The sequence below is a fragment of the Streptomyces fungicidicus genome (genome assembly GCF_003665435.1).
Taxonomy (GTDB): Bacteria; Actinomycetota; Actinomycetes; order Streptomycetales; family Streptomycetaceae; genus Streptomyces; species Streptomyces fungicidicus.
The window spans coordinates 4,383,245-4,834,160 of sequence record NZ_CP023407.1; the positions used below are offsets into that span (position 1 = coordinate 4,383,245).

Consider the following 450,916-nt stretch of genomic DNA (forward strand, 5'->3'; position numbering starts at 1 on the left):
CACCCGCGCGCCTCCTTCGGGGGCGGACGGCGGACGGTGAGGGCGGGCCGTCACGGGACCCGCCCCCGGTGTGCCGTGGTCAGTCCTCGCCGAGCAGCTTCCTCATCCGCTCGATCTCCGCGCTCTGCGAGGCGATGATCTCCCCGGCCATCTTCGTGGCCGGCCCGTAGGAGCCGTCGGCCCGCTCCGTCCGGGCCATCTCGACCGCGCCCTCGTGGTGCTTGATCATCAGCTCCAGGAACGCGGTGTCGAACGCCCTGCCCGAGGCGTCCCCGAGCCCGGACATCTCCTCGTCCGTCATCATCCCGCCCATGCCGTGCGCGGAGTGGTCCATGGCGCCCGCGGCGGGCACCTCCTCACCCCACGAGGTCAGCCAGCCGGACAGCGCCCTGATCTCCGGGGCCTGGGCCTTCTCGATGTCGGCGGCGAGCTTCCGCACCTCGGCCGAACCGGCCCGCCCGGGTGCGAGGTCCGCCATCTCGACGGCCTGACGGTGGTGCGGGATCATCCCCTTCGCGAAGGCCACGTCGGCCGGGTTGTGCTTCCCCCGGGACGCGGACGCCGACGCCGACGGGGTGGCGGAGGCGGCGCTGTGGCCGCCGTGTCCGGCGGTGCCGCTCCCGTCGCCGCCACAGGCGGCCAGGAGGAACAGCGCGGCCCCCGCGGTGGCGACGGCGGCGGTATGGCGGACGAGTGAACGCTTGCGGATCATGGTGGTGCTACTCCTTCGCGCGCGCCGGTCGCGGCGCGCAGTGGAACGGACACAGGCGTGCGAAGGCACGGCGGAGCGCCGTGCGGGCCGCCTATATCCGCAGGAGTTGCAGCTCGGAGAGATCGGGCGGCGCGCGCCCGTCCCGGTCCGTCCGGGTCCCCGCCGCGGCGGGGAAGGAGTCCGCCGGGGCGTCGGGTAGCGCGGCCGGCGGGGTGTACGTCGTCGCCGTACCGGCCGCCGCGCACGTCGCGTCGGCGTGCGCGAGGTGACCCGATCCGCCGTCCGGGTGCGCGCATGCTCCGTCCGCGTGAGGCGTGCCGTGCGGCGCGGCCGCCGTCCTCGCGTGGCCGGCGCCCGCGTGGGCCGCCGGCACCGCTCCCGGGGCCAGGCCGTGCATGCCCAGCACACCGGCCAGCACCGCCATCACCAGCAGCACGAGCGGCCGCCGGGCGGGGCGGCTGCATGATCGGCTGCTGCGGGTCACGCCCTCATCGTACGGAGAGCCCGGCGGCGCGGGGCGTGGCGGGGCCGTGGCGGGCTGTTCGCGGAGCGCGAGTGGCGCCAGTCGGGCACCGCATGGCGTCATGTGGTGCCACGTGGTGTCAATCGGGCACCGTACGGAGGGGTCGGGTAAGCATGATGCCAGCCGGTGTCACGCGGTTTTCCTCGCGTATTCGCAGGTCAGGAGAGCCTGACGCTCATCGGTGCCATGAGGGGTGCCATAAGGGCTTGTGTGTGGTGCCATGGTGGTGCCATGATGACGTCATGGACCTCACCCCGTATGTCGACACCCTCCGCCGCGAACTCGCGGTGGCCGCCGAAGCCGGAGGCGGCGAAGCCCGTGAGCTGGCCGAGAGGCTCACCGCTCCGCTGGAGTCGGCGGCCCGGCTGACCATGCTCAACGTGCTCTCCGCCGCGATGGACGAGATCACCCGTGAACTCGCCCCCGGCTCGGTCGACGTACGGCTGCGCGGGCTCGACCCCGACTTCGTGGTGACGCCGCCGCCCACCGACGGCGGCGCCCCCGCGGAACCGGCCGCACCCGCCGAATCGTTCAGGACCCCGGTCCCGGCCGACACCGACGAGGGCGGCACCGCCCGCGTCAACCTGCGTCTGCCGGCCCACCTCAAGGCGCGCGCCGAGGAGGCCGCGAACAGCGAGGGCCTCTCCGTCAACGCGTGGCTGGTGCGGGCCGTGTCGGCCGCGGTCGACGGCGGCGGTGGCCGGCCGCGCACGACCGAGAAGAGCCGCGCCGTAGGACAGAGCTTCACGGGCTGGGTGCGTTAGCCGCCCCCACTCGCGCCCGACCCACTTCCACCCACACCGCGTCCCACCAGCCAGGACGCTCCACAGACCCAAGAGGACGGGACAGCCATGCCTTCTTTCGACACCCCCGAAGCGATCTCGGTCACCGCGCACGTGTACTCCGGTTCCCTCCAGTTCACCGCGAGCGACCGCCCCGACACCGTCGTCGAGCTGCGCCCCCGCGACCCGAAGAAGGACCTGGACGTGCGGGCGACCGAGCAGACCGAGGTCACCTGCGTGAACGGCGCGCTGACCGTCCGGACGCCCAAGGCCAACCTGCTCGGCCGCGGTGGCACCGTCGACATCACGGTCGAGCTGCCCACCGGCTCGGACATCGACGTGACCGGCACCGGAGCCAACCTGCTCGGCGAGGGCCGGCTCGGCGAGGTCCGCGTCAAGATCTCGGCCGGCGACGTCCGCCTCGACACCACCGGCCCGCTGAAGCTGACCGCGGCGCACGGCTCGATCGCCGTGGACCGGGTCGAGGGCCCGGCCGAGATCACCAGCAGCACCGGCAGCCTGCGCGTCGGCTTCGTCGACGGCCCCGCCGTCCTGAAGAACTCGCACGGCACCACGGCCGTCGGCACCGCGATGGGCGAGCTGAGCGTGCGCGGCGCCAACGGTGACATCGAGATCCGGCGCGCCGAGGACTCGGTCACCGCCACCCTCGCCAACGGCGCCCTGCGGGTGGACGAGGTGGTCCGCGGAGCCGTGCAGCTGGAGACCAACTACGGCGCCATCGACATCGGCGTCCGCCAGGGCACCGCCGCCTGGCTCGACGTCAGCTCGGGCCACGGCCAGGTGCGCAACGCGCTCACCGCCTCCGGGGCCCCCGAGCGGACCGAGGACACCGTCGAGGTCCGCGCCCGCACCCGGTTCGGCAACATCGACATCCGCCGCGCCAAGGTCTGAGCGCCACGCCGCCGGCGCCGTCCGCCTCCCACCCGCCCCAGCCTTTCGAACGGAGGGCCACATGGCCTCGTCTGTCATGCCCACGTCCACCCCGGACGGCGGCCGCCCCTCGCCGGCCGCCGTCTCCGCCCTCGGTCTGCGCAAGTCGTACGGCGACAGGACCGTCCTCGACGGCATCGACCTGCGCATCCCGGCCGGGTCCGTGTTCGCGCTCCTCGGCCCGAACGGCGCCGGCAAGACCACCGTCGTGAAGATCCTCTCCACCCTGATCGCCGCCGACGGCGGACAGGTGCAGGTCGCCGGCCACGACCTGGCCACCGACCCGCAGTCGGTCCGGGCCGCTATCGGGGTCACCGGGCAGTTCTCCGCCGTGGACGGACTGATCACCGGTGAGGAGAACATGCTCCTGATGGCGGACCTGCACCACCTGCCCCGGCGCGAGGGGCGGCGGGTGACGGCCGAACTACTGGAGCGCTTCGACCTGGCGGAGGCCGCGAAGAAGCCCGCGTCCACCTACTCCGGCGGCATGAAGCGCCGCCTCGACATCGCCATGACCCTGGTCGGCGGCCCCCGGATCATCTTCCTCGACGAGCCGACCACCGGCCTCGACCCGCGCTCCCGTCACACCATGTGGCAGATCATCCGCGAACTGGTCACCGGCGGCGTCACCGTCCTCCTCACCACCCAGTACCTGGAGGAGGCAGACGAGCTCGCCGACCGCATCGCCGTGCTCCACGACGGCGGGATCGCCGCCGAGGGCACCGCCGACGAGCTCAAGCGCATCGTCCCCGGCGGCCACGTCCGCCTCCGCTTCACCGCCCCGGCCGCCTACCGCCGCGCCGCCTCGGCGGTGCCCGGGGCCTCCCGGGACGACGACGCCCTCACCCTGCGGATCCCCAGCGACGGCAGCCAGCGCGCGCTGCGCGCCGTCCTCGACCGGCTGGACTCGGCCGGCGTCGAGGCCGACGAGCTGACCGTGCACACCCCCGACCTCGACGACGTCTTCTTCGCCCTCACCGGCGACGACACCGACCGGCCGAAGGAGGCCCTCCGATGACCTCGCTCCCCCTCGCCGTACGCGACTCGGTCACCATGCTGCGCCGCAACCTGCTGCACGCCCGGCGCTACCCGTCGCTCACCCTGAACCTCCTCCTCACCCCCGTCATGCTGCTGCTGCTCTTCGTCTACGTCTTCGGCGACACCATGAGCGCCGGCATCGGCGGCGGCCCCGACCGCGCCGCCTACCTCGCCTACCTCGTCCCCGGCGTGCTGCTGATGACCATCGGCAGCACCACGGTCGGCACCGCGGTCTCCGTCTCCAACGACATGACCGAGGGCATCATCGCCCGCTTCCGCACCATGGCCGTCCACCGCGGCTCCGTGCTCATCGGGCACGTCGTCGGCAGCGTGCTCCAGGCGGTCGTCAGCGTGGTCCTGGTCGGCGCCGTCGGCGTCGCCCTCGGCTTCCGCTCCACCGACGCCACCGCCCTGGAATGGCTCGCCGCCCTCGCCCTGCTGGTCCTCTTCGCCACGGCACTCACCTGGATCGCCGTCGGCATGGGCCTGATCAGCCCGAACGTCGAGGCCGCCAGCAACAACGCCCTGCCCCTGATCCTCCTGCCGCTCCTGTCCAGCGCCTTCGTCCCGCTCGACACGATGCCCGGCTGGTTCCGGCCCGTCGCCGAGTACCAGCCCTTCACCCCGGCCATCGAGACCCTGCGCGGCCTGCTGCTCGGCACCGACATCGGCCACAACGGCTGGCTCGCGGTCGCCTGGTCCCTGGGCCTGGCCGCACTCGGCTACCGCTGGTCCAAGTCCCGCTTCGACCGCGACCCGCAGTAACGGGAGGCCCCCTCCCGGGCGGCGTACCCCGACCCCGCGTCGGCGTACGCCGCCCTTCCGCCGTGCGTGCGAAGCCGCGAGGCGCCTCGACGACCTCCTGGTCGTAGCCCCGTCCCGAGCCGGCCGGCCGACGGCGCGGGTCAGCGGTTGCGCGGGGTCACCAGGCCGGACTCGTAGGCGAGGATCACGAGCTGGGCGCGGTCTCGGGCGTGGAGCTTGGTCATGGCCCGGTTGAGGTGGGTCTTGGCGGTCGCCGGGCTGATGACCATGCGGTCGGCGATCTCGTCGTTGGACAGGCCCCGCGCCGCCAGGGCGACCGCCTCGCGTTCGCGGCCGGTCAGCTCCTCCAGCGCGCCGCCGGCACGGGAGGGCGGCGGCTGGGAGACGTACCGGTCGATGAGCCTGCGGGTGATGGCGGGCGCGAGGAGGGCTTCACCGCGGGCGGCGACGCGCACGGCGTGCAGGAAGTCCTCCGGGAGGACGTCCTTGACGAGGAAGCCGGCGGCGCCGGCCCGCAGCGCGTGGAAGACGTACTCGTCCATGCCGTAGTTGGTCAGCATGACGACGTGCACACCGGCCAGCGACGGGTCCGCGGCCATGCGCCGGGTCGCCTCGATGCCGTCCATGACGGGCATCCGGATGTCGACGAGCGCCACATCGGGCAGGTGCTTCCCGGCGAGCGCCAGGCACTCGCCGCCGTCGGCGGCCTCGGCCACCACCTCGATGTCGTCCTCGAGGTCGAGCAGCGCGCGGAAGCCGCTGCGGATGAGCGGCTGGTCGTCGGCCAGCAGGACACGGATCACGACGCTCCGTTCGTGGGAAGTTCGGCCTGGACGGTGAAGCCGCCCGTGCCGCGCGGCCCGGTGTGCAGCCGGCCGCCCAGGGCCGTGACGCGTTCCCGCATCCCGAGGAGCCCGATGCCGGGTGCCGGCACGGTGTCCGGGGAGGTCCTTCCGTCGTCGTCGACGCGGACGGCGAGGGCGTCCGGCCGGTGGTCGATCACCACCGAGGCGGTGGTGGCGGAGGCGTGCCGGGCGGCGTTGGTGAGCGACTCCTGGACGATCCGGTAGGCGGTGCGGCCCACCGCGGCCGGCACGGCGCGCGGATGCCCCTCGATCGTCAGGGTCGCCTCCAGGCCCGTCGTCCGGAACCGTTTCACGAGGTGCGGAATGTGGTCGAGTCCGTACGGCGGGGTGGTGTCGTCGTCACGCAGCGCCTCGAGGGTCGCGCGCAGTTCCCGGCTCGCCTCCCGGGCGGCTTCCTGGATCGCCAGCAGGGCCTCCGGCACCCGCTCGCCGCGCCGCCGGGCGACGTGGACGGCGACCTCGGACTGCACCTTGACGACCGAGATCTGATGGGTGAGCGAGTCGTGCAGCTCCCGCGCGATGCGCAGCCGCTCCTCGTCGGCCCGCCGCCGCGCGGTCTTCTCGCGGGTGCGCTCGGCCTCCTCTGCCCGCCGCTCGGCCTGCCGCACCGCCTCCCCGGCGGCGAACGCGGCGATCAGCCAGGCGATTTCGAGGGTGCTCCGGGCCTGCGTCACGACGTCGCGCGCGGGCCCCTCCCGGGTCACCAGGGCGACGAGGTGGAGCACGGCCAGCAGCACCGCGGAGGCGGCCAGCGCGACGGTACGGTGGCCGGCGCGTACCGCGCCGTAGACCGCCACCAGGTAGGAGACGGCGAGCAGTTCGAACCCGGCCGCCTGGTGGCCCGCCGCGCACAGCCCGGTGACCGCCAGTACCACGAGCGGTGCCCGGCGGCGCGCGGCCAGCACCAGCCCGCCGGCCGCCAGCAGCGCGGCGCCGAGCAGCTCGCGGCCTCCGTCCGGATGCGGCCCGGACAGCCCGCTGCCCAGCAGCAACGCCGTCACTCCCGCGGCGATCGTCCAGTCGGTGACCCCGGCCAGGAGAGCCGGCCGCCCTGTGTCCATGGGCGCACCGTAGCCGGACGCGGTGGTGCGCGAATCGGGTTCGGGGAGGAGCGGCCGGCTACCGCGTGCGCGGTACCGCCGTGCCGTCTGCCGCGTCCGCGGTATCCGGATCCCACGGGGGCGGCAGCGGAAAGTGCCCGCGCCTGCCGGACGACCGCCCGGGAGGCGGGCGCGCATGCTCGACGCACACCGAACCCCGCAGCAGCGACGGAATCGGCGACGGCGAAGGAGAAGAGCGAGATGAGTGCTTCAGCAGTGCTGGCGGCGGCCGCCGAGGGCGGGATCATCGGCGACGGGCGGACCGGCGCCAACCTGGCCCTCGCAGTGGCGGCGCTCGGCCTGGCCGTCGGCTGGCCGTCCCTCGCCCGGGCGGGCGGCCGAACCGGCGGCGGCAACGCGCGCACCGGCGGGCTCGCCGCCATCGCGATCTCAGCGCTCGGCACCGTCCTCGCCGTGCTGCACGCGGCCACCACCAGCGGCGGTCCCGGCACCGGCAACGGACTGGTCGGCGCACTGGTGGCCATCCCGCTGGGGCTGGGCGCCGTGCTGCTCGGCCGCCGGACGCTGAACCGCTGCCGCGGCACGGACCGCTGACGCCGGCCGGCACGGAGAAGGGCGGGGCCCTCGGCCCCGCCCGCTGCCGGTGGAACGTCGGCTCAGGGCCACACCAGGCAGTAAGGCTGATGACCCGCCTCGTGCAGCCGGTGGCTGAAGTCCTGCCACTCGTGCAGCAGTTGGTACACGTTGAACGCGTCGCGCGGGCCGCCGCGGTCCGGGACCGTGGACCAGATGAACGCCGCCGCGCCGACGGCCTCCTCGCCTATGCCGCGCAGCGGGTCGACGACCGTCATAGGGAGCTTCACGACCGCGTAGTCGGGGTGCAGCACGACCAGTTCCAGCGGCGGGACCTTGTGCAGGGGGACGCCCTCGATGCCCGTGAGGACCATCGCGGCCATGGTCTCCGGCTTGATCTTGGTGAACATGCCGTTCATGCCGAGCTCGTCGCCGCCGAGTTCCTCGGGGCGCATGGAGATCGGGACCCGGGCCGCCGTGGCGCCGTCCGGCGCGCCGAAGTACTTGTACGTCACCCCCACCCGACCACCATTCCCGCTCCCCGCCCCTCTCAGGGGGCCCGTCCGCTCCGGTTCGCCGCGTGTCCGGCGCGTCTCCTCGGGGTCCTCCGCCTCGCGTCGGTGCCTTCCCCGCCGGGCACGTCGAGGACCCAGGTCGTCAGTCCCCTCGCCCAGTCCGCCACCGCGATGCATATCTCCACCCGACTGCTTTTCTAGGACGCGTGGCCCCCGCCGCGCAACCCGATCATCGTGTCAGTGACCTCCCCCACGGCCGCCCGCCGAAACGTGCGGTGAAACATCTGCCCGCGGGAGCTTCGCAGCCTCCGGCCGCCCCGGCCGTGTGAGCTGTGTGTATCAATCGTAAGTTTCGCAGATCACGGCCGATCGGGGGCCGGATGCCGAAGGCCGCCCCTGGCCTACCCTGGACACGTCATACGCACCCGGAGCCGGGAAGCCCCCGGAATGTCGGAGAAGGTCGGAGAAGCCGCAGGTCATGAGCGAACTGCCATATTCATACGAAGCCCGAGCCTCGCAGGCGCTGTTCGACCGTGCCTCGGCCGTCACGCCCGGCGGCGTGAACTCGCCGGTGCGCGCCTTCCGCGCCGTCGGCGGCACGCCCCGGTTCATGGTGTCCGGAACCGGTCCCTATCTGACCGACGCCGACGGGCGCGAGTACGTCGACCTCGTCTGCTCGTGGGGCCCGATGATCCTCGGACACGCGCACCCCGAGGTGATCGCCGCCGTGCAGGAGGCCGTCGCGCGCGGTACGTCCTTCGGCACGCCCGGTGAGGGCGAGGTCGCGCTCGCCGAGGAGATGGTCGCCCGGATCGAGCCGCTGGAGCAGGTGCGGCTGGTCTCCAGCGGGACCGAGGCCACCATGTCGGCGATCCGGCTGGCCCGCGGGTTCACGCGGCGCACCAAGGTCGTCAAGTTCGCCGGCTGCTACCACGGGCACGTCGACTCGCTGCTCGCGTCCGCCGGCTCCGGCGTCGCCACCTTCGCGCTGCCCGACACGCCGGGCGTCACCGGTGCCCAGGCCGGCGACACGATCGTGCTGCCGTACAACGACCTCGACGCGGTGCACGCCGCGTTCGCCGCGCACCCCGGCGAGATCGCCTGTGTGATCACCGAGGCGTCGCCGGGCAACATGGGCGTCGTGCCGCCGCTGCCCGGGTTCAACCAGGGGCTGAAGGACGCCTGCGCCGCGAACGGCGCGCTGTACATCTCCGACGAGGTCATGACCGGCTTCAGGACCAGCCGCGCCGGCTGGTACGGCGTCGACGGCGTCCGCCCCGACCTGATGACCTTCGGGAAGGTGATGGGCGGCGGTTTCCCGGCCGCGGCCTTCGGCGGGCGCGCCGACGTCATGGGTCACCTCGCCCCGGCCGGGCCCGTCTACCAGGCCGGCACCCTCTCCGGCAATCCCGTCGCCACCGCCGCCGGGCTCGCCCAGCTGCGGCTGCTCGACGACGCCGCGTACGAGAAGGTGGACGCCGTCTCGGCGCAGATCCAGTCCCTCGTCACCGAGGCGCTGGGCAAGGAGGGCGTCGCGCACACGCTGCAGAACGCCTCCAACATGTTTTCGGTCTTCTTCACCGACCGGCCGGTGCGCGACTACGAGGACGCCAAGGCGCAGGAGTCGTTCCGCTTCACCGCCTTCTTCCACTCCCTCCTCGCCGACGGCGTCTACCTGCCGCCGTCGTCGTTCGAGTCGTGGTTCGTGTCCACCGCGCACGACGAGCAGGCCGTCCAGCGCATCGCCGACGCCCTCCCGGCGGCGGCCCGAGCGGCAGCGGAGGCGACCGCGTGAGCACCCCGACCCACGACGACGACGTCACCGTCGTCCACCTGATGCGGCACGGCGAGGTCGAGAACCCGGACGGGGTGCTCTACGGCAGGCTCGCCGGCTACCACCTCTCCGAGCTGGGCCGGCGCATGGCCGACCGGGTCGGGGAGCACCTCGCCTCCCGTGACGTCGTCCACGTCTGCGCCTCGCCGCTGGAGCGCGCCCAGGAGACGGCTGAGCCGATCGCCAAGGCGCACGGCCTGGACATCGCCACCGACGCGCGGCTGATCGAGGCCGAGAACGTCTTCCAGGGCAAGACCTTCGGCATCGGCGACGGCGCGCTGCGCCGCCCGGCCAACTGGAAGCACGTCGTCAACCCGTTCAAGCCGTCCTGGGGCGAGCCGTACGTCGAGCAGGTCATCCGCATGCGGGGCGCGCTGGACGCGGCCAAGGACGCGGCGCGCGGACACGAGGCGGTGCTGGTCAGCCACCAGCTGCCGATCTGGATCGTGCGGTCCTACATCGAGAAGCGGCGGCTGTGGCACGACCCGCGCAAGCGGCAGTGCACCCTCGCCTCGCTGACCACGTTCACCTACCGGGGCGACAGGATCGTCTCCGTCGGCTACAGCGAGCCGGCCCGTGACCTCGTCCCGGCGCACCTGCTCGCGGGCGCGAAGCCGGTGAAGGGGAAGAGCAAGGCCTTCGGGGCGTAGGGCCCCGCGAAGAGGCCGCGGAGGTGGCCCCCAGGCGGCCGTCCTTCGAACTCCGTTGCGAAACCTTCGCATTCGACGGGAACCTCCCGCTTCGTCACGTCCTCTGAATGGGTGACCACCAGAGGACGTGACGAACGGGGTTGCCATGCGCAGTCTCACCCGCAGGGGAATGCTCGGGCTCGGGGCGGGAGCCGCGGCCGCAGTCTCGCTGACCGGCTGCGGCGGCCACAAGGGTTCGGACGGGACCGGCGGCGCCGGCGGTTCCCGGCCCGGCGGCGAGAGCCGCTCCCGGACGCCGGAGCCCGAGCCGACCAGGACCGCCCGCCCGATCGGCGACGGCTCCACCTCCTTCACCGGCGCGCAGCCCCACCAGCCCGCGAAACCGGTGCCGCTGGAGCCGGGTCAGACGCCCCCGCAGTTCGTCGTCTTCTCCTGGGACGGGGCCGGTGAGGTCGGCAACGGGCTCTTCCCGCGCTTCCTGGACCTCGCCAAGGAGCACGGCGCGTCCATGACCTTCTTCCTCTCGGGCCTGTATCTGCTGCCCGAGTCGAAGAAGCGGCTCTACGACCCGCCGAACAACCCGCGCGGCGCCTCGGACATCGGCTACCTCACCGACGGCCACGTCAGGGCGACCCTGAAGAACGTCCGCCGCGCCTGGCTCGAGGGCCACGAGATCGGCACCCACTTCAACGGCCACTTCTGCGGCGGCTCCGGCAGCGTCGGCAACTGGACGCCCCGGCAGTGGCGCAGCGAGATCGACCAGGCGAAGTCCTTCGTCAAGGAGTGGCGGACCAACTCCGGCTGGACCGACCTGGAGCCGCTGCCGTTCGACTACGACAAGGAGCTGGTCGGCGGCCGTACGCCCTGTCTGCTCGGCCAGGACAGGCTGCTGCCCACCGCCCGCGCCCTCGGCTGGCGCTACGACGCCTCCTCGCCCGGCGGCCGCCAGGTCTGGCCGTCGAAGAAGCAGGGCATATGGGACCTTCCGCTCCAGCAGATACCGTTCCCCGGCCGCTCGTTCGAGGTCCTGTCGATGGACTACAACATGCTCGCCAACCAGTCGGTCAACTCGACCAACGCGCCCGCCCACAACCACCCGGCCTGGCGGCGGCAGGCGGCGCAGGCGTACATATCCGGCTTCAAGCGGGCATACGAGACGAATCGCGCGCCCTTCTTCGTCGGCAACCACTTCGAGCAGTGGAACGGCGGCATCTACATGGACGCCGTGGAGCAGGCGCTGACGCACATCGCGCGGGAGAAGGAGAAGGGCGGCGACGTGAGGCTCGTCTCCTTCCGGCAGTTCGCCGACTGGCTGGACGTGCAGCGGCCGGAGGTCCTGGAGCAACTCCGCACCCTGGACGTGGGGCAGGAACCGGCCGGTGGCTGGAAGGCCTTCGGCAAGGACTCCGCCAAGGGCTCCGCCACCTCCGGGACGGGCGCCGGCGACGCCGCCTGATATGCGGGTTTCCGCCCGCGCGGGGGGTGCTCAAGATCCCCGGAACGGGCATGCGAAACTTTTCACATGAGTGCCGCCAGCCGCGCCCCCCAGCGCTCGAACCGAGCCCCGCACAGCTCGCACCGCGCCCTGCGCGTCCACCGTCGCGCCGTCCTGGCCGCCGGTGCCGCCGCGGCCGCGCTGCTCGTCTCCGCGTGCGGTTCCGGCGGAACCTCCGGCGGGGGCGGCGACACCAACTTCGTCGTCGGCACCGACGGCATCTCCACCGCGGCCAAGGGCGAGCGCGCCACCGCGCCCGAGCTGTCCGGGGAGACGATCGACGGCAAGCAGCTCGACGTCGCCGACTACAAGGGCAAGGTCGTCGTCCTCAACATCTGGGGCTCCTGGTGCAACCCGTGCCGCGCGGAGGCCAAGTACTTCGCCAAGGTGTCCAAGGCGTACGCCGACAAGGACGTGCAGTTCGTCGGCATCAACACCCGGGACGGCAGCACCACCTCGGCCCTCGCCTTCGAGAAGGACTTCGGCATCCCCTACCCGAGCCTGTACGACCCCACGGGCAAGCTGATGCTCCGCTTCGAGAAGGGCACCCTCAACCCGCAGGCCGTTCCCTCGACCCTGGTCCTGGACCGGGAAGGGAAGATCGCGGCCCGCTCGCTGACGGCACTCGACGAGAAGCGCCTGCTGAAGATGCTCGAGCCGGTCGTCGCGGAGAAGTGACGTGACGGCCCTGCACACGCTCGCCGCCGAGACGGGCTACAACGGCACGGTGCTCAACGGCGCCCTGCTGGTCGCCCTGCCCATCGCGCTGCTCGGCGGGCTCGTCTCCTTCTTCTCGCCCTGCGTGCTCCCGCTGGTCCCCGGCTACCTCTCCTACGTCACCGGAGTCTCCGGCACCGACCTGGCCGAGGCCCGGCGCGGCCGCATGGTCGCCGGCGCCTCCCTGTTCGTCCTCGGCTTCACCGCCGTGTTCGTCTCCGGCGGCGCCTTCTTCGGCTACTTCGGGCAGACCCTGCAGGAGCAGTCGGGCGTCCTGTCCAAGGTGCTCGGCGTCTTCATGATCCTCATGGGCGTCTTCTTCATGGGCCTGATGCCCTGGCTGACCCAGCGCGAGTTCCGCTTCCACAAGCGCCCGACGACCGGGCTGCTCGGCGCGCCCGTCCTCGGCGCCCTGTTCGGCATCGGCTGGACCCCCTGCATCGGCCCCACCCTCGCCTCCGTGCTCACCCTGTCCGCGCAGCAGGAGAGCGCCGGACGCGGCGCCATACTGACCGTCGCGTACTGTCTGGGGCTGGGTGTGCCCTTCGTGCTCGCCGCCGTGGCCTTCCGCAAGGCGCTCGGTGCCTTCGGCTGGGTCAAGCGGCACTACGTCTGGGTGCTGCGCATCGGCGGCACGATGATGATCGTGACCGGCGTGCTCCTGCTGACCGGCGCGTGGAACAGCCTCGTGGCGGAGATGCAGACCTGGTCCAACGGCTTCACTGTGGGGATCTGACCCGATGAGCAAGACGACAACCGACGGCGCCTCGACGGCCGCCGACGACCAGGACCTCGGCGCCGCCGGCTCCCAGCTGTCCACCGCCCCCACCGAGGACGCGCCCCACCTGCCCGCCCTGGGCGTCATCGGCTGGGCCCGCTGGTTCTGGCGGCAGCTCACCTCCATGCGGGTCGCGCTGCTGCTGCTCCTGCTGCTGTCGCTCGCCGCGATCCCCGGCTCGCTCATCCCGCAGACCGGCGTCGACGAGACGAAGGTCGCCGACTTCCGCGAGCGGCACGACGTCCTCGCGCCGGTCTACGACAAGCTCGGCCTGTTCCACGTGTACAGCTCGGTGTGGTTCTCCGCGATCTACATCCTGCTGTTCATCTCGCTCATCGGCTGCATCCTGCCCCGCACCTGGCAGTTCGTGGGCCAGCTGCGCGGCCGCCCGCCGGGCGCGCCCCGCCGGCTGACCCGGCTGCCCGCCCACACCACGTGGCGCACCGGGACACCGCCCGAGGAGGTCCGCGAGGCCGCGCTCGCCCTGCTGAAGAAGCGCCGCTTCCGCGCCCATGTCGTCGGTGACGCCGTCGCCGCCGAGAAGGGCTATCTGCGCGAGGCCGGCAACCTGCTCTTCCACATCGCGCTGATCGTGATGCTGATCGCCTTCGCCTGGGGTCAGCTGTTCAAGTCCGAGGGCAACAAGCTGATCGTCGAGGGCGACGGCTTCTCCAACACGCTCACCCAGTACGACGACTTCAAGTCCGGCAACCTCTTCACCAACGACGACCTGGAGCCGTTCAGCTTCGACGTCAAGGAGTTCACCGGCACCTACGAGCGCACCGGCCCCAACAAGGGCACCCCGCGCACGTACCAGTCGGAGGTCACCTACACCGAAGGGGCCGACGGCGACGAGAAGACGGCCTTCGTCAAGGTGAACAAGCCGCTGGAACTCGGCGACGCCAAGGTCTACCTGGTCAGCCACGGCTACGCGCCCGTCGTGACCGTCCGCGACGGCAAGGGCGAGATCGTCTTCCAGGACGCGGTGCCGCTGCTGCCGCTCGACGCCAACGTCACCTCCTCCGGCGTGGTCAAGGTCCTCGACGGCTACCGCAACCCGGAAGGGAAGAAGGAACAGCTCGGCTTCAACGCCTTCTTCGTGCCGACCTTCGGCGGCTCGGAGAGCGGCACGATGCTCTCCCAGTTCCCCGCGCTGGACTATCCGGTGCTCGCCCTGTCCGCCTACCACGGCGACCTGAAGGCCGACTCCGGCATTCCGCAGAGCGTGTACCAGATGGACAAGACCAAGATGAAGGAGTTCAAGGACTCCGAGGGCGAGCTGTTCAAGAAGCTGCTCACGCCCGGCGAGACCATGACGCTCCCGGACGGCGCCGGCTCGGTCACCTTCGAGAAGGACGTCAAGGAGTGGGCCGGCTTCCAGGTCGTCCAGGAGCCGGGCGGCGGCTGGGCCCTCGGCGGTGCCGTCGTCGCGATCGCCGGTCTCGCCGGCTCCCTGTTCATCCAGCGCCGCCGCGTGTGGGTGCGCGCGGTCGAGGGCCCCGACGGCGTCACCGTCGTCGAGATGGCCGGCCTCGGCCGCAGCGAGTCCGCGAAGGTTCCCGAGGAGCTCGGCGACCTCGCCGGGATCCTGTACGACCGGGCGCCGGGCGCCCCCGACCCCGCCCCGGACCCGTCCGACTCCACCGACCTCGATCCTGACCCCGATCCCGAAGCCGTACCTTCCGAAGGGGCTGAAAAGCCGTGATTCTCGCCGCCGCGACCAACGAGAACCTCGCGGAGATCAGCAACGTGCTGATCTACTCCGCGATGGCGGTCTACACCCTCGCCTTCTTCGCGTACATCGCGGAGTGGACCTTCGGCAGCCGCAGCAAGGTCGCCCGCACCGCCTCCGCCCTCACTCCGGGCACGCAGGCGAAGAAGGCGCCGGCCGTCACCGTGAAGCAGGGCGGCGGCACCGCCGTGCTGGAACGGCCGAAGGTCGTCGTGCGCGCCGCGAGCGGATCGCGGGACGTGCCCGACGGGCCCGGGGCGCACGGCGGTGACGAGAAGGGCGACCTCTACGGCCGCATCGCCATCTCCCTCACCGTGCTCGCGTTCCTGCTCTCCCTCGGCGGCGTGCTCACCCGCGCGCTGTCCGTGGAGCGGGCGCCGTGGGGCAACATGTACGAGTTCAACATCACCTTCTCCACCACCGCGGTCGGCGTCTACCTGATCCTGCTGGCGCTGCGGAAGAACGTCCGCTGGCTCGGCCTGTTCCTCACCACCACGGTCCTGCTCGACCTCGGCGTGGCCGTCACCTGGCTCTACACCGAGAGCGACCAGCTGGTCCCCGCCCTGCACTCGTACTGGCTCTACATCCACGTCTCCACGGCGATCCTGTGCGGCGCGGTCTTCTACGTCGGCGCGGTCGGCACGATCCTCTACCTGTTCAAGGACGCGTACGAGAACAAGCTCGCGAAGGGCGGCAAGCCCGGCAGCTTCGCCACCTCGGTCATGGAGCGGCTGCCCGCCTCCGCCACGCTGGACAAGTTCGCCTACCGGGTCAACGCGGCGGTGTTCCCGCTGTGGACGTTCACGATCATCGCCGGCGCCATCTGGGCGGGCGACGCCTGGGGCCGCTACTGGGGCTGGGACCCCAAGGAGACCTGGTCCTTCATCACCTGGGTCGCCTACGCCGGCTACCTGCACGCCCGCGCCACCGCCGGCTGGAAGGGCCGCAAGGCCGCCTACCTGGCCCTGCTCGCCTTCGGGTGCTGGCTGTTCAACTACTACGGCGTCAACATCTTCGTCTCCGGCAAGCACTCCTACGCCGACGTCGGCCTGGGCGCGCTGGCGGCCGTGGGCTTCTGACCCCGCCCGCCACGAAGGCCGGTTCCCGCGACTCGCGTCACGGGGGCCGGCTTTTTGCCGTCGTGCGGACGTGATGTTTCCGGGGAGGGTTCGCCGAACGGGTGGTGCCGGGCGCGCGCGGTGGGAACCGTGGGGAGGGTGCCGGGAGTCCGGTGCAGGGAAGGCCCGCCGAGGCGGCGGACCGGCCGGAAAGCGGGCAGGGGGCGGAACGGTGGCGTCGTTGCCGTTGACGGCGGGGGACCCGGTACGGGTCGGCGGGTACCGGCTGCTGGCCAGGCTGGGCCAGGGCGGCATGGGCCGGGTCTACCTGGGCCGCTCGCCCGGCGGGCGGGCGGTGGCGGTCAAGGTGGTGCGGGAGTCCCTGCTGCGGGACGAGGGGTTCCGTCGCCGCTTCGTCCGCGAGGTGGCGGCGGCCCGGCGGGTGACGGGCTTCTTCACCGCCGCGGTGGTCGACGCCGACCCGGAGGGCGACCCGGCCTGGCTGGCCACGGAGTACGTCCCCGGACCGTCCCTCCAGGACGCGGTGGCCCGGCACGGGGTGTGGCCGGAGCAGGCGGTACGCGGCCTCGGCGCCGCACTGGCCGAGGCGCTCGGAGCGGTGCACGCGGCGGGCCTGGTGCACCGCGACCTGAAACCGTCGAACGTCCTGCTGGCGCCCGACGGCCCCCGGGTGATCGACTTCGGCATCTCGGCGGCGGCCGGCGACACCGCGCTCACCGAGGCCGGGACGGTGATCGGCACGCCCGGCTTCATCCCTCCCGAACAGCTGCGCCACGAGAGCTCCGGACCGGCCGGCGACGTGTTCGCCCTGGGGGCCGTGCTGGCGTACGCGGCCGCGGGCACCGGCCCGTTCGGCGGCGGCGCGTCCCACGCGGTCAACTACCGGGTGGTGCACGAGGACCCCGATCTGCGGGGCCTGCCGCCCGCACTCGCCGAGGTGGTGGCCCGGTGCCTGGCGAAGGACCCGGACGGGCGGCCGTCGGTGGCCTCGCTGCTGGACGAACTGGGAGGCGCGGAACCCGCGGGGTGGCTGCCCGGCCCGGTGGCCGACTCTGCGGCGCGGCTGCGGGCCGAGGTGCCCACCGCGCCGCTGACCCGGGCGGGAGACGGCACGTCGGAGCCCCCGACCGCCGCCGTGCCGGCCCGCGGGCGTCGCCGCCTGCGGACGGCCCTCGCCGTGGCGACCGCACTGGCCGTCACGGTGACCGGCACCGTGCTGTGGAACATCTCCTCGGGAGGGGACGAGTCCCCGCCGTCCACGCCGCCGCGGCTCGAGGAGCTCTGGTCCCGCCCGCTGGCCGAGGGCCAGCGGATGACCGTGCGCTCGGACGAGATGATCTACCTCCAGAACGAGGAGCGCCACGAGATCACCGCCCTCGACATCACCGACGGCAGGAAGCGCTGGGGGCGCGAGGTCCCGGTGGCCGACATCCGTCAGGACAGCGCGTATCTGCGGGACACCGTGGGCGACGACATCCGGATCACCGGCCTCGCGGGCGGCCTGCTGTACTACGGCAGCGGCGACCACCTGTTCGCGCTGGACGCGGGCAGCGGCGCGTACCGCTGGCGGTACATGGACGACTCCTTCCACGCCTCTCCCGTCGTCGTGGGCGACGCCGCCTACGCGCACATGACGTCGTTCTTCTACGTCCTCGACACGAAGACGGGGAAGAAGCTGTGGGACTACGGGTACGACGTCAACGCGGACGGCGACATCACCGTCACCGGGGACACGCTGTTCGTGCACAGCGGGAGAACGCTGATCGCCGTCGACACCCGTACGCGCAAGCAGAAGTGGACCCACCAGGCCGCGAGCGAAGCGGAGACGGACCCCGTGGTGGCGGGCGGCAAGGTGTACTTCGGCACCCAGGACGGCGCCCTGTACGCCGTCGACGAGAAGTCGGGCGACGAGGTGTGGCGCCGCACCTTCGAGGGCGAACTGTGGGACGGCAGGCTCGGCGGGGGAGCCGGTGAGCCCGAAGTGGTGGACGGCACCGTGTACTTCGAGAACGACGGCTATGTCTCCGCCTTCGACGCGGACACCGGCCGGACCCTGTGGCAGCGCAAGCAGAAGGCCGACGAGGTGACTGCCCTGACCGTCGTGGACGGCACCGTCCTCACCTACGACTCGGACGGGAACCTGACCGCGCTGGACGCCCGCAGCGGAAAGTCCCTGTGGCGGGAAGCGCTGATCGTGGGCGACGGCGAGGACCTCTGGCTCACCGGAAACACCGTGTACGTCGAGCGCGACAGCCGAGTGACGGCCTATCGGGCCGCGACCTGATCGGCACCGCACGGGGCGGGCAGCGACAAGGGAGGAGGGGCGGAGTGCAGGCGTTCACGCCGCTGGAGGCGGGGGACCCCGAGCGGGTCGGCCCGTACCGGATCGTCGGGAGGCTCGGCGCGGGCGGGATGGGCCGGGTGTACCTGGCCAGGTCGCCGGGCGGACGGGCGACCGCGGTGAAGGTGGTCCACGAGGAACTGGCCGAGGACCCGGCCTTCCGCGCCCGGTTCGGGCGGGAGGTGGCTGCGGCACGGCGGGTGACGGGCCCGTTCACCGCTCCCGTGGTCGACGCCGATCCGGACGCGGACCTGCCGTGGCTGGCCACCGCCCATGTGCCGGGCGTCCCGCTGGGCACGGCGGTCGCCACGCACGGCGTCTGGCCCGAGCGGTCGCTGCGCGCCCTGGGGTCCGGGCTGGCGGAGGCGCTGGAGGCGATCCACCGGGTCGATGTGGTGCACCGCGACCTGAAGCCGTCGAACGTGCTGCTGGCGCCCGACGGCCCCCGGGTGATCGACTTCGGGATCTCGGTGGCCGCCGACGACACCAAGCTGACCACCACGGGCGCGGTGGTCGGCAGCCCCGGCTACCTCCCGCCCGAGCAGCTGGTCGGCCGGTCGGTGGGGCCCGCCGGCGACGTGTTCGCGCTGGGCGCGCTGCTGGCGTACGCGGCCACCGGGACCGGCGCGTTCGGGGGCGGGCCCGCGCACGGCGTCAACTACCGCGTGGTGCACGAGGATCCCGATCTGACGGGCCTTCACGGCGAGCTCGCAGAGGTGGTCGCCCGGTGCCTGGCCAAGGACCCGCTGCGGCGGCCCGGGACCCTGGAACTCGTCGAGGAACTGGGCCGGTGGGAGGAGGCCGACGGCACCCACGGCACGTTCACCCGCGCCACCTGGCTGCCCGCGCCGGTCGCCGCCGACCTCACCGCGCTGCGCGCGGCCCCGCTGCCGGAGGAGGCCCCCGCCGCGGCGCCCGCGGACCCGGACCTGCCCACCGTCACGGTGGGCGTGGCGCCGACCGCCGTGGCCACCGCGCGGCTCGGCGCGCCGCCGCAGCGGGCCTCACTCGCCGCCCGGCTGCGCCGGCCGGCGCTACGGCGGCGCACGGCGGTCCTCGCCGCGGCGGGCACCCTCGTGACCCTGGCCGTGGCGGCCGCACTGCTCCTGCCCGGCGCCTTCTCCGGCTCCTCGGGCGGCAGCGGCGGCGCCGGGGGCACCGGCAGTCCCACGGCCACCGCGAAACAGCTGGCGGTACAGGAACTGTGGTCCCGCGAACAGGGGTTCAACGGCAGGCCGGTGGTCGCTGGCGGCAAGGTGGTCGTCGAGGGCGGGGACGGCGCCCTGCACGCGCTGGACGCCGACAGCGGCGATACCGAGTGGACGTACGACGAACTGGGCGGCGGGGCGGACCTCGTCGGCGTGAGCGACGGGCTGGTGGTGGCCTACGACAGCAGCGGCACGGTGCACGCCGTCGACCTGGACAGCGGCAAGCGGGCGTGGAGCGTGGGCGCCGGGCCGCACACGGCGCCCGGAACGGAGTTCAACCTCTACCTGCGGGTCGTCGTGGCCGGGGGAACCGTCTACGTGAACGCCATGTACGACCTGCCCGAGGACGACGAACGCTACGGCACCTACGCCGTGTCGGCGCTGGACGCCGCCACCGGACGGCTGAACTGGACCCGGCCGGTCGAGTACGGCCTGTCCCACGCGCTCGCGGTGGAGGACGGGGTGCTCTACGGCGGGATGTGGGAGAAGGGCGGCACCTACTTCTACGCCCTGGACGCCGACAGCGGGGACCAGTTGTGGCGGTACCGCACGGGTGAGGAGATCGGGGGCGAAGTGACGGCGATCGAGGTGTCGGGAGACACGGTCTACGCCGGTGACAGCCGCGGTGTCCTCCACGCCGTCGACGCCCGGGAAGGCACCCGGCGCTGGAGCCACCAGCCGGACGTGCCCAGCGTGGAGTGGTTCCCCTCGCTCGTGGTCACCGACGGTGTGGTCCTCGGCAGTACCGGATTCAACGACACCGGGTATGTGCACGCGGTCGCCGCCGACTCCGGCAAACCCCTCTGGACGGAACAACTCCTGGGCGAACCCGTGCCGCATGCGACGGGGGACGGCTCGGTGCTCTACAGCTCCGACACCGGCACGCTGTACGCCCGTGACCTGCGCACCGGGCGGCCCCCGGCACAGACCCGGCTCTCCACCGGCGACCCCGCCGCCGCCGTCGACGGCGACCGGGTGTACTTCGACGGCGGCGACGGACGCCTGCACGCGGGAAGGATCTCCCTCACCAGCACCTGAACCGGCCGTCTACCGCCCGATGTCCTCGTTCCACAGCTCGGGACGACGCGCGACGAAGTCCCTCATCATGGCGCCACACTCGGGGTCGTCCAGCAGCACGATCTCCACGCCGTGTGCGGCCAGCCAGTCGTGCCCGCCGTGGAAGGTGGCCGCCTCGCCGATCACCACCCGGGAGATGCCGAACTGCCGGACGAGGCCCGAGCAGTACCAGCACGGGGAGAGCGTCGTCACCATCGTCGTGCCGCCGTACGACCGCTGCCGGCCCGCCGCGCGGAACGCCGCGGTCTCCGCGTGCGCCGACGGATCGCCGTCCTGGACACGGCGGTTGTGGCCGCGGCCGAGCAGGGTGCCGTCGGCGCCGTACAGCGCGGCGCCGATGGGGATGCCGCCCTCGTCCCGTCCGGCGCGGGCCTCCGCGAGGGCGGTGGCGAGCCAGGCGCGGGCGGTGGCCGGGTCGATCGGTTCCATGGGGCCAGTGTCCCCTGCCGGCGGCCCGCGTCGGGTGCGCCGCACCGGCTCGGTAATCTGTCCCGATCACCGCCGCACGGGCGGCAGTTGTGCCCTGGTGGGAGGAACGGCATGGGTGCTCCGGTACTGGAGGAGCTGCGCGAGGTCTGCCAGCCGCAGGCCAAGATGGCAAGCCGCAACGGCGAACACTGGGCCGGCCGGCTCTACATGCGGAGGATCTCCCTGCGCACCACCCGCCACCTGGTGCGCACCCCCGTCACCCCCGACCAGCTCACCTGGACCATGGTGGTGTGCGGGGTGGCGTCCGGCGCCGCGCTGATGATCCCCGGACTGACCGGCGCGGTACTCGCCGTGATCCTCATGCAGCTGTTCCTGCTCTTCGACTGCGTGGACGGCGAAGTCGCCCGCTGGAAGGGCCAGAACAGCGCCGCCGGCATCTACGTCGACCGCCTCGGCGCGTATCTCGCCGACGCGGCGCTGATGGCGGGCGCCGGCTACCGCGCCGCCGAGTCGGGCGTCGGCGGCTGGCTCTCGGCCGGCGTCGCCACCGCCCTCGGTGTCGTCCTGCTCAAGGCCTCCACCGACCTGGTGGACGTCGCCCGCGCCCGTCGCGGCCTGGCCGTCGCCGACGACGAGTCGACCCGCCCCCGCTCCCAGGGCGTGGCCGCGGTCCGCCGCCTCGCCGCCGCGTTCAAGATCCACCGGGTCACCAACGGCATCGAGGCCTCCCTGGTCCTCCTCGCCGCCGCGATCGCCGACACGGTCACCGGGGGCATCGAACCGACCCGCTGGGCGCTGGGCGCACTCGCCGTCATCACCTGGGTGATGGTCCCGGCCCACCTGCTGTCCATCCTCTCGTCCTCCCGCCTGCGCTGACCGCCCCCGGGACCCGCGCGTCCCGCAGGGGGCGTCGTGGTCGAAGTACCGTACGCCGTCCGGCACTTCGACGAACGCGGGTGCGATTGGCTTTATGCTTGGCCTGCCCTCATGGGCCGAGATCGCACGCCAGGAGGCATTTGTGTCAGCGCTGGAACCGGACGACCCGCAGTCCGTCGGGGCGTACCGGTTGCTGAGCCGGCTGGGCGCGGGCGGGATGGGCCGGGTCTACCTCGGCCGTTCCCCGGGCGGCCGGCTCGTCGCGGTCAAGGTGGTGCACGCCGAACTGGTGCGCCGGCCCGAGTTCCGCGACCGGTTCCGGCGTGAGGTCGAGGCGGCCCGCAAGGTCAGCGGCGCCTTCACCGCTCCGGTCGTCGACGCGGACCCGGACGCGCCCCTGCCGTGGCTGGTGACCAGCTACATCGCCGGGCCGTCGCTGGAACAGGCGGTCGCCGAGCGGGGGCCGTTCGAGGCGTCGGCGGTACTGGCGCTGGCGGCCGGGCTGGCCGAGGCGCTGGTGTCGATCCACGCCGCGCACCTCGTCCACCGCGACCTCAAGCCCTCCAACGTGCTGCTCGCCGACGACGGGCCCCGCGTCATCGACTTCGGGATCGTCCGCAGCGTCGAGGCCGACTCGATCACCGGCACCGGCCTCGTGGCGGGCTCGCCCGGGTTCATGTCCCCCGAGCAGGTCAACGGCGACACGATCACCCCGGCCAGCGACGTCTTCTGCCTGGGCGCGGTACTGGCCTTCGCGGCGACCGGCGCCAACCCTTTCGGCGACGGCCCCACCCCCGCACTGCTCTACCGCGTGGTGCACAACACCCCCGACATCGATGTCGTCACCGACCCGGACCTGCGCGCCCTCATCGCCGACTGCCTCGGCAAGGACCCGGCCGCCCGCCCGACCCCGCACCAGATCCTCGCCCGGGTCGCCGCACTGGGCAGCGAGAACACGATGGCCCTGCGGCACCTCGGCCCCTGGCAGGCGGGCGACGCCGCCCAGTCCCCGACCCGGGCCGGGGCGCCCGGCGCCCTGCCGCAGCAGGCGACCATGGTGGCGCCGCACTTCCACGACCAGGCCACCAGGGTGGGTGCCGCCCCCGAGCCCGCGGACGCCGGGACGGAACCGGCCGGCCGCGGGGCGGGCGGGGAACGCGGCCGCAGCCGGCGGGCCTTCCTGCTCCTCGGCGCGGGCACGGTCGCCGCGGCCGGCGTCGGAGCGGGGTTCTGGCTCAACCGGTCTGCCGCCGCCGGGGACCGGGCCACGCCGCCCTCCTCGCCCTCCCCCTCCTCCACGCCCTCCGCCGCTCCCCAGCCCGCCCGGCCCGTCGGGCACTGGCCCCTCGACGAGACCTCGGGCACGGTCGCGCGGGACGCCGCGGGCGGCCACGACGGCACCGCGGCCGGCGTCACCTGGGTGTCCCGCGGAGGCGGGGCCGTCTTCGACGGGCGGGGAAGCCAGATCGCCACCGAGGGGCCGGTCCTGGAGACCGGAAAGGGCCGGAGTTTCACCGTCACCGCCTGGGTGCGGCTCTCCGCCACACCGGAGGACTGGGCCACCGCCGTCAGCCAGGATGCCGAGGACGCCAGCGCCTTCTACCTCCAGTACGCCGTCGACCAGAACCGCTGGGCCTTCTCCCGCCCCGGCCTGCGCGCCGCCGGCCGCAGCGAGCCCGCCCTGAACGCCTGGACCCACCTCGCCGGAGTCTGCGACGGCCGGGAAGGCACACTGCGGCTGTACGTCGACGGCGTCCAGGAGGCGGAGGCCGAGGACACCAACCCGAAGTCCGGCACCGGCCCCTTCATCATCGGCCGGGCGTCCTACGGCGGCCGGGCCGTCGACTTCTTCCCCGGCGCCGTCCGCGACGTACGGGTCTTCGACCGGGCGCTCACCGCCGCCCGGATCAAGAAGCTCGTCGGCTGACCCGCCCCGGCGCTGCGCCCGCGCTCACCGCGGGCCGGCGGCGACCGACCGCCAGATCCGGTCCGGCAGGACCTCCGCCGCCTCGTCGAGGTCGATGTCACCGAGCGTCAGCCAGCGGCGGCTGACGCCGATGACCGGCCCCAGGATCAGGGACTCGAGCACCGACACCGACAGGGGCGCGAGCTCGCCCGACTCGATGTGCCGGCCCACCCAGGCGGACAGCGGGGAGAGCCGGGCCTCCTGGGCGTCGCGCAGCTGCTTCGCCTGGCGCATGCCCAGCTCGTCGGCGCGGGAGGAGTGCAGCAGCAGGCCCGCGTCCCGGTGGTCGCGGATGAACGCGAGATAGGCCCGTACGAGGGCCTCGACACCGGCCCGCGCGGAGTCCGACCGCTCCAGAGCCGTGACCATCCGGACCAGCAGCCGCTCCAGCCAGCGCATCAGCAGGGCGGTCAGCAGGCCGTCCATGCTGCCGAAGTGGTGGTACAGGCTGCCCGGGCTGACGCCGCTCGCCGCGGTCACCGCGCCGACGGTGAGACCCTGCTCGCCCGACTCCCCGTACACGCGCAGCGTCGCGTCCAGAAGCTGTTCGACGGTGACCTCGCCGCGGTGCTGCTTGGGGCTCATCGCAGGGCCGTTGTACCTTCCAGGTGTTTCTGGAGCGAATTTCTAGAATTCTCTTCCAATCCTAGCCCGGCCTGGTTCAGACTGACCCCTACCGACGTGCGGTCCGCCCGTCGCGGGGGAGCGGGCGGACCGCCTCCGGTGGCGCGACGACGGAGACGACAACGGGGCAGGCGTGATCGAGCTGGGTGGAAGCGGCGCCGAGCCGCTGGAGGACGAGGACCCGCGGCGGATCGGACCGGTCCCGCTCATCGGGCGGCTCGGAGCCGGCGGCATGGGCCGCGTCTATCTCGGCGTGCACGAGGGGCGGTACGCGGCGGTCAAGCAGCTGCTGCCGTCGGTCGTCGCCGAGGACAGGGACTTCCTGCGCCGCTTCGGACACGAGCTGGACAACCTCGCCCGCTTACCCGAGGACGCCACCGCCCCGCTGCTCGCGGGCGACCGCACCGCCCGGCCGCCGTGGTTCGCCACCGCCTACGTCCCCGGCCTCACCCTGCGCGAGGCCCTGGAGGCCCACGAGGGTCCGCTGCCCACCGCCGCCCTCTGGCTGCTGCTGCGCGAGGCCGCTTCCGGGCTCGCCGCGGTGCACGCGCTGGACATGGTGCACCGGGACATCAAGCCGTCCAACGTCATGCTCACCCTCGACGGCCTCACCCTGATCGACTTCGGGGTGGCCCGCGCCGCCGAGCAGAGCCAGCTCACCCGCACCGGCATGGTGGTGGGCACGCCCGCCTACATGTCCCCCGAACAGGCCTCGGGCGCCCGCAGGTCGACCGGGGCCGTCGACGTCTTCGCGCTCGGCTCGGTCCTCGCCTACGCGGCGAGCGGTCGGCCCCCCTTCGGCGACGAGTCCGGGCACGGCGTGCTGTACCGGATCGTGCACGAGGAGCCCGACCTCGACGCCGTACGGGCCCTGGACCCCGAGCTCGCCGAGGTCGTCGCCGCCTGCCTCGACAAGGACTACGAGGGCCGGCCCACCGCCGCCGAACTGGTCGAACTCGCCGAGCGCCACGGCCCGTTCACCCCGCCCCTGTGGCCGGAGGCGGTCACGGCGCGGCTGGCCGAACGGGCGGCGTTCGCGGAGCGGACACCGGCCGTGCCGGAGGAACCGGAGACACCCGGGGCGTCCGCGCCCACGCCGCCGGCGCCGGAGAAGCGGGGCCGCCGGACACGGCTGGTCCCCGTCGTCGTCCCCGTCGTGGTCGTCACGACGGGCGCCACCCTCGCCTTCACGCTCCTGCCCTACACCTTCGACGGCGACCGGGCCGGGCCCACCCCCTCCGCGTCGGTCACGGCCTCCGCCGACGCGCACCCGGGGACGGCCGGCGGGTCCGCCAAGCCGTCGCCGTCCGCGAGCGCGTCCTCCTCGAAGGAAGCGAAGAAGCCGGAAGCATCAGGGTCCCCCGAGTCGCCCGCCGGAGCCGGTGCGGAGGGCGCCGGAGCCGACGCGGACAAGGACACGGACGGCGGAGGCGGGAAGGGCGACGGTTCGGGAGGTGCCGGCGGCGGGGACGACTCCGCCCCGGACACGGGCACCGGCGCGGGACCGGAGACCGAGGCCCCGTCGACGGGCGGGATCATCCTGCGCAACGGATCGAGCGGGCGGTGCCTCACGGCGTCAGGGGGCTCCGGCTACGGCTACGTCTCCGCGGGGGACTGCGCCGCCGGCGCGGCCGGCTGGACCCTGCGGAGCGTCTCGTCCGGCACCTACCGGATCGTCCACCGGGAGTCCGGCAACTGCCTGTCCGGCTACGGTTCGATGCACAGCGCGTCCTGCGGTGCGGACAGCGCCCAGGTATGGCGGTTCGGCTCGGGCGGCACCGTGATCCTCACGAACACCGGCAGGTGTCTGGAGCACTCGCGGCCGAGCAACCAGATCATGGTGCGGGCGTGCGAGGGGACGGCGTCCCAGAGCTGGTCCAGGGGCTGACGCGCGGGGACGGGTCAGCCGGCTCCGCCGCGCTCGCCGTCCCCCGGCCTGTCGTCCTTGTCCTTGTCGTCGTCCAGCGACTTCAGGAACTCGGGGTTGTCGTCCGGGGCCACCCACTGCTGCCGGCCGCCGCCCCGGCCCCAGGGGGAACCGGCGGCGCCGCCCGCGGGGTGCCGCTTCTTGCCGGCGATCAGCCACGAGATCGAGCCGACCAGCGGGAACAGCAGCACGAGGATCGCCCACAGCGGCTTGGGCATGTGGCGGATGTCCTCGTCCTTCGTGCTGATGCAGTCGATGAACGCGTAGATGCTCAGGGCCAGCGGCACGAGGAACATCAGCACCCGAAGCATGGGGCCTCTCCAGCGAAAGCGGTGGGCGGTACAGGGCCAGGGTAACCGCTCGGGGATACTTGACCCCATGGCTTACGACGATCTTCGCTCCCTGCTCAGGGCGCTGGAGCGCGAGGGCGACCTCAAGCGCATCAAGGCCGAGGTCGACCCGTATCTGGAGGTCGGTGAGATCGTCGACCGGGTGAACAAGGCCGGCGGTCCCGCGCTGCTCTTCGAGAACGTGCGCGGCTCCGGCATGCCCCTCGCGATGAACGTGTACGGCACCGACCGCCGTCTGCTGAAGGCGCTCGGCCTCAAGGCGTACACGGACATCAGCGACAAGATCGGCGGGCTGCTGAAGCCCGAGCTGCCGCAGGGCTTCATCGGGGTGCGCGAGGCCTTCGGCAAGCTCGGCGCGATGACCCATGTGCCGCCGAAGAAGGTGAAGTCCCAGGACGCGCCCGTGCACGAGGTCGTCCTCACCGGCGACGACGTGGACCTCGACCGGCTCCCCGCGCTGTTCACCTGGCCCAAGGACGGCGGCTCCTTCTTCAACCTGGGCCTCACCCACACCAAGGACCCCGAGTCCGGCATCCGCAACCTCGGCCTGTACCGGCTGCAGCGCCACGACAAGCGCACCATCGGCATGCACTGGCAGATCCACAAGGACAGCCGCAACCACTACCAGGTGGCCGCCCGGCGCGGCGAACGGCTGCCCGTCGCCATCGCCTTCGGCTGCCCGCCCGCCGTGACGTACGCCTCCACCGCGCCGCTTCCCGGCGACATCGACGAGTACCTGTTCGCCGGGTTCCTGCAGGGCAAGCGGATCGAGATGGTCGACTGCAAGACCGTGCCGCTCCAGGTCCCGGCGCAGGCCGAGGTCGTCGTCGAGGGCTGGCTGGAGCCCGGCGAGATGCTCCCCGAGGGGCCGTTCGGCGACCACACCGGCTTCTACACCCCGCAGGAGCCGTTCCCCGCCCTGAAGATCGACTGCGTGACGATGCGCAAGCGCCCGCTGCTCCAGTCGATCGTCGTCGGCCGCCCGCCGACCGAGGACGGGCCGCTGGGCCGGGCGACGGAGCGCTTCTTCCTCCCCCTGCTCAAGATCATCGTCCCGGACATCGTGGACTACCACCTCCCCGAGTCCGGCGGCTTCCACAACTGCGCGATCGTCTCGATCGACAAGAAGTACCCCAAACACGCCCAGAAGGTGATGCACGCCATCTGGGGCGCCCACATGATGTCGTTGACCAAGCTGATCGTGGTCGTCGACTCCGACTGCGACGTCCACGATCTGCACGAGGTCTCCTGGCGGGCCCTCGGCAACACCGACTACGCCCGCGACCTCACCGTCGTCGAGGGTCCCGTCGACCATCTCGACCACTCCTCGTACCAGCAGTTCTGGGGCGGCAAGGCGGGCATCGACGCGACGAAGAAGTGGCCCGAGGAGGGGTACACGCGCGACGGCGGCTGGCCCGACATGGTCGAGTCCGACCCGGACACCGCCGCGCTGGTCGACCGCCGCTGGAAGGAGTACGGACTGTGACCTCGGCCTCCGCCGCGCTTCCGCAGCAGCCGGGACGCACCAAGGCCTTCCTCCGCCTGGTGATGATCGAGCACTCGGTCTTCGCCCTCCCCTTCGCGTACATCGCGGCCCTCACCGCGATGTACGAACTGGACGGGAACATCCACTGGGGCCGGCTGCTCCTGGTCACCCTCGCCATGGTCGGCCTGCGCACCTTCGCGATGGCCGCCAACCGGATCATCGACCGCGAGATCGACGCCCGAAACCCGCGCACCGCCCACCGCGAACTGGTCACCGGCGCGATGTCGGTGAAACACGCCTGGACCGGCGCGCTCGTCGCCCTCGTCGTCTTCCTCGGCGCGGCGGCCCTGCTCAACCCGCTCTGCCTGGCCCTCGCGCCCGTCGCCGTGATCCCGATGGTGGTGTATCCGTACGGCAAGCGGTTCACCAACTTCCCGCAGGCCATCCTCGGTCTCGCGCAGGCCATGGGCCCGGTCGGCGGCTGGCTGGCCGTCACCGGGTCCTGGTCCTGGGACGCGGTGGTCCTCGGACTCGCGGTCGGCGTCTGGATCGGCGGCTTCGACCTGATCTACGCCTGCCAGGACGTCGACACCGACCGTGAGATCGGCGTGAAGTCGGTGCCGGCCCGCTTCGGCATCCCCGCGGCCATCTGGGGCGCCCGCGCCTGCCACGCCGTCACGACGGCCCTGTTCGTCTGGTACGCGGTGCTCACCGGCGCCGGCGCGTTCCTCTGGCTCGGCCTGCTGATCGTGGCCGCCGCCTTCGTCTACGAGCACACCATCGTCCGCCCGCACGACCTGACCCGTCTCAACCGGGCGTTCTTCAGCGTCAACGGGTTCATCGGCATCGCGCTGTTCGTGTGCGCGCTGCTGGACCTGCTGGTGCGGGGCCTGACGGTGTAGATCATCGGCGGCCGCGGTTCGTGCTACCTTCACACCCGCCGTGCGCCGCTGCCGACCGAGGAGGTGAGACCCATCAACGCTGTGACAGATCGGGCCTCCTTCTCCCGCATGGCCTGAGGAGTGCCCGAACAAGGCACCCCGAAAGGCCCGAAACGCTATGCGCTTCACCTCCGGGACATCGTTCGACGGTGTCCGTGAACAGCTCTTCACCCTCGGCGAGATCCCCGGCGTGCTGTGGACGCCCGAAGGCGCCGTCGGCACCCGCCCCCTGATCGTGATGGGGCACGGCGGCGGCCGGCACAAGAAGGACCCCGACATCCTGAGCCGGGCGGCGCACTTCGTCACCGGCGGCGGCTTCGCGGTGGTCGCGGTCGACGTGCCGGGCCACGGCGACCGGCCCAAGGACGTGGAACTCGACCGGATCGCGACCGAGAACCAGGCCCGAGTCGCGGCCGGCGCGGAACTCGCCCCGCTCATCGCCGGTTTCCAGGCGCTGGTGGCCGGCCGGACCGTCCCGGAGTGGCGGGCCGCCCTGGACGCGGTCCAGCGGAACGGCGACGTGGGCGCCGGACCGGTCGGCTACTGGGGGGTGTCGCTGGGCTGCGGACTCGGCGTCCCGTTCGTCGCCGCCGAACCCCGGGTGCGCGCCGCGGTGCTCGGCCTGGGCGGCGCCCTCGCCTCGGCGGCGGACGCCGCGCGGATCACCGTCCCGGTGGAGTTCCTGGTCCAGTGGGACGACGAACGGGTGCCGCGGGAGGAGAGCCTCGCCCTGTACGACGCCTTCGGCTCGGCCGAGAAGACCCTGCACGCCAACCCCGGACCGCACGGGGAACTCCCCGCGTTCGAACGGGACAGCGCGCTGCGGTTCTTCTCCCGGCACCTGAACTGACCACCGGCCACGGCGTCCCGTACTCCTGATACCTCGTCCTCCGGCCGCCCCCGGTAGGCTCGAAATGTGAACGCAGGAGAATCGGGGCGCAAGCCTTGGATCGTGGGGGTGTCGGGGGCGTCCGGGACGCCCTACGCAGCCGCAGTGCTGCGTGCGCTGCTGGCGGCGGGGGAGAGTGTCGACCTCGTCGTCAGCCGTGCCTCCCGGCTCACCCTGCTGGACGAGACCGGCATCGCCTACCGGGACGCCCACTGGCGCGACGACCTGCGGGAATGGCTGTCCCGGGGGGCGGACGGCAAGCCGGACACCTTCACCGTCGACCTCGACGGAGTACGGCACTGGGCCGCCGGCGACCTCGCGGCCGGGCCGTCCTCGGGGTCGTACCCGGCCAAGGGCATGCTGATCGTGCCCGCCTCCACGGCCTGTGTGGCCGGGGTGGCGCTCGGACTCTCCAAGGACCTGCTGCAGCGGACGGCGAGCGTCACCCTGAAGGAGGGACGCACGCTGGTCGTGGCCGTACGGGAGACCCCGCTGAACGGCCAGACCCTGCGGCACCTCGTCACGCTGGACGACGCGGGCGCCGCCGTGGTGCCCGCCTCGCCGGCCTTCTACGCGGGCGCGACGCACATCCAGGACCTGGTGGACTTCGTCGCCGGACGCGTACTCGACGCGGCGGGCGTCGGCCACCGGCTCTACCGCCGCTGGGAGGGCGAACTCGGCGGCGGATCCCGCACCGACTGAGCACCTCCCGCAACACCCCCGTACTCGCAGAACTCCCAGACCTCTTCAGTGGAAGGCTTCGATCGCATGGACGCGGTGGACAGGCAGCTCATCCAGGCCCTGAGGGAGAACGGCCGGGCCTCCTACGCGGAGCTGGGACGCCTCGTCGGCCTGTCGGGCCCCAGCGTCACCGACCGCATCAACCGGCTGGAGGCGGCCGGTGTCATCACCGGCTACCGCGCCACCGTGGACGCCGCCTCGCTGGGGCTCGGCGTCATCGCCCTGATCGGCATCTCGCTCTCCGACGCCGCCGACCACGAGGACGTGGCGCAGCGGCTGAAGGACCTGAGCGAGATCGAGGACTGCTGGTTCATCGCCGGTGACGACTCCTTCATGCTCAAGGTGCGGGCGACCGACGTGGACGGCCTGGAGAAGATCATCCGCCGGCTGTCCGGCACCAAGGGCGTCTCCCGCACCCGTACCACCATCGTGCTCTCCACCAAGTGGGAGAACCGCGTCGGTGAGCTGCCCGAGGAGGTCGGCTGACCGGGGCGTACGGTTGACGGAGTCTGCCTGAAGGAAAGAGGGATCGGCATGGACGTCGGGCTCAAGCGCGAGCTGGAGGAAAAGGTCAGGACCGGTGTGCGCCTGACCCGTGAGGACGGCATCGCGCTGTACGAGTCGGACGACCTGGCGTGGCTGGGCGGGCTGGCGCACGAGGTGCGGACGCGGCTCAACGGCGACGTCGTGCACTTCAACGTCAACCGCCACCTCAACATGACCAACGTGTGCACCGCCTCCTGCGCGTACTGCTCCTTCCAGCGCAAGCCGGGGGAGAAGGACGCGTACACGATGCGCATCGAGGAGGCGGTGAAGCTCGCCAAGGCGATGCAGCCGGAGAACCTGACCGAGCTGCACATCGTCAACGGGCTGCACCCCAACCTGCCGTGGCGTTACTACCCGCGCTCGCTGCGGGAGTTGAAGGCCGCGCTGCCCGACGTCTCGCTGAAGGCGTTCACCGCCACCGAGATCCACCACTTCGAGACGATCTCCGGGCTGTCCGCCTCGGAGATCCTCGACGAGCTGATCGACGCGGGCCTCGAGTCCCTCACCGGCGGCGGCGCGGAGATCTTCGACTGGGAGGTGCGGCAGCACATCGTCGACCACCGGACCCACTGGGAGGACTGGTCGCGGATCCACCGGCTGGCGCACGAGAAGGGGCTGAAGACCCCGTGCACCATGCTGTACGGCCACATCGAGGAGCCCCGCCACCGGGTGGACCACGTGCTGCGGCTGCGCGAACTCCAGGACGAGACCGGCGGCTTCCAGGTCTTCATCCCGCTGCGCTACCAGCACGACTTCGTGGACATGAAGGACGGCAAGGTGCGCAACCGGCTCCAGGCCCGGACGCGGATGGCGACCGGGGCGGAGGCGCTGAAGACGTTCGCGGTGTCGCGGCTGCTGTTCGACAACGTGCCGCACGTCAAGGTGTTCTGGGTGATGCACGGTGTGCAGACCGCGCAACTCGCGCTGCAGCACGGGGCGGACGACATGGACGGGTCGGTCGTCGAGTACAAGATCACGCATGACGCGGACGACTTCGGCACGCCGAACAAGCTGACCCGCGAGGACCTGCTGGACCTCATCCGCGACGCAGGGTTCCGGCCGGTCGAGCGGAACACCCGCTACGAGGTCCTCCGGGAGTACGACGGACCCGACCCGGCGCGCCGGGACGCGCCGCAGCCGATGCGGGTGTGAAAAGCGGAGGCTGACAGCAAGGGGTAATGGCTACTATCGGATCATGCCCCTTACTTTCACCTTCGACCCCGTCGTCACCCCCGAACTCCGCGACGGCATCCTCGAGCTGTGGACCGATGTCACCAACGCCGGCGGGGCGGTCGGCTTCGTGCCGCCCGTCACACCCGAGGACATCCGCCCGGGGCTGGTGCGGCAGTTCGTCGCGATGGCGGAGGAGCGCTCCCGCCTCCTCGTCGGGCACGACGAGGAGGGGCGGGTGGCCGCGACGGCGTTCCTCACCCTCAACACCCACCACCTGATGACCCACTGGCTCTGGCTCTACACGGTGATGGTCCACCCCCGCCACCAGGGCAGGGGCTACGGCCGCGACCTGCTGGCCGCCGCCGCGGACGCCGCCCGCACCGTCGACGGCATCGAGGCGATCCGGCTCACCTGCCGCGGCGGCCTCGGACTCGAGCGCTTCTACGCCTCCTGCGGCTACAAGGAGGTCGGCCGGGTCCCGGGCGCGATCCGGGTCGCCCCCGGCGACGACCGGGACGACGTCGTCCTGCTGCTGCCCCTGGGATGAGGCCCGCACCCCGCTGAAAGATCCACGGCCGGACGTGCTTCACTGGACGTCGTCCCTTTGTCCCTTTGGGACGTTCTGGTGGGGACGTTCCCGCCGTACGTAGGAAGAGTGGAAGAGATGCTCCGCTACACGCTGATGCGCCTCGGGATCTTCGTGGCCTGCCTCGTGGTCGTCTGGGGCCTCGTCTACTCCGGCCTCGCCCCGAGCGGCCTCGGCGACTCCAACGGCCTGTGGGTCGTCCTGCTCGCCCTGCTGATCTCGGCCCCCATCAGCCTCGTCGTACTCCGCAAGGAGCGGGACCGGGCCTCCGAGGGCATCGTGCGGCGGGTGGAGCGCGCGAAGGCCAACCTCGACGCCAACCGCAACCAGGAGGACGCGGCCGACGACACCGCCCGCGCCCAGGGGCAGACGCAGGGCCAGACCTCGTAACCTCCGTCACAGCGACGCACCGTACGTCGGCGCCCCGGTCTCCGAACTTACCGGAAACCGGGGCGCTTTGCGTTGTATGGACGCATTTGCCCTCCCGCCTGTCAAAGCAAGGCTTTGAGCAACTCAAAGTTCAGGTGTTACGGTCTCCGGGTGAAGTCAGCAGCCGTGTTCCCCACGCCCCGGAGTGTTCCGCTCGTGGCGCGCCTGCACGTGGACCTCTGCCGGGTCACCGCCGCGAACTGTCGTCCCTGACGTCCTGAGCGTCCTCACCGACGCTCCCGCCGCGCCCCCGACTCCCACGTCACATTCCTCACGCGTCCCCCTCACCGGAGCATGTCCGTGTCCACGAACACGCAGTTCAAGCTGCCCATTCGCGCGCCCTTCTGGGCCCAGATACTCACCGGCCTCGTCCTGGGCGTCCTGCTCGGCTGGCTCGCCCGCAGCCAGGACGTCTCCTGGCTGGTCACCACCCTGGAGAAGGTCGGCGGCACCTTCATCGGCCTGCTGAAGCTGGCCGTCGCCCCGCTCGTCTTCTTCGCGATCCTGGTCTCCATCACCAATCTGCGGAAGGTCAACAACGCGGCCCGCCTGGCCTCGCGGACCCTCCTCTGGTTCATGGTCACCTCGCTGATCGCGGTGGCGATCGGCCTGGTCATCGGCCTGGTCACCAACCCGGGCGCCGGTACCGGCCTCACCCCGGCGGACGGCGCCGCGCCGGAGAAGACCGGCTCCTGGATCGACTTCCTCACCGGCATCGTGCCCACCGACGTGATCACGCCGTTCACCGAGCTGAACGTGCTGCAGATCGTCTTCATGGCCGCCGTCGCCGGTATCGCCGCCCTCCAGCTCGGCGAGAAGGCGCAGCCGATCCTCACCCTGAGCGAGTCCGTCCTCGAACTCCTCCAGAAGGCCCTGTGGTGGGTCATCCGCCTCGCGCCCCTCGGCACCGTCGGCCTCATCGGCAACGCCATCGCCACCTACGGCTGGGACCTGATCGGCAAGTACGCCACCTTCACCGCCGACATCTACGTCGGCTGCCTCATCGTCCTCTTCGGCGTCTACCCGGCGCTGCTGGCGACCGTCGGCAAGGTCGGCCCGGTGCAGTTCTTCAAGGGCGCCTGGCCCGCGATCCAGCTGGCCTTCGTCTCCCGCTCCAGCGTCGGCACCATGCCGCTCACCCAGAAGGTCACCGAGCGCCTCGGCGTGCCGAAGGAGTACGCCTCCTTCGCCGTCCCGTTCGGCGCGACGACCAAGATGGACGGCTGCGCCGCGATCTACCCGGCCATCGCCGCGATCTTCGTCGCGCAGATCTTCGACATCCCGCTCGGCGTCGGCGACTACCTGCTGATCGCGTTCGTCTCGGTGGTCGGCTCCGCCGCCACGGCCGGCCTCACCGGCGCGACGGTGATGCTCACCCTCACCCTCTCCACCCTGGGCCTGCCCATGGAGGGCGTGGGCCTGCTCCTCGCCATCGACCCCATCCTCGACATGATCCGCACCGCGACCAACGTCGCCGGCCAGGTCGTATGCCCGGTGATTGTGGCGTCGCGGGAGAAGATCCTCGACCGCGAGAAGTACAACAGCGTGGCGTCGGCGCCCATCGACGCGGACGAACCGCGGGTGGTGGCTGCCGCCGCTTGATCGTTGACCTGACAGGTCAGGTGACGCCCCGTGCCAATGCGCCGTACGGGGCGTCACCAAATCCTGTACCTACCGCACCACCTGCGCAGCGCTATGCACCGAACGAGCCCACCACGTGCGGCGAGTCCTCGTCTTCCGTACCGACCGGCGTGATTTTGATCGACGTGATCTCGGGCGGCCTGCGCCTACCGCGGCCGATGCTGAACACGTCAACGCGGTCGATCACGGTCGCAAGAATGGCCCGGCGGCGTTCAAGGTTCTCAGTCCGGTCGTCCTTCCAGACTGCAAGGACATCGGTCTCGGCGCGGGACCTGCGGACGGCCGTTGTCGCTTCGCGCGAACGTAGGGTCTCGAGCTCTGCGCGAAGGTGGGTCAAGGAGTCGAAGTAGTCTTCGTCCTCCAACTGTCCTTCCTTCCAGCGGCCTCGGATTGTTTGAATTCGGGTCTCCAGAAAGTCCTTCGGAAGGTTCGTCCCTGGACGGTCGCCCACTGAACGCGCATTACGGCACCGCAATGACCGCATCGCAGGAATCCGGAGTAGAGGTGCTTACGCTTGCCCGACCCTTGCGCCGCCGGGGTGGCCCGTCCATCGAGCAGGTTCTGTACGTTCTCCCACTGCTCCCGGGTCAGAGGAGCACCATAGATGCTGTCCCCGATGTCCTGGCCCTTGTACGTGACGATTCCCCCGGTCCGTTCCGATCGGAACACGCGCTTCACAGCCTGAAGCGTCCAAGCCCCACCCTGCGGCGTCGTAGAGCCCTCGGAGTTCCAGTACCGGGCCACATCACCGGGTGTCATCGCGTTGCGGTCCATCAGCATGAGGTAGCCCGCGCGGATGAGCCCGACTTCATTTTCGTCCAATTTCCTGAAGTGCGAGCCCTCTCTGAAGCCGAACTGTCGCTTCCCGCCGGCGTGAGGCTTGCCCTGCTCTCTGCGCTGTAGAAGGGAGTTGTTGACGCGCTCGGACATGCGCTCTGTCTCCTGCTGAGCCACCGCACCCTTGATGGTCAGGATCATGCGGCCGTTGGCCGTCGAGGTGTCCTCACCCTCTGTTGTCGCGAACCCGAAACCGTGTTGCTGCTGCTCTTCGAGGAAGCTGGTCAGTTCGCTGATGCGGCGCGTCAGGCGGTCGATGGAGTAGACGACGATGCCATCAAGCAAGCCGTCGCGGGCGTCTCGGAGCATCTCCGTGTACTGAGCGCGGCGGCGCTTACTCGTGGTCGACGCCGACATGTCGTTCTCCGGATAGACCTTGAGGATCTTCCACCCCATGCGCTCGCACAACTCCCGACATGCCTTCTCCTGGCGTTGGATGCCGAGTTCCTGGCCCTTGCGGTCCTTGCTGACACGTACATAGATCTCGACGCGCTCCGGTTTGGCCATGTCCCACCCCTGGTCATTGATTGGGTGCCTGCGCGGTGAACAACAACGTGGCATCGGCGATCCGTCAGAAAACGTGATCGCCGATGCCGGTCGCCGCTGCTAGCCTCCTGCCGCTCGGCTGTTCGATCAGCGGGCACGATCCGGGGAGGGGCATTCGTTCATGTCGGGGAGATGGGGCAAGAGAGCTCTGCTGCTGGGCAGTTGCCTGGCGGCGGTGGTGGCGGGGGCGGTCGCGCCCGGCACCGCGTACGCGGCGGAGCAGGCGAATCTGCCGCCTGCCGTCCAGGACCTGCAGACCGAGTTCGAGGACTGCGCGTCGGGTGACGAGCCGGCCTATGTCGGGAGTCCTCCGGTACTCACCGCCAGGTTGACCGATCCGGCCGAGGACGACCGCGCCGGATACCCGGAGCGGGTCACCGCCGAGTTCGAGATCTGGTGGTCGGACCCGGACGGCACCGAACAGCGCCGCTCCTTCACCACCCAGCCGACCTACGTGGACCGGGTCCACCGCATCACCGTGCCGTCCGACATCCCGGCCGACACGGCGATCTCCTGGCACGTCCGGGCCAACGACGGAGTGGTGAACTCCGCCTGGAGCTCCGAGGCGCCCGGCGCCGCGTGCCGGTTCGTCCACGACGACGAGAGCCCGGCCGCTCCCGTCGTGAGCTCACCGGAGTACCCGGAGGAGACGTGGTGGACCGGCGGGGTCGGCGTCTACGGCAGCTTCACCATGGACTCCCCCTCGGCGGACGTCGTCGAGTACCGGTACACCTTTCTCGGCGGTACGCAGCGCACCGTACGCCCCGCCGAGCTCGGCGGCCCCGCCACCATCCGCTTCGTACCGCTGAGCAACGCCCCGCAGCGTCTCAGCGTCCAGGCCCGCGACCGTTCCGGCCGGATGAGCGGGCGCACCGACTACACGTTCTACCCGAAGGCGGCGAGCGCGCCCGTCTCCCGCTGGAAGCTCGACGACGAGGCCGGCTCCGCCACGGCGGCAGCCGAGGGGGGCGAGGCGGCCCGGGCCGGAAGCGGTGTGACCTTCGGCGGCCCCGCGCCCTCGGGTGCCCCGCTCACCTCCACGGCCACCCTCGACGGCAGCCGCCACGGCTTCCTCACCACGGACGCCCCGGCCGTCGACAGCGGCAGGACCTTCGCCGTCGGCGCCTGGGTGCGGCCCGCGGAGGACGACCGCCCCATGACCGTGCTGAGCCAGGACACCGCGTCCGGCACCGCCTACGCCCTGGCACTGGAGGCCCCGGGGGACGCGGCCGCCTCCTGGTCCTTCGCCCTCGGCGACGCGAAGGTCACCGGCGGCGCTCCCGAGGCCGGCGAATGGGCCTACCTGCTCGGCGTGTACGACACCGAGACCGGGTACGCCCAGCTCTTCGTCAACGGCCATGAGGTCGGCACCAAGGCCGAGGCCGCTCCGGTCAGGGCGGACGGCGCGTTCCAGATCGGCCGGATCCACGGCACGCACGGCTACCGCCAGCGCTGGCACGGCGACATCGGCGACGTCCGGGCGTACGACCGCCTCGTCGTCCCGCAGGAGGTGACCGAGCTGGCCCACCGCAAGCCGAACCTGCTCGGCCACTGGTCGTTCAGCACGACCGACGACGGCACCACGCCCGAGAACGAGGGCGGTTCGCCACTGCGGCTCGCGGCGGGCGCGTCGATCTACCGCGGTCCGGACGACTCCTGCATCCCCGAGCTCGACCCCGACTGCCCGTGGCAGCCGTACCCGTTGGTCGGCGACGGGCACCTGGCACTGGACGGCGCGGGCGGCCACGCGGTCCTCGACACCCCCGCCGTGGACACCGGTGACAGCTTCACCCTCGGGGTCGTCGCACGGATCGAGGAGGACGAAGCCACCCGGCCGATGACGGTCCTCTCCCAGGCCGGCGAGCACACCGACGCCTTCAAGCTGCGCTACGACCCGGCGGAGTTCGCCTGGCAGCTGGTCATGCCGGAGCGGGACGAGGCGGGCGCGCCGGAGAAGGTCGTCTCGCAGGTCACGAGGCCGGACGGCAGCAGCGGGCACGGCACGCGGCTGGCCGTCGTCTACGACGACGCGACCGACACGGTCAAGCTGTTCGCCGACGGCTACACCAACGCGGACGCCACCGCCCACGTGCGGGACGGCTGGACGAGCACCGGCCCGCTCCAGGTGGGCCGTGCCCGCACGGCCGACGGCTGGGGCGAGTACCTGAAGGGCGAGGTGGACGAGGTCCAGGCGTACGCGGGCGCCCTGCGGGACGACGACGTCCTCGGCCTGGGCTGGGAGACCGATCCCTGCCTGTGCTGACACCGTCCGGCCTCCGGCCGAGGGGCGTTTCCCGGCAATCACCGGCAGGTGACCGTTGCTGGGGGCGCCCCTTACGCCGTTTCTCCCCCGGGTGTGGAATCACTGGACCACGTGCATCAGGCGTCCCACACGCCCCACGTGGACCACAGTGAGTGATCCCGCAGGGGTCAGCACCACACGGCGAAGGGGGAACCCCATGGCACGTACGCGGGCGCAGAGTCTGCGCAACGTCGCCCAGGCGGTCGCGTTCGGCACCGATCCTCGCGCGGCGGCCCAGGACGAACTGCGCCGCCGGACCGGGGGCGGCGGCACGGCGGCGCAGCGCACCCGGAACGAGCGGGACGAGCGCGGCGGGCGCCAGGAGGCCGAGGGCGAGGGGATGGACCCCGCCGACTTCCCGGCGGCCCGGGAGCAGGACGGGGGCTCCGTCGACACGGTCATGCGGCAGCTGACGGTGCCGCTGGACGAGGCGGGCGAGGCGCTCGGCCGCAGCGAGCAGCTGCGCGAGGGCGGGGAAGTGGTGCACGCCATCTGCCCGATGGTGATGCCCCGGGGCCGCTCGCTGCTGTCCATGCTGCCGGTGCTGTCGCTGCTGGTGATCGGCGTCGTGGGTTCCTCGGTGGTGTCGGCGACCGGCGGCAGCGGGCTCACCAACCCCCTGTTCGGACTGCACTACTGGGCCGTCGCGCTGCTCGCCGTCGCGTTCGTGTGGTGGCGGCAGGGCCTGGTGATGGTGCCGGACGGGTGCCAGGCGATGATCACCCGGTTCGGCAAGCTGGAGAAGGTCGTAGGACCCGGCCGGGTCACCCTGCTCAGCCCGTGGAAGCGGGTGTCGTACATCGTCAACACGACCCGCGAGTACCCGTTCAACGCGCCGGTGCGCGAGGCCCCGACCAAGGGCGGCGTGAAGGCGTCCATCGACCTGTTCATCCAGTTCCGGATCAGCGACCCGGTGGAGTTCGTCTACACCCTCGGCGCCGTGCGCGGCTTCGAGGAGAAGCTCGGCAACGCCGTCAGCGAGACCATCCGCAGCCTGATCTACGAGCAGGAGGCGGCCGGCATCTACGACATGGTCGGTGAGGACAGCGGCCGTCTGCTGGAGCAGCTCAACCAGCAGTTCCGTCCCGCGGTGGAGCTGACCAACGCCAACATCACCCACGCCGAGCCCTCGGACCGGCGGTACCGGATGGACCTGGCCGCCCCCGAGATGGTGCGCATGGCCAAGGAGGCGTACACCCACGAGTACGCGCTGCAGCTGCGCAAGGAGCAGGACGAGGGCGACCTGAGCCGGGAGCTGGCCTCGAGCCAGGAGACGCTCTCCGCGATCCAGGCCGACATCGCCCAGTACCAGGCGCAGATGGACACCGCCGTGGAGCGCGAGACCAACCGTGCCGAGGCGCTGGCCCGCCAGCGCTATGTGCAGGCCGAGTCGGAGGCCAATGCCAACGCGGCGCTGCTGGAGGCGCAGGCCCTCGACATCCGCGCGGTAACCGCGGCACAGGCGCCGGAGATCCTCGAGTACCGCTACCAGCAGCAGGTGCTCGACACCCTGGAGCAGGTCGCCGACCATCTGCCCCGGCTGGTGCGCATCGGCGGCGCGGACGGCACCGGAGCGGCCGGGATCGACTTCCTGGAGCTGGCGCGGGAGCTGGTCGGCGAGCGGGGCGCCGAGCTGTTCACCGACGCGGACATGGAGGCCGTGCGGGGCCGGCTGGCGGAGGTGTCCGAGCGGATCGCGGCCCGCGAGGAGGAGATCGGCGCGCTGCTGGCGGCCGACCGGCCGACGGTGCCGCGGATGCCCGAGCCCGCCGCGGCCGGTGAAGTGCACGAGCCCGCCGAGGAGGCGCAGTCATGAGTTCCGCCCGTATGCACCGCCGTTCGGTGATCTCCGAGGCCGTCGCCCCCTGGAGCGACATCGCCCGTCTGCTGCGCGGCGGGGAGGCCGACACCCTCATCCCGGTGATCATCCCGCGCCACCGCCGCCGGCTGTGGTGGATGCTGCCGCTCTGGTGCGGCGCCTACGCCCTGCTGACGGGCGTGATGCTGTCGCTGCGGGAGGCCGGCTCCGACGGCGCGGCCGACGTCGCGTACGGCGCGCTGGCCACCCTCTCCTACGTCGCCGGGGTGGTGCTGCTGCTGATCGGCGCGCTGTGGTGGTGGCGTTCCTCGATCGTCGAGATCGAGCAGGGCACCAACGGCGTGCTGACCCGCTACGGCGCCGTCACCCGCACCCTGGACGCCGGCCGGCACTACCTGTGGCACCCCTGGTCGCGGGTCGACTTCGTCGTCGACACGGCCACCGAGATCCCGTACTCGGCGCCGGTCATGGCCTGCCCGACGCAGGAGAACGTGCCGCTGCGCTCGATCGAGTTCTTCCTGAAGTTCCGCATCACCGACGCGGTGCTGTTCGTCCGGACCATCGGCGCCGGCAACTTCGACCTGGTGCTGTCCAGCGCCGTACAGGACGCGATCCGGCAGCGGGCCCGCCGGATGCGCACCCAGCGCGCCTACGACCTGCGCGGCTCGGACGTGGCCGACATGCAGGAGCTGCTCAACCGGCAGCTGTCCGTCTACGGCGTGCGCGTCACCGGCTGCAACATCCCCGATGTGCAGCTGCCGGCGCAGTACCAGCACCACCTGGCCACCCGGGAGCGGATCGCCAAGGAGCGCACCGCCTACGAGCAGGAGTGGGGTCTGACCCGCAAGCGGCGCATCGACAGCCTGGGCATGGACATCGAGCGGGCCAAGAAGGTGCGCGACGCCCGGATCGTCGAGGTGAAGGCCGCGCTGAACCGGGCCCGCGAGGAGGTCGCCGAGCTCCTCGAGCGGCAGGAGACCGAGGCGCAGCGGGTGCGGTTCGAGATCGAGACGCGGGGCCGCAGCGGGCTGATCGCGGCCGAGAACGAGGCCCGTGCCCAGCGTGCCCTGGCCAAGGCCTACCGCGACAACCGGGCGGTGCTCCAGTACGAGCTGGCGCGGCGGCGGCTGGAGGTCGGCGCCGGGCTGGCGGGGAAGGCCCCGCAGCCGGTGGTGGTGCGCACCGACGGGGGCACCGACACGTCGGCGCTGTCCACGCTGTTCGCGGCGCAGTTGCTGCCGCGGCTGGCGGCGGGTGACCGGCCCGCCCTCGGTGACCGGCCGGGGCCGGTGGGCGACGGCGGCCACGACCCGCGGTAGGGGGACGGACCGTACGCTGTGTCCCATGGGTGCCGTGAAGACGAAGCGGATGCCGCGTGCGGTCCGCGAACAGCAGATGCTGGACGCCGCCGTACGGACCTTCGGGCAGCGGGGGTACATGGCCGCGTCGATGGACGAGATCGCCGAACTGGCGGGCGTGTCCAAGCCGTTGGTGTACCTGTACCTGAACTCCAAGGAGGACCTGTTCACCGCGTGCATCCGGCGCGAGGCCAAGGCGCTCACCGAGGCGGTGCGCGCCGGGACGCGGCCGGGGCTGCCGGCCGACCGGCAGCTCTGGTCGGGTCTGACGGCGTTCTTCACGCACACCGCCCGGTACCCCGACGGCTGGGCCGTGCTGCATCTCCAGGCCCGCACCCACGGTGAGGTCTTCGCCGCCGAGGCCGCCGCGATGCGCGAGGAGATCGTGGCGTTCGTGACGCAGCTCATCCTCGCCGCCGCCCGCGACGCCCACCGCGACCCCGATCTGCCCGAGCGGGAGGTGGCCGGGCTGGCGGAGGCGCTGGTCGGCGCCGCCGAGTCGCTCGCGGACTGGGCCAACGCCACCTCCGGCGTCACGGCCCGGCAGTCGGCGGCGACCCTGATGAACTTCGCCTGGGCGGGGCTGGGCGACCTGATGGCGGGGCGTCGCTGGAGCCCGCCCGACGACGACGGCGGGGCCGCCGGGGCTCAGGCCGGGGCGACCTCGCCGGCCACGTGAACCCGGCCGCCCTCGCCGCGTAGTGCGAAGCGGCCGCCCGCTGCCGCGTAGGTCACGGTGCCCGGCAGCAGCACCGGGGCCCGGAAGTCGGCCCTGACACGTGTCGCGTCCGGGGTGCCGTGTGCGGCGAGGCAGCGGGCCACGGTCCACATGCCGTGGGCGATGGCGCGGGGGAAGCCGAAGAGGCGGGCGGTGAGCGGGTACAGGTGGATCGGGTTGCGGTCGCCGGAGGCGGCGGCGTAGCGCCGTCCGACGTCCCCGGCCGGCCGCCACTCCTCCACGGCGGGCAGCGGCGCGTCCCGCTCCTTCTTCTTCTTCTCCTCTTCCTGGCGCCCGGCGTCCGCCGTCCGGTGCCGGGCCAGGTAGGTGCTCCGTGACTCCCACACGATGTCCCCGCCGTCCCGCAGCTCGGTGACCACGGTGGCCTCCGTGCCGCGCCGGTGCGGGGCCAGCCCGTCGACGTACACGGTCAGTTCGTAGTCGCCGGCGGGAGGGGTCGCCCGGTGCCGGGTGATCCGTATCGACGTGTGGACGAGGCCCAGCAGCGGGAGCGGGAAGCCGGGCGCGCTCATCAGCCGCATGGCGAGCGGGAAGCCCAGCACATGCGGGTACGTCACCGGCAGCGCGTCCTCGCCGGTCGGGAAGCCGCACACCCGCTCGTAGGCGGCGAGCCGGGCGGTGTCGACGCGCGGAGCGGGCAGCACCAGCCGGGTGCCGGGGCTGTCGGCGTCGGGACGCGGGCGCTTGAGGGGGGACAGCAGGGCGCCGCGCGCGAGGAGCGGCGTGAGGGCGGGGGAGGCGGCGAGCCGGACCTCGGCCGAGGGGGCGGGGGCGGACGTCATGGCGTTCACGCTCCCAGCAGGCTCTGGCCGCAGACCCGTACGACCTGGCCGTTCACCGCGCCCGACGCCGGGTGGGCCAGCCAGGCGGTGGTCTCGGCGACGTCGGCCGGGAGGCCGCCCTGCGCGAGGGAGTTCATCCGGCGGCCCGCCTCCCGGATGAACAGCGGCACGGCCGCCGTCATCCTGGTCTCGATGAACCCGGGCGCCACGGCGTTCACCGTCACCCCGTGCCCGGCGAACGCGTGCGGCGCGAGGGTGCGGACCAGTCCGGTGATTCCGGCCTTGCTGGCCCCGTAGTTGGTCTGGCCGGCGTTCCCTGCGATGCCCGCGATGGACGCCGTGGCGACGATCCGTCCGCCCCGCTTGAGGGTTCCGGCGGCGAGCAGCGCGTCGGTGGTGCGCAGCACGCTCGCCAGGTTCACCTCCAGCACCGGGTTCCAGCGCTCGGCCGGCATGTTGACCAGCCGCCGGTCACGGGTGATGCCCGCGTTGTGCACGAGCACGTCGAGGCCGTCGGGGAGCGCCTCGGCGATCCGGGCGCCCGCGTCGGCGGCGGTGATGTCGAGGGGGAGCGCGGTCCCGCCGAGCCGCTCGGCCACGCGCCGCGCGTCCTGTTCCGCCTGCGGCACGTCGAGGACGACCACCTTGGCGCCGTCCCGGGCCAGGGTCTCGGCGACCGCCTCCCCGATGCCCCGTGCCGCGCCGGTCACCAGGGCGGTGCGGCCGGCGAGGGGGCGGTCCACGTCGTGGGGCGCGGCGGACTCGTGCGCGCCGGTGCCGATCACCTGGCCGCTGACGTAGGCCGACTTGGGGGAGAGCAGGAAGCGGAGGGTCGACTCGGCCGCGGCGGCGTCGGTGAGACGGACCAGGTTCACGGTGATGCCCCGGCCGGTCTCCTTTCCGAGGGAGCGGGTGAAGCCCTCCAACGCCTGCTGGGCGGCGGCCTGATGGTGGTCGGCGGGGTCGAGCGGGGCGCCGAGCACCACGATCCGGCCGCTCGCGGCGACCGACCGTACGACGGGATGCAGCGCGGCGTGCACCTCCGTGAGCCCTTCGACGTCCCGGACGCCGCTCGCGTCCAGGACGACGGCGGCGGGCCGGCCCGTGACGTCGTCCGTGTCGAGCCCGGTGCGGGCGAGGACGGGGGTGAGGTCGAGTCCGGACTTGCCGGCCGTGAGGTGGAGGAGGCCGCCGTCGAGGTCCGGCCGGCGCGGTGACCAGCGGTGCAGCGGTGCGGGCTGGGGGAGGCCCAGGCGGCGCGTCAGGAAGCGGCCGGGCGCGGTGCCGGTGAAGCTCAGATAGCGGTCGGCCATGGGGGACTCCCAGCGGGTGTGAAGGGCTCGCGCTGCGCGCGGGCACGGTGCTTGCCCCAGTGCCCGCCCCAGTGCTTACTCTGGAGTAAGGTTACCGGAGGTAAGACTATGTCACGGTGAGGAGCAGGTCGAGATGAGCACCCTGAAGCCGGCCGCCGTCCGGCGCGTCGCGGTCATCGGCGGCAGCCGGATCCCCTTCGCCCGCTCCGACGGCCCCTACGCCACCGCCTCCAACCAGGAGATGCTCGGCGCCGCGCTGGACGGCCTGGTCGAGCGGTACGGACTCCACGCGCCGGGCGCGGTGGGGGAGTTCGTCGCCGGAGCGGTCCTCAAGCACAGCCGCGACTTCAACCTGGCCCGCGAGACGGTCCTCGGGTCACGGCTCGACGCCCGCACCCCGGCCTACGACATCCAGCAGGCCTGCGGCACCGGACTCCAGGCCGTCGTCGCCGCCGCCAACAAGATCGCCCTCGGCCAGACCGAGTCCGCGGTCGCGGGCGGCGCCGACACCGCGAGCGACGCGCCCCTCGGCGTCAACGACGGCCTGCGCAAGGTGCTGCTGGAGGCACGGCGCGCGAAGTCGCCGGGCGCCCGCCTCAGGGCGCTGGCGAAGGTGCGCCCCGGCCACCTCGTCCCCGACATCCCGCGCAACGCCGAGCCGCGCACCGGCCTGTCCATGGGCGAGCACGCCGCGGTCACCGCCCGCGCCTGGGGCGTCACCCGCGAGGCCCAGGACGAACTGGCGGCGGCCAGCCACCAGCGGCTGGCGGCGGCGTACGAACGCGGCCTGTTCCAGGACCTGGTGGTGCCCTTCCGCGGCCTGGCCCGCGACCAGAACCTGCGGCCGGGCTCGAGCACGGAGAAACTCGCCGCGCTGAAGCCCGTGTTCGGACTCGACCTTCCCGAACCCACCATGACCGCGGGGAATTCGACCCCGCTCACGGACGGCGCGGCGCTGGTGCTGCTGGCGAGCGAGGAGTGGGCGGCGGAGCGGGGCCTGGAGCCGCTGGCCTATCTGAGCGCGTACGAGACGGCCGCCGTGGACTTCGTGCACGGCGACGTCGCCGACGGCGAGGACGGCCTGCTCATGGCACCCGCGTACGCGGTCCCGCGGATGCTGGAGCGCGCCGGACTGGGCATGGCGGACTTCGACCTGATCGAGGTCCACGAGGCGTTCGCCTCCCAGGTGCTGGCCACGCTGGCCGCCTGGGAGAAGCGGGGCCTGGCCCCCGTCGACCGGTCCCGGCTCAACGTGGCGGGCTCCTCCCTGGCCACCGGCCACCCCTTCGCCGCCACGGGCGCCCGCATCGTGGCGACCCTGGCGAAGCTCCTCGCCGAACGGGACGCGCCGGGACGCGGACTGATCTCGGTCTGCGCGGCGGGCGGGCAGGGCGTGACCGCGGTCCTGGAACGCCCGTGAAGGACATGGGCGTTCCGCAGGGCCCGCGTGAGCGCTCCTCACGCGATTCTTGATATTGCACACGCCCGGCCCGGGACCCTCCCCGGACCCGCACACGCCTTCCACGCCGGAGCCGTACGATCCCCGCACCGACCGGTGACGCCACTGTCCCGGCGAGCCACCGGTGAGCGCCTCGGCTGCGAGGCACGTACGTCGTGGCATTCAGCAGTTCCACTGCACCGCCCCAGGAGCCGCCCCGTGTCCACCGACTATTCCGCCGCGTATTCCTCCGCTCTCGACGACGAGGTCTACGGAGCGCCCCTCCTGGTCGAGCCCGGGATCCGGCGGCTGGACGGCGTCGTACGGGAGGCGTCCGTACCGCCGTTCGCCAGGCCGGTGCGGCACGGCTCACTGGCCGACCTGCCGTTCGAGAACGCGAGCACGGCGCCGGACGCGGTGGTCCTCAGCCGTAGGACGGCCGACGGCAGCTGGCGGGACGTGACGGCCGCCGGGTTCGCCGCCGAGGTGCTGGCCGTCGCCAAGGGGCTGATCTCCGAGGGCCTGACGCCGGGCGACCGGATCGCCGTCATGGCCCGCACGGTCTACGAGTGGACGGTGCTCGACTTCGCCGCCTGGGCGGCCGGACTGGTCACCGTCCCCGTCTACCCGACCTCCTCCGTCTTCCAGGCCCGCTGGATCCTGCACGACTCCGGCGCGGTCGCCCTGGTCACGGAGACCGCGGGACAGGCCGCCGCCCTCGGCCCCGAGTTCCCGCACCTCCCCGACCTGCGGCGGGTCTGGACCGTCGAGAAGGGCCACGTGGAGGCGCTCGCCGAGGCCGGCGCGCACGTCCCGGACCAGGAGGTGGAGGTACGCCGGGGCGTCCTCGGCCCCGACACCCTCGCCACCCTCGTCTACACCTCGGGCACCACCGGCCGGCCCAAGGGATGCGCGCTCAGCCACGGCAACTTCTTCGCCGAGGTGGACAACGCGATCGAGCTGCTCTACCCGATCTTCAAGGCCCGGACCAGCGAGGAGGCCTCCGTCCTCCTCTTCCTGCCCATGTCCCACGTCTTCGGCCGGATGGTCGCCGTCGCCTGCGTGCGCGCCCGGGTGCGCCTCGGGCACGCGCCCAGCCTGGCGGCCGAGGACCTGCTGCCCGACCTGGCGAGCTTCCGGCCCACCTGCCTGCTCACCATCCCGTACATGCTGGAGAAGGTCTTCAACACCGCCCGCGCGAAGGCGGAGGAGGGCGGACGGGTGTCCACCTTCGACCGCGCGGCGTCCGTGGCCCGCCGCTACGGCGAGGCCGTCGAGGCCCGCCAGACCGGCGCGGGCTCCGGCCCCTCGCGCGCCCTGAAGACCTCCCGCGCCTTCTACGACCCGCTGGTCTACCGCAAGCTCCGCAACGCCATGGGCGGCAGGGTCAAGTACGCCATCTGCGGCGGCTCCCCGCTGGGCCGCCGCCTCGCCTCGTTCTACGCCGGCGCCGGAATCGAGATCTTCGAGGGCTACGGCCTGACGGAGACCACCGGCGCCTCCACGGTCACGCCCCCGCTCAAGCCCCGGCTCGGCACGGTCGGCTGGCCGCTGCCGGGGACGCGGATCCGCATCGCGGCGGACGGCGAGGTCCTGGTCGGCGGAGAGCACGTGCTGCGCGGCTACTGGGACCCCCAGGCGGGCGGGGTGGTCCCCGCGGCCCCCGACGGCTGGCTCGCCACCGGCGACATCGGCGAACTGGACGGCGAGGGCTATCTGACCATCACGGGCCGCAAGAAGGAGCTGATCATCACCTCGGGCGGCAAGAGCGTCGCCCCGGCCCCGCTGGAGAACTGGCTCCGCTCCCACCCGCTGATCTCCCAGGTCATGGTCCTGGGCGACGACCGCCCCTACGTCTCCGCCCTGATCACCCTCGACCCCGCCGGGATCACCCACTGGCGCCGCATGAACCGCAAGCACCCGGTACCGCCGGAACTCGTGGCCGACGACGAGGAGCTGCGCATGATCCTGCAGCGCGCCATCGACGAGGCGAACAAGGTGCTCTCCCGCCCGGAGTCGATCCGCCGGTTCACGATCCTTCCCGGTGACTTCACGGAGGAGGCCGGCCATCTGACCCCGTCGATGAAGCTGCGCCGGGAGGCGATACTGCGGGACTTCGCGGAAGAGGTGGAGGGGCTGTACGGGGAATATTCGCACTGATCGTGCGATGCGTATGAGAGGGATTTCCCGGGTATTCCCGGGACATTCCCCGGATATTCACCCGTGAATGTCCGGGGAAAGGCAGGAGCCCCGTCGCCTGACGGCGCGGGGCTCCTTGGGTACTGCTAGTCGTTCCCGGATCGGTGAGGAATCAGACCGGGGTGACGTTCTCCGCCTGCGGGCCCTTCGGGCCCTGCGTGACGTCGAAGGACACCTGCTGGTTCTCCTCGAGGGAGCGGAAGCCGCTCGCGTTGATCGCGGAGTAGTGGACGAAGACGTCGGGGCCGCCGCCTTCCTGGGCGATGAAACCAAAGCCCTTTTCGGCGTTGAACCACTTCACGGTTCCGGTAGCCATAAGCCCTCCTTGGGCCCAAAGGGTTGCCCTGCTCCAGAACCAGCAAGTGTGAAGACCAATTCCGCACAACTGCATACGTCTGAGAACGACGAGAGCCCGCGGTCACATGCTCCGCAGGCTCTGTACTGCAAGGGAAACCAAACTGCAACTTGCGAAGAGCCTAGCACGGGCGGGCCCGAATGCAATAGAGGTCAAGATCACGTCACCCGAATGTTTCAACGCCCCGCCCGTCACGTGCCCCGTTCGAACAGACTGGCGACCAAGGGGGTGAAGGCCTCACCGCCCGGAACGGGGGCTAGCCTCACGATGTGGACAATCCTCGCACCCGGCCGCGCGTCGGCCACATCCAGTTCCTGAACTGCCTGCCCCTGTACTGGGGGCTCGCGAGAACGGGCACGCTCCTCGACTTCGAGCTGACGAAGGACACCCCGGAGAAGCTCAGTGAGAAGCTGGTGCAGGGCGACCTCGACATCGGACCCATCACCCTCGTCGAGTTCCTCAAGCACGCGGACCAGCTCGTCGCCTTCCCGGACATCGCCGTCGGCTGCGACGGCCCCGTGATGTCCTGCGTGATCGCCTCGCAGGTCCCGCTGGACCGGCTGGACGGAGCACGGGTCGCCCTCGGCTCGACGTCCCGCACCTCCGTACGCCTCGCCCAGCTCCTCCTCGCCGAGCGGTACGGCGTACGGCCCGACTACTACACCTGCCCGCCCGACCTGAGCCTGATGATGCAGGAGGCCGACGCGGCCGTCCTCATCGGCGACGCGGCCCTGCGCGCGAACATGGTCGACGGCCCCCGCTACGGCCTCGACGTGCACGACCTGGGCGCGCTGTGGAAGCAGTGGACCGGCCTGCCGTTCGTCTTCGCGGTGTGGGCGGTGCGCCGCGACTACCTGGAGCGCGAGCCCGTCATCACCCGCAAGGTGCACGAGGCCTTCCTCGCCTCCCGCAACCTCTCCCTGGAGGAGGTCGGCAAGGTCGCGGAGCAGGCGGCCCGCTGGGAGGCCTTCGACGAGGAGACCCTCGCCCAGTACTTCACCACCCTCGACTTCAGCTTCGGCGCGCCGCAGCTGGAGGCGGTCGCGGAGTTCGCCCGCCGGGTCGGGCCCACGACGGGCTTCCCGGCGGACGTGAAGGTCGATCTGCTGCGGCCCTGAGGACGCGGGCGGCCCGCCCACTACCCTGCTGGAAGGTTCCTGCCTACGGGCGTGACGGGGGAGGGGTGGGCGCCATGCGGCCGCTCGAAGCGGACGAGCCCACGGTCGTGGGGCCCTACCGGCTGCTCGGCCGGCTCGGCTCCGGCGGCATGGGCCGGGTGTATCTGGGCCGCAGCGCGGGGGGCCGCACGGTCGCGGTGAAGATCGTGCACCCCCACTTCGCGCTCGACGAGGAGTTCCGCGCCCGATTCCGGCGCGAGGTCGACGCCGCGCGCCGGGTGGGCGGCGCCTGGACGGCGTCCGTCCTGGACGCCGACCCCGGCGCCCGGATCCCCTGGGTCGCCACCGCCTACGCGGCGGGCCCGACCCTCACGGCGGCGGTCACCGGCTCCGGCCCCCTGCCGCCGGCCACCGTGCGGGCGCTGGGCGCGGGGCTGGCCGAGGCGCTGACGGCGGTGCACCGGCTGGGCCTGGTGCACCGCGACGTGAAGCCGTCCAACGTCCTGCTCACCCTCGACGGCCCCCTGCTGATCGACTTCGGCATCGCCCGCGCCACGGACGGCACGGCGTCCCTCACCTCCACCGGCGTCTCGATCGGCTCCCCCGGCTACATGTCCCCCGAGCAGATCCTCGGCAAGGGTGTGACGGGCGCGGCCGACGTCTTCTCCCTCGGCGCGGTGCTGGCGTACGCCGCCACCGGCAGCCCTCCCTTCCCCGGCGACTCCTCGGCTGCGCTGCTGTACAAGGTCGTGCACGAGCCGCCCGCGCTGGGCGACCTCACCGGCGAGCTGCGCCGGCTGACGGAAGCGTGCCTGGACAAGAACCCGTCGGCCCGCCCGGCCCCCGCCGAGGTGGCCCACCGCCTCGCCCCGGACGGCGGCGCGGCCCGCCTGGTGACGGGCGGCTGGCTGCCGGGGGCCCTGGTGGAGGAGGTGAGCCGCGCTGCGGTGCGGTTGCTGAATCTGGAGGCGGGAGCGGTGGGGGGTGCTCCGTCGGGGCTCGAGGTGGCGGACGGCGTCCGGTCGGGCCCGGAGGCGGCGGGTGACGCCCTGTCGGGCTTGGAGGCGGCGGGTGACGCTCCGTCGGGCCCGGTGGGCTTCAGCAGCCCGTCGGTGGGGGAGGCCCCGACGGCGGGAGCCGTGACCGGCGGCTTCGGCCCGCCACCGGTGATGCCGGGCCCGGAGGGCCCGGGCGCCGTCCGTCCCCCTGTCCTCGCCCCTGCCCCCGCCCCCTTCCCGGAGCCGCGCGACGCGTCGTCGTCGGGCGCGCCCCCGCACCCGCCGACGCAGCCCACGGACCACCGTCCCGCCCGGCTCTCCCTCTCCGCGGCGGCCACCTCCTCAGCCGGCCCCGGAGGCCGCGGCCGGCGCGTCAGCTGCACGGTCGCCCTCGCGGTGGCGGGCGCGCTGGCCGCGGTGACCGTCGGCTCCGCCTTCCTGTTCGACCTGCTGCCGGGCACCTCCGGGGGCGGCCCCGCCCAGTCCGACGACGGCGGACGGTCAGGCGACCCGGCCGCCCCGGTCACCGTCCCCGCCGCCTACCTCGGCACCTGGGAGGGCCAGGCCAACTCCCGCGAGACCATCGCCATTCCGCTCGGCACCTTCCGGCTGACCCTCGAGAAGGCCGAGGTGGGCGAACGGGTGGGCACCCTCCGGCACACGGACATCTTCGGCGGCGTCTGCGACGACGTACTCACCCTGAAGCAGATCACCGGGAAGCGGATCGTCACGACCTCCGTCGGCGCCGAGTCCAACCGCGACGTCTGCAACCAGGCTCCCCACACGGTCCGCCTCACCCCCGTGGGCGACGACCTCGTCTACGAGTCGGACAGCAAACCCTCCGGAAGCCCGAAGGCCCGCCTGTCGAAGATCGAGTAACCGTTCCTCCACCCCACCGGCGGGAGCGTTTCCTTGGCAGGGCGCCCGCAGTACGAGGAGACGACACATATCGTGAGGGAAGGCAGAGAAGTAATTCATCATGAAGGAGATGTGATCCCTGAATGTCGGCACGTGAATCATCCGTGTACGAAGTCCGTTACCCATGGACCCCTTTTCAACTTCTCAGCGGGGCCGTGGCCAGGCGACTTGTCGCCTTCCGCGTCGATGACAGGGGCGTAACCATGGGCGGAGCGCCCGCGCGCTATGCAGGTCAGACCGCATTCGTACCGTGGCGCGATGTTTCTGCCGTCGTCCTTTGGCAGCAGCGCACAGCCGCGCTGACACCCATGCGGTACGTGGGGCTGCGCCGCCAACCGGGCGCCCCGGCGCTGCCTGGTCCGAATGCCTCACTCAGCCGGGAGCAGACGTCCCGGCTCGCGCCCCACATCGATCACGACCTTTTCCTGGCGAGCAGACACATCAATCTCTGGGCCCTTGACCGTGAACGTCTTGTGGATGCTCTGCACGCGTTTGCCCCGCAGGTGCCGTTGCAGGAAGCGGAACAGACCAGGGCTGACGGTTAGACGACCCAGGCTCAGCGGGCGACTTGGGAGGCCGCAAGCTCTGAGCGGATCCCAACGCTTGAGCTGTCCGCAGCGGGGCTAGGCTCAGGGTCAAGCTTTGCCAGGCACATCTGGACGGGAGGGGAGACGGCCTGATGCGAGTGCGGACGACCGTGGTTCAGGAAGGAGCCGGACCTCAGGATGCGATGATCAGCGCTGACGAAGGGGTGACGGCAGCCGAGGTGGCCGAGGCGTTGCGACGGGTTCGGAGAGGCCTTGACTCTTCTCGGACTACCGCATCGGACATCGATATTCACTATTTGCGGTCAGCGCAGACAGCCCCAGCCACCCTTTGGGTTGACGGGCGGCCTTTGTCACCTGACTCGCAAGTGGGCGACGTCCTCAGGGACGGATTGCGGATCACCACTGATGACTCCGTGGGTCCCTTCCTGACCGCTGACGAGCCGACCGGCAGATACGAGGTTCGGGTCTGCGGCGGCCCGGGCGCTGGACGGGTCGCTCGCCTGACCGCGGGGGCGGCGACGCTGGGCTCGGCGGAAACGTGCACCATCGTCGTTGATGACCCGCGACTGGAGTCGGTGGCCGCTCGCATCACCGTCGACCTCAAGGGTCGGGTCGACGTCGCGCCCCAAGGCGACGTGAACCTGTCCCTCGACGACGAGCCGGTTACTGCAGTGCAAGAGTGGGAACCGGGCATGTTGCTCAAGGCCGGCGACTCCCTCTTCAGCTTGGCCGAACCGGGCGAGCCGGACGCACACCTCGCTCCCACGGGCGAGGGTGGCCTCGCTTACAACCGCCCGCCACGCTTGTCCTCGCCTCTGTCCCGGCCGAGGTTGACGGTGCCCATGCCACCCGGCAAGGACGAAGGGATTCGCTTTCAGCTCATCTCCATGCTGATGCCGTTGTTTTTCGGCGTGGCAATGTACTTCGTCACCAAGACGATCTACATGCTCTTGTTCTGTCTGCTGTCTCCCTTGATGATGCTCGGACAATGGTTCAGCGACCGGCGGCACGGCAAGAAGAAGTACCGGGCGGCTCTCAAGGAGTACAAGAAAGCCAAGGCGGAACAGGAAGCGGAACTTGAGCGACTCGCTGAGCGTGATCAGCGGCGCCGCCGCGAGGCGTTCCCCGACCCGGGGCAGATGCTCCTCTTCGCCACAGGCCCCCGCCGGCGCCTGTGGGAGCGTCGCATCACGGACCCGGACGCCATGTATCTCCGTGTCGGCTTCAGCGATTTGAGAGCCGAAATCGACCTGGTGAACGGTCGTGCCACAGGAGCCGACGTGGAAGAGCCCGAGCCTCCGGTCGTCACTAACGTCCCGATGACGCTCCCCTTCACGGAACTTGGGGTAGTGGGCATCGCCGGGGACCGAACCCGCGCCGTCGCGACTGCGCGGTGGATGACGGCACAGGCCGCGGTGCTGCACAGTCCTCGGGATCTCTCACTCGTTGTCCTCTCATCGGCTCCGGACGCTGCCGAGAACTGGAGCTGGATCCAGTGGCTACCTCATGCCAGTCCTCAACAGGGACAGCACTGCGTCGCGTTGCTGGGAACGGATGCGGAGTCCATTTCCAGGCGTGTCAACGAGTTGCTGAATGAACTGTCGCGCAGGAAAACCGCAGCCCAGGAAAGTGGCGGCCTGCGGGCGCTGCGCCCCGACCCGCATGTGCTGCTCGTCCTCGACGGTGCCAGGCTCCTGCGCCGGGTCCCCGGAGTACCGCAACTATTGCAGGAAGGGCCTGCGCACGGCATCTTCGCGCTCTGCGTCGACCAGGACGAGCGGCTCCTGCCCGAGGAGTGCCGTACCGCCGTCTGCTGGTCGCCCGGCGCGTTGAGTACCGTCCACCTGCGTGGTTACGGCTACGAGTCGGTGGGTGACGTGCTGGCCGATCAGGTCTCCGTCGCCTGGTGTGAGCGCGTGGCCCGGGCCATGGCGCCGGTGCGGGATGTGAGCCGTGACGACGCGGACAGCGCACTCCCCACCTCCGCGCGACTGCTGAGTCTGCTGAGGATGCCTGACCCGACCGGCGCGGACATTGCAGCGATCTGGAAGCGCGGAGGTGCGACCACGGCTGCATTCATCGGTATGGCGGCCGACGGGCCCTTCGTCCTGGACATCCGCCGGGACGGCCCGCATGCTCTGATCGCCGGTACGACGGGTGCGGGCAAGTCGGAACTCCTCCAAACGATCATCGCGTCCCTGGCCGTGGGTAACACCCCGGACGCGCTCAACTTCGTCCTCATCGACTACAAGGGCGGCAGCGCGTTCCAGGACTGCGCCCGGCTGCCCCACACCGTGGGCATGGTGAGCGACCTCGACGCGCACCTGACCGAGCGGGCGTTGGCCTCACTGGCCGCCGAGCTGAGACGACGCGAGGGCATTCTCTTCGAAGCGGCCACGAAGGACATCGAGGATTACAACGACGCCAGGCGGCTCCGGCCGGAGCTGGAGCCGATGCCTAGGCTGGTGCTCATCATCGACGAATTCGCCTCCCTGGTCGCGGAACTGCCCGACTTCATCGCCGGGCTCGTGGACATCGCCAGGCGCGGCCGCTCCCTCGGCGTTCACCTGATGCTGGCGACACAGCGCCCGGCGGGCGTGGTCAGCGCCGACATCCGCGCCAACACCAACCTTCGCATCGCCCTGCGCGTCACCAACGGCGAAGAATCGCGCGACGTCATCGACGCGCCCGATGCGGGCAGCATCTCGAAGAGCACACCGGGACGCTGTTACGTACGGTCTGGATCACAGTCGCTGGTGGGAGTGCAGTCCGCACGCATCGGTGGGCGACGCCCCGGAGCCGACACCGCTCCACAAGTGACAGTGAACTTCCTGGACTGGATGGCGTACGGGCGTCCACTGCCGCGAGCCGCGCAGGACGACGAGGACGACGGCACGATGGTGACCGACCTTGCCGTGCTGGTCGACGCGATCGCTGATGGCGCCAGGCAACTCGGGTGCACGCAGCCGCGCAGCCCATGGCTGCCGCCCATCCCCACGCAGGTGGCGCTCGCGGATCTGGAGTCGCTGCCGACGGGGAAGACCGGCGATGACCCGGTTGCCCCCGTGCGTATCGGCCTGACCGACCTTCCGGCCCAGCAGGCTCGCGAGCCGCTCGCACTCGATCTGACGGACGGCGAGCACCTGATGATCGCCGGCGGCCCCCGCTCCGGGCGGTCGACCGCGCTACGGACCATCGCGGGGGCCGTCGCCCGGACCACATCGCCCAGCGATGTGCACATCTACGGCATCGACTGCGGTGCCAACGCACTGCTCCCGCTCACCGGCCTCCCACACTGCGGCGCTGTTGTGACTCGGGATCAGAAAGCACGTGTCGACCGATTGCTGGGCAGGCTGCTGAGCGAGGTGTCGCGACGCCAGATGCTCCTTGCGGAGAAGGGACAGTCCAGCGCGGCAGAACAGCGATCGGCGGCCGACCCCTCGGAGCGGTTGCCCTGGATGGTGGTTCTGCTGGACGGCTGGGACGCCTATCGCCAGGCCTTCGAGAACTACGACTACGGCCGACTCGTCGACGATGCCAAGAGACTGTTCCGAGAGGGCGCCGCGGTCGGAGTGAAGGTAGTCCTCACGACCGACCGCAGCGGTCTGACCGGCGACATTTCCAGCTCCTTCAGCGAACGACTCGTACTTCGCCTCGCGGACCAGGCGGACTACGCCCTTGCAGGCTTGTCGAGCAAGGACGTTCCGAAGGACATCCCCACAGGCCGGGCGCTGAAGGCCACGGACGACGGGGTGCAGGAGAGCCAGTTGGCGCTGCTCGCCGAGAACCCCTCGGGGCAGGCCCAGGTGGCGGCCCTTCAGGAGATCGCGCGCTCGGCCGGTCAAGTCGAATCCAGGCCGACGGAGTACCAGCGTCCGATCCGGGTCGACGTACTGCCGGCGCGCATCGGAGCCCGCGAGGCCATGGCGCTACAGCCCGGCTTCGCTCCGGCGTCGCCCCTCTGGGCTCTTGTCGCGGTAGGCGGGGACGAACTGCGACCTCTGGGTGTGAACTTGGAGGAAGGGGGACCCGGATTCGTCATCTCGGGGCCTCCGAAGTCCGGGCGCTCCAGCACCCTGGTCACAGCGGCCAACTCCTTGCTGCGGCAGCAAACCGGGGTCATCGTGATTACGCCACGTCGTTCCCCTCTCCGCGAACTGGCTACGGCGCCCGGGGTACTCGGCTCCCTCGACAGCGAGAGTTCCGAGGACGACCTGGAGGCGCTGATCAGTACTGCGCGGGGCCCCTACGTCATCGTCGTCGACGACGCGGAACTGCTGTATGACACTCCGCTCGACGAAGCGCTCGAAGAGGTGGTCAAGCGTGGCATGGACGGTGGTCTCGGACTGATCGCCGCGGGTGCCGTTGACGCGTTGTCCTCGCAGTACCGGGGCTTTGTCGTACAGGCACGCCGCTCACGCGCGGGTCTGCTGCTGTCGCCGCAGGGCACACAGGACGGTGAGATGTTCAGCATTCGCCTGCCGTCGAACGTCGGCGGGGGGCCGACCGGCCGGGGGCTCTTCGTCCAGGGTGGCGAAGCGATGCAGGCCCAAGCGGTGCTGCCGGACTGAGCGCGCCCGCAGCGGCAAAGCGGGAGGGCCGGTCAGCCTCAAGGCTGACCGGCCCTCGTCCTGCTTGCGCAGTGGGTGACCGCCGGCGACTAGTCGTTGATGCGGTCGTTCGCGTCGGCGGCGTCGCTCGTCTCCTTCTGAGCGTTCTCCAGGGACTTCAGGAAGTTCGTCAGGGAAGGCTTCAGCTTGTCCCACTCATCACGGAATCGGTTGGCTCGCGGGCCCTTCCAGAAGTCCTCGCTTTCGAGCGTGCCCTTCGAGATAGCTCGAATCAGTTCATCGAGGTTGGTGTGCTGGGCCTTGAACGTCTTGGAAAGACCGCGAAGCCGAGTGGTGTCTGCGCCCTTGATTGTCATTGAGCTGCCTCCCCGTGTGTCGAAACCGGACGAACCCTTCGCTCGCCGCGCCCGACACTATCGCAATTAGCCGAATCCCGCCATCTTCTGTGTCTCGGACGCATCTCCTTGCGTTAGTCGCGTGAGGTGCTCCATAGTCAGTGACGTGGGCCACCTTCAAATGTTTCCAGCATCGACCTGAATCACCTCTGGAGGGCTCGTGGGGGAAGCGGCCGAACAGCCGAAAGTTGACAATCCATATCGAGCGCGACTTGAGGTGTTGAAGCGCAATTTGCAAGATGAGGTGAAAGATCTCAAAAATCTCCTTAAATCGGCCGCTGAAGACGTGGGGGACAAGAAGGTTTCCTGGGTCGGCAAGACGGCGAACCGGTGGCATGACGAGATCGAAGGGAACCGTGGCCGCATGATCCGCGAGATCGAGAAACTCATTCCGGCTGTGCAGAAGAAGATCGACTCATGCCCTGAAAAAGTTACCCATGCCGAAGCGAAGATGATGCAAATGGACTTGCGCTAGTGATGCCTTCTTGGTAGGGCGGAGTCGAACGGACTGACGAAACGGGGAATAATTCTATGGGTAGCGGATTCTCGGGTATCGATCCGGACGAGCTGGAAGGAACAATCAACTCGCTTCAGAAGGATCAGGAGCGATTGAGGTCCAGTGCCACGTGGATCAAGTCCAGCTTCGAACGTTACGGCATCGACGCTGCGCCGCTCACAGAACTTCTTGCTATCGCCGGGTGGGCGGAGAACCAGCTGCCGTCCCTGCGGCGTCGTTGGCATCTTGCACTGGCCGAAACCAAGAAGTACGGCTATAAGGACATGGTGCAGATCGATGAGAGCAAGGTGGGTCAGACTGCACAGTCAAGAGCCAATGGAAAGAAGCTGGCTGAGGAATTCCAGAAGAAGGTGGACGAAGGGGACCCGATCACGCCGGAGCTGTTTGCCGACCTAAGGGCCAACAGAGCAGATGCCGACTATCTGAAAGCCTTCTATGAATCCCTCGGCTCAAGGCGCCTGCTGTGGCTTTCGAACGACATGGGTGACCGGTTCAACGATCAGTACAAGGACCACCCGGAGCAGCGCGAAAAGGATCGACTGATAATTGCCGAAACATTCGGCTCCTTCACTAAAGTGGCCTTTGAAGGGAAGACCGCCAAAGAGAAGCAACGGTTGTGGAACAAGTGGTTCGATGACTCCGCGATGGACGAGTACGATGGGTTCCGCCCGGATCGCCTGACTCCTTTCCTCAAAGGAGGAAACCACGACAAGGACTTCTTGGTGGCGTTCGGTGATCGAGTGTTCAAGAAAGACACTAAAACCAACGAGACCCGCTTCTTCGGGAACGGCGGTCTTGGTGAGGGAGAATGGGGAAAGGACAGCTATCAGGAGTTGTTCTCTGCCATCGGCGACAACCCCGAGGCGGCGGGGGAATGGTTCGACCACAACAATGAATTTGCTTTGAAGGCTCTTTACCCGACGGGCCCCTGGAAGGTCGACGAGCCGAAGGAGCGAGGCAAGGCTTTCTTTGAACTGCTCAATGCCGCAACAGTGGAGTTGAAGCAGGAGAACCCCTCGCTGGCCGAGAAGAACACAGCGCGCATCCTGTTCGACAACTATCAGCACCGGACGGGATCGGACACGAAGTCACTCCACCCCATTGGTGGGACTCAGGCCCTCTATGCGAGCATTATTACGGCCTACTGGAAGGATCTCGAACATGGTGTGACGTCCGCGGTGAGTAACTCGTTGTGGGGAAGTGATGTCCAGGCCAAGGGTGAAGAAAAATTCGGGAGCGCCAGCAAGTGGAATCTCAATGACTTCCTCAAAGGACAGGACAGCGGCCGTCCTGGCCTGGAAGCGAACGAAAAGCTTTGGCGTGCCCTCATGGAGGAATCTGCACGTGACCCGCAGGCGGCCGGGACTCTGAGCGCGCTCTTTCAGGCTCACAACGAAAAGGCGATCGACCAATCGTACGCGACACGTGAGAGCGGCGAATACGCGGGCAGCTACGCATCGATGCAACGGGGCATGATGCAGGAGTTCTACCAGACGACAATGAAGGTGGCCTCGACGGAACTCGAGACGAGCATCGACAAGTGGGTCGAAGACACCAACAACGCGCGTGCGGCGGTCATCGACACTGCCGCCTCCGTGGCCGCGGGTGCTGCGGGAGGTGCCGGCCTCGCCGGAGTCAAGGGGGCGGCGGTCGGAGTCGCCTACGGGTTGGGTCAGGACGTCTTCACCGGGTGGATCAAAGAGCTCGTCAAGGTAGACGCGAACGATGCTCCCAAGGGACTCAAGGAACAGTTCGAGGGCGTTAAAAAGGCTACTGCCGACTTCTCCTGGCAGAACGACTACCAGACCAACGCCTCGGCTGCCTGGGAGCACGGGAGGATCGAAAACGTCACTGTTGTCACCCATGATGACAACGACGAGACGAGGACCGCGGTCTACACAGGCGATCCCCGGGCGTATGCAAAGGGTGCGGGCAACTTCCTGGACAAGGACGGCCAGGTCCTTAATGTTTCCGAGATGACTAACGCGCAGCGCACGGCGTACAGCAACTGGCTGCAGGATCCGGCTGTGGTCAACGCTGTGTGGCCGGAATTCTCAACAGGCCGGGATGGACGGGACTATCCGGGACAGGATCAATGACGAAGGTGAGGCGTACGATGATTTTCGGCGGGACGAGGGCGGTACTGGCCGGGCCAATTATTGCCGCTCTGTTTGGCGTGACGGCGTGCGGCACTGAGGCCGGGGAGGAAGAGAACGCCCAGCCGTTGAGCGGTGCGCAACTCTCAAAGGCGGCGCTGTCTCAGGGCGACGTGGCTGGTTACACCATCCGTGAGGCGTCGCCGGGATCGAAAGGAGGTTCCGCTGGGGCGAGCGATGAATCATGCCGGCCCATCGCCAATGCGCTGGACCCAGAAGCCATGGCCTATGACGGGCGGTTGGTAGAGCGGGACATTTGGAAGACCCCAACTGGCTCCAAAGCTGCGGACGCGAGTTACCGGCTTATGCTGTTCAGTGCTGAGTCGACGGCCGCAGCAGAAAAGGCCGTGCAGGACCTGAAGAAGGCTGTCTCGTCCTGCGGGAGCGGGTTCGAGGTCACCTTGGCCGGTGAAAAATACAAGGTGCGCCAAGTGCTGCTCAACAAGTCGGCGTTCGGCAACGAAAGCGTGGATTTCTCGCTTGAGTACCAAATGGGCATGAAAAGGCGTTATGTTGTGGTGTCCAGTGGTGCCTCCCTGAGTATTTTCTCGGCTTCCAATCAGCTCGACAATGCTTTCATTGCGGTTCCGGATGAGCTTGTCGATGAACAGAAGAGTAAATTGGAGGGGGAGGAAGGCTAAGGCAATCCCGGTCTTGCTGACCAGGGGTCGTCTTCCGTTTTGCTTGTCTGCTGTCAGAGAGTCCTCTTCATGAAAGTCAGCTCATCTCGGGGAGCTCCACTTGCAGCACGCCCGTGGCTCTGTTGTCTGATTCGGACTCCGCCGCGATATAAAGAGAATCACCGGATGCGGCTATGGCTTGAACTCCTGGCATGACGGGTGCGATGTTCTCGCCGCTGACCTGGTAAATGACCTTTCCCTTAAGTAGATTGTCGATAAAATCTTTCTGTGAAGCGGTTTTCTCGCCGGCCCAGCGGTACTCGCTGGAAAACGGAGGGGAATAGGTCTCGTGGGCGTCGGTGTAGTAGATCTCAGAGCGATCGGGGAGGGTTGTAAGGTCGCCGCGCGAGCTGCCGATGGACCCCCTCCCGATCTCGGCATCAAGAGCACTTCCGATGCTGTCGAAGGGACCCTTCAGCTCGCTGATACTGTCCGGATCCCTGGCCCCCACGAGAGGGGTCAGTGTGTCATCCGCATTGATCCGGACGATTCCCGGTCCGGTCCGCCAGTAGATGCCCGAAGTACTGGATGTCAGCCAACCGGAGTCCCAGATAGCGGGAACAAGCACGTCCTTGGCCTTGGTGCCCGCAGGAGGGTCGATCCCGTTCTTTACGGCAGGGTTCGTGCGCAGTAGCGACTCATTGTCCTGGGGCGGCCGTCCGGCGACGAGTTCCACCATGTCACCACTGATCTTGTGGACGTACGAGGCGTGTTGTCCCAGTACTGTCTGGTCGCCGAAGTAGACGGTCCCATCCGCGGTGATTGTCACTCCCGTGACCTGGCCGGTACAGAATTCATCGAGGCTCGCGTTGACGAACGGCCGCGGGTTGTCGCACTTCGTGTCCACCAATTTGACGGTTTTACCGTCCGGCCCGGTTTTCCACAGGCTGTCTCCGGTGGCCAGGTAGATGGACCCGTCGGATGCCACCGCTGTCTGTTCAGCTGTCCGATTGTCCACTCCTGTGAGAGGGATCCTGGCTGTGGATCCAGAGGTCTCCCGCTTCCACATCACCATCCCCTGGTCCTCCTGGGTGAACAGGTAGACGGTGCCGTCAGCCGCCGCGGCAAGCCCACGGAACGAGCCTTGAATCGCGAGTCCCGTGCCCTGAGGGGTGCCTCCGACTGTTTTCTTCACTCTGGACCCGCCGCCGAGCACGAAGGTGACGTTGACCGGGGGACTGCCCGCGTCGCCGGAGGCCGCTTGGTAGATCCCGAACGCGGACACGGTCGCGAGGGCGACGCCGAGGCCGGTCAGCACCCGGCGCCGGCCGCGCGACAGAGGGAGGAACGGCATCACAGAACCTCGTCTTTTCTCATGGGCGACTCAGGAACGCACTGCCGGTGAACGATACGCAAGCCCACCGCGTCCTGTTGCTCCACGTTGCTGTCCGTTGCCAGATGAAGAGGAACGAAGACGATGGACCAATAGAACCCGAAGAGCCACCGCCCCACGAGCCGAACGAATCCGGCACGCCCGTCATCGGAAGACCGGATGACTCGTAGACCCGTGGCCAGCTTGCCCAGACTGGCTCTCGCCACCAGCGTGAGCAGGACTTGATTGGTGAAGGAAACAGCGAGTACTGCCCCAACCGACGCTGCCCAGACGGCAGGAGGCACCGACTGCTGTCCCACCGTGCCTGGACTGCCGGCCGCGTTCACCGTGACCGCGTAGCCCGCGATGACGCCCCCCATGAGAGCCAGGAGGAGGTCCAGCGACACGGCGGTGAGCCGACGCGCCTCGGAAGGTGATGCCGTTCGACCGGAAGCCGGCTGGTCCTTGGCTGCCATCCGGTTAGCTCCCGCTCGCAGTCTTCTTCTTGTCCGCTTCTTCCTGCTCCACCCGCTTGAGTGCAGCGGCCATGGCGGCTCGCGCATCGGTCAGGGCGTTTTTGATCTCCTTCTTGTGCTTCGCGAACTCGCTGCGAAAACGCTCACTCTTAGGTCCTTTCCAGGTGTCCTCGCCACAGAGATGCTGGACATTGTCGACAGCCAATTCAAGTTCGTCCGCGTATTTCTTGAGCTTACGCAGGTCTTCTCGGCAATCGGTTTCTCGGCTCATAGCTCCACCGGATCGTCAGGGAGGGTGAGAAGGAGTCTGATCATCCTTTTCAGACGGGATTTACCGACAGCGCGAGCCTCGATGCCCTTGGGTGCGTTCGGCTGTTCGACGAACACGGTCCAGAGCGAACGGTCCGTCGCATACGTCGTCAGCAGAGGGCCGGGCGCATCGGAAAGGAGGACGACCTGCCCGACTACTAGGGCGGAGTCGATCGCCTCGCCGAGGGCGCGCCCTACGTTGTTGTCGGCGACCTGCTGCGGCGTGAGCCGCAGGATTTGGCCATCTTTGTCCGCTACGTCGAACGGGTCCACCAGAAGTTGCACCACATGAGCTGCGTCGTCTGCGGAGCTGGCAAGAGTGAAGATGTGGAGACCCCCCGCGGTGACCCGCTCCACGAGATAGAGGCGCGCCGAGTGGGCATAGACGACAGCGTGAGTGACTCCACCAGACGTGTGCTGCTCGACCACGAGAGCGTTGGACGCCGAGCGTCGCAGAGTCAGAGCAAGACTCACCTCGGGAGTGATGCGCAGATCAAATCCGACGCCGGATGGAGTTTCCCCCGCATCCTCAGTGGCCGCGTCCTGAGCGCGCCGTAGGACGGCGTCCAGTTCGTCGATGTTGGCTACCTCCACCACCTCTCGTGAGACGAGGGAACGCAGGGCCGTGACGTAGGACCAATCCCGCTCCTGGGCGGAGAGCTCCGCGAGTCTGGGGGTGGGGGCTATGCACTCCTCGAGCGACTCCGGGTCGAGGACAGCGATCTCTTCGTCCGTGAGCCTCAGAAGGTGCTGGCTTCCACCCTCGGCCAGAGCTTCCCCCAGGATCGCGCGAAATTCCTGGAGGTCCATGTCAATTTTATGGCTATGCATGGTCATTAATCCGATACTCGTTTACCAAAACTTGTATTTGCGAATGGTGTTGGGAACCAGATTCGTAACGGCGCTCTTGGCGCCGTTGACGATCTCCTCGGCTTTGTCCCTGGTCTCGCCTGCCCACTCCGTAGTGGCGTTCCATGCCTTCTTAGCGCCGGCTGTGATGTCATCACCCCACTTGTCCCAGGCCCAACTGCCCAAGAAGTAGGCGCCGGTCACACCGAGTGCGACCCAGCCAACGACCGGTACCGCCGCCGCCACCGTCGCGGACGCGCCGAGCGCGGTGGCCATGCTGGCACCACCGAGCACAGCGACAGCGCCGGCTGCTTCAACGCCGCCCATACCGCGGTCCACCCAACCCTGCGCCCCCTGGTGATCGGGAATGAACATCTGCTTCACGCCGTGCAGAACGCTGAGGGGCAGAAACACTCTGCGGGCCAGTACTCCTGCCCCTGGCGCGCTCTGAAAGAGCTTCGAGGCATACGGGATCTTGAGACGCATGGCGGTGCTGCGCACTGCCTGCTGCCACTGCCAAGGCTGCTTGTAAAGGTTACGCAGGCGCTGTGCTTTGAGGAGCTCCTTCAGCAGCTCCCCTCGAGTGGCACGAATGCGGGCGGATTCTGATCCGAAGTACTTGTTCAGTTCATAAACAGCACGAGCGCCGTCGATGTTCTGCCCCTGCGCCCACATTTTGTACAGGCGAAGCGAGCCCTCAATCGCGGTAGGGATTTTAAGGATCTTCAGGGGCGTCTTTATATCTTTGAGCGTGCCATCCTTGAACTGCTGCCAGGTTTCCAGTGCTCCTGCCAGTCCGGCGAACGTCAGGACGGCTTCGGGGTCGTCCTGCGCGATGCCCAGGCGTCGCCGGATGTCCTTTGCCTCGTCACTCGCCCACTGAGCCTTCTTGGGGAAGTCCGAAACTCCATCGGCTTTGGCGTTCCACTTGGCCAGAATGCCATTGATCAAACCTCCCTGGATGCTGAGGGTTCCACCCATCACGTCGACGGCAGCCCCGAGTTTGGGAGCCTGGACCTCGTCCATGCCTTTGAAGCCCACGACTACGCTCCTTGCCTGTTGTGACGCGTCTGCTGCCGAAGACACCGATAGAGAGGTTGCCCGCCGACACCGTCGGCACCGGCGTCGGTCGTGCTCGGGCGATGCCGCACGTCATGAGCGGCGTCCTTCAACTGCATGAGCGGTTCCATCCCCCATTGACTGATTGTGTGCGCTGTAGCAGGCCCCGAGAACACACGGAACTCGGCTACTTGATCACACGCGTGAGCTTCACCGCTTCCTCGGTGAGCGCTGAGATCTTGAACATCACCCCAGCGAACTCCACCGTCTGACCGCTACGGACGTCCTCGTAGGCAGCGACTGGAATCGCCGCGCAGACCCCGTTCAGGCCTGTCGTGCCCGCGGCGGTGTCAACGTGGGAGACGGTGATCGACAGGCCATTGGGGAAGCGCTGGACACCTCCGTTGTTGAGCAGCGCCAGCGTTTCGCCCTGGCCTGGAAAGCCCTCGGCCGCAGTCTTGAGGACTTCTCGGTTGGTGGTGAAACACAGGGAGCCGTCAGCGGCCGATCCCGTCGGTTCCGTGGACGTGGGCGGCAAGCTGAAAGCCGTCTTGTCGGCGGCTGTCTTCGGTTCCAGCACAACTCGATAGGTGCAGATCTGCCGGACGGTGTAGGCATGGTTCGAGACAGTGACCTCTGAACCGGGTTCGACTGTCCACTGTTGCTGGCCGGGCTCATATCGCGCCCCGTCTCGGAGCGTTGCCGTGAGTGTCGTGCCTTCGACTTGCCCATCGGTGTACTGCACGCCGCTGTCGTCGGGCAACTTGAAACCGCCGCCCCGCAGGACATGCAGCCCGTCCGTCGAATCCTCTCCCTGGCACTGAGGCCCATTGTCCCGGTCCGCCCGTGCGGTTGCCGGGCTGGCAGTTGGCCCCGCATCGCCGCCGGTGGACGACGATCCGCAGCCGGCCAGTGCCAGAAGTACCGCCCCGATGCCCATGAGGCGGTATGTGCTCACTGGCGTGTGCACCGGACATCTCCTTGCTCTGCTGGGTTCGCGATCGAGCACACCACGCATGCGGTGACCGATCACCGGTTCACGGACTGGATCTCCTGGACGGTGACGGCTTGAGTGGTGCCGAAGGTGCCGTCGGGCATGTCGCCGCCCGCGCCGCCGGTGCCGGTCCAGGCGATGTCCCAGGTGATGGTGGCCTGGAGGTCGTAGGTTCCGTTGCCGGAGGAGCGGAGGTAGGTGATTCCGCAGGGCGGGGTCCGGTCGGCCTTGCCCTTGGCGTACGGCTCGCCGATGGAGTCGTCGGCGTTGATGGTGCACTGGCCGGAAGCGGGATGGGTCTCGGCGTCCTTGGTGCCCGGTTCCAGGGTGAGGGACACCGGCTTGGCGGTCGTCGTGGCCTGGAGGGCGAAGCCGGGGGCGTTGATGGCCGCCGTGGCCTGGACCTCGTCGAAGACGGCCTTGTCGAGCCACGCCCAGGTCGGCAGGTTCACCTTGGTGGTTCCCTCGGGGGCGAGGCTGACCTTGGTGTCGGGCAGCTGCATGTGCTGGTAGGCGAGGGCCGCGAGGATCTCCGGGGTGATGGCCTCCTCGTACTGGGGCGGCGGGGCGTCGCCGTTGTCCACCCAGAAGGGGAGGTCGTTGCAGGAGTTCCGCTTGAGCAGGTCGGGCTCGTCGGGGTTCTCGACGGCGGCCCAGAACATGCCCTCGCCGTCCTTCTCGACGTTGTAGTCCTTGTAGCCGGGGGTGTCGGCCCAGCCGTAGTCGTCCTCGTAGTGGCGCTGCAGCTCGCTGAGCGCGGCGCCCGCGTGGCCGCCCATGCCGGGTGCGCTCATCTGGCCCTCGATGTCCGCGGACATCTTCTTCTTGAAGTCCTTCGCGCCGAGGTAAGGGGCGTACCAGCAAGGCGGTGGCGTCCAGTTGACGTCAGCGGATACCACGTTGCCCCTGCCGCCGCCCTTGGCGACGGACCCGGAGTACGTGATCCGGGCGGCGGCGTAGATGCCGGTGCTGTCACTGCCGCCCGACTGTTCGGTGTTCGAGCCCTGAGAGTTGTTCGGCTGCTCCCCCGCGTGGGCCGGGCCCGCAAGAGCGACGCACAAGGCCAGCGGCAGGGCCACCGCGCCGGTGCTGAGGACCGTACGACGTGACCTGGTCACTGGCACTTCGCGGCCTTCCCCTCGACGTACACCTTGGACGCCTGCCACAGACCGTCGCCCGTGGGGAGCTTGACCATGATGATCTTGAAGAAGTCGAAGTCGGTGATGCTCGGCGCGCCCTTCAGGACCTTTCCGGTCTTGACCTCTTTGGAGTAGAACTTGCTCGAGTCCACGCAGAACGCGACCTCCACCGAGTTCCCGTTCGACGCGGACCTGGTGGTGGCCTGGTAGTGACGGCGGGTGCCGGTTGCCGTCCAGTCGCCTTCGAGACGGGCGTCGATCTGCGTCCTCGCGTACTTCAGGCCGTCACCCGAGGAGTAGGCAGCCACGGCGGCGTCCTCGGTCGTGCGCTTGTCGATACCGCGGTAGATGGCACGGACGTAATTGGCGGCGTCGTCCATCGCCGCCGCCTCGTTCTCCTTCTCCGGCTTCTCCCAGTCGAAGACCAGGTTCATGTCCGCGGGCAGGGACACGTCCACGCCGTCGGGCTTGTCCTGTGCCGGTGCTCCTGAGGGCTTCGCCGACTTGCTCGGCTTCTCCGTGCCCTGGCCGGTGCCGGCGATCTTGTCGCTGTCGCCGGCCTTGTCGTCCCCTCCTCCGCAGGCCGTCAGCATCAAGGTCGCGGCGGCGAACGCGGCGGCGATGGGCAATGTGCGGCGCTTCACAGTGGGCTCCCCCGTGAGACGAGTGCTTCCAGTGTGTCGACGATATCGATGGGGTTACCGGTTTCACCAGCGCGAACTACGCGGTGAATGAGCCGAAATGCACGGGCGTCGACGAGGTCGTCGCGGGAGTGCGGACTGCCCTGTACGGCCTGTCACCGGGCCGGGTGACGGTCTGGGTGTGACCGGCTGAAGACCTTGCGGGTGAATCGTGCGGGGGTCGTGTGCGGTGCGTGAGGGGGTGTATGTGGGGTGTGGTCGGCGGGGGTTGAGGGGGTTTGCCGGCGCACAGGTGGGGGGCCGGGTCCAACTGGGTTGTTCAATGGTGAAATTGCAGATGAGGAACGTTGTGGGGGGCGGTACGGGTGTGACGGGTTCTGTCTTGAGGGGCTTATGCGTGGCTGATACGGTGCCATGGCTTGACACTCACCTCAGCGTTGGCTATTCGCCCGGGTCGGGCGGGTAGGTCCGAGCCGTCGCGCATGTCGCGCGAGAGTGCTCGTGGGTGAAGTGTCCGGAATATCCGAGAACTTGGCAGACTTCATCGTGGGTGTACGGGGAGCGGTTGCGTGAAGATCCAAGAGCGTGCGGGGGCGGGCGCCGGTCGTTCCGCGGCTCCGGCGGGGCCGGCGGTCGGTGACCGGCTTCCCACTCCGCCCCGCGAGCGCAAGCCGGCGCTGGCCGCGCTGGCGGTGCTGCTGATCCTGGTCGGTGCGCTCGGCGCCACGATGCTGGTGCTGCAGGCGGGGGACCGGATCGAGGTCGTCAAGATCACCGAGCCGATTCCCGCGGGACAGCCGGTCACCGACTCCAACACCACCTCGGTGATGGTCGCCGAGGACCCGGGCATCCACTACGTCGAGTGGTCGCAACTGGACGCCCTGAAGAAGCTCAAGGCCGTCAGCGCGATCCCGGCCGGTGTCGTCGCCGTGGGCGAGATGTTCGGGGACGAGGCCAAGGTCCCCTCCGGCAAGGCCCTCGTGGGGATGTCCCTCAAGGAGGGGCAGTACCCGGCCGGTCTGGAGGCCGGTGACGTCGTCGCCGCCTACCGTGTCGGCGGCACCTCCCGTTCCGGCTCCGACGACGACGCCGGCACCGGCGGTTCGGCCGGCGGCGGCAGCGACTCGCTGCTCGTGGAGCAGGCCCGGGTGGACTTCGTGCAGGCCGGGAAGAGCGACGACATCGTCAGCAGCACCAACAAGCCGGTGACGCTGCTCGTCGACAGTGCCGAGGCCGCGGTGCTCACCCAGGCCGCTTCCAACGGCGAGGTGGCTCTCGTCCTCGTTCCTGGCAACTAGAAGGCGGCACCCGACCCATGGCCCTCATCGCCCTCGCCGCCGACAAGGGTTCCCCCGGCGTCACCACCGCGGCCGTCGCCCTCGCGGCGGTCTGGCCCCGGCGTGTGCTGCTCGCCGAGGCCGACCCGGCGGGCGGTGACCTCGTCTACCGCAGCGCCGCCGCGCACGGCGGGCCGCTGAACCCGAACACCGGGATGCTGTCCATCGCCGCCACCGCGCGCCGCGGACTCGTGCCCGACCAACTCTGGGACCACGTGCAGCCGTTGAGCGGCGGACTCGAAGTGCTCGTCGGGCTCGGCATCGCCGAGCAGGCGGCCGGCCTCACCGGGCTGTGGCCGACCCTCGGGCACGCCTTCGCCTCGCTCGCCGACTCCCCGCACGCGCCCGCCGACGTCATCGCCGACTGCGGGCGGATCAGCGGGGACACCCCTGCCGTGGAGCTGTTCCCGCACGCCTCCCTCGTCCTGCTGATCTCGCGCACCGAGCCCGAGGCGCTCGCGCGCGTGCGGGACCGGGCCGCCGCGCTCGCCGGCAAGCTGCACGGCGGGCCGCGCGGCGCGGCCGCCCTCGGCAACCCGGTGATCGGCGTCGTCCTCGTCGCCGACACGGGGGACGCCGCCAAGCTCGCGTCCCAGGTCAACGACATGCTCGTGCACGCGCAGACCGGCGCCCGGGTGGTCGGCACCCTCGCCGACGACCCGGCGGGCGCCGAGCAGCTGGCCGGGCGCAGGCGCGGGCGGCTCGACAAGTCGCTGCTGATCCGCTCCGCGCGCAAGGTGACGGCCGACGTGTACCAGCAGTACGGCGCGGCCTGGGCCGCCACCTCCGCTCAGGACCGGCAGGCGCACCAGGGCCACGGAGCCGGGCGATGACCGCTGTCGACCATCAGCTGGTCAAGCGGTTCCGTCAGGACGCCGGCGACCGGATCGCCGAACAGCGCCGTCTCGACCAGGTCAACGGCGTCACGCCGATGTCCACCGAGGACGAGCGGCAGTACGCCCGTGCCGTCATCGCCCAGATACTGGAGGAGTACGCCCGCGCGGAGATCAACGCGGGCCGTACGCCGCTGGACGCGGAGACGGAGGAGCAGTACGCGGCCGCCGTGCACGCCGCGCTGTTCGGTGTCGGGCGGTTGCAGCCGCTGCTGGACGACCCCGAGGTCGAGAACATCGACATCAACGGCTGCGACCAGGTGTTCGTCGGCTACTCGGACGGGCGGGAGGCGCGGGGTGAGCCCGTCGCCGAGACCGACGAGGAGCTCATCGAGCTGATCCAGGTGCTGGGCGCCTACTCCGGCCTGTCGTCGCGCCCCTTCGACTCGGCCAACCCGCAGCTCGACCTGCGGCTGCCGGACGGTTCGCGTCTGTCGGCCGTCATGGACGTGGCGCGCCGGCCCGCGCTGTCCATCCGCCGTGCCCGCATGGGCAAGGTGTTCATCTCCGACCTCGTCGGCAACGGGACGCTGAGCCCGGAGCTCGGACACTTCCTCGCCTGCGCCGTCCGCGCCCGCAAGAACATCATGATCGCGGGCGCGACCAACGCCGGCAAGACGACGCTGCTGCGCGCCCTCGCCAACGAGATCCCGCCGCACGAGCGGCTGATCACCGTCGAGCGGGCGCTCGAGCTGGGGCTCGACACCTTCCCCGACCTGCACCCCAACGTCGTTGCGTTCGAGGAGCGGCTGCCCAACTCCGAGGGGCAGGGCACCATTTCGATGGCGGAGCTGGTGCGCCGCTCGCTGCGCATGAACCCCTCCCGGGTCATCGTCGGTGAGGTGCTCGGCGACGAGATCGTGACCATGCTGAACGCGATGTCCCAGGGCAACGACGGCTCGCTGTCCACGATCCACGCCAACAGCTCCAGCGAGGTCTTCAACCGTATTTCCACCTACGCCCTGCAGGCCACGGAGCGGCTGCCCATCGAGGCCAGCCAGATGCTGATCGCGGGCGCGGTGAACTTCGTCGTCTTCATCCAGCGGCGCAACGACTACCAGAGCGGCGGCCGCCTCCAGCGCCTGGTCACCTCGGTCCGCGAGGTCAACGGCGTCGACGGACGCGTGCTGTCCAGCGAGGTGTTCGCCCAGACGCCCGACGGGCGGGTCGGCGCGCACGCCCCCATAGCCTGCCTGGAGGAACTGATGGCCTACGGCTACCGGCCCAGCGGAACGTGGGGGTGAGCCGGTGACCCCCGCCACCACCGACCTTGCCGCGCTCGGGTCGCTCGACTCGCTCGGCTCCATGGGCGGACTGTTCTCCACCACGGTCCTCTACGCCCTCGCGTCCGGCGTCGCCGTCGGCGGCGGGCTCGCCCTGCTCGCCGTCGCGGTACGGGGACTGCCCCCGAAGCCCGCGCACGAGAAGCAGAAGGCGAGCGAGCGGGCGAACGAGCTGATCCGGTTCGCCGGCCGGCGCGGCTCGCTCGCCGCGCTCGTCGGCCTCGCCGTGCTGCTGCTGACCCGCTGGGTGGTCGCCGGTATCGCCGCCGCCGTCCTCGTCTTCTTCTGGGACCGCCTCTTCGGCGGAGCCTCCGAGGAGCGGGCCGCGATGAAGCGGGTGGAGGCGCTGGCCTCCTGGACCGAGTCGCTGCGCGACACCATCGCCGGCGCGGTGGGCCTGGAGCAGGCGATCCCGGCGTCCGCGCGTGCCGCCGCGCCCGTGCTGCGCCCGCACCTCGACGCGCTCGTCGACCGGCTGCGCTCCCGCACCCCGCTGCCCGAGGCGCTCCAGCAGCTCGCCGACGAGATCGACGACGCCTCCGCCGACATCATCGTCGCCGCGCTGATCCTCAACGCCCGGTTGCGCGGGCCCGGTCTGCGGCAGGTGCTGGGCGCGCTGGCCAAGTCGGCGCGTGAGGAGGTGGACATGCGGCAGCGCGTGATGGCGCAGCGCGCCTCCACCCGTCGCTCGGTGCAGATCGTGGTCGCCGTGTCGATCGCGTTCGTGCTGGGACTGTCCGTCTTCAACCGGGACTTCGTCGAGCCGTACGGGACGGCGGTCGGGCAGCTCGTACTCGCCTGTGTCTGCGGTCTGTTCGCGCTCGGCTTCTGGTGGCTGCGCAAGCTGTCCACCATCGAGACGCCCGAACGGTTCCTGGTGCGTGACGAGTCGGCGGTGCGGTTCGTGCGTCCGCGCACGCCCGGCGCCGGACCGGCTCAGCAGCAGGCGCCGCTCCAGCCGGAAGAGGGGGTACGCCGGTGAGTGACCAACTGGCCATGCCGGTGGTCATCGGCGCGGTCCTCGGACTCGGCGTCTACGTCCTCGTCCGCGCGCTGATGCCCACCAAGCGCAGTGCGGTCTCCCAGGTCGCCCGGATCGACGCGATGCGGGCCCGCGGGACCGCCTACGAGTCGGCGCGGACGACGCAGGACACCGGCCGGCTCGGCACCCTGCGCGCCGAAATGGGCGTACGGGTCGCCGAGTTCTATCTGCAGCAGGGCTGGGAGCAGCGCTCGCTGCGCGCGGACCTCGCCGTGCTCGAACGCAGCTGGGAGAAGTTCCTGGCGACCAAGGTGCTGCTGTCGGTGGCGGGTCTGTTCTTCGGGCCGTTCCTCTTCGCCATCGTCTGGACGCTCGGCTTCGGCGACAGCCCGATCATCCCGGTCTGGCTGGCGCTGCTGTGCGCGGCGCTGTTCTTCTTCCTGCCCGACCTGGAGGTGCGCCGGGACGCCGCGGACAAGCGGCGCGACCTGCGGCGGGTGATCGGCGCGTATCTGGACCTGGTGTCGATGAGCCTGGCCGGCGGGCGCGGCCTGCCGGAGGCGCTGATGGCGGCGGCCGAGGTCTCCGACGGCTGGGCCACGCACCGTATCCGCAACGCCCTCGCCGACGCCCGGATCACCGGCATCAGCCAGTGGCAGGCGCTGGGGCAGCTGGGGGAGGAGCTGGGCGTGGAGGAGCTCAAGGACCTCTCCGCCTCCCTGGCGCTCGTCGCGGACGACGGCGCCAAGGTGCGCGAGTCCCTGGCCTCCCGCGCCGAGACCATGCGGCACCGTGAACTCTCCGAGATCGAGGGCAGTGCGGGCGAGAAGTCGCAGTCGATGCTCGTGGCGCAGCTGCTGCTGTGCGCGGGGTTCCTCGTGTTCCTGATCTTTCCGGCGGCGATGCGGGTGTTCCAGGTGTGAGAACCGCGAACCCCGGGCCGTACGTCAGAACTTCCGTGAACCGAATTCGAGAGGACAACGCGTCATGAACGGACGTACCTTCCACACCGGCATCCCCGCCGTGGACTTCCTGGTCACCTTCGTGCGGGCCCGCGTGGAGCGCGCCCGCTCCGGCGAACTCGACCGCGGCGCCTCGGCGGTGGAGTGGGTCATCATCTCGGCGGTCGTCGTGGCGATCGTCGGTGTGGTGGCCGCGATCATCAACGCCGCGCTGAGCGAGGGCGCCAACAAGGTCGGCGACTGCATCAAGGGCGCGGACGCGGGCAAGACCTGCTGACGGCGCGTACGACGACAACGGGGTTGGCGGGGATGCGCGTACGCCGCTGGGTACGCCGACGGGTGGAGGCCGCTTCCGCCCGCGGCGAGTCCGGCATGACCGCGATCGAGTTCGTGCTGCTCACGCCCGTGCTGTTCTTCATGATCTTCGCGACGGTGCAGTTCGCGCTGTACTTCTTCGCCGATCACGTCGCCCAGGCGGCGGCGCAGGCGGGCGCGCGCAAGGCGCGGGCGACGGCGGACGCCGAGCCGGGGGCCTGGCGGGGCGAGGCGCGGGGCGTGGTGGACAGCTACATCCGGCAGCTGGGCCCGCAGTTGGTGCTGGCGCCGGACGTGAGGACGCTCCAGCCGGAGCAGAACACGGTGGGCGTGGAGATCACCGCACGGATCCCGACGGTGTTCCCGGGCCTGGACCTGACGGTGCACGCGCAGTCGGTGGGGCCGGTGGAGCGGTTCGTGCAGGAGGGCGAGAACTAGATGGGGCTCCCCCTGACGGCCGGAAGGCCCAGGACGGGTGACCGGGGCCTGTCCACCGTCGAGGTGGTCATCCTCGCGCCGGTGATGATCCTCTTCATCCTGGTGCTGGTGGGGTTCGGGCAACTGGTCGACGGACGTGGCGCGCTGGACGGCGCGGCGCGTGACGCGGCCCGCGCGGGCTCGATCCAGAAGGACCACGGCACGGCGATGGCCGAGGCGAGGGCGGCGGCGGAGGCGAACCTCGCGGACGTCTGCTCGGGCCCGGTGACCGTCCTGCAGACCAGCCGGGGCTTCGAGCCGGACACCCTCTTCACGGTCGAGGTGAGCTGCGAGGTGCGGGGTCTCGCCATGCTGGGCCTGAACATCCCGACGACCCTGACCGCGAGCTTCAGCTCGCCGCTGGACCCGTACCGGAGGACGGCGTGAGCGCGGCACGGACGCGGACCTGGCTGTCGGAGCGGCGCGGGCGGCTGGACGACCGCGGCTCGGGGGCCGGCGCGGTCATCATCTTCGCGCTGGTCTTCCTGTCCCTGGCGGCCTTCGTCATCGACGGCGGCATGTCCATCTCCAAGCGGGAGCGGGCAGCCGACATCGCGGAGCAGGCGGCCCGTTACGCCGCCCAGGACATCGACCGCGAGGCGCTCTACGACAACGAGGGCGGCCCCGCGCCGATCAACTACGAGAACTGCGACGCCCGGGTGAAGGCCTTCGCCCGCGAGATGGACATGTCCGGGCCGGACATCGCGGCGACGCACTGCGTGGCGGCGACCGTGGACGCGGTCCAGGTCGAGGTGCAGCTGACGTACGCGCCGGTCTTCACGGGCATGTTCTACGGCGGGAACGTGGTGGTGCGCGGGCAGGCGGTGGCGGAGAACGAGGTGGGCTGACGCCCGCCGCGGCCGTCCGCCTCCGGCCGTTCCGAAAAGTACCGGCAACCTGCACACCGTTCACCGCGAGGTCGCACGGAAATGGGGCGGAGGCCGCGGATCGGACCGGCTGGACGGATCGTCCCGCCGGCGGCCCGCCGTAACCGGTGGGTAGCGTGAAGGCGCGGGCCCTTTTCGTGACCGCATTCCCACACCGGTGAATTCGCCGACGCCATCGAGGCGTTCGTCGACAGGACGTCGCTGGTGAGCCGTTCGGGGTCGTGCTTGGATCAGTGTGCGGCCCCCCGGTGAACGGTTCCGGATTTCCCCACTCGGAATTCGGGTGTGCTCCGCCGCTCACATTCCTTGATGCGAAAGGAAAGACCTGACATGAACTTCGTCCCCCAGGTCGAAACTGTCGAAATCTCCGACGCGGACCTGGACCAGGTGTCCGGCGGTCTCCACGGCGGCGTCGACGCCGCGGCGGGTCTCGCCGTCACCACGGCCGGCGGTTCCGCCGCCGCGGCCCTGCACGCCGAGGTCGGTCCGCTCTCCGTCTGCGCCGGACTCGGCGCCTCGGTGACGCCCGGCGCTGCCGTGGCGAACGGCCACGCGCACACCACGATGGTCTGAGCCGCACGGTCCACGTGCGCTGAGAACGCGTGAGGGCGGGCCCCTGACACAGCTGTGCGCTGTGTCCGGGGCCCGCTCGCGTGCGGGTGCCGCTCTCCCCGCCCCGGACGTGCCTCAGTTGGACCCGCTCCGGCGGGAGCGGAGTGGAGCCGCTTCCTGCAGGGCGGAGGCGAACGCACCCTTCGACTGCGCCCCTGGGAGTCAATAAGATCTCTGTACGCTCAGCAGACCCTTCCTCCACTCGACCCAGGACACCCGCCATGCCGCGACGCCGCAGTCCCAGCTCGTCCAGCTCGACGGCTCCCCGGAACCGGACCCCCCAGCCGGTGCGGGTGCGGCGGCGGACCTTCGGGGACTTCGTCAAGGCGTTCCTCGCCTTCGTGGCGCTGCTCGCGCTGCTCGTCGGCGTGCCGTTCGCGCTGGCCGTCACCGCGGGCTGGCCGTTCCCGGAGACGTTCGAGCCGATGGAGTGGCTCAAGCAGGACATCTCCGTCGGGACGTTCCTCTCCATCCTGACCTTCGTCGTCTGGCTCGCCTGGGCCCAGTTCACCGCGTGCGTGCTCGTCGAGATGAAGGCCGCGCTGTCCGGCGTCGGCGTGCCGGGGCGGGTGCCCGGCGCCGGGCCCAGTCAGCTGCTCGCCCGGCAGCTCGTCGCCGCCGTACTGCTCGTCGGCGCCACCGCGGCCAGCTTCACCCCCGGACTGAGCCAGCTCGGGCAGAGCCTCGACGGCAACCAGCGGCCCACCGTGGCCGCCGCCCAGCAGACCCCCGGCCTCTTCGCCCAGCAGCAGGAGCAGGCGTCCGGCGCGGCCGCCGCGCTCGCCGAGCAGGCGTCGCACGCCGAGGCGGCCGCGAGCACCGGCGCCAGGCAGCAGGGCGACACGAAGTTCTACCGGATCCAGCCGCCCGAGGGACGCCACCACGACTCCCTCTGGGAGATCTCCGAGCGGCACCTCGGCGACGGACGCCGGTACAAGGAGATCTTCGAGCTCAACAAGGACCGTACGCAGCCCGACGGTTCCAAGCTGTCCGAGGCCAGCCTGATCCGGCCCGGCTGGATCATGGAGATGCCCGGCGACGCGCGCGGCGGCGAACTCGTCGAGATGCCGGACGAGGCGCCCGAGCTCTCGCCCGAGGTGCGCCAGCAGATCCGCGACTACGACAGGACCGGGGACCACGCCCAGGGCGGTGGCGGCGGCGCCGCCGAGGTCTCCGTGCCCGAACAGCGGCCCGCGCCCGCTCCCGCGCCCGACGAGGCCGGCGGTCAGGAGCACGCCGCCCCCGCCCGCGAGACGTCCACCTTCGGCCTCCCCGAAGCACTCCTCGCCGCCCCGCTGCTCGCCGCCGGCCTGCTCGGCGCGCTCGGCCACCGGCGCCGGCAGGCCCTGTGGCAGTCGGCGTTCGCCGGCATCGGCGGGCGGCGCGGGATGGAGCCGCCCACGCCCACCGGGGACGCCCAGGACGTGCAGGACGCGCTGCTGGTCGGCGCCGACCCCGAGGGCGTACGGCTGCTCGACCGGTCGCTGCGCGGGCTCGCCGCCTCCCTGGCCGCCGAGTCCCGTCCGCTGCCCACCGTCTACGCGGCCTGGCTCACCAAGGGCGACCTGCACCTCCAGCTCGCCCAGCCGTCCGGGAAGCCGCCGGCGCCCTGGCAGCTCGGGCAGGACGAGACGCTCTGGATGCTGGCCAAGGACGACGCCGGACGGTACGAGGACGCCGACACCGCCGCTCCCTTCCCCGGCCTCGTCAGCCTCGGCACCATGGACGACTCCCGGCTGCTGCTCAACCTGGAGGCCGTCCCCGGCATCGTCTCGCTGAGCGGCAGCGAGGCCGACCGGGCCGCCGTGTTCGCCTCCGTGGCCGCCGAGCTGGCCACCAACGGCTGGTCGGACCGCATGACCATCACCCTCGTCGGGTTCGGCGAGGACCTGACCCCGCTCGCGCCCAGCCGGCTGCGCCACCTCGACGGCATCGAGGCGCTGATCGAGACCATGGAGGCCGAGACCCGGCAGCGGCGCGGCGCGCTCGGCGCCGCCGGGCACGACTCCGTGCTCACCGGACGCACCGGGCCCGCCCAGCACACCCGCTGGGCCCCGCACCTCGTCCTGCTCGCCGCCGAGCCGTCCGCCGAGGACGCCGTCACGCTCGCCGAACTCGCCGCCGACGCGAGCCGCCTCGGCATCGGCTACCTCGTCGGCACCGGCGACGGCGAACTGCCGGGTGCGGCCTGGGAGATGCAGATCACCGGCGAGGGCAAGCTGCTCGCCCCGCTGCTCGGTCTCGAACTCGACGCCCAGCTCCTGCCCGCCGCCCAACAGCGCGCGGTCGTCGAGCTGTTCGTCGACGCGGACCCAGAGCGCGGCCCCGACGGACCGGGCGACACACCGCCGTTCCTCGTCGACGTCAGCGAGCAGGGGCGGCCCGCCGTCTACGCGCGGCTGGTCGGACCGTACGAGATCATCGGGCTCGACACCCCGGACGGCGAACGCAGCGCCCTGCTCCACGAGGCGCTCGCGCTGCTGCTGCTGCACCGCGAGGGGGTGCACCCGCGGGTGCTGTCCTCCGCGCTCTGGCCGCGCGGCGTCACCGACGACGTCCGCGAGGCGCTGATCGAGCGGCTGCGCACCTGGCTCGGCACCGACCCCGACGGCACGCCCCGCCTCGGCGCCGACGCCACCGGACGGCTCACCCTCGCCAAGTCCGTCGTCTCCGACCTGGACGTGCTGCGGTCGCTGTACCACGAGGCCACCCAGGGCAGGGGGGTCGACAGCAGGGCGGTACGCGGACGGCTGCTCACCGACGCGCTGGTGCTGGTGCGCGGGCCGCTGCTCGCCGACCGGCCCGAGGGCCGCTACCGCTGGCTCGGCCACGAGATCGTCGACGCCCAGCTCCCCCTGCTCGTCGCGGACACCGGGCTCGCCCTCTCCGAGTTCCACATGGAGAAGGACCGCGCGGAGAAGGCCATCGAGGCGCTGAACGCCGCGCTGCGCACCGCCTCCTCCGACGAGCGGCTGTGGAACGAGCTGCTGCGCGCCACCCACGCTCTGGGCGACCCCGCGCGGCTCACCGCCCTCGCCGCCGACCTGCTCGACCGCAGCGGGGCCCGCGGGCTGCCGCCGCGCACCGAGGCGCTGCTCGACGAACTGCTGCCGACCTGGCGCGACGACGCCGCCCTCGCCGGATGACCGACCTCGTGCTCGTGGCGGGTGCCGCGGCGTGGGGCGCGGTGGCCGGCACCCTGCTGCCCCGGGCGGCCTACCGGTTCTCCGCGCCGGCCGGCGAGGCCTGGCACACCGAGTGCCCCGGCGGACACCCGGTCGGCGGCTGGCTCGGACGGGCCCGCTGCGCGGAGTGCGTCCCGCCGGGGACCGTGACCGGGCCGACGTACGACGCCACCACCGGCACCGAGTACCACCGGGCGCCGCCCGGAGTCCGCTACGGGCCCGGCCGCCTGGTGCTCGCCGCGGTGACCGCGCTGGTCTGCGCCGCCCTCGCCGCCGCCACCGGGACCCGGCCCGAGCTGGGCGTCTGGCTGCTGCTCGGCCCCCTCGGGGTGCTGCTCGCGGTCGTCGACTTCCGGGTGCAGCGGCTGCCCGACCCGCTGACCCTGCCCTTCGCCGGCGCCGCCCTCGCCCTGCTCGGCCTGGCCGCGCTCGTCCCCGAGCACGCCGGGGAGTGGACCACCGCCCTGCTGGGCGCGCTCGCGCTGGGCGCCGGCTACTTCGTGCTGTTCCTCATCAACCCGGGCGGCATGGGCTTCGGCGACGTGAAGCTCGCGCTCGGCGCGGGCGCCGTACTCGGCTGGTACGGCTGGCCGGCCGTGATGCTGGGCACCCTCGCCGGGTTCGTGTTCGGGGCGGTGTACGGGGGCGCGCTGGTGGTCGCCCGGAGGGCGGGGCGCAAGACGGCGATCCCGTTCGGTCCGTTCCTGATCGGCGGCGCTTTCACGGGGCTGCTGATCGGCGCGTACGCGGCCTGACGTCGGCCGCCCGGGGCCGCTGGCGTACGCTGGATCGGTCCGTCCACACCTTTTGCGAAAGGGACACCGGTGACCGAGAAGGCCGACCTTCAGCCCGTCCTCGACCGTGCCGCGGCCGGTGGGCGGATCACCTCCGAAGAGGCCCTGGCCCTCTACCGCGACGCCCCGCTGCACGCGCTGGGCGCCGCCGCCGACGCCGTGCGCAAGCGGAGGTACGCCGGTACGGAGCACATCGCGACGTACATCATCGAGCGGAACATCAACTACACGAACGTGTGCGTCACGGCGTGCAAGTTCTGCGCCTTCTACGCCGCGCCCAAGGACACCGCCAAGGGCTGGACCCGCGACCTCGACGACATCCTGCGGCGCTGCGCCGAGACCGTCGAGCTCGGCGGCACGCAGATCATGTTCCAGGGCGGCCACCACCCGGACTACGGCGTCGAGTACTACGAGAAGCACTTCGCCGCCATCAAGAAGGAGTTCCCGCAGCTCGTCATCCACAGCCTGGGGGCGAGCGAGGTCGAGCACATGGCGCGGATCAGCAAGGTGAGCGTCGACGAGGCGATCACCCGCATCCACGCCGCCGGGCTGGACTCCTTCGCCGGCGCGGGCGCCGAACTCCTGCCCGCCCGCCCCCGCAAGGCCATCGCCCCGCTCAAGGAGTCCGGCGAGCGCTGGCTGGAGATCATGGAGATCGCGCACGACCTCGGCGTCGAATCCACCTCCACCATGCTGATGGGCACCGGCGAGACCAACGCCGAGCGGATCGAGCACCTGCGGATGATCCGCGACGTACAGGACCGCACGGGCGGCTTCCGCGCGTTCATCCCGTACACCTACCAGCCCGAGAACAACCACCTGAAGGGCCGCACCCAGGCCACCCTCTTCGAGTACCTGCGGATGATCGCCATCGCCCGCCTGTTCCTCGACAACGTCGCCCACATCCAGGGCTCCTGGCTGACCACCGGCAAGGAGGTCGGCCAGCTCTCCCTGCACTACGGCGCGGACGACCTCGGCTCGATCATGCTGGAGGAGAACGTGGTCTCCTCCGCCGGCGCGAAGCACCGCTCCAACCGGCTGGAGATCATCGACCTGATCCGCAGGGCGGGCCGGGTCCCGGCGCAGCGCTCGACGACGTACGAGCACCTCGTCGTGCACGACGACCCGGCGAACGACCCCGTCGACGACCGCGTCGTCTCGCACATCTCGTCCACCGCCATCGACGGCGGCACGGCCCACCCGGAGCTGAAGCTCCTGTCCGCCAACTGACCTCCGCGTGCTGACCCTTCACACCGCCGACGCCTCGCCCGAGACCGCCGTCCTGGTCGACGGCGCGCACATCGCCGCCGTCGGCCCCTCCGAGCGGCTGGCAGCCGGCCATCCGGACGCCCGGCTGCGGCGCTGGCCCGGCATCCTGACGCCCGGACTGCTCAACCCCTACGGTCCGGAACTGCTGGAGCAGGCGTACCACCCCGACCCGCGCGAGGCGGACCGGCTCGGCACCGAGCCGGTGTTCGGGGAGCGCGCGCGGGCCCTCCTCGCCGCCGGGCCGTCCGCGCGGGGCGCCAGCGCACGTCGCGGAGTGCAGCGCATGCTGGCGCACGGAACGGTCGCGGTCGCCGGTGAGCTGCGCGGCCGCGAGGCGCTGGACGCGGTGCGCAGGGCCGGACTCGCCCTGGCGGGGCGTCCGGCCGCACTGCCCGGCCCCGCGGCGCTCTCCCCGGTGCCCCTCGTGCTGCTGCCGGCGCTCGGCGCCGGGCAGAGCGCGCGGTTCGCGGTGTTCGACGTGCCCGACCGGGACACCCTCGTGCGGGACGGCGCGTCCACGTGCGTGGCCACCGTCGTGGGCGGCCGCCTGGTGTACCGGCGGCGCTGACGCGCCCCGCCCGCCGCGGCGGGCCCCGGCCTCACCCCGCGAGCGCCTCCGCGAACGCCCCGTCCTCCTGTTCCACCCCGCTGCAGTCGGTCAGCGGATCGTCCGCGGAGGCGTCCTCGCCGCACTCCCGGTCCCGGAACGCCGACCACATCGACACCCAGGCGACGCCCTTCTCCCGCGCGAAGTCCCGCACCTCGGCCGCGTCCTCCAGCGTGAAGGTCTCGCCCGCCACGTCGTTGACGCCGATCATCGAGGTGAGCGCCATGCCCCGCCATGCCCCGGCCGCGGACAGACCGAAGACGTCCCGGAGCTGGGTCTGCGTGGCGCGGGCGGCGGCGAGGGCGTAGTCGCCCATGTCGCCGTCGTAGGACTCGCCGTAGTTCATCGTCATGATGTTCACGGTGGCGACCCGGACACCGTGGTCGTTGGCGGACTCCAGCAGGTCCAGGCCGTCCTGGTCGAGCCCCGAGGGCATCACCGGGAGGGTGAACGAGACCTCCAGAGCGGCGCGTTCCTCCTGCAGCAGCGCGAGCGCCTCCGAACGCAGGTCCACGGAGGCGGAGTCGGTGAGCTCGTCGCCCTCGATGTCGAAGTCGGCGCGGGCGGCGCCGGCCGCGTCCAGAGCCGCGCCGTACGCCCCGGCCAGCTCGGCCGCGCTGTCGCAGGTGGCCGCCAGCTCGTCGCCGGAGGCGCCGCCGAAGGAGACCCGGACGTCGGCGCCGGACCCGGTGAGCCCCGCGATGCGGGACGTCACCGACTCGTCGTCGATGTCCTGGGTGCCGTTCCAGTAGGGCGTGCAGCCGCTGCCCGAGGAGATCACGAACGCCAGGTTGTACGTCGTGGGAGAGCCCGCCGCCTCGGTGGCGGAGGCCGTCCCGGCACTGACGTACGGCGCGTACGCGGTGACCGGCGCGGACGTCGACGGGGCGGAGGCGGTGGGGTCCGCCGGGGCCGCGTCCGTCGCGGCGCCCCCCGCGGAGCATCCCGCGGCCAGCGCCAGGACCGGCAGCAGGGCGAGCCCGGCTGCGGATTTCAGTGGACCGCGCATCGCGCTCGCTCCGTTCGTACGGCATCGGTGGGGACGGCAAAGCTGACACACGGTGCTGTGTCCCACCTGGGGATGTACGCCCGGTTTCCGGAGGTTTCTCAGCGCAGGGAGAGGTTGGCCGCCTTCTCACGGACAACTCACAGGAAGGACAGGGTTTTCGGCAAACAGCGGCTCCTACCGTCCGGGCCATGCATTCCGATCCCGCCATCGAAAGCCGTGCCGCCGTGCGCGGCCGCCGCCGCAAACGCCGCAACGGGCCCGGCGAGGGGCCCGTCTTCGTCGACTCCTCAGGACGCCGGGCCAGGCTGCTGCGCCGGGCCGGCCTCCTCCTGGGAGTCGTCTGCGCCGGGTACGCGGTCGTGCTGGGCATGGCCTTCATGGGGATCGGCACCTCGGTCACCCCGGCGTCGCTGCTGCCGTTCGGCGGCGGACAGCGGGAGGCCGGACCCGGCGGCGCCGGGCCGCGTGACGGGGTGGTCCCGACCGGCACGCCCCCGGCGCCGCCCACGGCCACCCCGTCCGCCACCGCTCCTGCCGCGGCGGCCTCATGACCGCCACGCCCACCGCCCGCGGCCGGCGGCGCGCCCCCACCCGCATGGAGCGCGCCGCCGGCCGGGCCGCCGCGCTGCACCGGCCGCGGGTCCTGCTCGCCCTGCTGCTCCTGCTCGCCCTGAGCTGCGTGATGCTGCTCGACGGCTATCTGCGCGCCGAGGTCGGCGGCGACCAGCGGGTGCGCACCGGGGCCTCGTCCGCCGACGTGCCCGACGACATCCTCGACGGGGGCCCGATCCTCACCTTCCCGGGCGGGCAGGCCACGACCGTCTCCGTCCCGGACCGGACGATCGTGCTCACCTTCGACGACGGACCGGACCCCACCTGGACGCCGCGGGTGCTGGAGATCCTGGACGAGTACGACGTGCCCGGCACGTTCTTCCTGGTCGGCTCGATGGTGTCGCGCCACCCCGGCATCGTGAGGGACCTGGTCGAGCAGGGCAACGAGGTCGGCGTGCACACCTTCACGCACGTCGACCTGTCGTACCAGAGCGCCTCCCGCGTCGCCCGGGAGATGGAGCAGACCCAGCTCGCGCTCGCCGGCGCGGCCGGGATCACCACCACGCTGTTCCGGGCGCCGTACTCCTCGAAGACGGACGCCGTCGACGACTACAGCTGGCAGGTCTACCAGCAGCTCGGCGAGGACGGTTACACCAGCGTCTTCATCGACACCGACAGCGAGGACTGGAAGGAGCCGGGCGTCCCGCAGATCGTCGAAGGGGCCACCCCGGAGGACGGGGAGGGCGCCTCGGTGCTCTTCCACGACTCCGGCGGCGACCGCTCGCAGACGCTCGAGGCGCTGCCCGAGTACATCGAGAAGATGCGGGCGGAGGGCTACACCTTCACCACCGTCAGCGGCGCCATGGCCGAGCAGCGGGAGCAGTCCGCCGACGCCGCCGGGCCCGGAGCCGGCGACGCGCTCCAGGCCTCGCACCGTCCCGCCACCGGCACCACCCTCTACGAGGGCAGGGCGCTGGTCGCGGCCGTCGCCGTCGCCGAGTGGACGGTGCCCGCGCTCTCGGCCGCACTGGTGGTCGTCGGCGTGGCCGTCATGGGGCGGTTCGCGATGATGCTCGTCCTCGCCCGGCGCCATCACCGGCAGCGCAACGGACGCCGGTTCGCCTGGGGGCCGCCCGTCACCCGGCCGGTCAGCGTGATCGTCCCGGCGTACAACGAGAAGGAGTGCATCGAGAACACCCTGCGGTCGCTGGCCGCGAGCACCCATCCGATCGAGGTGATCGTCGTCGACGACGGCTCCACGGACGGCACGGCGGACCTCGCCGAGGCGCTCGGCCTGCCGAACGTCCGGGTGATCCGGCAGGCCAACGCGGGCAAGCCGGCCGCCCTGAACAACGGGGTCCGCAGCGCCCGTCACGACATCGTCGTGATGATGGACGGCGACACCGTCTTCGAACCGGACACCGTGGCCCGTCTGGTGCAGCCCTTCGCCGACCCGTCGGTGGGCGCCGTCGCGGGCAACGCGAAGGTCGGCAACCGCTCCACGCTCATCGGGGCCTGGCAGCACATCGAGTACGTGATGGGCTTCAACCTCGACCGGCGGATGTACGACCTGCTGCGCTGCATGCCGACCATCCCCGGCGCGATCGGCGCGTTCCGCCGCGAGGCGGTACTCCAGGCGGGCGGGATGAGCGAGGACACCCTCGCCGAGGACACCGACATCACCATCGCCCTGCACCGCGCGGGCCAGCGGGTCGTCTACGAGGAGCACGCCCGCGCGTGGACCGAGGCCCCGCGCTCCCTGCGGCAGCTGTGGTCCCAGCGCTACCGCTGGTCGTACGGCACCATGCAGGCGCTGTGGAAGCACCGCGGGTCGCTGACCGACCGGGGGCCTTCGGGGCGGTTCGGGCGCGTCGGCATGCCGCTGGTGGTGCTCTTCCAGGTCGTCACCCCGGTGTTCGCGCCGCTCATCGACGTGTTCACGGTGTACTCGATGCTCTTCGTCGACTTCCGCGCGGCACTGCTGGCCTGGTGCGCCGTCCTGGGCGTGCAGCTGGTGTGCGCCGCGTACGCCTTCCGGCTCGACGGGGAGAAGTACCGGTACCTGCTGATGCTGCCGCTGCAGCAGCTGGCGTACCGGCAGATGATGTACCTGGTCCTGATCCACTCCTGTGTCACCGCCCTGACCGGCGGCCGGCTGCGCTGGCAGAAGCTGGAGCGGACGGGCGAGGTCGGGATGCCGGCGGGGACGGGCGGCTGATGGGGGCGCACGGGGCGCCCCGCGGGAGGGCCGCGCGTCCGGCGGGCGAGGACTCCAGGGGCGCCGCCCCGGCGGGCCGTGACGGGTACTTCGACCTGCTCCGGGCGGTGGCCCTGGTGCGGGTCGTCGCCTACCACACCTTCGGCTGGGCCTGGGCGGGTCTCGTCTTCCCGTCGATGGGGGTGATGTTCGGGCTTGCCGGCACCCTGATGGCCAGGTCGCTGCGGCGCCCCGCGCTCACGGTGATCCGGGGCCGGCTCCGCCGGCTGCTGCCGCCGTTCTGGTTATGGGGCTTCTTCGTGGTCACCGCGATGCTGCTGCACGGCTGGATGCCGGACTGGCGGATCGTGTACTGGATCGTGCCGCTCGGCGACCCGCCGGGCAGCGCCTGGGCCGGGCAGGCCTGGGAGATCGTCTGGTACCTGCGCACGTACCTGTGGTTCGTGCTGCTCTCCCCGGCGCTGCTGCGGCTGTTCCGGCGGGCCCCGCTGCCGGTGCTGGCGCTGTCGCTGGTCCCGGTGGCCGTCCTCACGTCCGTCCCGCCGCCGGAGGGCCGCTTCGGCGGCGCGCTCACCGACCTGGCGACGTTCCTGTTCTGCTGGCTCCTCGGCTTCGCGCACCACGACGGGGTGCTCGGGCGGCTGCGCCCCCTCGCCGTCGTCCTCCCCTCGCTCGCCGCGCTCGCCCTCGGCGGCTGGTACGCCCTCACCCACCAGGCACGGTACGGCGGCACGTACGACCTCGACGACAACCCGCTCGGGCAGGCCTTCTGGTCGGCCGGGTTCGTGACGCTGCTGATGTACGCCAAGGAGTACGCCGGCGCGGTCGGCCCGGTGCGCTCCCGGCTGGTCACCGTGTTCAACGCGCGGGCCGTGACGGTCTACCTCTGGCACGAGCTGGCGCTGATCCTGGCCGTGCCGCTGACCGACCGGTTCTGGGAGGTGCCGGCGTTCGAGCGGTATCTGCCGCTGGAGAGCCAGTGGTTCCTGTTCGGGGTCGGCTGGGTCCTGATCGCCGGTTTCGTGCTGGCGTGCGGCTGGGTCGAGGACGTCGCCGCCCGCCGGAAGCCGGCGCTCCTGCCGGGCGGGAGGGCTGCAAGAATGGGCACGTGACCCGCGCATCCCTGGACAAGCAGCCGCACGAAGTCGCCTCGATGTTCGACGACGTCGCGGAGCGATACGACCTGACGAACGATGTGCTGTCCCTCGGCCAGGACCGGCGATGGCGCAAGGAGGTCGCGAAGGCCGTCGACGCCGGGCCCGCGCAGCGGATCCTCGACCTGGCGGCCGGCACGGGCACCTCGTCCATGCCCTTCGCCCGCGCCGGCGCCTACGTCGTGCCGTGCGACTTCTCCCTGGGCATGCTCCGGGTCGGCAAGCGGAACAACGCGTGGCTCCCGTACGCGGCCGGCGACGCCACCCGGCTGCCCTTCAAGGACGACGTCTTCGACGCCGTCACCATCTCCTTCGGGCTGCGCAACGTGCGGGACACGGACGCGGCGCTGCGCGAGATGCACCGGGTGACCCGGCCCGGCGGGCGGATCGTCATCTGCGAGTTCTCGCATCCGACCTGGGCGCCGTTCCGCACCGTCTACACCGAGTACCTGATGCGCGCGCTGCCGCCGGTCGCCCGCTCGGTCTCGTCCAACCCGGACGCGTACGTCTACCTCGCCGAGTCCATCCGCGACTGGCCCGACCAGCCCGCGCTGGCCGGACGGCTGCGGGGCGCCGGCTGGTCGAAGGTGGCGTGGCGCAACCTCACCGGCGGCGTGGTCGCGCTGCACCGGGGCTTCAAGGAGAGCTGAGCCCCGCCGCGCGGGCCAGGGCGGGCTCCTCCAGTTCCCGCCGGAGCCCGCCGTCGGGCGGCAGCGGTCCGCGCGGCTCGCGCACCCCTCCGCCGCCCTCGCCCTCCCCGAAGTCGAGCCACACATGGACCACGGAGTCCCGCGGCACCTCCGTACCGGGCTGCGGATACTGCCGTACGACGTAGTCGACGACGACGAACGCGAAGTCCGGCCGGTCCGGGGCGCTGACGGACAGGCCGCGGGAGCGGGCGGACTCGCGCGCGTCCACGGCCATCAGACCGACCAGGCGCGGCACGCGCACTTCGGGCGTCGGGGTCCCGGGTGTCATACGCACGGACGTCACCCCCCAAGCGGTACCGGCAGGGTAGACCCGCGCCGTGCCCGCCGGAAGCATCAAGTGGCTTTCCGTGACAATTCGTTACCGTGCGTGACGATTGCCTGGTGGGGGTCAGAGGTCCAGCCGGTAGCAGTGGCCCTCGCGCCCGGAACCCGGGATGGTGAAGGTGTCGGCGAGGCGCATGCCGAGCCGTTGGGTGACCGCGATGGACCGCGCGTTGCCGGCGTCCACCATCGCCACCACGTCCTTCGTGCCCGCCGCCGTCACCCGCTCCAGCGTCTGCCGGGCCGCCGCGGTGACGAAGCCCTGGCCCCAGTACTCCCGGGCGAGCCGCCAGCCGATCTCGATCTCGCCCGTGGGGCCCCAGTCCCGCTCCCACGGCTGGGCGCCGGTGAAGCCGATGACCCGGCCGGACTCGTCGAGCATGCTCCACAGGCAGAAGCCGAGCGCGGCGTCGTGCCGGCGCTGGCGGGCGGTCAGTTCCTCGTACACCGAGAGCTCCGCCGGGGCGCCGCCGTGGAACTCCATGACGTCCGGATCGGCGAAGATCCGGTGCCAGGCGAAGGCGTCCTCGTGGGTCGGAACGCGCAGCCGTACAGCGGGGAGAGCTCGGTTCACGGGGCAGCCCTTCAGCCGGGTGATCAATCGTGCTGAATAGACTGCCCTTGTCCAGTGCCGGTCGGCACGCAGATTTCGAACTTGGGGAGATCCCGCCGTGACCGAGCCCCTCTCCGAAAACACCGCCGATGTGATCGTCGTGGGCGCGGGGCCAGCCGGCTCCACCACCGCCTACCACCTGGCCCGGTCCGGACTCGACGTGCTCCTGCTGGAGAAGACCGAGTTCCCGCGGGAGAAGGTGTGCGGCGACGGCCTCACCCCGCGCGCGGTGAAGCAGCTGGTGTCGATGGGCATCGACATCTCCGAGGAGGCCGGCTGGCTGCGCAACAAGGGCCTGCGCATCATCGGCGGCGGCGTCCGGCTCCAGCTCGACTGGCCGGATCTCGCCTCCTTCCCCGACTACGGACTCGTCCGCAAGCGCGACGACTTCGACGAGCAGCTCGCCCGGCAGGCCCAGAAGGCGGGCGCCCGGCTCTACGAGCGCTGCAACGTGAGCGGACCGATCGTCGACGATCGCACCGGCCGCATCACCGGGGTGAAGGCCAAGCTCGGCGAGGACAAGCGGGAGGTCACCTTCCACGCCCCGCTGGTGGTCGCCGCCGACGGCAACTCCACCCGGCTGTCCCTGGCGATGGGCCTGCACCGCCGCGAGGACCGCCCGATGGGCGTCGCGGTCCGTACGTACTTCACCTCCCCGCGCCACGACGACGACTACCTGGAGTCCTGGCTGGAGCTGTGGGACCGGCGCGGCGCGCAGGACCGGCTGCTGCCCGGCTACGGCTGGATCTTCGGCATGGGCGACGGCACGAGCAACGTCGGCCTCGGCGTGCTCAACACCTCGGACGCCTTCAAGGAGCTGGACTGGCGGGAGATCCTCAAGGCCTGGTGCGCGTCCATGCCGGAGGACTGGGGCTACACCCCGGACAACATGACCGGCCCGATCCGCGGCGCCGCGCTCCCGATGGCCTTCAACCGCCAGCCGCACTACACGCGAGGGCTGCTGCTCGTCGGCGACGCCGGCGGTCTGGTGAACCCCTTCAACGGCGAGGGCATCGCCTACGCGATGGAGTCCGGGCAGCTCGCCGCCGAGGTGATCGTCCAGGCCCACGCGCGCGCCACGCCCGCCCAGCGGGAGATCGCGCTGCGGCGCTACCCGCGCGTGCTGAAGGACACCTACGGCGGCTACTACACGCTCGGCCGTGCCTTCGTGAAGCTCATCGGCAACCCGAAGGTCATGCAGATCGCCGCCCAGCGCGGACTGACGCACCCGATGCTGATGAGGTTCACCCTGAAGCTGCTCGCCAACCTGACCGACCCGACGGGCGGCGACGCGATGGACCGCATCATCAACGGTCTGAGCAAGGTGGCGCCCAAGGCGTGAGAGGGCGCCCGCACGGCACGAAGCCGTGAGAGGCGCTGTGGACGGCCGGGGTCCGGAGGACGGACTCCGGCCGTCGGCGTCCGTACCGGGGCCCCGTGAGGGGCCCTCACGCCGCCGGACGGCGTCGCGTCCGGGCGCGGGCGGCCCGCCAACGCACTCCACGTCGGGTGCGATTCGGGCAATGAGGGTGATGTCGGCGCCGGCCGGCGCAACGCGGGGAGGGCCGCTGCCCCCGAGCGGCAGCGGCCCTGTGGCCCGTACGGGCGCGGCTCAGAGCACGCGCACGGCTCCCGAGGCGGGGTAGCCGGAGAGGTCCTGGATGACGACGCCCTTGGAGGGGTTGGCGGCGTCCAGGTACTGGCCGTTCCCGATGTAGACGCCCACGTGGTACGCGGAGCCCTTGCCGCCCCAGTACAGGATGTCGCCGACCTGGATCTGCGACAGCGGGATGTCGGTGCCGGCCATCGACTGGTCCTGGGAGACGCGCGGCAGGTCGACGCCGACCTGCTTGAACGCGGCCTGCACCAGGCTGGAGCAGTCCCAGGCGTTGGGGCCCGAGGCGCCCATGACGTAGGCGTCGCCCACCTGTGCCCTGAGGAACGCGACGACCGTCGCGACGCTGCCGCCGGCCGGGGCCGAGGCGGTGGTCGTGGCCGCCGTGGCGGTGGTGCTGAGGGCGGGGCGCTCGGCGTCGCGGGCGGCGCGCTCGGCGGCGGCCTTGCGGGCCTCCTCGGCGGCCTTCTTCTTCGCCTCGGCCTTCTTCTTGGCCTCGGCGAGGTCCGCCTTGGCCTCCTTCGCGGCCTTTGTGGCGGCCGCGTCACGCTCGGCCTGCAGCTGGTAGTTCGCGGCGGCCTGCTGCGTGGCTTCCGCGGACTGGGCGGCCTGAGTGGCCAGGTCGGCCGTCAGGGTGGGCAGTTCGAGGGTCTGCGTCACGGGCTCGGCGGCGTTCGCCGAACCGGACGCCCCGGCCACTGCCAGGGTGCTGAGAACGCCACCGGCAACTCCGGCCCGCATCGCGATCGTGGATGACGCGGTACGGCGGGGCTTCCGGTGGCTGCGTATGTGAGCGGTGTGGGACATGGGAACAACCGGTATCAGGGGCTGCTTCATATCTTCAAGAAACGTGTCCTGCGCCACAGTTGTTCAACGGAGACTCCGAATCCCGGGCGTGTCGCTCTTTATTGACGCCGTAACGGACATTGCGGGCGTCCGGGATCGGCCCGTGATCACGTACTTTCATCGTTACGTCCGAATTGCTCCCCGCTTACCATCGGTTGAGGTGGTTGGCCAATCCCCGCTCTCATCCGTCTCTCATCGATGTGGCGGAGGTCACGGAACGATTACCCCTGCCGTCGCGTCGGGGCGCCGGCCGCCGGGTCCCGTCGATGGCCGGATCGAGACGCCGCGACTTCGTGAACGCGTGCACACGTCCACATCCCGCTCCGTTTCCCCCCTGATGTGTGAACGCTCCTCTAGCAAGCGATCAAGTCCAGCGCCAATTTGCATGCGCGGGAAGCCTCTTGATATTGAGACGGGCCCTCTGAGCTGCGCTGACCAGTCAAAATGTCACCATTGGTGATCACGTGGATGCTTGGCGTGTGAAGATCACCGCTCATCCGACTTCATGATCGTTCGTCAGGTGGTGGAGATCACAAAGCTTGTGCAATACCCCGTGTCGCAGATCACAGACCTACGGGCATAGGATGCGGAGCGGTTGGGCTTGTGACCTGCTTCACATGTTCTCGATCTTCGCCGGGGCGGGCGTGGTTCGTGGGGCTGTCGAGGCGGACGGAGCCCGCTGCACAACCGCCAGCAGTCAGTGCCGACTGAGAGGAGCGAGGAGCGGTGAACGCGTATGCGCCCATCCTCGTACTGGGAGCCCTCGGGGCAGGCTTTGCGATCTTCTCCGTGGTCATGGCCACGCTGATCGGTCCGAAGCGGTACAACCGCGCCAAGCTCGAGGCGTACGAGTGCGGTATCGAACCGACCCCCACGCCGGCCGGCGGCGGGCGCTTCCCCATCAAGTACTACCTGACGGCGATGCTCTTCATCATTTTCGATATCGAGATCGTCTTCCTCTACCCCTGGGCCGTCACCTTCGACGCCCTGGGGCTTTTCGGGCTCGTGGAGATGCTGCTCTTCGTGCTCACCGTCTTCGTCGCGTACGCGTACGTATGGCGGCGCGGCGGCCTGGAATGGGACTGAGGGGCCACAAGTCATGGGACTCGAAGAAAAGCTGCCGAGCGGATTCCTGCTGACCACCGTCGAGCAGGCCGCGGGCTGGGTGCGCAAGTCGTCCATGTTCCCCGCCACGTTCGGCCTCGCCTGCTGTGCCATCGAGATGATGACCACCGGCGCCGGCCGCTACGACCTGGCGCGCTTCGGCATGGAGGTCTTCCGCGGTTCGCCGCGGCAGGCGGACCTCATGATCGTCGCCGGGCGGGTCAGCCAGAAGATGGCGCCGGTGCTGCGGCAGGTCTACGACCAGATGCCGAACCCCAAGTGGGTGATCTCCATGGGGGTCTGCGCCTCCTCGGGCGGCATGTTCAACAACTACGCGATCGTCCAGGGCGTCGACCACGTCGTCCCGGTCGACATCTATCTCCCCGGCTGCCCGCCCCGCCCCGAGATGCTGATGGACGCCATCCTCAAGCTCCACCAGAAGATCCAGACCTCCAAGCTCGGCGTGAACGCCGAGGAGGCGGCCCGCGAGGCGGAGGAGGCGGCGCTCAAGGCCCTGCCCACGATCGAGATGAAGGGGCTGCTGCGATGAGCGACGCGAACGACACCCCGGGTGACGGCGTGAACCCCGAGAAGGACCTCTCCGCGGAGAACCTCCCCGGCCAGCGCGGACAGGGCGGCGAGGAGATCCGCGTCCAGCGCGGCATGTTCGGCGCCAACAACGGCGGCGACACCTCCGGCTACGGCGGCCTGGTCCGCTCGGTCCGGCTCCCGGGTCCGGCGGCCCGCCCCTACGGGGGCTGGTTCGACGAGGTCGCCGACGAGCTGGAGGGCGCGCTGGAGGAGCAGGACCTGCTCCCGGAGAACGCCATCGAGAGGACCGTCGTCGACCGCGGCGAACTCACCTTCCACATCGAGCGCGAGCACCTGGTCCGGGTCGCGAGGACCCTGCGCGACGACCCCGCCCTGCGCTTCGAGCTGTGCACCGGCGTCAGCGGCGTGCACTACCCGAACGACAAGGGCCGCGAGCTGCACGCCGTGTACCACCTGCGCTCGATCACCCACAACAGGCTGATCCGCCTGGAAGTCAGCGCCCCCGACAGCGACCCGCACATCCCGTCGCTGTTCTCGGTCTATCCGACGAACGACTGGCACGAGCGCGAGGCGTACGACTTCTTCGGCATCGTCTTCGACGGTCACCCGGCCCTGACGCGGATCATGATGCCGGACGACTGGCAGGGCTTCCCGCAGCGCAAGGACTATCCCCTCGGCGGCATCCCCGTCGAGTACAAGGGCGCCCAGATCCCGGCTCCGGACCAGCGGAGGTCGTACTCATGAGCACTTCGCACGCCTCCTCGCGTGAGACCACCGAAGGCACCGTCTACACCGTCACCGGCGGCGACTGGGACGAGGTCGTCGAGAGCGCGGCCCGGGCCGACGACGAGCGCATCGTCGTCAACATGGGCCCGCAGCACCCGTCGACCCACGGAGTGCTCCGCCTGATCCTGGAGATCGACGGCGAGACGGTCACCGAGGCCCGCTGCGGCATCGGCTACCTCCACACCGGCATCGAGAAGAACCTCGAGTACCGGACGTGGACGCAGGGCACCACGTTCGTGACGCGCATGGACTACCTGACGCCGTTCTTCAACGAGACGGCGTACTGCCTCGCGGTCGAGAAGCTCCTCGGCATCGAGGACCAGGTGCCCGACCGCGCCTCGGTCATCCGGGTGCTCCTGATGGAGCTGAACCGGCTCTCCTCCCACCTGGTGTGCATCGCCACCGGCGGCATGGAGCTCGGCGCCACCACGATCATGATCTACGGATTCCGTGACCGTGAGCTGATCCTCGACATCTACGAACTCATCACCGGCCTGCGGATGAACCACGCGTACATCCGCCCCGGCGGACTCGCCCAGGACCTGCCGCCCGGCGCGGTGGACCAGATCCGCGAGTTCGTGAAGAAGATGCGGAAGAACATCGGCGAGTACGACAAGCTCGCCACCGGGAACCCCATCTTCAAGGCCCGCATGCAGGACGTCGGCTACCTCGACCTGGCCGGCTGCATGGCCCTCGGCGCCACCGGCCCGATCCTGCGCTCCACCGGCCTGCCGCACGACCTGCGCAAGACACAGCCGTACTGCGGATACGAGACCTACGACTTCGAGGTCCCGACCGCCGACACCTGTGACTCCTACGGCCGCTTCCTGATCCGGCTGGAGGAGATGCGCCAGTCGCTGCGCATCGTCGAGCAGTGCCTGGACCGGCTCCAGCCCGGACCGGTCATGGTCGCCGACAAGAAGATCGCCTGGCCCGCCCAGCTCGCCCTGGGACCGGACGGACTGGGCAACTCGCTCGACCACATCAAGAACATCATGGGCACCTCCATGGAGGCCCTGATCCACCACTTCAAGCTCGTCACCGAGGGCTTCCGCGTCCCGCCGGGACAGGCGTACGCGGCGGTCGAGTCGCCCAAGGGCGAGCTCGGGGTGCACGTCGTCTCCGACGGAGGCACCCGCCCCTACCGGGTCCACTTCCGTGACCCGTCCTTCACCAACCTGCAGGCCATGGCGGCGATGTGCGAGGGCGGCCAGGTCGCCGACGTCATCGTCGCCGTCGCGTCCATCGACCCCGTGATGGGAGGCGTCGACCGGTGACCACCTCTTCTTCGGAGCGGGGCGTCAGCCTGGGCATGCCCGAACTGCCCGCGCCCGCCTACCCGGACGACGTCCGGGCCCGGCTGGAGACCGACGCGCGCGAGGTCATCGCCCGCTACCCGGACTCCCGGTCCGCCCTCCTGCCGCTGCTGCACCTCGTGCAGTCGGAGGAAGGCCATGTCACGCGCACCGGGATGCGGTTCTGCGCGGACGTGCTCGGCCTGACCACGGCCGAGGTGACCGCGGTCGCCACCTTCTACAGCATGTACCGGCGCCGGCCGAGCGGCGACTACCAGGTCGGGGTGTGCACCAACACCCTGTGCGCCGTCATGGGCGGCGACGCGATCTTCGAGGAGCTCCAGGAGCACCTGGGCGTCGGCAACGGCGGGACCACCGACGACGGCAAGGTCACCCTGGAGCACATCGAGTGCAACGCGGCCTGCGACTTCGCGCCCGTGGTGATGGTGAACTGGGAGTTCTTCGACAACCAGACGCCGGAGAGCGCCAAGCGCATGGTCGACGACCTGCGCGCCGGCCGCCCGGTCGCGCCCACGCGCGGGGCGCCCCTGTGCACCTTCAAGGAGACCGCCCGCATCCTGGCCGGCTTCCCCGACGCACGGGAGGGAGCCGTCGAGGCCACCGGAAGCGCGGGCCCCGCCTCCCTGGTCGGCCTGAAGCTGGCCAAGGGGGAGGCCGCCCCGGCGCGCGTGGTGCACCCGCGCGGTGAGGCGCCCCGGGACACCCCGCCGCACGAGCCGGCCCCGACGGAGCACCTCAGCTCGCACGACGCGCCGCAGGACACGTCGGCCTCCGACCCGGCCCACCCCGCGGGGCCCACCGCCGAGGAGGGGGAGTGATGACCTTGGCACCCGAACTCAAGGACATGAGCCCGGAGAAGCTGCTCGCACCCGTGCTGTCGGCCTTCTGGGACGAGGACGACGCCTGGACGCTGGACGTCTACAGGAGACACGAGGGGTACGAGGGGCTGCGCAAGGCGCTAGCGATGTCGCCGGACGACGTCATCGCGTACGTCAAGGAGTCCGGTCTGCGCGGGCGCGGCGGCGCCGGCTTCCCCACCGGGATGAAGTGGCAGTTCATCCCCCAGGGGGACGGCAAGCCCCACTACCTGGTGGTCAACGCCGACGAGTCGGAGCCCGGCACCTGCAAGGACATCCCGCTCCTCTTCGCGAACCCGCACAGCCTCATCGAGGGCATCGTCATCGCCTGTTACGCGATCAGGTCGTCGCACGCCTTCATCTATCTGCGGGGTGAGGTGGTCCCCGTGCTGCGGCGGCTGCACGAGGCCGTGCGCGAGGCCCGGGAGGCCGGCTTCCTCGGCGAGAACGTCCTGGGCAGCGGACTCGACCTCGAACTCACCGTGCACGCGGGCGCGGGCGCCTACATCTGCGGTGAGGAGACCGCGCTGCTCGACTCGCTGGAAGGCCGCCGGGGCCAGCCGAGGCTCCGTCCCCCCTTCCCCGCCGTCGCGGGCCTCTACGCCTGCCCGACCGTGGTGAACAACGTCGAGTCGATCGCCTCGGTTCCCGCCATCATGAACCGGGGCAAGGACTGGTTCCGCTCGATGGGCAGCGAGAAGTCCCCCGGCTTCACGCTCTACTCCCTCAGCGGCCACGTCGCCAGCCCCGGACAGTACGAGGCGCCCCTCGGCATCACCCTGCGCCAGCTGCTGGAGATGAGCGGCGGGATGCGCCCGGGACACCGGCTGAAGTTCTGGACACCGGGCGGCTCCTCGACGCCGATGTTCACCGACGAGCACCTCGACGTCCCCCTCGACTACGAGGGAGTGGGCGCCGCGGGATCCATGCTCGGCACGAAGGCCCTGCAGTGCTTCGACGAGACGACCTGCGTCGTGCGCGCCGTCACCCGCTGGACCGAGTTCTACGCCCACGAGTCCTGCGGCAAGTGCACGCCCTGCCGCGAGGGGACGTACTGGCTCGTCCAGCTGCTGCGGGACATCGAGGCCGGCAAGGGACGGATGGCCGACCTCGACAAGCTGAACGACATCGCCGACAACATCAACGGCAAGTCCTTCTGCGCCCTCGGCGACGGCGCCGCCTCGCCGATCTTCTCCTCGCTCAAGTACTTCCGCGAGGAGTACGAGGAGCACATCACGGGCCGTGGCTGCCCCTTCGACCCGGCCAAGTCGACGGCCTGGGCCGACCGTACGGAGGTGCACGCATGACTGTGACCACCAACGCTCCCTCCGGCGGGGGAGAGGCGGCGGTCCCGCCCGAGGACCTGGTGACGCTGACCATCGACGGCGCCGAGCTCAGCGTGCCCAAGGGCACCCTGGTCATCCGGGCCGCCGAGCAGCTCGGGATCGAGATCCCCCGCTTCTGCGACCACCCGCTCCTCGACCCGGCCGGCGCCTGCCGCCAGTGCATCGTCGAGGTCGAGGGCCAGCGCAAGCCGATGGCCTCCTGCACCATCACCTGCACCGACGGGATGGTGGTGAAGACGCAGCTCTCGTCGCCGGTCGCCGAGAAGGCCCAGAAGGGTGTGATGGAGCTGCTGCTCATCAACCACCCGCTGGACTGCCCGGTCTGCGACAAGGGCGGCGAGTGCCCGCTGCAGAACCAGGCGATGTCGCACGGCAACGCCGAGTCCCGCTTCGAGGGCAAGAAGCGCACCTACGAGAAGCCCGTCGCCATCTCCACCCAGGTGCTGCTCGACCGCGAGCGGTGCGTGCTGTGCGCCCGCTGCACCCGCTTCTCCAACCAGATCGCGGGCGACCCGATGATCGAGCTGATCGAGCGGGGCGCGCTCCAGCAGGTCGGCACCGGCGAGGGCGACCCCTTCGAGTCGTACTTCTCCGGCAACACCATCCAGATCTGCCCGGTCGGCGCGCTCACCTCGGCGGCGTACCGGTTCCGCTCCCGCCCCTTCGACCTGATCTCCTCGCCGTCGGTGTGCGAGCACTGCTCCGGCGGCTGCGCCACCCGCACCGACCACCGGCGCGGCAAGGTCATGCGGCGGCTCGCCGCCGACGACCCCGAGGTCAACGAGGAGTGGATCTGCGACAAGGGGCGCTTCGGGTTCCGGTACGCGCAGCTGCGGGACCGGCTCGACACCCCGCTGGTGCGCAACCCGGAGGGCGAGCTGGAGCCCGCGTCCTGGCCGGACGCGCTGCGGATCGCGGCGCAGGGGCTGCTGGCTTCGCGGGGCCGCACCGGCGTACTGACCGGCGGCCGGCTCACCGTCGAGGACGCCTACGCCTACAGCAAGTTCGCGCGGGTGGCGCTCGCCACCAACGACATCGACTTCCGCGCGCGCGTGCACAGCGCCGAGGAGGCCGACTTCCTCGCCGCGCGGATCGCGGGCCGCGGCCGTGACCTCGACGGCACGGGCGTCACCTACACGCACCTGGAGAAGGCGCCCGCGGTTCTGCTGGTCGGGTTCGAGTCCGAGGAGGAGGCGCCCGGCGTCTTCCTGCGGCTGCGCAAGGCCTGGCGGGGACACGGGCAGCGGACCTTCGCCCTGGCCACGCACGCCACCCGGGGCCTCGAGAAGGCCGGGGGCACACTGCTCCCGGCGGCTCCCGGCACCGAGACCGAATGGCTGGACGCGCTCTCGGGCGGCGTCGGCCTGGAGGGCGACGGGGCCGGTGCCGCCGAGGCGCTGCGGGCCGAGGGCGCGGTGATCGTCGTCGGCGAGCGGCTGGCGGCCGTACGGGGCGGGCTGACCGCGGCCGTCCGGTTCGCCGCCGCCACCGGCGCCCGGCTGGTGTGGATCCCGCGCCGGGCCGGTGAGCGCGGCGCCGTGGAGGCGGGCGCGCTGCCGTCGCTGCTGCCGGGCGGCCGCCCGTCGACCGACCCGCGCGCACGCGAGGAGGTCGCCGCCCTCTGGGGCGTGGCCGAGCTGCCGCACCGCTACGGCCGCGACACCGGACAGATCGTCGAGGCCGCGGCGCGCGGAGAGCTCCAGGCGCTGCTGGTCGCGGGCGTGGAGGTCGCCGACCTGCCCGACCCGGCGCGCGCGCGTGCCGCCCTCGCCGAGGCCGGGTTCGTGGTCTCGCTGGAGCTGCGGCCCAGCGAGGTCACCGCGCTCGCCGACGTCGTCCTGCCGGTGGCCGCGGTCGCCGAGAAGGCCGGCACCTTCCTCAACTGGGAGGGCAGGGTCCGCATGTTCGAGGCGGCGCTCAAGCCGGACCAGATGACCCGGCGGTCCGCGCCCACCGACGCGCGGGTGCTGCAGATGCTGGCCGACGCCATGGACGTCCACCTGGGACTGCCGGACCTGCGCACGGTCCGCTCGGAGCTCGACCGGCTCGGCGCCTGGGACGGCCCCCGGGCCACCGACCCGCTGGAGACCGCGGGCGCCCTGTCCCGGCCCGCCGCCGGGGAGGCCGTGCTCGCGGGCCACCGGCTGCTGCTCGACGAGGGCCTGCTGCAGCTGGGCGACGAGGCGCTCGCCGGTACCCGGCACGCCGCCCGCGCACGCCTGTCGGCCGCCACGGCCGCCGAGTCCGGCGTCAAGGACGGCGACCTGCTCGCGGTGACCGGCACCGCCGGGACGGTCGAACTGCCCCTGGCGGTCACCGAGATGCCCGACCGCGTGGTGTGGCTTCCGCTCAACTCCGTCGGCGGCGGCGTCGCCTCCGGCACCGGGGCGCTGCCCGGCTCCCTCGTCCGTATCGGCCCGGCGACCCCCGCCGACGAGGCCCCCAAGGAGGTGGAGGCATGAGCCCGTACCTCGCCGCTGAAGACCTCTCGATGTTCGGGACCGACCCCTGGTGGCTGGTCGTCATCAAGGCGGTGTTCTGCTTCGCCTTCCTGATGGTGACCGTGCTGATCTCCATCGTCATGGAGCGCAAGGTCGTCGCCTGGATGCAGCTGCGCATCGGCCCCAACCGGCACGGCCCCTGGGGCATGCTCCAGTCGCTCGCCGACGGCGTGAAGCTGATGCTGAAGGAAGACGTCGTCGTCAAGCGCGCCGACAAGGCGGTGTACGTCCTCGCGCCGGTCGTCGCGGCCGTGCCGGCCTTCATGGCGTTCGCGGTGATCCCCTTCGGACCGGCCGGCAACGAGGTCTCGATCTTCGGCCACCGCACCACGATGCAGCTCACCGACCTGCCGATCGCGGCGCTGTACATCCTCGCGGTCGCCTCGGTCGGCATCTACGGCATCGTCCTGGCGGGCTGGAGCTCCGGCTCCACCTATCCGCTGCTGGGCGGCCTGCGCTCCTGCGCGCAGATGATCTCGTACGAGATCGCCATGGGCGCCGCGTTCGCCTCGGTGTTCCTCTACTCGGGGTCGATGTCGACGTCGACGATCGTCGAGCAGCAGGCCGACCGCTGGTACATCCTGCTGCTGCCGGTCTCCTTCCTCATCTACATCGTGACGATGGTCGGCGAGACCAACCGCGCCCCGTTCGACATGCCGGAGTCCGAGGGCGACCTGGTCGGCGGCTTCAACACCGAGTACTCGTCGATCAAGTTCGCGATGTTCATGCTCGCCGAGTACATCAACATGGTGACCGTCTCGGCCGTCGCCGTGACCTTCTTCCTGGGCGGCTGGCGGGCCCCTTGGCCCGTCAGCACCTTCTGGGAGGGAGCCAACCACGGCTGGTGGCCGATGCTCTGGTTCACCGGCAAGCTCCTGACCCTGCTGTTCGGATTCGTCTGGCTGCGCGGCACGCTTCCGCGGGTCCGCTACGACCAGCTGATGAAGCTCGGCTGGAAGGTCCTCATCCCGGTGTCCCTGGTGTGGCTGATGCTGGTGGCCACCGTGCGGGCGCTGCGCAACGAGAACTACGACTTCGCCGACATCGCGCTCTACATCGCCGCGGCCGTCCTCGGCCTGCTGCTGCTCTCCTTCGTCGCCGACATGTTCCGGTCGAAGGCGAAGGACAAGGAGACCGGGCAGCCCGACGGCCCGCCCGCCTTCGACCCGATGGGCGGCGGATTCCCCGTACCGCCGCTGCCGGGACAGGAATTGCCGCCGGTGCCGCGACGCCGTCCGCGCCGGGAGCGGGAGCTGATCGGCAGCGGTGCACCCGATACCCAGACTGACGGATCTGTGGGCGGATCCACGGATGGAAAGGAGGCGTCCGATGGCTGAGGAGCCCAAGGGGACCGAGCCCGGTTTCCAGAACCCCGTGGCCGGCTTCGGCGTGACCTTCAAGGCCATGTTCAAGAAGCGGCTGACCGAGCAGTACCCGGAGCAGCAGAAGACCACCGCTCCGCGTTTCCACGGACGGCACCAGCTCAACCGCCATCCGGACGGCCTGGAGAAGTGCGTCGGCTGCGAGCTGTGCGCCTGGGCCTGTCCCGCCGACGCGATCTACGTCGAGGGCGCGGACAACACCGACGAGGAGCGCTACTCGCCCGGCGAGCGGTACGGCCGCGTCTACCAGATCAACTACGCCCGCTGCATCCTGTGCGGGCTGTGCATCGAGGCGTGCCCCACCCGCGCGCTCACGATGACCAACGAGTTCGAGCTGGCCGACTCCAGCCGCGCCAACCTCATCTACACCAAGGAGCAGCTGCTCGCCGGTCTGGAGGAGGGCATGGTCGACTCGCCGCACGCCATGTACCCGGGCACCGACGAACAGGACTACTACCGGGGCCTGGTCACCGAGGCCGCGCCCGGCACGGAGCGGCAGGCGGTCCACTCCGAGGGCGAGGTCGTCCAGGAGGCCGACTCGACCTTCGGGGCGACGGAGCCGGCGTCGGGGAAGGTGACCGGGCGATGACCGAGCAGCTCGCCGCCTACTCCACCTCCACCGGAGAGGCCTTCCAGTTCTGGGTGCTCGGCACGGTCGCGGTGATCGGCGCCCTGTGCACCGTCTTCATGAGGCGGGCCGTGCACAGCGCGCTCTGCCTCGCCGGGACCATGATCGTCCTGGCGGTGTTCTACCTGGCCAACGGCGCCTACTTCCTGGGCGTCGTCCAGATCGTCGTCTACACCGGCGCGATCATGATGCTGTTCCTCTTCGTGGTGATGCTCGTCGGCGTCACCGCGGCCGACTCCCTGAAGGAGACCATCAAGGGCCAGCGCTGGCTGGCCCTGCTGTGCGGTCTCGGCTTCGGCGTCCTGCTGGTCGGCGGGATCGGGAACGCCTCGCTCAGCGAGTTCAACGGCCTCGGCGAGGCCAACGCGGGCGGCAACGTGGAGGGCCTCGCGGCCCTCCTCTTCACCAAGTACGTCTTCGCCTTCGAGATCACCGGCGCCCTGCTGATCACGGCGGCCGTCGGCGCCATGGTGCTCACCCACCGGGAGCGCACCGAGCGCGCCAGGACCCAGCGGGAGCTGGCCGAGCAGCGCGTCCGCGAGGGCAAGTACCTGCCGCCGCTGCCGGCGCCGGGTGTGTACGCCCGGCACAACGCCGTGGACATCGCGGGCCTGCTGCCCGACGGCACCCCGTCGGACCTCACCGTCAGCAAGACGCTCCGGGAGCGCGGCCAGATCCGTGACGTCTCGCAGGAGGCGATCAACGACCTGCGGGCCATGGAGCAGCGCGCGGAGGAGCGTCTGGAGCGCAACGCCATCGACGCGCCGACGTTCAAGCGGGCCGAGGAGGCGTCGAAGTGAACCCGGTGAACTACCTGTATCTCGCAGCGCTGCTGTTCACGATCGGCGCCACCGGCGTGCTGATCCGGCGCAACGCGATCGTCGTGTTCATGTGCGTCGAGCTGATGCTCAACGCCTGCAACCTCGCGTTCGTCGCCTTCTCCCGGATGCACGGCAACCTCGACGGCCAGATCATCGCCTTCTTCACGATGGTGGTCGCCGCCGCGGAGGTCGTGGTGGGACTGGCGATCATCGTGTCCCTGTTCCGTTCCCGCCACTCGGCCTCGGTCGACGACGCCAGCCTGATGAAGCTGTGAGGGGCTGCTGAATCGTGGAGAACCTGATTGCGCTGCTGGTGGCGGCGCCCTTGCTCGGAGCGGTGGTCCTGCTGTGCGGCGGACGCCGGCTGGACGCCGTGGGCCACTGGATCGGCACGCTGCTCGCGGCCGTCTCCTTCGTGCTCGGCACGGTGCTGTTCACCGACCTGCTGGGCAGGGCGGCGGACGACCGCACCCTCACACAGCACCTGTACAGCTGGATCCCGGTGGAGGGATTCCAGGCCGACGTCGCCTTCCGGCTCGACCAGCTGTCGATGACGTTCGTCCTGCTGATCACCGGCGTCGGCTCGCTGATCCACGTGTACTCGGTCGGGTACATGGAGCACGACGAGCGGCGCCGCCGCTTCTTCGGCTATCTCAACCTGTTCCTCGCGGCGATGCTGATCCTGGTCCTCGCCGACAACTACCTGCTGCTGTACGTCGGCTGGGAGGGCGTCGGTCTCGCCTCCTACCTGCTGATCGGCTTCTGGCAGCACAAGCCCAGCGCGGCCACGGCCGCGAAGAAGGCCTTCCTGGTCAACCGCGTCGGCGACATGGGTCTGTCGATCGCGATCATGCTGATGTTCCTGTGGTTCGGCACCTTCGCCTTCGGGCCGGTGCTCGGCAGCCTCGACGAGCCCGGCCTCGCCGGGCAGGCCGGCGAGGGCAAGCTCACCGCGATCGCCCTGATGCTGCTGCTCGCCGCCTGCGGCAAGTCCGCCCAGGTGCCGCTGCAGTCCTGGCTCGGGGACGCGATGGAGGGCCCGACGCCCGTCTCGGCCCTGATCCACGCCGCGACCATGGTGACCGCGGGTGTCTACCTGATCGTCCGCTCCGCGGCCGTCTTCAACGGCGCCCCGGACGCCCAGCTGGTCGTCACCATCGTCGGCGCGGTCACGCTGCTGTTCGGTGCGATCGTCGGTTGCGCGAAGGACGACATCAAGAAGGCGCTGGCCGGCTCGACCATGTCGCAGATCGGCTACATGGTGCTGGCCGCGGGCCTCGGCCCCATCGGCTACGTCTTCGCGATCATGCACCTGGTGACGCACGGCTTCTTCAAGGCCGGGCTGTTCCTCGGCGCCGGTTCGGTGATGCACGGCATGAACGACGAGGTCGACATGCGCCGCTACGGCGGACTGCGCAAGTACATGCCGGTCACCTTCGTCACCTTCGGCCTCGGCTATCTGGCGATCATCGGCTTCCCCGGCCTGTCCGGCTTCTTCTCCAAGGACAAGATCATCGAGTCGGCGTTCGCCAAGGGCGGCACCGAGGGCTGGATCCTCGGCGCCTGTGCCCTGCTGGGCGCGGCCATCACCGCCTACTACATGACGCGCGTGATGCTGATGACGTTCTTCGGCGAGGAGCGCTGGCGCAACGCCCCGACGCCGTCCCCGGCGGCGCCGGACGTGGAGCCGGCCGCCGGGACGGGCGGCGAGTACGAGCCCCCGCACCCGCACGAGTCGCCGAAGATCATGACGATCCCGATGATCGTGCTGGCCGTCGGGTCGGTCGCGGGCGGCGCGTTCTTCAGCATCGGCGACCGCTTCATGCACTGGCTGGAGCCCGTCACCGGGCACGACCACGGGCACGCGCCGATCGGCGCGGCGACGGTGACCGCCGCGACGGTGGCCGTGATGGTCGTCGGAGTGGTGGTCGCCTGGGCCCAGTACGGGCGCCGTCCGGTGCCGGCCGTCGCCCCGCGCGGGTCGCTGCTCACCCGGGCCGCCCGGCGCGACCTCCTCCAGGACGACTTCAACCATGTGGTCCTGGTGCGCGGCGGTGAGCACCTCACGCGCTCGCTGGTCTACGTCGACCACACCCTGGTCGACGGGGTCGTCAACGGCACGGCGGCTTCCATGGGCGGCCTGTCCGGACGCATGCGCAGGCTGCAGAACGGCTTCGCGCGGTCCTACGCGGTCTCGATGTTCGGGGGCGCGGCGGTCCTGGTCGCCGCGACCCTGCTGATGAGGGCGGTCTGATACCGATGTCCTTTCCTCTGCTGACAGCGACGGCGGTGCTCCCGGCCGTCGGGGCGATCGCCACGGCCGCCGTACCGGCCGCGAAGCGCACGGCGGCCAAATGGCTGGCCCTGTCGTTCTCGCTCGCCACGCTCGTGCTGGCGGTCGTCGTCCTGGTGCGGTTCGACCCGGACGGCGCCCGTTACCAGCTCACCGAGTCGCACGCCTGGATCGCCGACTTCGGGGTGCGCTACGAACTGGGCGTGGACGGCATCGGGGTGGCGCTGATCGCGCTGACCGCGCTGCTGATCCCGTTCATCGTCCTCGCGGGCTGGCACGACGCCGACCCCCTGGAGACGGGAAGCAGGAGGTGGCGGCCGACGCAGGGCTTCTTCGCCCTGATCCTGGCCGTCGAGGCGATGGTGATCCTCTCCTTCGAGGCCACCGACGTCTTCCTCTTCTACATCTTCTTCGAGGCCATGCTCATCCCGATGTACTTCCTCATCGGAGGCTTCGGGGACCGTGCCCACGCGCACGGCGAGGCGACGGCGGCGACCCAGCGGTCGTACGCGGCGGTGAAGTTCCTGCTCTACAACCTGGCCGGCGGTCTGATCATGCTGGCCGCGGTGATCGGGCTGTACGTGGTCGCCGGGACCTTCTCACTGTCCGAGATCGCCGAGGCGCGGGCAGGCGGCTCGCTGGAGATGGCGACGAACACCGAGCGCTGGCTGTTCCTGGGCTTCTTCTTCGCCTTCGCGGTGAAGGCGCCGCTGTGGCCGCTGCACACCTGGCTGCCCAACGCCATGCAGGAGTCCACCGCCCCGGTGGCGGTGCTGATCACGGCCGTCGTCGACAAGGTGGGCACCTTCGCGATGCTCCGCTTCTGCCTCCAGCTGTTCCCGGAGGCCAGCAAGTGGGCGACGCCCGCCGTCCTCGTGCTGGCGGTCATCAGCATCATCTACGGCGCGCTGCTCGCGGTCGGCCAGCGCGACATCAAGCGGCTGATCGCGTACGCGTCGATCTCGCACTTCGGCTTCATCATCATGGGCATCTTCGCGATGACCAGCCAGGGGCAGTCCGGCGCCACGCTCTACATGGTCAACCACGGCCTCTCGACCGCCGTGCTGATGCTGATCGCCGGATTCCTGATCTCCCGGCGCGGCTCCCGGCTCATCGCCGACTACGGCGGTGTCCAGAAGGTCGCCCCGGTGCTCGCCGGCACGTTCCTGATCGGCGGCCTCGCCACCCTCTCGCTGCCGGGGCTCGCGCCCTTCGTCAGTGAGTTCCTGGTCCTGGTCGGCACGTTCACCCGCTATCCGGTGATCGGGATCATCGCCACCTTCGGCATCGTGCTCGCCGCGCTCTACACCCTCGTCCTCTACCAGCGGACGATGACCGGCCCGGTGAAGCCCGAGGTCTCCGCGATGCCCGACCTGCGGGTGCGGGAGATCGCGGTGGTGGCGCCGCTGGTGGTGCTGCTGGTCTTCCTGGGCGTCTACCCGAAGCCCCTCACGGACGTCGTGAACCCGGCGGTGAAGCACACCATGTCCGACGTACAGCAGAAGGACCCCCGGCCCGAGGTGGAGGCGGCCAAGTGAGCGCAACAGCCGTCCACAGCCTGTGGACAACGGCGGCCGACCCGATCTCGAAGATCGACGCGCCGAAGATCGAGTACGGACAGCTGGCCCCCACCCTGATCATCGTCGGCGCGGCGATCGTCGGGATGCTGGTCGAGGCGTTCGTCCCGCGGAAGTCCCGCTACTACGCACAGATGTTCGTCTCCGTGGTCGCGCTCGCCGCCGCGTTCGCCGCGGTGGTGGCGCTCGCCGCGAAGGGCTACGCCACGACCAAGGCGGGCATCGCGGCGATGGGCGCCATCGCCGTCGACGGACCGGCCCTGTTCCTGCAGGGCACGATCCTGCTGACCGCCCTGGTCGGCCTGTTCACCTTCGCCGAGCGCCGCCTCGACCCGGAGGCGCACGGCAACCGGGTGGACTCCTTCGCCGCCCAGGCCGCGGCGGTGCCCGGCAGCGACAGCGAGAAGCAGGCGGTCAAGGCCGGGTTCACCACCACCGAGGTGTTCCCGCTGCTGCTGTTCGCGGTCGCCGGCATGCTGGTCTTCCCGGCGGCCAACGACCTGCTGACGCTGTTCGTGGCGCTCGAGGTGCTCTCGCTCCCGCTGTACCTGCTCTGCGCCCTGGCCCGCCGCAAGCGGCTGCTGTCGCAGGAGGCGGCGGTGAAGTACTTCCTGCTCGGCGCCTTCGCCTCCGCGTTCACCCTGTTCGGCATCGCGCTGCTGTACGGCTACTCCGGCTCGATGTCGTACGCCACGATCGCGCAGGTCGTCGACGGCACGGTGCAGGACGTGAACCCGGCGCTCGCGAACACCATGGGCAACGACGCGCTGCTGCTGGTCGGCGCCGCGCTGCTGGTCATGGGCCTGCTGTTCAAGGTCGGCGCGGTCCCCTTCCACATGTGGACTCCCGACGTGTACCAGGGCGCCCCGACGCCGGTGACCGGCTTCATGGCGGCGGCGACCAAGGTGGCCGCGTTCGGCGCGCTGCTGCGCATCCTCTACGTCGTGCTGCCGGGCCTGCGCTGGGACTGGCGGCCGGTCATGTGGGGCGTCGCCATCGTCACCATGCTGGCCGGCGCGATCGTGGCGATCACGCAGACCGACATCAAGCGGCTGCTGGCGTACTCGTCGATCGCGCACGCGGGCTTCATCCTCGCGGGTGTCATCGCGGCCACGCCGTCGGGCGTCTCGTCCGTGCTGTTCTACCTGGCGGCGTACTCGTTCGTGACGATCGGCGCGTTCGCGGTGGTCACCCTGGTGCGGGACGCCGGCGGTGAGGCGACCCACCTGTCCAAGTGGGCGGGGCTCGGCCGCCGGTCCCCGCTGGTGGCGGCGGTCTTCGCGGTGTTCCTGCTGGCCTTCGCCGGCATTCCGCTGACCTCCGGCTTCGCCGGGAAGTTCGCCGTGTTCAAGGCGGCGGCGGAGGGCGGGGCGGCCCCGCTGGTCGTGGTCGGCGTGATCTCCTCGGCGATCGCGGCGTTCTTCTACATCCGCGTCATCGTCCTGATGTTCTTCAGCGAGCCGCGCCCCGAGGGCCCGACCGTCGCGGTGCCGTCACCGCTGACGATGACGGCGATCGGGGTCGGCGTGGCGGTCACGGTGGTGCTCGGTGTGGCGCCGCAGTACTTCCTGGAGCTGGCGGGCGACGCGGGAGTGTTCGTGCGCTGACACGACGCCCACCGGCCCGCGGCGGCCCGGCACCCCTCGGGGCGCCGGGCCGCCGCCGTCGTACGGGTGTGCCTGTGGACAACTCCGGGGCTGTCGGTGCGGACCCCTATCGTGGAGGCGGTGGTCGAGGGACGGCTCACGGGGGCAAGGTGACGGGCGGTAGTGGCGGGATGACAGTGATGGAGAGCGAGGCGCTGACCGCGCTGCACCGGGTGTTCGGGTACGAGGCCTTCCGCGGTGAGCAGGAAGCGGTCATCGAGCACGTGGTCGCGGGCGGTGACGCGGTGGTGCTCATGCCGACCGGTGGCGGGAAGTCGCTCTGCTACCAGATTCCGGCCCTGGTCAGGCCCGGTACGGGGGTCGTGGTCTCCCCGCTCATCGCGTTGATGCAGGACCAGGTGGACGCGCTGCGGGCACTGGGCGTGCGGGCCGGGTTCATGAACTCCACGCAGGACTTCGAGGAGCGGCGGGTCGTCGAGGCGGAGTTCCTCGCCGGCGAGCTGGACCTGCTGTATCTCGCACCGGAGCGGCTGCGGCTGGACTCCGCCCGGGACCTGCTGTCGCGCGGCAAGATCTCCGTCTTCGCGATCGACGAGGCGCACTGCGTGTCCCAGTGGGGGCACGACTTCCGGCCTGACTACCTCACCCTGTCGGTGCTCGGCGAGCGCTGGCCGGACGTCCCCCGCATCGCGCTCACGGCGACGGCCACCCACGCCACCCACCGGGAGATCACCGAGCGGCTGGGCATGCCGGACGCCCGCCACTTCGTGGCGAGCTTCGACCGGCCCAACATCCAGTACCGGATCGTGCCCAAGGCGGACCCCAGGAAGCAGCTGCTGGGCTTCCTGCGCGGGGAGCACGCGGGGGACGCGGGCATCGTCTACTGCCTGTCCCGCAACTCGGTCGAGAAGACCGCCGAGTTCCTCTCCCGCAACGGCGTCGAGGCGGTGCCGTACCACGCGGGCCTCGACGCGGGCACGCGCGCCGCGCACCAGGCGCGGTTCCTGCGCGAGGAGGGCCTGGTCGTGGTGGCGACCATCGCCTTCGGCATGGGCATCGACAAGCCGGACGTCCGGTTCGTCGCCCACCTCGACCTGCCCAAGTCGGTCGAGGGCTACTACCAGGAGACGGGCCGCGCGGGGCGCGACGGGCAGCCGTCCACGGCCTGGATGGCGTACGGGCTCAACGACGTCATCCAGCAGCGCAAGCTGATCCAGTCCGGTGAGGGCGACGAGGCGTTCCGGAGGAGGGCCAACCAGCACCTGGACGCGATGCTCGGCCTGTGCGAGACCGTGCGCTGCCGGCGCGGCCAGCTCCTCGCCTACTTCGGCCAGGACCCGGACGCGGCGGGCTGCGGCAACTGCGACACCTGCCTCACCCCGCCGGAGACCTGGGACGGGACGGTCGCGGCGCAGAAGGTGCTGTCCACGGTGGTGCGGCTGCAGCGGGAACGCGGGCAGAAGTTCGGCGCCGTGCAGATCGTCGACATCCTGCTGGGCCGGCGCACGGCCAAGGTCATCCAGTTCGACCACGACCAGCTGTCCGTGTTCGGCATCGGCGAGGAGCTGAGCGAGGCCGAATGGCGGGGCGTCGTCCGCCAGTTGCTGGCGCAGGGGCTGCTCGCCGTGGAGGGGGAGTACGGCACGCTGGTGCTGACCGAGGCCAGCGGGGCGGTGCTGCGGCGGGAGCGGGAGGTGCCGCTGCGCAAGGAGCCGAAGAAGCCGGCGACGGCCAAGGGCGCGGGCGGCCGGGGCGAGCGCAAGGGCAAGGCCGCCGCGGCCGAGCTGCCGGAAGAGCTCCAGCCCGCCTTCGAGGCGCTGCGCGCCTGGCGTGCCGAGCAGGCCCGCGAGCAGGGCGTCCCCGCGTATGTGATCTTCCACGACGCCACGCTGCGGGAGATCGCCACGGTGTGGCCCGCCTCGGTCGCCGAGCTGGGCGGGATCAGCGGGGTGGGCGAGAAGAAGCTGGCGACGTACGGGGAGGGCGTGGTGGCCGTACTGGCCGGGCTGACGGCGCCGGGCGACGCCGGCGCCGCGTCCGGGGACCCCGGCGCCCCGTCCGAGGACCCCGGCCACCCGGACGACTGGCCCGAGGAGGAGCCGGAGCCCGACTGGTCCTAGACGGCCCGGCGCGGCCGCCTAGGACAGGGCGGTCAGCAGGCCCGGTGCGAAGGTGATCAGCAGGGGCAGCAGGGGGACCAGGGCCGCCGCCGCCGTCGTCAGGGCGCGGTCCCGGCGGGCGAGGCGGGGCGGGGGCTGCAGGAGGCGGTCGACGCGCTCGCCGAGCAGACGGCGGCTGGAGGCGCAGGACAGCACACCGCGGTGCTGGTTGAGCTCGATCAGCGCCAGCGCCGTGGTCAGATGGCCGCAGCGGCGGGAGGCCGTGTCGTCGGCGGACAGCTCCACCAGGCGATGTGTCTGGTCGCAGAAGTGCGCGAACAGCGGCACCCGGGGAAAGCCGGTGGCCAGGGCCGTGGAGAGGTGGAGGAGCCAGTCGTGGCGGGCGCGGGCGTGGCCGCGCTCGTGGGTGAGGACGGCGTCGAGCTGGTGGTCGGTCAGGCGCCGCAGGGCCCCGGTGGTCACGATCAGCTGGGGCGGGCTGCCCGGCATCCACCAGGCGTCGGGGTACTCCTCCTCCAGCACCAGCAGGGGACCGCGGGCCGCGGGAAGCCCCGCGGGCAGGTCGGGGGCGCGCTCCCGCAGATGCTCCCGGGCCCGGCCGCGCCGGCGGCGGGCCTCGACCAGCTCGCGCCCCAGCATGGCCGTCGTCCAGGCCGCCCCGCAGGCCAGCAGCAGGGTCAGGGCGGCCGTCCAGGGCGAGGCGGCGGACAGGTCGTACGCGGCGGTCACCGCGGGCGGCGCCGGGGCGAAGAGCTGGGCGCGGACGGTGCCGAAGACGGCGGCGGCGCCCAGCGCGAGGGCCGTGACGCAGCACAGCAGGACGGTGGCCACCAGGCACTGCCACACCCACAGGGCGACCACCGGTTCCCGTTCCGGCCACTTCGCCCGGGTCAGCGCCCGGGGGACGGGCACGGCGGCGGTCACGGCGACGACGCTCAGCAGGAGCAGGCAGACGGTCATGCCACGGGCTCCGGATCTTCTCGGACGAGGGAGGCTTCGGATCGTGCTGGGGCGTGCTGGGGCGTGCTGGGGCGTGCTGGGGCGTGCGGAAGTGCGCGGGGAACGGGGTGCGAACGCGCGCACCGCCCCCCGCCAAGTATGACGGCGAAGGGCGGTGCGGGGTGAGGGGTCGTGGCGGACCGGCAGGGCCGGACGGGTCACACGGCGGGGACCACCCGTCCCGTGACCTCGCCGAGGCCCACGCGCACACCGTCCGGGCCCGGCGCCCAGGCCGACAGCGTCACCACGTCGCCGTCCTCGAGGAACGTCCGCTTCCCGTCCGGGAGTTCGAGGGGGTCACGGCCGTTCCAGGTCAGTTCGAGCAGTGAGCCGCGTTCCCGCTCGGCGGGCCCGCTCACCGTGCCGGAGCCGTACAGGTCGCCGGTGCGCAGCGAGGCGCCGTTGACGGTCGTGTGGGCGAGCTGCTGCGCGGCCGTCCAGTACATGGTGGAGAAGGGCGGCTCGGAGACGGTGTGACCGTTGATCGTGACGGTGATCCGCAGGTCGTAGCCGCCGGGCTCCTCGCCCGCGTCGTCCAGGTACGGCAGCAGCTCGTGGGTGCGCTCCGGCGGCGCGACGCGGGCCTCGTCCAGGGCGTCCAGCGGGGTGATCCACGCCGACACCGAGGTGGCGAAGGACTTGCCGAGGAACGGGCCGAGGGGCACGTACTCCCAGGCCTGGACGTCGCGCGCGGACCAGTCGTTGAGGAGGCAGAGGCCGAAGACGTGGTCGCGGAAGTCGCCGAGCGGCACCGGGCGGCCCCGCTCGGACGGCACGCCGACCACGAAGCCGACCTCGGCCTCGATGTCCAGCCGCACGGACGGCCCGAAGACCGGGGCGGCGTCCGCGGGCGCCTTGCGCTGGCCCGAGGGGCGTACGACGTCGGCGCCGGACACCACGACCGTGCCGGAACGGCCGTGGTAACCGATCGGCAGGTGCTTCCAGTTGGGGGTCAGGGAGTCGGCGGCGTCGGGGCGGAAGATCCGGCCGACGTTCCGGGCGTGGTTCTCCGAGGCGTAGAAGTCGACGTAGTCCGCGACCTCGAACGGGAGGTGCAGGGTCACCTCGGACAGCGGGTGGAACAGCGGTTCCACGGTCTCCCGGTGGGCCGGGACCGTCACCCACGCCGTGAGCGCCCGCCGCACGTCCGACCAGGCCGTACGGCCCGCCGCCAGCAGCGGGTTGAGGGTCGGGCGGGCGAGCAGGGAGGCGTAGGGAGAGCCCAGGGCGTGCGCCGCGGCGCCGGCGTCCAGGACGTGGTCGCCGAGCCGGACGCCCACGGTCCGCTCCGAGGAACCGGGGGGCGAGAACACGCCGTACGGCAGGTTGTGCGGGCCGAAGGGATCGCCCTCGGGGACATCGAAGGGGGGCATCGGGTGCTGCCTCGCTTTCGTGTGCGCAGGTGCTCCACGTGTCCGTGGCCGTGCCACACGTTACGGGTGATGCGGCCGTGTTGTGCAGAGCCGTCCCGGGGCGCCTTATGCCGCTTCCCGTCGCGTACCGGAAGTTATCCACAGGGCGGGACGCAATCTTGACGGAGCGGTGCGAACGGGGCGACTCTGGGCGGGTGCCGGAAGGTCTCGGGGAGGGGGCGTTCCACAGGCACACAGGGGGGCGGATGGCCACAGGGGAGGCCGGCCCGCGCCGGCCGCGCTCGGGTCCACAGCCGGAAGGGCTGGAGGAGACCATGCGTGGCCGGCTCGGCCGGGAATGCGTGTATGTGCCGTCGTGCAGGCTGGGGTTGTACGTGGCGCTGCGCCACTGGTGCCCGCCGGGCGGCCGGGTGCTGATGTCGCCGGTCAACGACGACGTGATCTTCTTCGTGGTGCTCGCCGCGGGACTGCGGCCGGTGCAGGCGCCGTTGAACCCGTTCGACGGGTCCATCGACGCCGGCGCCGTGCCCGAGGAGACATGGGGCTCGCTCTCCGCGGTGCTGACCACGAACCTCTACGGCAACCCGGACCCGGCGCCGGAACTGCGGGCGCGCTGCGACGCGTCGGGCATCGCGCTGCTGGAGGACGGGGCGCACGCGATCGGCAGCGAGGTCGGCGGCCGGCCCGTCGGCGCCTGGGGCGAGGCCTCCGTCTTCAGCCTTTCCAAACACGTCGGCGCGGGGGCCGGCGGCATCCTCGCGGTCGCGGACCCACGAGCGGCCGAGGCGGTGCGGACCGCCTGCGAGGAACTGCTCACGCCACGCCGGACGGCGTCCGAAGTCGCCTACGCCCTGCGGCCGTACGCCGAGGCCGCGGTGCGGGGGCTGGGACTGCGGCGGGCCGCGTGGGCCACGCTGGGGCTGCTGGGGCTGGCGGAGCGCGACGGGATCAGGATGCCGCTGCGCCCGGATGCGCTGGCCCGGGCCACGGCCGCCGCCCCGGACCTGGCCGCGCACGACTCCTGGGTCCGCGTCGACATGCACGGCTACCGCCTGCGGTCCGGACCGCTGCGGCTCGGGCGGATCCGGCGTGCCGTCGGACGGCTGGACGAGGTCCTCCGGGCCCACCGGGACGGCACCGCACTGCTGCTGGCGACACCGTGGGCCCGGCCGCGCGAGGGCAGCGGTGTGCAGCCGCTGTTCCGGGTGCCGCTGCTGGTGGCGGACCGGGACGCGGCGATCGCCGCACTGGCCCGGCGCGGCATCGCCGTCGGCTACCTCTACGACCCGCCCCTCGACGACTACGCGGGCGAGGAGTTCACGGAACCGTCGCCCGCCCCCGGAAGGGCCCGCTGGTTCGCGGCGCACGCGCTGCCGGTGGACCCGCTGCGGGCGCGGGAGGCCATCGGCGTGCTGGAGCGGTCCGGCGTGCGGCCGGCCGAACCGCCGCAGGAGCTGACACGGCCGGGGGCGGCGCGGACCGAAGGGCTGGGGCCGGCCCGTGACTGACACCCAGGTGCACGAGCCCGCCGCGGTGCGGGCCGGCGACGGGCCCCGGCCCGCGGGCAGCGGCCCGCCCGGCTCCGACTCCCTTTTCAAGAACGCCTACTTCCTGATGCTCAGCACGGGCGTGTCCGCCGTACTGGGCCTGGGGTTCTGGCTCGTCGCCGCCCGCTACTACTCCGAGGACGCCGTCGGCCAGGGGTCCGCCGCGATCGCCGCGATGCGGCTGCTCGCCGGCATCACCGCGACCACGATGATCGGCGCCGTGGTCCGCTTCGTGCCCCGCGCGGGCCGCGAGACCGGACGCCTGGTGTGGGGCGTGTACGGGACGAGTTCGGTGGTCGTCGCCCTGGCCGCGGGCGTCTTCCTGCTCACGCTCGACCAGTGGGGCGCCTCCTACGCGCCCCTCGGCACCCCCCTGGCCGGGGCGCTGTTCGTCGCCGCGTGCGTGGCCTGGGCGCTGCTCACCCTCCAGGACGGCGTGCTCACCGGGCTGCGCAAAGCCGAGTGGGTGCCGGCGGGCAACGCGGTGTTCTCCCTGGGCAAGCTGGTCCTGCTGGCCGTCCTCGCGAGCGCGCTGCCGGTGCTGGGCATCTTCGTCTCCTGGGCCGTGGCCATCGCCTTCTCCACGCTGCCGCTCGGCTGGCTGATCTTCCGCCGGCTCATCCCCCGGCAGGCCGCCGCCGACCACGACGTGCAGCCGCCCGCCCTGCGGTCCATGGGACGCTTCCTGGCCGGTGACTCGCTCGGCGCGCTGTTCAGCCTCGCCATGATCAACCTGCTGCCCGTGATGGTCGCGGTCCGCTTCAGCGCCGCGGAGAACGGCTACTTCTACGTGGCGTACACCGTCGGCGGCACGATGGAGTTCATGGCCATCAACATGGCCTCGTCGCTCACCGCCCACGCCTCGCACGACCCGCGCCGGCTCGCCGACGGGGTGCGGGGGGCGCTGCGCAGGATGGCGCTGCTGCTGGTGCCGGTGGTCGCCGTGCTGGTCGTCTTCGCGCCCCAGATCCTCACGCCGTTCGACGCGGACTACGCCGAGCACGGCTCGACCGTGCTGCGGCTGCTCGCCCTCGGGGCGCTGCCCCGGGTGGTCGTGGAGCTGTACATCGGGGTGCTGCGGGTACAGGGGCGCACCGGAGTGCTGGCCGCGCTGCAGGGCGCGATGTGCGTGCTGGTGCTGGGCGGCGCGGCCGTGCTGTTCACCCCGGCGGGGATCGCGGGGGCCGGCTGGGCGGTGCTGGCCGGCATGACGCTGGTCGCGGCCGTCTCGGTGGTCGGGCTGCGCGCGACGCTGCGCGACAGGACCGGCGGGTCCGTGGAGCCTCCCTCCACCGCCCCCGAGTACGGCACCCGCTGGGCCCGGCTGAACGCCACCGCCGGGTACGGCACGGGCCGGCCCCGCCGTCCGGCGCACGGGGAGGCGCCTCGGGCCGCCCGGGGGGCTGTGGCGCGGGCGGGGCAGCCCTCCTGGGCCGCCGGGATGTCGCGTCCGGATCCCGTGGGCCTCGCGGAGCCGTCGCCCGGCGACGGATACGACCGGCGCCTGGGGCGCGTCCTCTGGGCGCTGCTCGGGATCGCCACCCTCGTCTTCTGGGCCGCGGTGCCCGGGGCCGCCGACGGCTCCGCCGGTGAGCTGACCGGACGCCGGCTGCTGGAGGGGCTGCCGCTCCCGGCGCTCGTGGCCGGGGGCACGCTGCTCCTCGTCTTCGTGGCCTCGGTGACGCTCCGCACCCGCGCCGAGCCCTGGCTGCCCGGTGCCGCGCTGGGCTCCGCGCTGGTCGCGCTGCACACCGCGCCCGTCGCCCTCGGCAGGGGACCGGAGCCCGTCGGCGGGACGCCGTACCGCGAGGCGGCCGGTCTCCTCGCGGAGACGGTGGGCCTCGACGGCCCCGGCCCGCTGCTGCGCTGGGCGCCGCTGGTCTGCCAGCTGCTGTGCCTCGTCCCCCTGTGGCTGCTGCTCGCGAGCGCGGGCCGGCGGCTGTCCTGGCGGGGGCGCTGGGGGGCGCTGTACCTCCTCGCGGTGGGCGCCTGGGTGTGGCGGGACGCCCTCGCCCCCGTCGCGCCGCCGCTGCTCGCCCTGCTCGTCGTACTGCACACGGCCGTGGTCCTCGTCCCGCTCCCGTCGCTCCGCGGGAGAAGACCGAGCGGCCGTCCCGAGGACTGATCACGCTTCAGAGCCGAACCGCCAGGGGGGAACACCGTGCGTCCGCCAGCCACTCCACGCGAGAGATCCGCGCCCGAGCCGGGGAGCACGCCCGCGCCGTTCACCCCCGGCGAAGCCGCGCCGGAACTCACCCCCGGGTCGCGGGCCATGGTCTCGTCGGAGTCGTCGAGCACCGGCCACGAGCCCGTGACGGACCTCTCCGACCTCCCGCCCCTGTGGCCGGGGCGCCGGGGGCTCGCCGCAGCCCGGCCCGCCGTCCCGCTGCTCGCCGCGCTCGCCCTGTGGGGGTACGCGGTGCGGCACACCGATGTCTCGCGGCTCGACGACTTCGGACTCGTCACCGCGCTCCACCCCGCCTTCTGGGCCGGACTGGTGGTGCTCACGGCCGGTTTCGGGTTCACGGTCCGCGGTCCGCGACGGGCCGGCGGCTGGCCGGCGGCGTACGTGCTCGGGCTGCTGGTGATGGAGCGCGCGACGCAGGCCGTGCTCTACCCCACCCCGCTCTACGCCTGGGCGTGGAAGCACGACGGCGTCGTGGACCACCTGCTGACGGCCGGCGGCCTCCAGACCGCCGACCAGGTCGGCGACATGGCCGTGTACGACCAGTGGCCCGGCTTCTTCGCCGCCCAGGCCGCGCTGGTGCGGCTGCTGGGCGTGGAGTCCACGGCGATGTACATGGCCTGGTGGCCGCTGGTCTCCAGCCTGATGCTGCTGCTCCCGCTGCTGCTGATCTACCGCACCTTCACCGAGGACCCCCGGCTGATCTGGACCGCGGTCTGGCTGTTCTACGTCGCCAACTGGGTGGGGCAGGACTACTTCTCCCCCCAGTCGGTGGCGTTCGCGCTGCACCTCGGGGTGCTGGCCGTGGTCCTGCGCCGGTACGGCCGGTCGCACGGAGGGCGCGCCCGGCAGGGGCAGGCCGTCTGGACGGTCGTGCTGAGCGTGCTGGTGGTGGCGATGGTCGTCTCGCACCAGCTCACCCCCGGCATGCTGGCCGTCTCGCTGCTCGCCCTGTGCCTGCTCCGCCGCTCCCGGGACTGGGTCCCGGCGGTCACCACGGTCGTGATCTTCCTGGCCTGGTGTCTGACGGCCGCGCTGCCCTTCCTGTCGGCCGCGATGCCGGACATGATCCGCTCCGTGGGCGACGTCGGCGGCAACGTGGCCACCGGTTACGGCACCACCCCGACCGGCACCGGGGCGGTCGCGACCTCCTGGGCGGCCCGGCTGCTGTCCGGCACGGTGATGCTGCTGGCGGTGGCCGGCGTGTGGCGTCAGCGGGTGCTGCGGCACCGGGCGATGCCGCTGCTGCTGGTCGCGGCGGCCCCGCTGCCGATGATCGTGGCGAGCAGCTACGGCAGCGAGATGATCTTCCGGGTGCTGATGTTCATGCTGCCCGGCGCCGCCTTCTTCGCCGCCGCCGCGCTGCTGCCCCCGGTGCGCACCCTCGCGGCCGAGGCCGGGACGGACGCCCGCGCCGCGGCACCCGCGGGGACCGGCGGACGGGGCGGCGTCGCCTTCTGGGGCCCGCTGGTCGCGCTGCTCGCCCTGACCCTCGCCTTCGTCCCGAGCTACTCGGGCAAGGACCGGATCAACTACTTCCCGCCGGGCGAGGTCGCCCTGGTCCAGCGGCTCTTCGACGAGGCGCCCGCGGGCTCCCTGGTCGTCGCCGCCAACCGCAACTACCCGCTCGCCCACCAGTCGTACGGGACCGTCGGCCACTACTGGTTCCTGGACGACGACCGCCGGCACGTCGACGAGATCCTCAGGAGCCCGGCCGCCACCCTCGCCCGCGACATGGCCGGAGTGGAGCGCCCGGGCCGCGCCTACCTGCTGCTCACCCAGGGGCAGCGGGCCGACTCGGAAATGAACGGTCAGCTCACCGGCGACCAGCTGGACCGCATACAGGAGTCCGTCGCCGCCTCCCCCCGCTTCCGCGAGGTCGCGGAGAACGGGGCGGGCGTGGTCTACGAACTCCGGACCGAAGGAGGAGCGGCGCGATGACACCCCAGGACCTCATGGCGCGCATGCTCCCGCCGTTCGCCGGCTGGCTGGCGCTGGCCGCCCTCGCGCTGCCCGGCGGCTCGCCACTGCGCGGCGCGGCGGTCGCCGTGTTCCTGGCGGCCGGCCCCGGCGCGGCACTGGTCGGCCTCTGCGGGCCGGCACTGCGCGCACGCCCCGCCCGGGGGCCGGTCGAGACCCGCAGGAGCGGCTTCGCCCACCGCTCCGACCAGCTGGAGCGGCTGATGCTGGTCGTCCTCGTCAGCGTCGGCGCGGTGATGGTCGTCGCGACGGCGCTGATCGCCACGCACACCTTCAGCGCACCACGGGTGCTGCTGACGCTGACCCTCCTGACCACCCTCGCCGCGTTCTGCCCGCGGCTGCGCGCCTCACCGGCGCCCGGCACACCGAAGGGTTCCGTTCCGTGACGTCCCACCGCACCTTTCGCCCCGGCGGCGGCCGACGGCGGCTGCTGCTCACGTCCGCCACGGTCGTCGGCGCGCTCCTCGTCGCCCTGCTCGCCCTGCGCGACGCCTCCGGTCCGGCACGGCCCTCCGCGACGCGCGCGGAATGCCGGCCCACGGCCCTGCTCGAACCGCCGTGCGGCGCCTGGTTCGGCGCGTTCGTGCCGCACGACCGGCACGACCTGGCGGACAGGGTGCGGGCCTACGAGGAACGCGTGGGCCGCACCCTCGACGTCGTCTACACGTACCACGACATGTCCCTGCCCCAAGAGGCTCGCAGGGAGGGGCAGTTGCTCACCCCGGAGGAACAGGACGTCGGCGAGGACCGCATGCTGCTGCTGTCCTGGGAGAGCAAGTGGTGGGGCGGTACGGAGGAACAGCAGCCGACGTGGAAGGAGATCGCGGCCGGGGGGCTGGACCGGACCGTCATCGACGTCCAGGCCCGGCGGATCAAGGACTACGGCGAGCGCACCGGCAGGAAGGTCTTCCTCTCCTTCGACCTGGAGATGGACACCCGCACCCCGCAGAACGGCACACCGGCCGAGTACGTGAAGGCGTACCGGCACATCCACGACCGGTTCCGGGAGCTGGGTGTCGACAACGTGGTGTGGACCTGGATCATCACCGGCTACCTCGGCCACGCCGCCCTGTTCGAGCGGATGTACCCGGGGGACCGGTACGTCGACTGGATCGGCTACAACCAGTACAACTACTACCGCTGCCACAACGCGGACTGGCTCACCTTCGCGCAGACCCAGACCGCCGCCCACGCGTGGATACGCGCGCACATCTCCGGCGACAAGCCGCTGATGCTCTCCGAGTTCGGCACCGCGGACGACCCGGCCCGCCCCGGCCGGCAGGCCGAGTGGTACGCGCGGGTGCCGCGGGTGCTGAAGAGCCTGGACGGGGTCAGGGCGGCCCTCCAGTGGAACCACCGGGACCCCGGCCCCCACTGCGATCTGTCGGTGGCCGGGGACGCGGCGTGGGCGAGCCTGCGCGAGGCGGTGTCCGACCCGTACCTGAACCAGCCGTCGGGCTGACGGGGCCGGCCGGCGGCGCTCAGCCCGCGAAGCGCGGCCCGTTGAGCGCCGCCAGGCCGCGCCGGTACCAGCGCCAGGCGAGCGTCCGCGCACCGTCCCCGTACGGGGCGATCCGCGCCCCGTCGCCCGCCAGCCAGGCCTCGACGTCGGCGACGGTGTGGCTCCTGCGGACGATCAGCCGGGCGATGCGGTAGCGCTCGTCCCGGCCGGAACTGAGCGCGTGCCGCACGGCGGTGGCCGTCTCGTATCCGGCACGGGCGGCCATGGCGCGCACCCGCGGACTGTTGTAGCCGTGCGGATAGGCGAGGTGCGGGACGGAGTGGCCGAGAGCGTCCTCCAGCACGGCCTTGGAGTCGACCAGTTCGGCGCGCAGCCGGCGGGGGGTGAGCGTGTCCAGCTGGGCGTGGGTGACGGTGTGGCTGCCGATCTCCATCCCGGACCGCTCCAGCCGCACCGCCCGGTCCAGGGTCATCATCGGCGCGGGCGGCAGCAGACTGCGGCCGCCCGGGGCCACGGCGCCGGTGGTGAGATAGGCGGTGGCGGGCAGTCCACGGGCGGCCAGGGCGTCGGCGGTGGGGCCGGGCAGGTCGGCGAAGCCGTCGTCGAAGGTGAGCAGCACCGGCCGCGGCGGCAGCGGCGCCCGCCCGGCGAGATGGCCGGCCAGGGCGCTGATGGTGACGGGCGTGCGGCCGCTGTCCACGACGGCGTCCAGGTGGGCCGCGAACTGCCGGGGCGTGACGGTGAACTCGGCGATCCAGTCCGGCGGATCGTCCATCACGGCGTGGTAGAGGAACACGGGCACGGCCGCCGGGTTCATCGCGTCCCCCTTCCCGCCGTGCTCACCGGGGCGCGCCGGGCCCGCAGATAACCGAGCGGCCCGTACAGCATTCCCCTGCGCTGCAGTCGTGACAGACGGCGCGGCCAGGGATGGGTGCGGGTGTCATGCGCGCCCGGCGCACCGCCGCCGTCCGTGTCGCGCGCCTCGGTCAGCGCGCGGGCGCGGGCCAGACCGCGCGGCAGCCGGGCGAGGAACGCCGGCAGCAGCGCGGGACGGTTGACCAGGATCGCGGTGAGATAGGCGGTGAGGCCGGCCCCGTAGCCGTACGCCTGGGTCTCCAGGTCGGACCAGGTCTCCCGGTGGTGGTGCCACACCAGCGCGTACGGCGTGTAGCGCAGCCGGTGCCCCTGGGCGAGGACGCGGACGAAGCCGTACAGGTCGTCGCCGCCCCGCGCGGCCGTCCCGGCTCCGGTCGCCGGGTCGAATCCGCCGACGGCACGCAGCACGTCCGTGCGGAACGCCATGTTCGCGCCGGAGCCGAAGCGGCCCGCGGTGAAGGGGAACAGCGGCTCGTCGCGCGGCGGGTCCCCGGGGTCGTACGTCGTCGGGGTGAAGCCCTTCGCGAAGCCGCCGTGGCTCTCCAGGAGGACCTGGGCCGGGGTGCGCAGCCGGGCGGGCAGGATCAGCCCGGTGGCGCAGCCGAGCCGCGGGTCGGCGGCGAACGGCGCGGTCAGTTCGCCGAGCCAGCGGGGATCGGCCACCACGTCGTCGTCGGTGAAGGCGACGACCTCGCCCCGCGCCAGCGCCAGCCCCCTGTTGTGCGCGACCGCGAGTCCTGGCACCGGCTCGCACACGTAGCGCACCCGCTCCCCGTACTTCCGCTCCACCAGTTCCCGGGTCCCGCCGGTCACCGGCGCGTTGTCGACGACGACGACCTCGAACCGCGGATGGTCCTGCGCGAGCAGCGAGTCCAGCGCCCGGGCGAGCTGCCCGGCCCGCTCCCGGGTGGCCACGACGACCGAGGCGTACGGCGGCACCGCCGCATTCCCCGCCGCATTCCCCGCCGCATTCCCCGCCGCGTTCCCCGCCGCGTCCCCCGCGGCGGCCTCCCGCGGCGCCCCGGAGGCCGCCGCCGTCAGGACCGCCCGCGGGTCCGCGCCCTCCGGCACACGGGTCAGCAGGGTGGCCACCGGCCGGCCCGACCGTCTGACCAGCAGGAACACCTCGCCATGGGTCACCGGCGGGCCCCCGGGGCCGGGTCTCAGCACGGCCTCGTCACCGTCCAGGTCGAGGTCGGCGACCTGCACGGCGCCGATCTCCAGGAACCGCCGTATCTCCTCCCGCACCACCGCTCTCCGGGACACCCGTCCTCCCCTCCTCACGGCCGGCGCAGCCGCGCCGCGCCCCTCAGGACCCGCGACGCCGGCGCCGCGAGGCGCGGATGGGCGCGGACGAAGCCGTGCGCGCGGCGCACGGGCTCACGGCTCAGCCAGTGCAGCGCCGCGCCCACGCCCGGACGGGTCACCGCCCCCTCGTAGACGGCGAGTTCGCCCGTCTTCAGCGAGTCCTTGTACTCGGCGGGGCCGCGCCCCATGTCGAGCATCCCGATGCCCTCGGCCGCCGCCGCCTCGGCCATCCGCAGATGCAGCACGAGACCGGGCGAGTACTTCGCGAACTCCACGTCGTAGGCCGGGAACCAGCAGGCCAGCACGGACGCCGACCGCAGCCCGAAGTGCGCGGCGACCGGGCGGTCACCGGCGTACAGGACCGACAGGGTGCCCGTGCACTGCGCGGACCGGGTCTCGGCGAGCCGGCCCACGAGCCGGGCGATCCACTCCCGCGCGAACCGGTCGCGGCGCCCGGTCCTGCGGTACTGCGCCGACTTCCACCCGACGAGCGCGCGCAGCGCGGCCGGGTCCCGCTCGTCGAAGACGAACCGCACGGCCCCGGCCCGGCGGCCCAGCCTGCGCTCCTTGGCCAGCGTGGTCTTCAGGAACTTCGGCGACTGGGTGCGCAGCACCGACTCGTACGTCTCGTAGCCCTTCTCCACGTCGATGACGTAGGTGGCGTGCTCCTCGGCCGCGTACGGCACGAACAACCCCTGGCCGGCCTCCAGGTTGTCGAAGGCGAAGCTCGACACCGAGCAGCCGCGCAGCAGTTCACCGGCCTCCGGGGCCGCACCGGGGGCCAGGACCGCGCCCTGGCAGTCCGACACCCCGAGCCCGATCGCCCTGCCCTGCCCCCACGCGCCCCGCTCGTACGGCAGGAAGCCCGCCGGTTCCGCCCGCTCGTACAGCACCGCGACCCGGGCCTGTGGCCGGACCCGGCCCACCGCGACGGTGAACTCCGGTTCCATGAAGGGGTTGCGCGGCGCGTCCGCCAGGGCGCGCAGTTCCCGCCAGCGCTCCCGCTCCCCCTCGCCGAGTTCCCGCGGACTCAGCACACGCATGCGTCCACCGCTCACCTGACCCCCCGATCAAGTCCCCCCTGGACATCTGGAAGGTACCGCCCGGGACCGGCTCGCCGGTAGATAGCGGCGCATGTTCTCGCCAAACGGGGAAAGAGTCCTCAACCGGTCCGTACCCGGCGATGACGGAAGGCGAACCGCACCGAAAGCGAGCCGTTCCGTACACGGTGGGCAGCGGATCCGTCCACGGTGAATCGGGCCGTCGTGTTGTCCGTATTCTCTGATCATGGCCGCACCCACCGCATATTCACTCATCGCCACCGACCTGGACGGGACGCTGCTGCGCGGCGACGACACCCTCTCCGACCGGTCCCTCGCCGCGCTCGCGCGGGCGGAGCGGGCCGGCGCGCGGCACCTCGTGGTGACGGGGCGCCCGGCTCCCAGAGTGCAGCCGCTCCTGGACGACCTCGGCTGCACGGGGCTCGCGGTGTGCGGACAGGGCGCGCAGGTGTACGACGCCGGCGCGGACCGGATGCTGTGGTCCGTCACGCTGGACCGGGAACTGGCGGAGACCGCGCTCGGCAAGATCGAGGCCGAGGTGGGGGAGGTGTACGCCGCGGTCGACCAGGACGGGGTCGACGGGCTGACGCTGATCGAGCCCGGCTATCTGATGCCGCACCCGACCCTGCCTGCCGTACGGGTCGAGCGGCGCGCCGAGCTGTGGGACCGGCCGATCAGCAAGGTGCTGCTGCGCCACCCGGACCTGTCCGACGACGCGTTGGCGGCGGCGGCGCGGTCGGTGGTCGGCTCGCTGGCCACGGTCACCATGTCGGGGCCGGGCACCGTGGAGCTCCAGCCGTGCGGGGTGACCAAGGCGACCGGTCTCGCGCTGGCCGCCGAGCACCTGGGGCTGAGCGCGGCCGGGACCGTCGCCTTCGGCGACATGCCGAACGACATCCCCATGTTCGACTGGGCCGCCCACGGGGTCGCCATGGGCAACGCGCATCCGGAGCTGAAGGCGGTGGCCGACGAGGTCACCACGTCGAACGAGGACGACGGCGTGGCCGTCGTCCTCGAGCGACTGTTCGATGGTGCGGCCGTGCTGGGCCGTCAGCGGTCGGCTCAGTACGCGCTGAAGACGTTGTCGATGGAGCCGTAGCGGTCGGCGGCGTAGTTGCAGGCCGCCGTGATGTTCGCGACCGGGTCGTACGGGTCGAAGGCGGTGCCGGGCACGTGGTAGGCCTGGAAGGTCGGGTCGATGACCTGCAGCAGACCCTTCGACGGGGTGCCGGCGGCGGCGTTGGAGTCCCAGTTGTTGATGGCGAGCGGGTTGCCGGAGGACTCGCGCATGATGTTGCGGTGGATGCCGTCGTAGCTGCCGGGGATGCCGTTCTGCGCCATGACGTCCAGCGACTCGCGGATCCAGCCGTCGAGGTTGTCCGGGTAGGCCGTCGTGGAGGCGGCGGCCGCGGTGGTGTCGGTGGTCGCCGCGGAGGCGGCGGTGGCGCCGAACAGCGGCAGGGCGACCATGGCGACGCCGGTGCCGGCGACGGCGAGCGAGCGGACGAGGCGGCGGTTGCCGAAGCGCGGGCGCTGGGCGGGAGCAGACATGTGTGGGTTCCTCTCCTACGCCTGCGAGGTGAGCTGTCGGGTTCGGGCGGGAGAGTGCCCGGCCGTGCCCCTGCGGGCATGGCTTCACCCCGAGCCGTCCCGGCGCGTGGCCGGTCCGGCGGCTTACCTGGGTCCCCCGCTCCTGCCGTACTGAGTGATCGTCGGTGGTGGATGCGGGCGGCGGCAGGATTAGGCGTCCACCCGGCAGGCCGGGAACGTATGCGAGAGCGGATGCCGGGAACAAGTGTGGGAATCACATAAGGGGCCGTTTGATCTTCGAATGGGGGTTTTGGGCTACTTGATCCTTTGCGATTGCCAAGGGTCAACTTCCGTCCGGTGGAAGGGGAAACGCCGGTGCGGGGGAGGGGCGGACGGGCGGCGTTCGGGCGTGACTCACTTCACTGGCGGCAGGCCCGGAGAGTATTTACCGCCAAGGGGAATTCGCTTGCCAATTGCGGCAAATCGGACGGCGGTCCGGGCAGGATGGTTGGCGGGTCGCTACGCCCGGGAAGTAGGGGAATGTCCGTTGCTATCAGCCGATCAAAAGCACTCCGTTCCCGGTCCCGTACCGCCCTGCCCGTAACCCTGGGCGCTGGCGGTGATCGAAACGTGACCGGATACGCTGACTCGAGTGATGGCAGCGACCTATCGACAATCCCTGTAATCGCCAGAAGACACCAGCAGACAGGAGACCCCTCGTGACCGTCGTCGGGCCGTTCGGGCTGAGCGTGCGGGACCAGGCTCTGGAAGCCGATGTCCAGGCCGGATTGACGGCTGTCGAGGAGGGACTGCTCGAGGCCACCAAGAGCGAGGTGCCCCTCATCACGGGGGCCGCCCAGCACCTGGTGCGGGCCGGCGGCAAACGCTTCCGCCCCCTGCTGGTGATGCTCTCCGCCCAGTTCGGCGACCCCTACGCGCCCGGTGTCGTGCCCTCGGCCGTGGTGGTGGAGCTGACCCACCTGGCCACGCTCTACCACGACGACGTGATGGACGAGGCCGAGGTGCGCCGCGGAGTCGCCAGCGCGAACGCCCGCTGGGGAAACTCCGTCGCGGTCCTCACCGGCGACTTCCTGTTCGCCCGGGCCTCGCACATCCTGGCCGACCTCGGCCCGGAGGCGGTACGGGTACAGGCCGAGGCGTTCGAACGGCTGGTCACCGGGCAGATCCTGGAGACCGCGGGACCCCAGGACGGCCGTGACCCGGTCGACCACTACCTGGACGTGCTCGGCGGCAAGACCGGCTCGCTGGTCGCGGTCTCCTGCCGCTTCGGCGCGATGATGTCCGGCGCCGACGACACGGTCGTGGACGTCCTCACCCAGTACGGCGAACGGCTCGGCGTCGCCTTCCAGCTCGCCGACGACGTCCTGGACATCGCCTCCGACTCCCACGAGTCCGGCAAGACCCCCGGCACCGACCTGCGCGAGGGCATCGCCACGCTGCCCGTGCTGCGGCTGCGCGAGCGCGCGGCCCGGCTCGGACTCGCCGACGACCTCGCCCTGTGCGAGCTGCTGGACTCCGACCTCACCGACGACGCCCGGCACGCCGAGGCGCTGCGGCTGCTGCGCGCCCACCCCGCGCTGGAGCACGCCCGCCGGGACACCGTCCGCTACGCCGAGGAGGCGCGCGCGGCGCTGGCCCCGCTGCGGGAGTGCGAGGCGAAGGCGGCGCTCGTGCAGCTGTGCGACGCGGTGGTGCACCGGGCGGGCTGAACCGGCCCGAACTCCCCCGCGACCCCTAATGGTCGGGGGAGGAAACCGCCCCCCGTGTCATACCCCAGCAGTACACGGAGTTGCGTCCGGGGTCTGACGAATCCGCCTGCGGAATTTGGGCAGATGGACAACGACGGACAACACCACTTCTCACCGATTCGGGTGAGAATGGCGGCTCGGGGTGAGACTGGTGCGAGGACACGAGACGGAAGCCGCCGCCGACCACGGAGGTAGGGCACACATGGCACCGTACGAATCCGACGACACGACGACCGTGGGCGAGGCCGACGAGCCGCGCCCGGCGCGGCGCAGGGCCGCCCGGTACGTCGTCCCGGTCACGGTGATGGGGGTGGCGGCCGCGACCATCGGGCTCGTCCCCGCCCTCGCCGACTCCGGCGACCCGGACCTGCCGGAGATCACCGCCGCGCAGCTGATAGAGAAGATCGCGAAGTCGGACGTCGAGCGGCTGTCCGGCACCGTGAAGATCACCACGGACCTCGGTCTGCCGGACCTCGGCGGCCTGGAGAGCGGCCTCGCCTCCGGCGCCATGGAGCGCGGCGGGGAGGGCGGCTCCTCGGCCGACCCGACCGCCAAGCTCACCGAACTGGCCTCCGGCACGCACACGCTGCGCGTCGCGGCCGACGGCCCGGACAAGCAGAAGCTGTCGCTCCTCGAGAACGCCGCCGAGTACAGCCTCATCCACGACGGCAAGGACGTCTGGGGCTACGACAGCGCGTCCAACGAGGTCTACCACAGCACGGTCGACCCGTCCGGCGAGGACCGGGAGCAGCAGCCCCCGGCCACCCCGAAGGACTTCGCCGAGGAGGCCCTGAAGTCGGTCGACGACACCACGTCCGTGACCGTCGACGGCACCGCGCAGGTGGCCGGCCGGGACGCGTACAAGCTGGTCGTCAAGCCCCGGCAGTCCGGCTCCACGGTCGGCGCCATCAGCATCGCGGTGGACCACAAAACCGGCATGCCGCTGAAGTTCACGCTCACCCCGGCGAGCGGCGGCTCGGCCGTCGTGGACGTCGGCTTCACCAAGGTGAGCTTCGACAAGCCGGACGCCTCCACGTTCGCTTTCACCCCGCCCAAAGGCGCCAAGGTGACCGAGGACGACGGACGGGCCGAGGGCCGGGAGCACTCCGGGAAGCCGGAGAAGGCCCCCAAGTCCGAGGAGGACCTGGCCAAGGGTCTCGACGGGCTGAAGATGCTCGGCGAGGGCTGGAACTCCATCGCCACCTTCGACACCGGCGGCCGGGGCGGCCTGCCCACCGGTGAGGCGGGCGGCGACCTCGGCGGCTTCCTCGACTCGCTCGGCGACCGCGTCAAGGGCGACTTCGGCACGGGCACGGTGTTCAGCACCCGCCTGGTCAACGCCCTGATCACCGAGGACGGCAAGGTCTACGTGGGCGCGGTCACCAAGGACGCCCTCGTGAAGGCGGCCGACGCGGGGAAGTAGGGCCCCGGGACCTTACGACGTGACAGGGAACGAGGGAGCCGATGGGCGAGGCGTCCGCCACCGGACCGGAGCGGCGCGAAGAGAGGGACCCGGGTGACGGTGTCATCACCACCCGCGCCCTCACCAAGCGCTACCGCGGCGGACAGCTCGCCGTGGACGGTCTGCACCTGACCGTCCCGGCGGGCAGCGTCTTCGGCTTCCTCGGTCCCAACGGCTCCGGCAAGACCACCACCATCCGCATGCTGATGGGCCTGATCGAGCCCACCTCCGGCACGGCGCACGTCCTGGGGCGCCCCATGCCGCGCTCCGCGCGCGCCGTGCTGCCCCACGTCGGCGCCCTCATCGAGGGCCCGGCCCTGTACGGCTTCCTGTCCGGCCGGGACAACCTCCTGCGCTACGACTCCGCCGACCCGACCGCCGATCCGCGCACCCGGCGGGCCCGCGTCGCCGCCGCCCTGGACCGGGTCGGCCTGACGGCCGCCGCGGGCAAGAAGGCGAAGGCGTACTCCCTCGGCATGAAGCAGCGGCTCGGCCTCGCGGCCGCCCTGCTCCAGCCGCGCCGGCTGCTCGTCCTGGACGAGCCGACCAACGGCCTCGACCCGCAGGGCATGCGGGAGATCCGCACCCTCGTCCGTGAACTGGCCCTGGACGGCACCACCGTCTTCCTCTCCTCCCACCTGCTCGACGAGATCGAGCAGGTGTGCACCCACGCCGCCGTCATGGCGCAGGGCCGGCTGATCACCCAGGGTCCGGTCGCCGACCTGGCCGCGGGGGCCCGTGGCCGGCTGGCGGTGACGACGCCGGACCCGTCGGACGCGGCCCGGGTGCTGAAGGAACAGGGCGTCGCCGACGTCGTCGTGGCCGAGGAGCGGGTGACCGGCGAGGTGCCCGAACGCGATCTCGCCGAGGTGAACGCGGCGCTGGTCGCCGCCGGGGTCCGGGTACGCGGCTTCGGAGTGGAACGGGCCTCGCTCGAGGACGCGTTCGTGGCGCTGACCGGAGAGGGTTTCGATGTCGCAGGCTGAAGCGGTGCGGAAGGCGAGCCCGCTGTGGACCCTCGGCCTGTTCCGCAGCGAGCTGCTCACCACCTTCCGGCGCTGGCGCACCCTGGCGCTGCTCGGGGTGCTGGCTGCCGTGCCGGTCCTGGTCGGCATCGCGGTGCGGATCGAGACCGGTGACGGCTCGTCGGCCGGTGGCGGGGGCGGCGGGGGCGGCGGCCCCGCGTTCATCTCGCAGATCACCAACAACGGCCTGTTCCTGGTCTTCACCGCGCTCGCCGCCATACTGCCGTTCTTCCTGCCCATGGCGATCGGAGTGGTCGCGGGCGACGCCGTCGCCGGCGAGGCCGGCGCCGGCACCCTGCGCTATCTGCTGGTGGCCCCCGCCGGGCGGAGCCGCCTGCTGCTCACCAAGTACGCGGCCGTCATGACGTTCTGTCTGGTCGCCACGCTCGTGGTCGCCGTCTCGGCGCTGATCACCGGAGCGCTGCTGTTCCCGCTGGGCGACCTGACCACCATCTCGGGCACCCGCATCGGTTTCTCCGAGGGGCTGGCGAGGGCGCTGCTGATCGCCCTGGTCGTCGCCGTGTCACTGATCGGGGTGGCGGCGCTCGGCCTGTTCGTCTCGACGCTGACCAACAGCGGCATCGCGGCGATGGCGACCACGGTGGGGCTGCTGATCACGGTCCAGATCCTCGACCAGATCCCCCAGCTGCACGCCCTCCACCCCTACCTCTTCTCCCACTACTGGCTGTCCTTCGCCGACCTGATGCGCGAACCGGTCTACTGGGACGACCTGACGAAGAACCTCGGCCTCCAGGCCCTGTACGCGGCGGTGTTCGGCTCGGCGGCGTGGGCGCGGTTCACGGCGAAGGACATCACCGCCTAGAAACGCGGTGGCGCGGACGGGCCGGGGCGTGTGACCGTGCCGCCCATGGGCAACTCACGGGCGTATCCCGTCCTCCGCACCACCGACGCGGCCGAGGCGTACCGGCAGGCCAGGCGGCTGTGCGCGCTGCTGGAGCACATCGACGACCGGATCTGGCTCTTCGCCGTGATGCGGACGCCCCGGGAGGTCCGGGAGATGGCCGGCCTCGTCCCCGGGGCGTCCTTCGAGTACGAGGAGACCCGCCGTGACCCCGCGACGGGAGAGTTGCTCGGCTTCGACCTCGACGTGTCCACGCTGGACGACACCGCACTGCGGACGCACCTGCCGCTGTCCTTCAGCGAGGACGTCCCGCGCGGGGACGTCGAGGAACGGTTCCTCGCCGCCCTGGGCGACGGCATGGCTTCCATCCGGTGGGAGGGGCGCTGGCCGGACGACCCCGAGATCGACTCGCACGGGCACTGGAACTACGACGGGATCCAGATCGTGTTCCACGGTGACGAGGCCCAGTACGACTACAAGTGGACCGAGGACCACACCGTCTTCGTCCATGTGACCAAGCACGGCGACCCCGAGCGGGCCCAGAAGCTCGCCGCCCACATCGGCAGCGAGGTGCTCGGCGAGGAGCAGCTCGGCTGGTGAGCCGCCGGTCTCAGTCGCTCTCGTAGGGGAACCGGGCGAACGGCGCCTCCCCCGCGAAGAAGGTCTTGGCCCGCGCCAGCGCCTCCGTGTCCTTCAGCACGTCCCCCGGCCTGCTGCCGTTGCCGAGCAGCACGCCGCCGAACCGCATCCCCATGTACGCGGCCGAGTTGTTCAGCGTGCCGGCCAGCGGGTCGGCGACCGCCGCCTCCTCGTGCGCGAGGGCGGTGACGCCCCAGAGGGTGCGGCCCGCCATGGTCGCCTTGAAGTCGAGACCCGGAGTGCGCAGCCAGCCCGACCAGTGATCGAGGTAGCGCTTGGTGTGCGCGGACACCGAGTACCAGTACAGCGGCGAGGCGATCACCAGGTCCGTCGCCGCGAGGGTGGCGTCGAGGAGCAGTCCCGCGCTGCCCCCGGCGGGGCGGACGTGGTCGCTGTCGTGGCGCAGGTCCTCGAAGTCGGGCAGGGGGTGGGCCGTGAGGTCGATCCACTGCTGCTCCACGTCCGGGGGCAGCTGTTCGGCGGCCCGGCGGGCCAGCAGTTCGGTGTTGCCGTCGGGGCGGGCGCTGCCCAGGACGAAGAGGAAACGGCGATTCATGATCATCCCCAGATGCTCGGCGTACGCCATTTACAGGCACCTGCATCATATGCGCGTGCAAGTAAAACTCCAAGGGGGTCAGCCGACGGCACCACGCCGCTCCGCCTCCCCGGCCACGGCGAGCAGCAGTTCCTCCCGGCCGTGCGGTGCCACCAGCTGGAGCCCGGCCGGGCAGCCGTCGGCGCCGAAGCCGGCCGTCAGGCTCAGCGCGGGATGCCCGCTGACGTTGAAAGCCCAGGTCAGCGCCGTGGAGTAGACGTCACCCGGACCCTCGTGGCCGTGCGGCGCGGTGGGCGCCGTCGGGGTGAGCAGCAGCTCGGCGCCGGAGAAGAGGAGGCCGAGGCGCCGGTCGTTCCCGGCCCGGACGCGGTGGACGGCGGCGGGGTCGGCGCCGGGGGTGCGCAGAGCCAGCCACGCCGGGGCGGGGTCGAGGAGCAGCGGCCCGGCCGGGGGCCGTACGAGCCGTACGACACCGGCGTCGGCCAGCCGACCCACCGCCGCTCGGGCCAGCGCCACGGGCTCCGGGTCGGGGCAGGCGAAACCGAGGTCGGGGGACCAGACGGCGGTGACGGGGAGGGGCGGCGGGACCTCGCCGGCCGGGGGCCGACCCGACATCGCCCGCCACCAGGCCGCCGCGTCCGAGGCCGTGCGGGTGAGGACTCCGGGGGCCGCCAGCCCCGTACGGTCGGGGGAGGGGAGACGCCCGTTGGTCGCCTTCAGCCCCAGGACCCCGCACCACGCCGCCGGGATCCGCACCGAGCCCGCGCCGTCGCTGCCGGTCGCCAGCGGCACCAGGCCGGCCGCCACCGCCGCCGCCGACCCGGCGGAGGAGCCGCCCGGCGTGCGGTCCGCCCGCCACGGGTTGACGGTACGGCCGTGCGCCCCGAGCCCCCAGGTCTGCCAGGGCGTTCCCGGACCGGGCACCGAGGTGGCCCCGACGGCGACACAGCCGGCCGCGAGCAGGGGTCCCGCCGCACGCCGTCCGCGCCGCCCCTTGACCGCGACGGGCACCCCGGCCAGCGGCAGGAACTCCCCGGCGGCGACCCGCGCGTCCACCTCCTCCGCCCGCGCCGCCGCCTCCTCGCCCCACACCTCGGTGAACGCGCACAGCACCGGATCGGCCCGCTCGATCCGCGCCAGCGCTTCCGCCGCCACGTCCACGGCCCGCAGCCGCCGCCCGCGCACGGCGGAGGCGATCTCCCCGGCCGAGGCGGACGCAGGGGAGCCGTACCGATGAACGCCCGCCACGCCGACCCCCCTCCCGCGCTCTTCGCCGGTCACGGTACGTGCCGGGGGCCGGCGGCGGGGGCGCGGCCGATACGCTTGGCCGGCGATGCGTGAGGACGAGGATGCCGAGGCCGCCGTGGACGGCGACAGCGTGGACGTGATGCTGGCCGAGCTGCGGAGCGAGTGGGCCGGACTGGACGTGTCGTCCAGCGAGGTGGTCGCCCGCCTGCTGCGCGCGGCCCAACTGTTGGAGGAGCGGTTCACCGCCCAGCTGCGCCGCGCGGGCGGCATGGCCGTGGCCAACGTCGGGGACTTCGACGTGCTGCACGCCCTGCGCCGCAGCGGCCCGCCCTACGCGCTGACGCCGGGACAGCTGCGCCGGGCGCTGGTCGTCTCCTCCGCGGGGCTCACGGGCAGGTTCAACCGGCTGGAGCGGGAGGGCTGGATCGAGCGCGGTCCGTCCCCCGTCGACGGCAGGAGCACCCTGGTCCGTCTGACGGAGGAGGGCCGGACGAACGTGGACCGCGTGCTGGAACGGCACTTCGGCCTGGAACGCGACGTGCTCTCCGTGCTGGAACCGGGCGAGCGCGCGTCGGTCGCGCACGCCCTGCGCAAGCTCCTGATGTCCCTGGAGGACGACGTCCGCTGAGGCGGGGGCGGAGGCCGTGTCAGGCCGCTCCCGCGGCGGTCCCGAGGATCACCGCGACGCACAGCACGATCAGCCCCGTGGTGACCACGGCCATGGCGACGGCCATCTCCCGTGTGACGCGGCGGTGGCGGGCCGCGTACTGCGCCTGGACCTGCTCGATGCGTTCCGCGATGTGCCGGGTGACCTGACGGGCGTTCTCCTCCTGCTGCTCGGCGTACGCCTGTTCGATCATCAGGCGCTGGTCGGTGGTGAGGCCGGGCAGCGCCTCGGCGAAGTCCCGCGCCTTGCGGTGCGCCTCCCGGCGGCCGGCCTCCCGGTGGAGGTAGCCCTCCAGCTGGTGCAGGCCGAGGGCGGCTTCATGACGTGCGTCCATGGACGGCTCCTCAACGTTCGCGGGCGGCGATCCCGGGGTGGTGCAGGTCGAATGCGGGGGACTCGCTGCGGACCTGCGGCAGGGCGATGAAGTTGTGCCGCGGCGGCGGGCTGGAGGTCGCCCATTCCAGGGAGCGCCCCCAGCCCCAGGGGTCGTCGACGCCGACCGGCTCGCCGTACCTGGCGGTCTTCCAGACGTTGTAGAAGAACGGCAGCATCGACAGGCCGAGCAGGAACGAGGCGATCGTGGAGACGGTGTTCAGGGCGGTGAAGCCGTCGGCCGCGAGGTAGTCGGCGTAGCGGCGCGGCATGCCCTCCGTGCCCAGCCAGTGCTGGACCAGGAAAGTGCCGTGGAAGCCGGTGAACAGCGTCCAGAAGGTGATCTTGCCCAGCCGCTCGTCGAGCATCGTGCCGGTGAACTTCGGCCACCAGAAGTGGAATCCGGCGAACATGGCGAAGACGACCGTGCCGAAGACGACGTAGTGGAAGTGGGCGACCACGAAGTACGAGTCCGTGACGTGGAAGTCCAGCGGCGGTGAGGCGAGGATGACGCCGGTCAGCCCTCCGAACAGGAAGGTGACCAGGAAGCCCATGGTCCACAGCATCGGGGTCTCGAAACTGATGGACCCCTTCCACATGGTGCCGATCCAGTTGAAGAACTTCACTCCGGTGGGGATCGCGATGAGGAAGGTCATGAAGGAGAAGAACGGCAGCAGCACCCCGCCGGTGGCGTACATGTGGTGCGCCCACACCGTCACCGACAGACCGGCGATGGCGATGGTCGCGCCGATCAGGCCCATGTAGCCGAACATCGGCTTGCGGGAGAAGACCGGGATGATCTCGCTGATGATGCCGAAGAACGGCAGCGCCAGGATGTACACCTCGGGGTGGCCGAAGAACCAGAACAGGTGCTGCCACAGCAGCGCCCCGCCGTTCGACGGATCGAAGATCCGGGCCCCGAACCTCCGGTCGAACTCCAGCGCGAACAGTGCGGCGGCCAGCACCGGGAAGGCCAGCAGGACCAGCACGCTGGTGAGCAGCACGTTCCAGGTGAAGATCGGCATCCGGAACATCGTCATACCGGGCGCGCGCATACAGATGATCGTGGTGATGAAGTTGACCGCGCCCAGGATGGTGCCGAAGCCCTGCATCGCCAGACCCATGATCCACAGGTCGCTGCCGCTGCCCGGCGAGCGGACGGTGTCGGACAGCGGGGTGTAGGCGGTCCAGCCGAAGTCGGCGGCCCCGTCCGGGGTGAGGAAACCGCCCAGCGCGATCAGCGAGCCGAACAGGAAGAGCCAGTAGGCGAACATGTTCAGCCGGGGGAACGCCACGTCGGGCGCGCCGATCTGCAGCGGCATGATCCAGTTGGCGAAACCGGAGAAGACCGGCGTCGCGAACATGAACAGCATCACGGTGCCGTGCATGGTGAAGGCCTGGTTGAACTGCTCGTTCGACACGATCTGCAGTCCCGGCCGGGCCAGTTCGGCGCGCATCAGCAGGGCCATCAGCCCGCCGACGCAGAAGAACACGAACGAGGTGACCAGATAGAGGGTGCCGATCCGCTTGTGGTCGGTCGTGGTCAGCATCGCCACCACGGCCCGGCCCGGCGAGCGGCGCCGCCCTTCCATGGCCGGCCGCGGTGGCGAGGCGGGCGGTGACAGCGCGGGCTGGGGCACGGCAGTCCTCCAAGTGCGTGCGAGACCTCCGGGCGTGCGATGCCTGCGCACCGAGTGGCCCGGCCTCTGGCAGACTATCTCGCTCGCGAGAGAAATAAATTCCGGGGTGGGGGCGAGGACATGCGCGTGCCAGGTGATCATGCCGGACGGAGGCCGCGGGGCCGGTGTCTCAGCGTGCCGCGCCCGTCAGCCGGGCCAGGGACTCCGTCTCGCGGGGCGGCCGGCCGCCCAGGTCGCCCAGCCGCCACTCGTTCACCCACGGCACGCGGTACACGTCGATCACCGATTCGACGAGCCGGACCCGCTGGGCGAGCGGACGGGGCAGCCGCCCGGGGGCGTCCGCCACCAGGACGACGGCGTCGAGGTCCAGCCCCTCGGGTGTCTCGCCGCGCCGGAACAGGTCCACCACCGGGACCACCGCGTCCAGCCCGGCCGCGTGGGTCCGGGCGACCAGCAGCACCGACCGCGGATCGGCGGGGCCGGGCCAGGCGCGTCCGCTGTCATGACCGCCGTAGACCGCGGCGAGCGTGGAGACGCCCGCGCCGCCGTGCAGGCCGACCCAGGAGAAGCGCCGGGCCGTCGCCCGGGCGTGGGCGGGCTCCGGCGGGGCCGTCTCCGGCGCCGCCACCGGTCCCCGTATCCAGATCTCCGGTCCCTCTCGCATGCCTGTGCCCATGGCCCCTCTCCTGCTCGGCACCTCGATCTTCATGCCGCCGAGCGGCCCGGAAACCGGTGCGGACGGCCGTTGGGACGAGCCTGTGACAACGTGGTGACGTGAGAAGCGCGCGCGAGCGGACACACTCGACGGCAGGTGTACGACCCGAATGAGGGGACGATGTCTCGACTCAGCCGCGAGCACAAGCGGGAACAGCAGCAGGCCGCACACGCGGCGGACCTTGCGGCGGCGCCGATCGACGTCCATGTCCCGGTCGGCGGGGTGGGCGCGGGCGGGGCGTCGGTCGGCGGGCTGAAGGTGATCGCCGGGCCCGGCGAGGAGATCCAGCAGGCGGTGCTGAACCGTCTCCACCGCATCGCCATCGCCTCGGGGCACCCCGTCCTCGCCACCGTGCACGACGAACGCATCGGCTACGTCCTCCCGCTCCGGGTCGACCCGGACGGCTCCAGCCACTTCACGGGCCAGCCGGTCCGCACGGGACCCGCGCGGGACACGGAACCCGCGCGGGAGACCGGTTCCGACCGGCCGACCCACCTGCTGCGCCCCGTGCCGGAGTCGGCGGCGCAGACGCCGCCGGAGCCGGCGCCCGTACGGGACTCCACCCCCACCTTCAAGCTGCGCCCCGTCCCCGACCCGGAGGCGCCCCGGGACGCCGTGCCCACGTTCGCCTTGCGGAAGGTGCCCGAGCAGGCGGAGACGCGGGCCACGCCTCCCGGCACGGTCGCCCCGCCGACGGGCGAGTTCGGACCGCCCCCGGCCATGGACGCGAGGCCGCACCCGGACCCCGCGGCCGACCGGCCCCGCACCCCGGAAGCGGCCCCGCCGGCCGAGCCCGAGCCCCTCTACGACCCCGATCCCAAGCCCACCCCGCCCCGCGGTTTCGACGCCGTGGCGGAGGCGGTGCTCGGTGACGAACCCGCCGTCTCCGGCGACAACCACCTCGCCGAACCCATGGCGCGGGTCAACGACGCCGTGCGGACGGGCAGGATCGACGCGGCGGCCCGGCTGGCCGAGGAGACCGTCGCGGAGGCGTCCGGGACCCTGGGGCCGGAGCACCCTGAGGTGCTGCGGCTGCGTGAGCTCGCCGCGTACATCGCCTATCTGGCCGGGGAGCCGCTGCGCGCCTTCCGGATGTCCCTCGACCTCGCCGTGATCTGCCGCCGCGCGGGAGACGCGGAGGCCGCCTACGGCAACGTCCGCAGCGCGGCGACCGCCTGGCGCGCGGTGCGCGAGCCGCTGCCCGGACTGGAACTCGGGCACGAGCTGATCGCCCTGTGGACCGAGCTCACCGCCGAGGACGGCCCCGCCGCCGACGAGATCGAGGAACTGGAGTCCGCCCGCGCCCGCATGGGCCGGCTGACCGAACGCGCCCGCGCCCAGCAGCCCTGAGCGGCGGGCCGGACCGGGAGCCGCCCGGCGAGTCGGCCCGAGCACGCGGAGGCGGGGTCAGTGCCGGCGTGCACGCCGGCCCCCGCGACTCGTCGCCTCCACGCCCGGCTTCTCCGGCGCGCTGGAGTGGCCGCCTCGCACCGGCTCCCTCTTCCGTCCCGGTCGGCCGCACCGGCCCCCGCGGACCGGGGCCGGCGGGACCCGCGAGTCCTCCGTGTCCGATCCGTGCCGGGCAGCGGCCTAGTGCAGACAGAACTCGTTGCCCTCCGGGTCCGCCATCACGAGCCAGCTCCCGGACGGCTCCTCCACCCGGCGCAGCACCCGCGCGCCGAGCCCCTCCAGCCGCGCCTGCTCCTCCTCGCGGCTGCCCGCACCGGGGTGCAGATCGAGGTGGAGCCGGTTCTTGGCCGTCTTCGCCTCCGGCACCCGCTGGAACAGCAGCCGCCGCCCGTGGCCGGTGCCGCTCTCCTCCTCGTACGGGTCGTCGGGGTGCCGTACCGCCGCCAGGTCGCGCCATGCCCGGCGGCCGTGGGACTCGACGGTGAGGTCGGCCGGCACGGCGCCCGCGCCGAGCAGCTTCCCGATCAGCGCGCTGTGGTCCTCGACCACGTACCGGAGGGCCGCGGCCCAGAAGTCCGCCTGCGCGTGCGGGTCGCCCGCGTCGACGACGACCTTCCAGTGCACGGGGGTGGCCGGTGTCGGTGTCTGCGTCATGCGCTCAGTTATAGGCCCCGGCACTGACAACGCCCGGCTCTACGGCCTGGCGCGCAGCGCGTCCGCTTCGGCGGCGGGGCTCACCGTGTCCGCCGGGACACGGCCGGGCGCCGCGGTCCCCCTGGCCACCGCGCGGGCGGCCCGGCGCGCGGTGCGCAGCGCGTTCCAGGTGAGGAGGGCCAGCGCCAGCCACACCAGCGCGAAGCCGGCCCAGCGCTCGGGCGGCATGGCCTCCTTGAAGTAGAGGATGCCGAGCAGGAACTGGAAGACCGGGGTCATGTACTGGAGCAGCCCCAGCGTGGACAGCGGCACCCGGATCGCGGAGGCGCCGAAGCAGACCAGGGGGAGCGCGGTGACGATGCCGGACGCGGCGAGCAGCAGCGCGTGCCCCGTCCCTTCGGTGCCGAAGGTGGCGTCGCCCCGGGCGCTCAGCCACATCAGATAGCCGAGCGCGGGCAGGAACTGGATCGCGCTCTCGGCGGCCAGCGACTCGACACCGCCGAGGTTGACCTTCTTCTTCACCAGTCCGTACGTGGCGAAGGAGAAGGCGAGGCAGAGCGAGATCCACGGCGGACGGCCGTAGCCGATGGTGAGGACGAGCACCGCGGAGGCGCCGACCCCGACCGCTGCCCACTGCACGGGCCGAAGGCGCTCCTTCAGCAGCAGCACACCCATCGCGATCGTGACCAGCGGGTTGATGAAGTAGCCGAGGGACGCCTCGACGACGTGCCCGGAGTTCACGGCCCAGATGTAGACGCCCCAGTTGACGGTGATGACCGCCGCCGCGACGGTGACCAGGGCCAGCCTGCGCGGCTGCCGCAGCAGCTCGCCGAGCCAGGCCCAGCGGCGTATGAGGAGCAGGGCGGCGGCCACGAAGAGCAGCGACCACACCATCCGGTGGGCCAGGATCTCCACGGCCCCGGAGGGTTTGAGCAGGGGCCAGAACAGGGGGACCAGCCCCCACATCCCGTAGGCCGCGAAGCCGTTCAGCAGTCCGAGGCGTTGTTCGCCCTCCGGCTTCCCGGTCACCTGCACTCCTCTCCCGGTTCGCTGTGCACACGCCTCACCGAAGGTAGCGCCCATGGCCCTCGTCTGTCATGCCCGTATCGCCATACGGTCATGACGGGTTCCGCGGTCCCTCCCGTCCCTCAACACCGCTCCCGGAACACCGCGAGCGGCGACTTGTATCCGCTTTGTATGCGCCCCTCCTTCAATCGCCCCAGTCACCTCGGCGACCTCGGGAGGAACAATGCGCGTACGGAAGAGACAGGGCCGTCGGCTGCTCGCGGCACTGTGCGGCCTGGCCGCAGTGATGGCGGCCGCCCCGGCCTCGGTCGCGGCGGCGGAGGACACCTCGGCCGACCTCCGGGCGGCAGCGACGCGCCCCGCGTTCCGCATGCCGTTCGTCTGCGGACAGAGCTGGCGCGGCAGCAACTGGCAGGGCCACAGCCCCGCCCACTCCATCGACTGGAACCACTACGACGCGAACGGGACCCCGGACGACCGGGGGCGCCGCGTCCTCGCCAGCGCCGGCGGCACCGTCCTGTCGTCGTACTACTCCACGACCACCGGCTACGGGAACACCGTCGTCATCGGACACGGCAACGGCTGGCGGACCCGGTACTCCCACCTGAAGTCCCGTGACGTGCAGAAGGGCGCCACCGTCTCGCGCGGTCAGCGCATCGGCACGGTCGGCGCCACGTCCGCGCTCTACGACATCTCGCCGCATCTGCACTACGAGCAGATACACGACGGCAGTGTCGTCGTCGCCGTCGTCCAGGGCGTCACCTGGTACGACTACCTCGCGCGCTACCAGACCAGCACCAACGGCTGCTGAGCCCGGCGCCGCACCGAACCGGGGGAGCGGGTACGGCGGCCGTGTGCCGCCGTACCCGCATGCCCGGTGCCGTACCGCTTGCGCGGCTCAGCGCAGGGAACGCAGCTTGGCGTCCACCAGCTCGGCCTCGTCGCGCACGTCGAGGCGCCGGTATGCCGACAGCGAGCGGTGGAAGTAGCGCCGCGCGGTCTGCTTCCGGCCCGTGGCGTGGTGCAGCTCGCCCAGCAGGCACGCCACCCGGGCCTCCGCGCGGCGGTCACCGAGCCGCTGCTGCACCGCCAGCGCGTCCACCAGCAGCGCCGACGCCCGGCCCGCGTCGCCCTGCCGCAGGCACAGCTCCCCGATGCTCTGCTGCACGTACGCCGCGCAGTGCGTGTCGGTCAGCTCGTCGAAGATCCCCAGGGCCCGCTCCAGCTCGGCCCGCGCCATGTGCGGTGTGCCGCGCAGTTCGTGCAGTACGGCGATACGGCGCCGGACCTGTGCCTCGCGGTGCCGGTCGCCGACGTCGCGGGACAGGGTGAGCGCGTCGTCGAGCCACGGTGCCGCGGCGTCCGCGTCGCCCCGGTCCAGCCACACCGAGGCGATCGCGTTGTGCGCGATCGCCTCACCGTGCCGGTCGGCCGCCGCCCGGAAGGCGTGCCGCGCCTCGGTGAAGGAGGCCAGCGCCGAGTCCAGGTCGCCGGTCACCCGGTGCACGGAGCCGATGCCGAGCCGGGCGACCGCCTCGCCGGAGCGGTGGCCGAGGGCGGTGAAGACCTCCCGGGAGCGGGTGAACGCGGTGAGCGCGTCGGCGTACCGGTCCTGATAGAGATGGAGCTGGCCGAGGTTGCGCAGCAGGGCGGCGGACCGGGTGTCGCCGGGTGCGGGCCCCGCCTGGAGGGCGAGCCGGTGGGTGCGCAGCCAGTCGTCGTAGTAGCCCCGCATGTCGAAGAAGCCCGCCAGCTCGACGGCGAGGTCGCCCGCCCGCGCGTGGTCGCCGAACCGCAGAGCGGACTCCACGGCGGTGACGAGGACCCGGCGTTCGCTCTCGAACCACTCGACCGGCCGGGTGCGTACCGCGCGGGCGATGCCGGCGGCCGGGCCGGGCAGCGGCACCGTCTCCCCCAGCACCCCGAGGAAACGCGTCGGCATCGCGGCGTTCGCGCAGCGGGCCAGCGCGATCAGGGCGTCCACGGTCCGCAGCCCGTGCTCGCGCCGGACGCCGGGGTCGTCCGCCTTGGTGAGTTCACGCGCGTAGATACGGAGCAGATCGTGCATGCGGTAGCGCTGCAGCCCCAGGGGGTCGGTGCCCACCACCTCTACCAGGTGCTCGTCGAGCAGTGTCTCGAGCACCCGGGACGGCTCCTCGGCGTGCCCCATCGCGACCGCGACGAGCCAGCCCGGTACCGCCTCGCCGGGCAGTCGCCCGAAGGCGCGGAAGGCAGTGGCGGCGTGTTCGGGCAGATGCCGGTAGCTCAGCTCCGCGCTCGCCCGGACCTCCAGCTCGCCGGCCCGCAGCCGGTCCAGCCGGTCACGCTCGTCGTGCAGGAAGTCGGCCAGCGCGGCGACGGTCCAGCCCGGCCGGTTCGCCAGCCGGGCCCCGGCGATCCGCACGGCCAGCGGCAGCGAACCGCAGCCGGCGAGCACCCGGTCGGCGTGCGCGTCGGCGCCGCGCAGCCGCTCCTCGCCGACGATTCGGCCGAGCAGCGTACGGGCCTCGTCGTGCCGCATCACGCCGAGCGGGCAGTGGTACGCGGGCAGGGACGGCATCCGGCGGCGCGAGCCGACCAGGACCGCGGAGCCGCCGGTGCCCGGCAGCAGCGGTCGGATCTGCGCGCTGGTCGAGGCGTCGTCCAGGACGATCAGGAAGCGCCGTGTGGCCAGCCGGGAGCGCAGCAGCGCGGCCCGCTCGCCCGGTTCGGCCGGAATGGCGTTGTCGATGACGCCGAGGCCCCGCAGCATCTCGGCGAGCACGTCGGCCGCCTCACGGGGGCGGCCGCTCATGCCGCCCAGGTCGACGAAGAGCTGTCCGTCCGGGAACAGGCGCCGCACCCGGTGGGCGACATGGACGATCAGGGTGGACTTCCCCGAGCCCGGTAAGCCCGACACCACGGCGACGACCGGCCGCCGGCCGGCCCCGGACAGCAACTCCTCGAGGGTGGCGATCTCCCCCTCGCGGCCGGTGAAGTCGGGTACGTCCATCGGCAGTTGGCACACCGGCGTGACCGGGGCGGCGCGGCGTCCGGCCACCTGCCCGTTGACCTCCTCACCGGTGGCGCGCAGCGGCGCACCGGGGGCGACGCCGAGTTCGGCGGCGAGGACCCGCTCGGCCTCGGCGTAGGCGACGCGGGACTCCGTGACGCGTCCCGCGCCGTACAGGGCGCGGACCAGCATCTGCCACAGGTCCTCGCGCAGCGGGTCCTCGGCGAGGCGGGTCCTGAGGTCGGCGACGAGCGGCGCGTAGTCGCCCAGCCGCAGCCGCACCCGCAGGCATTCGTCGACGGCGAGGGAGCGCAGCCCCTCGATCCGGGCGATCACCGGATCCCATACGACGCTGGGCGGCAGGTCCTGGAGCACGCCGCCCCGCCACAGCGCGAGCGCCGTGTCGTAGCCGCGCAGGGCGGCGCCGTCGTCGCCCTGGTCGCGAGCCGCGCGGGCGCGTTCCAGGAGGTGCTCGAACAGCAGCATGTCGTGATCGTCCGGCCCGGCGTCCAGGGTGTAGCCCGAGGGCAGGGTGCGCAGCCCGTCGGTGACGATGCCCGAGGCCCGCAGGGCCGCCCGGACCGCGCGTACATAGGTGCGCACGTTGGCCACCGCCGAGCGGGGCGCGCCGCCGGGCCACAGGACCTCCGTCAGGACGTCGAGCGAGACGAACGCCCCGGGCTCCAGCAGGAGCGTGGCGAGGACCGCCCGCGGCTTGGGGCCGCCCAGCGGGAGCGGCTCCGGTGCGCCCCGCGCCCGTACCCGGAGCGGGCCCAGCACGCCGAATATCGGCTCCCCCATGCGCTTGCCTCCGCAAAGCCCGTGACAGCCCGTGACCGTGCGCCCAGCGTAGCCGTACACACAGTCGCCGAACAGGAGTTCAGCGATCCGGGATGGGACCGGTGCCACGGGGTCACTTCGCCGTGCGGCAGGGGCGTCAGCCCTTGAGGGCGGCGGTGACGGCCTCGGCGAGGGGGGTCGTCGGACGGCCGGCCAGCCGGGACAGGTCGCCGCTGTCGACGACGAGCTCCCCCTTCTCGATCGAGACGTCCACGCCCGCGAGGACGGCCGCCATCGGCTCGGGCACTCCGGCGCCGGCCAGGATGCCGGTGAGCGCCTCGGGCGTGACCGGGTTGTAGGTGATCTCCTTGCCGGTCTGCCGGCTGAGCTCGGCCGCGTACTCGGCGAAGCCCCACGCCTCGTCGCCGCCCAGCTCGTACGTCTTGTTCTCGTGCCCCTCGCCGGTCAGGACGGCGACCGCGGCGGCCGCGTAGTCGGCCCGCGAGGCGGAGGAGACCCGGCCGTCACCGGCGGCGGCGAGGACCGCGCCGTGCTCCAGCACCGGGGCGAGGTTCTCGGTGTAGTTCTCGTGGTACCAGCCGTTGCGCAGCAGCACGTACGGCACGCCCGAGCCCAGCAGCGCCTCCTCGGTGCCGCGGTGGTCGTCGGCGAGCGCGGCGGTCAGGGTGCCGGGGGCGCTGGTGTAGGCGAGCAGGGCGACACCGGCGGCCTTCGCGGCGTCGATGACCATCCGGTGCTGCCCCACCCTGCCCTTGTCGAACTCGTTGCCCGAGATCAGCAGGACCTTGTCGCCGGCCGTGAACAGGCCGTCGAAGGTCTCGGGCGCGTTGTAGTCGGCGACCGCGATCCGTACCCCGCGCCCGGCGAACCCGGCCGCCTTCTCGGCGTCGCGGACGACGGCGGTGATCTGCTCGGCCGGAACCTTCTCCAGCAGCTGGGCCACGACGTGGCGGCCGAGGTGTCCGGTGGCGCCGGTGACGACGATGCTCATGATGCGGAACTCCAGGGGGTCGCGTGAGGGGTTGTGCCACTCACCTTAGGAGATGCGCTAACTATGGGAAAGTACCCACTTTGAAGTAAGGTACTGGCATGGCAGTAAGTAGGAATGCGTTGCTGAGTGAGGCCGAGGCGATGTGCCCGCACCGTCTGGTGCTGGAGCACGTGACCAGCCGCTGGGGCGTGCTGGTGCTGATCACGCTGCTGGAGCGGCCGCACCGCTTCAGCGAACTGCGCCGGGCGATCGGCAGGGTCAGCGAGAAGATGCTCACCCAGACCCTCCAGACCCTGGAGCGTGACGGACTGGTCCACCGCGACGCCAAGCCCGTCATCCCGCCCCGCGTCGACTACTCCCTCACCGACCTGGGCCGCGAGGCCGCCGAACAGGTGCGCGCACTGGCCCTGTGGACGGAGAAGCGTCTGACCGACGTGCTCGCCGCCCGCCGCGCGTACGACGAGGCCCGGGCGCGCTAGCGCACCCGGGCCTCGTACGACCTGCGACGGGGTTCAGCCGACGACGGTCCAGGTGTCGGCGCCGGTGAGGAGGGCGGCGAGGTCGCCCTTGCCGTGCTGCTCGACGGCGGTGTCGAGCTGGTCGGCCATGAGGGTGTCGTAGACGGGCCGGTCGACGGAGCGGAAGACGCCGATCGGGGTGTTGTGCAGGGTGTTCGGGTCGGCGAGCCGGGACAGCGCGAACGCGGTGGTCGGTGAGGTGGCGTGGGCGTCGTGGACGAGGATGTCGGCCTGATTGTCCGCCGTCACGGTGACGACCCTCAGGTCACCGGTGGCCCGGTCGCGTACGACGCCCTTGGATCCGTCGGCGCCGAAGCGGACCGGCTCACCGTGCTCCAGACGGATCACGGCCTCCTCCGCCTGCTGCCGGTCCTTGAGGACGTCGAAGGCGCCGTCGTTGAAGATGTTGCAGTTCTGGTAGATCTCCACCAGCGCCGTGCCGGGGTGGTCGGCCGCCTGGCGCAGCACCTCGGTGAGGTGCTTGCGGTCGGAGTCGACGGTGCGGGCCACGAAGGACGCCTCCGCGCCGATCGCAAGCGACACCGGGTTGAAGGGCGCGTCCAGCGAGCCCATCGGTGTCGACTTGGTGATCTTGCCGACTTCGGAGGTGGGGGAGTACTGGCCCTTGGTGAGGCCGTAGATCCGGTTGTTGAAGAGCAGGATCTTGAGGTTGACGTTGCGGCGCAGGGCGTGGATGAGGTGGTTGCCGCCGATGGAGAGGGCGTCGCCGTCGCCGGTGACGACCCAGACGGACAGGTCGCGCCGCGAGGTGGCCAGTCCGGTGGCGATGGCGGGGGCGCGGCCGTGGATGGAGTGCATCCCGTAGGTGTTCATGTAGTACGGGAAGCGGGAGGAGCAGCCGATGCCGGAGACGAAGACGATGTTCTCGCGGGCGAGGCCGAGCTGGGGCATGAAGCCCTGCACGGCGGCCAGGACCGCGTAGTCACCGCACCCGGGGCACCAGCGCACTTCCTGGTCGGACTTGAAGTCCTTCATCGACTGCTTGCCCTCGGCCCGGGGCACAAGCTGGAGCAGCGCGTTGGCGTCAGTCATTGAGGGCCTCCTTGAGCGCCGTGGCGAGCTGCTCCGCCTTGAACGGCATGCCGTTGACCTGGTTGTACGAGCGGGCGTCGACCAGGTACTTCGCCCGGATCAGGGTGGCGAGCTGGCCGAGGTTCATCTCCGGGACCACCACCTTGTCGTACGCCGCGAGGACCGTACCCAGGTTGTGCGGGAAGGGGTTGAGGTGGCGCAGGTGGGCCTGGGCGATCCGGCCGCCCTCCTTGCGGATGCGGCGCACGGCCGCCGTGATCGGTCCGTAGGTCGATCCCCAGCCCAGGACGAGTGTCCGCGCGCCGTGCGGGTCGTCGACCTCGATGTCGGGCACGTCGATGCCGTCGATCTTGGCCTGCCGGGTGCGGACCATGAAGTCGTGGTTGGCGGGGTCGTAGGAGATGTTGCCCGTGCCGTCCTGCTTCTCGATGCCGCCGATGCGGTGCTCCAGACCCGGGGTCCCCGGGATCGCCCAGGGGCGGGCCAGCGTCCGCGGGTCACGCTTGTAGGGCCAGAAGACTTCGGTGCCGTCGGCCAGCGCGTGGTTCGGTCCCTGGGCGAACTGCACCCTCAGGTCCGGCAGCTCCTCCGGGTCCGGTACGCGCCAGGGCTCGCTGCCGTTGGCGAGGTAGCCGTCGGAGAGGAGGAAGACGGGGGTGCGGTAGGTCAGCGCGATGCGGGCGGCTTCGAGCGCGGCGTCGAAGCAGTCGGCCGGGGTGCGCGGCGCGATCACCGGGACCGGTGCCTCGCCGTTGCGGCCGTACATCGCCTGGAGCAGGTCGGCCTGCTCGGTCTTGGTGGGCAGGCCGGTCGAGGGGCCGCCGCGCTGGATGTCCACGACCAGCAGCGGCAGTTCCAGGGAGACGGCGAGCCCGATCGTCTCGGACTTCAGCGCCACACCGGGGCCGGAGGTGGTGGTCACCGCGAGGGATCCGCCGAAGGCGGCGCCCAGCGCGGCTCCGATGCCGGCGATCTCGTCCTCGGCCTGGAAGGTCCGCACACCGAAGTTCTTGTGCCGGCTCAGCTCGTGCAGGATGTCCGAGGCCGGGGTGATCGGGTACGAGCCCAGGTAGAGCGGCAGGTCCGCCTGACGGGACGCCGCGACCAGCCCGTAGGACAGCGCCAGGTTCCCCGAGATGTTCCGGTAGACGCCGGGCGGGAACGCCTTCGCCGCGGGGGCCACCTCGTAGGAGACGGCGAAGTCTTCCGTCGTCTCACCGAAGTTCCAGCCCGCGCGGAACGCCGCGATGTTGGCGGCCGCGATGTCCGGCTTCTTGGCGAACTTCGTCCGCAGGAACTTCTCGGTGCCCTCGGTGGGCCGGTGGTACATCCAGCTCAGCAGGCCCAGCGCGAACATGTTCTTGCTGCGTTCGGCCTCCTTGCGGCTGAGGTCGAACTCCTTGAGCGCCTCGACGGTCAGCGTGGTCAGCGGCACCGGGTGCAGGTGGTAGCCGTCGAGGGAGCCGTCCTCCAGGGGGCTGCTGTCGTAGCCGACCTTCTGCATCGCCCGCTTGGTGAACTCGTCGGTGTTGACGATGATCTCCGCGCCGCGCGGCAGGTCGCCGATGTTGGCCTTCAGCGCGGCCGGGTTCATCGCCACCAGCACGTTCGGCGCGTCGCCGGGGGTGAGGATGTCGTGGTCGGCGAAGTGGAGCTGGAAGGACGACACCCCGGGCAGGGTGCCGGCGGGCGCGCGGATCTCGGCGGGGAAGTTCGGCAGCGTGGAGAGGTCGTTGCCGAAGGACGCGGTCTCCGACGTGAAACGGTCACCGGTGAGCTGCATCCCGTCACCGGAGTCCCCCGCGAACCTGATGATCACTCGGTCGAGCCGGCGGACGTCCTTCGGCCCCGCCGCTGTGCGCTGCTCTCCCACGACTGCTCCGTCGGCCTGCTCCGCAGTGCTGCTGACCTGGCTGGTCACTGAACTGGACCTCCTCGAGGCGGCTGTCCGGGACGGCCTTCCCGCAGGCCTTCCCCGGATAAACCCTACGTCCGTAAGGGTCGCCTTCCTTGGGTCATTCGTATGTTGGACACGACTTTCGGGGACGTCCCGCTCAGGAGTTGAGGTAGGTGAGGACCGCCAGGACCCGCCGGTGATCGCCGTCGCTGGGGGACAGCCCCAGCTTCAGGAAGATGTTGCTGACGTGCTTCTCCACGGCGCCGTCGCTGACCACCAGCTGCCTGGCGATCGCCGAGTTCGTCCGCCCCTCGGCCATCAGCCCCAGCACCTCCCGCTCCCGCGGGGTGAGCCCCGCGAGCACGTCCTGCTTGCGGCTGCGCCCCAGCAGCTGCGCGACCACCTCCGGGTCCAGGGCCGTACCCCCCTGGGCCACGCGCACCACCGCGTCCACGAACTCACGGACCTCGGCCACCCGGTCCTTGAGCAGATAGCCGACCCCGCGGCTGGAACCGGCGAGCAGCTCCGTGGCGTAGCGCTCCTCCACGTACTGCGACAGCACCAGCACCCCGACACCCGGATGCGACTTGCGCAGCTGCACCGCGGCCCGCACCCCCTCGTCCGTGTGCGTCGGCGGCATCCGCACATCGGCCACCACCACGTCCGGCAGCAGGTTCTCCCCGGCCAGTTCGGTGATCGTCTTGATCAGCGCGTCCCCGTCCCCGACACCGGCCACGACGTCGTGCCCCCGGTCGGTCAGCAGCCGGGTCAGGCCCTCCCGCAGCAGCACCGAATCCTCGGCGATGACCACCCGCACCCTGTCCTCCACGTTCCTCGGCCCCCATGCCCCTGATCCGCACCCGCCCCCGTGGCGGCCCCGGTCGACGGGTCCAGCATTCCAGCATCCGGCGCGGGACGTGGCGGGGCACCGCGATCCGCGGGTGCCGGGAAGCCGGGAGACACCGCCCGAGCGGCGGGTGCGGGCCCCTGGCCCGCACCCGCCGCCCCTTCCGCCGCTCCCGGCCGCCCCGCTACCGGGTCCGCTCCACCCGCCACGGCAGCTCGGCGGTCACCCGGGTCGGGCCGCCCGCCGGGGAGTCCACCACCAGGATCCCGTCGACCGCGTCCAGCCGCTCGGCCAGACCCGCCAGTCCGGAACCCCCGGACACCTCGGCGCCGCCCACGCCGTTGTCCACGACCTGGAGCATCAGCCGGTTCTCCGTCCGCCACACCTCCACGGCCGCCGAGGTCGCCCGCGCGTGCTTGCTGATGTTCTGCAGCAGCTCCGACACCGTGAAGTAGGCGATGCCCTCGATGGCCGGCGCGGGCCGCTCGGTCAGGTCCACCTCCACCCGGACCGGCACCGTGCACCGGGAGGCCACCGCCGACAGCGCCGCGTCCAGACCCCGGTCGGTCAGCACCGCCGGGTGGATGCCCCGGGCCAGGTCCCGCAGCTCCTGCAGCGCCGTCTTCACCTCGCCGTGCGCCTCGTCCACCATCTGCGCCGCGGCCCGCGGGTCCTCCCGCAGCTTCTCCTTCGCCAGCCCCAGATCCATGGCCAGCGCCACCAGCCGGGCCTGCGCCCCGTCGTGCAGATCGCGCTCGATGCGCCGCAGGTCCGCCGCCGCCGTGTCCACCACCACCCCGCGGTCCGACTCCAGCTCCACCACCCGCGTGGCCAGCCGGGACGGCCCGAGCAGCCCGTGCACCATCACCCGGTCCACCGTCGTCAGCGCCCGCACGATCCACGGAGTGGCGAGCGTGAACAGCAGACCCACCCCCGCGGTCACCGCGATCTCGAACGGGTTGTCCAGATAGATCTGGTGGTGCTCGTCGCCGTACAGCTGTATGCCGGCCTGCCCGGCGTACATCGGCAGCACCCAGAACCACAGCGGGTACGTCACCAGCGACCAGCCCACCGACCAGAGCGTCACGGTGACCGCGAAGGAGAGCACCGCCCACGGCAGCTGCAGCACCGCGTACAGCAGCGCCCGCCAGGAGGCGCCGCTCTTCAGCACGGCCCCGGTCCAGGCCATGAAGCCCTGCCGCTTCATCCGCAGCGGATCCGGCTCACCCACCCCCAGACCCAGCAGCCCCCGCGCCCGCGCCCGCTCCAGCGCACCGAACCCGCGGCAACCGGCGAGCGCCGCCGCGAGCACCGGGACGCCGAGGAACGTCACCAGCAGGCCCGCCCCGAGCGACACCATCGTGACCGCGTAGGTGAACAGCAGGATGCTGATCGGCAGGCTCAGCAGCACGTACCCCAGCTCCCGCCAGGTGCGCCCCTCGACCGGCGCCCGCAGCGCCGCCGGCATCCGGTGCCGCCGTTCCCCCGCGTACCCGGGGTGTCCCGTGTCCGCGGGGAGCCCCGGGCCCTGTCCGTACTCCGTGGCCATCGACGTCCCTCTCCTCGTCCGGCGGCTGTGCTGTCGTACCTCCAGACTGCTCCGTCGCAGGTCGGCGGACCATGGAGGCCGTCGCAGTCTTGGACGGGGGGTTTTCCCTACCTCCGGCCGCGGACGGACGCCCGTCCGGCGCCGGGCGGGTCCCCCGCGCCGTCGAGGGAACGGTCCCGCCACGGCAGCTCCGCCGTCACCGTCGTCGGACCGCCCTCCGGCGACTCCACGACGAACATCCCGTCCACCGCGCCCAGCCGGTCGGCGAGGCCCCGCATACCCGTCCCGCGGTCCAGGCTCGCGCCCCCGCGTCCGTCGTCCCACACCTGGATGAACAGACGGCTGTCCGACCGCCACACGTCCACCGCAGCCGACCGGGCACGGCTGTGCTTGCTGACGTTCTGCAGCAGCTCCGAGACCGTGAAGTAGGCGATGCCCTCGATGGCGGCGGCCGGCCGCTCGTCCAGGTCGACCGTCACCTTCACCGGCACCGTGCAGCGCGAGGAGACCGAGGACAGGGCGGCGTCCAGGCCCCGGTCGGTCAGCACCGCGGGGTGGATGCCCCGGGCCAGGTCCCGCAGCTCCTGCAGCGCCAGCTTCACCTCGCCGTGCGCCTCCTCGACCATCGACGCCGCGGCGTCGGGATCCTCCAGCAGCTTCTCCTTGGCCAGGCCCAGCCCCATCGCCAGATTGACCAGCCGGGCCTGCGCCCCGTCGTGCAGATCGCGCTCGATGCGCCGCAGGTCCGCCGCCGCCGTGTCGACCACCACCCCGCGGTCCGACTCCAGCTCGGCGATGCGCCGCTCCAGCTCGTCGGAGGGCGACAGCAGTCCGCGCACCATCGCCCGGTCCGCGTTGGCCAGGCCCCGCACGACGAACGGCAGCACCGGCCACAGCACGAACAGACCGGTCAGCGTGACGGTGAAGGTGAGGACGCCCCACGGCAGCCGTATCAGCTCGTAGAGGACCGTGCGCCAGCCCACCGGGTCCTTGACCGCCATCCACAGCCGCGGCAGGAACCCGCCGGAACCGCGCACCGGCAGCCGGCTCGGCTCCTCCACCCGCACCCCGAGCAGCTTCCGCGCCCGCGCCCGCTCCAGCCTGCCCAGCACCCGCGAACCCGCCAGCCCCAGCGCGAGCAGCGGGAACCCGACCACCGTGACGGTCAGCCCGACACCGGTGAACAGCATGGTCACCGTGTAGACGAAGCCGACCAGGGAAACCGGCAGGTTCGTCAGGAGATGGGCGATCTCCTTCCAGGTGTGCACGTCGTACGCGAAGCGGGCCGGCGGCGGGCGGTCGCCGCCCCCGGCCGGTCCCGGGACCGCCGTGGTGGGTGTGCCCGGATGCGGGAATGGTTCGGTCATGGGCAGTAGCGTGCCCGGAGCCGGGGGTCCGCGCCATGAGGCGGACCGCCAAGCCGCACTGAGGAAAACCCCACCCCTCTGGCCGGAGCCGTGACGGGCTGCTTACCGTGCCCTTGTCAGGGCCTAGACTCCCGTGCGTACGGATCGTCGGACCGTGGCGTTCACCGGCACGGCCCAAGGGCACGGCACAGTCACCGGCCAGGGCGCCGATCAGAGGAGTGAGGGGCGGACGTGCGGGAACCGACCGTCGTCGCGGCGGACTACTTCCAGTCCTACTCGGTCGTCGGACTGCTCGCCGTCGTCGGCCTGCTGTTCGTCGCCGTCGCCTTCGGGGCGGGACGGCTGCTGCGGCCCGTGGTCCCCACCCCCGAGAAGCTCATGACGTACGAGTGCGGAGTCGACCCCGTCGGCGAGGGCTGGGCCCACACCCAGGTCCGCTACTACGTCTACGCCTTCCTCTACGTGATCTTCGCGGTCGACTCGATCTTCCTCTTCCCCTGGGCGACCGTCTTCGCCGCCGACGGCTACGGCGCGACCACCCTCGTGGAGATGTTCATCTTCCTCGGCTTCCTCGCCGTGGGACTGCTGTACGCATACAAGAAGGGCGTCCTGACATGGACGTGAACCCTGCCGCCGCGGCCGGGCCCGTCCCGCTTCCGGAACCGAAGCGGCTCGGTGCGCTCGCCCGGCTGGCTCCCGAGCCGATGAAGGTGGTCCTCAACTGGGGCCGCCGCTACTCGCTGTGGGTCTTCAACTTCGGCCTCGCCTGCTGCGCGATCGAGTTCATCGCCGCGTCGATGGCCCGGCACGACTTCATCCGCCTCGGCGTCATCCCGTTCGCGCCGGGCCCCCGCCAGGCCGACCTGATGGTCGTCTCCGGCACGGTCACGGACAAGATGGCGCCCGCGGTGAAGCGCCTGTACGAGCAGATGCCCGAGCCTAAGTACGTCATCTCCTTCGGCGCGTGCAGCAACTGCGGCGGCCCGTACTGGGACTCCTACTCCGTCACCAAGGGCGTCGACCAGATCATCCCGGTCGACGTCTACGTCCCCGGCTGCCCGCCCCGGCCCGAGGCGCTGCTCCAGGGCATCCTGAAGCTCCAGGAGAAGATCGCCCGGGAGTCGCTGGGGGAGCGGTACGGCTCCGGCGGCGGCGCGCGGCCCTCGGCGGCGGCGCTGCAGAGCGGGCTGGTCCGGCCGCCGGCGCCGGCCGGCGAGGGGGAGGACCGATGACCGCGGTGGGCTGGCTCCCCGCCGGCGCCGGGGAACTCTTCGGCGAGGACGCCACGGCGGAGGAGTCGTACGGCGTCCTGACCGTCGACGTACCGCCCGGCTCCTGGATCCCCGCCCTGGAGGCCGCGCGCGACCGCCTCGGCTGCACCTACTTCGACTGGCTCAGCGCGGTCGACGAACCCGGCACCGGGTTCCGCGTCACCGCGCACGTCGTGGCGCTGGCTCCCGTGCGGCGTCTGCTGCTGCGCACCACGGTGCCGCACGAGGCCCCGGTGCTGCCCTCCGCCGTGGACGTCTACGCGGGCGCCGCCTGGCACGAACGCGAGACGCACGAGATGTTCGGCGTCGGCTTCACGGGCCATCCCGGCCTGGACCACCTCCTCCTGCCGGACAACTTCGAGGGCCACCCGCTGCGCAAGGACTTCGTCCTCGCCGCCCGGGTCGCCAAGGCCTGGCCCGGCGCGAAGGAACCCGGGGAGCCGGCGGCGGGCGCGGCGCACGGCGGCCCGAAGCGCCGCCAGATGCTGCCCCCCGGCGTCCCCGACCCGAACGAATGGGGCCCCCTCAAGGGCCAGCTCCCCCCGGCCCCCTCCCGCCCGGCCCGGGCCGCGGCCCGCCCCCCGGCAGACCGCCCCCGCCGCACCCGCACAGCCGGAGAGGGCTCGGCAAGCCAGCCGGCCACACCCCCGACCGGCACTCCCGCCGAGCCCACGCCCCGTCCGCGCCGCAGCCGCACGGCGGCGGAGGGCTCCGCAAGCCAGTCGAGCGCGCCCGATGCGTCCGCTCAGCCCGAGGCCGCTGCTCCTGCCGAGCCCGGACCCCGTCCGCGCCGGAGCCGCACGGCGGCGGAGGGCTCGGCAAGCCAGTCGAGCGCGCCCGAGGCCTCCACACCGCCCGCGGCTGGTGCACCCGGTGAGCCCGCGTCCCGTCCGCGCCGCAGTCGCACGGCGGCGGAGGGCTCGGCGAGCCAGTCGGGCGCGTCCGCTCGGCCCGAGACGGGTGCGGCGGCGGAGGGCCCCGCGAGCCAAGGACCCGCGGCGGGTGCTCCCGCCGAGCCCGCGCCCCGTCCGCGCCGGAGTCGGACGGCGGGGGAGGGCTCGGCGAGCCAGCGGGGCGCGCCCCAGCCCCCCGCCCAGCCCGAGACCGGTGCGGCGGCGGACGGTGCCGCCAGTCGGTCGGGCGGGCCCGAGACCTCTGCCGCCCCCGCGACACCCGGCGACGAGTCCACCCCCGCCGAGGACCGCCGGGACCGCAAGCCCTCCGCCGGCCCCCGCAGCCCGGACGCCCCCTGGCACCACGCGCGCCCCGCCTTCGAGGGCGCCGAAGCCGAGGACGGCACCGAGCCGGAACCGGACGGCGGGGCCGACGCGGCACCGGCTCCCGGACCCGGCCCGGAGACCGGAAACGGCGGCCCGGACAGCCCCACCCCCGAAGAAGACGAAGACGAAGACCCCTCAGGAGGCCGGCGGTGAACGACGTGCTCGACGTCGCCCTGCGACTCCTGGTCGTGTTCGCCGTCTTCCTCACCTTTCCCCTGATAGTCGGTCAGACCGAGCACAAGGTGATGGCCCACATGCAGGGCCGCCTCGGCCCGATGTACGCCGGCGGCTTCCACGGCTGGGCCCAGCTCGTCGCCGACGGCGTGAAGTTCGCGCAGAAGGAGGACGTCGTCCCGGCCGGCGCGGACCGCCGTGTCTTCCAGCTCGCCCCCGCCGTCGCTCTCCTGCCCTACCTCCTCGTGCTGCTCGCCATCCCGATCGGCCCCGGCGAGGGCGCGGTCGGCCAGGTGCTGGACGCCGGTGTGTTCTTCGTCCTCGCCGTCATGGGCGTCGGCGTCCTCGGCTCGCTCATGGCCGGGTGGGCCTCCGCCAACAAGTTCTCCCTCCTCGGCGGCCTGCGCACCGCCGCCCAGCTCCTCGCCTACGAACTCCCGATGCTGCTCACCGCCGCCTCGGTGGCGATGGCGGCCGGCACGGTCTCCCTCGTCGGCATCCTCGACGCCTTCGAGTGGTGGTGGCTGCCCTGGCAGATCACCGGCGCGCTCGTCTTCTTCGTCGCGGGCCTCGCCGAACTCCAGCGCCCGCCCTTCGACATGCCGGTCGCCGACTCGGAAATCATCTTCGGCGCGTACACCGAGTACACCGGCCTGCGCTTCGCTCTCTTCCTCCTCGCCGAGTACGCCGGGATCGTCGTCCTGTGCGGCCTGACCACCGTCCTCTTCCTGGGCGGCTGGCACGGCCCCTGGGGCGCCGACGGACTCGGCTGGGTCTGGACCCTGCTGAAGACCGCGGTCCTCGCCTTCGTCGTCATCTGGCTCCGCGTCACCTATCCCCGCCTGCGCGAGGACCAGCTCCAGAAGTTCTCCTGGACCCTCCTCGTCCCCCTCTCCCTCGCCCAGATCGCCCTCACCGGCGTCGTCAAGGTGGTGTTCCTCTAGTGGCCCCGATCCCCGGCTCCGGTCTGGCCAAGGGCCTGGCCGTCACCCTGCGGACGATGACGAAGAAGTCCGTCACCGCCCCGTACCCGGACACCCAGCCCGACCTGCCGCCCCGCACCCGTGGTGTGATCGGCCTGTTCGAGGAGAACTGCACGGTCTGCATGCTCTGCGCCCGCGAGTGCCCGGACTGGTGCATCTACATCGACTCCCACAAGGAGACGGTCCCCGCCGCGGCCCCCGGCGGCCGCGACCGCAGCCGCAACGTCCTCGACCGGTTCGCCATCGACTTCTCCCTCTGCATGTACTGCGGCATCTGCATCGAGGTGTGCCCCTTCGACGCCCTCTTCTGGTCCCCGGAGTTCGAGTACGCCGAGACCGACATCCGCGACCTCACCCATGAGCGGGACAAGCTCCGCGAGTGGATGTGGACCGTGCCGGCCCCGCCCGCCCTCGACCCCGGCGCCGAGGAGCCGAAGGAACTCGCCGCCGCCCGCAAGACCGCCGACAAGCTCGCAGCCGCCCGGGCCGAACCGCAGCAGGAGGAGTCGTGACCCCCTCCGCAGCCGTGGCGACGGCCGCGCACGCCACGACCACCACCGCCGCCGAGGCGCACGGCTTCCTCTCCCCGACCGGCGTGGAGATCGCCTTCCTCCTCGTCGGACTGGTCACCTTCGGGGCCGCCGTCATCACCGTCACCACCCGGCAGCTGGTGCACGCCGCCCTGTGGCTGGTGGTGGCCCTCGGCGGCCTCGCCGTCGAATACCTCCTGCTCACCGCCGAGTTCATCGCCTGGGTGCAGGTCCTCATCTACGTCGGTTCCGTCGTCGTGCTCCTCCTGTTCGGACTGATGCTCACCCGAGCCCCCATCGGCCGCTCCCCGGACGCCGACTCCGGCAACCGCTGGGTCGCGCTCGCCGTCGCCGTCGCCGCCGCGGGCGCCCTCGTCTGGGTCGTCGTCGACGCCTTCCGCACCACCTGGATCGACCTCGACGGCGCCCCCGCCGGCTCCACCGAGGTCACCGGCGCGAGCCTCTTCCAGCACTGGGTCCTCCCCTTCGAGGCCCTCTCCGTCCTCCTCCTCGCCGCCCTCGTCGGCGCGATCGTCCTGTCCCGCAGGGCCAAGGCCGGCGCCGCGGCCGGCGCGACCGGCACCCGCCGCGACACGGAAGGGGCCCGCTGATGCACCTCGCCTATCCCGCCGTGCTGTCCGCTCTCCTCTTCTGCACCGGCCTGTACGGCGTCCTCGCCCGCCGCAACGCGATCCTCGTCCTGATGTCGGTCGAGCTGATGCTCAACGCCGTCAACCTGAACCTCGTCGCCTTCGACGTCTGGCTCAGCCGGACCGCCGAGGAGACCCTGCACTCCGGTCAGGCCCTCGCCCTGTTCACCATCGCCATCGCCGCCGCCGAGATCGGCATCGGCCTGGCGATCGTCCTCGCCGTGTACCGCAACCGCGGCACCTCGGACATCGACAAGCTCCGCGACACCGCCGAAGGACACGAGCCCGACGGCCCCGACAGCGACGCCACCGGCCGCGCACTCCCCGCGCCCCAGACGGCCGGCGAGAAGGCTGAGGCCACCGCGTGACCACGACCACCCTCGCCGTCCTCGTCCCCCTCCTTCCGTTCCTCGGCGCGCTCGCCGGACTGCTCCTCGGCCGCACCGCCCCCGGCTTCGTGCGCCCGCTCGCCGTCCTGCCGACCCTCGCCTCCCTCGCGCTGGCCGCCACGGTCGCCTGGCGCCAGGGCGGAGGCCAGGCCGTCGACGCCGCCACCGAACTCACGCCCACCGGCTCGGTCCCCGTCGAGCTCGCCCTGTACGTCGACGGCTTCGCCGCGCTCACCGCCGTCCTGGTCACCGTCGTCGCCGCCTGCGTGCAGATCTACTCGACGGGCTACCTGCGCGACGACCCGCGCTACCCCTCCTACGCCGCCCTGGTCTCCCTGTTCACCTCCGCCATGCTCCTGGTCGTCTACTCAGGCGACCTGATGGTCCTGCTGGTCGGCTGGGAAGTCATGGGCATCTGCTCCTACTTCCTCGTCGGCCACTACTGGGAGACCCCCGAGGCCCGCGCCGCCTCCCTCAAGGCCTTCCTGGTCACCAAGCTCGGCGACGTCCCCTTCCTCATCGGCCTGTTCGCCCTCGCCACCGACGCCGGGTCCTTCCGCGTCACCCGGATCCTCGGCGCCGTGGCCGACGGCGGCATCGAACACCCCACGCTGATCTGCCTGCTGCTCCTGGCGGGCGTGGCGGGCAAGTCGGCGCAGTTCCCGCTGCACACCTGGCTCCCCGACGCGATGGCGGGCCCCACCCCCGTCTCCGCGCTCATCCACGCCGCCACCATGGTCGCGGCCGGCGTCTACTTCGTCGCCCGTCTCCTCCCGCTCTTCGAGGCCTCGCAGGCCGCGATGACCGTCCTCGCCGTCATGGCCGCCGTGACCATGACCGGCTCCGCGCTCGCCGCGCTCGCCCAGGACGACATCAAACGCGTCCTCGCCTACTCGACGATCGGCCAGCTCGGCTACATGACCGGCGCCCTCGCCGTCGCCGACCGCGGCGCCGCCGTCTTCCACCTCCTCTCCCACGGCGCCTTCAAGGCGCTGCTCTTCCTCGCCGCCGGCGTGATCATCCACGCCGCCGGCACCAACTCGCTGGCCGCCATGTCCCGCATGGGCCACCTGCGGGACCGGGTCCCCGACGCCTACTGGACGATGACCGTGGCGCTCCTCGCGCTCGCCGCGATCCCGCCGTTCAGCGGCTTTTTCTCCAAGGAGGCCGTCCTCGGCGTCGCCGAACACGTCGTCACCGGCCACACCGAACACGCCCCCGCCGCGGCGGGCTGGATCGTCCTCCTCGCCGGCCTGGTCACGGCCCTGCTCACCGCCGCCTACGCGACGCGCCTGTGGCTGCTGGCCTTCCGCGGAGAGGGACCCGAGGCCCCCGACCACGGCAGGCAGCCGCTGACGATGACCGCCGTGCTGTGGGTGCTCGCCGTACCGTCCCTCGCGCTCGGCGGCTTCGCCTTCCGCGTCCTGCCCGACTGGTTCGACGGCCACGACCTGACCCCGACCCTCACCACCTCCGTGCTCGGCACGGGCGTGGCCCTGGTCGGCGGCATCGTCACCTACGCCACCTGGCGGCACACCACCGCCCACGCCGCCCGCGTCCCTCTCGGCGCCGTGGCCGCCCATCCCGAGGGCGACGCCGGACTGGTCGAGGCGGAGGCCATCGCCAGCCACGCACCGGCCTACGGCGACATCGCGTACGCACCCGATCCGTCGGACCCCGGACGGCTGCTGCTCGGCCCGCTGCACCGCCCCGCGGCGGCCGGCTTCCACCTGGACGCCGTGTACACGGCCCTCTTCGTCCGCCCGGTCCGGGCCGGCGCGAACCTCGTGCGGTTCCTCGACCGCGAGGTCGTCGAGACCTACGTACGCGGCGCGGGCGCGCTGCCCCGCCGGCTCGGCGCCGCCGTACGACGGGCCCAGACCGGCAATGTGCAGACCTATGTGAGCGCGCTGCTCGCCGGCACCGTCGTCCTCGCGGTCGCCGCCGTCCTCGTCGCCACGGGAGCGTGAGCAGGCGTGATCGATATCAACGAGTCCGTGATGCAGTTCCTTCTGGCGTTTCTCGTCGTCGGACCGCTCCTCGGTGCGGCCGCCGCCCTCCTGCCGGCCCCGCCCGGACTGAAGGGGAAGTCACCCGAGCAGGCCGTGCTCCGCCACGGTGTCACCGTCACCGGCGCGATCCTCGTCGCGGCGATCGTCCTCGCGCTCGGCTTCGACCACGACCAGCCGTCGAAGATGCAGGCCACGACCGACATCAGCTGGATCCCCGCACTCGGCGTGCGCATCCACCTCGGCACCGACGGCATCTCCCTCCCCCTTCTGGTCCTGACCGCGCTGCTGACCTTCCTCAGCGCCCTCTACTCGTACTTCAAGCCGCCCGCGGGCCCGTCCCCGAAGGCCTTCGTCGCCCTGCTGCTCGTCCTCGAGTCCGGCACCCTGGCGACCTTCGCCGTCCTCGACCTGATCCTCTTCTTCCTCGCCTTCGAGACGGTCCTCATCCCGATGTACTTCCTCATCGCCCGCTGGGGCGGCGAGGGCCGTGCCGGAGCCGCCTGGAAGTTCATCCTCTACACACTGCTCGGCTCCGTGGTCATGCTGCTCGGCCTGCTCCTGATCGGTATCAAGGCGGGCACATTCGACATGGTGGCACTCGCCACTGACAACGGCCGGTCACTGACCGTGTCCGTGCAGGTCGTCGCCGTTCTGGCGATCGGGCTCGGGCTCGCGGTCAAGACCCCGATGTGGCCGCTGCACAGCTGGCTGCCCGACGCCCACACCGCCGCGCCGACCGTCGGCTCGGTCCTGCTGGCGGGCGTCCTGCTGAAGATGGGCACCTACGGCTTCGTCCGCATCCTGCTGCCCGCCGCCCCGGACGGCTTCCGCACCTTCGCGCCCTACCTCGCGGCCTTCGCCGTCGTCGGCGTCATCTACGGCTCCCTCGCCTGCCTGGCCCTCGCCAAGCGGGGCGCGAACGGCGACCTGAAACGCCTCATCGCCTACTCCTCCGTCGGCCACATGGGCTTCGTCCTCCTCGGCATCGCGACCATGACCCCGACCGGAGTCAACGGCGCCCTGTTCGCCAACATCGCCCACGGCCTCATCACCGGCCTGCTCTTCTTCCTGGTCGGCGGCCTGAAGGACCGCACCGGCAGCACCGACCTCGACACCCTCGCCAAGGAGACCGGCGCCGCCCTCTACGGCAAGGCGCCCCGCCTCGGCGGCCTGCTCGCCTTCGCCGCCGTCGCCTCCCTCGGCCTGCCCGGACTCGCCGGTTTCTGGGGCGAGATGCTGGCGCTGTTCGGCGCCTTCGCACCCGGCGCCGGCCTCAGCAGGCCCGCCTTCCTCACCTTCATGGCCATCGGCGCCTTCGGCACCCTGCTGACGGCCGCGTACCTGCTGATCGTGGTCCGCAGGGTCTGCATGGGCGCCGTACCCCAGGACGCCCCGAAACTCACCGACGTGCGCTCCTACGAGTTCGCCGCCTGGACCCCGCTCGTCGTCCTCACCGTCGTCGCCGGGCTGTGGCCGGGGGCCCTCCTCCGGCTGACCGACCCGGTCGTGCAGCAGCTCCTCGCAGGAGGCACCCGATGAGCTCCCTGGTCCAGTCCGTCGACTGGCTGGCCATCGCGCCGCCCACCATCACGGCCGTCGTCGGACTCGTCGTCCTCGTCGCCGACCTGTTCGTCGGCGAGTCCAGGAAGCCGCTCCTCGGCTGGCTCTCCGTGGCCGGACTGGCCGCCGCCACGCTCATGCTGCTGCCCCTCCTCGACGCCGACCGCGGCACCTTCTGCCTCGTCGGCGACACCGGCGTGTGCAGCTACACCGCGGACCGCTTCACCCTCGTCATCCAGTTCCTGGTGCTCGGCGGCGCCCTGCTGACCGCCCTCCTGTCGGTCACCGCCCTGAAAGACGAGGCGAAACGGCTGCCCGAGGGCGAGTACTGGTTCCTGTTCCTCTCCTCCGCGGCCGGCGCCGCCCTGCTGCCCGCCTCCCGCGACCTCGCCACACTGATCGTCGCCCTGGAGGTCGCCTCCCTGCCCGCCTTCGCCCTCGTCGGCCTCCGGCACGGCGACCGGAAGTCCTCCGAGGCGGCCCTGAAGTTCTTCCTGTCCTCCGTCACCGCCACCGCGGTCAGCCTGCTGGGCGTCAGCTTCGTCTACGCCGCCACCGGAACCCTCCACCTCACCCTGATCGCCGAACGCGTCCAGAACGTCGACGGACAGCTCCACACCCTCACCCAGACCGGCGTCGTCCTCACCCTCGTCGGCTTCGCCTTCAAGACCGCCGCCGTCCCCTTCCACTTCTGGGTCCCCGACACCTACGTGGGCGCCCCCCTGCCGATCGCCGCCTACCTGTCGGTCATCGGCAAGGCCGTCGGCTTCACCGGCCTCATCCTGGTCACCGTCGTCGCCCTCCCCTCGTACGCCGACGTGTGGGGGCCCGCGCTCGCCGCGCTGGCCGCCCTCACCATGACGGTCGGCAACGTCGGCGCCCTCCGGCAGCAGGCCGCGCGCGCGTACAGCGCGGTACGCCTTCTCGCCTGGTCGTCCGTCGGCCAGGCCGGCTACCTCCTGGTGCCGATCGCCGCCGCCGCGTACTCCGGCGACGCCGAGAAGTCGGTCGGCTCCACCGTCGCCTACGCCCTCATGTACGGCGCCGTGAACCTGGGCGCGTTCGCGGTGGCCGCCCTCGTCGGACGCGCCCACCGGCTCAACCGCGTCGCCGACTACCGCGGCCTGTACGCCTCCAGCCCCCTCACCGCGCTCCTCCTGGGCTTCTTCCTGCTCTGCCTCGCCGGACTCCCGCCGGGCGTCATCGGCCTCTTCGCCAAGGTCACCGTGTTCTCCGCGGCCGTCGACGCCGGACTGGGCTGGCTCGCCGTCGTCATGGCCGTCAACGTCGTCATCGCGCTGGTCTACTACCTCCGGTGGACGGCCCTGCTGTTCCGCGCCCCCGAGGGCGAACCGGTGAAGCACCGGCTCCCGGCCCCCCTCACCGCCGCGCTCGCCCTGACCGGGGTCCTCGGCGTGGCCCTGTCCGGCGCGCCCCAGCTGGTCCTGCGCTTCACCGGCACCGGGCTCTTCTGAGGAGCCCTCCGGGCCCGTGTCACCCGGACGGTTGACACGCGCCACCGCGCGCACAAGGGAACTAGTGCCCCTCGCCTGGCGTTGACCGGTACGGGAGGGTCCACTGGACGTGACACGACGCCACCAGTGGGCAGCGCAGGTCAGAGGAAGATCTACAAGCAAGGGTCCCCCTGCCGCACGACTTGGAGGGCGTACCGTGCACCGCCGGCACAACGGGCTCAGGACAGCGGTCCTCCTTGGGGGACTGTCCGCGCTCATCATCGTCATCGGCAGCTTCTTCGGCCGTACGGGGCTCGTCGTCGCCGTCGTCATCGCCCTCGGCACCAACGCGTACGCGTACTGGAACAGCGACAAGCTGGCCCTCCGCGCGATGCGGGCCCGCCCGGTGAGCGAGTTCGAGGCCCCGGGGCTGTACCGGATGGTCCGGGAGCTCTCCACCCAGGCCCGCCAGCCCATGCCGCGCCTGTACATCTCCCCGACGGAGGCCCCCAACGCCTTCGCCACCGGACGCAACCCGCGCAACGCCGCCGTGTGCTGCACCGAAGGCATCCTGCGCCTGCTCGACGAGCGGGAGCTGCGCGGCGTCATCGGCCACGAGCTCAGCCATGTCTACAACCGGGACATCCTGATCTCCTCGGTCGCCGGAGCCCTCGCTTCCGTGATCATGTTCCTGGTCAACTTCGCCTGGCTGATCCCGATCGGCCGCTCCAACGACGACGACGGCCCCGGCCTCCTCGGCATGCTGCTGATCATGATCCTGGGCCCGCTCGCCGCGTCCGTCATCCAGCTGGCCATCAGCCGCTCCCGGGAGTACGAGGCCGACGCCTCCGGCGCCCAGCTCACCGGCGATCCGCTCGCCCTCGCCGGCGCCCTGCGCAAACTGGAACACGGTACGAAGCAGCTTCCGCTGCCTCCCGAGCCCCGCATCGAGACGGCCAGCCATATGATGATCGCGAACCCGTTCCGCCCGGGGCAGGGACTCTCGAAGATGTTCTCCACTCACCCGCCGATGGCGGAACGCATCGCCCGGCTCGAGAAGATGGCAGGTCACCACCAGTGAAGACCATCCTGAATCTCATATGGCTCGTCTTCAGCGGCTTCTGGCTGTTCCTCGGCTACTTGCTCGCGGGCGTGCTGCTCTGCATCACGATCATCGGCATCCCCTTCGGCATCGCCGCGTTCCGCATCGGCATCTACGCCCTGTGGCCCTTCGGGTACACGACGGTCGAACGCCGTGACGCCGGAGCCCCGTCCTTCCTCGTCAACGTGCTGTGGCTGCTGCTGGCCGGCTGGTGGCTGGCGCTCGGCCACATCCTCACCGGCCTCGCCCTGTGCGTGACGATCATCGGAATCCCGCTCGGCATCGCCAACTTCAAGCTGATCCCCGTCTCGCTCTTTCCGCTGGGCCGCGAGATCGTGCGGACGGACCAGGCGTTCACCGACCGCTGGTGACGCCGTGGACGCCGCCGCCGGCACGACCCGGGGCGTCGTCCACAGCCCGAAGGTTGTCCACAGGCCCGCACGTCTGTCAGTGGCGGCGCGCATGATGAACCCATGACCGAGCACGAGCAGTTGCTGACACAGGTGGCGGCCAAGGCCCGCAACACCCGCCCGTGGGGCTGGCCTTCCCTGCCCGAGCCCGTCGACGCGGCCACCCTGGCCCGCGCCGAGGCCGCCCTGGGCTTCGCCCTGCCCCCACTGCTCGCGGAGCTCTACCTGCGGATAGCGGACGGCGGCTTCGGCCCCGAGTACGGTCTGCTGCCCCTCCTGGACAGCGAGCCGTCCGGCGAACCGGCGGCCGTGGCCCAGTACCTCGCCAACCGCGAGAGCGGCCGGGAGGACCCCGACTGGCCCTGGCCCGAGGGCGTCCTGCCGATATCCCACTGGGGCTGCGGCATGTACGCCTGCGTCGACTGCCGCTCACCGCAGGCCCCCGTCCTGCTCTTCGAACCCAACGGCGACGACCCCGCCCAGGCATGGTTCCTCGACAGCCCCGGCCTCACGGACTGGCTCCACTCCTGGCTCCGCGGCACGGGCTGGTACGAGGAGGAGAACGAGGGCGTGGACATGGCCCTCTGGACCGGCTTCCAGGGACCCGCGACACCGGCACGGACGCCCTGAACGAGCCGGGCGCCGCCCACTACCGCCGACTGCCCCGCACCCGCATCCGCACCCCGTAAGCCGCCACGCCCACCACCAGCACCCCCGCGCCGACGGCCACCGAGAGCCACGGCAGCGAGAACGCCAGCACCACGCACCCGGCGAGCCCCACCGCCGGCACCAGCCGCGCCCACGGCCTCGCGTCGAGCGTCCAGGCGGACGCGTTGGCCACGGCGTAGTACGTCAGCACGCCGAAGGAGGAGAAACCGATGGCTCCCCGTACATCCACCGTGGCGGCCAGCACGGCGACCACCGCGCCCACCACGAGCTCCGCCCGGTGCGGCACCCGGAACCGCGGATGCACGGCGGTGAGGGCACGCGGGAGATGCCGGTCCCGGGCCATGGCCAGCGTCGTCCGCGACACCCCCAGGATCAGGGCGAGCAGCGAGCCCAGCGCGGCCACCGCCGCGCCCACCCGCACCACCGGCACGAGCCCGGGCATACCCGCGGCCCGCACCGCGTCGGCGAGCGGCGCGGTGGCGTCGCCCAGCCCCTCCGGCCCCAGCACGGACAGCACGGCCACCGCGACGGCCGCGTACACGACCAGCGCGATGCCCAGGGCCAGCGGGATCGCCCGGGGAATGGTGCGCGCAGGATCCCGGACCTCCTCACCGAGGGTCGCGATACGGGCGTACCCCGCGAAGGCGAAGAACAGCAGCCCGGCCGCCTGAAGCACCCCGCCGGCACCGCCCGAGAGCCCGACGTCCAGCCGCCCGGCCTCGGCGGCCCCCGACGTCAGACAGACGACCACCACGGCGGAGAGGACCGCCAGGACCACACCCACGATCACCCGCGTCAGCCAGGCGGACTTCTGGACACCGCCGTAGTTCACCGCGGTCAGCGCCACCACGGCGGCGACCGCCACGGCGTGCGCCTGCCCCGGCCAGACATACGCGCCCACGGTGAGCGCCATCGCCGCGCAGGAAGCGGTCTTCCCGACCACGAAGGCCCAGCCCGCGAGGTAGCCCCAGAAGTCCCCGAGCCGCTCGCGCCCGTACACGTACGTGCCGCCCGAGGCCGGATACCGGGCGGCGAGACGCGCCGACGACGTGGCGTTGCAGTACGCGACCACGGCGGCGACCGCCAGCCCCAGGAGCAGCCCGGAACCGGCCGCGTGCGCGGCGGGCGCCAGGGCGGCGAAGATCCCGGCTCCGACCATCGAGCCGAGACCGATGACCACGGCGTCGCCGACGCCGAGTGTGCGCCGCAGTCCGGGGCTGTACGTGTCTGTCATGGGGCCGCACCCTACTGACCGGAAGGAACCGGCATGTGGCCGCCCGACGTCGTTCATGGTGCAGGAGCGGCAGGAAAGGGCAGGTGCACCGCATGACGATCATCAGCTGGATCATCCTGGGACTGTTGGCCGGGGCGATAGCGAAGTTCCTGCTGCCGGGCCGCGACCCGGGCGGCCTCGTCGGCACCACCCTGATCGGCGTCGCCGGCGCGTTCATCGGCGGCTGGGCGTCCGCCCGTTGGCTCGACCACCCGATCACCAAGGACTTCTACGACGGCGCCACCTGGGCCGCCGCGATCGGTGGCTCGCTCGTCCTCCTGATCGCCTACCGCATCCTCTTCGGCCACTCGCGCGACTGATCACGCGGCCGCGCGTCGGACGAGAGGGGGCGGACACCGGCCCGGTGCCCGCCCTTCTCACAGGTGCCGCACGCGTGCGGCGGCGCGCTGACGTCAACGGCCCCCGTCCGGACCGGACCTACCGGTAGTTCACGAACTGCAGGGCGAAGTCGAAGTCCTTGCCCTTGAGCAGCGCGATGACGGTCTGGAGGTCGTCACGGCTCTTGGAGCTGACCCGCAGTTCCTCGCCCTGCACCTGGGCCTTGACGCCCTTGGGGCCCTCATCGCGGATGATCTTGGCGACCTTCTTCGCGTTGTCCTGGGAGATGCCCTCTTCGATCGACGCGAAGATCTTGTACTCCTTGCCCGAGAGCTGGGGCTCACCCGCGTCCAGGGCCTTCAGCGAGATGCCCCGCTTGATCAGCTTGGACTGGAAGACGTCGAGGACGGCCTTCACCCGGTCCTCGGAGTTCGCCTCCATGAGGATCTTCTCCCCGGACCACGAGATCGAGGCGCCCACGCCCTTGAAGTCGTAGCGCTGCGAGATCTCCTTGGCGGTCTGGTTGAGGGCGTTGTCGACCTCCTGCCGCTCGACCTTCGAGACGATGTCGAAACTGGAGTCGGCCATGTCCTGTGGCTCCTTGTATCGAGGTGCGTGTCGGGCTGTGCGCCGGATGCGTGCCCGGCGTACGTGAGGCGGCCCCCGAGCCCGGCATCGGTCCCGGTCCGCATCCGGACCAGCCTAGTCATCCCCCGGCCTCCGGGTGGCGATCAATCGGGTGGCGAAGCACCCCTGTCCATCGGGTATTGTTCACGTCGTTGCCAGGGAGCACCGCCGAAAAGCGGCTCGAAGGCAGCGACCCCGGCGGTGTGCCCGAGCGGCCAAAGGGAGCAGACTGTAAATCTGCCGGCTCAGCCTTCCCAGGTTCGAATCCTGGCGCCGCCACGCTGAGAAAGTTGAGAAGCGACCCCCTCCGAACTGCGGAAACGCAGGACGGAGGGGGTCTTCTTCGTTGACGGGCCCGACCTGATCGTTATGGGCGCTTTTCCCGTTGTGTCTCACCCTGATTCGGGTGTTGACCAGTCCGTGTGGGGCAGGCGTGGGGCAACTTCGGCCCCCTAGTTGCCGCTCCTCAGTGCCCGCTCGATCCGGGCGTTCGCTGTGGCCGTACCGCCGTCCAGGCACTTGGCGTACACCCGGAACAGCACGGCCACGCTGTGGCCAGCGCGGGCAGCCACTTCCTGCGGCTCCACACCGGAGCTGAGCCACGTGGAGACGGCGGCGTGGCGTAGATCATACGGACGCTTTGCCAGCGGCGACGCGCACTGAGCGGGCGTGAGAGCACGCCTGCGAGCTTCCGCCCACACCTCGCCGTATCCGGTGTCCTGGATGAGCCCGCCGCGCTGCGTCCGGAACAGCCGCCCGTCGGGGGCGACTCCGTACGCGGTGACGTGCCACCGGAGCAGGCTCACGAGATCGGGCGGGATCGGCACGGTGCGGACTGCCCTCCGGGGCCGGTGCTTGAGCCCTCGCCGGTCGTGCGCCTCACCGCTGTCCGTCCAGGCCGACCCGGAGCGGGGGCGGGTCTCTCGGAGTCGCAGAGTGCCCCACCCGCGCCGGGGCAGGTCGCAGTCCTGGAGACGGAGGCCGATGACTTCCGCCGGCCGTGCCGCCGCGTAGTACATGCAGCCGAAGAATGCGACCAGGCGCCGCCCGCGGGGGCTCTGCGTGCGCACGGCATCGAGCAGCGCGAGAGCCTGCCGGGGGTCTGGCACTGAGGCGGGGTCCAGTTCTTCAGCCACCTGCTCCGGAGCTTTCCACTGCACCTGAGGCAGGGGGTTGTCCGTCAGACGGCCGGCGTCGACGGCGTAGCCGAGGGCGTTGTGGAAGATGGCCCGCTTCCGCCGGATGGTAGACGCGGACGCCGTGGTGCCGTCCAGCTTCTTGGTCAGGGCGTCCAGAGCCGCGCGCACGTGCATCCGGTCGGCCAGCGCGGAGGTGGGCAGCGACTTCCGCTCGAACCACGCCAGCACGGCGGCCACATCGTCCGGGAGTTCCTGGTCGCGGCGGCTCATGTTGAACGCCCAGCTATAGAGAGCCGTCCGCACAGTCTTGGCGTCGGCCATTCCCTTGGTGTTCGTAACAAGCGCCGGCGTCACCGTGGCCATGGCCTCCGCGAGCGTCCGGCGCGTCGAACCGGGGGAGTGCTGCCACTTCATCTCGATGTACTCGCGGGCGTGCTGATACCAACTCACGTCGTTGCGCTTCCGCAGCTCGGAGACCGGCACCCCGGTGGACTCGTCGAACGGCTCGCCAGCGTGAGCCGCCCGCAGCAGCTCGGCACGGCGGCCCTCTGCCAGCGTCTTGGTCCGGAAGGTCTGAGAGTGCGGAGTCTCGCCCGTCTTCCAGCGCAGCTCTGCGGAGCTCTGGCCACGGTCTTTCCGCTGACGGACCGACCAGATACGAACGTCGTACGTCTTCCCCATCGGGGGCCTTCCTGCGAAAGGGGCCCGGCGCGAGCCGGGCCCTTGGGGTGGTGTGGTGAATCGGTGTGATCAGTAGGCGGGCGAATCCAGGTTGCTGAGCCAGTCGTCCAGGTCGCTGCGGCGGACCCGCAAGTGACCGTTGGGCAGCTTCACGAGTCGCGGTGCCTGTCCGCGTGCGCGCATGCGGTAGAAGGCGGCGCGGCTCATGCCGATCTCGGTGAGGACTTCGGGGAGCTTGAGCATCTGGGGGCTGGCCATCAGTGGCTCCTCACAGCCGAGGTTTTACGGACTTTCCTGTCCGAGGTGCGGATTTCTGCGTCATGAGCGTCATCTGCGTCATGTGGGCGTCTGGCCTGCGGTTTTTGCATGACGCAGCCGTTTGGGCTGCGTCATTGGCACGTCATGGGCTGCGTCATGCCATGACGCAGATGACGCAGGATGACGCAGGCGCCGCCGTCTGCGTCATGTCCTCGTCCGCAGGCCAGGGGCCGTTTCCGCGTCCGCATGACGCACATGACGCAGGATTTCCCTTCTTGGGAAAAGAGGGGGGTGTCTGTGGTGGTGCGGCTCAGAACGTGAAGAAGGAGCCGCTACGCGGCGCGTCCATCGCAGGGCGGCGCTGCCGCCGAACAGCAAGAAGAGCACGCCAGGCCGGGGTGCTCTTCTTGCTTGTGCCGGTGGCAGCGCCGACCGGCACGGCGGTCAAAGTGTCTGCTGTTGGTGTGGTGGCGCGGCCGGTGAGCGACTGATCTCGACGTAGCGGCCCTCGTAGGTCCGGCCCGAGTCGATGAGGACGCCACGGGCGGCGAGGGTGGGCTGTAGGCGCTTGAGGCGGTCGGAGAGGACTTTGCCGGTGGTCGGCCACCCCTTGGGCAGGGGACGGCACTCCTCGCCGGTGTAGAGGCGGGTGAAGTGGTGCAGCCACTCCGTGGACGTCATCCGCTGTGCCGTGCCCGGTTCGACGTCGGCGGCGTGCCGCAGGACGGTCTGTGCCAACAGGTCGCCCTCGATCACGTCGTCGTTGAGGTCGTCCAGGGCGGCCCGGTAGGCGGCGAGCGACCCGAAACCGGTCGCTGCGTCCAGCTGCGCGCACAGGTGCGCGAAGTCTGCCATCCGCAGGTCGGTCGGGGTCTCCACGTCGACCGCGCGGACCTTGACCGTGAGGTCCAGGAGAGACCCCAGGATCACGGGCAGAGCCTCCGCGTAGTCCGCCCACAGTTCCGCCTCAGTGCGCCGGACGCGCGGGCGTTCCAGCCGGAGCGGCAACAGCCGTTCGGCAAGGTCGGGGCGGATGACTCCGACGTCGATACCGGTGAGCAGCAGGGGCCGGCGGTAGCGGGCGCGGAACACGTCCCCGTCGGTGAACAGGGCGCGCTTGACGTTCTCGGCCCCGGTGACGATGCAGCACATCGCATCGGACAGATCCGGGGTCATGTGAGAGAGGTTGTCGAGCGCCGTGACCCACCCGGCGGCCACGGCCGCGATCAGGTTTTCCTCGTCCTTGGGTGCGCGGCGCAGGTCGCCGCTCATGCCCTCGATGATCCGGGTGAGCATGCGTCCGCCGGTGGACTTGCCGGCGCCCTGGGGGCCGGTGAGGAACGGGGCGGGGACGGGGACGGACGGTTCCAGGCAGCCGATGAGCCACGCGATGGCCAGGCACTCGGTCTGAGCGGTGGCGAAGTTGCACAGCCGCAGCAGGGCGTCGATGCCCTTGCCGTCGGTGTCCCGGGCGGGCAGGGGGAGTTCCCCGGTGAGCTGGGTGCGCCGCCAGCACACCTCACGCGGGTCCGGAACGGCGATGTCCCACCCGGTGGGATGGATACGGACCGAGCGTCCGTCGGCTCGCCCCAGGTCCAGCCACGTTGCGCCGTCCCATCCTGGAGCGACGCGGATGTGCACGGGCTGTACGTCCTCGGTCAGCGCGAGCGCTTCGATCAGGTCCAGTGCCTCTTTGAGGGCGGTGCCGTTGAAGACGCCGACGCCGTCGCGGTAGAGGCCGACCATGAGTTCCTGTCGGTGGCTCCCCGTGGTGCCCTGGGAGCGGATCGGGCGGGCCACGGGGTGGCCGTTGCGTTGGGCGTAAACGGTGCCGTCGGCGGTGCGGAAGTAGCGGAAGTGGGATTGCGCGTAGTCGGTGATGATCTCGCGGGCGGGAGTCTTCTCGTCGTCGGACATGGTCACAGTCCCAACCTCGTGCGGGCGTTGGTCCACGCGTCCGCGCAGTGCCGGGCCGTCTCGCCCTTGGACTGCGCGGCGGCGAACAACCGGGCAACGTGGGCGTCGGTGAGGCAGCCGCATCGGCCGTGCCGGGACAGCACGGCCAGGAAGGTGCGGTACACGGTGGCGTGGACCGCGCTGGACGCCTCGGTGATGCGCTGCTCCGCCATGGCGATGCCGCGCTCCAGGAAGGCGGGTGTGCGGTGCGGGCACTCACCGCCCCCGGCGCCGGCGGGCACGACGGCCACATACGCCGCCAGCCGGACCGGGGAGGATTCCTTGACGGCCAGCGCCCGCACGGCGTCCGGTAGGTCGGCCATCGCGCCGGTGCCGGGGCCGAGGTAGCGGGCGTAGGACATGGTCGACTTGATGTCGACGCCGGGCCGGACCGCGTTCCGCGAGGGCATGGTGCCCCGGTAGATCCAGTGCTCACCACGTGTCGTCGGCACGGTCCGCGTGGCGGGCAAGACAGCGCGGGCCCAGGCGATGGCGTCAGCGTCGTCCAGGTCGACGACGGTCAGGCCGGCGCCGCCGGGGTGGTAGCCGACGCACACTGCCCGCCGCCATGCCGCCGCCCATGCGGGCGAGGTGATGACGGCCGGGGCGGTGGTGGCGGCGGCCCAGGCGTGGCAGATTCCGGGGCACTGGCAGGGGCCGGGTGTCTTCATGTTCGGCCGGCCGCCGCACTCGTTGCCTACGCAGGAGGGGCAGTTGCCGAACGGCACCTTGCCTCGCCGTAGCGGTAGCACCGGCACACCGTCCGCGGCCAGCGACAGCGCCGCCCATAGGTGCTCCGGCAGCGGCGGCCGTGGGCCGGAGGCTCGCCGGATGGTGGCGGGTTGGGTCATGCTGAATCTCTCCAGTTCCTTGATGGGTTCTGGTGGCAAGGGCGGCCCCGCGACTTTGGCGAGACGGAGGGGCCGCCCTTGGCGTTGCTAGGCGTCGGCGCTGCGGTTGAGCGTGGTGGGGTCGGGGTGGAACGCGGCGGTCAACGCGCGGGTGATGTCGGGTTCGTCGGCGGGGTCGCAAATGATGCGGATGTCGAACACGAACTGCCTCCTGCTCTGGCTGGTCAGCCGTGGAAGTGGTTGCGCTTGAACGTGGCCTTGCGGATGTGCACCGTCGTGCCGCTCTTGCTGCCGCTCGTGCCGAGGACCTGGACGGCGATCCAGCCGCCGAAGATGACGGCGGCCAGGACGATGAGCTGACCGATGAACGCGGTCAGGGCGGCGATGAACGAGGTGAGCAGCAGCAGTCCGCCGCAGACGGCGAGGAAGCCGACACCGCCGAGGGCGACGTTCACCGCCGTACGGGACACCGGCGGTTTGGCGGTGACGGGTTCGGGGCGGGCGGGGTCGATGGCGTAGCCGGTGACGACCCGTCCGTCCGGGAGGACGATGCTCGCCACGGCCGGCAGCGTGCCCGGCTGCACCGGGACGACGGGCGCGGCGTGGACGACGGCCGGGGGCGGTATCGGGGTGGGCTGGTGGACTTCCACGGCCCGTGCGGTGGGCGGGCGTGGGGTGTGCTCGGGGTACATGCGGAATCCTTTCGGAGGGGTGTTGGGGGAGGCAGGAGCACCCCCTTGTGGGTGTGCTGTAGGGGGGTGTTTCGGGGGTCTGCGCAGGTGGGCTCCCCGCCTCCCCGAAGCGGTGTTTTCGCTGATCAAGCTGGGGGAGGCGGCGCGGGGAGGCGGTTGGGGAGTTCTCCCCGCCTCCCCGCGCCGGACGGGGTTGCCTCCCCGCTACTGGGCGGCGGAAGCGGAATCGTCGGCGTCGCGGTTGGCGAGCGCTCGCAGGACGTGATCGCGGTGAACGACCATGACGCCGTGCGACTTCTTCGGCTCCTCGCCGTGCTCCTCCAGCAGTGCCTTGAGCCGGTCGTTGGTCCACTGGTCGCTGTAGACCTTCGGGTCCAGCGCGTGCAGCCGCTTGAGGACCTCGTTGGTCCGCAGCCGGGCCTCATCGCCGATGACGGCCGCCACGTCGGCGAGCGCGTCCCGCTCCTCGTCCTGGTCAACCACGCGCAGAGTCGTGACCCCATCGCGCAGGGCCTTGGCCCGTGCGGCGATCTCAGCCGCGGGCTCGTCGTCGATGAAATGCGTGCGCACCGTGATCGACGACTGGCCGGCGGGAATGGCGATGCCGTCCGAGGCGACGACCAGGGTGCCCTTGTCCAGACCCTGGCGCAGCAGGTGCGGGGCGGCGCCGCCGTCGACGGCCTTGTCCCCCAGAGCCATGCGGGCCTGCGATTCGGTGCCCAGCACGAGGGAGGCGCGAGTGTGGGCGCCCTCGCGGATCAGCTTGGGCAGGTTCTGGTCCGTGGGGTCCTGGGTGCCCTGCCACATCAGCACGTCGACCGCACGGCCCTGGTTGTGAATCTTGCGGACGGCCATGAAGTACCGGGAGGTGGCCTTGGAGCCGCCATACGGGCGCTTGTCGTCGCCGATGACCGGGCACATGAACGCCAACTGCGCCTCGTCCACCACCACGATCAGCGGCTCGAACACGACGTTCGGATCGCGGCGGCGCTCCTCGATCCGCCGGTTCATCTCCTCCACCGCGTCCTCGACCATCTCGGTCGCCTGGATGACGTGATCGTCGGAGGGACCTTCGATCAGCACCTGCGCGATGCCGTCGAACATGGCCCAGTCGCCGATGCCCTTCAGGTCGGCGATCCAGAACTGCACGGAGCGGTCCAGCGCGAGCCACAGGGCGAGCGCGCGCAGGGCAGCGGTCTTGCCCTGGTTGGACAGGCCCGTGACGAGTAGGTGGCGCTGATACAGGCTGATCGTGGCGGCGTCGCCGCGCAGGTCCTGGCCCCACGGGGCCTTGCCCTTCTTGTAGTCGGCCGTGAGGGTCTCGTCGGTGACCAGGGGGGACGGGCCGATCGGCTCGTCCAGCGCGCCGGAGTCGGCGATCCACAGGCGGACGGTGCGGGCGGCCTGCGGGATGGTGATGAACACCTCGTGCTCGTGCCGGGTGAGGTTCTCAGCGAGCTTCCGCCGCCGCTTTTGGACCTCATCCGTCGCCACCCCGGAGGGGAGGGTGACGTCGACTTCCACGCCGCATCCGGCAATGGTGATCGGGCCGAGCATGGACGCGCCTGCGTCGCCCATCTCCTTGATGGCGTTCTTCAGCGGAGCGATGCCCAGGTCGCGCAGGGCCTTGACCACGATGGACGGCGTGATCGGCTCTCCCTCGCCCGAGCGGGCGTTCGCGGGCAGGGCCCACTGGGGCGCGGCGTGCTGCTTGCGGCCGACGGACCACAGCGCGAGCAGTGCCAGGAACGGGCCGATCGTCACGGCGGGGCCCCAGACGATCTGCACGATGCGGATCAGTAACGCGATGAAGTCGATGGTTGCCGACAGAGGCGTCACCACGTCCCCCACCTCGCCCGTGCTGATGGCGAGGACGACACCGAGGGCGACCAGCACACCGACGCTCATTCCGGCACCGACGGCCATGCCCCTGGCGGCGTCCACGGGCGAGTGGAGCAGGTCCATGCGGCGGTGATGGCGGGCGGCGCGGAAACGCTGCAACCGCTCCTCCCACTCCTCTGCCGCCTCCAGGTTCCCGGCAGCCTCCGCCGCCCGGATCATCCGCTCATAGCGGGCCCCGGTGCGGCCGTCCCACGCCCGACGGGCCACGATCCGCCCGCCGTTGAATGTGTAGAGACCGTGCCGGACCACGCCGCGGCCGGCCGACCGGGTGCGCTCGTGTGTCACCGCAGCCTTGACGGCGCGGCCGGAGCGAATCCACAGCGGTACCGGCCGCGAGGCGGGCGCGTCGGGGACGACGGTGAGGGTGGTGACGGCCGTCGAGTCGGGCGGGTCGGTGGCCTTGTGGAGTCGTACGACGTTCTCAGACATGCTGGGAGTGCTCCTGACTGCCCCTGACGGGGGCGGTTGTGAGGAAGAGCCGGGGTGGCCCGGGCCGTGGAAAGCGCGGCCACCCCGGCGCGTGATTGGGCTCGTCACCACCAGCCGGAGGACTTCTTGGCGGCCTTGGCGCGGGCGGCCTCGGTGATGAGCCGCTGCCGCTCGCCGTGCAGCGCGTTCAACTCCGCCGTGAGCCGCATCTCAGCCGCGCTGGTGGTGGACTCGATCTGCTGCTCCGCGCGGCCGGTGGAACGGCCGCGGGCGAGGCGGTAGGTGCCGCTCGCGGCGGCGCGGGCCATCGTCCGGCGCTCACGGCCGGACAGCGGCCACAACTCACCCCGCCGGACCGCCTCCAGCTTCTTGCTGGTGTGCCGGATCTCGCGGTCCAGGCGGCGAATGTCGGCGTTGCTCACTGGGTGCTCCCTTCCGGCCCCTCGTGGGGGTCGGGGTAGGCGCAGGGCACGCACGTGCCCAGCGAGGTGGGGATGACGTATCCGGCATCACGCCGGCAGACAGGGCAGAGGCGGCGCGCGCGGTTGGCCCTCTCCAGGGCCGCCCGTCGTGCCGGGGTCATCGGACGCACCGGCACCGCGAGGTCGACGCGGTACAGGTAGGCGACCAAGGGCCCCCGTCGGCGGCGGGGCCGTTCGAGCTGCGCGGCCACGTCCTGGCCGCCGGGCCGCAAGCCCAGGGCGCGCAGTTGGCGGCGGGTGGCGTAGCCGTCCGGGGCGAGGCGCCACCGGAACACCGGCAGCGCCCCCATCACGCCACGCGCTTCCACGCGGCCCGCAGCCGCATCTCGGACGCGGAGTGACCGGCCGCGCGGAACCGGGCGGCCATCTCCCGGTAGGACAGGGCGGGCGTCTCGCTGGTGCGGATCTCGTCGACGATGACGTCCAGCGCCTCATCCGTGAGCGCCGGTGCGCTCTCCAGCGACCGCGCGGCGAGCGGCTCGGACGGGCCCCACACCGGCAGTTCCCAACGGGGCGTGACACCGGGTGTGACGCGGGCCGTCACGCTGGTCAGCGCCCTACCGGTCTCCTCGCCCGCGCGGGCCGTCTCCAGCGTCGACCACGCCCCCGCGAGGGCCTGCGCGGTCTTCGCCTGGACGCGTGCGACGCGCGCCCCGGCCTCCGTCACGGCCGTCAGCCGCGTCTCCTCGGTCGCGGCTTCCGCCCGGAGCCGGGCGCGGGCCACGGCGGCCTCGTCGCGCGCCTCCTGCTGGATACCGCGGATCGCGTCCAGCGCGACCGGGGTAAGGGCGGTGCGCTCCCACATCGCGTGCACCAGCCACAGGGCCTTGGCTGCGATCGGGAGCCAGGCGACGGCGAGCCACGCCCCGGCGGAGTGTTCTGCTGTAAGGGCGTGGGCGACCAGTACGCCGGCGGCGAGGATGCCGAAGGACCAGCCGACGGCGGTCACGGCCCGGTTGTGGTCGCCTTGTGCGGCGAGGCGGCGTTCGTAAGCGAGGGTGGCCAGCCATCCCCCGTCGATACCGAGACCGACGACCAGAGCGACCGGCCACGGCACCGCCGTGCCCAGCCACATCACCACCACGGCGAGGGTTAGCACCATGGACACGGCCGTCATCGCGACGGCCGGCAGAACCGTCTTGGCCCTCATGCCGCACCCCCGTCCTGACCGCGCACCGCGATGGCCGCGATGAGGACGACCGGGGTGGAGTCGTCGCCGTGGTCTCGGCTGTCCTCCGTCCAGGACCACACCGCGCCCGGCGCCACCTCGTAGCCGAGGGAGGCCAGCGCCGCCCGGCGCTCCGCCCCGGTGGGGACCCGAGCGGTGCGCTCCCACTGGAAGGTGGGCCACTCGGTCTCGCCGTACAGCACGACGTACAGGTGCCACGCCCGGCCGGTGTTCGACATCTGCGCGGTCAGCGTCATCACGCGGCACCCCCGGGCAGGCTCGCGCCGGCGCTGCGGTTGAGCAGGGCGACGCGGGCGGCGAGCGCGCGGCGGCGGGCCCGCCGGATGCGCCGGTTGTCCAGCTCGGTCGGGATGCGGTCCAGCGTGGTGATGTGTGCGTCCAGCAGCTCAACGTCCGCCAGGATGACGGGCATCTCCCGCTCGATCGCGTCCAGTTCCGCGTCCGTCGGCTCCATGAAGTCGGCGAACGCGGTAACGGCGTCCTGAACAGTGACGATGGGGTTCATTGGGTCGTGATTCCTCTCAGCATGGGACGGCCCGAAAAGCGCCCCCGGAGCTGCAACTCCGGGGGCGCGCCGTTGGTGGGTGAGGCCTGCGGTCAGTGGCGGAGGATCTTGCGGATCTCGACGTTGCGGCCGTAGCCGTCGCGCAGGCGGACGACCTTGAAGCAGCCGCCGCCCACGTCGGTGATCAGGTGCTTCTCGCCCTCGTAGTCGACGACCGTTCCGACGTGGTCGACGTAGATGTGCTTGGGGTTGGTGATCCGGCGCATGCCTGCCCCTCTCGGGTCAGTGGGAAGGGGTGGACGACCGGCCCGCCCGCCAGAGGCGGACAGGAAACCGGCTCCCCTCAGCGCTGCACGTACGAGACGCACAGCGGAGGCAACCGGCCGCAGCCGGTGAGCTGCGGAAAGGCTGAACGTGTGTGCTGTCTCCTTCGGGAACGCGAGCTCCCGTTTCAGGCGTATGGAGACGTGACCTTTCGGTCTAAGCCCTCCCGAATGACAAGGGTCGGGTGCGCCCTCGGCCCGCTCTGTCCCGGGCCCCTTGGCGCTGCTCGAAGCACAGCGCCCGTCGATGCACACCACAGGCCGGACACGAGGTCCGCTAACTGGTGCGCACCAGTAGATTGCATCTGGTGCGCACCAGAGTCAAGGTGGTTCGCCATTTCGAGTGGCGTTCGCTCCCCGCGGTGCCTCTCCAGGAGACCGCTCAGAGCAGGGCTGGCGGTAGCCAACAGGGCTTAACATCAGGCCTGTTAAGCCCTGTTGACCTGCGGCAACGTGAGGCATGCTGAGAACGCCAGTGAAGGCTTCAACCGTCGGACGGTGATCTGTGAGCGCAGGACTTCGAAGCGCCCGGACGGCGCGCGGCTGGTCTCAGGAGCGACTGGTTCGCGAAATTGAGCAGTACGCCCGGCGGAATGTCACGGACGTTGCCTCAACCGCGAGCCTGCGCGTGTACGTGTCGGAGTGGGAGAACGGGAAGCGCACGCTCTCGGACCGGTACGCGGGGATCCTGCGGAAGCTCCTTGGCGTCACTGACGCGGAGCTGAGGGGCGGCGCTGCACCGGCGCCGGTGGCCGCTTCGGCCGACGGCTACGACGAACTGCTCAGCCGGATCGACGCGGCCGGCAGTGTCGGTGAGACCATGGTGCAGGCGTTCAACGACCAGACAGAGTTGCTCCGCACCATGGACAGGCAGAGGGGCGCGGCTGGTCTGGTCGACCAGATGACAGGGCACCTTGCCGCACTGGAAGACGCGCTCAACTTCGCCGTGCTGCCGTCCGCACGCCGACCTGTTGCCCTGGCCCTTGCAGGTGCATCGACCCTCGCAGCGTGGCAGGCCATCGACTCCGGAGCGGTCGAACGGGCGTGGCGGCACTACGAACTCGCGAAGCGAGCGGCGCGTGACGCTGAGGCTCCGATGTACCTGGCCCACGCCATGGCGGAACAGGCGTACGTGCTCTGTGAGGCCGGTCGACCTGCCCTCGGGGTCGACCTCGTACGGGACGCGCGGCGCACCGTTGGCCAGTCGAGTTCCGCTCGGTTGCGGGCGTGGCTGTATGCGGCCGAAGCGGAGATGTGCGCATACGCCGGTATGCCGGACGACTCCCGACGGGCGCTCGATGCGGCCCTGGCCACCATCCCGGCAGGACCGGAAGACAGGGACCCGGACATGCTGAGCATCTTCTTAAACGGCACCCACCTTGCCCGGTGGCAAGGCAACGTGCTCGCCATGCTCGGTGACAGCGACGCGGTCACGAGTCTGTACGGAGCGCTGGAAGACATGGACCCGTCGTTCGTCCGGGCGCGCGCTGGACTGCATACAGACTTGGCGCACGCGCACTTGACGCGAGCCGAGTACGACGACGCCCACACCCATTTGAGGCAGGCCCGGCTACTGGCGGGCCGCACCGGTTCGGTGCGGCAGCGCCGTCGTGTCGACATGCTCAGCGCGCGGCTGTGATTCCCTGCGCGCGCCGGTTGGCCAGGATGTGGAGCAAGGCAACGAGGGTGCCGGACCCCATCAGCTCACCGCGGGCCATGAGCCCCGGAATGTCTGTGAGGGGGACCCACTCGATGTGGCCGGCTTCCTCTAGGTCGGTCGGTTCACCGACCCGTTCCGCGCCGTGGCCGACGAAGATTTCGTGAGGCGAGTCGACCATGCCGACCATGGGCTGATAGCTCACGACGTGTTCCAGCGTCTTCGGGCGCCACCCGGTCTCTTCGACCACTTCGCGTAGAGCCGTGTCCGCTGGTTCCTCGCCAGGGTCAACGATGCCGCCCGGGAGCTCCCAGCCGAACTGTTGGGGTACGAAGCGGTAGCGCCACATCATGAGCACGCGGTCCTGGTCGTCCAGAACGGCGGTGATGGCTACGTGGTGCAGCTTCACCACGTGATGCTCGAACGACTCCATACCGGGCGGCTCCACATCCCAGAGTTGAAGCTTCACCCATCGGTTGTCGTACAGATTGCGCTCACCGTGGATACGCCACGGCTCCACCCCCTCAGGCCGCCTGACGCTCACTGCGCCGGGGACCCGGTACGAACTGCGGCCCCGAACCTCCAAAGCGCCCTCAGCCACGAGACGCGCGAGCACCTGCCGCAACGCCGTCCGGCCGATGCCGAGTTCATCGACGAGCGCACGCTCAGAGGGAAGCTTGTCGCCCGGTGCGTACTCGCCGGCAGCCAGCCGCTCCCGAAGCGTCTCGTAGACCTTGGTCGTCTTCGGTCCCATGCGCGGAGCACTCTCCGTTCTGCTGTGGTGCGTACCAGCGTAACCTCAGGTCCGTCGGAGCTGGAGGCGTATAGCAACGTGATGGCGGACGGACTACGACGCCAGGCCTCGCTGAATCCTTTTGCGTGCGAGATTGAAGGAGCGATTCGGAACCGGTATGTCGGTCGACACTATCTGCGTATACGCAGAGTTCAGGGTACGCAGCAGCTCTTGAGTCTGGCGCCACTCACTCTCCATGGAAAGGAGACCAAGCTCAAGGCGAATTTTATGTCTGAGCGAAGTATAAGAACGGGCCGAGGATTCGAAGTCAGCGGCTTTTTTCGTGGTTCCGAGGAAGGAGGCAGTTGCTGCCACCGAACCTGATACGGCCGAGAGTGCACTCCATACGACGCTTTGATTGAGGGCGGACAGGAAGCCAGAAACCGCCGCTGTGCAAGCTGGAATAAACATCATGAGGCGTCCCCAAAGCTCCGCTCGCTTCGCGGCCTCAAAGTATGCTTGCGCACTATACAAACAGTTCTCCTCCATCCGTTCCAGTTCAGCTTTGGCGGAGTCGTATTGTTCACTGTTCAAGTTGCCTCGCATTCACGATGTGGTGACCTTGGGATTCCCTGAAAGGTACCTGCACGTCCAACGCAGTTCGGGAAGTGAATCCTCCACATTCCTCAGATAGCGTTCGGAGAGTTTTCCTGACTCGTAGAGTGCCACCAGTAAGGCGCGGCGCATAGTGTGACTGGGTTCGCCCTCGAATTTGTGCCTGAGTAGTTGCGCTTCAGACGCTGACGCGTTCATACCTAGATACCGCACTGCGAATTCGCGAGGGAATTCCTCACGATTCTTGTCCTCCATGATGTCCCAGGCGGCACCTTTGGCCTTCTCGCTACCGATCTCTAGACGTACGAAGTAGCGCAGTATCCGCTGTTCGATGTACGGGTAACTGCTGCTTTCGGATGACAGGAGAAAATCGGTGAGCTTGCGCTGTATTTCTCGCTGCCGGTGAGCGCATTCAGCGAAGTAGGCAAAGATCTCCCTTGCTGCGTGCGCCATGAAGCGAAGGTTATCCAAGCACCACCCGACCGCGTAGTCGTCGCCCAACCTGCGAAGCTTGTTGAGGGCAAACCTCATCCGACTGCTGTCGAGTCTTTCCTCGTGTACAAGGTCGTCGAAGTAGTCGCGTATGTCCTCGTCTACGTCCGGATCACCCGTACTAAGGGCCTGATCGATCGAAGACTCGCGCGCGTTCTTCAATGTGTCGAGGGCGTCTGGGAAGTCAAGAATTTTAGTCTTCTGGGCCGACATCGTCAGCCTCTTTGAGCGGAATATTCTATTCACGTCAACTAAGGCGTCGCGTAGCGCATTCCAGTCTTCATGGAAGATCATGATGTCGTCTGAGTAGCGGAAGAAGGGGAACTCGTTTCGCTCAAGGTACTCGTCGACTGGAGCCAAGTAGGCATTCGCTAGAATCCCGGAAGCATCCGATCCCTGCGGAAGCCCCCAAGCATGGTTGATGTTCTGGAAAGTTTTCAGGAAGGAGCTTACGTTCCTGATCGCGGTTTCATTCTGGCATATCAGGTAGAGGTCGTCTGTTAGTAGGTCGATGTCTATGTGCTCGTAGAAGGAAGATACATCGGTAGTCGCTAATTTGAACACCCGATTGCTGCGTAGTTTTCGCTTCGCGCGTTCTCTCATAAGAGTCCAGGAGTCTTTCCAGAATATCGGCCTACCGATTCTGTGATTCCACCTGTAGCTGTACACCTGTCCCTTGCGAAAGTTGTCCAGGTCTGCCGCGAGCTCGAAAATCAGCGAATCATAGATAAGTCTGTCTCGCGCAGAGAATCGGGCCAGCGGGCGGACCGCAATGTCGCTTTTCGGATAGTCCACGATCTCAGTGTGTCGCGGGGTGCAATTGCCGTCACGGATGGTGGCCGCAAGCTCATCCCGTAGCCCGGCCTCCCATTGGCTCTGCACGTCTCCATAAGCGGCAATGTCTGGAATCTCAGAAAACTCTTGTCCGGATACGAGAAGGCGCAATGCGGCGTTAAGGCGAGCATTGACGTCGTACATGGCTGACCCCCCGTTCCCCCCGAGTGCCCCCCTGGTGGTGCGGGGCCCCTGTGACGCTGCGCGCCTCTACGATCGCGTACTCAGGCGTAGATCTGTAGACGATCACTCGGCCCTCGCGTTGAGCGATGAAACCACACGTCCTGCCGAGATGAGTCATCATGCCCGGATGGACTCTCATGGCGAGATGCCGATCGATGCTCAGGCTCCTGTCGCCCGGGCAGCCTGGTCGTTTGCTGAGGCTTACTGGGTCGAGAAGAACATGAGGCAGACGTGGGTATCCGTAGACCCTCTGCTGCGGCGGTGCTGGACGCGGGCGTGGTTGCAACCCTTGCGCGCCAGGGCGGTGTCTGACGGGTTCGACCCGGACCAAGTAGTTGAGGCGTTCGCGGATGCTGCGGTGCAGCATCCGCTTTGGCACCCATTCGCCAAACGGCAGGTTGAGCAGGCAACGCTTCCCGTTACCCGGGAAGGATGGGGGATGAAGGTACATCCGCAGATCGTGGCACCTGATGTAGAGCTTGTACGACTACTGCCTGTACCTCCAGGTGGCGTGCTGAAGCCCAATGAAACCTATGCCTCAGTGCCGCTGCTGATGAGGTACGACACAGCGGCGGGTTGGAGGGTCCTCAACTTCGTCAGCGATGTCGTGCCTACCCCTGGATGGCCTCCCGTCATGGAGTGATCGCTCGCCAACGTGATCACACGTGCAAGGCGACCTATGCGGGGCAGCTGTGGGGCGGGATGCAGCCTGTGACCAACAGAGTGCTGGTGAAGGCGGATGCGCCGCGCAGACTGTAAATCTGCCGGCTCAGCCTTCCCAGGTTCGAATCCTGGCGCCGCCACGCTGAGAGAGACCCCCTTCGATCTGTGATCGGAGGGGGTCTTCGCGTGGCACGGGGCGGGCGCTTCAACAAGGGTGCTCACCGGGGCACACTGGCTCCATGTCGTCCCGTCGCCGCGCCTGCCCCGAGTGCCGTCGTGAGATCGCCGTCGTCGCCGGACGGTACGCGCGTCACGATCCGCCCGGCGCGCGGGGGAACGGGGAACTGACGTCCTGCCCCGGGTCCCGCAGGCACGCCCCGCTCGGGGCGGAACAGCCGTCGCTGGACGGCTACACGGTGCCCGAGTTCCCCGGGCAGATGCCCCTCTTCTAGCGGCCCGTCAGTTACCGGCCACCGACTTCACCGCCACCGACACCGGCGCGGCCCCGCTGATCAGTTCCAGCGTCAGCCCGGCCGTCGCGGGGGTGTCCACCAGCTCCGCCAGCACGGCGGCCACGTCGTCGCGCGGCACCGGGCCGCGCCCCGTGCGGGCCTCCAGACGGACCAGGCCGGTTCCTGCGTCGTCGGTGAGCTGCCCGGGGCGCAGAACCGTCCAGTCCAGGGCGTCCAGGCCGCGCACATAAGCGTCCGCCTCGCCCTTGGCGCGCAGATACACGTCGAAGATCTCGTCGCCCTCGTGGGCCGGGTCCGCGCCCATCGACGACACGATCACGAAACGCCGTACGCCCGCGCGGACGGCCGCGTCGGCGAAGAGGACCGCCGCCGCCTTGTCCACCGTCTCCTTGCGGCCGACTCCGCTGCCCGGGCCCGCGCCCGCCGCGAACACCGCCGCGTCCGCGCCCTCCAGCCGCTCCGCGACCTCCTCCACCGACGCCGACTCCAGGTCGAGCACGATCGGCTCGGCCCCCAGCCCGCGCAGTTCGTCGGCCTGTTCGGGTTTGCGGATGATGCCCGCCGCCTCGTCCCCGCGCGCGACGAGCAGCCGCTCCAGCCGCAGCGCGATCTGACCATGACCACCAGCGATGACAATGCGCATGCCTCCGACCGTACGCCGGGGCGGCCCCGTCCGCCGTGCGACGCCCCCGGAGCCGGCCCGCCGCTACGTGGGACCGCGCGCCTGCCGGGGCAGGCCCGGATCGCCCTCCGACTCCGCCGCCGAACCGCAGTACTCCCGCACCGCGCTCGTCCGCGCCACCACCCGTCCCGCGTGCACCACCACACGGCTGTAGGCCAGGGACAGCGCGCCGGAGAGCGTGTCCCCGCGGACCGCCAGCAGTTCGGCCGGGAAGCCCGCCTCCACCCGCACCTCGGGCAGCCCCAGCGCCGCCCGCGCCGACGCGCTCACCGCCGCGTAGGCGTCCTCGGGGGACATCCCGTGGCGGGAGGCCAGCAGGTACGCCGCTTCCAGCGGATCGCCCCGGCCCACGGGGTTGGACACGTCGCGCAGGGCGCCGCTCCCGGCGGCCACCCGCACGCCCGCCGACCGCAGCAGCCGTACCGGAGCGACGCCCCGGCGGTCCACGGCGCCGCATCCGCCCTGCGGCAGGATCACCACCGTGACCCCGGCCGCCGCGAGCCGGTCCGCGGTCCGTGCGGCCACCTCCCCGGGCAGCCGGGCCAGACCGCCGCACGGACCGAGCGCCACGCCCGGCCGCAGCCCGCCGGCCATCGCCGCGATGCGGGAGAGGCGGGCCGGGTCGTCCGCGTCCGTGTGCAGATCGACGGGACAGCCGTGCTCGGCGGCGACCTCCAGCACCGCCTCCACGTACCCCGCCGGATCGGGGTCGATGTCCGGACAGCCGCCCACCACGGACGCGCCCATCTTCAGCGCGTCCCGCAGCACCGCGAGCCCGTCCGCCCCGGCCACCCCGGTCAGCAGCCGCGGCACCGCCACCGTGGTCAGCTCGGCCAGCCCCCGCAGCGAACGCCGCGCCCGCAGTACGGCGGTCAGCGCGCCCAGCCCGGCCACATCGCCCACGCGCACGTGGGCCCGCAACGCCGTCGCCCCGTGCCCGAGCTGGAGCAGCGCCGCCTCCGTCGCGCGGCGCCGCACGTCGTCGGGGTCGTCCGGGACGGGGCCGTCGCCGGCGGCGGACAGGGCGGTGTCCGCGTGGGCGTGGGCCTCGGCCGGGGCAGGCAGGAGCAGATGGCCGGTGAGGTCGACCCGGGTGCCGCACGCGCGCCTGCCGTCCGCCGCCAGGCTGCCGGCCGTACCGACCGCCTCGATGCGCCCGCCGCCCAGCCGTACGTCCACGGTCCTGCCGTCGGTGAGCCGCGCACCGCACAGCAGGAGGGGCGCCGGGCCGGCCTGGCCCGGGGGCGACGACCAGGAGGGGGAGGGCTGCTGCGGCCGGCTGTCGGTCATCGCGCTCCAGGGGCTCGGGCTGCGCACGGAGGGCTGGGACACGCAGGCAAGATCACGCAGAGTGAGACGAGCCTAGGCGGGCAGCCCGCCCCTCGCCGGGAGGCGCCCAATAGTCGTACCGGCGTGGCCGCGGCGCCGGGGAGGAGGCGCCGAAACGGATTTGGGCGAACGGCGGCGGACCGTGTAATGTCTTCATCGCTCGCCCCAATAGCTCAGTCGGCAGAGCGTCTCCATGGTAAGGAGAAGGTCAACGGTTCGATTCCGTTTTGGGGCTCTGGTGTGTGAGGTTCCCGTCGCGAGGCGGGAGTCAAATCGCATCAAAGCGGTGTAGCTCAGTCGGTAGAGCAAGCGGCTCATAATCGCTGTGTCACCGGTTCAAGTCCGGTCACCGCTACAGACAGTAGCCGATTGCGGGGTCGGTCCTTCGATCGGCTACTCTTTTTGCGTAAATACAGTCAATCCGTTCGTCAAGGAGCACTCACGTGGCTGCCACCGACGTCCGCCCGAAGATCACGCTGGCCTGCGTGGAGTGCAAGGAGCGGAACTACATCACCAAGAAGAACCGGCGTAACAACCCGGACCGTCTTGAGATGAAGAAGCACTGCCCGCGTTGCAATGCGCACACCGCGCATCGCGAGACGCGATAAAACAGGCTCGTACACGAGGCCGTCCCCCCACTCGGGGGGCGGCCTCGTGTCGTTTCTCCACCACCGCCCCTTACGGGCGGACAGTTCAGGTACAGGCAGACACAGGAGGTGCCGCGCGCATGGCGCTCGACCAGTCCTTCGTGGGGCGGACCTACCCGCCCACCGAGCCCTACGAAGTGGGCCGGGAGAAGATCCGCGAGTTCGCCGAGGCCGTGCGGGACGCCAACCCGGCGTACACGGACGCCGAGGCCGCCAAGGCGCTCGGCCATCCCGATGTGATCGCCCCGCCGACCTTCGTGTTCTCGATCACCTTCAAGGCCGCCGGCCAGGTCGTCGCCGACCCGCAGCTGGGCCTCGACTACAGCCGGGTGGTGCACGGCGACCAGAAGTTCGCCTACAACCGTCCGGTGCGCGCCGGTGACCGGCTCACCGTCACCTCGACCATCGAGAAGATCAGGTCGATGGCGGGCAACGAGGTGCTGGACATCCGCGGTGAGGTGCACGACCAGGACGGCGAACACGTCGTGACCGCCTGGACCAAGCTGGTGGCCCGCCCGGCCGAGGAGGCGTGAACAAGACCATGACGGCGAAGATCTCCTACGCCGACGTCGAGGTGGGCACCGAGCTGCCGGCCCGGACGTTCCCCGTGACCCGGGCCACCCTCGTCCAGTACGCGGGCGCCTCCGGCGACTTCAACCCCATCCACTGGAACGAGAGGTTCGCCAAGGAGGTCGGCCTTCCCGACGTCATCGCGCACGGCATGTTCACCATGGCCGAGGCGATCCGCGTGGTGACGGACTGGGTGGGCGACCCCGGCGCGGTCGTCGAGTACGGCGTCCGCTTCACCCGGCCGGTCGTCGTCCCCGACGACGAACAGGGCGCCACCATCGAGGTCAGCGGCAAGGTCGCCGCCAAGCTCGACGACCACACGGTCCGTGTCGACCTCACGGCGACCAGCGCCGGCCAGAAGGTCCTCGGGGTCTCCCGGGCGGTCGTACGGCTGGGCTGAGCCGGATGTCCGGGGGCGGGGCCCGTCGGCGCCGTCTCGTAGTCTTGAGCCCGTGCAGGAACTCCACGACGCGCCCCTCGCCCCGCTGACCACCTTCCGGCTGGGCGGCCCCGCGACCCGGCTGATCACCGCGACCACCGACGACGAGGTGACCGCCGTCGTCCGCGAGGCCGACGACAGCGGCACGCCCCTGCTGATCATCGGCGGCGGCTCCAACCTGGTCATCGGCGACAAGGGCTTCGACGGGACCGCCCTCGTCGTCGCCACCAAGGGCGTCGCCCTGGACGGCACGCGGCTGGAGCTGGCGGCCGGCGAGGTGTGGACCGACGCCGTCGCCCGCACGGTCGAGGCGGGCCTCGCCGGCGTCGAGTGCCTCGCCGGCATCCCCGGCTCGGCCGGCGCCACCCCGATCCAGAACGTCGGGGCGTACGGCCAGGAGGTCGCCTCCACCATCACCGAGGTCGTCGCCTACGACCGCCGGGCCCGGGAGACCGTCACCCTGAGCAACGAGGAGTGCGCCTTCTCCTACCGCCACAGCCGCTTCAAGTCCGACCCCGAGCGCTATGTCGTGCTGCGCGTGCGCTTCGCCCTGGAGGACGCCGGCGGTCTGTCCGGTCCCGTCAGATACGCCGAGACGGCGCGGGTCCTCGGCGTCGCGCCGGGGGAGCGGGTACCGCTGGCCACGGCCCGCGAGACGGTGCTGGGTCTCCGGGCCGGCAAGGGCATGGTCCTGGACCCCGAGGACCACGACACCTGGTCGGCGGGCTCCTTCTTCACCAACCCCATCCTCGACGACGAGGCGTTCGCCGCCTTCCGCACGCGGGTGCGGGAGCGGCTCGGCGACGGCGCCGAGGCCCCCGCCTATCCCGCGGGCGAGGGGCGCACCAAGACCTCCGCGGCCTGGCTGATCGACAAGGCAGGCTTCGGCAAGGGCTACGGTCACGGCCCGGCGCGCATCTCCACCAAGCACACCCTCGCCCTCACCAACCGCGGGGACGCGACCACGGAGGACCTCCTGGCCCTCGCCCGCGAGGTCGTCGCCGGCGTACGGGAGGCCTTCGGCGTCACCCTGGTCAACGAACCGGTGACGGTGGGCGTGACCCTGTAGACACGCCCCACGCCCGTATCAAGCGGCCGGGGTCGTGAGCCAGGTGTCCACGCCCGACAGGAGTTTCGCCTTGGTGTCCTCCGGGGCCGCCGAGCCGCGTACCGACTGGCGGGCCAGTTCCGCCAGCTCCGCGTCCGTGAAGGCGTGGTGGGCGCGGGCGAACTCGTACTGGGCGGCCAGGCGGGAGCCGAAGAGGAGGGGGTCGTCCGCGCCCAGGGCGAGCGGGACGCCCGCCTCGAACAGGGTGCGCAGGGGGACGTCCTCGGGCTTCTCGTACACGCCCAGTGCCACGTTCGACGCCGGGCACACCTCGCACGTCACCTGACGGTCCGCCAGCCGCCGCAGCAGCCGCGGGTCGTCCGCCGCCCGCACCCCGTGCCCGATGCGGTGCGCCTCCAGGTCGTCCAGGCAGTCCCGCACCGAGGAGGGCCCCGCCAGCTCGCCGCCGTGCGGCGCGGACAGCAGCCCGCCGTCCCGCGCGATCGCGAACGCGCGGTCGAAGTCGCGGGCCATCCCGCGCCGCTCGTCGTTGGAGAGGCCGAAGCCCACGACTCCCCGGTCCGCGTACCGCACCGCCAGCCGGGCCAGCGTGCGCGCGTCCAGCGGGTGCTTCATCCGGTTGGCGGCCACCACCACCCGCATCCCGATCCCGGTGTCCCGGGCCGCCGAGTCCACCGCGTCCAGGATGATCTCCAGCGCCGGGATCAGCCCGCCCAGCCGGGGCGCGTACGACGTCGGGTCGACCTGGATCTCCAGCCAGCCGGATCCGTCCCGCACCTCCTCCTCCGCCGCCTCCCGGACCAGCCGCTGGATGTCCTCGGGCCGGCGCAGGCACGAGCGCGCCGCGTCGTACAGCCGCTGGAAGCGGAACCAGCCGCGCTCGTCCGTGGCGCGCAGTCTCGGCGGTTCCCCGCTGGTCAGCGCGTCGGTCAGCGCCTCGGGCAGCCGCACGCCGTACTTGTCGGCCAGCTCCAGCAGGGTGGTGGGCCGCATCGATCCGGTGAAGTGCAGGTGGAGATGGGCTTTCGGCAGTTCAGAGACATCACGTACACGCTCCATTCGAGGATCCTGCCGCACGCCCCGCCCGTCCCGGTAGCGCTTTCACCATTCGTGGTCTTGCTCGCACAAAGGAACAGGGGCGCCCGGACGGGTGTCCGGGCGCCCCTGAAGCGGAAGGAGGACGTCAGTCCCGCGCCTCCGCGAGCAGCTTCTGGATCCGGCTCACGCCCTCGACGAGGTCCTCGTCGCCCAGCGCGTACGACAGCCGCAGATAGCCGGGCGTGCCGAACGCCTCACCGGGCACCACCGCGACCTCGGCCTCCTCCAGGATGAGCGCCGCCAGCTCGACCGAGTCCTGCGGCCGCCTGCCCCGGATCTCCTTGCCGATCAGCGCCTTCACCGAGGGGTAGACGTAGAACGCGCCCTCGGGCTCCGGGCAGACCACGCCGTCGATCTCGTTGAGCATCCGCACGATGGTCTTCCGCCGGCGGTCGAAGGCCTCCCGCATCTTCGCGACCGCGTCCAGGTCACCGGAGACGGCGGCGAGGGCGGCCACCTGGGCGACGTTGGAGACGTTCGACGTGGCGTGCGACTGCAGGTTGGTCGCGGCCTTCACCACGTCCTTCGGGCCGATGATCCAGCCCACCCGCCAGCCCGTCATCGCGTACGTCTTCGCGACACCGTTGACCACGATGCACTTGTCGCGCAGCTCGGGCAGGAGCGCGGGCAGCGACACGGAGACGGCGTCGCCGTAGACCAGGTGCTCGTAGATCTCGTCCGTCATCACCCACAGGCCGTGCTCGGCGGCCCAGCGGCCGATCGCCTCGGTCTCGGCCTCGCCGTACACCGCGCCGGTCGGGTTCGAGGGGGAGACGAAGAGGACGACCTTCGTCTTCTCCGTGCGGGCCGCCTCCAGCTGCTCCACGCTCACCCGGTAGCCGGTCGTCTCGTCGGCGACGACCTCGACCGGGACACCGCCGGCCAGCCGGATCGACTCGGGGTACGTCGTCCAGTACGGCGCCGGGACGATGACCTCGTCGCCCGGGTCCAGGATCGCGGCGAAGGCCTGGTAGATGGCCTGCTTGCCGCCGTTGGTGACCAGGATCTGCGACGGGTCGACCTCGTAGCCGGAGTCGCGCAGCGTCTTGGCGGCGATCGCGTTCTTCAGCTCGGGCAGACCGCCGGCCGGCGTGTAGCGGTGGTACTTCGGGTTCTTGCAGGCCTCGATCGCGGCCTCGACGATGTAGTCCGGCGTCGGGAAGTCGGGCTCACCGGCGCCGAAGCCGATCACCGGTCGCCCGGCGGCCTTGAGGGCCTTGGCCTTGGCGTCCACGGCGAGGGTGGCGGACTCGGAGATCGCGCCGACTCGGGCGGAGACCCGGCGCTCGGTGGGAGGGGTTGCAGCGCTCATGGGGTCCATCGTTTCAGACCGGAAACCCACGCGGCACGGGGGTTTCACAGACTGAACAACACCGGGCAAACCCTTGAACACCAGTCCGGATCGAGCCCGCCGGGACCCCGCGGCCAGGACGATCTTCCGCCGATCTTCCGCCGGGACGGCCCTTCCCAGGCACTTTCTGTTCGACGCCCGGCCCCGGAACACGTACACTCTCCACTCGTTGGCCTTCAGCGGCCCGCACTCAACCGGTGCACACCAAGCACCCGGTCGGATGCGGTACGTTGGGGAACGCACAAAGGGTCGTAGCTCAATTGGTAGAGCACTGGTCTCCAAAACCAGCGGTTGGGGGTTCAAGTCCCTCCGGCCCTGCTACACACACCTTGCCAGGATGTGTGCGCATGTACGTACAGCAATGCACCGCCGTGCGGCTCAAACCGGGCGCGGCACGGCCACGACCCGGAATCAGGTGAGGACGAGTGACGGACGCCGTGGGCTCCATCGACATGCCTGATGCCCAGGACGAAGCGCCGGACTCCAAGAAGAAGAACCGCAAGGGCGGCAAGCGGGCCAAGAAGGGCCCGCTGAAGCGCCTCGCGCTCTTCTACCGCCAGATCATCGCGGAGCTCCGCAAGGTCGTCTGGCCCACCCGCAACCAGCTGACGTCGTACACGACCGCCGTGATCGTCTTCGTCGTGCTGATGATCGGTCTGATCACCCTGATCGACTATGGCCTCAGTCACGCAGCCAAGTACGTCTTCGGCTGAGCCGAGAGCGAAGAGCGCCGAGGTATCCGGCGCTCCTTTTCGCATGTTCCACCCCTTGTATCCAGGAAGAAGCAGCCACCGTGTCTGACCCGAACGTGAACGACGCCGTCGAGCCTTACGGCGAAGGGGCCGAGTCCGCCGAGGACGCGCTCGCCGCCGTCGAGGGCGCGGACGTCGAGGACACCGAGGCCTCCGCCGAGGCCGAGGCTGCCGACACCACCGCGGACGAGTCCTCCGAGGACGAGACCCCCGAGGACGAGGGCGCCGAGGCGGACGAGACCACCGAGGCCGCGGAAGCTGCCGAGGAGCCCGAGGACGACCGCGACCCCGTCGAGAAGCTCCGCGAGGAACTGCGGACGCTGCCCGGCGAGTGGTACGTCATCCACACCTACGCGGGCTACGAGAACCGGGTGAAGACCAACCTGGAGCAGCGCGCCGTCTCGCTGAACGTCGAGGACTACATCTTCCAGGCCGAGGTGCCGCAGGAAGAGGTCGTCCAGATCAAGAACGGCGACCGCAAGACGATCAAGCAGAACAAGCTCCCGGGCTACGTCCTGGTCCGCATGGACCTGACGAACGAGTCCTGGGGCGTCGTCCGCAACACCCCCGGTGTCACCGGCTTCGTGGGCAACGCCTACGACCCGTACCCGCTGACGCTGGACGAGATCGTCAAGATGCTCGCCCCGGAGGCCGAGGAGAAGGCCGCCCGCGAGGCGGCCGAGGCCGAGGGCAAGCCGGCCCCGCAGCGCAAGGTCGAGGTCCAGGTGCTGGACTTCGAGGTCGGCGACTCGGTCACCGTCACCGACGGCCCGTTCGCCACGCTGCAGGCGACCATCAACGAGATCAACCCCGACTCCAAGAAGGTCAAGGGCCTGGTGGAGATCTTCGGCCGGGAGACCCCGGTCGAGCTCTCCTTCGACCAGATCCAGAAGAACTAGCCCTTCTGGCACACAGCGTCCGAGCAGGTCAGGTGAACGGTCGCACGTTCGCCTGACCTGCTCGGTTTTTGGCCGCGCATCCATACCCGTTATCGTTGTGCGGTATGCCTGCGTCCGGGTTGTCCCCCTGACGCCGGCAGGACCCGAATCGAAAGGACCCGGAGAGTCATGCCTCCCAAGAAGAAGAAGGTCACGGGGCTCATCAAGCTCCAGATCCAGGCCGGTGCCGCGAACCCGGCTCCGCCGGTCGGCCCCGCGCTGGGTCAGCACGGCGTGAACATCATGGAGTTCTGCAAGGCCTACAACGCCGCGACCGAGTCGCAGCGCGGCTGGGTCATCCCGGTGGAGATCACGGTCTACGAGGACCGTTCCTTCACCTTCGTCACCAAGACCCCGCCGGCCGCCAAGATGATCCTCAAGGCCGCGGGTGTGGAGAAGGGCTCCGGCGAGCCGCACAAGACCAAGGTCGCGAAGATCACGCGTGACCAGGTCCGTGAGATCGCCACCACCAAGATGCCCGACCTCAACGCCAACGACCTGGACGCCGCCGAGAAGATCATCGCCGGCACCGCCCGTTCCATGGGCGTCACGGTCGAGGGCTGACCTCCACCCCCGTAAAGCCAAGCAGTAGTGGAAGGGCCGGCTCGGCCCGGACCACGACTCCTCGACAATTCACAGGAGCTTTCAGTGAGCAAGCGCAGCAAGTCTCTCCGCGCTGCGGACGCCAAGATCGACCGGGAGAAGCTGTACGCCCCGCTCGAGGCCGTCCGTCTCGCCAAGGAGACGTCCACGACCAAGTTCGACGGCACCGTCGAGGTCGCCTTCCGTCTGGGTGTCGACCCGCGCAAGGCCGACCAGATGGTCCGTGGCACCGTGAACCTCCCGCACGGCACCGGTAAGACCGCCCGGGTCCTGGTCTTCGCGACCGGTGACCGTGCCGAGGCCGCGCGTGCCGCGGGCGCCGACATCGTCGGCGCCGACGAGCTGATCGACGAGGTGTCGAAGGGCCGTCTGGACTTCGACGCCGTCGTCGCCACCCCGGACCTCATGGGCAAGGTCGGCCGCCTCGGCCGCGTGCTCGGTCCCCGTGGCCTGATGCCGAACCCGAAGACCGGCACCGTGACCCCGGACGTCACCAAGGCCGTCAACGACATCAAGGGCGGCAAGATCGAGTTCCGCGTCGACAAGCACTCGAACCTGCACTTCATCATCGGCAAGACGTCGTTCGACGACGCCAAGCTGGTGGAGAACTACGCCGCGGCGCTGGAGGAGATCCTCCGTCTGAAGCCGTCGGCCGCCAAGGGCCGTTACATCAAGAAGGCCGCCATCACCACCACGATGGGTCCCGGCATCCCGCTGGACTCCAACCGCACCCGCAACCTCCTCGTCGAGGAGGACCCGGCCGCCGTCTGAGCCGGGCGGGCCGGCTGACCGGCCCTGCGCACTGCCGCAAGGAACCCGTCCCCACGCCTCGACCGAGGCGTGGGGACGGGTTTTTTCGTACGACAGTGTCAGTGGGGTGGGTTACCGTTTCTTTGCATTCACAGACGTGGCACAGCGAAACAACAGGGGTGGGATTCATGGGCATGGCCGCATGGAAGCGCGCGGGTGTGTGTCTGACGGCCGCGGCCGTCGTCGTGGGCGTGGCGGGCTGTCAGGACGGTGACGGGGACGGGACGAAGAAGAAGGCCGCCGGCTCCGCGGACTCCAAGGTCCAGACGCAGAACGAGATGACCGAGGTCCTCCAGGCCGCCTTCAAGAACACCTCGGAGGCCAAGTCCTCCAAGGTCCGTATGACGATGACGATGCCGGCCGGGGTGGACGGCGGCGGCACCATGGAGATCTCCGGCGTGCAGGGCTGGGACCCGGCCGTCATGGACGTCACCATGAAGGGCTCCGCGCTCACGGAGGGCGACCCGGACGCCCCCGAGCAGATCCGCATGATCATGCTCGACAACGTCATGTACATGGACATGGGCGCGAAGCAGGCCGCCGAGATGGACGGCAAGCGCTGGATGAAGATGGACTTCGCCGCCATCGCCGAGGCGTCCGGCGACGCCGAGATGCAGAAGCAGATGACCGGCGGCCTGGAGAACATGAACCAGGACCCGGCGCAGCAGCTCGCCCTGCTGCTGGAGTCGCCGAACCTGAAGCACGTGGGTCCGCAGAAGATCGACGGCGCGCAGACGCAGCACTACAAGGGCACGCTGAGCTTCGAGGAGATGCTCGACGCCAACAAGTCGACCGACGGCCTGCTCTCCGCCAAGGAGCGCGAGGAACTGATCGCCAACGTCGAGAAGACCGGCCTGAAGGGCTACGACACCGAGGTCTGGGTCAACGAGGACAACTACCCGGTCCGGATGGTCGTCGGCATGAAGATGCCGCAGGGCACGATGAACATGAAGGCCGACTACTCCGACTACGGCGCCAAGGCCGAGGTCCAGGCCCCGCCGGCGAAGGACACGCTCGACCTGATGGAGATGCTGTCCGAGCTGGAGGACCTGGGCGCGGACTCCGAGGCCGGCCTGAGCTCCTGACGCTCGCGATGCTCCCGATCGGCCGATTTGCCTGACGCCGATCCGTTCGCGTACTCTTCCACGGAAGCCAAAGACCGCTGGTCGTTGCCGTGCGCTCGTCAGAGGGCGCGGTGGCCGAAGGATCCGCTGAACTGCGGACGACCCGCGCAGGTGTCAGTGGAAGAGTTCCCGGAGCTCGCTGCCGCGAGTACGCGAGTGACCGGTTGAGCTACGCCCCGTGCGCCTGCGCCCGGGGCGTTTCGTTTTCCCCAGTCCTCCTTCGGGTCCGCGCGGTCCGAATCACCCGGAAGGAGGCCGAGGCTCTATGGCGAGGCCCGACAAGGCTGCCGCGGTTGCCGAGCTGACGGACAAGTTCCGCAGCTCCAACGCCGCCGTGCTGACCGAGTACCGCGGTCTCACCGTGGCGCAGCTCAAGACGCTGCGCCGTTCGCTCGGTGAGAACGCCCAGTACGCCGTGGTGAAGAACACGCTGACCAAGATTGCGGCCAACGAGGCCGGGATCACGCTCGACGACCAGCTCTTCGCTGGCCCGACGGCGGTCGCCTTCGTCACCGGTGACCCGGTGGAGTCGGCGAAGGGTCTTCGTGACTTCGCCAAGGACAACCCGAATCTCGTCATCAAGGGCGGTGTCCTTGATGGCAAGGCGATGTCCGCCGACGAGATCAAGAAGCTCGCGGACCTCGAGTCCCGCGAGGTTCTGCTCTCCAAGCTGGCGGGCGCCTTCAAGGGCAAGCAGACGCAGACTGCTCAGCTCTTCCAGGCGCTTCCCTCGAAGCTCGTCCGCACCGTGGACGCGCTCCGTGCCAAGCAGGACGAGCAGGGCGGTGCCGAGTAATTCGGCTCGCTTTCCGATCCTCGCCGCGTGAGGTGCGCGCACCGCGCGAGGTGAGGGTCGATGCGGGCCCGACGTACGCCCGCCTCACCCCGTACATCCGGCACCTGCCGATTTAGTGGAAGGACCGCCATCATGGCGAAGCTCAGCCAGGAAGACCTGCTTGCCCAGTTCGAGGAGATGACCCTCATCGAGCTCTCCGAGTTCGTGAAGGCCTTCGAGGAGAAGTTCGACGTCACCGCCGCCGCGGCCGTCGCCGTCGCGGGCCCGGCCCAGGGTGGCCCGGCCGCCCCGGCCGAGGAGGAGAAGGACGAGTTCGACGTCATCCTCACCGGTGCCGGCGACAAGAAGATCCAGGTCATCAAGGTCGTGCGTGAGCTGACCTCCCTGGGTCTGAAGGAGGCCAAGGACCTCGTGGACGGCGCCCCGAAGCCCGTCCTCGAGAAGGTCGCCAAGGACGCCGCCGAGAAGGCCGCCGAGTCCCTCAAGGGCGCCGGCGCCTCCGTCGAGGTCAAGTAAGACCTTCCGGGTCCCACGGGGCCCGCTGCACGTCCCCAGGGACGTGTAACGCTCAAGCGCTGAGGAGCGATCATCCAACCGGGTGGTCGCTCCTCGGCGTATCGGAGGGTCCTGCGGCGGCTGCCTTGCACCCGGGACGGCGGGGGGTATGGTGATCTTCGTTGTGCCTCCGGGGGGCCACGAGGATTCACCTGGTGGTGGGCGGTTCCGGCCGGAGGGCCCTTGACGAACCGCACGCAGCGCGCAATTCTCAGGACGCGTCGTCACAAGGATCCGAATCCGAGGCATGGATCGACGGCAAAGAGGGCAGTATCAACGTGCGTTGAGGGCAGCGCCTTGTCGCAGGAGTTGATGAGAACGAGGGCCACCACCGGCTTCGTAAACCGGCATTGGACATCAGTGTGCCAAGTGGCTACACTGACCCTTTGCGCTGCCTGTTAGCTGTCCCCTGCCCGTCACCAGGGGCATGCCCTCACTCGAGCATGGACGACTAGATCATCTCTGACCTGGGATATCTGTCTCTCTGCCCAGTGGGGGGCCGGTACGCGCGTAGTGAGTCCGAGCCCTCGGAAGGACCCCCTCTTGGCCGCCTCGCGCAACGCCTCGACCGCGAATACGAACAACGGCGCCAGCACCGCCCCGCTGCGCATTTCCTTTGCAAAGATCAAGGAGCCTCTCGAGGTTCCGAACCTGCTCGCGCTGCAGACCGAGAGCTTTGACTGGCTGCTCGGCAACACCGCCTGGCAGAGTCGGGTCGAGGAGGCTCTCGAGAGCGGACACGACGTCCCCACCAAGTCCGGTCTGGAGGAGATCTTCGAAGAGATCTCCCCGATCGAGGACTTCTCCGGGTCGATGTCGCTGACCTTCCGCGACCACCGCTTCGAGCCGCCGAAGAACTCCATCGACGAGTGCAAGGAGCGCGACTTCACGTACGCGGCCCCGCTCTTCGTCACCGCCGAGTTCACCAACAACGAGACCGGCGAGATCAAGTCCCAGACCGTCTTCATGGGCGACTTCCCGCTCATGACGAACAAGGGCACCTTCGTCATCAACGGCACCGAGCGTGTCGTGGTGTCGCAGCTCGTCCGTTCGCCCGGTGTCTACTTCGACTCCAGCATCGACAAGACGTCCGACAAGGACATCTTCTCCGCCAAGATCATCCCGTCCCGGGGTGCCTGGCTCGAGATGGAGATCGACAAGCGCGACATGGTCGGTGTCCGCATCGACCGCAAGCGCAAGCAGTCCGTCACCGTCCTGCTCAAGGCGCTCGGCTGGACCACCGAGCAGATCCTCGAGGAGTTCGGCGAGTACGAGTCCATGCGCGCCACCCTGGAGAAGGACCACACCCAGGGCCAGGACGACGCGCTGCTCGACATCTACCGCAAGCTGCGCCCGGGCGAGCCCCCGACCCGCGAGGCCGCGCAGACGCTGCTGGAGAACCTCTACTTCAACCCCAAGCGCTACGACCTGGCCAAGGTCGGCCGCTACAAGGTGAACAAGAAGCTCGGCGGGGACGAGCCGCTGGACGCCGGCGTGCTCACCACCGACGACATCATCGCCACCATCAAGTACCTGGTGCAGCTGCACGCCGGTGAGACCGAGACGGTCGGCGGCTCCGGCCGCTCGATCATCGTCGAGACCGACGACATCGACCACTTCGGCAACCGTCGTATCCGCAACGTCGGCGAGCTGATCCAGAACCAGGTCCGTACGGGTCTCGCCCGTATGGAGCGCGTCGTGCGCGAGCGCATGACCACCCAGGACGTCGAGGCGATCACGCCGCAGACCCTGATCAACATCCGGCCGGTCGTCGCCTCCATCAAGGAATTCTTCGGCACCAGCCAGTTGTCCCAGTTCATGGGCCAGAACAACCCGCTGTCGGGGCTGACGCACAAGCGTCGTCTGAACGCCCTCGGCCCGGGTGGTCTCTCCCGTGAGCGGGCCGGCTTCGAGGTCCGCGACGTGCACCCGTCGCACTACGGCCGCATGTGCCCGATCGAAACGCCGGAAGGCCCGAACATCGGTCTGATCGGCTCGCTCGCCTCGTACGGCCGGATCAACCCGTTCGGCTTCATCGAGACGCCGTACCGCAAGGTCGTCGACGGCCAGGTCACCGACGAGGTCGACTACCTGACCGCCGACGAGGAGGACCGCTTCGTCATCGCGCAGGCCAACGCGCCGCTCAACGACGAGATGCGCTTCGTCGAGAACCGCATCCTGGTCCGCCGCCGCGGCGGCGAGGTCGACTACGTCCCCGGTGACGAGGTCGACTACATGGACGTCTCGCCGCGCCAGATGGTGTCGGTCGCGACCGCCATGATCCCGTTCCTCGAGCACGACGACGCCAACCGCGCCCTCATGGGCGCGAACATGATGCGTCAGGCCGTGCCGCTCATCAAGAGCGAGTCCCCGCTCGTCGGCACCGGCATGGAGTACCGCTCCGCGGTCGACGCCGGCGACGTGGTCAAGGCCGAGAAGGACGGTGTGGTCCAGGAGGTCTCCGCGGACTACATCACCACCGCCAACGACGACGGCACGTACATCACGTACCGCCTGGCCAAGTTCTCCCGGTCCAACCAGGGCACCTCGGTCAACCAGAAGGTCATCGTCAACGAGGGCGACCGGATCATCACCGGCCAGGTCCTCGCCGACGGTCCCGCCACGCAGAACGGCGAGATGGCCCTCGGCAAGAACCTGCTCGTGGCGTTCATGCCGTGGGAGGGTCACAACTACGAGGACGCGATCATCCTGTCGCAGCGCCTCGTGCAGGACGACGTCCTCTCCTCGATCCACATCGAGGAGCACGAGGTCGACGCCCGTGACACCAAGCTCGGCCCCGAGGAGATCACCCGGGACATCCCGAACGTCTCCGAGGAGGTCCTCGCCGACCTCGACGAGCGCGGCATCATCCGCATCGGCGCCGAGGTCATCGCCGGCGACATCCTCGTCGGCAAGGTCACGCCCAAGGGCGAGACCGAGCTGACCCCCGAGGAGCGCCTGCTCCGCGCGATCTTCGGTGAGAAGGCCCGTGAGGTCCGTGACACCTCGCTGAAGGTGCCGCACGGCGAGACCGGCAAGGTCATCGGCGTGCGCGTCTTCGACCGCGAGGAGGGCGACGAGCTTCCCCCCGGTGTGAACCAGCTGGTGCGCGTCTACGTCGCGCAGAAGCGCAAGATCACCGACGGTGACAAGCTCGCCGGCCGGCACGGCAACAAGGGTGTCATCTCCAAGATCAACCCGATCGAGGACATGCCGTTCCTCGAGGACGGCACCCCGGTCGACATCATCCTCAACCCGCTGGGTGTGCCGTCCCGAATGAACCCGGGACAGGTCCTGGAGATCCACCTCGGCTGGCTCGCCAGCCGCGGCTGGGACGTTTCCGGCCTCGCGGAGGAGTGGGCCGAGCGGCTCCAGGTCATCGGCGCCGACAAGGTCGAGCCCGGCACCAACGTCGCCACCCCGGTCTTCGACGGTGCGCGTGAGGACGAGCTCGCGGGTCTGCTCCAGCACACCATCCCGAACCGCGACGGCGAGCGCATGGTGCTCCCGTCCGGCAAGGCGCGGCTGTACGACGGCCGCTCGGGTGAGCCGTTCCCGGAGCCGATCTCGGTCGGCTACATGTACATCCTGAAGCTGCACCACCTGGTCGACGACAAGCTGCACGCCCGCTCGACCGGTCCGTACTCCATGATCACCCAGCAGCCGCTGGGTGGTAAGGCTCAGTTCGGTGGCCAGCGGTTCGGCGAGATGGAGGTGTGGGCACTCGAGGCGTACGGCGCCGCCTACGCCCTCCAGGAGCTGCTGACCATCAAGTCCGACGACGTCACCGGCCGCGTGAAGGTCTACGAGGCCATCGTCAAGGGCGAGAACATCCCCGAGCCCGGCATCCCCGAGTCCTTCAAGGTGCTCATCAAGGAGATGCAGTCCCTGTGCCTCAACGTGGAGGTGCTGTCCAGCGACGGTATGTCCATCGAGATGCGTGACACCGACGAGGACGTCTTCCGCGCTGCGGAGGAGCTTGGCATCGACCTGTCCCGGCGCGAGCCGAGCAGCGTCGAAGAGGTCTGACGGGAGTCCGGCGGCCTTCCCCGTGAAGGCCGCCGGCCCCAGGACCCCCGTTTCAGACCCCATGACTTACAACCCTGAGAGGGATTGACGCATAGTGCTCGACGTCAACTTCTTCGACGAGCTCCGGATCGGTCTGGCCACCGCTGACGACATCCGTCAGTGGAGCCACGGCGAGGTCAAGAAGCCCGAGACGATCAACTACCGCACGCTCAAGCCCGAAAAGGACGGACTCTTCTGCGAGAAGATCTTCGGTCCGACCCGGGACTGGGAGTGCTACTGCGGCAAGTACAAGCGCGTCCGCTTCAAGGGCATCATCTGTGAGCGCTGTGGCGTCGAGGTCACGCGCGCCAAGGTGCGCCGTGAGCGGATGGGCCACATCGAACTGGCCGCGCCCGTCACGCACATCTGGTACTTCAAGGGCGTCCCGTCGCGCCTGGGCTACCTGCTCGACCTCGCCCCGAAGGACCTGGAGAAGGTCATCTACTTCGCGGCGTACATGATCACGTACGTCGACGAGGAGCGCCGCACCCGCGACCTGCCCTCGCTGGAGGCGCACGTCTCCGTCGAGCGCCAGCAGGTCGAGAACCGCCGCGACGCCGACCTCGAGGCCCGCGCCAAGAAGCTCGAGACCGACCTGGCCGAGCTCGAGGCCGAGGGCGCCAAGGCCGATGTGCGCCGCAAGGTGCGCGAGGGCGCCGAGCGCGAGATGAAGCAGCTGCGCGACCGCGCGCAGCGCGAGATCGACCGCCTCGACGAGGTGTGGAACCGGTTCAAGAACCTCAAGGTCCAGGACCTCGAGGGCGACGAGCTGCTCTACCGCGAGCTGCGCGACCGCTTCGGCACGTACTTCGACGGTTCGATGGGTGCCGCGGCGCTGCAGAAGCGCCTGGAGTCCTTCGACCTCGAGGAGGAGGCCGAGCGCCTCCGCGAGATCATCCGTACCGGCAAGGGCCAGAAGAAGACCCGTGCGCTCAAGCGCCTCAAGGTCGTCTCCGCGTTCCTGCAGACCAGCAACAGCCCCAAGGGCATGGTGCTGGACTGCGTGCCGGTCATCCCGCCGGACCTGCGTCCGATGGTGCAGCTGGACGGTGGCCGCTTCGCGACCTCCGACCTGAACGACCTGTACCGCCGTGTGATCAACCGCAACAACCGCCTGAAGCGGCTTCTCGACCTCGGCGCGCCCGAGATCATCGTGAACAACGAGAAGCGCATGCTCCAGGAGGCCGTCGACGCGCTCTTCGACAACGGCCGCCGCGGCCGCCCGGTGACGGGCCCCGGCAACCGTCCGCTGAAGTCGCTGTCCGACATGCTCAAGGGCAAGCAGGGCCGCTTCCGTCAGAACCTGCTCGGCAAGCGAGTCGACTACTCGGCGCGTTCCGTGATCGTCGTCGGCCCGCAGCTGAAGCTGCACCAGTGCGGTCTGCCGAAGGCGATGGCGCTGGAGCTCTTCAAGCCGTTCGTGATGAAGCGCCTGGTCGACCTGAACCACGCGCAGAACATCAAGTCGGCCAAGCGCATGGTCGAGCGCGGCCGCACGGTCGTGTACGACGTGCTGGAAGAGGTCATCGCGGAGCACCCGGTTCTGCTGAACCGTGCGCCCACGCTGCACCGCCTCGGCATCCAGGCCTTCGAGCCGCAGCTGGTCGAGGGCAAGGCCATCCAGATCCACCCGCTCGTCTGCACCGCGTTCAACGCGGACTTCGACGGCGACCAGATGGCCGTGCACCTGCCGCTGTCCGCGGAGGCCCAGGCCGAGGCCCGCATCCTGATGCTGTCCTCGAACAACATCCTCAAGCCGGCCGACGGCCGCCCGGTGACGATGCCGACCCAGGACATGGTCCTCGGTCTGTTCTTCCTCACCACCGACGGCGAGATGCGCGACCTCAAGGGCGAGGGCCGTTCCTTCGCCTCGGTCGCCGAGGCGATCATGGCCTTCGACGCGGGCGAGCTGTCGCTCCAGTCGAGGATCGACGTCCGCTTCCCGGTCGGCACCATCCCGCCGCGCGGCTGGACCCCGCCGGCGCGCGAGGAGGGCGAGCCCGAGTGGCAGCAGGGTGACAGCTTCCGGCTGAACACCACGCTGGGCCGCGCGCTCTTCAACGAGCTGCTGCCCGAGGACTACCCGTTCGTCGACTACGAGGTCGGCAAGAAGCAGCTCTCCGAGATCGTCAACGACCTCGCCGAGCGCTACCCGAAGGTCATCGTGGCGGCGACGCTCGACAACCTGAAGGCGTCCGGCTTCTTCTGGGCCACCCGTTCCGGCGTGACCGTGGCCATCTCCGACGTCGTCGTTCCCGAGGCGAAGAAGGAGATCGTCCGCGGCTACGAGGCGCAGGACGAGAAGGTCCAGAAGCAGTACGAGCGCGGTCTGATCACCAAGGACGAGCGCACGCAGGAGCTCATCGCGATCTGGACCAAGGCGACCAACGAGGTCGCCGAGGCGATGAACGACAACTTCCCGAAGACCAACCCGATCTTCATGATGGTGAACTCGGGTGCACGAGGCAACATGATGCAGATGCGTCAGATCGCCGGTATGCGTGGTCTGGTGTCGAACGCGAAGAACGAGACGATCCCGCGTCCGATCAAGGCGTCGTTCCGTGAGGGCCTGTCCGTGCTGGAGTACTTCATCTCCACGCACGGTGCCCGTAAGGGTCTGGCGGACACCGCCCTGCGTACCGCCGACTCGGGTTACCTCACCCGTCGTCTGGTCGACGTCTCCCAGGACGTCATCATCCGCGAGGAGGACTGCGGCACCGACCGCGGTCTGAAGCTGCGGATCGCCTCGCGCGACGCCGACGGCACGCTCCGCAAGGCCGGTGACGTCGAGACCAGCGTCTACGCCCGCATGCTCGCCCAGGACGTCGTCATCGACGGCAAGGTGATCGCGCCGGCCAACGTGGACCTGGGCGACGTGCTCATCGACCAGCTCGTGCGGCACGGTGTCGAGGAGGTCAAGACCCGTTCGATCCTGACCTGCGAGTCCCACGTCGGCACCTGCGCGATGTGCTACGGCCGTTCGCTGGCCACCGGCAAGCTGGTCGACATCGGTGAGGCGGTCGGCATCATCGCCGCCCAGTCCATCGGTGAGCCCGGCACCCAGCTGACGATGCGTACCTTCCACACCGGTGGTGTGGCCGGTGACGACATCACCCAGGGTCTGCCGCGTGTCGTCGAGCTCTTCGAGGCCCGTACCCCGAAGGGTGTCGCCCCGATCTCCGAGGCCTCCGGCCGCGTGCGGATCGAGGAGACGGAGAAGACCAAGAAGCTCGTCGTCACCCCGGACGACGGCAGCGACGAGACGGCGTACCCGATCTCGAAGCGTGCCAAGGTCCTGGTCGGCGAGGGCGAGCACGTCGAGGTGGGCCAGCAGCTCACCGTGGGTGCCACCAACCCGCACGACGTGCTGCGCATCCTGGGTCAGCGTGCCGTCCAGGTCCACCTGGTCGGCGAGGTCCAGAAGGTCTACAACTCGCAGGGTGTGTCGATCCACGACAAGCACATCGAGATCATCATCCGGCAGATGCTGCGCCGGGTGACGATCATCGAGTCCGGCGACGCCGAGCTGCTGCCCGGCGAGCTGGTCGAGCGCTCGAAGTTCGAGACCGAGAACCGTCGTGTGGTCCAGGAGGGCGGTCACCCGGCCTCCGGTCGTCCGCAGCTGATGGGTATCACCAAGGCCTCGCTGGCGACGGAATCCTGGCTGTCGGCCGCCTCCTTCCAGGAGACGACCCGAGTCCTGACGGACGCGGCGATCAACGCCAAGTCCGACAGCCTCATCGGCCTCAAGGAGAACGTCATCATCGGTAAGCTCATCCCGGCCGGTACGGGTCTGTCCCGCTACCGCAACATCCGGGTCGAGCCGACCGAGGAGGCCAAGGCCGCGATGTACTCGGCCGTCGGCTACGACGACATCGACTACTCGCCGTTCGGCACGGGCTCCGGCCAGGCCGTTCCGCTGGAGGACTACGACTACGGTCCGTACAACCAGTAAGGCGTAGGTCCGACGCTGTGAGGGGCGGTCACTCCGTGAGGGGTGGCCGCCCCTCGGCGTTGTCCGGGGGTCCCGTGGGGCGCCCGGGAACCGGTCACCGCGCCTGTTTCGTCTCCTCCCGTGCCGGAACGTCCGCTCCAGCGCATGATGGAGGGGACCCGGTGTGATGGGGGAGATGGTGCTCGGTGTCGTACTCGCCGTATCCGCAGTGGCAGCCCTGGCAGCAGGGGCACGGTGTGCCGCAGCCGTGGGCCGGTCAGGGCGTGCCCTCGATGCTCGCCTCGCACGCCGACCGGGAGCGGGCCGTGGACGTGCTCAGAGCCGGTTACGGGGAGGGCCGGCTGGAGAAGCCCGAGTTCGACCGCAGGGTCGCGCGGGCGTACGCGGCCCGTACGGTGGGGGAACTGGCGCTGCTGGTGGCCGACCTCCCGCAGGGGCCCGCGGCGCACGCCGGGCACCCCGTGCCGGCCGTGCCGGCGGTGTTCCTGCCGGCGCCCAGGGCGCGGGTGAACGGCAAGGCGGTCGCCTCCGCGGTGTGCGGCGGGCTCTGTCTGGTCACCCTCGGGCTGACCGGCATCCCCGCGGTGATCCTGGGGCACGCGGCGCGGGCCGAGATCTCGCGCACGGGCGAGGCGGGCGACGGACTGGCGCTGACCGGTCTGGCGCTCGGCTGGCTGGCGAACGGCGTGTGGGCGCTCGTGATGATGCTGTCGTTCGCGCTGGCGCTCGCCTTCGGTTGACAATCGAAGATCAACAACGGTGTACGCATTTGCCGTGTTCCGCCCGTCGGCGCGGGCCGGGCCCATTTGTTTTGACCGCAGCGAATGCGGTAGGTACGCTCAGACCTTGTGCCTGGGGTGTGCCCTGGCCTTCGTGCGTGCCATCAGACCGCACCGGGGGCTGTTGAACGGCCACCGTAATTCAGCGCCTCTCTGCCTCGCGGTAGGAGTCCGCGGGATTCGACACACCCGACCGCGTGGGTCGGAGATGTTCCAGGTTAGCTGTACCCATCGGCACACAGAAACCGGAGAAGTAGTGCCTACGATCCAGCAGCTGGTCCGCAAGGGCCGGCAGGACAAGGTCGAGAAGAACAAGACGCCCGCACTCGAGGGTTCCCCTCAGCGTCGTGGCGTCTGCACGCGTGTGTTCACGACCACCCCGAAGAAGCCGAACTCGGCCCTGCGTAAGGTCGCGCGTGTGCGTCTGACCAGCGGCATCGAGGTCACGGCCTACATTCCGGGTGAGGGACACAACCTGCAGGAGCACTCCATCGTGCTCGTGCGCGGCGGCCGTGTGAAGGACCTGCCGGGTGTTCGCTACAAGATCATCCGCGGTTCCCTCGACACCCAGGGTGTCAAGAACCGCAAGCAGGCTCGCAGCCGTTACGGCGCCAAGAAGGAGAAGTAAGAATGCCTCGTAAGGGCCCCGCCCCGAAGCGCCCGGTCATCATCGACCCGGTCTACGGTTCTCCTCTGGTGACCTCCCTGATCAACAAGGTGCTGCTCAACGGCAAGCGTTCCACCGCCGAGCGCATCGTCTACGGCGCGATGGAAGGTCTGCGTGAGAAGACGGGCAACGACCCGATCATCACGCTGAAGCGCGCGCTGGAGAACATCAAGCCGACCCTCGAGGTCAAGTCCCGCCGTGTCGGTGGTGCGACGTACCAGGTTCCGATCGAGGTCAAGCCCGGTCGTGCCAACACGCTCGCGCTGCGCTGGCTGGTCGGTTACTCCCGCGCCCGTCGCGAGAAGACCATGACCGAGCGTCTGCTCAACGAGCTTCTCGACGCCTCCAACGGCCTTGGTGCCGCTGTGAAGAAGCGCGAGGACACGCACAAGATGGCCGAGTCCAACAAGGCCTTCGCGCACTACCGCTGGTAGTCGCTACCCACATCGAGACCGAGAGAAGACTGAAGCCTTATGGCTACCACTTCACTTGACCTGGCCAAGGTCCGCAACATCGGGATCATGGCCCACATCGACGCGGGCAAGACGACCACCACCGAGCGGATCCTGTTCTACACCGGTGTGTCGTACAAGATCGGTGAGGTCCACGACGGCGCCGCCACCATGGACTGGATGGAGCAGGAGCAGGAGCGTGGCATCACGATCACGTCTGCTGCGACCACCTGCCACTGGCCGCTCGAGGACAACGACTACACGATCAACATCATCGACACCCCGGGGCACGTCGACTTCACCGTCGAGGTGGAGCGTTCCCTGCGTGTGCTCGACGGTGCCGTGACCGTGTTCGACGGTGTCGCCGGTGTCGAGCCGCAGTCCGAGACGGTGTGGCGTCAGGCTGACCGTTACGGCGTCCCGCGCATCTGCTTCGTGAACAAGCTGGACCGTACCGGCGCCGAGTTCCACCGCTGCGTGGAGATGATCTCGGACCGCCTGGGCGCCCAGCCGCTGGTCATGCAGCTCCCGATCGGTGCCGAGGCCGACTTCAAGGGCGTCGTCGACCTCGTGACGATGAAGGCCTTCGTGTGGTCCGCCGAGGCGGCCAAGGGCGAGATGTACGACGTCGTCGACATCCCGGCCACGCACACCGAGGCCGCCGAGGAGTGGCGCGGCAAGCTGCTCGAGGCCGTCGCGGAGAACGACGAAGAGATCATGGAGCTGTACCTGGAGGGCCAGGAGCCCACCACGGAGCAGCTGTACACCGCGATCCGTCGCATCACCATCGCGTCCGGCAAGTCCAGCGACACCACGGTCACCCCGGTGTTCTGCGGCACCGCGTTCAAGAACAAGGGCGTCCAGCCCCTGCTCGACGCGGTCGTGCGCTACCTGCCGACCCCGCTCGACGTGGAGGCCATCGAGGGCCACGACGTCAAGGACCCCGAGGTCGTCGTCAAGCGCAAGCCGTCCGAGGACGAGCCGCTGGCCGCGCTCGCGTTCAAGATCATGAGCGACCCGCACCTCGGCAAGCTCACCTTCGTCCGGGTCTACTCGGGCCGCCTGGAGTCCGGCACCGCCGTGCTGAACTCCGTCAAGGGCAAGAAGGAGCGCATCGGCAAGATCTACCGCATGCACGCCAACAAGCGTGAGGAGATCGAGTCGGTGGGCGCCGGCGACATCGTCGCCGTCATGGGCCTGAAGCAGACCACCACCGGTGAGACGCTGTCCGACGACAAGAACCCGGTGATCCTGGAGTCCATGGACTTCCCGGCGCCGGTCATCCAGGTCGCCATCGAGCCCAAGTCGAAGGGCGACCAGGAGAAGCTCGGCGTCGCGATCCAGCGTCTGGCCGAGGAGGACCCGTCCTTCCAGGTCCACTCGGACGAGGAGACCGGCCAGACCATCATCGGTGGTATGGGCGAGCTGCACCTCGAGGTGCTGGTCGACCGTATGCGCCGTGAGTTCAAGGTCGAGGCCAACGTCGGCAAGCCCCAGGTCGCGTACCGTGAGACGATCCGCAAGGCCGTCGAGCGCGTGGACTACACCCACAAGAAGCAGACCGGTGGTACCGGTCAGTTCGCCAAGGTGCAGATCGCGATCGAGCCGATCGAGGGCGGCGACGCCTCGTACGAGTTCGTGAACAAGGTCACCGGTGGCCGCATCCCGAAGGAGTACATCCCTTCGGTGGACGCCGGTGCGCAGGAGGCCATGCAGTTCGGCATTCTGGCCGGCTACGAGATGACTGGCGTCCGCGTCACGCTCATCGACGGTGGCTACCATGAGGTCGACTCCTCCGAGCTCGCGTTCAAGATCGCCGGTTCGCAGGCCTTCAAGGAGGCCGCGCGCAAGGCTTCGCCCGTGCTCCTGGAGCCGATGATGGCCGTCGAGGTCACCACGCCCGAGGACTACATGGGTGAGGTCATCGGCGACATCAACTCCCGCCGTGGCCAGATCCAGGCCATGGAGGAGCGGGCGGGTGCCCGCGTCGTGAAGGGTCTCGTGCCCCTCTCGGAGATGTTCGGTTACGTCGGCGACCTGCGCAGCAAGACGTCCGGCCGGGCCAGCTACTCCATGCAGTTCGACTCCTACGCCGAGGTTCCGCGGAACGTCGCCGAGGAGATCATCGCGAAGGCCAAGGGCGAGTAGCGGACTCCGTTTAACGGACCACGTTCACACGCTTTAGGCTTGACCCCGGAGCCTGCAAGTGGGCATTCCACCGCCAACCCGGTGGAATGCCCCGGGTCCGGGTTTCCCAGCAAAGATCACCTGGCGCCGATGAGTAAGGCGTACCAGAACCACTCTCAGGAGGACCCCCGTGGCGAAGGCGAAGTTCGAGCGGACTAAGCCGCACGTCAACATCGGCACCATCGGTCACATCGACCACGGTAAGACGACCCTCACGGCCGCCATTACCAAGGTGCTGCACGACGCGTACCCGGACCTGAACGAGGCCTCGGCCTTCGACCAGATCGACAAGGCTCCCGAGGAGCGCCAGCGCGGTATCACCATCTCCATCGCGCACGTCGAGTACCAGACCGAGACGCGTCACTACGCCCACGTCGACTGCCCCGGTCACGCGGACTACATCAAGAACATGATCACGGGTGCGGCGCAGATGGACGGCGCCATCCTCGTGGTCGCGGCCACCGACGGCCCGATGCCGCAGACCAAGGAGCACGTGCTCCTGGCCCGCCAGGTCGGCGTTCCGTACATCGTCGTCGCCCTGAACAAGGCCGACATGGTGGACGACGAGGAGATCCTGGAGCTCGTCGAGCTCGAGGTCCGTGAGCTGCTCTCCGAGTACGAGTTCCCGGGCGACGACCTGCCGGTCGTCAAGGTCTCCGCGCTCAAGGCCCTCGAGGGCGACAAGGAGTGGGGCAACTCCGTCCTCGAGCTCATGAAGGCCGTGGACGAGAACATCCCGCAGCCCGAGCGTGACGTCGACAAGCCGTTCCTGATGCCGATCGAGGACGTCTTCACGATCACCGGTCGTGGCACCGTCGTCACCGGTCGTATCGAGCGCGGTGTCCTCAAGGTCAACGAGACCGTCGACATCGTGGGCATCAAGAACGAGAAGACCACCACCACGGTCACCGGCATCGAGATGTTCCGCAAGCTGCTCGACGAGGGTCAGGCCGGTGAGAACGTCGGTCTGCTCCTCCGTGGCATCAAGCGCGAGGACGTCGAGCGCGGCCAGGTCATCATCAAGCCCGGTTCGGTCACCCCGCACACCGAGTTCGAGGCCCAGGCCTACATCCTGTCGAAGGACGAGGGTGGCCGTCACACCCCGTTCTTCAACAACTACCGCCCGCAGTTCTACTTCCGTACGACGGACGTGACCGGCGTCGTGACCCTCCCCGAGGGCACCGAGATGGTCATGCCGGGTGACAACACCGAGATGAAGGTGGAGCTCATCCAGCCCGTCGCCATGGAGGAGGGCCTGAAGTTCGCCATCCGTGAGGGTGGCCGGACCGTGGGCGCCGGCCAGGTCACCAAGATCAACAAGTGAGCTTGCTGATCTGACCTGGTAGCTCCTTCCGCGAGCACCTGGGAGGGCCCGCACGACCTCGGTCGTGCGGGCCCTTTCGCGTGCGCGGAGCTTTCGGCTGCTTGGTGTCAACGGCGCTCCCGGGGTGTCACTCGTTCGCCCGAATGAAGAGGCATATCTGCCCGGCACATGCCGCGCCGCCCATAACTTCGCCTCATGGTCAGCTCATCCCATGAGGCCCTGCACCGGATCTTCCAGCAGGACCCGGGCCTCTTCGCCCGCGCCGCCAGACACCTCGGCGTCGCCTTCCCTCCACCCGTCTCCGCCACCGAACTCTCCACGGACCTCACGGAGACGCAGCCGCTGGAACGCAGGGTGGACACGCTGCTGCGGATGGACACCGAGGACGGCAGTTTCCTGCTGGCGGTCGAGTCGCAGGGCCGGCCGGCCCCGGACAAGCCCGCCAGCTGGGCGTACTACCTCTCCTACGTGTACGCCAAGTACCGCGTCCCGCCCGTACTCCTCGTCGTGTGCGCGGACCGGGGGACGGCGGCCTGGGCGGCCCGGCAGGTCGACATCGGCCCCCGCCAGTGGCCCTCGCTCACTCTGCGCCCGCTGGTGCTGGGGCCCGACGACGTACCGGTGATCGACAGCCCCGACGAGGCCGCTCGGGACATCCCGCTCACGGTCCTGTCCGCGGCGCTGCACCGCCGTGATCCGGGCGCCGATGCCATACTGAACGCGCTGGCCAAGGCACTCAAGAGCGTGTCGGCCGACGACGAGGACACCGCAACCACCTTCATCGAACTCACGGAACAGGGCCTCGGCACGACGCAGGCCGCGGAATTGTGGAGGCATCTCATGGCCGTCGACCTTTCGTTCTTCCAGTCGCAGACCGCTCAGAAGCTCCGGGCGGAGGGCCAGGCGAAGGGCCGGGCGGAGGGCCGGGCGGAGGGCCAGGCGGAGAGCCGGGCGAAGGACCTCCTGTTGCTGTTGGGGCATCGGGGTGTCGAGGTTTCCGAGCAGGATCGGGAGCGGATTGTCGGTTGTGGTGATCCCGATGTGCTGGGCCTGTGGTTCAGGAACGCCCTGACCGCCGCGTCGACGGCGGAGATCTTCGCGTCGGCCGGGGAGTCGGGCCTCGCGGACTGATGGACCTTTCGTTCTTCCAGTCGCAGACCGCTCAGCAGCTCCGGGCGGAGGGCCGGGCGGAGGGCCAGGCGGAGAGCCGGGCGAAGGACCTCCTGTTGCTGTTGGGGCATCGGGGTGTCGAGGTTTCCGAGCAGGATCGGGAGCGGATTGTCGGTTGTGGTGATCCCGATGTGCTGGGCCTGTGGTTCAGGAAGGCTCTGACCGCCACGTCGACGGCGGAGATCTTCGCGTCGGCCGGGGAGTCGGGGGCCGCGGAGCGGTGACAGGGAAGCGGCCCCGGGTGCGCCGTCGTGGCGGCCCGGGGCCGCTTCCGTCCCCCGTCGGTCAGGTCATCACACGCGCTGCCACAGCGCCGGGACGTTCGGGGGCTCCCGGCCCGGCAGGGCCGGTGGCCGGGGCCGCGGTAGGTGACCGTGTCGCCCGGATCCGCTTGAGCTGGGAGCTCAGTGCGGGCTGGGCGAGCCCGAGGTCGGTTGCCGCCCGGGTGAGGCCGCCTGCGCCCGCGATCGCCCGCATCGTTCTGGGATGCCGTAACTCCAGCTCCATGCGGGGAGCTTGCGGGGTGGGGTGACGGGGACGGGGCAGGTGACGCGGGTCCGGCCGTCAGCGTGGCAGGCGCAGTCCGTCGATCAGGACGCCGGCCAGGCGGCGCGCGTCGTAGCCGGGATCGCTCTCCGCGCCGATGCAGAGGTTGCCGACGCCGCGCATGAGGGTCAGGGCGTCGATGTCGGTGCGGATCTCATGAGCGGAGATCGCGGCGTCGAGCAGCTCCGCGCAGACCGGCAGGAGACGGTCGATGAAGTAGGTGTGCAGCCCTTCGAAGCCGCTGTCGTCGGACCGCAGGACGGCGGCGAGCCCGTGCTTGGTGACCAGGAAGTCGACGAACAGGTCGATCCACTGCCGCAGGGCGGCGTGCGGGGTCGCGGCGGCGGCCATGAGTGCCGGCCCGGCCTCGGCGCAGGCGTCCACCTGGTGCCGGTAGACGGCGATGATCAGATCGGCCCGGGTCGGGAAGTGGCGGTAGAGGGTGCCGAGCCCGACGCCGGCCCGGGACGCGATGTCGCGCACCGGGGCGTTCACGCCCGACGTGAGGAAGGCCGCGACGGCCGCCTCGAGCAGCGTCTCCTTGTTGCGCCGGGCGTCCTTCCGCCGTGACCGGTCTCCGGGCCCGACGCCCTCGTCGCTCTGGTTCACCGCGTTGTTCCTCCAGATCTCGCGCGCTCCCGCATGGTCTCACGCATGCCCGCGCACGCTCACTCCTTCGAATGCTTGCCAAAACGGAACAGTGTTCCGTATCGTTTGGAGCGTACCGGAACAGTGTTCCGTTTCGGGTTCCTTCTGTCATGAGGAGACACAGTCATGCAGTACCGCACCCTCGGCCGGACCGGCGTCCAGGTCAGTACGCTCGCGCTCGGCGCGATGAACTTCGGCGCCATCGGGCGCACCGGCCAGGAGGAGGCCACCGCCATCGTCGACGCCGCCCTGGAAGCCGGCGTCAACGTCATCGACACCGCCGACATGTACGGCGGCGGGGAGTCGGAGGAGATGGTCGGCAAGGCCATCGCCGGGCGCCGCGACGACATCGTGCTGGCCACGAAGGCGACCATGCCGATGGGGGAGGAGCGCAACCACCGGGGCGGTTCGCGCCGTTGGCTCGTCACCGCGCTGGAGGACAGCCTGCGCCGGCTCGGCGTCGACCACGTCGACCTGTACCAGATGCACCGCTGGGACCCGGCCACCAGCGACGAGGAGACCCTGTCCGCGCTGACCGACCTGCAACGCGCGGGGAAGATCCGCTACTTCGGCTCCTCCACCTTCCCCGCGTACCGCATCGTGCAGGCGCAGTGGGCCGCGCGGGAGCTGCGCCTGGGCCGGTACGTCACCGAGCAGCCCAGCTACTCGATCCTGCAGCGCGGGGTCGAGACCCACGTCCTGCCGGTGACCGAGGAGTACGGGCTCGGCGTGCTGGTGTGGAGTCCGCTGGCCTCGGGCTGGCTGTCCGGCGCGATACGCGAGGGGCGCGACGTCGCCACGCACCGCTCGACGGTCATGCCGGACCGCTTCGACCCCTCGCTCCCCGCCAACCGGGCCCGGCTCGACGCCGTCGAGCGGCTGGCCGAGGTCGCCGAAGGGGCCGGGCTGACGATGATCCAGCTGGCGCTCGGATTCGTGACCGCGCATCCCGGTGTGACCAGCGCGCTCATCGGCCCGCGCACGCCGGAGCACCTGCGGGCGCAGCTCGCCGCTGCCGACACCGTGCTCTCCGCCGACGTGCTCGACGCGATCGACGGGATCGTCGCTCCGGGCGTCGACCTGGCCCCGCACGAGAAGCGCGACACGCCGCCCTCGCTGCTCGACTCCTCACTGCGCCGCCGCTGACCGCCCGGAGGCGCCCACCGGTCCGGGCTGGAAGCGCCGTACCCGGCCTGCCTCGCGCGGCGGGTCGCCGGCGAAGTCATCGGGTGCGGGGTGGGCGAATGGCCGCGGGCACGGGTGTCGCCGCGCCGCTCACGCGCTGCGGGACACCCTGAAGGAGGTGCGGCGTCACGCCTTGCGGGCCACCGCCACATAGGCCCCGCTGTGGACACCGTCCTGTCCGGGGACCGGCTCACCGAGCTCCGGATGCCACTCCTCGGCGGCCACGATGCCGGGGCCGACGATCTCCAGCCCGTCGAAGAAGCGGGCGAACCGCTCCCGGCTGCGCATGTCCATGGTGAGCCCGCCAGCCCGGTACAGGTCTGTCACCTTCTTCGACGCCTCCTCCGGGTGGAAGTCGGGCGTGAGGTGGGACATGATCAGGTGGCTTCCGGGCGCCAGCGCCTCCTTGAGCCGGTCCACCAGCTCGTACGCCCCGTCCTCGTCGCCGATGAAGTGCAGCAGCGCGATCAGGGAGAGCGCGACCGGCCGCTCGAAGTCCAACGTCCTGCGGGCGCGGTCGACGATGGCGGCGGTGTCGCGGGCGTCCGCCTGGACATAGTCGACGACCCCTTCGGGGGTGCCGCGCAGCAGCGCCTCGGCGTGGACCAGGACGATGGGGTCGTTGTCGCAGTACACGACCCGTGCGTCGGCGGCGAGGCCCTGAGCCACCTGGTGCAGGTTCGGCTCCGTCGGGATGCCGGTCCCGACGTCGAGGAACTGGCGTACGCCCTGGCCGGCCACCCAGCGGGTGGCCCGGTGCATGAACGCCCGGTTCATCCGCGCCATCACGGGGATGGGCGGCGCGAACGCCACGAGCTGCCTGCCCAGCTCCTCGTCCACCGGGTAGTTGTCCTTGCCGCCGAGGAACCAGTCGTACATCCGCGCGGGATGCGGCTTACTGGTGTCGATCCGTATGGGAGCGTCCATGCCGGAGTTCCGCTGATCCACGTCGATTCCCCTTGTCCCGCGCGGCAGTTGACCTTCCGCGGCCGTGAGCCGCCACGATAACCGGGCCTGATCGGTGCGGTGCGCCGGGCACCACCGGAAGTGATCGACCAGGGGTTCCACCACCGCCGGGTCACGGAGTAACGCGCCCACTTCGAGATGCCGGTGGCCACGGCAACGAAGGAAGCCCGGCGGCCCCGGGCGCGGGGTCAACCACCGGTGTACGGCCGTGAGCACACGGCGGGCGGTACATCTCAGGTCTGGGCTGGACGACGGCGTGGAGCCGCGCTCGTAGTGTCATGCGCAGGTCGAAGGACCTGGGGCCGGCGTGGCAAGGGGCACGGCGGCCGACCACACCGATTTGGGGGAATCACCATGAACTTCCGTGTCAGGGCCGCCCGTGCGGCGTTCACCACGTCCGCGTTCGTCGCCGCGGCGATGCTGTTCGGTACGCAGGCCGCCTTCGCCGGCACCAACGACAGCTTCTCGGTGAGCACGACGGGCGGCGGATGCGGCGCGGTCGACTTCGTCGACTACGGCGCCGGCGCCCCGGGCGGCGGCAACAACGACGACTACCTCGTCATCCACGACTACTGCAGCGACGGCAAGGGCGTCCGGGCGTACGCCTGGATCGGCAGCCTCTACCTCGGGGCCAAGAACAACACCAACGGGCTGGCCGGCGCGGCCGTCGTCTGGGATCCCTTCAAGGAGTACGGCAACATCATCGCGGGCACCAAGGTGGGCATCAAGGTGTGCCTCTTCAACAGCAGTAACACGCTGAGCAGTTGTGCCGAGGCCTCGCGCGTGAGCGTCGACGGCTGACGCCGGAAACGTGTGGCGCACCACCGAGGGGAGTGGTGCGCCACGCCACCGGCGGGTCAGCGGGTCCGGCCGGGGACGACCAGGCCGCTCTCGTACGCCATGACGACCGCCTGGGCGCGGCTGTTGAGGGAGAGCTTGGTCATGATGCGGTGCAGGTGCGTCTTCACGGTGCCCTCGGTGACGTGCAGTTGTCCGGCGATGGCCTCGTTGTCGATGCCCAGGCCGACCAGCCGCAGTACCTCGCGCTCGCGTGCGGTCAGGTCCGACAGCGCCTCCGGCTCCACCGCGGAGGCGGGCTGGCGGGTGTAGGCCTCCACCAGACGCCGGGTGACGGCCGGGGCGAACAGCATCTCGCCGCGCGTCACGACGCCGACCGCCTCGATGAGCCGCCGCGGCGAGGTGTCCTTGAGGAGGAAGCCGCTGGCGCCGGCCCGTAAGGCCTCGTACACGTACTCGTCGACGTCGAACGTCGTCAGCACGATCACGTGCGGCGGGTCCGGCACCTTCCGCAGGATCGTCTCGGTGGCGGCGATGCCGTTCATGCCGGGAAGCCGGATGTCCATGAGGACGACGTCGAAGCGCTCGCGTTCCGCCGCCGCGACGGCCGCCTCGCCGTCGGAGACCTCCCGCACCTCGGTGATGTCCGGCGCCGTACGGAGCAGGGAGGCGAGCCCGGCCCTGACCAGTTCCTGGTCGTCCACCACGAGTACGCGTGTCATGGTCGTCCCTGCCCCTCCGCCTCCTCCGGGCCCGCACGGCGCGGCTCACGCAGCGGGAGGGCCACCTCGACGTCGAACCCGCCTCCGTCCTGCGGCGTCGCGGACAGACGTCCTCCGCAGATCCTGGCCCGTTCGCGCATGCCGATCAAGCCGAGTCCCGCGCCGGGGACGGTTTCAGGTCGCTCGCCCGTGCGAACGCCACCGCGCGGGCCCCCGTCGTCGCGGATCGCGAGGACGACCTGGTCAGGGGTGTAGTCGAGGCTGAGGTCGACCCGTGCGCCGGGGACGTGCTTGATGACGTTGGTGAGCGCCTCCTGGGCGACCCGGTAGACGCACACGTCGACGACGGGCGGCAGGGGGACCGGCTCACCCGCCGCCGTGAACCGGATGTCGAGGCCCGCCGCCGTGGCGCCGCCGACCAGTTCGGGCAGCTGGTCGAGGCGGGGCGCCGCCTCGTACGGAGGCTCCTGGCCGGCGTCGTCGGACTGGACGCGCAGGACGGTGAGCAGGCGCCGCAGCTCGTCGAGCGCGCCGCGCCCCGTCTCGGCGACCGTCCGCAGGGCGCCGCGGGCCGCCGGGACGTCCGAGGTGAGCACCGTCTCCGCGAGCCCCGCCTGAATGGTGATCACCGACAGGTGGTGGGCCACCACATCGTGCAACTCGCGTGCGATCGCCATGCGTTCCAGCGTGACGGCGTTGCGGGCCCGCGCCTCCTGCTCGGCCACCAGGTCCGCCGTCACCTCGCGCAGCCTGGCGTTGGCGCGGACGAGGAGGTAGCGAGTATGGCCGAAGGCGATGGCCACCACGGGGACGAGCGCGGCCTGGGCGACGACCAGCGCGGGATGGAGACGGCCGGCGAGACCGCTCAGCACCATCACCGCGCCCACCGGAGCGGCCGCCGCCCAGGACACGGCGAGCGGACGGCATCCGGCCACGCTGAGCAGACCGACGACCGGTGTCCAGACGTTCACGGACGGTTGGTAGCCGAGGCCGAGATAGACGGCGTACGCGGCCGCCGACGCCTGCACCGTCGTCACCGGGAGCCGGCGCCGTACCGCCAGGGGCAGTGCGGCCAGACAGGACAGCGCGTACCCGAGCGCGTCGAAGGTGTGCCAGCCGGGCGGCCGGTAGTAGGCGCCCGCGATGCAGCCGACCGCCGCGAAACCGACGGCGACGGCGGAGTCGGCCACGAGGGGCGGCAGGCGACGTAATCGAGACGGGGTCATCGCGGGATGCTACGGCCGACCCCGGCGGGCCGTCCCGGCCTCCGCACAACGGGTCTCAGATAGCGGACAGTCCTGCGCGGTTCTTGCCGTTCCGGTTTACACAGAGGTAACACTGAGAGGCTGGCCGCCTCGGGCAACCTTCTTCCTCACCCCCTGAGCGGCCGCTGTCCTGCGCGCGGCAACGGCGCCGAGCGCCCATCACCGGTACCCGTACCGGTGTCAGCCGCGCCAGAAGGGGCCCCCGTGAGCTCTCGACCCGACTCCAAGACTTCGCTCGACCGACTGCGTGCCGAGATCGAGCGGCGCAACCCGGCGGAACCCGAGTTCCACCAGGCCGCGCGCGAGGTGCTGGACACACTCGCCCCGGTGCTGGCCGCGCGTCCCGAGTACGCCGTGCCGGGGCTCGTGGAGCGGCTCGTCGAGCCGGAGCGGCAGATCATGTTCCGGGTGCCGTGGCAGGACGACCAAGGCCGCGTCCACGTCAACCGGGGCTTCCGGATCGAATACAACAGCGCCCTCGGCCCCTACAAGGGCGGTCTGCGCTTCCACCCCTCGGTGAACCTCGGCATCATCAAGTTCCTCGGCTTCGAGCAGATCTTCAAGAACGCCCTGACCGGCCTCGGCATCGGCGGCGGCAAGGGCGGCAGCGACTTCGACCCGCAGGGCCGCAGCGACGCGGAGGTCATGCGCTTCTGCCAGTCCTTCATGACCGAGCTGCACCGGCACATCGGTGAGTACACCGACATCCCGGCCGGCGACATCGGTGTCGGCGCCCGCGAGATCGGCTACCTGTTCGGCCAGTACCGGCGGATCACCAACCGCTGGGAGGGCGGCGTCCTCACCGGCAAGAGCGCCGGCTGGGGCGGCTCGCTGATCCGTCCCGAGGCGACCGGATACGGCAACGTGCTGTTCGCGGAGGCCATGCTGCGCTCCCGGGGCGAGGACCTGGAGGGGCAGACCGCGGTCGTCTCCGGCTCCGGCAACGTCGCGATCTACACCATCCAGAAGCTGGCCGCCCTCGGCGCCAACGCGGTGACCTGCTCCGACTCCAGCGGCTACGTCGTCGACGAGAAGGGCATCGACGTGGAGCTGCTCCGCCAGATCAAGGAGGTCGAGCGCGGCCGGGTGAGCGCCTACGCCGAGCGCCGGGGCGCCTCCGCGCGCTTCGTGCCCGGCGGGCGGGTCTGGGAGGTACCGGCAGACGTGGCCCTGCCGTCGGCGACCCAGAACGAGCTGAACGCCGTGGACGCCGACGCCCTCATCCGCAACGGCGTGAAGGCCGTCTCCGAGGGCGCCAACATGCCGACCACCCCCGAGGCCGTGCAGCTCCTCCAGCAGGCCGGCGTCGCCTTCGGCCCCGGCAAGGCGGCCAACGCGGGCGGTGTCGCGGTCAGCGCGCTGGAGATGACGCAGAACGCGTCGCGCACCTCGTGGAAGGCCGACCAGGTCGAGGACGAGCTGGCCCGCATCATGACCGACATCCACACCACCTGCGCCGAGACCGCCGAGCGGTACGGCGCCCCCGGCGACTACGTGACCGGCGCGAACATCGCCGGCTTCGAGCGGGTGGCGGACGCGATGCTCGCGCAGGGCGTCATCTGACGCACGGGTGAGCCCGCCGCCGGCCCCGCGAGGGGCGCGGGCGGCGGGTCCCGGGACGCGCGGCGGGACGGTCGAAGCAGCCGCTTCCGCCGCCCGCCCGCCTGGGCCCTGTGGGGCGCGCGGGGAAGGGCACGGAGGGAAGGGCGTCAGCCCGACGGCTCGACGACCTCCTGCGTCCCGACCACCGACAGCAGATCCAGCAGCCCCGCGCTGTCCGTCCCGACGGCCGGGGTGAACCAGAGCAGCCGCTGACGCCCGTCCTCGCTGAACAGGTGCAGACAGTTGACCTCGATCGGACCCAGCGTGGGATGGACGAGCCGCTTCCGGTCGTCCCGCCGGAAGGCCACGTCGTGGTCGGCCCACAGCGCGGCGAACTCCGGTGAGACGTCGAGCAGCGTCCGTACCATCGCCCCGGCCTCGGGGTCCTTCGCGTCCCTCCGTGCGACGGCGGCCCGCAGGTCCGCGACGAAGGAGCGGGAGTGCCTTTCGTGGTCGGCCCCGGGGTACTGGTCCCGGGTCGCGGGTTCGGTGAACCACCGGTGGACGAAGCTGGCCCGGGGGCCCCGGAAACCGGACTGGTCCCCGAGCAGCGCCACCGCGAGCGGATTCTGCACGAGGGTGACGTGCAGGTCGGTGATCACCTGCGCCGGCGTCGAGGCCAGGCGGCCGAGCAGGTCCAGCATGCCGGGGTGGACGTGCGAGGCGGTCCCGCCCTGCACCGGCACCGGGCGGTCCGCCAGGCGGTACAGGTAGTCGCGCTCGTCGGCGCTCAGCCGCAGCGCCCTCGCCAGCGCGGCGATCATCTGCTCGGACGGCTGGGATCCGGCCCCGCGCTCCAGCTCGTTGTAGTAGTCCACCGACGCTCCGGCGAGCTGGGCCACTTCCTCGCGGCGCAGCCCGGGCACCCGACGTCTGGGCCCGGCCGGCAGACCGACGTCGGCCGGGCGGATGCGTTCCCGCCGTGAACGCAGGAACGTCCCCAGCTCGGCGTACTTCGCGGCGCTCATGGCGCCCATTGTGCGTCGGGCCGGGCCGCCGACCCAGGGGATGACATCCCCTGGATGCGCCGGCCGCCGCCGCGCAGGGTGGAGGCATGACCACGAACCAGCACCAGAGTCAGGACACTTCCGCTCCGGCAGCCGTACGCGTCGCCGTCGTCACCGGCGGATCGCGTGGCATCGGCCGGGCGGTCGCGCGCAAGCTCGCCGAGGACGGCCTGGCCGTCGTCGTGAACTACACCCGTGACGAGGCTTCCGCCGAGGAGACGGTGGCGGCGATCACCGAGGCCGGCGGCCGGGCGGTCGCCGTACGGGCGGACGTGGCGGAGGAGAAGGAGGTCGCCGGGCTGTTCGACCGGGCGGAGGAGGAGTTCGGCGGCGTCGACGTGGTCGTGAACTCGGCCGGGCGGATGGTCCTGTCGCCCATCGCCGACCTGGATCTGGCGGCACTCGACGCCCTGCACCGCACCAACATCCGGGGCACCTTCGTGGTGGCCCAGCAGGCGGCCCGGCGGCTGCGCGCGGGTGGCTCGTTCGTGGCGTTCTCGTCCTCCGTGGTCGGCACGCAGTTCCCGGCGTACGGGGCGTACGCGGCGAGCAAGGGCGCCGTGGAGGCGATGACGCTCATCCTGGCGCGCGAGCTGCGCGGACGGGACGTCACGGTGAACACCGTGGCCCCCGGCCCGACGGCCACGGACATGTTCCTCACGGGCAAGACCCCCGAGCAGGTCGACCGGCTGGCCAAGACGCCGCCGCTGGAGCGACTGGGCACGCCCGACGACATCGCCGCCGTGGTCGCCTTCCTCGGCAGCCCCGCGGGGCGTTGGGTGAACGGCCAGGTCCTGCGCGCCAACGGCGGCATGGTCTGACGACGGCGCGACCGCACGACAACGAACCCACCACCACCCCCTGTCAGGAGACACCCATGCCTTTCGCCCAGTTCAAGGTCCCCGCGGGCACCCTCACCGCCGAGGACAAGAGGAAGCTCGTCGAGCGCACTACCGACCTCTACGCGGAGATCTACGGGGAACGGGCCCGCCCCACCACCGTCGTCCTCGTCGACGAGGTCCCCGACGGCGGCTGGGGGGTCGCCGGCGACGTCCTCACGGCCGCGATGCTGAACGGCACCGCCTGACCGTCCCCAAGGCCGCGGACCCAGGTCCGTCACGCCGTCACGGCGTGGGGATGCCGGCCGGACGGGCCGGGCGTCCGAAGCGGGCGGGGACGCCCGGTGAGTACAGCACGCTCACCGGCTCCCCGGCCGGCGCCGGCAGACCCGCCGCCGTGACCAGGTCCTCCTCGCACTCCACCAGCTCGGCCCGGTGCAGGGGCCAGCGCGGATGCGCGTTCGGCAGGTACAGCGAGCGCCCGAAGAACGCGCCGTGCATGCCCCAGCGGGCGGTGAGGAAGTGCTCCAGCGCGGTCGGCTCCCCGATCGGCTCGCCCCGGCGCACGGTGATACGGCCGCCGGCGCCCCGCGGCCCGGGCCAGCGCCGGGAGGCGGTGTACGTCACCGTGTCCCCGCCGGTGTGCTCCACGCGCATCCGGGACCAGAGGTACGGCATCCGGAACCCGAGGCGCCCGACCGCCACCGGAATCAGCCGGGAGGCGTCCAGGGACAGGAAGACCACCCCGCGCCGCCCGTGCGCGTCCACCGAGTACAGACGGACGTTGGTCTCCGGGAAGTTCCCGAGATACGGAACGCCCGGCAGCCGCAGCCACCCCACCCGGTGCATCCGGAACGCGACGAGGCCGACGTACGTGACACCGTCCAGGGTGTCGGGCACCGTGCCCGGCGGCAGCAGACCGGCCACCTCCGCCGGGTCCACCGCCCAGTGCAGAAACGTCAGGTCCAGCCACGACTGGGTGAGCAGCGGGCGCGCGATCGTCTCCGGCGGGTCCGGCGTGATGGGCTGCGGTGGCGGGGGCACCGCGCCAGTATCACGGGGAGCGGAGCCCGCGGTACGGCCGCACGGGTGAACGTGGCGGACGCCACGATGTACCCCACACGGCCCTGGCGGCCGACCGGCCCGCGCGGGAAGGCTTGAGCCATGCAGAAGCTCTCCCTCGACGCCCTCGCCCGCGAACACCTGGAACGCGCCGCCGCTACGCCCAGCGGCCGCAGCGCCACCACGGTCTTCGGCGGCCACGAGCACACCCTGCGCCAGACCCTGCTCGCGCTGACCGCGGGCACGAGCCTCGCCGAGCACGACAGTCCCGGCGAGGCGACCCTGCTGGTGCTGCGCGGCCGAGTCCGCCTCTCCAGCGGCGACACTGAATGGGAGGGCCGCTCCGGCGATCTCCTCGTCATCCCGCCGGCCCGTCACGGCCTCCAGGCGCTGGAGGACGCGGCGGTGGTCCTTACGGTCGCCAAACGGGCATGATCGAACGGCCATGTGGCGAAGGGCGTGCGCCGCTCGGGGAGGACCGTTTCGCGCCCGGGTGCCGGGTGCGCTTCAGGTCATGCCTACCGATCGGCAGGAACACGCGGGATCGCAAGGCCTGATCGAGGTGTTGAAGTTCGCCGACGGCACGGCGGTAGGACGTTCCGACGGCGCGTTCAACGGCCGCCCGGTTTCGAGCCCCAAGGACCTCCGGATCCTGGAATTGCGCTATCGCATGATCCCGGCGCAGGCTCTCACGCCGAGGGAGTCGCAGGCCTTCATCGAGCGAACGCTGGGGAGACTATGAGCACTGCAGAACTCCACTGGTTCAAGAGCAGCTACAGCGACAGCAGCAACGGCAACGACTGCATCGAAGTCGCCCCCACCCTCACCACAGTCCACGTCCGCGACTCGAAGAAGACCTCCGGCCCGCGGCTCGCGCTCACGCGGGAGGCATGGGCGGACTTCGTGACCTACGCGTCGCAGAGCTGACCCCCACGACGCCCGCACGCCGCCCGGGGCCGAAGCCTCACCTGGGGTGCAGGGCGCCGGCGGTGGCTCAGTCGGCCTCCTCGATGATGTCGAGCGGCGACAATGATCGTATGAAAGACATCGTGTTCACGCGCGGGGGCTGGATTCCGAGCGTGGTCCGCCAGGACGGGGAGCTGAGGCTGCTGCTGGGTGCGGGGGCGGATGCCACGCACAGTCCCCGTACGTTCACGTTCCCCGTGCGGGAGGACCATCTCGCGGTGATCCGGGAGGACCTGGGACGGCATCTGCTGCTGTGGAGTGCGGTGATTCCGCTGTGCGACGCCGCCGGAACCCGGGGACCGCTCGACGAAAGCGCCGCCGTCGCGCTGCTGGACCCGATCCTTCTCTCGCCCCCGGCGGACGTCGACGCGCTGTTCCGGCGCATCCCGTGGGTCAGGGGCACACTCGTCGCCCACGGGGCCGACATCGAGATGCTGGACGGCGGCCGGGTCCACGCGGCGACGCGCACGGCGACGGAGACGCCCGACCGGAAGCGGGCGCAGGACGACGCCGCGCGGCGCCGCCGTGCGGCGAGGGGCGTCACGCTCTCGCCGCTCGATGCCGCGATCCTGCGGTACACGGGCCAGTACGCACACGGCGCGACGATCCCGAAGCGGCTGCCCGACGCCGTCGACCCCGTGCTGCTGCCCGAGGTCATGCGCGTCCTCGCCACCGCCGAACAGGCGTGCGCCGGCCTGAGCATCGGCCGTGATCCGCGACAGGGCAAGCGCGCCACGGACAAACGGGACTGGAAGCGGATGGAGGCGGCGGTGAGCGGGGCCGTGCGCGGCGTCCACCCCGGCCTCGCGGACGACGCGGTGCGCACCGTGAGCTTCCTGATGTGCTCGGAGGCCGCGGACCGCGCCAAGGACACGCTCCTGGACGACGGGAACGCCACCGGTGAGCGGGCGGGAACGGTCCTGTCGTTCACCGACGACAAGAAGACCGAGAAGACCTGGCGTCCGGGCAGCCGTCTGAGCGCCACCGCCGAGTTCTGGGAGTTCGTCGGCGACCGCTCCGCCACGGACAACAAGGTCTTCACCATCGAGGACGAGGAGCGGGGCGAGGGCATCCAGGTGCACTTCTACGCGGACTCGGCGGCCCGGATCACCACGGTGCGGGAGGGCACGGACGGTTCCGATCCGGAATACCGGGTCGAGTACGCCCTGATCGACGGGATGAGCGGCTACCGCGGCCTGGTGGGTGCCTTCGTCCGAGGTGGCTGTGCCGCGCTCGACGGCCTCGGCCCGTGGATGTCGGACAACGAGGAGTTCGAACGGGCGCGACAGCGGCGCGACGCCGCCCGGTAGCCGGCCGGGGCACGGGGGCACTGCTTTCGTGCCTTCAGCCGCGTGTTGCGGGCGCTCCGGCGTTTGATCTGCGTCACCCGGGGGGTACTCTCTACCGCCCGATTGGCCAGGGCACCGCCCTCTGTGGCAAACTGTCGGAGTTGCTCGGTCGAGCGTTGATGCTGCGCGCCTCCCGCCGGGAGGACCGGAAGCGAGTCCCACAGTACTCGTCGTCCCAGGTATTACATCGAAAGGTGTAGGGGCGGACGTACGGGAATCTTCCGGGAAGCGTACGCGCGGCGCCGGCCAGGCACCCGGTGGGTGTTTCGCCCCCGGTCCGCGGTGCTGGTAAGGCCGTGTCAATCCCGCAGGGATGTTCGAACAAGGGACATCTGTGTCAGGTGGAGAGCGACACGCCCGACCGCGTGGGTCGGAGCGAAAGGGATCCCTGCCGGGTTCCGGAGCGTAAAGAGAGACAGGACTACGAAGTAGCCATGGCGGGACAGAAGATCCGCATCCGGCTCAAGGCCTACGACCACGAGGTCATCGACTCTTCGGCGAAGAAGATCGTCGAGACGGTGACTCGCACTGGTGCGTCGGTCGCGGGCCCGGTGCCGCTGCCCACTGAGAAGAACGTGTACTGCGTCATCAAGTCGCCGCACAAGTACAAGGACTCGCGCGAGCACTTCGAGATGCGCACGCACAAGCGCCTGATCGACATCCTCGACCCGACCCCCAAGACCGTTGACTCCCTGATGCGACTCGACCTCCCGGCCGGTGTCGACATCGAGATCAAGCTCTGAGGCCGGTGATCTGAGAGATGACCAAGCAGATCAAGGGCATCCTGGGCGAGAAGCTCGGCATGACGCAGGTGTGGGACGAGAACAACCGTGTTGTTCCGGTCACCGTCGTCAAGGCCGGCCCCAACGTCGTCACCCAGGTCCGTACGAACGACGTCGACGGCTACGAGTCGGTCCAGATCGCCTTCGGCGAGATCGACCCGCGCAAGGTGAACAAGCCCCTCAAGGGCCACTTCGCCAAGGCCGACGTCACCCCCCGTCGTCACCTCGTCGAGATCCGCACGTCGGACGCCTCCGAGTACACGCTGGGCCAGGAAGTCACCGCCGAGGTCTTCGAGTCCGGCGTGAAGGTCGACGTCACCGGCAAGAGCAAGGGCAAGGGCTTCGCCGGTGTCATGAAGCGTCACAACTTCAAGGGCCTCGGCGCCGGTCACGGCACCCAGCGCAAGCACCGCTCGCCGGGCTCCATCGGTGGCTGCGCCACCCCGGGCCGCGTGTTCAAGGGCCTCCGCATGGCGGGTCGCATGGGCAACGAGCGGGTCACCACCCAGAACCTGACCGTCCACGCCGTTGACGCGGAGAAGGGTCTGCTGCTCATCAAGGGCGCGGTTCCCGGTCCGAACGGCGGCCTCGTCCTGGTCCGCACCGCGGCCAAGGGGGCCTGAGGTAACCGATGAGCACTGTTGACATCCTTTCGCCTGCGGGCGAGAAGACCGGTAGCGTCGAGCTCCCCGCGGAGATCTTCGGCGTGGAGAAGATCAGCATCCCGCTGATCCACCAGGTCGTCGTCGCGCAGAACGCCGCTGCCCGCCAGGGCACGCACAAGACCAAGCGTCGCGGCGAGGTCCGTGGTGGCGGCAAGAAGCCGTACCGCCAGAAGGGCACCGGCCGCGCCCGTCAGGGCTCGACCCGCGCGCCGCAGTTCGCCGGTGGTGGCGTCGTGCACGGTCCCGTGCCGCGCGACTACTCGCAGCGCACCCCGAAGAAGATGAAGGCTGCCGCTCTGCGTCACGCCCTCACCGACCGGGCGCGCCACAACCGCATTCACGTCGTCTCCGGCGTGATCGAGGGTGAGACGCCTTCCACGAAGGCCGCCAGGACGCTGTTCGGCAAGATCTCGGAGCGCAAGAACCTGCTCCTGGTCGTCGACCGCGCCGACGAGGCCGCGTGGCTGTCCGCCCGCAACCTGCCCCAGGTCCACATCCTGGAGCCGGGCCAGCTGAACACGTACGACGTTCTCGTCTCGGACGACGTGGTCTTCACCAAGGCCGCTTTCGAGTCCTTCGTCGCCGGCCCGAACAAGGCCAACGACAACGAAGGGAGCGAGGTCTGATGGCTGCCCGTCACCCCTCGATCGCCTCGAAGGCCGCCAAGGCGGCCAAGGCTGCGCGCGTCGCCAAGGCGCGTCGTCACGCCGCCGAGGGCAAGAACACCGTCGTCACCCCGGTCAGCAAGGCCTTCACGGACCCCCGTGACGTCCTGCTGAAGCCGGTCGTGTCGGAGAAGAGCTACGCGCTGATCGACGAGAACAAGTACACGTTCATCGTCGCGCCGGGCTCCAACAAGACCCAGATCAAGGAGGCCGTCCAGGCGGTCTTCTCGGTCAAGGTCACCGGGGTCAACACGATCAACCGGATCGGCAAGCGCAAGCGCACCCGCACCGGCTTCGGCCAGCGCGCGGCGACCAAGCGCGCGATCGTGACCCTCGCCGAGGGCGACCGTATCGACATCTTCGGCGGTCCGACCGCGTAAGCGGTCAGGATCGTTCGATATCGGACGAGGACTGAGAAATGGGTATCCGCAAGTACAAGCCGACGACTCCGGGCCGTCGTGGCTCCAGCGTCGCCGACTTCGTCGAGGTCACGCGGTCCACGCCGGAGAAGTCGCTGGTCCGTCCCCTGCACAGCAAGGGCGGCCGTAACAATTCCGGTCGTGTGACCGTCCGCCACCAGGGTGGTGGCCACAAGCGCGCCTACCGCGTGATCGACTTCCGTCGTCACGACAAGGACGGCGTGCCGGCGAAGGTCGCGCACATCGAGTACGACCCCAACCGCACCGCGCGCATCGCGCTGCTGCACTACGCCGACGGCGAGAAGCGCTACATCCTCGCCCCGCGCAACCTGCAGCAGGGCGACCGCGTGGAGAACGGTCCCGGGGCCGACATCAAGCCGGGCAACAACCTGGCCCTCCGCAACATCCCGGTCGGTACCACGATCCACGCGATCGAGCTCCGTCCCGGTGGCGGCGCCAAGTTCGCCCGCTCCGCCGGCGCCTCCGTGCAGCTGCTCGCGAAGGAGGGCTCGATGGCCCACCTCCGCATGCCGTCCGGAGAGATCCGCCTGGTCGACCAGCGCTGCCGCGCCACGGTCGGCGAGGTCGGCAACGCCGAGCAGAGCAACATCAACTGGGGCAAGGCCGGCCGTAAGCGGTGGCTGGGCGTTCGCCCGACCGTCCGTGGTGTGGTCATGAACCCGGTGGACCACCCGCACGGTGGTGGTGAGGGCCGGACCTCCGGTGGTCGTCACCCCGTGTCCCCGTGGGGCAAGAAGGAAGGCCGTACTCGTTCGCCCAAGAAGGCGTCGAACAAGTACATCGTCCGCCGCCGCAAGACGAACAAGAAGCGCTAAGGACGGGTTGAGATGCCTCGTAGCTTGAAGAAGGGACCCTTCGTCGACGACCACCTGATCAAGAAGGTGGACGTCCAGAACGAAGCCGGTACCAAGAACGTCATCAAGACCTGGTCCCGTCGCTCGATGATCGTCCCGGCGATGCTGGGCCACACGATCGCGGTGCACAACGGCAAGACCCACATCCCGGTGTTTGTCACCGAGTCCATGGTCGGCCACAAGCTCGGCGAGTTCTCGCCGACGCGCACCTTCCGGGGTCACGTCAAGGACGACCGGAAGTCGAAGCGCCGCTAACCAGCGGGGTGGAATGACCAATGACAGACACTGAAGGGACAACCATGGAAGCCAGGGCCCAGGCGCGGTACATCCGCGTCACGCCCATGAAGGCCCGCCGCGTGGTGGACCTCATCCGTGGCATGGACGCCACGGAGGCTCAGGCGGTCCTGCGTTTCGCCCCGCAGGCCGCGAGCGTGCCGGTGGGCAAGGTGCTGGACAGCGCCATTGCCAACGCCGCGCACAACTACGACCACACCGACGCCGACAGCCTCTACATCTCCGAGGCCTACGTCGACGAGGGCCCGACCCTGAAGCGGTTCCGTCCGCGCGCCCAGGGCCGCGCCTACCGGATCCGCAAGCGGACCAGCCACATCACCGTGGTCGTCAGCAGCAAGGAAGGAACCCGGTAATGGGCCAGAAGGTTAACCCGCATGGGTTCCGGCTCGGTGTCACCACGGACTTCAAGTCCCGGTGGTACGCCGACAAGCTGTACAAGGACTACGTCAAGGAAGACGTCGCCATCCGTCGGATGATGACGTCCGGCATGGAGCGCGCCGGCATCTCGAAGGTGGAGATCGAGCGCACCCGTGACCGCGTGCGTGTGGACATCCACACCGCTCGTCCGGGCATCGTCATCGGCCGCCGCGGCGCCGAGGCCGACCGCATCCGCGGTGACCTCGAGAAGCTCACCGGCAAGCAGGTCCAGCTGAACATCCTCGAGGTCAAGAACCCCGAGACCGACGCTCAGCTGGTTGCCCAGGCCGTCGCCGAGCAGCTCTCCTCCCGCGTCTCCTTCCGCCGTGCCATGCGCAAGAGCATGCAGTCGGCGATGAAGGCGGGCGCCAAGGGCATCAAGATCCAGTGCGGTGGCCGCCTCGGCGGCGCCGAGATGTCCCGCTCGGAGTTCTACCGCGAGGGCCGTGTGCCCCTGCACACGCTCCGCGCGAACGTGGACTACGGCTTCTTCGAGGCCAAGACGACCTTCGGCCGCATCGGTGTGAAGGTCTGGATCTACAAGGGCGACGTCAAGAACATCGCCGAGGTCCGCGCCGAGAACGCCGCTGCCCGCGCCGGCAACCGCCCGGCCCGTGGCGGTGCCGACCGTCCGGCCCGTGGTGGCCGCGGTGGCGAGCGTGGCGGTCGCGGCCGCAAGCCGCAGCAGGCTCCCGCTGCCGAGGCCCCCAAGGCCGAGGCTCCGGCTGCCGCTCCGGCTGAGAGCACCGGAACGGAGGCCTGACCGACATGCTGATCCCCCGTAGGGTCAAGCACCGCAAGCAGCACCACCCGAAGCGCCGTGGCCAGGCCAAGGGCGGTACGACGGTTGCGTTCGGCGAGTACGGCATCCAGGCCCTCACGCCGGCGTACGTGACCAACCGCCAGATCGAGGCGGCCCGTATCGCGATGACCCGCCACATCAAGCGTGGCGGCAAGGTCTGGATCAACATCTACCCGGACCGCCCGCTCACGAAGAAGCCTGCCGAGACCCGCATGGGTTCCGGTAAGGGTTCTCCGGAGTGGTGGATCGCGAACGTGCACCCGGGCCGGGTCATGTTCGAGCTGTCCTACCCCAACGAGAAGATCGCCCGTGAGGCGCTGACCCGTGCAGCCCACAAGCTGCCGATGAAGTGCCGGATCGTCAAGCGCGAGGCAGGTGAAGCGTGATGTCGGCCGGTACCAAGGCGTCCGAGCTGCGCGAGCTGGGCAACGAGGAGCTTCTTGCGAAGCTCCGCGAGGCCAAGGAAGAGCTGTTCAACCTCCGCTTCCAGGCGGCGACCGGGCAGCTCGAGAACCATGGCCGTCTGAAGGCGGTCCGCAAGGACATCGCGCGGATCTACACCCTGATGCGCGAGCGTGAGCTGGGCATCGAAACGGTGGAGAACGCCTGATGAGCGAGAACAACGTGACTGAGACCAACACTGAGGCTCGGGGCGACCGCAAGACCCGTGAGGGCATCGTCGTCAGCGACAAGATGGACAAGACCGTCGTCGTCGCCGTCGAGGACCGCAAGAAGCACGCGCTGTACGGCAAGGTCATCCGCAGCACGAGCAAGCTCAAGGCCCACGACGAGCAGAACGCCGCCGGTGTCGGCGACCGCGTCCTCCTGATGGAGACCCGGCCGCTGTCGGCGACGAAGCACTGGCGCATCGTCGAGATCCTCGAGAAGGCCAAGTAGGTAATTCCCGCAAGGGAGTTCCCCACAAGTACGTTCCTGCGGGGCATTCCTCGCAGGACAGTTCCGCCAGGCTCCGGGGACCGCTCGCCCGCAAGGGTGAGCGGCCCCCGGGGAACCGGCAGACAAACAGGAGATAGACGTGATCCAGCAGGAGTCGCGACTGCGTGTCGCCGACAACACTGGTGCGAAGGAAATCCTTTGCATCCGTGTGCTCGGTGGCTCCGGTCGCCGCTACGCGGGCATCGGTGACGTCATCGTCGCCACCGTCAAGGACGCGATCCCCGGTGGCAACGTGAAGAAGGGTGACGTCGTCAAGGCGGTCATCGTTCGCACCGTCAAGGAGCGCCGCCGTCCGGACGGCTCGTACATCCGCTTCGACGAGAACGCCGCCGTCATTCTGAAGAACGACGGCGACCCTCGCGGCACCCGTATCTTCGGCCCGGTCGGCCGTGAGCTGCGCGAGAAGAAGTTCATGAAGATCATCTCCCTCGCGCCGGAGGTGCTGTGAGCATGAAGATCAAGAAGGGTGACCTGGTCCAGGTCGTCACCGGCAAGGACAAGGGCAAGCAGGGCAAGGTCATCGCGGCCTTCCCCCGTGAGGACCGCGTCCTGGTCGAGGGTGTCAACCGGGTCAAGAAGCACACCAAGGCCGGCCCGACCGCCAGCGGTTCGCAGGCCGGCGGCATCGTGACCACCGAGGCCCCGATCCACGTCTCCAACGTCCAGCTGGTCGTGGAGAAGGACGGCAAGAAGGTCGTCACGCGCGTCGGTTACCGCTTCGACGACGAAGGCAACAAGATCCGCGTTGCCAAGCGGACGGGTGAGGACATCTGATGGCTACCACCACCACTCCGCGTCTGAAGACGAAGTACCGCGAGGAGATCGCGGGCAAGCTGCGCGAGCAGTTCTCCTACGAGAACGTCATGCAGGTTCCCGGCCTCGTCAAGATCGTGGTCAACATGGGTGTGGGCGACGCCGCCCGCGACTCCAAGCTGATCGAGGGCGCCATCCGCGACCTCACCACGATCACCGGTCAGAAGCCGGCCGTCACCAAGGCCCGCAAGTCCATCGCGCAGTTCAAGCTGCGTGAGGGCCAGCCGATCGGTGCCCACGTCACGCTCCGTGGCGACCGCATGTGGGAGTTCCTGGACCGCACCCTGTCGCTCGCGCTCCCGCGCATCCGCGACTTCCGTGGTCTGTCCCCCAAGCAGTTCGACGGCCGTGGCAACTACACCTTCGGTCTCACGGAGCAGGTCATGTTCCACGAGATCGACCAGGACAAGATCGACCGTGTCCGGGGTATGGACATCACCGTGGTGACCACGGCGACCAACGACGAAGAGGGCCGTGCCCTTCTCCGTCACCTCGGCTTCCCGTTCAAGGAGGCGTGAGCGAGATGGCGAAGAAGGCTCTCATCGCGAAGGCTGCTCGCAAGCCCAAGTTCGGAGTGCGCGGCTACACCCGCTGCCAGCGCTGCGGTCGTCCGCACTCCGTGTACCGCAAGTTCGGCCTGTGCCGCGTGTGCCTTCGTGAGATGGCTCACCGTGGCGAGCTGCCGGGCGTGACCAAGAGCTCCTGGTAGTCCGGGTAATTCCGGATTCCCAGGGCTCTCGGTAAGCAATGGGGACGGCGGGAGGCCCGCTCCGTATGGCTTAGGCTTGCGGGGTTGGGCACCTGCCGTGCCTAGACGACTTACTACGCCGTAGGTCCACCGCGCCGCACCCGTCCCGTCTCGGATCGGGGAGAGGGATGGCGCACCAGGAAACCACGGCGAGAGAGGCCGAAGGCCAATTCATGACCATGACTGATCCGATCGCAGACATGCTCACGCGTCTGCGGAACGCGAACTCGGCGTACCACGACACCGTGGCGATGCCGCACTCGAAGATCAAGTCGCACATCGCGGAGATCCTCCAGCAGGAGGGCTTCATCACGGGCTGGAAGGTCGAGGACGCCGAGGTCGGCAAGAACCTCGTCCTGGACCTCAAGTTCGGTCCCAACCGTGAGCGCTCCATCGCGGGCATCAAGCGGATCTCCAAGCCCGGTCTCCGGGTGTACGCGAAGTCCACCAACCTGCCGAAGGTGCTGGGCGGCCTCGGCGTGGCGATCATCTCCACGTCGCACGGGCTCCTCACCGACAAGCAGGCCGGCAAGAAGGGCGTGGGTGGGGAAGTCCTCGCCTACGTCTGGTAGCGGAAGGGAACGGAGGAAACAGCTATGTCGCGCATCGGCAAGCTCCCCATCGCGGTTCCCGCCGGCGTGGACGTCACCATCGACGGCCGTACGGTCTCGGTCAAGGGCCCCAAGGGCACGCTGACCCACACCGTCGTGGCGCCGATCGAGATCGCCAAGGGTGAGGACGGCGTTCTGAACGTCACCCGCCCCAACGACGAGCGTCAGAACAAGGCCCTGCACGGCCTGTCCCGCACGCTGGTGGCGAACATGATCACCGGCGTGACCCAGGGTTACGTGAAGAAGCTCGAGATCAGCGGTGTCGGTTACCGCGTGCTCGCCAAGGGTTCGAACCTGGAGTTCTCCCTCGGCTACAGCCACTCGATCACGGTCGAGGCCCCCGAGGGCATCACCTTCAAGGTCGAGAACCCGACCCACTTCTCGGTCGAGGGAATCGACAAGCAGAAGGTCGGTGAGGTTGCGGCCAACATCCGCAAGCTCCGCAAGCCCGACCCGTACAAGGCCAAGGGCGTCAAGTACGAGGGCGAAGTCATCCGCCGCAAGGTCGGAAAGGCGGGTAAGTAAGCCATGGCATACGGGCAGAAGATCCTCAAGGGCGACGCCTACAAGCGTGCTGCTATCAAGCGTCGTCACATCCGGATCCGCAAGAAGGTCGCCGGCACCGCCGAGCGTCCTCGCCTGGTCGTGACTCGTTCCAACCGTCACATCGTGGCGCAGGTGATCGACGACCTGAAGGGTCACACCCTGGCGTCGGCGTCCACCCTGGACGCCTCGGTCCGCGGTGGCGAGGGCGACAAGTCCGCGCAGGCCAAGCAGGTCGGTGCCCTGGTCGCCGAGCGCGCCAAGGCCGCCGGTGTCGAGGCCGTCGTGTTCGACCGTGGTGGTAACCAGTACGCCGGGCGCATCGCCGCCCTGGCGGACGCCGCCCGCGAAGCCGGCCTGAAGTTCTGAGCCGGTTCCGAGCTAGCGGAAACAGAGAGAGGTAATTCCAATGGCTGGACCCCAGCGCCGCGGTGGCGGTGCCGGTGGCGGCGAGCGGCGGGACCGGAAGGGCCGTGACGGCGGCGCAGCTGCCGCCGAGAAGACCGCATACGTTGAGCGCGTCGTCGCGATCAACCGTGTCGCCAAGGTTGTGAAGGGTGGTCGTCGCTTCAGCTTCACCGCGCTGGTCGTGGTGGGCGACGGTGACGGCACCGTGGGTGTCGGATACGGCAAGGCCAAGGAGGTGCCGGCCGCCATCGCCAAGGGCGTTGAGGAGGCCAAGAAGCACTTCTTCAAGGTCCCCCGCATCCAGGGCACCATCCCGCACCCCATCCAGGGTGAGAAGGCTGCCGGCGTCGTGCTGCTCAAGCCCGCGTCCCCGGGTACCGGCGTTATCGCCGGTGGTCCGGTGCGCGCCGTGCTCGAGTGCGCCGGTATCCACGACGTGCTGTCGAAGTCGCTCGGCTCCGACAACCAGATCAACATCGTGCACGCGACCGTGGAGGCCCTCAAGGGTCTGCAGCGTCCCGAGGAGATCGCGGCCCGCCGTGGTCTGCCGCTCGAGGACGTCGCTCCCGCGGCCCTTCTCCGCGCACGTGCCGGGGCGGGTGCGTAATCATGGCGCAGCTCAGGATTACGCAGGTCAAGTCCTACATCGGCAGCAAGCAGAACCACCGTGACACCCTGCGTTCCCTTGGTCTCAAGGGCATCAACACGCAGGTCGTCAAGGAGGACCGCCCCGAGTTCCGCGGCATGGTGCACACCGTCCGCCACCTCGTGACGGTCGAGGAGGTCGACTGATCATGGCGGAGCAGAACCCGCTCAAGATCCACAACCTCCGTCCCGCCCCCGGCGCCAAGACCGCCAAGACCCGTGTCGGTCGTGGTGAGGCGTCGAAGGGTAAGACGGCTGGTCGTGGTACCAAGGGCACCAAGGCCCGTTACCAGGTTCCGGAGCGCTTCGAGGGTGGCCAGATGCCCCTCCACATGCGTCTCCCGAAGCTCAAGGGCTTCAAGAACCCGTTCAAGACCGAGTTCCAGGTCGTGAACCTGGACAAGCTCGCCTCCCTCTACCCCGAGGGTGGAGAGGTCACGGTCGAGGACCTGGTCGCCAAGGGCGCCGTGCGCAAGAACAGCCTCGTCAAGGTCCTGGGCCAGGGCGAGATCTCCGTGGCGCTGCAGGTGACGGTCGACGCCGTCTCCGGCTCCGCCAAGGAGAAGATCACCGCCGCCGGCGGTACCGTCACCGAGCTCGTCTGACTTCTTCAGGTGTCTCGATGACGTAGAGCGATCCCGACCGGGGATACCCCACAAATGGGGTATCCCCGGTTGGTCGTTCCTAGGGTGGCAGTCTCGCCGGTAAGGTGGCCTGCGCTGCCCATCGACCTCGGGCGTCCCGTACGGGGCACTCAGGGCCGCACTTGACCGTTACGTATTCGTCCTTAGTCGGAATCTCAAAACCGTCACCCTTGACGCAGTTGCGCGGGGGGTCGCAGGAGGCACCGTGCTCACCGCGTTCGCCCGGGCGTTCAAGACGCCCGACCTGCGCAAGAAGCTGCTCTTCACGCTCGGCATCATCGTGGTGTACCGGGTTGGTACGCACATCCCGATCCCGGGTGTCGACTACCGGAACGTCCAGACCTGTATCGACGCGGCCCAGGCGAACCAGGGCCTGTTCGGTCTCGTCAACATGTTCAGCGGCGGCGCGCTGCTCCAGATCACGATCTTCGCGCTGGGCATCATGCCGTACATCACGGCGAGCATCATCCTGCAGCTGCTGACCGTGGTGATCCCGCGTCTGGAAGCCCTCAAGAAGGAGGGCCAGGCCGGTACGGCGAAGATCACGCAGTACACCCGTTATCTGACGGTCGCGCTGGCCATCCTGCAGGGCACCGGTCTGGTGGCCACCGCCCGCAGCGGCGCCCTGTTCCAGGGCTGCCCGGTCGCGAGCCAGATCGTCCCGGACCAGTCGATCTTCGTGACCATCACCATGGTCATCACCATGACCGCCGGCACGGCCGTCGTCATGTGGCTCGGTGAGCTCATCACCGACCGCGGCATCGGCAACGGCATGTCGATCCTGATGTTCATCTCGATCGCCGCCACCTTCCCCTCCGCCCTGTGGGCCATCAAGGAGCAGGGCAGCCTCGCGGGCGGCTGGATCGAGTTCGGCACCGTCATCGCCGTGGGTCTGGTCATGGTCGGCCTGGTCGTCTTCGTCGAGCAGGCCCAGCGCCGGATCCCCGTCCAGTACGCGAAGCGCATGATCGGCCGCCGCTCCTACGGCGGCACGTCGACCTACATCCCGCTCAAGGTGAACCAGGCGGGTGTGATTCCCGTCATCTTCGCCTCGTCGCTGCTCTACATCCCCGCCCTGATCGCCCAGTTCTCCAGCGGCACCTCCGGCTGGAAGACCTGGATCGAGGCGCACCTGGTCCGCGGTGACCACCCGATTTACGTGTCGCTGTACTTCCTGCTCATCGTGTTCTTCGCGTTCTTCTACGTGGCGATCTCCTTCAACCCCGAGGAAGTCGCGGACAACATGAAGAAGTATGGTGGCTTCATCCCGGGCATCCGGGCTGGCCGACCGACCGCTGAGTACCTCAGTTACGTACTCAACCGGATCACCTGGCCGGGTTCGCTGTACTTGGGTCTGATCGCTCTCGTGCCGACGATGGCGTTGGTTGGGTTCGGGGCAAACCAGAACTTCCCGTTCGGCGGGACCAGCATCCTGATCATCGTGGGTGTGGGTCTCGAGACGGTGAAGCAGATCGAGAGCCAGCTCCAGCAGCGCAATTACGAAGGGTTCCTCCGCTGATGCGAATCGTCCTCGTCGGGCCGCCGGGTGCCGGTAAGGGTACGCAGGCCACCCGCCTTGCCGAGAAACTGCGCATCCCGCACATCTCCACGGGCGACCTGTTCCGCGCCAACATCAGCCGGCAGACCGAACTCGGGAAGCTCGCGAAGTCCTACATGGACGCGGGCAACCTCGTCCCCGACGAGGTCACCATCGCGATGGCCAAGGACCGCATGGAGCAGCCCGACGCCGAGGGCGGCTTCCTGCTGGACGGTTTCCCGCGCAACGTCTCGCAGGCCGAGGCGCTGGACGAGCTGCTGCAGACCGAGGGCATCAAGCTGGACGCGGTCCTCGATCTCGAGGCCCCCGAGGACGAGGTCGTCAAGCGGATCGCCGGACGGCGGATCTGCCGCAACGACTCCGCGCACGTGTTCCACGCGACGTACAGCCCGCCGAAGCAGGCGGGTGTGTGCGACACCTGCGGCGGTGAGCTGTACCAGCGCGACGACGACTCCGAGTCGACGGTGCGGACCCGGCTGGAGGTCTACCACACGCAGACCGAGCCGATCATCGACTACTACAAGGCGCAGGGACTCGTCGTCACCATCTCCGCGATGGGAGCGGTCGACGAGGTCACCGGACGGGCGCTGGAGGCGCTCAAGCGCGGGGAGTAGTCGCCAGTAGGTGCTTGCAGCCGCGGTTCCGCCAGGGAGCCGCGGCTGTGGCTTGACGGGGGCGGGTGGCGCGGCCCGGTGCCCCGTATCGTTGGAAGCGTTCGTCACTTCGTCTGGTCCAGAAAGGCCGTCGTCCCCCATGGTGCAGATCAAGAGCCCCGAGCAGATCGCCAGGATGCGCGAGGCGGGGCTGGTCGTCGCCGCCATCCACGCGGCCACCCGTGAGGCCGCCGTGCCCGGGGCCACGACGAACGATCTGGACCAGGTCGCCCGCAAGGTGCTCGCCGAGCACAACGCCAAGCCGAACTTCCTGGGCTACGGCGGCTTCCCCGCGACGATCTGCACCTCGGTGAACGAGGTCGTCGTCCACGGCATCCCCTCCGACGACGTCGTCCTGAAGGACGGGGACGTCATCTCCATCGACTGCGGCGCGATCATCGACGGCTGGCACGGGGACGCCGCCTTCACCGCGTTCGTCGGGTCCGGTCACTCCCCGGAGCTCATCGAGCTGTCCCGGGTGACCGAGGAGTCGATGTGGGCCGGCATCGCCGCCATGAAGCAGGGGAACCGGCTGGTCGACATCTCCCGGGCCGTCGAGACGTACATCCGCCGCCAGCCGAAGCCGGGCGGCGGCAAGTACGGGATCATCGAGGACTACGGCGGCCACGGCATCGGCACCGAGATGCACATGGACCCGCACCTGCTGAACTACGTCGACCGCAAGCGGGGCAAGGGCCCCAAGCTGGTCCCGGGCTTCTGCCTCGCCATCGAGCCGATGGTCTCGCTGGGCACCCCGAAGACGAAGGTCCTCTCGGACGACTGGACGGTCATCACCACCGACGGCACCTGGTCCTCCCACTGGGAGCACTCCGTCGCCCTCACCGAGCAGGGCCCGCTGGTCCTGACGGCCCCCGACGGCGGCAAGGCCAAGCTGGCGGAGCTGGGCGTCACGGCCGCTCCGGATCCGCTCGGCTGACGACGGGACCGGGTGTGCGCGGGGACGGGCGTCCCGGCGTGCTCCGGATTCGTCCGGTTAAGGATCTCGGGTGTGGGGCAGAATTCCTCGATTCGTGTTTCCGGGTGCGCTGACGTAGACTGACTCGTCGGCTCTAGTGCACCCGCATGTCCGCATGTACCCACGGTGCACGCCAGAGTCGATCAAGGTAGTCGATTCGAAGGGCGAAGCGTGGCCAAGAAGCAAGGTGCCATCGAGATCGAGGGCACTGTCGTCGAGTCTCTTCCGAACGCCATGTTCAGGGTCGAGCTCCAGAACGGCCACCAGGTCCTGGCACACATCAGCGGCAAGATGCGCATGCACTACATCCGCATCCTCCCTGACGACCGGGTCGTGGTGGAGCTGTCTCCGTACGACCTGACGCGTGGCCGGATCGTCTACCGGTACAAGTAGATCTTGCCCGAGCCCCGGTCCGCCGGAGCGATGGCACTGACCCGGAGAACCTCACATCCCATGAAGGTCAAGCCGAGCGTCAAGAAGATCTGCGACAAGTGCAGGGTGATCCGCCGTCACGGCCGGGTCATGGTCATCTGCGACAACCCGCGCCACAAGCAGCGCCAGGGCTGACCGCAGCACGATCCACCCTCTGCGACTTTTCCGCAGAACTTCGCGCGACGCGAGCAGTACATGTTCATACGCAGGTCCCGAGCCGCACCGGCTCGACACCCCCGGCTCGGAGGCCGGGGACCTGGTCCGTACCTCGTACGGCGGACCGGGGTCCGGTCCTGTGGAAGACCTCCGACAATCAACTGGAGCCATTGAATGGCACGCGTTTCCGGTGTTGACATTCCGCGCGAAAAGCGCGTGGAGATCGCCCTCACCTATGTGTTCGGCATCGGCCGGACCCTTTCGCAGCAGACGCTGGCCGCCACCGGCATCGACCCGAACACCCGCGTTCGCGACCTCTCCGAGGAGCAGCTCGTCGCGATCCGCGAGTTCGTGGACAACAACATCAAGACCGAGGGTGACCTCCGTCGCGAGATCCAGGCCGACATCCGCCGCAAGGTCGAGATCGGTACCTACCAGGGTCTGCGTCACCGTCGCGGTCTGCCCGTCCGCGGTCAGCGCACCAGCACCAACGCGCGTACCCGCAAGGGCCCGCGTCGCGCCATCGCCGGCAAGAAGAAGCCGGGCAAGAAGTAGTCCGCAGCGGACTCGCCGTCCAGCGGTCTTCGCTGTAGGACCGACCACCTCCCGTAGGAGTTATAGATGCCCCCCAAGGGTCGTCAGGGCGCTGCCAAGAAGGTGCGCCGCAAGGAAAAGAAGAACGTCGCTCACGGCCACGCGCACATCAAGAGCACGTTCAACAACACGATCGTGTCCATCACGGACCCGACCGGCAACGTGATCTCCTGGGCCTCCGCCGGCCACGTCGGCTTCAAGGGCTCCCGCAAGTCCACGCCGTTCGCCGCGCAGATGGCCGCCGAGTCGGCTGCCCGCCGCGCCCAGGAGCACGGCATGCGCAAGGTCGACGTGTTCGTCAAGGGCCCGGGCTCCGGTCGTGAGACCGCGATCCGCTCCCTCCAGGCCACGGGCCTCGAGGTCGGCTCCATCCAGGACGTCACCCCGACCCCGCACAACGGCTGCCGTCCGCCGAAGCGTCGTCGCGTCTGATCTCGCTTCACCAGGGCTTTACGGGCGGTACGGCTCCTTCGGGTCGTATCGCCCGTACCCTTGCAGTACCAAGTCGGGCGTCAAATAGCGGGCGCCCCTGACTGAAGGATCACCAACATGCTGATCGCTCAGCGTCCCTCGTTGACCGAAGAGGTCGTCGACGAATTCCGCTCCCGGTTCGTGATCGAGCCGCTGGAGCCGGGCTTCGGCTACACCCTCGGCAACTCGCTCCGCCGTACCCTCCTGTCGTCGATCCCCGGTGCCGCTGTCACCAGCATCCGGATCGACGGCGTCCTGCACGAGTTCACCACCGTGCCGGGCGTCAAGGAGGACGTCACCGACCTGATCCTCAACATCAAGCAGCTGGTCGTCTCCTCGGAGCACGACGAGCCGGTCGTGATGTACCTGCGCAAGCAGGGCCCGGGTCTGGTCACCGCCGCCGACATCGCGCCCCCGGCCGGTGTCGAGGTGCACAACCCCGACCTCGTCCTCGCCACGCTCAACGGCAAGGGCAAGCTGGAGATGGAGCTGACCGTCGAGCGCGGTCGCGGCTACGTCTCCGCCGTGCAGAACAAGCAGGTGGGCCAGGAGATCGGGCGCATCCCGGTCGACTCGATCTACTCGCCGGTTCTCAAGGTCACCTACAAGGTCGAGGCGACCCGTGTCGAGCAGCGCACCGACTTCGACAAGCTGATCGTCGACGTCGAGACCAAGCAGGCGATGCGTCCCCGTGACGCCATGGCCTCCGCCGGCAAGACCCTGGTCGAGCTGTTCGGTCTCGCCCGCGAGCTGAACATCGACGCCGAGGGCATCGACATGGGCCCGTCCCCCACGGACGCCGCCCTCGCCGCCGACCTGGCGCTGCCGATCGAGGAGCTCGAGCTCACCGTTCGGTCGTACAACTGCCTCAAGCGTGAGGGCATCCACTCCGTGGGTGAGCTCGTCGCCCGCTCCGAGGCCGACCTGCTCGACATCCGCAACTTCGGTGCGAAGTCGATCGACGAGGTCAAGGCGAAGCTGGCCGGCATGGGCCTGGCCCTCAAGGACAGCCCGCCCGGATTCGACCCGACCGCCGCGGCGGACGCCTTCGGGGCGGACGACGACGCGGATGCGGGCTTCGTGGAGACCGAGCAGTACTAGGCGCTCCGCGGGGAGGCCGTACTGCCCGTGCGGGCCAGCTGTGGCTGGTCGCGCAGTTCCCCGCGCCCCTTCCAGGCCCCTTCGGGGGCCTGGATCTCCGACAGACGACCGTCTGCTCGGATACTGACCCCGGTACCTGATACGGCCGGGGCAGACACACAGGAGAGACATCATGCCGAGGCCCACCAAGGGTGCCCGTATGGGCGGCAGTGCCGCGCACGAGAAGCTGCTTCTCGCGAACCTCGCGAAGGCGCTGTTCGAGCACGGCCGCATCACCACCACCGAGGCGAAGGCGCGCAAGCTGCGTCCGTACGCCGAGCGTCTGGTCACCAAGGCGAAGAAGGGCGACCTTCACAACCGCCGTCAGGTTCTCCAGGTCATCACGGACAAGAGCATCGTCCACACGCTCTTCACCGAGATCGGCCCGCGCTACGAGAACCGTCCCGGTGGCTACACCCGTATCACCAAGATCGGTAACCGCCGTGGCGACAACGCGCCCATGGCCGTCATCGAGCTGGTCGAGGCGCTGACGGTGCAGCAGCAGGCCACCGGCGAGGCCGAGGCCGCCACCAAGCGTGCGGTCAAGGAAGACGCCCTCAAGAAGGACGAGGCCGCCGAGGCCAAGTCCGACGAGGCCGCCGAGGCCCCGGCCGAGGAGTCGAAGGACGCGTAAGCGTACTGCCGGGGGCCCGTGCGTGTGCGGCTGCGGCGCTGTCGTGGCTGGTCGCGCGGTTCCTCGCGCCCCTTCAGGGCGTTGCGGGCCCGTCCCTTTCCAGGGGCGGGCCCGCTTTCGTGTGTCTGAGAGGATCTGATCGTGAGCGACGAAGTGCAGCCCGGGTTCGTGCGGGTGCGGCTGGACCTTTCCTACGACGGAGCCGAGTTCTCCGGCTGGGCCAGGCAGGCCGGGGGACGGCGGACCGTCCAGGGGGAGATCGAGGACGCGCTGCGGACCGTGACGCGGTCCGGCGGGACGGTGTACGAGCTGACCGTGGCCGGCCGTACCGACGCGGGCGTGCACGCGCGGGGGCAGGTCGCCCATGTGGATCTGCCGCGGAAGGTGTGGGCCGAGCACCACACGAAGCTGCTCAAGCGGCTCGCCGGACGGCTGCCCAGGGACGTGCGGGTGTGGGCGCTCCGGGAGGCGCCCGCCGGATTCAACGCCCGCTTCTCCGCGGTCTGGCGGCGCTACGCCTACCGGGTCACCGACAACCCGGGCGGCGTCGACCCGCTGCTGCGCGGCCATGTGCTGTGGCACGACTGGCCCCTCGACGTCGACGCGATGAACGAGGCGGCCCGCGGGCTGCTGGGGGAGCACGACTTCGCCGCGTACTGCAAGAGGCGCGAGGGCGCGACGACCATCCGTACCCTCCAGGAGCTGAGCCTGGTGCGCGGTGAGGACGGGATCGTCACGGCGACCGTCCGGGCCGACGCGTTCTGCCACAACATGGTGCGCTCGCTGATCGGCGCGCTGCTGTTCGTCGGCGACGGCCACCGCCCGCCGCACTGGCCCGCCGAGGTGCTGGCCGCGGGCGTACGGGACTCGGCGGTGCACGTGGTGCGTCCGCACGGGCTGACCCTGGAGGAGGTCGGCTACCCGGCGGACGAGCTGCTGGCCGCCCGCAGCAGGGAGGCCCGCAACAAGCGGACCCTGCCGGCGGCCCGCTGCTGCTGAACCGGGACCCGGCCGCTCACTCCCGCGCCCAGTCGGCGAGCAGTCCGGCGACCGCGCCCGCTGCCTCGTCGGCGTCGCGGCCGTCGCCCCGGGCGTCCGGGGCGAGCTCCAGGTGGACGAAGGTGGCGTGCTGCCGCTTGGCCGTCCGGCCCTGGACGTTGGTGGTGCCCTCCAGCGGGCAGCGCGCCGACCAGCCCCGGCAGACCCGCAGCCCGTCCGACTCCATGCGGTCGGCGAGGGCGGAGACCTCCCCGGGCGCGCTCTGGGCGGCGCCGGTGGACAGGACCGCGTCGTAGTCGTCCGTGGTCGATTCGGCGAAGCCGTGCAGCTGGACGCCGGGCACACCGCGCTTCTGCAGCTCCACGACGATGCTGTGGAAGGCGCTGTCCTCGCGGTGCGCCACGTCGGCGGAGTCGTCCCGCCCGGCCCGCCGGTGCGCGCCGGCCAGGACCAGGGCCCCGCCGGGGGTGCCCTCCAGCAGACGCACGCCGAGCCGTTCGGTGTTCTGGTCGGACACGGGGTGCGGCACCTGCGCGTTCCAGCGGAGGCGGGAGTCGGCGTTCACGTACAGCCGGCCCCATCGCGCGCTCTCGCCCGGCCCGGTGGCCGCGATCTCGTCGTAGCGGCGGCCGGACTCGGTGTCGGTGAGCCGGGTGACACCGAGTCCCAGCGGGCCGAGCTGCCGTTCGGCCTGGCGGGCGTCACCCTCGAGCAGCAGCCCGACCCCCCGGGCCAGTCGGGCACGCTGCTTCTCGTCGGGAGGCGCGTAGGGGCCGTCGGGGCTGAACTCCTCCGTATACGACAGGACGCGGCTGCGCAGGTCCACCAGTTCCCGCGCCGACGGCTCGGTGTCCTGCGCCGTGGGCTCGGGCGTCTTCTGGCAGCCGATCAGGGTCATGAGCAAACCGATCAGGCCAAGAACGTACATAAAGTGTGACTGTCTTGTAATGGTAAAGCCAATGTTGCCTGTGAGGCGCATGTGAACATGTGTCGGTGACATTCCGTAAGTCTCTCCGCATGGGTCGTGCCGTAACGATCCTGGTGGCCTCCGTATCCCTGACCGCCGCCTGCGGCACCGGGAGGGTGGAGCCGCAGGCGAAGCCGGGTGGGCGCTCGTTCACCGTGGCCGCCGCGGGTGACATCCTCATCCATCCCGAACTGGTCGAGCAGGCGGCCAAGGACGCCGAGGAGACCGGCGAGGGCGAGGCGGGACTGGACTTCCGGCCGCTGCTCGCCGGGGTGAAGCCGGTCATCAGCAAGGCCGACCTGGCCATCTGTCATATGGAGACCCCGGTGGGCAAGCCCGAGGGTCCCTTCGAGGGGTACCCGGAGTTCCTGGTCCCGCCGCAGATCCTGACGGCGATCAAGGATGTCGGGTACGACACCTGCTCCACGGCCTCCAACCACACCTACGACCACGGCATGACCGGCGTACGGAACACGTTGGACGCCATGGACGAGCTGGGCCTCGGGCACACCGGATCGGCGCGGACGCCCGAAGAGGCGAAGAAGATCAACATCCGTGACGTCAACGGCGTCAAGGTCGCGCATCTGTCGTACTCGTGGGAGTCCTTCGTCCACCCCACGCCCGAGGGCAAGCGCTGGATCCTCAACAAGACCAGTTCGGAAGGAATCCGGAAGGCCGAGGCGCGCGCCCGGGAGAAGGGCGCCGAGGTCGTCATCCTGTCCGTCCACTGGGGCGCCGAGTACTACAACGAGCCGAGCACGTCGCAGCTGCAGTTGGCACAGTGGATCAGTGACGAGACGGGCATCGACCTCGTGATCGGTCACCACTCCCATGTCGTGCAGCCGATCCAGAAGGTCAACGGGACATGGGTCGCGTACAGCCTCGGTAACCAGGTGGCCCGGCACTCCTCCCCCAGCGGGATCACCGAGGAGGGGGCCATCGGCTGGTTCGAGTTCCGGGAGACCGCGGACGGCTGGGACGTCAGCGCCCGCTACCGCACCACGCTGGTGGAGGTTCCGCCGGAGGTCCAGCCCGGGGAGAAGCTGCCGGACGGGACGGTCGTGGACCACCGGGTGAGCGATGTGCGGAGCGTGCTGGACGAGCCCGGCGACCTCTCCGAGGAACGGCTCTCCCGCTATCGGCTCGCGGAGGAACGCACCAGCGGGTTCCTTTACAACCGCGGCGCTCCGGGAGGCGACGGCCTGAAGTCGCTGCCCGTGGGGGAGTGACGAGCAACACAGTTGGCTCCCTGCGCTCACAGCACAACTTTGTCAGCGCTTATCAGTCTTTTGGATGACAGTGACGCGCGACCGCGTGAGCGGTGCGTCGCGTGAACGCCGGATACCCCGCAGCGACCAAGGAAGAAGACCGGTGACATGAGCCGTGCCGCGAACGCCGGGCGGACGAGGCGGCGACGCAACCGCAAACGGGCGGACATGCCGCTCCTGGGCGGTATCCGTCCCCCGATCGCACTGCTCTGCCTGCTGATCGTCGCCCTGGCCGGTCTGACGGCGAAGGTGCTCGGGCCCGGTGGTGACGCCGTGGTGCCCGAGGCGGTGCTGACCTCGCAGCAGCACTTCGCGGAGGACGGCGCCATCGCGCTCCGCGCCTCGATCGACGAGCGGGTCACGGATCTGCAGCGCACCGCCGAAGCGCTGAACAAGGGGGAGCGGGTCGAGCCGGAGGACGTGCTGTCCGACCTGGGAAAGACGTATCAGAAATGGACCGGCACCACGGTGCTGGATCTGGAGAGCGGGGATGTGCTCGCCGCGCGTGGCGAAAGGATTCCGCTCGCCTGGCTCGACAAGGACGTCCTCACCGGCGAGCGCGCCCTCACCCCACGCATGGTGCGGCTGGAGACCGGCGACGTCCGCTTGATGACGATGGCGGTCCTCGACTGGAAGGAGGGGGCGCAGCAACTGCTGATCGCCTCCAACAGCCTGGCGGTGCCCAACGTCACCATGGGCCCGTTCCGCACGATGTCGGTCGTGGCACGGGACGGTGAGGTCCTCGCCACGGCCGGATTCGAGGAGTCCGAGGCGCTCAACTCGGACAAGCAGCGCGAGGAACTCGCGTTCCTCCAGAAACAGATGTCCCAGCTCTCCGACCGGGCCGCCGCCCGCACCGAGGAGCACCCGGTCAGCGCCAGGGAGCCCGGCTCCCGGGGCTACCCCGGCGTCAGCGGGACCCTGCTGGGCGACGACTACAACGGTCGGCTCACCACCGCCGGGTACGCCTCGCTCGCCTCCTCCGACCCGGAGGAGAAGGACAGCGTCGCCGCCGGCCTCGGGCTCACCGTGGTGGCCATGCTCCCCGTGGTCCAGCAGGCCACCGCCGACACCGGCCGGGAACTGTACGGACTGATCGCCGCCGGTGCCCTGATCGCGGTCGGCCTGCTGGCCGCGGCCGTGCTGTGGGCGGCCGTGCAGCGGCCCCTGCTGCGGCTGTTCCTGGAGTCCCGCCGGCTCGCCCGCGGCGATCTGACCCGGCCCGTCTCGGTGCCCCGCTGGGGCGAGGCCGCCCGGATCGGCGCGGCCCTCGAACGGCTGCGGGCACAGCTGCACGGCTCCGGTGAGGGCGAGGGGCCCGCCGCCGGCCGAAGCAAGGCCCGCCTCGGCCTGCGCGTGCCGCTCGCGGCGACCGCCGTACTGCTGCTGCTGTGGTGCGTGCCCGTCGGCCTGCTGCTGAACCGCACCGACGACTCGGTCAGCGTGCCCGCCACCATGGTCAACGACCAGCGCGACCGCACCGACCTGGTCGCTGACCGGGTACGCCGGGCACTGAACGAGGCCCAGGCCGACCTGGTCTCCACCTCCCGGCTGATCGATGCCGACGACCCCCGCGCCACCGACGGACTGCTGGCCGACGCTCTGCGCGAGCACACCCGCTACCAGGCGCTCTACGTCGTGGACGACGCCGGCGAGGTCCTCGCCCGGGCGGGCGGTGCCGCCCACGACTGGAGCGACGACAAGGACCTCCCCCTGGTCCGGGTGTCCGGCAAGGGGGAGAAGAAGCCCGTGATCCAGGTCGGCGCGCCGGTGCCCGGGCACAAGGGCAGCACGCTGGTCGGCGAGGTGCGGGTGGAGTTCCTGAACTCGCTGCTGAAGAGGCCCGGCCTCGGCGAGGTCCGGGTGGTCAACTCCGACGCGGACACACTCGCCGCCAGCAACGGCTTCCTCGCCTTCGAGGACCTGCCCGACGACGCCCTGCCCGACCTGGTGCGGGCCGGCAACGTGCCGGTCGGCGCCGGACCCGTCGAGAACGGCCTGCTCATCCGCGACGGCGGCAGCGTCACCGTCGCCGCCGCGGCCCCCTTCTCCGGCGGCGGCGTCGCCTCCGACCTCGGCTGGACAGTCGTCAGCTGGCAGAACGCCAAGCACTTCCAGATCGCCGCCTACGAGCGCGAGGACCGCAGCGTGCTCGCCGGCCTCCTGGGCCTCGCCGCGATCGTCGTCTGCCTCGGCTGGGTGCACCTGGTCGTCGCACGGCCGCTGGGGGCCCTGGCCGCCGGTGCCGAGAAGCTCGCCGACGGCGATCTCAAGACCGTGCACTTCCCCCGCTACCAGGACGAGGTCGGGGCCGTCGTCCGCAGCCTCGAACTGATCCGCCAGCAGTTGCAGGCCCGCCGCCAGAACCAGGCACGCCGGCCCGCCGAGCCCCGGCTCGGCGCCGGAGGAAGGTGACCCGCCGTGCTCTACCTGTACTTCGTCCTGCTGGCCGGGAGCCTGTTCCTGCTCGTCGCGGGCATCGTGGAGCAGCGCCGGCACTACGCCGCCCTGCACTCCATCCCGTCCCGGGTGCTCGTCAACGGCATCCGCGGCAAGTCGTCCATCACCCGGCTGTGCGCGGGCGCGCTGCGCGGCGGTGACCTGGTCACCGTGGCCAAGACCACCGGCACCGCCGCCCGCTTCATCCACCCGGACGCCACCGAGGAGCCCGTCTACCGCAAGTTCGGCATCGCCAACGTCGTCGAGCAGATCGGCATCGTCCGCCGGGCCGCCACCTACCGCCCGGACGCCCTCGTCATCGAGTGCATGGCGGTCATGCCGGCCCTGCAGGAGGTCAACCAGAGCAAGCTGATCCGCTCCACGATCGGCGTGCTCTGCAACGTCCGCGAGGACCACCTCGCCGAGATGGGCCCCACGCTCGACGACGTGGCCCGCTCGCTGTGCCGCTCGATGCCCGAGGACGGCATCTGCGTCACCGCCGAGAAGGAGCGCTTCCACATCCTCCAGGAGGAGGCGGACGCCCGGAACTGCAAGCTGGTCTACGCCGACCCCGAGATGGTCACCGACGAGGAGCTGCGCGGCTTCAGCTGGTTCACCTTCAAGGAGAACGTGGCCATCGCCCTGGTCGTCGCCGAGCTGCTGGGCGTGGAGCGCAAGGTCGCCCTGCAGGGCATGTACGACGCCCCGCCGGACCCGGGTGTGCTCTCCGTGGAGCGCTACGCGGCCCCCGACGGCAAGCGGCTCGCCTTCGCCAACGTCTTCGCGGCCAACGACCCCGAGTCGACGCTGATGAACATCAACCAGCTGCTCGACCTCGGAGCGATCCGCCGCCCGCTCAACGTCGTGATCAACTGCCGCCCGGACCGGGTGGAGCGCAACGGGCAGATGGGCGAGATCATCCCCGACCTGCAGCCGGACAACGTCTTCGTCATCGGGCACCCGTCCAAGAGCGCCATCGACGCCATCCCCGCCGAGTGGCGCGACCGGGCGGTCGACCTGGGCGGTGAGCGGCGCTCCGCCGACGAGTTCATGCCGGCCCTGCTCGGCCGCATGTCCGACGGCTCCTCCCTGGTCGCCATCGGCAACATCCACGGACAGGGCGAGGAACTCCTGGAGTACCTGGCCGAACTCCCGGCGGACGACAGCGACGCCGACGCCGCCGAGCCGAGCCCGGCCGCCGTCCCCGCCCAGGCGCCGCGCATGGACCCGTACGCGTCCTACCCGACGGCGTACGAGGAGCGCTACCAGGCGTCGCAGACCCAGGAGATCCCGGTGGTCCACCTCCCGGCCCAGCCGGGCGGACCGTACGGACAGCAGGGACAGCCCGGCCAGTACCAGCAGTACGGGCAGGCCCAGCAGCCCGCTCCCGCCCCGGAGCCCTACCCGTACTACGACGACCCGTTCTTCGCCGATCCGCACGAGCCGCACCACGACGGAAACCGGTATCCGACCGCCGAGGGCGGCGGACCGACCCCGCGCCGCTGACCACCCGCGGGCCGCCCGCCTCGCCCACCCCGTCCACCCGCCCGGAGACCTCGTTGACCACCGCCGCACTGACCCCCGAGATGGCCGCCCTCGGCATCGCCATAGGCCTGTTCTTCTCGCTGCTGTGCTACCTCACCACCAATCTGTCCCCCGGTGGCATGATCACGCCGGGCTGGATCGCGCTGACCCTCATCGAGGACCTCCAGCGCGCGGCCATGATGGTGGGCGTCACCGCGCTGACCTACGCGGGCACCAAGATCATGCAGCGGCTGGTGATCCTCTACGGCAAGCGGCTGTTCGCCGCCGTGGTGCTGCTGGGCGTGCTGCTGCAGGCCACGGTGATGATCGTGCTCTCGCTCGAGTTCCCGCTCCTGTACGGCAACCAGACCCTCGGCTTCATCGTGCCCGGCCTGGTCGCCTACCAGATGGTCCGCCAGCCCAAGGGCGCCACCCTGCTGGCCACGGGCACCGTCTCCCTCATGGCCTACATCGTCGTCGCCGCCGGCCTGCTGCTCGGCGTCATGCCCACCGTCTGAGACCCACTGACCAATGACAACGGAGGAGTGAACGGTGGCAGGGAAAGCCAAGAAGAAGTCGCGTCCGGTCGTCTCCGGCCTCGTGGTGCTGGTGCTCGTCGCGACCTCCGGCTACCTCACCCTGGAACTGCGCAAGCAGGAGGAGCCGGGCGTCACGGAGGTCCGCAACGTCGGAGTCCTGGACGGCGGCGGCTCCGGGGCCGGCTCCAAGGACAAGGGCGAGGAGCGCTGGTCCCGGCTGGAGAACCCCGCGCGCTCCGTGCTGCGCGACGGGAACGGCCGTATCCAGGCCGTCTTCACCGACGGGGCGCGCACCGCCACGCTGACCGGACCGGCACGCACCTTCGAGGAGCCGGCCTCGACCTCCTCCAAGGTCTCCACCACGGACTGGGTCCGGCTCATGCCCGAGACCTGGAAGAAGGGCGGCGAGAAGGAGGCGTGGTTCAAGGAGTGGTACGCCGAGTACCGGGACAGCAAGGAGGACGATCTGTTCGCCTTCGCCTTCCAGTACGTGGCGGGCGCCCCGCAGAAGAAGGACGAGCAGGGCATCGCCTACGCCGGTGACGCGGACTTCGGACCGCTGAACACCACCGGCGCCGAGGGCGGCGACCTGCGCCTGGAGCAGTCCGACTTCTACGACTATCTCGGCGTCCAGTACCCGTTCCGGGACGGCACCTTCGGCACGCCGGAGGCCATGCGCGCCAAGTCCCTGGACTGCTCAGGCTTCATCCGCATGGTGCTCGGCTACCGCGCCCGCTACCCGCTGATGTCCTCGGACAAGGCCGCCGGCGACGGCCTGCCCCGCACCGCCAACGGCATGTCCCGCTCCGGGGAGGGCGTCGACGTGCTCCCGCTGACCGGGATCACGCCGGACGACCGGCCGTCCAACATCGACCAGCTCCAGCCCGGCGACCTCGTCTTCTTCAAGCTCGACACCCGCACCAAGGAGCGGCTCGACCACGTGGGCATGGTGCTCGGCTACGACACCGAGGGCCACCTGATCTTCGTGTCCAGCCGGGAAGAGGTCAACGGCCCGACCATCGGCGACATCGGCGGCGTCTCCCGTCTGGACGGCAACGGCTACTACGCCAAGACGCTGCGCAGCGCCAAGAGGCTCTGACGCCCGGCCCCGCGGTGGCGGCTACTCGTTGGCCGCCGCCGACGCCTGGGCCTGGCCGCGGCGGTGGATCTGGCGGACCGTGAAGGTCTGGAGGTCGTCGCCGGTGGCGAAGACGGCCGTGTCCTTCGTCGTCACGTCCTTGCCGGCGGTGAAGCCGGCCAGGGTGAAGTAGGCGTAGCGGCCGTAGGAGTTGGTGGTCGAGCGGCAGACCGCGCCGGAGCAGAAGTCCTTGACGCCCCCGCCCGACAGCGACTTCACGATGCTCTTCTTGTCCGCCTGCTGCTTGGCCTTCGTCGCCTGGGCCTCGGTCTCGAAGACCGCCACGCCGACCGTCACCGCCACGTCGTCCTTGGTGTAGGTGACCCGGATCAGGCGGGTGCAGTCGTTGTCGTCGAGGACCTTGGGGAGCGTGGCCTTCGCCGCCGACGCGCAGTTCGTGGTGTCGGCCGTCGGACCCTTCTTGTACACCGTCTCACCCATGGTCAGCTGGGTGCCGGGGAAGAGGATGTCGGGGCTCAGCGGGGCCTTGTCCTTCTTCGCGCTGGCGATGAAGTCCTTCGGGTCCAGCGGGGGCGGTGCGCTCGTCGGGGCGAACGACGGGACCGTGCCCGTGGGGCTCGGGATGTCGATGTCGGAGCCGCCCGGCAGCTGGGACGAGGTCCCCGGGGAGGCCTCGCTGCCGCCGTTCGCCGAGACGACGGCGACCGCCACCGCCGTGCCTATCGCGACGGTGGCCAGTGCCCCGCCGCCTATGAACAGCAGCCGGCGCCGCTTGCTGCGGGCCTCGGAGGCGTCGGCGAGCGCGGCCCAGTCGGGTGACTGTCCGGAGCCTCCGCCGTTCCAGGGCTGCTGGGAATTCGGTTTCCAGGGATCCCACTGCTGAGGAGGTCCCCCCTGCCCAAGACTCATGGGGCGCATCTTAGACGGGGTAAGGGGTGTGCTGGTCCCTGTCAACGGGGCGGGGAGCGCCTAGCGTTGCGGGCATGGTGACGGGCAAAAGCGACATCTCCGGGTGGTTGGTGCGGCCCGCGAGGTGGCACCTGTGGGCCGGACTCGCGGCGGTGCTGGGCGCGCTGACGGTGCGTACGGTGCTGGTGACCTCGGGCGGAGGCATGGACAACGCGATCGTCGTGGACGCCGCGCGGACCTGGCTGGACGGTGGATCGCCGTACGACGACCGGCACTTCCTCTATTTCCCGAGCGCGGTCATGGCCGCCGTTCCGCCGGCGCTGCTGCCGCGGTCCGTGCTCGACGTGCTGGGGCCGGTGGCCGCGGTCCTCGCCCTCGCGCTGGGCTGGGCGTGCGCCCTGCGGCTGCACCGGGTGCCGCTGGGCAGCCGGCTCGCCGCCCTCGGCCTGCTGGGCCTCGCGGCCGGCTTCGCGCCGTTCGGGCAGCTGGTGCGGCTGGGCAACTGGACGGTGACGGCCGCGCTGGCGCTGCCGCTCTGCCTGCTGCTGGCGAGCCGGGGCCGGTGGGTCGCGGCGGGGGCGGTGATCGGGGTGGCCGTGGCGCTGAAGCCGCTGCTCGCGCCGATGGCGCTGCTGTTCCTCTTCGCGCGCCGGTGGCGGGCGCTGGCCGTGCTGGTGCTGGTACCGGTGGCGGCGTCGGTGGCGGCGGCGCTCTTCCTGCCCGACCCGACGGGCTTCTTCACCCGCACCCTGCCGTTCCTGCTGCGCGGGGACGACGCCTTCCTGCGGCTCTACGAGGCCTCGCCGGCCGTGGTGCTGCCCCGGCTCGGCGTGCCGGAGACCCCGGCCGTGGTGCTCGCCGCTCTCGCGGCCGCCGCCGGTGTGGTCTGCGCGTACCGGCGCTGGCGCGGGCCCGGTCCGGCGCCGCTGCGGCTGGCGGAGACCTCCGCCGGGCTGATGCTCTCCGCGTTCCTGGTGTCGAGGCCCTCCTACAACCACTACCTCCTGGTCGTGCTGCCGCTGCTGCTGGCCGGGTTGCCGTACGCGGGGTCGGTGGCGCGGCGGCCCTGGTTCTGGCTCGCCCTGGTGCCGCAGCTGCCGGGGGTCACCTGGCCGTGGCTGGAGTCGCCGCGGCGCCGGGCCTTCCAGGACGCGGTCACGCTGTGCGTGCTGGCGGTGACGGTCTCCTACCACTGCGTCCGGGGCGCGCGGGAGGAGGCGGGCCCGAGGGGGACGCCGGGGGAGCGGCGTCCGGCCGTAGAATCGGCGTAGCCCACCTCGGACGGGGTCGTTTTGACCCGTCCGGCCGAGGGTGGGTATCCTGCTTGTTCGTTGTGTGTAGTGGCTTGCTCATTCTCACGTGAGGGGCCCTTACACCGGTCCACCGGGACCGATGACCAGCGACCAGCGCGCGGTTTGCGTCACCGCGGTGCGGTCAGGGCTGTCGTGATCGTCTTCGGTGACCTTGTCAGGACCATTCACTGAAGAAGCGAAGGCTACGAACCGTGCGTACGTACAGCCCCAAGCCCGGCGATGTGACGCGCCAGTGGCACGTCATCGACGCTCAGGACGTTGTCCTGGGTCGTCTGGCCTCCACTGCGGCCTCCATCCTGCGCGGCAAGCACAAGCCGATCTACGCCCCCCACGTCGACACCGGTGACTTCGTCATCATCATCAACGCGGACAAGGTGCACCTCTCCGGCAACAAGCGGACCCAGAAGATGGCGTACCGCCACTCGGGTTACCCGGGTGGTCTGCGCTCCGTCCGCTACGACGAGCTGCTCGACAAGAACCCCGAGAAGGCCATCGAGAAGGCCGTCAAGGGCATGCTCCCCAAGAACACCCTGGGCCGTCAGATGCTTTCCAAGCTGAAGGTCTACTCGGGCGACCAGCACCCGCACGCTGCCCAGCAGCCGGTGCCGTTCGAGATCACCCAGGTCGCGCAGTAAGTCCGGCCACCCCTAAGACTGAAGAGAATCTGAGGAGAATCGTGGCCGAGACCACTGCCGAGCAGCCGCTCGAAGAGCTTGACATCGACAGCTACACCACCGAGTCCGAGGTGCCCGTCGAGGGCGAGTACACCTCGGAGTCGATGGCCTCCCGCTTCGGCGAGCCCCAGCCGGCCGCCGGCCTGGGTCGCCGCAAGAACGCCATCGCCCGCGTCCGGATCGTCCCGGGCACCGGCAAGTGGAAGATCAACGGTCGCACCCTCGAGGACTACTTCCCGAACAAGGTGCACCAGCAGGAAGTCAACGAGCCCTTCAAGGTGCTCGAGCTCGAGGGCCGCTACGACGTCATCGCCCGCATCGCGGGTGGCGGCGTCTCCGGCCAGGCCGGTGCGCTCCGTCTCGGTGTCGCCCGTGCGCTGAACGAGGCGGACGTGGACAACAACCGCGGCCCGCTGAAGAAGGCAGGCTTCCTCAAGCGCGACGACCGTGCGGTCGAGCGCAAGAAGGCCGGTCTGAAGAAGGCCCGTAAGGCCCCGCAGTACAGCAAGCGCTAATCTCGCAGGCGCTCGCGCGTACTCCGAACGCCCCGGCGGCACGCCACAGTGCTGCCGGGGCGTTCGTTTATTCAGTGGCCTGGGCGTATAACGGCACAAGGCGCTCAAAGGCTAATGTGATCGGATGGTCGGGTGCGGTGCCGTGGTGGCGTGGTGCCGTGGCGCCGCGGCGGGCGGTTCGCGTCCGGGAGATGTGAGCCCTGTGCCGCTGCCAGAGGCCGTCGAACACACAGCGGTGGCTTCTGGCAGCGGTACAACTGGCGACCAGCGGTACAACCTGCGACCGCGCGTACGGGTCCAACGCCTCGGCGAGGCCTTTCGATACTGACGCTTCCTCAGGAGGACAAGTGGGACGACTCTTCGGCACGGACGGCGTGCGCGGTGTCGCCAACGCGGACCTGACGGCGGAGATGGCGCTCGGCCTGTCCGTCGCGGCCGCGCACGTACTGGCCGAGGCGGGCACGTTCGAAGGACACCGGCCCACGGCCGTGGTCGGACGTGATCCACGCGCGTCCGGAGAGTTCCTGGAGGCCGCGGTCTGCGCCGGCCTCGCCAGCGCGGGTGTGGACGTCCTGCGGGTCGGCGTGCTGCCCACCCCGGCGGTCGCCCACCTCACCGGCGCGCTCGGCGCCGACCTCGGTGTGATGCTCTCCGCGAGCCACAACGCCATGCCGGACAACGGCATCAAGTTCTTCGCCCGCGGTGGTCACAAGCTCGCCGACGAGCTGGAGGACCGGATCGAGGCCACGTACGAGGAGCACCGCACCGGGGCTCCCTGGGACCGTCCGACCGGTGCCGGGGTCGGCCGGGTGCGGGACTACGAGGAGGGGTTCGACAAGTACGTCGCCCACCTCGTCGGCGTACTGCCGAACCGGCTGGACGGGCTGAAGATCGTCCTGGACGAGGCGCACGGCGCCGCGGCGAAGGTGTCGCCGGAGGCGTTCACGCGGGCCGGGGCCGAGGTCGTGACGATCGGGGCCGACCCGGACGGGCTCAACATCAACGACGGCTGCGGCTCGACCCATCTGGAGCAGCTGAAGGCCGCGGTCGTCGAGCACGGGGCCGCGCTGGGCATCGCGCACGACGGCGACGCCGACCGGTGCCTGGCCGTGGACCACGCCGGTGAGGAGGTCGACGGCGACCAGATCCTCGCGGTGCTGGCGCTGGCGATGCGGGAGCGGTCCGCGCTGCGGTCCGACACCGTGGTCGCGACGGTGATGTCCAACCTGGGCTTCAAGCTGGCCATGGAGCGCGAGGGCATCCGGCTGGTGCAGACCGCTGTCGGCGACCGGTATGTGCTGGAGGAGATGAAGCAGCGGGACTACGCGCTCGGGGGCGAGCAGTCCGGGCACGTCATCGTCCTCGACCACGCGACGACCGGGGACGGGACGCTCACCGGTCTGCTGCTGGCGGCGCGGGTCGCCGAGACGGGCCGTACGCTGCGGGATCTGGCGTCCGTGATGGAGCGGTTGCCGCAGGTTCTGGTGAACGTTCCGGATGTGGACAAGTCGCGGGTGAAGACCTCCGCGGAGCTGGCCGCGGCGGTGACCGAGGCGGAGCGCGAGCTGGGCGAGACCGGGCGGGTGCTGCTGCGTCCGTCGGGGACGGAGCCGCTGGTGCGCGTCATGGTCGAGGCTGCGGACATCGACCAGGCCCGGTCGGTGGCCGGGCGGCTGGCGGACGCGGTGAAGTCGGCGCTGGGTTAGCCGGGTGGGTGGTGCGGGGGCGGGTCGGGGGTGGCCGTCCTCGGACTGGCGCGACTGACCCCGCTGGAAGGGGTGCGGGGCGCGGACGCGCCAGCCACTGCGGGCGGCCACCCCCGCCCCACCCCCTCCCCGCCGTCGCCAACCATCCGCCACACCCGCGCACTGCACGGGCAGCCGCACCGCCGCACTCTGCGGGCAGCCGCACCGCCGCACTCCGCGGGCAGTCATCCCCCCGTTGTGCGCGGGCAGCCACGCCCCCGCCCTCCGCGGGCAGCCACACCCCCGTTCTCCGCGGGCAGTCTCCCCCGGCTGTGCGCGGACAGTCGCACCCCCGCTCTCCGCGGACGGCAGGTGCCGCACCGCCGTTTCCGCGGGCAGTCGCACCCCCGCACTCCGCGGGCAGTCGTGCCGCTGGGGCGGCACGGGTGGGCGCGGCGGCACCCCGTGGGCGCCGGGCTGCGCGAACACCTCCCGGACCGCACCCACGCCGGGGTGGTCAGGGGGCGGTCGGGCGCCGGAGGCGTTTGTGCTGGCCCGCCCAGAACCGCTTCTGCGCCGCCAGCGTGAGCACCCCCGCCAGGGTGATGCCCAACAGGTTGAGCAGAAGCTGCTCGGTCGACCCCCAGGTCTGCACGGTGTCCCCGTAGCTCAACGCCACCGCGGCGTTCGCGGCAGCCGGAATCGTCGTCACCGAGATCGCGACCCCCACCAGCGCCCCGGACTTCGCGGACGTCAGCGACAGCGTCCCGGCCGCCCCGGCCAGTACAGCCACCACGAAGGAGAACCAGTCGGGGGCGTACACGAAGCCGGTCTGCGGACGGTCGCCCTCCAGCTTCGCCTCGGTGAACAGCCCGACCGCGTCCATGAAGAGGCTGAAGCCCACCGTCACCGCCATCGCCACCGCGAAACCCACCAGCAGGGCGGTCACCGAGCGCAGCGCGAGACGCGGCCGGCGCTGCACCACCGCGGTGGAGACGCCGGCCAGCGGGCCGAACTCCGGGCCCACCGCCATCGCGCCCACGATCAGGATCGAGTTGTCCAGCACCACACCGCAGGCCGCGATCATCGTGGCCAGCGTGATGAACATGAGATAGGTGACCGAGAGGGTCGACTCCTCGTGGGTGGCGTCGGTCAGGTGCTCCCACAGCACCGCGTCCGCGGGCTCGCCCGGCGCCTCCTTCTCCGCCTTCTCGGCCCGCTTCGACAGCAGCAGCCCGACGTCGTCCACGGCGATGGAACCGGTCGTCTCCAGACCGAGCCGCTGCAGCCCGCTGAGCAGGTCGTCGCCGGCCTCCCGGGCCACGTCGCACAGCACGACGTCACCGGCGGGACTGCGCGCGGCGCCGGGCAGCACGCACAGGTGCGCCGTGCCGATCGTCCCCTCGATCAGCCGTATTACGTCATCGGTCTTCTCGGCCGGTGAGATCAGGCGCAGGTGCAGCATGGCGGCAGCGTAGCGTCACAGTTTGCGCAGGCTGAGGCGCTGGACCTTGTGGTCCGGCCCCTTGCGCACCACCAGCGTGGCCCGGCCCCGGGTCGGGGCGATGTTCTCCACCAGGTTCGGCTTGTTGATGGTGCGCCACATCGTGCGGGCGTAGTCGAGGGCCTCCTCCTCGGAGACCTGGGTCCACCTGCGGAAGTACGAGGACGGATCCTGGAACGCGGTCTCCCGCAGCCGCTTGAAGCGGTTGAGGTACCAGCTCTCGATGTCCTCGGTGCGGGCGTCGACGTACACGCTGAAGTCGAAGTAGTCGGCGAGCCCGACGCGGGTGCGGCCGTCCTTCCCGGGCAGCGCGGGCTGCAGGACGTTGAGCCCCTCGACGATCAGGATGTCCGGGCGGCGCACCGTGAGCTTCTCGCCCGGGACGATGTCGTAGATGAGGTGCGAGTAGACGGGGGCGGTCACCTCGCCCTTGCCCGCTTTGATGTCGGCGACGAAACGGGTCAGCGCCCGCCGGTCGTACGACTCGGGGAAACCTTTCCGCGACATCAGGCCCCGCTCCTGCAGTTCCTTCGTCGGCAGCAGGAACCCGTCCGTCGTGACCAGCTCCACGCGGGGGTGCTCGGGCCAGCGGGACAGCAGCGCGCGGAGCAGCCGGGCCACCGTGGACTTGCCGACCGCCACGGAACCGGCGACCCCTATGACGAAGGGAGTGCCGGACTGGGAACCCTGCTCGCCCAGGAAGGTGTTCAGCGCGCCCCGCAGCCCGTCGGTGGCGCCGACGTAGAGGTTGAGCAGCCGGGACAGCGGGAGGTAGATGTCCCGCACCTCGTCGAGGTCGATGACGTCACCGAGGCCGCGCAGCTGCTCGACCTCCGCCGCCGACAGGGGCAGCGGAGTCTTGTCGCGCAGCGCGCTCCACTCGGCGCGGGTGAGGTCCACGTAGGGAGTCGCCTCCGGCCGCTGCCGGTGGGCGCTCCGGGGCATCGGGGAGACCGGAGAGATCACAGTCCATTGTTAACGGAGTTCGAACGGGGCGACAGGTGGGCTGTGTCACGCTCGTGGGGGCCGTCCGAGATCACGCGGCCGTCACGGTCGCATACCTGATGATCAATTGTGTGGTGGCTGTGTCGGGGATCCGCTTACAGTGCGCGCAATGCGTTGCGGAGTCCTCCGCGCCCCGAAGAAAGAGTTCCCACGTGAGAACCACCGCCGTTCGCCGTACCGCGCTCGCCGCCTCCGCCGCCGCGCTCGCCCTGCTCGTCACCGCCTGCGGTGGCTCCGGCGACGAGGACAAGGGCGGCGAGGGCAACGGCAAGGCCGACTCGAGTGCCTCCGCGGCCCCGGCGGCCAAGGCGCTCACCGCCGCCGAGCTGGAGAAGGCCGGGCTCGCGCAGTCGGACGTGAAGAGTGGCAAGGTCGCCACCAAGCTCCCGGCGACGGACGACATCGCCAAGGACCAGGTGAAGACCAAGGACGCGGCCTGCCTGCCGCTGGCCCACGCGCAGGCCGGGGTGGCCCAGGGCGAGCCGGCCGCGACCGTGAAGCGGTCCTGGACGGGCGAGCCCGTGAAGCCCTCCGAGGGCACCAGCCCCGAGGACGCCCTGATGGCCTCCCTCGACGTCGACAAGATGCTGATCAACCTCGCCTCCTACGAGGACGGCGGCGCCGAGCAGGCGATGAAGGGCCTGACCGACGCCGCCGGGAAGTGCGCGGGCGGTTTCACCGCCACCGTGTCCGGTGAGGAGATGCAGGTCGTCAAGGTCGCCGGGGGCACCGCGCCCGAGGGCGGCGACGAGAGTTCCGCCCTCACCCTGACCATCGCCGCCGAGGAGGACGTCAAGGCGCCGAGCAAGATCGTCGTCGTCCGCAAGGGCGCCACCCTGGTCACCTTCAGCGCCGTCAACCTGGCCGCCATGGCCACCGGCGAGGACTTCGACGTCCCGGCGGACGTCGTCACCGCCCAGGTCGGCAAGCTCGGCTGACACTCTGGGGGTTCCGTTCCCACCGGTGCTTCCTGCACCGGTGGGAATTTCCGATTTCGGGCACACGGAGGGCCTTTCCGGCAGCTGACGGACCGTAGGCTGCCGGGCATGTGCGGAATCGTGGGATACGTGGGGCCGCAGTCGGCGCTGACCGTCGTGACGGCCGGACTGAAGCGGCTGGAGTACCGGGGATACGACTCGGCGGGCGTCGCCGTGCTGGCGGACGGCGGTCTGGCCACGGCCAAGCGGGCCGGGAAGCTCGTCAACCTCGAGAAGGAGCTGGCCGAGCGGCCGCTGCCGTCCGGCACCACCGGCATCGGGCACACCCGCTGGGCCACGCACGGCGGTCCGACGGACGCCAACGCCCACCCGCACCTCGACAACGCGGGCCGGGTCGCCGTCGTCCACAACGGCATTATCGAGAACTTCGCCGCCCTCCGGGAGGAGTTGGCCGAGCGCGGCCACGCGCTCGCCTCCGAGACGGACACCGAGGTCGTCGCGCACCTCCTCGCCGAGGAGTTCTCCGCCTGCGCGGACCTCGCCGAGGCGATGAGGCTGGTGTGCCGGCGTCTGGAGGGCGCGTTCACCCTGGTCGCCGTCCACGCGGACGAGCCGGACGTGGTGGTGGGCGCGCGGCGGAACTCGCCACTGGTGGTGGGGGTCGGCGACGGGGAGGCCTTCCTCGCCTCGGACGTCGCCGCGTTCATCGCGCACACCCGGGACGCCGTCGAGCTGGGGCAGGACCAGGTGGTCGAACTGCGCCGGGACGCGGTGACGGTCACCGACTTCGACGGCGGCCCGGCCGACGTCCGCGAGTACCACGTCGACTGGGACGCCTCCGCCGCCGAGAAGGGCGGCTACGACTACTTCATGCTCAAGGAGATCGCCGAGCAGCCGAAGGCGGTCGCCGACACCCTGCTGGGCCGCATCGACGGGGCGGGTTCGCTGACCCTGGACGAGGTGCGGATCCCCGCGAACGTCCTGCGCGAGGTCGACAAGGTCGTCATCGTCGCCTGCGGTACGGCCTTCCACGCCGGGCTGATCGCCAAGTACGCCATCGAGCACTGGACCCGGCTCCCCTGCGAGGTGGAACTGGCCAGCGAGTTCCGCTACCGGGACCCGATCCTCGACCAGCAGACCCTGGTCGTCGCCATCTCCCAGTCCGGGGAGACCATGGACACACTGATGGCGCTGCGCCACGCCCGCGAGCAGGGCGCGCACGTGCTGGCCATCTGCAACACCAACGGCTCCACCATCCCGCGCGAGTCCGACGCCGTGCTGTACACGCACGCCGGGCCCGAGGTCGCGGTCGCCTCGACCAAGGCGTTCCTGACCCAGCTGGTCGCCTGCTACCTGGTCGCGCTCTACCTGGGCCAGGTGCGGGGCACCAAGTGGGCCGACGAGATCCGCGCGGTGGTGCGGGACCTGTCCTCCGTCTCCGGCGCGGTCGACCGGGTCCTGGAGACCATGGAGCCGGTACGGGCACTGGCGCGGTCGCTGGCGGAGAAGAACACGGTGCTGTTCCTGGGACGGCACGTGGGCTACCCGGTAGCGCTGGAAGGGGCCCTGAAGCTGAAGGAGCTCGCGTACATGCACGCGGAGGGCTTCGCGGCCGGCGAGCTGAAGCACGGGCCGATCGCCCTGATCGAGGACGACCTGCCGGTGGTCGTGGTCGTGCCGTCGCCGCGCGGCCGGTCCGTCCTCCACGACAAGATCGTCTCCAACATCCAGGAGATCCGGGCGCGCGGTGCCCGGACCATCGTCATCGCGGAGGAGGGGGACGAGGCCGTCGCCCCGTACGCCGACCACCTGATCCGCATCCCGGTCACCCCGACACTGCTCCAGCCGCTGGTGGCGACGGTGCCGCTGCAGGTCTTCGCCTGCGAGCTGGCGACCGCACGGGGGAACGAGGTGGACCAGCCGCGCAATCTGGCGAAGTCGGTGACGGTGGAGTGACGCCGGCCGCGGGTGTCGCCGCCCCGTCCGCCCCGTCCGGCCCTACCGAGTCCCGCCGGACGCGGCGGCAGGGCCTAGGGTGCCCGCATGAGCATCATCGGAGTCGGGATCGACGTCGCCGAGGTGGAGCGGTTCGCGGAGTCGCTGGAGCGGACGCCCGCCCTGGCCCAGCGGCTCTTCCTGGAGAGCGAGTTGCTGCTGCCCAGCGGTGAGCGGCGGGGTATCGCCTCGCTCGCCGCGCGGTTCGCCGCCAAGGAGGCGCTCGCCAAGGCGCTCGGTGCGCCCGCGGGGCTGTACTGGACCGACGCCGAGGTGTGGTGCGAGGACAGCGGGCAGCCCCGGCTGCGGGTGAAGGGCACGGTCGCGGCGCGCGCCGCCGAACTGGGCGTACGGTCCTGGCACGTGTCGCTCAGCCACGACGCCGGGATCGCTTCGGCGGTGGTGATCGCGGAAGGGTGAGGCGGGGTGCGGGGGGCGTGGGCTTCGTCTTCCGCTTTCGTGCGGACGTCGTCGGTGAAGGGGATGTGTGCTTCGCGTGGACCGGGGTAAGCGCGTTTAGCCGGTGTCTCTAGCCGGGCCGATCGAACAGGGAGGGCGCACAGTGACGTCGACGATGGCGCGGACCGACCGAACTCAGACGGTGACCGAGCTGCCGGAGGTCGCCGACCCGGGCCAGGTCGCGCCGCAGGACGCCCGCGAACTTTCGAAGGTGTTCTTCCGCCGCCTGACGGTGCTGGAGGAAGGCACGCACGAATACCAGTACGCGCGCAACACGCTGATCGAGATGAACATGTCCCTGGTCCGCTACGCGGCCGGCCGGTTCCGCAGCCGCGGTCCGGAGGAGATGGAGGACATCGTCCAGGTCGGCATGATCGGGCTGATCAAGGCGATCGACCGGTTCGAGCTGTCGCGCGAGGTCGAGTTCACCTCCTTCGCGATCCCCTACATCGTGGGGGAGATCAAGCGCTTCTTCCGGGACACGTCGTGGTCCGTGCACGTTCCGCGCCGGCTGCAGGAGGCCCGGGTGCAGCTTGCCCGTGCCACCGAGGAGCTGCGCAGCCGGCTGGGCCGTACGCCCACGGTCGGTGAGCTCGCGCAGCTGATGAGCCTGACCGAGGAAGAGGTCAACGAGGCGCGGATCGCCTCGAACGGCTACAACTCCGCCTCCCTGGACGCGGCCATCGGCAGTGAGCCCGACGGTGAGAGCGTGCTCGCCGACTTCATCGGCTCCGAGGACGCCGCGCTGGAACTGGTCGAGGACTTCCACGCGCTGGCGCCGATGATCGCCGATCTCGACGAGCGTGAGCGCAAGATCGTGCACTGGCGCTTCGTGGAGGAGCTGACCCAGGCGGAGATCGGGCAGCGGCTCGGCTGCTCGCAGATGCATGTGTCGCGGCTGCTCTCGCGGACGCTGAAGCGGCTGCGGGCGGGGATGCTGGCCACGGGCTGAGGCGCGGCGCGCGTCGGCTTGACGCGTGTCGGCTTGGCGCGTGGTGCGCGGGATGTGCGGGGTGCGGCGAGGTCGCCGCGCCCCGCTTTTTTGCTGGCTAGCAGATCGACTGGCTGGAGTTCACCAGCCGGTTGTTGCGGAACGTGGTGTTCTCGCCGCAGGGGCTCTCGCGGATCGACGAGTTCGTCACCGTGAGGTTCTGGACGGTGATGTCCCTGTTGTTCGCGAACTCCGTGCGCGCCGCCAGGCGGATCTCGCCGCCGCCGGTGACCGTGCCGCTCTGGGCGGCCAGGTTCACGTTGTAGCAGTTCTCGATGAGGATCGCGTTGTTGCCGGTGTTCGAGAGCGTGATCCGGTCGATCGTCGCGCCGCCGCTCTCCGAGACGCAGAACACGCCGCGTCCGCCGCCGCGGGCCACGACCTCGCCTACGCGGATGTTGGTCGAGTACGAACTGCCGATACGGCCGTTGCGGTTGGCCATGCGGAAGGCGGCGTAGCCGGTGCCGGTGCCGGCGTTCTCCGCGTCCACCTTGGAGACCGTGGCGTTGATCGTCTGGTTCAGCAGCAGGCCCGACTCGCCGACGTTGCGGGCGGTCACCGTGCCGACGGTGAGGCCGTCGACGCCGTACGTCTCCACGGCGTGGCTGGACGCGCCGGAGACGTAGACGTCGTCGATGCGGACGTTGCGCGTCCACTGGCTGGTGTCGCCGCGGTTGTCGATGCGGACGCCGAGGCCGGCCGAGAGGCGCATGTCGATCTGGCCGAGCACCACGTTCTGCACGTTGCGCAGGAAGATCCCGTACAGCGGGGCGCCGGTGACGTTGAGGTGCTGCACCTCGATGTCCCGGGTGCCGCGGGAGTAGACCGGGGCCTGGTCGCCCGAGCCGCTGCCGGTGACGTTGATGGTGCCGCAGACGTCGAGGGCGGTGTAGCTCGGCAGGGAGATGCGGGAACCGGCGGAGACGGAGCCCGAGCCGCGGACCACCACCCGTTCCTTGCTGGTGCGGCCGGCGGACAGGCTGCTGATGGCCGCCTGGACGGCCGCGCGCATGTCGGTGCCGGTGTAGACGGTGCTGCTGCCGCGCCTGGCGGTCCAGGTGCTGCCGTTCAGTACCGCCTCGGCCTGGTAGGAGCCGTCGCCGCAGGCTGCCGCGCGGGCGGGTGCGGGTGCGGGGGTGGTGGGGGTGGGGGTTGCTGGTGTCGCCGCGGCGGGGGTCGTCAGGGTGCCTGCGGCGGTGAGGAGTGCGGTGGCGGCTGCTGCGAGTAGTGCGGCTCTGCGTCGCATGGGTCCTCTGTCTCTGTCGTCAGGTCGCGTCGAACCGGTTCGACTGAATCGATTCATGCGGTGGGGGGCGGAGAGTTTGGCAAGGGCATGGCAATGAGTCAAGGTGAACCGGCTCGCGGGTTGCGGGAGTGGGCGGGCCGCTTCGGGGAGACTCGGACGCATGCGTACTGCGTACAGCGTGGAGACGGTCAGGGCGGCGGAACGGGAACTGATGGCACGGCTGCCGGAGGGGGCGCTGATGCAGCGCGCCGCCGCCGGGCTCGCCGCGGCCTGCGCGGATGTGCTGGGGCGGGTGTACGGCAGCCGGGTGGTGCTGCTGGTCGGCAGCGGGGACAACGGAGGGGACGCCCTCTACGCCGGTGCCCGGCTCGCGCGGCGCGGTGCGGGGGTGAGCGCGGTGCTGCTCGCGCCGGAGCGGGCTCATGGCGGGGGGCTTGCGGCGTTGCGGCGGGCCGGGGGGCGAGTGGTGGGGGCGGACGGGGGCGGGGCCGAGGCGGTGGTCGGGCGGGCCGATCTCGTGGTGGACGGGATCGTCGGGATCGGGGGGACGGGCGGGTTGCGTCCGAATGCGGTGCCGCTGGCGGACGCGGTGGAACGGTCGCGGGCGGTGGTGGTCGCCGTCGATCTGCCGAGCGGGGTCGACGCCGACACCGGGGAGGTGCGGGGGAGGGCGCTGCGGGCGGATCTCACGGTGACGTTCGGGACGCACAAGCCGGGGCTGCTGGTGGATCCGGCGCGGGAGTACGCGGGGTCGGTGCGGCTGGTCGACATCGGTCTCGAGCTGCCGGCGTCGGCGGAACTGGAGGCGTTGCAGCACGCGGACGTGGCCCGGATGCTGCCGGTGCCGGCGGCGGAGAGCGACAAGTACCGGCGGGGTGTGGTGGGCATCGCGGCCGGTTCCGCCCGGTATCCCGGGGCCGCGGTGCTCGCGGTGGCGGGGGCGCTGCGGGGTGGGGCGGGGGCGGTGCGGTACGTCGGTCCCGCGGGGCAGGCGGTGATCGCGCGCTTTCCCGAGACGCTGGTTTCGGACGGGGGGCCGAAGCACGCGGGGCGGGTGCAGTCGTGGGTGGTCGGGCCGGGGGCCGGGGACGACGCGGCGACGGTCGCGGAGGTGCTGGCGGCGGAGGTGCCGGTGCTGATCGACGCGGACGGGCTGCGGCTGGCGGAGGCCTCGGCGGTGCGGGCGCGGCGGGCGCCGACCGTGATGACGCCGCACGCGGGGGAGGCGGCGGCGTTGCTCGGTGTCGAGCGGGAGGAGGTCGAGGGTGGGCGGCTGGCGGCGGTGCGGGAGTTGGCGGGGCGGTACGGGGCGACGGTGCTGCTGAAGGGGTCGACGACGCTGATCGCGTCCGCGGGTGGTGCGGCGGTGCGGGTGAACCCCACGGGTACGTCGTGGCTGGCCACGGCGGGGAGTGGTGACGTGTTGTCGGGGCTCGCGGGGTCGTTGCTGGCGGCGGGGCTGCCGGCTGTGGACGCGGCGAGTGCGGCGGCGTATCTGCACGGGCTGGCGGGGCGGTTCGCGGCGGACGGGGCGCCGGCGGGGGCCCACGATGTGGCGGAGGAGATCGCGGGGGCTTGGCGGAGTGTGGTGCGGGCGTAGCGCCTGATGGCGGTGGGTGGGGCGGGGCCGGGTCGGGGGTGGCCGTCCTCGGACTGGCGCGACTGCCCCCGCTGTGCAGTGGCCCGGCGCGGACGCGCCAGCCACTGCGGGCGACCACCCCCGCCCCGTCCCCTCCGCGCCGCGGGCGGCCACCTGCCGTCTACGGCACGGCAACCCGCCACACTCCGCGGGCAGTCGTGCCGCTGGGACGGCAGCCCACCCCCACCCCGCCGCCCCCCGCGGGCAGTCGTGCCGCTGGGACGGCAGCCCACCCCCACCCCGCCGCCCTCCGCGGACAGCCCGAGCCCCCCGCCCTCCGCGGACAGCCCGCCCCCCCCGCTCTCCGCGGGCAGCCCGAGCCCTCCGCTCTCCGCGGGCAGTCGCCCCGCCCTCCGCGGGCAGCCCGAGCCCCCCGCTCTCCGCGGGCAGTCGTGCCGCAGGGCGGCACGGGTGGGCGCGACGGCACCCCGCAAGCGCCGGGCTGCGCAACCCGCCCCCGGCCCGCATCCACGCCGGGTACCGGGAAGCGCCGGGCCGCACAACCCCACCCCCGGCCCACCCCCACGCCGGGTACCGGGGAAGCACCCGGTTGCTCAGCCACGCGGGGCCACCCGCACCGTGCCGGGTTGCCGAGCCCCGCCACGGTGCCCGTGTGATCAAACCCCCGCTCCACCGGAGCCCCACCCCCGCTCTGAGAGACTGGGCGGGATGAACGAGACAGATGCCCCGGGGGGTGCGGCACTGCGTGCCCGTGCCGAGATCGACCTGGCCGCCGTACGGGCCAACGTGCGCACCCTGCGCCAACGTGCCCCCGGCACCGCCCTCATGGCCGTGGTCAAGGCCGACGGATACGGCCACGGCGCGGCCCCCTGCGCACGGGCCGCCGTCGAGGCCGGGGCGACCTGGCTCGGCACCGCCACCCCCCAGGAGGCGCTCGCGCTGCGCGCGCCCGGCTCCGGGGTGCCCGCCGGCGTACGGATCATGTGCTGGCTGTGGACGCCCGGAGGGCCCTGGCGCGAGGCGATCGAGGCCGACCTCGACGTGTCCCTCGGCGGCAGATGGGCGCTGGACGAGGTCACCCGCGCCGCGCGCCTCGCCGGCCGGCCCGCGCGGGTGCAGCTCAAGGCCGACACCGGCCTCGGGCGCGGCGGCTGCCAGCCCGGCGACGACTGGACGGAGCTGGTCGCCGCCGCGCTGCGTGCCGAGGCGGAGGGGCTGCTGCGGGTCACCGGCCTGTGGTCGCACTTCGCCTGTGCCGACGAGCCGGGGCATCCCTCCATCGCCGCCCAGCTCACCCGGTTCCGGGAGATGGTGGCGTACGCCGAGGCGCAGGGGGTGCGCCCCGAGGTGCGGCACATCGCCAACTCGCCCGCGACCCTCACCCTGCCCGAGAGCCACTTCGACCTCGTCCGCCCCGGCATCGCGATGTACGGGATCTCGCCGAGCCCCGAGATCGGCACCTCCGCCGACTTCGGACTGCGTCCGGCGATGACCCTGTCCGCGTCGCTGGCCCTGGTGAAGCACGTACCCGGCGGCCACGGCGTCAGCTACGGCCATCACTACGTCACCCCGGGCGCCACCACCCTCGGCCTCGTCCCGCTGGGCTACGCGGACGGCGTCCCGCGTCACGCCTCCTCCGCCGGGCCCGTCCTGGTCGAGGGCAAGTGGCGGACGGTCGCGGGGCGGGTCGCGATGGACCAGTTCGTCGTCGACCTGGGCGGGGACGAGCCGGAGCCGGGCGCCGAGGCGGTCCTCTTCGGGCCCGGCGAACGCGGTGAGCCGACGGCCGAGGACTGGGCGCAGGCGGCGGGGACCATCGCGTACGAGATCGTCACCCGGATCGGCGCCCGTGTCCCGCGCGTCTATGTGAACGAGGGGAGCGGCAGGTGAGTGAGGGGATCGCGGAGGCCGCCGGCGCGCCCGGCTGGCGCCGTGCCACCGGCGTCGCGGGCGTCGCGATAGGCGTGCTCGCCACGGGGGCCGCGGCCGGCGTCGCCATAGAACGGATGACGGTCGGCCGGGGCATGCGGAAGAAGGCCAGGCTCGCCCTGGACTCCGCGGGTCCGTACGGCGGGCTGCGCGGCACACCCGGCAAGGCGTACGCCGATGACGGAACCGAGCTGTACTACGAGGCCGACGACCTCGACCCCGACCCCACCCCCGCCCGCCGGCGCCGGCTGTTCGGCCGCAGGACGCCGGCCCCGGTCACCGTCGTCTTCAGCCACGGCTACTGCCTCAACCAGGACTCCTGGCACTTCCAGCGGGCCGCGCTGCGGGGCGTCGTACGGACCGTGCACTGGGACCAGCGCAGCCACGGACGTTCCGCGCGGGCGGAACGGGGCGAGCCGGTCACCATCGATCAGCTGGGCCGGGACCTGAAGGCCGTCATCGACGCGGCCGCGCCCGAGGGGCCGATCGTGCTGGTCGGGCACTCCATGGGCGGGATGACGGTGATGGCCCTCGCCGACCAGTACCCGGAGCTGATCCGGGAGCGGGTCGTGGGCGTCGTCCTGGTCGGCACGTCGTCGGGACGGCTCGGGGAGGTCAACTTCGGGCTGCCGGTGGCCGGTGTCAACGCGGTGCGGCGGGTGCTGCCGGGGGTGCTGAAGGCGCTGGGGCAGCGTGCCGAACTGGTGGAGAAGGGGCGCCGGGCCACCGCGGACCTGTTCGCGGGGGTCATCAAGCGGTACTCGTTCGCGACCAGGGACGTGGACCCGGCCGTCGCCCGGTTCGCCGAGCGGATGATCGAGAGCACGCCCATCGACGTGGTGGCCGAGTACTACCCGGCGTTCAGCGACCACGACAAGACCGAGGCCCTCGCCCACTTCGTCGGACTGCCGGTGCTGGTCCTGGCCGGGGTGGAGGACCTCGTCACCCCCAGCGAGCACAGCGAGGCGATAGCCGACCTGCTGCCCGAGGCGGAACTGGTGCTGGTCCCGGACGCCGGTCACCTGGTCATGCTGGAGCACCCGGAGGTGGTCACCGACCGTCTCGCCGACCTGCTCACCCGCGCGGGCGCGGTGCCCGCAGGGACTACGGTGGGGGGCTATGGAAGCAGCAGCACCGCACAACCCGGCTGAGCCCGCGAACTCCGCCGTCCTGACCGTGACCTCCCCCGAGCAGATGCGCGAACTGGGGCGCAGGCTCGCCAAGCTGCTGCGGGCCGGCGATCTGGTGCTGCTCTCGGGCGAGCTCGGCGCGGGCAAGACGACGCTGACCCGGGGGCTGGGCGAGGGGCTCGGCGTGCGGGGCGCGGTCACCTCGCCGACCTTCGTGATCGCCCGGGTGCACCCGTCGCTTGGCGACGGTCCGCCGCTGGTCCACGTCGACGCCTACCGGCTCTCCGGCGGTCTGGACGAGATGGAGGACCTCGATCTCGACGTCTCGCTGCCGGAGTCGGTGATCGTCGTGGAGTGGGGCGAGGGCAAGGTCGAGGAGCTGACCGACGACCGGCTGCAGCTCGTCATCCACCGGGCGGTCGGCGACACCACGGACGAGGTGCGCCACGTGACCGTGACCGGTCTGGGCGGGCGCTGGGCGGGGACCGACCTGAGCGTGCTGTCCGCCTGATCCGCCTCGGTTCCGACAACGTGTCGGCAAAGTGTTGCGTTCGGTGTCCCGGGCGTGGTCACATGGTATCCAGTTCGTAGTTAGGTGTGCCTAAGTACGTCCGCCCCCGACCTTCAGGAGGCGTCCATGCCGGTCACTCCGAGCGCTCATGAGTCCGCGCCGCAGCCGCCGTCACTCTCCGGGGTGCCCATGCGCGAGCTGCTCGCCGCCTGCGCCGCGGCCGCCGCGGTCTCCACCCCGCCCCGCGCCCCCGAACCCCGCGAGACGCGGGAAGGCCACCGCGAGGCGGCGTAGCTCACGGGACGACGACGATCACACGGCCGATCGTCGCGAACCCCCACATCGCCGCGCCGTCCGCGCGGGTCTCACGGATGCCGCCCGTCCGCTCCTGGGGGTCGAGCTGCGGCGCCGAGCCGTCGACCGCCGCACTGAACCCGATCGCCGTGCCCTCGACGGACGCGAACCGCACGACGTGCTCGACCGGGACGCCGTCCGATCCGGTGACCGCACCGGACCGCGACGTGACCCGGTAGGTGCCCGGCTCCGGGTCCACCGTGCTGGGGACGACCCCGAAGGTGCGCCGGACCTTGCCGCTCTCCTCGACGAGCCACACCCGGTCGTCGTCCAGCGAGTACACGACCCGTTCGCCCTGCCCCGAGCGGGCCGGCAGGGCCGTCCGGCGGTGCGCGTCGCGGGGGATCTCGTGGGCGGTCGCCGTGGTGCCCGGCGCCGGCGCGCGCAGCTCGGCGGGCACGGTCGCCGCCGCCCGGTGACCGAGGTAGCCGACCGTCGCGAGGGCCGCCGCGGTCAGCCCCGCCACGATCGCCGAGCTGGTGCCTGCCACCGCCGTCACCTCTGTCCCACTCTGCCCTGTTATTTACGTACCTGGAAGCGACCGTAGCAGTACGTGACCGGACGGCCCGTGCGGCCGTGGCCGGGGCGCGGGAGCCGTAGGCTGTTTGCGTGCTCTTGCTCGCTCTGGATACCGCCACCCCCGCCGTCACCGTCGCGCTGCACGACGGCGACGACGTCATCGCCTCGTCGAGCCAGGTGGACGCCCGCCGCCACGGTGAGCTGCTGCTCCCGGCGATCGACCGGGTGCTCGCCGAGGCAGGCCTGCGGCTGGACGCCGTCACCGGGATCGTCGTCGGCACCGGGCCCGGCCCCTACACCGGGCTGCGGGTCGGTCTGATGACCGCGGACACCTTCGGGCTCGCGCTCGGCGTGCCCGTGCACGGTGTGTGCACCCTGGACGGCCTGGCCTACGCGGCCGACCTGGAAGGCCCCTTCGTCGTGGCGACCGACGCCCGGCGCAAGGAGGTCTACTGGGCGCGCTACGCCGACTCCCGCACCCGGCTGACCGGACCCGCCGTGGACCGGCCCGCCGACATCGCCGGGGAGGTCGCGGGCCTGCCCGCGGTCGGCGCCGGCGCGCTGCTCTACCCGGACACCTTCCCCCAGGCGCACGAGCCCGAGCACGTGTCCGCCGCGGCCCTGGCCCGGCTGGCCGCCGAGCGGCTCGCCGCGGGGGAGGAGCTGCCCGCGCCCCGGCCGCTGTATCTGCGCCGGCCCGATGCCCAGGTCCCCAAGAACTACAAGGTGGTCACCCCCAAGTGACGGGAACCGAGACGTCCGTGCTGCGTGAGATGCGCTGGTGGGACATCGACTCCGTACTGGAGCTGGAGCGGGACCTGTTCCCCGAGGACGCCTGGTCGCGCGGGATGTTCTGGTCCGAGCTGGCCCACTCGCGCGGGCCGGGGGCCACCCGGCGCTACGTCGTCGCCGAGGAGGACGGCCGGATCGTCGGCTACGCGGGCCTCACCACCTCCGGCGCCGAGTCCGACAGCGACGGCGGCGGCGCCCCGGCGGCCGACGTGCAGACCATCGCCGTCACCCGGGACCACTGGGGCACCGGCCTCGGCTCGCGGCTGCTGACCGAGCTGCTGCGGGCGGCGACCGCCTTCGAATGCACCGAGGTGCTGCTGGAGTGCCGGATCGACAACGTGCGTGCCCAGAAGCTCTACGAGCGCTTCGGCTTCGAGACCATCGGCGTCCGGCGCGGCTACTACCAGCCGGGGAACGTGGACGCCCTGGTGATGCGGCTGACCGACCCGTCCACCTCCGTGAACCCGGCGAACCCCGGGAACGGCGTACAAGGAACCGAGACCCATGGCTGACGAACCCCTGGTACTGGGGATCGAGACCTCCTGCGACGAGACCGGTGTCGGCGTCGTCCGCGGGACCACCCTGCTGGCGGACGCCGTCGCCTCCAGCGTCGACGAGCACGCCCGTTTCGGCGGCGTCGTCCCGGAGGTCGCCTCCCGCGCCCACCTGGAGGCGATGGTGCCCACCATCGACCGCGCGCTGAAGGAGGCGGGCGTCAGCGCCCGCGACCTCGACGGCATCGCCGTCACCGCCGGTCCCGGACTCGCCGGCGCGCTGCTGGTCGGCGTGTCGGCGGCCAAGGCGTACGCCTACGCCCTGGGCAAGCCCCTCTACGGCGTCAACCACCTCGCCTCCCACATCTGCGTCGACCAGCTGGAGCACGGGGCGCTGCCGGAACCGACGATGGCCCTGCTGGTCTCCGGCGGCCACTCCTCCCTGCTGCTGTCCGCGGACATCACCTCCGACGTCCGCCCGCTCGGCGCGACCATCGACGACGCGGCCGGCGAGGCCTTCGACAAGATCGCCCGGGTGCTGAACCTGGGCTTCCCGGGCGGCCCGGTGATCGACCGCTACGCCCGTGAGGGCGACCCGGCCGCGATCGCGTTCCCGCGCGGGCTGACCGGCCCCCGCGACCCGGCGTACGACTTCTCGTTCTCAGGGCTGAAGACCGCCGTGGCCCGCTGGATCGAGGCCAAGCGGGCGGCGGGCGAGGAGGTGCCGGTGCGCGACGTGTCGGCGTCCTTCCAGGAGGCGGTCGTGGACGTCCTCACCCGGAAGGCCGTACGTGCCTGCAAGGACGAGGGCGTCGACCATCTGATGATCGGCGGCGGCGTGGCCGCCAACTCCCGGCTGCGGGCCCTGGCCCAGGAACGCTGCGAGGCGGCCGGCATCCGGCTGCGGGTGCCCCGCCCCAAGCTGTGCACGGACAACGGCGCGATGGTGGCCGCGCTGGGCGCGGAGATGGTCGCCCGGAACCGCCCGGCCTCCGACTGGGACCTGTCGGCCGACTCCTCCCTCCCGGTGACGGAGCCCCATGTGCCGGGCGCCGCACCCTCGCACGACCACGTGCACGAGACCGCCGGGGAGAACCTGTACTCATGACGGCAGCGCTGATGTGGGAGGCCCGCGCGGTCCCCGGCCGGGGCCCGGAACTGCTGGCCTGGGCCGAGGAACGCGTGCGCGAGTTCACCCGGCGCCCGCTGCGCCGCGAGACCTTCCGCGCCCCGCAGGACCGCGTCCTGGTCGTCACCTGGTGGGACGCCCCGTACGACGCGGACCTGCCGGAACTCCCGGAGCCGGACACGGACCTGATCACCCGCCCGGTGCACCGCTGGCGGTTCGAGTCGCTCGGCGCGGTCACAGACCCAGGAGCGCCCCCAGGGACGTGATCAGGGCCAGCACCCCGCTGCCCGCGTCCGCGCCCTCGCGGAGGGTCGCCAGCCAGCCCTGGATCCGTCCGCCGTCCACGGGCCGGTCCTCGGCCGCGGCCCGGGCGACCTCGGCGCGGATCAGCTCCGCCTCCGCGACCCCGTCCGGCTGCTCCTCACGGACCCGTGCCACCAGCTCGTCCAGGTTGCCGATGAGCAGGTTCTGGTTGTGGTCGCCGAAGTTGTTCTGACCGCTGACGGGCCCGTTGAAGTTGTACGTGCTCATGCGTACCGCCCTCCTCACTTCTTGGTGTCGTCCGCGGTGGCCGCCGAGGCCTCCGCGCTTCCGCCGTCGGTGGTGCCGACGGCGGTCGCGCCGGTCCCGCCGCCCGTGCCGCCGTCGGGTCCGGGCGTCAGGCGCAGGTTCTTGGCGATGTTGATGCCGTGGTTGCCGAAGACGTTCTGGCCGTTGATCGGACCGCTGAAGTTGTAGGTCTGGGTGGTGATGATCTTCTGGGTCCGCCGCCAGTCGGAGATGTCGACGTGGTGCGCCTCGAGGAACTGCTCGGTGGCGCGCAGCAGGGCCTGCTGGATGCGCTGCATGGCGTCCTTGGCGTCCATGCGCTGGGTGTAGTCCCCCTGCCGGGAGGGAGCGGAGGCCACCGCCCGCAGAGTGCCGCCGGCGCCGTAGTCGAAGTAGCTGCGGGGGCGGGCCACCCGGCTGCGTCGCCACAGCAGCCGCACCGCGTCGGCGGTCCGCCGTGCGGGGCGGCGGAGCATCCGGCGGGCGGATCCGAAGAACTGGTCGCGCAGCTGCTCACGGGTGACCCTCAGCACCGTCATGGCGTGGTCCCCGAATCCGAACCGGTGGGTGCGGGGGTGGTTGAAGGCCGTGTGCACGGGCGGCAGGTAGGAGGCGGCGATCTCCCAGGAGAGGCGGGAACGGGCCAGCCGGGCGCGGAGGTGCACGGTGACGACGTAGGAGCCGCGGGTGCCGATCAGTTCGAGCGTCAGGTAGCTCCGCATCACGTCGCCGGTCTCGGCGATGCCCGTCTCGACCAGGTGGGGATCGATGCGGGTGACCGGGCGCTTCCGCGGGTCCGGCAGCAGTGCCGTGCCGAGGTCCCGGACGTGATGGCCCTGGATGTGCAGGCGGTCGCAGACGCGCAGCCCGTCGAGCCCCGCGAGGTGGGCGAGCCGCTCCGCCACGTGGGAGTGCAGCTCCGCGGCGGTGAACTCCTTGATCCTGGCCTTCTTGCCGGTGCTCTTCTTCGCGGGGCGGCTGACGTCGATGCCCGGCCAGACGGTCTCCAGTACGGAGATGCCGCTGCCGAGGAAGGGCTGCTCACCGTCCGGCCCCTTGGCCGAGTACACGATGACGTTGGCCTGGTCGAGGGCGTCCAGCTCCCGTTCGAGCTCGGCCTTCACCGCCGGGGCGCCGAGGCGGGGCGGGTCGTCGCCCCATTGGACGCCCTGCGCCGCGCGCCACATGGCCCAGTTCCAGGCGAAGGAGACGACCGTTCCCGCGACGAGCGCGCCCGCGGCGAGGAGCAGGCATCCGGCCAGCCGCCCGGGGTCGCGCACGACGAGTGCGGCCAGGCCGGCGATCCCGCCCGCGGCGAGTGCGGCGAAGCAGGCCGCGAGCATGGTGTCCCGCAGCAGGAACAGCCGCTCCGCACGGCGGGCGTGCCGCACCACGGCGACGAGATCGACCCCCTTGGGCTGGCCGTGCGCGCGGAACCGCTCCGTCAGGAACATCCGGCCCACGGACACGGCCCATCCCATGTCGCGGTACACATGGCCGCAGACCTCCCGTGTGACGGCGTCGTCGGCGTACCGCGGTAAGGCGCTCTTCCCCCGTTGCTGCATCGCTTCCCCCTCCAGGACAACGGTCACGCTAGGAGGGTCGTGCCCCGCCCGTCCGGGGGTCGAACGCCTTGGGCGGAGCGGGTTCGCCCCGTCCCGGACGCCGGTGGGCGCGGAGCCCGGTCACCGGGTCGTCCCGCCGGGGCCATTCGAATGTTGCGGAGAGTGAGTCGAATATTCCGTGCGGTGGTAGCCCCCGGGAGTCTTCGTTGTGAGGGGCCGCGGGGTTACGATCGCGCGCATGACTTCCCCGCAGCCCGCTGAAAGCCGTACGCAAGGGCGTAGTGGCCAGACCGCGACCCTTGCCGAGATCGCCCGCGAGGCCGGCGTCTCCGCACCGACTGTTTCGAAGGTGCTCAACGGCCGGGCCGACGTCGCTCCCGCCACCCGCAGCCGGGTCGAGGGGCTGCTGCGCGCCCACGGCTACCGGCGCCGGCGTGCCGAGGCGTCCAGGTCGCCGCTGATCGACCTGGTCTTCCACGAACTGGAGAGCGCCTGGGCGATGGAGGTCATCCGGGGCGTGGAGAACGTGGCCAGGGACGCGGGCCTGAGCGTCGTGCTCTCCGAGAGCGCCGGGCGGCTCACCCCTGGGCGCACCTGGGCCGACCAGGTCGCCGCGCGCCGCCCGCACGGCGTGATCCTCGTGCTGTCCGGCCTCGACGAGTCCGGGCGGGCCCTGCTGACCAGCCGCTCCATCCCGTTCGTGGTGATGGACCCGGCCGGCGACCCCGGCACCGACGTGCCCTCCATCGGCGCGACCAACTGGCAGGGCGGGCTGGCCGCCACCCGGCATCTGGTCGAGCTGGGCCACACCCGGATCGGCGCGATCACCGGTCCCTCGCGGATGATGTGCAGCCGCGCCCGCGTCGACGGCTACCGGGCCGCCCTGGAGACCGCCGGGCTGCCGGTCGACCCCCAGCTGATCACGACCGGCGACTTCCATCACGAGGCCGGCTACCGGCAGGGTCTCGCCCTGCTGCGCCGAGAGGACCGGCCCACCGCGGTCTTCGCCGGCAACGACCTCCAGGCCCTCGGGCTGTACGAGGCCGCGCGCGAGCTGGGGCTGCGGATCCCGGAGGACCTGAGCGTGGTCGGGTTCGACGATCTGCCGATCGCCCGCTGGGTGGGGCCGCCGCTGACGACCGTGCGGCAGCCGCTGACGGAGATGGCGGAGGCGGCGGCCCGGCTGGTCCTCGACCTCGGCAAGAGCGCGGAGGCACCGGCGGCGACCCGGGTGGAGCTGGCTACGAGTCTGGTGGTGCGGAGCAGCACGGCGGCGCCCGCGGGGAGGTGAGCCGGGCGAAAGTTTCGGGCCGGGGGACGGCGTACCGGAAGTCTGAGAATTTCCCAAGAAAACTGGCCGGTAGTCGCCCCTCGTAATAATTCGGACTTATGTTCCTGCCCGTGACGGGACATCAGGGGAACGACGGGGCCGAGGGCGCGGCCATACGCGGGACACGGCGGACGAAGGCCCTCAAGGTCACCGGGCTGACGCTGGCCGGTCTGCTCGTGCTGGGCGCCGGCGCCGCCGGCTGGGCCTACTGGCAGCTGAACGACAACATCCGCGGCGTCGACATCGACACCGCCCTGGGCGACGACCGCCCCGCCAGGGCCGGGGCCACCCCGTCCCCGGACCCGTCCGCCACGGCCGAGCCCCTGCCGGCCGGGTCCCTGAACATCCTGGTGCTCGGCTCGGACTCGCGCAGCGGCGAGGAGAACCAGGCGCTGGGCGGCGGCGACAGCGGCGGCGCCCGCTCCGACACCGCCATGGTCGTCCACCTCGACGCCGGACGGACGACCGCGACGGTCGTCAGCATCCCCCGCGACACCCTGGTCGACCGCCCGTCCTGCCCGCTGGAGGACGGGGGGTCGACCCACCCGGCCTCCGGAGCGATGTTCAACAGCGCGTACGAGCTGGGCGGGCCTGTGTGCGCCGTGAAGACCGTCGAGGCGCTCACGGACGTCCGCATGGACCACTACGCCGAGATCGACTTCGCCGGCTTCGCCCGCCTGGTCGACGCGGTCGGCGGCGTCACCGTCACCACGGACGAGGACATCGACGACGAGCGGAGCCATCTCACGCTGGACGCCGGGACCCACCACCTCGACGGCACGCAGGCCCTCGCCCTGGCCCGCACCCGGTACGACATCGGCGACGGCAGCGACCTCGGCCGCATAGGGCTCCAGCACCTGCTGGTGAAGGCCCTGCTGGAGCAGATCTCCGGCCGGAACCTGCTGACCAGCCCCACCGAGCTGTACGAGGTCGCCGACGCCGTCACCGGCAGCCTCACCACCGACACCGGACTCGACTCGCTGGGCGAACTGACGCGCCTCGCCCAGAGCCTGCGGGACCTGCCGTCCGACGGCGTCACCACCCTCACCATGCCGGTCGTCCCGGCCCCCTCGGACCCCAACCGCGTGGTGGCGGACGAGCCGGAGGCGGGGGAGCTGTGGGCCTCCCTGAAATGAGGAGAAAGAATTCCGGCGAGGGTGTCGAATCCGGTGTCTCCCGTTCGACGCAGGGGTGAGAGGCCGGGAACGACCCGGTCCGCACGACCCGAGGAGCCACCATGCCCCGCTTTCTCTCCATGATCCGGATCGACGAGAACAACACCCCCGAAGGCGGACCCAGCCCCGAGCTGATGCAGCGGATGGGCGAGCTGATCGAGGAGATGACCAAGGCCGGGGTCCTGCTGGACACCGCCGGACTGGTCCCCACCGCCCAGGGCGCCCGGGTGCACTACGAGGGCGGCCGGCTGTCCGTGACCGACGGGCCGTTCACCGAGTCCAAGGAGGTCATCGGCGGCTACGCGCTGATGCAGGCCAAGGACCGGGCCGAGGCGATCGAGTGGACCAAGCGGTTCCTGAAGGTGCACGAGCCGCACTGGACGGTGACCTGCGAGGTGCGGGAGGTCGTGGCGGGCTGACCACGCCGCACACCTGTGGTCCCCGGCCGGTCCTTCCTTGGTTCCGCCGCCGTACGGGTGTCTGATGGTGGGCTGTGACACCACAGCCCGCCACAGACCCCCGCGGCACGGAGACGGCACGGACCGTCGAGACCGTGTTCCGCATGGAGTTCCCCCGGGTGATCGCCGGTGTGACCCGCATCGTCCGGGACGTCGGCATCGCCGAGGAGCTTGCGCAGGACGCGCTGGTCGCCGCGCTGGAGCAGTGGCCGGGGGACGGGGTGCCCGACAACCCGGGCGCCTGGCTCATGGCCACCGCCCGCAACCGCGCGATCGACCTGGTCCGGCGCAAGGAGACCTACGCCCGCAAGCTGGCCGAGATCGGCCGGGACCGGTCGACGGCGATCGCACCGCCGGAGGAGCCCGCCGGCCCCGACGACATCGACGACGACCTGCTCCGCCTGGTCTTCACCGCCTGCCACCCGGTGCTGTCCGCCGAGGCCCGCACCGCCCTCACCCTGCGGCTGCTCGGCGGCCTGACCACGGCGGAGATCGCCCGCGCCTTCCTGGTGCCCGAGGCGACCGTGGCCCAGCGGATCGTGCGCGCCAAACGCACCCTGGCGACCAGGAACGTCGCCTTCGAGGTGCCCGGCGGCCCCGACCGGGAGGCCCGCCTCGGCTCGGTCCTCGACGTCATCTACCTGATCTTCAACGAGGGGTACGCGGCCACCGCCGGCGACGACTGGCTGCGCCCGGCGCTGTGCGAGGACGCGCTGCGGCTGGCCCGCGTGCTCTCCGGGCTGATGCCGAAGGAACCCGAGGTGCACGGGCTCGCCGCGCTGCTGGAGTTCCAGGCCTCCCGCGCCGCCGCCCGTACCGGCCCGGACGGCGGACCGGTCCTGCTCAGCGACCAGGACCGCACCCGCTGGAACCGCATGCTCATCGCCCGTGGCGTCACCGCCCTCACCCTCGCCGACGCCACCGCCGCCGGAGCCCCGGGGCCGTACGCCCTCCAGGCGGCCATCGCCGCCTGCCACGCGTCCGCGTACCGCTACGAGGAGACCGACTGGCCCCGGATCGCCACCCTGTACGCCCTGCTCGCCGCCCGCGCACCCTCCCCGGTCGTCGAACTCAACCGCGCGGTGGCCGTCTCCATGGCCGAGGGCCCCGCCGCCGCGCTGCCCCTGGTCGACGCCCTGACCGAGGTGCCGGCGCTGCGGGAGTACCACCTGCTGCCCAGCGTCCGCGGCGACCTGCTGGCCCGCCTCGGCCGTACGGAGGAGGCGCGGGCGGAGTTCGAGCGGGCGGCGTCGCTGACCCGCAACGCGCGCGAGAGGGAGCTGCTGCTGCGCCGCGCCGCGGGAACCGGCGCGTGATCACCGCACCGGATGCCCCAGCAGCATCGTCGGGGCGCCGGCGACACGGGTGAGGAACACCGTGACGGACTCGGGGCCGTACGGCTTGGGCATGACCTTGCGGCGGAGCTCCTCCGGCTCGACGGCCGAGCCGCGCTTCTTCACCGTCAGCGTGCCGACCCCGCGCTCACGCAGCAGCGCCTTCAGCTTCTTGACGTTGAACGGCAGCCGGTCGGTGATCTCGTGGGCGCCGGCGTACGGGGTGCGGTGCGCCTCGTCGGAGGTGATGTAGGCGATGGTCGGGTCGATCAGCCCGCCGCCGAGGTCCTCGGCCACCTCGGCGACCAGATGGGCGCGGATGACCGCGCCGTCCGGCTCGTACAGATACCGCCCGACCGGCCGGACCTCGGGGTCCGGGAGCATCGTGGCGGGTGTCGCGTAGACACCGGCGTCGGCGGGCAGCAGCGTCGCCCGCCGCGCCCCCGGCGTCACGTCGGGGCCGAACCAGAGGATGGCCTCCTTCACGTCCCCGCCGTCCGAGACCCACTCGGCCGTCGCCTCCGCGGGGATCGCCTCGTGCGGAATGCCGGGCGCGATCTTCAGCAGGCCGAGCGGCGCCGCGAGCGCGGCCGACACGGCCCAGGACAGGGGAGGGGAGTAGGCCTCCGGATCGAAGATCCGGCCGCGTGCGGAGGAGCGCCGGGCCGGGTCGACGAACACGGCGTCGTATCCCGAGGTGTCCACCTCCGTCACATCGGCCTCGCGCACCTCGATCAGGTCGCCGAGACCCAGCGCGTCGGCGTTGGCGCGGGCCACCTGGCAGGTCAGCGGGTCCCGGTCGACGGCCAGCACCCGGATCCCGGCGCGGGCGAACGCGAGCGCGTCGCCGCCGATCCCGCAGCACAGGTCGGCGACGGACCGCACCCCGGTCGCCCGGAGGCTCTCGGCCCGGTGGGTCGCCACACTCGTCCGCGTCGACTGCTCGACGCCGTGGGGCGTGAAGAACATCCGGGCGGCGTCCCGCTCCCCGAACTTGGCCACCGCCCGCTGCCGCAGCCGCGCCTGGCCGAGCGCCGCCGACACCAGTGCGGCGGGGTGCTCGCGGCGCAGCCGGGTCGCGACGGCGAGTTCGCGCGCCGGGTCGGTGTCGCGCACCTCGTCGAGGAGGGCGCGGCCTTCGGGGGTGAGGAGGGGGGCGAGGTCGTTCACCGCCTCATTGTGGGCCAGTCGGTGGACCGTACGCCTCCGGCCGCGGTGTCGGGCCGTGGCCGGGGGTGCCGGCTGCGAGGATCCGGCACCATGCGAGTAGTAGGACAAAACGATAAGAGGTGGACGTGGGGCGGTGTGCGGACCGGCCTCGCCGTACTCGCCCTCGCCACCATCGCCTCGGCCTGCGGACAGGGCGATTCCTCGGAAGTGACGCCGGCCGGTGGTCAGCAGGCCCTCAAGGAGCCCCCGGCCCGCGCGCTCGACGCCTACGCCGACAGACTGCGCGCCGCGCACGCCGCCAGGGTCGCCGCCGCGAAACGCTGGGGCCTGAAGCGGGTGCCCCTGACCGCCCCGCCGCCCCCGGCGAAGAAGCCGGAGATCACCACCCGCGACGGCTTCGAGGTCGACGGCCACCGCCGGCTGGGACTCCCCCCGGTCTTCACCACCGTCCCCACCGAGGAGAAGATCCTCTTCCTCACCATCGACGACGGCGACGAGAAGGACCCGGCGTTCCTGCGGATGATGAGCGAACTGAAGATCCCCTACAGCGCCTTCCTCAGCGACTACCTGGTCAAGGAGGACTACGGCTACTTCAAGGAGATGCGCGACCGGGGCGCCGGCCTGCACAACCACACCCTCCACCACCCCTATCTGCCCGCCCTGTCCTACGCCCGCCAGAAGCGCGAGATCTGCGGCATGCAGGCCACCATCGAGGAGCGCTACGGCAAGCGCCCCACCCTCTTCCGGCCGCCCTACGGCAACTACGACAGGAACACCCTGCGCGCCGCCAAGGCCTGCGGGATCACCCACGTCCCGCTCTGGAACGAGGAGGTCTTCGTCGACCACTGGGAGTACCGGGAGTGGGACCGCGGGCTGCACCCCGGCGACATCGTCCTCAGCCACTTCCGGGGCCGCGAGGACTGGAAGGGCACGATGCCCGACATGATCCGCCGCTTCCTGAACAAGGCCACGGCGGAGGGCTACGCGGTGGCCCGCCTGGAGGACTACCTGTGAGGGCCGGCCCGCCGGCGGCCGTCCTCGCCCTGCTGGCCGTGCTCGCCGGATGCGGTCCGCCGGGCGGGGCGCAGGACGGGGTGGGCCAGTCGCCCGGGAGCGCCGCGGCGTCGGCGGACGGCCCGCTCCCGCCCGTCGTCGCCCGGGTGCCCACCCGGGACAAGGTCGTCTTCCTCACCTACGACGACGGCGCCGAACGCGACCCCCGCTTCATCGACCTGGTGCGCGAGCGCCGGCTCCCCGTCAGCATGTTCCTGACGGACAGTGTGGTGGGCCCCGGCTACGCCCACTTCGCCCGTCTGCGCGCGGTCGGCGCGAGCCTGCAGAACCACACCCTCGACCACCGCGCCCTGCGCGGACTGCCGTACGCCGGCCAGCGCGCCGAGATCTGCGGCCAGCAGCGCAAGCTCCGGTCCCGCTTCGGCGTCCGCCCCCGGCTCTTCCGCCCGCCCTACGGCGCGTACGACACCACCACCCTGCGCGCCGCCGCCGACTGCGGCATCGCGGCGGTGGTCCTGTGGCGGGTCACCCTGGAGCCCGACGGCCACCTCACCTACACCCACGGCCCCCACCGCCTGAACCCCGGCGACATCATCTCCGTACCGTCCGACGAGGCCCCGCCCCTGTCACTGGCGCAGCGAACCTCTCGTCTCCTTGCGGAACTGGAGAAGCGGGGCCTGACAGCAGGCCACCTGGAACACCACACCGACCACCTCGTCCCGCGGGCGGCGCCTGACGAGCACCATTCGCCGTCCAGCCCGTCGGCGGCACCCGGGGATCACCGTTGACCTGGCGTCCCTTCGGCGGTTCCCGGTGGGCGCCGCCCACTCGACAGCCCGTCCGGCGTTTGAGGACGAGGCCCGTTCAGGGCCGAAGCGGGGGCCCGGGGGCGGCAGCCCCCGGAGACGCCCACCACAACCCCCCGAGCTGCACAACCCGGCGCGAAACGACACCCCCACCGCCGACGCGCCGCACGGCAAACTGGCACTCCGCTTGACCGAGTGCTAATCCCGGTCATAGTCTCAGGTCTGGCACTCCCCCCTGGAGAGTGCCAACGTAGCGACGGGCAGGTCCGGCACCCGCGACGACGGATCGACCTGGTCGCCACCTCAGACAGTTAACCCCGTGAGATCTCCGAAGGGGGAGGTCGGATCGTGACGACCGCCAGCTCCAAGGTTGCCATCAAGCCGCTCGAGGACCGCATCGTGGTCCAGCCGCTCGACGCCGAGCAGACCACGGCTTCGGGCCTGGTCATTCCGGACACCGCCAAGGAGAAGCCCCAGGAGGGCGTCGTCCTGGCCGTGGGCCCGGGCCGCTTCGAGGACGGCAACCGCCTTCCGCTCGACGTCGCCGTCGGCGACATCGTGCTCTACAGCAAGTACGGCGGCACCGAGGTCAAGTACAACGGCGAGGAGTACCTCGTCCTCTCGGCCCGCGACGTCCTCGCGATCATCGAGAAGTAAGGGGAATCCGGGGGTCACCCCGGACCACCCGACCTCGAAGCAAGCACCTTTGCTCGAACACTGCGCCCCTGGCCCCCGCATCCCATGAGAAGCCGGGCGCCCGGGGCGCAGTGTCTTCACCCAGATTTCCGAGAGGGCTCCCGCTGCCATGGCGAAGATCCTGAAGTTCGACGAGGACGCCCGTCGCGCCCTCGAGCGCGGCGTCAACAAGCTTGCCGACACGGTCAAGGTGACGATCGGCCCCAAGGGCCGCAACGTCGTCATCGACAAGAAGTTCGGCGCCCCCACCATCACCAACGACGGTGTCACGATCGCCCGTGAGGTCGAGATCGAGGACCCGTACGAGAACCTCGGCGCGCAGCTGGTGAAGGAGGTGGCGACCAAGACCAACGACATCGCTGGTGACGGCACCACCACCGCCACCGTGCTGGCCCAGGCGCTGGTCCGCGAGGGCCTGAAGAACGTCGCCGCCGGTGCTTCCCCGGCCGCCCTGAAGAAGGGCATCGACGCCGCCGTCGCCGCGGTCTCCGAGGACCTGCTCGCCTCGGCCCGCCCGATCGACGAGAAGTCCGACATCGCCGCCGTCGCCGCGCTGTCCGCCCAGGACCAGCAGGTCGGCGAGCTCATCGCCGAGGCGATGGACAAGGTCGGCAAGGACGGTGTCATCACCGTCGAGGAGTCCAACACCTTCGGTCTGGAGCTGGACTTCACCGAGGGCATGGCCTTCGACAAGGGCTACCTGTCGCCGTACTTCGTGACGGACCAGGAGCGCATGGAGGCCGTCCTCGACGACCCGTACATCCTGATCACCCAGGGCAAGATCGCCTCCATCGCGGAGCTGCTGCCGCTGCTGGAGAAGGTCATCCAGGCCAACGCCTCCAAGCCGCTGCTGATCATCGCCGAGGACGTCGAGGGCGAGGCCCTGTCGACCCTGGTGGTCAACAAGATCCGCGGCACCTTCAACGCGGTCGCCGTGAAGGCCCCCGGCTTCGGTGACCGCCGCAAGGCGATGCTGCAGGACATGGCCGTCCTCACCGGCGCCACGGTCGTCTCCGAGGAGGTCGGCCTCAAGCTCGACCAGGTCGGCCTGGACGTGCTCGGCTCCGCCCGCCGCGTCACCGTCACCAAGGACGACACCACGCTCGTCGACGGCGGTGGCAACAAGGAGGACGTGACCGGTCGCGTCGGCCAGATCAAGGCCGAGATCGAGTCCACGGACTCCGACTGGGACCGCGAGAAGCTCCAGGAGCGCCTCGCGAAGCTGGCCGGCGGCGTGTGCGTGATCAAGGTCGGCGCTGCCACCGAGGTGGAGCTGAAGGAGAAGAAGCACCGTCTGGAGGACGCCATCTCCGCGACCCGCGCCGCGGTCGAGGAGGGCATCGTCTCCGGTGGTGGCTCCGCGCTGGTCCACGCCGTCAAGGTCCTCGAGGGCAACCTCGACAAGACCGGCGACGAGGCCACCGGTGTCTCCGTGGTCCGCAAGGCCGCCGTCGAGCCGCTGCGCTGGATCGCCGAGAACGCCGGCCTCGAGGGCTACGTCATCGTCTCCAAGGTCGCCGAGCTCGAGAAGGGCAGCGGCTACAACGCCGCGACCGGCGAGTACGGCGACCTGGTCAAGGCCGGCGTCATCGACCCGGTCAAGGTGACCCGCTCCGCGCTGGAGAACGCCGCCTCGATCGCCTCCCTGCTCCTCACGACCGAGACCCTGGTCGTCGAGAAGAAGGAAGAGGAAGAGCCGGCCGCCGCCGGTGGCCACGGCCACGCCCACTGACGACGTAGACAAGTCGCCAGAGCCTGAACGAGGGCCCGGCAACCCCGGAAACGGGGCTGCCGGGCCCTCGCCGTGTCCGCGGCCGCCCGATCATGGAACCGCGCCGGGGTCCGCGACGGTCTCCCCGGGGACCAGCCGGAACGGACCAGCCGGAACAGAGGGGACGGGGCGATGAGCCAGGCACTGTACGAGGAACGGTCCCGCAACCCGTGGGCGACCACCGCCGAACTCACCGAGGACACGCTGCGCAGAGGCAGCCGGACCACACCGGTGGACGAGCTGAACCTCGCCGCCATGGCCGAGGCGTACGTGCGCGGATCCTGGCTCGGCGGCGGTGGCGCCGAACGCCCCCTGGGGGCGCTGGAGCAGACCCCCGGCGCCGTCCCGGTCACCCGCGTGACCGGCACCACCACCCTCCTGAAGGTGCGCAGGGCCGCCGACTTCGCCCACGCGCTCGGCGAACTGGCCGTGCGAAGGTGCGGCGGGGCGGACCAGGTGGCCGCCCTCTCCGCACGGGCACAGGCGGAGGGCGTCCCGCTCTGGATCGCCCGGCGGTACGCGCCGGGTCCCGCCGGGCCGGTCGCCGTCGCGGTGGACCGGCGCCTGGTGCGCGTGGACGTCTGGGGCCCGCACGCCCCCGCCGTACGCCTCCGGGCGCCGTACGGCTACCTCGGTGACGCGTCGGCCCCGGCGGGCGGCCTGGTCATGACCGTCGGGGACGTCACCGCGGGGCTCGCCCTCCACAAGAAGTGGCGCAAGTCCAGGAGCAGCGTCGAGATCGGCCTGCCCGACCGGCACTGGACGCTGCGGCGCGAGAACGCGGCGAGCTCATGGCTGCTGCGCGACGACCGCCGTGTCGCGCTGCTCACCCGCCCGCCCCGCCGTGCCGAGCCGGCCCCCGGCACGGTCCTGCTGCCGCTGGCCGCCGTGCACCACGAGAGCCCCGACCCGCTGGACGCCGTCATGGCCCACGCCGTCGCCGTGTCCTTCGGCCTCGGCGACACCACGGGCCTGGCCAGGTTCCGCCCCCGCTCCCGCTCCGGCGGAGAGACGAGCGCCGACGGCTGGGACCTCCCCTGGTTCAGCAACCTCGGCAACGGCCGCGACGACAACGAACCCGGCGGCGGCGACGGCTGGGGCAGCGACGGGGGCGACGGCGGCGACGGAGGAAGCGGAGGCGACGGCGGAGGCGGCGACGGCGGAGGCGGCGACTAGGCGTGCGGATCCACGTCCGGCAGGGACAGGCCCGTACTCGGCGTCCGACACTGCCGCCCGCCACCCCTGCGGGATGACGTCGTCGCGTAGCCGGACGAAGCGGCGGTCGTCAGGAGCGGTCGATCAGCTTCTGTACCTCGGGCGGCAGCTCACCGCCCGAGTACGCGACCACGAAGACGGTGTCGTCGGGGCTGTCCCCCACGGCGACAGCCACGTCGGGTGAGATCCCGTCCACCCTGTAGGCGGTCACGGTGTCTTCGGCCTGTTCGGCATCCTCCTGGCCACCGGTGTCGTCGCACGGGGGGACGGTGGCGGACCCGAGCTCCTCACCCGCCGTGAACTCCACGTTCGCGACGTCCTGGTAGCTGCGGTCCTGGTAGTGGACGAGGTAGGCGCACGATGCCGCCTGCCCGTCTGCTCCGTCGCTGCTGCTCTCCGATGTGCAGGCCACGGCCAGCACCAGCATGGCTGCCACCAGAGGCAGACGCGTCATTCGTCCCGACCGGTTCATGTGTTCCTCCTGGTAGATGCTGCGGAGGGCCAGGACAATCCGAAGATGTGCCCGGCCTCATGAGTACCGACGGAGCGGATGCCGTTTTCGTTCGAGCACCTGCTGGCCGGCGGCTGCTCTGTCAGTGGGGCCGGTTACCTTCGGGCCATGTCGATCACCGCACAACTGCGCGATTCGGTGAGGCTGCCGGGTGGGCGCGTACTGGTCAACGGGTTCGCCCTGGAGAGCCGGGGGGACGGTTCGCACCGCGCCCTCCTCCGGAACGGGCACGAGCTGGAGGTCCACGACCTCCGGGAGCTGTTCGCGGGGGAGCGGGCGCCGGCGGCCGTCTTCCCGCTTCCCTGGCCGCGCTGGGACCACGGCGTCCACTCGGTGAGCCCCGACGGCACCTTCGCGGTGTTCTCGGGTCAGCGCTCGGTACGGGCGATGGCTGCGGGCGGCCGGACGCTGTGGGAGTACCGGCACGGCTGCTGGGGCCCCGAGCTCGGTCACCCGCACACGGGGGACGAGCAGGAGGTGTGCCGTGGTCTGGAGAGCGGCTCCTGCCGGATCTCGGACGACGGCCGGCTCGTGTGGGCCCATGTCGTGGCCGAGCAGGAGCCGGGCGAAGCGGAGGAGCGCTGGGTCGTCCTGGACGCCCGGGACGGACGGGAGCTGGCGTCGCTGCCGCTGGACAGCGCGGCGGCCGGCTCGAACCACCTCTCCCACCCGGACGGTACGCACATGGGTCTGGGCATCGGCATGGGCCAGGACGGCATCCTGCTGTACTGGGCGCGCTGGGACGGCGAGAAGCTGACCGGCTGGGACGTGAACGAGGGACTGGACCGCATCCTGACGGACGTCCACGCGGGGCACCCGGGCTTCCTGACGGTCGAACACTACGGAGCCGACCTGCGCCTGCACGCCCTGGACGGCACGGTGATCGCCGAGCAGGAGCCCGAGCCGGCCGACGACGAGGACGGAGCCGGAAGCGGGGACGAGACCTACTGGGACTACGGCTGCGGCTTCGTCGACGCCGGCACGGTCATCGCCTCCACGGTCGAGGCCGACGAGGAGCCGGAGCAGGCCCGCCACTGGCTGCTCGACGCGCACACACTGCGCATACGCGGAGTGGTCACGTACCCGACGGGCCCCGTCGACAGCTACGTACGCCCGCTCGGCGACGGCACCTGGCTCACGTACGACGAGAGGAGCGAGACGCTCAGCCGCTGGGCGCGAGCGGCGCCATGAGCCCGGTACACGCGGTCGGCGCTCGTCGGTGCCGCGTGAGGACCGGCGTACCCCGAATGGGCCAGTTCTCGTATGGCATCCGAGGTGAGCTGACCCTAACCTGAATGACAGGTAGCTCCTTGTGGTCGGCCGGGTACCAATGGCGAAGGTGAAGCCAGGGATTTCGGTACTCGCCTGCGGCCGTGGACGGTCGGCCACTACGCTTGACGGGCACCATTTCGGGCAGCTTGGGGGATCGGGGGGAGACCGCGGTGGTTCATGAGGGGCGACCCTTATGGCGTAGAAGCAGTGCCTGCGGCAACGAGTCGGAGTGTGTGGAGGTGGCCGTACTCGCGAGGCATGTCCTTGCGCGGGACTCGAAGCGACCTGCCGCGACCGTGCTGCGCTTCACCGCCCTCGCCTGGACGGGCTTCCTCAGTGCTGTCGCACGCGGAGAACCAAGGGACGCATGACATCCTTTCGGGCGGACGGCAGAAAGTGTGGGGCTGTTATGGGCATCGAGAAGTCTGCAGCGCGGAGGCTCGGGGGTGAGGGTCGGTCCCGCTCCCTCGGCGTCGCGCCCCCCGCGCTCTTCCTGCTCGCCGTCGGGGCGGTCGCCACGAGTACCGCGGCCGCCGCGTCCCTCCTGGTGGAGAGCCTGCTGGCGAAGCGAGTGCTGTGGGTGGCCGTGCTGCTCGCAGTGTCGGTGAGTGCGGGCCTGTGGTGCGGACGTTACTCCGTCACGGCTTCCCCACCGAGCTCTGATCGCCTTCCGTACGTTCCACGGGCGGGTTCGCCCCGATAGGGCCCTTCCTCCGGCGTTGCAGGGCCTTCCCGCCCCACCAGGCGAGTGCGGCGGCCGGTATGGCGATCACCAGGCTGACCACGATCCAGGTGACGGACTTCCATGAGGCGTTCCACGAGTCGTGGGGCATGCTGAGCGCGACGATCGACACGCTCGATACGAAGAGCAGGGCGAGTACGGCGGAGCAACCGACGATCCGCTCCACGGACCCCTCCGGAACGGGGGCGGGGCGCGCGGGGCCGGTTCCCCCCTCCCGCCCGGGTGTCCCTGCGTCCTCCTCCGCGGGCTCGTCGGCCGAGTCCGCAGGGTCCTGCCTTCTTCTGGAAACGAGCAGCTCCCGCAGGCGCCGCCACGCCGCTCTCGTCACCTCGATCCTCCCCCTGCTCATGTGGGTTCCGCGGGGCCCGGCCCGGCTAGGCTCTGTCCAGACCCTGCTTGACGCGGCCGATCAGACCGAGTGACTCGGACGCGTCGAGAGCCAGGCGCGAGATCTGCTCCAGGCACTCGTGGTAACGCTCCAGCAGCTCGGGGTTCTCACCCCCGGTCATGCTGCCGGTGGCGTACTCCAGGTACAGCAGGTCCTCGTCGTCGGTGAAGCCGAGCAGGACGAAGCTGCCGAGGGTGCTGTAGTGGGCGCCCGCCTCGAAGGGCAGGACGCGCAGCGTGACGCCGGGCCGGTCCGCGAACTCCAGCAGTTGCTGGAGCTGCCCGGCCATCACCGCGTCGCCGCCGACCCGGCGCCGGACTGCGGCCTCGTCGAGGAAGAACAGCGTCTCCCGAGGGCCGTCGCCCCCGAACATCCGCTCCTGGCGCCTCATTCTGAGGTCCACCACGCGCTCGAGCCGCTCGGGGTCGAGGACACGAGAACGCAGCAGCGCCTCCGCGTAGCCGCGGGTCTGCAGATGGCCCGGCACCACGATCGGGTGGTACGTGGTCAGGCTGACGGCCGCGGTCTCGTACCCCAGGTACTGGGCGAACTGCGGATTGACGACATCATGGAAACTGGACCACCAGCTGGGACCCTTGCTTCCGCGGGCCGCGGCCTCCAGTTCCTCGACCACGGCGGGGTCGGTGATGCCGTAGATCTGGGCCAGGGCGCGCAGGTCGGTCACGGAGATGCTCACCGCGCCGTTCTCCACCCGGACCAATTTGGACAGGGACCACTCCACGCGCTCCGCGGCCTCGCGCTGAGTGAGGCCGGCGGCTTCCCGGGCCCTGCGCAGCGCGATACGCAGCTTTCGCCTGTTGAGGCTGGGATCAACAAGGGGTGTCATCGCCGCTCCTTCCGTCGTGCGCGTACCCGGTACCTTCTCTGCTATGCACGGAACGCCTACGCCTGTATGCCCATGCCATTATGCCCATGTCGGTCAGCCAATAGCTGAATGACGTGAGCATGGCAATCCGTGTCCGTACCGAACACGCGAAGGGCCCCCACAACTGTGGGGGCCCCGTTGGCCGCTCTCCCCTCGCGCCGCCGTCCGGTCTCAGTCGACCTGCCGCTTGGGGTCCGCCCATGTTTCCCAGCGCATCCTGCACGCTCCCGCGAAACTGACCAGGTAGTAGAACCGAGGCAGGCGTCCGCCCTGCTTCCGCAGCTCGTTGCGGTGATTCATCGTCTCCTCGAGCCGCCATTTCTCACCGTCGGGGAGGAAGGCGCCGATGAAGCGCAGCCTGACGCCGACCCGGGCCTCCTCGGGGGTGGCCGCGGGCTGCCCCTCGTGCTGTCCCCCTTCGGGGCTCGTCCGCCACAGGGACACGAGCCGCCTGCCCACCCGGCCCAGGAACGCGTCGAGCGGTTCGGGTAGCTGTTTGATCGCTTGTGCTGTCGACTTCCTGCCGCGCACCGCTATCAGCAGGGCGAGGGCCAGGAGCAGGGCCGCCGAGACGAACAGGACGGCGGCGGCGAGAGCGGTGACCATCGATGTGCAGTCCGATCAGTCCGTGACGGGAGTGGGGGCGACCGTGCCGGGCTTCACCGGCCTGCTTCTGCTGGTGCGGGCCAGAGCCAGGGCCAAAGCCACGCGGGCCTGCTCCGCACCGTCCGTGGTGAACCGGTAGTAGCGGCGTCGGGGCCGGGGTGGAGTGCTTGCGACGTGCTCGTCGGGGTCCTCCCAGAAGCTCTCCAGTATCCCCGCTCGTTCGAGCCTGGCCAGGATGGGCTGGATGGTCCCGCTCTGCAGTTCCACCGCCTGACCGATTGCCAGCCCGTACTGGGCCCGCGTCGGGTTCCGGAGCAGCTCCCTGAGGACCAGCTCGGTCTGCTTGGTCATTCGGAATCCACTCATATCGCTAACTCTACCTACCTTGTCCATGACTTATGTTGCCTCCAGCGGAATAGTCGAGCGCCTCGCGCCTTCCGGCAACTCTACCTAGGTTGTGTATGACCTAGGTAGAGTTATAGAGTCCGTGCGGGACACGATGAGAGGACGGTGCGGGACATGGCCACCAAGAAGCGGGACACGGAAGGCACCCACGGGTGCGCGACCTGCGAGGGCACCGTGCGGGAGACGCCCGCCTGGGACTTCCGGCTCGACCGGTCGGGGCTGAACATCAAGGCGGGCCGCTACCTGGAGCTCCGGATCTCCCTGGTGCTGCTGCTGTGGCTGATCGCCACCGTGGGCGGCTGGGGCTACGTCGAGTGGTGGCAGCCGCCGCTGTCCTAGCGCGCCGGCATCGCCGTCCTCCCACGCCGCATCACGAGGCCCTCACCACCGGTGAGGGCCTCCGGCGTGGAGGCGTCCCCGAGCCTGGGTGCCCGCGGGTCCGGCATCGCGGCGGACGGCGGCGCCGGAGCCGGGTCGCGGTCCGCGTGCCGACGGCGCGGCTCGGGCGGCTCAGAGCTCCGTGGGTTCCAGCGCCCCCAGCTGTGTCATCAGGCCCAGCCGGTCGTACTGCCACCATCCCTCGACGATCTTCCCGTTGCCGCCGAAGCGGAAGACGGTCGTGCCCGTCATGGCGACCTTCTTCCCCGTCGCCGGGATGCCGAGGAAGTCGCCCTTGTGGGTGCCCTCCCAGCTCCACCGGGTGCACACCCGGTCGCCCTCCGCGAGCCGGTCCTCGATCCGGAACGCGAAGTCGAAGCCGCCGCGCCACACGTCCATCTCGCGCCGGAGGTGGTCGAGGCCGACGATGTCCTGCTCGTTCGCCGGATCGTGGTCGTGGTAGTGCTCCTCGACCAGCCCCGTCATCGCGGACAGGTCGTCCTCGGTGGTCAGCACCTCGAAGAAGCGTCGCGCGGTGTCCGTGTTGAGCCGCGCGTCGCGCACCACGTCCAGGTCGGTGAACGTCGGCATGCCGTCGCACAGGGCGACCATCTCCCGGAAGATCCGGTCGGTCTCCGGCAGCTTCGAGTTCCGCATCGCCTCCTCGTACGACGGGAACTCCACGATCTCGACGACGTGGGACGTGTCCGAGCGGTCCTTGCCGACCACCGCGTGCGTCGCCGTCCGCTTCCCCCTGGTCTGCTCGACCCACTGGTCCAGCAGCCGGTCGATCTCCTCCAACCGGTTCGTCCTGCAGTCGATGAGCTGCATGAAGGTCATGGCGCTCGCCTCCGGTCCCCCCTGGGTCCGGGTTCTGACACCACCCATCCTCTCGCGGGGCGCGGCCCCCGTCCCGGCGTGACCGCGGTACCCGCGGGGACGCCGTCAGCGCGGTCCGTACTTCCGTCCCGTCCGTGACGAGAAGCCGCCCAGCAGCCCGCGCGGGACCAGTTTCGCCGCGCCCATCAGGGCCTTGTAGCGCGGGTCCGGGATCGACACCGTCTTGCCGCGGGCCAGGTCCGCGAGCGCCGCCGCGACGACCTTGTCCGCGTCCAGCCACATCCAGTTGGGGATGTTGTCCGTGCCCATCCCCGCCCGCTCGTGGAACTCGGTGCGCACGAAGCCCGGGCACAGCGCCATCAGCCGTACGCCGGCGCCCGCCAGGTCCAGCGCCGCGCCCTGGGTGAACTGCACGACCCACGCCTTGGACGCCCCGTAGGTCCCGCGCGGCACGAACGCGGCGGTCGAGGCGACGTTCACGACACCGCCGCGGCCGCGCTCACGCATCGCCTCCGCCGCCGCGGAGGTCAGCCGGAGCACCGCCTCGCAGTGCACCTTGAGCATGCGCAGCTCGTCGGCCATGGAGACGTCGAGGTAACGGCCCTTGTTGCCGAAGCCGGCGTTGTTGATCAGCAGGTCGACGGGGTTCTTGCGGTCGCCGAGCCGGTCGGCCACCGCCTCGATGCCCTTGTCCTGCGCCAGGTCGGCGGTCAGCACCTCCGCCTCGATGCCGTGGCGGTCGTGCAGCTCGGTCGCCTGCTCGCGGAGCCGGCCCGTGTCGCGGGCGACCAGCACCAGATCATGTCCGTCGGCCGCCAGCCGCCGCGCGAACGCGGCACCGATCCCCGCCGTCGATCCCGTAATCAGAGCCGTTGTCATGGCGCAAGAGTAGTTACCCGGAGGAGGGCCGTCCGCTCGGTGCCGGTCCCGTGGTGCGCCGTCAGGCCGGCGACCCCGCCCCGTACTTCTCCACGTACGTCCGGGCCGTCGCCAGCGCCTCCGGGTGCAGCGCCCCTTCGGCGGCGAGCAGCCGGGGCAGCAGCGCCCGTTCGGTCGTCACCGCGCGGAACTGCAGCGCGACCGTCACCTCGTGGTCCGGCCGGTGCACGATCCGTACCGCGTCGCCCGCGCGTATCCCACCGGGCCGGATCACCCGCAGATACGCACCCGGCGCCGCCCGCTGAGTGAACCGCTTCACCCAGCCCTTCTCACCCAGATGGCCCTGGAAGGTACGACAGGGGATGCGCCCCGAAGTGATCTCCAGGACCACCTCGGGCCCGACCGCCCAGCGCTCACCGATCAGCGCACCGGACACGTCGATCCCCTCGGTGGTGAGGTTCTCGCCGAACGAGCCGTTCGCCAGCGGGCGCCCCAGGGTGCGCTCCCACTCGTCGAGGTCTTCGCGGGCCACGGCGTACACCGCCTGGTCGTCCCCGCCGTGATGGCGTGTCTCGCACACCGCGTCCCCGGCCAGTCCGCTTCCGCCGGCCCCCTTGGCCCCCGGCGCCGCCACCCTGACCGGTCCGTCCACGGGCCGCTTGTCGATACCGGTCACGCCGTCGCGCTGGTCCGTGTACGGCACGGCCTCGGGGCGACCCAGGTTCACTGACAGAAGCTTCATGGGTCGCACGGTAAGCGATCCGGGGCCAAAGCGTCGACGCGTTATTCGGCGCCGTGTCAAAGGACCGCTTATCCTTGTGGGGTGATCGAAGCCCGTCATCTCCGCGTGCTCCGCGCCGTGTCCACCACCGGCTCCTTCTCCGCCGCCGCCCGCGAACTGGGCTGCACCCAGCCCGCCGTCAGCCAGCAGATGAAGGCCCTGGAGGCGTCCGTGGGCACGCCCCTGCTGATACGCACCGGCAGGGAGATGCGCCTGACGCAGGCCGGGTCGGCGCTGGTACGCCACGCGGCCGGGATCATCGCCGGGCTGACCGCCGCGGAGGAGGAGGTCGCCGCCATCGCCGGGCTGCGCGCGGGGCGGGTCCGGCTCGTCTCCTTCCCCAGCGGCAGCTCCACGCTGGTCCCGGCGGCCCTCGCCGCGCTGCGCGACGCCCACCCCGGCACCCGGGTGTCCCTGGAGGAGGCCGAACCGCCGCGCTCGGTGGAGATGCTACGCGAGGGCGACTGCGACGTGGCGCTGGCCTTCCGGTACGAGGGGGCGGCGGGCGCCGAGGAGTGGGACGACCTGGTGGTGCGGCCGCTGCTGTCGGACCGGCTGGTGGGGCTCGTGCCCGAGCGGCACCGGCTCGCCCGCGCGGAGTCCGTCGCCATAGACGAACTCGCCGACGAGCCGTGGATCGCCGGCTGCCCGCGCTGCCGGGGCCAGCTGGTCGAGGTGTGCGAGACGGCCGGCTTCACCCCGCGCATCGACTTCGCGACCGACGACTATCCGGCGGTCGCCGGACTGGTCGGCGCCGGACTCGGGGTCGCGGTCCTGCCCCAGCTGGCACTCGAGGCGGTACGGCCCCGCGGGGTGCGCACCGTGGCGCTGGAGCCGGCCGTGCGGCGGGAGATCGTCGCCCTCACGCTTCCGGACCTCGCCCAGGTGCCGGCGGTCGGCGCGACGCTGGACAAGCTGGCGGGGGCGGCCGCCCGGTGACCGTGGCTCTCGCGCGTGTGGTCACCGTGCGTGAGGGCGGCTGACCGGCCCTCCGGGGCGGGAAACGGCAGAAACGGCAGATACGGCAGTAGCGGCGGCACGCGTACGTGCCCCGCGTTCTGGAGAAACGTTCCTTCAGTTGTTCGAAGCGGTGTGCCCTCCGGAGGCCGACGCCGACACCAGCCGGTTGCGCGCCCGCCCCATGAGCTCTTCGCGCTCGTCCTCGGTCAGTCCGCCCCACACGCCGTACGGCTCGCGTACCGCCAGCGCGTGGGCCGCGCACTCGGCCCGTACCGGGCACCTCATGCAGACCTCTTTGGCCGAGTTCTCGCGAGCGCTTCGCGCCGCACCACGCTCGCCCTCCGGGTGGAAGAAGAGCGAGCTGTCCACCCCGCGGCAGGCGGCGAGGAGCTGCCAGTCCCACAGGTCCGCGTTCGGTCCGGGAAGGCGGGAGAAATCTGCCATTGCGTGACCCCTTGTAGCCGTTCTGGGCGGATCCGGTGTCCAGACCGTACAACTACGATCCAAGGAGATGAAAATATGACTCATTGCGAATCTAGCCCCGGACACCAGCAAAGGGGAAGAAAAGGGGCTGAATGGGGCACGGGTTGTGGTGAAAGTTCGGGGGTCCGGGGCGCATATCTCCATCGTGTTCGCTTCCTCACGTAGAGTGCCGAAGATGGCAGACGGCCCCGTAACTCTTTCGAGTGACCGTCGTTGAGAGTGCGAGGCGGTTGAAGGAACAAGCGCTCGGGCGGGCGTCCGAGGCGGTCGACCGCACAGGTGACGATTTCGTACCAGCCTGGAGGCTCAAGGTGACGCGCATCAGCTGCGGAGGGCGGCCATGACTTCCGTCCTCGTCTGCGACGACTCCCCGCTTGCCCGAGAGGCGCTCCGCCGCGCGGTCGCGACCGTGCCCGGCGTCGAGCGCGTGACGACGGCCGCCAACGGGGAGGAAGTCCTCCGCCGCTGGGGGGCCGACCGCTCCGACCTGATTCTGATGGACGTACGCATGCCCGGCCTGGGCGGCGTCGAGACGGTCCGCCGGCTGCTGTCGGCCGACCCCGGAGCGCGCATCATCATGCTCACCGTCGCCGAGGACCTCGACGGTGTGGCGCTCGCGGTGGCCGCCGGCGCGCGCGGCTATCTGCACAAGGACGCCTCCCGAGCGGAGCTGCGGGCCACGGTCACCCAGGCGCTCGCCGACCCGACCTGGCGGCTCGCCCCGCGCCGGCTGCGCTCCGCCGAGATGGGCGCGGCGCCCACGCTCACCGCGCGGGAGATCCAGGTCCTCGAAGGCATGAGCCACGGCCGCTCCAACGCGGAGATCGGCCGTGAGCTGTTCCTCTCCGAGGACACCGTCAAGACCCACGCCCGCCGGCTCTTCAAGAAGCTCGGCGCCTCGGACCGGGCCCACGCGGTGGCGCTCGGCTTCCGGTGGGGGCTCGTGCGCTAGGGCCCGTCCTTCGGGCCGGGCCGACAGCGGCGTACGGCATCGAGCGCGGACCGGTGAACGGGGGCACCCCCACGCCCCCGCCCGGCGCCGGGCCCGTGTGCCGCCGGCTGTGCGCGGATGCCGTGCCCCGTGCCGGGGCGCGCGGACGCCTCACCTGTGGGGCGGTGCGGACACGTGGACGCTTCCGGCCGGCGGTGACGCCGGCACCCGGGTGCCTTCCGGGTGCGTCGGCGCGGGCGCCGGTGCCGTCCGCGGGTGGCGCTTCCCGTGGTGGCTCCGCACGCGCGCGAGCCGCCGCTCGCGTGATGCCGCCGGGCGGGTTCGGTGACGCGGGCGTCCCCCGGGGCGCCGCGTCCGGCGCTCCCGCGCGGGACCGGTACCGGACGAGCACCCTCGGGGGCGGCACCGGAAGCCCGGCCCACCTGGGCGTCCGTCGTGGCCGGAGGGTGCCCACTGCTCGTTTCGCCGCGGATGCCGCATCCTTGAGGTGTGGAGTTCCTCGGGGACGAGTCGGTCGAGCGGAAGGGGAGGGCGCAGGGTATGAGTTCCGGCGCACCTGCTCATAACGCTTCGGTGCACAACAAGGGACACGGTGCCGCGGACCCGACGTCCGCAAGGCACCATGGACCGATGCGCGACGACGAGGCGGGCACTGCCCAAGGGGCGATCGGTGCGCTCGTCCATCGCGCGGTCGACGGGGACGAGCAGGCCACGCACGATCTGCTCGCCCATGTCCATCCCCTGGCCCTGCGCTACTGCCGCACCCGTCTGTCCCGCCTCCCGGGCGACGCCCGGCACTTCGTGGAGGACCTCGCCCAGGAGGTCTGCGTGGCGGTGCTCCTCGCGCTGCCCCGCTACAAGGACACCGGCCGCCCGTTCGAGGCGTTCATCTTCGCCATCGCCTCGCACAAGGTCGCCGACCTGCAGCGGGCCGCGATGCGGCACCCCGGCTCCACGGCCGTGCCCTCCGACGAGATGCCGGAGCGTCCCGACGACTCGCTCGGCCCGGAAGAGCGCGCCCTGCTCAGCAGCGACGCCGCATGGGCCAAGAAACTGCTGGCCAACCTGCCGGAGAACCAGCGCGAGCTGCTGCTGCTGCGGATCGCCGTGGGCCTCACGGCGGAGGAGACTGGACAGATGTTGGGAATGTCACCAGGCGCCGTCCGGGTGGCCCAGCACCGCGCGCTGAGCCGGCTGCGCGCCCTGGCGGAGCAGTAGGAGCCGCCGTCGCGCCGCCCCTTCGGCGTATGAACAGAAGATCAGCCGGTCCCGTATGAACAGTCCCGTACGAACGTACGAGGCCGGGAGCCGTGCGAAACCGTGGAATGAGACACCCTCGCTTCCCGTTAGCATGGACATCCGCACCGATCAAGGCCATTTGGGGAAGGTGTCATGACTGCCAACGTCGACGGAGTGCCCGGAAAATTCGCGACACTCGGGCTGACCTACGACGACGTGCTGCTGCTGCCGGGCGCGTCGGACATGGCGCCCGACCAGATCGACACCGCCTCGTACGTCTCCCGGAACGTGCGGGTCAACATTCCGCTGCTGTCCGCCGCCATGGACAAGGTGACCGAGTCCCGCATGGCGATCGCGATGGCCCGCCAGGGCGGCGTCGGCGTCCTGCACCGCAACCTGTCCATCGAGGGCCAGGCCAACCAGGTCGACCTGGTGAAGCGCTCCGAGTCCGGCATGGTCACCGACCCGATCACCATCCACCCGGACGCCACGCTCGCCGAGGCCGACGCGCTGTGCGCCAAGTTCCGCATCAGCGGCGTCCCGGTCACCGACGGCAACAAGAGGCTGCTCGGCATCGTCACCAACCGTGACATGGCCTTCGAGACCGACCGCACCCGGCAGGTCCGCGAGGTCATGACGCCGATGCCGCTGGTCACCGGCAAGGTCGGCATCTCCGGGCCCGAGGCCATGGAGCTGCTGCGCCGCCACAAGATCGAGAAGCTTCCGCTGGTCGACGACGCCGGCGTTCTCAAGGGCCTGATCACGGTCAAGGACTTCGTGAAGGCCGAGAAGTACCCGAACGCGGCGAAGGACGCCGAGGGCCGGCTGCTGGTCGGCGCCGCGGTCGGCGTCGCCGGTGACGCGTTCGAGCGGGCCCAGGCGCTGATCGAGGCGGGCGCCGACTTCATCGTCGTCGACACCGCGCACGGCCACTCCCGGCTGGTCGGCGACATGGTCGCCAAGATCAAGTCGAACTCCTCGGGCGTCGACGTCATCGGCGGCAACATCGCCACCCGTGACGGCGCGAAGGCGCTCGTCGACGCGGGCTGCGACGGCATCAAGGTCGGCGTCGGCCCCGGCTCCATCTGCACCACGCGCGTCGTCGCCGGCGTCGGCGTCCCGCAGGTCACCGCGATCTACGAGGCCGCGCTCGCCGCCAAGGAGGCCGGAGTCCCGGTCATCGGCGACGGCGGTCTGCAGTACTCCGGCGACATCGCCAAGGCCCTCGTCGCGGGCGCCGACACCGTGATGCTGGGCTCGCTGCTCGCCGGCTGCGAGGAGTCCCCGGGCGAGCTGCTGTTCATCAACGGCAAGCAGTTCAAGTCGTACCGCGGCATGGGCTCGCTGGGCGCCATGCAGACGCGCGGCGACCGCAAGTCGTTCTCCAAGGACCGCTACTTCCAGGAGGGCGTCGCCTCCGACGAGCAGCTCGTCCCCGAGGGCATCGAGGGCCAGGTGCCCTACCGCGGCCCGCTCTCCTCGGTCGTCCACCAGCTGGTCGGCGGCCTGCGCCAGTCGATGTTCTACGTCGGCGGGCGCACCGTGCCCGAGCTGCAGGACAACGGGCGGTTCGTGCGGATCACCTCCGCCGGCCTCAAGGAGAGCCACCCGCACGACATCCAGATGACGGTCGAGGCACCGAACTACAGCCGCAGCAAGTAGGCAGAAGGCCTTCCTGGGCGGTTCCGGGCACCTCCGGGACCGCCCTCGGCGTGTCCGTCGGGGATACTGGAAGGCGCTGCAACGCATCAGGGAAAGGCCACAGACGTGACTGAGATCGAGATCGGGCGCGGCAAGCGCGGCCGCCGGGCGTACGCCTTCGACGACATCGCCGTCGTCCCCAGCCGCCGTACGCGGGACCCGAAGGAGGTCTCGATCGCCTGGCAGATCGACGCCTACCGCTTCGAGCTGCCGTTCCTGGCCGCCCCCATGGACTCGGTCGTCTCGCCGGCCTCGGCGATCCGCATCGGCGAGCTCGGCGGCCTCGGCGTGCTGAACCTCGAGGGCCTGTGGACGCGCTACGAGGACCCGCAGCCGCTGCTGGACGAGATCGTCGGCCTGCCCGCCGAGGCGGCCACCCGGCGCCTGCAGGAGATCTACGCGGCTCCCATCAAGGAGGAGCTGATCGGGCAGCGCATCAAGGAGGTGCGCGACTCGGGCGTGGTCACCGCCGCGGCGCTCTCCCCGCAGCGCACCGCCCAGTTCTCCAAGGCCGTCGTCGACGCGGGTGTGGACATCTTCGTCATCCGCGGCACGACGGTCTCGGCGGAGCACGTCTCCGGTTCGCACGAGCCGCTGAACCTGAAGCAGTTCATCTACGAGCTCGACGTCCCGGTGATCGTCGGCGGCTGCGCCACCTACACCGCCGCCCTGCACCTCATGCGCACCGGCGCGGCGGGTGTCCTGGTCGGCTTCGGCGGCGGCGCCGCGCACACCACGCGCAACGTGCTCGGCATCCAGGTCCCCATGGCCACCGCGGTCGCCGACGTGGCGGCCGCCCGCCGCGACTACATGGACGAGTCCGGCGGCCGGTACGTGCACGTGATCGCGGACGGCGGCGTCGGCTGGTCCGGCGACCTGCCCAAGGCGATCGCCTGCGGCGCGGACTCCGTGATGATGGGCTCCCCGCTGGCCCGCGCGACGGACGGGCCCGGGCGCGGCCACCACTGGGGCATGGAGGCCGTGAACGAGGAGCTGCCGCGCGGCAAGAAGGTCGACCTCGGCACGGTGGGCACGCTGGAGGAGATCCTCACCGGCCCGTCCCACACCCCCGACGGCTCGATGAACCTCTTCGGCGCCCTGCGCCGCGCGATGGCCACGACCGGCTACAGCGAGCTGAAGGAGTTCCAGCGCGTCGAGGTGACGGTCGGGGACTCACAGCACCGCCGCTGAACCCCACCCGGCTCCCGGCCACCACCGAAAGGGCCGGTCACCCCATCCCGGGGTGACCGGCCCTTTCGCACGCCCCGGGGGCGCACGCGGTGCTCCGGGGGCGCGTAGTTGTCATTGGGGGCAAAACGCGGGGGACGGGCGGTGCCGAGTCGGTAGCGTCTGTGCCCGGCGACCCAGTTCTCTGGGGCGCCCCCTTCCAAGGAGATCGTTCCGGACCCCGCCCTCGGGGCCCGGCCCGAATTCCAGACGGACCGCCTACGGGCTACTGGCGGCATCGTGGAAGGGGGCGCGCCATGGGCCGTCACCGCAAGCCCACCGCCTGGGACCGGATCCGTCTGCGGATGGTGAAGTTCCGCAGGAGGTGCATCTTGTGGATTCACGGGAAGTGAGCGGCCACCCCTACGAGAATTAGGGGTGGACACTCCGTTCACTGCTCAGGAGCCTGCCGCAGTACCCGCTGCGGTGGGCTCCGCCTGTTTTCTACCGTACCCGCGCGGTGGTCCGCCCACCAGCAACCCCGGTGGCACGGGCAGCCCTTGCGCGCCCCCGCTACAACCGGTGCGCCGCGCCCGTGGGGGTTGCTCCTCGGGTGTCCAGGAGTAGCTGGGCCTTTACCGACAGGCCCTGGAGGTCGTAGGTGCGGTGCTGCTGGAGGAGGACCGTCAGGTCGGCCTCGGCGGCGGCCTCGTAGAGGGAGTCCGCGCGGGGGACGGGCCGGTCGAGGACGTTCCAGGACGGTACGTGCGGGTCGTGGTAGCTGACGGAGGCGCCCAGCTCCATCAGCCGGACCGCGATCTCCTGGGCCGGGGCGCCCTGCTGGTCGGCGAGGTCGGGCTTGTACGTCACGCCGAGAAGCAGCACCCGCGCGCCGCGCGCGGACTTGCCGTGCTCGTTGAGGAGGGCGGCGGCGCGCTGCACGACGTAGCGGGGCATGCGGCTGTTGACCTCCTGGGCCAGTTCCGCCATGCGCAGGGTGCGGCCCGCGTGGGCGGTCAGGTCCTGGGGGACGGTGTGGCCGCCGACGCCGGGACCGGGCCGGAACGCCTGGAAGCCGAAGGGTTTGGTCTCCGCGCATCTGAGGACGTCCCACAGGTCGATGCCCAGGTCGTGGCAGAGGGCGGCCATCTCGTTGACCAGGGCGATGTTGACGTGCCGGAAGTTGGTCTCCAGGAGCTGTACGGTCTCCGCCTCCCGCAGGCCCCGCGCGCGGACCACCTTGTCGGTGATCCGCCCGTAGAAGGCGGCGGCCGACTCGGTGCAGGCGGGGGTGAGGCCGCCGATGACCTTCGGGGTGTTGGCCGGGGAGAAGTCCCGGTTGCCGGGGTCGACCCGGCTGGGGGAGTGCGCGAGGTGGAAATCCCGCCCCGCGCGCAGACCCGAGCCCGACTCCAGCAGGCGCAGCAGGGGCCCCTCCGTGGTCCCCGGGGGCACGGGGGACTCGAGGATCACCGTGGTGTGCGGGCGCAGCCGCGCGGCGAGGGTGCGGGCGGCCGTCTCCAGCTGGGACAGGTCCAGCCCGCCGTCCGCGCCGCGCGGCGTCGGTGCGCAGATGACGGCGGTGCGTACCCGGCCGAGCTCGGCGGCGTTGGCGGTCGTACGGAAGCCCTGCGCGAGCATGCGGCGCTGTTCGGCGGCGCTGAGGGAGCCCGCCTCCGGGCCGGTCCGGTACCCGATGGTGGGGATGCCGGCGGCGACGGCGGCCTGGGCCAGGGGCAGGCCGTACGGGCCGAGTCCGATGACGGCGAGATCTGCGGGCATGGCGTGGGCCGTCCTTCCCGATATCCGGAGTGCGACAGATGCGCAAGCCGTGTGGACTGGACAGGCGAGCGCAATGTCAGACTAGGAGTAAATATGACCGATATGTGGGATTGATCGGCCGAGTTTCGGTGAGTCGTTCCGCAGGGGTTGTCCACAGGCTGGGGGTCCGTGGTGGCTGGAGTCGGGCAGGACGGTCAGAATTTGGGCATGAGGGTGGGGGACCGGGCTTCGCCCGACGGGTGCGGCCGATGCGACCGATGAGCGGGAGGCAGCGGTGAGGACAGCGACACTGGGGCCGGCGCAGCGCGCCGAATCACTCGCGTCCATGGCCGAGCACGAGCTGGACGTGCTGGTCGTGGGCGGCGGCGTGGTCGGTGCGGGTACGGCGCTCGACGCCGTGACGCGAGGCCTGTCCACGGGTCTGGTCGAGGCGCGTGACTGGGCGTCGGGCACCTCCAGCAGGTCCAGCAAGCTGATCCACGGTGGTCTGCGCTATCTGGAGATGCTCGACTTCGCGCTCGTCAGGGAGGCGCTGAAGGAGCGCGGCCTGCTGCTGGAAAGGATCGCTCCGCATCTCGTGCGGCCGGTGCCGTTCCTGTACCCGCTGCAGCACAAGGGCTGGGAGCGGCTGTACGCGGGAGCGGGCGTCGCGCTCTACGACACCATGTCGATGGCCCGCGGACACGGGCGGGGCCTGCCCCTGCACCGCCATCTGAGCCGCCGTCACGCGCTGCGCGTGGCACCCTGCTTGAAGAAGGACGCGCTGGTCGGGGCGTTGCAGTACTACGACGCGCAGATGGACGACGCCCGCTTCGTGATGACCCTCGTCCGCACGGCGGTGGCGTACGGCGCGAAGGCCGCCAACGGGGCGCGGGTCACCGGCTTCCTGCGCGAGGGCGAGCGTGTCGTGGGCGCCCGGGTGCAGGACGTCGAGGGCGGCGGCGAGTACGAGATCCGCGCCAAGCAGGTCGTCAACGCCACCGGTGTGTGGACCGACGACACCCAGGCGATGGTCGGCGAGCGGGGGCAGTTCCACGTCCGTGCCTCGAAGGGCATCCACCTGGTCGTCCCCAAGGACCGCATCCACTCCACGACGGGGCTCATCCTGCGCACCGAGAAGTCGGTGCTGTTCGTCATCCCCTGGGGCCGGCACTGGATCGTCGGCACCACGGACACCGGCTGGGACCTCGACAAGGCGCATCCGGCCGCGTCCAGCGCCGACATCGACTACCTGCTGGAACACGTGAACTCGGTGCTCGCGGTGCCGCTGACGCGGGACGACGTGGAGGGCGTGTACGCCGGTCTGCGCCCGCTGCTCGCCGGGGAGTCGGACGCCACCAGCAAGCTCTCCCGCGAGCACACCGTGGCACATCCCGTGCCCGGGCTCGTCGTGGTGGCCGGCGGCAAGTACACGACGTACCGGGTCATGGCCAAGGATGCGGTGGACGCGGCGGTGCACGGGCTCGACATGCGCGTCGCCGACTGCGTCACCGAGGACACGGCGCTGGTGGGCGCCGAGGGCTACCACGCGCTGTGGAACGCGCGTGCGCGCACCGCCGCGCGCACCGGACTGCACACGGCACGGGTGGAGCACCTGCTGCAGCGGTACGGCGCGATGGCGGCGGAGGTGCTGGACCTCATCGCCTCGGACCCCTCGCTGGGTGAGCCGTTGCGCGCGGCCGACGACTATCTGCGCGCCGAGATCACCTACGCCGCCTCGCACGAGGGGGCCCGGCATCTGGACGATGCGCTGACCCGGCGCACCCGCATATCCATCGAGACCTTCGACCGGGGAACGCGCAGCGCGCGGGAGGCCGCCGAGCTGATGGCGCCGGTGCTGCACTGGGACAAGGACCAGATCGAGCGCGAGGTGCAGCACTACGAGAAGCGGGTGGAGGCCGAGCGGGAGTCGCAGCGGCAGCCCGACGACCTGACGGCGGACGCGGCGCGGCTGGGAGCGCCGGACATCGCGCCGCTGTAGCCGCTCCAGTCGCTCCGGCCGCCCCCGGGGCCTTCGCGAACGGCCCTGCATCACTCGAACGGGTGGCTGGAACCGGGATCTTCGTTCGGCACCCGCTCGTTCCAGGAAGTGCGGGAGCAGAACTCGGCCGCGAGCAACGCGGGTTCGAGGCCGGGATCCGCGATCGCGTCCGTGTTCACCCGGAAGGTGAGGACACGCCGGCCGTCGACGGTGGCCGCGGTGCGCACATAGCTGCCGGCTATGCGCCCGTCGTGCCCCCACACCGTGGTCCCGCACGGGAGCGTCACGGGAAACAGGCCCATGCCGTACGAGCCCTGTGCGGCACGGGTGTCGAGCATCTCGCGCAGCCGGCGCGGGGGCAGCAGTTCGCCGCCGAGCAGGGCCGCGTAGAAGCGGTCCAGATCGGCGAGCGTGGTCACCAGTTCGCCCGCGGCGCCGGCCACCCGCGGGTCGAGCCGGGTGACGTCGGTGCCGTCGGCCGCGTAGGCGCGGCCGTGCGGCGAGGGCAGAGAGGCGCGGGAACCGGGGAAGGAGGTGCCCGTCAGACGCAGTGGGGCGAGTATGCGGTGCTCGGTCTCTGCGGCGTACGAGCGGCCGGTGACCTGCTCGACGACCAGGCCGAGCAGGACGTAGTTGGTATTCGAGTAGGAGAAGCGGCCGCGTGCGGCCGGGGGGTGGGTGAGTGCGATGCGGACGGCCTGAAGGGCCGTGAGCGGGACGGTGCCCCGCGTGTCGGCGGTGAAGTCGTACAGGCCGCTGGTGTGGGTGAGCAGGGAACGCAGGGTCAGCGCGCGGCCGTCGTTGCCCGCTCCCCGCACCAGGCCGGGCAGATGCTCCTCGACGGTGTCGGACAGCGACAGGCGGCCCTCGTCGGCCAGTTGGAGCACGACCGTGGCGAGGAAGGTCTTCGTGACGCTGCCGGCGCGGAAGTGGTCGGCCCGCCCGATGCCCGGCCCGGCGTGCGCGTAGCGGGGCCCGGCCTCCTCCAGGGTCAGCAGCGCCGCGGCGGGGGCGCCGCCCTGCGTGACCAGCAGCGGAAGGAGGGCTTCCGGCGAGAGGGCCGCCGGAGCCGAGGAGGCGGTGGGGGCCAGCGCGAGCAGGGCCAGCGACACGGGAACGGCCAGTAGCGTCCGCAGCGGCGGCATGCCGGTTCCTCCTTTGTCGGGGGCCCATCATGCAGGGCGGGGGCGCGCGAGCGGCACCCGGGTTCCGCTCGCGCGGGGCCCGGCGGGCCGCCAGTGGCACCCTGGGCGTGGACCACTTGTCGGGTGAGGGACAATGAAGGCTCTGTCAGGGCGGGTTGCATGAGGGGACGCATGTCGGAGGCGGAGCGGGCGGGGACATCCCGTCAGGACAAGAGCGCACGTCTCCTCGCCGGGCGGTACCGGCTGGGAGATGTGCTCGGCCGCGGCGGCATGGGCACGGTGTGGCGGGCCCAGGACGAGACCCTGGGGCGGACCGTCGCCGTCAAGGAGCTCCGCTTCCCGACGAACATCGACGAGGAGGAGAAGCGGCGGCTGATCACCCGGACCCTGCGCGAGGCCAAGGCCATCGCACGGATCCGCAACAACAGCGCCGTGACCGTCTTCGACGTGGTCGAGGAGGACGACCGGCCCTGGATCGTGATGGAACTCGTCGAGGGCAAGTCGCTCGCCGAGGCCATCCGGGAGGACGGCCTGCTGGAGCCGCGCCGCGCCGCGGAGGTCGGCCTCGCCATCCTGGACGTCCTGCGCTCCGCGCACCGCGAGGGCATCCTGCACCGCGACGTGAAGCCGTCGAACGTGCTGATCGCCGAGGACGGCCGGGTCGTGCTCACCGACTTCGGCATCGCCCAGGTGGAGGGCGACCCGTCCATCACCTCGACCGGCATGCTGGTAGGCGCCCCCTCCTACATTTCCCCGGAACGGGCCCGCGGGCACAAGCCCGGTCCCGCGGCCGACCTGTGGTCCCTCGGCGGGCTGCTGTACGCGGCGGTGGAGGGCACCCCGCCGTACGACAAGGGCTCCGCCATCGCGACGCTCACGGCGGTGATGACCGAACCGCTCGAGGAGCCGAAGAACGCGGGACCGCTCAAGGACGTCATCTACGGCCTGCTCACCAAGGACCCGGCCCAGCGGCTCGATGACAGAGGCGCCCGCGCCCTGCTGAACGCAATCGTCAACGCCCCCGCGTCCCAGGACGCCGACCCGGAACCGGCGGACGCGACGAAGGTCGTGCCGCTGCCCGAGCAGCCCGGGGAGAAGCTCCGCGGCGCGCTGCGTTCCGTGCGGAAGGCGGCGGTGGCCGCCGGTTCGGCCGGTGCCGCCGCGGCCCGCGCCAAGTCCGGCAGCGGCAGCGGCACCGGCACTTCGGCTTCCGGTACGGCGTCCCCGGCAGCCCCCGCCACGGAGCCGACGACGGCGTCCGGTCCGGGTGCGCCGGGCCCCGGGCAGCGGAACGCCGCAGCCGGCGGGCGCAGTTCGGGGTGGCCGGTGATGACGCCGCCCGACCTGCCGGCCAGGCCCGTCCCGCGAGCCCCGCTCACCGATGTGGTGCCGCGGCGGACGCTGATCATCATCGCGGTGGTCGTGGCGCTCGCCGTGCTGGGCACGGTGCTGGCCCTCACGCTCGGTGACGACGGGGGCGGCGCGGGAGCGAAGGGCGGCGGCGACCGTACGACGGCCGGTTCGACCCCGAGCGCCGACACCAGGAGCGACGACAGCGACGGCACCCGCACCGACGGCACGGCGACCGATCCGGCCGGCACCGCGACGGGGTCGGGGCCTGCGTCGGACGGCGCGGGCGCCGGGGCCGGTGACAAGGACGACTCGGCCGGCGACGAGGACGAGGACGACGGCGGCACCTCGGCCAAGACGACGCACAAGGGCAAGCAGGGGTATTCGATCGGACTGCCCGACGGGTGGAAGTTCCAGTCGTCGGGGTCGGCCGGGGACCGGTTCACCGGGCCGGACGGGCAGAAGCTGCTCATCGGCTGGACCACCACGCCGAAGGACGACCCGGTCGCCGACTGGCAGAACCAGGAACGCTACATGGTGCGTTCGCAGTACAAGCGGATACGGATCGAAGCGGTGGAGTACCGGGGCTGGAACACGGCCGACTGGGAGTTCACCTACGTGGAGGGCGGGACCACCTACCGGTCCGTCGACCGCGGGACCGTCGTCGGCGACCGGCTCGGCTACGGGCTGATGTACACGGCCAAGGCCGGCGAGTGGGACAGCGACCTGCGCGAGGACACCTGGCGGACGCTGACGAAGACGTTCAAGCCGAAGTCCTGAGCATGAGCGGCCCGCGGATTGGGGAGTCAGATGTGGCATCCCCTCTCTGCGGGTTGCCTCCGGCACGTATCGTGAGTGCTTGCGGACCGTACGCACCCGGAACGGCCCGCCGGGCGACCGGATCCGACCGACCGTAATGCCGGGGGAGGCAACGTGGACGACTATGCGGGACGGGTGCTCGCCGACCGCTACCGCCTGCCACTGCCCCCCTCCGACGAGTACGAACTGACCGAGACCAGCGCCTTCGACACCTACAGCGGGCAGGAAGTCCTGGTCCGCCAGGTCCCGTTGCCGGAGGTCGTCGAGGCCGAGGTGCTCGACGCGGAGGGGCTGCCCGACGGCTTCACCGCCCGTGACGGAGCCGCCCGGCGGGGCGGGCGGGGGCCCGCGTCCGCGCGCGCCGTCACACGGCGGCCCGCCGACCCGGTCGTGCGGCGCGCGGTCGAGGCCGCGCAGGCGGCCGCCGCCATCCCCGACCACCCGCGCCTGGACCAGGTCTTCGACGTGTTCGCGGAGGGCGGTTCGCTGTGGATAGTCAGTGAACTCGTGCCCGCGCGTCCGCTCGCCGCCCTGCTCGCCGAGGAGCCGCTGTCCCCCTACCGGGCCGCCGAGGTCGCCTCCGACGTGCTGACCGCCCTGCGGGTGCTGCACTCCCACGGCTGGGTGCACCGCAACATCACCGCCCGCACGGTGCTCGTCTGTGACGACGGCCGGGTGATGCTGACGGGCCTCGCCGTCGGCGCGGCGGAGGAGGCGCTGTGCGGGTACGACCCGGTGCCCGCTCCGGACGACGAACCGGGACGGCCGGCGGGGGCGCTCGAGGCGCCGGGACCGGCGGGTACGCCGGACACCGGGGCCGGACCGGCCTGGCCGCCCGGGTTCACCGCGGGCCCGGACCCCGACGCCGACCGCCGCGCCGCCATCGAGGCGCGGGCGGGCCGGCTGCCCGGCGGCGGCACGCAGACGGCCGGCGGTCTCACCCCGGCGGCGGCCCCCCGGGCCCTGGACAGCGCGGGAGACGTAAGGGCGGCCCGCGCGGGAGCGATCGCCGCCTACCGGGCGGGCGCCCGTGCCGCCGCCCGGGTGCAGGAGGCCCAGCAGGACGGCCGTGCCGCCCTGCCCGCCGCCCGCCCCGCGCCCGAGCACGACGGCCCGGCAGCCGCCCCCCGTTACGGCCCCGGCCCGGCGCAGCAGCCGTACGTCTCCCGGCCGGGCGACGAGGCGGCCCCGGCGGGCCCGCCCGGACAGATAGCCGACCCCTACGGAGTGGGCGCCACCGGCCGGCAGGGGACCCTCCCGCGCCAGGGCGCCGACGCCGGACACACCGTCTCCGGGGCCACGGAGACGCCGCGGGCACTCGAAGCCCCCGCGGCCTCCGGCCCGGCGGCCGCGGCCGCACCGCCCGCGCGCTGGGACGACCTGGTGGCGCACACCCCCGCGCGCCGGGGACCGGCCACCGCGCTGGCCGCCGAACGGGCACGGCAGGCGCGCATGGCCGTCGTCGGACCCGTGACCGAGCGGTGGGCGCCGGAGCAGGCCGGACCCGTGCACGAGAACTGGCAGCTGGCCGCCCCGATCGGCCCCGCCACCGACCTCTGGGCGCTGGGCTCCCTGCTGTTCCGGGCCGTGCAGGGGCACGCGCCCTACCCGGAGGAGTCGACCGCCGAGCTGGTGCAGATGGTGTGCGCCGAGCCGCCCGCCTTCGCCGAGGAGTGCGGCCCGCTGCGCCCGGTCGTGGAGTCGCTGCTGCGTCAGGACCCCACCGAGCGCCTCGACTTCGAGGAGCTGCGCGGCTGGCTGCGTTCGCTGGTGCGGTCCGCGCCCGAGCCCGAGGCGGGCGTGCACGTCATAGCGGCGCCCCCCGTCGACGCCCGCCGGCTCCCCGTACTGCGGCGCCGCGGCGAACTGGTGCGCAGGCGCCGCGCCGGGCTCCCCGCGCACCACGGACGGCACAAGCGGGCCAAGCAGGACTCCGGATCGCCGCGCCGGCTCGGCCGGACGCTGCTCCTGCTGGTGCTGCTCGTCATGGCGGCGGCCATCGCGTACGCCATGCTGTTCCTGCCGAAGTCCGGTGAGGACACCTCGGCCGACCGCACCGGGCCGGCCGGTGAGGTCAGCGCCGCGCCGAGCCCGGGGGGTGAGCCGGAGGCGGAGAGGAGCTCACCGCGGCCGACGGAAGACCCCGGGGAATCGGCCTCCACCGAGACGCAGACCACCGGCCCCGACGTCGCCGAAGGCTTCACCCTGGCCAAGGACCCGGAGGGCTTCCGGGTCGCCGTGGCCGAGGGCTGGCAGCGCACCGCGAAGAACGGCAGCGGCCAGGTCGTCTACTCCGGCGGGGACTTCGAGCTCATCGTGGTGCCGGGCCGCGACAGCGCCCAGCGCTACGGCAGCGACCCCATGGCCTACCAGCGGGACGACGAGCGCGAACTCCAGCCCTACCGCGACTCCAGCTGGGCCACCTCCACCGGTCTGAAGACCATCGAGGTCGGCGGACGGACCATGGCCGAGGGGCAGTTCACCTGGACCGGCGGCAGCGGCGAGCTGTACGTCCGCAATCTGGCGGCGCTCATCGACGGCCGCTACCACGTGGTGCAGGTGCGCGGACCGGAGTCCGAACGGGACGAGGTGACACGGCTCTACGAACAGGCCGCGGCCACCTACCGGTTCACCGGCTGACCACGGACCGCACGCGGGCCGGGGCGATTTGGTTGCCTCCCGCTTCATACAGCGACAACCATCACAGTGCGGTCTCCATGGCACGTCGTCGGTTCCCAGGACGGGGCACGGTACCTACGCTGACCCTGTCAAGACCATTGCGGGGCAACGTGAATCAGATGCAGGGCTCGCTCGTCGCGGGCCGCTACCGGCTCGGCGACTCCATCGGGAGCGGCGGCATGGGCCGGGTGTGGCGTGCCCACGATGAGGTGCTGCACCGGTCCGTCGCCATCAAGGAACTGACCGCGGCGCTCTACGTCTCCGACAGCGAACAGGCCACCCTGCTGGCCCGCACCCGCGCGGAGGCGCGGGCGGCCGCGCGGATCAACCACTCCGCCGTCGTCACGGTGCACGACGTACTGGAGCACGACGGCCGGCCGTGGATCGTGATGGAGCTGGTCGAGGGCCGTTCGCTGGCCGACGCGGTGAAGGACGAGGAACGCGTCGACCCCCGCGAGGCCGCCCGCATCGGCCTGTGGGTGCTGCGCGCGCTGCGCGCCGCGCACACCGCCGGCGTACTGCACCGTGACGTCAAGCCGGGCAACGTCCTCCTCGGCCGGGACGGCCGGGTGCTGCTCACCGACTTCGGCATCGCGCAGATCGACGGCGACACGGCCATCACCCGCACCGGCGAGGTCGTCGGCTCGGTCGACTACCTCGCGCCGGAACGGGTCCGCGGCCATGACCCCGGCCCCGCCTCCGACCTGTGGGCGCTCGGCGCGACGCTGTACACGGCGGTGGAGGGCACGTCGCCGTTCCGCCGCACCTCACCGCTGACCACCATGCAGGCGGTCGTCGAGGAGGAGGCCGGGGAACCGCGGCACGCCGGACCGCTCGCGCCCGTCATCGGCGCACTGCTGCGCAAGGATCCGGCCACCCGCCCCGACGCCGCCAGGACCGAGCAGATGCTCGCCGAGGCGGCCGAGGGACGCCGGCCGCAGGCGGCGCAGGAGTACATACCGACCCGGGCCGTCGACGCCCATGTGCCGCTGCCGTACGAGACGAGGCCGGAGGCCGCGCCGCGGTACCCGCAGGGCGGCGCCACCGCGGTGGTCCCGCAGCCGTACGGCCCCGCCGCCACGCCCCGGCGGCGGGTGCGCGGGCGGGTGATCGCCCTGGTCGTCGTGGTGGCGGCGATCGTCGGCGGGGGAACCGCCGTGCTGCTCCAGCAGGGGGAGGAACGGGGCGGCGGCACCACGGCGGGACCGTCCCCGACCGTCACCTCCGAGCCCGCCCCCACGGAGACGGGCAAGTCCGAATCGCCGGGGAGCCTCCCGGAGGGCTGGGTGCGGCGCACCGACCCCTGGGGATTCAGCGTCGTCCTGCCCGGCGACGACTGGGAGCGCGTGGTCTTCGACGAGGAGACCCGGCAGGTCGACTACACGCCCGACGGCGGCAACCACTTCCTGCGCATCGCCGCCGACGACTCGCCCGACTTCGACGACCCCTACGCGCACCTCAGCGATCTGGACCAGCAGATAGGGCGGCGACTGGTCGACTACCAGCAGCAGGGCCTGGAGCGCGGCGTCTACCGGGACCGGGAGAGCGCCCGGCTCGAGTACAGCTGGACCGCGCTGGCCAAGGACACCGAGTTCCCGGGGCCGCGCCGGGCGGTGGACCAGATGTACATCTCGCGGGGCGGGACCGAGTACGCCCTCTACATGTCCGGGCCGGCCGAGGACTGGGCGACCACCGGCGAGCAGTTCGAGACATTGCTGAAGGGCTGGCGCGAGCCCTGACCCCCGCGGCCGGTGCGGACCGCGCCGCTTGGCCGAATCGCCGTACCGGAAGGGACACATCCGGTGGGGCATGATGGGCCCATGGGGACCGACGGGGAGGCCGAGAGCGCGACCGCGAGGCCCAACAGCCGTGTCATAGCGGGTCGTTACCGGTTGGAGGCGAGGCTCGGGCGTGGCGGCATGGGCGTGGTCTGGCGGGCCACCGACCAGTTGCTCGGACGGGGCGTCGCCGTCAAGGAACTCCCGCTCGACGAGACGCTGTCCGCGACCGACGCCCGGCGGCAACGGGACCGCACGCTGCGCGAGGCGCGCGCCCTGGCCCAGTTGAGCCATCCGCACATCATCGTCGTCCACGACGTGGTCGAGGACGACGAACGCCCGTACATCGTGCTGGAGCTGATCGACGGTCCGTCCCTCGCCGACCGGATCACCGACCGGGGCCCGGTCGACGCCATGGAAGCCGCGCGCATCGGCATCGACCTGCTCGGCGCGCTGCGCGCCGCCCACACGGCCGGTGTGCTGCACCGTGACCTCAAGCCCGCCAACGTGCTGCTGGAGAACGGCACCGACCGGGTCGTCCTCACCGACTTCGGCATCGCCCGGGTGTCGGGCGCCACCACGCTCACCGAGACCGGCTCCTTCGTCGGCTCGCCCGAGTACACCGCACCCGAGCGGATGTCCGGCGCCAGGACGGGACCGGAGGGCGACCTGTGGTCGCTGGGCGCGCTGCTGTGCACGGCGCTCAGCGGCGAGTCGCCGTTCCGCCGGGACTCGCTCGGCGGGGTCCTGCACGCGGTCGTCGTGGACGAGATACGGCCCCCCGCCCAGGCCGGCCCGATCCTCCCCGTGGTGCGCGGCCTGCTGGAGCGCGACCCCGACCGCCGGCTCGACGCGGACCGCGCCGAACGGATGCTGCGGGCCTTCCGCGAGACGGGCCGTACGCCGGAGTCGGCGCCCCCCGGCCTGCTCCCGCCCGACCGGGAACCGCCCCGCCGCAGGACCCCGGCGTGGCGGGAGGAGACGGGCGGGCGGCCGCCGGGCTCTCCCGGGGTGCGCCCGGTGCGGCGGCAGCCCACGCGGGGCGCCCTGGTGGCGGCGCTGGCCGTCGCCGCCATGGCGGGCGCGGGAGTGTCCGCGGCGGCGCTGCTCCTGCAGGACCGGGGCGGCGACGGCGGCGGCACCCCGGCGAGCACGGCGCCCCGGACACCGGCGGCCCAGTCGCCCTCCGGCTCCCCGAGCCCCTCGGCGAGCCCCGGGCCGACCGACTCCCCGACCGGCGGCATAACGCCGTAAACGGGAGATACCGAACCGGGCGAGTCACGGGTCTGTGACCGCTCGGCGTCCGCAGTGGCTACGCGGGGCCCCGGCGCGATATGGATGAACCATGAGCAACAACGGGGGAGCCCGCCACGGGGCCGACGAGCCAACCAGTTTTGGTCTGCAACCGCCGAACCCCAACCCGCCCGCGGCCGTGCCGCACCCCGGCAATCCGTACGCGGCACCGGCCCGGGCGGTGCCGCCGCAGCCGCAGAACGACGAACCCGGCGCCGGACGGCTGATTGCCGGCCGCTACCGGCTGCTGGCCAAGCTCGGCCACGGCGGCATGGGGACGGTGTGGCGGGCCAAGGACGAGACGGTGGACCGCGAGGTCGCCGTCAAGGAGCCCCGCGTCCCGGAGCACCTTCCCGAACGCGAACGCGCCAACGCCTCCGAGCGGATGCGCCGCGAGGCCCGCGCCGCCGCCCGGCTCGACCATCCCGCGGTGGTGAACGTCCATGACGTCGCCGTGGTGGACGGCCGGCCGTGGATCGTGATGGAACTGGTCCAGGGCCGCTCGCTGGGCGCCGTGCTGCAGGAGGAGGGCACCCTCTCCGCCCGCGAGGCGGCCCGGGTGGGCCTGGAGGTGCTCGGCGCGCTGGAGGCCGCGCACGCCGCGGGCATCCTGCACCGGGACGTCAAGCCGGACAACGTGCTGCTCGGCCGGTACGACCGGGTCGTCCTCACCGACTTCGGCATCGCCCAGATCGAGGGCGAGACCAGTCTCACCGACACCGGCGGATTCGTCGGTTCGCCCGAGTACATCGCTCCGGAACGGGTGCTGGGCCAGCGACCCGGTCCCGCCTCCGACCTGTGGTCGCTCGGCGTGGTGCTGTACGCGGCGACCGAGGGCGTCTCGCCGTTCCGCCGCAGCAACACCCCCGCCACCCTCCAGTCCGTCCTCAACGCCACCCCGGCCGCGCCCGCCTCCGCGCGGGGGCCGCTCGCCGAGATCATCACGGGTCTGCTGCAGAAAGACCCGGCGCGCCGTCCGAACGCCGCCCAGGTCCGCGCCGCGCTGGAGACGGCCGCGCACCCGCCGGCCCCCCGGCCCACGCAGGTCGTCGCGTTCCCCGCCGGTGACGCCGGGGGCCGGGGAGTCCGCGTCGGCCTCAAGACGCTGACCGGGCTGGGCGCGGCGGTCGTCGCGGCGGCGGTGGCCGCCTACCTGGTGATCGCGGACCCGTTCGCAGGGCCGCTGCCGGACGGCTGGAAGCGGCACGACCTGGGGGACCGGGTCGGCGTCGCCGTCGCGGTGCCCGGCGACTTCGTGAAGGACGAGCAGCCCGACGACGCGGACGGCACCGTCGCCTCCTTCACCGATCCGAGCGGGCTGGTCCGGGTCGAGGTCGACCGCGACCTCAAGGCCGAGGACAAGAACGGCGAGATCCAGGGCTCCGCCTCGGAGCGGGCGTTCGCCCACTGGGAGGAGCTCCGGGACGGCGAGTACAGCTGGGGCATCGCCGACACCCCCGCCCCGAAGGGCAAGCCGCGCGAGACCACGTACAAGGAGCACGAGGCGGCCACGAACACCATCGTCTACACGACGACCACCGATCCGGCCATGGTGCGCGAGGCGCAGGTCATGTACTACCGCAGCCAGGCCGGCGACATGTACCGGCTCTGGGTCGTGTACCCGGGCCGGGGCTACTTCGCCGACGACGGCCGGGAGATCGCCCGCACCGTCATCGGCTCATGGGACGTGCACACGCTCTGACCGGGCCGGTGCCGGCGTCAACCCCCTGATCAGGGGGTTTGTTGCCAGCGATCACTGGCGCGATGTGTGAGCGGTGGGTGAATCTGTTACCGACGGGTACACAAAGTGTTCCCCCCGGCATACCCTGCGCCTCATGACGGACGCGCAGACCCGGGAAACGACCGGCACCAACCCCCTGGCCCCCGCCCCCGCGGGCGCCCGCACCGCCGCCGACGTGGTCACGCCGGAGCTGGTCGCCCAGCTCACCAAGGGCGTGGCCGGCTCCGGGCGGACCGCCAACCACACGCCGCTCACCGGCGAGAAGCTGGCCGACCTGCCCGAGTCGACGCCCGAGGACGTGGCGCGGGCCTTCGACGCCGCCCGCGCCGCCCAGGCCGTGTGGGCCCAGGTGCCGGTACGCCGGCGCGCCGCCGTCCTGCTCCGCTTCCACGACCTGGTGCTGAGCCGCCAGGCCGAGGTGCTCGACCTGATCCAGCTCGAGACCGGCAAGGCCCGGCTGCACGCCCACGAGGAGGTGCAGGCCGTGGCCGTCGCCGCCCGCCACTACGGCCGCCGGGCCGCCGCCTATCTGCGCCCCAGGCGGCACACGGGCGCCATACCGACCCTGACCAAGGTCACCGAGCTGCGCCACCCGCGCGGCGTCGTGGGGCAGATCGCGCCCTGGAACTACCCCCTCGAACTCTCCGTCGGCGACGCGCTCCCGGCGTTCGCCGCCGGCAACGCGGTCGTCATGAAGCCCGACACGGAGACCTGCCTGACCGCGCTGTGGGCCCGTGACCTGCTCATCGAGGCCGGACTGCCCGCCGACGTCTTCCAGGTCGTGCTCGGCGAAGGACCGGTCGTCGGCCCCGAGGTCGTCAGGCACGCCGACTACGTCTCCTTCACCGGCTCCACCCGCACCGGCCGCGAGGTCGCCCAGGGCGCCGCCGCCCGCCTGGTCGGCGTCTCCCTCGAACTCGGCGGCAAGAACGCCATGCTGGTGCTGGAGGACGCCGACCTCGACAAGGCCGCCGCCGGCGCGGTCCGCGCCTGCTTCTCCTCCGCGGGCCAGCTGTGCATCTCCATCGAGCGGCTGTACGTCCACGAGTCGGTCGCGGACGCCTTCCTGGAGCGCTTCGCCGCCCGCACGAAGGCACTGCGCCTCGGCACGTCCCTGGCCTACGGCGCCGACATGGGCTCCCTGGTCGGGCAGCGCCAGCTGGACGCCGTCACCCGGCACGTCGAGGACGCCGTCGCCAAGGGCGCCCAGGTGCTCGCCGGGGGCACGGCCCGCCCGGACATCGGCCCCTACTTCTACGAGCCGACCATCCTCGACGGGGTCGGGGCCCCGATGAGCGTCTGCTCCGAGGAGACCTTCGGGCCGGTCGTCTCGGTCTACCGCTTCTCGTCCGACGACGAGGCCGTCGAGCGCGCCAACTCCACCCCGTACGGCCTGAACTCCTCGGTCTGGACGAAGGACGCCCGGCGCGGCCGTGAGGTCGCCGCGCGGCTGCGCACCGGCACCGTCAACATCAACGAGGGCTACGCGCCCGCGTACGGCAGCGTGCAGGCGCCGATGGGCGGCATGAAGGACTCCGGGCTCGGCCGCCGGCACGGCTCCGAGGGCATCCTCAAGTACACCGAGGCCCAGACGGTCGCCCACCAGCGCCTGCTGCCGATGGCCCCGTCGCTGGGCATGGACGACGAGAAGTACGCGGCCTTCATGAGCCGCAGTCTCCGCCTCATGAAGACGTTCCGGTTCCGGTAGCCGGCCCGCGCGAGCGCGCTCCACCGCAGACAACCCGCACGTGAAACTCAACGAGGAGACACCCGTGCCTGAAGACGCCTACGACTACGACGTCCTCGTCGTCGGCTCCGGCTTCGGCGGCTCCGTGTCCGCCCTCCGCCTGACGGAGAAGGGATACACGGTCGGCGTCCTCGAAGCCGGCCGCCGCTTCACCCGCGAGACCCTGCCCAGGAACTCCTGGGACCTGAAGAACTACCTCTGGGCGCCGAAGCTCGGCATGTACGGCATCCAGCGCATCCACCTGCTGGGCAACGTCATGGTGCTGGCCGGCGCGGGCGTCGGCGGCGGTTCGCTGAACTACGCCAACACCCTCTACGTGCCGCCCAAGCCGTTCTTCGAGGACCCGCAGTGGGGGCACATCACCGACTGGCAGGAGGAGCTGGGCCCGTACTACGACCAGGCGAAGCGCATGCTCGGCGTACGGCTCAACCCGACCATGACACCGTCGGACGTGCATCTGAAGGCGGCGGCCGAGCGGATGGGCGTGGGCGACACCTTCCACATGGCCCCGGTCGGCGTCTTCTTCGGCGACGGCGAGGACGCCGACGGGAAGGCGAAGGCGAAGCCGGGGCAGGAGGTGCCCGACCCCTACTTCGGCGGGGCGGGTCCGTCCCGCCGGGCCTGTTCCGAGTGCGGCGAGTGCATGACCGGCTGCCGGCACGGCGCGAAGAACACCCTCAACGAGAACTACCTCCACCTCGCCGAGAGGGCGGGCGCCGTGGTGCACCCCATGACGACGGCCGTCTCCGTCACGGAGGACTCACGGGGCGGGTTCGCCGTCGCCACGCTGCCGACCGGCGACCGCCGCAAGGGGAAGGGCCGCACCTTCCGCGCCCGCCGGGTCGTGCTGGCCGCCGGCACCTACGGCACCCAGACGCTGCTGCACCGCATGAAGGCGGGCGGCCAGCTGCCGCACCTTTCGGAGAAGCTGGGCGAGCTGACCCGCACCAACTCCGAGGCGCTGGTGGGCGCGCAGACCGACAACCGCCGCTACCGCAAGGCCACCGGCTCGCCCAGGGCCGACTTCACCCGCGGGGTGGCCATCACGTCCTCGATCCACCCCGACGAGAACACCCACATCGAGCCGGTCCGCTACGGCCGCGGCTCCAACTCGATGGGCGGACTGTCCATCCTCCAGGTGCCCTACGCGGGCGGCGGCTCGGGCGCCACCCGGGTGCTGGGCTGGCTGGGCAACGCGGTGCGGCACCCCGTGATGATGCTCCGCTCCCTGTCCAACCGGCGCTGGTCGGAGCGGACCATCATCGGCCTGGTGATGCAGTCGCTGGACAACTCCCTGACGACGTACCTCAAGCCGTCCGGGGCCGGCCGCGGGCTGCTCACCGCCCGGCAGGGCCACGGCGCCCCCAACCCCAAGCAGATCAAGGCCGCCACGGACGGCGCCTCGGCGCTGGCGGCCGAGATCAACGGCTTCGCCGGCTCCAACGTGGGCGAGTTGACGGGGATGCCGCTGACCGCCCACTTCCTGGGCGGCTGCGCGATCGGCGCCTCCCGCGAGACCGGTGTGATCGACCCGTACCACCGCCTCTACGGCCATCCCGGTGTCTCCGTCGTGGACGGGGCCGCGGTCTCGGCGAACCTGGGGGTGAACCCCTCCCTGACCATCACGGCACAGGCCGAGCGCGCGATGTCGTACTGGCCCAACAAGGGGGACGCCGATCCGCGCCCGCGCCAGGGAGAGGCCTACCGGCGCCTGGACGCGGTCGAGCCGAAGTCCCCCGCGGTCCCGGCGGACGCGTTCGGCGCGCTGAAGCTGCCCTTCCTGGGCATGCCCACGGTGCCCCCGAAGAAGAACTGACAAGGCGGGGACGGGACAAGGAGGACAGGACAGGGGAAGCGGAAAAGGGCAAGGGAAAAGGACCTGTGCCCCCCTCCGAGCTCAGGTCCTTTTCCCTTGTCCCGGGTCCGGCCGCGCGCGGCGCGGCCGGACGCCGTTACGCCTCTGTGCCGGCCTTGCGCCGGCGCACCACGAACACCGCACCGGCACCGGCCACGACGGCGGCACCGCCAATCAGACCGATCATCGGAAGAGCCGAGCTCGAACCGGTCTCGGCGAGGCTCCCGGTGACCTTGACGTCGCTCACCTGGTCGAGGTCCGCCATGCCGCCGGTCTGCGGCTTCGCGTCGTTCGGCTTACCGCCGTCCGAGCCGGCGGCCAGGATGTCGAAGAAGTAGATCCAGCCGTCGGAGTCGTCGGCGACCCAGCAGCCCTCGTCGTCCGCGTACTCGGCGAAGCCGCCGGTGATGCCGAGCGAGTCGGGCACCTTGCCGTCGATGCTCAGCCGCAGCTTGTACGAGACCGACTGGCCGGCGCCGAGCGAGAACGCGGCGAACGTGCCGCCCTCACCGGCGGCGCCCGCCAGCGTGTCCCACTTGCCGGTGGCCGTGTTGAAGACCTGGACCGTGATGTGGCCCGAGTAGTCCTGCGGGTCGTCCTCGTCCCAGCCCAGGGCCGCGACGCCGATCAGCGGCTTGATGTCCTTGATCTCGTCGTCGCCGCGGTTGGACACGTTGAACGAGAACGCCGTCCAGCCGCTGCCGGCCACGATCGTCTCGGGCAGGCCCGACAGACCGCTGCGCAGGTCGGCGCTGAGCTCGGCCGTGTCGTTGCCGTCCTCGTCGACGCACAGCTCGACGTCGTCGTCCTCGGCCGGAGCGCTCTCGCTGGCGCTCGGCGAGGGAGAGGTGGCCGGGGAGGTGGTCTCCGTGCCCGGGGTGGTCTCGTCGGCCGAGGGGGTCTCCTCCTCGGCCGGGGTGCTCGGGGTCTCGCCGGCCGGGGTGCTCGGGCTCTGCCCTGCGGGGGTGCTCTCCGCGTCGGTCGGCGAGCCGGCCTCCGAGGAGGGAGAGCTCTCCTGGCTCGGAGTGCTCTCGCCGGACGTGGGGCTGCTCTGCGTCGTCGGCGTCTCTTCCGCGAACGCTGCCGGGGCCGAGAGCAGGGCCAGCGGCGCTATGACGGCCGTCGCGGCCGCCACGGCCATGGCGCGGCGAAGCTTCATGAAGACCTCGGGTGGTCCGGTGTGCCGCGCGGGCGCGGCACGAAGTGGGAGGCGCCTCCGTGTGGGGCGCTACGGATGTGGTCCGTGTGGATTCAGTGAGTTCGATCAACGACGCCCATGGATGGTTGTCCTGGCCTTCACGGAATTCTTATGTGAGGTGGATCACAAGTGGCGGATGATCATCGCTGGCATACTCTCGGCCGTCTCCCCCCGAGCGTCCGACGAGAGAAAGTCCGCGAGACAGTGGCCGAGCAGCCGTCCGAAGAGCACAGACCGCAGGACACGTCCCTTCCGGACGACGTCTGGGAGAAGTTCGTCCAGGACAGTGAGCGCGACATCCGCGCCTCCGCGCCCAAGGAGCCGTCCGCGCGGGCCCGCATGGTGACCGAGCGGCTGCGGGCCATGGACGAGGCGCAGGCCGCGAGGGCCGGCGGCGGGAAGCGGCGGTGGGGCGGGAAGCGGCCGCCCGTCCGGCCCGCCCGGCCCGAGGGCTGGCGCACCGGGCCGGCGTGGCAGGAGAGGGACGGCCGCACGTCGCGCCGGCGCAAGGTCTGGAGCGCGGTGGGGGTGGTGGCGGCCGCGGCGCTGGCCCTGGTCGCGGTCAATCCGTCCGCCGCGCTGTCCTGGCTGCCCGGCGGCCTGGGCGAGGGGTCCGGCACGGCCGGCGATGCCCAGGCGTCCGCGTCGCCGCTCGCCCCCGAGACCGCGCGTCCCAGCGCTGCGCCCTCCGCCGCCCCGGCCGGCGTCGCCACGCGGGAGAAACCATTCGCCGGCTCGCCGGCCGCACGATGGGAATCGGGGGCGGACGCCATCCGGCTGCCCGGGGCGAAGGCCGTCAACGGGGTTCCGGCCGCCCGGATCGAGGACGCGCTGAAGGGGACCAGGCGGTTCCTGGTCGCCGCCAACCTCGACCGCGCGGTGCTGGAGGGCGGCGAGCCGCGGAAGGCGCTGGGTCTGGTGGACCCGCTGGAGGCGGACTACCTCTCCGAACTGCGGGCCGCGCTGCGCGAACCCACCGAGGAGAACGACCCGGTGTGGACGTTCACCCGGTTCGATCCCGCGGAGGTCGAACTGGTGGGCGACGTGCGGATCCGCGGGCATATGACGGTCGAGGCCCTGGACGAGTCGCCCGGGAAGGCGATGATCAAGGCCGACTACACCTTCGTGTACCCGATGGCCCGCGTCGGCGGCGACGAGGTGAGCCGTGCCGTCGTGCGCCGGTCGGTGGAGGTGCAGGTCGTGGACGCCGCCAGGTTCCGGGCCACCGACGGGCACATCTGGGTCGCCGGGTCCTACAGCGACATAGCCAACGACGACTGCCGTCAGGGCGACGGCGTGATCCGTCCGCAGTTCCTCAGCGGCCGGGGGACCTCGCCCGAGCCGTCCGGGAAGGCCCGCGATCCCTACGACCGCAGCAAGGAGCTGAAGGCCGACGCGGGCGAGGAGGAGTGCGGCCTCGCCACCCGCACCTGAGGGGGCGTACCCGGTACGCACGGTCCCGGGCCGGTCCCGCCGGCCGGTCCCGGGCGTCCCCGGGACCGGCCGTTCTCTGGGGTGACCGGGCTGCTGTCCCCTGCCGCCCGGTCACTCGTCCGGGGCGAGGTCCCACGACGTACGGCGTGATCCGCACGTCTCATCGCCCCGGTGAGCCACGCGTGGTTCTCCGTGCCGCCCCTGGCCGGCGCGGACACCGGTACCAACGAAGCGGCCGCGTGCCGGTCACGCGCCGTACGGGTGAGTGCGGCGCGGTACGGCCGTGCCCCGCACGCCCGTACCGCGCCGTCCGTGCCGGGAACGCGGCTCAGATCTTGCCGCGGCACAGCTCCAGCAGGGTCATCGCGAGCGTGGTGCCCGGCTTGCCCAGCGCGTCCCTGTAGTGGGCGAGAACCTCCATCTCGCGGGAGAGGTTCACACGCCGGCCGCCGGAGGCGATCCGTTCCTTCTGGATGACGGCCGACACGGCCATCCGTTCCTGCATCAGACCGATGATCCGGTCGTCGAGCGCGTCGATCCGCTCGCGGGCGCCGGTGATCAGCTCGGCGGCCTCGCTGGTGCGGGCGCCGGTCTTCTCGGTCGACTCCGTCGTGGTCGCGGTCATGTCGGGGCTCCTCGGTGGGTGGGTGCGGGGCCCCGGAGCGGCACGGTCCGGGAGGAAAACGCCAGGCGCCCCGGACCTTGTCGGCCCGGGGCGCCTGGGAAGTCGCTCGTCAGTTGCTCAAGCGGCACGACCATGGCAGCCGGCGGGCCGGTCGCCATAGGTAAACAGGAAGGTCGGGTGCGTGAGCATGGGGGTAAGTATGCCCGGCCCGCGGCGCCGTTCCCACCGTGTTCGCATGGTGAGACAACGGTCTCCGGCCGCTCCGGTTTCCGTCCCCGCCACGGTCCGGGACGTGTCCCGCCGCCACCTCGGTAGAATCGGGAGGCACAAGACCCCCGCCCCACCGCCGGAAGGCACCTCGTGTCATCAGCGTCTCCCGCTGCCAACGCGCCCGACACCGTTCTGGTCGTCGACTTCGGCGCGCAGTACGCCCAGCTCATCGCCCGTCGCGTCCGCGAGGCGCGGGTCTACAGCGAGATCGTGCCGAGCACCATGCCGGTCGCGGACATGCTCGCCAAGAACCCGGCGGCGATCGTCCTCTCCGGCGGCCCCTCGTCCGTGTACGAGGAGGGCGCCCCCCGCCTCGACCGCGCGCTCTTCGAGGCCGGCGTCCCCGTCTTCGGCATGTGCTACGGCTTCCAGCTCATGGCGCAGAGCCTGGGCGGCCAGGTGGACAACACCGGCGCCCGCGAGTACGGCCGTACTGACCTGCACGTCTCCCGTTCGTCCTCCACCCTCTTCGAGGGCACCCCGGACGAGCAGGCCGTCTGGATGTCGCACGGCGACGCGTGCTCCGCGGCCCCCGAGGGCTTCACCGTCACCGCCTCGACGGACGTCGTCCCGGTCGCCGCGTTCGAGAACGACGACAAGAAGCTCTACGGCGTCCAGTACCACCCCGAGGTGATGCACTCCACGCACGGGCAGCAGGTGCTGGAGCACTTCCTGTACCGGGGCGCGGGCCTGAGCCCCGACTGGACCACCGGCAGCGTCATCGAGGAGCAGGTCACCGCCATCCGCGAGCTGGTCGGCGACAAGCGGGCGATCTGCGGCCTGTCCGGCGGGGTCGACTCCGCGGTCGCCGCCGCCCTCGTCCAGAAGGCCGTCGGCTCCCAGCTCACCTGCGTCTACGTCGACCACGGCCTGATGCGCAAGGGCGAGACCGAGCAGGTCGAGAAGGACTTCGTGGCCGCGACCGGCGTGCAGCTGAAGGTCGTGGACGCGCAGGAGCGCTTCCTCGACGCGCTCAAGGGCGTCTCCGACCCCGAGGAGAAGCGGAAGATCATCGGCCGGGAGTTCATCCGGGTCTTCGAGCAGGCCCAGGCCGAGATCATCGCGGACTCCGGCCCGGAGGTCGAGTTCCTGGTCCAGGGGACCCTGTACCCCGACGTGGTCGAGTCCGGCGGCGGCACCGGCACCGCCAACATCAAGTCCCACCACAACGTGGGCGGCCTGCCCGAGGACCTCGAGTTCCAGCTGATCGAGCCGCTGCGCAAGCTGTTCAAGGACGAGGTCCGGATGGTCGGCCAGGAGCTCGGCCTGCCCGACGAGATCGTCCAGCGCCAGCCGTTCCCCGGCCCCGGCCTGGGCATCCGGATCGTCGGCGAGGTCACCAAGGAGCGGCTCGACCTGCTCCGCGAGGCCGACGCCATCGCCCGCGAGGAGCTGACCGCGGCCGGTCTCGACCGGGACATCTGGCAGTGCCCGGTCGTCCTGCTGGCGGACGTGCGCTCGGTGGGCGTCCAGGGAGACGGCCGCACCTACGGTCACCCGATCGTGCTGCGCCCGGTCTCCAGCGAGGACGCCATGACCGCCGACTGGTCGCGGCTGCCGTACGACGTCCTGGCGAAGATCTCGACCCGGATCACCAACGAGGTGCGGGACGTCAACCGGGTCGTGCTCGACGTGACCTCCAAGCCGCCGGGCACCATCGAGTGGGAGTGACCCTCCCGGGCATCAGGTCCTTTTGAGGGTGCGCACCGGCTCCCCGGGCTTCCAGACCTGGACGACGAGGTACTTCTCGTCCTCGACACAGGTCCGGACGACCTCCGTCAGCTCGGTGCGGAAGAGGTGGAACGGCTCCGGCGGTTCCACCTCTTCGGCGTACCCGGCCCTGGCCTCCGCGTCCTCGTCGGCGATCTCGACCGCCCGGCCGCAGATCCGGACGTCGCCGCCGCCCATGGTGGTGCCCTCGCCCGGGTTCGCCTGGAGCGCGAAACGCGGGTCGCGGCGCAGGTCGGCGGCCTTCAGCGAGTCCGGCATCATGCCGAGCCAGAGCTCCCCGCCGGCGAAGCGGACCTCCAGGCCGGTGGTGCGCGGGGAGCCGTCCCTGCGCAGGGTCGCGAGAACGTGGTGGGTGTAGGCGGCGAAGCGCTCCTCCACGGTCTTCGCCAGCTCGGGTTCGGCGGCGGTGAACGCCCCCCAGTTCGTGTCCATGGGCCGAGTCTGGCGGGGAAACCGGACATCATGTGTCGGGTATCCGCGCCGTCCTCCGGATGGAGCAGCGCGCCGTACCCGCATCTTTACGGAAGAGAGCTGTCGCACGGGGCGGCCCGCCGGTAACTTCCGCCCCGTACGCACACCCCCCGCGGGAGGACTCATGCACGGGCCCACGCCGCCCCTGCCGCTGCCCACCGACAAGCTGCGCTTCGCCATGCCGCCCATGCACGAGTCGGTCGAGGACGAGCGCCGGCACCGCAAGGAGCGGCTCGCGGGCGCGCTGCGGCTCTTCGGACGGCTCGGCTTCGAGGACGGAGTCTCCGGGCACATCACCGCACGCGACCCGGAGTTCAGCGACTGCTTCTGGGTCAACCCGTTCGGGATGCCCTTCCGGCACGTCACCGTGAGCGACCTGGTGCTCGCCAACCGGGACGGCCAGGTCGTCGAGGGCGGCCACCACGTCAACCAGGCCGCGTTCACCGTGCACGCCCAGGTGCACGCGGCCCGGCCCGATGTCGTCGCCGTCGCCCACTGCCACTCGGTGCACGGCCGCGCCCTCGCCTCCCTCGGCGACCTGCTCGACCCGATCACCCAGGAGAGCTGCGCGTTCTACGAGGACCACGCGCTCTACGACGCCTACACCGGCGTCACCGTCGACGCCGAGGAGGGGCGGCGGATCGCGGACACGCTCGGTTCCCACAAGGCGCTGGTGCTGCGCAACCACGGGCTGCTCACCGTGGGGGACTCGGTGGACGCGGCGGCCTGGTGGTTCGTCACGATGGAGCGGTCCTGTCAGGTGCAGCTCGCGGCGCGGGCGGCAGGCCGGCCCGTGCTCATCGAGCACCGGCAGGCGGTGGCCACTCGGGAGCAGCTGGGCGGGGACCTGGTGGCGTGGATCAACTACCAGCCGATGTGGCAGGACATCAGCCGGAGTGAGCCGGAGCTGCTGGGCTGAGGGGGGTGGGATCGGGGGCGGGGTTGGGGTGGGGTGGGGTGGTCAACTTTGAGCCTTCGGGTCCACTCGTACGGACCCTCCTGCCGGACGGGGAGGGCGTGCGGTAGGGCACAATTCGTCGTCGTCACAAGGGACTTGTGTCGTGGTGTCGGTGCGGTTGGCGTGGAAGGCGGGCTTCGGGCGTGGCGGTGCAGGAGGCTGGGCAGGGTGGCGCGGATGCGGGCCGCCCGCACGAGGGCGGCTGCACCTGCGGGGACTGTCCGCACGGGGCGCGGGAAGGGCATCGGCGCGCGGTCGCGGCGTTCCTGCTGAAGCGGGACGAGTACGCGGCCGGGCAGGGGGTGCCGGCCGCGGTGGCCTACTCCGCCTCCGCCTCCCGGCAGTGGGTGTCGGAGGAGCTGACGCAGGCCGCGGAAGCGGTCGCGGAGCGGGGGCGGGCCGAGGGCGCGGCCTGGCTGGAACGGCTGTGGCGGCGGACCGCGGTGGTGGTGTGGGCGGGGGTCGTGCTGCTGCTTCTCGGGCAGGCGCTCACGGCGGTGGGCGCGGGGTGGACGGCCGCGCGCACGGCCGGGCTGCTTGCCGCGGTGGTGGTGGCCGGGGCGCTGACCGCCGCCTCGTGGTTCCACCGGGCCCGCGGGGGTGCGCTGGCGCCGGTGATCGGTGAGGACAACCGCCTGTCCACGTCCCGTGCGGTGGCCGCCGCCTGGGTGCTGTTCCTGGCGTTCGCGGTGCTCGTGCTGGTGGGGCAGCTGGCGGGCGCCTCCGGGGGGCGGGAGCGGGACGCGCTGATCGACGGACTCGAACTCGCCCGCGGCGCGGGTGTGGTGACCGTGCTCGCCGTGGTGAGCGGGATCGCCGTGCTGGTGCGGAGGGTGGTCGGGCTGCGGGTGCAGGGGCAGCGGCTGCAGAAGGTGCGGGCGCACCGGCCGGGGGCGGCGGACCTGCTGACCGACGACGCGGGGCGGGGGAGCTTCGCCGACATCCAGTACGTCGTGATCAGCGGTGTCGCGCTGGTGTTCGCGGCGGTGCGGCTGGCACGGCGGCCGGAGCAGTTGCCGGATCTGCCGTGGGGGCTCGCGGTGGTGGTGCTGGTGTCGGCGGCCACGTATCTCGCGGGGAAGTACGCGGAGGGCGGGCGGCCGGTGATTCTCTCGGTGGTGCGGGCACGGGAGGCGGGGGATCTGGACGCGCCGATCCGGACCGGGGACGACATCGAGATCCGGGGGGCGGGGTTCGTGCCGGTGGGGGCGCAGGGGGCGGACCGGTTGTCGCGGATGGTGGTGCGGGTGGGGCCGGTGAACGTGCATGTGCCGCTGGTGCCGGTGCGGGGCGGCTTCGACAATCCGACGGACGCGTTGCTGACGGTGCCGGTGCCTGCGGAGGTGGAGCCGGGGCGGGTGGAGGTGCAGGTCGTCACGGCGGCGGGCGTGGAGACGAACCGGTACGCGATCGATGTGACGGAGTAGCGCCTACGGGTGGTGGGTGGGGCGGGGTCGGGTCGGGGGTGGCCGTCCTCGGACTGGCGCGACTGTGCCTGCTGGAAGGGGTACAGGGCGCGGACGCGCCAGCCACTGCGGGCGGCCACCCCCGCCCCGCCCCCTCCGCGCCGTGGGCGACTGTCCGCCGCACCCGCGGTCTCCGCCGCCAGCCGCGGGCAGTCGTGCCGCAGGGCGGCACGGGTGGGCGCGACGGCACCCCGTAAGCGCCGGGCTGCGCATACCCACCCCCGGACCAGCCCCTCGCCGGGTAGCGATGCGGCACCGGGCTGCGCAACCCGTCGCGGCCCGTACACGACGTGCGTTGGGCTGCGGGCAGACTCCGGCCGCGGCGGCAACAAAAATCGTCGCGCAGGGTTGAGCCGGTGAAGTTTGTCGTACGTATGGCTCATACGGACGCACCCGCACGGCGGTGAGAGGCGGCAGGCAGCGATGACTCACGGTATGCGCGCAGACACCCCCCACTCCGAAGGAGACAGAGACTGGCGGGACACCGCCACCCGCTACGCCCTCGTCCCCCTGCGCATCTTCCTCGGAGTCACCTTCGTCTACGCCGGCCTCGACAAACTCACGGACAGCGCGTTCATGCAGGACGCCGGCGCCGGCTCGATCGGCGACATGATGCGCGGCGTCCGCGACTCCTCCGCCGTCCCCGCCCTGATCGACCTGGCGCTGAAGAACCCCGTCGGATTCGGGTACGCCATCGCCTTCGGCGAACTTGCCGTCGGGCTGGGGGCCCTGCTCGGTCTGCTCACCCGCCTTGCGGCGCTGGGCGGCGCGCTGATCTCCCTGAGTCTGTGGCTGACCGTGAGCTGGGCCGCGGATCCTTACTACTACGGCAACGACCTTCCCTACCTGATGGCCTGGATCCCCCTGGTGCTGGCGGGTGCGCCGCTGCTGTCCGTGGACGCCGCCCTGCGTGCCCGGCGGTCGCCGGCCGGGGGCTACCGCTAGCGCCCCTCGGGGGCCGTCCTGCTCCGGCGGCTGCGCACGTGGCGGGCCAGCGAGCCCACCGCGCCGGCCAGGCAGAGGCCTCCGGTGACGACGGGGATCACCACGAACCACGGTGTCTCCCAGGCGCCGCCCGCGTCACCGGCGTAGATCATCGCGGCGAGGAGGAGGAAGGCCCCGGCGACGAGCCTGCCCGGCTGGAACTCATGACGCAGCACGGCGCACCTCCGCCTGCCCCGCTCCGACGTGCAGCTCGAGGCGGAGCGTGCCCGCGACCTCGGCGCCGGCAGGCGGCTGCAGCGTCACCTCCTTGTGCTTGCCCGGTGCCACGTCCACGTCCTTCTGCTTGTCGCCCGGCAACTGGATGTCGCCCACCCCCACGTCGATGCTCAGCTTCACGGTCACGTCCCTCGGCACGGTCACCAGGATCCGGCCCAGGCCGACCTCCGCCCGCGTCGAGACCGTGCGGTCCTCGGGAACGCGTATCGCCGACAGGTTCAGGACGCCCTCGCCCGTGCCCAGGTCGTAGGCCGGGCGTATCTGCGCGACCGAGGTGGGCTCCCATGTCGTGCGCGCCCAGTCGGTGCCGATGTCCTTCGGCACGGCGGCCGAGCCGGCCAGCAGGCCCGCCGTGACGACCGCAAGGACGACCGACCCCGCCCCGGTGCGGCCGAGGAACGCGCTCACGGCCACGCCGATGCCGAAGACGGCGAGCGCGCAGGCGAGACCGGTCTGCAGGCTGGTGCCGAGCGGGTGCGTCTCCCAGGTCAGCCCGGTGCCGAGACCGGCGGCGAGCAGGGCGAACAGGAAGACCCAGCCGCCGATGCCGCGGGGGCCGCGCGGCTGGGGCGGCCGGGGCCGCGTCGCGTACACCGAGCCGCGGGCTCCGGAGTGGGTGCCCAGGGCGGCGTCGACCGCGGCGGCGATGTCCGTGTCGCGGGAGTCCCGGGGGCCCCACAGATAGCCGGTGCCGCCGACGTGCGTGCCGTCCTTGACGATGGGGTCGCGCCACCACGAGGGGTAGGCGGAGGGCGCCGGCGGCGCCTGCGGCTCCGGCGGGGCGTCCGCCACCGCCTGGGCGGCTATGTGGTCGGTGCTGGGGACGGCGCCGCGCCGCCGCGACCAGTACCCGGCGCCGGCGAGCAGCAGGGACAGTATGACGGCGAAGCTCAGCACGCCGTCGTTGCTGAGCATGGTGAGGAAGACGCCGCAGCCGACCAGCGCGAACAGCACGGCCGTCAGGGTGTGGCCGTCGACCCGGCCGGTCAGCAGCTTGCGGATCTCGTTCTCCTCCTCGTCCTCGTACGGGACGAAGAGCCAGGCGAAGCCGTAGAAGATGAGGCCTATGCCGCCGGTGGCGGACAGGACCGCGAGCGTGATCCGGAAGATCACCGGGTCCATGTCGCACTGCCTGCCGAGCCCCGCGCACACACCGCCGAGCATCTGGTGCCGGCGGTCGCGCCGGAACCGTCCGCTCTCGGGTTCCGGTGTGACGGCGGTCGCGCCCTCCGGGCCGGGAACGGGTTCCGGACCCGTCGCGGCGTGCTGGTGATCGGTCATGGCTCCATGGTGACGGGCGAGCGGCCGCGGCGGCAGTCCGAACGACCCTGGCCGGACCCTGATATCGGTCCCCGAGTGGGGGCGGGGGAGCGTTCGAGGGGGCGGCGGGGGAGATCAGGGGAGTCTCCGGGGCCGACCCTGATGCTCCGGCACTTCGGGCGTGTGACCATCATTGGCATGTCGGAAGCCGCAGCAGCGCCAGTCGCCGAGCCGCGGCCGCCGCGCAAGCTCTACCGCAGCAGTGACGGACGCTGGCTCGGTGGTGTGGCGCGGGGGCTCGCCGGGCACCTCGGGCTGCCCGTGATCTGGGTACGTCTCGCCTTCGTCAGCCTGTTCATGGCCGACGGTCTCGGCGCGCTGCTGTACGCGGCGTTCTGGTTCTTCGTTCCCCTGGGCGTCGGCGGCGTGGACGCGCAGAAGCCGCCCTCGCTGGTGACGACGGAGGCCTCACCGGACGGCCGGCGCAGACTCGTCACCCGGAAACCGGACAAGGGCCAGATGGCCGCCCTGCTGCTCATGGTCGTGGTGGCCATGATCTTCGTGGGCAATGTGAACCTGAGCAACGGCGCCAGGGCCTACCTCTGGCCGACCGTGCTGGTCGGCGCGGGTGTCGCCCTGGTCTGGCGGCAGGCGGACAACGCCCGCCGGGCACGCTGGATGGAGGTCGGCCGTCGCCGCCGCACGGTCACGCTGCTGCGGGCCGTGGCCGGTGTGCTGCTGGTGACGGCGGGCGCCTCCGCCATCTTCGTCCTGCGCGGTTCCGGCAGCCACCTCGGCTCGGTGCTCCAGGCGGCGCTCGCCGTGCTCGTCGGCATCACCCTCCTCGCCGGCCCCTACCTCGTGCGCATGACCCAGGACCTCTCCGAGGAGCGCCTGATGCGGATCCGGGCGCAGGAGCGCGCGGAGGTCGCCGCCCACGTCCACGACTCGGTCCTGCACACCCTCACCCTGATACAGCGCAACGCCGACAACGCGGGCGAGGTGCGCCGACTGGCCCGCGCCCAGGAACGCGACCTGCGCGCCTGGCTCTACAAACCGGAGGGCAACGGCAAGGACGAGGACGACGAGCCCGCCACCCTCGCCGAGGCCGTGAAGCGCAACGCCGCCGAGGTCGAGGACAAGCACGGCGTCCCCATAGAGGTCGTGGTCGTCGGCGACTGCCCGCTCGACGAGAGAATAAGCGCGCAGATGCAGGCCGGACGCGAAGCGATGGTCAACGCCGCCAAGTACGGTGGCGAGGGAGGCGCGGTGCAGGTCTACGCCGAAGTCGAGGGGAAGAAGGTCTTCGTGTCCGTCCGTGACCGGGGCCCCGGCTTCGATCTGGACTCGATACCCGCCGACCGCATGGGCGTCAGGGAATCGATCATCGGCCGCATGGAGCGCAACGGCGGCACGGCGCGGCTGCGCGCGGTGCCGGACGGCGGCACGGAGGTCGAGCTGGAGATGGAGAGGGCGGAGAAGACGTCATGAGCGAGCCGACCGAGGCGAACGGAACGGAGCCGGCGGGGAGCGCCGCCGGGCGTCATGTGCGAGTCGTCCTCGTGGACGACCACCGCATGTTCCGCACGGGCGTCCAGGCCGAGATAGGCCAGACCGGCCAGACGGGCGTCGAGGTGGTGGGTGAGGCCGCCGACGTCGACCAGGCCGTCACCGTCATCACCGCGACCCGGCCCGAGGTGGTCCTGCTGGACGTCCACCTGCCCGGTGGCGGCGGTGTCGAAGTGCTGCGCCGCTGCGCCCCGTTGATGAGCGACGCCGAGCGGCCGGTCCGTTTCCTCGCCCTGTCCGTGTCGGACGCGGCGGAGGACGTGATCGGCGTGATCCGGGGCGGCGCCCGGGGCTATGTGACCAAGACGATCACCGGGACCGATCTGGTCGACTCGATCTTCCGGGTGCAGGAGGGGGACGCCGTCTTCTCGCCGCGGCTGGCCGGCTTCGTCCTCGACGCCTTCGCGTCGACCGACGCCCCGCCGGTCGACGAGGACCTCGACCGTCTCACCCAGCGCGAGCGGGAGGTGCTGCGGCTGATCGCCCGCGGCTACGCGTACAAGGAGATCGCCAAGCAGCTGTTCATCTCGGTGAAGACGGTCGAGTCGCACGTCTCGGCGGTGCTGCGCAAGCTCCAGCTGTCCAACCGCCACGAGCTGACCCGCTGGGCGACGGCGCGGCGACTGGTCTGACCGGGCCGGTGTCGGAGGGGGCGGGGCCGCTGGCTAGGCTCCGGCCCCATGGACGTACTCATCCACCTCTTCGTCGGTCTGCACATCATCGGCATCGCCTCGCTCCTCGGCGGCTTCCTCACCCAGATGAAGGCGATGGGGAAGGGCACCGCCCGCTTCGTCCCCGCGATGCTGCACGGCGCCCTGACGATGCTGGTCACCGGAGTGGTCCTGGTCGGCCTCAACCAGGCCCAGGACTACTCCGTCGACAACATCAAGATCGGCGTGAAGCTGGCCCTGCTGATCGTGATCCTCGGCCTGGTCTATGTGAAGCGCGACGAGGAGACGGTGGACAAGCGCCTGTTCGGCCTGGTCGGACTGCTGACCACGGTGAACGTCTTCATCGCGGTGCTCTGGACGTGAGCGCCGCCCGGCGCTGATCAGGCCGGGCGCACGATGCTGTGGATCGAGGACTCCCCGTCGTAGTAGACCGACTCCTCGCGGACGTACGCGCCGGGCTTCGGGGCGTGGATCATCATGCCGTTGCCGATGTAGATGCCCACATGGGTGATGTCGTCGTAGAAGAAGACCAGGTCGCCGGGCTGGGCCTGGGAGACGGGGACCGTCGTGCCGGCGTCGACCTGGTCGTAGGTGGTGCGCGGCAGGGTGACGCCGGCGGCCTTCCAGGCGGCCTGGGTGAGGCCGGAGCAGTCGTAGGAGCCGGGGCCGGTGGCGCCCCAGACGTACGGCTTGCCGATCTGCGCGCGGGCGAAGGCGATCGCCTTCTCGGCCTTGGCGGCGTACGAGGAGTCCGTCGACGTCGACGGTGAGGTGCCCGAGCCGGAGGACTCCGACGAGCCCGAGGTGCCGCTCTCCTGCTGAGCGGCCTCCTCCTGCGCCTTCTGCCGCTCCGCCTGCTGGCGTGCCAGCTCGGCGGCCTTGCGGGCGGCCTCCTGCTGCTTCTTCTTCTCGATCGCCGCGAGCCGCGCCTTCTCCTCGGCGGTCAGCTTCGCCATCAGCTCACGCGCGTCGCCGAGCTTCTTCTGGACGGTGGCCTTGGCCGTCTTCAGGTCGCCCTGGGACTCGGTGAGCGTCTCGAGGCTCTCGGTGGCCTCCTGGCGCTTCTTCATCGTCTCGGACTGCTGGGTGACGTAGTCGTCGACCGCGACCTTCTGGCGGCCGGTCATCCGGTCCATCAGCTGGCTCTGGTCGAAGATGTCCTGGGGCGTGTCCGCGAGGAGGAAGGTCGCGGTGTCGGGGATGCCGGCGCCGGTCCGGTACTGGGCGGCCGCGAAGGAGCCCAGTTCCTCCCGCGCCTCGTTGAGCTTCTGCGTGCGCTTGGCCACGTCGTCGAGGAGCGTGTCCACCTGCTTGCGCTGCTTCGCGGTCTTCTCCTTGGCCGCGTTGTACTTCTCGGTCGCCGACTCGGCCTGCCGGTAGAGGTCGCCGACCTTCTTCTCGACCTCCTCCAGGCTCGGCCTGTCGTCGTCCGTGGGGGCGGCGTTGGCCGTCTGGGACAACAGGGCCACGGAGGTCAGCGCGGCCGTGGCGAGGACCGGGGTCCGTATGCCTGCCACGCGCGGGCCGGGGGTGCGCGACTTGCGGTGCGACGCCAAGGGAGGCGACTCCTTCCATACTCCGCCTACCGGGTTAGCTGTCGGGTTCGGGCGGGTGGTGCTTCGGAAGGGTTGCCCTACGGCCGCTCCGTGAGGGAGTGGGCCGATTCACCCCAAGGTCTCGGTGGGTCCCCGGCTCCGGCTGCCGCGGTGGGCAGGGACGGACTCGGCGGAGGCCGCGCGGCCCGGCGACGTTCGCCGGTGGGGGTCGAGCGGCCCGCCCGCACCGTAGCCAACTCGTGTGGCCCCTGTGAAGGTTGATGGGTGATATGCCCGATACATTTTCGTGACCTGATCTTCCCGGTCACTCAGGGTGAGGCCGCGGTGCTGGAGGGTGCCCGCCCCGGCCGGCCCGCCGGAATCCCGGGGATGTTTCCGGGGCGGCCCCGGGTTGTCGGTGGGGCACCCTAGACTCGGAGAGCGATGAGCAGCCTCTTTGACGACAGCTTCCTGGCGGACCTCCAGGCCCAGCGGGGCCCCGCGGACGAGCCCCCGCCGCCGCCCGAGGACGAGCACGTGCCGGAGCAGGTTCCGGACGACCTGTTCGGCGGGAAGTTCGACGTGCCGCCGGAAAGGGACGCCTACTACAGGGACGGCGCCCCGCGCCCGGTGCTCGACGCCGCCGCGCTCCTCGAGGGGCTGAACGACAACCAGCGTGCCGCCGTCGTGCACTCCGGCTCCCCGCTGCTCATCGTGGCCGGCGCCGGCTCCGGCAAGACCCGGGTGCTCACCCACCGCATCGCCCACCTGCTGGCCGAGCGGCACGTGCACCCGGGCCAGATCCTCGCGATCACCTTCACCAACAAGGCCGCGGGCGAGATGAAGGAGCGCGTCGAGCAGCTCGTCGGCCCGCGGGCCAACGCCATGTGGGTCATGACGTTCCACAGCGCGTGTGTGCGCATCCTGCGCCGCGAGAGCAAGAGACTCGGGTTCACGTCGTCGTTCTCGATCTACGACGCCGCCGACTCCAAGCGGCTGATGGCCCTGGTCTGCCGTGACCTGGACCTCGATCCCAAGCGCTTCCCGCCGAAGTCCTTCAGCGCCAAGATCAGCAACCTGAAGAACGAGCTGATCGACGAGGAGGACTTCGCGGCCCAGGCCGCCGACGGTTTCGAGAAGACCCTCGCCCAGGCCTACGCGCTCTACCAGTCGCGGCTGCGCGAGGCGAACGCGCTCGACTTCGACGACCTGATCATGACGACGGTCAACCTGCTCCGCGCCTTCCCGGACGTCGCCGAGCACTACCGCCGCCGCTTCCGGCACGTCCTGGTCGACGAGTACCAGGACACCAACCACGCCCAGTACTCCCTGGTCCGCGAGCTCGTCGGCACCGTGGAGCACCCCGTCGACGTACCGCCGGAGGCCGAGGTGCCGCCCGCCGAGCTGTGCGTGGTGGGCGACGCCGACCAGTCGATCTACGCCTTCCGGGGCGCGACGATCCGCAACATCCTCCAGTTCGAGGAGGACTACCCGGACGCGACGACGATCCTGCTGGAGCAGAACTACCGCTCCACCCAGACCATCCTGAGCGCCGCCAACGCCGTCATCGAGCGCAACGAGTCGCGCCGCCCCAAGAACCTGTGGACCAACGCCGGCTCGGGCGCGCGGATCACCGGGTACGTCGCGGACACCGAGCACGACGAGGCGCAGTTCGTCGCCGACGAGATAGACCGCCTCACGGACGCGGGCGAGGCGAAGGCGGGCGACGTCGCGGTCTTCTACCGCACCAACGCCCAGTCCCGTGTCTTCGAGGAGATCTTCATCCGCGTCGGACTGCCCTACAAGGTCGTCGGCGGCGTCCGCTTCTACGAGCGCAAGGAGGTCCGGGACGTCCTGGCCTACCTGCGGGTGCTCGCCAACCCCGAGGACTCGGTGCCGCTGCGCCGCATCCTCAACGTGCCCAAGCGGGGCATCGGCGACCGCGCCGAGGCGATGATCGACGCGCTCGCGCAGCGCGAGAAGATCAGCTTCCCGCAGGCACTCAAGCGCGTCGACGAGGCGTACGGCATGGCCGCCCGCTCGTCGAACGCCGTGAAGCGGTTCAACACGCTGATGGAGGAGCTCCGTACGGTCGTCGAGTCCGGGGCCGGCCCGGCGACGGTCCTGGAGGCCATCCTCGAACGCACCGGCTATCTGGCCGAGTTGCAGGCCTCCACCGACCCGCAGGACGAGACCCGCATCGAGAACCTCCAGGAACTCGCGGCGGTCGCGCTGGAGTTCGAGCAGGAGCGAGGGGAGGGCGAGTCGGTCGCGCTGTCCGACTTCCTGGAGCAGGTCGCCCTGGTCGCCGACTCCGACCAGATCCCCGACGAGGACGAGGACGGCTCCGGCGTCATCACCCTGATGACCCTGCACACCGCCAAGGGCCTGGAGTTCCCGGTCGTCTTCCTCACCGGCATGGAGGACGGCGTCTTCCCGCACATGCGCGCCCTCGGCCAGACCAAGGAGCTCGAGGAGGAGCGGCGGCTGGCGTACGTGGGCATCACCCGCGCGCGGGAGCGCCTGTACCTCACCCGGTCGACGCTGCGCAGCGCCTGGGGGCAGCCGTCCTACAACCCGCCCTCGCGCTTCCTGGAAGAGATCCCGGCCGCCCATCTGGAGTGGAAGCGGACGGGGGCGAGCGCGCCCGTGTCGTCCGGTCGGGCGTCGGGCGTGGCGGCCTCGCTGTCGTCCTCCCGCTCCCGCTCGTCGGCGGCGGGCGCCTCCGGCTTCGCCACCCGGCGGACCGCTGAGAACCCCGTGGTGTCGCTGGCGGTCGGGGACCGGGTCACGCACGACCAGTTCGGCCTGGGCACCGTGGTCGCGGTGAAGGGCACGGGGGCGAACGCGGAGGCGACGATCGACTTCGGCGACAAGCCCAAGCGGCTGCTGCTGCGGTACGCGCCGGTGGAGAAGCTCTAGCCGTCCCGGCTGAGGGACCCGTCGTGGGCCGGGGCCGCCCGGTCCTACGACGGGTCGAGGCCGTGGCTGCGGAACCAGGCGAGCGGGTCGATCGCCGAGCCGCCGCCCGGGCGGACCTCGAAGTGCAGGTGCGGACCGGTGGAGTTGCCGGAGTTCCCGGAGAAGGCGATCGGGTCGCCCGCCTTGACGGCCGTGCCGGAGGGTACCTGGTAACTGGAGAGGTGGCAGTACCACGTCTCCGTGCCGTCCATCGCCGTCACGATCATCATGTTGCCGTAGGCGGAGTTGTACTGCGTGCGCACCGTGCCGTCGGTCGCGGCCATCACCGTCGCGCCGTACGACACGGGGAAGTCGATGCCGGAGTGCACGGACATCCAGTTGATGCCGGACTGGCCGTAGTAGGCGCTGAGGCCGTGCTGTGCGACCGGCAGCGCGAACTTCGGCCGCAGCCGCTCCTTGCGGGCAGCCTCCTCGGCGGCCGCCTTGCGGTCGGCCTCCTGCTGCGCCTTGAGGTCGATGCGCTCCTGGGTGCGGCTGGCGCGGTCGGCGAAGTCGTCGGCGCCGGCGGCGAGGCTCTCCAGCTGGGTGTCGAGCTTGATGTTTGCGGCGGACGGCTGCACCGGCGGGGCGTCCGCGGCGGTCGTCGTCGTCTCCTGGCCGCCCTCGTCGGTCAGGCCGCCGACCGAGGCGGCGGCGATGCCCGCGACGCCCATCACGCACGCCGAGGGCACGGCCACCGTCAGCAGCGCGGAGCGCTTGGCGGGCGAACGGCGGCGGGAACGGGACCCCGCGCGCGAGGCGGCGCGCGGCGACGGGGGAGCCGGAACGGTCTCCTCCTGCTCGTCGAGCAGGGCCACCGCGGGCATCTCACCGGTGTCGGCGGGCTCGGTGCCGGGGGTCTCGTAGGGCTCCTGGCCGTAGGTCTCGTAGGACGCTGCCTGCGGTTCGTAGGACTCGCCCTGCGGGTCGTACGACTCGGCCGACGGGTCGTACGCGTCGGGCGCGGGGGCCTGGGCGGTGGTCTCGCCGCCGTCGGAGTTCCACTGCGTGGCGTCGTAGACGCCGCTGTCGAAGGTCTGCGTGCCCCAGTCCCACTGCTGGGTCTGGTCGGCGGTGCCCCCGGCCTGCCCGGCCTGCAGCCACTCACCGGAGTCCCACTGGGCGCCGGTCTCCGGGGAGCCGGCCTGCGTGGGGATCGCCGTCATCGGCTGGTGGCCGGTGGTCCAGGCGGTCGCGTCGTAGCCGCCGGTGTCGTACCCGGACTGCTGCTGGGCCGCGTACGCGTCGTACTGCCCGGTCTCGTGTCCGTTCGCGGGCCAGTGCCCGGTGTCGTACGTGCCCGTGTCCTGGCCGGTGCCGGGGAGGTCACCGAAGAGGGGGTCGGTGGCGAAGCCTCCGGAGGTGTGGCCGCCGGTCCCGAAGTGGGTGGCGCCAAAACCGGTGGCGTCGTAGCCGCCGTACGTGGTGAAGTCGCCGTACTGGGCTTCCTGGGAGCCGTACGACGCGTAGGGCGCCGAGGCGGCATCGGAAGCCGGAGCCGGGGCCATTGTCCCCGACGGGTGACGGTCGTTCACCAACTTCTCTTTCGCCTCGACAACAGGGGCTGCCAGAGCAGTGCGGCGACTGTACCCGGCGGTACGCGGGCACGACAATCTTCCGCAGGTTTCACGCGCGCAGGAAACGGGCATTCGGCCCTGTTTTGGCGGACGACGGGCGCGGTCTTGGCTCTATGTTCGAGATTTGTTCGAGAAGGTGATCGGTCGACGGCGGCAAGTGGGCCGTCCCGGACCGTTGTTGTTCGGATTTCCGCCGAGGGCGGAGAGGTTCCCCCGGGTCGCCACGAGGCGCCGGTGCCGGGCGTGTCGCGCCGGCGCCTTCACCCGGCCGCCGGGCCGGGACGGCGGTCAGGCCACGGTGAGGCCCGACGGCCGGCCGGTGGACGGCTCTCCGGGGCGCGCCGTGTCCAGGGCCTCGCGGATGCCGGTCGCCACGGCCGGGTGCACGGGCAGGGCGAGGTGGCCGACGCCGCTCACCCGGACGTTCGCCGTCGTCAGGTCGGGGTGCTCGATGCACGCCGACTCCAGCGGGTCCATGATGTGGTCCAGGTCGCTCCAGAAGGCGACGAAGTGCGTACGGCAGCCCGGCGCGGGCTGTGCGAGCTCCTCGAGCACCGGTGAGCCGGGGCGCATCTGGCGCACGATCGGGTGCGCGTTGGCCAGCGGCGCGACGCGGGTGCCGGAGTGCGGGGTACCGAGCGTGACGAGCGTCCGCACCCGGGTGTCGCCGCCCAGCCGCTGCACGTAGTACCGGGCGATGAGACCGCCGAGGCTGTGGCCGACCACGTCGACCTGACGGCTCCCCGTGCGTTCGCACACCTGCTCTATGTGCCGGCCGAGCAGTTCGGCCGCGATGCGGATGTCACAGGTCAGCGGCGAGTAGTTGAGCGACTCGATCTGCTGCCTGCCGTGCTGCGCGAGGCTGCGGCGCAGCAGGACGAAGACCGAGCGGTTGTCGATGAAGCCGTGCAGCAGCACCACGGGGGGCCTGGCCTCCCTCGGCAGCTTCGCGGTGCCGCCCGGCGCCGGCAGCTCGGGACTGCCGCCCCGGCGCTCCTGGACGATGCCCGCGGGGTACAGCAGGAGGTGGCCCGCCAGGATCGCCAGCTCCAGGGCGGTGGCCTTCAGCAGGGCCAGGGAGAGATCCGCCAGCCGGGTCGGCAGAAGACGCCGGCAGAGCGGCAGGAAGGGGAGTGCTGCCTGGGTGACCTTCATGGCCGACCTCCTGTCGGCACGCGGAAGGACAGCCCTGTCCCCCGTGTGCCCTCATGGGAAATCGCTACGAGAGCGGTCGACGGTGCGCGCGTGCGGTGTGTCGAGGGGGCGTGGTGGCGCGGCGACCTCGGTTCGAATCCCTTATGCGCATGTTCCCACCGATGCCCGAGTGCCGCACGGGCACGCGGTGTGGGGGCCCCGGAGGCCGGGAACGCTGCGCGGTGAACGTGTCCCACCGTGTGATTTGCCCCTCCCTGTGCACCGTGAAACTGCCGGTTGCGGGATGCTGGAGATAACGTTCGTTCACTTCTCCGGCCGGTTCGGGCCGGGAGGACCGAGCGATGTGCGCGGCATGACGGATGTGTGCGGTACTTGTCGGTACGGATGGATGTAGTCGCTTCATGGAGGCAGTGATGGGTGTGGCAGCCGGTCCGATCCGCGTGGTGGTGGCCAAGCCGGGGCTCGACGGCCACGATCGCGGGGCCAAGGTGATCGCGCGGGCGCTGCGCGACGCCGGTATGGAGGTGATCTACACCGGGCTCCACCAGACGCCCGAGCAGATCGTCGACACCGCGATCCAGGAGGACGCCGACGCGATCGGTCTGTCCATCCTCTCCGGGGCGCACAACACGCTCTTCGCCGCGGTGATCGAGCTGCTCAGGGAGCGGGACGCGGCCGACATCCTGGTCTTCGGCGGCGGCATCATCCCCGAGGGGGACATCGCGCCGCTGAAGGAGAAGGGCGTCGCGGAGATCTTCACTCCGGGGGCGACCACGGCGTCCATCGTGGACTGGGTGCGGGCGAACGTCCGTCAGCCCGCGCAGGCGTAGGCCGGTTCGGTGCCGCCCCGCGCCGGTCCGGTGTCGGGGCGAACCGGGGAGGGGCCGCGCGGCCCGGCGCCCGCGGGGCGCCGTCGCGCCCGCCCTCCCCTTCGTCTCACCGCTGCCCGCGGGTGCGGGGGCGCGCGGGGCGGGGGTCCGGTCGGGCAGCGTGGTCAGCTGGTGGCCGGGGCCAGTTCCCGCAGCATGGCCGCGCGCAGGCGCAGGGTGGTGACCAGGCGCTGGAAGGCCTCCGACCAGTAGCCGCCGGCTCCGGGTGAGGCGTTCTCCGGCTCGTCCGGTATCGCCAGGAGCGCGTCGAGACGGCCGGCCTCGGACGGGTCCAGACAGCGTTCGGCCAGGCCCATGACTCCGCTGAAACTCCATGGATAACTCCCTGCGTCACGCGCGATGTTGAGCGCGTCGACCACCGCCCGCCCGAGGGGCGCGGCCCAGGGCGTGGCACACACCCCGAGCAGTTGGAACGCCTCGGACAGGCCGTGTGTCTCGATGAACCCGGCCACCCACTCCGCCCGTTCGGCGGCGTCCAGGGTGCCGAGCAGCTTGGCGCGTTCGGCCAGGGACACCGCCCCCGGACCGCCCGCCTCCGGCGCGGAGGGCTCGCCGAGCAGCGCCCGGGACCATGCCGCGTCGCGCTGCCGCACCGCCGCCCGGCACCAGGCCGCGTGCAGCTCGCCCTGCCAGTCGTCCGCCACCGGCAGCGCCACGATCTGCTGGGGCGTCCGCCCGCCGAGCCGCCGCGACCAGCTGCCGAGCGGCGCGGCCTCCACCAACTGACCCAGCCACCAGGACCGTTCGCCCCGGCCGGCGGGGGCCTTGGCCAGCACGCCGTCGCGCTCCATGCCCGCGTCGCACTCGTGCGGGGCCTCCACGACGATCTCCGGGACGTCCCGCGTGCGGTCGACGGCGACACAGGCCCCGGCCCGGACAGCCATCCGTCCGGCCAGTGCCGAGCCGGGCAGCGCCGACAGCAACTCCGCCGCCGTCGCCCGGACGTTGCGGCTGCGGTCGGCCAGGGCACCTTCGAGGAAGGGCTCGTCGTCCGGGCGCAGTCCGGCGCGCAGCGAGTCCAGGAACATCAGCCGGTCCTCGGCCCGCTCCGTGGCCCAGGTCGCCGCGAGGAGGTCACGCCCGGCGGCCGGATCGCGGGAGCGCACGGCGGTGAGGAGGGCGACCCGTTCGGCGAAGAGGCCCTCCTGCCAGAGCCGCCGTATGCCCTCCGTGTCGTGCGGACCGGGCACGGAGGCGCCGCCGCCGGGAGTGGAGCGCAGGGCGAACCGCCAGTCCGGGTTGAGCCGGGCCAGCCACAGTGCGCGCGGCCCCGCGAACCGCAGCGCCGCCGGACGCAGGTCCGTGCGTCCGCGCGCGGCGTCCAGCAGGGCGGGGAGCTCCGCGGGCGGCGCGGCGAAACCGCGGGCGTTCGCCGCCGCCAGCCACTGCGGAAGCAGCTCCATCAGGTCGGGCGCCGTGCCCCGGCGGCCTCCGCCGGAGGCGCCGGGGCGGTCGGCGAGCAGCATCGCGAGCCGGCGCGCGGCCGCGGGCGGCAGCGGAGGGCGCGAGTCGTCGGGGGCGGGCCGCGGACGCTCCGCGGACCGCGCGGGCCGCAGACCGGCGCGCCGCCGTACGGTCTCCACGGCCGCCGCGTCCAGCAGGGCCGACGGCGCGTCCGGCCCGGGCGCGGAGCCCGCAGGTGTGCGGCGGTCCGTGCCCAGCAGTGCCGTGGTCACCAGCTCCTCCCAGGTGGCCGGGAGGGACGCGTCCACGGCGGTGGTCGTCCTGCTCATGAGCTTCCTTTCCGACGGGCGTCCCGGTGCGGTCGAAGACTCACCCGCACCGAGTGTCCAGTGATGCCCGAAAGATTCCTGGGGCTGATGTGACCGGGAGCCGCGCACCGCTCAGCACAGCGGCACCGCCTCACCCGGCCCCTCCGGCCATGCCGCCAACGGAGTGAATCCCTGGTGGCCGCACTCGCCGAAGACCCGGACCGGGGCGCCGCCCGACAGCGCGACCAGGCGCCACAGGCCGGGACGGGACCGCGCGGCCGGGGTGAGCGGGAGCGCCGTGTCCTGGTCGGCGTCGGCCAGCTGCCAGCCGTCACCGTCGGGAGCCGGTATCACCCGGCCCAGCGTCACCGGGACCGAGTCCAGCCAGGGGTCGTCGCGCAGCGCCTCGCCGTAGCCGGCCAGCGCCCGGGCCGTAGTCGTCCCCGCCGGCCGCACCGGGGTCGGCGCGGGCGCCGCGAACCGCTCGCCGAGGGCCACCCGCGGCTGCCCCGCGCCCGGGTACCCGGACAGCTCCGCGTCCAGGGCCAGCCCGACCGGCAGCGCGAGCTCCGGGGCGCGGCCCGCCGCACCGTAGGACAGCAGCAGCGCCGTGCGCCCCGAGTCCGTGCCGTACAGCCAGACACGGCGGGTGGTCAGCCGGCCGTCCGTCGTGTCGTACTGGGCGAGGACCAGCCAGCGGTCCCGCACCGGAGGGCCGTCCGCCGGCGCGGGCAGGCCGACACGGGACCGGACCGTCGCCGCCAGGCCCTCCGGCAGCAGCTCCCGGCGCAGCCAGCCGCGGCCGAGGAGGTGCAGCAGCGCGCACTCCTCGAGCAGCCGCACCGGCCAGCCCGGCCCGGTGCCCGGCAGCGCCCCCAGCTCCCGGACCCGGGACGCCAGCCCCGGCGCCTGCGCGTCGACCATGCGGGCCGCGGTCTCCTCCCACAGGCCGTGACCGGACCGCTCGGCCGACGCCAGGCCGCCGCGGAGCAGATCCGTCAGCCGCTGCTCCAGCTCCGCCGCGCCCGCGGTGACCCGCTCGGCCCGGCGCTCCGCCCTGCGCCGCGCCGCCTCCGGGTCGGCGGCACCCCTCCGGGCGCCCGCGTCGTCCGGGCCCCGTCGCCGTTCCGTCCGCGTCCGCCGCTCCGCGCTCCACTGCTCGGCCCACTCCGGTGCCTCCCCCCGCGGCACCGCCCGGTCGCCGGCCGACCAGAGCAGCAGCAGACCGAGCGCGTGCTTGCACGGGGCCTTGCGGCTCGGGCAACTGCACCGGAACGCGGGCGCGGAGGCGTCCGCGAGGTCGACGACCGTCCGGTACGCGGTGGTCCCACTGCCCTTGCACAGCCCCCAGACCGTCCCCTCGACGGAACTGCCGGTCTCGGACCACGGGCCGGCCGTGCCGAGTCTTCTCCCCGCTGTGCGTGACGCGGAGTCAGGCGCCAGTGCCAGCACCTGGTCCGCCGTCCAGCACACCCCCTGCTGAGTCATGCCACCGAAACTAGATCCCGGCACTGACAATCGGCCTGGCGACAGCATCGGTGCAGGTCAGAGCGATTGTCAGTGGCGTGGTGCACGGTGGGTGACAGATCCGAACCGGCCGAGCTGGAGGGGGACTCCGCCATGACTGTGTCCGTTGGACCGACGCCCGTCGACCCGCCCGCGCAGACGCTGCGGCCGCACGCCGAGGACGCCTTCGCCGCCGAACTCGCCGCGCTGGCGGCCCAGGACGACCGTCCTCGCCCCGCCCGCTGGCGGCTCTCCCCGTGGGCCGTCGCGACCTACCTGCTCGGCGGCGCCCTGCCGGACGGCACGGTGATCACCCCCAAGTACGTCGGTCCGCGCCGCCTCGTCGAGGTCGCCGTGACCACCCTCGCCACCGACCGCGCCCTGCTGCTGCTCGGGGTGCCCGGCACCGCGAAGACCTGGGTGTCCGAGCATCTGGCGGCCGCCGTCAGCGGCGACTCGACCCTGCTGGTCCAGGGCACGGCGGGCACCCCGGAGGAGGCCATCCGCTACGGGTGGAACTACGCCCGGCTGCTCGCCCACGGCCCCAGCCGCGACGCCCTCGTGCCCAGCCCGGTGATGCGGGCCATGGCGGAGGGCATGACCGTCCGGGTCGAGGAGCTGACCCGCATCCCGGCCGACGTCCAGGACACGCTGATCACGATCCTGTCGGAGAAGACGCTGCCGATACCGGAACTGGGCCAGGAGGTACAGGCGGTCCGCGGCTTCAACCTGATCGCCACGGCCAACGACCGCGACCGCGGGGTCAACGAGCTGTCCAGCGCCCTGCGCCGCCGCTTCAACACCGTCGTGCTGCCGCTGCCGGAGACCCCGGACGCGGAGGTCGACATCGTCTCGCGCCGGGTCGGTCAGCTGGGCCGCTCCCTCGACCTGCCGCCACTGCCCGACGGCGTCGACGAGATCCGCCGTGTCGTCACCGTCTTCCGCGAACTGCGCGACGGGGTCACCACCGACGGCCGCACGAAGCTCAAGTCGCCCAGCGGCACGCTGTCCACCGCCGAGGCGATCTCCGTCGTCACCAACGGGCTGGCGCTGGCCGCCCACTTCGGCGACGGCGTGCTGCGCGCCGGGGACGTCGCCGCGGGCATCCTCGGCGCGGTCGTCCGCGATCCGGCGGCGGACCGTGTCGTCTGGCAGGAGTACCTGGAGACCGTGGTCCGCGAGCGGGACGGCTGGAAGGACTTCTACCGAGCCTGCCGGGAGGCCGGTGCATGAGCGACGGGAAGGCGGAGGCCGGGGGACCGCTGCTGCTCGGCGTACGGCACCACGGGCCGGGGTCCGCGCGGGCGGTGCGGGCCGCGCTGGAGGAGGCCCGGCCCGGCGTGGTGCTGATCGAGGGCCCGCCCGAGGCAGACCCGTTGGTCGCCCTGGCCGCCGAGGAGGGCATGCGGCCGCCGGTCGCCCTGCTCGCCCACGCCGTGGACGAGCCCGGCCGGTCGGCCTTCTGGCCGCTCGCCGAGTTCTCCCCGGAGTGGGTCGCCATCCGCTGGGCGCTGGAACACGGGGTGCCGGCCCGTTTCATCGACCTGCCGGCGACGCACACGCTGGCCTGGACGGCGGACGGGGGAGACGACGGGGAGGGCGACCCGTCCGCGGGCGACGGCGTACGGATCGACCCTCTCGGGGCGCTCGCCGACGCGGCCGGGTACGACGACGCCGAGCGGTGGTGGGAGGACGCCGTCGAGCACCGGGGGACGGGCGAGGGGGACGCCCTCGCGCCGTTCACCGCCCTCGAGGAGGCCATGACCGCCCTGCGGGAGGAGTACGGCAGCGGGGGACACCGTCGGGACCTCGTGCGTGAGGCGCACATGCGGCTGCGGATCCGGGCGGCACGGCGCGAGTCCGCGGACGGCGTGGCCGTGGTGTGCGGGGCCTGGCACGTGCCCGCGCTGCGGCGCACGGCCACCGTCGCCGCCGACCGCGCCCTGCTCAAGGGGCTGCCCAAGGTCAGGACGGACATGACCTGGGTGCCCTGGACCCACCGCAGGCTCTCCCGGACGAGCGGCTACGGCGCGGGCATCGACGCCCCGGGCTGGTACGGGCATCTTTTCGCCGCCCCGGACCGCCCGGTCGAGCGGTGGCTGACCAAGGTGGCGGGGCTGCTGAGGGCGGAGGACCGGACGGTGTCGTCCGCGCACGTCATCGAGGCCGTACGGCTGGCGCAGACGCTCGCGGCCATGCGCGGACGCCCGCTGCCCGGCCTGAGCGAGACGACCGACGCCGTGCGGGCGGTGATGTGCGAGGGCTCCGACGTGCCGCTCGCGCTGGTGCACGACCAGTTGGTCGTCGGTGACGTGCTGGGGGAGGTGCCGGCGACGGCGCCCGCGGTGCCGTTGCAGCGGGACCTGGCACGGCTGCAGCGCCGGCTGCGGCTGAGACCGGAGGCGGCGCAGCGGGAGCTGGAGCTCGACCTGCGCAAGGAGACCGACGCGGGCCGTGGCGAACTGCTGCACCGGCTGCGGCTGCTCGGCGTCGGCTGGGGTGAGCCGGTCGTCTCCCGCGGCGGCACGGGGACGTTCCGCGAGACCTGGCGGCTGCGCTGGGAGCCGGAGCTGTCCGTGCGGGTCGCCGAGGCCGGGGTCTGGGGGACGACCGTGGCCGCCGCCGCGACCGCCAGGGCGGAGGCCGACGCGATCGCCGCGCGGGGCCTGGCCGACGTGACCGGGCTCGCCGAACACTGCCTGCTGGCCGGGCTGTCCGAGGCGCTGCCCACGGTGATGCGGGTCCTCGCCGACCGCGCCGCCCTCGCCACCGACGTCGGACACCTCGCCCGGGCGCTGCCCGCACTGGTCCGCTCGCTGCGCTACGGCGACGTGCGCGGCACCGACACCGCGGCGCTCGCCGGGGTCGCCGCGGGTCTCGCCGAGCGGGTCTTCGTCGGACTCCCGCCGGCCTGCGCCGCGCTGGACGCGGACGCCGCCGAGGAGATGCGGTGCCACGTCGACGCGGTGCACGGCGCGGTGGGCCTCCTCGGCGACGCCTCCGCACCGGGCCACGGAAGGCTGCGCGCCCGCTGGCAGTCGGTGCTGCGCACCCTCTCCGCGCGGGACACCGTGCCCGGCGTCATCCGCGGGCGGTCCGTGCGGCTGCTGCTGGACGACGGGGAGCTGGCTCAGGAGGAGGCCGCGCGGCTCATGGGACTCGTGCTGTCGCCGGGCACCCCTCCGACGGACGCGGCCGCGTGGATCGAGGGCTTCGTCGGCGGCGGCTCCGGCGGAGGGCTGCTCCTGGTCCACGACGAGCGGCTGCTCGCACTGGTCGACGCCTGGCTGACCGGCGTACCGGCGGAGGCGTTCACGGACGTGCTGCCGCTGCTGCGGCGGACGTTCTCGGCGTACGAGCCGGGCGTGCGGCGCACCCTCGGCGAACTGGTGCGGCGCGGACCGGGGGCACGCGGCGGCGGGGCGGCCGCCGTAACCGGCGCCCCCGGCTTCGCGCCCGGCCCCGACACCGCGCGGGCGGACGCCGTGCTGCCGGTGCTCCGGCTGCTGCTGGGACCGGGCGGGGACGACGGGGCGGCGCGCGACGGGCTCGCGCGGGTGACGGGATGACGGACACGGGGGAGGAGGCGGTCATGACGACGGACCCGGCGCGGGAGCGGCTGCGGCGCTGGCGGCTCGTGCTCGGCGGGGAGGAGGCCGAAGGGACCGGATGCGCGCTGTCCGGGCGGGACGCCGCGATGGACGGGGCGCTCTCCGCGCTCTACGGCACGGGGGACAAGCCCCGGGCGGGACGGGAGCGTGCGGCGGGGCTCGGGGCGTCGGCGCCGTCGGTGGCGCGCTGGCTCGGCGACATCCGGACCTACTTCCCCTCCTCCGTCGTCCAGGTGATGCAGCGCGACGCCATCGACCGGCTCGGCCTCGCCACGCTCCTGCTGGAACCGGAGATGCTGGAGGCGGCCGAGCCCGACGTCCACCTCGTCGGCACCCTGCTCTCGCTCGGCAAGGCGATGCCGGAGACGACGAAGGAGTCGGCACGGGCGGTGGTGCGCAAGGTCGTCGAGGACCTGGAGAAGCGGCTCGCCACCCGCACCCGGGCCGCCCTCACCGGCGCCCTCGACCGCAGCGCCCGGGTCCGCCGGCCGCGCCACCACGACATCGACTGGAACCGCACCATCGCCGCCAACCTCAGGCACTTCCTGCCGGAGTACGGGACGGTCGTGCCCGAGCGGCTCGTCGGCTACGGGCGCGCGTCCCGGTCGGTGAAGAAGGAGATCGTCCTCTGCGTCGACCAGTCCGGCTCGATGGCGGCGTCCGTCGTGCACGCGGCGGTGTTCGGGGCGGTGCTGGCGTCCATGCGGTCCGTCGACACGCGGCTCGTCGTCTTCGACACGGCGGTCGTCGACCTCACCGACCAGCTCGACGACCCCGTCGACGTGCTCTTCGGGACCCGGCTCGGCGGCGGCACGGACATCAACCGGGCCCTGGCGTACTGCCAGTCGCGGATCACCCGGCCCGCGGAGACGGTGGTCGTGCTGATCAGCGACCTCTACGAAGGGGGGATACGCCAGGAGATGCTGCAGCGGGTGGCGGCGATGAAGGCGTCGGGGGCGCAGTTCGTGGCACTGCTCGCGCTGTCCGACGAGGGAGCGCCCGCGTACGACAGGGAGCACGCGGCGGCGCTGGCCGCGCTGGGCGCCCCGGCGTTCGCCTGCACACCCGATCTGTTCCCGGAGGTGATGGCGGCGGCGATCGAGAAGCGGCCGCTGCCGATGCCGGACGTGGGGTGAGGGGACTGGACTCCGCCCGGCCCGCCCGGTGATAAGGGACATGAGTGTCCATCGGTGACGGAGGGCTTGCGCGACCTCGGGAGTCGCGTGCGAATATCGACGCCGTTCGATCAGGGATCCGTGAAGTGTCCCCAGCCGTCCCGCCGTCCCGCCGTCCGTGAGGACCCTCCCCTCTTGACCTGGCCAGCAGCCCTGCCCGGTGCCGCTCTGCGCGCGATGCGCACGGCGGCCGGATGGCGTGCGGTCCGGTTGGCCCTGCTGGTGGGCGCGGTGTTCGCGCTCGGCGTGCTGTGCGGGGAACGGGCGCAGGCAGCGGACGGCGGTCCGGTCGGGGGCACCTCCTCCGCCCTCGCGTCCCCGGTGCCGTCCGTCACCGGAGCGTCGCCCCTCGGGGCAGTCACCGAGCCGCGCCCGGATGTGGCCGGTCCGCTCCGTCCGTTGACCGGGACGGTCGTCCGGTCCGTGCGCGAGGGGGTCGTGCGGCCGGTCGGGGAACTGGTCGACGCGGTCACCGCACCGCTGGGCGAGGCGGCGCCGGGGCAGCTCCCCGGCACGCCCGAGCTCCCTGACCTCCCCGATCTCCCCGTCCCGGAGGAGTCCGGGCCGCTGCCGGAAGTGCCCGTGCTGCCCGACGTACCGGAGCGGACCCTGCCCGACCCGGACACGTCCGCCCCGCGACCGGGCGCCCCCGCGGCACCGCCGTCCGGCGCGTCCGGCCAGGACGGCCGGCACGCCCAGGACGCGCCGGCCGAACCGAAGGCGCCGGACAGACCGGTGGCCTCCGCGGGCCCGGTCCTCCACGGCCCTGCGCCCGTCCGGTCGGCCGACTCGGCGCACGGCGAGCACGGGCACCGGACGGCGCGGGACGCCGTGCGGGCCGGTCCGGCCCCCGCCCCCGACGCTCCCGCGGACCAGCCCGACGGCTCGGGCGGCAACCGCCCGGCCGCGGACCACGGCAAGCAGCGCCACGGCGACGCGTACGCCGTCACCGCGCACCACCGGCCGCCGCTCCGGCTTCTGCCCGGCACCACCGTGCCCGCCGAGGCGGCCGGCACCCGCGACCCGTACCGGGACGTCCCGGTCTCACCCGCCTAGGGCCGCGGCCCCTCCCTCCCCGCGGACGCGTGCCGCGGCGAGGACCCGCGGCGCACCGCCGGTCCGGGCCTCGGGCAATTGGCCCCCGGTCTCCCGGGCAACCTCCTCGGGCATCCGCCCGGGTCGGGCACCCGCCGGGCCATGGCACCCCGGCTTCGGGCACTCCCCAGTGCTTCGGGCACCCGCCGGACCCAGGAACCCCTTGGGCCTCGGGAACCTCCGGGTGTCGGGAACCTCTGGGTGTCGGGAACCTCTGGTCCCCGGGATCCCCCGGTCCCCGGGATCCCCCGGTCCCCGGGATCCCCCGGTCCCCGGGACCCCCGCCCCCACCGGAGACCGCCGCGCACCCTCGTCAGCCGCCGTACGCGTCCGCGCTTCCGCCCGCACCTGACTGGCGGGTAACAAATGACTCCGCGGGGCATCAGGACCCGGACAGCCGAAAGCCGTCGGTCTGTCCGGCCGTGATCCCGCGGAGGGGCGGCCGGTCCCCATAGGGGTGGGGGCCGGTCCCCCGGCAACGCCGGAGAGCAGGGCGTCCACCGCCCCTCCGGGTTGTCCTACAGGGCCTCACCGGGCCAACCCCAGCCCGGTGAGGCCCCTCACCTCCGGCACGCCGTGCCAGGGAGGACGGCATCATGTGACAGGTATCACCGCTCACGTGTGACCCGCGATTTAGAGAGGTCCCCCATGCGGCGATAACCTGCGAGACGGACATGCCGCGCGCTCGGTCACCGTGTGCGCCTCCCTTGTGACACAGCGGACGTCACGTTGCCCTTCGCGGCACGCCCACGCATCCAACGAACCGCGAGATCACTGATAGGGACGGAAGCGCGTGGACCTGTTCGAGTACCAGGCGAGGGACCTCTTCGCCAAGCACGATGTACCGGTGCTGGCCGGTGAAGTCATCGACACGCCTGAGGCGGCCCGCGCAGCCACTGAGCGTCTCGGTGGCAAGTCCGTCGTCAAGGCCCAGGTGAAGGTCGGCGGCCGTGGCAAGGCCGGCGGCGTCAAGCTCGCCGCCACCCCCGACGAGGCGGTCGAGCACGCGACCAACATCCTCGGCATGGACATCAAGGGCCACACGGTCCACAAGGTGATGATCGCCGAGACGGCCCCGGAGATCCTGGAGGAGTACTACGTCTCCTTCCTCCTCGACCGTGCCAACCGCACCTTCCTCTCCATCGCCTCCGTCGAGGGCGGCGTGGAGATCGAGGAGGTGGCGGCCAGCCGCCCGGAGGCCGTCGCCAAGACGCCGATCGACGCCAACGAGGGTGTGACCCCCGCCAAGGCCCGCGAGATCGTCGAGGCCGCGAACTTCCCGGCCGAGGTGGCCGACAAGGTCGCGAACGTCCTGGTCACCCTGTGGAAGACCTTCGTCGCCGAGGACGCGCTCCTCGTCGAGGTCAACCCGCTGGCCAAGGTCGCCTCCGGTGACGTCATCGCCCTGGACGGCAAGGTCTCCCTGGACGAGAACGCCGAGTTCCGTCAGCCGGAGCACGAGGCCCTCCAGGACAAGGCGTCGGCCAACCCGCTCGAGGCGGCCGCCAAGGAGAAGAACCTCAACTACGTCAAGCTCGACGGTGAGGTCGGCATCATCGGCAACGGCGCGGGTCTCGTCATGAGCACCCTGGACGTCGTCGCCTACGCCGGTGAGGCGCACGGCGGCGTCAAGCCCGCCAACTTCCTCGACATCGGTGGCGGCGCGTCCGCCGCCGTCATGGCGAACGGCCTGGAGATCATCCTCGGCGACCCGGACGTCAAGTCCGTCTTCGTCAACGTCTTCGGCGGCATCACCGCCTGTGACGAGGTCGCCAACGGCATCGTGCAGGCGCTTCAGCTGCTCGCGGACCGGGGCGAGGAAGTCACCAAGCCCCTCGTGGTCCGCCTCGACGGCAACAACGCCGAGCTGGGTCGCAAGATCCTCTCCGACGCCAACCACCCGCTGGTGCAGCGCGTGGACACCATGGACGGCGCGGCCGACAAGGCCGCCGAGCTCGCGGCTGCGAAGTAAGGGACGAGGACACACAGCCATGGCTATCTTCCTCAACAAGGACAGCAAGGTCATCGTCCAGGGCATGACCGGTGCCACGGGCATGAAGCACACCAAGCTCATGCTGGCCGACGGCACGAACATCGTCGGCGGCGTGAACCCGCGCAAGGCCGGCACGTCCGTCGACATCGACGGCAACGAGATCCCGGTCTTCGGCACCGTGGCCGAGGCGATGGAGAAGACGGGCGCCAACGTCTCCGTCCTCTTCGTCCCGCCGGCCTTCGCCAAGGCCGCCGTCGTCGAGGCCATCGACGCCGAGATCCCGCTCGCGGTCGTCATCACCGAGGGCATCGCGGTGCACGACTCCGCCGCCTTCTACGCGTACGCCGTGGAGAAGGGCGACAAGACCCGGATCATCGGCCCGAACTGCCCGGGTCTGATCAGCCCCGGACAGTCCAACGCCGGCATCATCCCGGGCGACATCACCAAGCCCGGCCGCATCGGCCTGGTCTCGAAGTCCGGCACGCTGACGTACCAGATGATGTACGAGCTGCGTGACATCGGCTTCTCGTCGGCCGTGGGCATCGGCGGCGACCCGGTCATCGGCACCACGCACATCGACGCGCTCGCCGCGTTCGAGGCCGACCCCGACACCGACCTGATCGTGATGATCGGTGAGATCGGCGGCGACGCCGAGGAGCGGGCCGCGGCCTACATCGCGGAGCACGTGACGAAGCCGGTCGTCGGCTACGTCGCGGGCTTCACCGCGCCCGAGGGCAAGACCATGGGCCACGCCGGCGCCATCGTCTCCGGTTCCTCCGGCACGGCCGCCGCCAAGAAGGAGGCCCTCGAGGCCGCCGGCGTCAAGGTCGGCAAGACGCCGACCGAGACGGCGAAGCTGGCGCGCGCCGTCCTGGCCGGCTGAGTCACCGGCCACGGCAGCACCGTACGGGTGGGCCCGTTCCCCGCAGTGGGGGACGGGCCCACCGTCGTCTCCGCCCAGGTCACCGGGTCTGCGGCGCCAGCCGTTCCGGTCCCCCCGGCAGCTCCTCGCGCAGCCGGTCGCGCAGTTCGCGCCGCTCCTCCGAGAGCGGGCCGGGAGCCACCCTCGGCGGGACGCCCCGCACCGTCTCGCCCGCCGGCACCGGCGGCTCGTAGCGGGTGGGGGCCGTGCGCAGGGTGAGCGCCGTGGTGCCGATCAGGGCGACCGTGAAGGCGACGGCGGCCCGGGTCCAGAAGCGGGCCCGGCGCTCGCTGCCGCCGCGCACCTCCGGCGGTTCGGCCGCCCGCAGCCGCCCGGTGGAGGCCAGCTCGGCCAGCCGCCGGTGCAGCTCGTCCGGGTCCGAGAGTTCCGGCAGCAGGGCGGCGACGGACTCCCGCGCGTAGGTGAGCCGGCCGGCCGCCGCCCGGGTGCTGGCCTCCGTCTCCGCCGCCGTCTCGGGCAGGCCGAGACCGACGCCGTCGTACAGCAGCAGCGTGCGGCGGTAGGGCGGCGGCAGGCGCAGCAGGGCGTCGAGGAGCGCGCGGTCGTCCGCGTCGGGGGGCGGGGGTTCGGCGCGCCGGTCGTGGCGGCGCCAGCGGTGCCAGGGGGAGAGGGCCCACTCGTACGCCGCCGCGCGGACCCATCCTGCCGGGTCCGGGTCGCGGGCCACCTCGGGCCAGCGGTCCCAGGCCCGCTGGAACGCCCGCTCCACGGACTCGCGGGCGAGGTCCCGGCGGCCGGTGAGCAGATAGGCCTGCCGTACGAGGGCGGGGGCGCAGAAGGCGTACAGGGCGTCGAAGGCCTGAGCGGGCGTCAGCCCAGCGGTCCCCTCGTGCCCGTCCGGCACGGGCTCCCGGCGCGGGGCGGCCGGCGGGGGCGCCTGCGCGAACGCGGAGGCCTCCGGCACGACCGCTCCGCGACGGGCCGGCTTCTCCAGACGCACCGTCACCACCGCAGTGCCCTCCTCCTTCTGACGGGCGAACACGGACTCACGCGCACCCGCACCCGCACCCCGTTCCGCGTCGCCGGCCGTGCCCGCCGGCCCGGCCAGAGCGGCCAGCAGCTTCGCGTACGCCTCCCGGTTCCGGCCGCGCGGCGACCTGCGGCCGGACTCCCAGGCACGCACCGTGCCGGGCCGTACGCCCACCCGTTCCGCGAGCCGGGCCCGGGTCAGCGCACCCGCCTCGCGCAGGCGCCGGCGTTCGTGGGGCGGGGGGAGCGGGGTGCCGGGGCTCCGCGTCACCGGACGCCCCTCCGTACGAAAAAGTACATAAACGTATATTGAGCGACACAACGGCGCTTCGCCCGTTACACCGGTAAAGCGCGTGTCGTTGGGAGCATGGCGGGCGTGATCCAGACCACCGCCCGCCGTACGACACCGGCCGCCCTGCTCACCCGGATCCGCGACCGCTCGCCCGGGCTGGCCGCGGCCCTCCTCGGCGGCGCCCTCGCGGCCGGACTGGGGCTCGCGGCGCTCACCGTCCTCGTGGTGCTGCTGTGGATCAGCTCGCCCTACCCCGACAGCGGACCGGGCGGCGCCCTGCACATCGCGGCCGCCCTCTGGCTGCTGGCGCACGGCGCCGAACTGGTCCGCGCCGACACGCTCTCCGGCACCCCCGCGCCCGTGGGACTGCCGCCGCTGCTGCTGCTCGCACTGCCGGTGTGGCTGCTGCACCGGGCGGCCCGCGACGCGGCGGAGGGCGGCGCGGGGGACTCCGGGAACGAGGCCCCGCTGGTCCCCGGCCGCACCGCCTGGGCGGGCGTCGTCCTCGGCTACCTCGCCGTCGGCGCCCCGGCCGCGCTCTACGCCTCGGGCGGCGGACTGCGGCCCGCGTGGGCGGGGACAGGCGTGTGCGTGGCGCTGGTCGCCGGGCTCGCCGCCGCCGCGGGGGTGTGGACGGCGTACGGCCGTCCGAGCGGACCGCTGGAGCGGGTGCTGGGCGCGGTGCTGCCGAGGGGCGTACGCCATCTGGTCCTCGGGCCGGACGGCCGCCCGGGGGTCGCGGCGCGGGCGGCGGCCGCCGGAGCGGCGGTGCTCGCCGGGGGCGGGACGCTGCTGCTCGCGGTGTCGCTCGGAGGGCACGCGGGGGAGGCCCGGCAGGCGTTCCTGCGGCTGACCGAGGGCTGGTCGGGCTGGGTGGCGGTGCTGCTGCTCTGCGTCGCGCTCGCCCCCAACGCCGCCGTCTGGGCGGCCGCGTACGCCCTCGGCCCGGGCTTCCTCCTCGGCGCCGGCGCCCGGGTGACCCCGCTGTCCTCCGCGCCCGCCCCGCCGCTGCCGCCGTTCCCGCTGCTCGCCGCGGTACCGGACGCCGGTGAAACCGCCGTGAACTGGGCGGCGGGGGCGCTGCCGGTGACCGCGGGGGCGGTACTGGGGTGGTACGTGGGCCGGGGGGCGTCACGGAGCGGACGCGCCCCGGCACCCGCCTGGACGCCCGGCCGGACCGCCGGCGCGGCGGTACTGGCGGCCGGGCTCTGCGCGGCCGCGCTGTCCGCGCTCGCGGCGCTCGCCGGCGGCCCGCTGGGCGTCTCGGCGCTCGCCCGGTTCGGCCCGGTCTGGTGGCAGGTCGGAGCGGCCGCGCTCGCCTGGCTCGCCCTGGTGGCCGTCCCGGTGTCACTGGCGGTACGCGCCTGGCGGCGGCGTCCGTCCCCGGGCGACGCCGGCCCCGCCGCACCCAGGCTCCCCCGCGCCATGACGAAGGCGAAGGCGAAGGCGAAGCCTGCCGCACCCGGCCGGCGCCGGCCGCCCGCGCGGCCCCCGTCCGACGACCCCGGGGAGCCGTACCTGCTCGCTCCCGCCCCCGCCGCACGGGACGAGGTGTGGGACTGGGAGATGCCGTTCGCCGTGCGGGACGCGGACCCGAGGCCCGGCGCCGGGGAGTGAGGCCGGTGTCAGTCGCCCGTGCCCAGCAGATCGCGCAGCTGCTCGGGGAGGAGGTCGCTGCAGGACTGGCGGGCCTCATGGGTGAGGGCGTCGTTGGTGCAGGTGTAGTAGTCGCTGTAGACCAGCTGGGCCGTGAAGGACGCGGCGACCAGGGCGAGCGCCAGCGACCCGGTGACCAGCCCGCTCACCGCGGCCGTGGTCTGCGGCCGGCCCTTCTGCTCGGGCGCCGGGGAGTCCGGGTCCTGCGCACGGGGCTTGGCGCGCAGGGCGCTGATGCCCCAGTACAGGGACAGCGCGCCCAGCAGCAGCGCGATGTAGGGCCAGCTGAACAGGGCGAAGAAGAAGGCCCACATGCCGCCCAGCAGGGCGTAGCGCGCCCGGCGCTGGGCCGGGTCGGTGGGGTCCCAGCGCATGCCGGGCCCCTGGGAGCCGCCTCCCTGCCCCTCGGGGCGGCGCGGGCGCTCGCCGAAACCGTCGGGGGAGCGGCCGGGCTGCCGGTCGCTCCAGTTGCGGCCCCAGGGAGAGCGGCCGCCGCCCTCCCCGCCGGACGGCTGCCTCGGCTGCCAGGGCCGGTCGGGGGTGCCCTCCGGCGGCGGCGCGAACGGGTTGTCGTCCTGGGATCCCTGGGTTCCCCCGGTCCCCTCGGCGCCCTCGCGCCGGTCGTCGCCGCTGCCCTCGCCCCGGGGAGCGTCGGGCGGGGAGGCGGGGCGCTCCCGCAGCAGCACGGTGCCCCGCTCCCCTCCCTGGGCCGACTGCTGGGGGAACGTGAGGAGTCGCAGGCTGCGGTCCGGCATCAAGTGAGCGTCTTCCCCTTAATGAGCACGGCGTGGTCCGGCGCGGCCGCCTCGCACGACGTATCGACTACGACTGAGCTGTGAGCTGGTGCGTTCCCGTCAGCTCCGCGCGGCCCGGGCCCGTCATCCTGTGAACGCCCGGTGCGCGGTTCGCGTTCCCGCGCCCCTGGTGACCCAGGACCGGCTTTCCCGGACCGGCTCTTCCCAGACGCTACCTTCCGGCCACGCCCCCGTCCCGTGGGGGCCGCCCGGTGTGCCGGTATCGTTGCTGACGGTCGGCCGCTTCGTAGGCTTCCCCGTATCCGGGAGCGCGAAGCATTCGTAGGAATGTACAAAGCGCTGTGCCGCCGGCCGCACGGACGCTCCCCGAGAAAGGGCCCCACCGTGGCCGCCAAGCCCGTGGCCGAGCGCGCCAGGCGTCTCGTCGTGCTGGTCTCCGGATCCGGCACCAATCTGCAGGCGCTCCTCGACGAGATCGCCGCCACCGGCACCGAGGAGTACGGGGCCGAGATCGTGGCCGTCGGCGCCGACCGCGAGGGCATCGAGGGACTGGCCCGCGCCGAGCGCGCGGGACTGCCGACCTTCGTGTGCAGGGTCAGGGACTACCCGACCCGCGAGGAGTGGGACGCGGCGCTCGCCGAGGCCGTCGCCGCCCACGAACCCGACCTCGTGGTGTCCGCCGGGTTCATGAAGATCGTGGGGAAGGAGTTCCTCGCGCGCTTCGGCGGGCGCTTCGTCAACACCCACCCCGCCCTGCTGCCCAGTTTCCCCGGAGCCCACGGCGTACGGGACGCGCTCGCGTACGGCGCCAGGGTCACCGGCTGCACCGTCCACTTCGTCGACGACGGCGTCGACACCGGGCCGATCATCGCGCAGGGCGTGGTGGAGGTCCGGGACGAGGACGACGAGAGCGCTCTGCACGAGCGCATCAAGGAAGTCGAGCGAAGGCTGCTCGTCGAGGTCGTGGGGCGGCTCGCCCGCAACGGCTATCGCATTGAGGGACGAAAGGTAGTTATCCAGTGACCGCCGAGAGCAACAAGCGGGCCATCCGACGGGCGCTCGTCTCCGTCTACGACAAGACCGGCCTCGAGGACCTCGCGCGCGGCCTGCACGAGGCCGGCGTGGAGCTCGTCTCCACCGGGTCCACCGCCGCGCGGATCGCCGCCGCGGGCGTCCCGGTCACCAAGGTCGAGGAGCTCACCGGCTTCCCCGAGTGCCTGGACGGCCGCGTCAAGACCCTGCACCCCAAGGTCCACGCCGGCATCCTCGCCGACCTGCGCCTGGAGGACCACCGCAACCAGCTCGCCGAGCTGGGCGTGGAGCCGTTCGACCTGGTCGTCGTGAACCTCTACCCGTTCCGTGAGACCGTCGCCTCCGGCGCGACGCCCGACGAGTGCGTGGAGCAGATCGACATCGGCGGCCCGTCCATGGTGCGCGCCGCCGCGAAGAACCACCCGTCGGTCGCCGTCGTCACCAGCCCCGCCCGGTACGCCGACGTCCTCGGGGCCGTCCGCGACGGCGGCTTCGACCTCACCACCCGCAAGCGGCTCGCCGCGGAGGCCTTCCGGCACACCGCCGCGTACGACGTCGCCGTCGCCTCCTGGTTCGCCTCCGACTACGCGCCCGTGGACGACTCCGGGTTCCCCGACTTCCTGGGCGCCACCTGGGAGCGGAAGAACACCCTGCGCTACGGCGAGAACCCGCACCAGCCCGCCGCCCTGTACGTCTCGGGCACGGGCGGCCTCGCCGAGGCGGAGCAGCTGCACGGCAAGGAGATGTCGTACAACAACTACACGGACACGGACGCCGCGCTCCGTGCCGCGTACGACCACGCCGGACCGGCCGTCGCGATCATCAAGCACGCCAACCCGTGCGGCATCGCGACCGGCGCGGACGTCGCCGAGGCGCACCGCAAGGCGCACGCCTGCGACCCGCTGTCGGCGTTCGGCGGCGTGATCGCCGTCAACCGCCCGGTCAGCAAGGAGATGGCGGAGCAGGTCGCGGAGATCTTCACCGAGGTCATCGTCGCGCCGGACTACGAGGACGGCGCGCTGGAGGCCCTCACCAAGAAGAAGAACATCCGCGTCCTGCGCGCCCCCGGGGCCCCGTCCGCCCCCGTCGAGGTCAAGCCGGTCGACGGCGGCGCCCTCCTCCAGGTCACCGACCGCCTCCAGGCCGAGGGCGACGACCCGGCCGCCTGGACCCTCGCCACCGGTGCGGCCCTCTCCGAGGCGGAGCTGGCCGACCTGGCCTTCGCCTGGAAGGCCTGCCGCGCGGTGAAGTCCAACGCGATCCTGCTCGCCAAGGACGGCGCCTCGGTCGGCGTCGGCATGGGGCAGGTCAACCGGGTCGACTCCGCGAAGCTGGCGGTGGAGCGGGCGGGCGCCGAGCGCGCGGCCGGTTCCTTCGCCGCCTCGGACGCGTTCTTCCCGTTCCCCGACGGCCTGGAGATCCTCGTCGAGGCGGGCGTGCGGGCCGTGGTTCAGCCCGGCGGTTCGGTCCGTGACGAACTGGTCGTCGAGGCCGCGAAGAAGGCGGGCGTGACCATGTACTTCACCGGCACGCGCCACTTCTTCCACTGACGGTCCGTCCGCCCGGCCGCCCCCCCCGGGGGCGGCCGGGCGGACGCCGCTCGTGCGCGCCGTCCGCCCGCGCGGCGGTTCTACGCGTCCACCTCGTACCGGCCGGTCTCCAGGAAGTACCGCAGCTCCTCGGGGGTGCCGTCGATGACCTCCTCGGCCGCGGCGCGGAGCGCGGCGCTGATGTCCGGGTCGGCCAGGATGCGCGCGACGGCGACCCGGTCGTCCTCGGCCTGCGCGAGGCGGTAGCCGGTCTCCAGGAAGGCGCGCGCGTTCTCCGGGGTGGGCGCATCGAGGATCTCGTTGATCTCCCGGATGACGCGCTTGCCGGCGTAGGGCTTGGCCAGCAGGGTGGTGATGGCGACGAGGTCGTCCTCGAACCGGGCCAGGCGGTAGCCGGTCTCGAGGAAGGCGCGCGCGGCTTCCGGGGTGCCCGCCTCGAGGGCCTCGACGGCCTCCCGCTGGACGCCCTTGCCGGACTCCGGATCACCCAGGATGCGGAAGATGGCCACCCGGTCGTCCTCGAACTGCGCCAGGCGGTAGCCGGTCCTCAGGAACTCGCGCATGTCCTCCACGGAGCCGTCGAGGGCTTCGCCGGCCTCGCGGATGACGCCCCGGCCGGAGTCCGGGTCGTCCAGGATGCGGAGGATGGCGATGCGGAGTTCCTCCTCCGACATCTCGTCCACCGGCGTGCCCGGGTCGTCCGTGACCGACGCCGCCGTCACCGCGACGGGCGCCGGGGCCGTGTCCGCGGCGAAGGCCGGGGCGGTGAGCAGAAGGGCCGGCGCCAGCGCCGTGGCGGCCACCAGGACAGCACCGCGGGTCACTCTCATGCCTGAACCTGCCTTCTCGGTAGGGGATTTCACGAGGTGCGGCGAGCGCCGCTTCGAACACCCTTTCACTTCCCGCCGCCGGAGATCACTGCCGGATCCGGGCAAGCCTGACGCCCCGTCATTGCCGGTGCGTGGAGAACTCCGATCCCGCGTCCGGGGGGGGCGGACGCACCAGGGCCGTGCCTCCCCGGCTCCGGGTGAGGCACGGCCCTTGGGTGTGGCAGCGGCGCGAGCTCTCCCGCGCTTCCCGCCGGTTCAGTAGCGCGGTCGCCCGAACCATTCCGCGCTGGTGCGCTTCGCCGCGAAGACGATCGTCAGCACCGCGACGATCATGATGACCAGGCCGAGGCCGTACATCGCGAGCGAGAAGATACCGCTCACGATTGCGAACGAGGCGTACACGATCGAGCAGACCCGGACGGTGTTGCCGCCCTTGGCGTACTGCAGCAGCAGCACCAGGCCGATGACCGCGAAGACGGCGGCCAGGCCCAGGAAGAAGACGACGACGCCCTTGCCCAGGTCCGCGTACCGCTCGGCCTCGGCGTCACCGGTGATGCCGGCCTCGAGCATCGTCTTGTCCCAGTCGGCCAGCGCCTTGCCGTAGACGGCCGCGATGACGAGGTGCGCCGCGGCGATCACGGCGAGCAGGATCTGCGCGGCGCGCGTGATGCCGGGCATCTGGGTGAGGACGGGACCGCCGCCGTACGGCTGGGAGACCGGCGGGGCGGAGGGGTAGCCGTAGCCCTGCTGCGGGACGCCGGGCTGCTGCGGGTAGCCGTAGCCCGGGTTGCCGGCCGGCGGCTGCTGGGGCGGCTGCCCGTAGGGGTTGTTCGGGTCGCCGAAACTCATGGCGGTTCTTCCTCCGTTGCGCTTCATGTGCGGGGACGACGCGAGGCTCGGCGCGGAGGAAGTTCTACAGATGCGGTCCGTCCCCCCGGTTCTGCCCGCGGCACTGTGCCCTCATCGTTCTTGACCGTTCCTTTCCTTGTCCAGCGGTGCGCCGCAGGTGTTGTGCAAGTGCAACATCACCGATCTTGGCCGCAAACAGCCCATACGTGATCGGGCGCCGTCGCGGCCGCCCGTCATACGGGCGGATTGGAACCGGGGGCCCGTCATCCGCGAGGATGGGAACCATGACCGCCCAGATTCTCGATGGCAAGGCCACCGCAGCAGAGATCAAGTCCGATCTGACCGCCCGCGTGGCGGCGCTGAAGGAGAAGGGCGTCACGCCCGGCCTCGGCACGATCCTCGTGGGGGAGGACCCCGGCAGCCAGAAGTACGTCGCCGGAAAGCACCGCGACTGCGCCCAGGTGGGCATCGCCTCCATCCAGCGCGAACTGCCGGGCACGGCCACGCAGGAGGAGATCGAGGCGGTCGTCCGCGAGCTGAACGAGGACCCCGCCTGCACCGGTTACATCGTCCAGCTGCCGCTGCCCAGGGGCATCGACGAGAACCGCATCCTCGAACTGATGGACCCGGAGAAGGACGCCGACGGCCTCCACCCGATGAACCTCGGCCGCCTCGTCCTCAACGAGCCGGCCCCCCTGCCCTGCACCCCCAACGGCATCATCACCCTGCTGCGCCGCCACGGTGTGGAGATCAAGGGCGCCGAGGTCGTCGTCGTCGGCCGCGGGGTGACCATCGGCCGCCCGATGCCCCTGCTGCTGACCCGGCGCAGCGAGAACGCCACCGTGACCCAGTGCCACACCGGCACCCGCGACCTGGCCGCCCACCTCCGGCGCGCGGACATCATCGTGGCCGCCGCGGGCAGCGCGCACCTGATCCGCCCCGAGGACGTCAAGCCGGGCGCGGCCGTCCTGGACGTCGGTGTCTCCCGCAGCGCCGAGGGCAAGATCGTCGGCGACGTCCACCCCGGCGTGGCCGAGGTGGCCGGCTGGGTCGCCCCGAACCCCGGCGGCGTCGGCCCGATGACCCGGGCCCAGCTGCTGGTCAACGTGGTCGAGGCGGCGGAGCGCAGTGTCGGCTGAGCGGAAGACCCCCGACGCCTCCCCGGCCGCCGAGGAGCGGGAGCGGGCCGAGGACGTCACGGTCCGCGACGCCGTCAGCGCGCCCGACGCGGAGGGCAGGCCGCGCCGCGCCACCCGCCGGTTCCCGCTGTTCACGCGGGACACCGCGCGCCCCGAGGGCGGAGGCAGGGCGGCGCCCGGTGACGCCCCCGCGCCGGCCCGTCAGTGGCCGATCCTCGCGGTGCTGCTCACAGTGGGACTGGGACTGCTGCTGACCGCGCTCGACCTGTTCCGGCTCGGCACGCTGCTGATCGGTGTCGCCCTGGTGGCCGGGTCGCTGCTGCGCTGGCTGGTGCCGGACGTCGGCATGCTCGCGGTGCGGTCACGGTTCACGGACATCGTCACGTACGGCGGTCTGGGGCTGGTGATCGTGCTGCTGGCGCTGATGGTGCAGCCGAATCCGATACTGGTGATCCCGTTCCTGAAGGACACGCTGCACTTCACCGTGAGCGGCTAACGGTCCTCGACGCCCTTGACGCCCTCGACGCCGTTCCGTACGGCGGCCCGTCCGCACCCCCGTGAGAGGACGGGCCGCCGTCGGGGACAACATTCCTGCACGGTGAAGTGGCTGTTCAACGGTCTGCCTGGCGCTGTGGCACGGAAGTGACCGTTCCGGTACGGCGTCCGGAATCCCCGTACACGCTTGCGATGTGAGCGCCCGTGTCGAGGGGCGGGCGGGGGTGGGCCACGCTGCCCGCCCTCGCGGAGTGCGGCGGCGGCGCTCGGTTCCGGTGTCCACGCCCGGACAAAAATGGTGTTGTACGACGAAGTGGTGGGACGTCGGGCTAGCGTGGACGAAGGGCAGGCGGGCCGGGTTCCGTTCGGTCGTGGGGGTGACCGGTGGGACACTGGACCACCAGTGAGTAGGCGTGCGACGGTGCCTGCGCGCGGCCCCCGTGCTCCCGTGCGCCCTCACCCCGGGAACTGAGACCCTGCCTCGCGGCATCCTCGTGGGTAGCCACAACGGGGACTCGGTAAGGGGCACCATGCGCGAGGGAACGACCAGCACCAGCCGGGGGGAAGAGGGGTAAGCAATGCCTCGTTGGAAGGCCTTGCCGGATGAGCTCGATCCGCAGATCAGGGAGTTCACGAGCCAGCTCAGGCGGCTGGTGGACCGCAGCGGCCTGAGCGTCGCGTCGGTCTCCGACCGCACGGGCTACAGCAAGACGTCCTGGGAGCGTTATCTGAACGGCCGGCTGCTCGCGCCCAAGGGCGCGATCGTGGCCCTGGCCGAGGTCACCGGGACCAACCCGATGCACCTCACGACCATGTGGGAGCTGGCCGAGCGCGCCTGGAGCCGTTCGGAGATGCGCCACGACATGACGATGGAGGCGATCCGGATCTCGCAGGCGCGCGCCGCGCTCAGCGAGTTCGCCGGACCGTCCTCGGGCGGCGGCGCCCGCAAGGGCGGGGCCGCGGTCCGTCCGGGCGTCGCGGGTCCTGCGGGGGTCGCGCCCGGCGTGCCGCCGCAGCCGACCGCCTCGGACGTGCGCGACGCGTCCGGCGCCGTGCGGCAGACCGGCGGGCGGGACGGCTCGCCGGGGACGAACTCCTGGGGGGTCGCCGCACCGGCCGGCGGGCGCACGCCGGAGTTCCCGGGGGCGTACGGCGCGCCCCCCGCGGACGTGTCCGGTCACGGCCGCACGGGCGGGCCCGGCCGGTCCGGCGGCAGGCGGCGGACGTCGATGTTCGTCGCCGGAGCGGTGGGCGCGCTGGTGGTGGTCGCCGCCGCGTTCTACGTCATGGGGACCGAGGGCGACAGGAAGAAGGACGACGCCCAGGCCTCCCCGTCGCCCAGCGCCACCGCGAGCGTGAAGCTGCCCCCGGGCGTGAAGTGCGGCGGCGACGACTGCGCCGGCAAGGACGCCGAGGCCATGGGGTGCAGCGGCGACCTCGTCACCACCACGCAGACCGCCGCCGTCGGCACCGCCATGGTGGAGGTCCGCTACAGCGAGATCTGCGGTACCGCCTGGGGCCGCATCACCCAGGCAGCGCAGGGCGACAGGGTCGAGATCGGCGCGGGCACGGCCGAGAAGCAGAGCGACACCATCACGGCCGCCGGCGACACGGTCACCTACACCCCGATGCTGCCGGTGAAGAACGCGCAGGACGCGAAGGCCTGCGCGGTGCTGGCCGCCACCGGCGAGAAGGGCTGTACCGGGTAGCGCCCCGCGACGGGCTCGCACGCCACCTGTATGAGCCCATTCGGGCTCATATATGTGGGGGAACCGTGGGGAAGTGAATGAGCCCGCGAAAGGCGGGCAGGCGACAAGTACCCCCACGGGATTCCGGCACAGTCGGTCCCCGACGGCGGCCGCCCCGCCCCCACCTCTCCCGGACGGTGCGGCCGCCCCTTCTCTTCGCCCCCGGCTACCCGCGTACGCGGCCCGTCACTCTGTGGGACGGGCCACAGGGAGCCCGGCCGTCCGCGCCCGTGGATGCGCGATAGCCTGGCCGCTGGATCTCTCTTGACGCCAAGAGATCGATCATGCGAACCGATGATCGATCATCGTGGCCGGTCACGAGCCGGAGCGGGATCCCGCACCCCGGGGCAGGGACCGCCCCACCGCCAGCTGTCATACGGAGAACGCCATGACCCGCACTCCCGTGAACGTCACCGTCACCGGCGCGGCCGGCCAGATCGGTTACGCCCTGCTCTTCCGCATCGCCTCCGGCCAGCTGCTCGGCGCGGACGTGCCGGTCAAGCTGCGCCTGCTGGAGATCACCCCGGCGCTCAAGGCCGCCGAGGGCACCGCGATGGAGCTGGACGACTGCGCGTTCCCGCTCCTGCAGGGCATCGACATCACCGACGACCCGAACGTGGCCTTCGACGGCGCCAACGTCGGCCTCCTCGTGGGCGCCCGCCCGCGGACCAAGGGCATGGAGCGCGGTGACCTCCTCGAGGCCAACGGCGGCATCTTCAAGCCGCAGGGCCAGGCCATCAACGCCCACGCCGCGGACGACATCAAGGTCCTGGTCGTCGGCAACCCGGCCAACACCAACGCCCTGATCGCCCAGGCCGCCGCCCCGGACGTGCCCGCCGAGCGGTTCACCGCCATGACCCGCCTGGACCACAACCGCGCGCTGACCCAGCTCTCGAAGAAGACCGGCGTCCCGGTCTCCGAGATCAGGAAGCTGACGATCTGGGGCAACCACTCCGCCACCCAGTACCCGGACATCTTCCACGCCACGGTCGCCGGCAAGAACGCCGCCGAGGTCGTGAACGACGAGAAGTGGCTGGCCGAGGACTTCATCCCGACCGTCGCCAAGCGCGGCGCCGCGATCATCGAGGCCCGTGGCGCCTCGTCGGCCGCGTCCGCCGCCAACGCCGCCATCGACCACGTGTACACGTGGGTCAACGGCACCGCCGAGGGTGACTGGGCCTCCATGGGCATCCCGTCCGACGGCTCCTACGGCGTTCCGGAGGGCCTGATCTCCTCCTTCCCGGTCACCGTCAAGGACGGCAAGTACGAGATCGTCCAGGGTCTGGAGATCAACGACTTCTCCCGCGCCCGGATCGACGCCTCCGTCAAGGAGCTCGAGGAGGAGCGCGAGGCGGTCCGCGGCCTCGGCCTCATCTGATCCGACGCGTTCCAGGCTCAGGCCTCGCAGGGCCCCGCACCGGTTCCCCCGGTGCGGGGCCCTGTGCGTTGGGCGAGCCGTGACGGCTCGCCTGCGTTATGGGCGTTATCTTCCGTTCTGCCCTTGGTTTCGGTGACGCGACCCACTCCCGGCCATCGATTCCGCATGCATACGGGACCGATGGGCAGAAGCACCCGGTCCCGTGGACGACACCCGTGTCACTCACGGGCGCCGAACAGGAACGGAAGGCAGTCACCGATCATGGCGGACAGTACGGAACTCCGGGCGCGCGGCACCATCCACGCGGGGGGCGAATGGCGGGCGGCCGTCTCCGGGGCCACGCGCGAGATCCTCGACCCCGCCTACGCCCTGCCGTTCGCCGTGGTCGCGGAGGGCGACGAACGGGACACCGACCTCGCGGTGGCCGCCGCCCGCCGCGCCTTCGACGAGGGCCCCTGGCCGCGCACGCCCGTCGCGGAACGGGCCGCGCTGCTGCGCCGCGTCGCCGCACTGCTCACCCGGGACCGGGAGGAACTCGGCCTGCTGGAGAGCCGGGACGCGGGCAAGACCGTCGAGGAGGGGCGCGTCGACATCGACTGTGTCGCCGACGCCTTCCGCTACTTCGCCGACCTGGTCGCCGGGGAGGCCCCGGGGCGGGTCGTCGACGCGGGCACGCCCGACGTGCACAGCGTCGTGGTGCACGAGCCGGTCGGTGTCTGCGCGCTGATCACGCCCTGGAACTACCCGCTGCTCCAGGCCAGCTGGAAGATCGCTCCGGCGCTCGCGGCCGGCAACACCTTCGTGGTCAAGCCCAGTGAGATCACCCCGCTGACCACCGTCGCCCTCATCGACCTGCTGACCGAGGCCGGACTCCCCGCCGGGACGGCCAACATCGTCACCGGACCCGGCCACACCGTCGGCGCCCGCCTCGCCGAGCACCCCGACGTGGACCTGGTCTCCTTCACCGGCGGGCTGGTCAGCGGCACCAAGGTCGCCCAGGCCGCCGCCCCCGGCGTGAAGAAGGTGGCCCTCGAACTCGGCGGCAAGAACCCCAACGTCGTCTTCGCCGACGCCTGCGCCACCGACGACGGCTTCGACACCGCCGTCGACCAGGCGCTCAACGCGGCCTTCATCCACAGCGGCCAGGTCTGCTCCGCGGGCGCGCGGCTGATCGTCGAGGAGACCGTCCGCGACCGCTTCGTCGCCGAACTCGCCCGCCGCGCCGAGCGGATCAGGCTCGGCCGCGGCACCGAGGACGGCGTGGAGTGCGGCCCGCTGGTCTCCGCGCAGCAGCGCGCGAAGGTCGAGGCGTACGTCGAGTCCGCGCTCCAGGAGGGTGCGGTGCTGCGCTCCGGCGGCAAGCGGCCCGAGCCGTCCGCCGCCCGCCCCGAGGCCGGCTACTTCTACGAGCCGACCGTCCTCGACCGCTGCCACCGCGAGATGCGGGTCGTCCGCGAGGAGGTCTTCGGACCGGTCCTCACCGTCGAGACGTTCCGCACCGAGGACGAGGCCGTCGCCCTCGCCAACGACACCGAGTACGGGCTGGCCGGGGCCGTGTGGACCGCCGACGCGGGCCGCGCCCGCCGGGTGGCCGGACGGCTGCGCCACGGCACCGTGTGGATCAACGACTTCCACCCCTACCTCCCGCAGGCGGAGTGGGGCGGCTTCGGCAGGAGCGGAGTGGGCCGCGAGCTCGGGCCCGCCGGTCTCGCCGAGTACCGCGAGACCAAGCACGTCTACCAGAACCTGGCGCCCAGGCCGGTCCGCTGGTTCGCGGGCTGAACCGCGGCACGCCCGGCGACGGCCCCGGCCGGCCCCTCCCCAAGCCGCGACCCACCCACCCGTCCCGACTCCCCGGAGGAGTACCACCAGGATGCCCGCTCACACCCACGAACCCGATCACCCGCCCCTCCGCGACCACACCTACGACTACGTCGTCGTGGGCGGCGGCACGGCAGGCTCCGTCATCGCCTCCCGGCTGACCGAGAACCCGGACGTCACCGTCGCCGTCATCGAGGGCGGCCCCAGCGACGTCGGCCGCGACGACGTGCTGACGCTGCGCCGCTGGATGGGCCTGCTCGGCGGCGAGCTCGACTACGACTACCCCACCACCGAGCAGCCGCGCGGCAATTCGCACATCCGGCACAGCCGGGCCCGCGTCCTCGGCGGCTGCTCCTCGCACAACACGCTCATCGCGTTCAAGCCGCTGCCGTCCGACTGGGACGAGTGGGAGCGGGCCGGCGCCGAGGGCTGGGGCGCGGTGCCCATGGAGGCGTACTACGCCCGGCTCAAGAACAACATCGTCCCGGTGGACGAGAAGGACCGGAACGCCATCGCCCGCGACTTCGTCGACGCGGCGCAGCAGGCCCTCGGGGTCCCCCGCATCGAGGGCTTCAACCAGAAGCCCTTCACCGAGGGCGTCGGCTTCTTCGACCTCGCCTACCACCCGGAGGACAACAAGCGCTCGTCGGCGTCGGTGGCCTACCTCCACCCGGTGATGGACGAACGCCCCAACCTCACCCTGCTGCTGGAGACCTGGGCGTACCGGCTGGAGCTGGACGGCACCCGCGCCGAGGGCGTCCACGCGCGCACCAAGGACGGCGAGGAGATCCTCGTCCGCGCGCGGAACGAGGTCGTCCTGTGCGCCGGCGCCGTCGACTCGCCGCGCCTGCTGCTGCACTCCGGCATCGGCCCCCGCGGGGATCTCGAAGCGCTCGGCATACCGGTGGCGCACGACCTGCCCGGCGTCGGCGAGAACCTGCTCGACCACCCCGAGTCGGTGATCGTCTGGGAGACGGACGGACCCCTCCCCGAGAACTCCGCGATGGACTCCGACGCCGGCCTCTTCGTGCGCCGCGACCCCGAACACCCCGGCCCCGACCTGATGTTCCACTTCTACCAGATCCCGTTCACGGACAACCCGGAGCGACTGGGCTACGAACGCCCGCCGTTCGGCGTCTCGATGACCCCCAACATCCCCAAGCCCAGGAGCCGGGGCCGGCTGTACCTCACCAGCGCCGACCCGTCCGTGAAGCCCGCCCTGGACTTCCGCTACTTCACCGACGAGGACGACTACGACGGCCGCACCCTGGTCGACGGCATCCGCGTCGCCCGCGAGATCGCCAGGACCGAACCCCTCGCCCAGTGGCTCAAGCGCGAGGTGGCCCCGGGACCGGACGTCACCGGGGACGAGGAGCTCGGCGAGTACGCCCGTAAGGCCGCGCACACCGTCTACCACCCGGCGGGAACCTGCCGCATGGGCGCCGCGGACGACGAACAGGCCGTCGTCGACCCCGAGTTGCGGATCCGCGGACTGGAGGGCATCCGCGTCGCGGACGCCTCCGTCTTCCCGACGATGACCGCCGTGAACCCCATGATCACGGTCCTGATGGTCGGCGAGCGTGCCGTCGACCTGATCGGCGGTGGTGCGTGATGAGCACCGCGACCGCGAGCACCACTCCCGTCTTCTCCGTCGAAGGGCTGTGGAAGGTCTTCGGCCCGAAGGCCGGCCGCGTCCCCGCCGACCCCGAACTCGCCGCCCTCGACCCGGCCGGGCTGCGCTCCCGCACCGGCTGCACGGCCGCCGTCCGGGACGTCTCCTTCGACGTCCGCAAGGGCGAGGTCTTCGTCGTCATGGGCCTGTCCGGCTCCGGCAAGTCCACGCTGGTGCGCTGTCTGACCCGGCTGATCGAGCCCACCGCCGGCACCATCGCCATCGACGGCGAGGACGTCCGCGCCATGGACAGGGCCCGGCTGCGGGCCCTGCGCCGGCACCGGGCCGCGATGGTCTTCCAGCACTTCGGCCTGCTGCCGCACCGCACCGTCCTCGACAACGTCGCCTACGGCCTGGAGATCCAGGGCATGGGCAGGGCGGAACGCCGGGAGCGGGCCGCCGAGGTCGTCGCCAAGGTCGGCCTGGAGGGCATGGAGCGGCGCAGGCCCGCCCAGCTCTCCGGAGGCCAGCGCCAGCGCGTCGGCCTGGCACGGGCGCTGGCGGTGGACCCCGAGGTGCTCCTCTTCGACGAGCCGTTCAGCGCGCTCGACCCGCTGATCCGGCGCGACATGCAGGAGGAGGTGGTGCGGCTGCACCGCGAGGAGGGCCGCACCATGGTCTTCATCACCCACGACCTCCAGGAGGCCCTGAAGCTCGGCGACCGCATCGCCCTGATGCGCGACGGCGGCGTGGTCCAGCTCGGGACGCCGGAGGAGATCGTGGGCTCGCCGGCCGACGACTACGTCCGCGAGTTCGTCCGTGACGTCCCCCGCGAACAGGTCCTGACCGTCCGCACGGCGATGCGCCCCGCCTCCTCGGCGGAGGAGGCCGCCACGGGCCCGGCGGTACGCCCCGACGCCACCGTCTCGGAAGCCATCGAGGCGGTCTCCCGCGCGGGCAGCACGGCCCGCGTCCTCGACAAGGGCAGGTGCCTGGGCGTGGTCGACGCGGCCGCACTCCTGGACGTGGTCGCGGGACTCGCGGGTGCGGGCAGTCGTGCCGCCGGGGCGGCGCGGGCGGGCGCGCCGGCGCCGGCTGAGCGCCGCGAGCTGAAACCCCCCACCGCCACCACCACCGAGGAGCCGGTGTGATGGCAGCGCTCACAGCGACGACCCGGAAGACGTCCCCACCGGGCATCCCGGCGAACGGAGCCGCCCGCAAGCTCCTCGCCCTCGCCCTGCTCGCCGCCGTCCTCGTCCCCCTGGCCGCCGCCCGCTGGTCCAGCGGCACCTGGCCCGAGGCCCTCACCGTCGACGTCTCGGCCCCCCTCGCCGCGACCAGCGACTGGATCATCGACAACCGGGACACCCACCCCCTGTTCCTGCACTTCCTCGGCCATGTCAGCAACGCCGTGGTCCTCTCCGTACGCGCGGTCTACCTCGCCCTCCTCGCCGTCGGCTGGGCGGGAGTGACCGCCGTGTCGAGCCTGGTCGCCTGGCGCGTCGCGGGCGTCCGCCTGGCGCTGGGGACCGCCGCCGCGTTCCTCGCCTGCGGCCTGCTCGGCATGTGGGTCCCGACCATGCAGACGCTCGCGCTCATGGTGGTGGCGGTGGCCGCGTCCGTCCTCGTCGGCGTGCTCCTCGGCCTCGCCGCCGGGCTCTCCGCCCGGATGGACCGTGCGCTGCGCCCGGTCCTCGACACCATGCAGGTCCTGCCGGCCTTCGCCTACCTCCTGCCCGTCGTCCTGGTCTTCGGCATCGGCGTCCCCGCGGCCGTCCTGGCCACCGTCGTCTACGCCGCCCCGCCCATGGCCCGGCTCACCGCCCTCGGGCTGCGCGGCGCCGACAAGGAGGTGCTGGAGGCGGTCGAGTCACTCGGGGCCACCGCCCGCCAGCGCCTGCTGACCGCCCGCATCCCGCTGGCCCGCAGGGAACTCCTCCTCGGCCTCAACCAGACGATCATGATGGCGCTGTCCATGGCCGTCATCGCCTCCGTGATCGGCGCCGGAGGTCTCGGCGACCGCGTCTACCAGGCGCTGGCCTCGGTCGACGTGGGCGCCGCGCTCGCCGCCGGCATCCCGATCGTGCTGCTCGCCGTCGTCCTCGACCGGGTGACCGGCGCGGCCGGCGCGCGCCTCGGCCGGGAACCCGCCCCGCACGCCCGCGCGCGGTGGGCGTACGCCCTGGCCGCCGCCGCGGCCGTCGCGGTCGCCGGACGTCTCGCCGGCCGCCTGGAGTGGCCCGACGGCTGGGTCCTGGGCATCGCCGAACCGGTCAACCGGGCCGTCGACTGGATGACCGACCACCTGTACTCCGGCGTGCCCGTGATCGGCGGCACCGCCGACTGGGCGGGCCACTTCACCACCTGGGTCCTCGACCCGCTCCGCGACGGACTGCAGTGGCTGCCCTGGTGGTCGGTCCTTCTGCTGGTCGCCGTCCCGGCCTGGCTGATCGGCACCTGGCGCACCGCGCTCACCGCCGTCCTCGCCATGGCCGCGATCGGGGTGCTCGGCGTGTGGAACGCGTCGCTGGACACGCTCTCCCAGGTCCTCGCGGCCGTCGCCGTCACCCTCGTCATCGGCCTCGCGACCGGTGTCGCCGCGGCCCGCAGCGACCGCTTCGCACGGCTGCTGCGCCCCGTCCTGGACGTGTTCCAGACGATGCCGCAGTTCGTGTACCTGATCCCCGTCGTCGCCCTGTTCGGCGTGGGCCGCGCCCCGGCCGTCGCCGCCGCGGTCGTCTACGCGCTGCCGGCCGTCGTCCGCATCACCGCCCAGGGCCTGCGCCAGGTCGACCCGGCCGCCCTGGAGTCCGCCCGCTCGCTGGGCGCGACCGGCGGGCAGCAACTGCGGCAGGTGCAGCTGCCGCTGGCCCGCCCCGCCCTGCTGCTCGCCGTCAACCAGGGCGTCGTCCTGGTCCTCGCCGTCGTCATCATCGGCGGCCTGGTCGGCGGCGGCGCGCTCGGCTACGACGTCGTCTTCGGCCTCGCCCAGGGCGACCTGGCGACCGGCCTGGTCGCCGGTGCCGCGATCGTCTGCCTGGGGCTGATGCTCGACCGGGTGACACAGCCGACCGAGCGCCGTACGGCGAAGGGAGCCTGAACCATGTCCCGTACGCGATTCACGGCGGCCGCCGCCGTGCTGGTGCTGGCCACCGGCTGCGGCGCCGCCGACATGACCACGCAGTCGTCCCCCTTCGCCAACGCGCGGGGCGCCCGGACGGTCACCCTGTCCGTGCAGTCCTGGGTCGGCGCACAGGCCAACGTGGCCGTCGCCCAGTACCTGCTGGAGCACGAACTCGGCTACCGCGTCGACACCGTCCAGGTCGACGAGGTGCCGGCCTGGGACGCGCTCAGCCAGGGCCGCGTCGACGCGATCCTGGAGGACTGGGGGCACCCCGAGCAGGAGCGGCGGTACGTCCGGGACAAGAAGACGATCGTGCCCGGCGGCGACCTCGGCGTCACCGGGCACATCGGCTGGTACGTGCCGACGTACTTCGCCGAGCGGCACCCCGACGTCACGGACTGGAAGAACCTCAACAAGTACGCCGACCGGTTCCGCACCCCGGAGAGCGGCGGCAAGGGCCAGCTGATGGACGGCTCGCCGTCCTACGTCACCAACGACAAGGCGCTGGTGAAGAACCTGAAGCTGGACTACCGGGTGGTGTTCGCCGGCTCCGAGGCCGCGCAGATCACCCAGATCAAGCAGTTCGCCAAGGAGCGCAAGCCCTTCCTCACCTACTGGTACACCCCCCAGTGGCTCTCCGAGAAGGTGCCGATGACCGAGGTGAAGCTGCCCGCGTACGAGGAGGGCTGCGACGCCGACCCGGAGAAGGTGGCCTGCGCCTATCCGGTCACACCGCTGCAGAAGTACCTCAACGCGGACTTCGCCGGGCACGGCGGCGAGGCGGCGGACTTCCTGGAGAGGTTCCGGTGGACGACGGAGGACCAGAACGAGGTGTCCCTGCTGATCGCCGAGCAGAAGCTGTCACCGCGGGACGCGGCACGCAAGTGGGTGGACGGCCACGAGTCCACCTGGCGGAAGTGGCTGCCCTGACCCGCCGGTTCACCAGGCGGTGCCGCCCGGCGGGATCCGGCGGGCCACCATCAGCCGGTTCCAGCTGTTGATGACGGTGATCAGGGCGACGAGGTGAGCGAGCCGGGCGGCGTCGAAGTGCGCGGCCGCCCGCTCGTACACCTCGTCGGGCACGAACCCTCCCCCGGACTGCGGCCGGGAGGCGCCCCCGGTCGGCACGGTGACCGCCTCCGTCAGCTCCAGCGCCGCCCGCTCCCGCGCGTCGAAGACGTCGTCCCCGGCCTCCTCCCAGGCGTTCAGCAGGCCGAGCTGCGCCTCGGTCACCGCGCCGTCCTCGCGGGCGAGGGCGAGGTGCATGTCGAGGCAGAAGGCGCAGTGGTTGAGCTGCGAGGCGCGGATCTGCACCAGCTCGGCCAGCCCCGGATCGCCGAGGCCCTCCCTGGCGGCGGCGCCCATCGCCCGCAGCGCGGTGCGGACACCGGCGTCGAGACGGGTCGTCCGTGCCGTCATGCGTGCTGTCCCGGCGTGTAGTGGCCGGGGGCCCTCCGGCAGGTCACGCCGAACCGGTTCCAGGCGTTGATCACCGTGATCGCGGCGATCAGCTGCGCCAGCTCCGCCTCCCCGAAGTGCTCGGCGGCCGTCGCGTACACCTCGTCGGGCACGAACCCGTCCGTCAGGACCGTGACGGCCTCCGTCAGCTCCAGGGCGGCGAGTTCCCGCTCCGTGTAGAAGTGCCGCGACTCCTCCCATGCGCTGAGCTGGACGATCCGCTCGACGCTCTCGCCCGCCGCGAGCGCGTCCTTGGTGTGCATGTCCAGGCAGAGGGCGCAGTGGTTGAGCTGGGAGGCGCGGATGTTCACCAGCTCGCGCAGCGTGGGGTCGAGGCCCTTACGGGCGGCGGCGTCCAGCCGGATCATCGCCTTGTAGACCTCGGGCGCGTGCTCGGCCCACTCCAGCCGGACGGGCGGCTCGGGGGCGTACGTCGGGTGTGTCGCTGTGGTGGTCATGCCTCGACCCTAGGAGCGGACCGGCCCGGGGGTATGGTCCACTTCCATGGCGGAACACCGGGCCACTTCGGGCATCGACCTGCACCTCGAACCGGCCGGCCCCGGCCTGCGCCGCGGCCTGACCGACGCCCTCCGCGAGGCCGTCCGCACCGGCCGGCTCGCCCCCGGCACCCGGCTGCCCTCCTCCCGTTCCCTCGCCGCCGACCTGGGCATCGCCCGCAACACCGTCGCCGACGCCTACGGCGATCTGGTCGCCGAGGGCTGGCTCACCGCACGCCAGGGCTCCGGCACCCGCGTCGCCCCCCGCGAGGTGCCCCGGCCGCCCGCCCCCGCCGCCCCCCGGCGCGCACCCGGCAGGCTGTCCCACGACCTCGTCCCCGGCACCCCCGACCTCTCCTCCTTCCCGCGCGCCGAATGGCTCAGGGCCACCCGCCGCGCCCTCGCATCCGCCCCGCACGACGCCCTCGGCTACGGCGACCCGCGCGGCCGCCCGGAACTGCGCGCGGCCCTCACGGACTACCTCGCGCGGGTCCGGGGCGTACGGGCCGACGCCGAACGGATCGTCGTCTGCTCCGGCTTCGCCCACGGCCTCCAGCTGCTCTGCGAGGTGCTGCGCGCCCGGGGCGCCCGCACCCTCGCCGTGGAGCCCTACGGACTGGACGTCCACTGGGACCTGGCCGCCCGCGCCGGCCTGACCACCACCCCGCTGCCCTTCGACGCGCTCGGCACCCGCGCGCAGGACCCGGGCGACGCCGACGCCGTGCTGCTCAGCCCGGCCCACCAGTTCCCCCTCGGCGGGGCGCTGCGGCCGGAGCGCCGCGCCGCCGTCGTCGACTGGGCCCGCCGCACCGGCGGACTGATCCTGGAGGACGACTACGACGGCGAGTTCCGCTACGACCGCCAGGCCGTCGGCGCGCTGCAGAACCTCGACCCCGATCACGTGGTCCACCTCGGCACGGCCAGCAAGTCCCTCGCGCCGGGACTCCGGCTCGGCTGGATGGTGCTGCCCCCCTCCCTCCTCCCGGACGTCGTCGCCCACGGCGGCGGACGCTCCGTCAGCGCCCTCGAACAGCTCACCCTCGCCGAGTTCCTCACCTCCGGCGCCTACGACCGCCACGTCCGCGCCGCCCGCCTCCGCTACCGCCGCCGCCGCGACTCCCTGGCCGGGGCCCTGGCCGACCGGGCGCCCGACGTGCGCGTCACCGGCGTCGCGGCCGGCCTGCACGCCGTCCTGCAACTCCCGCCCGGCACCGAGCAGTCCGTCGTCCAGGCAGCCACCTGGCAGAACCTCGCCGTGCACGGCCTCTCCCGCTACCGCCACCCCGCCGCCGGCGGCACCGCCGGCGACGCCCTGGTGGTCGGCTACGCCACCCCGCCGGACCACGCCTGGTCCGGCACGCTGGAGGCCCTGTGCCGGGCCCTGCCGTGACGCGCCGGGCCGGCCATAACGGATCAAGCGCCGCAAAGGGTCTGCGGGGAAGTGCCGCCGGCGGGGGGCTCCTTCACGGGGCCCGCGGGTGGTCTCTAGGCTTGCCGCCGCGAGCCGGGACAGGTGACCCGGGGGAGTACGAGGGGGAGTCATGGCTCAGACGCGGCGGCGGTTGAGGTCCAGCACGGTGGTGCTCGGGGGCATGGGTGTGCTCGCGGCGGCGTTGACGTCGTGCGGGTCGGACCCGGACCGGCGGTGCGTGGACCGGGACAGCTACGACTACCTCGACGGCTACAAGATCGTCGCCGACAAGAACTGCAAGTCCTCGGGCACGACCTCCGGTTCGGTCGGCAAGGGCGGCGTGTCCCGGGTCGACGCCGACTGGTACTACGACGCCGACGTCAGCGACGGCTACGCCGACTACGGCACCTTCAGCCGCAGCGAGGCCGTCGACCGGGGCGGCTTCGGCTGCTCCGGCAGCAGCGGCGGCTGAGCGGCCCGTGGAACGCCGCACCGTCGAGCCCCGCCCCGGCTGGCAGCAGACCGTCGAGGAGCAGGGGCTCATCTATCCGCTCACCCGGTACCCCGACGGCTCCCTGCGCCCCTACTGGGACGAGAGCGCCTACTACGTCTTCACCCTGGACGAGGTCGAGGCGCTGGAGGAGGTCGTCGAGGAACTGCACGGCATGTGTCTCGCGGCGGCCGAGCACATCGTCACCGCCGGCCGGTTCGCCGACCTCGGCATCACCGACCCGCGCGTCGTCCGCGTGGTCGCCGAGGCCTGGCAGCGGCGTGCCGAACTCCCCTCCGTCTACGGCCGCTTCGACCTCCGGTACGACGGGACGGGCCCGGCGAAGCTGCTGGAGTACAACGCCGACACCCCGACCTCCCTGGTGGAGGCCGCCTCCCCGCAGTGGTTCTGGATGGAGGAGCGCTTCCCCGGCGCCGACCAGTGGAACTCCCTCCACGAACGCCTCGTCGACGCCTGGAAGAAGCAGGCCGGCCTCCTCCCGCCGGGCAGCCCCCTGTACTTCGCCCACTCCTCCGCCGACGAGCTCGGCGAGGACCTCATGACCGTCGCCTACCTCAAGGAGACCGCGGAGCAGGCCGGCCTCGCCACCGAATGGCTGTCGATGGAGGAGATCGGCTGGGACCGCCTCTCCGGCCGCTTCGTCGACAACGGGCTCCGGTTCATCCGCAGCATCTTCAAGCTGTACCCCTGGGAGTGGCTCACCACCGACCGCTTCGCCGGCCATGTGCTCGACACCCTCGACAACGGCGGCGGCACCGGGACCACCCTGTGGATCGAGCCCGCCTGGAAGATGCTCCTCAGCAACAAGGCCCTGCTGGCGATCCTCTGGGAGCTCTACCCCGGCCACCCCAACCTCCTCCCCGCCCACCTGGACGGCCCGCGGGAGCTGGCGGACACCACCGGCTGGGTCGCCAAACCCCTGCTCGGCCGTGAGGGCGCCGGCGTGACCCTGCACGAGCCCGGTACCGACCCCGTCCTCCGCGACGAACCCTGCTGCTACCAGCAACTCGCCCCCCTCCCCACCTTCGACGGCAACCACGTCGTCCTGGGCGCCTGGGTGGTGGAGGACGAGTCGGCCGGCCTGGGCATCCGCGAGTCCTCCGGCCCGGTGACGGACGAGTACGCCCGCTTCCTGCCGCACGTGATCCTGTGAACAGGGCTCACGAGGAGCGCCCCTCCAGGGGCGCGGGGAACTGCGCGTCCAGGCCCCACGCGCCCGGGGAGGCACGCACACGGCCACCCGGCCGTCGCCGTGGCCCGCATGGTGGACGCCGCACCTCGGCACCCCGTGCCACCCGGTAGCCTGACGGCGGGCTGTGACTGGCGTGCAGGGATGGGAACAACCATCGGGAAGCGGCCCCCGGGACCGTGCCCCGCCGGGACCGGCACATGTGCCGTGCGCCTGGGCCGTACCGTGAACGCAGAACGCCACGTCCGGAGGTCCCCATGTCAGCCGCCGAGCAGCCGCTCACCCCCGCGTCCACCGCCTTCCGCTCCGCCCTCGACGTGATCCGCGCCGTCGAGCCCCGCGTGGCCGACGCGATCGGCCAGGAGGTCGCCGACCAGCGCGAGATGCTCAAGCTGATCGCCTCCGAGAACTACGCCTCCCCGGCCACCCTCCTCGCGATGGGCAACTGGTTCAGCGACAAGTACGCCGAGGGCACCGTCGGCCGCCGCTTCTACGCCGGCTGCCGCAACGTCGACACCGTCGAGTCGCTCGCCGCCGAGCACGCCAAGGAGCTCTTCGGAGCCCGCCACGCCTACGTCCAGCCGCACTCCGGCATCGACGCCAACCTCGTCGCCTTCTGGTCCGTCCTCGCCGACCGCGTCGAGGCCCCCTTCCTGCGGAAGACCGGCGCCCGCCAGGTCAACGACCTCTCCGAGGCCGACTGGGCCGAGCTGCGCCAGGCCTTCGGCAACCAGCGCATGCTCGGCATGTCCCTGGACGCCGGCGGCCACCTCACCCACGGCTTCCGCCCGAACATCTCCGGCAAGATGTTCGACCAGCGGTCCTACGGCACCGACCCGGCCACCGGCCTGATCGACTACGAGGCCCTGCGCGTCTCCGCCCGCGAGTTCAAGCCGCTGATCATCGTCGCCGGCTACTCCGCCTACCCCCGTCTGGTGAACTTCCGGATCATGCGGGAGATCGCCGACGAGGTCGGCGCGACCCTCATGGTGGACATGGCCCACTTCGCCGGTCTGGTCGCCGGCAAGGTCCTCACCGGCGACTTCGATCCGGTCCCGCACGCCCAGATCGTCACCACCACCACCCACAAGTCGCTGCGCGGCCCGCGCGGCGGCATGGTGCTGTGCGACGACTCCCTCAAGGACCAGGTCGACCGCGGCTGCCCGATGGTCCTCGGCGGCCCGCTCCCGCACGTCATGGCCGCCAAGGCCGTCGCCCTCGCCGAGGCCCGGCAGCCCGCCTTCCGGGACTACGCCCAGCGCATCGTCGACAACTCCCGCGCCCTCGCCGAGGGCCTGATGCGCCGCGGCGCCACCCTGGTCACCGGCGGCACCGACAACCACCTCAACCTGATCGACGTCGCCACCTCCTACGGCCTCACCGGCCGCCAGGCCGAGGCCGCCCTGCTCGACTCGGGCATCGTCACCAACCGCAACGCCATCCCCGCCGACCCCAACGGCGCCTGGTACACCTCCGGCATCCGCATCGGCACCCCCGCGCTCACCACGCGCGGTCTGGGCACCGCCGAGATGGACGAGGTCGCCGGTCTCATCGACCGCGTCCTCACCACCACGGAGCCCGGCACCACCAAGTCCGGCGCCCCCTCCAAGGCCGCCCACGTCCTCGACGCCAAGGTCGCCGACGAGATCTCCCGCCGCGCCACCGACCTGGTCGCCGGCTTCCCGCTCTACCCGGAGATCGACCTCGGCTGAGGCAGCCCGACCCTGCTCGACGCGCCCCGCGGCGGTCCGGTCATGTACCGGGCCGCCGCGTGCCCGTCGCGCACGGTGTTCCTCGACTCGTCGGCCACGATCGACGGCAGCCACGGCCGGAACGCCATGCCGTCCCGGAACCGGCCCAGCGCGCGGTACGCCTTGACGAAGGCCTGCTGCACCACGTCCTCCGCGTACGCCTCCGGCTCCCCGGCGCGTGCGCGTGCGGTCACCGCGGCCTCATCGACGGTGCGGCCCCCCTCCCGCGTCCTCACTCTCCTGTTACACCGCCGGGGACGAATGGGTTCCCACCTGTTTCCGGTCGGTTCCGGACCGCCCCGCGGGACCTGAGAGAATGGTGTGCATGGCGACTGACCGACCTCGCGTGCTCTCCGGAATCCAGCCCACCGCAGGCTCGTTCCACCTCGGCAACTACCTGGGCGCCGTCCGCCAGTGGGTGGCCCTGCAGGAGACCCACGACGCGTTCTACATGGTCGTCGACCTGCACGCGATCACGCTGCCGCAGGACCCGGACGTGCTGCGCGCCAACACCCGGCTCGCCGCCGCCCAGCTCCTGGCAGCCGGACTCGACCCGGACCGCTGCACGCTCTTCGTGCAGAGCCACGTGCCCGAGCACGCGCAGCTCGCCTGGGTCATGAACTGCCTCACCGGGTTCGGCGAGGCCTCCCGCATGACCCAGTTCAAGGACAAGTCCGCCAAGCAGGGCGCCGACCGCGCCTCCGTCGGACTGTTCACGTACCCGATCCTCCAGGTCGCGGACATCCTGCTCTACCAGGCCGACGAGGTGCCGGTGGGCGAGGACCAGCGCCAGCACATCGAGCTCACCCGTGACCTCGCCGACCGGTTCAACGGCCGGTTCGGCGAGACCTTCACGATGCCGAAGCCGTACATCCTCAAGGAGACGGCGAAGATCTACGACCTCCAGGACCCGTCGATCAAGATGAGCAAGTCGGCGTCCACGCCGAAGGGCCTCATCAACCTCCTGGACGAGCCGAAGACCACCGCCAAGAAGGTGAAGAGCGCGGTCACCGACACCGACACGGTGATCCGCTACGACGTCGTCGAGAAGCCCGGTGTGAGCAATCTCCTCACGATCTTCTCGACCCTCACCGGGACGGGCATCCCCGAACTGGAGGAGAGGTACGCCGGCAAGGGCTACGGCGCCCTCAAGACGGACCTCGCCGAGGTCATGGTCGAGTTCGTGACTCCCTTCAAGGAGCGCACCCAGCAGTACCTGGACGACCCCGAGACGCTCGACTCGGTCCTGGCCAAGGGCGCCGAGAAGGCCCGGGCCGTCGCCGCCGAGACCCTCGCACGGGCCTACGACCGGGTGGGCTTCCTGCCCGCCAAGCACTGAACCGCCGGGCACCGGCGACCCCGCCCCGAACCGGCGCTGAACCGGCCCGCGCCCGCGATCCGTACCCCCGCACAGCGCCGCACATCACTCCGGTTGCGCCTGCCCGCATCCGGGTCGTGGTCGTACAGTCGATGACAGGGTGACCGTTCGGACGGTCACCCCGCGCTCACCGGACCTTCACCACCGCGCTTCACCACCACAACGACAGGAGACGACGTGGGGACCGTAACGATCGGTGTGTCGATCGCGGTCCCGGAGCCTCACGGCAGCCGGCTTCAGCAGCTGCGCGCGGGCTTCGGCGACGCCGCGGCGTACGGTATCCCCACGCACGTCACCCTGCTGCCGCCGACGGAGATCGACGAGGCCGTGGTGCCGGCCGTCGAGGCGCATCTGGCCGAGGTCGCGGTGGCCGCCCGCCCGTTCCCCATGAGGCTGTTCGGCACCGGCACCTTCCGCCCGCTCACGCCGGTGGTCTACGTCCAGGTCGTGGAGGGCGGCGCGGCGTGCACCTGGCTGCAGAAGCAGGTCCGTGACCCCTCCGGCCCGGTCCCGCGCGAGCTGCAGTTCCCGTACCACCCGCACGTCACCGTGGCGCACGGGATCGACGAGGCGGCCATGGACCGCGCCTACGCCGACCTCGCCGACTACGAGGCCCAGTGGCCCTGCACCGGCTTCGCGCTCTACGAACAGGGCGCCGACGGGGTGTGGCGCAAGCTGCGCGAGTTCCCCTTCGGCACGGCGGTGGTGCCCCCGCAGGCCGGCAGCGTGGACCGGGGATCCGTCTCCGCCCACTGAGCGCCCCGCCGCCGTCCCCTCCCGGGGTTCAGAGCGGCAGCCGCCGGAACACCGCCCGCGGCAGATGCCGCAGCGCCGACATCACCACCCGCAGCGCGCCCGGCACCCACACCGTCTCCGAGCGGCGCCGCAGCCCCAGCTCGACGGCGGCCGCGACCGCCTCCGGAGTGGTCGCCAGCGGCGCCTCGGGCAGCCCGGCCGTCATCCGCGTCCGCACGAATCCGGGGCGCACGACCATGACGTGCACGCCCGTGCCGTACAGCGCGTCGCCCAGGCCCTGGGTGAAGGCGTCCAGGCCGGCCTTGCTGGAGCCGTAGATGAAGTTCGCGCGGCGCGCCCGCTCGCCCGCGACGGAGGACAGCACCACCAGCGAGCCGTGGCCCTGCGCCTGGAGTGCGCCCGCGCACACCAGGCCCGCCGAGACGGCGCCGGTGTAGTTGGTCTGCGCGACCCGCACCGCGGCCGCGGGGTCCCGTTCGTCGTGCGCCTGGTCGCCGAGGGTGCCGAAGGCCAGCAGCACCATGTCGACGTCGCCCTCGGCGAAGACCTTGCCGAGCACCTCCTCGTGGGCGGCGGGGTCGAGCGCGTCGAAGGCGACGGTGCGCACCTCGGCGCCCAGGTCGCGCAGTCGGCCGGCGGCCTCGTCCAGGGCGGGGGAGGGGCGGCCGGCCAGCCACACCGTGCGGGTGCGGCGGGCGATCAGCCGCCGGGCGGTGGCCAGCGCGATCTCGGACGTACCGCCGAGGACGAGCAGGGACTGGGGGAGGCCGAAGGCGTCCTTCATGACAGCTCCTAGATCTTGCCTAGAGACGGAGGCGGCGGGCCAGGTCGGAGACGAACACCCCGCGCGGGTCCAGTTCGCCCCGCAGCGCGCGGAAGTCGTCCAGGCGGGGGTACATGGCCGCGAGCAGCTCCGGGCGCAGCCGGGAGTCCTTGGCGAGGTAGACGCGTCCGCCGGCGGCGGCGACCTCCTCGTCGAGCGCGTCGAGGAAGGCGCCGAGGCCGGGCAGGGACGCCGGGACGTCCAGGGCCAGGGTCCAGCCCGGCACCGGGAAGGACAGCCAGCCTGGGTCGGACTCGCCGAAGCGTTTGAGGACGGCGAGGAAGGACGGGCAGCGGCGCTCGGAGATCCGCCGCACGATCCGGCGCAGGGCGTCCTCCCGGCCGTGCCCGACGACGAACTGGTACTGCACGAAGCCGCCCGGGCCGTAGACCCGGTTCCAGTGCGGCACGCCGTCCAGGGGGTGGAAGAACGCGGGGATCCGCTGGAGCTGCCCGGTCCGCGCGCGGGGCGCCTTGCGGTACCAGACCTCGTTGAACAGCCCCACCGTGGTGCGGTTGAGCAGGCCCCCGGGCACGAAGGAGGGGGCGGCCGGGAGGCGGGAGGTGCGGAAGGACAGGGGCTCCGCGCGTGCGCGCGTGCCGCGGGGCAGCGCGTCCAGGGGAGCGTGGTCGCCGCGCGTCAGCACCGCGCGGCCGGTGGACCCGCCGCGGGCCAGCAGGTCGATCCAGGCGACCGAGTAGCGGTAGCGGTGGTCGGTGTCGGCCATACGGGCCATCAGGTCGTCGAGGTCGCTCGCGCGTTCGGTGTCGACCGACATCAGCGAGGTCTCGACCGGCTGGAGCCGGACCGTCGCCGTCAGGATCACCCCGGTCAGTCCCATGCCGCCCGCGGTCGCCTCGAACAGCGGCGTGCCCGGCACGACCGTGCGGATCCGCCCGTCGGCGGTGAGTAGTTCCAGGGACAGCACATGGCGGGAGAACGAGCCGGAGACATGGTGGTTCTTGCCGTGGATGTCGGCGCCGACCGCCCCGCCGACCGTCACATGGCGGGTGCCGGGTGTGACCGGCACGAACCAGCCGAGCGGCAGCAGCACCTCCATCAGCCGGTGCAGCGAGACGCCCGCGTCGCACAGCACGGTGCCGCCGTCGGCGTCGACCGCGTGGACCTGGTCCAGGCCCGTCATGTCGAGCACCGCGCCGCCCGCGTTCTGCGCCGCGTCCCCGTACGCCCGCCCCAGCCCCCGCGCGATGCCCCCGCGGGCCCCGCACTCCCGGACGGCCCGCACGGTCTCCTCGTACGTCCGGGGGCGGATCAGCCGGGCGGCGGTGGGAGCGGTGCGGCCCCACCCCGTGACGGGAACGGTGTCGGCAGGCATGACGGCGACCGTATCGTCCATGTGTGACTGATTGGTTTTGAAACGTCATCCTCGTCCCCGAAACGGGTGATTAATGGGATGTCGCCGCATAAGGGTGGCGGCTCCGGCCCGCCGGGCGTGAACAGTGGTCCACATGGACGACCCCCAGGACCGCCCTCCCGGTCTCCCCGGCGTGGACCACCGGATCGTGTCGGCCCTCCGGGCGTGCGGCGCCGACCCGCACGTGGCCGGCGCCGCCCGGGCCCTGTCCCGGGCGGGGGAGCACGGGGCGCTGTGGCTGGCGGCGGGCCTCGCCGGGGCCGTCGTGGACCGCCGGCGGCGCGGCGCCTGGCTGCGCGGCACCGCGCTCACCGCCGGTGCCCACGTGGCCAGTTCGGCCCTGAAGCGGGTGGTCCGCCGGCCGCGTCCCACGCATGTCGAACCCCTGGTCGGCACGGTCGGCCGGCACTCCTTCCCCAGCTCGCACGCCACCTCCGCGGCGGCCGCCGCCGTCGCCTTCGGCGCGCTGGGCTCCCGCGCCGTGCCGCCGCTCGCCGCCGCCGTGTGCGTCTCCCGCCTGGTGGCGGGGGTCCACTACCCGTCGGACGTGGCGGCAGGCGCCGCCCTGGGCGCGCTGACGGCCCGGCTGGGCGCCCGCTGGATGACCGGAGGCACCGCATGACCCTCCTGCGCGAGCGCTCCGACCGCCGGCAGGCGGCACCGCCCGACGACGGCGGTCTCCTCGTCGGCCTCCTGCTGACCGCCCGGCCCAAGCAGTGGATCAAGAACGTCCTGGTGATCGCCGCCCCGGCCGCCGCCGGCGAGCTGTTCTCCGTGCGCGCCCTGACCCGGCTCGCGCTGGTCTTCGTCCTGTTCACCGCCTGCGCCGCCGCCGTCTACCTCGTCAACGACGCACGCGACGCCGAGGCCGACCGCGCCCACCCCGTCAAGTGCCGCCGCCCGGTCGCCGCCGGCCGGGTCCCCGTGCCCGCCGCCTACGCCGCGGGGACCGCCCTCGGCGTCCTCGCGCCCTTCGCCGCGGCCCGGCTGTGCCCCCCGGAGGTCGCCGCGCTGCTGACCGCCTACCTCGCCATGCAACTGGCGTACTGCGTCAGCCTCAAGCACGTCCTCGTCGTCGACCTCGTCGTCGTCACCACCGGCTTCCTGATGCGGGCGGCGGCCGGAGGGCTCGCCCTCGGCATCCCGCTGTCGCGCTGGTTCCTGATCACCACCGGGTTCGGAGCGCTGTTCATGGTCGCGGCCAAGCGCTACTCGGAGGCCGTGCAGATGGCGGGGAAGGCGGGCGCCACGCGCGCCCTGCTCACCGAGTACAGCACCGGCTACCTCCGCTTCGTCTGGCAGCTCGCGGCCGGCGTCGCCGTCCTCGGCTACTGCCTGTGGGCCCTGGAGGAGGGCGGCGTGCCGCACACCAGCGTGCTGCCCTGGCGGCAGCTCTCGGTGGTCGCCTTCGTCCTCGCCGTCCTGCGCTACGCCGTCTTCGCCGACCGCGGCACCGCCGGCGAACCCGAGGACGTGGTGCTGGGCGACCGCGCGCTCGCCGTCATCGGCCTGGTGTGGGCGGCGATGTACGCCCTCGCGGTGGTCGACTGGTGAGGCCCGGCCCGGCCGCCCGGCGGCGCGAGCTCCTCGGCTTCGCCACCGCCGGGCTGCTCGCCTACGCCGTCGACCTGGCCGTGTTCACCTGTCTGCGCGGCCCCGCCGGACTCGACCCGCTCACCGCCAAGGCGCTCTCCTTCGTCGCCGGCTGCACCGTCGCCTACGCGGGCAACGCCCACGGCACCTACCGCGGCTGCCGGGTCCGCGGCCCGCGCCCCTACGCCCTGTTCTTCGCGGTGAACCTCGCGGGCGCCGCCCTGCAGCTCCTCTGCCTGGCCGTCAGCCACTACGGGCTCGGCCTCACCTCGCAGCGCGCGGACACCGTGTCCGGCGCGGTCGTCGGCATGGTGCCGGCCACGGTCGTCAGGTTCTGGGGAACCAGGACATTGGTCTTCCGTGATGCGGGCAGAGTCGGGTCATGGACTGGCTGAAAAGGCTCCCGGGCGTCGGGCCGTGGATGGCGCGGCTGATGCTGACGCACGCGTGGCGGTCGTACGAGCGCCTGGACCGCGTGCACTGGACACGGCTGGCCGCCGCGATGACGTTCCGGAGCTTCGTCGCGCTGTTCCCGCTGCTCACCGTGGCCGCCGCGGTAGGCGCCGCGACGCTGAGCCAGGACCAGCAGAACACCCTCCAGAGGAAGATCGCCGACCAGGTGCCGGGCATCTCCGACCAGCTGAACATCGGGGACCTGGTGGAGAACGCCGGCACCATCGGCCTCATCGCCGGCGCCGTCCTGCTGTTCACCGGCATCAGCTGGGCCGGAGCCATGCGCGAGTGCCTGCGCGCGGTGTGGGAGCTGCCCGACGAGGAGGAGAACCCGTTCCTGCGCAAGGGCAAGGACGCGGGCATACTCGTCGGCCTGGGCGGCGCGGTCCTGATCACCCTGGCCGCCTCGACGGTCGCCTCCGCGATGGTCGGCCGGATCAGCGACGCCATCGGACTGGAGAAGGGCGGCTGGGGCGGGATCGTCCTGCACGTGGCGGCGTTCGCCGTCGCCGTCGGCGCCGACTTCCTGCTCCTGCTGTACGTCCTCACCCTGCTGCCCGGCGTCGAACCCGCCCGGCGCCGGCTGATCGTCGCCGCGCTCACCGGCGCGATCGGCTTCGAACTGCTCAAGCTGCTGCTCAGCGGCTATATGCAGGGCGTGGCCGCGAAGAGCATGTACGGCGCGTTCGGCGTCCCGGTGGCCCTGCTGCTGTGGATCAACTTCACCGCGAAACTCGTCCTGTTCTGCGCCGCCTGGACGGCGACGCAGAGCAGGGAGGAGGAGGCGCCCGGGCTCACGGACGCGGGCGGCGGCGCACCAGGTCCGGCAGCGGCCAGCGACGGTTGACCAGGAACGCGCCGCCCGCGAGCAGTGCGACGACCCCGCCGGCGATGCCCAGCGCGACCCCGGCGCCGTCGGCGCCGCCGCCCGACGCGGCGCTCGCCACCGGCTTCGCCCCGCCCCCGGCGGCGCCGTCCCCGGAGCCCCCGGCCTCACCGGCGGAGGCGGACGGACCCGGCTGGGCCTCGGCGGCGCTCCTCGGCGGCACCAGCTCGCCCACCGGCTCGACCTTGCCGGCCGCCTCGAAGCCCCAGTCGAAGAGCTTCGCGGTCTCCTTGTAGACCTCGTTGCTCTCGTTCGTCCGCGGGTTCATCACGGTGACCAGCAGCACCTTGCCGTCACGTTCGGCGACCCCGGTGAAGGTGGCGCCGGCGTTGGTGGTGTTGCCGTTCTTCACACCCGCTATGCCCTGGTAGACGGGGACGTCGTAGTCGCCGGCCAGCAGCCGGTTGGTGTTCTGGATCTCGAAGGACCCGCGGACCTTCTTGCCCTTCTTGTTCTTCTTCGTCTCGCCCGGGAACTTCGCGCTGACCGTCGAGCAGTACTCCCGGAAGTCCTTCTTCTGCATGCCGGACCGCGCGAACAGCGTCAGGTCGTACGCGGACGACACCTGTTCCGGGGCGTCGTAGCCGTCCGGGCTGACCACGTGTGTGTCGAGGGCCTGGAGCTCCTCGGCGTGCGCGTTCATCTCGTCGACGGTGTTCTTCACGCCGCCGTTCATCGCCGACAGCACGTGCACCGCGTCGTTGCCGGAGCGAAGGAAGACACCCAGCCACAGGTCGTGGACGGAGTACGTCTCGTCCTCCTTGATGCCGACCATGCTGGACCCCGAGCCGATCCCGGCCATGTCCGACGGCTCGACCTTGTGCTCCGTGGTCTTGGGCCACTTCGGCAGCAGCGTGTCGGCGAACAGCATCTTCAGCGTGCTCGCCGGGGCCAGCCGCCAGTGCGCGTTGTGCGCGGCGAGCACGTCGCCGGACTCGGCGTCGGCGACGATCCAGGACCGGCCCGACAGACCCTTCGGCAGCACCGGCACCCCGCCGGCGAGGTTGACCTGGGTCCCCGGCTGCCCGAGCCGGGCGCCGCCCACGGTCGACATCTTCGCCGGGGGAGTGGCCGACGGGCTCGTCGACGGCTTGGGGGCCGCGAGCGCCACGGGTGAGGTCAGCGCGGTGGACAAGAGGACGGCGGAGGCGACCAACAGCGGGCGCCTGACGGTGTTTTTGGGTGCGGGCACGACCGGAAACGTACATGCCATGTCCGTCGAAGTCCCGGGCAGGCCCCCACCCCGGGCAGGGATTCGGACAGGTCCCGGTGATACTGGAGCCATGCCGTGCTCCTCCGGGGGACGACCCCCGGACCCCCGGCCCGTCCCGGGAGCCCGGTGCTGCGACGAAAGGTCTGTTCCGGTGAAACTCAGCCGTCCTGTCTCCTGGTTCCTGCTCGCTTTCGGGGTGTGGAGCTGGGTCATCTGGATCACTTTCGTCAAGAGCCTGGTCAAGGACGGCAGCGGACTCGCGTTCGAGGACGGGCACCCGACGGCCTACTTCTTCGTTCACCTGACGCTCGCCGTCGTCTCCTTCGTATTGGGGACGGTCATCGGGGGCATCGGGTTGCGCGGTCTTCGCGCACTGAGCCGGACGTCACGGACGTCGTAACGGGAAGCAGGGGAACTCCGCCTCGTGGCCATCGTCTTCTTCGTACTCATCGCACTGCTGGTCCTGGCCGTCCTGGTGACGGGCAACTGGTACGTGTGGAGGCGTCTGTTCAGGGACACCACGCAGGGTCCGGGCGCGGTGCGCCGCGCGGGCGCGGTGGTCGTCGCCGGAGGGTGGGCGCTGACCGTCGGGGCTCTCGTGGCGGAGCGCTCCGGGGCGCCCTTCTGGCTCCAGCAGGTGCTGGCCTGGCCCGGGTTCCTGTGGCTGGCCCTGGCGCTGTACCTGCTGCTGGCGGTGCTCGCGGGTGAGCTGGTGCGGCCGGTGCTGCGCCGGATCCTCGAACGGCGGGACCGGGCGGCGGCGGACACGGCGGTGGTCGTTACGACGGCCCCGGAGCCGATAGCGGCCGGGCAGGGGGCCGGGCGGGGCCCGAGCGGGGCGACGGCGGTCGGGTCGGCCGAGACGGCCGGGACGGCCGGGACGGCCGGTCAGGAGCCGGCCGACGGCGCCGGCGCGTCCGGGCCGCCGTCGGCGCTCGCCGTTCCCTCCCGCCGGCTGTTCGTCTCCCGCGTGGTCGGCGGTGCCGCGGCGGCGGCGGCCGTGGGGACCGTGGGCTACGGGACGTACGGGGTGCTGCGCGGGCCGCGGGTGAAGCGGGTCACCGTGCCGCTCGCCAAGCTGCCCCGCGCGGCGCACGGCTACCGGATCGCCGTGGTCAGCGACATCCACCTCGGTCCGGTGCTCGGGCGGGGCTTCGCGCAGAAGGTCGTCGACACGATCAACTCGACCCAGCCGGACCTGATCGCGGTCGTGGGGGACCTGGTGGACGGGAGCGTGAAGGACCTCGGGCCGGCCGCGGCGCCGCTGGCGCAGCTGAGGGCACGTCACGGGTCCTTCTTCGTCACCGGCAACCACGAGTACTTCTCCGGTGCCGAGCAGTGGGTGGACGAGGTACGGCGGCTCGGCATCGACCCGCTGGAGAACGCCCGCACGGAACTGCCGCACTTCGATCTGGCCGGGGTCAACGACGTGGCCGGCGAGAGCGAGGGCCAGGGCCCGGACTTCGCGAAGGCGCTCGGCGACCGGGACCGGGCGCGGGCGTGCGTCCTCCTCGCCCACCAGCCGGTGCAGATCCACGACGCCGTCGACCACGGCGTCGACCTCCAGCTCTCCGGCCACACCCACGGCGGCCAGCTCTTCCCCGGCAACCTCGTCGCCGGCCTCGCCAACCCCACCCTCGAGGGCCTGGACCGCTACGGCGACACACAGCTGTACGTCAGCCGGGGCGCGGGGGCGTGGGGGCCACCCACCAGGGTGGGCGCCCCGTCGGACATCACAGTGATCGAACTCGCCGCCCGCGAGGCATGACGGCGGCCCCCGCGGAGTGACCCGGCCTCGTGCCGTGTGGCTGGACGTGGGGTTGCCGGGGGCGGCTCCGGGACGGGTCGACCCGCCGTCGGGGCGGGGTGGACGCCGTCAGCTGACGGAGCCGGGGCGTCCGTCGTCGGCGGGCGCCCCCTTCTTCGCCGGGTCGGGCAGCGCCTTCGTCATGCCCGGCAGGAACTCCGTGAACAGTTCGTGCACCTCCCGCACCAGCGGCCGCAGCACCCGGAAGCGGGCCAGGGCGATGCCCCGCGCGGTGAGCCGGGCGCCGCGCTCGGCGAGCCGGTAGCTGCGCTCCCGGCCCTCGGTGCGGTCGAAGATCCAGTACAGGACGAGCCCCATCTGGGACAGCCACATCAGCTCGGGCAGCACCTCCCGCAGCTCCTCCGGCACCTTGGTCCTGGTGCCGGCGAGCACCGCGCGGTGGACGCTGATCGCCTCCGCCCGCGCGTGCTCCGACTCCGGGGAGAAGGGGCTGAGCGGGCTGTCCGGGTCGGCGGCGTTCTTGAAGAACTGCACCGCGAACTCGTGGTACGGCGTGGCGATGTCCAGCCACGCCTTCAGCACGCCGGCGAGCCGGGCCTCCAGATCGGTCTCCCTGGCCAGGACCTCCCGGGCCGCCACCTGGTGCTCGGCGGCGATCCGGTCGTAGAAGCCCTGGATCAGGTGTTCCTTGCCCTCGAAGTAGTAGTACGCGTTGCCGACGGAGACCCCGGCCTCCTGGGCGATGGCCCGCATCGTCGTCTTGTCGTACCCCCGCTCCTGGAACAGCCGCATGGCCGTCTCGAGGATCAGGGCGCGGGTCTGCTCGGACTTGCTGGGAGTGGCGCCGTCGCCGGGGCCGTCGTTCTTCGCGGGCACGGAAACAGAGCCTAACGCCAGGGACGGGCGGGCTAAGGGGCGGTGCAGGTGCCGGAAACGCAGCCCGGCGAGGCGTAGCTCCAGCCCTCGCGCGGATCGTACGTCCAGCCGTCGCCCCTGCGGTACACGCCGCCGCCCCACCCGGACACCGCCCCGCGCCACTTGGCGGCGGCCAGCACCGCGCCCTTGGCGAGCCGGGCGCCGGCCGGGGTGCTCAGCCGGTGGGCCAGCGCCCGGTGCTCCCGCAGCGCCCAGAGGGTGACGATCCAGGCGTGGGCGCCCCGGTACACCTGCCCGCCGTCGCCCACGACGGTGATCTCCTCCAGGGTGGACCCGTGATCGAGGCCGGGGAAACGGGCCCGCGCCGCCTCCGACGCCGCCGGGACCAGCTCCAGGGGCACCAGCTGCCGCTGGCGCACCAGCCAGTCCCGTACGAAGGCGCACAGGGAGCACTCGGCGTCGTACAGCACGGTGAGCCGGCGGACCGGGACGCGCGGGGCGCCCCGGTCCTCGCGTGTGGCCGTCACGCCGCTCACGCCCCGGCCGAGGGGGCGACCCACTCCTGCGGCGCGACCGGCGGGAGCTGCTCCCGCTCCATGACCCCGCGCCGCCGGAACCGGTTGAGCACGTACACGTTGGCCAGGTGCATCACGCCCAGCACCAGCAGCACCACGCCGAGCTTGGTCGACAGGGCCTCGAAGATGCCGCGGGTGTCGGCGATCGTGTCGTCGCCGCTCAGATACAGCGCGACGAAGCCGAGGTTGACGAGGTAGAAGCCCACCACCAGGAGGTGGTTGACGGCGTCGGCGAGCTTCTCGTTCCCGTGCAGCACGTCGGCGAGGAAGACCCGCCCGTTGCTGCTGAGCGTGCGGGCCACCCAGACGGTCAGCCCCAGGCTGACGACCAGGTAGATGACGTAGGCGATGACGGTGCGGTCCATGCCCCACCCCTTCTTGAACGCGTTCAAAACGCTGACGTGAGAGACTCTAGACCCTTCTTTTGAACATGTTCAACCCGCTTGGGGGTGGGCCGCGTCACGGCCGTCCCGGCCGCGTTCACCCGGAGGTGGGGCTCATGCCGGAGGGCCCCGTCTCCGGTGGAGACGGGGCCCTCCTGGACCTACGGCGGGGTACCTCAGTAGCGGCGCGTGATCAGCGCACGCTTCACCTCGGCGATCGCCTTCGTGACCTCGATGCCGCGCGGGCAGGCGTCCGTGCAGTTGAAGGTCGTGCGGCAGCGCCACACTCCGTCGCGGTCGTTGAGGATCTCCAGGCGCTGCTCGCCGGCCTCGTCGCGCGAGTCGAAGATGAAGCGGTGCGCGTTGACGATCGCGGCCGGGCCGAAGTACTGCCCGTCGTTCCAGAACACCGGGCACGAGGACGTGCACGCGGCGCACAGGATGCACTTGGTCGTGTCGTCGAAGCGCGCGCGGTCCTCGGCGGACTGCAGCCGCTCACGCGTCGGCTCGTTGGTCTCCTTCGTGATCAGGAAGGGCATCACGTCCCGGTACGCCTGGAAGAACGGCTCCATGTCCACGACCAGGTCCTTCAGGACCGTCAGGCCCTTGATGGCCTCGACCGTGATCGGCTTCTCGGGGTTGATGTCCTTGATCAGCGTCTTGCAGGCCAGACGGTTCTTGCCGTTGATCCGCATGGCGTCGGAGCCGCAGATGCCGTGGGCGCAGGAACGGCGGAAGGTCAGCGTGCCGTCCAGATCCCACTTGATCTTGTGCAGCGCGTCGAGGACGCGCTCCTTCGGGTCGATCTCCAGCTGGAAGTCTTCCCAGACCGCGTCGGCGGAGACCTCCGGGTTGAACCGGCGGATCCGCATGGTGACGGTGATGTAGGGGGAGTCGGCGAAACCGGGCTCGGGGGAACCGGCCGCGTCCGCCTTGTCCAGAACAGGGGTAGCCATCAGTACTTACGCTCCATCGGCTGGTAGCGGGTCTGGACGACCGGCTTGTAGTCCAGACGGACGGTCTCGGTGCCGTCGGCGCCGACCTCGCGGTACGCCATCGTGTGACGCATGAAGTTGACGTCGTCGCGGTTCGGGTAGTCCTCGCGGTAGTGACCGCCGCGGGACTCCTTGCGGGCCAGCGCGGAGACGGCCATGACCTCGGCCAGGTCGAGCAGGTTGCCCAGCTCGACGGCCTCCAGCAGGTCGGTGTTGAACCGCTTGCCCTTGTCCTGGATGGCGACGTTCTTGTAGCGCTCGCGCAGCTCGGCGATCTTCTCGACCGCCGTCTTGATCGTCTGCTCGGTGCGGAACACCATGACGTTGGCGTCCATGGTCTCCTGCAGCTCGCGGCGGATCTCGGCCACCCGCTCGTTGCCGGTGGAGGAGCGCAGCCGCTCGATCTGCCCGACGACGAGGGACTCCGGGTTCTCGGGGAGCTCGACGAACTCGGCGGTCTGCGAGTACTCCGCCGCCGCGATGCCCGCCCGCTTGCCGAACACGTTGATGTCCAGCAGCGAGTTGGTGCCCAGGCGGTTGGCGCCGTGCACGGACACGCAGGCGACCTCGCCGGCCGCGTACAGACCCGGCACGACGGTGGTGTTGTCCGCCAGGACCTCACCCTCGACGTTGGTCGGGATGCCGCCCATCGCGTAGTGCGCGGTGGGCTGGATCGGGATCGGGTCCGTGTAGGGCTCGATGCCGAGGTAGGTGCGCGCGAACTCGGTGATGTCGGGCAGCTTGGCGTCCAGCTGCTCCGGCGGGAGGTGGGTGAGGTCCAGGTAGACGTGGTCGCCCTCGGGACCGCAGCCGCGGCCCTCGCGGATCTCCGTGTAGATGGAGCGCGAGACGACGTCACGCGAGGCGAGGTCCTTCATGACCGGCGCGTACTTCTCCATGAAGCGCTCGCCGTCCTTGTTGCGGAGGATGCCGCCCTCACCGCGGGCGCCCTCCGTCAGCAGGATGCCCATGCGCCAGATGCCGGTCGGGTGGAACTGGAAGAACTCCATGTCCTCCAGCGGCAGCCCGCGCCGGTACACGGCGGCCTGGCCGTCACCGGTCAGGGTGTGGGCGTTCGACGTCACCTTGAAGAACTTGCCGGTGCCGCCGGAGGCGTAGATCACGGCCTTCGCCTGGAAGACGTGGATCTCGCCGGTGGCCAGCTCGTACGCCACCACACCGGCCGACCTCTTGACGCCGTCGACCTCGGTGATCAGCTGGTCCAGGACGTAGAACTCGTTGAAGAACTCCACGCCCTCCTTGACGCAGTTCTGGTACAGCGTCTGGAGGATCATGTGGCCGGTGCGGTCGGCCGCGTAGCAGGAGCGGCGGACCGGGGCCTCGCCGTGGTTGCGGCTGTGACCGCCGAAGCGGCGCTGGTCGATCGTCCCGTCGGGCGTCCGGTTGAACGGCAGGCCCATCTTCTCCAGGTCGAGGACCGAGTCGATGGCCTCCTTCGCCAGGATCTCGGCGGCGTCCTGGTCGACCAGGTAGTCACCGCCCTTGACCGTGTCGAAGGTGTGCCACTCCCAGTTGTCCTCCTCCACGTTGGCCAGCGCGGCGGCCATGCCGCCCTGTGCGGCGCCCGTGTGGGAGCGGGTGGGGTAGAGCTTGGTCAGGACGGCGGTGCGGCTGCGCTTCGTCGACTCGATGGCCGCGCGCATGCCCGCGCCACCGGCGCCGACGATGACGGTGTCGTACTTGTGGATCTTCATGATTCTCGCAGCCCCGTGCCTAGCGGATGTTCGGGTCGAAGGTGAAGATCACCAGCGTGCCCAGCAGGATGGTGAACACCGTGGCGGTGTAGAGCAGGCCCTTGAGCCACAGCCGGGTGTTCGGCCGCTCCGCGTAGTCGTTGATGACCGTACGCAGGCCGTTGGAGCCGTGCAGCATCGCGAGCCACAGCATCAGCAGGTCCCAGACCTGCCAGAACGGCGAGGCCCAGCGGCCGGCCACGAAGGCGAAGCCGATCTTGGAGACGCCGCCGTCGAGGACGAGCTGGATCAGCAGGTGGCCGATGACCAGCACGACCAGCACGACACCGGACAGGCGCATGAACAGCCAGGCGGCCATCTCGAAGTTGCCCCGGGTGGACTTCGGGGTCTTCTTCGTCCGCGCGCGCGGGGGCTCGATGACCGGCGCCGGGTTGTCGACGGAGTAGAGGGAGGCGCCCTCGACGGGGCCGATGCCCGAGGCGGAGGTTTCAGTCGTGGACATTGGCGTCAGCTCCCGAACAGTTCACGAGCGGCGTGGCCGAGGACGGGGTAGATCGCCCCGAGCATCAGCACGAACCACAGGGCGACGACGGTCCAGAGCATCTGCTTCTGGTAGCGGGCGCCCTTGACCCAGAAGTCGACGGCGATGACACGCAGGCCGTTGAGCGCGTGGAACAGGATGGCGGCGACGAGGCCGTACTCCAGCAGCGCGACGATCGGCGTCTTGTACGTGGCCACGACGTTGTCGTAGGCCTCGGGGGACACCCGCACGAGGGCGGTGTCCAGCACGTGAACGAACAGGAAGAAGAAGATGAGGACGCCGGTGACTCGATGAGCCACCCAGGACCACATTCCTTCCCGGCCGCGGTACAGCGTTCCAGCCGGCACGGAAATTTCCTCCGGGAGCGGGGATCGGGGCCGCGCCGGCTTTCCTTGTCGGTCGGGCCCGGCCGGGTACGGTCCACCGGCCCCCAGCATGTTAGCGACGGTTGCCCGCGGCGCTCACAGGGGGCCTGCCGGTGTGATCAAACTGGCACGCTTACGGGCTATCGCGGCGGCATCTGGGGCGAGGTGTCCGGGTCTGTGCCCACCGCGGCGGCGCCGGGACCGGCCGCGCCCGCGAGGTGGAGCCGCACGTCGTCGCGGTCCCGCGCCCCGAGGGCGTCGAGCAGCCGCTCCCTGGCCAGATGGCGGAGCTGGTCGGCGGCCACGACCCGTTCGTCCTCGGGATCGTTCGCCAATCGTGACCGGATGTCCTCCAGGACCCGGCCCAGGGCCTCGTCCTCGGGAACCCCGGCCAGACAGATGACGAACACGTGTCCGAATTTGGCCTCGTAGGCCGCGTGGGCCGCGCTCAGGGCCGTGTGGGCGGCCGAGTAGGTGTCCTCCGGGAGGGCGGGGAGGGACTCCGCCGCCAGCGCCTCCGTCATCTCCCTCGGAGAGAGGTCGTACGCCGCCTCGTCGGAGGCCGCCAGAAGGGACGGCAGGTCGGGGTAGGGGCGGTGGCCGGAGAGGCGCAGGGCCCAGCGCAGGCTGCGCAGACAGCCCAGGAGGGCGTGCTCGGCGTCCTCGGGGGGAGCGGTGTTGAACCGCTCCAGTGCGGACGGAATGCCGGGCGCGCCGCGGGACTGTCCGGGTATGGCGACTCGGCCGGGGAGGTCAGGGAGACGGTGCGCAGGCAGCGTGGGTCCTCGTGGGCGTCGCGTGTATGTCGGTGGTAGATGCTGTGAGAGTTGTGACGTCACGTTATCGAGTGAGTCCGGGACGTGTCCGATCGGTACCCCGAATTCACCCGGACGGCAGAGTTTGAGAACGGTTCGGCGACGCCTCTCACTCGTACGGGTCGTACGTTGGGCTGTGTGAGTCAGCACAGGCAGCACGGGCAGCAGGGGCAGCACCGGCGTCGCACGGCGGCCGAGGCGGTGAGACGGCGACGGGTGCTGATCGCGGCCGTCGCCGCGGGCGTGCTGGTGGCCGCGTCCGGCGTCAGCCTGGGCCTCTGGGCGTCTTCCGACGACGACGGCTCGCCCGCGGGCTCGACGGCGGCGTCCGCCGGCCAGACACCCGGAGGCCGGGACGAGGAGGGCGCGGCGCCGGGGAAGAGCCCGAGCCCGAGTCCCAGCCGCACCTACCCGCTGTCGAAGGCGCCGCGCACCATACCGTCCGTGCGCGACCACACCGCGGAGCGCGGACCGGGGTGGCGTCCCGCGAAGGACCACCGGGTGGTCGTCACCGACCCCGCGCTGGCCGACGAGGGCCGCCTGATAGCCGGAGAGCTGGGGCTGGCGTACGCCGGCGAGAAGGGCGACCAGCGGGACGGCGACCTGCGGCTGGAGCTGAACCGGGGCTCGGGCGCGAACCCGGAGTCGTACACCATGACCGTGCGGGGCGGCCGGGTGACCGTGACCGCCCCCGCGGAGGCGGGCGTGTTCTACGGCACCCGCACGCTCAAGCAGGAGATCAAGGGGGCCGGCACCGCCCCCGAGGGTGTGGTGCGCGACGAGCCGGCCAAGCAGCGGCGCGGACTGATGCTGGACACGGCGCGCAAGTTCTACACGGCCGGCTGGATCGAGGACCGGATCCGCGAGCTCGGCGATCTGAAGTACAACGAGATCGGTCTGCACTTCTCCGACGACCAGGGCTTCCGCATCGCGTCCGACTCGCATCCGGAGATCGTGTCCGAGCAGCATCTGACCAAGGCGCAGGTGAAGAAGATCGTCGACCTCGCGGAGAGCCGGCACATCACCGTCGTCCCCGAGATCGACTCGCCCGGACACCTGGGCGCGGTCATCGCCGCCCACCCGGACCTCCAGCTGCGCAACGCCGGCGGCGGCGCGGTGCGCGGCGCCATCGACATCTCCGACCCCGGGTCCGCCGAGATCGTCGACGACCTGCTGAACGAGTACGCCGGCCTGTTCCCCGGAGGGCAGTGGCACCTCGGCGCGGACGAGTACCAGGCGCTGGTGGTGTCCGACCCCGAGGCGTCCTTCCCGGGGCTCGCGGCCGCCGCGCGGGACAAGTACGGTCCCGACGCGACCGTGGAGGACCTGACCACCGGCTGGCTCAACGACCGGGCCGCCACCGTCCGCGCCCACGACCGCACGCCCCGCGCCTGGAACGACGGCTTCTTCCGGGGCGGTTCGGTGCCCGCCGCCAAGGACATCCAGGTCGCGTACTGGACCGGCAAGGAGATCGGCGCCCGGCCGCCCGTCGAGTACCTGAGCGAGGGCCGCAAGGTCATCAACTACAACGACGAGTTCCTCTACTACGTCCTCGGCGAGCCCCTGACCTTCGTCTACCCGACCGGCGAGCGGATCTACGAGCAGTGGACGCCGCTGGTGCTGCGCGGCACCACCCCCGTCCCGGAGCGGTACGACGCCCAGATCCTCGGCGGGTCCTTCGCCGTCTGGGGCGACATCCCCCGGGCCCAGACCCAGGACCAGGTCGCGGCAGGGATCCGGCTGCCGCTCGCGGCCACCGTCCAGAAGCTGTGGGACCCGGACCGGCCGGAGCTGTCCTGGGAGCAGTTCCGGGCCCTGGCGGACAAGGTGGACTGAACCCGCGCGAGGTCCCCGTCGGGGTGGGGATTGCCCGATACGGCTGCGCACCCCCGCACGGCTGTGGTGGTGTTCTGAGCGGGCCGACACACCGACACACCGGGGGAACACCAGCACATGGGCTACTGGGGGTATTTCGTCGTGGGCCGCGGGGAGCGGCCGCTGGCCGGGCTGGACACGCTGGCCGGCGTGGCAGGGGAGATGACCCTGCACACCTCGGCTCCGGACGGCTGGCAGGTGTGGGAGTACCCGGGCGGCCGGGGCGACATGGGGAACATGAACGACCTGGCCCGGGAGACCGGGGCGCCCGCGCTGTTCGGATACGTGATGGACAGCGACTGCGTGGTGGTGGAGGCCGCGTCACCGGAGAGCGGGGCGTGGACGACCTGCCTGGCCCGGGCCAACATGGCCGCCCGCCTCGTCGGGCAGCAGGAGGGGCTCACGCTGGAGGACTACTTCCTGGAGCCCTCCGACGCCGCCGAACGGGCCGTCTTCTGGGCCGAGGAGGCGGGGCACACCGCGTCCGCCGGGGAACTGGCCGAGGTGCTGACCGCCGACCCCGACCCGATGGCCGAAAACCTCTTCTTCCGGCTGCTCGACCGGCTCGGCGTGGTGCCCCTGTGACACTCCGGGCCTGTCGCACGCAGTAAGGGAGGATGCGGGCTCCGTGAGGGACGGGGCGCGCGAGGGCCTCACCCGGGGCCCGCGAGCACTCCTTGAGGAGGCGTGGATGAGCCTGGTGGAACTGATCGCGCAGGCCGACGAGCGCGGGCTGGCCGTCAGCGGGTTGGCTTGTTTGGATCGGTGCGTGCCGTTGCTCGGCGACGACGAGGCGCTGCGCCCGCTGTGGGCGAGCCTCGCGGAGGACGCGGCCGCCGGCGACTGGGCGGAGCGGCTGGAGCAGACGCGGGGCAAGCTCGACGCCGCGGAGACCTCCGGCGAGGACGAGACCGTGACGCTCGCCCGCCGGATGCTCGCCGCCGCTCCCGCCGAACGGTCCGCCGCCGCGCTGCGGGAGTGGGCCGACGGCTGCTCCGTCGCCGCCCTGCGGATCCACCGGCTGCTGGACGGCGCCGCCGACGACTCCGGACTCGACCGCGCCCGCGGCGACGGCCGTACCGACGGCCTGTCACCGCTGCTCGCGGCGGAGCTGCGCCGTCAGACCACGGTCCTCGAACTCCTCGCCGCCCACGGCCCGACGGCTCTGCGCGGCGCGCTGGAGGTCTCGACGGAGGGCCGCCGGGTGCTCCGTGCCGCGATGTCGCGCCGCAGCCGCAGGGACGGCTGAGGCCCGCCGCCCCTCCGCGCACGTCCTGTGACCTTTCCGGGGTGGTCCTGCGTCGGTTGCGGGAACCGCCGGGATCGGGGTGACGAAACGCTTCACCGGAGCGCTTACCAGGGTGTGACGACTGTGACGACACACCAGGAGACCAGGCCCTCCGCCGCGACGAAGCCGGCCCGGTGGGCCGCGGACGCGGTGGCGGCGATGCGCGAAGGGGCACGGCTGCGCCTCGACTACTCGGCGCGCAGTCTGTGGAGCGTCGACCGGATGATCGAGGACATACGCCAGGAGGCGGCCCCGTTCGCCGCCGTGGAACTGGTGCTGCGCGGATTCGGCGCGTACGCCGGTGAGGTGATGGCCCGTCAGACCGGCGGCGAGTGGTGGGCCTCCGGCGGCGACCACTGGCTGCGCACCCCCGACGGCCGCATCTGGGACCCGATCGACGAGGCCCGCCGCTGCTACACCGGCGACGGCTCCCTCCGCCTGCTGTGCCGGGACGCCTCGGACGGGGGAGCGGGCGCGTAGTTCCGCGTCCGCGGGGGTGTGACGTTCTCCGCCGCCACGGCGCGGTGTCCGGGCCGGACACCGGACGGCCGGGGTCCCGTGCGGGACCCCGGCCGTCGTCGTCGTGCGGTGGTGCGGTGCTACGGGGCCAGGGTCCGGCCCAGCTGCAGGTCCGCGGCCAGACCGAGGGTGCCCTTGCCGAAGACGTACGAGTCGCCGTAGCCGAGGCCCGAGCTGTTGCTCGGCAGGTAGAGGATCACGCCGTCCGACGTGTCCTCGCCCTCCGCGCCGACCGTCAGGTCCGCGCGGCCGTAGCCGGACAGGTCCGCCAGGGTCACCGCGGAGCCGAACCGGTCACCGGACTCCGTGGAGCCGGGGATGCCCGAGGTGTCCTGCGAGACGCCCAGCGCGCCGGACCCGGTGAGCCCGGAGGAGGAACCGCGGAACAGGATCGCCTGGCCCGCGTCCTTGCGGTTGGCGTCGCTGCGGGTGAGGTCCTCGCCGGGAGCGCCGGCCAGGACGTCCGCGTAGCCGTCCCGGTTGAAGTCGCCGGCCGACACCGAACTGCCCAGCGCGTCCCCGGCCTCGCCGCCGCCCGGTACGCCGGTGGTGTTCTGGTGGATCGTCCTCATGCCGGTGGTGGTGAACCCGGAGGACGTCCCCAGCACCATGGTGATCTGCCCGCCGGACGCGGCGCCCGACTCGGAGGTGTACGGCTGGCCGATGACGATGTCGTCGTAGCCGTTGCCGTTGAAGTCGCCGGCGGCGACGGAGCGGCCGCCCTTGACGGAGATCACGCCGACCTTGGTCAGGCCGGACGCCGAGCCCGCGAAGCGGACGACCCGGCCGATGCCGCCGGTGTCGCGGTAGTTGAGGGCGATGTCCGCGTAGCCGTCCCGGTTGAAGTCACCGCTCGCCGCGTCCAGGTAGGCGACGGAGCCCGTGGCGCCGGTGAGCGTGCCGTACTTGGTGGCGCCGCCGGTGTGCCGGGCGTTCCAGTTGCCGCCCTTGCCGGTGCCGGCCGAGAACACGTCCGCCTTGCCGTCGCCGTTGAAGTCGCCGACGGCGACGGCCGTGCCGAGCTTCGCGCCGGTCTGCGTGACACCCGTGGTCGAGTACGAGAAGCCGGTGTCCAGCGCCGGGCCGTACATCACCACGACGCCGCCGCGGTCGGTGTCGCCGTCGGTGTCGTCCTCGCCGGGCACGCCGATCGCGAGGTCCGCGTGACCGTCGCCGTTGACGTCGCCCCAGGCGGTGGAGGTGCCGAAGCCGTCGCCGGACTCGTTGGATCCGGGGACGCCGGTGCTGCTCTGGGTGAGCGTCTTCTTCGCGGCGGTGACGGGGCCGTTCACTCCGCCCGGGATCACCGTGACGCTGCCGCCGCTCGACCCCTTCGGGGTGCCGGCGACCAGGTCGGTGAGGCCGTCCCGGTTGTAGTCGGAGGTGGCCAGGGCGTGCGAGACGCCCGGGGTCTTGGCGAGCGCGGCGATGAGGGACAGCTTCGGGTACAGGTTCGCGCCGGGGCAGGCCGTGTAGTTGGTGTCCCGGTGGCCGAAGACCCGCGGCAGGGTGACCGACTCACCCTTGTCGATCTTGTTGCCGGTGACCCCGGCCTCCGTGCCGGAGGTCAGCGTGACCTTGCCGGTCGGGTCGATGCCGTACATGCCGAACTTCCAGGCGACGACCCGTGCGATCGAGTCCAGTGCCGCGCGGCTCGGGTGGGCGCTCTCGAAGTTGCCGAGGTACGAGATGCCGAGCGTGTCGGTGTTGAAGCCGACGTCGTGCGCGCCGACCACGGGCAGGTCCATGCCGCCGCTGCGGCCCTCGAAGATCTGGCCGCAGCGGTCGACGACGAAGTTGTAGCCGATGTCGAAGTAGCCGCGCGCGAAGTGCTCCTGCTGGATGGAGCGCATCCGGGCCCGGGAGTCGGCGCAGGACACGCCGTTGTCGCTGTCGACGCCGGTGTGGTGGATGACGGCGGCCTTGATCTCGGCGCCGTAGCTCGGCGTGCCGTCGTAGTCCGTGGAGGCGCCCCACTCGGCCTGCGTGATGACCGGCGGCTTCACCACCGTCGACGGGCGGGGCTCGGGGACGGTGGGCGTCGGCTCGGGGGAGGCGGTCGGGGACGCGGTGTCCGTGGCCGTCTCCGACGGGGTGCCGGTCGGCTCGGCGGTCGGGGTCCCGGTGGCTGTCTCCGTGGCCGTCTCGGTGACGGCCGGCTCCGACGGCGTCCCGGCCGTCTCCGTCGGCTCGGGGGTGGCCGGCGCCGTGGTCTCCTCGGTGAACGCGGCCGGCTCCATGTTCGCGACGGTCGGCGCGCCCTTGGGGTCCGTGCCCGGGTCGAGCAGCTTGACGTCCATGCCGGCGGGCTGGCCGCCGACCTGGGTGCCGTCGGCGTTCACCACGCGGACCTCGACGCCGTCGGAGTCGTCGGTCCACACCGAGGCCGTACCGCCGCGGGCCGCCGCCCGCTCGCCTTCCGCGCCGTCGGCCTGGCTCGGCTCGTCCTCCAGCTTCTGCCAGCCGGACCACTTGCCGGTCTCCAGGTCACGGGTGCGCACCTGGGGCGTGCCCTTGGCGTCCGCCTCCGGGTCGTCCCAGGTGACCAGCACCGCGCTGAAGCGCTCCGTGGTCTGCCGGTCGAGACCCCGGCGGCCCGCGCCCCGGTTGTCCAGCTTCAGCGTGTGAATGCTCGGCTTGCGGGCCTTCGTCCCGGCGGCCGGCGCGGTCGAGGGACCGGCCACCGCGTACGTGACGACACCCGCGCCACTGAGCACGACGGCACCGATGGTCAGCCAGGCCCGCCGTTTCAGGCTGAGCGGCTTGTACGCATGGGTCCTGCGAGGACTCAACTACCCCACCCCTAGGAAAGGAACACGGACACCACCTGTCCCACAGGTGGCACTCATCCAGCGCGAAGCAGAGGCCAAACGTCACACGTGGCGTCACCGGGCCCGCGAATCCCCGATCCGCCCTCACGGACGCACGGGACGGCGAAAGGTTGTATGCGTCCCATGAGGTGGCGGTGTGGCGATCGCCACGTCCACGGCCCGTGATGATCACGGCACGGCGTCCGCTTGATCTGCCGGGGTCCCGAACGGGTTGCCCGGGGCGCGAGTTGAGGGGCGGTGTCCCAGTGGATGCGGACGAGCGGGTGCCGGAGGCCGGGCAGATGCGGCCGTACGCGGCGGCCTTCGTGGCCCGGGCGACCGCCCGCAACCGGCTCCCGCTGGACTACTCCGTGGCCAGCCTGCGCCTGGTCGACGCACTGGTCGACGGGCTGCGCAAGGGCGGAGCGGACCGCGAGCGGGTGCGCGACGCGCTGCTGGGGCTGGGCGCCTACGTCGGCGAGGTGCTCGTCCGCCGGGCGGGCGGCACATGGGTGGACCTCGACGAGGGCCAGCGCGCCTACTTCGGCCAGCCGGTCGGGATCCGGATGCCGGACGGCCGGATCTGGAACCCGGTCGGCAAGGTGCACAACCGGTTCGATTCGGGCGGCCCGCGGGAATCGCTGCGGACCTTCTGGCTGGTGCTGCACGGGCGGGCCCGGCGGCCCGCCGCCTGACCGCCGGTCCGGGTGCGGCGTACGGGGCGTCTGACGAGCTGTGACACTTTCGTGGCGCCGGACGCTGATGACCGTGGGGGTGTGGGCGTTGCCGGACGTGCCCACGCCAAGCGATAGCGGTGCGCTACGCGCTCGGTACGGACGAGGACGGTTCTTGGGCCACGGAGGGGAATCCCGCCGCGCACAGGCGTACGACGGGGAGCTGGGCGCGGCCGTCGCGCGGGCCCAGAAAGGGGACGAGGCCGCCTTCGCCGTGGCCTACCGGCTGGTGCAGCCCGGACTGCTCGCCTATGTGCGCGGCCTGGTCGGCGAGGACGCCGAGGACGTGATGTCGGACGCCTGGCTCGAGATCGCCCGCGACCTCGGGCGGTTCAAGGGCGACGGCGCCGGGTTCCGTGGCTGGACGGCGACCATCGCCCGGCACCGCGCGCTGGACCATCTGCGCCGGCAGCGGGTACGTCCCCGGGCCTCGACGCTGGAACAGGACGTGCTGGACCTGCCCGGCCCGCAGAGCACCCACGAGCAGGCCATGGAGTCGCTGTCCACCGCGTACGCCCTCGAACTGGTCGGCGGGCTGCCGCGGGACCAGGCCGAGGCCGTGCTGCTGCGCGTGGTCGTCGGCCTCGACGGCCCCGCCGCCGCCCGAGTCCTCGGCAAGCGGCCGGGCGCCGTACGGACGGCCGCGTACCGCGGTCTGAAGCGTCTGGCGAAGCAGCTCGGCGTCGACGGTGTGACGGATGAGGCGTCGCGGACGCTGGGTGAGTCGACATGAGCGTATGCGCCGGGACGGTGGACGTGAACCCGGCGGCGCGGCGACGGCCGGCCCGGACCCGCGGCTGAACAGGCCGGACATGCGGAACGTATCCGTCGGTCCGGGCGGCACCGGCCGCGCACGGGACCTCGCGGGCCGCGGGTACCAAGTGGAACGAGCAGGAACGGGAAACGGACATGGGTGAACGGCAGAACGACGGCGGGCCGGGCGGCCGTCGGCGTGTGCACCCTGAGGGCGCGCCGCCCGGCCGGGTCGCCGACGCCGCCGGTCTGGAGGCGCTGCTCGCCGCCGCCCTGATCCGCGAGGGCGTGGACGCCGGGGCCGAGCAGCGGGCCGTCGCCGCGTTCCTGGCCGCCCGGGAATCGGGGGCGCGGGGCGCCGCGCGCACCCGCCGCCGGGACGACTGGCGGCCGCGGCGGCGGCTCGGCGGCCACTCGCTGAAGGCCACCCTCACCGCCCTGGTGGCCGGGCTCACCCTGAGCGGGGTCGCGGTCGCCGGCATCGGCGTGACGGACTCGTCCCCGGACCGTCCGCGGGAGGACGTGGGACGCACCGAGACCCCGTCGCCCGGCACCACCGGTCCGGCCGCGGGCGTTCCCACCGGGCCGCCGGAATCGGCCCCCGGGAAGCCGGACCGCTCCGGCACCGCCAAGGACACCGAGGCCCACTGCCGTGCGTACGAGCGGGTCCAGGGGCGCGGGAAGGCGCTGGACTCGACGGCTTGGAAGCGGCTCACGGAGGCGGCGGGCGGCGCGGCGAACGTCGCCGCCTACTGCGCCGAGCGGCTGCAGGCGGCCGGGACGGCGCCCGGCAGCACCCGGACGCCGGAGAACGACGGCAACGGTTCGGCCGGCCGGGCCGGAAACGACTCCTCGGGCAACGCCGACGACAACGCCACGCGCGTCCCGGACAGCGGCCCGGACGTCGGTCAGGGCAACACGGGCAGCCCCGGCAACGCGGGTGATCCCGACAACGCGGGCAACGGGTCGAATGGCAGGGCGGGCGACGGCGCCGAGAAGTCCGGGAACCCGGATTCCGGTAACCGGTAGCGCACGGGTTACGGCCCTCGTGATCCTCGCGACCCCCGGTGGCCCGCGGAAACGGTGCACTCGGCGTTTCCGGGTTTCCGGGGTTCCGCGTTTCCGCACGCGGACGTCCGCCGCGAACGCCGAGGCAACGACCGGGGCCGCCACCCCCCACAGGAGAGGCCCCGGCCGTCGCGCGGCACGGGCCGCGCGGCGACCCGTACTTCCTACAGCGCCACGCATGCGTTTTCTGTCACACCCTCCAGTGTCACGGGTTAGTTGCATCTTGGACGGACATGGACGGCGAGAGGATTCAGGCCGTAACGTGCCTTTCGCGCCAGGCCGCCGAGGACAAACGACCACAAGGACCACGGTGGCCTAGAGACCGCAACCACCGATTGAGCAACCACGACGGCGAGAAACCCGGTCCGCGAGAGCGGTGCCGGCTGAGGCGCAGAAGGGCGCGCGCGGGTGCTGGGGGACGACGCGGAGCTGACCACCGCGGTGCGTGCGGCACAGGACGGGGACGAGACCGCGTTCCGGACCGTGTACCGCGCCGTGCACCCGCGGCTGCTGGGATACGTACGGACACTCGTGGGCGAGCCCGACGCCGAGGACGTGACGTCCGAGGCCTGGCTGCAGATCGCCCGTGACCTGGAGCGCTTCACCGGTGACGCGGACCGGTTCCGTGGCTGGGCCGCCCGCATAGCCCGCAACCGCGCGCTGGACCACATACGGATGCGCGGCCGCCGCCCCGCGATCGGCGGCGACGAGACCGAGCTCACCGGGCGGGCCGCCGAGTCCGACACCGCCGGCGAGGCGATCGAGGCGCTGGCCACCGACGACGCGTTCTCCCTCATCTCCCGGCTCCCGCAGGACCAGGCCGAGGCCGTCGTCCTGCGCGTGGTGGTGGGCCTCGACGCCAAGTCCGCCGCCGAGACGCTGGGCAAAAGACCGGGCGCCGTACGGACCGCCGCGCACCGGGGCCTGAAACGGCTGGCGGAACTGCTCGGCGGCGATCCGGAAGCGCATCCGGAATCCGTCGGCGGGCTCGACGCCCTTCCTCCCCAGAGGGCACCACGCCGTCGTACGGTGACGTCCGCGAGTGTGACGCAGATGCGAGCGCGGACGCAGAAGGACATGTGATGGCCGACGAGCAGTACAGGTGGCTGAACCGCGGGACCGCGGAGCGTTTACTGAGCGGAGAGCCTCCTGAACCTGCCGACCCCGCCGCCCGTGACCAGGCCCGACAGCTCGCCGCGACCCTCCGTGCGCTCTCCCCGCCACCCCCGTCCGCCGATGACGGACTGCCCGGTGAGGCCGCGGCGCTTGCCGCCTTCCGCAAGCTGCGCGAGGAACGACAGGGGCGGACCGAAGCGGCCCCGGACTCCGGCCGACTGAGCGGAACCCGTTCCTCCGACGTGGGGCTGATCCATATCGGCGCCCACCGCGGTGATCGTTCCGGAACCGCGGACGGACCCCGGCGGCTGCGCCCCCTGCGCCTCGGACTGGCCGCCGCTCTGGTCGCCGGGATGGTCGGCGGCGCCGCCGCCCTGGCCGCGACCGGAGCCCTGACGGGCCCGTCAGGCGGCCCCGGTTCCGATCCGGCCGCCTCCGCCACGGCCACCGGCACCCATCCGGAACAGCCCCTGCTGTCGCCCTCGTCGTCGACGGCCGGCGCCCCGGGCGGCGCCACGCCCGGGGGCGAGCATCCGGAGAGCGTGGCCGGAACGGCCGGGGGCGAGGTGGACGCGACCGGCGGCGGCGAGGACGACGCCGGAGCTCCGGGTGCGCCGGGGAAGCCCCGCTCGGACTCTGGTGACGGGGCGGCCCGTACCACCGGTCGGAGCGGGAAGCAGATCACCGCGGCCTGCCGCGCGTGGCGGGACGGCAAGCACCTGAACTCCACCCGCGAGCACCTCCTCGAGGAGGCGGCGGGCGGCTCCTCACACATCGGCACGTACTGCGACGACGTGCTGACCGCCTCCGCCGCTTCCGGCGGCGATCAGGGGAACGGCAACGGCAACGGAAAGGCCAACGGCCGGAACAAGGGTCAGGGCCAATCCCACGGGAACGGCTCGGGCAACGACGACGGCGGCGACGAGCAGGGCAACAACGGCAACGGTGACGGCAACGGCAACGGTGGCGGGAAAAGCCAGTGAAACCGCCTCTGACCTGCGCTTTCGTCGAGCGCTGAAATTCCCTGCGCGACGGGTGTGACACTTTCCGCCCCCGTGGCGCAGTAATGAGTGAGCCGACTGGTCATCGGCTGTCGCACGGAGCCGGGGTTCCCCCCGTACCCGCGGCTCGTGCACATCGGCGCGGGCGGGACACGTTCCCCCGGTCCCGCCCGCGCCCTCTTCTCACCAGTGCACGACGACCTTGTCGCCGTTCCGCACCTGCCCGTACAGCCGGGCGATCGCCGCCTCGTCCCTTACGTTGACGCAGCCGTGCGAGGCGCCGCCGTATCCCCGGGCGGCGAAGTCCGCGGAGAAGTGCACGGCCTGGCCGCCGCTGAAGAACATGGCGTACGGCATCGGCGAGTCATAGAGCGTGGACACATGGTCCCGGGACTTCCAGTAGACGCGGAAAACACCTTCGCGGGTCGGCGTGTACTCGGAACCGAAGCGGACGGCCATCGTCGACACCGTCCGTCCGTCGATCATCCAGCGCAGGGTGCGGCTCGACTTGCTGATGCACAGCACACGGCCGGTTCGACACCGCGGATCGGGCGCGTCGGCCGGCTGGCCGCCCATCAGATACAGCTCCCACCTGCCCGGCTCGTGCGTCATGTCGAGCAGTCGCCGCCAGGTGACGGAGTCGGTCACCCCGGTCCGCGGCAGCCCGCGCTTGCCCTGGAAGCCCCGCACCGCCTCCGCCGTCGGCTCGTCGTACGTCCCCGTGGGCCCCTGGAAGATCCAGGCCACCTGCCGCAGCCGGGCCTGGAGTTCGCGTATGTCCCGCCCGGAGTCGCCGGGGGACCACAGCACGCGGGCGGGCGGGGCGGCGGGGGAGGACGTCCTTCCCCCACCCGGAGCCCGTGACTCCGGCTCCGGCTCCGGCGACTTCGGCTCCGTCCCCGCTGCCGACGGCGTACGGCTCGGCACCTCGATCCGCACCGGCGACCCGCCCCGGCCGTCCTCGCCGGCGGGCCGCACCGTGCACCCTCCCGCACCGCCGGCCAGCACGGCCAGGGCCGCGAGGGCGGTGATCCCCTGCCTCCGCACGCCCTTCCTCCGCATGCCCGTACTACGCACAGCAGCCCCCCGTCGTCTCACCGGCCCGGCCGGACGTCACCTGAGATGTTCCCCGGACGTGACCGGCGCCGAACCAGGGGGCATGGTGGTGAGTGACCGGAAGACGGCCGCGAGTGGCGCTGTGAGCGGGGTCCCACCGAGGCTGTGAGGAAGGTCCCAGCGTGCGCCCCTCCTCCGGGCCGCACGCGCACCGCTACAGTCCGTCGAAGGACCGGCCTGTACTGACGAGTAACTGACGGGTACCGGACGAGCAAGTCGAGCAACGCCGCTCAACGGGAGGCATCACACCATGGCGCGCGAGTCGGGCAGTGCCCGGTCCACCGAGAGTGGACTGCCCATCGAACCCGTCTACGGGCCTGAGGCCCTCGAGGGCTGGGACCCGGCCGGGAAGCTGGGTGAGCCGGGGGCGTACCCGTTCACCCGGGGCGTGTACCCGACGATGTACACGGGACGGCCCTGGACGATGCGCCAGTACGCCGGGTTCGGCACGGCGACGGAGTCCAACGCCCGGTACAAGCAGCTCATCGCCAACGGCACGATGGGCCTGTCGGTGGCGTTCGACCTGCCCACCCAGATGGGCCACGACTCCGACGCCCCGATCGCGCACGGCGAGGTCGGCAAGGTCGGCGTCGCCATCGACTCGGTCGACGACATGCGGGTCCTGTTCGGCGGCATCCCGCTGGACAAGGTCTCCACGTCGATGACGATCAACGCCCCCGCCGCGCTGCTGCTCCTCCTCTACCAACTGGTCGCCGAGGAACAGGGCGTCCCGGCCGACAAGCTCACCGGCACGATCCAGAACGACGTGCTGAAGGAGTACATCGCGCGGGGCACGTACATCTTCCCGCCGAAGCCGTCCCTGCGGCTGATCGCCGACATCTTCAAGTACTGCAGGGCCGAGATCCCGAAGTGGAACACGATCTCGATCTCCGGCTACCACATGGCCGAGGCCGGCGCGTCGCCCGCGCAGGAGATCGCGTTCACCCTCGCGGACGGCATCGAGTACGTCCGTACGGCGGTCGAGGCCGGCATGGACGTGGACGACTTCGCCCCGCGCCTGTCCTTCTTCTTCGTGGCCCGCACGACGATCCTGGAGGAGGTCGCCAAGTTCCGCGCGGCCCGCAGGATCTGGGCGCGGGTGATGCGGGAGGAGTTCGGCGCGAAGAACCCCAAGTCGCTGATGCTGCGCTTCCACACGCAGACGGCGGGCGTGCAGCTGACGGCCCAGCAGCCCGAGGTGAACCTGGTCCGCGTCGCCGTGCAGGGCCTGGGCGCGGTGCTCGGCGGCACCCAGTCGCTGCACACCAACTCCTTCGACGAGGCGATCGCCCTCCCGACGGACAAGAGCGCGCGGCTCGCCCTGCGCACCCAGCAGGTCCTCGCCTACGAGACCGACGTGACCGCCACCGTCGACCCGTTCGCCGGCTCCTACGTCGTCGAGAAGATGACCGACGACGTCGAGGCGGCGGCCGTCGAGCTGATGCGGAAGGTCGAGGACCTCGGCGGCGCGGTCAACGCCATCGAGCACGGCTTCCAGAAGAACGAGATCGAGCGCAGCGCCTACCGCATCGCCCAGGAAACCGACTCCGGCGAGCGCGTGGTGGTCGGCGTCAACCGCTTCCAGCTCGACGCCGAGGAGCCCTACGAGCCGCTCCGCGTCGACCCCGCCATCGAGGCCCAGCAGGCCGAACGCCTGGCGAAGCTCCGCGCGGAACGCGACCAGCAGGCCGTCGACTCGGCGCTGGCGGCCCTCAGGAAGGCGGCGGAGGGCGAGGACAACGTCCTCTACCCGATGAAGGACGCCCTGAAGGCCCGCGCCACGGTGGGCGAGGTGTGCAACGCCCTGCGCGGGATCTGGGGCACCTACGTGCCGTCGGACGCCTTCTGACCTGGTCGATTACTCCCTAAGGGTGATCATGGGCGGAAGCCGTCCGTCCCCGGTTACCCTCAGTGGAGAGTGGGCCCCGAAAAGGAGGACGCCATGGCCGTACTGCAGCAGGAGCTGACCCTGGGCGAGGCTGCCGACCAGCTCGCCCGCGCACTGCCTGGCCACCGCGTGGAGATTCTCCAGGGGAGGCTCACTGTGACACCGCCGCCGGATGGCTCGCACGCCCTGTCGCTGACGAAACTGGGCAGGGCATTTGACCGGGCGGGGCTCGTTGAGGCCGGGTGCGAGTACGTCCAAGGCGTCGGGCTCTGGCTGCCCACCTTGCCGGCGGACTTCGCGATTCCCGACCTGTCCGTCGTCGACGAGGACTTCCGCGACGCCCACGTCACCAAGAACTACTACGCCCCGAACGTCTTCCGTATGGTCGTCGAGATCACGTCGTCGAACTGGTCCGACGACCTCGGGCCCAAGGTCGAGTGCTATGCCCAGGCCGGTATCCCGGCCTACCTGATCGTGGACCGCAAGCACGACGAGGTCCTGCTCTACACCGCACCGGCCGACGGCAAGTACCCCGACCCCCAGCGCTTCAAGCGGGGCCAGGACGTGACGGTGCCGGAGTCGGTCGGCGTGCGTGCCGAGATCCCGGCGGACACCCTTCTCGACGGCTGAAACACCGGAGCGGAGTGTCGTACTCGCGTGCGACACTCCCCTCATGTTCGGCGTCATCGATCTGCCCACCTATCTGGCGGGCCTCGTGCTCATCGTGTTGCTCCCCGGCCCCAACTCCCTTTACGTGCTCTCCGTCGCCGCCCGCAAGGGTGTCCGCACCGGCTACGCGGCGGCGGCCGGCGTGTGGACGGGGGACGCCGTCCTGATGACGCTGGCGGCGCTCGGGGCGGCCTCGGTGCTCAGCACGACGCCGGTGCTGTTCCTGGTGGTGAAGTACGCCGGCGCCGGATACCTGGCCTGGATGGCGTACGGGATGCTGCGCTCGGCGTGGAGCATGTGGAGGACGCGGGGCGAGCAGACGCCGACCGAGGCGCCCGAAGCCGTCGCCTCCGCCGAGGAGCACCCCTACCGCCGCGCGCTGGTGGTGTCGCTGCTCAACCCGAAGGCGATCCTGTTCCTGATCTCCTTCTTCGTGCAGTTCGTCGACCCCGGCTACGCCTATCCCGCGCTGTCCTTCGTCGTCCTGGGCACCCTGCTCCAGACGGCCAGCTTCCTGTACCTTTCGCTGCTGATATTCGGCGGCACCCGCCTGGCCGACGCGTTCCGCCGCAGGCGGCGGCTGGCGGCCGGGGCGACCTCGGCTGCCGGCGCCCTGTTCCTCGGCTTCGCGGCGAAGCTGTCGGTGGCGAGCGCCTAGACCCCGGGCGCGGAGCGCCTCAGGACGCGCGCAGGAAGGCCGACAGGGACGCCTTGCCGAGGTAGGTGAAGCGGGTGTCGCCCGTGAGGTGCTTGTCCAGCGCCTCCTCGATGCCGGGCCACTTGGGGTCGCCGAAGTCGTCCAGGACGACGATCCCGCCCGGCGCGGCGATCTCCTCCGCCCACTCCAGGTCCTTGGCGACGCCCTCGGCCGAGTGGTCGCCGTCGACGACGATCACGCCGTAGCGGCGGTCCGAGACGGCGGCGCGGGTGGCGGGGTCCTCGGAGAAGCCCCGCTGGACGCGGGCGGCGACGCCCGCCGGACCGGCCAGCGCCAGATTGGTGCGGACGGCGTCCTCGTCGACCGGGGTGCCGGAGGGGTCGGAGCGCCGCGGGGTGCCGGGTTGGAGCTGCACCCCGGCGAACGGGTCGACGATCGTCACGCTCGGGCTCCGGCCGTCGCGCTCCATCATCCGGATCAGCCCGGCGGAGAACATGCCGTAGAGCGTGCCGATCTCCAGGATCTCGTCGTTCGGCGGGTCGAGCAGCGGAATCGTGCCGAGCTTGCCGCAGATGTTCATGGTGCCGCCCGCGACCCGGCCGGCCCCGAGCGACTCCAGGGCGACCAGCAGCCGGTACGCGGCGGCGACGTTGCGGACGGCTGCGTCCCGGTCCCCGGCCAGCTCGCCGACCTCGGCGTGCAGGCGGTTCAGCGGGCCCGGGCTCACGATCCTGGACAGTCCGCGTCCGGCAGGACCGAGCAGCAGGTTCAGGGTGAGCTGCTGGCGCTTCACCGCCTCGGCCGTCTCCCGGAGCTCCTCTCTGCCCGCCGCGTCCGCCGAGGCCGCCGCGCGCAGGCGCCGGTCGATGCGCTGGTCGATGAGGTCGGCGACCGGGCGCAGCAGACGCCGGGACACGGAACTGGTCAGCAGGGCGCGGCTGTTCATGAACCGGAGGCCTCAATCCGTCGGGTGCAGGGTGAGAGTGGTGCGGTTCGCGGTGGAGAACAGGCTAGGTGCGCCCCGGCGGTGCGGGAGGGGTGCGGAGTTGAGCGGCGCGCGAACAAGTGGCGAACTCCGTATGGAGCCCACCGGGCGCGTGCGCCGCCCGGATCAGCCGAGCAGCCGCCGCAGGTTCAGCTTCCCCCACAGCAGACTGGTCGCGAACGACAGGGCCATGACCACGACCACCAGACCGGCCAGCAGCAGCCCCGCCACCGGTCCGCTCAGGTCCGGCGACACCAGCGGCGTGACGATCTCCTCGACGAACAGCACATGCACCATGTACGCGCCGAGCGCCGCGCCGGCCAGCTTCTGCAGCAGCGGACGCCACTTCTCCGGGACCCGGACCCTGCTGATCAGGAGCAGCACGCAGACGCTCATCGCGGCGACGAACAGATGCGCGTTGGGCAGCACGTAGTGGATCTGCGTGTTGTACCAGAGGGCCCCGGCCATGGTGAGCGGGAGCAGCAGGTACAGCGGCCACCGCTTGCGCAGCACCCCGGCCGGCAGGGCGAACAGCAGCGCGCCGCCGACCGCGTACACCAGCGAGTAGGTGCCGACTCCCCAGGCGACCGGCGGCATCTCGCGGCCCGTGACCTCGGCGACCGTGGTCAGCGCGCTGGGCAGGACGGCGATGCCGAGCAGTGCCGCTCCCAGGCCCCAGGGGCGCTTCCCCGCCTTGATCAGCATCGCGAAGGCGAGCAGCATGATGATCGGGATGTAGTTGTACATGAACCACAGGTGGTAGGCGGGCTGCACCGAGCCGAAGAGGGAGTTCTCCGCCAGCTCGGCCATCGGCCGGTCGTTGCGGTCCCGCAGCCAGGCCCAGGTCAGGTAGACCGCCGTCCAGGCGAAGAGCGGCACGGTGTTGCGCACGACCCGCTGCCACATGCGGGCGCCGTCGCGCGGGGGCGCGCCGACGAGCACGGCCCAGCCGGCTATGGCGAAGTACATGGGGACGGCGAAGGGGTTGATGGCCTCGGCGACATGGCCGGCCCAGTACGAACCCCCGCCGTTCGACGGGTTGTTGCCGGTGGAGCGGATGAACTGGGCGCCCACGTGGCCCAGCATGATGATGGCGGAGCAGAGCAGCCGCATCAGGTCGATGTCGAAGCGGTGCTCTCGCGCGGGGGTGTTCTTGTCGGGGGTGGCACTGCCCTGTTGCTGCGGCAGGCGTACGGCGATGTCGTTCGGCACCGCGCAACTGTCGGTTGGTGTGGTGTACGGGAGTTGACGGACAGGTGGCACTGTCGTGGCCGGTGCGTCTCGGTTGCCGGTGGGGCGGCTGGGCGGGGGGTGTCGCGCAGCCCGGCGTTCACGGGGTGCCGCTGCGCCCACCCGTGCCGCCCCTGGGGGTACCTCCCAGGCCCTTCGGGCACTGGGGGAGGCACGACTGCCCGCAGCTGCGCGGGTGTTGGGTGGTTACTTCTTTCGGTTGGTGCGGCGGACTGCTCGGCCCACTACTCGTTTGGCCCGGGCCGCCTGGATGCGGGCGCGGGTGCGGGGGGTGCTGCCGGGGAGGCCCAGTTCGGCCAGGCGGAGTTCCGGGAAGTAGTAGGCGGGCGTGTCGGGGAGGTGGGCGCGCAGCCAGGTCTCCGCGGGCTCGCGCAGGGCCGGGTAGGTCTTGGGCTGCATGCAGAAGCCGATCGTGCGGACCAGCGGTGACAGGGACTCGGGAGCCGGCCCGACCACCGCCGGCGTCTCCTCGCGTTCCAGGTCGGGGACCAGATGGTCGACCACCGCCAGCGGCACGCGGTTGCTGTTCGGATAGGGCCTGAGCCGGCCCGTCACCAGCCCCGTACCGACCCGGGCGACAGGCACGTCGTAGTAGGCGGAGGCGGTCACCATCGCCGTGGAGAAGCAGCCGACGACCAGCTCGGGACGGCAGTGCTCGTACACCGTCTCCGCCAGCAGCGGGGCGTCCAGCACCGTGAGCCGCACCCCCGCGTCCGCCGCCGCCTTGCTCAGCGCCGCCGAGTAGCCGGCGGGGGCCGTCGGATGCGGCTTGAACACGAGGGAGCGGTGCCCGGCCCGCACCGCCCCGGTGAGCATGCGGACGTGCAGGTCCTCCTCCTCGCGGTCGCTCAGGATGTTGATCGCCGCCAGGTACTGGCCGAGGAGCACGGCCGTCGGCGCCTCCTCGATCACGGGCGCCAGCCGCGGATCGTCCGCCGCCTCCCGGGAGATCTCGTCGAGCACGCCGCGGAACGCCCCGTCCGGGACGATCTCGGGCCGCACGCCGTACTCGGACAGCAGCAGCGGCCGCAGACCGGGGATCAGGTCCAGGTGGAGCAGCCGGCGGATGCGGCGCGCGATCGTCAGCGGCAGCTTCTCCCGTGTCGGGCCGTAGCTCATCAGACCGTCGGCGTACACGTCCACGACGGCCTCGGAGAAGATCGCCGCCAGCGCGCGGGCCGGGTTGGCCTGGATCGACTCGACGGCGAGCTCGATCAGGTCGTCCTCGTCGATGTCCCACCGCAGCCGGAACGCCCGCTGCCACAGTGCCGTGTCGTTTCCGCGCGGGCCCCAGCTGCTCGGATGGTAGGGGCTGATCGCCTCGTTCCAGCTGACCACCGAGTCGAACCGCCCGGCTATCGGCTCGTAGCCGTGCATCTCGTCCAGCCGCAGCGCCGTCTCCGGCACGCCGGCGTTGTTGGAGACCAGCAGGACGCGCCGGGCCCCGCCGCGCGGTCCGTAGCGGCCCGCGTCCAGCGCCGCCGCGAGGGTGGCCGCTCCGTAGAGGGTCGAGACCTGGAAGATCTGGGTCGTGTGGGGCATGGATCAGGCAGCCTTCCGCCCGTCGCGCAGGCGGCTGAGCAACCTGCTCCGTGTGCTGTCGATGGTCTTGAGGGTCTCCTCCAGCGCCTCCTCGGGCATCCGCTGGAGCGCGGCCCGCGTCTCGCGCCGCAGCCGCTGCGCCGCCGCGGGCTCGTACTCGTTCACCTTGCCGATGTGGAAGGCGATCATGGCGCAGTAGGTGCGTACCGCCTTGAGGAGGAACCGGTCGGCCTCCCGGTCCTGCCGCACGTCCTCCAGCAGCGCGTCGTACGCCGGGATGAAGTCCAGCTGGCGGTCGTCCTTGATCTGGGTGAGCGAGGTCGCCACCCCCCGCCGGTAGAACACCCCGTGCAGCCCCAGGGAGGCGTACGTGCGCGCCTTCAGGTGCAGCCGCCAGATCCACAGCCGGTCCTCGGCCGTGCGCAGTTCGGTGGCGAAGCGCATCCCGCCGTCGGCGAAGAGGTGCCGGCGGTAGATCCCCGCCCAGACGAACGGGTAGTCGACCATCGTCTCGGTGTCGGCGGGCGCGATGCCGTCGCGCGGGTCCATCACGGCGTTGCGCACCTGGGCCGGGGGCCGCTTGATCACCCGCTCGGTGCCGGTGGCCTGGACGTGGTCGGTGCGCGCGAAGTCGCAGCCCAGGTCCTCCATGGCCCGCACCATTCCGGCGAGGTGCCGCGGCCCGTACCAGTCGTCGCCGTCGAGGAATGTGACGAACTCGCCGTCGGCCGCGTCGATGCCGCTGTTGCGGGCCTGCGCGATGCCCTGGTTCGTCTCGTGCCGGATCACCCGCGCGCCCGGGAGCTTCTCCGCCCAGCGGTCGATCACCCAGGGCGTGGCGTCCGTGGAGCAGTCGTCGACGAGCAGGAACTCGAAGTCGGGGTGGGCGTTGGCGGCGAGACTGCGCAGCGTGCTCTCGGCGAACGCCTCAACGTTGTGCATCGGGACGACGACGGACAGTTTGGGCACGTCATTCTCTCTTTCGGACTTTCGGAGCGCGAAGCGGCGGTGGTGCGACGACTCATCCCCGGCTCATCCCCGGCCGAAGGTCTTCTCCAGCTCGTCGAGGTTCGCCCGGGTGGTCTCCCAGAGGGCCTTCTGCGCGTCGTGCACGTCCGCCACCGCTGCCGCGTGGTCGTCGAGCAGGGCCGTCGCCCGCTCCCTCAGCCGGGGGCCGAGCTCCCGGTCGTGCACGGACAGCCCCCACTCCTCGCGGCCGATGTCGGAGAGGAAGTAGGCGAGCTTCGGGTGGGAGACGAGGCTGAGGATCGGCGTGCCGCAGCCGAACGGGATCATCCCCGCGTGCCCGCGCATCCCGATCACCAGCCGCGAGCGGCGGTACAGCCCGCGGATGCCGTCGTTCGTCATGTCGTACAGCTGTTCCACGGGCAGCGCGATGCCGTGCTCCCGGCGCAGGTCGTGCACGAACTTCTCGTCGGCGGGCATATGGGCCGCGTACCGTACGTCGGCCCGCTCCCGCAGGCCGCCGAGCGCGGTGGCCATCTGGGCGAGGAAGTGGCCGTAGTCGTGGCCGAAGCGCAGGCCCGCGCGGTCGTAGGCGCAGTTGACCAGGACGGTGTCGTCCCGCTCCACCGGGCCGGACAGGGCGGGGTCGAGGTGGCGGGCGACCGTGGTGGGGCAGGGCTGGTAGCGCACCCGGTCGCGCAGCGGCCCGGGGAGCAGTTCGCGGACCCGCTCGATCGAGCCGTGGTTGCGCAGCCCGAAGAACGCCGACCGTTCGACGAGCACCCGCAGGCTCTCGGCGAACCGGCCGCGGCGGTACTGCTGCCCGTCGAACACGTTGTAGCCGACGGCGAACACCGCCAGCGGCGCGGTGAGCCGGGCCAGCAGGTCGTCCGGGACGTTCCACTGCCAGTGGCTGTTGCCGTTCGGGGAGGTGTCCGGCAGGAACAGCCCGCCGCCGCCCACGACCACCCCGCGCCGGGCGTTGAGCTCCTCCAGCGTCGCCTCGTCGACCAGCCGGTGCACCGGCTGCTGGTACCAGTGGCGCGGGCCGGTGTCGGTGCCGAAGCACCTCCGCACGGCCTCGGGCAGCACCTTGTCGCCCGCGTTCTCCTGCCCCTCGGCGAACAGCGCCACGTGCGCCAGCTGCTCCCCGGCGGGGAGCGGCTCCGGCTGCTCGCCGGGGTCCTGCGCGCGAGTACGGACGTACCAGCCGTGGCAGCCGGAGTCGGTGGGGTCGGCCTCCAGACCCGCGCGGGCGTAGGCGTGCGCCTGCGCCTCCCGCCCGCACAGCCACGCCAGCCGCGCGAGCTGGGCGAAGGCGCGCGGGGCGACGTCGGGGGACGCCGCCGCCAGCAGCAGCCGGGCCTCGGCCTCGTCGTAGCGCGACAGCGCCATCAGGCAGACGCCCAGCGTCTCCTGGCAGCGCGGCGCGTCCAGCCGGTCGCCGACGACCGGGGCGAGGACGTCGACGGCCTCGTCGTAACGGCCCTGCCTGCGGTAGACGTCGGCGACCGTACGGGCCAGGTCGAGCGAGGGACGCGCCCGCAGCAGGGGCGGCGCGAGGTGCGCCAGGAGGTCGGGGTGCTTCTCGCCGGGGAGGGCGCAGTAGGCGGCCCGGAACTCCTCGTCGCCCATCTCGAAGCGGCGCCGCGCCTCGGCGGCCGGACCGTACCCGGGCTCGTCGGGCGGGCCGGTGAAGTGCAGGACGGCGACGTGCGGGGGCACCGGCGTGTCGTCGTACAGCCGGCGAGTGAGGAAGTCGTACCGCGCGTCGACCGGCGTCAGGACCCCCTCGGGCACCCCCGCGTCCGGGCCGGCGCCGTCCGTGTCGGCGCGCTGGATCACCCGCAGCCCGTCCGGCAGGACCTCACGCCGCTCGCGCCCCTCCCCGTCGCAGCGCGACTGCGGTACGGCGCCCACCCCGTGCCGCATCCGCAGCAGCTCGCCGAGGTCCCCCAGCACCACCATGCCGGGCGCGAACGCCACGACGGTGTCGTAGCCCTCCAGCCGGTGGACGTCGCGGCGGTCGTCCGCGCGGCGCGCGACCACCCGCGGGTGCAGCCGGCGCAGCGGTTCGAAGGCGGAGTCCGGCAGCCCCGGGTGCAGCACCACGAAGTCCTCGCACACGCCCGGGTTGGTGAGCGCCAGGCTGCGCAGCAGCACGGGCAGGGCGGGCAGGCCGTCGGCGCCGGTGTGGACGGCGAAGGCGATCCGGCGTCTGCCGGTGACGGTGCTCCGGTCGTCCGCGGAGGATGCGGAGGTCTGGGTCATCGCAGGGCGATCCTCATCTTGCTGTCGTCGACGTGCGTCGCGCGTTCCATGACCCACTCGGCCTCCTCCGGCCGCAGCCGGCCGGGCTTGTCGAAGCCGATGAGGTCCAGGCGGGGGCTGACGTCCAGGAAGTCCAGCAGCCGCAGGACGGTGAAGGCGGTGCTCGTTCCCGGGTCCCGGCGGTCCTCGCCCAGCAGCGCCGGGTCGCTCAGCGGCCGGCGCAGGGAGGCGTCACCGATGTGCTCCTGCGCCCCGGGCGCGAGCCGCTGCCGGGTGGCGCGCCGCCAGGCGGCGGCCGGGTCGCCGAACACCAGCCGGATGCCGGCGGGCTGCGTCCAGGCGGGGCCGTCCCACGGGGCGGCGCCCCGCAGCGAGACCGCGTGCAGCCCGGTGCGCTCGCCGGTGCCGTCCGCCCTGAGACGGAAGGAGTCGCAGCGGACCACCAGGTCGTAGCCGTCGATCTCGGCGCCCAGCCCGCTCCCGGCGACCTCCGAGGCGTTCGACACCAGACACACCGTGCGCCCCGCGACCAGACCGCGCAGCCCGCCGACCCCGACGGGCGTGCTCCCGCCGAGCAGGGGGTCGGGCATCCCGGACCGCTCGACGAGCCGCCGGTAGGCGCCGTACAGGTCCAGCAGGCGCCGTACGGCCGGGTCGGACGGGCCGGGGTCGGCCATCCGCGCCTGCACGAAGGCGGTGAACTCCGGCACCGCGACCGAGGTGGGCCGTGCGGTGAGATCGCGCAGCGGGCCGCCGGACTCCGGGAACAGCGCGGCCGCCTCCTCCAGGCACTCCCGCCGGCGCCGCAGCGTGTCGATCCTGCGGGCGACCTCCACGGCCGTCTCGCTGTCCCGCAGCAGCGTGAGATGACGCTCGTAGCACTCCAGCGCCTCGTCCCCGCGGCCGAGCCCGTCCAGCGCGCGTCCGCGCAGCCGCCAGGCGCCCTTGGACCGCTGCCGGAGTTCCGTGGACGTCTCGGCGACGCCCAGGGCCAGATCCAGTCCGCCGGCCTCCAGCGCGCGCTCGCCGACCTGGAGCAGGGCGTCGAAGGGATCGGCCCCCGGGGCGTCGAAGGAGCTGGTGAGGACGCCGATCGCCTGGGTGAGGCGGGTGTCCCGGGCGGTGGGCCGGCCGTCCCGTGCCGCGAGGTACTCACCGCACAGCCGCACGCCCCGGGCGTAGAGGTCCCGCCTGGCGGCCTCCTTCTGCCGGGCCGTGAACAATCCCGCCAGGGGGTTCGTCATGGTTCCACCGTCCTCCGATCGGAGGCCGAGCGTGCCCGAGCGCGGCGGGCCGGCGGTGGCGTCCGTATGGACAAGGGGTGAACAGTCGGCCTCCAACATCCCGACTCGAGCCCCGGAGGGGCTGCTCTCAGCCCCTCCGGCGTTTGAGCAGCGGGGGTCCGGGGGCAGCGCCCCCGGGAAGGCGGCGGGCGGCGGGGGCGCGCTCAGCGCCCGATCGCCTTCCTCAGCGCCCGCGCCCGCCGCACCACCCGCCGGGCGGTGGTGCTGCGGGGCAGGAACGCCAGCCGCCTCGGAATACCACCGGGAAGCCCCAGCGAGGTCAGCCGCTTCCGGCGGAACCAGTGACGGGTGCCCGGCCCGAAGCGCCGGGCGAGATACCGCTCGGCGGCCGGCCGCAGCCCCGGATGGATCTGCGGCTGCATGGTGAACCCGAGCGCGGTCACCAGTTCGTCCACGTCCTCCGGCGGAACGGCGCTCTCCGTGCCGTCGCCCTCCAGGTCCGGCAGCAGCGCGTCCGCCAGCACCGCCGGGACACGGTCCCCGTGCTGATAGGGCGTCAGCCGTTCGAGCAGCCGCCCGGTGCCGACGCGGGCGACCGGCAGCCCGTAGAGCGCGGACGCCGTGAACAGCGCGGTCGAGAAGCAGCCGACAACCAGCGCCGGCCGGGACCGCGCGAACAGCACCTCCGCGGGGACGGGGACGTCGACGACGGTGAGGTCCGCCCCGAGCCGCTCCGCCTCGGCCCGCAGCGCGCCGCTGTGCCGGACCGGCGCGGCCGGATGCGGCTGGAAGACCACGGCCCGGTGGCCGCGCGCGACCGCCCCCCGCAGCATCCGCGCGTGCAGGTCCTCCTCCTCGAAGGAGAGGACGCCGAGCGCGGACAGGCGCTGGCCGAGCAGCAGCGCCGAGTCCTCCGGCAGCACGGGCAACTCGTCGACGGCCTCCGCCATTTCACCGACCGCCTTCAGCAGGGCCTCGGCCGGCACCACACGGGCCGGCACCCCGAACTCGGTCAGCAGCAGCGGCGTCAGGCCCGGCACCAGGTCCGGGTGCAGCAACTGCCGCACCCGCGTGCCGATCAGCGGGTCGAGCTTCTTGCGCGTGGGGCCGTAGCTCATCAGCCCGTCGGCGTAGACGTGGACCGGGGCGCCGGTGAACACCTGGGCCACCGTGACGGCCGGGGGGACCGCCAGGGACTCCAGGACCAGCTCCACCCGGTCGTCGCCGAGCCGCCACAGCCGCCGCAGATGACGCTCGAGCAGCGGGACGTCCTCGGCGCGCGGGATCCAGGCGGCCGGGTGGAAGGGGCTGACGGCCTCGTTCCAGGACAGCACGTCGTCGAAGTGGTCGCGCAGCGGCGCGAAGCCCGGTGTCCCGTCCACCGCCGGGGTGCTCTCCGGGACGGCGGAGGTGTTGGCGACCAGCAGGACCCGCCGCTCCGCCTCCGCGAAGCAGTCGGACTCGATCGCGGCCGCCAGCGTCGCCAGGCCGTACGACGACGAGACGCAGAAGATCTGGGTGGTGCGGGACATCACGCGGTCCCCTTCCCGGCGCCCGTGCGGCGCCGCAGCCGCCGCAGCCGGGCGGAACGTTCCATGTCCATGGTCGCCAGCACCTCGCCGAGCACGTCCTGCGGCAGCCGGCCCAGCGCCGCCGCGCTCATCTCCCGCAGCCGCCCGGCCACGGCAGGTTCGAACTTGTCCTCCTCGGCCAGATGGTGGGCCATGATCGCGCAGTACTGCCGCACCGCCTTGGGCAGCAGCCGGCCGGCGTCCCGGTCCGCCGCCGTCTCCTCGACGATCTGGTCGAAGGCCCGGATGAAGTCGAGCTGGCGCACGTCACCGATCCGGGTGAGGGAGGAGGCGACGTCGCGCCGGTAGAACACGCCGAGCAGGCCGACCACGGCGAACGACTCCGCCTCCCGGTGCAGCTTCCACGTCCACGGCCGGTCCTCGGCCGTGTGCAGCCCCTCGGTGAAGTGCAGCAGCCCCCGCTCCAGCAGCCGCCGGTGGTAGACGCCGGCCCAGACGGTGACGTAGTCCACCGAAGTGGTCCGGTCGGCCGGCAGGATCGCGTCCCGCGGGTCCAGCACCTCGTCGCGCAGGCCCACCGGCACCCGGTGCACGGTCCGCGCGCGGCCGGTGACCCGCACATGGTCGGTGCGGACGAAGTCGCAGCCCAACCGCTCGATGGACGCGACCAGTTCGGGAAGATGGCCGGGGGCGAGCCAGTCGTCGCCGTCCAGGAACGCCAGGTACTCGCCGCGCGCCGCGTCCAGCCCGGTGTTGCGCGCGGTGGCGATGCCCTCATTCTTGGCATGACGGATGTGGCGCACCTGCGCGACACCCGACAGCTCCTCGGCCGCACGCTCGAGAATCGCCGGGGTCTCGTCCTCGGAATGGTCGTCGACCAGAACGAACTCGAAATCCGGCCGGGCGTTCGCGCGAAGACTTCTGAGGGTGTCCGGGGCGTATTGCCGAACGTTGCAGAACGGGACGATCACGGAAAGCTTTGGCACTCGCAGAACACTAGGAGACCCGCCGTCAGGGCAACTTTCCGGTGACCGTACAGGGGGTGAACTCCGTGTGTCGGTACGGTGTATCGCGCCTACGCGGCCCGCTTCCACGGGCCGGTTCGGCTCTCGGTGGGGTGTTGTTAACTTTTCGTTGATTCACGGTTGGGCCATACCTAGATTTCGCTTCCTAGCGTCTTCGGCGTGCCAGCAAGTGCAACGAAGCCCCTCAGGGTGGCGGTCCTCGCGGATTCCGACACCCGGTGGAAATGGGGCGCCCTCACCGCCGACCGCGTCGCGCCGCGCGAAATCCGTCTTGACGGATTCCTGCTGCGGGGCCGCGCCACGCCCACCGCCCGCCAGCTCGGCGAGGTCGGAGTCCGCGCGGACTCGCTCCGCGAGGTCACCGCCGTCGAGTTCCTGCGCGCGATGCGCGAGGAGTCGTACGACGTCCTCGTGCTCGCCCTGGTCGGCGGCGGCGTGCAGGCGATGCTGCACGGCCTCAAGCGCGTCTGGGAGGACCGGCCCGACCGGCCCGTCGTCGTCACCGGCTACGTCGGCGTCGTCTACGAGAAGCTCGCCGACGGCCTGCTGCTGCGCCACGGCGCCGACCTGGTGCTCGCCAACTCCCGCCAGGACGCGGAGCGTTTCCGCGCCGTGTACGAGGGAGTGGGCGCCGACGCCGGCTCGGTGACCGAGGTCGCGCTGCCGTTCCTCGGCGGGGACGCCTACACCGGCGAACACGACCCCTACACCGTGGTGTTCGCGGCCCAGCCCTCCGTGCCGGCCAGCCGCAGGGACCGTACGTACCTGCTGAACCGGCTGCTGGAGCACGCCCGCCGGCACCCGGAGCGCGAGGTGCTGCTGAAGCTGCGCTCCAGGCCCGGCGAGCACACCACGCACATCGAGGAACTGCCCTACCAGAAGCTCGCCCAGCGGCAGGACCTGCCGGCCAACTTCAGCCTCGTGTACGGGCACATGGGCGAGGTCCTGGACCGCACCGACCTCCTCGTCACGGTCAGCTCCACGGCCGCCCTGGAGTCCCTGCACCGCCGGATCCCCACGGTGATCCTCACCGACCTGGGCATCCGGGAGGCGCTCGGCAACCACCACTTCGTCGGCTCCGGCTGCCTCGCCTCCTGGGACCAGCTCGACGCGGGACACCGCCCCGGGCCCGACCCGGAGTGGGTCGCCCGGCAGGGCGTCGCGGCGGAGGGCTCCTACGCCACCGCCTTCGACAGCGCCCGCGAGCGCATCGCCGCGCTGCTCGGCCGCCCCGGCGGACTCCCGCCGCTCACCCCGTACTACACGCCCGTCACCGCGCCCGGCTACCTGCCCGGCATCCTCGCCCGCCACCACCTCGGCCCGGACGGCTCCCCGCTGCCCGGCGCGCCCGCCGCCGACCGGGAGCCCGGACCGGTCCGGCAGATCGTGCGCCGGGCGGCGCGCGGCGCCTACCGGCACGGCGTGCAGCGCGTGGCCCCGGTGATCCGCCGGATGGGCGAGCTGTGACCGGCCCGACCCCCGCTCAAGGAGCTGATCCCATGACCCACCCGCCGACGGTGCGCCGCGTGCTCGCCGTGATTCCCGCGCGCGGCGGCTCCAAGGGCGTCCCCGCGAAGAACCTCGCCCCCGTCGGCGGCGTCCCCCTGGTGGCCCGCGCGGTGCGCGAGTGCCGTGCCGCCCGGTACGTCACGGACGTCGTCGTCTCCACCGACGACCAGGCCATCGCGGCCGCCGCCCGGCAGGCAGGCGCCGAGGTCGTGCTGCGGCCCGCCGCCATCGCCGGCGACACCGCCACCTCCGAGGCCGCCGTGCTGCACGCCATGGACACCCACGAGGCCCTGCACGGCGCCCCCGTGGACGTCGTCCTGCTCGTGCAGTGCACCAGCCCCTTCCTGGTCCGCGAGGACGTCGACGGAGTGGCCGGCGCGGTGGCCGACCAGGGCGCCGACACCGCGGTGACCGTCGCCCCGTTCCACGGCTTCCTCTGGCGCGACGCCGCGGACGGGGCCGGCGCCCCGGCGGAGCGGGCTTCCGGAGGCCACGGCGTCAACCACGACAAGGCCTTCCGCCCCCGCCGCCAGGACCGCCCCCAGGACCTCCTGGAGACCGGCGCCGCCTACGCCATGGACGCGGCCGGCTTCCGTGAGCACCAGCACCGCTTCTTCGGCCGCACCGAACTCGTGCGCACCGACCCGGCCCGCGTGCTGGAGATCGACGACCCGCACGACCTGGCGCGCTCCCGGGCCCTCGCCCCGCTCTTCGACGGCGAACGGCCCGGCGCCCTCCCGACCGCGCAGGACATCGACGCGGTCGTCCTCGACTTCGACGGCACCCAGACCGACGACAGGGTGCTGATCGACTCCGACGGACGGGAGTTCGTCTCCGTGCACCGCGGCGACGGACTCGGCATCGCGGCCCTGCGCCGCAGCGGCCTCAGGCTGCTCATCCTGTCCACGGAACAGAACCCGGTCGTCGCCGCCCGCGCGCGCAAGCTCAAGCTCCCCGTGCTGCACGGCATCGACCGCAAGGACCTCGCACTCAAGCAGTGGTGCGAGGAACAGGGCATCGCGCCCGAGCGCGTGCTCTACGTCGGCAACGACGTCAATGACCTCCCGTGCTTCGCCCTCGTCGGCTGGCCCGTGGCGGTCGCGAGCGCCCACGACGTCGTGCGCGGCGCCGCACGCGCGGTCACCACCGTCCCCGGTGGCGACGGCGCGATCCGGGAGATCGCCAGCTGGATCCTCGGCCCCTCTCTCGATTCCCTCCCCAAGTAAGGAAGCACCGCTCATGAGCACCGACTCCCGCATCCGCACCTTCGGCACCCGCGAGGCCGGCCCCGGCCGCCCGGTGTACGTCACCGGCGAGATCGGCATCAACCACAACGGCGACATCGAGAACGCGTTCAAGCTGATCGACGCCGCCGCCGAGGCCGGCTGCGACGCCGTCAAGTTCCAGAAGCGCACCCCCGAGATCTGCACCCCGCGCGACCAGTGGGACATCGAGCGCGACACCCCCTGGGGCCGCATGACCTACATCGACTACCGCCACCGCGTGGAGTTCGGCGAGGACGAGTACCGCCGGATCGACGAGTACTGCAAGTCCAGGAACATCGCCTGGTTCGCCTCCCCGTGGGACACCGAGGCCGTCGCCTTCCTGGAGAAGTTCGACGTCCCCGCCCACAAGGTCGCCTCCGCCTCGCTCACGGACGACGAGCTGCTGCGCGCCCTGCGCTCCACCGGCCGCACGATCATCCTCTCCACCGGCATGTCCACCCCGAAGCAGATCCGCCACGCGGTGGAGGTGCTCGGCAGCGACAACATCCTGCTCTGCCACGCGACGTCCACCTACCCGGCCAAGGCCGAGGAGCTGAACCTCCGCGTGATCAACACCCTGCAGCAGGAGTACCCGAACGTCCCGATCGGCTACTCCGGCCACGAGACCGGCCTGCAGACCACCCTGGCCGCCGTCGCCCTCGGCGCCACCTTCGTCGAGCGCCACATCACCCTGGACCGCGCCATGTGGGGCTCCGACCAGGCCGCGTCCGTCGAGCCGCAGGGCCTGACCCGCCTGGTCCGCGACATCCGCACCATCGAGGAGTCCCTCGGCGACGGCGTCAAGAAGGTCTACGACTCCGAGCTGGGCCCGATGAAGAAGCTGCGCCGCGTCGCCGGTGTGGTCGCCGAGGCCGAGATCGCCACGGCCGCGGGCGAACCGCTCGCCGTCTGACCGCACCCCACCCATCCCACCCTTACGACGACGGGAACGGTCGTACGTCGATGAGCCCCCGCGCCGGCCGGCCCGGCCCCCACACTCTCGCCTTCGTCGAGAGCCCGGTACAACTGCTGAACGTGCTGGAGTGGGCGCACGCGCATGCGCCCGGCGTGGGGCTCACCCTCGTGGTGCTGTCCCCGGTCGACCCCATGACCCGCGGCCAGCTGCGCCGCATGGCCGAACTGGCCCGCGAGGAGGGCCACGAGGTCCGCTGGGAGGAGGCCCGCGGGGGAGCGGGCGCCCCGCTGCAGACGGTCGGGGGCCTGGCCGGGCCGCTGCGCCGGGCCGGCCGGGTCGTCCTCGGGGACCCGTTCTCCCGGTACGTCCAGCTGCTGCTGACGATCACCCGTGCCCGTGAGGTCGTCGTCGTCGACGACGGCACCGCGACCATGGAGTTCGTCGGGCAGCTGGCCCGGGGCGAACGCCTGGTGCGCTGGCACCGCAAGGGCGGCCGCCCCGGCCCCCGGGAGCTCGTCCTCGCCCCCGTGTCCGCCGTCGCCCGGCGCCGGCTCACCCCCGGCGAGAAGCGCACGGTGGAGATCTTCACCTCCATGCCCATGGAGGACGCCCCGCCCGGGGTCACCGTCAGCGCCCACACCTTCGCCTGGACCCGGGACCGCTTCGGCCCGCCCAGCGTCACCCGGGGCGCGGACATGGTGGGCACCTCCCTGGTGGAGACCGGGGTGGTGGACGCCGACGCCTATCTGGAGGCCGTACGCGCCCTGGTGGCCACGCACGGCGCCAAGCGCTACTTCGCGCACCGCCGCGAGAGCACCGAGAAGCTCCACCGGCTCGCGGTCGAGACGGGCCTGGAGATCGTCCGCCCGGAACTCCCCCTGGAACTCATCGCCCGCCGGGGCCCCATCGGCCGCACCGTCCTCAGCTTCCCCTCCACGGTCGTCCACACCCTGCCGCTGGCCCTCGCGGGCACGGGCGTCCGCGTGGCGGTGTGCGACATAGACCCGGCCTGGCTGACCAAGAACGCCTCCCCCCGGGCCCAGGGCTTCCTGTCCAACGTCACGGACACCGCGAAGGCCGTCCACCACCTGCGTACCGCGCCGGCGGTCTGAGCCGGAACGCCCTGCCCGGTCGCGACGGGGGCCGTGGCGCGGACGCCGTCCGCCTTCGGCCGAATGAACCCGTCCGCGTGGCTTCGGCCGATCGTGGTAACCGTGAGGAGTGGAAGGTGCCGGGAGTGGGGCCGCGGAATGTGATCGCCATCATGGCCCGGCAGGCCATCGGCCTATACCCTCACAAAGAGGCGGTGAGTGTACCCACCTCCACAGACAGCTATGCGTAGGGCAGCCGGTTTTTCTCCCCCCAACGGGCTGATTTTTCTTGATCAGGGGTCAGTGGACGGCTCCGGCACCCTACTCTTCAAAGGGTGAAGCCACTGATGTCACTGGAGTCCGAGATCGATCTCCCCGGGGGAGCGGTGCTTCCCGGCGCGCTGCCCGAGGCACTGCGTGTCGAACTCGTGGCGTTCCGACGCGACCTGCACATGCATCCGGAGCTCGGTCACCAGGAGTTCCGCACCACGGCCGCGATCAAGGAACGTCTCGAGCGAGCCGGCCTGCGGCCCCGCGTACTCTCCGGCGGCACCGGCCTGGTCTGTGACATCGGAACCGACGGCGAGGCCGGCGCGGAACCGGCGATGCTCGCCCTGCGCGCCGACATCGACGGCCTGCCCATCCCCGACATGAAGGCCGACTGCCCGTACCGCTCCACCGTGCCCGACCGCGCCCACGCCTGCGGCCACGACGTGCACACCACCGTGGTCCTCGGCGCCGGTCTGGTCCTCGCCGAGCTGCACCGCCAGGGCCTGCTGCCCCGCCCCGTGCGGCTGATCTTCCAGCCCGCCGAGGAAGTGCTGCCCGGCGGAGCGGCCGAGGTCATCGAGGACAGCGGACTCGACGGCGTCGGGCGGATCCTCGCCGTGCACTGCGATCCCCGGGTCGACGCCGGGAAGATCGGGCTGCGCCAGGGCGCCATCACCTCCGCCTGCGACCGGCTGGAGATCGCCCTCGACGGCCCCGGCGGTCACACCGCACGGCCGCACCTGACCACCGACCTGGTCACCGCCGCCGCCCGCGTCGTCACCGACGTCCCCGCCCTGGTCGGCCGGCGCGTCGACAGCCGCAGCGGACTCGCCGTGACCTGGGGCCGCGTCGAGTCGGGCCACGCGCCCAACGTCATCCCGCAGCACGCGGAGCTGTCCGGCACCGTGCGCTGCCTGGACCTGGAGACCTGGCGGCAGGCCCCCGACGTCGTGGTGGCGGCCATCGACGAGATCGCCAACCTGCACCGCGCCAAGTCGGAGATCACCTACGTGCGGGGCGTTCCGCCGGTCGTCAACGAGGCCGGCGCCACCGAACTGCTGCGTGACGCCATGACCGCCCGGCGCGGAGTGGAGTCCGTCGAGGGCACCGAACAGAGCCTCGGCGGCGAGGACTTCTCCTGGTACCTGGAGCGGGTCCCCGGCGCCATGGCCCGCCTCGGCGTCCGCCCCCCGGGCGAGCGCACCGTGCGCGATCTGCACCAGGGCGACTTCGACGTGGACGAGCACGCCATCACCGTCGGCGTGGAACTCTTCACCGCCGCGGCCCTCCTGGACGCCCTCCGGTAGCAGCGCCGGCCCGCCCCTCTCCGCCCCTACCTCCTTACCGCCCGCTCCGCTTGCGGACCGGGCGGGGGAGGGGCAGCGTGAGTCCTCGCCGCCCCGGCGGACGCGCAGGACCGATTGCCCCCTTTCGGTCCCGTACGGCCCTCTGCTTCACAAGGGCGTAACCGGCCATCGGCACGAATGGATAACGGCCCCGCTCGATCCCGTTCCCAGGAGTGTCTACGCGCGTTAATGTGCGCCGAACCGAGCACCCGTTGCGGGGCTTTGGAGAATGGGGAACTTCAGATGCGTCGGATATCCAGACTGACCCGCGCCGCGGTGGGCGTCGCCTCGCTCGCACTCGCCGCCACCGCCTGCGGTGGCACCAGCAGTGACAGCGGCGACAGCGACGGCTCCAAGGAGGACCTCGGTCTCGCCATCGCCTACGACATCGGCGGCAAGGGCGACCAGTCCTTCAACGACGCCGCCTTCGCCGGCCTGACCAAGGCCAAGGACGAGTTCGGCTACAAGACCGCCGACGTCGAGCCCACCGAGGGCGAGACCGACGCGGACAAGGAGCAGCGCCTGTCCTCGCTGGCGAAGCAGGGGTACAACCCGGTCATCGGCGTCGGCTTCGCCTACGGCCCCGCCATGGAGGCCGTCGCCGCCAAGTACCCGGACACCACCTTCGGCATCGTCGACTCCGTCGTCGAGGGCGACAACGTCGCCTCCCTGGTCTTCGCCGAGGAGCAGGCCTCCTACCTCGCCGGTGTCGCCGCCGCCAAGGCCACCAAGACGAAGACGGTCGGCTTCGTGGGCGGTGTGGACATCCCGCTGATCCACAAGTTCGAGGCCGGCTACAAGCAGGGCGTGAAGGACACCGACCCCAAGGTCAAGGTGATCCCGCAGTACCTGACGCAGACCGCGGAGGAGGGCGGCTTCTCCAGCCCCGACAAGGGCAAGGCCGCCGCCGAGGGCCAGATCGAGAAGAAGGCCGACGTCGTCTACCAGGCGGCCGGTCTCTCCGGCCAGGGCGTCATCGAGGCCGCCGCGAAGGCGAAGGTCTGGGCGATCGGCGTCGACTCCGACCAGTACCAGCAGGAAGCCCTCGCCCAGTACAAGGACTACATCCTCACCTCCGCCCTCAAGGACGTCGGCGGCGCGGTGTACACCCTCGCCAAGTCGGTCAAGGACGACAAGCCGCTGACCGGCACCCAGGTCTTCGACCTGAAGGTGAACGGCGTGGGCCTGTCCGACAGCAACCCGAAGATGGCCGAGGTCGCCGGTCTGACGGACGCCGTGGCGAAGGCCAAGGAAGGCATCACCAGCGGTTCCATCAAGGTCGCGACCGAGTAGCCGGAACCCGGCGGATCCGGGCGGAGCGGGCGGGCGCCGACGGTGCCCGCCCGCTCGCCGTTCACGCCCCGTGCCCCCGCCTCCGCTCACCCACAGCCACCCGCCGTTCGCGCCCGGCAACGCCCTGACCACTGCTCGACGCCGTATGGCCACGGGCGCATAACAAGGTGGACAGAAGGGGTTTTCAGGCAGGTCTACGCGCGTTAATCTGCGGCAAAGCCAGCGCCGCAGCTGAACACGTCCCCGGCGCTTGTACGACTAGGAGCACCACACATGCGCCGGATTTCCCGGATCACGGTCGCAGGCGCAGCGACCGCCTCCCTGGCCCTCGCCCTCTCCGCCTGCGGCGGCACCTCCACCTCCTCCGGCTCCTCGGAGTCGAAGGGTGACAAGGGCCTCGCCATCGCCTACGACGTCGGCGGCAAGGGCGACCAGTCCTTCAACGACGCCGCGTACGCGGGTCTGGAGCAGGCGAAGAAGCAGTTCGGCTACGAGACCGCCGACGTCGAGCCCACCGACGGCGAGACGGACGCCGACAAGGAGCAGCGCCTGGTCTCGCTGGCGAAGCAGGGCTACAACCCGGTCGTCGGTGTCGGCTACGCGTACGCCGCCGCCCTGAAGGGCGCCGCGGAGAAGTACCCCGACACCACCTTCGGCATCGTCGACGACGCCACGATCGAGGCGGACAACGTCGCGGACCTGGTGTTCTCCGAGGAGGAGGCCTCCTACCTCGCCGGTGTCGCCGCCGCCAAGGCCACCAAGACGAAGACGGTCGGCTTCGTGGGCGGTGTGGACATCCCGCTGATCCACAAGTTCGAGGCCGGCTACAAGCAGGGCGTGAAGGACACCGACCCCAAGGTCAAGGTGATCCCGCAGTACCTGACGCAGACCGCCGAGGAGGGCGGCTTCTCCAGCCCCGACAAGGGCAAGAGCGCCGCCGAGGGCCAGATCGAGAAGAAGGCCGACGTCGTGTACGCGGCCGCCGGTCTGTCCGGTCAGGGTGTCATCGAGGCCGCCGCCGCCAACAAGGTGTGGGCGATCGGTGTCGACTCCGACCAGTACAAGCAGGAAGCCCTCGCCAAGTACAAGGACTCGATCCTCACCTCGGCGATGAAGGACGTCGCCAAGGCGGTGTTCAACCTTGCGAAGTCGGTCGAGGACGGCAAGCCCGCGACCGGTATCGTCAAGGGCGATCTGAAGACGGGTGAGGTGAGCCTGTCGAACTCCAACCCGAAGTTCGCGGACGACGCCGAACTCCAGGAAGCCATCGAGACGGCCAAGGAGAAGATCATCAGCGGCGAGATCAAGGTCAAGTCGAGCTGACACCTCTGAACCATCGCGGGGTCGCGTCCGCTCGACGGGGTGCGAGGAGCCAGGCTTCTCGTACCCCGTCGGTTCGGTGCGCCACCCCTTTGTATGCCGTAGGGGCACTACGCGCGTAGACGGCCCCCGTCCCCAGGAGTGTGCGTCATCAACGCGTCCAGCAGCCCTCCGGCCGGAGCGGCGGTCCACGGTCAGGCGACCGCCGTCGAGCTCGCCGGGATCACCAAGCGCTTTCCGGGCGTCGTGGCCAACCACGACATCCACCTCACCGTCCGCAAGGGCACCGTCCACGCCCTGGTCGGCGAGAACGGCGCCGGCAAGTCGACCCTGATGAAGATCCTCTACGGCATGCAGAAGCCGGACGAGGGCACCATCGCGATCCACGGCGAGAAGGTGAGCTTCTCGTCGCCCGCCGACGCCATCGTCCGCGGCATCGGCATGGTCCACCAGCACTTCATGCTCGCCGACAACCTCACCGTCCTCGAGAACGTCGTCCTCGGCAGTGAGAAGCTCTACGGCATCGGCGCGAAGGCCCGCCGCAAGATCAAGGAGCTCTCCGAGCGCTACGGCCTCGGCGTGCGCCCCGACGTCCTGGTCGAGGAGCTCGGCGTCGCCGCCCGCCAGCGCGTGGAGATCCTCAAGGTCCTCTACCGCGGCGCCACCACCCTGATTCTCGACGAGCCCACCGCCGTCCTCGTCCCGCAGGAGGTCGACGCCCTCTTCGACAACCTGCGCGAGCTCAAGGCCGAGGGCCTGTCGGTCATCTTCATCTCGCACAAGCTGGGCGAGGTCCTCTCCGTCGCCGACGAGATCACCGTGATCCGCCGCGGCACCACGGTCGGCACGGCCGTCCCCGCCGAGACGACCCCCCGGCAGCTCGCCGAGCTGATGGTGGGCAGCGAGCTGCCGACCCCCGAGACCGCCGAGTCCACGGTCACCGACCGCCCCGTCATCGCCGTCGACAAGCTGCGCCTGGCCGCCCCCGGCGGCAAGGCACTCCTCGACGACATCAGCTTCACCATCCACGAGGGCGAGGTCCTGGGCATCGCCGGCGTGGAGGGCAACGGCCAGACCGAACTGGTCGACGCCCTCATCGGCCTCCGGCACGCCGACTCCGGCGTCATCCGGCTGGCGGCCCAGGAGATCACCTCCTGGGCCACCCGCAAGCGCCGCGAGCAGGGCATCGGCTACATCCCCGAGGACCGCCACCGGCACGGCCTGCTCCTGGAGGCCCCCCTCTGGGAGAACCGCATCCTCGGCCACGTCACCGAGCGGCCCAACGCCAAGGGCGTCTGGCTGGACCCGAAGGGCGCCCAGGAGGACACCCGCCGCATCGTCACCGAGTACGACGTGCGCACCCCCGGCATCGACGTCACCGCGGCCTCCCTCTCCGGCGGCAACCAGCAGAAGCTGATCGTCGGCCGCGAGATGAGCCACAAGCCGCGCTTCCTGATCGCCGCCCACCCCACCCGCGGTGTGGACGTCGGCGCGCAGGCCGCCATCTGGGACCACATCCGCGAGGCCCGCCGCGAGGGCCTGGCCGTGCTGCTGATCTCCGCCGACCTGGACGAGCTCATCGGTCTGTCCGACACCCTCCGGGTGATCTACGACGGCAAGCTGGTCGCGGACGCCGACCCGGCCACCATCACCCCGGAGGAACTCGGCACCGCCATGACCGGCGCCGCCGAGGGCCACCTCGAGCACGAAGAGACCCCCGAGACCCCGGCCGACGCGTCCACGTCCGCCGAGTCTCCGGAAGACGAGGCCCGCTGATGAAGAAGTTCGACAAGGAGCGCGTGCTCCTCGCGGTGGCCGGGCCGGTCATCGCGCTCGCCGTGGCCTTCGTGCTGAGCGCGATCGTCCTGATCGCCTCCGGCAAGAACCCGGTCGAACCGTTCGCCCTCATGTTCGAGCAGGCCGGCTTCTCCGACATCCAGGTCCTGATCGTCAACCAGGCCTCGATGTACTACATCGCCGCCCTCGCGGTCGCCATCGGCTTCCGGATGAACCTGTTCAACATCGGCGTCGACGGCCAGTACCAGCTCGCCGCCATGATGGCCGCCGTCGTCGGCGCCCACGCGAACCTGCCGGCCGCCCTCCAGGTGCCGCTGCTGCTCCTGACCGCCGTGTTCACCGGCGCCTTCTGGTCCGGGATCGCCGGTGTCCTCAAGGTCACCCGCGGCGTCAGCGAGGTCGTGGCCACGATCATGCTCAACGCCATCGCCACCTCGCTGATCGTCTACATGTGGAAGCCGGACGTCTTCGGCGTCAAGGTCGGCAACAACAACACCACCGGCGAGATGTACGAGTCCGGCTGGATCCCCGGCATCGACATGGGCGCGGCCGGCGAGATCTACGGCCTGGTGATCCTCGCCGTCCTGCTCGGCATCGGCTACTGGATCGTCCTCAACCGCACCCGCTTCGGCTTCGACCTGCGCGCCTCCGGCGCCTCCGAGTCCGCCGCCGCGGCCAGCGGCGTCAGCCCCAGGCGCATGGTCCTCACCGCCATGCTGCTCTCCGGCGCCATCGCCGGACTCGCGGGCCTGCCGATCCTGCTCGGCGACACCCACACCTACAGCCTCAACTTCCCCACCGGCATCGGCTTCCTCGGCATCGGCATCGCCCTGCTCGGCCGCAACAGCCCGGTCGGCATCGCCTTCGCCGCCCTGCTGTGGGCCTGGCTCGACAAGGCCTCGCCCGAGCTGGACTTCCACGGCTACGACAAGGAGATCGCGGTCATCATGCAGGGCCTGATCGTCCTCTCGGTCGTCGTCTCCTACGAGGCCGTCCGCGAGTGGGGCCTGCGCCGCCAGCAGCGCCGGGTCGGCGCGGAGCTCGCCGCCGGTCACGTCCTCGGCGCCAACAACACCACGAAGGAGGTGGCCGGCCGATGACCGCTCCGACCACAGCGACCGACGTCAACCAGCCGTCGCTCGAGCACGCCCCGCCGGCCGGCCGCCGCATGTCGTGGCCCGTCCTGTGCCTCGTCATCGCCGGAGCCCTGGCGCTGACCTCGCTCGTCCGCCTCATCACCGGCGCCGACGGCATCACCAACGTCAGCCAGATGTCCACCGCCCTCCAGCTCGCCGTGCCCATCGGCCTCGCCGGCCTCGGCGGCCTGTGGGCCGAGCGCGCGGGCGTCGTCAACATCGGCCTCGAAGGCATGATGATCCTGGGCACCTGGTTCGGCGCCTGGGCCGGCTTCCAGTGGGGCCCGTGGACCGGCGTCCTCGTCGGCCTCATCGGCGGCGCGCTCGGCGGCCTGCTGCACGCGATCGTCACCGTCACCTTCAACGTGAACCACATCGTCTCCGGTGTGGCCATCAACATCCTCGCCCTCGGCGCCACCCGCTACCTCGCCCCGCTGGCCTTCGAGGGCCGCTCCGGCGGCTCCGCCAAGCAGTCCCCGGCGGTCGACTCCCTCGGCCACTTCACCGTGCCGGGTCTCTCCGACGGACTGAGCGACCTCAACGACAAGGGCTGGTTCTTCGTCTCCGACATCGCCGGCCTGCTCGGCGGACTGGTCACCAACGTCTCCTGGCTGACCCTGATCGCGGTCGCGCTCGTCCCCGCCACCTGGTGGATCCTGTGGCGCACGGCGTTCGGCCTGCGGCTGCGCTCCTGCGGCGAGAACCCGATCGCCGCCGAGTCCCTCGGCGTCAACGTCTACAAGTACAAGTACCTCGCCGTGATCATCTCCGGCGCCCTGGCCGGCCTCGGCGGAGTCTTCCTCTCCATCGTCGCCAACCCCTTCTACCTGGAGGGCCAGACCAGCGGCCGCGGCTACATCGGCCTCGCCGCGATGATCTTCGGCAACTGGATGCCGGGCGGCCTCGCCATCGGCGCCGGCCTGTTCGGCTACACCGACAGCCTCAACCTGCGCGGCGGCTCCGCCAACGTGCACGCCCTGCTGCTGCTCGGCGCGCTGCTGCTGGTCATCGGCGCGATCTGGCTGGCCGTCCGCAGGAAGTACGTCAACGCGGTGATCACCCTGGTCGTCGGCGCCCTCGTGTTCGCCTGGTACGCCGGCACCAACGAGGTCCCCAACCAGGTCGTCTCCGCCACGCCGTACGTCATCACCCTGGTGGTCCTCGCCCTCTCCGCCCAACGGCTGCGCATGCCGAAGGCGGACGGCATGCCGTACCGGAAGGGACAGGGGAAGTGACCGCGCCCGGCACCGACTGGGAGGCCCTGCGCACCCTGGCGCGGGAGGCCATGACCCACGCGTACGTCCCCTACTCCGGCTACCCGGTCGGCGTGGCGGCCCTGGTCGACGACGGACGCACGGTCTCCGGCTGCAACGTGGAGAACGCCTCGTACGGGCTCGGGCTGTGCGCCGAGTGCGGACTGGTCTCGGAGCTGCAGCGCACCGGGGGCGGCCGGCTGACGCACTTCACCTGCGTCGACGGAAACGGCGAGATCCTCGTCCCGTGCGGCCGCTGCCGCCAGCTGCTGTACGAGTTCGGCGGCCCCGGACTGCTGCTGGAGACCCCGGAGGGGATCCTGCCGCTCTCCGAGATGCTGCCCCAGGCCTTCGGCCCGCAGCACCTCACCAAGTAATGCCCCCGCGGCCCCCCCGGTACGACGGCCCGAACCGTCGTACCGAGGGGCCGCACCCTTCGCACTCCGGAAGGAACCCCCAGCCATGGCCATGGACGTCATCTCCGTCATCCGCACCAAGCGGGACCGCGGTGAACTCAGCGACGAGCAGATCGACTGGGTCATCGACGCGTACACCCGCGGGGAGGTGGCCGACGAGCAGATGTCGGCCCTCGCGATGGCGATCCTGCTCAACGGCATGAACCGGGGTGAGATCGCCCGCTGGACGGCCGCGATGATCGCCTCCGGCGAGCGCATGGACTTCTCCTCGCTGTCCCGCCCGACCGCCGACAAGCACTCCACCGGCGGCGTCGGCGACAAGATCACCCTGCCGCTCGCGCCGCTCGTCGCGGCCTGCGGGGCGGCCGTCCCCCAGCTCTCCGGCCGCGGCCTCGGCCACACCGGCGGCACCCTCGACAAGCTGGAGTCCATCCCCGGTTGGCGCGCCCTGCTCTCCAACGAGGAGATGCTGTCCGTGCTGGACGGCGCCGGCGCGGTGATCTGCGCGGCGGGCGACGGACTGGCCCCGGCCGACAAGAAGCTCTACGCGCTGCGCGACGTCACCGGCACGGTCGAGGCGATCCCGCTCATCGCCTCCTCGATCATGTCGAAGAAGATCGCCGAGGGCACCGGCTCCCTGGTCCTGGACGTGAAGGTCGGCACCGGCGCGTTCATGAAGACGATCGAGGACGCCCGCGAGCTGGCCCGCACGATGGTGGGCCTGGGCACCGACTCCGGAGTGCGGACGGTCGCCCTGCTCACCGACATGTCCACCCCGCTCGGCCTCACCGCGGGCAACGCCCTCGAGGTCCGTGAGTCCGTCGAGGTCCTGGCGGGCGGCGGCCCGGCGGACGTCGTCGAGCTGACCCTCGCCCTGGCCCGCGAGATGCTCGACGCGGCCGGACTGAAGGACGCCGACCCGGCGAAGGCCCTCGCCGACGGCTCCGCGATGGACGTCTGGCGCCGCATGATCGCGGCCCAGGGCGGCGACCCGGACGCGGAGCTGCCGGTGGCCCGCGAGCAGCACGTGGTCAAGGCTCCGTCCTCCGGCGTCCTGACCCGCCTCGACGCCTACGGCGTCGGCGTCGCCGCCTGGCGCCTCGGCGCGGGCCGCGCCCGCAAGGAGGACCCGGTCCAGGCGGGCGCCGGCGTGGAGCTCCACGCCAAGCCGGGCGACGAGGTCACGGAGGGCCAGCCCCTCCTGACCCTCCACACCGACACCCCGGACCGCTTCGACTACGCCCTCCAGGCAGTGGCCGGCTCCTACGACATCGCGCTCCCCGGCACGCACTTCGAGGCCACCCCGGTCGTCCGGGAACGCATCGCCTGACCTGCGGTTTCCCCTGATCGGATGAACGGGACCGGTGGACCCCTACCGGTCCCGTTCGGCATGCTGTACTCGGTGACGCACCGAAGGAGACCGCCATGAGCGCACTCACCGTGAGCCAGGACCCCGAGCAGAGCTGGGACGATCTCGTCCGGTTCTGGGAGGAAATGGAATGGCCCGAGGGTAGCAAGGTGGAGATCATCGAGGGGATCATCACCGTGTCACCCGCTCCCGCGTACCGTCACAACGTGATCGCGGCCCGCATCCAGCGCCGCCTCTACTCCGTGATCCCCGAGGACTGGGAGATCTTCCAGACCCTGGCCATCGCTGTGCCCTCGCGTCTGGGCATGCTCATCCCGGACCTCGTGGTCGCCCCGGTACGGGACCACACCGAGTCGGACTCCCACATCCCCGCCGCCCTCGCCGAGCTGGTCGTCGAGGTCACCTCGAAGTCCAACGCACGTCACGACCGCGTCAGCAAGCCCGCCGCCTACGCCACCGCAGGCATCCCGCTGTACCTCCTCGTCGACCGCTGGGCCCCCGACGGTCCGACCGCGACGCTCTACGGTGAACCGGAGGGCGACGTCTACCGCCCCTTGGCCACGGCGAAGTTCGGTGAGCCGCTCAAGCTCCCCGCCCCCTTCGGCCTCGTCATCGACACCAGCGAGTTCCCCGCGACCTGAGTCACCCGAGCAGCGCCGCCACCACCACCAGAACCGGGACCGACAGCACCGTCGACACGAGGATCGCCTCGCGGGCCAGTTTCTCGCCCACGCGGTAGCTGCTCGCGTAGGTGAAGAGGTTCTGGGCGGCCGGGAGGGCCGAGGTCACCACCACGTCCAGCAGATGCGCCCCGCGCAGGCCGAAGACGCCCACCGCCAGGACCCACGCGACCAGCGGCTGGCCCACCGCCTTCAGGCCCACGGCGAGCAGCACCGCGCCGCGGTCGCCGCCCCGCAGGGGCAGGGTGCTGCCGCGCAGCGAGATGCCGAACGCCAGGAGCACGGCGGGGACCGCCATGTTGCCGATCAGCTGCACCGGGTCCCAGACCGGCCCCGGTATCCCGATCCCGGCCGCCGACACCGCCACCCCCGCCAGTGACCCCACCGCGATCGGATTGCGCAGCGGCGTCAGCAGCCGCCGCCACAGCGGCTGCTTCTCGCCCGCCGTCGACAGGTCGAGGATCGTCAGCGCGACCGGCGTGACCCCGACCAGCTGGAACAGCAACACCGGCGCCACCAGCGAGGCGTCGCCCAGCACGTACACCGCGATCGGGATGCCGAGGTTTCCGGAGTTGACGTAGCTGGAGCACAGCGCGCCGATGGTGGTGCGTCCCACGCCCCAGCGGCGCGCGACGCCCACCGCGACGAAGACGCCCGCCACCGCCGCCGTGCTCAGCGCGGTGACCAGGAGCCGGCCGGAGAACACCACCGACAGATCGGCCCGCGCGAGGGTGGTGAACAGCAGCGCGGGCGACGCCACATGGAACGCCAGCTTGGTGAGGACCTCGCGGCCCTCCGCGCCGAGGTACCCCCGGCGGCCGATGACGTAGCCGACGCCGATGACGACGGCGATCACCAGGAACCCGCTCAGCACCCCCTGCACGGCAGCTCCCCGCGGACGCGAAAAGTACCGGACACCGTCGGCGGGGATGATCTATGGCGCATACACCCAACCCTCTGGGGAGGGGTGCGCTCCGGTCAATGTGATCCTTACGGCGCCGGTCCTCGCGATGAGTTACCCGCCGCTCTCCGGTCTACCGGTCGTGGACGCCATGACACCGCCCGTACTCGTGCTCAGCGGCCCTCTCACCGGGGACGAGGTGAGCGGGCCCTGCGACGCGCTGCGGACACTCCTGGAGGGCGGCGGGCCGGGCCGGGTGGTCGTGTGCGACGTGGCCGGTCTCGGGCCGCCCGGACTCGCCGCCGTGAACCTGCTGGCACGGCTCCAGCTCACCGCCCGCCGGTCCGGGGGCCGGATACGGCTGCGTGATCCCTCCGCGGCGCTATGCGCCCTGCTCGACCTGGTCGGACTCCGCTTCGAGACGGAGGGGCAGCCCGAACAGCGGGAACCACCGCTGGGTGTCCAGGAAGCAGTGGAAGCCCGTGATCCGGCCGTCTGAGATCTCCAGCACCTGGACCGCCCACGGCGTGAAACCGCCGGCCTCCGGGTCCGGCTTGTACTGGGCGAACCCCGGCATGCCGTTGACCTGCACCGGTACCAGCCGGGAACCCGCGCAGGGCGCGCCCAGCGTCGTCATGAAGCCCGTGATGTCGTCGGCGCCGGTCAGCCACAGGTCGAACGGCGGCATCGTCATGATGGCGTCCTCGTGCAGCAGCGCGGTCAGCGCGGACATGTCGTACCCCTCGAACGCCGCCACATAGCGGTCGAGCAGCTTCTTCTGCTCCTCGTCCAGGGGGTCGGAGACCGCCGCCCCGGCGCCCGGCTGCTGTCGCTCGGCGAGCGTCGCCCGGGCCCGCTGGAGCGCGCTGTTGACCGACGCGACGGAGGTGCCCAGCAGCTCGGCGACCTCGGCGGCCTTCCAGGCAAGCACCTCCCGCAGGATCAGCACCGCCCGCTGCTTGGCCGGCAGCTGCTGCAGCGCGGCCATGAACGCGAGCCGCACGGACTCCTTGGCGACCGCCGCCTCCGCCGGGTCGGCGGGGGTGGGCAGCACCCGGGAGTCGGGCATCGGCTCCAGCCAGGTGTTGTCCGGGCGGGGGGACAGCGCCGCCCGCGCCAGCGGGGTGGACTCCGTCAGGTCCATCGGGCGGGCGCGCTTGTTGCCCGCCGTCAGCATGTCCAGGCAGACGTTGGTCGCGATGCGGTAGAGCCAGGAGCGCAGGCTGGAGCGGCCCTCGAACTTGTCGAAGCTGCGCCACGCGCGGATCATCGTGTCCTGCACCGCGTCCTCCGCCTCGAAGGAGGAGCCCAGCATCCGGTAGCAGTATCCGGTCAGTTCGACCCGGTACTGCTCCAGCCTGGCGTCCAGGCCGGCCGTCGTCGCGGTGCCGTTCGTCATCGTCCACCCACCCCTGTGGCTTCTCCGTGGCGCACCATCGCACCCACCACTCCGGAAGCTACCGCAGCCCACTGACAACGGCCCGCCGAGTGGACGAAGGCGCAGGTCAACGGGTGTCATACCCGCCGGCCTGGAACCTCCCTCAGGCCGGCTGCACAGCCGCCCGCGCGGCCCGGGTACCCGCCAGGGTGATCACCGCGACGCCGGTCACCGCCACCAGGCCGACCGCGACCGTCCCGGCCCAGCCCCCGGCGTGGAACGCCACCGCGCCCACCGTGCTCCCCACGCTGGACCCGACGTAGTACGCGGACTGATAGAGGGCGGACGCCTGGGCCCGTCCCACCGTCGCGGTCTTCCCGACCGCCGACGACGCCACCGCGTGCCCGGCGAAGAACCCCGCCGTGATCAGCACGAGACCCAGCAGCACCATCGGCAGCGTCCCGCCCAGCGACAGCAGCAGTCCCGCCGCCGTCGTCGCGCCGCCCGCGTACAGCGCGCCCCGGCGGCCCAGCCGGCTGACCAGCCGCCCCGCCGCTGACGCCGAGACCGTGCCCACCAGGTACACCAGGAAGATCGAGCCGACGACGCCCTGCGGCAGCGAGAACGGCGCCTCCGTCAGCCGGTAGCCGATCACCGTGTAGACACCGCCGAACACCGTCATGAACAGCGCGCCGATCGCGTACAGCCGCCGCAGCAACGGATTGGCGAGGTGGTCCCGCACCGTCCGCACCAGCACACCCGGCCGCAGCGAGCCCGCCCGGAAGTGCCGGGGCGCCGGGAGCAGCAGCCGGAACGCCACCGCACACGCCACCGCGACCACGCCGATCGCCCCGACGGCGACCCGCCAGCCCCACTCCTGCGCCACCCAGCCGGTGATCACCCGGCCGCTCATCCCGCCGACGCTGTTGCCGGCCACGAACAGCCCGATCGCCGTCACCAGCGCCTTGGGCGTGACCTCCTCCGCGAGATACGCGGTCGCCGACGCCGGCAGTCCCGCCAGCGCCGCACCCTGCAGCGCCCGCAGCGCCACCAGCACGCCCAGCGAGGGCGCGAAGGGCACCAGCAGACCGAGGGTGACCGCGACGGCCAGGGACGCCGTCATGACCGTACGCCGTCCGAAGCGCTCCGACAGCGCGCTCATCGGCAGGACGAACAGCGCCAGACCACCGGTTGCCGCGGCCACCGTCCAGCTCGCGTCGCCCGCGCTCACGGCGAAGTCGCCGGAGATCAGCGGCAGCAGGGCCTGAGTGGAGTACAGCAGCGCGAAGGTCGCGACACCCGCGAGGAACAGGGCGAGACTCATCCGGCGGTAACCGGGTCCGCCCGGGGACATCCGGGACTCGGAGACGGCTCCGGGGGCGGGCTGGGGAGAAGGAACGGATGCGACGGCGCCCACGCTGGTGGACGCCCCGGTACTGGCGGGAGTCATGCCTCGAAGCTACGTACGCCCCCGCTCATCCGTCCAATGCATGGAATCGCCATAATCGTTCCCATGGCGCATCAGCAGAGGTCAGGCGGACGGCTGTCACGGACCGGTGACACACGAGACACGGACGACATGTCCCGGCTGCTGGCACCCCGGCTCGCCTACTTCGCCGGAGTCGCCCGGACCGAGCACGTCACCCGCGCCGCCCAGGAGATGGAGGTCCCGCAGTCCACCCTGTCCCGCGCGATGGTCCGCCTCGAGGAGGACCTGGGCGTCGACCTGTTCGCCCGCCACGGCCGCACGGTCTCCCTCACTCCCGCCGGCCGCGCCTTCCTCACCTCCGTCGAACGCGCCCTCGCCGAGATCGAACGCGCCGCCGACGAGGTGCGCGCCGACGCCGACCCCGCCACCGGCAAGGTCGCCTTCGGCTTCCTGCACACCATGGGCGCCGAGACCGTGCCCGGACTGCTGCACGCCTTCCGCGCCGACCACCCGCGCATCCGCTTCAGCCTCGTCCAGAACTACGGCGAGGCCATGCTGGAGGGCCTGCGCGCGGGCGAACTCGACCTGTGCCTGACCTCCCCGGTGCCCGACGCCCCCGACCTCGTCGCCCGCCGCCTCGACGAGCAGAAGCTGCGCCTGGTCGTCCCCGCCGACCACCGCCTCGCCGGCCGCCGCCGCATCCGCCTCGTCGAGGCCGCCGACGAGACCTTCGTGACCCTGGAGCCCGGCTACGGCCTGCGCCGCATCACCGACGACCTCTGCGCCCAGGCCGGGTTCAGACCCCGTATCGCCTTCGAGGGCGAGGAGGCCGAAACCCTGCGCGGCCTGGTGGCGGCGGGCCTGGGCGTGGCCCTCCTCCCGCCACCTCCCTTCCCCCGCCCGGGCGTGGTGGAACTGACGGTCACGGCCCCCAGGGCGGCGCGGGAGATCGGCGTCGCCTGGCTGGCCGGGCACCCCGACACACCTCCCGTGGCGGCGTTCAAGAAGTTCCTGCTGTCCAAGAGGGGCACACTGCTGCCCACCTGAGGAGCGGCCTCCCGCACGGGCCGGACGGCGGTCCCCCTGCGGCGCTACCGCCGCAGGGACCTGCCGAACCCCGCGGCCAACGGCATCCGCAACCCCAGCGGCGGAGGCGCCGCCAGGGCATCCTGCACGGGCCGCGAGAACGCCCGCCCGAACAGCGCCCCCATCACGAAGTCCTCGGACAGCGCAAGCACTTCGTCCCGGTACTGGCTCAAGCCGTGCCCGTCCGCGTGGACTTCGAACCGGCACACCTCCCGGTTCGCTTTCTTCGCCCGCGCCGCCAGCCGGAACGACAGCTCCGGATCGCTCCGCGCGTCATTCGTGCCGTGCACGATCAGCACCTGCCGCCCGGCGAGCTGCTTCACCGGTTCGGGTGGCGCCGCCACGTCATCGTCCGGCAGCCAGGGCGCCAGCGCCAGTACGGAGTTGACGGCCTCGTGGCCCGCCGCCCGGAGCGCGGCCCGGCCGCCCATGCCGACACCGGCGAGGCAGACGGGAACGTCCCCGTACCGCCGCACGGTCTCCTCCGCGGCCCACGCGGCATCGCGGGCGAGATGCGCCTCGCTGCCGTTCCAGCCCCGGTAGCGGTAGTGGACGACATGGGCGGCGAGGCTCTGCTCCCGGCCCGCGCGGGTGAGACGGCGCCCCAGGGCGCGCACGGAGGCGGCCGCCATCATGGGGGACGGTCTGCGGCTGGAGACCTCGTCGCCGCCGGGGAGCAGCAGCACCACGCCGCTCACCGCCGTCGGCTCCGGGCCGAGCGCCCTCCCCAGCCGGGCCGTGCGAACCGGCGTCGCTTGCTGTGCCATGACAGAACATTCTCAGAAGCGGCGGTGTACCAAACCCGTCCGTGCGGTCACCGTTGCGTATCGACGGGTTCGCGCCTCCGGGGATCTACGCGCGTAGGCGTTAGAGTGCCGCAATGACGAGCCAGACCATCGCGAACGCCCCCACGGCGGACCAGATCCGCCGGGCGCCCAAGGTTCTGCTGCACGACCACCTCGACGGCGGGCTGCGCCCCGGCACCGTCGTCGACCTGGCCGCCCGGAACGGGTACCTCCAGCTTCCCGAGACCGATCCCGACAAGCTCGCCCTGTGGTTCCGGGAGGCCGCCGACTCCGGCTCCCTGGAGCGGTACCTGGAGACGTTCTCGCACACCGTCGGCGTCATGCAGACCCGCGACGCGCTCGTCCGGGTCGCCGCCGAGTGCGCCGAGGACCTCGCCGAGGACGGCGTCGTCTACGCGGAGGTGCGGTACGCCCCCGAGCAGCACCTCGAAGGGGGACTGACCCTCGAAGAGGTCGTCGACGCGGTGAACGAGGGCTTCCGGCTGGGGGAGCGGCGCGCGCGGGAGAACGGCCACCGCATCCGGGTCGGCGCCCTGCTCACCGCGATGCGGCACGCGGCCCGCTCCCTGGAGATCGCCGAACTCGCCAACCGCTACCGGGACCAGGGCGTCGTCGGCTTCGACATCGCGGGCGCCGAGGCCGGCTACCCGCCCACCCGGCACCTCGACGCCTTCGAGTACCTGAAGCGGGAGAACAACCACTTCACCATCCACGCCGGCGAGGCGTTCGGACTGCCGTCCATCTGGCAGGCCCTGCAGTGGTGCGGCGCCGACCGGCTCGGACACGGCGTGCGCATCATCGACGACATCGAGGTCCGCGACGACGGCACGGTCGCACTCGGCCGGCTCGCCTCCTACGTCCGCGACAAGCGCGTCCCGCTGGAACTGTGCCCGAGCTCCAACCTGCAGACCGGTGCCGCCGCCTCGTACGCGGAGCACCCGATCGGGCTGCTGCGCCGGCTCCATTTCCGGGTCACGGTGAACACCGACAACCGTCTGATGTCCCACACCGGAATGAGCCGGGAATTCGAGCACCTGGTCGACGCGTTCGGTTACACGCTCGACGACATGCAGTGGTTCTCCGTCAATGCGATGAAGTCGGCGTTCATTCCTTTCGATGAACGACTGGCCATGATCAATGACGTGATCAAGCCCGGATATGCCGAACTGAAATCCGAATGGCTGTTCCGGCAGACCGCCTCCACCAGCGGTTCTCCGGATTCGGAGGACTGACGGAACGCGTCCGCGTGAAAAGCGGGTGCGGGAGCATTTCACAATCCGTCCGCATTTCGATGTTTGCGGCGGAAGGCGCGTCGTGTTTACGGTCGCAGCACCGCTCACTCCCCGTACCCCATTTCGAGGACGCATTTTCATGAAGCAGTCTGCTGTCAAGACCCTCGGTGTCGCCGCTCTGGGTGCCGCCTTCGCCGCCGCCGGCGCCGGCGCCGCCAACGCGGCCCCGGCCGTTCCGGACGCCGCCCCGGCGCTGGACACCGTCACCCGGGCCGTGCCGGCGGAGCAGGTGACCGGCGCGGTGCCGACCTCGGACCGGGCGCTGCAGGCGGGCCAGGAGCTGGCCGGCACCGGCCTGGCGACCGCCCAGCCGGTCGCCGAGCAGGCGGGCCCCCAGGTCCCCGCCTCCGGCCTCCTCGGCGGCCTGCCCGTGCGGGAACTGCCCACCCAGGGCAGCAACCTCAACGGACTCCCGCTGGGCTGACCCGCGCCTACGCCGATGGGGCGCACCCGGGATCCGGGCGCGCCCCATCCGCGTACTCAGGGAAGACGGCGCGAGGGCGTCACCAGGCGGCGCGTGTCTTGTCCTCCGAGGGCAGCAGGATCCACAGCGCTATGTAGAGCAGGAACTGCGGTCCCGGAAGCAGACACGACAGCAGGAAGATCACCCGCATCGTGGTGGCCGAGGTGCCGAAGCGCCGTGCCAGCGCGGCGCACACTCCGCCGATCATGCGGTCGTTGGTGGGGCGGGCGAGACGGCTGCTCATCTTCGGCTCCTCTTCGTGGGCTCGGTCGCCTACGGGGCGCCCCTTCGGCTCCCTCCCGGCCGGCGTGTGCGGACACTCGCCTTTCGCGGTCCTGGACGTGTCCGGTGACCGGTCCGGGGGCTCGCCGGGGTGGCGGGCTCGTGGGCGTTTCTTCCACCTTCCACGTTACGGAGACGAAGGGGGCAAAGCGTCGCTCCACGGGGCGATACCGACCCTGGGAATCGTCGGGGTCCTACCCTGAGCCGGCTCCTCCGGGAGACCGGCCGCGACGGACCGCCCGGCCCGCCGGAGCAGCCAGGCGCGCCCCGCCGGCACCACGGCCGCGTGCGCGAGCGCCGCTCCCGCCGTGTTCAGCAGCAGCGAGTCCACGTCCACCACCTGGCCCGGCACCGCCGTCTGCAGCAGTTCGACGGCCAGCGACACCAGCGCGGTCGCCGCCATGGTGCGGATCAGCGAACCCAGCCGCGACACGGCCAGCCGGCCCCCGGCCATCGGCAGCAGCACGCCCAGCGGCGCGAGCAGCGCCAGCCCCCCAGCGACCCGGCGGAGCCCCGTGGCCCAGCCCAGCGCGAAATCACCGCGGATGCCGTCCAGCGGACGCAGATTGGCGGGCATCACCCAGGGGACGTCCAACGGGCGCAGCGTGTACCAGGCGACGAACGCGAGATACGCGGCCAGGAGGAGACCCCCTGTCACATGGATACGGATCGCGGCGGTGCCGCCGATGAAGCCTTGACGCTGCACGACCCCCTAGACGCGGCGTTCGGCACGATCGGTTCCGGGATGTCACCCGTTCACCGGGTGAGGCATGCGCCACAGTGCGGGCTCAACCGCCGGTGACCTCCGAGGACGGCGGCTCCTCGTCGTCCGGACGGGACCGGACCTCGTCCGTGCACCGGTAGCGGCGCGGCCGGGTGTCGTCGGGGCCGCCCAGGATCACCGAGCCGTCGCCCTCCGCCGCGGCGGAGTCGGAGAAGGTGCACACGATCTGCGCGAGCCCGGCGGAGGTGAGGCTCCCCGGCGCGGCGCTCAGCCGCAGCGTGTCGTCCGGGTCTCCGGACCGGGGACCGCTCACGGTCGTCCCGTCCGGCACCCGGGTGGCGTACCCGGCCTGCTGCTCGGCGGCCGGCGGCTGCTGGGACAGCTCGTCCAGCAGCCCCTGCGCCACCAGCGCCCGCCGTGAGTCCGCCGCCCCTTCCGGCACCCGCACCGTCCGGTCGACGGCCACCAGCGACGACCCGCACAGCAGGAACACCCGCACCGGCAGTCCCCGCTGCGCCTGCGTCGACACCTCCGGCCCGGTCTGCGAGCAGCTCACCCGGGACGGGGCGGGACCGAAGTCGGTCGGCACCTCCGTGGCCCGTATCCCGCACCCGGCCAGCAGCGTCCCGAGCATCCCCACCGTCAGCAGCGCCGGCGCACGGCGTACCGCGGTGCGTCGTGTGCCGGTCCTTCGCGCCTTCACCGGGCGTCCTCCTCGGTGCCCTCGTCCCCGTTGTCACCGGTCTTCTCCGAGGCGTCGCGCGCGGACACGTCCCGCGGCAGCCGCAGGGTGAACACGGCACCGCCCTCCGGGGAGTTGGCCGCGGTGATCTCGCCGCCGTGGATATGGGCGTTCTCCAGCGCGATCGACAGGCCCAGGCCGCTGCCCTCGGAGCGCGGCCGTGACGCGCTCGCCTTGTAGAAGCGGTCGAAGACATGCGGCAGGACCTCCTCGGGGATGCCCGGCCCGTGGTCCCGCACCTCGATGACCACATCACCGCCGTCCCCGGCGCCCTCCGCGCCCTCCGCGGGGCACTCCCGCACCGCCACCCGCACGGGCGACCCGCCGTGCTTGAGCGCGTTGCCGATGAGGTTGGCCAGGATCACGTCCAGCCGGCGCGGGTCGATCCGCGCGTGGATGCCCCGCTCGGTGTCCAGGTCGACCGCGTCCAGCCAGGCGCGCGCGTCGATGCAGGCGGTGATCTGGTCGGCGACGTCGACGTCGTCCAGGACCAGCCGGGCGGTGCCCGCGTCGAAGCGGGTGACCTCCATCAGGTTCTCCACCAGGTCGTTCAGCCGCCGGGTCTCGCTCACCACCAGCCGTACCGCGGGCTCGACCATCGGGTCGATGCCGCCGCCCTCGGACTCCAGCTCCTCCTCCAGGACCTCGGTCACCGCCGTGATCGCGGTCAGCGGCGTACGCAGCTCATGGCTCATGTCCGCCACGAACCGCCGGGACGCCTCGTCGCGGCCGGCCATGTCCGCCACCCGCTTCTCCAGCGCCTCCGCCGCCTTGTTGAACGTCCGGGAGAGGTCCGCCAGTTCGTCGGTGCCCGACACCCTCAGCCGGGTGTCCAGCTTGCCCTCTCCGAGCCGCCGGGCGGCCGCCCCGAGCCGCTGCACCGGCTTCAGCACGGTCGTGGCGGCGGCGTGCGCGAGCAGCGCGGAACCTATCAGCGCCAGCGCGGTGGCGATCCCCAGCGACCAGGCCAGCGAGTTGAGGTCCTTGGCCTCCGGCTCCAGCGACTTCAGCATGTAGCCGGTCGGCCCGCCGCCGATCACCATGGACCCCGCCACCAGGTACGGGGTGTCGTCGTCGATGATCCGCTGCCAGTAGAGATGGTGGGGGGACTTGTTGGTCGAGGTGATCCTCTGCCGCTCGGTGACCGCCTCGCGCAGCGAGACCGGCACGTCCTGCAGCGAGAAGCCGTTCAGCCCGCCCGAACTGCCGTACACAGTCCGCCCGTCGGGGTTCTCGGCGACCAGCAGCACGGTGAAGCGCTGGCTGCTGTTCGCCATCTGCCCCGCCGTGCGCTGCAGTTCGTCCTGGGTCGGGTGCTCGGGCAGCGCGCCCGCCCGGTTGCGCATCTCCTGCTCGAAGTCGCGCAGCACCGCGTCCTGCGTACGGGTCAGCACCGACTCGCGGTTCAGCCAGTAGGCGATACCGGACGCGGAGACCGCGGCCGTGAGCGCCACCAGCCCGAACACCACGACCAGCCGCAGCCGCAGGCTCGTGAACCGCAGCCGTGACCACACTCCCCTGCGCGCGGCGGACCAGCCGCCGGTCCCCCCTTGGTGCTCCTGTGTCACTGAGGCGCGTCCAGCCGGTAGCCGACACCGCGCACCGTACGGATCAGGGTCGGGGAGGACGGCACGTCCTCGACCTTGGCGCGCAGCCGCTGGACACAGGCGTCCACCAGACGCGAGTCGCCCAGGTAGTCGTGCTCCCACACCAGCCGCAGCAACTGCTGCCGGGACAGCGCCTGCCCCGGCCGCCGGCTCAGCTCCAGCAGCAGCCGCAGCTCGGTCGGGGTGAGCTGGAGGTCCTCGCCGTTCTTCGTCACGGTCATCGCCGAACGGTCGATGACCAGACTGCCGAAGGTCGCCGAGTCGCTGGACTCCCGCTCCCCGCGCCGCAGCACCGCGCGGATACGGGCGTCCAGCACCCGGCCCTGCACGGGTTTGACGACGTAGTCGTCGGCGCCGGACTCCAGCCCGACCACCACGTCGATGTCGTCGTTGCGGGCGGTCAGCAGGATGATCGGCAGCTGGTCCGTGCGCCGGATGCGCCGGCACACCTCGAACCCGTCGATGCCGGGCAGCATCACATCCAGCACGATCAGATCCGGCCGCTGCTCGCGCAGCAGCTTCAGACCGTCCTCACCACTGGCAGCGGTCGCCACCCGGTGACCCTGGCGCGTCAGTGAGAGCTCCAGGGCCGTGCGGATGGCGTCGTCGTCCTCGATCAGCAACAGGGAAGGCACGGGCTCATTCTGGCCCATGGAGGCCTCCCTCTTCGACCCGTGGGCGGCAGATGCCCGTTGGGCCCGGATACGTGCCGCTACGTGCACGGACGCCTGTGAAGGATCTGTGGTCCCGCGGTGACCGACCCCTGTGACACGTCTGTGACAGTCGGCAGACACGGCCATGAAGGTCCCCCGGCAAGCTTTTCGGCACAAGCACAACAGCAGGGCAGAACACCGGAAGTCCACGACGGGGGGCGCGAGATGAACACGCTGCACGGCACCAGCACCAGCGCAGTGATCACGCGTCTGCACGATCTGCACCGGGGTTCAGAGAAGTCCGGTGCCGTGAGCGGGCGGGGGTGCGCTCGCGGCACCGGGCGTCAGCACACCGCGATCATGACGGTGGTGGACGCGCCCACGGGGGGCACGCACGGGGGGACCGCGTACGGGGAGGACCAGGGGGAACGCCGCTCCCCGGCGGAGGCGGAGTTCACCGCCTACGTCCAGGAGCGCCGCGCCTCCCTGTACGCCACCGCCTACCACCTGACCGGCGACCGCTTCGAGGCCGAGGACCTGCTGCAGAGCGCGCTGTTCTCGACCTACCGGGCGTGGGACCGGATCAGCGACAAGGCGGCCGTCGGCGGCTACCTGCGCCGGACCATGACCAACCTGCACATCAGCGCGTGGCGCCGCCGCAAGCTGAACGAGTACCCGACCGAGGAACTGCCGGAGACGGCCCAGGACACGGACGCGATGCGCGGCACCGAGCTGCGCGCGGTCCTGTGGCAGGCGCTGGCCCGGCTGCCCGAGCTCCAGCGCACCATGCTGGTCCTGCGCTACTACGAGGGTCGTACGGACCCGGAGATCGCGGACATCCTCGGCATCAGTGTCGGCACGGTGAAGTCGAGCATCTGGCGGTCGCTCCGCCGGCTGCGCGAGGACGAGGTCCTCAGCTTCGGCCGTGACGAGGAGGACGCCTTCGGGGAGCTTGTCGCCTGAAGGTTCGGGGGGACCACGGGGGGAGTAAGAGGGGGACAGCGGGGACGTCGGGGGACGTCGCCGTGACCGGTGGGGACCGGGGGAACACGGGGAAACAGGGGGGAACCCGGGGGAAAAGGGGGAACAGCGGGGGAGCACAGGGGGGTCACGGGGGACCTCCGGTGATCCGGGGGATCCGGGGGATCCGGAGGGATCGCGGGGGAGTGCGAAACAGCGGGACTGGTAGGGCCGGGGGGCCCGTCCGGTCCCGCCTTTCGTGCGCGCCCGGCTCTCCCTGGCGGCTACCGCTGGGACGGCGTGGCCGTCGCGCCCGTCGCGTCCGGCGCCGTGCGTCCGGCGACCGCCGCCCTCGCCAGACGGCCCAGCGCCTCGTCCCGGTCGCAGGCGTGCGCGCCGAGCGCCGTCTGACGGGCGATGATCGACCGTTCCAGCCGCATCAGCCGCCAGCCGCGGCGGAGCAGGAACGGCACCGACTTGCGGCCCTCCCTGAGGTCCCGCAGGAAGCGTCGCCGGAAGGTCCGCACCGGGCCCCTGTTCAGGCACAGCGCGTCGGCCAGCAGCCCCTGTTCACGGCAGCGGCCCACGATCTCCGCGGCGAAGACGCCCTCCGCGATGAACAGCGGGGTGCCGCCGATGTCGACGGCCGCCTCTCCCGTACGGGCGCTCAGCGAGATGTCGTAGACGGGGACCTCGGCGCGACGGGTGCGGCACAGCCGGTCGATCGCGGCCACGGCGGTGTCCGCGTCCCAGGAGCCGGGATGGTCCCAGTCGATGTCGGAGGTGCCGGCCACCAGGGGCAGCGACGGGTCGTCACCCTCCTTGTAGAAGTCGTCGAGGCGCAGCACCGGAAGGCCGGAGCGGGCCGCGAGGAGGGACTTGCCGGAGCCGGAGGGGCCGCAGAGCAGCACGACTCGCGCGGATATGGACGACGGGGAGGAGCTCACGGGACACCAGTTTGAGGCATCGTCCGGGTGGCGTACGACCCCGCGGCAGGGCTTTGAAGCACGCATCACACTTCCACTACTCTGCGCGTCGGACCGATTACCCGGCGAAGGCGCGAGGTGGCAGAGCGATGGCACGACACAGGGCTCCCAGGACACCGGTCGCGCGGCGCGCGCTGACGGTCCTCGCGACCGCGGGAGTGGTGCTCGGCGCCGGCGCGGCCACGGCGGCGGCCGCGGACTCCGGGGGGCTCGCGGACGACGCCGGGCACGCCGTCGGCGCGGTCGCGGACCTCAAGCCCAACCCGCTGGCCGGCACGGGCGTGGACCCGCTCGACAACGGCGTCGGCACCCAGGTCGCCGACTTCCGGTCGGTGGACTCCCGGGAGGTCACGGGACCGGTCGCCCAGGCGCCTTCGGTGGGCAGCGTTCCGGTGGCGGGACAGGCCGCCGGGATGCTGCGGAGCTGAACGGCGGAGCGCCGTGCCCCGCCCTGAAGGGGGCGGGGCACGGCGCTCCGGCCGCGGGGGCGTCGCTCAGTACGCCGAACCGGACGCGCCCAGCGAACCCGTCGGGTGCCAGACCGTCTTGGTCTCCAGGAACGCCGTCATGCGGTCCGTGCCGGGAGTCGCCGACCAGTTGTCCACAGGCTGTGGACGCAGCACGCGCTTCAGGTTGTCCGCGGCCGCGATCTCCAGCTCCTTCGCCAGCGCCTCGTCGGCGCCCGCGAGGTCGATCGCGTTGACGTCCTGGTGCGCGGCGAGCGGGGCGGCGATCTCCGCCGTACGGCCGGAGAGGATGTTGACCACGCCGCCCGGGAGGTCGGAGGTGGCCAGCACCTCGCCGAGGGAGAGCGCCGGGAGCGGGGACTTCTCGCTCGCGACGACCACCGCCGTGTTGCCGGTCGCGATCACCGGGGCGACGACCGAGACCAGGCCCAGGAAGGACGACTCCTGGGGGGCGAGGACGGCGACCACTCCCGTCGGCTCGGGGGAGGAGAGGTTGAAGAACGGTCCCGCGACCGGGTTGCCGCCGCCGACCACCTGGGCGATCTTGTCGGTCCAGCCCGCGTACCAGACCCAGCGGTCGATCGCCGCGTCCACCTGGTCGCCGGCCTTCGACTTCGACAGGCCCTCGGCCTCGGCGACCTCACGGACGTACTGGTCCCGGCGGCCCTCCAGCATCTCCGCGACGCGGTAGAGGATCTGGCCGCGGTTGTACGCCGTCGCGCCCGCCCAGCCGCCGAACGCCTTCCGCGCGGCGACCACCGCGTCACGGGCGTCCTTGCGGGACGAGAGCGGGGCGTTGGCCAGCCAGTTCTTCTTCGCGTCGGTCACCTCGTACACCCGGCCGCTCTCGGAACGCGGGAACTTCCCGCCGACGTACAGCTTGTAGGTCTTCAGCACGTTGAGTCGGTCAGACATCGAGGTACGCCTCCAGGCCGTGGCGGCCGCCCTCGCGACCGAAGCCCGACTCCTTGTAGCCGCCGAACGGCGAGGTCGGGTCGAACTTGTTGAACGTGTTGGACCAGATCACTCCCGCGCGGAGCTTGTTCGCGACCGCGAGGATGCGCGAGCCCTTCTCCGTCCAGATGCCGGCCGACAGGCCGTACGGCGTGTTGTTGGCCTTGGCGACCGCCTCGTCGGGCGTGCGGAAGGTGAGGACGGACAGGACCGGGCCGAAGATCTCGTCGCGGGCGACGGTGTGCGCCTGGGTGACGCCCGTGAACAGCGTCGGGGCGAACCAGTAGCCGCTCTCCGGGAGTTCGCACGCCGGGGACCAGCGCTCGGCGCCCTCCGCCTCGCCCCGGTCCGCCAGCGCGGTGATCCGGGCCAGCTGCTCGGCGGAGTTGATCGCGCCGATGTCGGTGTTCTTGTCCAGCGGGTCGCCGAGGCGGAGCGTGGACAGACGGCGCTTGAGGGAGTCCAGCAGCTCGTCGTGGATCGACTCCTGGACCAGCAGACGGGAGCCCGCGCAGCAGACCTGGCCCTGGTTGAAGAAGATGCCGTTGACGATGCCCTCGACGGCCTGGTCGATCGGGGCGTCGTCGAAGACGATGTTGGCGCCCTTGCCGCCGAGTTCGAGGGTCACCTTCTTGCGGGTGCCCGCGACCGTGCGCGCGATCTCCTTGCCGACGGCGGTCGAACCGGTGAAGGCGACCTTGTTCACGTCGGGGTGGGCGATCAGCGCGGCTCCGGCGCGGCCGTCACCGGTGACGATGTTGACGACGCCCCTGGGGAGCCCCGCCTGACGGCAGATGTCCGCGAAGAACAGCGCGGAGAGGGGGGTCGTCTCGGCGGGCTTCAGGACGACAGTGTTGCCCGTGGCGAGCGCCGGGGCGATCTTCCACGCCAGCATCAGCAGCGGGAAGTTCCAGGGGATGACCTGGCCGGCCACGCCGAGGGGGCGCGGGTTCGCGCCGTAGCCGGCGTGGTCCAGCTTGTCGGCCCAGCCCGCGTAGTAGAAGAAGTGCGCGGCGACCAGGGGCAGGTCCGCGTCGCGGGTCTCCCTGATCGGCTTGCCGTTGTCGAGGGTTTCGAGGACGGCCAGCTCGCGGCTGCGCTCCTGGATGATCCGGGCGATCCGGAACAGGTACTTGGCGCGCTCCGCGCCGGGCAGCGCCGACCACTTCTCGAACGCCTTGCGGGCGGCCTTCACCGCGCGGTCGACGTCCGCCTCACCGGCCTCGGCGACCTCGGAGAGCACCTCCTCCGTGGAGGGGGAGACGGTCTTGAAGACCTTGCCGTCGGCGGCCTCGGTGAACTCGCCGTCGATGAACAGGCCGTAGGAGGGGGCGATGTCGACGACCGCGCGGGACTCGGGCGCCGGCGCGTACTCGAATGCGGGTGTCCGCTTTTCCATGGTCATGGGGGTCAGTCCACCGTCACGTAGTCAGGGCCGGAGTAGCGGCCGGTCGCCAGCTTCTGGCGCTGCATCAGCAGGTCGTTCAACAGCGAGGAGGCGCCGAAGCGGAACCAGTGGTTGTCCAGCCAGTCCTCGCCCGCGGTCTCGTTGACCAGGACCAGGAACTTGATGGCGTCCTTCGTCGTGCGGATGCCGCCGGCGGGCTTCACCCCGACCTGGACGCCGGTCTGGGCGCGGAAGTCGCGCACCGCCTCCAGCATGAGGAGGGTGTTCGCGGGGGTCGCGTTGACGGCGACCTTGCCGGTCGACGTCTTGATGAAGTCCGCGCCGGCCAGCATGCCGAGCCAGCTGGCCCGGCGGATGTTGTCGTACGTCGACAGCTCGCCCGTCTCGAAGATGACCTTCAGGCGGGCGCTCGTCCCGCAGGCCTCCTTCACGGCGGTGATCTCGTCGTACACCTTCAGGTAGTCGCCCGCGAGGAACGCCCCGCGGTCGATGACCATGTCGATCTCGTCCGCGCCGGCGGCGACGGCCTCGCGGACGTCCGCCAGCTTCACGGCGATCGGGGCGCGGCCGGCCGGGAACGCGGTGGCGACGGACGCGACCTTGACGGTGGACCCCGCCACCGCCTGCTTCGCCGTGGCCACCATGTCGGGGTAGACGCAGACCGCGGCCGTGGCGGGCGTGGTGCGGTCGGTCGGGTCGGGGTGGACCGCCTTCGCGCCGAGCGCCCGGACCTTGCCCGGGGTGTCCGCGCCTTCCAGCGTCGTCAGGTCGACCATCGAGATGGCGAGGTCGATGGCGTACGCCTTCGCGGTCGTCTTGATCGAACGCGTGCCGAGCGAGGCGGCACGCGCCTCCAGGCCGACCGCGTCGACGCCGGGCAGCCCGTGGAGGAAGCGGCGCAGCGTGCTGCCGGACGCGGTGACGTCGCTGAGGGCGTGTGGTGCAGTGGTGGGCATGGTCACCAGACGAGCATATCTACGCGCGTAGCGGCTGTACAGCCCCCGAGATCCTCCCGTACGGCGTCCGCCGCCTGCGAGGCTCCGCCGGGCGTCGTGCAGAATCGGGAGCATGACGACCCCCGAGCACCAGCCGAACGACCCGGAGCCCACGAGGCCGCCCGGGTCCGCGGCCCCCCGCTACCAGGACCGTGTCTACCGCTCGCCCGCGGCCCTCGTCGGCGGTGTGCTGCTGCTCGCCCTCATCGGCTGGCTCGGCATCGACGCGGTGGTCACCGGAGAGGGACGCACCCCCTGGCTGGCCCTCGCCACGATGCTCCTGCTCGTGCCCCTGGTCGTCGCCTACACCCTGCGCCCCGCCGTGTACGTGAACGACGAACGGCTGCGCGTGCGCAACCCGTTCCGCGTGATCGAGCTGCCCTGGGGGCAGGTCGCCTCGCTGCGGTCCGGCTTCTCCAACGAGGTCTTCGACGAGTCCGGCACGAAGTACCAGCTCTGGGCGCTTCCGGTCTCGCTGCGGGCCCGCAACAAGGCGGTCCGGGCCGAGACGCGGGCGGCGGCGCAGGCCGCGCGGGCCGCGCGCGCGGGCTCGGGTTCGGAGGGCTCGGGCTCGGGTGCGGGCTCGGGTGCGCGGGCGTCCGCGGGGCGGGGCGGGCTCGGGCCGGGAGGGGTTCCCTCGGGGCCCAAGCGGGCCGAGAGCGACCGGGCGATGGACGAGATGCGGGAGATGCACGAGCTGCGGCAGTCGGAGGAGGCCGCGCAGGGCGAGGTGACCGTGCGGTGGGCCTACGAGATCGCGGGGCCCGCGGTGGTGGGGGCCGTGCTGCTGGCTGTGCTGCTGGGGGTGGGGTAGGGCCGGCGGCGAGTTCGGCGAGTGCGGCGAGGTGGGGGCGGGGCGCGGTTGCCGCGCCCCGCTTTTTTGTTCGGGTGTTCTCAGATGCCGGCCGAGCGGGACAGGTCCCGCTTGATGTCGTCCAGGAGGGTCGTCGCCTTCGTGCGGGCGGCGGGGAGGTCCGCCTTGGTGGCCACGGGGATCACGATCTCCAGGTAGCACTTGAGTTTCGGCTCCGTGCCGCTGGGGCGGACGATGACCCGTGCGCCGTCCAGGGTGTAGCGGAGGCCGTCGGTGGGCGGGAGCGTGTCCGTGCCCTCCGTCAGGTCCTCGGTCCGGGTGATGCGCAGGCCGGCCAGCTCGGTGGGCGGCTGGTCGCGCAGACGGCGCATCGCGGCCGCGATGAGGGAGAGATCCTGGACGCGGACCGAGAGCTGGTCGGTGGCGTGCAGGCCGTGCTCCACCGCGAGGTCGTCGAGGAGGTCGAGGAGGGTGCGGTTCTCCTCCTTCAGCTCGGACGCCAGCTCGGTGAGGAGGAGCGCCGCCGTGATGCCGTCCTTGTCGCGCACGCCGTCCGGGTCGACGCAGTAGCCGAGCGCCTCCTCGTAGCCGTAGCGCAGGCCCTCGGCGCGGGCGATCCACTTGAAGCCGGTCAGGGTCTCCACGTGGGGCAGGCCGGCCTTCTCGGCGATGCGGCCGAGCAGGCTCGAGGACACGATCGACTCGGCGAACGTGCCGGTCGCTCCGCGGCGGACCAGATGGGCGGCGAGCAGCGCGCCGACCTCGTCGCCGCGCAGCATGCGCCAGTCCGCGCCGTCCTTTACGGCCGCGGCGCAGCGGTCGGCGTCCGGGTCGTTGGCGATCACCAGGTCGGGGTCGGTCTCCCGGGCCTTCGCGAAGGCCAGGTCCATCGCGCCGGGCTCCTCCGGGTTGGGGAACGCGACGGTCGGGAACTCCGGGTCGGGGTCGGCCTGTTCGGTGACGAGGTCGGGGGTGGGGAAGCCCGCGCGGGCGAACGCGGCGAGGAGGGTGTCCTTGCCGACCCCGTGCATCGCCGTGTAGACGGTGCGGGCGGTGCGGGGGGAGCCCTTGGCGAGGACCGCGTCCGTGCGGGCGAGGTAGGCGTCCAGGACGCCGTCGTCGAGGGTCCGCGGGCCTTCGGTGGGGCGGGGGACCGTGGCGAGGGAGGCGACTGCCTCGATCTCGGCGGCGATCTCCGCGTCGGCCGGGGGGACGATCTGGGAGCCGTCGCCGAGGTACACCTTGTAGCCGTTGTCGCGGGGCGGGTTGTGGCTGGCGGTGACCTCTACTCCGGCGACGGCGTTGAGGTGCCGTATGGCGAAGGCGAGGACGGGGGTGGGGAGGGGGCGGCCGAGGACGGCGGCCCTCAGGCCCGCGCCGGTCATGACGGCGGCGGTGTCCTCCGCGAAGTCGCGGGACTTGTGGCGGGCGTCGTAGCCGATGACGACGAGGCCGTCGGTGTGGCCCTGCTTCTTGAGGTACGCGGCGAGGCCGGCGGCTGCGCGGATGACGACGGAGCGGTTCATGCGCATCGGGCCCGCGCCGAGTTCGCCGCGGAGGCCGGCGGTGCCGAACTGGAGGGTGCCGCTGAAGCGGGCGGTGAGTTCGGCGTGGTCGCCGGCGTCGATGAGGCGGGCGAGTTCCTCGCGGGTGTCCGGGTCGGGGTCTTCGGCGAGCCACGCCTGGGCCTGTGCGATGAGGGCGTCGTCTTGCACGGTCGGTTCGGCCTCTCTCGTTGGTCGTCAGTCAGGTTGTCATGGGGTGCGGTCTGGTGCCCACGGTGTGGTGGGTGGGGCGGGGCCGGGTCGGGGGTGGCCGTCCTCGGACTGGCGCGACTGTC

General features: G+C 71.5%; 426 protein-coding genes, 5 tRNA genes, 3 pseudogenes and 2 riboswitches. Of the genes and pseudogenes, 288 read left to right on the plus strand and 146 right to left on the minus strand.

The window, feature by feature from the left end:
* Positions 1–79: 79 nt before the first annotated feature.
* Positions 80–712 (minus strand): DUF305 domain-containing protein, encoded by a 633-nt coding sequence (locus tag CNQ36_RS20100; protein WP_121547022.1) that lies wholly within the window; start codon positions 710–712, stop codon positions 80–82.
* 91 nt (positions 713–803) lie between these two features.
* A complete protein-coding gene (locus tag CNQ36_RS20105; protein ID WP_163013310.1) occupies positions 804–1,196 on the minus strand; it encodes a DUF6153 family protein in 393 nt (130 codons plus the stop codon).
* Between the two features lie 281 nt (positions 1,197–1,477).
* On the opposite strand from CNQ36_RS20105, the gene CNQ36_RS20110 reads away from it, so the two are divergent.
* From CNQ36_RS20110 to CNQ36_RS20125, 4 genes are all read left to right on the plus strand, one after another.
* Positions 1,478–1,999: a toxin-antitoxin system HicB family antitoxin gene (locus CNQ36_RS20110; protein WP_040906434.1), complete on the plus strand. Its 522-nt coding sequence runs from the start codon at positions 1,478–1,480 to the stop codon at positions 1,997–1,999.
* Between the two features lie 87 nt (positions 2,000–2,086).
* Positions 2,087–2,929: a DUF4097 family beta strand repeat-containing protein gene (locus CNQ36_RS20115; RefSeq protein ID WP_121547025.1), complete on the plus strand. Its 843-nt coding sequence runs from the start codon at positions 2,087–2,089 to the stop codon at positions 2,927–2,929.
* Between the two features lie 61 nt (positions 2,930–2,990).
* Positions 2,991–3,986: an ATP-binding cassette domain-containing protein gene (locus CNQ36_RS20120; protein ID WP_410177124.1), complete on the plus strand. Its 996-nt coding sequence runs from the start codon at positions 2,991–2,993 to the stop codon at positions 3,984–3,986.
* Complete coding sequence (locus CNQ36_RS20125) at positions 3,983–4,771, plus strand: ABC transporter permease (protein WP_004927792.1); 789 nt, start codon at positions 3,983–3,985, stop codon at positions 4,769–4,771. Before CNQ36_RS20120 ends, CNQ36_RS20125 begins: the two co-directional genes overlap by 4 nt.
* Positions 4,772–4,911: 140 nt before the next feature.
* On the opposite strand, the gene CNQ36_RS20130 is transcribed toward CNQ36_RS20125, so the two are convergent.
* The gene (locus tag CNQ36_RS20130) at positions 4,912–5,574 is read right to left on the minus strand and encodes a response regulator (protein WP_121547027.1); all 663 of its coding nucleotides are present in this window, start codon (positions 5,572–5,574) and stop codon (positions 4,912–4,914) included.
* Positions 5,571–6,698 carry a sensor histidine kinase gene (locus CNQ36_RS20135; protein ID WP_121547028.1) on the minus strand — a complete coding sequence of 376 codons (1,128 nt, stop codon included), beginning with the start codon at positions 6,696–6,698 and terminating at the stop codon, positions 5,571–5,573. The genes CNQ36_RS20130 and CNQ36_RS20135 overlap by 4 nt, the downstream gene beginning before the upstream one ends.
* 240 nt (positions 6,699–6,938) lie before the next feature.
* On the opposite strand from CNQ36_RS20135, the gene CNQ36_RS20140 reads away from it, so the two are divergent.
* Positions 6,939–7,292, plus strand: a complete 354-nt coding sequence (locus CNQ36_RS20140; protein WP_121547029.1) for a DUF6223 family protein — start codon at positions 6,939–6,941, stop codon at positions 7,290–7,292.
* A gap of 62 nt (positions 7,293–7,354) precedes the next feature.
* Here the strand turns inward: CNQ36_RS20140 and CNQ36_RS20145 are convergent, their stop codons facing one another.
* Positions 7,355–7,963 (minus strand): hypothetical protein, encoded by a 609-nt coding sequence (locus CNQ36_RS20145; protein ID WP_176117944.1) that lies wholly within the window; start codon positions 7,961–7,963, stop codon positions 7,355–7,357.
* A gap of 301 nt (positions 7,964–8,264) precedes the next feature.
* Here CNQ36_RS20145 and hemL point away from each other — a divergent pair, with 301 nt between their 5' ends.
* The 9 genes from hemL to CNQ36_RS20190 all read left to right on the plus strand — a co-directional run bounded on the left by hemL (position 8,265) and on the right by CNQ36_RS20190 (position 20,658).
* A complete protein-coding gene (hemL, locus tag CNQ36_RS20150; RefSeq protein WP_121547030.1) occupies positions 8,265–9,581 on the plus strand; it encodes a glutamate-1-semialdehyde 2,1-aminomutase in 1,317 nt (438 codons plus the stop codon).
* Between the two features lie 41 nt (positions 9,582–9,622).
* Complete coding sequence (locus CNQ36_RS20155) at positions 9,623–10,270, plus strand: histidine phosphatase family protein (RefSeq protein ID WP_050782617.1); 648 nt, start codon at positions 9,623–9,625, stop codon at positions 10,268–10,270.
* A 169-nt stretch (positions 10,271–10,439) separates the two neighbouring features.
* Entirely contained in the window at positions 10,440–11,726 is a 1,287-nt protein-coding gene (locus tag CNQ36_RS20160) for a polysaccharide deacetylase family protein (RefSeq protein ID WP_121547031.1), read from the plus strand.
* Positions 11,727–11,792: 66 nt separating this feature from the next.
* On the plus strand, positions 11,793–12,443 hold the full coding sequence (locus CNQ36_RS20165; RefSeq protein WP_121547032.1) for a TlpA family protein disulfide reductase: 651 nt from the start codon (positions 11,793–11,795) through the stop codon (positions 12,441–12,443).
* Between the two features lies 1 nt (position 12,444).
* Positions 12,445–13,218, plus strand: a complete 774-nt coding sequence (locus tag CNQ36_RS20170) for a cytochrome c biogenesis CcdA family protein (protein ID WP_004927750.1) — start codon at positions 12,445–12,447, stop codon at positions 13,216–13,218.
* Between the two features lie 4 nt (positions 13,219–13,222).
* Positions 13,223–14,965, plus strand: a complete 1,743-nt coding sequence (gene resB, locus CNQ36_RS20175) for a cytochrome c biogenesis protein ResB (protein ID WP_121547033.1) — start codon at positions 13,223–13,225, stop codon at positions 14,963–14,965.
* Positions 14,962–16,071, plus strand: a complete 1,110-nt coding sequence (gene ccsB / locus CNQ36_RS20180; RefSeq protein WP_004927742.1) for a c-type cytochrome biogenesis protein CcsB — start codon at positions 14,962–14,964, stop codon at positions 16,069–16,071. Before resB ends, ccsB begins: the two co-directional genes overlap by 4 nt.
* 211 nt (positions 16,072–16,282) lie before the next feature.
* Positions 16,283–18,355 carry an outer membrane protein assembly factor BamB family protein gene (locus CNQ36_RS20185; protein WP_228313022.1) on the plus strand — a complete coding sequence of 691 codons (2,073 nt, stop codon included), beginning with the start codon at positions 16,283–16,285 and terminating at the stop codon, positions 18,353–18,355.
* Between the two features lie 44 nt (positions 18,356–18,399).
* Entirely contained in the window at positions 18,400–20,658 is a 2,259-nt protein-coding gene (locus CNQ36_RS20190; protein ID WP_121547035.1) for a serine/threonine-protein kinase, read from the plus strand.
* Between the two features lie 9 nt (positions 20,659–20,667).
* Here the strand turns inward: CNQ36_RS20190 and CNQ36_RS20195 are convergent, their stop codons facing one another.
* On the minus strand, positions 20,668–21,126 hold the full coding sequence (locus tag CNQ36_RS20195) for a nucleoside deaminase (protein WP_121547036.1): 459 nt from the start codon (positions 21,124–21,126) through the stop codon (positions 20,668–20,670).
* A gap of 111 nt (positions 21,127–21,237) precedes the next feature.
* On the opposite strand from CNQ36_RS20195, the gene CNQ36_RS20200 reads away from it, so the two are divergent.
* A complete protein-coding gene (locus CNQ36_RS20200; protein WP_121547037.1) occupies positions 21,238–22,002 on the plus strand; it encodes a CDP-alcohol phosphatidyltransferase family protein in 765 nt (254 codons plus the stop codon).
* Between the two features lie 142 nt (positions 22,003–22,144).
* Entirely contained in the window at positions 22,145–23,929 is a 1,785-nt protein-coding gene (locus CNQ36_RS20205; RefSeq protein WP_163013313.1) for a protein kinase domain-containing protein, read from the plus strand.
* Positions 23,930–23,953: 24 nt separating this feature from the next.
* On the opposite strand, the gene CNQ36_RS20210 is transcribed toward CNQ36_RS20205, so the two are convergent.
* A complete protein-coding gene (locus CNQ36_RS20210; protein ID WP_121547040.1) occupies positions 23,954–24,553 on the minus strand; it encodes a TetR/AcrR family transcriptional regulator in 600 nt (199 codons plus the stop codon).
* Positions 24,554–24,725: 172 nt separating this feature from the next.
* On the opposite strand from CNQ36_RS20210, the gene CNQ36_RS20215 reads away from it, so the two are divergent.
* Positions 24,726–26,480, plus strand: coding sequence for a serine/threonine-protein kinase (locus CNQ36_RS20215; protein ID WP_121547041.1), 1,755 nt, complete (start codon positions 24,726–24,728; stop codon positions 26,478–26,480).
* A 14-nt stretch (positions 26,481–26,494) separates the two neighbouring features.
* Here CNQ36_RS20215 and CNQ36_RS20220 read toward each other — a convergent pair whose 3' ends face one another.
* Positions 26,495–26,830, minus strand: coding sequence for a PLD nuclease N-terminal domain-containing protein (locus tag CNQ36_RS20220; protein ID WP_121547042.1), 336 nt, complete (start codon positions 26,828–26,830; stop codon positions 26,495–26,497).
* A gap of 67 nt (positions 26,831–26,897) precedes the next feature.
* On the opposite strand from CNQ36_RS20220, the gene CNQ36_RS20225 reads away from it, so the two are divergent.
* The 10 genes from CNQ36_RS20225 (at position 26,898) to CNQ36_RS20265 (ending at position 35,262) form a co-directional block, all read left to right on the plus strand.
* Positions 26,898–28,355: a menaquinone biosynthesis decarboxylase gene (locus CNQ36_RS20225; RefSeq protein WP_004927725.1), complete on the plus strand. Its 1,458-nt coding sequence runs from the start codon at positions 26,898–26,900 to the stop codon at positions 28,353–28,355.
* A complete protein-coding gene (gene mqnP / locus CNQ36_RS20230) occupies positions 28,352–29,257 on the plus strand; it encodes a menaquinone biosynthesis prenyltransferase MqnP (RefSeq protein WP_121547043.1) in 906 nt (301 codons plus the stop codon). The genes CNQ36_RS20225 and mqnP overlap by 4 nt, the downstream gene beginning before the upstream one ends.
* Positions 29,258–29,414: 157 nt before the next feature.
* Complete coding sequence (locus CNQ36_RS20235) at positions 29,415–30,146, plus strand: dienelactone hydrolase family protein (protein ID WP_121547045.1); 732 nt, start codon at positions 29,415–29,417, stop codon at positions 30,144–30,146.
* A gap of 66 nt (positions 30,147–30,212) precedes the next feature.
* A complete protein-coding gene (locus CNQ36_RS20240) occupies positions 30,213–30,887 on the plus strand; it encodes a UbiX family flavin prenyltransferase (RefSeq protein WP_176117955.1) in 675 nt (224 codons plus the stop codon).
* A gap of 66 nt (positions 30,888–30,953) precedes the next feature.
* A complete protein-coding gene (locus tag CNQ36_RS20245) occupies positions 30,954–31,412 on the plus strand; it encodes an Lrp/AsnC family transcriptional regulator (RefSeq protein WP_040906409.1) in 459 nt (152 codons plus the stop codon).
* Between the two features lie 48 nt (positions 31,413–31,460).
* Positions 31,461–32,624, plus strand: a complete 1,164-nt coding sequence (gene mqnE, locus CNQ36_RS20250) for an aminofutalosine synthase MqnE (RefSeq protein ID WP_004927714.1) — start codon at positions 31,461–31,463, stop codon at positions 32,622–32,624.
* A gap of 43 nt (positions 32,625–32,667) precedes the next feature.
* Entirely contained in the window at positions 32,668–33,192 is a 525-nt protein-coding gene (locus CNQ36_RS20255; protein WP_121547046.1) for a GNAT family N-acetyltransferase, read from the plus strand.
* A gap of 117 nt (positions 33,193–33,309) precedes the next feature.
* Entirely contained in the window at positions 33,310–33,621 is a 312-nt protein-coding gene (locus CNQ36_RS20260) for a DUF4229 domain-containing protein (RefSeq protein WP_004927710.1), read from the plus strand.
* Between the two features lie 165 nt (positions 33,622–33,786).
* A complete protein-coding gene (locus CNQ36_RS35720; protein ID WP_311642580.1) occupies positions 33,787–33,873 on the plus strand; it encodes a putative leader peptide in 87 nt (28 codons plus the stop codon).
* Between the two features lie 81 nt (positions 33,874–33,954).
* Entirely contained in the window at positions 33,955–35,262 is a 1,308-nt protein-coding gene (locus CNQ36_RS20265; protein WP_121547048.1) for a dicarboxylate/amino acid:cation symporter, read from the plus strand.
* 91 nt (positions 35,263–35,353) lie between these two features.
* Here the strand turns inward: CNQ36_RS20265 and CNQ36_RS35330 are convergent, their stop codons facing one another.
* Both CNQ36_RS35330 and CNQ36_RS20270 read right to left on the minus strand, forming a co-directional pair.
* On the minus strand, positions 35,354–35,665 hold the full coding sequence (locus CNQ36_RS35330) for a hypothetical protein (RefSeq protein WP_228313023.1): 312 nt from the start codon (positions 35,663–35,665) through the stop codon (positions 35,354–35,356).
* On the minus strand, positions 35,635–36,645 hold the full coding sequence (locus CNQ36_RS20270) for a recombinase family protein (protein WP_228313024.1): 1,011 nt from the start codon (positions 36,643–36,645) through the stop codon (positions 35,635–35,637). Before CNQ36_RS20270 ends, CNQ36_RS35330 begins: the two co-directional genes overlap by 31 nt.
* 160 nt (positions 36,646–36,805) lie before the next feature.
* Between CNQ36_RS20270 and CNQ36_RS20275 the strand changes: the two genes are divergently transcribed.
* From CNQ36_RS20275 to CNQ36_RS20290, 4 genes are all read left to right on the plus strand, one after another.
* Positions 36,806–38,947 carry a LamG domain-containing protein gene (locus tag CNQ36_RS20275; protein ID WP_206278479.1) on the plus strand — a complete coding sequence of 714 codons (2,142 nt, stop codon included), beginning with the start codon at positions 36,806–36,808 and terminating at the stop codon, positions 38,945–38,947.
* Positions 38,948–39,143: 196 nt separating this feature from the next.
* The gene (locus CNQ36_RS20280; protein ID WP_121547049.1) at positions 39,144–40,802 is read left to right on the plus strand and encodes an SPFH domain-containing protein; all 1,659 of its coding nucleotides are present in this window, start codon (positions 39,144–39,146) and stop codon (positions 40,800–40,802) included.
* Positions 40,799–42,124 (plus strand): SPFH domain-containing protein, encoded by a 1,326-nt coding sequence (locus tag CNQ36_RS20285; RefSeq protein WP_121547050.1) that lies wholly within the window; start codon positions 40,799–40,801, stop codon positions 42,122–42,124. The genes CNQ36_RS20280 and CNQ36_RS20285 overlap by 4 nt, the downstream gene beginning before the upstream one ends.
* Before the next feature lie 25 nt (positions 42,125–42,149).
* Positions 42,150–42,842: a TetR/AcrR family transcriptional regulator gene (locus CNQ36_RS20290; RefSeq protein ID WP_121547051.1), complete on the plus strand. Its 693-nt coding sequence runs from the start codon at positions 42,150–42,152 to the stop codon at positions 42,840–42,842.
* Here CNQ36_RS20290 and CNQ36_RS20295 read toward each other — a convergent pair.
* Both CNQ36_RS20295 and CNQ36_RS20300 read right to left on the minus strand, forming a co-directional pair.
* The gene (locus tag CNQ36_RS20295; RefSeq protein ID WP_121547052.1) at positions 42,812–43,684 is read right to left on the minus strand and encodes a MaoC family dehydratase; all 873 of its coding nucleotides are present in this window, start codon (positions 43,682–43,684) and stop codon (positions 42,812–42,814) included. The genes CNQ36_RS20290 and CNQ36_RS20295 overlap by 31 nt on opposite strands.
* Positions 43,685–43,689: 5 nt before the next feature.
* Positions 43,690–44,997: a 3-oxoacyl-ACP reductase gene (locus tag CNQ36_RS20300; protein ID WP_121547054.1), complete on the minus strand. Its 1,308-nt coding sequence runs from the start codon at positions 44,995–44,997 to the stop codon at positions 43,690–43,692.
* A 133-nt stretch (positions 44,998–45,130) separates the two neighbouring features.
* On the opposite strand from CNQ36_RS20300, the gene CNQ36_RS20305 reads away from it, so the two are divergent.
* Complete coding sequence (locus CNQ36_RS20305; RefSeq protein ID WP_121547055.1) at positions 45,131–46,417, plus strand: acetyl-CoA C-acetyltransferase; 1,287 nt, start codon at positions 45,131–45,133, stop codon at positions 46,415–46,417.
* Between the two features lie 237 nt (positions 46,418–46,654).
* A complete protein-coding gene (locus tag CNQ36_RS20310; RefSeq protein ID WP_121547056.1) occupies positions 46,655–48,595 on the plus strand; it encodes an AMP-dependent synthetase/ligase in 1,941 nt (646 codons plus the stop codon).
* Between the two features lie 151 nt (positions 48,596–48,746).
* Here CNQ36_RS20310 and CNQ36_RS20315 read toward each other — a convergent pair whose 3' ends face one another.
* Positions 48,747–48,950: a cold-shock protein gene (locus CNQ36_RS20315; protein WP_003992177.1), complete on the minus strand. Its 204-nt coding sequence runs from the start codon at positions 48,948–48,950 to the stop codon at positions 48,747–48,749.
* 308 nt (positions 48,951–49,258) lie between these two features.
* On the opposite strand from CNQ36_RS20315, the gene CNQ36_RS20320 reads away from it, so the two are divergent.
* The 3 genes from CNQ36_RS20320 to CNQ36_RS20335 all read left to right on the plus strand — a co-directional run bounded on the left by CNQ36_RS20320 (position 49,259) and on the right by CNQ36_RS20335 (position 57,142).
* Positions 49,259–50,107, plus strand: a complete 849-nt coding sequence (locus CNQ36_RS20320) for a menaquinone biosynthetic enzyme MqnA/MqnD family protein (RefSeq protein ID WP_121547057.1) — start codon at positions 49,259–49,261, stop codon at positions 50,105–50,107.
* A 74-nt stretch (positions 50,108–50,181) separates the two neighbouring features.
* Positions 50,182–51,984, plus strand: coding sequence for a serine/threonine-protein kinase (locus CNQ36_RS20325; protein WP_121547058.1), 1,803 nt, complete (start codon positions 50,182–50,184; stop codon positions 51,982–51,984).
* 718 nt (positions 51,985–52,702) lie between these two features.
* A complete protein-coding gene (locus CNQ36_RS20335; RefSeq protein WP_121547059.1) occupies positions 52,703–57,142 on the plus strand; it encodes an FtsK/SpoIIIE domain-containing protein in 4,440 nt (1,479 codons plus the stop codon).
* A gap of 89 nt (positions 57,143–57,231) precedes the next feature.
* On the opposite strand, the gene CNQ36_RS20340 is transcribed toward CNQ36_RS20335, so the two are convergent.
* Complete coding sequence (locus CNQ36_RS20340) at positions 57,232–57,498, minus strand: WXG100 family type VII secretion target (protein ID WP_004927673.1); 267 nt, start codon at positions 57,496–57,498, stop codon at positions 57,232–57,234.
* A gap of 199 nt (positions 57,499–57,697) precedes the next feature.
* On the opposite strand from CNQ36_RS20340, the gene CNQ36_RS20345 reads away from it, so the two are divergent.
* The 3 genes from CNQ36_RS20345 to CNQ36_RS20355 are packed head-to-tail and all read left to right on the plus strand — an operon-like array spanning position 57,698 to position 60,851.
* Positions 57,698–58,012: a hypothetical protein gene (locus CNQ36_RS20345; RefSeq protein ID WP_121547060.1), complete on the plus strand. Its 315-nt coding sequence runs from the start codon at positions 57,698–57,700 to the stop codon at positions 58,010–58,012.
* A 56-nt stretch (positions 58,013–58,068) separates the two neighbouring features.
* Complete coding sequence (locus CNQ36_RS20350) at positions 58,069–60,153, plus strand: hypothetical protein (protein ID WP_121547061.1); 2,085 nt, start codon at positions 58,069–58,071, stop codon at positions 60,151–60,153.
* 17 nt (positions 60,154–60,170) lie between these two features.
* Entirely contained in the window at positions 60,171–60,851 is a 681-nt protein-coding gene (locus CNQ36_RS20355) for a hypothetical protein (RefSeq protein ID WP_163013314.1), read from the plus strand.
* 76 nt (positions 60,852–60,927) lie between these two features.
* Here CNQ36_RS20355 and CNQ36_RS20360 read toward each other — a convergent pair whose 3' ends face one another.
* The 8 genes from CNQ36_RS20360 to CNQ36_RS20395 all read right to left on the minus strand — a co-directional run bounded on the left by CNQ36_RS20360 (position 60,928) and on the right by CNQ36_RS20395 (position 67,672).
* The gene (locus tag CNQ36_RS20360) at positions 60,928–62,184 is read right to left on the minus strand and encodes an NHL repeat-containing protein (RefSeq protein WP_163013315.1); all 1,257 of its coding nucleotides are present in this window, start codon (positions 62,182–62,184) and stop codon (positions 60,928–60,930) included.
* Positions 62,184–62,678, minus strand: coding sequence for an RDD family protein (locus CNQ36_RS20365; RefSeq protein WP_121547066.1), 495 nt, complete (start codon positions 62,676–62,678; stop codon positions 62,184–62,186). Before CNQ36_RS20365 ends, CNQ36_RS20360 begins: the two co-directional genes overlap by 1 nt.
* 4 nt (positions 62,679–62,682) lie before the next feature.
* Positions 62,683–62,949, minus strand: coding sequence for a hypothetical protein (locus CNQ36_RS20370; RefSeq protein ID WP_004927663.1), 267 nt, complete (start codon positions 62,947–62,949; stop codon positions 62,683–62,685).
* A complete protein-coding gene (locus CNQ36_RS20375) occupies positions 62,946–63,797 on the minus strand; it encodes a hypothetical protein (RefSeq protein WP_228313025.1) in 852 nt (283 codons plus the stop codon). The genes CNQ36_RS20370 and CNQ36_RS20375 overlap by 4 nt, the downstream gene beginning before the upstream one ends.
* A gap of 42 nt (positions 63,798–63,839) precedes the next feature.
* Positions 63,840–64,877, minus strand: a complete 1,038-nt coding sequence (locus tag CNQ36_RS20380) for a hypothetical protein (RefSeq protein WP_121547067.1) — start codon at positions 64,875–64,877, stop codon at positions 63,840–63,842.
* Between the two features lie 205 nt (positions 64,878–65,082).
* Positions 65,083–65,865: a hypothetical protein gene (locus CNQ36_RS20385; RefSeq protein ID WP_228313026.1), complete on the minus strand. Its 783-nt coding sequence runs from the start codon at positions 65,863–65,865 to the stop codon at positions 65,083–65,085.
* A gap of 59 nt (positions 65,866–65,924) precedes the next feature.
* Positions 65,925–67,007 (minus strand): hypothetical protein, encoded by a 1,083-nt coding sequence (locus tag CNQ36_RS20390; RefSeq protein ID WP_121547068.1) that lies wholly within the window; start codon positions 67,005–67,007, stop codon positions 65,925–65,927.
* Complete coding sequence (locus CNQ36_RS20395; RefSeq protein ID WP_121547069.1) at positions 67,004–67,672, minus strand: hypothetical protein; 669 nt, start codon at positions 67,670–67,672, stop codon at positions 67,004–67,006. Before CNQ36_RS20395 ends, CNQ36_RS20390 begins: the two co-directional genes overlap by 4 nt.
* 566 nt (positions 67,673–68,238) lie before the next feature.
* On the opposite strand from CNQ36_RS20395, the gene CNQ36_RS20400 reads away from it, so the two are divergent.
* The 14 genes from CNQ36_RS20400 to CNQ36_RS20465 all read left to right on the plus strand — a co-directional run bounded on the left by CNQ36_RS20400 (position 68,239) and on the right by CNQ36_RS20465 (position 81,233).
* Positions 68,239–68,967 (plus strand): hypothetical protein, encoded by a 729-nt coding sequence (locus CNQ36_RS20400; protein ID WP_121547070.1) that lies wholly within the window; start codon positions 68,239–68,241, stop codon positions 68,965–68,967.
* A gap of 17 nt (positions 68,968–68,984) precedes the next feature.
* The gene (locus CNQ36_RS20405) at positions 68,985–69,839 is read left to right on the plus strand and encodes a hypothetical protein (protein WP_121547071.1); all 855 of its coding nucleotides are present in this window, start codon (positions 68,985–68,987) and stop codon (positions 69,837–69,839) included.
* Positions 69,836–71,143 (plus strand): TadA family conjugal transfer-associated ATPase, encoded by a 1,308-nt coding sequence (locus tag CNQ36_RS20410; protein WP_004927645.1) that lies wholly within the window; start codon positions 69,836–69,838, stop codon positions 71,141–71,143. Before CNQ36_RS20405 ends, CNQ36_RS20410 begins: the two co-directional genes overlap by 4 nt.
* Positions 71,144–71,204: 61 nt before the next feature.
* Positions 71,205–72,164, plus strand: coding sequence for a type II secretion system F family protein (locus CNQ36_RS20415; RefSeq protein ID WP_121548531.1), 960 nt, complete (start codon positions 71,205–71,207; stop codon positions 72,162–72,164).
* A gap of 14 nt (positions 72,165–72,178) precedes the next feature.
* Positions 72,179–73,087 carry a type II secretion system F family protein gene (locus CNQ36_RS20420; protein ID WP_040906395.1) on the plus strand — a complete coding sequence of 303 codons (909 nt, stop codon included), beginning with the start codon at positions 72,179–72,181 and terminating at the stop codon, positions 73,085–73,087.
* A 64-nt stretch (positions 73,088–73,151) separates the two neighbouring features.
* Positions 73,152–73,403 carry a hypothetical protein gene (locus tag CNQ36_RS20425; protein ID WP_040906393.1) on the plus strand — a complete coding sequence of 84 codons (252 nt, stop codon included), beginning with the start codon at positions 73,152–73,154 and terminating at the stop codon, positions 73,401–73,403.
* 32 nt (positions 73,404–73,435) lie between these two features.
* The gene (locus CNQ36_RS20430) at positions 73,436–73,879 is read left to right on the plus strand and encodes a TadE family protein (RefSeq protein ID WP_040906391.1); all 444 of its coding nucleotides are present in this window, start codon (positions 73,436–73,438) and stop codon (positions 73,877–73,879) included.
* Positions 73,880–74,305, plus strand: coding sequence for a TadE/TadG family type IV pilus assembly protein (locus tag CNQ36_RS20435; RefSeq protein WP_004927638.1), 426 nt, complete (start codon positions 73,880–73,882; stop codon positions 74,303–74,305).
* Positions 74,302–74,766 carry a TadE/TadG family type IV pilus assembly protein gene (locus CNQ36_RS20440; protein WP_004927636.1) on the plus strand — a complete coding sequence of 155 codons (465 nt, stop codon included), beginning with the start codon at positions 74,302–74,304 and terminating at the stop codon, positions 74,764–74,766. Before CNQ36_RS20435 ends, CNQ36_RS20440 begins: the two co-directional genes overlap by 4 nt.
* 369 nt (positions 74,767–75,135) lie before the next feature.
* Positions 75,136–75,378 carry a hypothetical protein gene (locus CNQ36_RS20445; RefSeq protein WP_040906390.1) on the plus strand — a complete coding sequence of 81 codons (243 nt, stop codon included), beginning with the start codon at positions 75,136–75,138 and terminating at the stop codon, positions 75,376–75,378.
* A gap of 260 nt (positions 75,379–75,638) precedes the next feature.
* Positions 75,639–78,563 (plus strand): BTAD domain-containing putative transcriptional regulator, encoded by a 2,925-nt coding sequence (locus tag CNQ36_RS20450; protein ID WP_121547072.1) that lies wholly within the window; start codon positions 75,639–75,641, stop codon positions 78,561–78,563.
* Positions 78,560–79,357, plus strand: coding sequence for a prepilin peptidase (locus CNQ36_RS20455; RefSeq protein ID WP_121547073.1), 798 nt, complete (start codon positions 78,560–78,562; stop codon positions 79,355–79,357). The genes CNQ36_RS20450 and CNQ36_RS20455 overlap by 4 nt, the downstream gene beginning before the upstream one ends.
* Before the next feature lie 69 nt (positions 79,358–79,426).
* Entirely contained in the window at positions 79,427–80,626 is a 1,200-nt protein-coding gene (mqnC, locus tag CNQ36_RS20460; protein WP_004927627.1) for a cyclic dehypoxanthinyl futalosine synthase, read from the plus strand.
* A 7-nt stretch (positions 80,627–80,633) separates the two neighbouring features.
* A complete protein-coding gene (locus CNQ36_RS20465) occupies positions 80,634–81,233 on the plus strand; it encodes an imidazolonepropionase-like domain-containing protein (protein WP_121547074.1) in 600 nt (199 codons plus the stop codon).
* Between the two features lie 31 nt (positions 81,234–81,264).
* Here the strand turns inward: CNQ36_RS20465 and CNQ36_RS20470 are convergent, their stop codons facing one another.
* Positions 81,265–82,281 (minus strand): chitinase, encoded by a 1,017-nt coding sequence (locus CNQ36_RS20470; protein ID WP_121547075.1) that lies wholly within the window; start codon positions 82,279–82,281, stop codon positions 81,265–81,267.
* Between the two features lie 188 nt (positions 82,282–82,469).
* On the opposite strand from CNQ36_RS20470, the gene CNQ36_RS20475 reads away from it, so the two are divergent.
* The 4 genes from CNQ36_RS20475 to CNQ36_RS20490 are packed head-to-tail and all read left to right on the plus strand — an operon-like array spanning position 82,470 to position 86,855.
* Entirely contained in the window at positions 82,470–82,832 is a 363-nt protein-coding gene (locus CNQ36_RS20475; protein WP_121547076.1) for a hypothetical protein, read from the plus strand.
* Entirely contained in the window at positions 82,829–85,051 is a 2,223-nt protein-coding gene (locus tag CNQ36_RS20480; protein ID WP_121547077.1) for a bifunctional polysaccharide deacetylase/glycosyltransferase family 2 protein, read from the plus strand. The genes CNQ36_RS20475 and CNQ36_RS20480 overlap by 4 nt, the downstream gene beginning before the upstream one ends.
* Positions 85,051–86,163, plus strand: a complete 1,113-nt coding sequence (locus tag CNQ36_RS20485; RefSeq protein WP_121547078.1) for an acyltransferase family protein — start codon at positions 85,051–85,053, stop codon at positions 86,161–86,163. Before CNQ36_RS20480 ends, CNQ36_RS20485 begins: the two co-directional genes overlap by 1 nt.
* Positions 86,160–86,855: a demethylmenaquinone methyltransferase gene (locus tag CNQ36_RS20490; RefSeq protein ID WP_004927614.1), complete on the plus strand. Its 696-nt coding sequence runs from the start codon at positions 86,160–86,162 to the stop codon at positions 86,853–86,855. The genes CNQ36_RS20485 and CNQ36_RS20490 overlap by 4 nt, the downstream gene beginning before the upstream one ends.
* Here CNQ36_RS20490 and CNQ36_RS20495 read toward each other — a convergent pair.
* A complete protein-coding gene (locus tag CNQ36_RS20495) occupies positions 86,842–87,183 on the minus strand; it encodes a PASTA domain-containing protein (protein ID WP_121547079.1) in 342 nt (113 codons plus the stop codon). The two genes, CNQ36_RS20490 and CNQ36_RS20495, sit on opposite strands and share 14 nt — an antisense overlap.
* Positions 87,184–87,303: 120 nt before the next feature.
* Positions 87,304–87,810 carry a GNAT family N-acetyltransferase gene (locus CNQ36_RS20500; RefSeq protein ID WP_121548532.1) on the minus strand — a complete coding sequence of 169 codons (507 nt, stop codon included), beginning with the start codon at positions 87,808–87,810 and terminating at the stop codon, positions 87,304–87,306.
* Positions 87,811–87,907: 97 nt separating this feature from the next.
* Between CNQ36_RS20500 and CNQ36_RS20505 the strand changes: the two genes are divergently transcribed.
* Entirely contained in the window at positions 87,908–89,191 is a 1,284-nt protein-coding gene (locus CNQ36_RS20505; RefSeq protein ID WP_004927605.1) for a geranylgeranyl reductase family protein, read from the plus strand.
* A 270-nt stretch (positions 89,192–89,461) separates the two neighbouring features.
* Here the strand turns inward: CNQ36_RS20505 and CNQ36_RS20510 are convergent, their stop codons facing one another.
* Entirely contained in the window at positions 89,462–90,301 is an 840-nt protein-coding gene (locus CNQ36_RS20510) for a C40 family peptidase (RefSeq protein ID WP_121547080.1), read from the minus strand.
* Between the two features lie 735 nt (positions 90,302–91,036).
* On the opposite strand from CNQ36_RS20510, the gene CNQ36_RS20515 reads away from it, so the two are divergent.
* The 15 genes from CNQ36_RS20515 to recQ all read left to right on the plus strand — a co-directional run bounded on the left by CNQ36_RS20515 (position 91,037) and on the right by recQ (position 109,200).
* Positions 91,037–91,396, plus strand: coding sequence for an NADH-quinone oxidoreductase subunit A (locus CNQ36_RS20515; protein ID WP_007490928.1), 360 nt, complete (start codon positions 91,037–91,039; stop codon positions 91,394–91,396).
* Positions 91,397–91,409: 13 nt separating this feature from the next.
* Positions 91,410–91,964, plus strand: a complete 555-nt coding sequence (locus CNQ36_RS20520) for a NuoB/complex I 20 kDa subunit family protein (RefSeq protein WP_004927596.1) — start codon at positions 91,410–91,412, stop codon at positions 91,962–91,964.
* A complete protein-coding gene (locus CNQ36_RS20525; protein WP_121547081.1) occupies positions 91,961–92,710 on the plus strand; it encodes an NADH-quinone oxidoreductase subunit C in 750 nt (249 codons plus the stop codon). Before CNQ36_RS20520 ends, CNQ36_RS20525 begins: the two co-directional genes overlap by 4 nt.
* A complete protein-coding gene (locus CNQ36_RS20530; RefSeq protein WP_121547082.1) occupies positions 92,707–94,029 on the plus strand; it encodes an NADH-quinone oxidoreductase subunit D in 1,323 nt (440 codons plus the stop codon). The genes CNQ36_RS20525 and CNQ36_RS20530 overlap by 4 nt, the downstream gene beginning before the upstream one ends.
* Positions 94,026–94,886 carry an NADH-quinone oxidoreductase subunit NuoE gene (gene nuoE / locus CNQ36_RS20535; protein ID WP_004927585.1) on the plus strand — a complete coding sequence of 287 codons (861 nt, stop codon included), beginning with the start codon at positions 94,026–94,028 and terminating at the stop codon, positions 94,884–94,886. Before CNQ36_RS20530 ends, nuoE begins: the two co-directional genes overlap by 4 nt.
* Positions 94,886–96,232, plus strand: a complete 1,347-nt coding sequence (gene nuoF / locus CNQ36_RS20540) for an NADH-quinone oxidoreductase subunit NuoF (protein ID WP_121547083.1) — start codon at positions 94,886–94,888, stop codon at positions 96,230–96,232. Before nuoE ends, nuoF begins: the two co-directional genes overlap by 1 nt.
* The gene (locus CNQ36_RS20545; RefSeq protein WP_121547084.1) at positions 96,229–98,733 is read left to right on the plus strand and encodes an NADH-quinone oxidoreductase subunit G; all 2,505 of its coding nucleotides are present in this window, start codon (positions 96,229–96,231) and stop codon (positions 98,731–98,733) included. Before nuoF ends, CNQ36_RS20545 begins: the two co-directional genes overlap by 4 nt.
* Positions 98,730–100,109 carry an NADH-quinone oxidoreductase subunit NuoH gene (gene nuoH / locus CNQ36_RS20550; RefSeq protein WP_121547085.1) on the plus strand — a complete coding sequence of 460 codons (1,380 nt, stop codon included), beginning with the start codon at positions 98,730–98,732 and terminating at the stop codon, positions 100,107–100,109. Before CNQ36_RS20545 ends, nuoH begins: the two co-directional genes overlap by 4 nt.
* Complete coding sequence (gene nuoI, locus CNQ36_RS20555; protein ID WP_004927574.1) at positions 100,102–100,743, plus strand: NADH-quinone oxidoreductase subunit NuoI; 642 nt, start codon at positions 100,102–100,104, stop codon at positions 100,741–100,743. Before nuoH ends, nuoI begins: the two co-directional genes overlap by 8 nt.
* Positions 100,740–101,582 carry an NADH-quinone oxidoreductase subunit J gene (locus CNQ36_RS20560; RefSeq protein ID WP_004927571.1) on the plus strand — a complete coding sequence of 281 codons (843 nt, stop codon included), beginning with the start codon at positions 100,740–100,742 and terminating at the stop codon, positions 101,580–101,582. Before nuoI ends, CNQ36_RS20560 begins: the two co-directional genes overlap by 4 nt.
* A complete protein-coding gene (nuoK, locus tag CNQ36_RS20565) occupies positions 101,579–101,878 on the plus strand; it encodes an NADH-quinone oxidoreductase subunit NuoK (RefSeq protein WP_004927567.1) in 300 nt (99 codons plus the stop codon). The genes CNQ36_RS20560 and nuoK (CNQ36_RS20565) overlap by 4 nt, the downstream gene beginning before the upstream one ends.
* Before the next feature lie 14 nt (positions 101,879–101,892).
* A complete protein-coding gene (gene nuoL, locus CNQ36_RS20570) occupies positions 101,893–103,857 on the plus strand; it encodes an NADH-quinone oxidoreductase subunit L (RefSeq protein ID WP_121547086.1) in 1,965 nt (654 codons plus the stop codon).
* A gap of 5 nt (positions 103,858–103,862) precedes the next feature.
* Entirely contained in the window at positions 103,863–105,434 is a 1,572-nt protein-coding gene (locus CNQ36_RS20575) for an NADH-quinone oxidoreductase subunit M (protein WP_004927558.1), read from the plus strand.
* Positions 105,431–107,080, plus strand: coding sequence for an NADH-quinone oxidoreductase subunit NuoN (gene nuoN, locus CNQ36_RS20580; protein WP_121547087.1), 1,650 nt, complete (start codon positions 105,431–105,433; stop codon positions 107,078–107,080). The genes CNQ36_RS20575 and nuoN overlap by 4 nt, the downstream gene beginning before the upstream one ends.
* 170 nt (positions 107,081–107,250) lie before the next feature.
* Positions 107,251–109,200, plus strand: coding sequence for a DNA helicase RecQ (gene recQ / locus CNQ36_RS20585; protein WP_121547088.1), 1,950 nt, complete (start codon positions 107,251–107,253; stop codon positions 109,198–109,200).
* An 18-nt stretch (positions 109,201–109,218) separates the two neighbouring features.
* Here recQ and CNQ36_RS20590 read toward each other — a convergent pair whose 3' ends face one another.
* Positions 109,219–110,160: a M56 family metallopeptidase gene (locus tag CNQ36_RS20590; RefSeq protein WP_004927552.1), complete on the minus strand. Its 942-nt coding sequence runs from the start codon at positions 110,158–110,160 to the stop codon at positions 109,219–109,221.
* 197 nt (positions 110,161–110,357) lie between these two features.
* On the minus strand, positions 110,358–111,572 hold the full coding sequence (fahA, locus tag CNQ36_RS20595; protein WP_121547089.1) for a fumarylacetoacetase: 1,215 nt from the start codon (positions 111,570–111,572) through the stop codon (positions 110,358–110,360).
* Between the two features lie 245 nt (positions 111,573–111,817).
* On the opposite strand from fahA, the gene CNQ36_RS20600 reads away from it, so the two are divergent.
* The 5 genes from CNQ36_RS20600 (at position 111,818) to CNQ36_RS20620 (ending at position 118,746) form a co-directional block, all read left to right on the plus strand.
* Positions 111,818–113,080 (plus strand): DegT/DnrJ/EryC1/StrS family aminotransferase, encoded by a 1,263-nt coding sequence (locus CNQ36_RS20600; protein WP_121547090.1) that lies wholly within the window; start codon positions 111,818–111,820, stop codon positions 113,078–113,080.
* Positions 113,073–115,244 (plus strand): lipopolysaccharide biosynthesis protein, encoded by a 2,172-nt coding sequence (locus CNQ36_RS20605; protein WP_121547091.1) that lies wholly within the window; start codon positions 113,073–113,075, stop codon positions 115,242–115,244. Before CNQ36_RS20600 ends, CNQ36_RS20605 begins: the two co-directional genes overlap by 8 nt.
* 147 nt (positions 115,245–115,391) lie before the next feature.
* Complete coding sequence (locus CNQ36_RS20610) at positions 115,392–117,245, plus strand: glycosyltransferase (protein WP_228313027.1); 1,854 nt, start codon at positions 115,392–115,394, stop codon at positions 117,243–117,245.
* Positions 117,242–117,670, plus strand: coding sequence for a hypothetical protein (locus CNQ36_RS20615; RefSeq protein WP_121547092.1), 429 nt, complete (start codon positions 117,242–117,244; stop codon positions 117,668–117,670). The genes CNQ36_RS20610 and CNQ36_RS20615 overlap by 4 nt, the downstream gene beginning before the upstream one ends.
* Positions 117,667–118,746, plus strand: coding sequence for a glycosyl hydrolase (locus CNQ36_RS20620; RefSeq protein WP_228313028.1), 1,080 nt, complete (start codon positions 117,667–117,669; stop codon positions 118,744–118,746). The genes CNQ36_RS20615 and CNQ36_RS20620 overlap by 4 nt, the downstream gene beginning before the upstream one ends.
* 19 nt (positions 118,747–118,765) lie before the next feature.
* Here CNQ36_RS20620 and CNQ36_RS20625 read toward each other — a convergent pair whose 3' ends face one another.
* The 3 genes from CNQ36_RS20625 to CNQ36_RS20635 are packed head-to-tail and all read right to left on the minus strand — an operon-like array spanning position 118,766 to position 121,973.
* On the minus strand, positions 118,766–119,563 hold the full coding sequence (locus CNQ36_RS20625; RefSeq protein ID WP_206278481.1) for a polysaccharide deacetylase family protein: 798 nt from the start codon (positions 119,561–119,563) through the stop codon (positions 118,766–118,768).
* A complete protein-coding gene (locus tag CNQ36_RS20630; protein WP_121547094.1) occupies positions 119,560–120,888 on the minus strand; it encodes a glycosyltransferase family 2 protein in 1,329 nt (442 codons plus the stop codon). The genes CNQ36_RS20625 and CNQ36_RS20630 overlap by 4 nt, the downstream gene beginning before the upstream one ends.
* A 14-nt stretch (positions 120,889–120,902) precedes the next feature.
* On the minus strand, positions 120,903–121,973 hold the full coding sequence (locus CNQ36_RS20635) for a GNAT family N-acetyltransferase (protein ID WP_121547095.1): 1,071 nt from the start codon (positions 121,971–121,973) through the stop codon (positions 120,903–120,905).
* A 244-nt stretch (positions 121,974–122,217) separates the two neighbouring features.
* On the opposite strand from CNQ36_RS20635, the gene CNQ36_RS20640 reads away from it, so the two are divergent.
* Positions 122,218–123,090 (plus strand): HAD family hydrolase, encoded by an 873-nt coding sequence (locus tag CNQ36_RS20640; RefSeq protein ID WP_121547096.1) that lies wholly within the window; start codon positions 122,218–122,220, stop codon positions 123,088–123,090.
* Here the strand turns inward: CNQ36_RS20640 and CNQ36_RS20645 are convergent.
* Complete coding sequence (locus CNQ36_RS20645; protein ID WP_121547097.1) at positions 123,054–123,542, minus strand: transglycosylase SLT domain-containing protein; 489 nt, start codon at positions 123,540–123,542, stop codon at positions 123,054–123,056. The two genes, CNQ36_RS20640 and CNQ36_RS20645, sit on opposite strands and share 37 nt — an antisense overlap.
* Before the next feature lie 3 nt (positions 123,543–123,545).
* Positions 123,546–123,709, minus strand: a riboswitch (cyclic di-AMP (ydaO/yuaA leader).
* Positions 123,710–124,240: 531 nt separating this feature from the next.
* Here CNQ36_RS20645 and CNQ36_RS20650 point away from each other — a divergent pair.
* The 5 genes from CNQ36_RS20650 to CNQ36_RS20670 all read left to right on the plus strand — a co-directional run bounded on the left by CNQ36_RS20650 (position 124,241) and on the right by CNQ36_RS20670 (position 129,239).
* Positions 124,241–125,251: a polyprenyl synthetase family protein gene (locus tag CNQ36_RS20650; protein WP_004927530.1), complete on the plus strand. Its 1,011-nt coding sequence runs from the start codon at positions 124,241–124,243 to the stop codon at positions 125,249–125,251.
* 241 nt (positions 125,252–125,492) lie between these two features.
* Positions 125,493–126,713 (plus strand): LolA family protein, encoded by a 1,221-nt coding sequence (locus CNQ36_RS20655; protein ID WP_121547098.1) that lies wholly within the window; start codon positions 125,493–125,495, stop codon positions 126,711–126,713.
* Positions 126,714–126,754: 41 nt separating this feature from the next.
* Complete coding sequence (locus CNQ36_RS20660; RefSeq protein ID WP_121547099.1) at positions 126,755–127,738, plus strand: ABC transporter ATP-binding protein; 984 nt, start codon at positions 126,755–126,757, stop codon at positions 127,736–127,738.
* On the plus strand, positions 127,725–128,600 hold the full coding sequence (locus tag CNQ36_RS20665; protein ID WP_121547100.1) for an ABC transporter permease: 876 nt from the start codon (positions 127,725–127,727) through the stop codon (positions 128,598–128,600). The genes CNQ36_RS20660 and CNQ36_RS20665 overlap by 14 nt, the downstream gene beginning before the upstream one ends.
* A gap of 45 nt (positions 128,601–128,645) precedes the next feature.
* The gene (locus CNQ36_RS20670) at positions 128,646–129,239 is read left to right on the plus strand and encodes a hypothetical protein (RefSeq protein WP_163013316.1); all 594 of its coding nucleotides are present in this window, start codon (positions 128,646–128,648) and stop codon (positions 129,237–129,239) included.
* 10 nt (positions 129,240–129,249) lie between these two features.
* Here the strand turns inward: CNQ36_RS20670 and CNQ36_RS20675 are convergent, their stop codons facing one another.
* A complete protein-coding gene (locus tag CNQ36_RS20675) occupies positions 129,250–129,834 on the minus strand; it encodes a flavodoxin family protein (RefSeq protein ID WP_040908560.1) in 585 nt (194 codons plus the stop codon).
* Positions 129,835–129,912: 78 nt separating this feature from the next.
* Positions 129,913–131,082: an amidase gene (locus CNQ36_RS20680; protein ID WP_121547102.1), complete on the minus strand. Its 1,170-nt coding sequence runs from the start codon at positions 131,080–131,082 to the stop codon at positions 129,913–129,915.
* Between the two features lie 85 nt (positions 131,083–131,167).
* Between CNQ36_RS20680 and CNQ36_RS20685 the strand changes: the two genes are divergently transcribed.
* The gene (locus CNQ36_RS20685) at positions 131,168–131,710 is read left to right on the plus strand and encodes a MarR family winged helix-turn-helix transcriptional regulator (RefSeq protein ID WP_121547103.1); all 543 of its coding nucleotides are present in this window, start codon (positions 131,168–131,170) and stop codon (positions 131,708–131,710) included.
* 19 nt (positions 131,711–131,729) lie between these two features.
* On the opposite strand, the gene CNQ36_RS20690 is transcribed toward CNQ36_RS20685, so the two are convergent.
* From CNQ36_RS20690 to CNQ36_RS20700, 3 genes are all read right to left on the minus strand, one after another.
* Entirely contained in the window at positions 131,730–132,083 is a 354-nt protein-coding gene (locus CNQ36_RS20690) for a hypothetical protein (RefSeq protein ID WP_121547104.1), read from the minus strand.
* Between the two features lie 10 nt (positions 132,084–132,093).
* Complete coding sequence (ctaD, locus tag CNQ36_RS20695) at positions 132,094–133,713, minus strand: aa3-type cytochrome oxidase subunit I (protein ID WP_121548535.1); 1,620 nt, start codon at positions 133,711–133,713, stop codon at positions 132,094–132,096.
* Between the two features lie 217 nt (positions 133,714–133,930).
* The gene (locus CNQ36_RS20700) at positions 133,931–134,437 is read right to left on the minus strand and encodes a DUF6668 family protein (protein WP_121547105.1); all 507 of its coding nucleotides are present in this window, start codon (positions 134,435–134,437) and stop codon (positions 133,931–133,933) included.
* A gap of 159 nt (positions 134,438–134,596) precedes the next feature.
* On the opposite strand from CNQ36_RS20700, the gene CNQ36_RS20705 reads away from it, so the two are divergent.
* Complete coding sequence (locus tag CNQ36_RS20705; RefSeq protein ID WP_121547106.1) at positions 134,597–135,826, plus strand: tetratricopeptide repeat protein; 1,230 nt, start codon at positions 134,597–134,599, stop codon at positions 135,824–135,826.
* A gap of 240 nt (positions 135,827–136,066) precedes the next feature.
* On the opposite strand, the gene CNQ36_RS20710 is transcribed toward CNQ36_RS20705, so the two are convergent.
* Together CNQ36_RS20710 and rarD are read right to left on the minus strand one after the other, a co-directional pair.
* Entirely contained in the window at positions 136,067–136,540 is a 474-nt protein-coding gene (locus CNQ36_RS20710) for a VOC family protein (protein ID WP_121547107.1), read from the minus strand.
* A 39-nt stretch (positions 136,541–136,579) separates the two neighbouring features.
* Complete coding sequence (gene rarD / locus CNQ36_RS20715; RefSeq protein ID WP_121547108.1) at positions 136,580–137,569, minus strand: EamA family transporter RarD; 990 nt, start codon at positions 137,567–137,569, stop codon at positions 136,580–136,582.
* Positions 137,570–137,789: 220 nt separating this feature from the next.
* Here rarD and CNQ36_RS20720 point away from each other — a divergent pair, with 220 nt between their 5' ends.
* The gene (locus CNQ36_RS20720) at positions 137,790–138,377 is read left to right on the plus strand and encodes a M23 family metallopeptidase (RefSeq protein ID WP_176118004.1); all 588 of its coding nucleotides are present in this window, start codon (positions 137,790–137,792) and stop codon (positions 138,375–138,377) included.
* A gap of 87 nt (positions 138,378–138,464) precedes the next feature.
* Here CNQ36_RS20720 and CNQ36_RS20725 read toward each other — a convergent pair whose 3' ends face one another.
* A complete protein-coding gene (locus CNQ36_RS20725; RefSeq protein WP_121547109.1) occupies positions 138,465–141,359 on the minus strand; it encodes an AfsR/SARP family transcriptional regulator in 2,895 nt (964 codons plus the stop codon).
* A 136-nt stretch (positions 141,360–141,495) separates the two neighbouring features.
* Positions 141,496–142,350 (minus strand): SDR family oxidoreductase, encoded by an 855-nt coding sequence (locus CNQ36_RS20730; protein WP_121547110.1) that lies wholly within the window; start codon positions 142,348–142,350, stop codon positions 141,496–141,498.
* Positions 142,351–142,448: 98 nt separating this feature from the next.
* Between CNQ36_RS20730 and CNQ36_RS20735 the strand changes: the two genes are divergently transcribed.
* The gene (locus CNQ36_RS20735; protein WP_121547111.1) at positions 142,449–142,829 is read left to right on the plus strand and encodes a winged helix-turn-helix transcriptional regulator; all 381 of its coding nucleotides are present in this window, start codon (positions 142,449–142,451) and stop codon (positions 142,827–142,829) included.
* Between the two features lie 33 nt (positions 142,830–142,862).
* Here the strand turns inward: CNQ36_RS20735 and CNQ36_RS20740 are convergent, their stop codons facing one another.
* From CNQ36_RS20740 to CNQ36_RS20760, 5 genes are all read right to left on the minus strand, one after another.
* The gene (locus CNQ36_RS20740; RefSeq protein ID WP_121547112.1) at positions 142,863–143,921 is read right to left on the minus strand and encodes a 2-oxoacid:ferredoxin oxidoreductase subunit beta; all 1,059 of its coding nucleotides are present in this window, start codon (positions 143,919–143,921) and stop codon (positions 142,863–142,865) included.
* A complete protein-coding gene (locus CNQ36_RS20745) occupies positions 143,914–145,842 on the minus strand; it encodes a 2-oxoacid:acceptor oxidoreductase subunit alpha (protein ID WP_121547113.1) in 1,929 nt (642 codons plus the stop codon). The genes CNQ36_RS20740 and CNQ36_RS20745 overlap by 8 nt, the downstream gene beginning before the upstream one ends.
* 133 nt (positions 145,843–145,975) lie before the next feature.
* Entirely contained in the window at positions 145,976–146,635 is a 660-nt protein-coding gene (locus CNQ36_RS20750) for a response regulator transcription factor (protein WP_276315080.1), read from the minus strand.
* Between the two features lie 214 nt (positions 146,636–146,849).
* Complete coding sequence (locus CNQ36_RS20755) at positions 146,850–148,214, minus strand: sensor histidine kinase (protein ID WP_121547115.1); 1,365 nt, start codon at positions 148,212–148,214, stop codon at positions 146,850–146,852.
* 107 nt (positions 148,215–148,321) lie between these two features.
* Positions 148,322–149,581 carry a sensor histidine kinase gene (locus tag CNQ36_RS20760; protein ID WP_206278482.1) on the minus strand — a complete coding sequence of 420 codons (1,260 nt, stop codon included), beginning with the start codon at positions 149,579–149,581 and terminating at the stop codon, positions 148,322–148,324.
* A 231-nt stretch (positions 149,582–149,812) separates the two neighbouring features.
* Here CNQ36_RS20760 and CNQ36_RS20765 point away from each other — a divergent pair, with 231 nt between their 5' ends.
* The 13 genes from CNQ36_RS20765 (at position 149,813) to CNQ36_RS20825 (ending at position 162,026) form a co-directional block, all read left to right on the plus strand.
* Complete coding sequence (locus tag CNQ36_RS20765) at positions 149,813–150,205, plus strand: NADH-quinone oxidoreductase subunit A (protein WP_004927484.1); 393 nt, start codon at positions 149,813–149,815, stop codon at positions 150,203–150,205.
* Positions 150,196–150,813 carry an NADH-quinone oxidoreductase subunit B gene (locus CNQ36_RS20770; RefSeq protein WP_121547117.1) on the plus strand — a complete coding sequence of 206 codons (618 nt, stop codon included), beginning with the start codon at positions 150,196–150,198 and terminating at the stop codon, positions 150,811–150,813. The genes CNQ36_RS20765 and CNQ36_RS20770 overlap by 10 nt, the downstream gene beginning before the upstream one ends.
* Positions 150,810–152,285 (plus strand): NADH-quinone oxidoreductase subunit C, encoded by a 1,476-nt coding sequence (locus CNQ36_RS20775; RefSeq protein ID WP_121547118.1) that lies wholly within the window; start codon positions 150,810–150,812, stop codon positions 152,283–152,285. The genes CNQ36_RS20770 and CNQ36_RS20775 overlap by 4 nt, the downstream gene beginning before the upstream one ends.
* Positions 152,282–153,250 carry a complex I subunit 1/NuoH family protein gene (locus CNQ36_RS20780; protein ID WP_121547119.1) on the plus strand — a complete coding sequence of 323 codons (969 nt, stop codon included), beginning with the start codon at positions 152,282–152,284 and terminating at the stop codon, positions 153,248–153,250. Before CNQ36_RS20775 ends, CNQ36_RS20780 begins: the two co-directional genes overlap by 4 nt.
* Positions 153,250–153,801 (plus strand): NuoI/complex I 23 kDa subunit family protein, encoded by a 552-nt coding sequence (locus CNQ36_RS20785; RefSeq protein ID WP_004927477.1) that lies wholly within the window; start codon positions 153,250–153,252, stop codon positions 153,799–153,801. The genes CNQ36_RS20780 and CNQ36_RS20785 overlap by 1 nt, the downstream gene beginning before the upstream one ends.
* Positions 153,798–154,430, plus strand: a complete 633-nt coding sequence (locus CNQ36_RS20790) for an NADH-quinone oxidoreductase subunit J family protein (RefSeq protein ID WP_121547120.1) — start codon at positions 153,798–153,800, stop codon at positions 154,428–154,430. Before CNQ36_RS20785 ends, CNQ36_RS20790 begins: the two co-directional genes overlap by 4 nt.
* Positions 154,430–154,837: an NADH-quinone oxidoreductase subunit NuoK gene (gene nuoK, locus CNQ36_RS20795; RefSeq protein ID WP_004927473.1), complete on the plus strand. Its 408-nt coding sequence runs from the start codon at positions 154,430–154,432 to the stop codon at positions 154,835–154,837. Before CNQ36_RS20790 ends, nuoK (CNQ36_RS20795) begins: the two co-directional genes overlap by 1 nt.
* The gene (locus CNQ36_RS20800; protein WP_121547121.1) at positions 154,834–156,828 is read left to right on the plus strand and encodes an NADH-quinone oxidoreductase subunit 5 family protein; all 1,995 of its coding nucleotides are present in this window, start codon (positions 154,834–154,836) and stop codon (positions 156,826–156,828) included. The genes nuoK (CNQ36_RS20795) and CNQ36_RS20800 overlap by 4 nt, the downstream gene beginning before the upstream one ends.
* A 6-nt stretch (positions 156,829–156,834) precedes the next feature.
* Complete coding sequence (locus tag CNQ36_RS20805; protein ID WP_121547122.1) at positions 156,835–158,409, plus strand: complex I subunit 4 family protein; 1,575 nt, start codon at positions 156,835–156,837, stop codon at positions 158,407–158,409.
* Positions 158,406–159,905, plus strand: coding sequence for an NADH-quinone oxidoreductase subunit N (locus CNQ36_RS20810; protein ID WP_004927465.1), 1,500 nt, complete (start codon positions 158,406–158,408; stop codon positions 159,903–159,905). Before CNQ36_RS20805 ends, CNQ36_RS20810 begins: the two co-directional genes overlap by 4 nt.
* Before the next feature lie 196 nt (positions 159,906–160,101).
* On the plus strand, positions 160,102–160,965 hold the full coding sequence (gene htpX, locus CNQ36_RS20815) for a zinc metalloprotease HtpX (protein WP_004927462.1): 864 nt from the start codon (positions 160,102–160,104) through the stop codon (positions 160,963–160,965).
* Positions 160,962–161,357, plus strand: coding sequence for a YccF domain-containing protein (locus tag CNQ36_RS20820; RefSeq protein WP_004927459.1), 396 nt, complete (start codon positions 160,962–160,964; stop codon positions 161,355–161,357). Before htpX ends, CNQ36_RS20820 begins: the two co-directional genes overlap by 4 nt.
* Positions 161,358–161,459: 102 nt before the next feature.
* Positions 161,460–162,026, plus strand: a complete 567-nt coding sequence (locus CNQ36_RS20825; RefSeq protein WP_121547123.1) for an SMI1/KNR4 family protein — start codon at positions 161,460–161,462, stop codon at positions 162,024–162,026.
* Between the two features lie 19 nt (positions 162,027–162,045).
* Here CNQ36_RS20825 and CNQ36_RS20830 read toward each other — a convergent pair whose 3' ends face one another.
* The gene (locus tag CNQ36_RS20830) at positions 162,046–163,299 is read right to left on the minus strand and encodes an APC family permease (protein ID WP_121547124.1); all 1,254 of its coding nucleotides are present in this window, start codon (positions 163,297–163,299) and stop codon (positions 162,046–162,048) included.
* A gap of 92 nt (positions 163,300–163,391) precedes the next feature.
* Between CNQ36_RS20830 and CNQ36_RS20835 the strand changes: the two genes are divergently transcribed.
* Complete coding sequence (locus tag CNQ36_RS20835) at positions 163,392–163,658, plus strand: GlsB/YeaQ/YmgE family stress response membrane protein (RefSeq protein ID WP_004927450.1); 267 nt, start codon at positions 163,392–163,394, stop codon at positions 163,656–163,658.
* Between the two features lie 118 nt (positions 163,659–163,776).
* On the opposite strand, the gene CNQ36_RS20840 is transcribed toward CNQ36_RS20835, so the two are convergent.
* Positions 163,777–164,265, minus strand: coding sequence for a YajQ family cyclic di-GMP-binding protein (locus CNQ36_RS20840; protein WP_004927449.1), 489 nt, complete (start codon positions 164,263–164,265; stop codon positions 163,777–163,779).
* A gap of 236 nt (positions 164,266–164,501) precedes the next feature.
* Between CNQ36_RS20840 and CNQ36_RS20845 the strand changes: the two genes are divergently transcribed.
* Positions 164,502–164,583, plus strand: a tRNA-Tyr gene (locus tag CNQ36_RS20845).
* Between the two features lie 173 nt (positions 164,584–164,756).
* Here CNQ36_RS20845 and CNQ36_RS20850 read toward each other — a convergent pair.
* From CNQ36_RS20850 to CNQ36_RS34790, 12 genes are all read right to left on the minus strand, one after another.
* Complete coding sequence (locus CNQ36_RS20850) at positions 164,757–166,124, minus strand: tyrosine-type recombinase/integrase (protein ID WP_121547125.1); 1,368 nt, start codon at positions 166,122–166,124, stop codon at positions 164,757–164,759.
* 69 nt (positions 166,125–166,193) lie between these two features.
* Positions 166,194–166,382 (minus strand): helix-turn-helix transcriptional regulator, encoded by a 189-nt coding sequence (locus CNQ36_RS20855; RefSeq protein ID WP_019525248.1) that lies wholly within the window; start codon positions 166,380–166,382, stop codon positions 166,194–166,196.
* A 444-nt stretch (positions 166,383–166,826) separates the two neighbouring features.
* Positions 166,827–168,299 (minus strand): ATP-binding protein, encoded by a 1,473-nt coding sequence (locus tag CNQ36_RS20860; protein ID WP_121548537.1) that lies wholly within the window; start codon positions 168,297–168,299, stop codon positions 166,827–166,829.
* A gap of 2 nt (positions 168,300–168,301) precedes the next feature.
* Entirely contained in the window at positions 168,302–169,189 is an 888-nt protein-coding gene (locus CNQ36_RS20865) for a bifunctional DNA primase/polymerase (RefSeq protein WP_121547126.1), read from the minus strand.
* Positions 169,190–169,413: 224 nt separating this feature from the next.
* Entirely contained in the window at positions 169,414–169,881 is a 468-nt protein-coding gene (locus tag CNQ36_RS20870; RefSeq protein WP_121547127.1) for a hypothetical protein, read from the minus strand.
* A gap of 204 nt (positions 169,882–170,085) precedes the next feature.
* Positions 170,086–172,212: an FtsK/SpoIIIE domain-containing protein gene (locus CNQ36_RS20875; RefSeq protein ID WP_121547128.1), complete on the minus strand. Its 2,127-nt coding sequence runs from the start codon at positions 172,210–172,212 to the stop codon at positions 170,086–170,088.
* A 104-nt stretch (positions 172,213–172,316) separates the two neighbouring features.
* The gene (locus CNQ36_RS20880) at positions 172,317–172,634 is read right to left on the minus strand and encodes a hypothetical protein (RefSeq protein ID WP_121547129.1); all 318 of its coding nucleotides are present in this window, start codon (positions 172,632–172,634) and stop codon (positions 172,317–172,319) included.
* Positions 172,631–172,984: an RRQRL motif-containing zinc-binding protein gene (locus CNQ36_RS20885; protein ID WP_121547130.1), complete on the minus strand. Its 354-nt coding sequence runs from the start codon at positions 172,982–172,984 to the stop codon at positions 172,631–172,633. The genes CNQ36_RS20880 and CNQ36_RS20885 overlap by 4 nt, the downstream gene beginning before the upstream one ends.
* Positions 172,984–173,844: a protein spdB gene (locus CNQ36_RS20890; protein ID WP_121547131.1), complete on the minus strand. Its 861-nt coding sequence runs from the start codon at positions 173,842–173,844 to the stop codon at positions 172,984–172,986. Before CNQ36_RS20890 ends, CNQ36_RS20885 begins: the two co-directional genes overlap by 1 nt.
* Entirely contained in the window at positions 173,841–174,119 is a 279-nt protein-coding gene (locus CNQ36_RS20895) for a DUF6303 family protein (RefSeq protein WP_323135679.1), read from the minus strand. The genes CNQ36_RS20890 and CNQ36_RS20895 overlap by 4 nt, the downstream gene beginning before the upstream one ends.
* Positions 174,119–174,388: a DUF6284 family protein gene (locus CNQ36_RS20900; protein WP_121547133.1), complete on the minus strand. Its 270-nt coding sequence runs from the start codon at positions 174,386–174,388 to the stop codon at positions 174,119–174,121. The genes CNQ36_RS20895 and CNQ36_RS20900 overlap by 1 nt, the downstream gene beginning before the upstream one ends.
* Positions 174,389–174,480: 92 nt before the next feature.
* On the minus strand, positions 174,481–174,654 hold the full coding sequence (locus CNQ36_RS34790) for a hypothetical protein (protein WP_163013317.1): 174 nt from the start codon (positions 174,652–174,654) through the stop codon (positions 174,481–174,483).
* A 685-nt stretch (positions 174,655–175,339) separates the two neighbouring features.
* On the opposite strand from CNQ36_RS34790, the gene CNQ36_RS20905 reads away from it, so the two are divergent.
* Complete coding sequence (locus tag CNQ36_RS20905; RefSeq protein WP_121547134.1) at positions 175,340–176,350, plus strand: NsdA family TPR-like regulatory protein; 1,011 nt, start codon at positions 175,340–175,342, stop codon at positions 176,348–176,350.
* On the opposite strand, the gene CNQ36_RS20910 is transcribed toward CNQ36_RS20905, so the two are convergent.
* The 3 genes from CNQ36_RS20910 to CNQ36_RS20920 all read right to left on the minus strand — a co-directional run bounded on the left by CNQ36_RS20910 (position 176,334) and on the right by CNQ36_RS20920 (position 179,186).
* Positions 176,334–177,122, minus strand: coding sequence for a GntR family transcriptional regulator (locus CNQ36_RS20910; RefSeq protein WP_121547135.1), 789 nt, complete (start codon positions 177,120–177,122; stop codon positions 176,334–176,336). The genes CNQ36_RS20905 and CNQ36_RS20910 overlap by 17 nt on opposite strands.
* Positions 177,123–177,215: 93 nt before the next feature.
* Positions 177,216–177,707 carry an SLATT domain-containing protein gene (locus CNQ36_RS20915; protein WP_121547136.1) on the minus strand — a complete coding sequence of 164 codons (492 nt, stop codon included), beginning with the start codon at positions 177,705–177,707 and terminating at the stop codon, positions 177,216–177,218.
* Positions 177,708–179,186 (minus strand): RNA-directed DNA polymerase, encoded by a 1,479-nt coding sequence (locus CNQ36_RS20920; protein WP_121547137.1) that lies wholly within the window; start codon positions 179,184–179,186, stop codon positions 177,708–177,710.
* A gap of 735 nt (positions 179,187–179,921) precedes the next feature.
* Between CNQ36_RS20920 and CNQ36_RS34795 the strand changes: the two genes are divergently transcribed.
* Together CNQ36_RS34795 and CNQ36_RS20925 are read left to right on the plus strand one after the other, a co-directional pair.
* Positions 179,922–180,028 (plus strand) — tRNA-Tyr (locus CNQ36_RS34795).
* Between the two features lie 99 nt (positions 180,029–180,127).
* On the plus strand, positions 180,128–180,340 hold the full coding sequence (locus tag CNQ36_RS20925) for a hypothetical protein (protein WP_121547138.1): 213 nt from the start codon (positions 180,128–180,130) through the stop codon (positions 180,338–180,340).
* Positions 180,341–180,347: 7 nt separating this feature from the next.
* On the opposite strand, the gene CNQ36_RS20930 is transcribed toward CNQ36_RS20925, so the two are convergent.
* On the minus strand, positions 180,348–181,004 hold the full coding sequence (locus tag CNQ36_RS20930; protein WP_121547139.1) for an NAD(P)H-binding protein: 657 nt from the start codon (positions 181,002–181,004) through the stop codon (positions 180,348–180,350).
* A 63-nt stretch (positions 181,005–181,067) separates the two neighbouring features.
* Complete coding sequence (locus CNQ36_RS20935) at positions 181,068–182,333, minus strand: amidohydrolase family protein (protein ID WP_121547140.1); 1,266 nt, start codon at positions 182,331–182,333, stop codon at positions 181,068–181,070.
* A gap of 201 nt (positions 182,334–182,534) precedes the next feature.
* Here CNQ36_RS20935 and CNQ36_RS20940 point away from each other — a divergent pair.
* The 6 genes from CNQ36_RS20940 (at position 182,535) to CNQ36_RS20965 (ending at position 185,097) form a co-directional block, all read left to right on the plus strand.
* Positions 182,535–182,607, plus strand: a tRNA-Thr gene (locus tag CNQ36_RS20940).
* 47 nt (positions 182,608–182,654) lie between these two features.
* Positions 182,655–182,727, plus strand: a tRNA-Met gene (locus CNQ36_RS20945).
* Positions 182,728–182,815: 88 nt separating this feature from the next.
* A complete protein-coding gene (gene rpmG, locus CNQ36_RS20950; RefSeq protein ID WP_003948671.1) occupies positions 182,816–182,980 on the plus strand; it encodes a 50S ribosomal protein L33 in 165 nt (54 codons plus the stop codon).
* A 119-nt stretch (positions 182,981–183,099) separates the two neighbouring features.
* Complete coding sequence (locus tag CNQ36_RS20955) at positions 183,100–183,552, plus strand: MaoC family dehydratase N-terminal domain-containing protein (protein ID WP_004927375.1); 453 nt, start codon at positions 183,100–183,102, stop codon at positions 183,550–183,552.
* Between the two features lie 8 nt (positions 183,553–183,560).
* Positions 183,561–183,989: a MaoC family dehydratase gene (locus tag CNQ36_RS20960; protein ID WP_004927372.1), complete on the plus strand. Its 429-nt coding sequence runs from the start codon at positions 183,561–183,563 to the stop codon at positions 183,987–183,989.
* 52 nt (positions 183,990–184,041) lie between these two features.
* Complete coding sequence (locus tag CNQ36_RS20965) at positions 184,042–185,097, plus strand: UDP-N-acetylmuramate dehydrogenase (RefSeq protein ID WP_121547141.1); 1,056 nt, start codon at positions 184,042–184,044, stop codon at positions 185,095–185,097.
* Between the two features lie 18 nt (positions 185,098–185,115).
* Here the strand turns inward: CNQ36_RS20965 and CNQ36_RS20970 are convergent, their stop codons facing one another.
* A complete protein-coding gene (locus CNQ36_RS20970) occupies positions 185,116–186,156 on the minus strand; it encodes an adenosine deaminase (RefSeq protein ID WP_004927368.1) in 1,041 nt (346 codons plus the stop codon).
* A gap of 124 nt (positions 186,157–186,280) precedes the next feature.
* Complete coding sequence (locus tag CNQ36_RS20975; protein WP_163013318.1) at positions 186,281–187,507, minus strand: pyridoxal phosphate-dependent aminotransferase; 1,227 nt, start codon at positions 187,505–187,507, stop codon at positions 186,281–186,283.
* A gap of 284 nt (positions 187,508–187,791) precedes the next feature.
* On the opposite strand from CNQ36_RS20975, the gene CNQ36_RS20980 reads away from it, so the two are divergent.
* From CNQ36_RS20980 to CNQ36_RS21065, 17 genes are all read left to right on the plus strand, one after another.
* Positions 187,792–187,864 (plus strand) — tRNA-Trp (locus CNQ36_RS20980).
* 107 nt (positions 187,865–187,971) lie between these two features.
* Positions 187,972–188,259 carry a preprotein translocase subunit SecE gene (gene secE, locus CNQ36_RS20985; RefSeq protein ID WP_004927364.1) on the plus strand — a complete coding sequence of 96 codons (288 nt, stop codon included), beginning with the start codon at positions 187,972–187,974 and terminating at the stop codon, positions 188,257–188,259.
* A gap of 80 nt (positions 188,260–188,339) precedes the next feature.
* Complete coding sequence (gene nusG / locus CNQ36_RS20990; RefSeq protein ID WP_004927360.1) at positions 188,340–189,197, plus strand: transcription termination/antitermination protein NusG; 858 nt, start codon at positions 188,340–188,342, stop codon at positions 189,195–189,197.
* Positions 189,198–189,365: 168 nt separating this feature from the next.
* On the plus strand, positions 189,366–189,800 hold the full coding sequence (gene rplK / locus CNQ36_RS20995) for a 50S ribosomal protein L11 (RefSeq protein WP_004927359.1): 435 nt from the start codon (positions 189,366–189,368) through the stop codon (positions 189,798–189,800).
* Positions 189,801–189,884: 84 nt separating this feature from the next.
* Complete coding sequence (gene rplA, locus CNQ36_RS21000) at positions 189,885–190,610, plus strand: 50S ribosomal protein L1 (RefSeq protein WP_121547143.1); 726 nt, start codon at positions 189,885–189,887, stop codon at positions 190,608–190,610.
* A gap of 167 nt (positions 190,611–190,777) precedes the next feature.
* Positions 190,778–191,734, plus strand: a complete 957-nt coding sequence (locus CNQ36_RS21005) for an SCO4651 family lipoprotein (protein ID WP_040906350.1) — start codon at positions 190,778–190,780, stop codon at positions 191,732–191,734.
* Positions 191,735–192,038: 304 nt separating this feature from the next.
* Positions 192,039–192,569: a 50S ribosomal protein L10 gene (rplJ, locus tag CNQ36_RS21010; RefSeq protein WP_004927352.1), complete on the plus strand. Its 531-nt coding sequence runs from the start codon at positions 192,039–192,041 to the stop codon at positions 192,567–192,569.
* 132 nt (positions 192,570–192,701) lie between these two features.
* Positions 192,702–193,085 carry a 50S ribosomal protein L7/L12 gene (gene rplL, locus CNQ36_RS21015; RefSeq protein WP_004927351.1) on the plus strand — a complete coding sequence of 128 codons (384 nt, stop codon included), beginning with the start codon at positions 192,702–192,704 and terminating at the stop codon, positions 193,083–193,085.
* A gap of 582 nt (positions 193,086–193,667) precedes the next feature.
* Positions 193,668–197,153, plus strand: a complete 3,486-nt coding sequence (rpoB, locus tag CNQ36_RS21025) for a DNA-directed RNA polymerase subunit beta (RefSeq protein WP_121547144.1) — start codon at positions 193,668–193,670, stop codon at positions 197,151–197,153.
* Between the two features lie 94 nt (positions 197,154–197,247).
* Positions 197,248–201,147 (plus strand): DNA-directed RNA polymerase subunit beta', encoded by a 3,900-nt coding sequence (locus CNQ36_RS21030; protein WP_004927345.1) that lies wholly within the window; start codon positions 197,248–197,250, stop codon positions 201,145–201,147.
* A 185-nt stretch (positions 201,148–201,332) separates the two neighbouring features.
* A complete protein-coding gene (locus tag CNQ36_RS21035; RefSeq protein ID WP_121547145.1) occupies positions 201,333–201,887 on the plus strand; it encodes a DUF1707 and DUF4190 domain-containing protein in 555 nt (184 codons plus the stop codon).
* A 295-nt stretch (positions 201,888–202,182) separates the two neighbouring features.
* On the plus strand, positions 202,183–202,554 hold the full coding sequence (gene rpsL, locus CNQ36_RS21040) for a 30S ribosomal protein S12 (RefSeq protein ID WP_003948652.1): 372 nt from the start codon (positions 202,183–202,185) through the stop codon (positions 202,552–202,554).
* A gap of 2 nt (positions 202,555–202,556) precedes the next feature.
* Positions 202,557–203,027, plus strand: coding sequence for a 30S ribosomal protein S7 (rpsG, locus tag CNQ36_RS21045; RefSeq protein ID WP_003992340.1), 471 nt, complete (start codon positions 202,557–202,559; stop codon positions 203,025–203,027).
* A gap of 39 nt (positions 203,028–203,066) precedes the next feature.
* The gene (gene fusA / locus CNQ36_RS21050) at positions 203,067–205,193 is read left to right on the plus strand and encodes an elongation factor G (RefSeq protein ID WP_121547146.1); all 2,127 of its coding nucleotides are present in this window, start codon (positions 203,067–203,069) and stop codon (positions 205,191–205,193) included.
* A 169-nt stretch (positions 205,194–205,362) separates the two neighbouring features.
* Entirely contained in the window at positions 205,363–206,556 is a 1,194-nt protein-coding gene (tuf, locus tag CNQ36_RS21055; RefSeq protein ID WP_004927329.1) for an elongation factor Tu, read from the plus strand.
* Positions 206,557–206,751: 195 nt separating this feature from the next.
* A complete protein-coding gene (locus CNQ36_RS34800) occupies positions 206,752–207,687 on the plus strand; it encodes an RpnC/YadD family protein (protein WP_163013319.1) in 936 nt (311 codons plus the stop codon).
* The gene (locus tag CNQ36_RS21065; protein ID WP_121547147.1) at positions 207,687–207,950 is read left to right on the plus strand and encodes a hypothetical protein; all 264 of its coding nucleotides are present in this window, start codon (positions 207,687–207,689) and stop codon (positions 207,948–207,950) included. The genes CNQ36_RS34800 and CNQ36_RS21065 overlap by 1 nt, the downstream gene beginning before the upstream one ends.
* A 160-nt stretch (positions 207,951–208,110) precedes the next feature.
* On the opposite strand, the pseudogene CNQ36_RS21070 reads toward CNQ36_RS21065, so the two are convergent.
* Both CNQ36_RS21070 and CNQ36_RS21075 read right to left on the minus strand, forming a co-directional pair.
* A pseudogene (locus CNQ36_RS21070) lies at positions 208,111–208,233 on the minus strand (LysR family transcriptional regulator); the annotation flags it as partial.
* 57 nt (positions 208,234–208,290) lie between these two features.
* Entirely contained in the window at positions 208,291–208,881 is a 591-nt protein-coding gene (locus CNQ36_RS21075) for a TetR/AcrR family transcriptional regulator (protein WP_121547148.1), read from the minus strand.
* Between the two features lie 165 nt (positions 208,882–209,046).
* Between CNQ36_RS21075 and CNQ36_RS21080 the strand changes: the two genes are divergently transcribed.
* The gene (locus tag CNQ36_RS21080; RefSeq protein ID WP_004927323.1) at positions 209,047–210,066 is read left to right on the plus strand and encodes an aldo/keto reductase; all 1,020 of its coding nucleotides are present in this window, start codon (positions 209,047–209,049) and stop codon (positions 210,064–210,066) included.
* Positions 210,067–210,231: 165 nt separating this feature from the next.
* Here CNQ36_RS21080 and CNQ36_RS21085 read toward each other — a convergent pair whose 3' ends face one another.
* Positions 210,232–211,032 carry an SAM-dependent methyltransferase gene (locus CNQ36_RS21085; RefSeq protein WP_050782451.1) on the minus strand — a complete coding sequence of 267 codons (801 nt, stop codon included), beginning with the start codon at positions 211,030–211,032 and terminating at the stop codon, positions 210,232–210,234.
* Between the two features lie 393 nt (positions 211,033–211,425).
* Between CNQ36_RS21085 and CNQ36_RS21090 the strand changes: the two genes are divergently transcribed.
* Positions 211,426–211,872 carry a hypothetical protein gene (locus CNQ36_RS21090; protein WP_121547149.1) on the plus strand — a complete coding sequence of 149 codons (447 nt, stop codon included), beginning with the start codon at positions 211,426–211,428 and terminating at the stop codon, positions 211,870–211,872.
* A 56-nt stretch (positions 211,873–211,928) separates the two neighbouring features.
* On the opposite strand, the gene CNQ36_RS21095 is transcribed toward CNQ36_RS21090, so the two are convergent.
* Together CNQ36_RS21095 and CNQ36_RS21100 are read right to left on the minus strand one after the other, a co-directional pair.
* Positions 211,929–212,591: a response regulator gene (locus CNQ36_RS21095; protein WP_121547150.1), complete on the minus strand. Its 663-nt coding sequence runs from the start codon at positions 212,589–212,591 to the stop codon at positions 211,929–211,931.
* Positions 212,588–213,781: a sensor histidine kinase gene (locus CNQ36_RS21100; protein WP_121547151.1), complete on the minus strand. Its 1,194-nt coding sequence runs from the start codon at positions 213,779–213,781 to the stop codon at positions 212,588–212,590. The genes CNQ36_RS21095 and CNQ36_RS21100 overlap by 4 nt, the downstream gene beginning before the upstream one ends.
* Before the next feature lie 279 nt (positions 213,782–214,060).
* Here CNQ36_RS21100 and gdhA point away from each other — a divergent pair, with 279 nt between their 5' ends.
* On the plus strand, positions 214,061–215,419 hold the full coding sequence (gene gdhA, locus CNQ36_RS21105) for an NADP-specific glutamate dehydrogenase (protein ID WP_163013320.1): 1,359 nt from the start codon (positions 214,061–214,063) through the stop codon (positions 215,417–215,419).
* Between the two features lie 146 nt (positions 215,420–215,565).
* Here the strand turns inward: gdhA and CNQ36_RS21110 are convergent, their stop codons facing one another.
* A complete protein-coding gene (locus CNQ36_RS21110) occupies positions 215,566–216,426 on the minus strand; it encodes a helix-turn-helix transcriptional regulator (RefSeq protein WP_121548538.1) in 861 nt (286 codons plus the stop codon).
* Between the two features lie 86 nt (positions 216,427–216,512).
* Here CNQ36_RS21110 and CNQ36_RS21115 point away from each other — a divergent pair, with 86 nt between their 5' ends.
* A complete protein-coding gene (locus CNQ36_RS21115) occupies positions 216,513–217,286 on the plus strand; it encodes an SDR family oxidoreductase (protein ID WP_121547153.1) in 774 nt (257 codons plus the stop codon).
* Between the two features lie 56 nt (positions 217,287–217,342).
* Entirely contained in the window at positions 217,343–217,552 is a 210-nt protein-coding gene (locus CNQ36_RS21120) for a 4-oxalocrotonate tautomerase family protein (RefSeq protein ID WP_121547154.1), read from the plus strand.
* Positions 217,553–217,589: 37 nt separating this feature from the next.
* Here CNQ36_RS21120 and CNQ36_RS21125 read toward each other — a convergent pair whose 3' ends face one another.
* Positions 217,590–218,348: a YqjF family protein gene (locus CNQ36_RS21125; protein WP_121547155.1), complete on the minus strand. Its 759-nt coding sequence runs from the start codon at positions 218,346–218,348 to the stop codon at positions 217,590–217,592.
* 120 nt (positions 218,349–218,468) lie between these two features.
* Between CNQ36_RS21125 and CNQ36_RS21130 the strand changes: the two genes are divergently transcribed.
* The 35 genes and pseudogenes from CNQ36_RS21130 to truA all read left to right on the plus strand — a co-directional run bounded on the left by CNQ36_RS21130 (position 218,469) and on the right by truA (position 238,582).
* The gene (locus CNQ36_RS21130) at positions 218,469–218,801 is read left to right on the plus strand and encodes a cupin domain-containing protein (protein WP_121547156.1); all 333 of its coding nucleotides are present in this window, start codon (positions 218,469–218,471) and stop codon (positions 218,799–218,801) included.
* Between the two features lie 67 nt (positions 218,802–218,868).
* A pseudogene (locus CNQ36_RS21135) lies at positions 218,869–219,108 on the plus strand (Scr1 family TA system antitoxin-like transcriptional regulator); the annotation flags it as partial.
* Positions 219,105–219,293, plus strand: coding sequence for a DUF397 domain-containing protein (locus CNQ36_RS21140; protein WP_121547157.1), 189 nt, complete (start codon positions 219,105–219,107; stop codon positions 219,291–219,293). The pseudogene CNQ36_RS21135 and the gene CNQ36_RS21140, both read left to right, overlap by 4 nt.
* Positions 219,294–219,403: 110 nt before the next feature.
* Positions 219,404–220,642, plus strand: a complete 1,239-nt coding sequence (locus CNQ36_RS21145) for a DUF6357 family protein (RefSeq protein WP_121547158.1) — start codon at positions 219,404–219,406, stop codon at positions 220,640–220,642.
* Positions 220,643–221,115: 473 nt separating this feature from the next.
* Entirely contained in the window at positions 221,116–221,424 is a 309-nt protein-coding gene (gene rpsJ / locus CNQ36_RS21150) for a 30S ribosomal protein S10 (RefSeq protein ID WP_003948644.1), read from the plus strand.
* Positions 221,425–221,441: 17 nt separating this feature from the next.
* On the plus strand, positions 221,442–222,086 hold the full coding sequence (gene rplC / locus CNQ36_RS21155; RefSeq protein ID WP_121547159.1) for a 50S ribosomal protein L3: 645 nt from the start codon (positions 221,442–221,444) through the stop codon (positions 222,084–222,086).
* Between the two features lie 8 nt (positions 222,087–222,094).
* Positions 222,095–222,754 (plus strand): 50S ribosomal protein L4, encoded by a 660-nt coding sequence (gene rplD, locus CNQ36_RS21160; RefSeq protein ID WP_004927287.1) that lies wholly within the window; start codon positions 222,095–222,097, stop codon positions 222,752–222,754.
* On the plus strand, positions 222,754–223,173 hold the full coding sequence (gene rplW / locus CNQ36_RS21165) for a 50S ribosomal protein L23 (RefSeq protein ID WP_004927284.1): 420 nt from the start codon (positions 222,754–222,756) through the stop codon (positions 223,171–223,173). Before rplD ends, rplW begins: the two co-directional genes overlap by 1 nt.
* 38 nt (positions 223,174–223,211) lie before the next feature.
* Complete coding sequence (gene rplB, locus CNQ36_RS21170; RefSeq protein ID WP_004927281.1) at positions 223,212–224,048, plus strand: 50S ribosomal protein L2; 837 nt, start codon at positions 223,212–223,214, stop codon at positions 224,046–224,048.
* A gap of 12 nt (positions 224,049–224,060) precedes the next feature.
* On the plus strand, positions 224,061–224,342 hold the full coding sequence (gene rpsS, locus CNQ36_RS21175; RefSeq protein ID WP_003948639.1) for a 30S ribosomal protein S19: 282 nt from the start codon (positions 224,061–224,063) through the stop codon (positions 224,340–224,342).
* 44 nt (positions 224,343–224,386) lie between these two features.
* Positions 224,387–224,734: a 50S ribosomal protein L22 gene (gene rplV, locus CNQ36_RS21180; protein ID WP_019329637.1), complete on the plus strand. Its 348-nt coding sequence runs from the start codon at positions 224,387–224,389 to the stop codon at positions 224,732–224,734.
* Positions 224,734–225,561 carry a 30S ribosomal protein S3 gene (gene rpsC, locus CNQ36_RS21185; protein WP_004927271.1) on the plus strand — a complete coding sequence of 276 codons (828 nt, stop codon included), beginning with the start codon at positions 224,734–224,736 and terminating at the stop codon, positions 225,559–225,561. The genes rplV and rpsC overlap by 1 nt, the downstream gene beginning before the upstream one ends.
* A gap of 5 nt (positions 225,562–225,566) precedes the next feature.
* On the plus strand, positions 225,567–225,986 hold the full coding sequence (gene rplP, locus CNQ36_RS21190) for a 50S ribosomal protein L16 (RefSeq protein WP_004927269.1): 420 nt from the start codon (positions 225,567–225,569) through the stop codon (positions 225,984–225,986).
* Entirely contained in the window at positions 225,986–226,210 is a 225-nt protein-coding gene (gene rpmC, locus CNQ36_RS21195) for a 50S ribosomal protein L29 (RefSeq protein WP_007494763.1), read from the plus strand. Before rplP ends, rpmC begins: the two co-directional genes overlap by 1 nt.
* Positions 226,210–226,497 (plus strand): 30S ribosomal protein S17, encoded by a 288-nt coding sequence (gene rpsQ, locus CNQ36_RS21200; RefSeq protein WP_004927263.1) that lies wholly within the window; start codon positions 226,210–226,212, stop codon positions 226,495–226,497. The genes rpmC and rpsQ overlap by 1 nt, the downstream gene beginning before the upstream one ends.
* A 139-nt stretch (positions 226,498–226,636) precedes the next feature.
* Entirely contained in the window at positions 226,637–227,005 is a 369-nt protein-coding gene (gene rplN, locus CNQ36_RS21205; protein WP_003998823.1) for a 50S ribosomal protein L14, read from the plus strand.
* 2 nt (positions 227,006–227,007) lie between these two features.
* Positions 227,008–227,331 carry a 50S ribosomal protein L24 gene (gene rplX, locus CNQ36_RS21210; protein ID WP_004927254.1) on the plus strand — a complete coding sequence of 108 codons (324 nt, stop codon included), beginning with the start codon at positions 227,008–227,010 and terminating at the stop codon, positions 227,329–227,331.
* A complete protein-coding gene (rplE, locus tag CNQ36_RS21215; RefSeq protein ID WP_004927250.1) occupies positions 227,331–227,888 on the plus strand; it encodes a 50S ribosomal protein L5 in 558 nt (185 codons plus the stop codon). Before rplX ends, rplE begins: the two co-directional genes overlap by 1 nt.
* 5 nt (positions 227,889–227,893) lie before the next feature.
* Entirely contained in the window at positions 227,894–228,079 is a 186-nt protein-coding gene (locus CNQ36_RS21220) for a type Z 30S ribosomal protein S14 (RefSeq protein WP_003948630.1), read from the plus strand.
* Between the two features lie 212 nt (positions 228,080–228,291).
* Positions 228,292–228,690 carry a 30S ribosomal protein S8 gene (gene rpsH / locus CNQ36_RS21230; protein WP_004927242.1) on the plus strand — a complete coding sequence of 133 codons (399 nt, stop codon included), beginning with the start codon at positions 228,292–228,294 and terminating at the stop codon, positions 228,688–228,690.
* Positions 228,691–228,714: 24 nt separating this feature from the next.
* The gene (gene rplF / locus CNQ36_RS21235) at positions 228,715–229,254 is read left to right on the plus strand and encodes a 50S ribosomal protein L6 (RefSeq protein ID WP_004927239.1); all 540 of its coding nucleotides are present in this window, start codon (positions 228,715–228,717) and stop codon (positions 229,252–229,254) included.
* Positions 229,255–229,257: 3 nt separating this feature from the next.
* Positions 229,258–229,641, plus strand: a complete 384-nt coding sequence (rplR, locus tag CNQ36_RS21240; protein ID WP_004927235.1) for a 50S ribosomal protein L18 — start codon at positions 229,258–229,260, stop codon at positions 229,639–229,641.
* A 40-nt stretch (positions 229,642–229,681) separates the two neighbouring features.
* Positions 229,682–230,287 (plus strand): 30S ribosomal protein S5, encoded by a 606-nt coding sequence (gene rpsE / locus CNQ36_RS21245; RefSeq protein WP_004927232.1) that lies wholly within the window; start codon positions 229,682–229,684, stop codon positions 230,285–230,287.
* 2 nt (positions 230,288–230,289) lie between these two features.
* Positions 230,290–230,472, plus strand: coding sequence for a 50S ribosomal protein L30 (gene rpmD, locus CNQ36_RS21250; RefSeq protein ID WP_004927226.1), 183 nt, complete (start codon positions 230,290–230,292; stop codon positions 230,470–230,472).
* A gap of 2 nt (positions 230,473–230,474) precedes the next feature.
* Positions 230,475–230,930 (plus strand): 50S ribosomal protein L15, encoded by a 456-nt coding sequence (gene rplO / locus CNQ36_RS21255; RefSeq protein ID WP_004927223.1) that lies wholly within the window; start codon positions 230,475–230,477, stop codon positions 230,928–230,930.
* Positions 230,931–231,174: 244 nt separating this feature from the next.
* Positions 231,175–232,488, plus strand: a complete 1,314-nt coding sequence (gene secY, locus CNQ36_RS21260; protein ID WP_004927220.1) for a preprotein translocase subunit SecY — start codon at positions 231,175–231,177, stop codon at positions 232,486–232,488.
* Positions 232,488–233,141 (plus strand): adenylate kinase, encoded by a 654-nt coding sequence (locus tag CNQ36_RS21265; protein WP_004927219.1) that lies wholly within the window; start codon positions 232,488–232,490, stop codon positions 233,139–233,141. The genes secY and CNQ36_RS21265 overlap by 1 nt, the downstream gene beginning before the upstream one ends.
* A gap of 139 nt (positions 233,142–233,280) precedes the next feature.
* Positions 233,281–234,117, plus strand: coding sequence for a type I methionyl aminopeptidase (gene map, locus CNQ36_RS21270; RefSeq protein ID WP_004927216.1), 837 nt, complete (start codon positions 233,281–233,283; stop codon positions 234,115–234,117).
* Positions 234,118–234,327: 210 nt separating this feature from the next.
* Complete coding sequence (gene infA, locus CNQ36_RS21275; RefSeq protein ID WP_004927214.1) at positions 234,328–234,549, plus strand: translation initiation factor IF-1; 222 nt, start codon at positions 234,328–234,330, stop codon at positions 234,547–234,549.
* A 60-nt stretch (positions 234,550–234,609) separates the two neighbouring features.
* The gene (gene rpmJ, locus CNQ36_RS21280) at positions 234,610–234,723 is read left to right on the plus strand and encodes a 50S ribosomal protein L36 (protein WP_003974245.1); all 114 of its coding nucleotides are present in this window, start codon (positions 234,610–234,612) and stop codon (positions 234,721–234,723) included.
* Positions 234,724–234,918: 195 nt separating this feature from the next.
* A complete protein-coding gene (rpsM, locus tag CNQ36_RS21285; protein WP_004927207.1) occupies positions 234,919–235,299 on the plus strand; it encodes a 30S ribosomal protein S13 in 381 nt (126 codons plus the stop codon).
* 66 nt (positions 235,300–235,365) lie between these two features.
* Complete coding sequence (rpsK, locus tag CNQ36_RS21290; protein WP_003948617.1) at positions 235,366–235,770, plus strand: 30S ribosomal protein S11; 405 nt, start codon at positions 235,366–235,368, stop codon at positions 235,768–235,770.
* A 117-nt stretch (positions 235,771–235,887) separates the two neighbouring features.
* Positions 235,888–236,910: a DNA-directed RNA polymerase subunit alpha gene (locus tag CNQ36_RS21295; protein ID WP_003966937.1), complete on the plus strand. Its 1,023-nt coding sequence runs from the start codon at positions 235,888–235,890 to the stop codon at positions 236,908–236,910.
* Between the two features lie 172 nt (positions 236,911–237,082).
* Entirely contained in the window at positions 237,083–237,583 is a 501-nt protein-coding gene (gene rplQ / locus CNQ36_RS21300) for a 50S ribosomal protein L17 (RefSeq protein ID WP_004927187.1), read from the plus strand.
* A 141-nt stretch (positions 237,584–237,724) separates the two neighbouring features.
* Complete coding sequence (gene truA / locus CNQ36_RS21305; protein ID WP_121547160.1) at positions 237,725–238,582, plus strand: tRNA pseudouridine(38-40) synthase TruA; 858 nt, start codon at positions 237,725–237,727, stop codon at positions 238,580–238,582.
* 16 nt (positions 238,583–238,598) lie between these two features.
* On the opposite strand, the gene CNQ36_RS21310 is transcribed toward truA, so the two are convergent.
* On the minus strand, positions 238,599–239,510 hold the full coding sequence (locus CNQ36_RS21310; RefSeq protein WP_228329554.1) for a hypothetical protein: 912 nt from the start codon (positions 239,508–239,510) through the stop codon (positions 238,599–238,601).
* A gap of 89 nt (positions 239,511–239,599) precedes the next feature.
* On the opposite strand from CNQ36_RS21310, the gene CNQ36_RS21315 reads away from it, so the two are divergent.
* From CNQ36_RS21315 to CNQ36_RS21335, 5 genes are all read left to right on the plus strand, one after another.
* Positions 239,600–240,778 carry a CapA family protein gene (locus tag CNQ36_RS21315; RefSeq protein WP_121547162.1) on the plus strand — a complete coding sequence of 393 codons (1,179 nt, stop codon included), beginning with the start codon at positions 239,600–239,602 and terminating at the stop codon, positions 240,776–240,778.
* A gap of 207 nt (positions 240,779–240,985) precedes the next feature.
* Entirely contained in the window at positions 240,986–243,232 is a 2,247-nt protein-coding gene (locus tag CNQ36_RS21320) for a HAMP domain-containing protein (RefSeq protein WP_121548539.1), read from the plus strand.
* A 6-nt stretch (positions 243,233–243,238) separates the two neighbouring features.
* Positions 243,239–244,762, plus strand: coding sequence for a poly-gamma-glutamate synthase PgsB (gene pgsB, locus CNQ36_RS21325; protein WP_121547163.1), 1,524 nt, complete (start codon positions 243,239–243,241; stop codon positions 244,760–244,762).
* Between the two features lie 53 nt (positions 244,763–244,815).
* A complete protein-coding gene (locus tag CNQ36_RS21330) occupies positions 244,816–245,298 on the plus strand; it encodes a poly-gamma-glutamate biosynthesis protein PgsC/CapC (RefSeq protein ID WP_121547164.1) in 483 nt (160 codons plus the stop codon).
* Positions 245,299–245,332: 34 nt separating this feature from the next.
* Positions 245,333–246,418, plus strand: coding sequence for a C40 family peptidase (locus CNQ36_RS21335; protein WP_121547165.1), 1,086 nt, complete (start codon positions 245,333–245,335; stop codon positions 246,416–246,418).
* 21 nt (positions 246,419–246,439) lie between these two features.
* On the opposite strand, the gene CNQ36_RS21340 is transcribed toward CNQ36_RS21335, so the two are convergent.
* Entirely contained in the window at positions 246,440–247,327 is an 888-nt protein-coding gene (locus CNQ36_RS21340; protein WP_040906340.1) for a hypothetical protein, read from the minus strand.
* Between the two features lie 74 nt (positions 247,328–247,401).
* Here CNQ36_RS21340 and CNQ36_RS21345 point away from each other — a divergent pair, with 74 nt between their 5' ends.
* From CNQ36_RS21345 to glmM, 4 genes are all read left to right on the plus strand, one after another.
* Positions 247,402–248,598, plus strand: a complete 1,197-nt coding sequence (locus tag CNQ36_RS21345; protein WP_121547166.1) for a glycosyltransferase family 87 protein — start codon at positions 247,402–247,404, stop codon at positions 248,596–248,598.
* A gap of 233 nt (positions 248,599–248,831) precedes the next feature.
* Complete coding sequence (gene rplM / locus CNQ36_RS21350; protein ID WP_004927173.1) at positions 248,832–249,275, plus strand: 50S ribosomal protein L13; 444 nt, start codon at positions 248,832–248,834, stop codon at positions 249,273–249,275.
* A gap of 41 nt (positions 249,276–249,316) precedes the next feature.
* Positions 249,317–249,829: a 30S ribosomal protein S9 gene (gene rpsI, locus CNQ36_RS21355; RefSeq protein WP_004927169.1), complete on the plus strand. Its 513-nt coding sequence runs from the start codon at positions 249,317–249,319 to the stop codon at positions 249,827–249,829.
* Positions 249,830–250,176: 347 nt separating this feature from the next.
* Entirely contained in the window at positions 250,177–251,535 is a 1,359-nt protein-coding gene (gene glmM, locus CNQ36_RS21360) for a phosphoglucosamine mutase (protein ID WP_004927165.1), read from the plus strand.
* A 496-nt stretch (positions 251,536–252,031) separates the two neighbouring features.
* Here the strand turns inward: glmM and CNQ36_RS21365 are convergent, their stop codons facing one another.
* Positions 252,032–252,979, minus strand: coding sequence for a DUF389 domain-containing protein (locus CNQ36_RS21365; RefSeq protein WP_121547167.1), 948 nt, complete (start codon positions 252,977–252,979; stop codon positions 252,032–252,034).
* 15 nt (positions 252,980–252,994) lie between these two features.
* Positions 252,995–253,963 carry a type I pantothenate kinase gene (gene coaA / locus CNQ36_RS21370; RefSeq protein WP_040906338.1) on the minus strand — a complete coding sequence of 323 codons (969 nt, stop codon included), beginning with the start codon at positions 253,961–253,963 and terminating at the stop codon, positions 252,995–252,997.
* A gap of 212 nt (positions 253,964–254,175) precedes the next feature.
* Between coaA and CNQ36_RS21375 the strand changes: the two genes are divergently transcribed.
* From CNQ36_RS21375 to CNQ36_RS21390, 4 genes are all read left to right on the plus strand, one after another.
* Positions 254,176–254,961 carry a hypothetical protein gene (locus CNQ36_RS21375; protein WP_121547168.1) on the plus strand — a complete coding sequence of 262 codons (786 nt, stop codon included), beginning with the start codon at positions 254,176–254,178 and terminating at the stop codon, positions 254,959–254,961.
* A gap of 108 nt (positions 254,962–255,069) precedes the next feature.
* Positions 255,070–256,917 carry a glutamine--fructose-6-phosphate transaminase (isomerizing) gene (gene glmS / locus CNQ36_RS21380; protein ID WP_004927152.1) on the plus strand — a complete coding sequence of 616 codons (1,848 nt, stop codon included), beginning with the start codon at positions 255,070–255,072 and terminating at the stop codon, positions 256,915–256,917.
* A gap of 87 nt (positions 256,918–257,004) precedes the next feature.
* Positions 257,005–257,376 carry a holo-ACP synthase gene (locus tag CNQ36_RS21385; RefSeq protein WP_004927150.1) on the plus strand — a complete coding sequence of 124 codons (372 nt, stop codon included), beginning with the start codon at positions 257,005–257,007 and terminating at the stop codon, positions 257,374–257,376.
* A 154-nt stretch (positions 257,377–257,530) separates the two neighbouring features.
* Positions 257,531–258,367: an RNA polymerase sigma factor SigF gene (locus tag CNQ36_RS21390; RefSeq protein WP_040906337.1), complete on the plus strand. Its 837-nt coding sequence runs from the start codon at positions 257,531–257,533 to the stop codon at positions 258,365–258,367.
* 97 nt (positions 258,368–258,464) lie between these two features.
* Here CNQ36_RS21390 and CNQ36_RS21395 read toward each other — a convergent pair whose 3' ends face one another.
* On the minus strand, positions 258,465–259,652 hold the full coding sequence (locus CNQ36_RS21395) for a hypothetical protein (protein WP_121547169.1): 1,188 nt from the start codon (positions 259,650–259,652) through the stop codon (positions 258,465–258,467).
* 160 nt (positions 259,653–259,812) lie between these two features.
* Here CNQ36_RS21395 and CNQ36_RS21400 point away from each other — a divergent pair, with 160 nt between their 5' ends.
* The 5 genes from CNQ36_RS21400 to CNQ36_RS34805 all read left to right on the plus strand — a co-directional run bounded on the left by CNQ36_RS21400 (position 259,813) and on the right by CNQ36_RS34805 (position 265,116).
* Entirely contained in the window at positions 259,813–261,252 is a 1,440-nt protein-coding gene (locus tag CNQ36_RS21400; protein WP_121547170.1) for an NAD(P)H-hydrate dehydratase, read from the plus strand.
* Between the two features lie 708 nt (positions 261,253–261,960).
* On the plus strand, positions 261,961–263,142 hold the full coding sequence (alr, locus tag CNQ36_RS21405) for an alanine racemase (protein ID WP_121547171.1): 1,182 nt from the start codon (positions 261,961–261,963) through the stop codon (positions 263,140–263,142).
* The gene (locus CNQ36_RS21410) at positions 263,139–264,332 is read left to right on the plus strand and encodes an alpha/beta fold hydrolase (RefSeq protein WP_040906335.1); all 1,194 of its coding nucleotides are present in this window, start codon (positions 263,139–263,141) and stop codon (positions 264,330–264,332) included. The genes alr and CNQ36_RS21410 overlap by 4 nt, the downstream gene beginning before the upstream one ends.
* Positions 264,301–264,822, plus strand: a complete 522-nt coding sequence (gene tsaE, locus CNQ36_RS21415; RefSeq protein WP_004927128.1) for a tRNA (adenosine(37)-N6)-threonylcarbamoyltransferase complex ATPase subunit type 1 TsaE — start codon at positions 264,301–264,303, stop codon at positions 264,820–264,822. The genes CNQ36_RS21410 and tsaE overlap by 32 nt, the downstream gene beginning before the upstream one ends.
* A 126-nt stretch (positions 264,823–264,948) precedes the next feature.
* On the plus strand, positions 264,949–265,116 hold the full coding sequence (locus tag CNQ36_RS34805) for a hypothetical protein (protein WP_163013321.1): 168 nt from the start codon (positions 264,949–264,951) through the stop codon (positions 265,114–265,116).
* 1 nt (position 265,117) lies between these two features.
* Here the strand turns inward: CNQ36_RS34805 and CNQ36_RS21420 are convergent, their stop codons facing one another.
* The gene (locus tag CNQ36_RS21420) at positions 265,118–265,666 is read right to left on the minus strand and encodes a hypothetical protein (RefSeq protein WP_121547172.1); all 549 of its coding nucleotides are present in this window, start codon (positions 265,664–265,666) and stop codon (positions 265,118–265,120) included.
* A 119-nt stretch (positions 265,667–265,785) separates the two neighbouring features.
* On the opposite strand from CNQ36_RS21420, the gene tsaB reads away from it, so the two are divergent.
* The 4 genes from tsaB to CNQ36_RS21440 are packed head-to-tail and all read left to right on the plus strand — an operon-like array spanning position 265,786 to position 268,376.
* The gene (gene tsaB, locus CNQ36_RS21425; protein WP_004927122.1) at positions 265,786–266,439 is read left to right on the plus strand and encodes a tRNA (adenosine(37)-N6)-threonylcarbamoyltransferase complex dimerization subunit type 1 TsaB; all 654 of its coding nucleotides are present in this window, start codon (positions 265,786–265,788) and stop codon (positions 266,437–266,439) included.
* Positions 266,436–266,999 (plus strand): ribosomal protein S18-alanine N-acetyltransferase, encoded by a 564-nt coding sequence (gene rimI, locus CNQ36_RS21430; protein ID WP_004927120.1) that lies wholly within the window; start codon positions 266,436–266,438, stop codon positions 266,997–266,999. The genes tsaB and rimI overlap by 4 nt, the downstream gene beginning before the upstream one ends.
* Positions 266,992–268,089, plus strand: coding sequence for a tRNA (adenosine(37)-N6)-threonylcarbamoyltransferase complex transferase subunit TsaD (tsaD, locus tag CNQ36_RS21435; RefSeq protein WP_004927118.1), 1,098 nt, complete (start codon positions 266,992–266,994; stop codon positions 268,087–268,089). The genes rimI and tsaD overlap by 8 nt, the downstream gene beginning before the upstream one ends.
* On the plus strand, positions 268,086–268,376 hold the full coding sequence (locus CNQ36_RS21440) for a hypothetical protein (RefSeq protein ID WP_121547173.1): 291 nt from the start codon (positions 268,086–268,088) through the stop codon (positions 268,374–268,376). Before tsaD ends, CNQ36_RS21440 begins: the two co-directional genes overlap by 4 nt.
* Here the strand turns inward: CNQ36_RS21440 and CNQ36_RS21445 are convergent.
* Positions 268,345–268,641 carry a hypothetical protein gene (locus CNQ36_RS21445; protein WP_121547174.1) on the minus strand — a complete coding sequence of 99 codons (297 nt, stop codon included), beginning with the start codon at positions 268,639–268,641 and terminating at the stop codon, positions 268,345–268,347. The two genes, CNQ36_RS21440 and CNQ36_RS21445, sit on opposite strands and share 32 nt — an antisense overlap.
* Before the next feature lie 14 nt (positions 268,642–268,655).
* A complete protein-coding gene (locus tag CNQ36_RS21450) occupies positions 268,656–270,251 on the minus strand; it encodes a hypothetical protein (RefSeq protein ID WP_163013322.1) in 1,596 nt (531 codons plus the stop codon).
* Positions 270,252–270,462: 211 nt separating this feature from the next.
* Here CNQ36_RS21450 and CNQ36_RS21455 point away from each other — a divergent pair, with 211 nt between their 5' ends.
* The 4 genes from CNQ36_RS21455 (at position 270,463) to CNQ36_RS21470 (ending at position 274,503) form a co-directional block, all read left to right on the plus strand.
* Positions 270,463–271,515, plus strand: coding sequence for a LacI family DNA-binding transcriptional regulator (locus tag CNQ36_RS21455; protein WP_121547176.1), 1,053 nt, complete (start codon positions 270,463–270,465; stop codon positions 271,513–271,515).
* Between the two features lie 98 nt (positions 271,516–271,613).
* Entirely contained in the window at positions 271,614–272,690 is a 1,077-nt protein-coding gene (locus CNQ36_RS21460; protein WP_121547177.1) for an LCP family protein, read from the plus strand.
* A 101-nt stretch (positions 272,691–272,791) separates the two neighbouring features.
* A complete protein-coding gene (locus CNQ36_RS21465; RefSeq protein ID WP_121547178.1) occupies positions 272,792–273,148 on the plus strand; it encodes a YciI family protein in 357 nt (118 codons plus the stop codon).
* A 143-nt stretch (positions 273,149–273,291) separates the two neighbouring features.
* A complete protein-coding gene (locus tag CNQ36_RS21470) occupies positions 273,292–274,503 on the plus strand; it encodes an RNA polymerase sigma factor (RefSeq protein ID WP_121547179.1) in 1,212 nt (403 codons plus the stop codon).
* On the opposite strand, the gene CNQ36_RS21475 is transcribed toward CNQ36_RS21470, so the two are convergent.
* Positions 274,504–275,691, minus strand: a complete 1,188-nt coding sequence (locus CNQ36_RS21475) for a class I SAM-dependent methyltransferase (RefSeq protein ID WP_163013323.1) — start codon at positions 275,689–275,691, stop codon at positions 274,504–274,506. It abuts the gene before it with no gap.
* Between the two features lie 135 nt (positions 275,692–275,826).
* Here CNQ36_RS21475 and CNQ36_RS21480 point away from each other — a divergent pair, with 135 nt between their 5' ends.
* From CNQ36_RS21480 to CNQ36_RS21500, 5 genes are all read left to right on the plus strand, one after another.
* Positions 275,827–276,705: a polysaccharide deacetylase family protein gene (locus CNQ36_RS21480; RefSeq protein ID WP_121547181.1), complete on the plus strand. Its 879-nt coding sequence runs from the start codon at positions 275,827–275,829 to the stop codon at positions 276,703–276,705.
* Positions 276,702–277,493, plus strand: a complete 792-nt coding sequence (locus tag CNQ36_RS21485; RefSeq protein WP_228313032.1) for a polysaccharide deacetylase family protein — start codon at positions 276,702–276,704, stop codon at positions 277,491–277,493. Before CNQ36_RS21480 ends, CNQ36_RS21485 begins: the two co-directional genes overlap by 4 nt.
* Before the next feature lie 366 nt (positions 277,494–277,859).
* Positions 277,860–278,168 carry a co-chaperone GroES gene (groES, locus tag CNQ36_RS21490; protein WP_004927089.1) on the plus strand — a complete coding sequence of 103 codons (309 nt, stop codon included), beginning with the start codon at positions 277,860–277,862 and terminating at the stop codon, positions 278,166–278,168.
* A gap of 148 nt (positions 278,169–278,316) precedes the next feature.
* Positions 278,317–279,939 (plus strand): chaperonin GroEL, encoded by a 1,623-nt coding sequence (groL, locus tag CNQ36_RS21495; protein WP_004927086.1) that lies wholly within the window; start codon positions 278,317–278,319, stop codon positions 279,937–279,939.
* A gap of 171 nt (positions 279,940–280,110) precedes the next feature.
* Positions 280,111–281,154 carry a hypothetical protein gene (locus CNQ36_RS21500; RefSeq protein ID WP_121547182.1) on the plus strand — a complete coding sequence of 348 codons (1,044 nt, stop codon included), beginning with the start codon at positions 280,111–280,113 and terminating at the stop codon, positions 281,152–281,154.
* Between the two features lie 109 nt (positions 281,155–281,263).
* Here CNQ36_RS21500 and CNQ36_RS21505 read toward each other — a convergent pair whose 3' ends face one another.
* Positions 281,264–281,647 carry a DUF6281 family protein gene (locus CNQ36_RS21505; RefSeq protein ID WP_228313033.1) on the minus strand — a complete coding sequence of 128 codons (384 nt, stop codon included), beginning with the start codon at positions 281,645–281,647 and terminating at the stop codon, positions 281,264–281,266.
* A 165-nt stretch (positions 281,648–281,812) separates the two neighbouring features.
* Between CNQ36_RS21505 and CNQ36_RS21510 the strand changes: the two genes are divergently transcribed.
* Positions 281,813–282,895 (plus strand): hypothetical protein, encoded by a 1,083-nt coding sequence (locus CNQ36_RS21510; RefSeq protein WP_121547184.1) that lies wholly within the window; start codon positions 281,813–281,815, stop codon positions 282,893–282,895.
* A gap of 251 nt (positions 282,896–283,146) precedes the next feature.
* A complete protein-coding gene (locus tag CNQ36_RS35335; protein WP_228313034.1) occupies positions 283,147–283,347 on the plus strand; it encodes a DUF397 domain-containing protein in 201 nt (66 codons plus the stop codon).
* 267 nt (positions 283,348–283,614) lie between these two features.
* Here the strand turns inward: CNQ36_RS35335 and CNQ36_RS34810 are convergent, their stop codons facing one another.
* From CNQ36_RS34810 to CNQ36_RS21535, 4 genes are all read right to left on the minus strand, one after another.
* Positions 283,615–283,884 carry a hypothetical protein gene (locus tag CNQ36_RS34810; protein ID WP_163013324.1) on the minus strand — a complete coding sequence of 90 codons (270 nt, stop codon included), beginning with the start codon at positions 283,882–283,884 and terminating at the stop codon, positions 283,615–283,617.
* A 208-nt stretch (positions 283,885–284,092) separates the two neighbouring features.
* On the minus strand, positions 284,093–284,953 hold the full coding sequence (locus CNQ36_RS21525) for a helix-turn-helix domain-containing protein (RefSeq protein WP_121547186.1): 861 nt from the start codon (positions 284,951–284,953) through the stop codon (positions 284,093–284,095).
* Positions 284,954–285,163: 210 nt separating this feature from the next.
* Positions 285,164–285,598, minus strand: coding sequence for a hypothetical protein (locus tag CNQ36_RS21530; RefSeq protein WP_121547187.1), 435 nt, complete (start codon positions 285,596–285,598; stop codon positions 285,164–285,166).
* A gap of 15 nt (positions 285,599–285,613) precedes the next feature.
* Positions 285,614–285,964 carry a helix-turn-helix transcriptional regulator gene (locus CNQ36_RS21535; protein WP_228313035.1) on the minus strand — a complete coding sequence of 117 codons (351 nt, stop codon included), beginning with the start codon at positions 285,962–285,964 and terminating at the stop codon, positions 285,614–285,616.
* Between the two features lie 153 nt (positions 285,965–286,117).
* On the opposite strand from CNQ36_RS21535, the gene CNQ36_RS21540 reads away from it, so the two are divergent.
* Positions 286,118–286,342 (plus strand): hypothetical protein, encoded by a 225-nt coding sequence (locus tag CNQ36_RS21540; protein WP_121547189.1) that lies wholly within the window; start codon positions 286,118–286,120, stop codon positions 286,340–286,342.
* Between the two features lie 171 nt (positions 286,343–286,513).
* On the opposite strand, the gene CNQ36_RS21545 is transcribed toward CNQ36_RS21540, so the two are convergent.
* The 3 genes from CNQ36_RS21545 to CNQ36_RS21555 form a co-directional block, all read right to left on the minus strand.
* Positions 286,514–287,221, minus strand: coding sequence for an ester cyclase (locus CNQ36_RS21545; RefSeq protein ID WP_121547190.1), 708 nt, complete (start codon positions 287,219–287,221; stop codon positions 286,514–286,516).
* A 105-nt stretch (positions 287,222–287,326) separates the two neighbouring features.
* Positions 287,327–288,100 (minus strand): SDR family NAD(P)-dependent oxidoreductase, encoded by a 774-nt coding sequence (locus CNQ36_RS21550; protein WP_121547191.1) that lies wholly within the window; start codon positions 288,098–288,100, stop codon positions 287,327–287,329.
* Between the two features lie 61 nt (positions 288,101–288,161).
* Entirely contained in the window at positions 288,162–288,842 is a 681-nt protein-coding gene (locus CNQ36_RS21555; RefSeq protein WP_121547192.1) for an MOSC domain-containing protein, read from the minus strand.
* An 81-nt stretch (positions 288,843–288,923) separates the two neighbouring features.
* On the opposite strand from CNQ36_RS21555, the gene CNQ36_RS21560 reads away from it, so the two are divergent.
* Positions 288,924–289,820, plus strand: coding sequence for a LysR family transcriptional regulator (locus tag CNQ36_RS21560; RefSeq protein WP_004927069.1), 897 nt, complete (start codon positions 288,924–288,926; stop codon positions 289,818–289,820).
* 135 nt (positions 289,821–289,955) lie between these two features.
* Here the strand turns inward: CNQ36_RS21560 and CNQ36_RS21565 are convergent, their stop codons facing one another.
* The gene (locus CNQ36_RS21565) at positions 289,956–290,285 is read right to left on the minus strand and encodes a WhiB family transcriptional regulator (RefSeq protein ID WP_004927066.1); all 330 of its coding nucleotides are present in this window, start codon (positions 290,283–290,285) and stop codon (positions 289,956–289,958) included.
* A 379-nt stretch (positions 290,286–290,664) separates the two neighbouring features.
* On the opposite strand from CNQ36_RS21565, the gene CNQ36_RS21570 reads away from it, so the two are divergent.
* From CNQ36_RS21570 to CNQ36_RS21585, 4 genes are all read left to right on the plus strand, one after another.
* The gene (locus tag CNQ36_RS21570; protein WP_003948568.1) at positions 290,665–291,276 is read left to right on the plus strand and encodes a response regulator transcription factor; all 612 of its coding nucleotides are present in this window, start codon (positions 290,665–290,667) and stop codon (positions 291,274–291,276) included.
* Positions 291,277–291,906: 630 nt separating this feature from the next.
* On the plus strand, positions 291,907–292,494 hold the full coding sequence (locus tag CNQ36_RS21575; RefSeq protein ID WP_004926956.1) for a sigma-70 family RNA polymerase sigma factor: 588 nt from the start codon (positions 291,907–291,909) through the stop codon (positions 292,492–292,494).
* A gap of 174 nt (positions 292,495–292,668) precedes the next feature.
* Entirely contained in the window at positions 292,669–294,177 is a 1,509-nt protein-coding gene (gene guaB, locus CNQ36_RS21580) for an IMP dehydrogenase (protein WP_004926954.1), read from the plus strand.
* A gap of 105 nt (positions 294,178–294,282) precedes the next feature.
* Positions 294,283–295,407 carry a GuaB3 family IMP dehydrogenase-related protein gene (locus tag CNQ36_RS21585; RefSeq protein ID WP_004926952.1) on the plus strand — a complete coding sequence of 375 codons (1,125 nt, stop codon included), beginning with the start codon at positions 294,283–294,285 and terminating at the stop codon, positions 295,405–295,407.
* 549 nt (positions 295,408–295,956) lie between these two features.
* Here CNQ36_RS21585 and CNQ36_RS21590 read toward each other — a convergent pair.
* Positions 295,957–297,165, minus strand: coding sequence for a nucleotide sugar dehydrogenase (locus CNQ36_RS21590; protein WP_121547193.1), 1,209 nt, complete (start codon positions 297,163–297,165; stop codon positions 295,957–295,959).
* 274 nt (positions 297,166–297,439) lie between these two features.
* On the opposite strand from CNQ36_RS21590, the gene CNQ36_RS21595 reads away from it, so the two are divergent.
* Positions 297,440–299,146, plus strand: coding sequence for a glycerol-3-phosphate dehydrogenase/oxidase (locus tag CNQ36_RS21595; RefSeq protein ID WP_004926946.1), 1,707 nt, complete (start codon positions 297,440–297,442; stop codon positions 299,144–299,146).
* Between the two features lie 50 nt (positions 299,147–299,196).
* Here CNQ36_RS21595 and CNQ36_RS21600 read toward each other — a convergent pair whose 3' ends face one another.
* Positions 299,197–300,291, minus strand: a complete 1,095-nt coding sequence (locus tag CNQ36_RS21600; RefSeq protein ID WP_121547194.1) for a serine hydrolase domain-containing protein — start codon at positions 300,289–300,291, stop codon at positions 299,197–299,199.
* 171 nt (positions 300,292–300,462) lie between these two features.
* On the opposite strand from CNQ36_RS21600, the gene CNQ36_RS21605 reads away from it, so the two are divergent.
* The 7 genes from CNQ36_RS21605 to CNQ36_RS21635 all read left to right on the plus strand — a co-directional run bounded on the left by CNQ36_RS21605 (position 300,463) and on the right by CNQ36_RS21635 (position 313,514).
* Positions 300,463–302,421 carry a serine/threonine-protein kinase gene (locus tag CNQ36_RS21605; protein WP_121547195.1) on the plus strand — a complete coding sequence of 653 codons (1,959 nt, stop codon included), beginning with the start codon at positions 300,463–300,465 and terminating at the stop codon, positions 302,419–302,421.
* A 153-nt stretch (positions 302,422–302,574) separates the two neighbouring features.
* Positions 302,575–305,100 (plus strand): protein kinase, encoded by a 2,526-nt coding sequence (locus tag CNQ36_RS21610; RefSeq protein ID WP_121547196.1) that lies wholly within the window; start codon positions 302,575–302,577, stop codon positions 305,098–305,100.
* Positions 305,101–305,258: 158 nt separating this feature from the next.
* On the plus strand, positions 305,259–306,878 hold the full coding sequence (locus CNQ36_RS21615; protein WP_121547197.1) for a serine/threonine-protein kinase: 1,620 nt from the start codon (positions 305,259–305,261) through the stop codon (positions 306,876–306,878).
* A gap of 81 nt (positions 306,879–306,959) precedes the next feature.
* A complete protein-coding gene (locus CNQ36_RS21620; protein ID WP_121547198.1) occupies positions 306,960–308,171 on the plus strand; it encodes a serine/threonine-protein kinase in 1,212 nt (403 codons plus the stop codon).
* 91 nt (positions 308,172–308,262) lie between these two features.
* Entirely contained in the window at positions 308,263–309,912 is a 1,650-nt protein-coding gene (locus CNQ36_RS21625) for a serine/threonine-protein kinase (RefSeq protein ID WP_121547199.1), read from the plus strand.
* 133 nt (positions 309,913–310,045) lie between these two features.
* Positions 310,046–311,659: a succinic semialdehyde dehydrogenase gene (locus CNQ36_RS21630; RefSeq protein WP_040906322.1), complete on the plus strand. Its 1,614-nt coding sequence runs from the start codon at positions 310,046–310,048 to the stop codon at positions 311,657–311,659.
* 64 nt (positions 311,660–311,723) lie between these two features.
* A complete protein-coding gene (locus CNQ36_RS21635) occupies positions 311,724–313,514 on the plus strand; it encodes a GMC family oxidoreductase (RefSeq protein WP_121547200.1) in 1,791 nt (596 codons plus the stop codon).
* Between the two features lie 136 nt (positions 313,515–313,650).
* Here the strand turns inward: CNQ36_RS21635 and CNQ36_RS21640 are convergent, their stop codons facing one another.
* Entirely contained in the window at positions 313,651–314,712 is a 1,062-nt protein-coding gene (locus CNQ36_RS21640; protein WP_121547201.1) for an LAETG motif-containing sortase-dependent surface protein, read from the minus strand.
* A gap of 243 nt (positions 314,713–314,955) precedes the next feature.
* Here CNQ36_RS21640 and CNQ36_RS21645 point away from each other — a divergent pair, with 243 nt between their 5' ends.
* Entirely contained in the window at positions 314,956–316,185 is a 1,230-nt protein-coding gene (locus CNQ36_RS21645; protein ID WP_121547202.1) for a hypothetical protein, read from the plus strand.
* Positions 316,186–316,513: 328 nt separating this feature from the next.
* On the opposite strand, the gene CNQ36_RS21650 is transcribed toward CNQ36_RS21645, so the two are convergent.
* Positions 316,514–316,810: a chorismate mutase gene (locus CNQ36_RS21650; protein ID WP_004926916.1), complete on the minus strand. Its 297-nt coding sequence runs from the start codon at positions 316,808–316,810 to the stop codon at positions 316,514–316,516.
* A 360-nt stretch (positions 316,811–317,170) separates the two neighbouring features.
* Between CNQ36_RS21650 and guaA the strand changes: the two genes are divergently transcribed.
* On the plus strand, positions 317,171–318,751 hold the full coding sequence (gene guaA / locus CNQ36_RS21655) for a glutamine-hydrolyzing GMP synthase (protein ID WP_121547203.1): 1,581 nt from the start codon (positions 317,171–317,173) through the stop codon (positions 318,749–318,751).
* 12 nt (positions 318,752–318,763) lie between these two features.
* Here the strand turns inward: guaA and CNQ36_RS21660 are convergent, their stop codons facing one another.
* The gene (locus CNQ36_RS21660; RefSeq protein ID WP_004926905.1) at positions 318,764–319,243 is read right to left on the minus strand and encodes a pyridoxamine 5'-phosphate oxidase family protein; all 480 of its coding nucleotides are present in this window, start codon (positions 319,241–319,243) and stop codon (positions 318,764–318,766) included.
* Between the two features lie 163 nt (positions 319,244–319,406).
* On the opposite strand from CNQ36_RS21660, the gene CNQ36_RS21665 reads away from it, so the two are divergent.
* The 3 genes from CNQ36_RS21665 (at position 319,407) to CNQ36_RS21675 (ending at position 322,651) form a co-directional block, all read left to right on the plus strand.
* Positions 319,407–320,201: a class II aldolase/adducin family protein gene (locus CNQ36_RS21665; RefSeq protein WP_121547204.1), complete on the plus strand. Its 795-nt coding sequence runs from the start codon at positions 319,407–319,409 to the stop codon at positions 320,199–320,201.
* A 182-nt stretch (positions 320,202–320,383) separates the two neighbouring features.
* The gene (locus CNQ36_RS21670; protein WP_121547205.1) at positions 320,384–321,667 is read left to right on the plus strand and encodes a hypothetical protein; all 1,284 of its coding nucleotides are present in this window, start codon (positions 320,384–320,386) and stop codon (positions 321,665–321,667) included.
* A 462-nt stretch (positions 321,668–322,129) separates the two neighbouring features.
* Positions 322,130–322,651 (plus strand): DoxX family membrane protein, encoded by a 522-nt coding sequence (locus tag CNQ36_RS21675; protein WP_121547206.1) that lies wholly within the window; start codon positions 322,130–322,132, stop codon positions 322,649–322,651.
* On the opposite strand, the gene CNQ36_RS21680 is transcribed toward CNQ36_RS21675, so the two are convergent.
* Both CNQ36_RS21680 and CNQ36_RS21685 read right to left on the minus strand, forming a co-directional pair.
* Positions 322,648–322,866 (minus strand): hypothetical protein, encoded by a 219-nt coding sequence (locus tag CNQ36_RS21680; RefSeq protein ID WP_121547207.1) that lies wholly within the window; start codon positions 322,864–322,866, stop codon positions 322,648–322,650. The two genes, CNQ36_RS21675 and CNQ36_RS21680, sit on opposite strands and share 4 nt — an antisense overlap.
* Entirely contained in the window at positions 322,853–324,208 is a 1,356-nt protein-coding gene (locus CNQ36_RS21685; RefSeq protein WP_121547208.1) for a PspC domain-containing protein, read from the minus strand. The genes CNQ36_RS21680 and CNQ36_RS21685 overlap by 14 nt, the downstream gene beginning before the upstream one ends.
* Positions 324,209–324,385: 177 nt before the next feature.
* On the opposite strand from CNQ36_RS21685, the gene CNQ36_RS21690 reads away from it, so the two are divergent.
* From CNQ36_RS21690 to CNQ36_RS21700, 3 genes are read left to right on the plus strand one after another with little or no spacing between them, the layout of a single operon-like run.
* Entirely contained in the window at positions 324,386–325,678 is a 1,293-nt protein-coding gene (locus tag CNQ36_RS21690) for an ATP-binding protein (protein ID WP_004926891.1), read from the plus strand.
* Positions 325,675–326,388 (plus strand): LuxR C-terminal-related transcriptional regulator, encoded by a 714-nt coding sequence (locus tag CNQ36_RS21695; protein WP_004926888.1) that lies wholly within the window; start codon positions 325,675–325,677, stop codon positions 326,386–326,388. Before CNQ36_RS21690 ends, CNQ36_RS21695 begins: the two co-directional genes overlap by 4 nt.
* 48 nt (positions 326,389–326,436) lie before the next feature.
* The gene (locus CNQ36_RS21700) at positions 326,437–326,790 is read left to right on the plus strand and encodes a hypothetical protein (protein WP_004926884.1); all 354 of its coding nucleotides are present in this window, start codon (positions 326,437–326,439) and stop codon (positions 326,788–326,790) included.
* 17 nt (positions 326,791–326,807) lie between these two features.
* On the opposite strand, the gene CNQ36_RS21705 is transcribed toward CNQ36_RS21700, so the two are convergent.
* Complete coding sequence (locus tag CNQ36_RS21705) at positions 326,808–327,983, minus strand: C40 family peptidase (protein ID WP_121547209.1); 1,176 nt, start codon at positions 327,981–327,983, stop codon at positions 326,808–326,810.
* A gap of 8 nt (positions 327,984–327,991) precedes the next feature.
* Positions 327,992–328,150, minus strand: a riboswitch (cyclic di-AMP (ydaO/yuaA leader).
* A gap of 256 nt (positions 328,151–328,406) precedes the next feature.
* On the opposite strand from CNQ36_RS21705, the gene pcrA reads away from it, so the two are divergent.
* Positions 328,407–330,884: a DNA helicase PcrA gene (gene pcrA / locus CNQ36_RS21710; RefSeq protein WP_121547210.1), complete on the plus strand. Its 2,478-nt coding sequence runs from the start codon at positions 328,407–328,409 to the stop codon at positions 330,882–330,884.
* A gap of 44 nt (positions 330,885–330,928) precedes the next feature.
* Here the strand turns inward: pcrA and CNQ36_RS21715 are convergent, their stop codons facing one another.
* Both CNQ36_RS21715 and CNQ36_RS21720 read right to left on the minus strand, forming a co-directional pair.
* Positions 330,929–332,572: a M23 family metallopeptidase gene (locus tag CNQ36_RS21715; protein WP_121547211.1), complete on the minus strand. Its 1,644-nt coding sequence runs from the start codon at positions 332,570–332,572 to the stop codon at positions 330,929–330,931.
* A gap of 216 nt (positions 332,573–332,788) precedes the next feature.
* Positions 332,789–333,655 (minus strand): esterase/lipase family protein, encoded by an 867-nt coding sequence (locus tag CNQ36_RS21720; protein WP_004926874.1) that lies wholly within the window; start codon positions 333,653–333,655, stop codon positions 332,789–332,791.
* 413 nt (positions 333,656–334,068) lie between these two features.
* Here CNQ36_RS21720 and CNQ36_RS21725 point away from each other — a divergent pair, with 413 nt between their 5' ends.
* Positions 334,069–334,485 (plus strand): coenzyme B12-dependent isobutyryl CoA mutase small subunit, encoded by a 417-nt coding sequence (locus tag CNQ36_RS21725; RefSeq protein WP_004926871.1) that lies wholly within the window; start codon positions 334,069–334,071, stop codon positions 334,483–334,485.
* Between the two features lie 164 nt (positions 334,486–334,649).
* Here the strand turns inward: CNQ36_RS21725 and CNQ36_RS21730 are convergent, their stop codons facing one another.
* Both CNQ36_RS21730 and CNQ36_RS21735 read right to left on the minus strand, forming a co-directional pair.
* Positions 334,650–336,278 carry a DUF5691 domain-containing protein gene (locus tag CNQ36_RS21730; RefSeq protein ID WP_121547212.1) on the minus strand — a complete coding sequence of 543 codons (1,629 nt, stop codon included), beginning with the start codon at positions 336,276–336,278 and terminating at the stop codon, positions 334,650–334,652.
* Positions 336,279–336,389: 111 nt separating this feature from the next.
* Positions 336,390–337,745, minus strand: a complete 1,356-nt coding sequence (locus tag CNQ36_RS21735) for an SWIM zinc finger family protein (RefSeq protein WP_121547213.1) — start codon at positions 337,743–337,745, stop codon at positions 336,390–336,392.
* 132 nt (positions 337,746–337,877) lie between these two features.
* Between CNQ36_RS21735 and CNQ36_RS21740 the strand changes: the two genes are divergently transcribed.
* From CNQ36_RS21740 to sucD, 6 genes are all read left to right on the plus strand, one after another.
* Positions 337,878–338,996, plus strand: a complete 1,119-nt coding sequence (locus tag CNQ36_RS21740) for an ATP-binding protein (RefSeq protein WP_121548541.1) — start codon at positions 337,878–337,880, stop codon at positions 338,994–338,996.
* Complete coding sequence (locus tag CNQ36_RS21745) at positions 338,993–341,332, plus strand: DUF5682 family protein (protein WP_121547214.1); 2,340 nt, start codon at positions 338,993–338,995, stop codon at positions 341,330–341,332. The genes CNQ36_RS21740 and CNQ36_RS21745 overlap by 4 nt, the downstream gene beginning before the upstream one ends.
* 23 nt (positions 341,333–341,355) lie before the next feature.
* Positions 341,356–342,510 (plus strand): VWA domain-containing protein, encoded by a 1,155-nt coding sequence (locus CNQ36_RS21750; RefSeq protein WP_121548542.1) that lies wholly within the window; start codon positions 341,356–341,358, stop codon positions 342,508–342,510.
* Positions 342,511–342,684: 174 nt separating this feature from the next.
* Positions 342,685–343,605, plus strand: a complete 921-nt coding sequence (locus tag CNQ36_RS21755; RefSeq protein WP_163013325.1) for a hypothetical protein — start codon at positions 342,685–342,687, stop codon at positions 343,603–343,605.
* Positions 343,606–344,437: 832 nt separating this feature from the next.
* Positions 344,438–345,616, plus strand: a complete 1,179-nt coding sequence (sucC, locus tag CNQ36_RS21760) for an ADP-forming succinate--CoA ligase subunit beta (protein WP_004926852.1) — start codon at positions 344,438–344,440, stop codon at positions 345,614–345,616.
* A gap of 19 nt (positions 345,617–345,635) precedes the next feature.
* Positions 345,636–346,520 carry a succinate--CoA ligase subunit alpha gene (gene sucD, locus CNQ36_RS21765; protein ID WP_121547216.1) on the plus strand — a complete coding sequence of 295 codons (885 nt, stop codon included), beginning with the start codon at positions 345,636–345,638 and terminating at the stop codon, positions 346,518–346,520.
* A gap of 79 nt (positions 346,521–346,599) precedes the next feature.
* Here sucD and CNQ36_RS21770 read toward each other — a convergent pair whose 3' ends face one another.
* On the minus strand, positions 346,600–347,820 hold the full coding sequence (locus CNQ36_RS21770) for a helix-turn-helix domain-containing protein (protein ID WP_121547217.1): 1,221 nt from the start codon (positions 347,818–347,820) through the stop codon (positions 346,600–346,602).
* A 96-nt stretch (positions 347,821–347,916) separates the two neighbouring features.
* Between CNQ36_RS21770 and CNQ36_RS21775 the strand changes: the two genes are divergently transcribed.
* Positions 347,917–349,458 (plus strand): cell division protein PerM, encoded by a 1,542-nt coding sequence (locus CNQ36_RS21775; protein WP_228313036.1) that lies wholly within the window; start codon positions 347,917–347,919, stop codon positions 349,456–349,458.
* A gap of 8 nt (positions 349,459–349,466) precedes the next feature.
* Here CNQ36_RS21775 and CNQ36_RS21780 read toward each other — a convergent pair whose 3' ends face one another.
* Positions 349,467–350,252, minus strand: coding sequence for a membrane protein (locus CNQ36_RS21780; protein WP_040906311.1), 786 nt, complete (start codon positions 350,250–350,252; stop codon positions 349,467–349,469).
* Positions 350,253–350,636: 384 nt separating this feature from the next.
* On the opposite strand from CNQ36_RS21780, the gene purN reads away from it, so the two are divergent.
* Positions 350,637–351,275 carry a phosphoribosylglycinamide formyltransferase gene (gene purN / locus CNQ36_RS21785; RefSeq protein WP_040906310.1) on the plus strand — a complete coding sequence of 213 codons (639 nt, stop codon included), beginning with the start codon at positions 350,637–350,639 and terminating at the stop codon, positions 351,273–351,275.
* Complete coding sequence (gene purH, locus CNQ36_RS21790; protein ID WP_004926844.1) at positions 351,272–352,834, plus strand: bifunctional phosphoribosylaminoimidazolecarboxamide formyltransferase/IMP cyclohydrolase; 1,563 nt, start codon at positions 351,272–351,274, stop codon at positions 352,832–352,834. The genes purN and purH overlap by 4 nt, the downstream gene beginning before the upstream one ends.
* 80 nt (positions 352,835–352,914) lie before the next feature.
* Here purH and CNQ36_RS21795 read toward each other — a convergent pair whose 3' ends face one another.
* Together CNQ36_RS21795 and CNQ36_RS21800 are read right to left on the minus strand one after the other, a co-directional pair.
* Positions 352,915–353,664, minus strand: a complete 750-nt coding sequence (locus tag CNQ36_RS21795) for an ALF repeat-containing protein (RefSeq protein WP_121547218.1) — start codon at positions 353,662–353,664, stop codon at positions 352,915–352,917.
* Between the two features lie 255 nt (positions 353,665–353,919).
* The gene (locus CNQ36_RS21800; RefSeq protein WP_121547219.1) at positions 353,920–354,513 is read right to left on the minus strand and encodes a hypothetical protein; all 594 of its coding nucleotides are present in this window, start codon (positions 354,511–354,513) and stop codon (positions 353,920–353,922) included.
* Positions 354,514–354,797: 284 nt separating this feature from the next.
* Here CNQ36_RS21800 and CNQ36_RS21805 point away from each other — a divergent pair, with 284 nt between their 5' ends.
* The 9 genes from CNQ36_RS21805 (at position 354,798) to CNQ36_RS21845 (ending at position 366,760) form a co-directional block, all read left to right on the plus strand.
* Positions 354,798–355,652 (plus strand): bifunctional methylenetetrahydrofolate dehydrogenase/methenyltetrahydrofolate cyclohydrolase, encoded by an 855-nt coding sequence (locus CNQ36_RS21805; protein ID WP_004926834.1) that lies wholly within the window; start codon positions 354,798–354,800, stop codon positions 355,650–355,652.
* Complete coding sequence (locus CNQ36_RS21810) at positions 355,642–356,148, plus strand: DUF3017 domain-containing protein (protein ID WP_004926831.1); 507 nt, start codon at positions 355,642–355,644, stop codon at positions 356,146–356,148. The genes CNQ36_RS21805 and CNQ36_RS21810 overlap by 11 nt, the downstream gene beginning before the upstream one ends.
* Positions 356,149–356,725: 577 nt before the next feature.
* Positions 356,726–357,856, plus strand: a complete 1,131-nt coding sequence (locus CNQ36_RS21815) for a helix-turn-helix domain-containing protein (RefSeq protein WP_121547220.1) — start codon at positions 356,726–356,728, stop codon at positions 357,854–357,856.
* 427 nt (positions 357,857–358,283) lie between these two features.
* A complete protein-coding gene (locus tag CNQ36_RS21820; protein WP_004926822.1) occupies positions 358,284–359,273 on the plus strand; it encodes a malate dehydrogenase in 990 nt (329 codons plus the stop codon).
* A 261-nt stretch (positions 359,274–359,534) separates the two neighbouring features.
* A complete protein-coding gene (locus CNQ36_RS21825; RefSeq protein WP_121547221.1) occupies positions 359,535–361,055 on the plus strand; it encodes an aldehyde dehydrogenase family protein in 1,521 nt (506 codons plus the stop codon).
* Positions 361,056–361,146: 91 nt separating this feature from the next.
* Complete coding sequence (locus tag CNQ36_RS21830) at positions 361,147–362,706, plus strand: GMC family oxidoreductase (protein WP_121547222.1); 1,560 nt, start codon at positions 361,147–361,149, stop codon at positions 362,704–362,706.
* Positions 362,706–363,857, plus strand: a complete 1,152-nt coding sequence (locus CNQ36_RS21835; protein WP_121547223.1) for a quaternary amine ABC transporter ATP-binding protein — start codon at positions 362,706–362,708, stop codon at positions 363,855–363,857. The genes CNQ36_RS21830 and CNQ36_RS21835 overlap by 1 nt, the downstream gene beginning before the upstream one ends.
* A complete protein-coding gene (locus CNQ36_RS21840) occupies positions 363,857–365,806 on the plus strand; it encodes an ABC transporter permease (protein ID WP_121547224.1) in 1,950 nt (649 codons plus the stop codon). The genes CNQ36_RS21835 and CNQ36_RS21840 overlap by 1 nt, the downstream gene beginning before the upstream one ends.
* A 3-nt stretch (positions 365,807–365,809) precedes the next feature.
* Complete coding sequence (locus tag CNQ36_RS21845; protein WP_121547225.1) at positions 365,810–366,760, plus strand: ABC transporter substrate-binding protein; 951 nt, start codon at positions 365,810–365,812, stop codon at positions 366,758–366,760.
* A gap of 9 nt (positions 366,761–366,769) precedes the next feature.
* Here CNQ36_RS21845 and CNQ36_RS21850 read toward each other — a convergent pair whose 3' ends face one another.
* Positions 366,770–367,249: a carboxymuconolactone decarboxylase family protein gene (locus CNQ36_RS21850; RefSeq protein WP_121547226.1), complete on the minus strand. Its 480-nt coding sequence runs from the start codon at positions 367,247–367,249 to the stop codon at positions 366,770–366,772.
* On the minus strand, positions 367,246–367,746 hold the full coding sequence (locus CNQ36_RS21855; RefSeq protein ID WP_004926801.1) for a carboxymuconolactone decarboxylase family protein: 501 nt from the start codon (positions 367,744–367,746) through the stop codon (positions 367,246–367,248). The genes CNQ36_RS21850 and CNQ36_RS21855 overlap by 4 nt, the downstream gene beginning before the upstream one ends.
* Before the next feature lie 46 nt (positions 367,747–367,792).
* Here CNQ36_RS21855 and pdxR point away from each other — a divergent pair, with 46 nt between their 5' ends.
* The 4 genes from pdxR (at position 367,793) to CNQ36_RS21875 (ending at position 372,608) form a co-directional block, all read left to right on the plus strand.
* The gene (gene pdxR / locus CNQ36_RS21860) at positions 367,793–369,175 is read left to right on the plus strand and encodes a MocR-like pyridoxine biosynthesis transcription factor PdxR (RefSeq protein WP_121547227.1); all 1,383 of its coding nucleotides are present in this window, start codon (positions 367,793–367,795) and stop codon (positions 369,173–369,175) included.
* 151 nt (positions 369,176–369,326) lie between these two features.
* Positions 369,327–369,668, plus strand: coding sequence for a hypothetical protein (locus CNQ36_RS21865; protein ID WP_121547228.1), 342 nt, complete (start codon positions 369,327–369,329; stop codon positions 369,666–369,668).
* A gap of 7 nt (positions 369,669–369,675) precedes the next feature.
* On the plus strand, positions 369,676–370,860 hold the full coding sequence (locus CNQ36_RS21870; RefSeq protein ID WP_121547229.1) for a glutathionylspermidine synthase family protein: 1,185 nt from the start codon (positions 369,676–369,678) through the stop codon (positions 370,858–370,860).
* Between the two features lie 293 nt (positions 370,861–371,153).
* Positions 371,154–372,608, plus strand: a complete 1,455-nt coding sequence (locus CNQ36_RS21875) for a glycine hydroxymethyltransferase (RefSeq protein ID WP_004926790.1) — start codon at positions 371,154–371,156, stop codon at positions 372,606–372,608.
* A 17-nt stretch (positions 372,609–372,625) separates the two neighbouring features.
* On the opposite strand, the pseudogene CNQ36_RS21880 reads toward CNQ36_RS21875, so the two are convergent.
* Positions 372,626–372,883, minus strand: a pseudogene (locus tag CNQ36_RS21880) (sigma factor); the annotation flags it as partial.
* Positions 372,884–372,972: 89 nt separating this feature from the next.
* On the opposite strand from CNQ36_RS21880, the gene trpS reads away from it, so the two are divergent.
* Complete coding sequence (gene trpS / locus CNQ36_RS21885; protein WP_121548543.1) at positions 372,973–373,986, plus strand: tryptophan--tRNA ligase; 1,014 nt, start codon at positions 372,973–372,975, stop codon at positions 373,984–373,986.
* A 216-nt stretch (positions 373,987–374,202) separates the two neighbouring features.
* Positions 374,203–374,781, plus strand: coding sequence for a 2'-5' RNA ligase family protein (locus CNQ36_RS21890; protein ID WP_121547230.1), 579 nt, complete (start codon positions 374,203–374,205; stop codon positions 374,779–374,781).
* Positions 374,782–374,809: 28 nt separating this feature from the next.
* On the opposite strand, the gene CNQ36_RS21895 is transcribed toward CNQ36_RS21890, so the two are convergent.
* Together CNQ36_RS21895 and CNQ36_RS21900 are read right to left on the minus strand one after the other, a co-directional pair.
* Positions 374,810–375,565, minus strand: coding sequence for a decaprenylphospho-beta-D-erythro-pentofuranosid-2-ulose 2-reductase (locus CNQ36_RS21895; protein ID WP_121547231.1), 756 nt, complete (start codon positions 375,563–375,565; stop codon positions 374,810–374,812).
* A gap of 19 nt (positions 375,566–375,584) precedes the next feature.
* Positions 375,585–376,940 carry a decaprenylphosphoryl-beta-D-ribose oxidase gene (locus tag CNQ36_RS21900; RefSeq protein ID WP_121548544.1) on the minus strand — a complete coding sequence of 452 codons (1,356 nt, stop codon included), beginning with the start codon at positions 376,938–376,940 and terminating at the stop codon, positions 375,585–375,587.
* A gap of 133 nt (positions 376,941–377,073) precedes the next feature.
* Here CNQ36_RS21900 and CNQ36_RS21905 point away from each other — a divergent pair, with 133 nt between their 5' ends.
* From CNQ36_RS21905 to CNQ36_RS21920, 4 genes are read left to right on the plus strand one after another with little or no spacing between them, the layout of a single operon-like run.
* Positions 377,074–377,601, plus strand: coding sequence for a phosphatase PAP2 family protein (locus CNQ36_RS21905; protein WP_121547232.1), 528 nt, complete (start codon positions 377,074–377,076; stop codon positions 377,599–377,601).
* Positions 377,598–378,533, plus strand: coding sequence for a decaprenyl-phosphate phosphoribosyltransferase (locus CNQ36_RS21910; RefSeq protein ID WP_121547233.1), 936 nt, complete (start codon positions 377,598–377,600; stop codon positions 378,531–378,533). Before CNQ36_RS21905 ends, CNQ36_RS21910 begins: the two co-directional genes overlap by 4 nt.
* Positions 378,530–378,967 (plus strand): GtrA family protein, encoded by a 438-nt coding sequence (locus CNQ36_RS21915; protein WP_040906297.1) that lies wholly within the window; start codon positions 378,530–378,532, stop codon positions 378,965–378,967. The genes CNQ36_RS21910 and CNQ36_RS21915 overlap by 4 nt, the downstream gene beginning before the upstream one ends.
* The gene (locus tag CNQ36_RS21920; RefSeq protein WP_004926772.1) at positions 378,955–379,872 is read left to right on the plus strand and encodes a YihY/virulence factor BrkB family protein; all 918 of its coding nucleotides are present in this window, start codon (positions 378,955–378,957) and stop codon (positions 379,870–379,872) included. Before CNQ36_RS21915 ends, CNQ36_RS21920 begins: the two co-directional genes overlap by 13 nt.
* Here the strand turns inward: CNQ36_RS21920 and CNQ36_RS21925 are convergent.
* Entirely contained in the window at positions 379,820–381,103 is a 1,284-nt protein-coding gene (locus CNQ36_RS21925; protein ID WP_228313037.1) for a D-alanyl-D-alanine carboxypeptidase family protein, read from the minus strand. The genes CNQ36_RS21920 and CNQ36_RS21925 overlap by 53 nt on opposite strands.
* Before the next feature lie 172 nt (positions 381,104–381,275).
* On the opposite strand from CNQ36_RS21925, the gene CNQ36_RS21930 reads away from it, so the two are divergent.
* The gene (locus CNQ36_RS21930; protein WP_121547235.1) at positions 381,276–381,524 is read left to right on the plus strand and encodes an SCO4848 family membrane protein; all 249 of its coding nucleotides are present in this window, start codon (positions 381,276–381,278) and stop codon (positions 381,522–381,524) included.
* A 24-nt stretch (positions 381,525–381,548) separates the two neighbouring features.
* The gene (locus CNQ36_RS21935; protein WP_121547236.1) at positions 381,549–382,892 is read left to right on the plus strand and encodes a metallophosphoesterase; all 1,344 of its coding nucleotides are present in this window, start codon (positions 381,549–381,551) and stop codon (positions 382,890–382,892) included.
* Between the two features lie 108 nt (positions 382,893–383,000).
* Here the strand turns inward: CNQ36_RS21935 and CNQ36_RS21940 are convergent, their stop codons facing one another.
* The 8 genes from CNQ36_RS21940 to CNQ36_RS21975 all read right to left on the minus strand — a co-directional run bounded on the left by CNQ36_RS21940 (position 383,001) and on the right by CNQ36_RS21975 (position 389,334).
* Complete coding sequence (locus tag CNQ36_RS21940) at positions 383,001–383,768, minus strand: TetR/AcrR family transcriptional regulator (protein WP_004926762.1); 768 nt, start codon at positions 383,766–383,768, stop codon at positions 383,001–383,003.
* Positions 383,769–383,800: 32 nt separating this feature from the next.
* Positions 383,801–384,304 carry a thiol-disulfide oxidoreductase DCC family protein gene (locus CNQ36_RS21945; RefSeq protein WP_004926758.1) on the minus strand — a complete coding sequence of 168 codons (504 nt, stop codon included), beginning with the start codon at positions 384,302–384,304 and terminating at the stop codon, positions 383,801–383,803.
* Positions 384,301–384,708: a hypothetical protein gene (locus tag CNQ36_RS21950; protein ID WP_004926756.1), complete on the minus strand. Its 408-nt coding sequence runs from the start codon at positions 384,706–384,708 to the stop codon at positions 384,301–384,303. Before CNQ36_RS21950 ends, CNQ36_RS21945 begins: the two co-directional genes overlap by 4 nt.
* Before the next feature lie 194 nt (positions 384,709–384,902).
* Positions 384,903–385,682: a succinate dehydrogenase iron-sulfur subunit gene (locus CNQ36_RS21955; protein WP_004926751.1), complete on the minus strand. Its 780-nt coding sequence runs from the start codon at positions 385,680–385,682 to the stop codon at positions 384,903–384,905.
* Positions 385,682–387,436, minus strand: coding sequence for a succinate dehydrogenase flavoprotein subunit (gene sdhA / locus CNQ36_RS21960; protein ID WP_121547237.1), 1,755 nt, complete (start codon positions 387,434–387,436; stop codon positions 385,682–385,684). The genes CNQ36_RS21955 and sdhA overlap by 1 nt, the downstream gene beginning before the upstream one ends.
* A 19-nt stretch (positions 387,437–387,455) precedes the next feature.
* Complete coding sequence (locus CNQ36_RS21965; protein ID WP_004926745.1) at positions 387,456–387,938, minus strand: succinate dehydrogenase hydrophobic membrane anchor subunit; 483 nt, start codon at positions 387,936–387,938, stop codon at positions 387,456–387,458.
* A gap of 5 nt (positions 387,939–387,943) precedes the next feature.
* Complete coding sequence (gene sdhC, locus CNQ36_RS21970) at positions 387,944–388,324, minus strand: succinate dehydrogenase, cytochrome b556 subunit (protein ID WP_004926741.1); 381 nt, start codon at positions 388,322–388,324, stop codon at positions 387,944–387,946.
* Positions 388,325–388,482: 158 nt separating this feature from the next.
* The gene (locus tag CNQ36_RS21975; RefSeq protein WP_420857171.1) at positions 388,483–389,334 is read right to left on the minus strand and encodes a 2-oxo-4-hydroxy-4-carboxy-5-ureidoimidazoline decarboxylase; all 852 of its coding nucleotides are present in this window, start codon (positions 389,332–389,334) and stop codon (positions 388,483–388,485) included.
* A gap of 42 nt (positions 389,335–389,376) precedes the next feature.
* Between CNQ36_RS21975 and CNQ36_RS21980 the strand changes: the two genes are divergently transcribed.
* The 4 genes from CNQ36_RS21980 (at position 389,377) to CNQ36_RS21995 (ending at position 392,800) form a co-directional block, all read left to right on the plus strand.
* Positions 389,377–390,993, plus strand: a complete 1,617-nt coding sequence (locus CNQ36_RS21980; RefSeq protein WP_121548546.1) for a beta-N-acetylhexosaminidase — start codon at positions 389,377–389,379, stop codon at positions 390,991–390,993.
* A gap of 117 nt (positions 390,994–391,110) precedes the next feature.
* Positions 391,111–391,617, plus strand: coding sequence for a hypothetical protein (locus tag CNQ36_RS21985; protein ID WP_121547238.1), 507 nt, complete (start codon positions 391,111–391,113; stop codon positions 391,615–391,617).
* A 106-nt stretch (positions 391,618–391,723) separates the two neighbouring features.
* Complete coding sequence (locus CNQ36_RS21990) at positions 391,724–392,281, plus strand: hypothetical protein (RefSeq protein WP_121547239.1); 558 nt, start codon at positions 391,724–391,726, stop codon at positions 392,279–392,281.
* 123 nt (positions 392,282–392,404) lie between these two features.
* Entirely contained in the window at positions 392,405–392,800 is a 396-nt protein-coding gene (locus CNQ36_RS21995) for a hypothetical protein (RefSeq protein ID WP_163013326.1), read from the plus strand.
* 119 nt (positions 392,801–392,919) lie between these two features.
* Here the strand turns inward: CNQ36_RS21995 and CNQ36_RS22000 are convergent, their stop codons facing one another.
* Entirely contained in the window at positions 392,920–395,631 is a 2,712-nt protein-coding gene (locus CNQ36_RS22000; protein ID WP_228313039.1) for an FG-GAP-like repeat-containing protein, read from the minus strand.
* 320 nt (positions 395,632–395,951) lie between these two features.
* Between CNQ36_RS22000 and CNQ36_RS22005 the strand changes: the two genes are divergently transcribed.
* The 5 genes from CNQ36_RS22005 to CNQ36_RS22025 all read left to right on the plus strand — a co-directional run bounded on the left by CNQ36_RS22005 (position 395,952) and on the right by CNQ36_RS22025 (position 400,303).
* Positions 395,952–396,344 carry a hypothetical protein gene (locus CNQ36_RS22005; RefSeq protein ID WP_163013430.1) on the plus strand — a complete coding sequence of 131 codons (393 nt, stop codon included), beginning with the start codon at positions 395,952–395,954 and terminating at the stop codon, positions 396,342–396,344.
* A gap of 154 nt (positions 396,345–396,498) precedes the next feature.
* Entirely contained in the window at positions 396,499–397,116 is a 618-nt protein-coding gene (locus tag CNQ36_RS22010) for an RNA polymerase sigma factor (RefSeq protein ID WP_121547243.1), read from the plus strand.
* 176 nt (positions 397,117–397,292) lie between these two features.
* Positions 397,293–398,165, plus strand: coding sequence for a hypothetical protein (locus tag CNQ36_RS22015; RefSeq protein WP_121547244.1), 873 nt, complete (start codon positions 397,293–397,295; stop codon positions 398,163–398,165).
* A 447-nt stretch (positions 398,166–398,612) separates the two neighbouring features.
* The gene (locus CNQ36_RS22020) at positions 398,613–399,287 is read left to right on the plus strand and encodes an RNA polymerase sigma factor (RefSeq protein ID WP_121547245.1); all 675 of its coding nucleotides are present in this window, start codon (positions 398,613–398,615) and stop codon (positions 399,285–399,287) included.
* Positions 399,287–400,303, plus strand: coding sequence for a hypothetical protein (locus tag CNQ36_RS22025; RefSeq protein ID WP_121547246.1), 1,017 nt, complete (start codon positions 399,287–399,289; stop codon positions 400,301–400,303). Before CNQ36_RS22020 ends, CNQ36_RS22025 begins: the two co-directional genes overlap by 1 nt.
* A gap of 201 nt (positions 400,304–400,504) precedes the next feature.
* On the opposite strand, the gene CNQ36_RS22030 is transcribed toward CNQ36_RS22025, so the two are convergent.
* Positions 400,505–401,383, minus strand: coding sequence for a L,D-transpeptidase family protein (locus tag CNQ36_RS22030; protein ID WP_121547247.1), 879 nt, complete (start codon positions 401,381–401,383; stop codon positions 400,505–400,507).
* Between the two features lie 304 nt (positions 401,384–401,687).
* Here CNQ36_RS22030 and CNQ36_RS22035 point away from each other — a divergent pair, with 304 nt between their 5' ends.
* From CNQ36_RS22035 to leuE, 3 genes are all read left to right on the plus strand, one after another.
* Positions 401,688–403,286, plus strand: coding sequence for an acyl-CoA mutase large subunit family protein (locus tag CNQ36_RS22035; RefSeq protein ID WP_121547248.1), 1,599 nt, complete (start codon positions 401,688–401,690; stop codon positions 403,284–403,286).
* Positions 403,287–403,379: 93 nt separating this feature from the next.
* Positions 403,380–403,955 (plus strand): Uma2 family endonuclease, encoded by a 576-nt coding sequence (locus tag CNQ36_RS22040; RefSeq protein WP_121547249.1) that lies wholly within the window; start codon positions 403,380–403,382, stop codon positions 403,953–403,955.
* Positions 403,956–403,998: 43 nt separating this feature from the next.
* Entirely contained in the window at positions 403,999–404,652 is a 654-nt protein-coding gene (gene leuE / locus CNQ36_RS22045) for a leucine efflux protein LeuE (protein WP_121547250.1), read from the plus strand.
* A gap of 19 nt (positions 404,653–404,671) precedes the next feature.
* On the opposite strand, the gene CNQ36_RS22050 is transcribed toward leuE, so the two are convergent.
* The 8 genes from CNQ36_RS22050 to CNQ36_RS22085 all read right to left on the minus strand — a co-directional run bounded on the left by CNQ36_RS22050 (position 404,672) and on the right by CNQ36_RS22085 (position 415,429).
* Positions 404,672–405,598, minus strand: a complete 927-nt coding sequence (locus CNQ36_RS22050; protein ID WP_121547251.1) for a class I SAM-dependent methyltransferase — start codon at positions 405,596–405,598, stop codon at positions 404,672–404,674.
* 165 nt (positions 405,599–405,763) lie between these two features.
* Positions 405,764–406,849: an acyltransferase gene (locus CNQ36_RS22055; RefSeq protein ID WP_121547252.1), complete on the minus strand. Its 1,086-nt coding sequence runs from the start codon at positions 406,847–406,849 to the stop codon at positions 405,764–405,766.
* A gap of 225 nt (positions 406,850–407,074) precedes the next feature.
* Positions 407,075–408,430 (minus strand): polysialyltransferase family glycosyltransferase, encoded by a 1,356-nt coding sequence (locus CNQ36_RS22060; RefSeq protein ID WP_121547253.1) that lies wholly within the window; start codon positions 408,428–408,430, stop codon positions 407,075–407,077.
* A gap of 3 nt (positions 408,431–408,433) precedes the next feature.
* Positions 408,434–409,399 (minus strand): glycosyltransferase family 2 protein, encoded by a 966-nt coding sequence (locus CNQ36_RS22065; protein WP_121547254.1) that lies wholly within the window; start codon positions 409,397–409,399, stop codon positions 408,434–408,436.
* Positions 409,400–409,462: 63 nt separating this feature from the next.
* On the minus strand, positions 409,463–411,667 hold the full coding sequence (locus CNQ36_RS22070; protein ID WP_121547255.1) for a polysaccharide pyruvyl transferase family protein: 2,205 nt from the start codon (positions 411,665–411,667) through the stop codon (positions 409,463–409,465).
* Positions 411,664–412,911, minus strand: coding sequence for a hypothetical protein (locus CNQ36_RS22075; RefSeq protein WP_163013327.1), 1,248 nt, complete (start codon positions 412,909–412,911; stop codon positions 411,664–411,666). The genes CNQ36_RS22070 and CNQ36_RS22075 overlap by 4 nt, the downstream gene beginning before the upstream one ends.
* 203 nt (positions 412,912–413,114) lie before the next feature.
* The gene (locus CNQ36_RS22080) at positions 413,115–414,443 is read right to left on the minus strand and encodes a polysialyltransferase family glycosyltransferase (RefSeq protein WP_121547256.1); all 1,329 of its coding nucleotides are present in this window, start codon (positions 414,441–414,443) and stop codon (positions 413,115–413,117) included.
* Complete coding sequence (locus CNQ36_RS22085; protein ID WP_121547257.1) at positions 414,443–415,429, minus strand: glycosyltransferase family 2 protein; 987 nt, start codon at positions 415,427–415,429, stop codon at positions 414,443–414,445. Before CNQ36_RS22085 ends, CNQ36_RS22080 begins: the two co-directional genes overlap by 1 nt.
* Before the next feature lie 198 nt (positions 415,430–415,627).
* Between CNQ36_RS22085 and CNQ36_RS22090 the strand changes: the two genes are divergently transcribed.
* The 13 genes from CNQ36_RS22090 to CNQ36_RS22150 all read left to right on the plus strand — a co-directional run bounded on the left by CNQ36_RS22090 (position 415,628) and on the right by CNQ36_RS22150 (position 431,090).
* Complete coding sequence (locus CNQ36_RS22090; protein WP_121547258.1) at positions 415,628–416,935, plus strand: DUF6716 putative glycosyltransferase; 1,308 nt, start codon at positions 415,628–415,630, stop codon at positions 416,933–416,935.
* Between the two features lie 32 nt (positions 416,936–416,967).
* Entirely contained in the window at positions 416,968–418,203 is a 1,236-nt protein-coding gene (locus CNQ36_RS22095) for an N-acylneuraminate cytidylyltransferase (RefSeq protein WP_121547259.1), read from the plus strand.
* A gap of 13 nt (positions 418,204–418,216) precedes the next feature.
* Complete coding sequence (locus CNQ36_RS22100) at positions 418,217–419,155, plus strand: N-acetylneuraminate synthase family protein (protein ID WP_121547260.1); 939 nt, start codon at positions 418,217–418,219, stop codon at positions 419,153–419,155.
* Between the two features lie 50 nt (positions 419,156–419,205).
* The gene (locus tag CNQ36_RS22105; RefSeq protein ID WP_004926671.1) at positions 419,206–420,270 is read left to right on the plus strand and encodes a hypothetical protein; all 1,065 of its coding nucleotides are present in this window, start codon (positions 419,206–419,208) and stop codon (positions 420,268–420,270) included.
* A 326-nt stretch (positions 420,271–420,596) separates the two neighbouring features.
* Positions 420,597–421,826 (plus strand): M20 family metallopeptidase, encoded by a 1,230-nt coding sequence (locus tag CNQ36_RS22110; RefSeq protein ID WP_121547261.1) that lies wholly within the window; start codon positions 420,597–420,599, stop codon positions 421,824–421,826.
* Positions 421,827–422,108: 282 nt separating this feature from the next.
* A complete protein-coding gene (locus tag CNQ36_RS22115) occupies positions 422,109–423,158 on the plus strand; it encodes a BMP family lipoprotein (protein WP_004926668.1) in 1,050 nt (349 codons plus the stop codon).
* A gap of 273 nt (positions 423,159–423,431) precedes the next feature.
* The gene (locus CNQ36_RS22120) at positions 423,432–424,481 is read left to right on the plus strand and encodes a BMP family lipoprotein (protein WP_004926665.1); all 1,050 of its coding nucleotides are present in this window, start codon (positions 423,432–423,434) and stop codon (positions 424,479–424,481) included.
* A 138-nt stretch (positions 424,482–424,619) separates the two neighbouring features.
* Complete coding sequence (locus CNQ36_RS22125) at positions 424,620–426,254, plus strand: ABC transporter ATP-binding protein (RefSeq protein WP_206278484.1); 1,635 nt, start codon at positions 424,620–424,622, stop codon at positions 426,252–426,254.
* Positions 426,254–427,375 carry an ABC transporter permease gene (locus CNQ36_RS22130; RefSeq protein ID WP_121547262.1) on the plus strand — a complete coding sequence of 374 codons (1,122 nt, stop codon included), beginning with the start codon at positions 426,254–426,256 and terminating at the stop codon, positions 427,373–427,375. Before CNQ36_RS22125 ends, CNQ36_RS22130 begins: the two co-directional genes overlap by 1 nt.
* Entirely contained in the window at positions 427,372–428,646 is a 1,275-nt protein-coding gene (locus CNQ36_RS22135; RefSeq protein ID WP_121547263.1) for an ABC transporter permease, read from the plus strand. The genes CNQ36_RS22130 and CNQ36_RS22135 overlap by 4 nt, the downstream gene beginning before the upstream one ends.
* Positions 428,643–429,041, plus strand: a complete 399-nt coding sequence (locus CNQ36_RS22140) for a cytidine deaminase (RefSeq protein ID WP_121547264.1) — start codon at positions 428,643–428,645, stop codon at positions 429,039–429,041. The genes CNQ36_RS22135 and CNQ36_RS22140 overlap by 4 nt, the downstream gene beginning before the upstream one ends.
* A 91-nt stretch (positions 429,042–429,132) precedes the next feature.
* A complete protein-coding gene (locus CNQ36_RS22145) occupies positions 429,133–430,410 on the plus strand; it encodes a thymidine phosphorylase (RefSeq protein WP_186363290.1) in 1,278 nt (425 codons plus the stop codon).
* A gap of 95 nt (positions 430,411–430,505) precedes the next feature.
* The gene (locus tag CNQ36_RS22150) at positions 430,506–431,090 is read left to right on the plus strand and encodes a Uma2 family endonuclease (RefSeq protein WP_121547265.1); all 585 of its coding nucleotides are present in this window, start codon (positions 430,506–430,508) and stop codon (positions 431,088–431,090) included.
* Position 431,091: 1 nt separating this feature from the next.
* Here the strand turns inward: CNQ36_RS22150 and CNQ36_RS22155 are convergent, their stop codons facing one another.
* Positions 431,092–432,012, minus strand: a complete 921-nt coding sequence (locus CNQ36_RS22155; RefSeq protein WP_121547266.1) for an AEC family transporter — start codon at positions 432,010–432,012, stop codon at positions 431,092–431,094.
* Between the two features lie 127 nt (positions 432,013–432,139).
* On the opposite strand from CNQ36_RS22155, the gene CNQ36_RS22160 reads away from it, so the two are divergent.
* A complete protein-coding gene (locus tag CNQ36_RS22160) occupies positions 432,140–432,529 on the plus strand; it encodes an STAS domain-containing protein (RefSeq protein ID WP_121547267.1) in 390 nt (129 codons plus the stop codon).
* Here the strand turns inward: CNQ36_RS22160 and CNQ36_RS22165 are convergent.
* Both CNQ36_RS22165 and CNQ36_RS22170 read right to left on the minus strand, forming a co-directional pair.
* Entirely contained in the window at positions 432,413–433,429 is a 1,017-nt protein-coding gene (locus CNQ36_RS22165; RefSeq protein ID WP_121547268.1) for a sigma-70 family RNA polymerase sigma factor, read from the minus strand. The genes CNQ36_RS22160 and CNQ36_RS22165 overlap by 117 nt on opposite strands.
* Before the next feature lie 142 nt (positions 433,430–433,571).
* A complete protein-coding gene (locus tag CNQ36_RS22170) occupies positions 433,572–434,858 on the minus strand; it encodes an MFS transporter (RefSeq protein ID WP_121547269.1) in 1,287 nt (428 codons plus the stop codon).
* 63 nt (positions 434,859–434,921) lie between these two features.
* Between CNQ36_RS22170 and CNQ36_RS22175 the strand changes: the two genes are divergently transcribed.
* Positions 434,922–435,884, plus strand: a complete 963-nt coding sequence (locus tag CNQ36_RS22175; protein ID WP_121547270.1) for a LysR family transcriptional regulator — start codon at positions 434,922–434,924, stop codon at positions 435,882–435,884.
* A gap of 44 nt (positions 435,885–435,928) precedes the next feature.
* Here CNQ36_RS22175 and CNQ36_RS22180 read toward each other — a convergent pair whose 3' ends face one another.
* Positions 435,929–436,690, minus strand: a complete 762-nt coding sequence (locus CNQ36_RS22180; RefSeq protein ID WP_121547271.1) for an alpha/beta hydrolase — start codon at positions 436,688–436,690, stop codon at positions 435,929–435,931.
* 113 nt (positions 436,691–436,803) lie between these two features.
* On the opposite strand from CNQ36_RS22180, the gene CNQ36_RS22185 reads away from it, so the two are divergent.
* Together CNQ36_RS22185 and CNQ36_RS22190 are read left to right on the plus strand one after the other, a co-directional pair.
* Positions 436,804–437,961, plus strand: a complete 1,158-nt coding sequence (locus CNQ36_RS22185) for an adenosine deaminase (protein ID WP_121547272.1) — start codon at positions 436,804–436,806, stop codon at positions 437,959–437,961.
* Between the two features lie 139 nt (positions 437,962–438,100).
* Positions 438,101–438,445 carry a hypothetical protein gene (locus tag CNQ36_RS22190; RefSeq protein WP_040906281.1) on the plus strand — a complete coding sequence of 115 codons (345 nt, stop codon included), beginning with the start codon at positions 438,101–438,103 and terminating at the stop codon, positions 438,443–438,445.
* 79 nt (positions 438,446–438,524) lie between these two features.
* Here CNQ36_RS22190 and CNQ36_RS22195 read toward each other — a convergent pair whose 3' ends face one another.
* The 5 genes from CNQ36_RS22195 to afsQ1 form a co-directional block, all read right to left on the minus strand.
* Positions 438,525–438,728, minus strand: a complete 204-nt coding sequence (locus tag CNQ36_RS22195; protein WP_121547273.1) for a PspC domain-containing protein — start codon at positions 438,726–438,728, stop codon at positions 438,525–438,527.
* Between the two features lie 165 nt (positions 438,729–438,893).
* Positions 438,894–439,472, minus strand: a complete 579-nt coding sequence (locus tag CNQ36_RS22200; protein ID WP_121547274.1) for a VanZ family protein — start codon at positions 439,470–439,472, stop codon at positions 438,894–438,896.
* Between the two features lie 82 nt (positions 439,473–439,554).
* A complete protein-coding gene (locus CNQ36_RS22205; RefSeq protein ID WP_121547275.1) occupies positions 439,555–440,193 on the minus strand; it encodes a hypothetical protein in 639 nt (212 codons plus the stop codon).
* Positions 440,190–441,800, minus strand: coding sequence for a sensor histidine kinase (locus tag CNQ36_RS22210; protein ID WP_121547276.1), 1,611 nt, complete (start codon positions 441,798–441,800; stop codon positions 440,190–440,192). Before CNQ36_RS22210 ends, CNQ36_RS22205 begins: the two co-directional genes overlap by 4 nt.
* Positions 441,797–442,474, minus strand: coding sequence for a two-component system response regulator AfsQ1 (gene afsQ1, locus CNQ36_RS22215; protein ID WP_030830243.1), 678 nt, complete (start codon positions 442,472–442,474; stop codon positions 441,797–441,799). Before afsQ1 ends, CNQ36_RS22210 begins: the two co-directional genes overlap by 4 nt.
* A 243-nt stretch (positions 442,475–442,717) precedes the next feature.
* Between afsQ1 and CNQ36_RS22220 the strand changes: the two genes are divergently transcribed.
* Positions 442,718–443,455 carry a SigE family RNA polymerase sigma factor gene (locus CNQ36_RS22220; RefSeq protein ID WP_121547277.1) on the plus strand — a complete coding sequence of 246 codons (738 nt, stop codon included), beginning with the start codon at positions 442,718–442,720 and terminating at the stop codon, positions 443,453–443,455.
* Between the two features lie 281 nt (positions 443,456–443,736).
* Here CNQ36_RS22220 and CNQ36_RS22225 read toward each other — a convergent pair whose 3' ends face one another.
* Complete coding sequence (locus CNQ36_RS22225; protein ID WP_121547278.1) at positions 443,737–444,465, minus strand: uridine kinase family protein; 729 nt, start codon at positions 444,463–444,465, stop codon at positions 443,737–443,739.
* 62 nt (positions 444,466–444,527) lie between these two features.
* Between CNQ36_RS22225 and CNQ36_RS22230 the strand changes: the two genes are divergently transcribed.
* Positions 444,528–444,866 carry a hypothetical protein gene (locus CNQ36_RS22230; protein WP_121547279.1) on the plus strand — a complete coding sequence of 113 codons (339 nt, stop codon included), beginning with the start codon at positions 444,528–444,530 and terminating at the stop codon, positions 444,864–444,866.
* Between the two features lie 66 nt (positions 444,867–444,932).
* Here CNQ36_RS22230 and CNQ36_RS22235 read toward each other — a convergent pair whose 3' ends face one another.
* Genes CNQ36_RS22235 through deoC form a run of 3 tightly spaced genes read right to left on the minus strand, consistent with a single transcriptional unit; the run spans position 444,933 to position 448,223 of the window.
* Positions 444,933–445,820, minus strand: coding sequence for an aldehyde dehydrogenase family protein (locus CNQ36_RS22235; RefSeq protein ID WP_163013328.1), 888 nt, complete (start codon positions 445,818–445,820; stop codon positions 444,933–444,935).
* Entirely contained in the window at positions 445,813–447,258 is a 1,446-nt protein-coding gene (locus CNQ36_RS22240; RefSeq protein ID WP_121548549.1) for an aldehyde dehydrogenase family protein, read from the minus strand. Before CNQ36_RS22240 ends, CNQ36_RS22235 begins: the two co-directional genes overlap by 8 nt.
* A gap of 11 nt (positions 447,259–447,269) precedes the next feature.
* Positions 447,270–448,223, minus strand: a complete 954-nt coding sequence (gene deoC / locus CNQ36_RS22245) for a deoxyribose-phosphate aldolase (RefSeq protein WP_040908536.1) — start codon at positions 448,221–448,223, stop codon at positions 447,270–447,272.
* 112 nt (positions 448,224–448,335) lie between these two features.
* Here deoC and CNQ36_RS22250 point away from each other — a divergent pair, with 112 nt between their 5' ends.
* The gene (locus tag CNQ36_RS22250; protein WP_121547281.1) at positions 448,336–449,076 is read left to right on the plus strand and encodes a PH domain-containing protein; all 741 of its coding nucleotides are present in this window, start codon (positions 448,336–448,338) and stop codon (positions 449,074–449,076) included.
* Between the two features lie 80 nt (positions 449,077–449,156).
* Here the strand turns inward: CNQ36_RS22250 and CNQ36_RS22255 are convergent, their stop codons facing one another.
* Positions 449,157–450,791 (minus strand): phospho-sugar mutase, encoded by a 1,635-nt coding sequence (locus CNQ36_RS22255; RefSeq protein ID WP_121547282.1) that lies wholly within the window; start codon positions 450,789–450,791, stop codon positions 449,157–449,159.
* Between the last annotated feature and the right edge of the window lie 125 nt (positions 450,792–450,916).

Excerpts from the sequence above, each read along its gene's own strand:
- CNQ36_RS20100 (WP_121547022.1), bottom strand. The coding sequence starts at position 712 with ATGATCCGCAAGCGTTCACTCGTCCGCCATACCGCCGCCGTCGCCACC.
- CNQ36_RS20110 (WP_040906434.1), top strand. The coding sequence starts at position 1,478 with ATGGACCTCACCCCGTATGTCGACACCCTCCGCCGCGAACTCGCGGTG.
- CNQ36_RS20115 (WP_121547025.1), top strand. The coding sequence starts at position 2,087 with ATGCCTTCTTTCGACACCCCCGAAGCGATCTCGGTCACCGCGCACGTG.
- CNQ36_RS20120 (WP_410177124.1), top strand. The coding sequence starts at position 2,991 with ATGGCCTCGTCTGTCATGCCCACGTCCACCCCGGACGGCGGCCGCCCC.
- CNQ36_RS20125 (WP_004927792.1), top strand. The coding sequence starts at position 3,983 with ATGACCTCGCTCCCCCTCGCCGTACGCGACTCGGTCACCATGCTGCGC.
- CNQ36_RS20135 (WP_121547028.1), bottom strand. The coding sequence starts at position 6,698 with ATGGACACAGGGCGGCCGGCTCTCCTGGCCGGGGTCACCGACTGGACG.
- CNQ36_RS20140 (WP_121547029.1), top strand. The coding sequence starts at position 6,939 with ATGAGTGCTTCAGCAGTGCTGGCGGCGGCCGCCGAGGGCGGGATCATC.
- CNQ36_RS20145 (WP_176117944.1), bottom strand. The coding sequence starts at position 7,963 with ATGCATCGCGGTGGCGGACTGGGCGAGGGGACTGACGACCTGGGTCCT.
- hemL (WP_121547030.1), top strand. The coding sequence starts at position 8,265 with ATGAGCGAACTGCCATATTCATACGAAGCCCGAGCCTCGCAGGCGCTG.
- CNQ36_RS20155 (WP_050782617.1), top strand. The coding sequence starts at position 9,623 with ATGCGGCACGGCGAGGTCGAGAACCCGGACGGGGTGCTCTACGGCAGG.
- CNQ36_RS20160 (WP_121547031.1), top strand. The coding sequence starts at position 10,440 with ATGCTCGGGCTCGGGGCGGGAGCCGCGGCCGCAGTCTCGCTGACCGGC.
- CNQ36_RS20165 (WP_121547032.1), top strand. The coding sequence starts at position 11,793 with ATGAGTGCCGCCAGCCGCGCCCCCCAGCGCTCGAACCGAGCCCCGCAC.
- resB (WP_121547033.1), top strand. The coding sequence starts at position 13,223 with ATGAGCAAGACGACAACCGACGGCGCCTCGACGGCCGCCGACGACCAG.
- CNQ36_RS20195 (WP_121547036.1), bottom strand. The coding sequence starts at position 21,126 with ATGGAACCGATCGACCCGGCCACCGCCCGCGCCTGGCTCGCCACCGCC.
- CNQ36_RS20200 (WP_121547037.1), top strand. The coding sequence starts at position 21,238 with ATGGGTGCTCCGGTACTGGAGGAGCTGCGCGAGGTCTGCCAGCCGCAG.
- CNQ36_RS20210 (WP_121547040.1), bottom strand. The coding sequence starts at position 24,553 with ATGAGCCCCAAGCAGCACCGCGGCGAGGTCACCGTCGAACAGCTTCTG.
- CNQ36_RS20220 (WP_121547042.1), bottom strand. The coding sequence starts at position 26,830 with ATGCTTCGGGTGCTGATGTTCCTCGTGCCGCTGGCCCTGAGCATCTAC.
- CNQ36_RS20225 (WP_004927725.1), top strand. The coding sequence starts at position 26,898 with ATGGCTTACGACGATCTTCGCTCCCTGCTCAGGGCGCTGGAGCGCGAG.
- CNQ36_RS20235 (WP_121547045.1), top strand. The coding sequence starts at position 29,415 with ATGCGCTTCACCTCCGGGACATCGTTCGACGGTGTCCGTGAACAGCTC.
- CNQ36_RS20245 (WP_040906409.1), top strand. The coding sequence starts at position 30,954 with ATGGACGCGGTGGACAGGCAGCTCATCCAGGCCCTGAGGGAGAACGGC.
- mqnE (WP_004927714.1), top strand. The coding sequence starts at position 31,461 with ATGGACGTCGGGCTCAAGCGCGAGCTGGAGGAAAAGGTCAGGACCGGT.
- CNQ36_RS20255 (WP_121547046.1), top strand. The coding sequence starts at position 32,668 with ATGCCCCTTACTTTCACCTTCGACCCCGTCGTCACCCCCGAACTCCGC.
- CNQ36_RS20260 (WP_004927710.1), top strand. The coding sequence starts at position 33,310 with ATGCTCCGCTACACGCTGATGCGCCTCGGGATCTTCGTGGCCTGCCTC.
- CNQ36_RS20265 (WP_121547048.1), top strand. The coding sequence starts at position 33,955 with ATGTCCGTGTCCACGAACACGCAGTTCAAGCTGCCCATTCGCGCGCCC.
- CNQ36_RS20270 (WP_228313024.1), bottom strand. The coding sequence starts at position 36,645 with ATGGCCAAACCGGAGCGCGTCGAGATCTATGTACGTGTCAGCAAGGAC.
- CNQ36_RS20275 (WP_206278479.1), top strand. The coding sequence starts at position 36,806 with ATGTCGGGGAGATGGGGCAAGAGAGCTCTGCTGCTGGGCAGTTGCCTG.
- CNQ36_RS20280 (WP_121547049.1), top strand. The coding sequence starts at position 39,144 with ATGGCACGTACGCGGGCGCAGAGTCTGCGCAACGTCGCCCAGGCGGTC.
- CNQ36_RS20285 (WP_121547050.1), top strand. The coding sequence starts at position 40,799 with ATGAGTTCCGCCCGTATGCACCGCCGTTCGGTGATCTCCGAGGCCGTC.
- CNQ36_RS20290 (WP_121547051.1), top strand. The coding sequence starts at position 42,150 with ATGGGTGCCGTGAAGACGAAGCGGATGCCGCGTGCGGTCCGCGAACAG.
- CNQ36_RS20295 (WP_121547052.1), bottom strand. The coding sequence starts at position 43,684 with ATGACGTCCGCCCCCGCCCCCTCGGCCGAGGTCCGGCTCGCCGCCTCC.
- CNQ36_RS20300 (WP_121547054.1), bottom strand. The coding sequence starts at position 44,997 with ATGGCCGACCGCTATCTGAGCTTCACCGGCACCGCGCCCGGCCGCTTC.
- CNQ36_RS20305 (WP_121547055.1), top strand. The coding sequence starts at position 45,131 with ATGAGCACCCTGAAGCCGGCCGCCGTCCGGCGCGTCGCGGTCATCGGC.
- CNQ36_RS20315 (WP_003992177.1), bottom strand. The coding sequence starts at position 48,950 with ATGGCTACCGGAACCGTGAAGTGGTTCAACGCCGAAAAGGGCTTTGGT.
- CNQ36_RS20325 (WP_121547058.1), top strand. The coding sequence starts at position 50,182 with ATGCGGCCGCTCGAAGCGGACGAGCCCACGGTCGTGGGGCCCTACCGG.
- CNQ36_RS20335 (WP_121547059.1), top strand. The coding sequence starts at position 52,703 with ATGCGAGTGCGGACGACCGTGGTTCAGGAAGGAGCCGGACCTCAGGAT.
- CNQ36_RS20340 (WP_004927673.1), bottom strand. The coding sequence starts at position 57,498 with ATGACAATCAAGGGCGCAGACACCACTCGGCTTCGCGGTCTTTCCAAG.
- CNQ36_RS20350 (WP_121547061.1), top strand. The coding sequence starts at position 58,069 with ATGGGTAGCGGATTCTCGGGTATCGATCCGGACGAGCTGGAAGGAACA.
- CNQ36_RS20355 (WP_163013314.1), top strand. The coding sequence starts at position 60,171 with ATGATTTTCGGCGGGACGAGGGCGGTACTGGCCGGGCCAATTATTGCC.
- CNQ36_RS20360 (WP_163013315.1), bottom strand. The coding sequence starts at position 62,184 with ATGCCGTTCCTCCCTCTGTCGCGCGGCCGGCGCCGGGTGCTGACCGGC.
- CNQ36_RS20365 (WP_121547066.1), bottom strand. The coding sequence starts at position 62,678 with ATGGCAGCCAAGGACCAGCCGGCTTCCGGTCGAACGGCATCACCTTCC.
- CNQ36_RS20370 (WP_004927663.1), bottom strand. The coding sequence starts at position 62,949 with ATGAGCCGAGAAACCGATTGCCGAGAAGACCTGCGTAAGCTCAAGAAA.
- CNQ36_RS20375 (WP_228313025.1), bottom strand. The coding sequence starts at position 63,797 with ATGGACCTCCAGGAATTTCGCGCGATCCTGGGGGAAGCTCTGGCCGAG.
- CNQ36_RS20405 (WP_121547071.1), top strand. The coding sequence starts at position 68,985 with ATGGCCCTCATCGCCCTCGCCGCCGACAAGGGTTCCCCCGGCGTCACC.
- CNQ36_RS20410 (WP_004927645.1), top strand. The coding sequence starts at position 69,836 with ATGACCGCTGTCGACCATCAGCTGGTCAAGCGGTTCCGTCAGGACGCC.
- CNQ36_RS20415 (WP_121548531.1), top strand. The coding sequence starts at position 71,205 with ATGGGCGGACTGTTCTCCACCACGGTCCTCTACGCCCTCGCGTCCGGC.
- CNQ36_RS20420 (WP_040906395.1), top strand. The coding sequence starts at position 72,179 with ATGCCGGTGGTCATCGGCGCGGTCCTCGGACTCGGCGTCTACGTCCTC.
- CNQ36_RS20425 (WP_040906393.1), top strand. The coding sequence starts at position 73,152 with ATGAACGGACGTACCTTCCACACCGGCATCCCCGCCGTGGACTTCCTG.
- CNQ36_RS20430 (WP_040906391.1), top strand. The coding sequence starts at position 73,436 with ATGCGCGTACGCCGCTGGGTACGCCGACGGGTGGAGGCCGCTTCCGCC.
- CNQ36_RS20435 (WP_004927638.1), top strand. The coding sequence starts at position 73,880 with ATGGGGCTCCCCCTGACGGCCGGAAGGCCCAGGACGGGTGACCGGGGC.
- CNQ36_RS20445 (WP_040906390.1), top strand. The coding sequence starts at position 75,136 with ATGAACTTCGTCCCCCAGGTCGAAACTGTCGAAATCTCCGACGCGGAC.
- CNQ36_RS20450 (WP_121547072.1), top strand. The coding sequence starts at position 75,639 with ATGCCGCGACGCCGCAGTCCCAGCTCGTCCAGCTCGACGGCTCCCCGG.
- CNQ36_RS20455 (WP_121547073.1), top strand. The coding sequence starts at position 78,560 with ATGACCGACCTCGTGCTCGTGGCGGGTGCCGCGGCGTGGGGCGCGGTG.
- CNQ36_RS20470 (WP_121547075.1), bottom strand. The coding sequence starts at position 82,281 with ATGCGCGGTCCACTGAAATCCGCAGCCGGGCTCGCCCTGCTGCCGGTC.
- CNQ36_RS20475 (WP_121547076.1), top strand. The coding sequence starts at position 82,470 with ATGCATTCCGATCCCGCCATCGAAAGCCGTGCCGCCGTGCGCGGCCGC.
- CNQ36_RS20480 (WP_121547077.1), top strand. The coding sequence starts at position 82,829 with ATGACCGCCACGCCCACCGCCCGCGGCCGGCGGCGCGCCCCCACCCGC.
- CNQ36_RS20485 (WP_121547078.1), top strand. The coding sequence starts at position 85,051 with ATGGGGGCGCACGGGGCGCCCCGCGGGAGGGCCGCGCGTCCGGCGGGC.
- CNQ36_RS20495 (WP_121547079.1), bottom strand. The coding sequence starts at position 87,183 with ATGACACCCGGGACCCCGACGCCCGAAGTGCGCGTGCCGCGCCTGGTC.
- CNQ36_RS20510 (WP_121547080.1), bottom strand. The coding sequence starts at position 90,301 with ATGAAGCAGCCCCTGATACCGGTTGTTCCCATGTCCCACACCGCTCAC.
- CNQ36_RS20520 (WP_004927596.1), top strand. The coding sequence starts at position 91,410 with ATGGGACTCGAAGAAAAGCTGCCGAGCGGATTCCTGCTGACCACCGTC.
- CNQ36_RS20525 (WP_121547081.1), top strand. The coding sequence starts at position 91,961 with ATGAGCGACGCGAACGACACCCCGGGTGACGGCGTGAACCCCGAGAAG.
- CNQ36_RS20530 (WP_121547082.1), top strand. The coding sequence starts at position 92,707 with ATGAGCACTTCGCACGCCTCCTCGCGTGAGACCACCGAAGGCACCGTC.
- nuoF (WP_121547083.1), top strand. The coding sequence starts at position 94,886 with ATGACCTTGGCACCCGAACTCAAGGACATGAGCCCGGAGAAGCTGCTC.
- CNQ36_RS20545 (WP_121547084.1), top strand. The coding sequence starts at position 96,229 with ATGACTGTGACCACCAACGCTCCCTCCGGCGGGGGAGAGGCGGCGGTC.
- nuoH (WP_121547085.1), top strand. The coding sequence starts at position 98,730 with ATGAGCCCGTACCTCGCCGCTGAAGACCTCTCGATGTTCGGGACCGAC.
- nuoI (WP_004927574.1), top strand. The coding sequence starts at position 100,102 with ATGGCTGAGGAGCCCAAGGGGACCGAGCCCGGTTTCCAGAACCCCGTG.
- CNQ36_RS20560 (WP_004927571.1), top strand. The coding sequence starts at position 100,740 with ATGACCGAGCAGCTCGCCGCCTACTCCACCTCCACCGGAGAGGCCTTC.
- CNQ36_RS20575 (WP_004927558.1), top strand. The coding sequence starts at position 103,863 with ATGTCCTTTCCTCTGCTGACAGCGACGGCGGTGCTCCCGGCCGTCGGG.
- recQ (WP_121547088.1), top strand. The coding sequence starts at position 107,251 with ATGACAGTGATGGAGAGCGAGGCGCTGACCGCGCTGCACCGGGTGTTC.
- CNQ36_RS20590 (WP_004927552.1), bottom strand. The coding sequence starts at position 110,160 with ATGACCGTCTGCCTGCTCCTGCTGAGCGTCGTCGCCGTGACCGCCGCC.
- fahA (WP_121547089.1), bottom strand. The coding sequence starts at position 111,572 with ATGCCCCCCTTCGATGTCCCCGAGGGCGATCCCTTCGGCCCGCACAAC.
- CNQ36_RS20600 (WP_121547090.1), top strand. The coding sequence starts at position 111,818 with ATGGCCACAGGGGAGGCCGGCCCGCGCCGGCCGCGCTCGGGTCCACAG.
- CNQ36_RS20610 (WP_228313027.1), top strand. The coding sequence starts at position 115,392 with ATGGTCTCGTCGGAGTCGTCGAGCACCGGCCACGAGCCCGTGACGGAC.
- CNQ36_RS20615 (WP_121547092.1), top strand. The coding sequence starts at position 117,242 with ATGACACCCCAGGACCTCATGGCGCGCATGCTCCCGCCGTTCGCCGGC.
- CNQ36_RS20625 (WP_206278481.1), bottom strand. The coding sequence starts at position 119,563 with ATGAACCCGGCGGCCGTGCCCGTGTTCCTCTACCACGCCGTGATGGAC.
- CNQ36_RS20635 (WP_121547095.1), bottom strand. The coding sequence starts at position 121,973 with ATGCGTGTGCTGAGTCCGCGGGAACTCGGCGAGGGGGAGCGGGAGCGC.
- CNQ36_RS20640 (WP_121547096.1), top strand. The coding sequence starts at position 122,218 with ATGGCCGCACCCACCGCATATTCACTCATCGCCACCGACCTGGACGGG.
- CNQ36_RS20645 (WP_121547097.1), bottom strand. The coding sequence starts at position 123,542 with ATGTCTGCTCCCGCCCAGCGCCCGCGCTTCGGCAACCGCCGCCTCGTC.
- CNQ36_RS20655 (WP_121547098.1), top strand. The coding sequence starts at position 125,493 with ATGGCACCGTACGAATCCGACGACACGACGACCGTGGGCGAGGCCGAC.
- CNQ36_RS20660 (WP_121547099.1), top strand. The coding sequence starts at position 126,755 with ATGGGCGAGGCGTCCGCCACCGGACCGGAGCGGCGCGAAGAGAGGGAC.
- CNQ36_RS20665 (WP_121547100.1), top strand. The coding sequence starts at position 127,725 with ATGTCGCAGGCTGAAGCGGTGCGGAAGGCGAGCCCGCTGTGGACCCTC.
- CNQ36_RS20670 (WP_163013316.1), top strand. The coding sequence starts at position 128,646 with ATGGGCAACTCACGGGCGTATCCCGTCCTCCGCACCACCGACGCGGCC.
- CNQ36_RS20675 (WP_040908560.1), bottom strand. The coding sequence starts at position 129,834 with ATGAATCGCCGTTTCCTCTTCGTCCTGGGCAGCGCCCGCCCCGACGGC.
- CNQ36_RS20685 (WP_121547103.1), top strand. The coding sequence starts at position 131,168 with ATGCGTGAGGACGAGGATGCCGAGGCCGCCGTGGACGGCGACAGCGTG.
- CNQ36_RS20690 (WP_121547104.1), bottom strand. The coding sequence starts at position 132,083 with ATGGACGCACGTCATGAAGCCGCCCTCGGCCTGCACCAGCTGGAGGGC.
- ctaD (WP_121548535.1), bottom strand. The coding sequence starts at position 133,713 with ATGGAAGGGCGGCGCCGCTCGCCGGGCCGGGCCGTGGTGGCGATGCTG.
- CNQ36_RS20700 (WP_121547105.1), bottom strand. The coding sequence starts at position 134,437 with ATGGGCACAGGCATGCGAGAGGGACCGGAGATCTGGATACGGGGACCG.
- CNQ36_RS20705 (WP_121547106.1), top strand. The coding sequence starts at position 134,597 with ATGTCTCGACTCAGCCGCGAGCACAAGCGGGAACAGCAGCAGGCCGCA.
- CNQ36_RS20710 (WP_121547107.1), bottom strand. The coding sequence starts at position 136,540 with ATGACGCAGACACCGACACCGGCCACCCCCGTGCACTGGAAGGTCGTC.
- CNQ36_RS20720 (WP_176118004.1), top strand. The coding sequence starts at position 137,790 with ATGCGCGTACGGAAGAGACAGGGCCGTCGGCTGCTCGCGGCACTGTGC.
- CNQ36_RS20725 (WP_121547109.1), bottom strand. The coding sequence starts at position 141,359 with ATGGGGGAGCCGATATTCGGCGTGCTGGGCCCGCTCCGGGTACGGGCG.
- CNQ36_RS20730 (WP_121547110.1), bottom strand. The coding sequence starts at position 142,350 with ATGAGCATCGTCGTCACCGGCGCCACCGGACACCTCGGCCGCCACGTC.
- CNQ36_RS20735 (WP_121547111.1), top strand. The coding sequence starts at position 142,449 with ATGGCAGTAAGTAGGAATGCGTTGCTGAGTGAGGCCGAGGCGATGTGC.
- CNQ36_RS20740 (WP_121547112.1), bottom strand. The coding sequence starts at position 143,921 with ATGACTGACGCCAACGCGCTGCTCCAGCTTGTGCCCCGGGCCGAGGGC.
- CNQ36_RS20755 (WP_121547115.1), bottom strand. The coding sequence starts at position 148,214 with ATGGCCACGGAGTACGGACAGGGCCCGGGGCTCCCCGCGGACACGGGA.
- CNQ36_RS20760 (WP_206278482.1), bottom strand. The coding sequence starts at position 149,581 with ATGACCGAACCATTCCCGCATCCGGGCACACCCACCACGGCGGTCCCG.
- CNQ36_RS20770 (WP_121547117.1), top strand. The coding sequence starts at position 150,196 with ATGGACGTGAACCCTGCCGCCGCGGCCGGGCCCGTCCCGCTTCCGGAA.
- CNQ36_RS20775 (WP_121547118.1), top strand. The coding sequence starts at position 150,810 with ATGACCGCGGTGGGCTGGCTCCCCGCCGGCGCCGGGGAACTCTTCGGC.
- nuoK (WP_004927473.1), top strand. The coding sequence starts at position 154,430 with ATGCACCTCGCCTATCCCGCCGTGCTGTCCGCTCTCCTCTTCTGCACC.
- CNQ36_RS20810 (WP_004927465.1), top strand. The coding sequence starts at position 158,406 with ATGAGCTCCCTGGTCCAGTCCGTCGACTGGCTGGCCATCGCGCCGCCC.
- CNQ36_RS20825 (WP_121547123.1), top strand. The coding sequence starts at position 161,460 with ATGACCGAGCACGAGCAGTTGCTGACACAGGTGGCGGCCAAGGCCCGC.
- CNQ36_RS20830 (WP_121547124.1), bottom strand. The coding sequence starts at position 163,299 with ATGACAGACACGTACAGCCCCGGACTGCGGCGCACACTCGGCGTCGGC.
- CNQ36_RS20835 (WP_004927450.1), top strand. The coding sequence starts at position 163,392 with ATGACGATCATCAGCTGGATCATCCTGGGACTGTTGGCCGGGGCGATA.
- CNQ36_RS20840 (WP_004927449.1), bottom strand. The coding sequence starts at position 164,265 with ATGGCCGACTCCAGTTTCGACATCGTCTCGAAGGTCGAGCGGCAGGAG.
- CNQ36_RS20850 (WP_121547125.1), bottom strand. The coding sequence starts at position 166,124 with ATGGGGAAGACGTACGACGTTCGTATCTGGTCGGTCCGTCAGCGGAAA.
- CNQ36_RS20855 (WP_019525248.1), bottom strand. The coding sequence starts at position 166,382 with ATGGCCAGCCCCCAGATGCTCAAGCTCCCCGAAGTCCTCACCGAGATC.
- CNQ36_RS20860 (WP_121548537.1), bottom strand. The coding sequence starts at position 168,299 with ATGTCCGACGACGAGAAGACTCCCGCCCGCGAGATCATCACCGACTAC.
- CNQ36_RS20865 (WP_121547126.1), bottom strand. The coding sequence starts at position 169,189 with ATGACCCAACCCGCCACCATCCGGCGAGCCTCCGGCCCACGGCCGCCG.
- CNQ36_RS20870 (WP_121547127.1), bottom strand. The coding sequence starts at position 169,881 with ATGTACCCCGAGCACACCCCACGCCCGCCCACCGCACGGGCCGTGGAA.
- CNQ36_RS20875 (WP_121547128.1), bottom strand. The coding sequence starts at position 172,212 with ATGTCTGAGAACGTCGTACGACTCCACAAGGCCACCGACCCGCCCGAC.
- CNQ36_RS20885 (WP_121547130.1), bottom strand. The coding sequence starts at position 172,984 with ATGGGGGCGCTGCCGGTGTTCCGGTGGCGCCTCGCCCCGGACGGCTAC.
- CNQ36_RS20890 (WP_121547131.1), bottom strand. The coding sequence starts at position 173,844 with ATGAGGGCCAAGACGGTTCTGCCGGCCGTCGCGATGACGGCCGTGTCC.
- CNQ36_RS20895 (WP_323135679.1), bottom strand. The coding sequence starts at position 174,119 with ATGACGCTGACCGCGCAGATGTCGAACACCGGCCGGGCGTGGCACCTG.
- CNQ36_RS20900 (WP_121547133.1), bottom strand. The coding sequence starts at position 174,388 with ATGAACCCCATCGTCACTGTTCAGGACGCCGTTACCGCGTTCGCCGAC.
- CNQ36_RS34790 (WP_163013317.1), bottom strand. The coding sequence starts at position 174,654 with ATGCGCCGGATCACCAACCCCAAGCACATCTACGTCGACCACGTCGGA.
- CNQ36_RS20910 (WP_121547135.1), bottom strand. The coding sequence starts at position 177,122 with ATGGGACCGAAGACGACCAAGGTCTACGAGACGCTTCGGGAGCGGCTG.
- CNQ36_RS20915 (WP_121547136.1), bottom strand. The coding sequence starts at position 177,707 with ATGCGAGGCAACTTGAACAGTGAACAATACGACTCCGCCAAAGCTGAA.
- CNQ36_RS20920 (WP_121547137.1), bottom strand. The coding sequence starts at position 179,186 with ATGTACGACGTCAATGCTCGCCTTAACGCCGCATTGCGCCTTCTCGTA.
- CNQ36_RS20925 (WP_121547138.1), top strand. The coding sequence starts at position 180,128 with ATGTCGTCCCGTCGCCGCGCCTGCCCCGAGTGCCGTCGTGAGATCGCC.
- CNQ36_RS20930 (WP_121547139.1), bottom strand. The coding sequence starts at position 181,004 with ATGCGCATTGTCATCGCTGGTGGTCATGGTCAGATCGCGCTGCGGCTG.
- CNQ36_RS20935 (WP_121547140.1), bottom strand. The coding sequence starts at position 182,333 with ATGACCGACAGCCGGCCGCAGCAGCCCTCCCCCTCCTGGTCGTCGCCC.
- CNQ36_RS20955 (WP_004927375.1), top strand. The coding sequence starts at position 183,100 with ATGGCGCTCGACCAGTCCTTCGTGGGGCGGACCTACCCGCCCACCGAG.
- CNQ36_RS20960 (WP_004927372.1), top strand. The coding sequence starts at position 183,561 with ATGACGGCGAAGATCTCCTACGCCGACGTCGAGGTGGGCACCGAGCTG.
- CNQ36_RS20970 (WP_004927368.1), bottom strand. The coding sequence starts at position 186,156 with ATGGAGCGTGTACGTGATGTCTCTGAACTGCCGAAAGCCCATCTCCAC.
- CNQ36_RS20975 (WP_163013318.1), bottom strand. The coding sequence starts at position 187,507 with ATGAGCGCTGCAACCCCTCCCACCGAGCGCCGGGTCTCCGCCCGAGTC.
- rplK (WP_004927359.1), top strand. The coding sequence starts at position 189,366 with ATGCCTCCCAAGAAGAAGAAGGTCACGGGGCTCATCAAGCTCCAGATC.
- CNQ36_RS21005 (WP_040906350.1), top strand. The coding sequence starts at position 190,778 with ATGGGCATGGCCGCATGGAAGCGCGCGGGTGTGTGTCTGACGGCCGCG.
- rplJ (WP_004927352.1), top strand. The coding sequence starts at position 192,039 with ATGGCGAGGCCCGACAAGGCTGCCGCGGTTGCCGAGCTGACGGACAAG.
- rplL (WP_004927351.1), top strand. The coding sequence starts at position 192,702 with ATGGCGAAGCTCAGCCAGGAAGACCTGCTTGCCCAGTTCGAGGAGATG.
- rpsG (WP_003992340.1), top strand. The coding sequence starts at position 202,557 with ATGCCTCGTAAGGGCCCCGCCCCGAAGCGCCCGGTCATCATCGACCCG.
- fusA (WP_121547146.1), top strand. The coding sequence starts at position 203,067 with ATGGCTACCACTTCACTTGACCTGGCCAAGGTCCGCAACATCGGGATC.
- CNQ36_RS34800 (WP_163013319.1), top strand. The coding sequence starts at position 206,752 with ATGGTCAGCTCATCCCATGAGGCCCTGCACCGGATCTTCCAGCAGGAC.
- CNQ36_RS21065 (WP_121547147.1), top strand. The coding sequence starts at position 207,687 with ATGGACCTTTCGTTCTTCCAGTCGCAGACCGCTCAGCAGCTCCGGGCG.
- CNQ36_RS21080 (WP_004927323.1), top strand. The coding sequence starts at position 209,047 with ATGCAGTACCGCACCCTCGGCCGGACCGGCGTCCAGGTCAGTACGCTC.
- CNQ36_RS21085 (WP_050782451.1), bottom strand. The coding sequence starts at position 211,032 with ATGGACGCTCCCATACGGATCGACACCAGTAAGCCGCATCCCGCGCGG.
- CNQ36_RS21090 (WP_121547149.1), top strand. The coding sequence starts at position 211,426 with ATGAACTTCCGTGTCAGGGCCGCCCGTGCGGCGTTCACCACGTCCGCG.
- CNQ36_RS21095 (WP_121547150.1), bottom strand. The coding sequence starts at position 212,591 with ATGACACGCGTACTCGTGGTGGACGACCAGGAACTGGTCAGGGCCGGG.
- CNQ36_RS21110 (WP_121548538.1), bottom strand. The coding sequence starts at position 216,426 with ATGAGCGCCGCGAAGTACGCCGAGCTGGGGACGTTCCTGCGTTCACGG.
- CNQ36_RS21115 (WP_121547153.1), top strand. The coding sequence starts at position 216,513 with ATGACCACGAACCAGCACCAGAGTCAGGACACTTCCGCTCCGGCAGCC.
- CNQ36_RS21120 (WP_121547154.1), top strand. The coding sequence starts at position 217,343 with ATGCCTTTCGCCCAGTTCAAGGTCCCCGCGGGCACCCTCACCGCCGAG.
- CNQ36_RS21130 (WP_121547156.1), top strand. The coding sequence starts at position 218,469 with ATGCAGAAGCTCTCCCTCGACGCCCTCGCCCGCGAACACCTGGAACGC.
- CNQ36_RS21140 (WP_121547157.1), top strand. The coding sequence starts at position 219,105 with ATGAGCACTGCAGAACTCCACTGGTTCAAGAGCAGCTACAGCGACAGC.
- CNQ36_RS21145 (WP_121547158.1), top strand. The coding sequence starts at position 219,404 with ATGAAAGACATCGTGTTCACGCGCGGGGGCTGGATTCCGAGCGTGGTC.
- rpsJ (WP_003948644.1), top strand. The coding sequence starts at position 221,116 with ATGGCGGGACAGAAGATCCGCATCCGGCTCAAGGCCTACGACCACGAG.
- rplC (WP_121547159.1), top strand. The coding sequence starts at position 221,442 with ATGACCAAGCAGATCAAGGGCATCCTGGGCGAGAAGCTCGGCATGACG.
- rplD (WP_004927287.1), top strand. The coding sequence starts at position 222,095 with ATGAGCACTGTTGACATCCTTTCGCCTGCGGGCGAGAAGACCGGTAGC.
- rplW (WP_004927284.1), top strand. The coding sequence starts at position 222,754 with ATGGCTGCCCGTCACCCCTCGATCGCCTCGAAGGCCGCCAAGGCGGCC.
- rplB (WP_004927281.1), top strand. The coding sequence starts at position 223,212 with ATGGGTATCCGCAAGTACAAGCCGACGACTCCGGGCCGTCGTGGCTCC.
- rpsS (WP_003948639.1), top strand. The coding sequence starts at position 224,061 with ATGCCTCGTAGCTTGAAGAAGGGACCCTTCGTCGACGACCACCTGATC.
- rplV (WP_019329637.1), top strand. The coding sequence starts at position 224,387 with ATGGAAGCCAGGGCCCAGGCGCGGTACATCCGCGTCACGCCCATGAAG.
- rpsC (WP_004927271.1), top strand. The coding sequence starts at position 224,734 with ATGGGCCAGAAGGTTAACCCGCATGGGTTCCGGCTCGGTGTCACCACG.
- rplP (WP_004927269.1), top strand. The coding sequence starts at position 225,567 with ATGCTGATCCCCCGTAGGGTCAAGCACCGCAAGCAGCACCACCCGAAG.
- rpmC (WP_007494763.1), top strand. The coding sequence starts at position 225,986 with ATGTCGGCCGGTACCAAGGCGTCCGAGCTGCGCGAGCTGGGCAACGAG.
- rpsQ (WP_004927263.1), top strand. The coding sequence starts at position 226,210 with ATGAGCGAGAACAACGTGACTGAGACCAACACTGAGGCTCGGGGCGAC.
- rplX (WP_004927254.1), top strand. The coding sequence starts at position 227,008 with ATGAAGATCAAGAAGGGTGACCTGGTCCAGGTCGTCACCGGCAAGGAC.
- rplE (WP_004927250.1), top strand. The coding sequence starts at position 227,331 with ATGGCTACCACCACCACTCCGCGTCTGAAGACGAAGTACCGCGAGGAG.
- CNQ36_RS21220 (WP_003948630.1), top strand. The coding sequence starts at position 227,894 with ATGGCGAAGAAGGCTCTCATCGCGAAGGCTGCTCGCAAGCCCAAGTTC.
- rpsH (WP_004927242.1), top strand. The coding sequence starts at position 228,292 with ATGACCATGACTGATCCGATCGCAGACATGCTCACGCGTCTGCGGAAC.
- rplF (WP_004927239.1), top strand. The coding sequence starts at position 228,715 with ATGTCGCGCATCGGCAAGCTCCCCATCGCGGTTCCCGCCGGCGTGGAC.
- rplR (WP_004927235.1), top strand. The coding sequence starts at position 229,258 with ATGGCATACGGGCAGAAGATCCTCAAGGGCGACGCCTACAAGCGTGCT.
- rpsE (WP_004927232.1), top strand. The coding sequence starts at position 229,682 with ATGGCTGGACCCCAGCGCCGCGGTGGCGGTGCCGGTGGCGGCGAGCGG.
- rpmD (WP_004927226.1), top strand. The coding sequence starts at position 230,290 with ATGGCGCAGCTCAGGATTACGCAGGTCAAGTCCTACATCGGCAGCAAG.
- rplO (WP_004927223.1), top strand. The coding sequence starts at position 230,475 with ATGGCGGAGCAGAACCCGCTCAAGATCCACAACCTCCGTCCCGCCCCC.
- CNQ36_RS21265 (WP_004927219.1), top strand. The coding sequence starts at position 232,488 with ATGCGAATCGTCCTCGTCGGGCCGCCGGGTGCCGGTAAGGGTACGCAG.
- map (WP_004927216.1), top strand. The coding sequence starts at position 233,281 with ATGGTGCAGATCAAGAGCCCCGAGCAGATCGCCAGGATGCGCGAGGCG.
- rpmJ (WP_003974245.1), top strand. The coding sequence starts at position 234,610 with ATGAAGGTCAAGCCGAGCGTCAAGAAGATCTGCGACAAGTGCAGGGTG.
- rpsM (WP_004927207.1), top strand. The coding sequence starts at position 234,919 with ATGGCACGCGTTTCCGGTGTTGACATTCCGCGCGAAAAGCGCGTGGAG.
- rpsK (WP_003948617.1), top strand. The coding sequence starts at position 235,366 with ATGCCCCCCAAGGGTCGTCAGGGCGCTGCCAAGAAGGTGCGCCGCAAG.
- CNQ36_RS21295 (WP_003966937.1), top strand. The coding sequence starts at position 235,888 with ATGCTGATCGCTCAGCGTCCCTCGTTGACCGAAGAGGTCGTCGACGAA.
- rplQ (WP_004927187.1), top strand. The coding sequence starts at position 237,083 with ATGCCGAGGCCCACCAAGGGTGCCCGTATGGGCGGCAGTGCCGCGCAC.
- CNQ36_RS21310 (WP_228329554.1), bottom strand. The coding sequence starts at position 239,510 with ATGTACGTTCTTGGCCTGATCGGTTTGCTCATGACCCTGATCGGCTGC.
- CNQ36_RS21315 (WP_121547162.1), top strand. The coding sequence starts at position 239,600 with ATGGGTCGTGCCGTAACGATCCTGGTGGCCTCCGTATCCCTGACCGCC.
- CNQ36_RS21320 (WP_121548539.1), top strand. The coding sequence starts at position 240,986 with ATGCCGCTCCTGGGCGGTATCCGTCCCCCGATCGCACTGCTCTGCCTG.
- CNQ36_RS21340 (WP_040906340.1), bottom strand. The coding sequence starts at position 247,327 with ATGAGTCTTGGGCAGGGGGGACCTCCTCAGCAGTGGGATCCCTGGAAA.
- CNQ36_RS21345 (WP_121547166.1), top strand. The coding sequence starts at position 247,402 with ATGGTGACGGGCAAAAGCGACATCTCCGGGTGGTTGGTGCGGCCCGCG.
- CNQ36_RS21365 (WP_121547167.1), bottom strand. The coding sequence starts at position 252,979 with ATGCTGCACCTGCGCCTGATCTCACCGGCCGAGAAGACCGATGACGTA.
- coaA (WP_040906338.1), bottom strand. The coding sequence starts at position 253,963 with ATGCCCCGGAGCGCCCACCGGCAGCGGCCGGAGGCGACTCCCTACGTG.
- glmS (WP_004927152.1), top strand. The coding sequence starts at position 255,070 with ATGTGCGGAATCGTGGGATACGTGGGGCCGCAGTCGGCGCTGACCGTC.
- CNQ36_RS21385 (WP_004927150.1), top strand. The coding sequence starts at position 257,005 with ATGAGCATCATCGGAGTCGGGATCGACGTCGCCGAGGTGGAGCGGTTC.
- CNQ36_RS21390 (WP_040906337.1), top strand. The coding sequence starts at position 257,531 with ATGGCGCGGACCGACCGAACTCAGACGGTGACCGAGCTGCCGGAGGTC.
- CNQ36_RS21395 (WP_121547169.1), bottom strand. The coding sequence starts at position 259,652 with ATGCGACGCAGAGCCGCACTACTCGCAGCAGCCGCCACCGCACTCCTC.
- CNQ36_RS21400 (WP_121547170.1), top strand. The coding sequence starts at position 259,813 with ATGCGTACTGCGTACAGCGTGGAGACGGTCAGGGCGGCGGAACGGGAA.
- alr (WP_121547171.1), top strand. The coding sequence starts at position 261,961 with ATGAACGAGACAGATGCCCCGGGGGGTGCGGCACTGCGTGCCCGTGCC.
- tsaE (WP_004927128.1), top strand. The coding sequence starts at position 264,301 with ATGGAAGCAGCAGCACCGCACAACCCGGCTGAGCCCGCGAACTCCGCC.
- CNQ36_RS34805 (WP_163013321.1), top strand. The coding sequence starts at position 264,949 with ATGCCGGTCACTCCGAGCGCTCATGAGTCCGCGCCGCAGCCGCCGTCA.
- tsaD (WP_004927118.1), top strand. The coding sequence starts at position 266,992 with ATGGCTGACGAACCCCTGGTACTGGGGATCGAGACCTCCTGCGACGAG.
- CNQ36_RS21440 (WP_121547173.1), top strand. The coding sequence starts at position 268,086 with ATGACGGCAGCGCTGATGTGGGAGGCCCGCGCGGTCCCCGGCCGGGGC.
- CNQ36_RS21445 (WP_121547174.1), bottom strand. The coding sequence starts at position 268,641 with ATGAGCACGTACAACTTCAACGGGCCCGTCAGCGGTCAGAACAACTTC.
- CNQ36_RS21455 (WP_121547176.1), top strand. The coding sequence starts at position 270,463 with ATGACTTCCCCGCAGCCCGCTGAAAGCCGTACGCAAGGGCGTAGTGGC.
- CNQ36_RS21460 (WP_121547177.1), top strand. The coding sequence starts at position 271,614 with ATGTTCCTGCCCGTGACGGGACATCAGGGGAACGACGGGGCCGAGGGC.
- CNQ36_RS21465 (WP_121547178.1), top strand. The coding sequence starts at position 272,792 with ATGCCCCGCTTTCTCTCCATGATCCGGATCGACGAGAACAACACCCCC.
- CNQ36_RS21470 (WP_121547179.1), top strand. The coding sequence starts at position 273,292 with ATGGAGTTCCCCCGGGTGATCGCCGGTGTGACCCGCATCGTCCGGGAC.
- groL (WP_004927086.1), top strand. The coding sequence starts at position 278,317 with ATGGCGAAGATCCTGAAGTTCGACGAGGACGCCCGTCGCGCCCTCGAG.
- CNQ36_RS21500 (WP_121547182.1), top strand. The coding sequence starts at position 280,111 with ATGAGCCAGGCACTGTACGAGGAACGGTCCCGCAACCCGTGGGCGACC.
- CNQ36_RS21505 (WP_228313033.1), bottom strand. The coding sequence starts at position 281,647 with ATGACGCGTCTGCCTCTGGTGGCAGCCATGCTGGTGCTGGCCGTGGCC.
- CNQ36_RS21510 (WP_121547184.1), top strand. The coding sequence starts at position 281,813 with ATGTCGATCACCGCACAACTGCGCGATTCGGTGAGGCTGCCGGGTGGG.
- CNQ36_RS21525 (WP_121547186.1), bottom strand. The coding sequence starts at position 284,953 with ATGACACCCCTTGTTGATCCCAGCCTCAACAGGCGAAAGCTGCGTATC.
- CNQ36_RS21530 (WP_121547187.1), bottom strand. The coding sequence starts at position 285,598 with ATGGTCACCGCTCTCGCCGCCGCCGTCCTGTTCGTCTCGGCGGCCCTG.
- CNQ36_RS21535 (WP_228313035.1), bottom strand. The coding sequence starts at position 285,964 with ATGAGTGGATTCCGAATGACCAAGCAGACCGAGCTGGTCCTCAGGGAG.
- CNQ36_RS21540 (WP_121547189.1), top strand. The coding sequence starts at position 286,118 with ATGGCCACCAAGAAGCGGGACACGGAAGGCACCCACGGGTGCGCGACC.
- CNQ36_RS21545 (WP_121547190.1), bottom strand. The coding sequence starts at position 287,221 with ATGACCTTCATGCAGCTCATCGACTGCAGGACGAACCGGTTGGAGGAG.
- CNQ36_RS21550 (WP_121547191.1), bottom strand. The coding sequence starts at position 288,100 with ATGACAACGGCTCTGATTACGGGATCGACGGCGGGGATCGGTGCCGCG.
- CNQ36_RS21555 (WP_121547192.1), bottom strand. The coding sequence starts at position 288,842 with ATGAAGCTTCTGTCAGTGAACCTGGGTCGCCCCGAGGCCGTGCCGTAC.
- CNQ36_RS21565 (WP_004927066.1), bottom strand. The coding sequence starts at position 290,285 with ATGGCAGATTTCTCCCGCCTTCCCGGACCGAACGCGGACCTGTGGGAC.
- CNQ36_RS21570 (WP_003948568.1), top strand. The coding sequence starts at position 290,665 with ATGACTTCCGTCCTCGTCTGCGACGACTCCCCGCTTGCCCGAGAGGCG.
- CNQ36_RS21575 (WP_004926956.1), top strand. The coding sequence starts at position 291,907 with ATGCGCGACGACGAGGCGGGCACTGCCCAAGGGGCGATCGGTGCGCTC.
- guaB (WP_004926954.1), top strand. The coding sequence starts at position 292,669 with ATGACTGCCAACGTCGACGGAGTGCCCGGAAAATTCGCGACACTCGGG.
- CNQ36_RS21590 (WP_121547193.1), bottom strand. The coding sequence starts at position 297,165 with ATGCCCGCAGATCTCGCCGTCATCGGACTCGGCCCGTACGGCCTGCCC.
- CNQ36_RS21600 (WP_121547194.1), bottom strand. The coding sequence starts at position 300,291 with ATGCCGCCGCTGCGGACGCTACTGGCCGTTCCCGTGTCGCTGGCCCTG.
- CNQ36_RS21605 (WP_121547195.1), top strand. The coding sequence starts at position 300,463 with ATGTCGGAGGCGGAGCGGGCGGGGACATCCCGTCAGGACAAGAGCGCA.
- CNQ36_RS21615 (WP_121547197.1), top strand. The coding sequence starts at position 305,259 with ATGCAGGGCTCGCTCGTCGCGGGCCGCTACCGGCTCGGCGACTCCATC.
- CNQ36_RS21620 (WP_121547198.1), top strand. The coding sequence starts at position 306,960 with ATGGGGACCGACGGGGAGGCCGAGAGCGCGACCGCGAGGCCCAACAGC.
- CNQ36_RS21625 (WP_121547199.1), top strand. The coding sequence starts at position 308,263 with ATGAGCAACAACGGGGGAGCCCGCCACGGGGCCGACGAGCCAACCAGT.
- CNQ36_RS21630 (WP_040906322.1), top strand. The coding sequence starts at position 310,046 with ATGACGGACGCGCAGACCCGGGAAACGACCGGCACCAACCCCCTGGCC.
- CNQ36_RS21640 (WP_121547201.1), bottom strand. The coding sequence starts at position 314,712 with ATGAAGCTTCGCCGCGCCATGGCCGTGGCGGCCGCGACGGCCGTCATA.
- CNQ36_RS21650 (WP_004926916.1), bottom strand. The coding sequence starts at position 316,810 with ATGACCGCGACCACGACGGAGTCGACCGAGAAGACCGGCGCCCGCACC.
- CNQ36_RS21660 (WP_004926905.1), bottom strand. The coding sequence starts at position 319,243 with ATGGACACGAACTGGGGGGCGTTCACCGCCGCCGAACCCGAGCTGGCG.
- CNQ36_RS21665 (WP_121547204.1), top strand. The coding sequence starts at position 319,407 with ATGCACGGGCCCACGCCGCCCCTGCCGCTGCCCACCGACAAGCTGCGC.
- CNQ36_RS21675 (WP_121547206.1), top strand. The coding sequence starts at position 322,130 with ATGACTCACGGTATGCGCGCAGACACCCCCCACTCCGAAGGAGACAGA.
- CNQ36_RS21685 (WP_121547208.1), bottom strand. The coding sequence starts at position 324,208 with ATGACCGATCACCAGCACGCCGCGACGGGTCCGGAACCCGTTCCCGGC.
- CNQ36_RS21690 (WP_004926891.1), top strand. The coding sequence starts at position 324,386 with ATGTCGGAAGCCGCAGCAGCGCCAGTCGCCGAGCCGCGGCCGCCGCGC.
- CNQ36_RS21695 (WP_004926888.1), top strand. The coding sequence starts at position 325,675 with ATGAGCGAGCCGACCGAGGCGAACGGAACGGAGCCGGCGGGGAGCGCC.
- CNQ36_RS21700 (WP_004926884.1), top strand. The coding sequence starts at position 326,437 with ATGGACGTACTCATCCACCTCTTCGTCGGTCTGCACATCATCGGCATC.
- pcrA (WP_121547210.1), top strand. The coding sequence starts at position 328,407 with ATGAGCAGCCTCTTTGACGACAGCTTCCTGGCGGACCTCCAGGCCCAG.
- CNQ36_RS21715 (WP_121547211.1), bottom strand. The coding sequence starts at position 332,572 with ATGCCCGTTTCCTGCGCGCGTGAAACCTGCGGAAGATTGTCGTGCCCG.
- CNQ36_RS21720 (WP_004926874.1), bottom strand. The coding sequence starts at position 333,655 with ATGAAGGTCACCCAGGCAGCACTCCCCTTCCTGCCGCTCTGCCGGCGT.
- CNQ36_RS21725 (WP_004926871.1), top strand. The coding sequence starts at position 334,069 with ATGGGTGTGGCAGCCGGTCCGATCCGCGTGGTGGTGGCCAAGCCGGGG.
- CNQ36_RS21730 (WP_121547212.1), bottom strand. The coding sequence starts at position 336,278 with ATGAGCAGGACGACCACCGCCGTGGACGCGTCCCTCCCGGCCACCTGG.
- CNQ36_RS21735 (WP_121547213.1), bottom strand. The coding sequence starts at position 337,745 with ATGACTCAGCAGGGGGTGTGCTGGACGGCGGACCAGGTGCTGGCACTG.
- CNQ36_RS21740 (WP_121548541.1), top strand. The coding sequence starts at position 337,878 with ATGACTGTGTCCGTTGGACCGACGCCCGTCGACCCGCCCGCGCAGACG.
- CNQ36_RS21745 (WP_121547214.1), top strand. The coding sequence starts at position 338,993 with ATGAGCGACGGGAAGGCGGAGGCCGGGGGACCGCTGCTGCTCGGCGTA.
- CNQ36_RS21750 (WP_121548542.1), top strand. The coding sequence starts at position 341,356 with ATGACGACGGACCCGGCGCGGGAGCGGCTGCGGCGCTGGCGGCTCGTG.
- sucD (WP_121547216.1), top strand. The coding sequence starts at position 345,636 with ATGGCTATCTTCCTCAACAAGGACAGCAAGGTCATCGTCCAGGGCATG.
- CNQ36_RS21775 (WP_228313036.1), top strand. The coding sequence starts at position 347,917 with ATGGCGGGCGTGATCCAGACCACCGCCCGCCGTACGACACCGGCCGCC.
- CNQ36_RS21780 (WP_040906311.1), bottom strand. The coding sequence starts at position 350,252 with ATGCCGGACCGCAGCCTGCGACTCCTCACGTTCCCCCAGCAGTCGGCC.
- CNQ36_RS21795 (WP_121547218.1), bottom strand. The coding sequence starts at position 353,664 with ATGAGAGTGACCCGCGGTGCTGTCCTGGTGGCCGCCACGGCGCTGGCG.
- CNQ36_RS21800 (WP_121547219.1), bottom strand. The coding sequence starts at position 354,513 with ATGAGTTTCGGCGACCCGAACAACCCCTACGGGCAGCCGCCCCAGCAG.
- CNQ36_RS21805 (WP_004926834.1), top strand. The coding sequence starts at position 354,798 with ATGACCGCCCAGATTCTCGATGGCAAGGCCACCGCAGCAGAGATCAAG.
- CNQ36_RS21815 (WP_121547220.1), top strand. The coding sequence starts at position 356,726 with ATGCCTCGTTGGAAGGCCTTGCCGGATGAGCTCGATCCGCAGATCAGG.
- CNQ36_RS21820 (WP_004926822.1), top strand. The coding sequence starts at position 358,284 with ATGACCCGCACTCCCGTGAACGTCACCGTCACCGGCGCGGCCGGCCAG.
- CNQ36_RS21825 (WP_121547221.1), top strand. The coding sequence starts at position 359,535 with ATGGCGGACAGTACGGAACTCCGGGCGCGCGGCACCATCCACGCGGGG.
- CNQ36_RS21830 (WP_121547222.1), top strand. The coding sequence starts at position 361,147 with ATGCCCGCTCACACCCACGAACCCGATCACCCGCCCCTCCGCGACCAC.
- CNQ36_RS21835 (WP_121547223.1), top strand. The coding sequence starts at position 362,706 with ATGAGCACCGCGACCGCGAGCACCACTCCCGTCTTCTCCGTCGAAGGG.
- CNQ36_RS21840 (WP_121547224.1), top strand. The coding sequence starts at position 363,857 with ATGGCAGCGCTCACAGCGACGACCCGGAAGACGTCCCCACCGGGCATC.
- CNQ36_RS21845 (WP_121547225.1), top strand. The coding sequence starts at position 365,810 with ATGTCCCGTACGCGATTCACGGCGGCCGCCGCCGTGCTGGTGCTGGCC.
- CNQ36_RS21850 (WP_121547226.1), bottom strand. The coding sequence starts at position 367,249 with ATGACGGCACGGACGACCCGTCTCGACGCCGGTGTCCGCACCGCGCTG.
- CNQ36_RS21855 (WP_004926801.1), bottom strand. The coding sequence starts at position 367,746 with ATGACCACCACAGCGACACACCCGACGTACGCCCCCGAGCCGCCCGTC.
- pdxR (WP_121547227.1), top strand. The coding sequence starts at position 367,793 with ATGGCGGAACACCGGGCCACTTCGGGCATCGACCTGCACCTCGAACCG.
- CNQ36_RS21865 (WP_121547228.1), top strand. The coding sequence starts at position 369,327 with ATGGCTCAGACGCGGCGGCGGTTGAGGTCCAGCACGGTGGTGCTCGGG.
- CNQ36_RS21875 (WP_004926790.1), top strand. The coding sequence starts at position 371,154 with ATGTCAGCCGCCGAGCAGCCGCTCACCCCCGCGTCCACCGCCTTCCGC.
- trpS (WP_121548543.1), top strand. The coding sequence starts at position 372,973 with ATGGCGACTGACCGACCTCGCGTGCTCTCCGGAATCCAGCCCACCGCA.
- CNQ36_RS21895 (WP_121547231.1), bottom strand. The coding sequence starts at position 375,565 with ATGAAGGACGCCTTCGGCCTCCCCCAGTCCCTGCTCGTCCTCGGCGGT.
- CNQ36_RS21900 (WP_121548544.1), bottom strand. The coding sequence starts at position 376,940 with ATGCCTGCCGACACCGTTCCCGTCACGGGGTGGGGCCGCACCGCTCCC.
- CNQ36_RS21905 (WP_121547232.1), top strand. The coding sequence starts at position 377,074 with ATGGACGACCCCCAGGACCGCCCTCCCGGTCTCCCCGGCGTGGACCAC.
- CNQ36_RS21910 (WP_121547233.1), top strand. The coding sequence starts at position 377,598 with ATGACCCTCCTGCGCGAGCGCTCCGACCGCCGGCAGGCGGCACCGCCC.
- CNQ36_RS21920 (WP_004926772.1), top strand. The coding sequence starts at position 378,955 with ATGGACTGGCTGAAAAGGCTCCCGGGCGTCGGGCCGTGGATGGCGCGG.
- CNQ36_RS21950 (WP_004926756.1), bottom strand. The coding sequence starts at position 384,708 with ATGGACCGCACCGTCATCGCCTACGTCATCTACCTGGTCGTCAGCCTG.
- CNQ36_RS21955 (WP_004926751.1), bottom strand. The coding sequence starts at position 385,682 with ATGGCTACCCCTGTTCTGGACAAGGCGGACGCGGCCGGTTCCCCCGAG.
- sdhA (WP_121547237.1), bottom strand. The coding sequence starts at position 387,436 with ATGAAGATCCACAAGTACGACACCGTCATCGTCGGCGCCGGTGGCGCG.
- CNQ36_RS21965 (WP_004926745.1), bottom strand. The coding sequence starts at position 387,938 with ATGTCCACGACTGAAACCTCCGCCTCGGGCATCGGCCCCGTCGAGGGC.
- CNQ36_RS21985 (WP_121547238.1), top strand. The coding sequence starts at position 391,111 with ATGGGCTACTGGGGGTATTTCGTCGTGGGCCGCGGGGAGCGGCCGCTG.
- CNQ36_RS21990 (WP_121547239.1), top strand. The coding sequence starts at position 391,724 with ATGAGCCTGGTGGAACTGATCGCGCAGGCCGACGAGCGCGGGCTGGCC.
- CNQ36_RS22005 (WP_163013430.1), top strand. The coding sequence starts at position 395,952 with ATGCGGCCGTACGCGGCGGCCTTCGTGGCCCGGGCGACCGCCCGCAAC.
- CNQ36_RS22015 (WP_121547244.1), top strand. The coding sequence starts at position 397,293 with ATGGGTGAACGGCAGAACGACGGCGGGCCGGGCGGCCGTCGGCGTGTG.
- CNQ36_RS22025 (WP_121547246.1), top strand. The coding sequence starts at position 399,287 with ATGGCCGACGAGCAGTACAGGTGGCTGAACCGCGGGACCGCGGAGCGT.
- CNQ36_RS22030 (WP_121547247.1), bottom strand. The coding sequence starts at position 401,383 with ATGCGGAGGAAGGGCGTGCGGAGGCAGGGGATCACCGCCCTCGCGGCC.
- CNQ36_RS22035 (WP_121547248.1), top strand. The coding sequence starts at position 401,688 with ATGGCGCGCGAGTCGGGCAGTGCCCGGTCCACCGAGAGTGGACTGCCC.
- CNQ36_RS22040 (WP_121547249.1), top strand. The coding sequence starts at position 403,380 with ATGGCCGTACTGCAGCAGGAGCTGACCCTGGGCGAGGCTGCCGACCAG.
- leuE (WP_121547250.1), top strand. The coding sequence starts at position 403,999 with ATGTTCGGCGTCATCGATCTGCCCACCTATCTGGCGGGCCTCGTGCTC.
- CNQ36_RS22050 (WP_121547251.1), bottom strand. The coding sequence starts at position 405,598 with ATGAACAGCCGCGCCCTGCTGACCAGTTCCGTGTCCCGGCGTCTGCTG.
- CNQ36_RS22060 (WP_121547253.1), bottom strand. The coding sequence starts at position 408,430 with ATGCCCCACACGACCCAGATCTTCCAGGTCTCGACCCTCTACGGAGCG.
- CNQ36_RS22070 (WP_121547255.1), bottom strand. The coding sequence starts at position 411,667 with ATGACCCAGACCTCCGCATCCTCCGCGGACGACCGGAGCACCGTCACC.
- CNQ36_RS22075 (WP_163013327.1), bottom strand. The coding sequence starts at position 412,911 with ATGACGAACCCCCTGGCGGGATTGTTCACGGCCCGGCAGAAGGAGGCC.
- CNQ36_RS22080 (WP_121547256.1), bottom strand. The coding sequence starts at position 414,443 with ATGTCCCGCACCACCCAGATCTTCTGCGTCTCGTCGTCGTACGGCCTG.
- CNQ36_RS22095 (WP_121547259.1), top strand. The coding sequence starts at position 416,968 with ATGACCCACCCGCCGACGGTGCGCCGCGTGCTCGCCGTGATTCCCGCG.
- CNQ36_RS22100 (WP_121547260.1), top strand. The coding sequence starts at position 418,217 with ATGAGCACCGACTCCCGCATCCGCACCTTCGGCACCCGCGAGGCCGGC.
- CNQ36_RS22105 (WP_004926671.1), top strand. The coding sequence starts at position 419,206 with ATGAGCCCCCGCGCCGGCCGGCCCGGCCCCCACACTCTCGCCTTCGTC.
- CNQ36_RS22110 (WP_121547261.1), top strand. The coding sequence starts at position 420,597 with ATGTCACTGGAGTCCGAGATCGATCTCCCCGGGGGAGCGGTGCTTCCC.
- CNQ36_RS22115 (WP_004926668.1), top strand. The coding sequence starts at position 422,109 with ATGCGTCGGATATCCAGACTGACCCGCGCCGCGGTGGGCGTCGCCTCG.
- CNQ36_RS22120 (WP_004926665.1), top strand. The coding sequence starts at position 423,432 with ATGCGCCGGATTTCCCGGATCACGGTCGCAGGCGCAGCGACCGCCTCC.
- CNQ36_RS22130 (WP_121547262.1), top strand. The coding sequence starts at position 426,254 with ATGAAGAAGTTCGACAAGGAGCGCGTGCTCCTCGCGGTGGCCGGGCCG.
- CNQ36_RS22135 (WP_121547263.1), top strand. The coding sequence starts at position 427,372 with ATGACCGCTCCGACCACAGCGACCGACGTCAACCAGCCGTCGCTCGAG.
- CNQ36_RS22145 (WP_186363290.1), top strand. The coding sequence starts at position 429,133 with ATGGACGTCATCTCCGTCATCCGCACCAAGCGGGACCGCGGTGAACTC.
- CNQ36_RS22150 (WP_121547265.1), top strand. The coding sequence starts at position 430,506 with ATGAGCGCACTCACCGTGAGCCAGGACCCCGAGCAGAGCTGGGACGAT.
- CNQ36_RS22160 (WP_121547267.1), top strand. The coding sequence starts at position 432,140 with ATGAGTTACCCGCCGCTCTCCGGTCTACCGGTCGTGGACGCCATGACA.
- CNQ36_RS22165 (WP_121547268.1), bottom strand. The coding sequence starts at position 433,429 with ATGACGAACGGCACCGCGACGACGGCCGGCCTGGACGCCAGGCTGGAG.
- CNQ36_RS22170 (WP_121547269.1), bottom strand. The coding sequence starts at position 434,858 with ATGACTCCCGCCAGTACCGGGGCGTCCACCAGCGTGGGCGCCGTCGCA.
- CNQ36_RS22175 (WP_121547270.1), top strand. The coding sequence starts at position 434,922 with ATGGCGCATCAGCAGAGGTCAGGCGGACGGCTGTCACGGACCGGTGAC.
- CNQ36_RS22180 (WP_121547271.1), bottom strand. The coding sequence starts at position 436,690 with ATGGCACAGCAAGCGACGCCGGTTCGCACGGCCCGGCTGGGGAGGGCG.
- CNQ36_RS22185 (WP_121547272.1), top strand. The coding sequence starts at position 436,804 with ATGACGAGCCAGACCATCGCGAACGCCCCCACGGCGGACCAGATCCGC.
- CNQ36_RS22190 (WP_040906281.1), top strand. The coding sequence starts at position 438,101 with ATGAAGCAGTCTGCTGTCAAGACCCTCGGTGTCGCCGCTCTGGGTGCC.
- CNQ36_RS22195 (WP_121547273.1), bottom strand. The coding sequence starts at position 438,728 with ATGAGCAGCCGTCTCGCCCGCCCCACCAACGACCGCATGATCGGCGGA.
- CNQ36_RS22220 (WP_121547277.1), top strand. The coding sequence starts at position 442,718 with ATGAACACGCTGCACGGCACCAGCACCAGCGCAGTGATCACGCGTCTG.
- CNQ36_RS22225 (WP_121547278.1), bottom strand. The coding sequence starts at position 444,465 with ATGCGTGCTTCAAAGCCCTGCCGCGGGGTCGTACGCCACCCGGACGAT.
- CNQ36_RS22230 (WP_121547279.1), top strand. The coding sequence starts at position 444,528 with ATGGCACGACACAGGGCTCCCAGGACACCGGTCGCGCGGCGCGCGCTG.
- CNQ36_RS22235 (WP_163013328.1), bottom strand. The coding sequence starts at position 445,820 with ATGTCTGACCGACTCAACGTGCTGAAGACCTACAAGCTGTACGTCGGC.
- CNQ36_RS22240 (WP_121548549.1), bottom strand. The coding sequence starts at position 447,258 with ATGGAAAAGCGGACACCCGCATTCGAGTACGCGCCGGCGCCCGAGTCC.
- deoC (WP_040908536.1), bottom strand. The coding sequence starts at position 448,223 with ATGCCCACCACTGCACCACACGCCCTCAGCGACGTCACCGCGTCCGGC.
- CNQ36_RS22250 (WP_121547281.1), top strand. The coding sequence starts at position 448,336 with ATGACGACCCCCGAGCACCAGCCGAACGACCCGGAGCCCACGAGGCCG.